This is a genomic window from Streptomyces sp. NPDC043726 (assembly GCF_056436565.1).
The window spans coordinates 448,698-910,070 of record NZ_JBWKCI010000002.1 but is presented as its reverse complement, the minus strand read 5'-3'; the positions used below and the strand labels follow the sequence as shown (position 1 = coordinate 910,070).

The window sequence follows — 461,373 nt, the reverse complement described above, 5'->3', positions numbered from 1 at the left end:
CCGCGCAGGAGCAGACGCATCTTCAAGTGCAGGAATATGTCGCCGAGTTGCAGCGGCTGACCCAGGAGACCCTGCCGCGGGCGGTGAAGGCTCTTCAGGAAGGCAGTACGGCCGAGACGGTGCTCGCGGAACTGGAGCTGCCGCGGCTTCCGCTGCTCAGGGAGCCCGCGGAAGGGTTCGTGCGGGAGATCGCGCGCAGCGAGCGACGGGCGGCGGCGGCACAGGCCGCCTCGGCGAAGGCCCTCAGCCGGGTGCAGGCCAAGGCAGTCGGCATGCTCGCCGATCTCCGTGACATGCAGGATCGCCATGGCGAGGAAGTCCTCGGGGACCTGCTGCGCCTGGACCACGCCACCTCCCAGCTCGGCCTGCTGACCGACCGGCTCGCCCTGCTCATGGGAGGCCGCTCCAGCCGGGCATGGAACAAGCCCATCGTGATGGAGAGCATCCTGCGCGGCGCCGTCGGCCGGATCGCGGCCTACCAGCGCGTCCGCATGCACTGCTCCACGCGCGTCGCGGTGTCCGGCTACGCGGCGGAGGGCGTCATGCACCTGCTCGCCGAACTGATGGACAACGCGGCCAACTTCTCGCCGCCCATCGACGAAGTCCACGTGTACGTGGAGGAACGCACCGCGGGCATCGTCGTCACGATCGAGGACAGCGGACTCAAGATGGCCGACGCGGCCATGCGCCGCGCCGAGCAGGCTGTGTCCGGTCAGACGACCGACCTGGCATCCCTGCAGGGAACGCGGCTGGGACTGGCCGTCGTCGGGCGGATCGCCGCAAAGTACCAGATCTCCGTCAGCTTCCGTCCGTCATCGCGCGGGGGCACCGGCGCCGTCGTACTGCTGCCGCCGCAACTGCTCGCACAGCAGCGCGAGCCGGTTCCGCAGCCGGTCACCACGCAGACACGAGACCTGACACCGGTGCCCGCTGCCGCGCCGCGCGACAGCGCGCAGGCCGCGACTCCCGCGACGCCGCCCGCCTCCACGCCTGCCCCTGGTACGCACGCCCTCCACGGCACCGAGCAGCAGGCGAGGCCCAGCACGGCCACGACCCTCAACGGGCTGCCCGTCCGAGCCCCCGGACACACCATGGCCGCGGCCGAACACGACCGCGAGCGACGCAGGACGTCCAGCGGGGCCGCCCAGCAGGACGACGACGCTACCCCCGCACCGGACCGGGCGCCCCGCCGGGACGCGGGACAGCGCTTCGGCGCCTTCCATCGCGGACGGCAGTCCGCCGCGAACGACGCGACGGCCGATCCCGCGTCCGCCGATCAGCCGCCCGCGTAACGGCCCCTGGAGCCACGGCCTCTTTCTCTCAGACAAGCGATAGGAGGAACGGCCGGCGCGCGCTGTTCGGCCGCCGGCCATCACTCGCCATGAACACCACCACCGACAACAGCCTGACCTGGCTCTTGCAGAAGCTCCTGGCCGACACCCCCGGTACCCGGCATGCGCTTGTCCTGTCCCGGGACGGCCTGAAGCTGTGCTGGACCAGCAATCTGACGCTCGACCAAGCGGATCAGCTCGCGGCCATCTGCTCCGGTATACAGGCCCTCGCCCAGGGCACCTCCGTGGAGTTCGGTGACGGCTCGGGCGGCGTCCGGCATTCGATGACGGAGTTCCACGGGGGTCTTCTGTGCATCGTGGAAGCCGGTGACGGCGCGCATCTGGCAGTCGTGGCCCAGGAGGACGCCGACCCGGGCGTAGTGGGCCATCGGATGACGGAGCTCGTCGAACAGCTCAGTGAGCATCTGCGCGCCGAGCCCCGCGGCGGAGCGGCGGGGAGTATGCCGTCGTGACGCGCAAGCCCGTGGACACCGGCGACCCCGACCGGCTCTACACGGTCACGGGCGGACGCAGCCGCGCGGACGACACGTTCGACATCGTCACGCTCGTGGTCAGCGAGAGCGAACCCACGGCGGGGATGCAGTCGGAACACAGGACCATCCTCGAGCTGTGCCGACTGCCCACCGCTGTCGTCGAGATCGCCGCGGAAATCAGCATGCCGATCACCGTCGTACGCATCCTTCTCAGCGACCTCCTGGCCATGGGCAAGATCACCCTGCGTAGCCCCGGCGCGGGACGGCGCACGGCTTCACTCCCCGACACCGCGCTCCTCAAGGAGGTGCTGCATGGGCTCCGCAGTCTCTGAACTCACGTCCCACCGCGTGCCGTTGACCGCCGCCGCCGAGACCGGTCTCAAGATCGTCGTGGTGGGCGGATTCGGCGTGGGCAAGACGACCCTCGTGCGCTCGGTCAGCGAGATCCGACCGCTCAACACCGAGGAGGTGATGACCCAGGCCGGAGCCGAGGTCGACGTCACCACAGGAGTGTCGGGCAAGAACACCACCACGGTGGCCTTCGACTTCGGGCGTATCAGTCTGAGCGAACGCACGGTGCTCTACCTGTTCGGCGCTCCGGGCCAGGAGCGCTTCTGGTTCCTGTGGGACCGGCTGTTCTCCGGAACGCTGGGAGCGGTGGTGCTGGTGGACACGCGCCGGATGAACGACTCCTGGTACGCCATCGACCGGCTCGAGCACCACAACACGCCGTTCGTCGTGGCCGTGAATCGCTTCGACGACGACCCCCTGCGCCACTCCCTGGTCGAGATCCGCCAGGCGCTGGCGTTGCCCGACCACATTCCCCTCATCGACTGCGACGCCCGGGTCAGGTCCTCTGCCAGGGACGTTCTGGTCACCCTCGTCGACCACATCTACACCATGGCCCTGGCCCAGGAGGCGACGTCGTGAACGAGTCCGCAGTGACCGCCGCGGGCTGCCCCGCCCACGCGAGCGCGGTGCGGCTGTCCGGCCTGGAGTATCAGCAGGCTCCCGCTGACCTGTACCGCCAAGTGCGCCGTGAGCACGGGTCGGTGGCGCCCGTACTGCTCGACGGGGACGTGCCCGCCTGGCTGGTGGTCGGCTACGCCGAAGTCTGTTACGTCACCGCGAACGACGGGCTGTTCGCCCGCGACTCGCGCCGGTGGAACCAGTGGGAGGCCATACCCGCGGACTGGCCGCTGCTTCCGTTCGTCGGCTACCAGCCGTCCGTGCTCTTCACCGAGGGAGAAGAGCATCGCCGTCGGGCGGGAGTGATCACGGAGGCGCTGGAAGGCGTCGACCAGTTCGAGCTCGGCCGCGAATGCCAGCAGCTCGCGGATCGACTGATCGATACGTTCGCCGGCAGCGGCCAGGCCGAGCTGATGAGCGCGTACGCGCACGCACTGCCCATGCGAGCCGCGGTCGGCATGTGCGGTATGCCGGCCGAGAGCGCGGACACCGAACACCTCGTCGAGGACCTGCGGATCTCGCTCGACGCCGCCGAAGGAGAAGACCCGGTCGCGGCCTACGGCCGGGTGGCCGGGCGCATTCAGCAGCTGGTGAAGGAGAAGCGGGAGCGTCCCGGCGCCGACGTCACCTCACGCATGCTGACGCATCCCGCCGGCCTGTCCGACGAGGAGGTGGTGCAGGACCTGATCTCCATCATCGCCGCCGCGCAGCAGCCGACGGCCAACTGGATCGGCAACACGCTCAGGCTGCTCCTGGCCGACGAGCGCTTCGCTCTCAACGTCTCCGGTGGCCGGGTGAGCGTGGGGGACGCGCTCAACGAGGTCCTCTGGCTCGACACTCCCACCCAGAACTTCATCGGCCGATGGGCAACTCGCGACACACAGCTCGGCGGACGCCACATCCGCGCCGGTGACTGCCTGGTGCTCGGTCTGGCGGCGGCCAACACCGATCCGCAGATCTGGCCGGATCAGCATGTGGGAGCGGAGAACGCATCGCACCTGTCGTTCAGCAACGGCGAACACCGCTGCCCCTACCCGGCACCGCTGCTCGCCGACGTCATCGCGCGCACGGCGGTGGAGACGCTGCTGGAGCGGCTGCCCGACCTTGTCCTGACGGTGGAACCGAACGAGCTGACCTGGCGGCCGTCGATCTGGATGCGGGGACTGACCAGTCTTCCCGTCCAGTTCACCCCTGCCCTGGTGTAGCAGGTCGAAAGAGCTTCAACCGAGGAGCTTACGGGAGCGGCCGCGGCCGGAGATGTCTCCGGCCGCGGCCGTCGGCCGTTCACACGGGGAGGTCAGGCCGCTACGGGCGTGAAACGCACCGGCACCGACTGCGGCCCTCGGGTGAACACACCGCTCTCCACGGGCTCGAATCCCTCGGCCAGCCGCAGGTCGGGCATGGCGTCGAGCAACTGGTTGACGCCGATCTCCACTTCCGCCTTGGCCAGCAGGGCCCCGACGCAGAAGTGCCGGCCGAGCGCGAAGGCCAGGTGGTCGGCCGCGGCGGAGAAGGCGTTCGTGGAGTTCAGGTCGTCGCGGAAGATGTCGAAGCGGTCCGGGTCACGGTAGCGGCTCTCGTCACGGTTCGCGGAACCGATGAGGCAGGTGACCGTCGCGCCGGGCGGGACGGAACCACCGCTCAGCTCGACCTCGGAGGCCGACTGCCGCATGATCATGTGTACCGGTGGCGTGTACCGCAGGGTCTCCGCGAAGGCGGCCGCGATCAGCGAGCGATCCTCCCGTACGGCCTGAAGCTGCTCGGGATGCGTCAACAGGTTGGCGAAGATGCCCGCTATCGCCTTGTCGGTGGTCTCGCCGCCGGCCGCGAGCAGCAGGCTGCAGAAGGCCTTGATGTCCTCGTCACTCATCCGCACACCGTCCACCTCGGCCGCGCACAGCAGGGACAGCAGGTCGTCACCCGGTTCCTCCCGGCGCGCCTTGATGATCGGGAACATGTACTCGGCGAACTCGGCACGCGTACGCTCGCCCGCGGCCGCGATCTCCGGGTCACCGGCGAGGTTGCCGAGGAACGCGATGACCGACGTGTACCAGCCGTGGAAGCGCGCGTGGTCGGCCTTGTCCAGACCGAGCATGTCCGCGATCACGTTGACGGGGAAACGAGTGGCGTAGTCGGTGACGAGGTCGGCCGTCCCCGTGTGCCGGAAGGCGTCGATGAGCTCCCGGGAGTTGCGCTCGATGACCGGCACGAACTTGTCCCGCAGGTCACTCCCCCGGAACGCCGGCGCTACCAGCGCCCGCCGCACCGCGTGTTCACGGCCGCTGAGCTGGAGGATCGTCCGGCCGTGCACCGGCTCGAGCTGCCAGTTGTAGTTGTCGGTGGTGAACTCGCCTTCCTTGTCCTTGAAGACGCGCTCCACATCCTCGTACCGCGAGACGATGTAACTCTGCATGGCCTCGTGCCAGACGAGCGGAGCGCTCTCGCGCATCGCGCGGTAGGCGGCGTAGGGGTCCGCTGCGAACTCGGGCGAGAGGATGTCAGGGACCTGCTGCGCGGGCATGGCGCTCCCAAGTGATCAGTGGTGTGGAGTGGATCTTTCCGCCAAGGCTACGTAAGTAGCCTCTTCAACAACAAGGGCTTCCTGAGCCCCAGTTGGCCGACGCGGACACACATTTCTCGGTCCGGCTGTAACGTCTGCTGCCCGGGCCCCTATCTGATGTCAGCAACAGCCGGAGTGAACGGAGGTGCGAGCCCGAGCTGCTTGAAACTGACCGGTCACGTCTTCGGCCTGGCCGACGCCCGCGACGGCCTACGTCATCGCCGTCCAGGCGAGGGTGCGCCGCGACCTGCGGCGTCACATCCCGGCGACTAAGCCGCCATCGAGCTGAAGCTGCCTCGCAGTGGAACCAAGTGTCATCCTCGGCTTGGTTGCTGCGCGACCAGCGCGTCATCTCTCCTTGCGGCCGCAGCCTCTCGTCGAGCCATACGAGTGCAGGTGCGGTGGCACGGGCGCCGAAGGGGATCCCTTCGGCGAATGCTATGAGCTGCCCCAGTACAAGGTTCGGATCGATGCCCTTGGCGTCGAACCAATCGACGCCGTGATCGTCGAGATCGGTCCCGGAGTGCTGATCCTCGTCACGGTCGGGGCCCACAGACCAGTCGATCGCGGCAGAAGTATTCGGTGCCCGGAAGTAGTCGTGCAGGATGCCCATGGCCTGAACAGGCCGAACATGTCCGGCAGGCGTCGTGTGAGCCCTTGGCCCACCGACTGCTCAGCCGGGCCCGGCCAGAACCGCCGTCCCACCCGCCAACTGGCGCCGGCTGCCCTCCACACGTGGCTGGGGCCTGCGGCCGTCATGCCGCGGGATCGACGTTCCACTCCGCGGGCAGATCGCTGCCGCAGAAGACGCAGACGAAGTCGCCCTCGCGCACGATGTTGTGCTCCTGGCAGAGGGGGCACCGCCGGAACACAACCTCGTGGGTGAAGCCGTCGGGCCGCCGGAGTCCTGCCGCGTCCAGAGCGCGGGCGACTTCAACCCAGGAGCTGACGTCCGGGCAGTACCCGGTGGACTGGTTGCTGACCTCACTCACGATCCACCCTTCTGCCGCACGCCTGAAGCCGATCTCGCCGGCACCCAGAACGACATCGCCGCCGGCACACGCCACGTGCTCACTCCGTCGCGGCGCCAACCGCAGCACACCGTCCGTACCGACCGTATAGGTGAACGGTTCCGCCAGATCCGCCGCCGACTGCTCCACGATCCAGCGATCGAAGTCACCGGCCGAGCCGATTCTCCGCCCGCCGTCAGCCGGCCCGAGGGCAGCCTTCAGCCCGGCCGGCCCGACGTACCGGTACCTCCGCCCCTGCACAACCACACCAACCCCTCCCCCACGCCCCAGCATGATGTGCCGTAACGGCGCGGGCGCGCGCACGCCATTGCCCCTCGCGGCCGGACCACAGTCTTCTACGCGGGGCCGTAGTCCAGCGTGTAGAGGGCACCGTCCAGGTTGAAGGTCAGGGTTCCCCTGTCGCCTTCGACCGTGTCGCTGCCGAGGTGATCGTCCCCGTCCGGCCAGTCGTTGTCGTACAGGGCGATCGTGTCGCTGGTCTGGGTCAGCCGGTTGACCGGCCGAGTCGTCGGGGCGTTGTGATCACAGTCGAGGGTGTCGGCTGAGCTCCAGACGGTCTGGCCGTTGATCTGGAGGTAGACCTCGTCTCCGCCGTCCTGGTCTTCGGTTTCGTAGCAGGTGAGCGTGTGCATGTTCACGGTCGCGAGCGTGGCGCCGGGGCCTGCTGCGGCGGTTGCGGAGCCGGTGAGCGTGGCGATGAGCGCGATGGCGCCGCCCAGAGCCCAGGCGGTCCTGCCGATGGAATGCATCTTGTTCATGATCGTGTAACGACCTGCCCAGACATTGGTGACTGGACGCGGAGCACTGGTCACTCTTCGACGGCGAGATCAAGGCCGAGATCCGGTGGGCAGCCCGCTGGGTCACCGCACCTCGCGCACGCCGAGGACCCGATGCCCCACTCCGGACAATTCCAACAGCTGGGCGCGGCAGGCGCGGTGAGAAGTCGGGTGGGTTCGGTCGCCTCCGCCGAAGTCACCGCTGTCCGGGCTGCCGTCATAGGTGTCCGGGTCGGCCGCGTCGTCGAGGTCGTTCCGGGGTGCCGTCCGGCCGCTGCGGCTGGGGCTGCGCGCTGGGCGTGAGTTTGTTGTCCTGAGCGGTGTGCGCCGGTCGGGTGGGGTGGACGAGTTGATCACTGACGGACGGTGGCGGTACTGGCTGTCCTCGTCGGCCAGGGCCCGGGGGACGGCGGCGCGGCAGTGACGGGTGAAGGCGGGCCAGGGTCGGGACGTTCTGACGGGCCAGATCGTCGCGAGGGCGGCCCGCACGGCCCACAGCGGTATCCAGGCGGTCATCCACATGCCTGGACTCTTGGAGGGCAGTCCCGGCACCGGTCACCGCGCGATCATCGCGTGGAGAGACCGGCCGTACGCCGTGACGAGGGCGGCCGTCAGCGAGGGGACCTTCTGCGTACCGCGGCGCCCGCGCGGCACGTGATCCGGCCCGCCTCGTCGACCTCGGCGTCGCCGGCCGCGATCAGCAGGCTGACGGCCACCTCCGCGGCGGGGCCCTGCTGTTGTGGCGACGCGTCGTCCCACAGGGCGCCGAGCTACAGCGCCGCGTTGACTCCTGCGAACGCGAGCAGCCACCCGGTGGCGATCCATGCCATGCCGCCGCTCATGACAGGGAACCCGCTGCTCCGCTCGATGGGCATGACACCGGACGTCACCCCCCGATGGCTGCCCTCTCCCCCGCTCAGCCGCCAACGGCCTGCTGCTGCAGCCTACTTGGCGAAGTTGGCCACTACGAGGGCCGCGGCGGGACCTGTTTGGAGGTATGCCTTCCTGAGCGGGAAAGCCTCGCCGTCGTGAACAAGCGGCAAGCGGACCCCAGTTGGTTTTCCGAACTGCACTGAGGTCCCGCCTTCGTCACTTACGCCGCTGGGTCTTCCAGAAGCCCGAGAACGTGATCCGATCCTTCGGCATACCCGCGCGGTGGAGGTGGCGGCGGCCCTCGGTCGCTAGCCTCTGTTCGCCGACCACGAAGGCGTAGCCGCCGGCGTCGACGGCGTCGTACGCGCGGAGTGCGGCCAGCGCGGACGTGCCGGGGATCTCGTGCGGGTCGGTGCGGGGTATCCAGTCGATGCGCGTACCGGCAGGGCTGGCAAGGTCGCGGACGTCGGCCTCGGCCGGCACCTCCTGGATGACGCGGACGACCGTGTCGGCCGGCAGCGAGCGCAGGATGCTCGCGACGGCCGGCAACCCGCTCTCATCGGCGACGAGCAGCACGCTGGACGCGTCGGCCGGGGCGTCGTACAAGAGGCCCTGGTCGAGGAGGGCCATCTGTTCGCCGGGCTGGACGGCGCAGGCCCAGATGGCGACGCTGCCCTCGGTCTCGCCGTCGGGGGCGCGGTGTACGACGATGTCGATGTCGAGTTCGCCGGTGTCGGCGCGGAAGTCGGCGACGGTGTAGTTGGCGCAGTAGGGCCGTACTTCGTCGGGCATGGCGAGGTACGGCTTCCACCAGGTGTCGGCGGCGATGGCGGGCTCGCGGAAGCGGTCCTGGTGGGGGTGGCGGAAGAAGAGCCGGAACCAGTGGTCGTAGCCACGCCACGGGAACGCGCGAAGTTCCTCGCCGCGTACGGTCACCCGCTGCATGTTCGGCGTGAGGCGGCTGCTCGACACGACCGTTGCTCGGAAGAGTCGCTGGTCGAGCGGGCTGGGATGCGTACTGCTGGGCATGAGGTCAGTCAGCCTCTCGTGCAATGGTCACGGCGCCGCGGAAGCCGTCCGGCGCGTGGGTGGACATCGTGTCGAGCGCGCTGTCCGGGACGGGCAGCAGGTGGGCGTCGAGCCAGGTGTCCCCCGTCGCCGTGTCGGCCCACGGATCGTCGATCACGAGGGCGCCCGGCACGGCGCCGTGGCAGAGCACCCAGTGCGGTACGTCGAACCCCAGCATCGCGTCGAGCGAGATGAGGAGCAGTACGTGTTCCCGGCGTTCGACCGCGGCGCGGATCGCGGTCATGGGGAGGTGGTCCGGGTCGACCGGGACGCCGGTCCGTTCCGCCTCCGTCCGCGAGGTGTGCTGGAGGATCGCGCGCCACTCCTGTTCGTGTTCCGGCAAGTGGCCGAGGAGGACGGGCCGGTCGGTGTCGAGGTGGACCGTGACGGGGGACGACGGCCAGGCCCGGCGTACGGCGACGCCCAGTCCGACGGGTTCGCAGGCGGGGAAGTTGGTCGCGTCGCGCCAGAGCGACAGTTCCGCGCGGCGGTCGAGTGCCTCCCGGGACACCTTGCCCGCATGGGCCTGGGCGACGAGGGCGGTGACAGCCCCGCAGGTGAAGTGGGTGCTCTGGCCGTAGTACGGGGGCGGGGCAGGTGTCCCGTCGCGCAGCCAGCGCACGTACCCGGTGGCGGGCCCTGCCCCCTCCTCCCCCTGCGCGAGCCCCTGGCCGAGCGGGGGGCGCAGTGCGGTGAAGCCCGCTGCGGCGGCGTCCTCCGGACTCGCCGTCCAGCCTTCCCACTTGACCTGCGCCAGGCCCTGGCGGCGGGCACGGTCGACGACCGCGGCGACGACCGCCCGTACGTCACCGACGGCATCGACGATCTTGAGGTACGCCGTCTGGGGACGCGCCGTCACCAGCGCCGCGGCGGTCCACTCCCCACCGTCGTCCTCCACGACGGCAACGATGTGCGGGTGGTGCGCCGAGCGGTCGACCGTGTGCCAGCGCTCCGGCACCTCGTGCCGGCCAACCCTCATACCGGCCTCGAACGGTACGACGACGCTCGTGACCGGCGTCTCCTGCTGGGTCGGCATCCGCAACTCCTGGGGGGTGAGGGAAGGGTGAATGGGTGTCAGGCGCGGGACTGCCGGAGCACCCAAACGAAGTACGGCGCGCCGACCAGCGCGATCATCAGCCCCGCCGGTATCTGGGAGGGTGCGACGACCGTACGGCCGAGGGCGTCGGCCACACAGACCAGTACGCCGCCGAGCAGCATCGCGACCGGGATCGAGCGGCCGTGCCGGGCTCCCACGAGCGACCGGGCGAGGTGCGGGGCGACGAGGCCCACGAAGCCGACGACGCCGACGGCGACCACGCTGAGCGCCGCGAGTACGGCCGCGATCGCCAGCGCGAGAAAGCGCGTGCGCTCCACGTTGATGCCGACGATGCGCGGGGTGTCCTCGTCGACCGCGAGCAGGTCGAGGCGGCTGCGCATGGCGAGCAGTACGGGCAGCGCGAGCGCCAGGGCGACCGCGACCGGAAGCACGTCGGGAAACGTACGGCCGTACGTGGTGCCCGAGAGCCAGGTGAAGATGCGGGGCGTGTTGTACGGGTCGGCGCGCAGGAGGAGGAAAGTGGTGACGGAGCTGAGTCCGTAGCCGCAGCCGATCCCGATCAGGACGAACCGGTCGGGCAGGAAGCCGCCGCGCCAGGACAGCAGGGCGATCACCCCGAACGTGGCGAGACCGGCCGCGACCGCCACCACGATGAGGACCGTCCTTCCGCCGGGCAGACCCGACGTGACGACGCTCGCCGCTCCCAGTCCGGCGCCGGCGGTGATGCCGAGGATGCTGGGCTCGGCAAGGGGGTTGCGTACCGCGCCCTGCAGCACACAGCCGGCCAGTCCGAGTGCCGCGCCGGCGAGGACGGCGGCGGTCACGCGCGGCACCCGGTCGTCGAGCGCCATGGCGACGAGGTCCGGTGCGGACCCCTGCAGCCACAGCACGACGTCCCCCGTACGCAGCCACAGACTCCCCGCCAGCATCCCTACGACGGCCGCTGCCGCCAGGAGGACCACCGCACCGAGCATGACGAGGAGGTATGCGCGGCGTGACCGGGCGACGACCCGCGCGTGCGCCGCGCGCGCGACCTGGCCAGTGTCCCGCAGGCGCAGCGCGAGGACGACGATGACGATCGAGCCGAGCAGCGCGGTCGGCACGCCGGTCGGGATGGAGGCGGCGCCGTCCGCGCCCTGCACGGCGCGCAGGGCGGCGTCGGCGAGGAGGATGAGCAACGCGCCGACCAGTCCGGCCGCCGGGACCGCGTACAGGTGCCGGCGCAGTGCACGGACCCGGTTCGCGATCAGGCGGACCAGGACGGGGGCGCCGAGGCCGACGAAGGAGATGGGGCCCGCGAGGGTCACCGCCGTGCTGGTGAGCAGGACCGCGCAGAGGACGGCGGTGACGCGCGTGGTGCGGATCGGCACACCGAGAGTGGACGCGGTGTCGTCACCGAGGTTCATCACGTCCAGCCGCCGGGACAGGGCCAGGGCGAGACACAGCACTGCGGCCACCAGCGGCCACGCACGTACCGACGCGTCGATGTTCAGCTGGGCGAGCGAACCGCTGCCCCAGGCGAAGAGGCCGGTCGTGTTCTGGTCGAACAGGATGAGGAGCGCACCCGTCGCCGCGTCCAGCGCCATCGCCATCGCCGATCCGGCGAGGATCAGCCGGGTGCCGGCGGTGCCCGCGGCGCGGCCCGCGAGGAGCAGGACCAGCGCGGCCGCGAGCAGACCGCCGGCGAAGGCGACGGCGCCCGACGCCCACAACGGGACGGTCAGGCCGAAGGCCGCGACGAGGGTGAGGGTGAAGTAGGCGCCCGCCGTGACCGCGAGGGTGTCGGGTGAGGCGAGGGCGTTGTGCGTGACGGACTGGAGCAGTGTTCCGGCGGTGCCGAGGGCGAAGCCGACCGCCACGCCCGCGAGGAGCCGCGGCAGACGCGAGCCGGTGATGATCTCACCGACCGGCGCGCCGTCGGCGCCGTCCCGGTCCCCGAGGAGATACCGCACCAGGTCGCCGACACCGACACTCGACGTCCCCTGCGTGACGTGCCACATGCCCACCAGGACGGTCACGGCGGCGAGCGCCACGAGGACCGCGACCCCGGTGGGACCGCCACCGCGCCGACTGCGCGGCAGCGGTTCCCCGCCGGATGCCGGAACCCCGGACGCGTTCACTTCTCGCGGCGCGCCGGCTTCTCGCGGTGCTTCCGCTTCACTTGGTGCGCTCACTTCTCGCGGTGTCACTTACTTCTTGTCGAGGACGTCGACGTAGGCGTCGATGGCCTGCTCGCAGGAGCGCGGGCCGCCGGCGCCCCACACCCGCGCCGGGAAGGAGTGAGCGCGGCCTTGCTTGACGGCCGGGAGGGTCTTCCAGATCGGGTTCTTCTGCAGCGCCTCGACGTAACCGCCGGCACCCTCGTCGTTGGCGTAGAAGAGGTTGGCGTCGCCGACCGCGGTGAGACCCTCGACGTCGGTCTGGGCGAGACCGTAGGACGGGTCGACACCACCGTCACCGTGGTCCTTGTTGACCGCGTCGGTCCACGCGGGTGTCATACCCAGTTCCTTGCCGATCTCCGTGAACAAGGCGCCGTCGCTGTAGGGACGGACGGTGAGGTTTCCGCCCTGGAGCCAGCCGTCGAAGAACACGAAGTCCTTCGTCGGCAGGTCGGCGTCGGTGACTTGCTGCTTCGCCGTGGCGAGGTGTTCGTCGAACTCCTCGAGCACCTGGTCGGCCCGCTCGGTGCGGCCCGTCGCCTCGCCGATCATGCTGAACACGTTCCGCATGTTGCCGATCGGGTCCTTCGGGTCGGCGCCCTTGGTGACCATGACCGGGACGTTCCGCTTCTCCAGCTTCTTGACCATCTCGTCGTCGGCGTCGAACGCCTCCACGACGATCAGGTCGGGCTTGGCCGCGTAGAGGGTGTCGAGGTCGGGCTCCTCACGGGTGCCGATGTCCGTCACCCCGCTGGGCAGCTTCTCCGCGCTGACCCAGGTGCTGTACCCCTTCGCGTCGGAGACCGCGGTGGGGGTGACGCACAGGGTCAGCGCGTCCTCCACCTGCTGCCACTCCAGGACCGCGATGCGCTCGGCGGGCTTGTCGAGCTTCACGGTCCGGCCCAGGCCGTCCTTGAAGGAGACCGGGCCCGTCGAGGTGGTCGTCGTGTCGTCGGCGCAGTCCTTCGAGGCGGGCGAGGCGCTGGCGCTGCCGGCGGAAGCGGCCTTGTCGTCGACGTCGGTCGTGCCGCAGGCGGTCGCGGCGAGGAGCACGAGCCCCGTGGAGGCTGCCGCCGCCAGGTGACGGGCACGGTTCATGGAGGGTTCCTCTTTTTCTTGCGATGCGTGATGAGTGAGCGGACGTTCGGCGTCAGGCGGGTTTTGCGGCCTGGCGGCGTGCCGTCCGATGGGGTCGATACGGAAGTCAGGGCGGGTTTTCCGGCCTGACGGCGTGCCGTCGATGGGGGCGATACGGAAGTCAGGCGGGATTTCTGGTCAGGCGGCGTGCCGTCCGATGGGGTCGATGCGGAGGCGGCCCGTGCGGGGGTCGACAGCGACCTCGACCTCGATGTCGTAGACCTCGCCGATGTTCTCGGCGGTGAGGACGTCGACAGGGGCGCCCGCCGCGTGGACGCGGCCCGAGCGCATGAGGACCAGCGTGTCCGCGACGCGGGACGCCTGGTCGAGGTCGTGCAGCACGATGCCGACCGCGATGCCGTGGTCCTGGACGAGGTCGCGCACCATGTCGAGCGTCTCGATCTGATAGCGCAGGTCCAGGTGGTTGGTGGGTTCGTCGAGCAGGACGACGCCGGTGTCCTGGGCCAGGCAGGCGGCGAGCCAGACGCGCTGCATCTCACCGCCGGAGAGTTCGCCCACCGGCCGTCCGGACATGTCCCCTACGCCCGTGACACCCATCGCCCGGTCGACGGCCGCCCGGTCCTCGGCGGTCAGTCCCGCGAAGCCGCGCCGGTAGGGGTGGCGTCCGAACGCCACGACCTCCGCGACCGTCAGCCCCTGCGGCGCCGGCCTCGACTGAGAGAAGAGCGTGACCTCGCGGGCGAACTGACGGGCGCTCAGCAGCGCCGCGTCCCGTTCGGGCTCGCCCTCGGGTGCCCCGAGCGTCACCCTGCCGCCGTCCAACCGGTGCAGCCGGGAGAGCGCCCGCAGCAGCGTGGACTTCCCGCTGCCGTTCGGCCCCACCAGGGCGGTTGCCCGGCCCGGCTCCAGGCCGATGGAGACGCCGTGGACGACTGGCTTGCCGCCGTAGCGCAGCTCCAGTTGGTGCCCGTTGAGGGCGGCCACCGGCGCGGCGGGGTCGGCAGCCGGGCGGCCGGTGTGCCGGGAAAGGCGTGTGAACATCGATGAGTCCGAGTGGTCGCAGGGGCGAGGTGTGCGGCACCCTCCGTCCGGCCGTCACCGGCCGGGCCGCGCACTCTCCCGCGAACTCTTCTGCGTACGGGCAGCGCTGTTCACGTCGAGCAACAACTAAGGGTTACCTAACTGCGAGAAGGCTATATTCCGCTCGCCAGGTCGACAATCAGGTGTTAAGGACAGGCGATACGGGTTTCCGGACATTGCCGGGGGTGGTGCCCATGACCCGCCGGAACGCGGCGATGAAGGAGCTGGGCTGCGCGTAGCCGAGCGCCTCGGAGACCGTCATCACGTCGAAGCCCTGGGAGAGGAGCCCCAGCGCGCGGTGGACTCGCAGCAGTTGCCGCCACTGTGCGAAGGAGAGGCCGGTCGTCTGCCGGAACGCGCGGGTGATCGTGCGGTCGCTGATGCCCAGCTCCCGTGCCCACTCCTCCAGTGAGCGCTGGTCGGCCGGGTCCGCCAGCAGGGCCTCGGTGATGGCGTCGATCCGGCCGTCGCTGGGCGGCAGCGGCAGCGTGAACTGCTGTTCCGCCGGCTGGAGCACGTCGAAGACGACCGCCTCCGCCCGCGTCCTGGCCGCGTCGTCGAGATCCGTACGGGCGAGATGGGTCAGCAATGACTCCAGGAGCGGCGTCATCGTGATCGTCCTGGGCTCCCCGAAGGCGAACGGCGTACGGTCGGGGGCGAAGAAGGCGTCGTGGAATGTCGCGCCCGCCGTGGTCCGCCCTCCGTGCACCACTCCGGCGGGCATCCACAGCCCGTACCCCTCGGACACGGTGAAGACACGGTCCTGCACGCGGGAGGTGACCGTGCCCCCGCGGACCCAGACGAGTTCGTGGGAGGGATGGGAGTGAGGCGTCCACTCGGTGGGCACGCGCGGTGTGTGGGACCCGGCCGTTATGGCGCCGCTCACCGACGGCCGCTCCGGAAGGGCGAGAGCACGCCGTACGACGGTACCGGCCTCGCGCCGCCACATTCCGGGATTTCCCTCGGCAACGGCGTGGGACCTTCGGACCATACGGGCGAGTCTATCTGGGGAGGTGAGGGACGCTCCGGGGCCCCTATTCGCCGTCGGCGGCATCACCGAGGGGCGCTGGCGAGGTTGAGTCGGCGGCACGTTGACCACCCGGTGCGGCGACGAGCACCCCAGCCAACGGCCAGCAGCCAGTTGACCAGCACGGCTGACAGCGCGAGGGCGAGCGCCGCGGCAATGGCGTTTGCCGACGCATCACCGGTCACCGGCGAAGCGAACCCCCGCGGATCGGGTGAGACACCGCGGGCTGCGGCTTGCACCGCACAGAGGTCGAGCGCACGAACCGACCGGGTAGCCAGCAGTCACCGTCGAGCGCAAGAACCCAACCGGGTAGCCAGCACTCACCCCTGCCCGAGGACCCGCCTCGCCATTTACGCCCGAAGAAGCCGCGCCGCCTGAATGCGCGGCTCCAGCCGGACAGAGCAGGTCCCCATCGCTGAGCCCTCGCCGGTGTGCGGGCTCGGCGCGCGCCCGGCACACGGACGCGGCGGTGCCTATTCCTTCCCGGCAGGCGCAGGTTCGGGGAGGTCTCGCAGCCGCGCCTCGAGGGAGCGGCAGACGCGCTCGATCTCCAGGTCGCGAGCGACTGCATTACTCCAGCGGTCAATGGCTCGGCGCGGTTGCGCGAGCGCCATCTGGATCCGCGGCAGGGCAGGGCGTGCGGCCTGGCCCATCCGGTTGAGGCAGACGAGGACATCGGACGCGGTGGCGTCGTTGTCCTTCCATGCGTTCAGCAGCGCCGACACAACCGTGTCGGCTTCGCTGTCTCCGGCTATGTCCCACAGGGCTGATGCGGTGTGGACGAGGGTCCACGCGTTCCCCATGTTCAGTACGGCGGCATCTTCTTGCTCGTTCCGTGCGTTCGTCTGTGTCTGCTCGTTCAGTATCTGCCGCAGGCGCGGCAGGACAGGAGCGGCGGGAGGTCCGATCCGGCCGGCGAGGCCGATGGCGGCGAAGTTCCGCTGGTGGTCGAGGAGGCTTCCCAGCAGCGGCACGACACTTTCGGGACGGTGCTCGATGTCCCAGACGGCGGCCGCCGCGGCCGTACGGACACCCGCGTTGTCCGCCTCGGTGAGGGGCCGGACGGTGTCCAGGACGGAGGCGGCGCGGGTGCCGAACGCGGCTAGTGCCTTCAGGACGGGCTCGACGGTGCGCCACTGCTTGTGCCGGACGGCGGCCTGGAGGGTGTCGGTGAGGGCAGGCACGGCCGCCGGATCCCCCAGTTCGGCGAGGGCGGAGGCGAGGACCGAGGGGCTGACATCGGGCCACTCCCGTGAGTGATCGACAGAGACGAGAAGGCGAACGAGCCGGGGCGTGAGTTCGGCGGCGGCTTGGGGCAGATGTCCTGCCGCATTCACGGCGCGCCAGGCATCAACGCCGGTGTCCAGCGCGGTCAGCAGCCCGGGCACGGCCCGCTCGTCGCCGAGCTGGGCCAGCGCCAGAACAGCCTGCTGATGGGCTCGGCGCAGCTCGGGGTGCGGGCTCGCCCATGCGTCGGGCCGGTGTGTGGTGCGGTGGGTGATGACGTAGGCGGCGAGGGCCTCCCGGGCAGGCTCGGCCAGCCGGCCCAGGGACCCGAGGGCCTCGGCCGCTGCCGCCGACGTGTAGGAGTCGCGCGGCAGCAGGCACCCGGCGAGGAGCCGCACCAGGTGCGTGTGTTCTCCCCGCCAGGAGGCGATCAGACCGCGGGCCATGTTGATCGCGTCGTAGCGGGTCGCCGCATCGGGGCTGCGCAACTGCTCGCGGAGCAGCGCGGTCCGGTCCTCGACTCGCGAGTCGAGGACCTCGTGGAAGGTCACCAGCAGGGAGGTCGTCGGTGCGTGGACGCGGCCGTGGCGTTCGAGGTCGGCGAAGGCGGCGGCAACGTGCCCGGGAACACCAGGGTCGGAGTCGGCCTCCACAGGACAGGTGCACGGTCCCGACGGGCCCCGGCTCTCGTCCTGTGTCTCGCTCTCCTCGGGCCGGGGTGTCGGCGCGATCCGGCGAAGAAGTCCGATCGCGGTGGGCACGGTCGTATCGTCGATGGACTCGGGAACGCACCGGGCCCGCTGGACGAGCGCCGCGAGACGGACATCGGCATCCACCGTCACGCCGTCGGCGAGGATGTCGAACCATTTGCACGCCCCCGCCCGCGCCGCCTGGAGCCGAAGCGCCAGGTCGCCCATCGTCCGGACCACCAGCAGCCGCTCCGAGATGCCGTCCTCGGCGGCGAGCCGGTCCCGAAGGGCCGCTACCGCCCGCTCGGCGTCATCCAGGAACAGTCCCAAGCCCGCGATGGCGGCCCGACGCACCTGGGTGTCGGCATCACGTGCGTATGCGGCGAAAGCCTCGCCGCGCCGGCGCATGAACGCTGCGGCGTCCTGGTAGGCCGTGGACTCCTCACCGTCGGGAGCAATCCATAGGGAACCGGGTACGTCCCGATCGACGGCTTCACGGCCGATGTTCACGATCAGTGCGACCACCGACGCCCGATCCGGCGTGGAGGGGGCGTCAGCCATGGCGAACAGGAACGGCAGACTGGCCACCGTGCAGGGATACACGTCCCCTTGGTGGTGGGCTGCGCTGTAGAAGCTGCTGAAGGCCTGCTTGCGGACCTCGGCGTCGGGCGAGGCCATGTCGCGGAGCCATTGCGGAACATCACTGGCAGGTCCGTAGGCGTGCCCCATGGACGCCCAGTCGATGCTCTCCAAGTTGTTGATCATTCCTGGCACTATGCCGGACAGCACTGACATCTCCGCGCTCGAGCAATACCGCTCATCTCGAATGACGCTTGCGGCCCTGTTTCAAGGATCGACAGGTTGCCCGCGACAGGGCAGCTGCTTCAGGCCGTGCGCAGCATCGACAAGGTCGCGGTGCCTGTGTCCCTCTCAGACCTGCACCGGAGCAGCGGCAACCTCGGCGTTTTGGCCACCACGGTTCAGAGCGTGCTTCTTTGTGCCGCACGGGTCGGTGCATCGCACACCCTCCGCCGGGCGCTCTGTCGCACGGTTCGAAGTCCGTCCGAAACACAGGTGTTCGAAATTCCGGCGCAGTCGTTGAGCCCCATGTCCCAGCCGCGACGAAGGGGGAGCCACGTTGACCACGTCCGATACTCACGAGCAGCAGGACACCGCGCCGCCGTTTCCACCACCGGCGGAGATCACCTACAGCGGGCAGTACTCGGTCAATCCGCTCGCCGAAGTGTCCTTCCGGCGGATGTGTGCGCAGATCCCCAGGGTGCTGCGCAGGATCGCCCGGCTGTCGTGGAGGACCGACCGGCGCGCGGTGCAGCTCCTGCTCGGCTGCCAGGTGATCACTGGTGTCTCGGCCGCCGCTCTGCTGACCGCGACCGCCGAGGCCATGCAACCGATCCTCTCCGATGGCGCCGTCGCCGACCGGCTGCACGGTGCCCTGCCCGCCCTGCTGGCGGTGGCGACGGCCGCCGCGCTCGGCCGTGTCGCAGGCTCGGTGGTCACGTATGCCGAACGGCGGATCACTCCCCGGCTCACCACCGAGACGGACACCGCGCTGGTCGAGGCGGTGTGCCGGGTCGAGGCCGCCGCGTACGCCGTGGACGGTTTCTCGGACCGTCAGGAGGCCGCCGAGATGGGGGTGATCCGCACCCACGTCATGGTCACCGACGCCCAGCGATTCATGTCCGCACTGATCCGCATGGTCACCGCCGGGGGTGTCCTGTCCGTGCTGAACGTGCTGATGCTGCCGCTGCTCCTGCTCGCCGTGCTCCCGGCCGGCGTCGGCGCCGTCCTGACCGCCCGCGTGGACTACGAGACCCACTACGCCAACGTGGCCGACCGCAACGTACGCGGCATGATGCGCTGGTGGGCCACCACCTCGAAGTACGGCGACGAAGTCCGCGCCAACTCGATGACCGAGTACCTGACCTACTGGTACCGGGCCCTGTCCGACCGCTGCGACCGCCGCACGCTCGCCGCCGCGCCGCGGACCTTGAGGATCTCCTTGCTGTCCTCGCTGGCCGGCGGCTTCTTCCTGGTCGCCACCTGGGGAGTCCTGGCCTGGCTCGCCGTCAGCGGACGCATCGACCTCGCGGTCGCCGCCACCGCCGTCGTCGCCGTGCAGACGACGCTGGCCGCCCTGTCTCAAGTCGTCGTCAACGGCGCCGCGGTCTTCCACACCAGTCTCTACCTCGGCGACATGCAGTCCTTCCTCGACGACGCCGCGGAACGCGCACCCCGGCGCGGCCCTCGCTCCGTGGCCGCCCCCATCGAGGAGATCAAGGTCGAACAAGCCGTCTACCAATACCCGGGCAAGGACAAGCCCGCGGTGCACGGGGTGTCCCTCACCCTGCGTCGCGGCGAGATCCTCGCGATCGTCGGAGCGAACGGCTCCGGCAAGTCCACCCTCACCCGGCTGCTCACCGGGATCTACTTGCCGGACAAAGGCAAGATCTCCTGGAACGGCACGGACCTCGCCGAGGTCGACCCCGCCTCGGTGTGGGCGAACACCGGTCTGGTGCCTCAGATCTTCGCCCAGTGGCCCCTGCGTGTCCGCGAGAACATCACCCTGGGGCAGCCCCGTACCCACGACGACACGGCCGTGTGGGAGGCCGTCGACGCGGTCGGCCTACGGGAGACCGTCGATGACCTGCCGGCCGGCCTCAACACGCTCCTCGCCCGTGACATCTTCGGCGGGTCGGAACTCTCCGGCGGCCAATGGCAACGCGTCGCCTGTTCCCGGGCGCTGTACCGCAGGCCTGGTCTGTTGATCCTCGACGAGCCCACCTCTCAGATGGATCCCCGAGGTGAGCACGCCATCTTCGAAGAGATCAAGGCCATCGCCGCCGACCGCATCACCATCGTGGTCACCCACCGCCTTGAGAACACCAAGATCGCGGATCACATCGTCGTGATGGAACAAGGCCGGATCACCGAACAGGGCGGATACGACGATCTCGTCCACGGCGGCGGCACCTTCGCCGAGCTGCTGGAACTGTCCCAGGACCGCTGACCCGCCCACACAGCTGCTCAGGCCGCACTCGCACCTTCCTCACCGGGAGAAGACGTGTACCCGCCCAGCAGTTACTGCGCGGCTGTTACCGCCGGCCGCCAAACACGCCAACAGCGCCAGGCCGGCGCACCCACCAAGGAGTGAGGCCGAGTGACAACCACCAGGCGCGGCTCGAGCAGGACCGCGTGGGCCAGCAGGCCCTTCCGGTACTTGCTGAGCAGCGAGGCCGCGAGCCTGTCCGGATCAGCCGTGAGCACCATCGCCATCCCCGCGTTGGCCGTCCTGGAGCTGCGCGCGTCCACCACCGAGGTCGCCGTGCTCGCCTTCCTCGGTCAGCTTCCCAACGCGGTCGCGCTCTGGGCCGGCGCCATGTCGGACCGGCACGCCAAGCGCCCCCAGCTGATCGCATCAGACCTGGCCGCGGCAGCAGCCTTGGTGACCATCCCGGCCGCAGCGCTCGCCGATGCACTCACCGTCGGGCAGCTGTACGCGGTCGCGATCGTGCTCGGAGCGGCCAAGGTGGTGCACGACGCTGGGGCGATCAGCCTGCTGCCGGCGCTCGTCGAGCCGCACCAGGTGCAGAGTGCCAACTCCCGGCTCGGTGCAGCGTCCGCGCTGGCCGACAGTGCCGGCAGCAACGCCGGGGCTGCCCTGGTCGGCGCCGTCGGAGCTGCGCGCTCGGTCCTGGTCGACGCTCTGTCCTTCGTCGTCTCCGCTCTGCTCGTGTGGCGCATCCGCGTTCCCCAGACGTCCGCCCCGCCACGAGCGGGCCGCAGGAGCCTCGCGCGGGACATCGCCGACGGCGTGCGGTACGTCGTCGGGCAGCCCACGATCCGCACGGTGATCGCGGCCCTGTCAGCCCTCTCGTTCGGCCTGGCGATCATGAACACCTTCTGGGCGTACTACTTGCTGAGGGAACTGGCCGTCTCCGCAACCGCGTTCGGCGTGATCATGGGAGTCGGTGGGGCCGGGAGCCTGGCCGGCGCGCTGCTCGCCCCGAGGATAGCTGCCTGCGTCGGCATCGGACCGACGATCATCGTGGGGTTCGCGGTCAGCCCCCTCGCCCAGGTGCCCCTGCTGCTCGCCGGGCCCGGACGAGAGTGGCAGATCATCCTCGCCACGTCGCTCACCGTGCAACTGTTCTGGGCCACGGCGTCCGGCACGAGCCAGCGGTCCCTGCGCCAAGTCCTGTGTGAACCGCGCTTCCAGGGGCGGATGCAGGCCGCCAGCACTACGGTGACGGCCGGTGCCCGCCCGCTCGCGGCAGCCATAGCCGGCGTCCTGGTACTCCTCCTCGATGTACGGGCCACCCTCGCCGTCGGCGCCCTACTCCAAGTCGTGCCCGTCGTCCTCCTGCTGGCCTCGCCCGTCCGGGCCCTGCGCGCGATGCCCACCCCTCCCACCACGGCTGCCGTGCCGCCAGCGCGTCAGGGAGCGCCATGAACGCGTAAAGGAGCCCATGAAGTCGACGCCCTTGAACTGGGCCATGCACAGGACGCAGCCCGTACCACTGCCGCAGCCAGACGAACGGCTGTGCGAAGATCCCCGTCCGGGACATCGAGAACCCAACCTGACCTGCTCAGAGGTCGGCGGTGGGCCCCATCGAGAGAAGAACACATGCGTAGTACCAGGATCGCCAGAGCCCGACGGCTCGCGACCGCCGTCGTCAGCGCGGTCCTCGTCACCGGCTGCGGCAGCGGAGAGACCTCCACGCAAGCGGAGGCATCCTCATCCCCGGCGTCCGCGACACCCTTTGGCCAGCAGCGTGTGCGGGCGGACTTGGAGGCGGCCGCCGCGGCCGCCGGGCTTCCCGAAGGACTGACGGAGATCGGAGCCAGTGCATCACCCAGCTCAGGATCAACGCAGAAGGCACGAAAACGAGCTGCCCTCATCGCACGCCTGTCGCCCTGCACGGTCCACTGGTCACACAACCCTGCGGACACCTCCCCCCGAGAGTCCGACCCAGCGCAGATGCGACAGCACCTGGACCTGGTACTCGCGAACCTGGCGGCAACCGGCTGGGAGAAGAGCGACACCGACGACGAGGTACGACTCAGGGCAGGCGGCACAACCTTCATGACCACCTACAAGAAGCGAGGCTGGACCCTCCATGCCCGGCACTACGCCTTCCCGGCCTGGAGTCATTCCACCGCAACAGCCACCGAGGACGCCTGCTTCGCCCAGGTTACAGACGAGGAAGCAGCCCTCCTCGACGACCAGTAGGGCTCGGTCATCTTCAACGAACACCCGAGGGTAGGGCCGGGTCCGGGGAGCTTCGATCGTTCGTTGCGCCGTCGTTCGGCCGTGCTGTCGTTCGGCCGTGCTCTCGTTCGGCCGCGCCGCTGGAGAACACCGCTGAGTCGGCGCCAGAATCGGCGCGAGCTTGTCCTTCAATCGGAGCGCAGTCGGGCCCGCAGGACTGCCACGCCGTCCCCCTCAAGATCCTCGCAGGCCGCTGCACGGCCTGCCATCCCCATCACGAGCGAGAGGGTCGGCCCCCTGAGCAGATCCCCCGAGCCGGTGGTGAACGGTCCGTCTGTGGCCTCGATCCGCAAGCCCGTAATTGCCGTATTGCTCGCGACGGTGAAATCGCGGCTGGCGAAGAACCGGGCCACGGCGGTCGTCGTGGCCACCGGGGGTGTCCGCACAAGACCCAACGGCCGGCGGATGTCCTCGCTGTGGACGACAATTTCACCAAGCCAGGCAGCGGTATGCCTTGTCGGCCCGGCGGGCCCGGCAACAACCTCGCGAAATCGCCGCAAGGTCTCTTCGGGCGTAGCACCACGGTGTTGTGCGAGTCGTCGGTCGTTGTGCAGATCGGGGTCGAACCGTGCGGCCAGCATGCTCAGCAGCCAGCGCCACATCCCCGTGCTGGCACCTGCCGTCAGATGGGCTACGACTTCCTCCACGGTCCAGCGTTCGCACAGTGATGCTTTCGCCCACTGGGCCTCGCTGAGCTCGGCGAGATCCTCGGCGAGCGCCGACCGCTCGACGTGGATCGCCCTTTCCAGAGCTCTCCGAGTTTCCAGAACGTGCGGTTCAGCCATCGGGCAGCCTCCAGAGATCGGGTGTCCTCCATCAGACTCCTGGCGCCGTCCAAACTCATCGGCCGCACCGCGTAGGGGCCCCATGCGACCTTAATTTTCACTGCCGCAACGGCCACGTTGCCGTCCTGGCCGAAGCCCTCCAGCCCGGATCAGAAGCCAGCAACCCGCCCAGCAATCCGCTTCGTCCGCAAAGCCGCACGGCATCGCCGAACCCGCCACCTACGCACCTGGCCGGGCCCGGCGGACCCGAGCCCGTCCGCGGCCCGGCGAAGCCCGGCCACGGCAGCCGGCGAACCTGCAACCAGGGTGTGACGGGAGCCTGTGTCGGGCAGATCTCCCCTTGCGCAGCACACTTTGGGGGCCGATGTTGCTGTTCAACCTTCTCACTCTGACCGTCGCCCTGGTTGCCGTCGTGATCGCCGCGGCCTCGGCCCTGCGGCAGGCATCCGACACACGGCGCACGAACCTGCTGCTGTACATCCTGGAACTGGGATCCCGCGCCCGTGCGCCCGAATTCAAGGAAGCCACCGACTTCGTCATGACAGCCTTGGACGGACGCGACCCCGCCATGGGCATCTCGGGCCTTCCGCCGCCCGAACGGGAGAAAGTGCTGCTCGTCGGAGGCTTCTACCAGGACCTGGGAGTGCTCGTCGTCACCAGAACCCTGGAAGAAGACATCGCCGTCGCCATCCACTACACCGGCATCAAATCGGTTTGGCAGGCACTGGAACCGTTCATCCAGGGAGAACGCCAACTCCTCGACGGGCGCGAGGCAGGCGGCCTATGGGGATCCTTTGAACACCTGGCAGTGCTCGTGCAGACCACGCCTTACGACGCCATCCGCTCCAGGAACGACAAACGATTCCGCCGACGCCGCTTCCCCACCCCACTGCACTGAACGGCGCCCCCGGCGCAAGCCGAACTTCTGAACACGTTGCACACGCCGAGTCCAGGCGGGGAGCCGTCGCGGGTTGGGGGCCCCCGTCTCCGCGGTCCCCATGACGACGCAAGCCGTATGTGCCGACCACTCAGACGTGAGGTGACCCGTCAGGTCCCGGCCGGCCTCCATTCGCTCAGCGTGATCTTCACTTGACGGTTGTCCTCCCAAAACCAGCGAACCTCACCCCTGACCCGGGCACCCATCGGCGGCAGTTCACCATCGGGGGTCGCCGAGACCCCGGCCAGGCCGAGCGCGTCCGGAACACCCTCGATTCGGAGGAAAACACCAAAGGGCTGTCGACCGATGACTTCGCCGGTCACCTGCGTACCCACAGGAAGCGCCTCGCACGTCGCTGACCAGGCGGTCTGGGCTTTCCTCTCGATCTCGACACCGTCGTTCCAGGACAATTCACGCATTCCCGTGATCTTGCTTTCAGCGCCTCAGGGGCGTCAACTGCTGAGCCTCGATCATTCGTGACGGTCCGTCGGTTCCTTCGAGGGGCCGTTTCGGCTGTTCTGGCCGGTCGGGGTAATGCTGCTCGCAGGGACGGGAACGTGCTGCTCAGCCGGGGTTCGGGAGAGTTTCGAGCCGTGCCGGGGCGTCGGTGATCACGCCGGCCCAGGACCAGTGGCGAGCGAACCGCACAGAGCGGCGGCGGGCGGTCGTGACGATCTGGGCGGCGGCGGAGAGAAGGCGCAACCGGAGGCGGCGGGGCTCCCACCTGCGGATTTCGCCGGTCAGAACGAGCATCGGCATCCAGGCCAGCGGGTCCAGGGCGAGCTGGACGATCTCCAGCCCGATCCGGTTCTGCCCGGTGTCGTGCAGGGGCAGGTTGCGCAGGCCGGCGGTTCGCCCGGTCCGGATGCGGTTCCTCGGCCGCGCCCGTTGGCGGTGTCCTAGGTCCGGTGCCGCGGTCGGCTAACGGGGATGTTGGTGGCGAAGCAGGTCAGCCACGGTCCATCGGCGTCGGCGATCCGCAACTGGACACCGGGGTGGGGCCGTTCCTAGCAGACGATCAGCCGCATTCCCTTCGGTCAGGGGCGCCGGCTACCAGACAGGGGCCGCCTCTCTCGCCTCTGACTGCACATCGCACCCCGTCGGCCTCAGCGGCACCAGCGGCATCAGGCCAAGGGAGGAAGACAGTTTGTCTTCGGGTTCGCCGTCTCAGTCGACGGCCGGGAACAGGGGTGACGTGGGCAGCCCCTCCAGCGTGTGTCACGATCTCCCCGAACCTGTGGGGGGTGTTGCTGAATGGCGCAGGACATTGCGCTGCGGCCGGTGGTGGATCCGGCCCTCGAGGACGCGGAGCGCGCGCTGCTGGAGAAGTCCGCCGACGGACTCTTCCCAGCCACGCTGCCGCTGCCCGAGGAGCCGGGGCTGGGCGGCCGTACCAAGGCGGACATCTGGACCGCCCTGGCGGTCTCCGCGGTGTGCGCGCTCTTGCCGGTGGCGATCCTGTGGGCGCTGATCGGCGTGTTGCCCGGCCTGGCCGTCGGGCTCGCGGCGCAGGCGGGGCTGATCTGGGTCGGCGTCCAGTTCGGGTTCGAGGCGTTCATCCTGACCGTCGTGGGCGTGCACCTGATGGCCTGGCTGCTGATCGTCGTCCTCGGCTGCGGAACCGACGAGCGGCAGCGGGTGGCCCGGCTTCGCCACGGCCGCTACTACCTGGCCGAGGACTTCGGCGACGACTCCCTGCGCGAGCTGCTGGGCCACTCGCCGCTGCGCCGGATGGAGCGCGCCCAGGCCGCCGTGACGGCCGTACTCCAGTCGCAGGTCGACCGGGAGGGGCTGCTGGACGACATCGCCAACGACGTGACGCTGCCGGCCCAGCAGTACGAGATCGCCCAGCGCCTGGCCGAGCTGACCCGGCTGGCGCGGAAGGTGCGCACCGCTGCCGGGGACGCCTCCGGTGCACGGGTGGAGGAGGTGCTGCGGACGCAGCGGCAGGCGCTGCGGCTGTCGTCGAGCGCGCTGGAGGAACGGGTGGAGGCGCTGGAGCGGTACGCCGAGAACACCCGCGTGGCGGACGCGGCGTACCGCGAGTGGGAGGCCGTACGCGAGCTGGAGCAACTCGGCGAGGACATGCACGAGCTGGTGGTGAACACGGTGCGGGACGAGCTGGCCGTCGCCGAGATCGAAGGGCTCGTCGACCGGTCCCGGCTCCAGGACCTGCACCGGATGCTCAACGAGGCGCGGGAGGCGGGGCTGCTGGCCACGCGGTTCGCCAACGAGCCGGCCGACCGCCGGTCCGGCGACAGCGGCCGGGCGTGAGGGGGAGGACGACATGACGCAGACACCCCAGCCGAGACGCGAGTTCCACTCCGGCCGCGGCAAGAAGACCTTCGACCGGATCCCGGGCGGGTTCTACCTGGTCGGTATCCTGGTGATCCTCTTCGAGGTGGTCACGCTCGGCGCGGTCGGGCTGGCCACGGCCGTCGGCGACCCGAGCGACGACGGGGCGTCCCCGGACAAGGAATCCCGGCGGGTCGAGGTCACCTACATCGCGACGGGCGACCACCCCTCGGTGGACCTCACCGTCGCGGAGGCGGACAGCCACGTACCCTACGGGGTCACCATCCTGCCGTACCGCAAGACCGTCACGCTGGCGGCGGGCGCCGACTTCTATCTGGACGTCAGAAGCCGCGAGGGCCAGGAAGGGGGCACAGTCACGTGCACCGTGCTGGTCGACGGCAAGGTGGTCCAGCAGGTGCACAGCACACCGGACTCCTCGTCCGCCCTCTGCGCGGGCAGCACCGCGGACGCCCCGCAGCGGGGCATCCCCGTGCCCACTCTCACCCCCGGCGCCTCCCCGCTGCCCGAGGAGCGGCGGCTCACCGGGACCGTCAAGGTGCCGGACTACCCGGGCGAGGGCTCGCCGGTCATCGGCACCGTCACGGACTCCTCCCTGGAGTACGCGGAGCTGGGCGGCACGTGGGACCGGAGCAAGACGCTGGATCCGGTCTTCGACGGCTTCACCCGCAAGCAGGAGGGGCGCCAGCGCGCACTCGTGAAGTCCACGCAGGTCGACGAGGACATCATGGCCGCGGCCGGCGGCACCGGGGAGCTGCGGGGCGTGGCGGGCGCGGTGATGGACGAGCGGCGGCGCTACGAGTACCCCCGCGACCAGGCGATCCTGGTCGACGTCGCCTCGCAGCCGCTGAAGGTCGACGGACATGACGCCTGGCTGCTGGTCAGCGAGATCCACTTCCACAAACGCGGGGTGCCGTCCACGATGGACCTGAACGCGGTCCTCGTGGTCGACACCGGGCGGGTCCGCCCCTCGGTGCTGTGGGTCGTACTGCCGGAGACGAACAAGAAGCTCTGGCCGGACCTGAACACACTGGTCGCATCCGTCCAGGTCCGCTGACCTGCACCGATACGAGACGGGCCCGGGCGCGCGACGCGGGCTGGGCCCGGCCGGCAGAGCGCGACGCGGGCCGGGCACGGCATCGGGTCGACGGCGACCGTGTCGACGAGCGTGCCCGGCGCACGGGTGCGGTGCGCGACGATCGTGCAGTAGCGCGAGCGGAGCCACTGCTCCACGTCCGCCTACGTGGTGGCGGTGGCTGGCCATCCGCGGGGCAGTCCCCGCCCAATGCGACCACCAGGGCTACGTCCAACAGGATGTTGCCCGGATTCGTGCACCGCCCGAGCCTTCCGCCACGGCGTGAGCGCTGCTGATATCGCGGTGTCCAGGCCGACCTTGCGAACGGTCTCGACCAGCAGCACGTCCCCGGCCAACGAGACCACCGCCCGGGCCGCCGCCCTCGATGCGGACACGCGGGTACGACCCAAGCCCCGGACACCCCACCTCGTGAAAGCGCGAGGTTAGGCTGCGGGGATTCGCAGTACGAAGAGGCTGACGCCACCTCGTGACGACAAGCCCCTCGTGACAATGACGCCCTCGTGACAATGACGCGCTTGCCGCAACCCCGATCGCACACCCACACAGGCCTGGACGATCACTGGGGTGTTGTCAGTGGTGCGAGGGATGATCCGGGAGTGACTTCACTGCTGCAGGACGTGCGCACCAGTGCGCACTGGATGGCCTCCGCTCTCAACAGCTCGGGCTACCAGGCCGATTTCTCCCCCGCCAGCCTGCGGGACGTCGAGCGGTTCATGACGGAGCACAGCAGCGCAGGCATGGCCCGGGACACCGGCCTGTTGGCCACTGCTCTGGGAACCCGTCTGTTCGGCCTGGGCTGCTACGTCGGCGAGACCATCCGCCTCAGCCTCGGCGGCGTCTGGGATACGGACGACACAGACCCGGCCGGTGAGATCAATGTCAGCGTCCGGCTGAACAGTGGACCTGTCACCTGGCCAGTCCAACGCGTTCTCAAGCGGTTCCGGAACGGTCCCGGAGACAGCCTCGTCGTGTACGCACTATCCCTCGGCCTGGACCTGCCACCGCACACCCAGCCGCCGGCACGCGCGAGGCGCCGCAAGAGCCTGTTCCGTCGTCGCGGAGAGTAGGCCAGGCGACCCTCGCGCAGGGTCCATCGGTGGGAGTCGGCCGAACCATCTAGCACTCCACCGTTCGGGCACGTTGGCAACCCAGGCCGGTGCCTGGAAAACCGGGGTGCCTCGAGGGGTATCAGGGGTATACCGTGCGGCCCATGTCGAGTCCTGAGTCAGACGAGGTGGGGGCTTTCGGTCACGCCGTCAGCCCCCTGCACCACTGAGCTCGTAGCCCTGTCCTCGCGCCGCCTTCCGCGGCCGGGCAAGCGTGCCTTGGGGGCCGGCCGCGGTGACGAGATGACCTTTCTCGTGCTTCTCCTCACCTCGGAGCCACTCGATGCCCCTCCCTCTGTATCTGCTGGCCACGGCGGTCTTCGCCATGAGCACCTCGGAGTTCATGCTCGCCGGCCTCCTGCCTGACATTGCCTCAGGTCTCGACGTCACAGTCGGGACTGCAAGCACGCTCACCTCCGCCTTCGCGGTCGGCATGGTTGTCGGTGCTCCCCTGGTGGCCGCGCTTGCCCGCAACTGGCCCAGGCGCTTGGGCCTTCTCGGCTTCGTCGTCGCGTTCGCGGCAGCTCACGTCGTGGGCGCCATCACCACCAGTTTTCCGGTCCTGTTCGCCACCCGGGCCGTCGCCGCCCTCGCGAACGCAGGATTCCTCGCCGTCGCTCTGACGGCTGCCACCACGCTGGTCTCACCTGACAACAGGGGACGTGCACTTGCCGTGCTCGTGTCCGGCACAACGGTGGCTACGATCGCCGGTGTCCCTGGCGGGTCGGTACTTGGCACGGTGCTCGGCTGGCGGGCCACCTTCTGGGCCGTCGCCGCTCTCTGCCTGCCCGCCGCCGTCGGCATCATGAAGGCAATCCCAGCGGGACGTGTGAAGCAACAGGCGCCTGCCGGACTGGCCTTGCACGCGGAGCTCACCCAACTCACAAAACCGCCATTGCTCCTGGCGATGCTGCTCGGCGCGCTGGTCAACGCAGCCACGTTCGGCAGTTTCACCTTCCTCGCCCCCATCGTGACCGAGACCGCCGGCCTGAGCGAACTGTGGATCTCTGTCGTCCTGGTCCTTTTCGGCGCCGGTTCCTTCGTTGGGGTCACCGTCGCCGGCCGACTCTCCGACCGTCGTCCCGACCTGGTCATCTCAGTCAGCGGCCCACTGCTCCTCATCGGCTGGCTGGCCCTGGCGGTGCTGGCCAACCAGCCGCTCGCCCTGCTCGCCCTCGTGTTCGTGCAGGGCGCCCTGTCGTTCGCGATGGGCAGCACCCTGATCACACGGGTCCTCTATGAGGCCGAAGGCGCCCCCACCATGGCCGGGTCGTATGCGACAGCGGCCCTCAACGTCGGCGCCGCCACCGGTCCTCTCATCGCCGCGACCACACTCGCTACCGCGGCCGGGAACCTCGGGCCGCTGTGGGTCAGCGGACTCCTGGTTGCGATCGCACTGCTCCTCGCGTTTGTCTTCCGCACCCTGGTCGCGGCCGGCCGTCACGCCGAGGTGCCCCAGGGATGCAAACGCCCCTGAATCTCGAAGGACGCCGAAGCCTCACCGAGCATTGCCGCGACCGTCCGAACGCCCCGTAGCCGCCAAGGCCGGCGTCAGCGGCGCATGCCTGCCCACGTGAGCATGCAGGTGGGTCGGGCCCGTGGACCGGGGCAGGCCCAGCGCGGATCGCGTCGGCAGTGCCGGTGGGGCGCGTGGGGAGCAGGGCGACGTCCCTGATGCCTGCGCCGAGTTCGGTCATCTCGCGGCAGGCGGCGGGGAGCTTGGCGAGAACCTCGAAGCGCACGGCCTTGAGGTTGTCGGGCGTGGTCAGCAACATCCGGGCGAGGCCGGTGCGGGGAAATGGCGAGCGGCCCCGCCACCGATGCCGCCAAGCACGGCGGCAACCATCTGCGCCACGGCCCCGACACCGGCCACATGCCCGAGGCGATCAGATCATCATGGGCCGGTGCGCACGCCAGGCCGGCAATGTCCGTCCGGCGACCTGCCGGACGGGCGGCCGGCCCGGACGAAGTCGCGGTACTCGTCTTGTACGACACCCTCATTGACCCATCGCCCGCGCACAGCGCCCGTGCACTCCTCGGCAAGAACCAGCGCGGCCAGCGGGTCCTCAGCCTTTCCCAGGAGCCGGCCGCAGTCCTCTTCCTCGGTGTCCTGATCGAAGGGCGGGAACACGCCCAGGTCCAGGAAGTTCTCGTGTCCGACGTCTTCGACGGCATGGATATAGACGTCGTACGACGTTCCCGTCGGCCGGACCTCGGCATACCTCACCCCGGGTCGTTCAGGCGAGCCGACCGGCCCGAGAAACTGCTCAACCGGACGACCCCGCCTCAGCGCCCCCATGACAAAGGGCTCCACCAGATAACGCACCCTTGGCACCATACGACCCAGCTACGACAGCCGATCAGCTCGACGACCTACACGAGCTTCCTTGGGCCCTGCATGTGGCATGCGGACAGGGATGCGCAGCGCCCTCTGAGCGCTCGAGACGGCAGGAGCCGAAGGGCGGGGCCGAGCAGGCGGCCACCGCATCGCAGCAGAGCTTTCGTTTCGGCATCGCAGTGCGAACGGCGGTTGCGCCGGCGCGTAGGTCCGCAGAGGAGGGGTGGCTCACGATGAGAGGGCCAGGGCGTACATGTACGCGGCAGCCCAGACCACATGCCGGAAGCCGTATCGCTCGACCCGACACACCGCCCCGACCAGCGCGGTGTCCCTCCCCGTCGCCCACCTGTTCATGTGAGCGGTTGCCGGTCAGCGGGCGGCTTTAGCCGTACAGCCAACTGTCGTACGGTGCAGCGTCCACCAGGTGATACAGCCCGAACGCGGCAGCCCCGAGGACCAGCAGGAACAGCCCGGACCGAACAAACGCCGGGCCCACGAGGCTCACGGAGGCGGCCTGTCCCGTGATGGTGCGCCAGTCTCGCAAGCGCCGGATGTCCCCCGCACTGGCCCACCAGAAGCCAGCTCCGATGACCAGCAGGCCCACGCCGAACAAGCCGACAAGCCCGCTGACAACAGCGAGGAACTCTTGTCGGTCGCTGTGTCCGGCAATGCTCAAAGCGGCCACCACCAGCGGCACTACGCCCGCCAGACCATAGACCACGCCTCGCCGCGCGACCTCCCCCGGCCGCAGCCGCGGCAGCATCACACCGTCCCGGTCCAAAACCATGACCATCACCCTAGCCAGGCAGCATCCGAGCGGCCGCAACACCCCTACCCACGACCATCACGCCGACCGCCGCCAGACAGGGCAGCCCGACCAGAATCCGCGCAGGTACGCACCGCCCGGAGTGGCACGAGGCTGCGCATCAGTGCAGATGACGCCTCCCCGGCGCGGGCACGGCGGTCTCAGTGCCCAGAGCCCGCAGATTGCCGGTCGGCGGGCCAACCGGACCGTTCGGCGGAGCAGGCCACTGGTCCGGAGCGGTGCTCTGCGTCAGTGGCACGCCATGCCTCTTCGAGGAGACTGCCAGTCAAAGAATGTCGCCAGCCGTCACGAAGCAGCTGCGTGTGACGCAGTCGTCCCTCATACGTCATGCCGAGCCTGCCCAGCACCCGAGCAGAGCCCAGATTCCGCGGGTCACAGGGCCCTGGCTGCGGTGAGGCCCCAACTCGTCAAAGCCACAGGCAAGAAGCTGCGGCCCGACGCTGGATGACACTACGAACACGCCGTCCCCCATGCCCACCCCATCCCGCCCGAGACGGGCCACATACGAAAACCGGCGGTGCGGGCTGTCCGACCAGGCTTCGACCGCGCCTTCCAAGGAGTCCCGCGTCTCGTCCTGTGTGTTCGGCCCCCACGTCCGATAGCGACGAACCTCCGCCAGACACGCCCACAAGGACGACGGCCTTCGTGCGGCGGTTGACGCGGCGGGCGTCGTCTGGGAGGAACAGTCGCGGTCCATCGCGCTCAACGCTACCGACGATCCGGCCCTTCGCGCGGGCCGCAGCGGCGCAGCCGAGCGCGGACTGCTGATCCAGTCGCCTGCGTACAGTGCCGCACGAGGAGACGACCAACAGGGAATGCGCCAGCTCACAGACGAAGCCGATGCCATCGCCTCACGGACTCGGCGGCACGACCGTGCTTCGTGATCACGGCGGCGGGTTCAGCCCGGCCCCAGCTCCACCGAGTTGTCCACCGGAGACCCCCGCGCGGCCCTGGCCCGACGCGCATGCCGGGACGCATGCATCCGCTCGCTTCTTGCAGCGAGGACCAAGCACCCGGGGAACCACACTCGGCCCAGCAGTGAGGTCGCTCATCTTCGGCCTGCCGCCGTCCGCCCACATCACACCCGAACTTCGCGTACGAGTGTGCCGGCGGTGCCCGGCTTCGTGGGACTCTCCCCTCCGGCCAGGACTTCGTCGTATCACAGGACGGCCACAGCACCCCCCAACAGCCCCACCCGTCACGCATGATGCTCCTCAGCACCAATACGCACGGGGAGAACATGAAGACCAGCACAGTGCTCTGTGCAGCCCTGCTCCTGGCGGCCACCGCCACCGCATGCAGTGGCCGCGAGAGCGCCGGCAGTGAGCCGGCCAAGGCCACAACCAAGGCCGGCAGCAAGCCTGCATCATCCGCCTCAGCCAAGGCCGAACCCGGCGGCAGGCTCGCACTGGGGACAGGGCACCACTGGTCCGACACCGACCTCGACGGCAGCCATATCAGCGGTACCACCACCGCACTGAGCTACGCCCAGCCTGCCAAGGTCGACTTGCCCGACACGGCCGCCGACTTCCCCGACGGCGAGTGGGGCATCCTCGAGATCAAGCTGTGTGCCGACGACACCAGTACCAACGTCCAGACCGCACAGGGCCCGTGGAGCCTCGGCTTCCCCGACGACACGCGTCTGAATGCGCCCGGCCTCAGCGGGAACAACGTCCCCAAGCCCGAGTATCCCGTCCACGGCGTCCTCCTCACGCCGGGTGAATGCCTGCGTGGGAAGATCACGTTCAGCGTGGAGAAGGGCACGCGCCCCGACCGCATCATCTACGCCGTCGACGGCCGTGACCCCGTCAGCTGGACCGTGCCCACGACGTAAGGAACGTGACGACCTCGGCTGGCAACCCCATTGCCGGGTGACCGCGCTGAACGGGCTGAACGGGCTGTGTCACGGCCTGCATCGAGGGCGTCGTGGTCAAGGACAAACCCGCTGGGACCCGCGGCGGATCCTGCTCAGCCTCGGCCGCCGCGGTCAAGGTTCTCGATGGATGTGGAAGGCGCTGGCCACACACCGCTGGGCCGGCCGAGCGGGACCGACGACCAGACGAAACGCCGTCCGGCCAGAGCTGGGAGCACTGCCTCGGAACGAACGAGCCTGGCCGGCCCTCTGCCGGGTCACCCGTTACTGCCGCAAGACCGCAGGTGGTCGGCGACGTCGTAGACGGTCAGCCGCAGGGAGCGGATAACAACAATCCGGTCCCGTCACGGTTCACAGGGTCGTTGATCTTCTCTCCAGAGGCTCGGATGTATGCCCCGGCCACGCCATAGGCGACATAGGCGTTGCGGGCCGCCAGCGGGCGCAGCACAACCTGCTGCCAGGAGGGCGGCGGCCCGCCGGTGGGTGCCGGGTTCGCCGATCTCCAGCTGCGGTGTGTTCACCCGGTGCCGGGCCACGGCGGCCACCAGGCCTGAGTAGTCCCGAACCGCGGGTTCCTGGCCGAGCAGTTCTTCCTGCCGGTGGAGAAGCCACCGGACGTCAATGGGCAGTTACAAGGGTCAGTCCGCCCGGCCGTGGTCGTTGGCCGGGTTGAGGCGTCGTCAGGAAAGCACTGTCGAACGATTCGGCAATGCCGGGTCGGGCGATGATCTCGTGGAACACGGCCGGCCGGATTCCCTCCGTAGGCAGGCACCGCACGCTGCAGTCCCCGTCCGTGGCCGTCAGAAGGAGACCGGCAAACGCTCGGTGCCGCCAACTGGCCTACCGCAGTCGCTGCACCAGCCAGGGCGCGCGGAGTCGGCCAAGGCGCACGGCGGCACCGCACCCTGGCGGTCTGTGCCTGGCGGCTGATCAGCACACGCCGTCGCCAGCCTCGTCCCCGACCGCGTCGTCGGCCAGTACGACGGTTGCCGTGATGCGCTTGCCCACTGGCTCTCGGTGCATCTCGAAGCTACGGCAGACCGCCACGACGATCTCCAGCCCATGCTGGCCCACCCGGCCCGGGTCAGCCGCCTGGGCAACGGGCAGACAGGGCTCGCTGTCCCACACCGTCACCTCCACCGCCCCCTCACGGACCTCCAGGGTCAGCAGGCAGGGGCCCGGCGCGTACTTCCGGGCGTTGGTCACCAGCTCGCTCACCACCAACTGAGCCATGCCCTGCGCACGGTCGGAGACTGTCAGCCCATGCACGGCCTGGAGATCTGCCAGGAACGACCGGGTCAGGTCTCGAGCCTCGGCGATGTCCTCGCTGCCCTCGAACGCGGCGGAAATTGAGATCGGACGGTCTACGAAGGGCTGGGAGGTCTCATTCTGCTCAGGAATGTCCATACGTTCGCCTCACGTCCGAAGCGCCGATCTCGCGGAGCGCGCCTACCCCCCAATCCACTCCTCAGTCCTGGATGAGAGCGAGCTGGCAGCTAGCGGGCCTGAAGCCCGCCCGGTCCACGACCAGAAGGGCTCAAGCCCGCCGAACGTAAATGACAAGCAGCCCGGCGCATCGTGCTGTCACGATGCACCCCATGGGTCTTGATAACGCCGACAGCCTGGTGATACGCCGCGCGGATGCCTCGGACTGGCCCGCGCTGGCCGAGGTCGATGCCATCGCAGCATCGGGCGACGATGTGCGGCGTGCGAATATCCAGCGCTGGTGCGAACAGGACTCGGCCCTCCTGGCCGAAGACTCATCCGGCCCCGTGGGCTACGGCGTGCTGGAGTACACCTTCTTCGAGCAGGGCTTCGTCACCATGTTGATGGTCGCTCCCACCGCTCGCCGACAGGGAGTGGGCGCACGTCTTCTCAAGGCCGCTGAGGCCGCGTGCACCAGCCCGAAGCTGTTCACCTCGACCAACGTCTCCAACCACCCCATGCAACTCCTCCTGCAGCGCGTCGGCTGGAGCGCGGTCGGTCTGCTCCACGGCCTGGACGAAGGCGATCCCGAACTCTTCTACCTCTGCCCGAGCCATCTGCCCGAGCCCCCTGCCACGCGGCTATCCGCGGCTATCCGCGGCTGACGATAAGGCGCCAAGCTTGGACCTCCTCACTGAATGATCTTCGAGATGACTGGGTCGGGTCACTCCAGGTTTGCTGATCTGTGGGTGCGGGTGTCTCGGCCGAAACCGTGGGGAGTCCGACGACGAGCTGCGGGCAGTGGTCGTGTCGCCGGTGCCGAAGGTCGAGCGCCGGATCTGCCATCTCTGTCGCGTCTTCCGAGTTCGAGACCTGCCACCAGGCCCAGGGCGACGTGCGTGACGGTTGCGTGACGGCGGAGGCGCAGCACGCCCATGCCGCTGCGCGTCCGCGCCGTAGACCCCGCCGCCCGCCCCCACCTCACTCGCGCCCTGCGACCGGCACGAGGGTGGCGGCCAGGGCCAGAACCGGCCGTAAGTTCCCGGCGATTCGTACGCCGTGCCCTGCTGCGGGGCGAATGTGTCCGAACGAATGCGGTGGGTGACTCCTGTTGGCCATCCTGGTCTCCTGCTGCAGCGGGTGGGCGCAGATCCCGGAGCGGACGGCGGGGCGGTGTGCCCGCGCTCCGTCGGGGCCGAAGAAGTCTCGCTGCAGGGAAGGAACGTGCAGTTCAGGGGGAAGTGGAGCCCTGGACGGGGGTCGGGGGGAAAGAACTTGGCGAGGCAGAACAGCAGCGGCCAGCCAGAACGAGGGCAGCCTCAGGGACGCCCGCGAAATGCGCTTCCAGAGGGGGCGAAACCGCCGGAGCGGGAGGACTTCGTCAACCTGCTGCAGGCGGTCTTCTTCGATCGGATGAGACATCAGGGCCTCACCGATGACCAGATGGTGCGGGAGCTGGGATACAGCGAAACGCAATTCGGCAGGATTGCCAACGGCCACAAGCTCCCCGACTACGCGGAGCTGTTCGCGCTGCTGGACTTGGTCGAAGCGAGCCTCGGGCAGCCGCTGACCGACACCGTCCGCGAACACCTGTGGGAGCGCTACCTGCGGGCCGTTGAAGTCACCCGGCCTGAACTCGCTGCCCTCTACCGGATGAGGAAGGAGGCGGAGGACATCCGGCGCCGCCAGCGTTCCATGGCGGCCGAACAGGCATCCCGGCCGACCGAGTCTGCGGTTGACGACGACCTCGACCGGGAGCATCCCGCTGTCCAGCTCCGCGACGAAGCCGCCCGACTGCACCGGCAGGTCGCGAGCTCTGGAGTCCCGCTGCCTCCGCAGCCCATCGTCACGCCGCCGCCCGGTGCTCAGCGCCCGCCGGCTGTCGACGCCATGCTGGACAACACCGCTTGGCTGCTGGACCAGGTGGATCAGGCGCTGATCCGCCACATGGAGAGCGCCGAGCCCGTCGACGACGCTCCGGATGAGGAAACATCATTCGCCGCCCCATCCCGGACCACACCTCCTCCCCCCGCGCCTCGGTCCGCGGATCTTTGGCCCACCACCGCGTTACCGTCAGCGGACACCGTCAGGCGCGTCGGCCATGCAGCCGCCTACGCCCTTTCCATCGCCGTACTGGTGGTGTGCACCGTCCTGGTGGCCGCATTCGTTCGTGACCACCTGCCCGATGACAAGTCGGCCGCACCCTCGCAAGGCGCCGACCAGAGCGGCGGTAGCAGCGCCAACCCCGACGGCGGCTCGTCCCGCATCCCCGGCGGCGCGGGAGGGACCGGCGGTGCGGGAGGGACCGGTGACACCGAAGGCGACGCCACCAAAGGCGCCACGGGCGAGAGCGAATCCGCGAGCCGCGGCGGGGGCGAGAGCAGCACGTCGTCCACGCTGCCCGCCCCTACGCTCCTGCAGCCGGCGGACGGAGCGGTATTCACTCACTCGCCGCGGACCACGACCGTCGAATGGGCCGGTGTGAAAGGCGCATCCGACTACCGTGTCGAGGTCGAGTGCCAGCACTGCGTGACCGTTGGAGCCTGGTCCCCACAGGCCAACACCACAACGAGCGACACCAGCCACAACTTCGCCTGGCCCGGCGACAACGAAGGCCGGTGGCGAGTCACCGCCATCACGGCGGACGGCGCCAGCGGAAGCACTAGCCCTTGGCGATACTTCCGCTACGACACCAGCATGCAGGCCCCCGTGCAGGTCAGCCCCGCCGACGGCACGGTGTTCGACACCTTCCCACGGACCACCACGCTGACCTGGGAGTCCCTCAGCGGGGCGAGCCGGTACACCGTCGAGGTCGAGTTCTACGACACCGAGTGGCGTCCTTGGATCCGCGACGAGACAGCAAGTACCAACTACCAGTTCGACTTCATGGGCGCCCAAGCGGGCCGCTGGCGGGTAACCGGCATCGCCGAGGACGGAAGCTCAGGCCCCAGCAGCGGTTGGTGGCAATTCACCTACACCGTCTGAGCCATGAGGAATGTGCCCGCCCAGCGGCCGGACCACACGGAGCCTGCGGCCGCCCAGCCTCGGCCCTCATGGGTATGGGTAGTTCCCCGTAGGCCTTCATGGTCTGCAGGTCTGTGTCCTCCCAGACGACCGCGGCTGACGCCGGTGGCTGCCGGGGACTTCGCCGACTCCCGGGCCCGACTGCTGTGCGGGGCTCGTTGCTACGGTGTACGCGTCACGGTCAGCGGCATGCCCTTGCGGGGAAGGGCCCGGCTGGCTAGGCGGCCTGGGTGAGTTCGGCGCGGCCGAACAGCAGGGCGTGGCCGGAGGGGAGCTGGTGCAGGATGCGGGTGAGGAGATCGGTGCCGGCCAGGGCGGCGACGGCGCTCAGGACGGATCCGGTGTCCCAGCGGGTGGTGGCCGGGGTGGCTCCGCTGCGGGTGGCCAGGTCCTTGACGAAGGCCCATCCGGTCAGCGGCTGGGTGGCGGGGATCTGTGCGGTGAGGATTGTTGCGGCTTCGACGGGGAGGCGGGCGGCGAGTTCGACGCGTTCGTCGCCGGTCAGCTGGCGTCCGAGTCCTGCGAGGACGAGGCGGACGGCTTCCTCGGCTCTCTCCCGAGTGGGGTAGGCGCCTTCGTATCGCACCTTCTCCAGCAGCTGCTCGTACGTCATGACGGGCGTGTGCTGCCGAGGTGGACGCCGGTCGGACATCACTGCGGTGTGTGCCTTTCTGTCATTCGTTGCCGTGCCGGTGTGCGGGCAGGGGCTGTGCGGTTGGTCAGGTGGGCTGGGGGCGGCCGAAGAGGAGGTCGTAGCCCGCGGGGAGCTGGAGCAGGATCTGTCCCAGCAGGTCGTCGTCGGCGGCGTCGGCAGTGTCGGCGACGGTGCTGAGGACGGCGCTGACGTCCCAGGCCGCGGTCTGCTCGGTGGCTCCCTCGATCCAGGCTGCCGTCGCCCGCACGAACCGCTCCGGAGAAAGTGGCTCTTTGCTTTGCAGCGGGTTGAGGAGGATCAGGGCGAAGGCTTCCGGCAGGCGCGCCGCCAGCTGGGCACGTACCTCGCCGACCAGGTGTGCGCCGAGCAGGGCAAGCACCACGCGGGCCGCGCGTTCCGCTTCTTGCAGGCTGTCGTACTGACCGCGTTCCTTGACCTGATCGAGGAACGCTTCCCATCTCACGGTCACGTCGGCCGCCACCCTTCGTCGGTCCACGGAGCGCGCGGAGGACGGGTTGAGGGGGAGATCGGTCACCCGTCCTCCGCCGCGGTTCGGACGTGGTTCAGCCGGAGATCTCCTTGTGGCCGGATCCGACGCCGATGGAGATCTTGCGGGGCTTGGCGCGCTCGGCGATCGGGATCCGCAGGGTGAGCACACCGGCGTCGTAGTCGGCCTTGATGCGCTCGGTGTCGAGCGTGTCGGCGAGCACGATCTGGCGGGAGAAGACACCCAGGGGCCGCTCGGACAGTTCCATCTGCACGTCATCGGCCTTCGCCACGGGGCGGCGCTCGGCCTTGACGGTCAGCATGTTCCGTTCGACGTCGATGTCGATCGCCTCCGCGGTCACGCCGGGGAGGTCGAATGCCACCACGTACTCGTCGCCTTCACGGTAGGCGTCCATCGCCATCGTGGACGGCCGCGACCAGGTACCCGGGCCCACCAGCTGCTGCGCCAGCCGGTCGAGCTCACGGAAGGGGTCGGTGCGCATCAACATCGTGAAAACACCTCCAGCAGTCTTGGGCAGTTGCTGCCAATGCGCTTCGCTGAAACCGTTGTAACATGTCATCCAATGGATGACAAGCACGGTGTCGTCGACAGGATGACGGCCCGAGGGAGGTGCCCGTGACAGCAGCTGACCAGCCGGTCTCTTCCAGTTCCGACGCCCGCAGCCCGGCTTCGTTCCTCGCCGCGGCGGCGGCCCTTCAGGCGATAGATGACGCACTGCGGGTCGCCCAGCGTCAAGATCCCGCCGCCCCCGAGGCACTCGAGCCCGGTCCCGAGCAGGCCCTGGCCTCACTTCTGCTGCTGCGGCAGGTCCGCGAGCAGCTCGCCGGGTGGGAGAACGGCCTGATCGAAACCGCCCGGGACGCGGGAGCCAGCTGGGCCGACCTCGCCGCCCCTCTCGGCGTCGCCAGCCGGCAGGCCGCCGAACGCCGCTACCTGCGCGGCCGCCCCGGCCCCGCGGGAACCACCGGCGAACAGCGCGTCCAGGCCGTCCGCGAACGCCGCGCCGCCGACCGCAACGCCGCCGCCTTCGCCCGCCGCAACGCCGCCGACCTGCGCCGTCTCGCCGGCCAGATCAGCGCCCTCACCGACCTGCCCGCCGCCGCCCGCAGGCCGCTCAGCCAGCTCAACGCGGCCCTCGCCCACGACGACCCGGCCGCCCTCCTCCGCCCCCTGCACGCCACCCACCCCCACCTGGCAGCCGCCCACCCCGGCCTCGCCGCCCAAGTCGAAGCACTGACGAACTCGGCCACCGACACAGACACTGCCCCCGACTGACCGGCCCGCAGCTCCGTGTGCGGGCAGCGTCGGCACGACTCTCGACGACCCGACGCGGTCGCTACGGCGGGCTGTGCCGGCGGCGGCGAATCGCCCCCTCCCCGGATCCACCGTCCGCTCCATGGCCGTTCACTACTGCCCTCACCCCACGCAGAGGCCCCGCCAGGTCATACCTGACGGGGCCTCGCAATTACGCGAGCGCTGTGCTTCCCATGGCTCGGCACCTGGGCTGGAATGCAGGATCCTGGAACTGGACGAAGGGTCTATGGCTCTTCGGGAGGTAAGCGGACCTGACAACGACAACGCCGGGTACACCCGATGCTCCGGAAAATCGAGCGCATCGCAATCCGGCTCAGGAACCAGCAGAGAACTGCGTTGCAGGCAAAGAACTCACCGCCTCCCACAGAACAACGTAGCGAGCCCTTCCAACCTCGCACTGCAGATGCGAGGTGGAGAGTCCGGATGAAAACCCCTTGCGGCCACGGGTGGGGCGCGCCCTACGGTTGCTCCGCGTGACCATCGAAATGCCCTACCAGCCGCTTCCGATCGACCAGGCCGACGTGCGCTACATCCACGGACCTGATTCCGCTCTACAGCCGGGCGTGCTCGCTGGCGAGACGATCGAGCTCGAGTGGAGCGACAGCAAGGTCTACCCGGGAACCATCCGGAAGTTCTGGGTCCACGTGCCCGCGCAGTACGACCCGGCGCAACCGGCGTCCCTGATGGTGTTCCAGGACGGATGGTGGTACCTGGACCCTGCAGGGGAGGTACGCGGCGCGATCGTCCTGGACAACCTCATTCACCGCGGCGACATCCCCGTCACCATCGGCGTGTTCGTCGATCCTGGCGTCTTCCCCTATGCGGAGAACCCGAAGAACCGCAACAACGAGTACGACGCTTTCGACGACCAGTACGTGACCTTCCTCCTCACCGAGATCATCCCGCAGGTTGAGGAGCGATACAGCATCGCCCAGTCGCCCGGAAGGTGGGGCATCTGCGGCGGGAGCAGCGGCGGCAATTGCGCCTTTACCGCCGCGTGGCTGCGTCCGGACAAGTTCCGCCGCGTCATCGGATACCTGTCCAGCTTCGCGCAGATGCCGGACGGCAACCCTTACCCAGGCCTCATCTCTCGCGTCCCTCGCAAGCCGCTGCGCATCTTCATGCAAGGCGGCCACCGCGACCTGCGCTGGAATGAACCAAGGGGGAACTGGCTCGCCGAAAACCTTCGCGTGGCAGCCGCTCTCGCTGAAGCGGGCTACGACTTCCGCCTCGTCCTGGGAGACGGCGGGCACAGCCCCAACCACGGCGGCGTCCTGCTGCCGGACGCTCTCCGCTGGCTGTGGCGGCCCAACGAGGATTGATCGATACACGCACGGCCCAACCTGGCGACGGGCCGCTATGAGGCGGGCTGCGCCTGGTCACGCGAAGTCGTGAATCTCCTGGTAGACGAGTTCCCAAGCGAGATCACTCGCTAGACCGGGAGCGTCGTCGTGCTTGCCTACCCGTCCGCGATCGACCTGTCCAGCTCGCACTTGCGCTTCCTGATCAGGTGGATCAGCGAAGTCCGGCGAACAGATCGTTCTCGGGCACGGCCGCGCCGGTGGTGTCCTGGACACGTACGAAGGTCTCCATGCCCATCAACTCACTGAACCTCTCCTTGCCCATCTTGAGGAAGAAGATGTTCTCGCCCTGGCTGGCGTGCGCGGCCAGCGAATCGAACTTCTGGCCGCTGAACGCGGTGGTGTCCACCCACGTGGTGATCTCATCGTCGGGGAGGCCGATCTCGGCCAGCGCGGCGGCCTCGGCAGGATCCGGCTCCGGCATGTCCTCGCCGAACTCGCGCATGATCTCCCCGAACCGCTGCATCGCCGAACGGGGCATCGTGGTCCAGTACACCTTCGGTGTCAGCTCGGTCATCTCCAGCGCCGCCATCGTGATGCGGTGGGCCTGGATGTGATCGGGGTGGCCATAGAAGCCGTTCTCGTCGTAGGTGACGACCACGTCAGGCCGGTAGTGCCGCATGAGTTCCGCAAGTCGGGCAGCGCCTTCCGCCACGGGGGTCTGCCAGAAGGACCCGGGGGCGTCGTTGCTCGGCCAGCCCATCATCCCGGAGTCGGCATAGTCCAGCATCTCCAGATCGCTGATCTTCAGGACGTCCCGGCTCGCCTCGAGTTCTTGACGGCGCATCAGGGCGACCGCCGCCGGATCGTGCCCGGGATCGCCCGGCTTGACACCACCCGGTCCGTCACCGCAACGGCCGTCGGTACATGTCACGAGAACCGTGCGGATACCTTCCGCCGCGTACCGCGCGAGGACCCCTCCGGTTCCGGTGGCCTCGTCGTCTGGGTGGGCGTGTACTGCCATAAGCGTCAAGGGCCGGTCAGTCATGAAACAGTCCTCCTGCAAAAAATTAGCTATTGGTCCGCCTGCGTGACGGGCATACCGCTTTGGGGCCCGGAGCCTGGTGGGGCGAACGACCATCTGGTCTCCATGATCCCCGCCCATTCGGCGCCGTTCCCTCGGTCGATGCAACCGGCTGGCCTGCCCGGCTGTTCCCAACGCGCCGGCTTGGCCCGCCAGGCTGATGGGCCGGCGACTTCGGCTAAGGCTGGCTGCACGTCGTCACCGAGATCAAAAACCACCGCATCAACGACTTCCTCATGCTGAGCTGCGACGGGATGAAGTTGTGTACGGATCGTGCCGTTCTGAGGACGGGCAGGTCACGTGTTGCGGTGGGCAATTCCTTGACCGAGCCAGGGGGGTGGAGACCCTCCCGCCGGGACCATGCTTCCCCTACAGGGACGGGCGCCCCTTCAAGCAGGGGCAGCCAGCGAGCTGACTCACTGGAGGCGGATGGTGTTGCCACAGCGGCCGTGAATCTGGCCGGAGACGGCGGCTCCCCCGGAGGGGCTGGCCCGGTCGTACGGGCGTGTCGCCTCGCCCTGCCTGATGGGCTGGTCACAGGCCACACACATGCGCACGCCGGTCAGCGTCTCGAAGTGGTCGCACAATGCCACCAGGGACCGGCCGAGTCTGCGCACGTGCGCGATGGCGTCATACGGCGTCAGCCCGGGACGGGCAACCAATTTGCCGCGAGCCTCACGGACACAGGCAAGAGCAACATACCGAGGCACGTCATCATGGGGCAGCCCGGCGGCGGCCAGCTGGACCTCCGGAATGAGAAGCTCCATGTGCCCGCGCAGCATCCCGGTCAGCGTCTCCAGCACCTGCCGGTCGCCGGAGGTCACATCAGGCGGCAGAACCAGGGCGACGCTCGCCCGCATCGTGGCGACGCCAGCCGGCAACTCGCCCGTACACCACTGAGTCCCGATGCCGGTCATGAGGGGGCCTCGCAGTCCTCGTCGAGAACCCCGCCCACCATGACCAGGGTCAGCACGTCCGACACGCGACAGAGCTTGCCCGGCCGACTCATCGGCACAGCCCAGTACGAGCAGAGCGTGCGCTGATCCAGCGCCGTCAGGTCAGGGCGGGGCACACCGAGATAGGTTCCCTCCCCCAGGCACTGGGCTGCAGGCGCCCGCCAGTTCTCCGCAGTGCCCGGCGGGACCAGGGCGTAGTAGCGGCGGCCCCTGGGGTCGTGGATGACAGGCCCGCCCTGCAGGTGTTCAGCAAGCCGATCGGCCACGACACACCAATTGCCGCTGAAGAATGCCAGCTGGGCCACGGCTGCTGGAATGCGAACCGCCTCGAAGAATGATCCGAGAGGCAGCAGCGCCACACCGTGCTGCTGCCACTCCATGCGGATCCGGTCATGGCTCGACGCTGAGGACATGGCCGACAGCCAGCGGGCGGCATCCGGCATCTCGATGCTCACAGGCATACGGGCATCCACGGCAGCACCTTCCCTATACGCTCAGTTGTGAAGCGACTACCAGGACAGTAGAAAGAGGCAACTGCCTCCTGAAGTGACTGGCAGTACAGGTAGCGCGGCGCTGCGCGGGAATGGGTGGTTAGGATGCCGTCGAGTTCGGCAGGATCCCTGACTGAGGGTCGGGGTTCGCCGTCACGGCCTCGCATCGGGGTTGTGTCCGGCTACGTGTTCCGGGTCATTCGTGAGCAACTCGGCCACACGCAGGAGTCCATCGCCGAGGTGCTCAAGGTCTCTTCAGACACCATCGCGGGATGGGAGTCGGGGCGGCGGCCGATGACGGCTGTCCCCGTCGGCCAAATGCTCGTGCACCGTCATCGGCTGATGCAACTCGGCACGGCCCCCGCGCTGTTGCAGGCGCTGGAGCGGGCCATGCAGGCAGACGTTCTTCTGGCCAGCGCCTTGGACAAGGAGGCGCCGACGCAGGACAGTCCGCTGGGGGCCTGGGTCATGCAGCGTGACCTGGTGGAGGTCCTGACCTGGCCCCTCAACAGCGTGCCGCCCCAGCCCGTTCGCGACCTGCCGGCCATCCCGCGGCCGCGGCGCGGCCCCGTCCCATCGGCTCCCGAGCTGCGCACTGATGACAGGCGCCGCTTCTTCCAGCAAATGCGGAACACCGCCGAACGGGCCCGCGGCGAGAAGCAGTTCCTGTTACGCCGGCAGGCGCTGTACCTCTCAGGCTACGACGACCAGCAGGACACGGCCCAGTGGCTGGCTCACCAGCAGGCCACCGAGCGGCCCAGCAGCTGGCTGATCGACTGGCTCAACGCACGCTCCGTGGCAGCTGTCGCCGCACGCCAGGGCGACCGCGACCGGATGAGCCACTTCATCGACACTGCCCTGGTTGACGACGACGCGGGCGAGGCCGCCAATCTGAACTACTGGGCGTACTGGGTCGGCGAGCACCCTCACCTCGAACTCTCAGACGACTTCATCGCCTCCCACACCCCCAGGCCATGGCCGGGAGACAAGCTGCTCTCCCATTTAGCCCAGGGTCTCGCACCCCAGCACGGCTACGTGGACCTCAACATCCACTCCCTCTGGTCCCTGCTCGCCATCCGCCCCAACCTGCTCCACTCCGGCGCAGCGCACCGCGCCCTGCACGACCGGCTGCCGGTGATGTTGGATAGCCACGAGCTGTCCGCTCGCGCCCTCCGTGAGCTGGACGGCATCAGGTACGCGATCCGCCTTGCCCAGGCGTGAGAGGAGACCGACCGTGGCCGATGAACTGGCCCAGGTGGCACGGTTCTTGTACGAAGTGGGAACGCTCAAGCAGTCCAAGCGCACCGGATGGTGGATGGCTGGCGTGCGCGATCCCGAGAGCGTGGCCGAGCACTCCTGGCGAACCTCGCTCATCGCCTCGGTCATCGCCAAGCTCGAGGGCGCCGACCCCGCACGCGCCGCGTTCCTCGCCGTCTGGCACGACTCGCAGGAAACACGCACCGGCGACCTCAACCACCTCGCGAAGAAGTACGCCAGCGAACCCGACCCTCAGGCCGTCACCGCCGACCAGACGGCCGGCATGCCGGACCTCCTCGCCTCAACCATCCGCGACCTGGTCTCGGAATACGAGGCCCGGGAAACCGCCGAGGCCATCTGCGCACGCGACGCGGACAAACTGGAATGCATGCTCCAAGGCATCGAATACCGCGCCCAGGGATACGAATTGGCGCAACGGTGGATCGACAACAGCCGCAGCCGACTCACCACAAAAACAGCCAACGAACTCGCCGACCAACTGCTGGCGACGGATCCCCTCGACTGGCTGCGCAACACCCTCGGCGAGATCCATTGACCTCGGGCCCAACAACGCCCCCTGCACGGCCGGCGCACGCGATGCGGGGGGCATGGTCATGCAGGTCTTCACGAGGTCCGTGCGCGTGTGGACCGTCAACGCAATCGACTGCGTCTCAAAGGCGCCTGGCTGGAGATGGGCCGTAGTAGTGGTGCCTCGGCAGCTGGCGGTCTGGGTGAACGTTCCAGACTGCGGGTACGCGAGATTCATCAGGGCATTCGCTTCGATCGGGTCGAGTTCTGGGCGGAGGCGTCTGCGGCACCCGGCTGTCCTGGCCCCGCTGCAGGCCTTCGGCTCTCCCGACCAGTTGGCCCAGGACGGCATCGAGCACACCGGGCAGGACATGCTGCAGGCAGCACCGCGGATGCGCGGTGGCCGCATCCTGGCCGATCAGATCACCACCGCTCGCGAAGGTCGCTATGCCCTGAGTCGCGATCAGGACCGGGCCCCATCCTGGCCGGGTCGGCGATGCCACACTGGGCACCGCGTCCGGTTCGCCAGGCGGTGTCAGGAGCTCCAGGGGCGGTCGCTCTCGTGCTGGCGGCTCCTCCTCGGTCTGTGCGAGCGCCTGATGGCGCTCCCGGTGTCGTCGGGGCTTCATGGCCACGATCTCGACGCTGGTGGCGCGAACCTCCCCCAGCTCGGTGGTCTGCACTTCGACAGTGGAGTCGTCGTAGGCGACGGCGGCGACCCGCGGCGTGCCGTGCTGTGGAGGCGTCCCCGGTGCTGGCGCGCGGCCCTGAAACAGCACCCTGGCGAACATCACCGCAGGGCACCCCGTCGGAGCAACTGCGCACGATGGGGGCATGGTGCTGCCCGGCCGCCCGAACCCTGCGGAGCAGAGTGTGTTCTCGCCACGGAGTCGCTACCGGTTTGAGCGCCTGCCAGGCTGACCGGATCTTGCTCAGCCTGCGTAAGGTCCCCGCACCAGGCTGTCGCCCGAGTGGTCGGGTTTGCCGTTGTAGGGCTGGAGGGAGACGTCGACCTCGGAGTATTCGGTCAGGTCGACGTTGTCGGGTACGGGCAGTGTCGCGTGGCCGTCGGGGCCGAGGACGCCCATGGAGATGAGCTTGGTGTGGGTGCTGTCCATCAGCCAGACCTCGAAGTAGCCGGCCGTCTGGGGCAGTCCTTTCACCGTGATCTCCAGTTGGCGGTGTCCGTCGCTGTCGCTGAGGCTGGCGTAGCCGGCCGAGTTGGCCTGAAGCGACGTAAGTCGGTTGCCGTCCTCGGCGGACGGGGCGGTGCTCGTGCTGTTGTGCGTGATCCACCAGGTGATGCCGGAGCCGGCCGCAGCGCCGAGCAGGGCGGTGCACGCGGCGAGGCCCACGGTGAAGCGTGCGAGCCGGCGCCGCTTGCCCAGCGGGCTTCCACCTGTCGGCGGCCTGGCGTCGCCGCCGGGCGCAGGGGCTTCCGCACCGACGTCCCGCGAGCGCCGATCGGACGCTGCCGCATCCGCCGCGTCGGTCGCCTCACGATCCGTCACGGACAGGTGCAGTTCATCCGCGACAGCGTCCCACACCTCGGGGGGCGCTGGGAGCAGGTCGCTGTCCGTGGGTGAGGGAGCCGTCATGGCAGCGGCTACGCGGCGCAGTGTCTGCAGTTCCTGACGGCACCGGCTGCAGGTGAGCAGGTGGTCGGAGACCGAGGGGGACGGTTCCTCTCCCAGCGCGACCAGCGTGAGCGTCGCGTCATCCGTGTGTTCCACCGTCCACCTCCAACCGGTTCTTCATGCGCATCAGTCCGCGCCGTGTGTGGCTCTTGACCGTGCCCAGCGGCAGCCCGGTGCGTTCGGCGATCTGGGCCTGCGTGAGGTCCTCGTAGAACGCCATTTTCAGCACGGTCTGCTGCTGTTCGGGCAGCCTGTCCAGCTCGTCCGTGAGCAGTACGAAGTCCAGCACTCCGTCTGAGGGTGCCGACTGATGTTGTGCCTGCCCCGCCGTCGAGGCGGCGCTGACCGCATCGACGTCCCGAAGGTGCCGTGAACGCCGGGTGAGGGCGTCGGCGACCTTCTTGTACGCAATGCCCATGATCCACGTCTTGAGAGAGCCGCGCTGTGCGTCGTATCCCGTGCGTCCGCGCCAGGCGCCGACGAACACCTGTTGCGTGACGTCCTTGGCCTCCTCAGCATCTCCCAGTTTCCTTGCCGCCAGGGTGAAGACCAAGGCGCCCCATCGCCGGTACGCCTCGGTCAGGCATGACTCGTCGCCTGTGAGGAAGCCATGCCCCAGTTGCTCGTCGGAGGCGGAGGCCACGGTCGCCACACTAGCCGCCAGGACCTCGGATCCGCCCCAGGTGGATGTCACCGCGGCCTCGCAACCGCTGTGACGACAAGGTTGTTCTGATATCCGCCCTGGTCGGACACGTACGGTCCGGCGCAAGTGATGAGTGTCAGGACCGCGGGGCCGTCGCGGCGGAAGGCACCGGAGGACTGCAGGGCGTCCTTGGCGACCGTCCGGCGGGCGGTGATCTGGTACGTCATGCGTGCGCCGTCCGCTCGCCGCACGAGAACCTGGTCTCCGCGGCGCACCTCGTTCAGCGCGACCAGGACGCCCAGGCCCTGGCCGTCGGAGTCCACATGCCCCACCACGACCGTCGACCCCTGCGGTGCCCCCGGCGCGGGAGAGAACCGGTACCAGCCGACCCGCTGGGGATCCTCGGGGATCTCGACCTGTCCGTCGGAGGCGACCCCGACGGGATCGACCGGCGCACTGATGCCCAGCCTGGGCAGGGACAGCCGGGACGGCCGGGTGGCAGCGGCATCGCTGCCTGACGTGGCGCTGCCCGACGTATCACTGTCTGATGCGTCCCTGCCTGTTCCGCCCGTGGCCGTCCGCTCGGTCGGTGGGGCCTCGGTCCGCGCCGGCGTCGTAGCAGCCGCGGCGGGCACACGGCCGAAGTCGCTGCCGGCCGCATCGCTGTCCGGCCAGGAAGCCACGGCGAGCCCGGCCGCGACAGCACACCCGATCAGCGCCAGACACAGTCCGACGACCAAGCCGCGCCGCGACAGCGGTCTACCCATTCCAAACCCCTCACCGGTTCTCGGCAGCCCGGGTGCCGCATCCGACGGCACCCGGACTCTTGCGTCGTCGCGTCAGCGCGCGGAGGACCGCAACTTGAGCAGAAGCCCGCCCGCCATGAGTGCGCAGAAGGCGCCCAGTGAGAGCGCGCCCAGCGGCACGCTGCCGTTGTGGGCGGCTGCCTGCCCGCTCTCACCAGCGGGAACACCGCCCGGTGCGGAGTGCAGATCGGTCAGCGTCTGCGTCGCCAGCGCCAGGTTCTTGTCCTCGGCGCTGCCCCACGCGTAGACGATGGTGTTCGTGCCCTCGGCCAGGTTCAGATCGGCCGGGCCGATCGCGACGGTGTCGGTTCCGGCCAGGACCACGTCGGCGGAGACCGTGCCGGCCGCCACCTCACCCTTGGCTTCCTTGGGGTTCTCCAGATCCTTGAAGACGGGAGTCTTGTCGGCGCGCACGTCGACCGCGGGAGCGGCGGCCACGTGGCGCACGGTGAGACGGGCCTTGCCCGCAGGCACCTGGGACGTGTCATTGACGAAGGCGTCCAGGGCGGGATCGCCCTCGGCCGTCAGGTGAGCGACCAGGGTGGCGTTGGCGCCGGCGGGCACGTCCACGGTCTTCTCGATGGCGGGCGTTCCGTCCGGGCCCTCACCGTCCTTGAAGATCTTGATGTCGTAGGAGCCGGCGTCGAGCTTCATCGGGTCGGTCAGGGTGCCGGGCTTGAAGTCGGCGATGAGTTCGTCGCTTCCCGCGTAGACGTCGACCGTCAGGCCCGGCACCGCATGCAGCACCGACACGGTGGCCTGATCATCTTCCGCGGCCTGCGGCTGCGCGAGAGCCGGAGCGCCGGCGGTGACAGACAGGACAACAGCGACTGCGGCGGTCACAGCCGCACCCGCGACACGAGTGGTCATGGCGGATACCCCTTCCGTTGTTCGAGCGCATCTCGAACCTCGTGGAAAGGCATTCCGTCGGCGACGCGAGGGCGGTTTCAGAAACGGCCGACAATTTTTGATCGGCCTGTGCGGCCAAGGACAGCGGCGTCACCGGCGCCACCTGCGTCACCGGCCCGCGGCACCTGACCCCGGCGGGGTCGGCTGGATGCTCAGGCCACGGACACGGCACCACCGTTGCCCCGTAGGCAGCTCGCGCATCCAGGGATCGAGGTGGTCGCGTTGCCGGGCCTCGGGGCCGGTGCAGCCGCAGCCGGCCGGGCAGTGAGTGTTGCCGTATGAACCACAGCCCGTGCGGCGAGCGACGGCAGCGCGCTCGCCCCACAGGTGGCACCAGCGGGCCGCAGCGCGAGGCAGCCGGTCCCTGCGGCAGCGCGGCCAGGGGAAAATGAAGCGCCGAGCATCAGGCCCGGTCTGTGCCTTCCTTCCGGACCCGCTCGGCGACATCGCGCAGCTTGATGTTGTGGTGCTGGGAGATGCGGCGCAGCACGTTGAAGGCGTCTTCTTCGCTCAGCTGGTGTCGTTCCCTGAGGATGCCCATGGCCTCGCCGATGGCGTGCCGGGTCTCCATGCCGTGCTCGAGCTGGTCGATGGTGCGGGCGCTGGACAAGGCGACGGCAGCGTGCGAGGCCAGCAGCCAGCCCGCTGTTTCGATGTCCTTGCTGAAGGCTCCGGGCTGGTCGGCGTACAGGTTGAGGGCTCCGAAGTCCTCGTCGTCGGTGTACAGCAGTACGCCGGTCATGCTGCCAATGCCCAGCTTGCGGGCCTCGGCCGCGAAATGCTCCCACGTGGGCTGGGGCTGGCGAAGGTCCGCGATCCGGTACACGCGCTCGCCGTCCTTGCGGCTGGCCAGGTCGAAGCAGGGGCCCTCGCCCAGCTCGCCCTGCAGACGGTCGGACTCCCGGACCATGTCCCCGCAGGCGGCCAGGGTCACGGCCCGGCCCTTGCGGACCGAGAGAATCCCGGCGGCAGTGCAGCCGTCGACCAGCGTCACCGCTGACGTCACGATCTGGTCCAGCGTTGCCTGTACCGAGTCCTGGGCCAGCAGATCCCGTGCGAGCAGAGCCATCTGCTCGGCGAAGTTCCGCCACTCCACCGCCACCACCACCTTGATCGCCGGTGCGGACACACTACGTCAGCCTCTCCGCTTCGCGGCGAGGCACTGTACCGAAGAGCACCGAGAAGAGCAGAACCGAGACTTTCGTGCCCGGGCCGTCCGCTCCGACCGTCCGCCGACAGCCGGTCACACCAGCCCGATACGGCGGGCCACGTCCTCGGTGTGCTGCATGTGCTGGTGTGCCTCGTCGCCGAGGGAGGTGATGAGACCGGCGACGACGGTCTCGATGACCGCGACCGTCGGCACCAGGCTGTCGTAGGGAGATGGGGTGGTGACCTGGCTGGGCAGGACGACCTCGGCGTGCCCACTGGTGGGTGACAGCCAGGTGTCGGTGAAGACGACGACCTTGCCGCCGCGTTCCTGGACGAGCTGGGCGAGGGCCATCTTGTCGCTCTCGTAGCGGCGGTAGTCGAAGACGACGAGCACGTCTTTGCGCCCGAGGCGGGCGAGGGCCGCGGCGCGTTCCACGTCGCGTTCGGACAGGACGTGGACGTCTTCGCGCAGCTGCATCAGGTGCAGGCCGAGGTACTGCGCGAGCAGGTGGGTGAACCGGCCTCCGACCAGGGTGATCCGGCGTTTTCGGTCGGAGAGCAGGGCCACGGCCCGCTCCAGGTCGTGCGGCGGGGTCTCGGCCAGGGTCTGGGCGACGGCGGTGCTGAACAGCTTGGCGCTGCGGGCCATGAGGCCCGCGGCGGAGTCGTCGCCCGAGGTGTCCTCGGTTCCCTCGTACAGGGTCAGGGGCGAGGCGTTGCGCTGGTCGAGCTCGGCGCGCAACGCGGCCTGGAACTCGGGGAATCCGCTGAAGCCGAGGCGGGCGACGAAGCGCAGCACGGTCGGGGCGCTGACAGCGGCTCGTTCGGCGATGGTGGCGACGGTCTCGAAACCCGCGGCGGGGTAGGCGGCCAGCAGCACCCTCGCGACCTTCCGCTCGGCGGGGCTGAGGGTACCCAGCTTGAGACGGATGTCGTCGGCGAGTGTGCCGGTGGCCATGAGCGGTCCTTTCGGATCTTGCGGTGCGCCGGTGCCGAGCCTAACGCCCGTGCGGGCGGGCGGACCGGTCAGCGCGGTGCGATGTCGATGCGCATGCCGATGAGGGTCCGCGCCGTGGTGCCGTCGCTGGTCCAGGCCGTGAGGCCGGGCCGCTTGGCGAAGGTGACGGTGAACTGGGGCGCGCTCTCGTAGGTGGTGGCTGTGGCGGTGTGCTGGTTCCTGGTCGCCGCGAGTGCCCGGGCCGTGCTCAGGAAGGAGTACGGGACACCCGTGGGGTTGTCGACCGAGTAGAAGACGTCGTCGTTGGCGGGCACGGGGGACGTCGTACGGGGGATCAGCGGGCGCTTGTCCGGGGCCGGGCGTACGGCCCAGCGGCGGGCGTCGTAGCGGTCGCCGTCGGTGAGGTGGGTGTAGCGGGCGCGGGTGAGGCTCCAGCCGTCCCGTGCGGTGCGGGTGCGGGCGTTTCGCAGGTCGAGGATGCCCACGCCGTTGTCGCCGAGGACGGTCATGGTCTCGTCGCGCGTCCCGGCGTGGTCGACGACCAGGGCGCTGTTCTCCTGCAGGGCGTAGACGCGGTCGTGTCCGGTGTCGGCGGCCAGGCGCAGTGCGCGGCCCTCCCGCCCGTAGGCGCCGGTGTGGGTGTCGACGAGTCCGGAGCGCAGGAAGCCGAAGCCGCCGTCGGGGAGGTAGCCGAGGCGGGTGGCGTCGTCGAAGTAGCCGGGGGCGCTGCCGTCTCGCAGTCCCTGGTAGGACTCGCCGCCGGTGACCATGTCGGGGCCGGCGGCGATCTGCGCGCCCGCGGAGGTACCGGCGACGACCGCGCCGCCGGCGAGCTTGGCGCGGATGGCTGCGAGCACCTTGGAGTCGGTGTGCCGGTCGCCGTTGAGGAGGGTGGTGACGTAGCGGTACTGGTCGCCGCCGCCGAAGAAGAACCCGGTCATGGAGTTGATCTGGTCGACGACGGCGTCGGAGTCGGCGTTGGCGATGTGGTCCAGGTCGACGGGGATCCACTGTGCGTCGGCCGCGCCGTGCTTCTCGAACAGGCCGGCGTAATAGGCGCCGTTGCAGGCCGAGTTGCTGCACCGCTGTGGGTCGTCGGCGTTCGGGTCCTGGCTTTCGGGGACCGAGGCGGCGGTGAGGACGCCGATGCGGGCGCTGCTTCCTCCGGCGCGCTCGATGATCTCCCCGTACACCGTGGTGTTGTCGGCCGCGAGGGCGCCGCCGATCAGGACGAGGGAGCCTGCTTCGGGGGCCCTGTCGGCGCCGGCGGTCGCCTGGGCCGCGGGCGCGGCGGTGAGGGTGAGCACGAGGGCGGTGGCCCCGGCGAGGATGTGGCGTCGGCCGGGCAGGGAACGGTGGCGCATGAGTGCCTCCTTGTACGGTGATCAAAAGGTCGGTGGAGAACCGGGACCCCGGCCGGGTCGCCGCGCGGCCGGGGTCCCGGCGGTCAGGCGTCCCTGTCGCGGCTGCCGCCACTGTCGCTGTCGGCGCCGCGGTCGCCGAGCGACACGATCAGCGCGGCCAGCAGGGCGATGCGCTCGGGAACGCTGGCGGTGTCCAGCCACTCCTGCGGGCTGTGGTCGGCGCCGCCGACCGGGCCGAGGCCGTCCAGGACGGGCACGCCCGCGCCGGCGATCAGGTTGGCGTCGCCGACGCCTCCGGTGGCCGTGGCGCCGAGGGGAAAGCCGAGGGCGGCCGCCGCCTCCCGCGCGGCGGCGAGCATGCGGTGCGAGGCCGCGGTCGCCTCCATCGGAGGGCAGTCGTCGAGTTGTTCGACGGTGACGGTGGTGCCGGGGACGGCCGGGCATGCGGCGGCATCGTCGATCGCCTGCCGGACCCTGCTCAGGCCCGCGGCGCTCACCGCGCGTACCTCCAGGCGGAGTTCCGCCTCGGGGCAGACGATGTTGGGGCGGTGGCCCGCCCTGACGACACCGACGTTGACGGTGACGTCGTCCCAGCGCCCGTTGAGAGCCTGCAGCGCGACGACGAGGTGTGCCGCAGCAAGTGCCGCGTTGGCGCCCCGTTCGGGCTCGATGCCGGCGTGGGCGGCGCGGCCGGTGACGGTGAGCCGGAAGTCGGCGACGCCCTTGCGGGCGAGCACCAGGTCTCCGTTCTCCCGCGCGCACTCCAGGCCGAGGGCGTAGTGCATGCCGCGGGCGACGTCCTCGGTGATCCGCCGGCTGGCCGGAGCGCCGATCTCCTCGTCGGGGGTGGCGAGGAACACCAACTCCGCGTACTCCGCCACGCCTTGATCCTGGAGGAGTTCCAACGCGGTCAGACCGGCGAGCAGGCCGCCCTTGTCATCGCTGACGCCGGGCCCGTGTGCGTGGGTGCCGTCGAGGGTGAAGGGCCGCTCGGCGGCGGTGCCGTCCTCGAACACGGTGTCCATGTGGGCGGCCAGCAGGATCCTGCGCCCGCCGTCGGCCTCGGTGAGACGGCCCGCCTTGCGCGCGACCAGTACGTCGCCCGTGCGGAGGGTGTCGGCGCCGGGGCCGTCGGCCGCGGACGGCCTGATCCGCTCGACGGCGAACCCCAGCGTCACCAGGCGCGTCCGCACCCAGTCGGCGACGGCGTTGACACCGTCGGCGCTGTAGGACCCGGAGTCGATGGCCACGAGTTCGGCGAGGTCGTGCAGGTAACGCGGGAGACGACCGCGGGCCGGACCGAGCAGGTCGGCGGGGTGGGGCCGCTGCCGCGAGGGGGCGCTCACAGCACCTTCGACAGGAAGGCGCGGGTGCGCTCCTGCTCCGGGTCGACGAGGACCCGGCGCGGGTCGCCGGCTTCCACGATCACGCCTTCGTCCATGAAGACGGCCGTGTCACCGACCTCACGGGCGAAGCCGATCTCGTGGGTGACGACGACCATCGTCATCCCTTCGTCGGCCAGTTGCCGCATCACGTCCAGGACGTCGCCGACGAGTTCCGGGTCGAGGGCCGAGGTCGGCTCGTCGAACAGCATCAGCTTGGGCTTCATGGCGAGGGCCCGGGCGATGGCGACGCGCTGCTGCTGCCCGCCGGAGAGCTGCGCGGGGTAGTGTCCGGCACGGTCGGCGAGACCGACGCGCTCCAGCAGGTGGCCCGCTTCCTCGCGGGCCTGCGCCCGCGGCACCCCGGCGACCCGCACGGGGGCCTCGATGACGTTCTCCACGGCGGTCATGTGCGGGAAGAGGTTGAAGCGCTGGAACACCATGCCGATGTCCCGGCGGCGCTCGGCGACCTCGCGCTCCCTCAGTTCGTGCAGCCTGCCGCCGTGCTGGCGGTAGCCGACGAGTTCGCCGTCCACGGTGAGCCGGCCGCCGTCGACCTTCTCGAGGTGGTTGATGCAGCGCAGGAAGGTGGACTTGCCCGAGCCGGACGGCCCCAGGAGGCAGCACACGCTGCCGCGCCGCACGGTGAGGTCGATCCCCTGGAGGACCTCCAGCTTGCCGTAGTGCTTGCGCACGCCTTCCGCGTGCACCATCGGCACGCTCTCGTCGTACGCGGTCGGCACGCTCTCGTCGTGCACGATCGGGGCGCTCACCGGCCCGCCTCCTTGTTCTTCATACGGGTGGGCCGGGCGGCCGTGCCGAGCAGACGCCGCAGGGGCGACACGTGCTGGGCGCGGGCGGTGCCGCGGCCGTAGCGTCGCTCCAGCCAGGACTGCGGGATGCCGAGCAGGGTGACCAGGGCGAGGTACCACAGGCTCGCCACCACCAGCATGGGGATGACCTGGTAGTTCTGGGCGTACACGTCCTGGATGTTGGACATCAGGTCGTGCGCGGAGATGACCGAGACCAGGGCGGTCATCTTCAGCATGTTGATGGTCTCGTTGCCCATCGGGGGGATGATGACGCGCATCGCCTGGGGCAGCACGACGCGGCGCATGGTCAGGGCCGGTCGCATGCCGAGCGAGTGCGCGGCCTCGGTCTGTCCGGGGTCGACGGACTGGATGCCCGCGCGCACGATCTCGGAGGCGTACGCGGCCTCGTTGAGCCCGAGGGCGAGCAGGGCCGCGACGGCCGGGGTGAGCAGCGAGTTGGTCTCGGCCTGGAAGAAGGTGATGTCGGTGAACGGGACGCCGATCTTGACGTACTTGTACAGGGCGGCCGCGTAGCCCCAGAAGATGATCTGCACGAGCAGCGGGGTGCCGCGGAAGATCCACACGAAGAACGTGGCGAGGCCGTACAGGACGGGGCTCGGGGACAGCCGCATCACCGCGATCAGCGTGCCCAGGGCGAGTCCCAGGACCATGGCGGCGGCGGTCAGCCACAGGGTGGTGAACAGACCGTCGAAGATCAGGTCGGCGAAGAGGTAGTCGCCGACGATGTCCCAGCGCAGGTTCTTGTTCTTGGCCAGTGAGCCGACGAGGCCGATGAGTGCGGCCACGGCGGCGACCGCGGCCACCCAGCGGCCGTAGTTGCGCACCGGTACGACGACGAGGGTCTCCGCCGCCCGCCCGGGGGCGGGGGCGGCGGTGTCCCGGGATGTCTTCAGCTCGACCATGTTCAGTCGACCGCCGCGTTCTTGGTGGCTTCCTGCACCGCGATGGAGGCGACGCCGTACTTCTCGAAGATCTTGGTCACGGTGCCGTCGTCGATCAGGGCCTGCAGAGCCTGCTGGATCGCGTCGGTCAGCTCGGGCAGCTTCTTGGTGACGGCGATGCCGTTGGGCGAAGCTTTGTAGCCGCCCGGTGCGGCCGGGTCCTCGACGAGGTCGAACGTCTTGCCGTCGTCGGCCGTCTTGGCGGTCCAGCCGGCGGCCGGCTTGGTCAGCAGCTGGGCGACGACCTTGCCGGAGCGCAGGGCGAGCTGGGCGTCGGAGTCCTTGGGGAAGGTCTGGATGTCGATCTGGCCGCCGCCGGCCTTCTTGCACTGCGCCTGGTGCTCCTTGAGCAGGTCGAGCTGGTTGGTGGCGGCCTGCACGGCGACCTTCTTGCCGCACAGGTCGTCGAGGGTGGCGATCTTCTCGGGGTTGCCCTCGGCGACGAGGATGCCCGAGCCGGACTGCGAGTAGTCGACGAAGTCGACGACCTGCTGCCGCTCCTTGTTGTCGGTGATGGCCGACATCGCCGCGTGGAACTTGCCGGCCTGGATGGCCGGGACGATCCCGTCGAACTTCTGCGGGGTGAAGGCGAACTGCACGCCGAGTTTGGCGCCCAGGGCCTGGCCGAGGTCGTAGTCGAGGCCGGTCAGCTCGCTCTCGCCCTCCTTGACGTACATCTCGAAGGGCGGGTACGGAACGTCCGTGGCGACCTTCACGGTGCCCGCGTCCTTGATCTCCGCGGGCAGCGCGTCGTGCAGCGCGGAGTCCTTCTCGACCTTCACGCCGGCGACGGTGACGCTGCCGCTCGCGGCCGGTGCGGTGTCGTCGTCGCCGGAGCAGGCGGTGAGCGCGGTCAGGGCGGTGGTCACGGCGATGGCGGCCGCCAGGCGGCGGACCGTGCGAGCGTTCATGGCGGATCGGGCCTCTCGGAATCCTTCGTCGGCGGAGGTGCCGTCGACTGCACTGCGGAAGTTACAGAATGCTTCAATCGTTGGCTAGATGTATCGCGTATTACGTTGCCGTAACGCGCCGTGCGCACACCCCGTCTCCCGCGCATGTCATGCCTTTACCTGCATCTTCGTCGGATCTTCCGTCGCCCGCCCAGGAAGTCGGGCGGTACATCTTCCCCTCGATGCAGCCGAGTTGTACCGTCCGCTAGCACATTGCTCCCCTCTCATCTCCCCCGCCTGGAGGACCCATGCCCGCACGCCCGCCACGCCGCTCGGCCACCGCCGCCGCCGTCGCGCTCCTCTGCCTCGCCGGCACGCTCGCCTCCGCCGCCCCGGCCCAGGCGGCGGCCGACCGGATCCGGCTCGGCAGCGCGTCCGACGTCCACCGCGCCGGCTGGAACGGCCCGGCGTTCACCATGAACGGCGACGGCTCGGTCGTCGCCGCCTCCATGACCCGCGCCATCGACACGATCCGCGGCGGCACCGGCTCCCTCGACGTCGTCGTCCTCGCCGGATCCGCACCGTCCTCGGGCAGCAGGACACCGGAGTGCGACGACGTCATGAAGCTCGCAGGGGTCAACTCCTGTACCACCTGGACGCTCACCCGCGCCGCCGACGGCAACAACACCCGCGCCAACACCGACATCCGCAACGCCGAGTTCGTGTACTTCGCGGGCGGCGACCAGTGCCGGTACGCGCGCTGGAAGGGCACCGCACTGGAGGGCTCGGTGGAGTCCGTGGTGGCCAAGGGCGGCGGGGCGGGCGGCGGCAGCGCGGGCCACCACGTCAGCAGCCCCGTCGTGTACGACGCCTGCGGCGGCAGCGCCACCAGCGCCGACGCCCTTACGGACCCGTACGACCGCACTCTCACCTTCACCACCGGCATGTTCGAGTGGCCGCACTACGCGGGCGTCGTCAACGACTCCCACTTCCGCGAACGCGACCGCATGGGCCGCACCATGGCGTTCGTGGCCCGTGCCATCAAGGACGGCCTCGCTCCGGGCGGCCGGGCCTGGGGAGTCGGCGTCGACGAAGGAGGCTCGCTCTTCCTCGACAAGAACGGCCTCGCCACCCAGTACGGGACGAACGCCTATGTCGTCCACGGTGACCACCAGCCCGAGCGGGCCGTCGCCGGACGGCCGCTGACCTACACCGACTACAAGATCTGGCGACTGTCCCCCGGGGCGACCTTCGACTTCGCCGACCGTCCCGTGTGCGGCTACTACCGCCGCAGCGTCAGCGACGGAGTCGCCGACGCCGACCTGTACAACGGCACACCGGAGAGCTGCACGACGGGTGGTTCCTGACGGTGGCGACCCGTACCGCCGCCGGCAGGGCGGCGAACGGCGGTACGGGTCGCGTCACCAGCACGGCGGGACACGGGGGAGGCCCGCCGGCGGCCAGCGTGGCACGCCCTCCGGACGGCGCCCAGAGCGACTCGGTGTCAATGTTCTGACGTTTCGTCAGAGACAACACCACACCGCATCATCGGCATCCTGCCCACGCGACCGACGCGAGGAGACACACGGTGGAAGACAGACCCTTCGCCACAGCCGCGGACCGCGGCGCCGTACTGCCGCCCCGGGAGGCGTGGCGACGGCAGATGCGGGACGACGTACTGGACGCGGCGCGCGCGATGGCGGCGGAGAAGGGCTGGGACGCCGTCAGCCTGTCCCAGGTGGCGGCCCGCGCCGAGGTGTCACGGCCCAGCGTCTACAAGGAGTTCGGAAGCCGCGGCGGCCTGAGCCAGGCGCTGGCGCACCGGGAGGCCGAGCGCTTCCTCGCCGGCGTGGACGACGCGCTCGGACAGCCCGCACCGACCGCTGCGGACGCACTCGCCGCCGCGATCCTGTACGCGCTGCGGGAGGCCCGGGAGAACGTACTCGTCGCCTCGGTGATCAAGGCGGCCCGCCACGGCACGGACTCCCTGCTGCCCTACCTGACCGCCCGCTCTGAACCGGTGGTCACCCAAGCACGCCTCCTGGTCCGCTCGTGGTGCCAGACGCACTACCCTCAGTTCGACTCTGTTCGGACGGATCAGGCCGCCGACGTCATCGTGCGCCTCACGCTGTCGCACATCGTGCTGCCGCCGTCCGACCAGTCGCTGCCCGAGGCGGCCGAGCTCATCACCGCGGCGGCCACGGGTGTCCTGACGCGGCCGACACGGCCTGATGGTCCGTCAGAACATTGACAAGACGTCCCCGATTGTCAGCGTCCGGGGCCGGTGTCACGCTCTGCCGGGTCACAGCCGAACGGCCGCAAGGAGCGCAGCCCGATGACAGCACCCTCGACGACGCCCCCCGCCTCCCCCGCCGGCACACCCTGGCGTGACCGCAAGCGCTACGCGTGGCTGCTCGGTCTGGCGGTGCCCACCCTGCCGTTCCAGGCGGCGATGCTGGTCGCGGCCAGTGGCTGGCAGGTGCTGTGGTGGTGGGGGCCGTTCTTCGCCTTCGTCATCGTGCCGCTGCTCGACCTGCTGATCGGGCCGGACCAGGACAACCCACCGGACGAGGCGATCGTGATGCTGGAGGAGGACCGGTACTACCGCTGGTGCACCTACCTCTACCTGCCGCTGCAGTACGCCGGTCTGCTCTACGCATGCCTGCTGTGGTCGGGCGGCATGCGCGTGCCCGACGCGCTGGGCCTGGCCGCCACGGTGGGCGTCGTCGCCGGTGTCGCCATCAACACCGCCCACGAACTCGGGCACAAGCGGGAGACGGTGGAACGCCGGCTCGCCCGCCTCGCGCTCGCTCAGTCCGGCTACGGCCACTTCTACGTGGAGCACAATCACGGCCACCACATCCGTGTCGCGACACCCGAGGACCCGGCAAGCTCGCGGCTCGGTGAGAGCCTGTGGGCGTTCCTGCCCCGCACCGTCGCGGGCAGCGTACGGTCGGCCTGGCGCCTGGAGACCCGCCGTCTGAGCCGCCGCGGGCACCGCACCTGGTCACACCGCAACGACGTACTGACCGCGTGGGGACTGACCGTGCTGCTGTTCGCGACCCTCGCCGCCGTGTTCGGTCCCATCGTCCTGCCCTACCTGCTCGTCCAGGCGGCGGGCGGCGTCCTGCTGCTGGAGACGGTCAACTACCTCGAACACTACGGCCTGCTGCGCGAGCGGCGCCCGGACGGCCGCTACGAGCGGGTGGCACCCCGCCACAGCTGGAACAGCAACAACACCACCAGCAACCTCTTCCTGTACCAGCTCCAGCGCCACTCCGACCACCACGCCAATCCGCTGCGCCGCTACCAGACGCTGCGCCACTTCGACGAAGCACCCCAACTCCCCTCCGGCTACGCCTCCATGATCGTCCTGGCCTGGGCGGCCCCGTTGTGGCGCCGGGTGATGGACCCCAAGGTGCTGGCGCACTACGACGGCGACGCGCGGCGCGCGAATGTGCACCGCCGCCGGGCGAGCGCGGGAATCCGGCGGAACGGGCTGCCTGGGTGACCCATCGTGGCGGCGGGGCCCGGTAGGGCGGTTATGACGTCCGGTTCAGCTCCGGCCGCGCATCGGCATCAGACGGAGGCGCGGGCGACGAACTCCGCCGTGACGCGCACCGTCTTGTGGTCCGTACGGCCGTTGAGGCGCTCGGTGAGGAGTCGGGCGGCCGCCCGGCCGACGTCAGTGGCGGGGTAGCGGATCGTGGTCAGCTGAGGGCGCACCAGGGAGGCGAAGGAGGCGTCGTCGTGGCCGATCAGGGCCACATCGCCCGGGATGCTGATGCCCAGTTCGTGCGCCTTGTCCATCGCGCCGACGGCGATGACGTCGTTGCCGCAGAAGACCGCGTCGGGCCGGTACTGGCGGTTCATCAGTTCGCCGAACCCCGCCGCCCCGGCCTCGCGGGTGTGCTCACCGCGCACCACCAGTCCGTGCGGAAGGGACATGCCGAACTGCAGGGCCAGGGACCGGAGGTGCTCCAGGCGGGGGTCACCGCCGGTGGCGTCGCGCGGGCCGGCGATCATGGCGATGCGGCGCCGTTGGGCCGAGGCGACCTGTTCCAGTGCGCGACGGGTGGCCGCCCGCGCATCGGGCGTCACCAGGTCGATCGGGCCGAAGGAGACGTCGGCGCTGACGACGACGGGGATACCGGCGTCGGCGAGGGGCTGGAAGTCCTTCGGTTTGAGGCGGAAGGGGGTGATGATGACCCCGGCGAACCGCTGCTGCACGGCCTCCGCCAGGAGGGCTTGCTCCTCGTCCCGGCGCGCGCGGGTGTTGCAGACCACGACGTGCAGCCCCAGTCCGCGCAGTTCCTCTTGGAGCGTGGCGGCGAGTTGCGCGAAGAAGGGGTTGGCGATGTCGGGCACGATCAGTGCCACGAGGCTGGACCGGCCGGTGCGCAGGCTGCGGGCCGTGGCGTTGACGGTGAAGTCCAGTTCGGCAATGGCCGCTTCCACCGCGGCCCGGGTCTCGGGGGCCACCGGTCGCTTGCCGGAGAGCACATAGGAGACAGTGGCGGACGACACCCCGGCCGCACGCGCGACATCGGCCATGGTGACCCGCTCTCGCACAGCTCACACTCCCTTCTGCGGATCACCCTACTTCACCTCCCACCGCGCGAAGAGAGCGCTCTCTGCGGCGGAGCGGTGGCCTGCCGCCGGTGGACCGACCTCCTCAGCTCCCGTGGGGGCCTTTCACGCGGCGCAGGCGGACCAGCGCGCTCGCGCAGTCGCCCGGCGGCAGTTCGGGCAGAGGCAGGCCGTGGCTCATCAGTGTGGCCCCCGACCATTCGTCTCCGGTGTCCTCGTCGCGGTACCGGGCTCCTTGGTCCAGTCCGCGCAGCCGCAACGGTGGCTGCGGCGATCCGAAGGAGGTACTGGGCCGCCAGATCAGCACGACGACGCGGTGGCCGTCTTCGCCGAGGTGCTGCACGGCCGTCAGCGGTCCCTGTCCGGGGGCCAGGAGGCGGAACTGCTCGCCGTGCTGAACGACGGGCCGGATGTCCTTGTAGATCCGGATCAGGTGCCTGGCTTCGGTCAGTTCGGCGTCGCTCCAGCGCGTCAGGTCCCCTCCGATACCGAGGACGCCTGCCATGGCGCTGTGGAAGCGGAACCGCAACGGGACCACTCGGCCGGTGAGCGGGTTGGGGCTGTCGGTCACCCAGGCGGACATGACACCGGCAGGGTAGAGCTGGTTGAAGCCGTGCTGGATGGTCAGGCGGTCCACCGCGTCCGTGTTGTCGGAGGTCCACACCTGGTCCGTGTGGGCGAGGATGCCCGGGTCGACCCGGCCGCCGCCGCCCGCACAGGCCTCGATCCGCAGGCGCGGGAACCGCGCCCGCAGCCGGTCCAGCACCCAGTACAGGCCCCGGGCATGCCGCACGTGGACACGCCGGGCGTCCGGCCCGGCGCCGGGCGTACCCGCTTCGGTGAAGGACCTGTTGAAATCCCACTTCAGGAAGTCGACGGCGTTCTCGGCCACGACCTTTCCCAGCCATGCCAGGGCCCACTCGGTCACTTCCGGGCGGGAAAAGTCCAGGACGAGCTGGTTGCGCAGCTCGGTGGCGGCGCGGTCGGGCTGGTGAAGGACCCAGTCGGGGTGCCGGCGGTACAGGTCGCTGTCGGCGTTGACCATCTCGGGCTCCACCCACAGGCCGAAGGCCATGCCGAGACGGTGTACTTCGTCGGCGAGCGGCCGCAGGCCGCGCGGGAAGCGCCCGGGGTGCGGCGTCCAGTCCCCCAGGCCGGCGGTGTCGTCGTCGCGGCCGCGGAACCAGCCGTCGTCGAGCACGAACAGTTCGGCGCCCAGGTCGGCGGCACGGCGGGCGAGAGCGATCTGGTTGTCCTCGCTGACCTCGAACGAGGTGGCCTCCCAGGAGTTGTAGAGCACCGGTCGAAGCTGCTCGGGGTGGGGCAGGACATGGGAGCGCAGGTGGCGGTGGAAGGACCTGCTGGCCGCACCGAAGCCGTGCGCGGTGTACAGCGCGAGGCTGGGCGCTGTGCGGTGGCTGCCGCCCGGCGCGAGACGCAGTTCGATGCCCTCGTGGCCCTCCCCCGCCATCACGCCCGTCCGGCCGGCAGCGGTGCGCTGGGCGGTGATGCGCCAGCTGCCGCTGGCGGCGAGTGCGACGACCCAGGCCTCCCCGTGCTCTTCACCCGCCTCCCCCGCGTCCAGCGCCACCCACGGGCTGGCGTGGTGGCCGGTGTGGCCGCGCCGGCTGCCCAGCACCGTCTCGCCGACCGGCAGCCGTGAGCGTTGCAGGTGCCCTTCCGCGGCCCAGCCACCGTGCACGGAACCGGCGCGCCAGTCCGTCCGCTGCGGCAGCGGCCAGTGGGCGGAGGAATACCGCAGCAGCAGGATGTCTTCCCCGTCGTCGCCGCCCGTGTGCTGGAACTCCGTCCAGCGCTGCACGACGTCGCCGCCCGCGGGCACCCGGTAGTGCAGGTGCCAGGCAAGGGGCCGGGTCCGGTCCCGCAGGTGAATGACCACATGGTCGGCCGACGGTACGACCACGTCCTCCACCACCGCCTCGAGGGAGCTGGAGCCGTCGGCGAAGCGGACCTCCAGCGCGGGCACGCCGAAGCGGGCACCGCCCTCGACCGGGTACTCCTCGGCTCCGTCCCAGCGTCCGGCGAAGCTGTTGTCGTGCTCTGACCAGGTGGGCAGCGCAACAGCGTCGGCGAGGGGCAGCGGAGCGCCCCAGTGGACGTTGTGCACCGTGCCCGCGTCACGGTCTACCTTCAGGACGTAGGCGCTGGCTACGGTGCGCAGCAGGACGGTGCCGGACGCCTCGTCGATCTGCACCGTGGGGTGCGCGGTGGCCTGCTCGGTCGTCACGGGGTGCTCCTTGCGGGTGTTGTCTTGGGTGTGGCGGCAGGTCAGGCAGTAGGCAGCGCAAGGTTCTCGCGGACCACCACCACTCCCCCGGGCGGCACCACCGCTTGGCCGTCCGCGATCTCGGCGCCGGCGAGACCCGTGCCGGTGACGGGGACATGGGCCGTCTGCTGGGTGTGGTTGATCAGGAAGAGGTACGCGTGGTCCGCTCCGGTCCGGCGTACGGCCTCCACTCCGGCCGGGGCAGTCGCGGTGGGGACCGCGCCGGCTTCGGCGCACAGCGCCCGCAGTAGCTCGCGCAGGGCCGGCACGGGCAGACGGGCGGCCGTGTACCAGGCCGTGCCGCTGCCGATCGCGTGGCGGGTGACGGCTGGGCCGCCGCGCGCCGGGCCGCCCTCGGCGGTGTCCGCGAAGCTCAGCACCGTGGCGCAGCCGCGGGGTTCGACCCGCTCGGCCCACTCCCGGACCTCGGTGGCGTCCTCCAGCAAGGCCACGTCGTTCGGGCGCAGCGGCAGGTACTCGTCCACAACGAGGCCGAGCACCTCGCGCAGCGCGCCGGGGTGACCGCCCAGGCGCACCCGGTCGTACTCGTCCACGACACCGCTGAAGCAGCCGACGGCCAGGTGGCCGCCCTGGTGCACGTACCAGGTGAGGTTGTCGGCATCGTTGTCGGTCAGCAGGTAGAGGCTGGGTGCGAGGACCGCACGGTAGCCGCTGAGATCGGCGCCGGGCGGAAGGAAATCGCAGGTGATGTTCAGCGTCCACAGGGCCTCGTACCAGTCGCGCACCGCGTCCAGGTAGCGCATCCGGTCCGACGGGCGGGCCTGCAGTTCCAGAGCCCACCAGGAGTGCCAGTCGAACACCATGGCCACCTCCCCACGCACGCGGCTGCCGGTCACTTCCGCCAGTGCTCCGAGTTCGGCTCCCAGTGCTGTGACCTCCCTCCATACCCGGCCCTCGGTGCCGGCGTGCGGGAGCATCGCGGAGTGCCACTTCTCGGCGCCTGCGCGGGACTGCCGCCACTGGAAGAACATCAGTCCCTCAGCGCCCCGCGCGAGGTGGGCCAGGCTGTTGCGGCGCATCTCGCCGGGCTGCTTGGCCACGTTGACGCCCTGCCAGTTGACGGCGGAGGTCGAGTGTTCCATCAGCAGCCAGGGACGGCCCCCGGCCATGCCGCGCGCGAGGTCGGCGTTGAGCGCCAGATCGACATGGGCGTCGGGGTCGGCCGCGGGAAGGTAGTGGTCGACCGAGACCAGGTCGCACGCGGCGGCGAAGGCGTATCCGTCGACCTTCTTCTCCAGCGTGCCCATCACGTTGGTGGTGACCGGCACATGCGGGGCGATCCGGCGCAGGATGGCCGACTCGGCGATGTGCCGGGTCAGCAGCGCGTCCGAGGAGAAGCGGCGGTAGTCGAGTTCCTGCCCCGGGTTACGGAAGGCGGTGGTGTCCCGGGGCGGGTCGATCTCGCTCCAGTCACCGTAGCGCTGGCTCCAGAAGTCGGTGCCCCAGGCGTCGTTGAGCGCGTCGAGGGTCTTGTAGCGCTCCTGCAGCCAGCCGCGGAAGGCGTCGGCGCTGGTGTCGCAGTAGCACAGGGCGTTGTGGTTGCCCCACTCATTGTGAACATGCCACAGGCGGAGGGCGGGGTGGTCGCCGTAGCGGGCGGCGAGCTCCGTGACCAGGGCGTCCGCCGCCTGCGCGTAGGCGGGACTGCTGGGGCAGAAGACTTGTCTGCTGCCGTGGGCCAGCGGGGTACCGGAGACGGTGACCGGCCGCGCTTCGGGGTGTCGGCGGGTGAACCACGGTGGTGGTGCGGCCGTGGGCGTGGCGAGGTCGACGGCGATGCCGCCGGCGTGCAGGAGGTCGAGCACCTCGTCGTGCAGGCTCCAGTCGTAGGTGTCGGGCCGCGGCTGGATCCGGGACCAGGAGAAGACGCCGACGGTGACGAGGTTGACGCCCGCTTCGCGCATCAGGCGGACGTCCTCGCGCCAGACCTCGCGCGGCCACTGCTCGGGGTTGTAGTCGCCGCCGTAGGCAATTCCTCCCAGGGCGCGGGTCACGTCGGAGAGGGGGTGGTTCACGATTTCACGGCTCCAGCGGCAAGTCCGGCGCGCCAGTAGCGCTGTAGGAGGAGGAACGTCAGGACGATGGGCACGACCGAGATCAGGGCGCCGATGATGGTGAGGGTCTGCAGTTCGGGCAGGCGGCTGGTCTGCGACTGCCAGGTGAACAGGCCGAGGGTGACGGGGTAGAGACGCTCGTCCTGCAGCATGATCAGAGGCAGCAGGAAGTTGTTCCAGATGACGACGAACTGGAACAGGAAGATGGTCACCAGGGCGGGTGCCATCAGCCGCACCGCGATGGTGCGGAAGATGCGGAACTCGCTCGCGCCGTCCATGCGCGCGGCTTCCATGACCTCGTCGGGTACGGAGGCGGCGGCGAAGATGCGGGAGAGGTAGACGCCGAACGGGCTGACGATGCTGGGCAGGAAGACGGACCAGAAGGTGTTGGTGGCGTCGAGTTCGGCGAACATCAAAAACAGCGGCAGGGCGAGTGCGGTGGCCGGGACGAGGACGCCGCCGAGGACGACGGAGAAGACCGCCTCGCGTCCGCGGAAGGTGTACTTGGCGAGGGCGTATCCAGCTGCCGCGGCCAGCAGGGTGGCCACCGCTGCTCCGGCTCCCGCGTAGAGCAGGCTGTTGAACAGCCAGCGGGCGTAGACGCCGTCCTGCTGGGCGAAGAGCGCGCTGAGGTTGTCGCCGAAGTGCCACTCGGCGGGCAGGAAGCCGGGGGTGGTGACGAGGTCGCCCTGGCTCTTGGTCGACGACACCAGCAGCCAGTAGACGGGCAGCAGCATGTAGCAGGCGACGCCGGCCATGAAGGTCACGGCGACGGCGGTGGACACACCGGTGCGCTGCCGCCGGCGGGCGGGGGCGGGGGTGGGGGTGGGGTGGGCCCCTTCGGTACGGGTGAGCAGGCTCATCCCTGCCTCCTGGAGGTGAAGCGCAGGAACGCGAACGACAGGACGAACGTGACGAGCGCGAGGACGACCGACAGGGCCGCGGCCTCGCTGTAGCTGTCGCCGGAGGCGAGCGAGTACGCGGCGATGTTCGGGGTGTACGTGCTCGTGACGCTGGTGGATATGCCCCGGAAGACCTGCGGCTCGGTGAAGAGCTGGAAGGTTCCGATGATGGAGAAGACACCGGTGAGGATCAGAGCCGGGCGGATGATCGGAATCTTGATGCGCAGGGCGATGGTCCAGCCGCTCGCCCCGTCCACCCGGGCCGCCTCACCGATGTCCGCGGGCACGGCCTGCAGGGCGGCGTAGATGATGAGCATGTTGTAGCCGGTGTACGTCCAGGTGACGACGTTGGCGATGGACCACAGGATCGCGTCCGGGCCGAGCAGGTCGACCTGCATGCCGGCCGGCTCCAGCAGGTCCACCACCGGCGACAGACGCGGGTCGTACAGGAACGCCCACATCAGTGCGGCCACGACGCCGGGGATGCCGTACGGCACGAAATAGACGAGCCGGAAGAACTTCTTGGCGCGTGCGACCGCGGAGTCGAGCAGCAGCGCGAGGACCAGGGACAGCAGCAGCATCACGGGGATCTGCACGAGGGCGAAGCCGAGGACGCGCAGCAGGCTCTCGGTGAAGTAGTCCTCCTCAAGGACCCGGCCGTACTGCTCGAATCCGCCGAAGACGGTCTGCGTCCTGCCGAACGTGCCCCCCGTGCGTTCGGTCTTGTGCAGGCTCTGCCAGAAGGCGTAGCCGACCGGGACGAGGGTGAACAGCACGAACGGGATGAGGAAGGGGGCGAGGAAGGCGTAGGGCGCGAGGGTCCGGCGCGCTCGCCGACGGGCCGGTGCGGGTGCGGTGGTGGTTGTCACGGGCAGCCTTAGGAGGTGCTGTCCCCGCCGTCCGCGGACGGCGGGGAGGGCAGGAAGGGACCGACTACTCAGCCACGTCGAGCGACTGCTTGCGCAGCGACTCGACGCTCTGGGCTCCCGTGTCCTGGAGCACGTCACCGAGGGTCGTCTTGCCGGCGACGGTGTTCGCCGTCCCGTCGCTGAGGAAGCGGTAGGTGTCCGTCATCGTGGGCCCCCAGGTGAAATCGGTGTCCACCTGGGCGGAGGCCTCGGCGAAGACGTCGAAGATCTGCTGCTTGCCGTAGAAGTCGACCGGCTGCTGCAGCGCGGGCAGTTCCAGACCCGCCTTGGCCGCCGGGTAGAGGCCGCCCTCACGGTTGAGGATCTCGAGCGCCTCAGGGTCGGTGTTCAGCCACAGGGCGAACTTGGCGGCCTCGGCCGGGTACTTGGTGCCCGCCATCACCGTGGTGGTGGAACCGCCCCAGTTGCCCGCTTGCCCGTCGCCTTCCTCCCACTGGGGCATCGGTGCCACGGCCCACTTGCCGTCGGTGGACTTGGCGTTGTCGCGGATGGTGCTGTAGCCCCAGGCGGCGCTGACCCAGGTGACCACCTCGCCGGTGTTCCAGGCCTTGTACAGCGCCGGTGAGAAGCCCTGAAGATCCGTGGCGACCAGCTTGTCGTCGATCAGCTTCTGCCAGTAGTCGGCGACCTGACGGCTCTCGGGCCGGTCGACGGTGACCTTCCAGGTGTCCCCGTCCCGCTCGAACATGGTGGCCTGGTTCTGCCACAGCAGACCGGTGAACCAGTTCGGGTCCGTCTGGGAGAAGTGGGTGATGAACTTGCCCTCCTGCTTCAGCTTGCGGGCCTGCTCCGCGTACTCGTCCCAGGTGGTGGGGGCCTTCATGCCCAGCTTGTCGTAGATGTCCTTGCGGTAGAACAGGGCCATCGGGCCCGTGTCCTGGGGCACCGCCCACACGCCGTCCTTGCCGTCGGCGCCGAACTCCACCTGCGACCAGGTCCAGTCGACGAACTTCTCCCCCGCTTCCTCGACGCCGGGGCAGGAGGAGATGTCGGTGAGGCCTTCCTTGAGGCGGAAACTCGCCAGGGAGTCGTACTCGACCTGGCCGAGGTCGGGGGCCTTTCCGGCCTTGAGGGCGTTGGACATGTTCTGGTACGTACCGGCGTTGCCCGAGGGCGTCGTCTTCAGCTTGACCTGGACGTCGGGGTTTTCCTTGTTCCAGACGTCGACGGCCTCCTGCATGCCCGGGACCCAGGACCAGTAGTCCAACGTGACCTTGCCCGACGCGGCCTCGCACGAGGTGCCGTCCGCGCCGCCCGCCTCGTCGCCACCGCCCGAGCCGCAGGCGGTCACCGCGGTGAGGGCCAGGACCATTCCGCCCAGCACGCAGCGTCTGGCCAGTGAAACGCGATCACGTATCGCCATGGGTAGCTCCTTGTCCCGAGTGCGCTCCGTCCGCTCCGACGAAGCGGTGGGCAAACGAGATAACAAGAGTCCACAAAAGTCAACAGCGCAAGGAACATTCGTCGCACTCAACATGCCTTCGTGATCGCTTCGAAACCTTACGTATCGTAGCCATCCCCGCATTGACCTGCTGTTTTACGGATCACAGTGACCGGAGTCCCCAAACTCCTCGTCACGCGGAATCGATTACGCTACGGTGGGCGAGCGCGCCGGGCGAAAGCGTCGGCGCCGATCCGAGGGCGCAACTCCCCCAACAGGGCAGGGCTTTCAGCACGGCAACGCCCTCGCGGGGCTGCGCGCCAATCCCCCCTCGGACACGTCCTTCGCCTCCGCCTGGACCTACTTGGCGGAGGCGAAGGATCAGGCGCGGCATCCCGTGGCTGGGTCCATCCCTACGAGGGAACCGGACGCACCCCTCCCACCGTCGTTCAGGCCCGGGTGTAGCCGCCGTCGGCGAAGAGTTCGGCGCCGGTGACGAACGAGGAGGCGTCCGAAGCCAGGAAGAGGGCGGCCTCCGCGATTTCCTCGGCGTCGGCCAGCCGCCCCAGCGGCACGACGGCCTCGGCGAACTGGTCGACGTCCGGCCCGGCGGCGCCCAGCAGGCCGGGAGTCCGGGTGGGTCCCGGGCTGAGCACGTTGACCCGGAACCGGCGCTCCCGCGACTGCCGGGCCCAGTTGTGCACCAGGTTGCTCACCGCTGCCTTCGAGGCGCTGTAGACCTCCAGGTGCTCATTGGGCCGCACGCTGTTGCTCGAGCCGACGACCAGGACGGAGGCGTTCTCCGCCAGCAGCGGAAGCGCCTTCTGAACGGTGAACAGGGGGCCTTTCACGTTGACGGCGAGCGTCAGGTCCCGTTCGCCTCGGTGTGAGCGCCGAGCGCGGCGTCCGCGACGATGCCGGCGTTGGCCACCAGTACATCGATGCGTCCGGCCTCCTCGCGCACTCGTGCGTAGAGCGTGTCCAGGTCGGCCAGGACCGAGACATCGGAACGTACGCCGGTGACCGCAGGGCCCAGCTCCTTGACCGCCGCTTCAAGACGGTCGATGTCCCGGCCGGTCACGAAGACCCGTGCGCCTTCCCTCACGAAGCGGTGGGCGATGGCCAGCCCGATCCCGCTGGTCCCTCCGGTGATCACGGCCACCTTCTCCTGCAACACGCCTGGCATGGTGAACCCTCTCAGTTCTGGAATGAATCGTCCACAACGTAGGCAGTAATGGACGATCGAGTCAAGAATGGTTAGGCTGACACCATGCCGAGACCACGTGCCTTCAACGAACACCAAGTCCTGGAGCGGGCCCGGGAACAGTTCTGGGCGGCCGGCTACTCGGGGACGCGGATGGACGACATCGCTCGGGTGACCGGCTTGGGCAAGGGCAGCCTGTACGGCGCATTCGGCGACAAGGGCAAGCTGTTCCACCGCGTGTTCGGCGACTGGTGCACCGCAGTCGTCGAGGTGGCCGAAGAGCAGCTGGCAGGCGGCCCGGACGCAGAGGCCCTGGACCGGTTGTCGCGGTACGTGCACCTGATGGCGGAGAACACCGCCTCCGACACCGAGCGGCGCGGGTGCCTGCTGGCCAAGGGCGCGGCGGAACTGGCCCAGCACGATCCCGCGGTCGCCGAACGGTCCGCCGAGACCATGAAGGCACTGCTGACCCTGCTGCGCACGGAGATCAGCGCCGCCCAGCGCCACGGCGACATCGACAGCGCCGCGGATCCGGAGCGGCTGGCGGCGCTGCTGCTGACGGTGGTCCGCGGTATCGAGGCGGTGGGCAAGGCCGGTCTGGCCCCGGAGACAGTGCGGAATGTCGCGGACACCGCGATGGCGATGCTCCCCGTACCCGAAGGGCACAGGCGTCCTGCAACCGGGCGCAGACCGGCCGGCGAGAGATAACATCCGCCAGTCGTCCCGTGCCAGGGTGGTCACGGGTGATCAGTTACCCGGCGGCCGGGGTGACCGGCGTGCCGCGCCGGCCCGCGTTCTGACGATCGGGACGTGCTGTGCCACAGAGATGTCAGCCCGCGCCCGCTGCAGGGGCGAAGGGGCCGTCCAGGGCAGCCCATTGCAGGAGCAGGATGGTCTTGCCGTCGGTGATGCGTCCGTCGCGGACCATGGCGAGGGCGTCGGCGAAGGCCAGTTCGAGGACTTCGATGTCCTCGCCGTCCTCCTCCAGCCCGCCACCGTTTCCGGTGCGGTCGGCCGGAGTGTAGGGGGCGGCGTAGAAGTGCAGGCGCTCGGTGACTGAGCCGGGGCTCATGTACGCGTCGAGGACGTGGGTGAGCGGGCCGAGGGTGACACCGAGTTCCTCGGCGCTCTCACGCCGGACGGCGGCGAGCGGGTCGTCGCCGTCGAGCAGCCCGGCTGCGGCCTCGACGAGCATGCCGTCCGGATGGTCGTTCACATAGGCCGGGTAGCGGAACTGACGGGTGAGCAGCACACGTCCGCGCTCGGCATCGAAGGGCAGGACGACCGCGCCGTTGCCGCGGTCGTAGGTCTCGCGCTGCTGGGTGACCCAGCGCCCGTCGCTGCGTCGGTAGTCGAAGGTGGTGCGGCGCAGGACATGCCAGCCCTGAGAGGTGAGCTCCACGTCGCGGACGACGACGTCGGGATTGCGGTCCAGGTCGCGTCCGGCGTGGTCGAGGCCGGTGCGGCCGCGGTGGTCGGGGGTGTCGATGCCGGGGCGGGCGTTCACGCGGTCTCCTGCGGGACGCGGCGCGGGATCTCGTCCACGGAGTAGTAGACGGGCAGGCCGCGGCGGCGAGCGGTGGCGACGTCCTGATCGGCTCCGGCGGATTCGCCGGGGAGCCGGAGTACCGCGTCGCAGTGGGCGAGCAGGCGCTCAGCGGTCGGGTAGAGGACCTGGTCGGCGAGCGGATCGGTGGGGCCCGCGCCGGCCGAGCGCAGCACCGGCAGTGCGACCCACTCCCCGATCACTGGGAGGTGACCGGTGGCAAAGACCGGCCACGCTGCCGATTCGAGGCGGGCGAGGTTGGCGGCCATGGCCTGCGGGTCGCCGTCGGTGCCGGAGCGGTAGGGCCCGGCGATGAGGATGAGCATCGGCTTGTCGGTCATGGCACGCTACGATACATGCAGAAACGTGCAAGAACGGGAGAGAACACGGATGCTGGCTGCCGAACGGCGCGACCACCTGCTGGGCCTGCTGACTCGCGAGGGCAAGATCGTCGCCAAGGACGTCGCCGCCGAACTGGGCATCTCCGAGGACAGCGTGCGCCGCGACCTGCGCGACCTCGCTGCCGAGGGACTGTGCCAACGGGTCTACGGCGGCGCGCTGCCGGTGTCGCCGGCCGTCGCGGACTACACCGCCCGCCAGGCCGTCACCCCCGACGGCAAGCGGAAGGTCGCCCAAGCGGCCGCCGCGTTGGTACGGCCCGACAGCGCCCTCATCCTGGACGGCGGCACCACGGCCCTCGCCGTCGCGCACGCGCTCCCCACGGACCTGGCCTGCACCGTGATCACCCACAGTCCGACGGTCGCGGTCGCACTGCTGGACCGGCCGCACATCGAGGTCTTCCTGCTCGGCGGCCGCATCTTCAAGCACTCGGCGGTCGCCTGCGGCGCGGCCGCGGTCGAGGCGGCGCAGAACATCTCCGCCGACCTGTGCCTGCTCGGCGTCACCGGCGTTCACCCGGAAGCGGGGCTGACCACCGGCGACGCCGAGGAGGCCGCGATGAAGCGCGCTCTGGCGGCTCGGGCGGCGGAGACCTACATCCTCGCCTCGTCCGAGAAGATCGGCACCGCCTCACGGTTCCGCGTCCTGCCCTGGGAGGACATCAGCGGACTGATCACCGACGCCGAACCCCGCCACGCAGTCCTCGAGCAGCTCACGGCGGGCGGCGTGGAGGTTCTGACCGCAGGCTGAACAGGCAATCGCCAGAAGCATCAAGGCGCCGGCCCACCACCGCGGTTCAGACATCCTCCTGGACGGTCCCCGGCGCTGTGGGACGCAGGATCGTGCGGGCCCGAGCGGTCCGGCGGTAGTACACATGCCGTCCGACACGCGTGCGTTGGACCAGGTCGGCGGCCAGCAGACGGGAAAGGTGGAAGGAAACCGTCGCCGGTGCGAGGTGGTGCAGCGTTGCCAGCGTCGTGGTGGTGCGCGGCTCGTTCAGGCTGTTCAGGATCGCCAGGCGAGTTGCACCGAGGACCGGGGCGATACGGGGGTTCGTGTGAGCTGAGGCGCCGATGGGGATGGCGAGTTGGGCTTGGTCCGGGCGAAGAGGTGCGTGCATGCCGACGCGGTCCAAGAGGAGGCTGGGGATCAGCGTGACGGCGTACTCCCCGCCTATCTCCCCGTCGTAGTCCGAAGCAACCTTCAACGCGCCGTCCTGCCAGACCATGGAGGAGTGCAAGGCTGCGAGGGCGCTGCCGAGCCCTTCACGAGACGCGACCGCGCCGTGGCGTTCGACGAATCCCTCGAAGCCCGCGGTGATCTGGGGCCAGTGCGGTGCCATGGCCTTCGACCACAGCCAGTGCAGCTCGCACGCGAGTCGTTCCCGCAGCTCGCTCTCGCCGACCTCGATGCGGCTCTTCACCCGTCCGTCTGCGCGGGCAAGCTGCTCACCCCTGAGCCATGGGCAGTGGCTGCGGCGTGCCTGTCCTCCGGAGAGGAAGGCGGTGAACTGGGTTCCCACAGACTCCGTCGGCGTCGTGGCGACCGCGTGCAACTGCTCCTCGACCGTGGCCAGGAAGGTACGGGGTACCGGAGTGAGGAATTCCGGCAAGTAGGTGGTGTATCCGCGCGCGACGGCCGCGAGGGTCGGCAGGCGCCCCGAGGACAGCAAGGCTCGGATGTGACGGTGCCTGCGAGATGCCTTCGGCGCCTCGGAGACGGCGACCAGGGCCGCAGCCAGTTCCCCCACGGGCGAGACGGCCCAGCGCAGGCCGGCCAACCGCGGGGCGGGCATGCGCACGTCGATCACCGATGCGTCCTCCTTCTCAGCGCTGCTTGCGCAGCTGCGTCGCAGGTCAGTATTCGAACCTGATCGAATCAACGCCCGAGCCGGCGCATCCGTTCCTAGGCTCCAAGGGCCGTAGGCAGTAGGGGTGCTGAATAACTGTCAGCTGCGATCGGGACTTTGCCCGCGCTTCAGTCCGCACCCAGTTCACCTCATAGAGAAAGGCACACCTTCGTGCACCAGCGCATGATCTTCGTGAATCTCGCCACCCAAGACCTTGCCGCGTCGAAGAAGTTCTTCACCGCGCTGGGGTTCTCCCCCGACGACCAGTTCAGTGATGACACGACAGCCGCGATTCCGCTCAGCGAGACCATCAACGTCATGCTGCACACCCACCAGAAGTACGCCCAGTTCACACAGAAGCAGATCGTCGAATCGAGGACGTCGAGCGAGGTGCTCCTCGCTCTGAGTGCCCCCAGCCGCGAGGCGGTCGACGAACTGGTCGACAAGGCGACTGCCGCAGGCGGCTCTCCCACCGGTGAGCCGCAGGACCACGGCTTCATGTACGGCCGCGCCTTCGACGACCTCGACGGCCACACGTGGGAGGTGATGTGGATGGACCCAACGGCCGCTCAGGGATGAACAGCGCCTCTCGGTGACGGCGGGGCAGACTCATGCCGGGGTATCGGCCGGCGGCTGCCCCTGCCCGACATCGGGCTGCCGGTGGCCTGCGTGGAGCGAGTCAGCCAGGCTCGTCGCGGCCGGAATCCGACGGGGGCTATTGGCGCTCCTGCACGCGTTGTCGGTACGCCCACAATGCCACGCCTACGGCCAGGACCAGGAAGGCGACGGCCAGTTCGGTGAATCCGCCGTAGCCGCTCACCGAGAAGCCGGTCGCGCCGACGATCAGGATGACGCTCAGCAGCGCGGCCAGCGTCCAGGCCACAGGGACGAAGAAGGACGGCAGTCTGATCGGACGCGGCGCGTCGGGGCGGTCGCGGCGCAGCAGCGCGAAGGCCGACAGGGCGAGGACGTGGGTGAGGATGTATCCGAGGTTTCCTGCCACGATGATCGCCAGCGGGGTCTTGAGCAGTGTCAGAGTGAGGATGTTGAGGACCAGGGCGACGACGAGAGCCCGGGCCGGCACGCCTCGTATGTTCAGTACGCCGAACTGGCGGATCGTCGTTCCCTCGAGCGTCCTGAAGATCACCGCCTTCGCGGACCCCGGCCGGTTCAAGGAGGTCAGCCACGTCTCCACGACCCTCGGCAAGGCCGACGTGTTCGCCCAGGTCCTGACCGCCGACGACACCGAACTCTGGACCTTCCTCCAGGAACGCGTCCGCCCGCTGCAGGGGGTCCTCGAGACGGAGTGCACGCTCGAGATCGCCGTGCACAAGCTGTGGTTCGACAGGAACGGGAACGGCGGGCACCTCGCCGCTCAGGCGTGATTGCGTGAGCTCAGCACCCACGCACCAACGAGTTGCATGTTCACTGCGAAGTTCATCGTCGCACCGAGAACAACACGGTGGGCCAAGGCGCCGTAACGGAAGCCCAGATACTCAGCACGCCGCCACCAGCCGGACTCGGTTCCCCAGCGGCAGCGGCCAGGAGGCCCGCGGAGGCCGACCCTGCATTCGGGGTCAACGCTGCGCTCGTACCCCCGGCTCGTCGGCCACGTGAAGGAGACGATTGACTACCTCACCAACGGTGAAGTCCCATCCCGTGAGGCGCTGTCCGCTCCAGTTGATCCCTACGCGGAAGTCGTCGACGACCAATAAGGGAATGCCGGTCGCCCAGAGCTTGAGACCGGGACAGGGCTGCCCCTGTCGTCCCGGACCCACCACACCGTCTGAGTCCGTACAACCTCCCGAAAGAAGGCCGCTGCCTGGGCCCCGCTCGTACTCATCCCCACCCCCAGAAGGTCCTGGTTTTCCCACCACATCCGAGCACAGCATCAAGCCCCGGGCGCCGCATTCCGTTGACCGCTAAGCAACTAGCGGGAGCCGACTGGCTCAGGTGGTAGTGGGCCACGTCCGCAGCAAGGCAGCGATCTTCCCGGCGGTGCAGGCGGGGTCGAGGAGCAGGTCCTTGAGGGCGATGGCGTGTTCGCGGGTGGGTTTGACGGGGATGCCGGCGGCTTCCAGGTACATGACGCCGGATGCGGCGGCCACGGCCATGTTGGACCGCTCCAGCCAGCGGCACCGGCCCAGCGTGTGCACGAGGGCGGCGGCCTTGGCGTAGGGGCCGTCATAGACGGACTGCTCGAACAGTTCGGCCCGGTGCCGGGCGACCGCCGAGAGGGGAACTCCGTAGTCCTCGGGGGCCGGATCGTTCGCTCCGGCGGCCTCGGCGACCTGCAGGATCCAGGGAACGTCGATGTTCAGGTCCATCAAGCCGCGCGCACTCCCGTATCCGTCTGCTGGGCGTCCTCGGCTTCGTCGAAGATCGCCTGGTGCTCGGCCAGGAAACGGGCGGCCGCGTCCACCGCTCGGGCGCGCAGGCCGCTGGCATCGTCCTGCACCAGCCTTGCGAGGTAGTCGCCGATGCTCAGTCCCAGGTCGGCGGCGCGCTGCCTGGCGAGTTCCGCCACGTCCTCATCCACACGCGCGCCCAGCTGTGTCTTCGCCATACCAGCATGGTAACAGCTGTTACCACACGATGAGTGCCGACTGCAGAAGCAGCACCGATCGTCTTGAGCATGCCCCCGATACCGATGGCGACAGCACTCAGCGCCGGGCGCACCGCCGACCCGCCCGCCTCCCCCGGTTCTCCGCGCGGCTCTCGGGCGTCGCCACTGCCTTCCAGCGCCGAAACCGCCACGCCACCCCGCCGAGATACGACGTCGCGAACACCGCAGACTGGGGCACGGCCGGGCCCGTCGGGCCAATCAGTGTCGCCGATGGGCTGAACCACGGAACCGGGTGGTAATGAGTGGAGGAGTCGTTGGAGATGTGGATGCTCATCGGTGACCTGGCGCGCGCGAGGACCCGCGAGTACGTCTCCTCGTCGCCCTTGAACCCGGACGAAATGCCCGGGGTCAGACCCCCGGCAACTCCCGGGCGAATCAGGGAACTGGAAGCTCTGGCCGGTCAGCCGCTGGATCGGGAGTACCGGCACTTTCTGTCCCTGACGGACGGGCTGGACGGATTCCAGTACGCGATCCGGGCTCATCCAGCGATCCGCTTCCCAGACAGCCCAGCTGGCCGGCTTCTCTCCTACGGGCAGCAGACCGCCTTCGTCCGGCGGGCCGTCGTCGGTGCCGTAAAGGGCGCCCGGCCGGCTCGCGTCGGTCGGACGCCCTCGTGGGGCTCGGGGCCGGTCGGGTCAGCGCGCCGCTGGTGCCCCGAAGCGGCTCGCCCAGTATGCGGTTCGGTCCAGGTACGCCGTCTCCGCCGCCTGGCCCGTCCGGCCGTAGGCCCCGCCGTATGTGCGGTAGCCGTGGCCGCCGGGCGGGGTCGCGTCGGCGGGTTCTATGGAGCTGCCCTCGTGCCATTCGTTGAAGGAGGTCACCGACACCCACGTCGGTGAGCCGCCGATCGCCGGGTCCAGGGCGTTGGTCCACTGCCGGTCGTAGGCCGCGCCGTTGGCCCGCTCCACGGTGGGCGTGGAGTTGCCCGGCACCGCCCGGTCGTCGAGGTAGCCCGGCGCGACGGACGGGGCCCAGATCAGGCCGTTGGCGCGGGCGTAGTCGCCGGCCTGCTTCCAGCCGGGGGCGGTCGCGCCGGCGATGCCGTCGTAGGTGTACATGCCGGAGAAGTGCGCGATCTTGGTGGTGTCGGTGGTCTGGGCGAGGACGATACTGGTGTCGGTGACCTGGTCCAGCGCCGTCCAGTCGGTGATGTCCAGGCTCTGGAACACGTAGAACGCGCTCTTTCCGCCGTGGTCCGATGAGCGGTGGAAGGCCGGGTGGCTGCCGTAGGTGCTGTTGATGTACTCGACGTCGGCGACCGTCGAGGCCGCGGTGCGGCCCGCGTACGGCTCCAGGTGCCAGGCCACTTGGATGCCCTGGTCGTGCGCCGCGTCGAGGACGCTCCGCACGAGCCGGTCTTCGTAGCTGTTGCGGCCCCACCAGCTGTAGACGATCACGCCGGCGCCCGAGCGGGCGACCCACTCCATGTGCTGGGCGACGGTGCGCGCGAAGTCGCCCGAGTCGTACGGGCCGAGCGCCGGGTAGAAGTCGGCGCCGACGTCGTCGGGCGGGGTGTGGCCGCCCTGCGGCCAGTGCCGCCAGGCGCCGTTGACCGCCGGGCTGCCGTACCAGGGGTAGTAGAAGAGGTGGACGTCGTCGTTCAGGGTGCCGGTGACGGGCTCGGCGCCGAGGCTGAAGGTGTCGATGTCGAAGAGGGCGCCGCTGCCGCCGGTGAATCTCAGGAAGAGGGGGCCGGAGGCGGATGCCGTCAGGGTCGTCGTGACGGTGGTGAAGGTCTCCCAGCCGCCGGTCACCGGCACGGCCACTGAGCCGAGGAGGGTGCCGGTGGCCGAGCCGGAGCGGATTTCGATGGTGCCGCCCGCGCCTGCGGACGAGACCTTCGCCGTGAAGGTCTTCGCGCCGGCGGTGGGAACGGAGGATTGACATCCTCCCTGGCCTAAAGGCCGGGGATTCCCGCCTGCTCCCACCGGATGGGTGAGGGCTTCGGGTGGGTTCCTGCTTCGCTGCGCGGTGCCGGAACACGTTCCGGTCTTACCTGCGCTCCACAGGCTGTCACCGCCAGTCCGGCGGCCTTGGCGACGTTGACCGCCGCGTTGATGTCCCTGTCCAGGACCGCCCCGCACGCCTCGCAGGTCCACACACGGACGCTGAGGGGCTTGGGGCCGTCCTTGACGCCGCACTGCGAGCACACCTGACTGGTGGGTTCGAAGCGGCCGATGCGGACGAAGGTGCGCCCGTACCGGGCGGCCTTGTACTCCAGCATGGTCACGAACGCCGACCATCCGGCGTCGTGGATGGACTTGGCCAGGCGCGTACGCGCGAGTCCCTTCACCGCCAGGTCCTCCACGGCGACCGCTTGGTTCTCGCCGATCAGCTGTGTGGAGAGCTGGTGGTGGAACTCGCGGCGTGCGTCGGCCACTCGCGCATGAGCGCGGGCGACCTTCAGCCGGGCCTTGTTCCGGTTGCTGGAACCCTTCTCCGTGCGGGACAGGTCCCGCTGTGCTTTCTTGAGGCGCTTCTCGGCGCGGCGCAGGAAGCGCGGGCTGTCGATCTTCGTGCCGTCGGAGAGGACGGCGAAGTGCCCGAGTCCGAGGTCGATGCCCAGCTCGGGCACGGCCTCGGGCAGGACTTCCTCCGGGCCGGTCTCGACGACGAAGCTCGCGAAGTACCGGCTAGCGCTGTCCTTGACCACCGTCACCGTGGGCGGCGTCGACGGCAGCATGCGGGACCACTTCACCGTGACGTCGCCGATCTTCGGCAGGCGCAGCTTCCGGCCGGTCGTGATGGACCAGCGGGCGTTCGCGGTGAACCGGACGGACTGCCGGGTGTCCTTGCGGGACTTGTACCGGGGTGCGCCCATGCGAGGGCGCCTGCCCTTCAGCCCGTCGAAGAAGTTCCGGTACGCGGTGTCCAGGTCCCGCAGGGACTGCTGAAGGACGACCGCCGACACCTCGCCGAGCCAGGCGCGCTCCGGGGTGTTCTTTGCCTCGGTGATCAGCGCCTTCGACAGGTCGCCGGTCTTCGGGAACGGCAGGCCCTCGCCGCGGGCGGTCTCCCGCGCCCTGAGGGCGTCGTTGTAGACCACCCGCGCGCACCCGAACGCCCTGTCCAACGCCAGGCGCTGACCGGCGCTCGGGTACAGGCGGAAGCTGTACCGAAGCCGCATGCGGATCACGATACACAGTTGGTTTATGGGTACCGATGAGAACGTTCGTACAGGTCGTCACTGCGTCTTCCACATGCATGTCCACTTGGTTTTCGTGACGAAGTACCGGCACTCCGTCTTCGCCGGCCGGCACCTGACGCGGTGCGAGGAGATCATGCGGGCCGTGTGCGAGGACTTCGAGGCCGAGCTGGTCGAGTTCAACGGCGAGGCCAGCCACGTGCATCTGCTGGTGAACTTCCCGCCGAAGGTCGCCGTGTCCAGGCTGGTGAACTCCCTCAAGGGCGTGTCCTCGCGCAGGCTCCGCCAGGAGTTCCCCGACCTCGTGCGCCACTACTGGCGGGCACAGCGCCTGTGGTCCGGCTCGTACTTCGCCGGGTCGGTCGGCGGTGCGCCGCTCAGCATCGTGAAGCAGTACATCGAGCAGCAGAACCGGCCGCTCTGACCCGGGCTGAGGTGAACAGTGCGAATCCGTGCCCACGGCTGAGGTCAGAGCACTTCTCAGATTCGCTTCACCACCGGGCTCAAGCCCGGTGCACTGCGAATAGGCCCGGTAGCACGGGACACGTTCCAACGGAACCACTCAGGAACCCCCAAAGACCGCACAGTACCGCTCACTTGTCTCGATTGGGTCTAGCGCTGACGGCTGATCAGCCGAGCGATGCACGGGGGCTGGACAGTCGTCGAGCGGCGTGCTGTCATTCCGCTGCCACTTGATTTACATCGTTGCAAGGCTGTTGACCGCCAGCACACCCGAACGCCACGGACGCGACAGACGCCTCGGACGCGACAGACCTCGGACGCCACGGACGCCTCGGACGCCACCGGCGCTGTCACCCGCCTCCGTCTGTCGGCAGGTCCGGGCCCAGCCCTTCGCATGAGGAAGGTTCGATGACGAGACGACGCACCCGCCTACGAGCCAGAGTCTGGGCGCTGCTCACCGCGGCGATCCTGACGTTACCCACGACCGGCTTCACATCCACCGCGTCCGCCGCCGAGACGGCCGCCGGCACGTCCAGGCTCTCGGCCCTCCGGGACGCCGTGGAGGTGCACGGCCTGAAGGGCGAGTACTTCAGCATGTCGGCACCCGGCGCGCGGGACTTCGCGACGCTCGGTGGCACCCTGCTCGATCCGCAGATCGACTTCTCCGGCCTGACCGGCACGTTCCAGGAGCTGACCGGCCGCTCGGAGCACACCACCGCCCGCTGGACCGGCCGGATCGAGGCGCCGGCCACCGGGGACTACACCTTCCACGCCATCGGCGACAACGGCTTCCGGCTCTTCATCGACGGCGAGCCCGTCATCGACCACTGGGTGCCGGACTGGGACAACGAACAGCAAAGCGAGCCGATCAGGCTCACCGCCGGTGAGAAGCACGACTTCCGCCTGGAGATGTTCCAGGACACCGGCGGGGCCAATATGAAGCTGCGCTGGTCGACCGCCACAACACCCAAGCAGCCGGTGCCCATGTCCGCGTTCACGCCGCCGGACGGCTTCGAGGTCTACCCGGTGGAACTGTCCGTCGCCGAGGACGGCCGGCGGCTGCGGGCCCGGTTCGAGGAAGAGGTCGGCGGCGTCGAGGCGGTCAAGGACCACCTGAAGATCGAAGCCGACTCGGTGACCATGCCGGTCACATCGGTCACGGCCGCTGCCGACGACCCCGCGTCCCTGCTCATCACGCTCCCGGAGCACATCCAGAAGAACCAGCAGGTCCGTATCACGTACGACGGTGAGGGCGGCCTGACGGCCGGCGGCGAGAGCGTGCCGAAGATCATCCGCTACGCGCAGAACGCCTCCACCCACCGGCTCACCACTCCCTGGGGCGACAAGCTCGACGAGAAGAACCCCCTGCCGGAATACCCGCGGCCGCAGCAGGTGCGCTCCCGGTGGAAGAACCTCAACGGCCCCTGGCAGTTCAGCGCCGCCGAGGCGGGCGAGCAGCCGGTCTTCGGCAAGGTTCTCGACGAGAAGATCATCGTGCCGTTCCCGGTCGAGTCGCAGCTGTCCGGGCTGGAGCGGCACGAGGACCACATGATCTACCGCAGGCTCGTCGACGTGCCGAAGAACTGGAGGATCGGCAAGGGCGAGGAGGGCAACCGCCTCAAGCTCAATTTCGGCGCCGTCGACTACCAGGCCCGTGTCTGGGTCAACGGCGAGAAGGTCGCCGAGCACACCGGCGGGTACGACGCCTTCAGCGCCGACATCACCGACGCGCTGAAGGGCACCGGACCGCAGGAGCTGGTGGTCGCCGTCACCGACACCGGCGGCGCCGACCAGCCGAAGGGCAAGCAGTCCACCAACCCGAGCGGCATCTTCTACACCCAGTCCTCGGGCATCTGGCAGACGGTCTGGATGGAACCCGTCGCCGACACGTCGGTTGACAACGTAGTCACCACGCCCGACATCGACACGAGCAGCCTGGCGGTGACCGTCGAGTCCGGCGGCGCCTCCCCGACGGCACGGGTGGAGGCCGTCGCCCGTGACCGGCGCGGCAAGGTCGTCGGCAGGGTCAGCGGACCGGCCAACGAGCAACTGCGCCTGCCCGTGGCGAAGCAGCACCTGTGGAGCCCGGACGACCCCTACCTCTACGACCTCGACGTCAAGCTGACCGACGGCAGGTCGACCGACAGGGTCGGCAGCTACTTCGGCATGCGGAAGATCGGGATCGAGAACGTCGGCGGCTACCGGAAGTTGATGCTCAACGGCAAGCCGGTCTTCTCGCTCGCCACGCTCGACCAGGGCTTCTGGCCCGATGGCCTCTACACGGCGCCCAGCGATGAAGCTCTCGCCTTCGACCTGAAGGCGCACAAGGAACTCGGGTTCAACGCCGTCCGCAAGCACATCAAGGTGGAGTCGCCACGCTGGTTCTACCACGCGGACCGGCTCGGCCTGCTGGTCTGGCAGGACTTCGTGTCCGGTGACCTGCCCACCGAGAAGGGCCGCACGGCCTTCGTCGAGCAGGGCATGGAGATGATGCGGCAGCATCACAACTCGCCGTCCGTGATCGGCTGGATCGTCTTCAACGAGGGCTGGGGCGAGTGGGACCGCGAGGAGAGCGGCCGTATCGCCGAGGCCGTCAAGGCCGCCGATCCGTCCCGCGTCGTCAACGCCCACAGCGGTGTCAACTGCTGCAACTCCAAGGGTGACTCGGGCAAGGGCGACATCATCGACCACCACGACTACAACAACACCGACCCGCCGTTCCCGGACCACCGGGCCGCCATGGACGGCGAGCACGGCGGCTTCACCCTGCCCACCCCGGGGCACGTGTGGCCGGGCGCCCCGACGGTGATCTACAGCGGGGTCGCCGACAAGGACGCGCTGACCCGCAAGTACGTGGAGAACACCGAGAAGTACTACCTCGACCAGGCCGCCCACGAGCTGTCCGGCTCGGTCTACACCCAGATCACGGACCTGGAGAACGAACTCAACGGCCTTTACACCTACGACCGTCGGGAGATCAAGGTCGACCCGGTCCGGGTCCGTGACATCAACCGGGCGGTCATCGCGGCCGGTGCCTCGGCGGGCGAGCGGGAGGAACTGAAGGGCGGCGGGCGCTGGGCCCTCGACGAGGGCACCGGCACGACCGCGCGGGACGACGGGCCCAACGACAGGCCCCTGAAGCTCTCCGAGGGCACCACCTGGACGCCCGGGGTCAGCGGCAGCGCGCTGAAGTTCGACGGGCAGGGCCAGCATGCCGAGACCGACGGCCCCGTCCTCGACACCACCGGCAGCTACTCCGTCTCCGCCTGGGTGCGGCTCGACGAACTCCCCGGCAACTACGCCACCGCCGTCAGCCAGGACGGCAGACGTCAGGCGAGCCCCTTCTACCTTCAGTACGGCCAGGGCGCCTTCGCCTTCAGCACGCCCGGGGGGCACCGCGCCCGGCTGGTGACCATCCCCGAGAAGGGCCGCTGGTACCACCTCGTCGGCGTCCGCGACGGCTCGACCGGCGAGATCACGTTGTACGTCGACGGCAGGCGGGCGGCGACCGAAACCGCCGGCCCGAACTACGTCAGCACCGGCCCGCTGGCGGTCGGCCGCGCCCAGTGGGACGGCGCGGACGCGGACTTCTGGAACGGCGCCGTCGACGAGGTCCACGCATACGACAGGGCGCTCAGCGCCGAGGAGGTGAGCGCCCTCCACACGCGGCAGGAGCCGTAGCTCGCGGCGGCGTCGCACGTCGGTCCCGGCGGTGTGCCTCGGCACCCCGCCGGGACCTTTCCGCGGCCGGGCGGACCATGGGACACCGCCCGTCAGGAAGGACGTACGCAACTACGGCGTCACAGCCCCGGAGATCACCGGCCCCTGCCCGCGCACGGCGGCCGGCTCAGCCGTGTGTGCCCTCGTTGGCCGCGCGGCCGAGCGTGCTCTCCCGTTGGACCAGCCGGTAGTCGGCCCACACCCGCCGCGGCTCGGGAGCCGTGCCGCTGAGCCGGGCGAGTACGGACTGCACCGCCAGACGGCCGATGGCACTCTTGTCCGGCGAGACCGAGGTGAGGGTCACGGTGCCGAAGCGTCCCTCGACCACATCGTCGAAGCCGACGACGGCGACGTCCTCGGGCACCCGCAGGCCCCACTGGTGCAACACGCGCATGGCCCCGATGGCCACGAGGTCGTTGTAGGCGAACACGGCGTCGGGGCGCCGTCCGGTCTCCAGGATGCGGGTCATGGCCACCGCGCCGTCCGCGTGCCCCCACCCGTCGGTGGCGGCGACGAGCCCGTCGTCGGCGGACAGACCGGCCGCGGTCAGTTCCTCGCGCCAGCCCAGCACGCGCAGCTGTGCCGGCTCGCTTCGACCGCGCCGGGCGCCGATGAACGCCACCTCACGACGCCCGAGGCCGATCAGGTGCCGCACTGCGGCGCGGGCGGCGGCGACGTTGTCGATGGCGATGTGGTCGTACGGCAGGTCGTACTCCCGTTCGCCGAGCAGGACCAGCGGCACGTTCTCGGTGCGGTCGTGCAGGTCGTCGGTCTCCAGCTCGATGGGGCTGAGGATGAGCCCGTCGATGACGCGGGCCCGGAAGCCCTGGCTGACCAGGACTTCCTGTTCACGGCGTCCGCCGGTGTGGTCCAGCAGCACGATGTAGTCGTGCTCGGCGGCCGCGTCGATGACGGTGGCGGCGAGTTCGGCGAAGTACGGGTTGCCGAGTTCGGGCAGGGCGAGAGCGATGATGCCGGTGCGCCCTTTGCGCAGATGCCGGGCGGCCAGGTTGGGCCGGTAGCCGAGCGCGTCGATGGACAGCTGGACCCGCTCACGCATGGCAGGGGTGACGTGCTGGTAGTTGTTCACCACATTGGAGACCGTCTTGATCGAGACCCCCGCGTGCTCCGCGACGTCCTTGAGGCTGACCCGCACGTCCGTCCTTCCTGAGTGACCCGACTCAGGTGGTCGGTGCGGGTCCGGTCTCGTCACCGTGAGCCGTTCGCCGAGCCCCTGCGCACTGGATTTCCCACGTTATATATCTGCTTTCGTCATGCCGACAAGGCGGTGAGATCTCGAACGAGATCCCCGACGGCAGGCAGGAGTTGCTCCGAGGCGACGGGACTACTCGAAGAACTTCAGGCTCCAGCCGGTGTTCGTGTTCGCGCCGGGGACGTTGGCGCGGCTGTAGGTGACGTTGCCCCACCAGGTGAACGTGCCGGTGTACCAGTACCGGTTCTCCCACGCGTACGGAGTCCCCCTGGGGACCGCGTGGAACATGAGGGGGAACCTCGGACCGGCGGGCGGGCTCGTGTTGATGTCGCCGTCGAGGAGCACGAAGCTGTGGTGCCCGGGCCCGTCGACGTACAGGGTGGGGTCCCAGCCGGCCATCATCGTGGCGCGATGCGAACCGAAGAGGCAGCCGTTGGACTTGTACCAGTCCCATACGTACGTCGGATCCCCACCGGCCCGCAGCCGCAGGTCTGCCAGGCAGTACTGGTCGCTCCAGCTGCCGTTGGCCGAGTAGGCGATGTGCAGTTGGCCGTTCGGGTCTTTGATGGGTTCGGGGCCTTCGTTGATGAACGGGTTGCCGACCACCCGTTCCCAGGGCTCGCGTGGCTGCGAGATGACGTACCGTGCGCCGGTGGGCGTCGTGGGGCTGCTCATCCGGGCGATGTAGAGGTTCTGCTCGACGTTGGTGTCACCGGCCCAGCCGGACCAGACGAACCAGCGCTGGCCGTTGAAGGTGAACAGAGTGCCGTCGATGGCCCACTTGTCGTCCGGCAGAGCGAGTTTCGTCGCGCCGGTGTATCCGCTGTCCGGGCTGGCGGAGCTGATGACGTACATCCGGTGGGCCGCTCCGCGACCCGCCGTGAAGTAGATGTAATAGCGGCCGCCGTCGCGCACGATCTCCGGGGCCCAGACCTCCCCGAGGCTGTTCGTGTCCGTCCACACCCGGCGGGCGGGGGCCGAGGCGAGCGCGTCCGTGGAGGGGGCCTGCCGCACGGCGATGCCGTCACCGACGGACTGCACCGAGACGTAGGTTCCGCCGACCCGCAGCACGCTCGGGTCGGCGGCTCGCAGGCCCGTCTGACCGGCCCCGGCTGGTTCGGCGGCCGTCAGGGACAATGCGGCGGTGAGCATGCCGGTCAGCAGGAGAGCAGCAGCGCTCCGCAGAGTGCGAGTTGGGTTCATGGCCCCGTTCCATGGTCGGTCTCCGCTTCGACGCCGCGCCGCCGCGAGGCAGCGGCGTGGGGACTGCGTCCGGTCAGGACCGCGTCGGAGGGGGTGGGGGGCGGTCCTGGCCGTCGGAACTCGGCGTCCACATCGATTGATTTACATCGATGCAAATCTGTACCCGGCAGCATCTCGACGAGGAATGAACCTGTCAACATCTCGCGCAGGCTGCGTCATTGCACTGAAAGAGAGCACCGGCTGAACCGCCCCCGCACGGCCGGGCCCGGCCCGCTTCACAAGACGATGTGCGCCCATTCGCCTGCCTCACCCCCGATTGGGAGCGCTCTCACGATTTCGTAGGCTGCCGATATCCTGACCGGAACCGCATCACCGCCGGTTTTTGAACGTGCCCAGACGAGGGAGAGCCCGCCTTGCCCGAGCCGATCACGGGGTCCCGCCCCACTCTGGAAGCCGTCGCGGCGCGCGCCGGTGTCTCCCGGGCTACAGCGTCGCGGGTGGTCAACGGGGGTGCGGGCGTGCGTGCTCCGCTGGTCGACAAGGTGCGCCAGGCGGTCGAGGAGCTGGGATACGTGCCCAACCACGCGGCCCGAACCCTCGTCACCCGGCGCAACGGCGCGGTCGCCGTGATCATTGCCGAGCCGGAGATCCGGATCTTCTCCGACCCGTTCTTCGAGCAGCAGGTGCGCGGCATCAGCCGCGAGCTGACGGCGCACGACTCCCAGCTCGTGCTGCTGTGGGTCGAGGGCCGTGGTGATCATGACCGGATCGCCCGCTACCTCGGCGGCGGCCATGTCGACGGGGCGCTCGCCTTCTCCGTGCACAACGACGACGAGTTGCCGGCGCTGATCGAGAAGTCCCGCATTCCCACCGTGTTCGGCGGACGGTCGCTCGTGGACCGCAGCCTGGTGTCGCCGTACGTCGACTGCGACAACCGCGGCGGAGCCCGTCAGGCGGTCCAGCACCTCGTCTCGCTGGGGCGGCGCAAGATCGCGCACATCGCGGGTCCGCTCGACCTGACGGCGGCCCTGGACCGGGTCGACGGCTACCGCGACGTCCTCATCGACGCGGACCCCACACTGGTGTGCCAGGGCGACTTCACCGCGAAGGGCGGCGCTCGCGCGATGGCCGAGCTGCTTCGGCGGCACCCGGATCTCGACGGGGTGTTCGCCGCCAACGACCTGACAGCGCTGGGAGCGCTGCGCACGCTGCGGGAGCGGGGGGTGAGCGTCCCTGAGGACGTGGCTGTGGTGGGGTTCGACGACATGGCCTCGGTGGTGGAGCTGACCGAGCCGGCGCTCACCACCGTCCATCAGGACATCGAGGGCATGGGCCGGCTGATGGTGAAGCTGTTGATGCGGCTGCTCGACGAGGCCGGGGGCCCTGCGCCTGCCTCCGTCATCACGCCGACGTCGCTGGTACGGCGCGCGTCCGCCTGACCCACGCACGCGGGGCCACGCGTACGAGCGCGGCGGGCGCCGGTTCGATCGCCGGTACCCGCCGCGCTCCCCCGGTGAAGAACCTCCCGCTCAGCTGAAGGGGATCACCAGCACGGAGTTCTCCGTGCCTGTCTGGATCTTGGACGTGCCGTTGCCGATCGCGCTCCACACCTCCAGCCGGACCGTGCCGCCTGCCAGGTTGCCGAGGCTTCCGGTCGATGACTTCAGGCCGCGAGTCTGGGCGTACTGCTCCCATCCGGCGACGGGGTCGGTGGCGAAGTAGTTATACGTCTCGGTGCGGTCGAAGGTGCCATTGCCGGTGAGGTCGTAGCTGACCCTCACCTGCTGGCCCAGACCGACCGTGGTGCCGGCGTCGACCTGGAACCGGAATGCGGTGGCCGCGCCCGCGGTGAGGGTGCCGTTGACGCCGCGGGCCTCGTAGACGAGCGGCTGGTACGGGGTGCCGTCGTGGTTGGTGCCGCCGGCGGAGGCGATGGTGTCGGTGCCTGCCGTGCCGCTGGTGGACGTGGTGAGCGTGCCGCCGGAGCGCAGCTGGAAGGTGTTGCCGGTCGGCGGATCCGGATCCGGGTCGGGGTCGCCGCCGGTTCCAGTGCCGGTCGCGGTCGAACGGGCGGGCACGGACAGGGTCTTGCCGTCCGAGAACGTCACCGTGCGCGCGCTGGAGCCGTAGTTGTGGGCGGCGTAGGTGCGGGTCGTGCCCTTGGTGAAGACGGCGGCGGAGGGGATGTCGCCGGTCACGGTGGGGTCGGGTGCGCCGAGGGCGGCGAGGGTTTCGATCCAGTGGTAGGTGTGCGCCTTGGATTCGCCCTCCTCCGGCGTGTAGGAGGCGTTGCCCGCGTCCCACTTGGACTTCGCCGCCGCCGGGTCCGCGAGTGACTGGAACTCCCAGAGGATGTCGCGCCATTCGGCGGCGGGGCCGCCGTTCTCGCGTTCCATCTCCGCCAGGTTCCGCCGGATGGCGGCCTTCTCTCCGCCGAGGTGCAGGGAACCGCCCGTCACCGGGAGCACGTTGATGCCGTGGATCTCCTCGGGGTTGGCCGTCCACCAGGTGGCGTAGGCGGCGCCGCTGCCCCAGACCATGCCGGCGGTGTCGTGGCCGAAGGAGGAGGGGAAGACCTGCTCGTCGGCGTCGAACCAGTACTGGGCGATGGCCTCGGCCTCGGTGGTGAGGAGGTAGCTGCCGAGGTCGCGCAGTGCCGGGTCACCGGTGGCGGAGCCCCACAGCACGAGGGCCGCGCTGAGGTTGATCGACTCGGACGAGGACTCCTGGTTGTTGCCGGCGGCGAAGCCCTGGTGGCCCGAGGCCCAGCTGTGGCCGGCGTACACGTCGAAGCCGCGCAGGAAGGGGAAGGCGCTGTCGGTGCGGCTGGGGTTGGCCGTGTCGCGGATAAGGATCTTCACCATGCCGCCCCAGGCGGAGTCGGCGGCCCAGGACGGCTCGTACTGGGCGACGATCGCGGCGGCGTAGACGTAGTAGCTGTAGTGGAAGTGGTGGTCGTTGAGCTCGCTGTCGCTGCCGTAGGAGGCGGGGTAGCCGGTGAGCGTCTTCCACGCCTGGTCGTAGGAGAACTCGTTGGAGCCGCCGGCGGTGAACCACTGCTGGAGGCGGCCCTTGATGAGCCCGAGGAGCTTGTCGCGGATCGCGGTCTCGCCGATCTGGTCGGCCAGCGGCACCAGTTGGGCGAGTTTGCCGAGGGCCTTGCCGGTCCAGTAGGTGTCGGTGGCACCGGAGAAGGGGTCCGCGGAGTTCGCGACGTCGTTGAGGTAGTTGCGCAGCCGGGTGGCGTCGACGCCGTTCGTCCTGGGCAGGCCGGGCAGTACCGGGGAGGCCTTCTGTGTGGTGGTGAACGAGGCGGACTCGCGCACCTTCATGGTGCCGCGCGGGGAGACGTAGGTGTACGGGGTGAGCGCGTCCGTGGTGTTGAGCCACTGGTGGCGGTAGAGGGCCTGGAGCGTGCCGCGTTCCGTGCCCTCCTGCGCCTCAGTGGTCAGGGTGTAGGTGGCGCGCACGGTCCCGCCGCTGTAGTTCCAGTCGACCTTGGAGCCGGTGACGAAGCTGAAGGCGTACTTGCGGAAGGTGGCGAGCGCGTCGGTGGAGGGCAGGACGGCGACCGAGAAGTAGTCCTTGCCGCCCAGCCCCGCGGTGACGGTGGAGCCGGAGACGTTCCAGTCGCTGCCGGTGGGCGCGAACAGGGCGTAGTGGTGTCCGGCGACCGTGATGCCGAGGACGTTGCCCTGGTCGGCGAAGACGGCGGGCGCCGAGGCCGTGGTGATCTGGGCGTTGCCGCCGGAGCCCTTGGCGTAGACGAAGGGCATGCCGTGGCCGATGGTGGTGCGCAGGGTGCGGGTGCCGTCGGACCAGTAGGGGGTGACGGTCCAGTCGGACCAGCTGTCGGCCTTGGTGTCGGGCGAGTTGAGGCCGGTGAGGCCAAGGGTGAGGTCGGCTTTGTGGGCGAACTCGTACTGGCGGCCCTCGCCGACGATCGTGGGAGAGGTCGGGTAGCCGACCTGCAGGCCGCCGGAGACGGCCTGGTAGGTGAGGGGGTGGCCGTACATCGGGGTCGAGTAGGGGTTGTCGCCGTAGCGCTGGAAGGCCAGTGAGGACCACCAGTCGTTGGTCGGCACGGGCTTGCCCTGGGCGGCGGAGGTCACCTTGGGAGTGACGGGGGTGCCGGTGTTGGTGGTCGGGCCGGTCGTTCCGGCGGGGCGGGTGTCGGAGTAGCTGCCGGCGCCGACGGGGATCGTGGCGGCGGCGGCCGGGGTCGCGGCCGGGACGATTCCGGCGGCGGCCAGGGCTCCGGCCAGAACCAGCACGGCGGCCGGTCTGCTGCGGGTGAGTGGCATGAAGGGGTACCTCGTGTCATCACGACGGATAGTGGGGTCTCACCGTGTGCTCCGGAACGCTTCGAGAGCGCTCTCAGATGGCCGGAAACGTAAAGTCCCGGCAACGCCGACGTCAATAGATTTGACACAGTGGGCAGTTGGGCTCCACGTTGCGCCCGTTATGCCTTCGAGTCTTGACTGATCACCCAAAGGAAGGGCGCGCTCCTGGCAGACCGTGAGAGCGCTCTCAGAAGTTGCCGCTCCGCCTCGAGGAAGGTTCTCCCGCACGGCGCCGTGGCCCTGGTCCGCTAGAGCTCAGTGAGCCTATGCGGTCACAGCACTTGGCAGGCGCGGTTGCCCTACCGTCGTAGCCCTGAAGGACACGTCGGGGGGGACCATGACGTACAAGATGACCGACGACTACGCATCCACGATGGTGACCGTCATCCCGGTCATCCTGGTCGTGGCCACTGTCGAGTTCCAAGCACTCGTGAAGCGCGCAGCGAGACCGTCACCACGAGAGGGCCTTACGGCCGCGCTGGCGTGGGAGACAGCTCTCCTGGTGATGTGGAACGGCCTCATCGTCAGCCACGCGGCTGTCGAGGTTAAGCTGATCATGTGGCTGGCCACCACCGAGCGGCCCGCGTCACCGGAACTCGCCTGGGCAGCCGCGTTCATCGCCTGGCTGGGTCTCATCTGCGTGGCCATCCTGACTTTCCTGCTCACGCTCGGCGGCATCATCCGCGTTCATGTCGCCTTGTTCATGGAGGCCGTACGGGACACGAGGCGGCAGCCCAAGGCAGGCGGCCGGTCGATCCCACGTCGGCCGCGGCTGCGCATACGGCCGGGCAACGCTGCTCACCGGTCGGTTCGAGGCCCGCGTCGTGCGCCGCGCACCGGCAGGAACTGATGCTGGGAGAGGGGCATGCTCGGTCGGCCTGCGGACCTGGACGTCGACGCACTGCCGTTTCCACGAAGAGGGCGGGTGTTGCTGCGTCCCGCGCGCCGGAGGCGGAGTCGGGCCCTTCGGCGTGGTTCAGGCGGTGGCGGCCGGTCCGGTCGGATGGCCCGCGTATCCCTGCGCCGTCACGTGGCGGGTTGTGCCGTGCTCTGGTGCGAGGTGGAGGCACCGGTGGGGTTCGTGGCCGTGAAGTAGTCCAGCGTCCCGGTGATGTTGAGGAGCCGGGTCAGTTTCTCAGGCCGGTCGTCCAGGTGCAGACGCGCACCGGCCGCTGCCGCGCGGCGGCCGATCATCAGGAGGGCTGACAGTCCCATGGAGTCGACGACGCCGACCTCCGCGCAGTGCAGGTGCAGGTCGTTCAGGCCCGGCCGGTCCGAGAGCTGGGCGGTGACCTCTTCCAGGAGAAGGTCGGCGGTGTCGTAGTCGAGATCGCCGGTGATCTCTATGCGGACCGTGTCCTGGGTGTCGATCGTGGTGAGCTGGAGTGCGGGGGGCAGGGTGGTCATGCGGGTGATCCAGTGGTGGGTTGGTCAGTGGTGAGGGCTTCGACTCCACGCTGAAGCGTGCGGACCGCCCGGGGGAAGTCCTGGAGTTCGCGGGCGAAGAGGTCGAGAGCAGGCGGCAGGGACAGTACGGGCACCCCGCGTGCTTGAAGGATCTGGGCGGTCCAGGCGATGAACCAGGTGAAGAGGTCTTCGTCGCCGAGGTAGAGGCTGGTGAGGAGGAAGTCCACGATGTGCGCGAGGTCTTCCGCCGTGCGATCGCGCTGCATCTCGTCGTAGGCGCGCATGGCGGGGAACGCGTCCTGCAGGCCGAGGAAGACCGTCCGCACCAGGGAGCCGCTGCTGCGGGCGACCATCGTGTATTCCTGGTCGGCCAGGTGGGGCAGGTCATCGATCTGCTGGTGATCGGCCTGCGGTTGCGGCAGCGGCCCCTCGGCGAGCCGGTCGGCCGCGCTACGGGCGTCCGGCGCCCACGCCTGGGCACCGAGCAGCTTCGCGTAGCGGCCGTCGGGTCCGAACGCCGCTCCGCCGACCAGGACCGGGACGCCGATGGCCTGGCACGCGGTGATCGCCGCGTGCGCGGTGGGCAGCCTGGTGGCGATCGAGCTGGACAGGGCGACCGCGTCGGCCTTGGTGATGTGCAGGTGGGAAATGAGATGCGGTGAGGGGACCTGCGCGCCGAGGTAGTCCACCTGCCAGCCGCGCAGTTTCAGGACCTCGGCCACCAGCCGGGCGGGCAGCGCATGCCATTCACCGTCCACGCACGCCACTGTGATCCGGCCCCGGTGGGGGGTGGTGCGGGAGGCGGGGTGCTGGGCGAGCGCGGCGACGGCGCGTTCGTTGATGGCCGTCGCGGTGTGCTCCTGCGCGACGCTGATCCTGTTCGCGGCCCACTCCTCACCGACCCTGCCCTGGACCGCCGCGATCACGTCCAGGAGGACGGACTCCGGGTCGGCGCCCTGGTCCAGGGCGCGCAGGACGACATCGGTGGCGGCGGGCTCGTCTCCGGCGGCCACGGCCGTCCAGAGCTGCTCGGACAGCTCGGGAAGGCGGATGTGACCGGGGAGGCGGGGCGGGCTGCTGGTGCTCATGCGGTGCGTCTACCCCGGGAAGCGTCATTCACCGCGCTCAGGTGGCGGGTGCGGGGTGCGGAGATGGCGACGACAGCCATGTCGTCGTGCCGACGGTCACCGAGCCACTGGGAGGCGAGCATCTGGACGTGCTCCACGATGCCCTCGGCGGGCATGCCGGCGCATCCTGCGAGAGCGCTCTGGAGACGTTTCTCACCGAAGTAGGTGTCGCCCATCGGGCCGCCTTTGGCCTCGGTGATGCCGTCCGTGTACAGGATGCAGGACTCCCCCGGGGCAAGCGTGACGCTGGTGCTGTGGGCGCGGACCTCCGGCAGGGCTCCGACCAGGGTGCCGCTGGTGTCGGCTTCCTCGACGGTGCCGTTCGCCCGGACGATCAGCGGGATCGGGTGACCGGCGCTGGTCAGCCGTACGTGGACCTCGTCGCCCCGGCGGGCGGCGGAGGCCAGGACCAGCGTCGCGAAGCGGGTGTGGTGGGAGGTGAGCAGGGCGGTGTTGAGCAGCGTGAGCATGCGGTGGTGGTCGTCGGCCAGGGGCAGCAGGGCGTGCAGGGTGTTGCGGATCTTGCCCGTGAGGACTGCGGCCTCCAGGCCCTTGCCGCACACATCGCCGAGGGTCACCAGTGAGGGCTCGCCCTCCACGGTGGCGGGGTGCACGTCGTAGAAGTCCCCACCGACGCGCTCGTGGTCGGCCGAGGGGCGGTAGCTGCCGGCGAAGTCCACTCCGGAGATCCGGTGCAGGGTCGGGGGCAGCAGCTCCCGCATGAGCACCTCGGTGATGGCTGTCTGCTCCGCGTACAGGCGGGCCGCCGACATCGCCGCTCCCGAGCGCGCGGCGAACAGGCGGGCGAAGACTTCTTCCTCTTCGGTGAAGGCGGCGCTGCCCTCCCTGCGCAGCAGGACCAGTGCACCCGCCGAGACGCCGTGCCCGGGCAGCGGCGTGATCACCATCGCTCCGACGGGACCGAAGCCTTCGGGGATCATCCAGTCCGGAGCGGCGGCAGGATCGATCCACCTGGAGGGCACCGGCGGAAACCCGCGCAGGGCTTCGGCCAAGCCGGGAACGGCGTCCGGGTCCACCGCTTGCTGCGAGGAGCTGGGGGTACCGCCGCGCAGGCAGGTCACCACGGGCAGCCGGTGGCCGCGGGCCGGGGCGATGGCCAGCGCCGCATCGGCGAGGTTCTCGGCGGCCAGCTGCGCGGTCACGTCCATGCAGCGCCCCAGGTTGAGGGAGGAGAGCAGGGTGCTGGACGCCTTCGCGAGGAACGCGGTCCGCTCCCGCTCCACGTGCAGGGCCTCACGGGCCAGCTGGTGATCGGTGTCGTCGACCAGCCACCACGCCACCGTGCCGTCGTCTCGCACGCTGGGGTGCGCCTCGTAACGGCGTCCCTCGATCACACCGGACAACGGCGCGTTCGGCTCCTGCCCGGACCGCGGCCTGGGCAAGCGCATCGCCTGGTGGGCCGCGGTCAGCCAGGCCGGCACCACCCCCGCCAGCGGTATCCCGGGACGGGCTGCGGGGAGAAGCACCCGTGCCGCGTCGTTGCGCTGCACGAGAAGGCCCGCCGCGTCAGTGACCAGGACCGGGTACGGGGCGCGGCCCCATGGGAAGTCCGGCTCCGTGTCTGCGGCGCTCTGCGCTCGGGTGAAAACCAAGTATCGAGGACCCGCTGGGCGAATCCCTCACCTCACCACTTCAAAAGAGATCATTGCCTTCAGGCAACGATCGCGCACACGGTCTCCTCTACGCAACCCCGCCCTACCTCAAGCCTGCCATCTGCACACACGTGAAGACGATGTGTGCACCAGTGGCAAGTTCGCCGGATATATACATAGACGCACCACCTGCGAGGCGGGCCCGCAGCCAGCGAGGCTCTAGCCGACAGTCCGGGTCCGGCAAGCTCGGCACAGCTTCACAAGGCCGATTCGCCCGCCCGGCTGCTCGGCCTGCCGGGCGGGCCTGGCCCGGCTCGGGGGATCACCGTCAGTGCCAACTGGCCTGCGAGAGGCAGTCGAGGTCCTCACAGGGCGATGGCCTCCAGGCCACGATCCGTACGCCGCTGCACGTGCTCATCACGGCGCCCGCACCCGCTCCTACCGGCTGGAGAACCACAGGCCCTGCGGATCATCAACGCAGCCAGGACCCGCGGACGCAGGACCGTGTGCCTGCAGGCGGCAGCAACGCATCATCCCGAGGCGCGAAGCGAAGACGCGCCGCTGGTGGCGCCGCCTTCGACCCGGCCCTGAAGCGCCGCGCGCATGGTGTGCAGTCGGCGGTTCTGGAGGTTGCCGTAGTAGGTCATCCACGCGATGAACGTCACACTGATCACGGTCAGGCCGATGGTCTGTCGCAGCCCCTGGGTGAGGGCGGTCAGCACGGTGACCGTCGTGAAGAGCGCGGCGAGGAAGACCAGCGCGGCCACGCGGTGCCGGGTGCGGTGCAACCGCTGTGCGACCAGATCGCGCATCGCACGCTGCTCCTGCGGGTCCTCCGGTACGTCACCCTTGCGCAGCTTCCGGTCCAACGACACGAGGTCGTTCGTCCGCCCGCCCGCGGCTCGCTTCTCCTTGCGGCGCGCGATCACGATGACGCAGACCCCGCCGATCGACATGACCGCCGTACGCAACACCACGGTCCCGAACGAGCGCCCCGGAAAGAGCAGCGCGACCAGCACGCTGGCGGCCAGGATGGACAGGGCGATCTGCGCCCACAGGTGCCGCGCCAGGAAATCCTGGATCCGTTTCATGCTCCGCCTCCTCCAGCTGTCAGAGCCGCTTCCTGCGCCGGTGGCCGGCGAGCACCATGGAGCACGCGAAGGCCAGAAGGATCCAGGCCACCGCACAGTAAGCCCAGGCCGTCGTCCCGCGTGCCGCTCCGAGCGAGCTCACGGCCGCCCACAGGGCGAGCACGGCACACAGACAGGTCCACGCGATGTCGGCGAGCCGGACACGTAACTGGGCGCGTTGACGGGTTCCTCGCCGCAAGGTGTCGAGCCTGGGTTTCGCGGTACTCTCCCGCGGTTCCACGAGACGTCACTCCTCTCGTTCGCACGTGAACTCCCGACTACCCGGGCTCTACGGCCACACGCACACAAGTGCCCGCCCATATACGGAAGTTCACCGTCCAGTTGACGGCACCCGGCATGCCGGGCGGCACAGCCGCGGACGGCCCCGCCACTTCGACTTCGATGCGGACATCTCTTGCTTCGTGGGGTGGATCGCTGCTTCGTGGGGGGGCGTCCTCCAGACCGCCACCTCATGCCCGGACACCTCCGCCACCGCCCCGGACCTCAGCGAGAACCACCGCATGAGCGCACCCAGCCCTCCCCACCACGGCGCCTTGAGCGCGCCGGCTCGTACGCGAACCCCCTACGACATCGCCGATCCATCCCCCGGCCACCTCGCCGACGTCCCCGACAAGCCCCAGAAACCAGCCCTACGCCGACCAAGTGGCCGGGAGGCCCCGCACCTCGGCAAAGTCGTCTCGGCCCCCGGGTCGACAGAATCCGCGCGGAACAGCGACAGGCCGTGCGCCCCACCAGCCCTTGCCCAGCCGCCGCACCCTGTCGACCTTCAGGCCTTACGTCCGGGCCACGAAGACGCCGGCCATGACCAGCGAGGCGAGCATGATGAGCGTCAGCCAGAAGTCCGGATGCCGCCATACGCCGTCGTCCGCGCGCTCGGAATGGGCCTCGGCGATCGGTCCCTCTACTGGCGGGGGCTCTTCGGGTGAGACGATTGGACGCTTCATGGTTTCGCCCTTCGCAGGAATCCGCCGATTACGAAATCCGTCTGAATCCGGATAATCAGCACTTCGCCGTATACGCCCAGATCGGATGCGAGTCCTGACCGGGCGATCACGCGGTCAGCCCGCTCACCTTCGTGGCCGATCACTGCGTCGACCTGCCCCACTCCTGCCGCCAGGCCGGCCGACGATGGCACGGGCGAGGCCCGCACGGCAGCGAGTACGGCCCGAACGGACCGGTTCAAGGCCCTCGACCACACCATGCACCTGTTCTACGACCACTTCGGCGGGAGTCGTGCCGGCTTTGGCCACCGCTGGCGTGCCTGCCGACGCAGCCGGTCCAGAATGCTGTCGTGTCCGAAGACGAACAGAGCCGCATAGAACCGCGTTCATTTCTCATGTGTGTGACGGAGGTGGCTCGGCTGCTGGACGTCGAAGACGTCAACGTGGAGCCGAAGGGCCGACGTGCACGCCACCTCGCTCACGCTGTGCGTAAGCCGCTGCTCGAACGTGCGCGTCTGCCCGAGGAGTTGTTCACGCCGTTGATGGCGGCAGCCGTGTACGACCCGGATCCCAGCTTCTGCCGCTGGTTCGTCGAGCCGGCGGTCTACGCATTCGGGCGCCGCCGTGTGATGGCAGCTTTGGTCGCCTATCTACGGACTGGCACTGATGCCGAGCGAGCGGGTGCCGTGCGGGCCTGGTACTGCGCCTACGTGCCTCTGCGCGCGGATCGGTCCCCAGCGTACGGACCCGATGGGGTACGTGATCCCGCCCTGGACGAGTCGCGAGACATCCAGGACGCATGGCTGGAGGCCTCCATGCAGGTGTTCGCCGAGGCGACTGATCCGGGGATACGCAAACGTGTCCTGCTGAGCCTGCCTACCTCCCACGCGGCATACCCGCCGCACCTGCACACACTTCTCGACAACACCCTCGCATCCGCCCAAGCCCATCCCGACCAGCACATCCGTCGCTGGGCCGCAGCAGACCACGACGCGGTCTGACTCAGGCTCGAGTTGCCCCCTCACGCTTTCGGCGACAACAAGGCCAAGGCCCACTACCCGGACAGGACCCTCGCACGAGGTGGCCACCCGCCACGAGTCGCAGTCCCGAGGCGCCGACAAGGAGATGGACCTCAAAAACAACAAGAAGGGGCGCGCGATCGGCCGGTACTACAAGGACAAGCACGACCGGAAGTACGAGGCGTTGAAGTCGTCCAAGAGCTCCTGCCGGAAGCATGTGTCCGACGGCCAGCTGTGGATCATCAAGAGTGGCCGTCTCGTGAGGAGCAACGCCTGATGGGTTTCGTGCGCCGTAAGGTCGCTCCGGTCCTGCTGCTGGCCCAGCTCGCCTACGTCACACTGCTGGAGTTCGGACAACTCCTGTACCGGGCACTGCTCATCGCAGCCGTGCTGGGCATGGTGGGCGGGGTGGTGCTGCTGGGCTCCGCCCGGGCGAGGGACATCACGCCTCGGGCGGTGCGCGTGGTGTGGCTGGCGCTGCTCGCGCTCGGCGAGGGGGCCATCGCCGCGTTCGCCGGATCAGCTGCCTCTGCTCCCGGCCCTGACACGGTGATCGGCGTTCTGGGCCTTCTGGTGAGCGGATGCATCGCCTACGCGTGCTTCATCGACGCCGGGTCCGCGATGCGGAGAGCGACGCCGGAAACGGCGGCCTGACGGACGGAGGCCAGGAGCAAGTCGGCTCCTGGCCTCCGTACTTCGTGGTGCGCGAGACAGGCACACCCCAGGGGTGGCTCGACTGGACCGTCGGCGCACCCACGCAACATGTGCCCCGCCAGGCCTCATCCGCACGGTGGTCCATGTGCGTCGGCGTCAGCCTCCGCTGCTCTCCCGGACGACGATCCGATGGCCGACGACCTCGTCGCGGTACGGGGCGGATGAGTCCGGGACGTCGACGCGGTCCAGGAGCAGGCTGACCGCCAGGCGGGCGATCTCCTGTTTGTCGGGGGCGACGGTGCTCAGGCTGGGCACGCTGAACCGGGAGGCCTCGATGTCGTCGAAGCCGATGACATCGAGGTCTTCGGGCACGCGCACGCCGGCCTCGTGCAGGGCGCGCAGGGCGCCGAGCGCCAGGTTGTCGTTCAGGCACAGCAGCGCGTCCGGTGGGGATGTGTCCCGGGCCAGGCGGGCGGCCGCTTCGGCGCCGTCCCGCCAGTGGTAGGCCTCCACCGGTACCACCAGGTCGGCTTCGAGAGGCAGGCCCGCCGCGGCCAGGGCCTCGCGGTAGCCGTCGGTGCGCAGTCGGTCGGTGCCCTGTCTGCCGCGCAGGGTGCCGCCGATGACCGCGATGCGGCGTCGGCCCCGGGCCAGCAGGTGTTCGGTGGCTTCGCGTGCGGCGCGCACGTTGTCGATGCCGACGTGGTCGGTGTGTCCTTCGGCGGGGTGCTCGCCGAGCAGGACGAGGGGCAGTCGGCGGTCCCGGGTGGCGAGGTCGCGGGGCAGCAGGGACAGGGGGCTGAGGATCACTCCGTCGCAGAACTGGGTGTCGAATCCATGCAGTGCTGCCAGTTCGCGCTCGCGCTCTCCGCCGGTGTGGTCGATTAGGACGGTGCAGCCGTGGCGTCCGGCGACCTCCATGACGTGGCGGGCCAGTTCGGAGAAGTAGGCGACGTCAAGTTCGGGCACGGCGAGGGTGATCATGCCGGTGCGGCCCTGACGGAGCTGGCGGCCGGCGATGTTCACGCGGTAGCCCAGGGCGTCGATGGCCTCCTGGACGGCGGTGCGGGTCCGTTCCGAGACGTGTTCGTAGTTGTTGATCACGTTGGAGACGGTTTTGGGTGAGACGCCGGCGTACTGCGCCACGTCTTTGATCCTCGGTCTGGCCGCCACGCTGCCCTTCCTTCCGAACTCCGGCGATCATACCGATCGCGAAAAGCGCTTTCCGGCCAGCGGATCCCGCAGAATCTGCGCCCGAGCTATTTACATCGATGTAATCGGCATGGTGCCATGTGGCCGCACGATCCGCACACTGCACCGACCTGCACTCTCGCTACGAGGAGCACCATGCCCGACTCGTACCTCCCGGACGAGCCACCCCGCCCCGAGTACCCCAGGCCCCAGTTCACCCGGGACGCCTGGCTGAATCTCAACGGCGAATGGCAGTTCGAGATCGACCGGTCCGACTCCGGTCTGGAACGCGGCCTGACCGACCGCGAGCTGGCCGACCGCATCCTCGTCCCGTTCTGCCCGGAGTCGGAGCTGTCCGGCATCGGCGAGACGGACTTCCTGGAGGCGGTCTGGTACCGGCGCACCGTGACCGTGCCCGCCGAGTGGAACGACGCCCGCGTCCTGCTGCACTTCGGGGCCGTCGACCACGACACCACGGTGTGGGCCAACGGCCAGGAAGTCGCCCGCCACCGCGGGGGCTTCACCCCCTTCACCGCCGACCTCGGCGACGTGGTCACCGCCGGCGAGGAACTCACCGTCGTCGTGCGCGCCCGGGACAGCCGCCACACCGTGCAGGCCCGCGGCAAGCAGGCCACCTGGTACGCCAACTCCCACTGCCACTACACCCGGACCACCGGTATCTGGCAGACCGTGTGGCTCGAGCCCGTCCCCCGCACGGTCGCCCTGCGCCGCCCCCGCATCACCCCCGAGCTGGCCACGGGCTCCTTCCTGGTCGAGCTGCCGCTGTCCGCGAACGTCGCCGGACACCGGGTGCGCGCCACGCTCAGCGACGCCGACGGAGCCGTCGTCACCGCCGAGGGCCGTGCCGACCTCGACCTGAGCCCGCGGCTGACGCTCACCGTCCCCGAGGAGCGGCGACGCACCTGGTCACCGGACGACCCCCACCTGTACGACCTCACCCTGGAAGTCCTCGGCCCGGACGGAGCGGTCGTCGACACCGTCCGTTCCTACGCCGGTCTGCGCTCGGTGTCCGTGCGCGGCAAGGAGCTGCTCCTCAACGGCGAGCGAGTCTTCCAGCGCCTGGTCCTGGACCAGGGCTACTACCCCGACGGCCTGATGACCGCCCCCAGCGACGCCGCCCTGGTGCGGGACATCGAGCTGGGCATCGCGGCCGGGTTCAACGGAGCCCGGCTGCACCAGAAGGTCTTCGAGGAGCGCTTCCTCTACCACGCCGACCGGCTCGGCTACCTGGTGTGGGGCGAGTTCGGCGACTGGGGCTGCGAGACCGGCGTCCGCGACGACAACCAGCGGCCGGACGCCTCGTACGTCACCCAGTGGCTGGAGACGCTGGAGCGCGACCACTCCCACCCCTCGATCGTCGGCTGGTGCCCGCTGAACGAGACGTACCAGAACCTGCACGACCGCATCACCGTGCTGGACGACGTCACCCGCGGCATGTTCCTGGCCACCAAGCAGGCCGACCCGACCCGTCCGGTCATCGACGCCTCCGGCTACGCGCACCGCGTGCCGGAGACGGACGTGTACGACTCGCACTGCTACGAGCAGGACCCCGCGGCGTTCGCCAAGATCATGGACGGGCTCGCGGAGGACCGGCCGTTCGTCAACACCGGACCCGAGGGGCGTACCTGGTCCGTTCCCTATCGTGGCCAGCCCTACTTCTGCAGTGAGTTCGGCGGGATCTGGTGGGACCCGGAGGCCGCCGCCGCGGCCGGTGACGACGCGGCGAATTCCTGGGGGTACGGCGAACGGCCGCGCACCGAGGAGGAGTTCGTGGAGCGCTTCCGCGGTCTGACCGGCGTACTGCTCGACGACCCCGGCATGTTCGGCTACTGCTACACCCAGCTCACCGACGTCTTCCAGGAGCGCAACGGCGTCTACCGCTTCGACCGCTCCGAGAAGGCCGACACGGCGGCTCTGCGCGAGGCCCAAGTACGCAGGGCCGCGTACGAGGCCACGCAGTAACCCCCGGATCACCGCTCCGTGTGAGCGGTCACACCTTCCTCTGCCCAAGATTTACATCGATGTAAGTCAGTAAGTGTGGTGGGTGGCGGCGCGCGGACTCCCCTCCCGCACCGCCACCCACCGGAAAGGACCCCCATTGACCGGCACACCCGCCCAGGTCGGTCGCCATGGACCGACCAGACGCCGCGTCCTGACGACAGCACTCGCCGCCGGCGCGGCCGCCCTAGGCGCCGGCGCGCTCACCGGCTGCGGCTCGGCCCTCGCGTCCGACGACGGATCCACCGTCCGGCTGTGGGACCTGTTCAGCGGTGCCGACGGCGGCCTGCTCAACGACATGGTGGCCAAGGCCCAGCCCGACATGCCCGGCACCCACGTCGAGCGCACCGTCCTGGAGTGGGGCACCCCCTACTACACCAAGCTCGCCATGGCCTCCGCCGGCGGCCGCGGACCCGACGTCGCCGTCTCGCACATGTCCCGTCTCGCCGGATACGCGCCCACCGGGCTGCTCGACCCCTGGGACCTCAGCGTCCTGGCGGAATACGGCGTCGCCCCGGACGCCTTCGCCGACGCCGTGTGGTCCCGCACCCAGTTCGACGGCAAGACCTACGCCATCCCCCTGGACACCCACCCCTTCATCGTCTTCTTCCACCCCGGACCGGCGAAGAAGGCCGGCCTGCTCAACCCCGACGGCACCCTCGACACCGACGCCTTCTCCTCCCCCGACCGCTTCCTGGCCGCCGGCAAGGAACTCGCCAAGGCCTCCGGCAAGCAAGGCATCGCGTTCGGCTACGTCACCGACACCGCCCAGTGCTGGCGGCTGTTCTACGGCCTGTACCACCAGACCGGCGGACGCTTCGAACTGCCCGAGGGCGGCCCGGCCGAGGTCGACGCCGACCGGATGGCCGAGGTCATCGCCTTCATGGCGAAGATCGTCGACGGCACCGTCAACCCCCGCAGCCTCGACTACGCCTCCGCCATCGCCTCCTTCGTCAACAACCAGACGGCGATGATCCTCTCCGGCGAGTGGGAACTGGGCACCTTCCGCACCACCGACGAGAACGTCGGCGCGGCCCCCTTCCCTACCGTCTTCGGCACCCCGGCCGTCTACGCCGACTCGCACGCCTTCGTCCTGCCCCGCCGCGACCACCCGGACGAGGACCACCGGCACCGCACCCACCGCGCGGTGGCCGCGCTGCTCAAAGCCGGACAGATCTGGGCCACCGCCGGCCACATCCCCGCCTACACCCCGGTCACCGAGACCGGCGAGTACGCCGCGCTCACCCCGCAGTCCCACTACGCGGAGGCCGCCGACCACGTCGTCCTCGACCCGGCGGCCTGGTTCGCCGGAGCGGGCTCGGACTTCCAGAACGCCATGTCCCAGGTCCTCCAGCAGGCCCTCCTGGGCGACATGAGCCCGGACCACGCGGCCCGCGCGATGGTACGGCGCCTCAACACCTTCCTCTCCAAGCCCAGCCCGGCCTGATCCGGCCCCGAACCATCCGCGCAGGAGGCACAACGATGTCCTCTCCCCTCGCCCCGTCCCGCAGCGGGACGCTCCCGGCGCGCCGGATCCTCTCCCCCGGCCTGCTCTTCGCGCTGCCCTTCCTCGTGCTCTTCGCCCTCTTCATGCTCTGGCCCCTGGTCCAGGGCCTGTGGATGAGCTTCACCGACACCTCGCTGTCGGCCCACGCACCGAGCTTCATCGGCCTCGACAACTTCTCCGAGGCCCTCCAGGACGCCGAGATGTGGCGGGCGCTCGGCCACACCGTGTGGTTCACCGTTCTGTCGACCGTCCCGCTCGTCGTCGTCGCCCTCGGCATGGCGCTGCTGGTCCACACCGGACTGCCCGGCCAGTGGGTGTGGCGGCTGGCGTTCTTCGCGCCCTACCTGCTGCCCGTCGGCGTGGTCACGCTGGTGTGGGCCTGGCTCTTCCAGGGCGACCTCGGCCTGTACAACCAGCTCCTCAACGCGGTCGGCCTCGACTCGGTGGCCTGGCTCAGCGACAAGTCGGTCGCCATGTGGGCCATCGTGCTCACCACCCTGTGGTGGACCGTCGGCTTCAACTTCCTTCTCTACCTCGCGGCCCTGCAGTCCGTGCCCGACCACCTCTACGAGGCCGCGGCACTCGACGGGGCGGGCGCCTGGCGACGCCTGTTCTCCATCACGCTGCCCCAGCTGAGCCGGATCACCGTCGTCGTCACCGTGCTGCAGGTCCTCGCCTCGCTGAAGGTCTTCGACCAGATCTACCTGCTCACGAAGGGCGGCCCCGACAACTCGACCCGCCCGGTCATCGAGTACATGTACGACGTCGGCTTCACCGGCTACCGGCTCGGCTACGCCTCGGCGATCAGCTACGTCTTCTTCGCCCTCGTCATCCTCGCCTCCGCGGCCCAGTACGCCGCCCTCCGCCGCCGGGAGAAGTGACCATGTCCTCCACCACCGAGCTGCCCGTCCGCGGCCCCAAGACCACCCCCCGCTCACCGGTCATCCGGGAGGTGGCGGCCCGCAGACACCGCGCCGAGGCCCGCCGCACCCACCTCTCCCTCGGCGACAGCCGCACCGCACGCACCCTCACCTTCGCGGCGCTTACCCTGCTGGCCCTGCTCTGGCTGCTGCCGGCCGGCTGGGGACTGCTGACCGCGTTCAAGTCCGAGCAGGACGCCAGCGATCCCGTCCACTGGCTGTGGCCCGAGCACGGCTTCACCCTCGACGGATTCCGCAGTGTGTGGGAGCGCGGCGACCTGCCGCTGTGGATGTTCAACAGCTTCCTCATCGCGGCCGTCGTCACCGTCATCACGGTGGCCGTGTCCGCGATGGCCGGCTACGCCTTCTCCCGCACCCGCTTCGCCGGCCGCAAGGCACTGTTCACCCTCACCGTGGCGGCCGTCCTGGTGCCGCCGCAGATGCTGATCGTGCCGTGGTTCCAGCAGATGCTCACCCTGAACCTCGTCGACACCTACGCGGCCGTCATCCTGCCGCAGACCGTGGCACCGGTGATGGTGTTCATCCTGAAGAAGCACTTCGACTCCCTGCCCAGGGAGCTGGAAGAGGCCGCCCGCATCGACGGCGCCGGACACATCCGCATCTTCTGGTCCGTGCTCCTGCCGCTGTCCCGCCCCATGCTGTCGGCCGTAGCGATCTTCGTGTTCATCGGGGCCTGGAACAACTTCCTGTGGCCCTTCGTCTCCACCTCCGACCCCGACCTGATGACCCTCCCCGTCGGCATCACGTCGGTCAAGGACGCCTACGGCGTCCAGTACGCACAGTCGATGGCCTCGGCCGTCCTGGCGGCACTGCCCCTGGTCGTCGTCTTCCTCTTCTTCCAGCGGCACATCGTCAAGTCCGTCGCCACCACAGGACTCGGCGGCCAGTGACACCACCCACCGACTGAAAGGCAGCACCCACTCAGGCACCACCCCACCCCACGGAGTCGCCCATGAGTACATCGCCCCGCACGGCCCGCACCGCAGCCCTGCTCGCGCTGCTGCCGGCCGTGATGTTCTCCCTCGTCTCCACGCCCCCGTCGACCGCGGCGCCCCAGGCCGCGGCCGCCACCAGCACCACCTTCCGCAACCCACTCAACACCGGGCCCGACCCGTACCTGACGTACTTCAACGGCTCGTACTACATGACCACTACCCAGGGCGGCAGCATCCGCATGTGGCGCTCGCCGTCCCTGGCCACCCTCCTCGCATCCGACCCGGTCACCGTCTGGACCGACACCGACAACTCCCGCAACAAGAACATCTGGGCCGCGGAGTTCTACCGCTTCAACAACCGCTGGTACCTCTACTACACGGCCGACGACGGCGTGGACGACCACCACCGCATCTACGTCCTGGAGTCCGACACCGACTCCCCCACCGGCCCCTACCACTTCAAGTCCGCACTCATCCCGCCCAACCACACCGACGACTTCGCCATCGACCCCAGCGTCTTCACCCACAACGGCAAGCTGTACCTCGCCTACAGCGGCATCAACGCCTACCAGCACAACGGGCTCAACATCGCGCCCATGTCCAACCCCTACACCGTCTCCGGCAACGCGGTCGCGATCGACGCGGCCGGCGGCTGCCCGGAGGTACGCGACGGGCCGGAATTCCTCAACCGCAACGGCCGTACCTGGATGACCTATTCGGCGTGCGACACCGGCAAGCCCGACTACCAGCTGTGGATGCTGTCCCTGGCCGACGGCGCCGACCCGCTGGTGGCCGCCAACTGGCAGCAGCACAACGGCCCGGTCTTCTCCCGCGACGACGCGGTCGGCGTCTACGGCCCCGGCCACCACGCCTTCTTCAAGTCCCCCGACGGCACCCAGGACTGGATGGTCCACCACGCCAAGACAACCTCCCAGTACACCTACACCGACCGCACCAGCCGCGCCCAGAAGATCAGTTGGAACGCCGACGGCAGCCCCAACCTAGGGACCCCGCTCGCCCTGGGCGCCACCCAGAACCTGCCCTCCGGCGACCCCGGCTCCGGCAACCACTGGATCAACGACGACGGACGCTCCAGCGGCGACGGCACACTCACCTACAGCGGCGCCTGGAACTCCGGCAGCGGATGCGGCACGCAGTGCTTCTGGGGCGACGATCACTGGAGCGACCGGGCCGACAACACTGCGACCTTCACCTTCACCGGCACCCGGATCGCGCTGCTGTCCGTCCGCGACACCGGCAACGGCATCGCCGCCCTCAGCATCGACGGCGGGCCGGAGACACGTGTTGACTTCTACGGCGCCATCCGCGCAGGTGAGACCGTGCAGTACCTCAGTCCCAAGCTGCCCCCCGGCCGGCACACGTTGCGCATCAGGGTGACCGGCGAGCACAACACCCAGTCCACGGCCTCCTTCGTGAGCGTGGACCGGGCCGAGGTGTACAGCGACTGACACGAGCGGGAAGCGGCGGCCGCCCTCCAGGAACTGGACCGGCCGCCGCGCCGTCGACAGGGGCGCGCTGCGGTCACGCGCTGTCCTGGCGTCGCCTGATCTGCGCGAGGATCCCTCGAGCTTCGTCGCGGACACCGCGGTCGACGTCCCCTGCCAGCTCCATCAACTGAGAGATCAAGCGGTCCGTGCCGCCGTCCGTCATCCAGCCGGGATCTCCGTCGAGGGCAGCACTGAGCTCATCCGCCGTCCAGGTCTCGGTGACCGGGTGACACCCCGCCGGACAGCACGATCGAGCGGCAGCATCCCGCCTCACGAGCCGCTGCGCCCCCGGTACTGACTGGGGACGCGGACCGTACGTTCACGGATTCCGTATCCTTGCGGCATGCGCACGCGCCCCACCCTGAGCTGGGCTCCTGCCGAGGACCTGCCGCCCGGCACCACCGATCTGGCACCGGTCGTCGATGCCCTGAGCGCCGGCGGTGTGCTGGTGCTGAGCGGAGCGGGCCTGTCCACGGAGTCCGGCATCCCCGACTACCGGGGTGAGGGCGGAAGCCTGGGCCGGCATACGCCGATGACGTACCAGGAATTCACCGCCAGTGCCCAGGCCCGCCGCCGGTACTGGGCGCGCAGCCATCTCGGCTGGCGCACCTTCGGTCGCGCCCGCCCCAACGCGGGCCACCGGGCCGTAGCCGCGTTCGAGCGGCACGGACTGCTGTCGGGTGTGATCACTCAGAACGTCGACGGGCTGCACCAGGCCGCCGACAGCAAGGACGTCGTCGAGCTGCACGGCAGCCTGGAACGGATCGTCTGCCTGTCCTGCGGTGCCGTCAGCTCGCGCCGTGAACTCGCCCTGCGTCTGGAAGAGGCCAACGCGGGCTTCGAACCGGTGGCGGCCGGCATCAACCCTGACGGCGATGCCGACCTCACCGACGCACAGGTCGGCGACTTCCGCGTGATGCCCTGCGTGAGCTGCGGCGGCATCCTCAAACCGGACGTCGTCTTCTTCGGTGAATCCGTCCCGCCGCCGCGCGTCGAGCAGTGCCGTCAGCTGGTCCGGGAAGCGACGTCGCTACTGGTCCTGGGATCATCACTCACCGTGATGTCCGGCCTGCGCTTCGTCCGCCAGGCCTCCCAGGCCTCCACGCCGGTTCTCATCATCAACCGGGACGCCACCCGGGGCGACCGGCACGCCCTCACCCGCGTCGAGCTCCCCCTGGGAGCAGCGCTGACCAGCGTGGTCGGCCACCTGAACCTCCCCGTCGACGACCCCCGCTGACCTCCGGACACGCCCATCCGCCGTGCGACCGAGCCCATGCCGGCACTCCCCACACGCAGCAGGGCAGGGTGCGGCGTGACCGCCCGTTCAGTCGTGGAGCGCGGCGGAAGGTGTGTCGCCGTTCTGGACCTGTTGGGCCCGTTCGGCGAGTACCGTGGCCAGCTCGCGGACTCCGTCCTCGTCAATCCCGGCCTTCTTCATGGAAGACGTCTCGGTCCACAGCAGCGTTGTGCCGACTCGCGTCTGGGTCACTGCTCCGGGCTCGCCGTTGAAGCCGGAGGTACCGAATCGGGCGTCGCGCTCGTCACCGAGCGGGCCGATGTCGAACGCCTTCGCGTTCTGTCCCGCCCTCTTGCCGTAATAGCCGTCCCAGAGCACGTCGTACGCCTTCGTCGCGGCCTGTTCGCTGTCGTACGCGACGACCTGAAACGAGACGAGAGCGGCGTCGTCGGTGTGACGGAAGGTCGAGACCGCGTAGAAGCGGGAGTTCTCGCAGCCCGCGTTGTCCTTGATCGGACAGGCCTGCGAGCGGTAGAGCTCGTCCATCTCCACGGCCGTGGGCCGAGCGGACTCCTTCCAACCCGGCATGGCCTCGCCATCCGGCAGCGCCTGCCGTACCTGCTCCTTGGTGAGCGCCACCGCTGTGTCGTCCCCGCTGTCGCTGTCCGAGCCGCCGCCACAGCCGGACAGCAGCAGCGCCGCCGCAATCGCCACACACCCGCGGAGATCCCTCATGACCATGCCACCACCCCTCGAAAAGTGATCTTACGCAGGCCGTCCCCGCGCAGCGGACACCGACCGAGGCAGCAGACCGGACACAGGCGTTTGACCAAAGCCCCGCGCGGCCCGCCGTGTTGTGCTTCGTGCGGCGGGCCGGAGCCGGTCTTCACGCCGTTCGCCCGTTCCGCTCAGGGGGCGGGTTGACGGCCGCGATGGTCAATTCGCCTCAGCCGTCGGCTACGTGAGGTGGTCGGCGATCAGGGCTGCGAATTCGTCCGGCGTGGCCAGGCGGATGCCGAGCTCCTCGGCCTTGGCTCGCTTGGAACCCGCGCCCTCTCCGGCGACGACGAGGGTGGTCTTCTTGGAGACGCTGGAGGAGGACCGGCCGCCGGCCTGTTCGATGAGCTCGTTCATCTGGTTGCGGCTGAGCTTTTCCAGGGGGCCGGTCATCGCGCCGGTGACGACCACGGTCATCCCGGTCAGCGCTCCGCCCGCAGGCGGCGTCTTCTCGTCGGGATCGTCTGCGCCGCCGTCGGCCGGAGTGGGCGGAGTGGCGCCGGGTTCGGTCATGTTCACTCCGGCGGCGGCGAGTTTGTCGATGAGCGGGCCGAGTTCGGCGAGTTCGGCGACGATTGAGGGCGCCTTCTCGGTGCCGATGCCCTCGACCTGCTGCATCGCTTCGGCGTCCGCGGCGCGGAGGTGGTCCATGGTGGCGAAGTGCCGGGCGATACGACGGGACATGGAGCGACCGGTGCCCCGGACTCCGAGCGCGCACAGTACGCGTGACAGCGGTTGGTCCTTGGCGGCGGCGAGGGCGGCGAGGAGATTGTCGGTACTGGTGGCGCCCATCCGCTCCAGGCCGAGGAGCTGCTCGCGGGTGAGGGTGAACAAGTCGGCCAGATCGGCGACGAGGCCAGCGTCGACGAGCTGGACGACGCGGGTGTGGCCGAGGCCTTCGATGTCGAGCTGGTCGCGACCGGCCGCGTAGGACAGGGCCGCCACCTGGTGGCAGTTGCGGCCGTTCTCGCAGCGCCAGCGCTGCTCGCTGGTGTCGATGCCGGCCCCGCAGCGCGGGCACGTCTCGGGGAAGGCGATGGGCTGTTCGTCGCCGGTGCGCAGGTGGGCGACCGGGGCTTCGATACGGGGGATGACGTCGCCGGCCCGGTGGACCATGACGTGGTCGCCCAGGCGCAGGTCGCGGCGGGTGATGTCGGACGGGTTGTGCAGGGTGGCGTAGGTGATGGTGGCGCCGTCGATCTCGACCGGTTCAAGGACGGCGCGCGGGGCGATGATGCCGGTACGGCCGACGTTCCACTCCACCTCCAGCAGCCGGGTGATCTTCTCGACGGCGGGCAGCTTGTAGGCGATCGCCCAGCGCGGAGCCCGCGACCCCGATCCTGCGCTGTGCTGGTCGGCGGCCAGGTCGGCCTTGATGACGATCCCGTCGATCCCGAACGGCAACTCGGCCCGCACGGCGGCGATCTCCTGCACCCGGGCCAGCACCTGCTCGACGGTGTCGGCGGTCGTGCCGGGCACCGCGGTGGTGGCGGTGGTGTTGATGCCGAGGACGGCGGCCTGCGTCATCAGCTCGCTGTGGGCGAGTTCGCCCAGCCGCGCGGCGAGCGCCGTCTCGGTGCCGGCCAGGGGCAGCAGGCCGTAGCCGAAGAACGTCATCGGCACGGTGTAGGCACGCTCCCTGGCGCGCAGGGTGCCAGCCGACGCGCCGCGCGGGTTCGCGAACGGCTGCCCGCCGTGCGCGGTGCGCACCTCATTGGCGTGCTCGAACTGAGCGGTCGTCATCAGGACTTCGCCCCGGACTTCCACGGTGACCGGCTCGGCGAGATCCTCCGGCAGGCCCTCGATGGTGCCTATCGCGTGGGAGACGTCCTCCCCGGCCGTCCCGTCCCCCCGGGTGATCAGCTGTCTCAGTCGGCCGCCCGTGTAGCGGGCGGCGACGGCGAGCCCGTCCAGCTTCGGCTCGACGCTGAACCGCTCGACGTCGTGGCCGATGCGTCGGGCCAGGGAAGCGGTCCAGGCGGTGAACTCCTGCGGCGAGAACACGTTGTCCAGACTCAGCATCGCCACCGTGTGCGGGACATCGCCTTCCAAGGCGCCGCCGGCGACCTTCCCCGTGGGCGAGTCGGGCAGCACCTGCTCAGGATGTTCCGCCTCCCATGCGGCGATGCCTCGCGTCAGCCGGTCGTAGGCGTCATCGTCCAGTGCCGACGTCCCGCCCCCGTAGTAGGCAGCCGACGCCTTCAGCGCGGCCTCGACCGCCTGCGCGTAGGAAGCGGCATCCGTGATCACAGCTCCAGGTGTTGTCATACCTGTCATCTTGCCTGCCACCACTGACATCGCCTGGTGGGCCGTGAGCGCTGTTCCACGTACGCGGTGTCGAAAGCCGACGACGGTGTCAGAGGCAGGAGTTACGGTACGCGCTGTGGACGCTGCTGATCTTGACCATCGAGCCCGGACGCGGTCTGGCTGCATACCCCCGCACCTGGTCTCCCGGCTCCTCGACCTCGGCCATGCCGAGACGGTGGAGTACTGGGCCGGCCAAGGGGAGTGGTTCTGCGCACGGGAGTGGGCGCGGCTACTCGGTGAACAGAGCCGACTGGCTGAGGCGTTGGAAATACTCGCCCCGTATCTCGCTACAGGCTCGTGGACAGCCACCAGGGACACGGCGGAACTGTTGGAGAGCTGGGGGCGCACCGACGAGGCGATCGTGCTGACCCGGGCTCGTATGGAGGTCGGGCATCCGTTGGCACTGGAGTTCTATGCGCGACTGCTGGCCAGGCACGGCGGCAGCGACGAGGCGTTCACCCTGCTGCAGCCGCACATCGACGACTGGCTCCTGGCTGCGGCCCTGGTGGAGGTCGCGGACGGCGCCGGTCGGGACGAGGAGGCCGCGGCACTGCTGGCCGCCCGGATCCCGGCCGAGCACCGTTGCGACACCCCGTGGTGTTGCCGCGGCCTCGACCCTGACACGGCGATCGGACTGCTTGCCACGATCCGCGAACGCCAGGGCCGCATCGATGAAGCCATCGCCCTGCTTCACACCCGGAACGTCAACGCGGTCAGCAACCGGGATCAGCTGGCCGACCTGCTCGCCCGGCACGACAGAACCGGGGAACTGCGCGCCTACGCGGCAACCGAGGAGCTTGGGTACGCCGCGCGATGCCTCGCGGAACTGCTGGAGGAACGTGGTGACGTGGAGGGCGCGATCGCCGTGTACCAACAGGCCGCTAAGTCGTCCGTTCGCGAGGGCATGACGGTGGACCTCGCGCACCTCCTGGCGCGCCACGGTCGCGGGGACGAGGCGATCGAGGTGATGCGGGCTGTGGCCGACCGTCCCGGCGGGGCCGAGGACTGGATCCTCCACGTGTTCTGCACTCTCTGCGCCGACCAGGGCCGTCCCGAGGAGGGCCTGGCCTACCTCGACGCCCTCAAGGAACGCCGCGGAGAGGAGGAGTGGGAGCTGTTCTGGATACGGCTTCCGTTGATGGCAGCCTGCGATCTGGTTGATGAGGGCCTTGAAGCGGCTCACGCCCATCCCGAGGGCCACACGTCGTACGCGGCGGCCCATATCGCCAAGCTGCTGGCTGACGCCGGTCGCACCGAGGAGGCCGTCGCGGTCCTACGACCCCACGCCCCCGCAAACAGCCACGACCTGGCCGGGTACCTCATCGACCTCGGCCGCATCGACGATGCCGTGGCCGTCCTGCACCAAGGCAAGACCCGTCCGCCGGAGTGCTCGACCACCGCCTGGAGCGCGGAGCCCCCGTTCTGACAAGCGGAACCGTCAGCCCTGCGGGTTGACCGGCGGGAGAGCCGGTCAGCCCGCAGGGTCCCGGCGGCTTCAGGCCGCGATCGATTCCTCGGCGAGGAACTTTTCCACGAATTCCAGGGTCCGCCGGTCGAAGTCGGCGTACTGGTCTTCCCGAGCAGCGCCGACGGCCGCGTCGCCGACGTGCAGATTGCCCTGGGCGTCGACGCGCTGCGGTCGCTCCTCCGCGTCGAGGAGCAGGCCCACGGTGGAGTGCGAGAAGCCGCAGTAACTGGCGATGCCCTCGCTGAGGTTGGCCTCAAGGACCGACTGCATGCCCTGTGCGACGGGATCGTCGGCGGTGGCGCCGGCCAGGCCGAGCCACAGCATCCGCTTGCCGGCCAGGCGCGGCTTGCTGCGGCCGTAAGCGAAGCCGTAGTTCCACACGCGGTCGATCCATCCCTTGAGGACGGCGGGCACGCTCTGCCAGTACACGGGGAAGACGGCGACCACGACGTCCGCGTCGAGGATGCGCCGCATATGGGCGTGCACCTCGTCGGAGTACGTCTTCTCCCGGTTGCCCCAGTCCGGCTGGTCCTCCACGTTCATCCGGGGGTCGAACCCCTCGGCGTGCAGGTCGAGCAGGTCGATGCGGTATCCGGCCGCCTGGAGCCGGGCGGCCGCTCGGCGGGCGGTGTGTGCGGTGAGGGAATCGCTCCGGTGGTGCGCGACGACCACGAGGGCTGTTCCGGTGCTGTGCTGAGGCACGGTGTCTCCCGACAGGGCTGAAGGTCTTCGTCTTTCGGTGACTCCAGTACAGCGGCGGCCGCGTAGATGATCCATGGGAGAAAGTCTCCAAACCATAGGAGATCGTCTACGATTCCCTTATGGATCCCTTGAGTTCGCTGCTGAGCGGCATCCGTGCCGAGGGCTCGGTCGTCAGCCATGCCGTCCTCAGCGCGCCCTGGACCATCCGGTTCACCGACGACGCACCCCTCACCATGGTCACCGTGCTGCGCGGGGGAGGCACCCTGCTGTTGCCCGACGGCACCGAGCGGGCGATCACCGCGGGTGACACGGCCATCGTCCGCGGCCCCGCACCATTCCACCTCGTGGACCAACCCACCACGGTCCAACTCCCCCACGCCGAGTACGAGATCAACTGCTTCACCGAAACGGCCTCGTGCTCGGCCCAGGAACTCGCCGGTATCCAGTGGGGCACCGACCCGGGCGGAGCGACGGCACTCATCGTGGGCGCCTACCGCGCAACCGGGCATCGCCACGAACGGCTCCTGCGCGCACTGCCACCTGTCCTGGTCGTCACCGAGGACGCCGAAGTCTGTGCCTGGCTGGAGAACTCCGCCGCCGACGCCGCCCGGCTCTCCTCCGGTTCGCAGGCCATGATGGACCGGCTCCTGGACTGGGCACTGGTGTGCACGCTGCGCACCTGGTTCGAGCGGGCGGGCGCCGATGCTCCGAGCTGGTACCGCGGTCTCGCCGACCCGGTCCTCGCGCCCGCCCTGCGCGCCTTCCACGGCCGGCCCGCCGACACCTGGACGGTCGCGTCCCTGGCTGCCCAAGCAGGCGTCTCCCGGGCGCTGTTCGCAAAACGCTTCACCCAATTGATGGGCCGCCCGCCGCTCGCCTATCTCACCGAATGCCGCATGGACGACGCCGAGGCGCTCCTGGCCGACACCGATCTGAGCATCGCCCAGATCGCGAAGACGGTCGGTTACGCCGACGCCTTCGGCTTCAGCGCCGCCTTCAAACGCTACAAGGGCCAGAGTCCCAGCCAGTTCCGAACCGCGGCGGCATGACCTACGGCGCGGGTGACCGAGTGATCAGCCTCGGTCCACAGGGCTACTGCGACTCTGGGCGGGCGCTCGCGCCCGACGCCCCCCGGGCCGCCCGCAGCGACCGCACCACCAGCGGGACCTGCAACGGCACCCGCGCCCAGGCGGCGGCGCGCAGCGCCGGTGAGCGGCGCTGCCAGTCCACCGCCATTTGCACGTTGGCGGGGAGCACCGCGAGGAACAGCCCCGCCGCCAGCCAGCCGCCCGCGCGACGGGTGCGCGGCACCGCGAGCGCCGCCGCGACCGCGAGTTCCGCCGCGCCGCTCAGCTGGGTCCAGGTCCGCGGGCGGCCGGGCAGCGCGCGCGGCACGATCGCGTCGAAGGGCTTCGGCACGGCGAAGTGCGCGGCCCCTGCCACAGCCAGCAGCCCGGCGAGCTGGAGTGCGGACCGGTCGGCGGCGCGGTCGGGCGTACGGGAGGCGGTGGAGTCCACGAGTACCTCGCAGCGTCGGTTCGGAGGCTGACGGACAGTCTTCTTACTGGCCGGTAGGGAGCGTAGCGGACACCCGACATCCCGAGCGGGCCACCCCCATCCGCTGCGGGTGCCACCAGTCGCACACCGCGGTGAGCGACTCTGGGGCCCACCCGCAGGCGGCAGGGCCGGACAGGCACCGCCGACCACTACGGCCGCTCAATTGCCCGTCCAGAGTTCAAGGACGGACGCGCCGGATACAGGTGGCCCTCCCGTATCCGGCGCCGCAGGCTGACGTCACGCGGTCTTCGCCCCGTCCGGGAACTGCCGGAGCCGTTGAGCAAGATCAGCGAGGCGAGAGAAGGCAGAACTCGTTGCCCTCGGGGTCGGCCAGAACCGTCCACGAGATCGCTGACTGGTCGAAATCAGGGTCGGTGGCGCCCAGCGCGCGCAGCCGGGCTGCCTCTGCGGCCGGGTCGTCATCGGGGTAGGGGCAGACGTCGAGGTGGACGCGGTTCCACACACTCTTAGTGTCGGGGTTGCGGACAAACTCGAGGTAGGGGCCCACGCCTTGGGCGGAACGCATCGTTGCGTGGTCGTCGGCGACCTCGTGAAGGGTCCAGTCCATCGCCTCGCCCCAGAACCGGGCCATCTCCCGCGGGTCGGTGCAGTCGACCACAACCGTGGCGATCGGCCCGGTGTCCCGGTAGAGGGGGCGGGGTTCCAAGACGCAGAACTCATTGCCTTCCGGGTCGGCCATGACCACCCAGGGGACATCGCCCTGACCAATATCGGCCGGCGTGGCACCGAGATCCTGCAGACGTGCAACCAACTCCGCCTGATGGGCGGTTGAGGTCGTAGCCAGATCAAGATGCACCCGGTTCTTGACTGTCTTGGGTTCCGGGCGGGCGACGATGTCGATGCACACGGCCACAGGGTCGGGGTAGGCGAAGCCGACGGGTTCGAGGTTGGTCACCCCGGGCCCCTCGCTGTCCACGCCCCAACCGAGCGCCTCCGCCCAGAACTGGCCGAGCTTGGAGTCGTCATGGGCCTTCATGTTGATCTGCACAAGTCGTGTTGGCATGCGCAGATCCTAGAGGCCTGATTGTTCGACCAGCACTGCCGCCAGATCCCCTGAGGGAAGGCGGTGAAGGCCGGCAGATCCCGATGGCCGTATCGAAGTGGACCGCTGCCTCGGGGGCCGCCCCTTGTAGCATCGTTCCAGTTCACAGGGGCTGGGGGGCTCATGTCGTTGGGGAAGCGGCTACGGGAGCTGCGGCGTTCTGCCGGAATGACCTTGGAGGGGCTGGCCGAGGCGTCCGGGGTCAGTGCGCGGGCCATCAGTGACATGGAGCGGGGGCACAGCAGGGCACCGCAACCGCGGACGCTCGCCGCGCTCGCCGCCGCGCTGAGGGTGAGCGGGGAGGAAGGCCGGCGGCTGGAGGAGGACGCGCGTGCGCTGCGCCGGGATGCGGCTGCCGCCCGCCCCGGTCCGTGCGAACCTCCGCGTGCGGTGAGCGACTTCACCGGCCGGGCGCGTGAGTTGGAGGCGCTCCGCCGTGCCGCGAGTGACGGCGCCCGCGGCAGTCTCGCGCCGGTCGTCCTGGTGCACGGGCAGGCTGGGGTCGGCAAGACCAGCGTCGTGCTGCGGACGGCCGAGGAACTGCGCGGCGGCTATCCCGGTGGCTGCCTCTACGTCGACCTGCGCGGGGTCGACCCTGTCCCGCCCGCCGCGGGCGACGTCGCCGCGCGACTGCTGCGGGCGCTGGAGATCCCGTCCCGCGCCGTCGCTGCCTCGGACGAGGAGCGCTGCGCCCAGCTGCGGGCGATGCTGCGTGAGCGGCGCTGTCTGCTGGTACTGGACAACGCCGCCGACGAAGCGCAGGTGCGGCCGTTGCTGCCGGGTGAGGGAACCGGGCTGGTCCTGGTGACCTGTCGGCGTGTACTCAGCGGGCTGGAGGGAGTCCGGCGGCTGGCTCTGGCCCCCTTCACACCGCAGGAGTCGGCGGCGCTGTTGCGTGCCGTCGCCGACCAGGCGGCGGTGCCCTCGTCCGCGGATGACGTTGAGGAGGTGGCCCGGCTGTGCGGCCATCTGCCGCTGGCGCTGCGGATCGCCGGCACCCGCCTGTCCACCCGGTCCGGCTGGTCGGTGCGCCACCTGGTCGACCGGCTCGCGGGAGAGGACCGGCGGCTGGCCTCCCTGCGCAGCGGCGACGTCAGCGTGGTGGCCGCCTTCACGCTCTCCCACGCCCAGCTTTCCATCGAGGCACGGCGAGTTTTCCGGCGGCTGGCTCACCTGCCGGGCCCGGACTTCTCGGCCCCGCTCGTCGTCCTGGTGACCGACGACCCCCTGACCGACACCGTGGATGTGCTCGACGAACTGGTGGAGCTCGGACTGCTCCAGCCACGGGGCGTCGACCGCTACCAACTTCACGATCTGCTGCGGCTTTTCGCCGGCGAGCGGCTGCGGGGTGAGGAGCCGGAGGGGGAACGGGCCGCCGTACGGCTGGGAATGGCGCGGCGGCTGTTGGAGATCACCGTCACCGCCGGCCGCTGGTTCGAGCCCGGGCACGGTGCGCCGCCCGAGGACTGGAACGGGCCGGTCCCCCTCAATACGGCGGACGAGGCGACGTACTGGCTCCGCGCGGAGGCGGAGAACTGGCTGGGGGCACTGCGGATCGCCGCCGAGGCAGGGGAACACCGCCGGGTGGTGGAGACCGCCGAGGCGCTGCACTGGTACTCCGACACCAGCATCGCCTGGCGCGGATGGTACGAGGTCTACGGGCTCTCCCGAGCGGCCGCTGCGCAACTGGGCGACCGGCGCCTGGAGACCGTACACCTCAACTACCTCTCGTGGGCGTCCTCGAACTGTGCCCAGCGCTGGGAGGAGGGACTGCGCGCAGCATTGGCGGCGCGTGACATGGCGGCCGCCGAGGGTGATCTCAAGGAGGAGGCGTGGGCGTTGCAGTACGCGGCGGACGCGCTGGGCCGCGGCGGGCGACATGCCGAGGCGCTGCAGATGCTGCGTGCGGCGCTGCGTCCGGCCGACCTCGCCGGTGACCACGACGGGTACGTCCAGCTGTTCTCGCGCATGGGGTGGATGCAGACCATGGTCGGCTCCTACGAGGAGGCTCTCGCCACCTACCAGGAGGGATTGCGCGAGGTCGCGGCCCGCCCGGTGGCGGCGCGGCCCGAACTCAGCCTGCGGGCCGGTGCCGCGGTATCGACGGCCCACCTGCTGGCCCTTCTCGGGCGGTGGACGGAGGCGCTCGACGAGGCCGGGCGGGCCGAACCGCTGGCCACCGTGTACGGCGTGCCCGCGCTGACCTGCCGCCTCCACCTCGCCAAGGGGCTCGCGCTGGTTGGTCTGGGCGAACGCGACCGCGGCCGCGCCGAGTTGCTCCTGGCACAAGAACTGGTCCAGGACCAGCCATGGCATTACGCGGCCGACAAAGCGCGGGAGGCGCTGACGAAGCTGGACGAACAGTCCGGCTGAGGCGCGCTGAAGGCGACTTCGAGAGCCTGCGACCCGGCGTTCTGCGTGCAGTTCTGCATGTTCCGGACGGACTGGTGCTGCTTTCCTCGAGGCACGGCCGCTCTGGCCGACCTGCCGACACAGCCGAGCATCCTGCGAAAGGGGCGCCTTCCTCATGCCTCCCCCCATCTCCCGTAGAACCATCCTGGCCGGGGCCGCGGCGGGCGCCGTCGCCGTGACCGCCGCTGGTGGCGGCCCGGCGGCGGCCAACGACCGCTCTCCGGGGCCCAAGCCGACGATCGTGCTGGTGCACGGCGCCTTCGCCGACGCCGGCGGCTGGTCCCGGGTGATCACTCACCTGGCCCGCGACGGGCACTCCGTCATCGCCCCACCCAACCCGCTGCGCGGCGTGCACGCCGACTCCGCCTACCTCGCCTCCTTCCTCGACACCCTGCCCGGTCCACTCGTCCTCGTCGGACACTCCTACGGCGGCATGCTGATCACCAACGCCGCCCACGGCAACGAACGGGTGCGGGCGCTGGTCTACGTCGCTGCCTTCGCCCCCGACGCGGGTGAGACCGTACCCGACCTCCAGACGAAGTTCCCCGGCACCCAACTCACCGAGGCCGCACTGGACTTCCGCCTCCACCCGCAGGGCGTCGACGGCTATGTGAAGCGTTCCGCTTTCCGCGAGGTGTTCGCCGGTGACCTGTCCCGGGCGGAGGCCGACGTGCTGTGGGCGACCCAACGGCCCGGAGACACCGCGACGCTCTCCGAGAAGTCCGGCCCGCCCGCCTGGGCGACAGTGCCGTCGTACTACCTGGTCGCCCGTGACGACCACCTCATCCCGGCCGCCGCACAGCGCTTCATGGCCGAACGGGCCGGCGCGCACACCGTGGAGGTCAGGGCCTCACACGTCGCGATGATTTCCCAGCCGCGGGCCACCGCCGCTCTCATCGGAAAGGCAGCACGATGACACACGTCACCACCGCCGACGGCACCCGGATCTTCTACAAGGACTGGGGCACCGGCCGCCCCGTCGTGCTCAGTCACGGCTGGCCGCTGAACTCCGACAGCTGGGAGGCGCAGCAGCTCTTCCTCGCCGAGCACGGCTACCGCGCCATCGCCCACGACCGCCGCGGCCACGGCCGGTCCACGCAAACCTGGCACGGCAACGACATGGACACCTACGCCGACGACCTCGCCGCTCTCCTGGAGCACCTGGACCTCCAGGAGGTGACCCTGGTCGGCTTCTCCACCGGTGGCGGGGAAATCACCCGGTACATCGGCCGACACGGCACCGCCCGCGTCGCCCAGGCCGTACTGGTGGCCGCGGTGCCGCCCCTGATGGTGCGCCGGGACGACAACCCGGGCGGAGTGCCGGTGGAGGTCTTCGACGGCCTGCGTTCCGGCTCCCTCGCCGACCGCTCCCAGCTCTACCAGGACCTCGCCGACGGCCCGTTCTTCAACCACCCCACCATGCCCGTCTCCCAGGGCGTCCGCGACGCCTTCTGGCTCCAGTCGATGGCCGCCGGCCACCGCAACGCCTACGAGTCCATCGCCGCCTTCTCCGCCACCGACTTCCGCGCCGACCTGGCCCGCTTCGACGTGCCCACCCTGGTGATCCACGGCGACGCCGACCAGGTCGTACCGTTCCAGGTCGGCGGCGAGGCGTCGGCGGCACTGGTGAAGGACGCCGAACTGCTCGTCTACCCGGACGCGCCCCACGGCCTTACCGACACGCACAAGCAGACGCTCGCCGAAGACCTGCTCGCCTTCCTGGAGAGGCACGGCAAATGAGCACGATCGTTCTGATCCACGGTCTGTGGGTCACGCCGCGCAGCTGGGAGCACTGGATCCCGTACTACGAGGCACAAGGGCACACGGTGATCGCACCGGCTTACCCCGGCTTCGAAGTCGAGGTGGAGGCGCTGCGCGCCGACCCCTCCCCCATCGCGTCACTGACCGTGCCCGAGACCGTCGCCCACCTGGAGAAGGTGATCACCGAGCTGCCGGAGAAGCCGATCCTCATCGGCCACTCCTTCGGCGGGGTCCTCACCCAGCTCCTGCTCGACCGGGGCCACGGCGCAGCGGGAGTGGTGATCGACTCCGCGCCCCCACAGGGCATCCGGGTCAACCCACCCTCCCAACTCCGCTCCCTCTTCCCCATCTTCAACAACCCGGCCAAGCGGCACCGAGCAGCGGGCTTCACCCCCGAGCAGTTCCACTACGCCTTCACCAACACCCTGCCCGAGGCCGAAGCACGAGCGGCCTACGACCGGTACGCCATCGCGGCACCGGGCAGCTGGGTGTGGACGTACGGGCTGATCGCCAACCTCACCCCCGGCAGAAGGGAGACCTGGGTCGACTTCCACAACCCCGACCGAGCCCCGCTGCTCTTCATCGCCGGCGGCCGGGACCACATCATGCCGCCCGCGGTGAACAAGTCCAACCACCGCCACTACAAGGCCCCAGGGACCGTCACCGACTACCACGAGTTCCCCGACCGCTCCCACTGGACATGCGCCGAGCCGGGCTGGGAAGAAGTCGCCGACCACGCCCTCGACTGGGCCCTGCGACACGCGACGGTCTGAACGAGACCGCCCACTGCGTCAGACGGGCCCCAGACCGGAACGTACGACGGCGGAGCAGTCGGCCATTGCGGGACCGACACTGACATGCCTCGCCGGCCGCCACGCTACTGACGGTGCCGAGCGTCAAGGGCGGACGCCACGGGTGTAGGCCCGGGCGGCGGCTGCCCTTCCGGACAGCCGCCGCCCGGCTGGATCACCCCGCGTCGGCGGGATGATCCAGCCCGCGCCCGTTCGCTGTTCGAGTTAACGGAACCTGCCGGCACCCCCCAGGCGCACAGCGGCTGCCCTGCGGAGGAGAATCCGTCGCTGTTGCCGGCGGGGTTGCACCACTCGTGCGCCAGGCACTCATGAGGGGCGTGCGCCGAGATGCGTTGTGTCGTTCAGGGCAGTCAGCAGCCATCGCTCGTTGCCGTAGCGGTCGCGGCGGTGCTCGAATCGGGTGAGGCCTGTGGTTCGTGGCGAAGCCGATGGCTGGGCTTGCCTCGGCGGGGGATCCGAAGGAGCACGTGGCAGGCTGCGTGGATGGTTCGCCGTGCGCCGCCAGCAGGAGGTTTTGCAGCGTGGGTCATGGCGGCTGCTCAGTCGTCTTCGAAGACGAGGTCCCAAGGGTTGCGGGTCATCTTCACGGTGGTGCCGGTGACCTCGACGACCTCGTCGAGACCGGTGGTGAACTGACCGGTGGGCAGGATCAGGAACCGGTCCGCTTCCCGGTCCAGGTAGGCCGGGAAGCCCGAGAGGTCAGGAGCACCGCCGAGGTTGAAGTAGTCCGCGAGGCGGCGGAAGAGTTTGGGGAGGATGACCTCTTCGGTGGTGATCGAGCTCATGCCTGTCACCGTCGCGCCGTTCAGGGTCGCGTCCTTGCCCCACACGCCCTTGGGTGGAGTGGCGGTCCGCGCCTTCTCGACCGTGGCGGTGATCGCGTTGCGCAGGTCGAAGAAGAGGCTGCGGTAGTAGAGCGGATAGACGAGCCCTTCGGCGATCAGGTGGTGATTGAGGGTGGTCTCCAGCAGGTCCGTGTCCATGAACACCTGCGTGCCACTGGCAGCCGGGGGCTCGCCTCGTCCCGCGAAGGCGATGGCGCGACGGCTGATGTCCACGCCACGCGTCAGGATGAAGCCGGGCACGCTCACCGGGGTCGAGGCCGTCACCTTTTCCACCGCAACCGGGTCGCGCGTGACGCTGGTGAAGCCAACCCACTTGAGCACCTCGTCGCGGGCGGCGTGGCCGAGGGCGAGGGGCTGGCTGACGGTGGGGCCCGTCCTGGAGTAGTGGGTCTCCAGGGCGTCGATGGCCTCAAGGCGCAGCTTGCCTCGGCCAGCGGCGTTGCGCCTGACCTTGCGGGGTCCCCCGATGAGGTCCCACTCGTCAGGGTCATCGGGCCGGAAGTGGATGTTGTCCCCGTCCGGCTCAGTCTCCAGAATCTCGTACGACCCCTTGATCAGCAGCATGGGCACGACTGCACAGCTCCTCCCGCACTACGGCGCATTCACGAAGGGCCAGTTACTCAACGTCACCATAGGCGATGATTAGTTGCTCTGTGTGACGAGAATGCGTGGCGGCGGTGCGGTGACGGGACCGAACGGTGGATCGGCACCAGCGGTGGTCCGGCTGCACAACGATGGCTAGCGGCGATTCCCATAGCTCGATTCGGTGAAAGTGCAACACCCGTCGTGCCCGCTCGCGTCACCCGCACCGGCGCTGAACGGCCCGAGGGCATCGTCCTTCGCCTCATGCCACACCGACACCCCAGAGAACCCGCTGCGCCAGTGGAACGTCCCCCGTCATGAGCAAGGAAGCCCCAGCCGTGCCCACACCAGTACCCGTGGCTAGCACCATGGCGACCACGACGAGCAGCGGCACCGCCTGGAAGGGAGTGCCGGGTCCCCGCGGGAGGCGTTGGACGAGCACTCATCAACTGATCAATTCGGTCCCTCAGTTAAAGCCGTACCCATCCTTGTGCGGCTGTGCTGGTGGGTGGCGGGCAGCAAATCACCCGGTGGGGAGTCATGAGCCACCCGGTGCGATCATGGGCGGATGCGAGCGCTCGATGAACTGGTCAACGTGGATGAGCCGGCATGGCCGATACTGCAGGAGGCGTTCACCAGCGCTGCGGTGGAACTGGAGATGCTGCCGGGCATCGAGGGGGGTGACGGGGCATCCATCCTTCAGCTGCAGGTGAGTGCCGGGTCGGCGCTCGGCGCGATGGTCCTGCACTGTGGTGGCCTGGCCGTGGATGGAGGCTGGCTGCGGATCTTCGGGGGTAGGTCGCCGGGTCGGCCGACCAACGTGCCGAGTCTTGCCGCGGTGAACCGTTTTCCCGTCGCTGTTGACCTGACATGGCGCCCGACGGATGGCCTCGTGGTCGCCCAGGACGTGCTCGGAGGCGTCTTCGCACTCAACGGCCACGATCCGGCCACCGCCGGGCGGCCGGGGGTGCCCGGGCAGATGACGTACTTTGCTCCGGATTCCCTGGAGTGGGAAGCCATGGACATGGGATACGGCACCTGGTTGACCTGGGCTCTGTCCGACCGTCTGGCCCAGTTCTATGAAGGGCTGCGATGGCCCGGCTGGCAGGAGGAGACCGTCGGCCTCACGGCTGCTCAGGGAATCACGGTCTATCCATTCCTCTGGTCACAACAGGCGCAAGAGGATCTGGCAGCGACCACCCGAGCACCGGCTCCGATGGCTGAGCTCCTCACGATGAGCCGGGACTTCTGCCAGCAGATGGGACTGCCAACGCCTGGATTTCTGGGGGCGGTCTGACGAACGCGCGAACCGCAACGCACTGCCGCCCAAGCTCTCTCCTGCGATGAACCGGGCGAATCCGGTCTGCCGCGCTCGGAAGCGTGTCAGCTGCGTCGGTTGCCCAGCTGATGTCGACGTCGATGCCCGCCGTGTCGTACAGCGGCTGTCGGGAAGCCGCGATGCCCACGGCGACGATGAGTCAGGGAATCCGGCCGCGACCCTGGACCTGATCCACCCACAGCCCGCCTGTGGGTGGAGACCGAACTGCGCGCCACCCTCACCTCAGCCGAGGCCCGTCAGCGAAGTCGGCGCGCGCGCAGCACCACGTCGTCCGTGTGGTGCGCGCCAGCCCCGCCCTCGGGTGCCACGCGCGGCCGCTGCTCATTCACCTCTGTCACCCAGTCGTCGTCGAGCAACTCGGCAACCATCGAGGGCCAGACGTAGTCCGCCGGATCGAAGCCGCTGTCGTGCGCCTGCTGCGTGTCCATCCCCGCGTGATGCACCAGCAGCAGGACGCCGCCCGGCGCGACGGCGGCGAGCAGCGCCCGCTCGGCCGCGGCGTCGGGGGTTCGCAGCAGGGCCGGGTACTGCGCGGAGACAAGGTCGAAGGAAGCCGGCGGGAGCGCGGCTTCGGTGAGCGTGGCATGGACCCACCGAATGGCGACACCAGCGTCCCGCGCGTGCCCGGCCGCCCGCTCCAGCGCCACGCCGGAGACCTCCAGCGCGGTCACGTCCCAGCCGCCCCGCGCGAGCCAGACCGCGTCCGCGCCCTCACCGCAGCCGACGTCGAGGACCCGCCCAGGCGTGAGGCCGGCGACCTCGGCGACGAGTGCGCCGTTGGGCCGGCCGCTCCACAGCTGTTGGCGCTCTGTGTACCGGCTGTCCCATTCCGCGCGCACCAAAGGATCGCCGACGTATCCGTCGGCAGGCAAAGGGGTGTCTGACACAGGCGTTGCCGTTTCAAGGTTCTCGGTCACGGACCCACCGTCGCCGACCGGGGCTCCGCTCTGCCAATGATGTTGCCGATCCGGCAAACAGCTGCCGGGTTTCACGGTGCCACCGGCACCGCTGCAGCTCCAGGCCCAGCGGGGGCTGTTCTGGTGGGGAGTCGTATCCGCTCGAAACCAAGTGTGCCTCATCTGGCGTCTGAGTGAGGCAGGACCTTCTCGGCACAGGCCATCGGCAAGGCAGGCGGCCTTCGGCAGCGTGCTCCATCTCGGGGGGATCATGATCAGCGAGGGAGGCGACGAGCGCGGCAAGCCTGGGCGGAATCGCGCCGAATGGCTCTGGCGCGTCGGCGCGGTGATCTTCCTGGCCGCCGTCCTCGTCTTCCTCGTCTCCCTCGACGATGACGAGGGGCCGGTGTGCGGTACAGGCCAGGACCAGGGAATCTGCTAGATCACTGTACGGGAGCGTGTCTCAAGGGCCTCGGGAGGAGTGGGCCGCGTGCGGAACGGCGGGGGACCATGGCCGCGGCTCCCAAAGTTTCGGGTCTTGACCGAACAGCACTCAGGGCGGGGGCTCTTGGGCGTCAGCAGCCCGGCGAGCCGGAGCACGGACCGGTCGGCGGCAAGATCGGCACGGTCGGCGGCGTGGTCGGGCGTACGGGAGTCGGTGGAGCCCACGAGTACCTCACAGCGCCGGTCGGAAGCTGACGGACGGTCTCCTTGCCGACCGGTGCGGGTGCGGCCGAACCTGCACCCCACCGAGCGAACCCCGGGACCCCGCGCCAGAAGACCCCGCCGCGTTCGCCGCACGGTTCCGGCCATTCACGCGCCGGCGTCTTGCGACCCACTCAGAATGCAGGCGACAGAGTGAATTTCAGCCGGGGCGACTCCCATGGATGCAGGCCTACAAAAAACCCTCAACGGACACTTTCATGTCCTCCTTGAGCGAATACGCCCGGACGCACTGCCGCAGCGCAGGCGACTCACCCGGGTCGACGCGCACGACCCACGCAACACGTCAGCAGAAGATCGGCTCCGACGCGAAACCCTGATCGCGACACTGCCAAATTTCGCCACATAAATGAGAGACGCTCAAGGCCGCCTGGAGAACTGGGGACAATTCGGCATCACACCAGCCCCCCGGTAGCGGTCCCGCCGGTAGCCGTCACTGGGCGCCCAAGGGAGCCAACGAGACCTCCACCAGGGATTCCTCTCACCCCTCGTCCACCGCCGCGGCAGCGAATAGACACTCAAACGGGCATATCGAACAAAACCGGCATTCACGAAATCCGTAGCCATCCGCCACGCACGCCCGCCCCTTGCAAACAGATGGGCGTCGACGTGGCCGCATCTCGCCACTAAAGTATGAGTCAGCAATTGACGTGAAGTCTCCGGTCGGGGTCGGCGCAATCCCGCGGCGGAGCAATCCCCTTTACGCACGCCTTCAAGTGCTCACCGTCGCGAATAATCGGCAATCCTCCCGCAGTATTTACACCCCTTCTCTCTCCGGGCCAGGACGTCAGCTCGATCAGCCATCGCCCGCGGACCGGGAGTTCACACAACGGAGCGATAAGTAAGATGCGGTTCCTATTATTAGGACTGCTCAGCATCAGCGATGGCGACGAGGCCGTCGTGCTACAGCCGTCCAAACCGACAAGTCTGCTCGCAGCCCTGCTCATCCACTCGAGCTCGGTCGTCTCTACCGACTACCTGCTGCGCGCGGTCTGGGACACGGAGCCGCCCGCGACAGCCCGCGCGGCCCTGCAGAGCTGCGTACTTCGTCTCCGCAGGATCTTCGCGAAATACGGCATCGCCAACGACACGATCGAGGCCGTACCCGGCGGCTATCGCATGCGGATGGACCGCGAAACCCTGGACCTCCTCCGCTTCCGCGACCTGGTCGCCTCCGCCGGCGCCGCTCGGGACACGGACACGGAGCGCCGCATCCTCCAGGAAGCGCTCGCCCTGTGGCACGGGCCCGTGCTGGCGAACGTCTCCTCGCACCTGCTCCATCGCGACGAGGCGCCCCGGCTCACCGAAGAGCGGCTGAGCGTGCTCGAGCGCCTGTGCGACCTGGAGCTGGCCCGGGGACGATGCCGTGAGGTCCTGGCCGAGGTGCGGGACGCGGCCCGGCGCCACCCTGAACGCGAACGCTTCTCCGAGCAACTCGTCGAGGCCCTCTACCGAACGGGCCGCCAAACCGAGGCACTCGCGGAGATCAGGGCCGTCAAGGAACGCCTCAAGGAAGAGTTCGGGATCGACCCGGGCGCACCGCTCCAGCGACTGGAACTGTCCATCTTGCGCGGCGAGGACCTCGGCGCTTCACCGGACCGGCGTCCGCGGCCCGCTCTCACCGGACGGGCTCCGTCGACCGGGCCGTCAGCGGAGCCCGGAGCACTCGCACGGACCGTCCTCCCGGCACTCCCCCGCGCTGCTCTCCCGTCCACCGCGCCCGCGGCGCCCGAACCGTCGGCCCTCCAGGCGCCCGAACCGGCCCACGAAGCGTCGGCCCTCTCGGCACCCGATCCAGCGCCCCAACCGTCCGCCCTCCCGGCGCCCACACTGGCGCCCCTCGCCTCCACGGAGACCGGCAGCCCACCGCTCCCGGAACTCGCCACGGCCCCGTCCGCGCCGCCGCCGACGATCCCGCCGGTCCCCTGCTTCACCGGTCGCGCCAGGCAACTCGCCGCCCTACACCGCGCGTTGACCTCCAAGGGCCCGGAACCGGGCCCGGTGGTGATCTCCGGGGCCCCGGGCATCGGCAAGACCGCCCTCGCCATGCAAGCGGCTCATCTCGCCCAGGACGCCTTCCCCGGCGGCTGCTTCACCCTCGCCTTGACAGCCTCGGACGGCGAGCCCGTCAGCGCCGACGAGGCCCGCGACCAACTGCCGCCCTCCGGCCCGGCCGGACGCCGACTCCTCATCCTCGACGACGCGGCCGACGCGGAGCAGGTCCGGGCCCTGCTCCCCTCCGCCGCCGAAGGAGTCGTCGTGATCACCAGCAGACGGCGCCTGGCCAGTCTGATCGCCACGCACGGCGGTCTCGTCCTGCGCCTGGACACGTTCGACGACGAGGAGGCCTACCACCTGCTCGTCGCCACCCTCGGCACGGACCGGGTCGCCGCCGAACCCGGCGCGGCACGCCAACTGGCCGACGTGTGCGGGCACTTCCCGCTCGGTCTGCGGATCGCCGCCGCACGGCTGCTGACCCGGCCCAAACTCGGCATCGGTGACTGCGTGGAGTGGTTGGCCGCCGATCCGCCGGCGCGTCTCTCACTGGCCGACGCACCGCTCATGTCCGTGGGCCGGGTCTTCGACGGCGCCCTGCGGCGGCTGAGCCCGGAGCTGAGCGAGGCGTTCCTGCTCCTGGCCAGCGAGCAGCAACGCGGCACGGTCAGCGCCGGCCCACGCCGCTTTCCGGAGGAGTTACTGGAACAACTGGCGGACGCCGGGCTGCTCGAAGAGGGCCCGCCCAAGCCGTACCGCATCCACGCCCTGCTCAGCGTCTACGCGCGCCGGCGGGTCGCCGCCCGGTCTCGGCAGGTCACCGCCCTGCCGAGACCGGGCGTGCGCCCCGCGTCGTCGGCCGGCTGACCGCGGCCGCCCCGCGGCCCCCACCCCCACAGTCCCCATCGTCTCCCCGGAACCCCTCCCCCACAGCCCCCATCGTCTCCCCGGAAGGTGTCCCGCATGCAGTCCGCACGGTACGAGGCCGTCGCGGCGTCGCGCCCGCGCATCCGGCGCGACGTCCTGTTCACCGAGACTCCCGACGGGGTCCTCTTCCACAACGCCGACGGCGGCTTCCGGCTGACGGCCCGATCGGCGTATCGCTTCGCCACCCTGCTCGTCCCGCACCTCAACGGCGAGCACACGGTCGCCGAGATCTGCGAGGGCTTCGGTGAACGGCAGCGCGCCATGGTCGGCGAACTCGTCGGCACGCTCTACGAGCGGGGGTTCGCCCGTGACGTACCCTCGCGGCCCGCGGACGATGTCGCCGAGGCGCCGGAACCCTCGGCCGCCGCGGCCCGCCGCTATGCGCCCCAGATCGCCTACGCCGACCACTACGCCGACGACGCCGCACGGCGCTTCCAGCGGTTCCGTGACACCCACGTGGCCGTGATCGGCACCGATCTCGTGGCGCGCTGGTGCGCGTTGAGCCTGATCCGCAACGGCGGCGGCGCCCTCGGCGTCCTGCCCGGACTCGACCGCGTGGAGATCGACGAGGAGGCGGCGGCCGCCGCTGCCGACGGCTGTCCTGTCGACATCGGCGAATTGGCTGAGGACGCACCGCTGACCTGGGCCGCGCTCGACGGATACGACGTCGTCGTGGTCACCGGCGCCTCTGGAGGCTCGCGCGTGGTGCTCGACCTGCTGCGTTCCGGGGTGCCGACGGGCCGCACGCTCCTGCCGGCCTGGTCGTTCGGACGGCTCGCGGTCGTCGGCCCGTCGGTGTCCGCGCAGACGGCCGGATGCTGGGCGTGCGCGGTGCTGCGGCTGGGCGCGAACGACGGGTCCGCTGCCGCCGCCGATCTGTGGAGTTCCCTCGTCGTGCCGGGCTGCTCCGCGCCGCCGCCCGGCGAGCGGCCGGGGCGTCCGCAGTCGGCGATGCTCGGCAATCTGCTCGGCTACGAGGTGTTCCGGATGGCGACCGGAGCGCTGCCCGCCGAGACGGCCGGGCAGGTGATCATCCAGGACACGGAGTCACTGGACGTGGTCGCCGAACCGCTGCTGCCCCACCCGCGCTGCCCATGGTGCGCCGAGAGCACCACGGCGGAACCACCCGAGGTGGACCTCGCCACCGCGGACACCGCCTTGGAACTGCCCACCGTCGACACGGCCCGTGCCGCGGACGCCCTCGTCGAGGAGCTCAACCGCCGCTCGCTCCTGCTGCGCCCGCACAGTGGCGTGTTCACGCGCTTCGACGACGAGGACATCACCCAGACGCCCCTGAAGCTCAGCGTCGTCGAACTCGGGCTCGGTCATGGACGGCCGCGCCGCATCGCCGCCGCCGATGTCCACCACGTGGCCGGGGCCCGGCTGCGCGCGCTTCACCGGGCCGCCGAGTGCTATGCGGAACATGTCGTGCCCACCAGGCCTGCCGTCGCGCCGGAGCGGGGTGTCCGCCTGGCACCGGCCGACCTCGCCGTCTTCACCGGTACCGGTGGTGAGAGCACGGCCGGCGGCTGGGTCGCCGCGACGTCCCTGCTCACCAAGGAACGCTTCCTGGTGCCGACGGCAGCGGTGCGGCCCTTCGGCACCGACAACCACGCGCGGCTGTTCGAGGCGACGAGCGCCGGCCTGCGGGCGGGGGCGAGCGTGGCCGACGCCGCCGCCGACGGCACGCTGTCCGCCCTCGCCCTCGACGCGCTGCCACGGACGGTCCGCGGTGCCACGGCGCGCGGCGTCGACGTACCCGACGACGTCGATCCCGAACTCACCTTCCTGCTGCGCTCCGCCTCCACCCTCGGTGTCGACGTGGAACTCCTCGACCTCGGTGAGCGGGAGTACTCCGGGGTGGCCGTGGCGCTGGCCCGGTCCGGTCCCCGCTGGGCGCTGGGGGCCGACCTGGCCTTCACGGCCGCGCTCTCCCACGCCCTGCGCGACCTTCTCGCGCAAGTCCAGTCGGAGCAGCAGTCCCTGGACGAGGACACCGCCTTCGCCAGTCCCCTGCTCAGTGACCTCGATCCCCGGTCCCTGCCGGTGAACGGCACCGTGACGGCCGGGCGGACGCCCCCGGCGCAGTGGGCGGACGTACTGCTCCGGCTCGGCGAGCAGGGCCGTGACGCCCTGCTCGTCCCCGCGGGTTCGGCGGACCTGGAACGCGCGGGCATCCACGTGGTGCGCGTCCTGCTCACCGCGGAGGCCGGGCATGCCGCCTAGCCTCACCACCGGCACACCCGCGGCACAGGCGGCAACCGGGTCGGCGGACACCGCCGACCCGAGCGCGGTCCGCCTCATGGCGGGACTGCTCCGCGCGGCTCTGGACCGGCAGGGACACACCGGCATCCAGGCGCCGGTGCGCGGCCTGGGCTTCGCCGACGCCTTTACCGACACTTTCGCCGACGCTCCTTCCGACGCCCCCACCAGTGCAGCGCGCCCAGTACCGGTGCACCTGTACGCCGGGCAGGCGATCGTCGGTCCGGTCACCCATGACACCTCGCCCTGCCCGCACTGTCTGGCCAGGCGCTGGCAGGCGGTGCGCTCCGTGGCCCTGCGGGACGCACTCGAACTGGGCGGCTCGACGCTGGAGGCCGGACCATGGCCGTACGCCGTCGCGTTCGCCGCGGACGCCCTGGCCGCCTTGGTCGTACGGGTGGCCGCGCACCGCGTGCGGGAGCCGTTCCCGGACGTCGCCGTGCTGGATCTGCGGTCCCTGACGGTGCGTCACTACCCGTTGGTTCCCGACCCGCAGTGCCCGGTGTGTGCCTCGCCGGTGCCCGACTCGGCCACGGGTGCCGCCCTCACGCTGGCCTCGGCACCGAAGCACGAACCGGGCTCCTTCCGGGTGCGGGGCATCGACGCGTACGACATCGACGTCGCCGCCTTCGCGAACCCGGTGTGCGGAGCGCTCGGTCCCTCGGTCGTCCTCGACGTGTCGTCCACGTCGACGTCGGCGGCGATCGGCTGCTTCTCCATGCGGTCCGGTGACTACCTGCGGGAGACGTTCTGGGGCGGGCACGCGGCCTCGTTCGGCACCAGCGCCCGCATCGGCGTGCTGGAGGGCCTGGAGCGGTACGCGGGCATGCGCTCCCGCGCGAAGCTCACGACGGTGTACGGCACGCTGGAGGAGTTCGGGGCGGACGCCGTCGACCCGCGGCACGTCGGGCTCTACTCTCCCGCCTTCCATGAGGCCAACCCCCGTGTCGTGCCGTTCGCACCGGACCGGGTGATCCCCTGGGTGTGGGGCCACTCCCTGCGGGACGGCACGCCGAAGCTGGTACCCGAGATCCTCACCTACTACCACGCCCCCGGTCTGGAGAACCGGTTCGTGCAGGAGAGCTCCAACGGCTGCGCCTCGGGCGGCTGCGCCGAGGAGGCCGTCTACTTCGGCCTGATGGAAGTCGTCGAGCGGGACGCCTTCCTCCTCACCTGGTACGGACGGCAGTCCCTGCCGGAGATCGACCCGGCGACCAGTGCCCGCCCCGCCACCCGCCACATGGTCGACCGGCTGGCGATGTACGGCTACCGGGCACGGTTCTTCGACACCCGCATCACGTTTCCGATCCCCGTCGTCACCGCGGTCGCCGAGCGGCTCGACGGCGGGACGGGCCGGATGTGCTTCGGCGCGGGCGCCGGACTCGACCCCGAGTCCGCCCTGGACGCGGCGCTCTGCGAGATCGCCACCGACGCCGTCAACCTCGCGGGCAGGACCGAACGCGACGAAGCCCGACTACGGGCCATGGCGGCGGACTTCTCCAAGGTCACGGCCCTGCACGACCACCCGCTGATGTACGGAGTCCCGGAGATGGGCGTCCACGCCGACTTCCTGCTGCGCGCGTCGCCCGCGGCCCCGCCGCTCGCCGTGGCGGACCTGGCGTGGCCCGACGCCTCCGGCGACCCCGTCTCCGGCGACCTGCGCGAGGACCTGGAGCGCTGCGTCGAGGCCGTGACCGCCTCCGGCTTCGACGTGGTGGTCGTCGACCAGACCCTGCCCGAACAGAGACGCCTGGGACTGCACACCTTCAGCGTGCTGGTGCCCGGACTGCTGCCGATCGACTTCGGCTGGTCGCGTCAGCGTGCCCTGGGCATGCCCCGGCTGCGGACGGCGCTGCGCGAGGCGGGCCTGCGGGAGGGGGATCTGACGGCGGCCGACCTCAACGCGGCCCCGCATCCCTTCCCCTGACCGCCCCCACCCCATCGCACCCCATGCCACAGCAGAGGAGGTCCCGTGGCCTACGCCCATGAGTACGCGACGGCCATCATGCACCGCGGCCGCATCCCGATGGAGCCGGCCGACTTCGTGCCCGACTGGGCGGACCGGCCGCGCAAGACCAAGCACTACCCGGGTGCCGAGACCTTCCCGCTGCCCGACGCGCCCTACCCGGCCGATGCCACGCTCGCGGCCGGTTGCCTGGACAAGGTCGAACCGGCCGAGGACCAGCGGTTCTCGCTGGCCCTGCTGTCCGGGATGCTGCTGGACTCCTACGGGCTGACCGGCCGCCGGCTCGGCGTGCAGGCCAACACCGACCTCGCGGCTCTCCCCCACTACACCCACGCCAACTGGTCCCGGGGCACCGCCTCCGGCGGGGGCCTGTACCCGGTGAGCGTGTACTGGATCGCCGGGCCGTCCGCACCGCTCACCCCCGGCGTCCACCACTACTCCCCGCCCCATCACGCGATGCGCCGGCTCCTGGCCGGCGACATCAGCGGGGAGGTGAGCGCGGCCCTGGGGCGTCACGGCGAGACGACCGACCAGTACCTGGTGCTGGGTGTCAAGTACTGGCAGAACGCGTTCAAGTACAACAGCTTCTCCTTCCACGCCGTGACCATGGACGTCGGGGCGCTGCTGCAGACCTGGCGCATGTGGGCGCGGGCCCGCGGCCTGTCACTGGCGCCCGCTTTCTGGTTCGACGAGGCGCGCCTTGGCCGCCTGCTGGGTGTCGGGGAGGAGGAAGGGCTCTTCGCCGTCGTCCCCCTGCGCTGGGCGGCACCGCCGAGCGGCAATCGCCGTACCACCGACACTCCGTGCGGTGCGGCCGTGGTCCGCAAGGACTCCGAACGGTCGCGCAGGGTGCTGGAGTTCGACACGCTGCGGCGCATCCACCGGGCGACGGCCGAGCACGCCGCCGACCGGCCCGCTCCGGGCGCGCTCGACGCCTGCGCGCCCGGCGCGCCCGCCAGTACCGGGGACCCGCTCGCCCTGCCTCCCGCGGCGTTCCCGGCTGTGAGTGTGCGGGCCGCGCTGCGCGCGCGCCGCAGCAGCTTCGGCCGGTTCGACGCGAGCGTGCCGACGGCCGCCGAGGACCTCGCCACCACGCTCGCGGCCTGCGCGGCGACCCGCCTCGGCAGCGACGCGGAACCCGCGGACGGCCCGCGGCTGAGCCGGTTGTACGCCTTCGTCAACCACGTCGAGGGCATCGAGCCGGGCGCCTACGCCTACGAGCCCGAGAGCCACGCCCTGCATCCGGTGGTGCCCGGCCCGCGCGGCACCTTCCTCCAGGACAACTACTTCCTGTCCAACTACAACCTCGAACAGGCCGGGGCCGTCCTGGTGCCGACCCTGCGCACCACCGCGGTCCTGGACGCCGTCGGCGACCGGGGCTACCGGCTCGTCAACGCCACCGTCGGGGCCATCGCCCAGACCTTCTACACCGCCGCGTCCGCCCTGGGACTCGGCGCCGGTGTCGCCCTCGGCTTCGACAACATCTCCTACATCGAGGAGCTGGGCCTGGACGGCACCGGTGAGGCACCCCTGCTGATCATGCTGCTCGGCCACGAGCGCCCGCAGCCCGCCGACTTCCGCTCCGAGCTCGTCTGACCGGGGGAATCCGCCGTGACACCCACCACCAGCTGGCAGCCCGGCCGCCGATTCCTCCTGCGGGTGGCCGGCCTGCCCGTCGAAGCCGTACGCGACCTGCGCTGCCCGGCCTCCGCCCGCTGGGCCGACCAAGTCCTCGCCGCCGAGCGGGACCTGACCGACCGGGGCAGCGAACTCAGCGACCTGCTGCACGCGTTGCTGCCCGCGGTCGACCGGGCCCACCCCGCGGGCGGAGCCGCGCGCCGCCTGCTGCTCACCCTGCGCCGCGACGTGTTCAACAACCGGCTCCCCACCCGCCCCTCCCCCGCCCTCGATCTGCTGACCGAACTGGACCCGGCCGTGGCCCGGCGCACCACGCGGTGGCTGGAGGACCGCCGCGCGCTGACCGGCCTGCTCGACGCCGGCACCGACCTGCTCAGCGACGAACTGGCCCGCACCCGCACGGCGTTGCGCGCCCTGTTGGTGGAGGACCGGCTGCGGCACGGGCTGCTGCTCGCCACGCCGACCCTCGAAGCGCGGCTCGGCCCCTATCTGCGCCTCGGCCCCAAGGACCGGCCCGACAAACGCCAGCGCAAAGTGGAACGCTCCGTGCTGTCCTACGTCTACCGCACGGCGTGCAAGACCAGCCCTTTCAGCACGTTCACCGGTGTCGCGCTCGGCGAGTTCGGCGACGGCGCCGACCCGCGACTGCGCCTGGACACACCATGGCGGGGCCGGGTACGGCTGAACGTGGTCGCGCTGGCCCGGCTGGCCGAACTGATCCTCGCCTCCCCCTCCTTGCGCGCCGACCTCCCGGTGCGACTGGCGTCCGGGTGGGTCGGCGACGACCGCCGCGTGCGCTACGTGCGCCGCTGGGTGACCGCGGGCGACGACGACGCGGCCGTCACCTTCGACGCGGTCAAGGACCGCCTGTTCTACCTGCGGCGCAGCGGCACCCTGGACCGGCTCATCGCCCTGCTGGGCGAACGGGACCTGCGCTACCGGGAGGTGGTCGACTGGCTGTGCGCCGAGCACGGGGCGGACGCCGACCTGTGCGAAACGTACGTCGCCGCGCTCCTGCAACTCGGCATGCTGCGGGTGCCCTGCCTGGACACCGACGTGCACACCTCCGACCCGCTGGCCGCCTTCCGGGACAGCCTCAGCACACTGGACCGGCCCTGGGCACACGCGCTGAACGGCGAACTCGGCAACGCCGCGGCGCTTTTGGAGTCCTACCCCGACGCGGACACGCCCGGACGCACCATGCTGCTCAGCGGAGTGCGCGCCTGCCTGGAGCAGGCACAGCGGCTGCTGGGCGCCGACGAGGTGTCCCTGCCGCAGACGCTGGCGTACGAGGACGTGGACGCCGGCGCCGGCGTCTCGGTCGGCCTGGGCACCTGGACCGGCACGGACGGCGGCGCGCTGCGCTCGGTGGAGCGGATCCTGCCCGCGTTCGACCTGACCCTCGCGCAGCGCGTGACGTTCAAGGGCTTCTTCCTCGCCCGCTACGGCCGCGGCGGCCGGTGCGAGGATCTGCTGGGCCTGGTGCACGACTTCCACGAGGACTTCTTCGACCAGTACCTGTCCTTCACCGCCAAGCGCGTCCCCTTCGACGCACGCGGCGAGTACGTACCGGAGGAGAACTGGCTGGGGCTGGCGGAACTCAGGACCCTGGACCGGGGACGGCGGGCGTTCATCGACCGCATGCGCGCCCTGTGGGCGGCGCACTCCGGCCCCGGCGACCTGGAACTGCCGCACGAGCACATCGACGAGGTGGCAGCCGAACTGGACGGCCTCGCAGCCCCGTTCACCCCGCACAGCCACCATCTGCAACTGACCGAGGAAGCCGGCGAGCCGCTGATCGTGCTCAACCGCTCCTACGGTGGTGTGTCGTTCCCCTTCAGCCGCTTCACCCACGTCTGGGATCACCCGCACGGGCCCGGCCTGTCCGGTCCGCTGCGTGAGCAGACCCGAGAACTCACCCCGCCCGGAGCGGTTCTCGCCGAGGTCACCGGCGGTCCCGTCACCAGCAACCTCAACCTGCACGGACGGCTGACCGACTACCAGATCGTGTGCCCCGGGGAGGCGAGTTCCGTCCCCGAGGACCAGCGCATCCCCCTCGCCGACCTGCGCCTGGAGCACGACACGGGCACGGACCGGCTGGTGCTGCGCTCGGAACGCCTGGACCGCGAGGTCATCCCCGTGTACCTGGGTTACCTGGTACCGCTCGCCCTGCCCGAGACGGCACGCACCCTGCTGCTGATGTCACCCACCTCACTGGCGCCGCTGGATGTGTGGGCCGGAGTCCCGCACGGCCCAGCCCACCAGGGCGTGACCCGCCGCCCTCGGGTGCGCCACCGCAACCTGGTCCTCGCCCGCCGCTCGTGGTCCACCACCGCGGCCTCGCTGCCCGCGCTGCCCGCCGGCTCCCCGGAGGTCGACGTGTTCCTGGCCTGGCGCCGCTGGCGCCGTGAGCACGATCTGCCGGCGCGGGTCTTCGCCACCGTCTCCACCGGCCCGCACGGCGGCGCGGGCGCCAAACCGCAGTACGTCGACTTCGACAGCCCGCTGTCCCTGGCCGCGTTCGAGTCGCTGGTCAAGTCCCCCGACGACCGGGTGGAACTGCGCGAGATGCTCCCGGCCGAGGACGGCCTGCACGTCGTCTCCGAGCGGGGCAGCCATGTGGCGGAGCTGTCCGTGGAGACCTTCACCCACATCCCTCGCACCCAGGAGGCCGCCCCATGTCCGAGCTGACCCCCTCCCCCGGCGCGTGGCAGGCCATCCACATCTTCTACGCCGCCAACCCCCAGCCCCTGCTGGTGAACTGTGTCGGCCCGCTGATCGCGGAGCTGACCGACGACGGTCTGCTCGCCGGGCACTTCTTCATCAACTACTGGCTGGAAGGCCCCCACGTCAGGCTGCGTCTGCGGCCCGCGTCCGAGGAGGCCACGGCCGAGGTGCGCCACCGGGCCGAAACGGCCATCGCAGCCTTCCTGCGCTCCAGGCCCGCGCTGTACGAGGTGGACTCCGGGTTCCTCAACGAGTTCTACAACGCCCTCTTCGAGATCGAGTTCCCCGAGGGCGAACGCGGGGACTTCATGGGCGAGGACGGCCGGATGCGACTGCGGCCCAACAACTCCCAGTCCTACGAGCCTTACGAGCCCGAGTACGGCAAGTACGGCGGGCCCGCGGGCGTCGCCCTGGCGGAGTGGCACTTCGCGCACTCCAGCGACCTCGTCATCGAGGCGCTCGGCACGATGAACCTGCACCTGCGGACCGTACTGCTGGGCACCTCCGCCCAGTTGATGATGGTCATGGCGGGCTGCTTCCTGCCCGACGACGGTGAACTCGCCGACTATCTGGACCGTTACTACGCGTTCTGGCACAAGGCGTTCCCGGACACCGGGTTCATCGGCTCCACCGAGTACGACCGCAGTTACGCCGAACTCGCCCCGCGGCTGGGCCGCCGCTTCGCCGAGATCCGCCGGGCCGTCGCCACCAAACGGCTCGACCGGCTGCCCGCCTTCCTGCGCGGCTGGGCGGCGCACTGCCTCGAACTGCGCGGGCGGGCGGTGGCGCTGGCCGAGGCGGGGGAGCTGGTGTTCCGCTCCTGGGACGGGACCCGTGACGAACGGGTCACCGACCCCGCCGTCGCCCTGCCCCTGCTGCTCTCCCCGTACATGCACATGACCAACAACCGGCTGCATGTGACCATCCGCGACGAGGCCTACCTCTCGCACATCCTGGGCCGGGTCCTGCGCCCCGGCACCGACACGAACGCCGAGGCCGCCTCATGACGCCCGACACGGCCGAGATCGGCTCGTACCGGCCCAGGCTGCGGCCGGAGATCCTGCTCAGCCCACCGCTGCTGCGCGGCCCCGCCACCGTCCACCTCATCAAGGACCCGCTGGACGGCGCCTCCTTCGAGGTGGGCCCGAAGGAGTACTTCCTCATCTCCCGGCTGGACGGGGCGCGCGACCTGGAGGAGATCGGAGCCGACTACGCGGTCGCCTTCGGACGGCGGCTGGGCGAGGCCAACTGGCGCCAGTTGCTGGGCCTGCTGGGCGCCAAGCGGCTGCTGGCCGGCGCACCGGCCCGCGAAGCGCCGTCCGCTCCCCCCGGACCACCCTTCACCGGCACCCTCCTGCGCGGCAGTCTGCGCCTGGTCGCCGACGCCCAGGCCACCACCACGCGCCTGCACGGCATGCTGCGCCCACTGCTGCGCCCAGGCGTGCTGCTGCCGCTGCTGGCGCTCTGTCTGACCATGGAGGCCGTACTGGCCGCCTCGGCCGGCACGCTGCTGAGCGACACCGGGTGGCTCTTCGGCCAACCGGTCGCGCTGCTCGCCGTGTTCACCCTGCTGTGGCTGAGCACCGCCAGCCATGAACTCGCGCACGGCATCGCGGCCCGCCACCACGGCGGCACCGTCAGCGAGATCGGCCTGCGCTGGCGACTGCCCGTGGCGATCATGTACTGCCGGGTGGAGAACTACCGCTTCCTCGCCCGCCGACGCCACCAGCTCACCATCGGCGCCGCCGGCGCCTTCGCCAACCTGCTGTTCCTGCTGCCCTTCGCCCTGTGGTGGGCGGCGCTGGAACCGGACGATCCCACCCGCCGGGTACTGTCCGCCCTGCTCCTGCTGGGCAGCGCGCAGGCGCTGGTCAACCTGTTGCCCCTGCCGCCGCTCGACGGCTACACGATGCTCGCCCACACGCTGGGTGTGTCCGGCTACGCGCCCGAGAGCGCCCGCTACCTGAGACTGCGGCTGCGCGACCGGCAGGCCGCGGCCGCCTACCCGCGCCGCGCGCGAAGGCTCTACCTGGCATACGGGATCGGCTCGGCCGTTCTGGTCGGTCTGCTCGTGGCCGGTGCCGTCACCACCGCGATCGCTCTGCTGATCCCCTGACCTGCCTGCCCCGAGGAGCTGTTGATGACGGAGACGGAAACCGTGCCGGCGGACTCCGGCACCCCTTTCGCGGGCACGGCCATCACCGTCGAGGGGGTGAACAAGCGCTACGGCACGCGACAGGCGCTGGACGGGGTGTCCCTGCGGATCGGCCGAGGCGAGTTCTTCGGCCTGCTCGGGCCCAACGGGGCGGGCAAGACCACCCTGTTGGAGATCATGGAAGGCCTGCGCCGCGCCGACTCCGGGGGCGTCCAGGTCCTCGGCGGCGCACCCTGGCCGCGCAACGTCGCGCTGCTGCCGCGCATGGGCGTCCAGACCCAGTCCTCGGCGTTCTTCGTACGGCAGAAGGCCCATGAGCACCTGGCGACGGTGGCCGCCCTCTACCGGGCGGACCGGGCGGCGGTGGACCGAACACTTCAGACGGTCGGGCTGACGGATCAGCGGGACACCCGGGTGGAGCACCTCTCCGGCGGCCAGCGTCAGCGGCTGGCCATCGCCTCCGCCCTGGTCCACGATCCCGAACTGCTCTTCCTTGACGAGCCGACGGCCGCGCTGGACCCGCAGGCGCGCCGGGATCTGTGGGGCGTACTGCGCGGCCTCAAGGCCGCGGGCCGCACGATCGTCTACACCACCCATCACCTGGACGAGGCGGAAGCCCTGTGCGACCGCGTGGCGATTATGGTCGCGGGCCGGGTCGCCGCCCTGGACACACCGCGCGGGCTGGTCGCCGCCGCCGACGCGCCCACCTCCGTGCTCCTGCCGCCGGACCGCATGACGCTCGCCGAGGCGACAGCGCTGCCCGCCGTCGACCACGCCGAAGTGCGGGGCGGCAGCCTCGTGTTGGAGACACGGCGCTCCGGTCAGGTCCTGTCCGCACTCGACGCGGGGGCGGGCCTGGACGGCGTACAGACCCGCACGGCCTCCCTGGAGGACGTCTACCTCCAGCTCACCTCGCCGACCCGATCCGCCGAAGAAGCCCATCCGCACGCCCAGCCCGCCAAGAACACGGAGCACCGGCCATGAGCGCCTACGCGGCACTGACCTCCGCCGGCTACCGGGCCCAGGTCCGGGACGCCTCCACCCTCTTCTTCACCTTCGCCTTCCCGCTGGTCTTCCTGGTCGTCTTCGGGCTGATCTTCAGCGGCCAGGACCTGGAGGAGACGGGCCGCCCCTACATCTCCTACATCGCGCCCGGAGTGATGTCCTGGGGTGTGGGCAACGCGGCCGTGTTCGGGATCGCGTTCACGCTGATGCAGTGGCGCCGCGACGATCTGCTGCGTCTGATCCGCCTGACGCCGACGAGCCTGCCCACGGTCCTCGCCTCACGCTACGTCCTGGCGCTCGCCGTCGGAGTCGTCCAGGCGGTGGTCTTCGTCTCCGTGGCACTGCTGCCACCGTTCGGCCTGGAACCGGACGCCCGTTGGCCCCTGGCGCTGCCCGTCCTGCTGCTCGGCATCACCGCGTTCCTGACGATGGGGGTGATCATCGGCTCGTACGCCGACACCCCGGAGTCGGTCGCCGCCATCGCGAACTTCCTGATGGTGCCCATGGCGTTCCTGTCCGGCTCGTTCCTGCCACTGGACATGATGCCGTCGTGGCTCCAGACGCTCTCCCTGGCGCTGCCGCTGCGCTACTTCAACGACGCCGTCACCAACTCCCTGTCGGGCAGCGGGAGTCTCGCGGACATCGCGGCGGACTGCGGCGCGCTGGCCGTATTCACCTTGGTGTGCGCCGCCATCGCCCTGAGGACCTTCCGCTGGAGCAGCCGCCCATGACACCGACGACCGACGGGCTGCCGCTGGAGCAGGCGCGGCAGCACCTGCGCCGGGAACTGGCCAGGAGACGCCCGCCCGGCAAGGCGCCCGAAGTGGTGCCGCTCGGGGCACGCGACGTACTGGGCGGGCCGAGCGGCGACCCGTGGGCGTCCGAACGACCGGCCGCAACCGTGCACCTGAGCGCACGTCAGGTCCTGGTGGGTCCCTGGGGCGGCGCCCCGGACCGCCAAGCCTGCGGCACCTGCCTGGCGATGCGCTGGCAACGACTGCGCTCACGCACCGAGCGCGACGCCCTGGAGACCGGCCACCCCCGCACCCTCGCCCTGCCCTGGCCCGCCCAACCCACATTCCTCACCGACGCCGTACACCTGCTGCACCAGGCCGTCCTCGACTCCGGCGACGCCGTGCCGCCCGGTGCGACACCCGCCGACCGGTCGCTGCCGCAGGTGTCCTGCCTGGACGTGGCGACTTTGACCACCAAGACCTTCCCGCTGTACGCAGACCCGCTGTGCCCGCACTGCGCCACCCGCGGAACGGACACCCCGGAAGCGGCCCGACTCCGGCTCACCCCGCGCCCGAAACCCTCCCCCGGCTCCTATCGGCTCCGCCCGGCGTCGTCCTACCCCCTCGCGCCGGCCGCCCTGGCAAACCCCGTCACGGGCCTGCTCGGCAGTGGCACCTGGCTCAACGTGACCTCTCCCACCACGGCCCCGGTCGCGGGCAGCGTGTTCATGCGCGGCTACGCCGGTCTGACCGACGTCACGTGGAGCGGGCAGGCCAACGGTTTCTCCGCCAGCCGCGACCTGGCCTTCCTCGAAGGGCTCGAGCGGTACGCCGGAACGCACCGGCGACGCGCCACCGAGCTGTTGACGGCGTCGTACAACAGCCTCGGCCAGGGCGCGCTCGACCCCGCCGACTGCGGCTTCTACGCCCCGGAGACCTATCGCGACGACCCGCTCGTCGATCCCTTCGACCCCGACCGCCCGATCCCCTGGGTGTGGGGCTACTCCCTGCGCGACGAGCGACCGGTACTGGTTCCCGCCCGGCTGGTCCACTACAGCGCGGGACTCGCCGCGGACAACTTCGTCTTCGAGTGCTCCAACGGCTGCGCCATCGGCAGCTGCCTGGAGGAGGCGGTCCTCGGCGGCCTCCTCGAACTGATCGAGCGGGACGCCTTCCTGCTCGCCTGGTACGGCGGAACTCCCCTGACGGAGATCGACCTCGCGGCGGTCGGCGATCCCACGGTCCGCGCCATGATCGACCGGGCCGGACTCCAGGGCTACGACGTGCACGCCTTCGACAATCGCATCGACCTCGCGGTGCCCGTGGTCACCGCCCTGGCCGTGCGCCGCGACGGCGGGCCGGGGCTGCACTCCTTCGGCGCCGGTGCCTCGCTCGACCCGACCGCCGCGCTGGAAGGAGCACTGTCGGAGGTGCTGACGTACATTCCGCACCTTCCCGGCCAGGTGGCGGAGCGGCGCGGTGAACTGGAGGCGATGGCGGCCGACTTCACCAAGGTGCTGCATCTGAAGGACCACGCACAGCTGTACGGCCTGCCCGAGACGGCCGTGCACGTCAAGCCGTACCACGAGCCGCGGGCGGTGCTGCCGCCGGAGCGGATCTACGCGTCGTGGGAATCCTCCCGCCGCCCGCGCACCGGAAACCTGATGGACGACGTGGCTTTGTGCCGCGACGAGTTGACCGGCGCCGGCCTGGACGTGATCGTCGTGGACCAGACCACGCCGGAGCAGGAGCGCATGGAGCTGCGGACGGTCTGTGTGCTGGCGCCGGGGCTGCTGCCGATCGACTTCGGCTGGACGCGTCAACGCGCGCTGCTCATGCCCCGGCTGCGCACCGCGGCCCACCGAGGCGGGCTGCGCGCCAAGGATCTGGCCGAGCACGAGATCCGGCGGATCCCGCATCCGTTCCCGTGACGGGCACGCCCCGGCATCCGGTCAGGACGGACGCCGGGGCGTGCGGGCCCGGGATCAGGCGCTGCAGGAGGTGGTGCTGGTGGTGGAGGAGCAGGTCGAGGTGGAGGAGCAGCTCGTGGAACCGGCGAGCACGACTTCGCTGGCGTCCGAGTAGTCCGAGATCTCGAAGGTCTCCGACTCCAGCTCCAGGATCTCGTCGGCGAGGGCGGCGAGGGTCGACTTGTCTGCCATGGTCACTCCCGTTGAACGCATCCCCCCGGGCCGTTCCCGGGGTGGTTGACAACTTCATTGGACCGGGCGCCACTGACGGATCCACGTGCGGTGCGCTGACAAAGCACTGCCGCCGCAACACCCGAACACCGGCGCTACGACCCCCTGCGGGCCGTCCGACAGCACTCCGCCACCGGCATGCGATCGATGTGCCAGGGATGTGCCAGCGATGTGCCAGCGAGCTGACGGCCGGCCACGGCCCTCCCACCGCACCATGGCGGCATGACCTCCGCGGCGACCCTCCCTTCCGGCAGCCACACCCCCTTGCTGCGGCAGTTGGACGCACTGCTGCGTCCCCTGACCGTCTTCGCGATGGACCTGCACCAACACCCCGAGCCGTCCGGCGAGGAAGCGCGAACCGCGGCACGACTCGCCGACGCGCTGACGGCGGCGGGCTACTCGACCACCCGCGGCGTAGGAGGACACGGCGTGGTCGGCGTCCTGGTCAACGGCCCCGGACCACGCGTCTACCTGCGGACCGAACTGGACGCCCTGCCCCTGCGCGAGCGCACCGGCCTGCCCTACGCCGCGCAGGGGCCCCACATGCACGCGTGCGGCCATGACCTGCACACGGCCGCGCTCCTCGGGGCCGCCACGCTGCTCGCGCGCTCCCCGCGGGACTGGCGCGGCACCGTGGTCGTCGTCGGCCAGCCCGCCGAGGAAACCCTGACCGGTGCGCGCGCCATGCTCGCCGACGGCCTGTACTCCCGGTTCGGTCGCCCCGACACGGTCCTCGCACAGCACACGGCACCTTTGCTCGGCGGGATGGTGGCGCACGGCTACGGCCAGCCGGTCCTCGCGGGCAGCGCGAGCCTGGACGTCACGCTGCACGGCAGGGGCGGGCATGCCGGTGCGCCGCACCTGAGCGTGGATCCCGTGGTGGCGGCCGCCGCGGTCGTCCTGCGGCTGCAGCAGATCGTGTCCCGGGAGTGCGCTCCCGCGGAACAGGCCACCGTCACGGTGGGCTCGCTCCGCGCGGGCACGCACAGCAACGTCGTGCCCGAGAGCGCGTCACTCGGCATCACCGTGCGCGCGCTGACCTCCGCGGGGCTGGACCGTCTCGTGGCCGCCGTGGAACGGATCGTGCGGGCCGAGTCGGCCGCCTCCGGCTGCCCGACCGATCCCGACATCACGGTGGTCTCACGCTCGCCGGTCACCCTGCCGGACCCCGATCTGACCGGGGCGGTACGCGAGGCGCACCGGGACGCACTGGGCACCGAGCGGCTCATGCCGTGGGCGCCGTCGATGGCCACCGAGGACTTCGCCCTCTACGGGGACGCGGGGCGGGACGTCCACGGCTGCGCGGGGATCGCGCTCGGCTACTGGATGGTCGGGGTCGTCGGCCCCCGCCAATGGGCGGCCACCAGCGGCGAGACCGTCCCGGAACGCCTGGCGGCGCTACCCCCCAACCACTCCCCGGAATTCGCCCCGCACCTCCCCCTCGCCCTGCCCACGGCAACCACCGCGATGACGACAGCCGCGCTGACGGCACTGTCCCGACAGGGCACGCCCACACAACACGACCTGCGAGCACCCAGATCCTCACCCGGCCAATGACACTTCCCCGGCACCGGCCCGCCACCGCGCGGCCCAAGCGCCGGCTGACGAGGTCGACGAAGACCGGCAGCCGTACGGCGCTCCGCCGAGGATGCCCGCGATGCGGGGCCGTACGTCCACTGGCGCTGGGGCAGGCCCGTGCTGGGGACTTGCCTGCGGCGTCGATCGTCACACCATCAGTGGGAGAGGATGACCGACCACCTCGACGCCGACGCCGTCGTCCCCGCCGACGGCCCCCTGCTCACCCCGCTCGACCGCGCCCACACCGCCGGGCGCGCCTGGATCGCGGAGCACCGTCCCGGCGGATGAGGCTGCCGGTCGCGGTGCCGAGCGGGGCATCCTCTGCGGCACGACGCCCTGTGGCGAACACCCTCTCAGCCTCGCCGCCTTCGACCGGTCCATCGCCGACGCCCTGCCGAAGCATGCCGAGCCCTCAAGTCGCGCGTCGAACGCCGCGAGGGTCCGCCCCGCCCCTGACCGCCCCAGCCACCGCTCAGCGGGTCCGGCCGCAACCACCGCGCAGCAGGTCCGGCCGAGCGGCGGTGGGTGTGGCCGGCGCGGATCGCGCCAGGAGACGCCGTCCTGCCCCGCTCCTCACCCCGGCGCCGACCACATGCCGTCGACCTGGGAAGAAGGCCCTTCCTCCACGCCAGGTGCCGCGGCGCGCGCACCTTCCCCTCCGGCCGACGTGCGTCGCGAGATCATCCGGGGTCAGATGGGAGGTATCGGGTCCGGCGGACGCTGACGCTCGAGGCCTGACGAGGAGGCGCCTGACATGACATCCCACACGCAAGCCGCGGGTCGGCAAGGGCATGCACACGGCAGCGGCCTGCTGGTGTTCGCCGCCGTCGTCATGATCTTCAGCGGCATCATGACGCTGCTCGGAGGCATCGCGGCCATCGCCGAGGACGACGTGTTCCTGGCGACGCGCAACTACGTCTTCGAGTTCAGCCTGACCGGCTGGGGCTGGGTCCATCTCATCCTCGGCATCGTCATCATGCTCGCCGGGTTCGCCCTGTTCAAAGGCGCCGTGTGGGCCAGGATCGTCGGCGTGCTGCTGGCCGGACTCAGCATGATCGCCAACTTCATGTGGCTTCCCCACCAGCCGTGGTGGGCGCTGGTGTTCATCGCCCTGGACGCACTCGTCATCTGGGCGCTGTGCGTGGCTCCCGGACCGATGCGGGACTGAGGCTCGGGACGGCCTCGCGTGGCAGCCGACACTGCGACCCGGGCGCTGCCGCGGCTGGTGCTCGTCATCGGCGTGGCAGGAGTGGGGAAGTCGACGGTGGGGCGTCTTCTCGCTCGACGCCTGGGCTGGGCGTACCGGGACGCGGACGAGTTCCACTCCGCGGCCAACCGCACCAAGATGGCTGCCGGTCATGCGGCCCGCACGGCGTCGACGTCTGGCTCGGTGAGGGCACCCGGTGGGTGCAGGTGTACACCGGCGACACCCTGGCCGAACCCGAGCGGCGGCGCCGAGGGATCGCCGTGGAGGCGATGCCCTGCCCGCCGGACGCCTTCCGCAGCGGCACGGACCTCACCGTGCTGAAGCCGGGCGCGACCCACGTGCTGCGGTGGGGACTGAGCCCCTGGGGGGATACGTGACACCGTCCGTGGAGCCGACAGCGAGCGAGATGAGTGCGACCGATTTCCGGGCGCTCTACGAGCGGCTACGGGGCCGGGCAGCGCCGGGGACGGCGGGCGGCCGGTGTGGCACGCTGCGTCACCTGACTCCCGAGCGGGTGGCGGCGGCCGCCGCGGAAGTGCGCTTCGGGCGTACGGTGTCGCTGGCGGCGGCGATCGAAACCGAGCGCGGCCCCGATGCACCCGAACCGGCGGTGCATCGGATGACCGGACCGAGCCCGGACGATCTCGGCTCGGATGACCTGCACTTCGCCACGGACCGCTTCGCCATGAACGTGCACGGCGACACGGACAGCCACCTCGATGCCCTGTGTCACGTGCTGTTCGACGGAGAGCTCTACGGCGGGCTGCCCGCGACCTCCGTGACGGCTGACGGCGCCGGGCAGCTCTCCCTCGACCTGGTCGAGAACGGCATCGCCGGCCGGGGCGTGCTGCTGGACATCCCCCGGCTGCGCGGCGTGCCGTGGCTCGAACCGGGCGACCAGGTGATCGCGGACGATCTGAGGGCTGCCGAGGCCGCCCAGGGAGTCCGCGTCGGGCCGGGAGACGTGCTCTGCGTCAGGGTGGGACATCGTCTGCGGCGCACGGAACTCGGGCCTTGGCACAGCGCCGAGGCGCGGGCGGGTCTGCATCCCATGGCCGTGGAGTTCCTGGCCGAGCGTGAGGTCGCGGTCCTGGGCGGCGACGGCAACAATGACACCGCGCCCAGCGCGGTGCCGGACGTCGCCTTCCCCGTCCACGTCCTGGCCATCCATGCCTTGGGCATCCACCTCATGGACTATCTGCAGTTCGAGGATCTGCTCCCCCACTGTGTGCAGGCCGGCCGCTGGAGCTTTCTGTGTGTGGTCGCTCCGCTGCGGCTGGCCGGAGCCACCGGGTCGCCCGTGAACCCCATCGCAATCCTGTGATGGACGGTGCGCGCCCCGGGCGGGCCGCTCCGGTCGCCGCCCGCACAGAAGGCGGTTAGCTTCGGGAGGGTGGGCTGCTGAGCCGCGCGCCCAGGGGGTGTGCAGGTGCCTGACACCAGGTCGGGGCCATGATCCAGGAACGGTGGTCGCCGTGGGTGACGCCCCGCACTACGACGTCGTCATCATCGGCACCGGAGCCGGCGGCGGCACGCTCGCCCATCGCCTCGCCCCGTCGGGCAAACGCGTCCTTCTGGTCGAGCGCGGCGGCTATCTGCCGCGCGAGCGCGACAACTGGGACTCCACGGCCGTGTTCGTCAAAGGCAAGTACCGGGCACCGGAGTTCTGGCTCGACAAGAGCGGCACCGAGTTCCCGCCCGAGGTCAACTACTACGTCGGCGGAAACACCAAGTTCTTCGGCGCGGCCCTGTTCCGGCTGCGCCCCGAGGACTTCGGCGAGCTGCGGCATCACGGCGGTGTCTCTCCCGCCTGGCCGATCCGCTACGAGGATCTGGAGCCCTACTACACGCAGGCCGAGCATCTCTACCGCGTCCACGGCCGGCACGGTGAGGATCCCTGCGAGGGCCCGGTGAGTGCGCAGTACGCCCATCCGCCCGTGGAACACGAGCCGCGGATTCAGCAGTTGAGCGACGATCTGGAAAAGCGTGGCCTGCACCCCTTCCACCTGCCGATCGGCGTCAACCTGAGCCAGGAGAACGGGGGGCGCCCCGCCCGCTCCAGCGTCTGCATCCGCTGCAACCGGGTCGACGGCTTTCCGTGTCTGGTGCGCGGCAAGTCCGACGCGGAGGTGATCTGTGTCGAGCCCGCTCTGGAGCACCCCAATGTCGAGCTGGTCACGCACACCCAGGTAGTGCGGCTGGAGACCGATGAGGGTGGGCGCAGGGTCAGCGCGGTGGTGGGCCGGCTGCCCGACGGCTCGGAAGTCCGGTTCACCGCGGATGTGGTGGTCGTCTCCTGCGGGGCGGTCAACTCCGCGGCGCTGTTGCTGGCCTCGGCGAACGAGCACCACCCCCGTGGCCTTGCCAACAGGTCCGATGTGGTGGGCCGGTTCTACATGCGGCACAACAACCTGGCCCTGATGGCCGTGTCGAAGGAGCCCAACGACGCCCAGTTCCAGAAGACCCTGGCCCTGCACGACTGGTATCTCGGCGCGGACGACTGGGACTTCCCGCTGGGCGGCATCCAGATGCTGGGCAAGTCGGACGCCGAGCAGATCCACGCCGAGGCTCCCCGGTGGGCCGGTGCGGTGGCACCCGACATGCCGTTCGAGGTACTGGCCCATCACGCCGTCGACTTCTGGCTGTGCGGTGAGGACCTGCCGCTGGCGGACAACCGGGTCACCCTCGACGGTGACGGTCGTATCCGGCTCACGCTCGATGAGAAGAACAACATCGAGGGCCTGAAGCGGCTGAGGCACAAACTCCAGGGCATGCTGGGCCACTTGGGCATGCACGAGCACCATCTGCTGTCCCACAGCATCTATCTGCACAAGGGCATGCCCATCGGGGCGACGGCGCACCAGGCGGGCACCGTACGCTTCGGCACCGACCCAGCCGACTCGGCGCTGGATGTGAACTGCAAGGCACATGACCTGGACAACCTGTACGTCGTCGACACGAGCTTCTTCCCGAGCATCGGCGCGGTCAACCCGTCCTTGACGGCCATCGCCAACGCGCTGCGCGTGGGGGACCACCTCGTGAACCGGCTCGGTTGACGGCGACAGAGGGACGTTGGTCTGTCCGGACGAAAGTTGTCGGCGCAACGGCCCAAAGCGATTTCGGAAGGGATGCCGGCCGCCCCATCGGGTGATTGCGTGACCCTGCCCGGCCGAGCCGGCCCAGGGCACCGCCGCAGCAAGGAGGCAGTACCGCATGGATTCCACTGTGGGCGCGCCGCAGGGCGTGATCCCGGCGCGTTTGCTGCACGGCCAGAAGGCGCTGGTCACCGGCGCCAACTCGGGCATCGGCAAAGCCACGGCGATCGCTCTGGGCCGGGCCGGGGCCGACGTGGTCGTCAACTACGTGGCGGGGCGAGAGGCCGCTGAGGAGGTGGCCGGGGAGATCGCCTCGTTCGGAGTGCGCTCGGCGGCGTACGAGGCCGATGTGTCCCAGGAGGACCAGGTCATCGCCATGATGGACCGGATGGTCGAGGAGTTCGGCACGATCGACGTGCTCGTGGCCAACGCCGGCCTGCAGCGCGACTCCCCGGTCACCGAGATGACGCTCGCGCAGTGGCAGAAGGTCCTGGACGTCAATCTCACCGGTCAGTTCCTGTGCGCCCGCGAGGCGACCAAGGAGTTCCGGCGCCGGGGCGTGGTGCCCGAGGTGTCCTGTTCCGCCGGGAAGATCATCTGCATGAGTTCGGTGCACCAGCTCATCCCCTGGGCGGGTCACGTCAACTACGCGTCCTCCAAGGGCGGCGTGCACATGATGATGCAAACCCTGGCCCAGGAGCTCGCGCCGGAGAGGATCCGCGTGAACGCGGTCGCCCCGGGCGCCATCAAGACGCCGATCAACCGGACGGCCTGGGAGACCCCCGAGGCGCGGAAGGACCTGCTCAGGCTCATCCCCTACGACCGGATCGGCGACCCCGAGGACATCGCCCACGCCGTCGTGGCCCTCGCCTCCGACCTCATGGACTACGTGGTGGGAACCACCCTGTACGTCGACGGCGGCATGACCCTGTTCCCCGGCTTCGCCACCGGCGGATGACGCTCTCTCACCCCTTGACGCTCCTGTCGGCCGGGGAAATCATGGCCGCCACGCTGGCTTCCACCATCTCCTGGTCCCCCTCGGCGTGGCCTTCGCGAGGCAGCCGTCGTGGTCCCGCCGCCCCAGAATTTCCGACAGCCGCAATGTCTCTCCCCTCTTCGTGCATGCGGAATTGGCGCCCCTTGCGTGGCCCATAAGTCGACTTACGGAATAGATTGGTCGTGATTCGGCCTTCAACTATTCGACTGGTTGACGGGTTCAACTTTCCGTACGGCCATTACCCCTTGACTCGGCGAGGCTGTAAGGGGAAGCGTGGGATATGAGGTGCAATTCGATTCAAGTCAGGTGATGCACCATGGAAGCCGCCATTCGCAAGCGCACCGCCGTAGCCGTGTGCGGTTTCGCGCTCTGCGGCGCGCTTGCCGCACCCGCAGTCATCGAAGCGGCCTCGGTCGTGGCCGAGAGCGGACAGTCCCAGGTCGACGCGGAGAAGAAAGTGAAGCCGCCGAAGAAGCCGAAGAAGGTGCACTAATCCAGCCCCGGTGCCGCTCGTCGAGACCGAACCAACGGTCGCAGTCGACGTCCTGCTGGATTCGCCGATGCCCTCAAACCCTCTTGACCGCTCTACCTCTCCCCCGCCCGGCGACCCCCTGCCGCCGGGCATATGAAACCGGCGCCTCAACTCGCTTGCTTTCACTGGTGATTGCGATTAGAGCGCTTGGGGGCCTCGCCTCGTTTCACCATGCGTGATGGGCGCTTGGGCCGGTTGTTCACGACGTACCCTCGGTGTGAGGGGGGTGCCGCAGCCTGCGCGGACGCTGCGCTTTCCGGCCTGACATCATCAGGGCCCTTGCGGACCTGATGGCGTTTTGGAGGAAGCGGTAGCGCCTACTACCCACGCACAGAGGAAGACGAGGGAGGCCAGGGCGACGACGGCCGACGCGAGTTCGATCCCGTCACCGAGACGCGCCGGAGCACCCCCCAGGAACGGGACACGGTCGTGCTCCTCGGACCCGCACCCGCCTCTCCCCCGCCGTGACGGACGCTGCGCTCGCTGCGGCTCGCCCCGCGTCAGGCGTGGGTCCGCCGGTCCTCGCGGAGCATCGCGTCCAGGGTGATCGCCGCATCGATCAGCGCCAGATGGGTGAAGGCCTGCGGGAAGTTGCCCAACTGCCGTCCCGTCAGGTCGATCTCCTCGGAGTACAGCCCCAGGTGGTTGGCGTAGGTGAGCATCTTCTCCAGGACCAGCCGGGCCATGTCGAGGCGTCCGGCCCGGGCCAAGGCGTCGACGTACATGAACGTGCACAGGGAGAAGGTGCCCTCGGAGCCGCGCAGCCCGTCGGGGGACGCCTCCGGGTTGTAGCGGTAGACCAGGCTGTCGCTGACCAGCTCGCTCTCCATCGCGTTCAGGGTGGTCTTCCACATCGGGTCGTCCGGCATGATGAAGCCCACCGTCGGCATGCGCAACAGCGCGGAGTCGAGCACGTCGTCGCCGTAGTGCTGCACGAAGGCCTGCTTGGTGGGGTCCCAGCCCCGGTCGAGCACCTGCTCGTAGATCGCGTCCCGCGCCTCGACCCAGCGCCCGCCGGCCGCGGGACGGCCGTCGTCCTGAGCCATCCGCAGAGCGCGATCGAAGGCCACCCAGGACATCACGCGCCCGTAGGTGAAGTCCTTGCGGCCGCCGCGGGTCTCCCAGAGCCCTTCGCCGGGCTGATCCCAGTGGTCGACCAGCCAGCCGAGCAGGGTGTGCAGGGCCTTCCAGCCGCCGTGGTCGAGGTGCATGCCGTGCTCGTGCGCGAAGTAGATGCTGTCCAGCGCCTCGCCGTAGATGTCCAACTGGAGCTGGTTGGCCGCCCCGTTGCCGATCCGGACCGGGGCGGAGCCGCGATAGCCCTCCCAGTGATCCAGGGTCTCCTCGACCAGGTCGGCGGAACCGTCGACCCGGTACATGATGTTCAGCGGCCCGGACCCGTTGTCCTGACCCACCTTCTCCTTGACCCGTTCGTGCAGCCAGTTGATGAACGCGGAAGCCTCTTCCCGGAACCCCAGGCCGAGCAGGGCGTACACCGAGAACGACGCGTCGCGGATCCAGGTGAAGCGGTAGTCCCAGTTGCGCTCTCCGCCCAGCTGCTCGGGAAGTCCCGTCGTGGGGGCGGCGACCAGGGCGCCGGTCGGCGCGTACGTCATGAGCTTCAGCGCGATGGCCGAGCGCTCCACCGCCTCCCGCCAGCGGCCGGTGTAGGTGGACTGGCCCAGCCAGGAGCGCCAGTAACGGACCGTCTGGTGGAAGAGACGGTCGAACTCCTCCACGCGGATCTCCTGCGGGGGACCGTCCGGAGCGGATTCCATGATCAGACCGCGCTGCTGTCCCGCCTGCAGGGTCAAGGAGAAGCGCACATCGGTGTCGTCGGCCGAGAGGATGTTCAGCAACCGCTGGTCCTGCGGCTCCCGGACGGCGTGGACTGCCAGGCTCAGGTCCTCGGACGTGAACACGGCCCCGTGCTCGGTCAGGTGCAGCTCGTGCGGCTTACGGCCGTAGTCGAAGCGCGGGGCGATCTCTCCTTGGAACGTCATGCTGCCGCGTACGCAGCGCAGCATGCGCACCAGACGGTGCCGGTCGGTCGCGGTCGTGCCGGTCACCGGCATGAAGTCGACGACCTCCCCCGCCCCGGCCTCGGTCATGAAGCGGGTCACCAGGACGGCGGTGTCGGGGTGGTAGAGCTGTTTGGTGGTGTACGTGTCCGCCGCCGGCCGTACCGTGAAGTGGCCGCCCTTGGTCCGGTCGAGGAGAGCGCCGAAGACGCTGGGCGAGTCGAAGCGCGGACAGCAGAACCAGTCGATCGTCGCGTCGATCGTCACCAGGGCCGCTGTCTGCAGATCACCGATCAGGCCGTGGTCCTCGATCTGGGGGTAGTCGTCCATCGCGGACCCCTTTCAGCCCTGGTCGGCCGCAGGCAGGGCTGACGCACGCGGCCGATCACACGAACGGGGCGACACCCGATCAGCTTAGGCCGCCGGTGCCGGTCCGTCCTGGCAAGGCCATCGCACGAGGTGACAGCGGTGCCTGCCGCTGCGCCGGTGCGGAAATCGGCCTAGCGTGAGGTGATGATCGTCCCGATGGCGAAGCCGGCTCCCTGGCGTGGCTCGAGCACCTGGCTTTTCGGTGAAGGGGCGTGACGTGGGTGTCATGACGTCCTGGGCTGCCAGATTCCGGCTGCGGCAGTACATCAAGGCCAGCCTGTGGATCCTGCCGCTGCTCGGCCTTGTCCTGGGCGTCCTGCTCGCCGAGCTCGCCCTTGCCGCCGACAACGCGGAGTGGATGCCGGGTGGCTGGCACTATTCCGCCACGACCGCGACCGGGGTGCTCACCGCCATCGTGGGCGCGATGGTGGCATTGCTCGGTTTCGTCGTCACCATCGGCGTGCTGGTCGTGCAGCAGGCCACGGGCACACTCTCGCCCCGCTACATGCGGCTGTGGTACCGCGACCGGCTGCAGAAGGCCGTGCTGGCCACCTTCACGGGGACCTTCGCGTTCGCCTTCTCCCTGCTGCGCAGCGTCGAATCCGACTCGGTCCCCGACCTCGGGGTCACCCTGGCGGGCGCGGCGGTGGCCGTGAGCCTCGTGCTCCTGCTCGTCTACCTCAACCGGTTCACCCACAGTCTGCGGCCCGTGGCCATCGCCGAGCTCGTCGCGGGCATGGGAGAGTCCGTCTTCACGAGCGACGCGGCCGCCATCCGGGGCGCGGCTCCCCGTGAAGCCCAGTCCCTGACCCTGCCGCCCGAAGGGGTACGGATGCGTATCCGTACCGAGCGGGGAGGCGCCGTCCAGGCCTTCAATGTGCCCGGCCTGATCGCGGAGGCGGCGCGACACGACTGTGTCTTCGTCGTCACCCGGCTGGTGGGGGACTTCGTTCCGCCCGGCACCGTCATGGTGGAGGTGCACGGGGGCACCTCCGAACCGGACCCGGTGCAGGTGACCGGTCTCATCGCCCTTGGGGCCGAACGCACCATCGAACAAGACCCAGCTTTCGCCATGCGGGTCCTCGTCGACATCGCCATCCGGGCGCTGTCCCCGGCCGTGAACGACCCCACCACGGCCGTCCAGGTGACCAACTACATCGAGAGGCTCCTGCACACGGTGGGCAGGACACCCCTGCCCGGCCGTTACGTGCTGGCCGACGGCCAGGGCACGGCTCGGCTCGTGCTGCCGGGCCGCAACTGGGACAACTACCTTCAGCTGGCCCTCTGCGAGATCCTCGACTACGGACGCGCGTCCGTCCAGGTCTGCCGCAGGCTCCGCGCCATGCTCGACGGACTGCTCCAGGCCTTGCCGCCAGAGCAACAACCCTCCGTACGCGGACAGTTGTCCCTCCTGCAGGACTCGGTCGAACGGAACTTCACCGATCCGGCCCGCCGGGCCGTCGCGCAACAGGCCGACTCCCAGGGCATCGGCGGGCAGTCCTGCCCCTGACGGACCGGCCGTTTGGCATCGCCACACCCTGACGAGCGCGTCGACGGCGGGGCGCCTACGGGATGCCGTGGCCCAGCCAATCAGGGCCATGACATCCCGCATGACGCCGCAGCCAGGGTGCCACTATCAGCAGTAGAGGTTGCCGCCAGGCGACGTGCCGAGGATCTGCGTGAACCGCTGATAGTTGTTCACGCGGCTCTGGACCTGCGCCGGATTCTTGCCGTCGCATTCCAGGGAGCCGTTGATGCTGCGGATCGTCTGGCCGAAACCGGCCTGGTTGACCATCGCGTTGTGCGGGGTCATGGTGCCGGGGCCGGTCTGGGTGTTCCAGTACCACAGGGCGGTCTTCCAGGCGACGGCCGAGTCGTTCTGCACCAGCCACGGGTTGCCCAGCAGATCGATGCCGAGCGCGTCGCCCGCGGCCTTGTAGTTGAAGTTCCAGCTCAGCTGGATCGGGCCGCGTCCGTAGTAGGCGGCCTGTCCGGCCGGGCAGCCGTACGGGCGACTCCAGTCGCAGTAGTGCGGGTAGTTGGCGGTGTTCTGCTCCACCACGTGCACCAGACCGCCGGTCTCGTGACTGACGTTGGCGAGGAAGGCCGCGGCCTCCTGCTTCTTCACGGTGTCGCTGCCGGTGTTCGCGAACCCGGGGTAGGCGCTGAGGGCGGCGGTGAGCCCGCTGTAGCTGTAGAAGGAATTCCGGTTGGGGAACATCTGGTTGAACTGCGCCTCCGTCACGACGAAGCGCGCGTTGGGCGTACCCGGCCCGCTGTCACAGGCGTACGGCTCCCAGTACCAGGTGCTGATGATGGGGTCGTAACCCGGGTTGGCGTGCTCGGCGATGTATGCCTTGCCGTCGGTGTAGCGGACGATGTCACCGGCGTTGTACGACCGTCCGGCCACCCAACTGGGGTAGCTGGAGCAGGCCGCGGCGGCGGCGTTAGTGGCGGGGAGAAGCACCGGGGCGGTGCCGGCGAGGGCGAGGGTGGCCAGGACTGCGGCGACACGGCGTCTCGACACGTTGTCAACTCCTTTGCAGGGCACGGCCGTACGCCGGAGCAGGACGCAGCGGAGCCCGCTCCGCACGCACCGGTGGACCGGACATGGCGTGGGGCGGCCGTGGTGGGGGGCTGTCTGCGGAACACTCAACCGCGTTGGTCTGTACCAGTCAAGGGTGTAGACCAGTTCAGGCCTAGACCAATCAGGGAGTTGACGTTGGAGCGGCGCCGCTCCGCACGCTGCACCGAGCGCTCAACTCCAGCTCATGCCGGCTGACCTCCGTCGCGCCGGCCCGCATGCCGCCGCGCTGATCATCCCCGTTCGCCAACTCACGTGTAGCGGCTCCAGAACAGGGCCCACTATTGGCTCTCTTCCTGCTCCGGGCACCACCGTCTCCACGGGGGCCCGCACCCGCTGGCCCGGGCTGATCTCCGGCAGGTCCCTCGCCCTCGACGCCGCCTGTCCCTGCTGTTGGTCCACTTCCAGGCCGCACGGCAGGCCGAGGTCATCGCCCCTCCGCCGCGACAGGGACGGGACCTGGTGCACCGCCGAACCGCCGGCCGGCAACGGCCCTGAGGGCAGGCCGGAACAGTCATTCGTAACAAAATGCGCATACCGCCATCCGGTGCTGAGATGGAGCCGACCGCACCGCCGTAGAACGGAGCAGCAGATGAGCGCCCTCCCCTTCGAGGACACCACCGACTTCGACAACGCAGACCGCGGTTTCATCGGCGCGCTGATCCCCGGTGTGGTCCAGGCGGCGGACGGTCGCGTCGTGTGGGACAACGACGCCTACGGCTTCCTCAAGGACGAGTGCCCCGACACGGCGAACCCCAGCCTGTGGCGCCAGGCCCAACTCGCCTCGAAGCAGGGACTTTACGAGGTCACCGAGGGGATCTACCAGGTCCGCGGCTTCGACCTCTCCAACATGACGCTCGTCGAGAGCGATCGCGGCGTGATCGTCATCGACCCGCTCATCTCCGCCGAGACCGCCGCCGCCGCACTCGCCCTCTACCGCGAGCACCGCGGCGACCGCCCCGTCACCGGCCTGATCTACACCCACTCGCACGGCGACCACTTCGGCGGCGCCCGCGGCGTACTGCCGCACGGCACCGAGGAGGGTGTGCCGGTCCTCGCTCCCGCCGGGTTCCTGGAGCACGCGGTCAGCGAGAACGTCTACGCCGGCAACGCCATGACCCGCCGCGCCGTCTTCATGTACGGCGACCGGCTGCCCAAGGCCCCCGACGGCCAGATCGGCGCAGGCCTCGGCATGACCACGTCCACCGGCACCATCACGCTCATCCCGCCCACCGTGGACATCACCGCGACCGGGCAGGAGGAGACGGTTGACGGGGTACGGATCGTCTTCCAGCTCACCCCCGGCACCGAGGCCCCGTCCGAGATGAACTTCCTCTTCCCGGACCGGCGGGCGCTGTGCCTGGCGGAGAACGCCACGCACAACATGCACAACATCCTGACCCTGCGCGGCGCCGTCGTCCGCGACTCACGTATCTGGTCCCGCTACCTCGACGAGGCGATCGAACTCTTCGACGGGCGCTACGACGTCGCCTTCGCCTCCCACCACTGGCCCACCTGGGGCCACGACAACGTCGTGCGCTTCCTCTCCGAGCAGCGCGACCTCTACGCGTACATGCACGACCAGACCCTGCGCCTGCTCAACAGCGGCCTGACCGGCCCGGAGATCGCCGAGGAGCTGCGGCTCCCGCCCGCCCTGGAGAATTCCTGGCACGCACGCGGCTACTACGGCTCCCTGAACCACAACGTGAAGGCGATCTACCAGCGCTACCTCGGCTGGTTCAACGGCAACGCCGCCACCCTCTGGGAGCACCCGCCCGTCGAACTCGCCAAGCGCTACGTCGACCTCGCCGGCGGCCCCCGCGAGGCGCTCACCAAGGCCCGCGCCTACATCGAGCAAGGTGACCTCCGCTTCGCCGCCACCCTCCTCAACCATCTCGTCTTCGCCGACCCCGGCGACACCGAGGCCAAGGAGACCCTGGCGGGGGTCTACGACCGGCTCGGCCACGGCGCGGAGAACGGACCCTGGCGCAACTTCTACCTCACCTCCGCCATGGAACTGCGCCACGGAGAGAACCCCGCCCTCCTCGACGCCGCCAACCCCGAGATGGTGGTGGCGCTGACCACCGGCATGCTTCTCGACTCCCTCGCCGTCCGAATCGACGGCCCGCGCGCCTGGCACGAGGACCTCACCGTCGACCTCGTCCTCACCGACGAGGACACCCGCCTCCGCCTCACCCTCCACAACGGCGCCCTGACCCACCGCCCCCTCAGCGGCGCGCCCCGCACCCCCGCCGGGCTCACCCTCACCCTGACCCGGCCGCAACTGCTGGGCATCCTCGCGGGCAAGGGCCTCGACGGCATCACCACCGACGGCGACCCCGCCCTCCTGACCCGCCTCCTCTCCTACGTCACCCAGCCCGACCCGGGCTTCCCGATCGTCACCCCCTGAACACCGGCCCCCGCGAAGGGCTCCACCATGGCCCACTCACCGCCTGAAGGTTTCCCACCCCGACGGCGCCGGACTTCAAGGGCTCAAGTACCGGGTGATTCGTCAGCGCAGGGCGACGGTCGGCGGAATAACCGCTGGTCACAGAACCCGTCGTTCCGTACCTTGACCTCATGACCGACAACCGAAGGGGCCATGCCGCGTAGGCGCCCCTCATCCCTGCGGGGTGACATTCCTGCTCGCCGGCCGAGGCCGCGACGGTACCCGTTCATTGACCGCCTCTCAGGATCCTGCACAGCTGACCTGCGTCGGCTTGAGCGAACCCGCTTCTGGCCCGAAGCCACGGAGGAAGCGTTCTGGCACTGGACGGCCCTGGCCCACGGCCCTCTCAGACAACTCACGGACCCCTTTGTGGGTCCTGACTGCGGCATCCTGGAATGCGGCTGCTACGGCGACGACTTTCGCGGCCACCTCGAAGCCGTGCTTCACGCCCTGCCGAGGAAGAGCGCGCGCGAGCTACGGGCCCTCGTCTGGGCCCTCGACCGGAAGATCCTGGCCAGAGCCGAGGTGATCCCGGCTGACAGCCAGGACGTGCATTGGTGGCGAGGCCAGATTTAGGGCGGGCGGTGGGCGGCCGCCGGCACGAGTTGTACGCGTTGCAAGCGTGCATCTGCCACCAGCGGGGAGAAGGGGCCGTGCGCGGTCGGCTCTGGCAGGTCATCCGCTGGCCATCGACGAAGCCCGACCGTCGGTTAGGTCCCGGACGATTCTCCGGGCCGCCCCCAGACAGGCCGGGGATGCAACCATTCCCTACAGAGCTGGAACCCCCGGAAGCCGACCGCGCGCTTGAGACCCTAAAGGTCGGCACTGACAACGCCCTTGTACAGGACTGACCTCTGAGCGGCGAGTGTCCCACTGCGTGACCACGCCGCCGAACAACGGCGGACCGGCGAAGCGGTCGGGTCGCTAAGGTGCGTTTGCCGCAGCTGTTCCGCTGAGATCAACGACCACGATCCGCAGCGTCGTCATCTCTGGTCGCGGAGCGGGCCGCACGGCGGCGGGAACACGACCTGGTACCGCACATGAGCGACCGGGTCAGCGAGGGCCGAGGGCGGCGAGGGTGACTGGTGGTCGCCTCCAGTACCCTCGACGCCGACCCTGACCGGTACAGGATGCGGTTCTGCTGTCCACCTGCCTGCCTTCCACCGGGCCCGGTGGAAGCGCCGGCGACACGCGTAATACCCTCTATGTAATGCGACGCATTACACCCGGGAGCGGGCCCGTCACGATCCGGCGTGCTGTCACCCGGGACGCCAAGGCGCTCACCCGTCTCGTGCGAGGCTCGCGCGCGTACGAAGGGCAGTACGCGGCGATGGTCGCGGGGTACCGGGTGGGTCCCGACTACCTCGCCGCCCACCCCGTCTTCGTGGCCGTCGATTCCGGCGACGAGCAGGGCGGCGTCCTCGGCTTCTACTCCCTGCTCCTCGCCCCCGCCGAACTCGACCTGCTGTTCGTCGCCGACCGTGCGCAAGGACGGGGCATCGGCCGACTGCTCGTCGCGCACATGCTGGCCGAGGCGCGCACCGCGGGCCTGACCCACGTCCGGGTGGTCTCGCACCCTCCGGCCGAGGGCTTCTACCGCAGCGTCGGGGCGGTGCCGAGCGGCACTGCACCGGCACAGCCGCCGGCCGTGCCATGGGACCGTCCGGAACTGACGTTCTTCCTCACCATGGACACGGAAGTCCAACAGCCCGTCCCCTGACCGGCGTGCGCCTCGTGCCGCGTCAAAGTGGCCCGAGCGGGTTCGTTGTCTCAGTCCGCCGCCCCGTGTGTCGGCGGCGACGACCTGGTGTTCTTCGAGCTGCGACACCGCCTGGTCAGGGTTCTTTTCCTGGTTCAAGGGCACTCGGCCAGTGAGCGCGGAGGCACTGAGATGAGTACCGGAGAGAAAGTCAAAGCGAAGGCCGAACAGGTTGCAGGAAAGACCGTGCGAAAGGTGGCCCACGCCCTGCACAAGGACACCCTCGCGGCAAAGGGTGCCGCCCTCGAAGCCCGAGGCAAGATGCGGGGCACGAAAGAGAGGGCCAAGGACTCCTTCAAGCGCTGACACTGCTATGACATGGAGTCTCCGTGATCACATGGGCATGAAACCCATGGGTAGGCCAGCAGCCATCCTGCCAGGGAGCGCTGCAAGGGACAGATCGCGTCCTCGTGCGGTAGTCGCTCGACACATCTCCGACACACGGGCACCCTCGTACCTGCCTGGAGCGGAGTGCTGTGCGGGCCGAGCCAGATCTCCTTCGCACTGCCGCGCGGTAGGCAATCCCCAACGAGCCCCGTACCGCTCCTGGCCGACCAGGTCATCGTCTCCGGCCGTTCGGGGGACATGCGGGCCCTCTCCGACACGTGCCCGCCCCCAATGGGGCATCCCTGGACGGATTGGAAGGGAGACATGGTGCCGCTCTATCTATCGAGGTTCAGCTACACACCAGAGACCTGGGCGAGGCTGATCGGCCACCCCGAAGACCGCGCGAAGGCCGCTCAGTCGTACATCGAGTCCGTCGGCGGGAAGCTCCACGGCTTCTGGTATGCCTTCGGCACCCACGACGGCTACAACCTGTGGGAAGCCCCGGACAACGTGTCCATGGCCTCAGTCGCCCTGGCGATCAGCGGAGGCGGCGCACTCAGCTCCTTCGAGACGACTGTTCTCCTGACCGTCGATGAAACGATCGCCGCTCTACGTCAAGCCGAGCAAGTCCGGTACCGGGCTCCTGGCACGTAGCCGTTCGCAAAGGGACGGGAGGACCAGGCCGCTGCCCCGCTCACTTCGCAGGAGCCCTCCACGACCAGGAACGCTCATCAGCCGGGCCCGCGCCCGACGGTTCCCTGCCCCGGACCGTTCGCGCAGAGCGGGTGCGGTCTCTGCCGATGAGGCCGAGCAGGAACCCGACGGGGATGGTGAGCAAACCCGGGGTCTGCAAGGGGAACAGATGGAAATCGCGGTCCGGGAACAGCGCGGTGGGCGCGCCGGACACCGCGGGCGAGAACGCCATGAGCGCCACGATCAATAACAGGGTTCCGAACACGGTCCACCGAACTCCGGTGGCCGTGTACCCGGGCAGGAACAGCGCGTACAACATGATCGGTGCGAGCACCGATGCGCTGGCGGCCAGGGACAGCGAGATCAGCGTGAGGGTGCCGCGGTCGCGGAGCAGGACGGCCAGGACGACGGCGGCGGCTCCGAACAGCACGACGTAGATTCTGGCCCTGCGGACTTCGGCGCCGGCCGGCCGGTTCGCGTCCCCGCTGCCGGGCCGGGTGCTGAAGTCCCTCACCAGGCCGGCCGCTGCCGCAAGCGTGATGCCCGCGACAGCCGCGAGCGTGGTGGCGAAGACCGCGCAGGCAACGACCGCGAACAGCATGCTGTGCCGGGTGCCGCCCACCGTCGGATCCAGAGCGCCCGTCACCATCAGCAATGCGGTCGCGCCCCCGGGATCGGCGGCGCGCACCGTCTCCCGGCCGAGCAGGGCACAGGCACCGAGCCCGGCCACCACAACTCCCAGGCACACCAGCGCGACCGGGCCCACGGCCCATCCGATGGCCCGGCGGGCCGTACGGGCGTCGCGCAGCGGGTGCAGCCGCATGGTGAGATGCGGCAGGCACGCGGCGCCGAGCAGCAGCGTCGCGGCGAAGCCGATCAGGTCGAGTCGGCCTACGAGAGAGTCCCCGAAGTGCTGTCCGGGGACGAAGAAGGCTCCTCCGGCTCCCGATTCGTCTCCCGCCGCCTCGAGGAGAGCCGACGGCGACCAGCCGTGGCGTGCGAGGACGAGTCCGGCGAGCAGCAGGGTGGCGACCAGGACCACACCGACCTTGAGGATCTGTATGTAGCCGGTCCCGCGCATCCCGCCGAACGCCGCGTAGCTGATCATCAGCGCGCCGCTGCCGATGGTGCACCCGGTGAGCGCACCGTCGGGCAGGCCGAACATGGCCGCCATGATGTGTCCCGCGGTCGACAACTGCACCAGGAGCAGCGGGGCGAGCACCACGAGGGCGGCGACGCCGAGGGCACGGCCCGCCGAGCGGTGACCGAGCCGGTCCGCGACGAAGTCCCCGAGAGTGAACACGCCCCGGCGGCGCAGGCGTTCGCCCATGACGCGCATGACGAGCCACAGGGAGGCCACCGTCGCGACGGCGAACAGAATGCCGTCGGCACCGTCGAGCGCGACCGCGCCGGTGGTGCTGAGCAGGGTCGCGGCCGAGACATAGTCACCCGCGACAGCGAGTCCGCTGCCGACCGGGCCGAATGCGGCGCCGCCGCCCGCGTAGAAGTGCTCGGGTTCGTCCAAGTCCGCCGCGGCCAGCCCGCACAGCAACAAGGACACCGCGACGAAGACGAGGAAAACCATCGCAGCGAGGGACTGACCGTCCGTGGCGCTCACGAAAGACGCCTCCCTGGTGAGGAGAAGGCAGGAGGTTTCGTGCGGGCACGAGTGCGTGGTGCGACGGGAGGTGCAGCAGGAGATGCAGCAGACATGGCGGTCATGGCACCAGCCCTCCGATGCACCGTCCAGCAGAGCGTGCCGTCAGGAGGCCGGTGCACAACCGGACGAGCGGTACATGTGCGCGGGCACAGGCTGCACGACAACAAGGTCGTTGTCAGGCTTACAAGCTGACGGTCCATCACTTCCGGGGAGAGTCGTCCCCACCCCGGCACTTCGTCCCGTCAGACCCACTCTTTGTACTGCATGTGTACAAAGATATGGACGCCGCGGAAGAAGTCTCCTAACGTGTCCCGCGCGCCACGGCATTCGCTCCACCCCCGCTGCACCCGACACCCGCAGCTCGGCTCCGTACGCGGTACGAGCCGTGAGGAGAACGCATGAGCACTCGGCCCCGGCGAAGACGCGGTCTGCGCCGTACCCTGACAGCCACCCTGGTCTGCTGCACCGCAGCCTTGAGCCTGACCACCGGCCCGGCGAGCGCGAATCCGCGGCAGGCCGCCGCCGAACTCCCCCCGCAGGAACCCGGGGTCACGCTGCGCGTCTTCGACGTGCAGGTCCCGCTCGACGAGCTCTGCACGCTCAAGCCTGGCCAGACCCCCAACGTCGACAAGCTGAAGCCGACCATCGACTTCTCCACCGCCGAGGACTTCGGCTTCGAGTCCAACTTCGTCAGCCAGGTCACCGCCAACATCAACGTGCCGCAGGACGGCACGTACACGTTCCGGCTCACCAGTGACGACGGCTCACAACTGCTGATCGACGACCGGCTCGTCATCGATCACGACGGGCTGCACGGCGCGGAGCCCAAGGACGGGACGGTCGAACTGACCGCCGGCTACCACTCGCTGCGCATCGACCACTTCGAGCGCGGCGGCGGGCAGCAGGTCACCCTGGCCTGGCAGCCGCCCGGGGCCCCCGACTTCGCGCTGGTGCCCAACTCGGTGCTCAGCACGGAGGCGGACGTGGTCCGCGTGACGGCGCCCGGACGCAAGGAGTGCGAGGGCGCCTTCGACACCCCGGGCGACGGTCTGCCGCTGACCGAGGTCCACCCCGACTACGACCTGACGAATCTGCGTCCCGATGGCTTCGAGCCGCAGGTCACCGCGATGGACTGGCTGCCCGACAACCGCTTGGCGGTGACCACTTGGGGCGGCTCGCAGACCACGGCGGGCGAGGTGTACCTGCTGGACAACGTCACCGGCGCCACCGGCCCCGACAAGGTGACCGCGAAGAAGATCGCGTCCGGGCTGAAGGAGCCCATGGGCATCAAGTACGTCGGCGGAAAGCTCTACGTCTCGCAGAAGCACGAGCTCACCGAGCTGACGGACACCGACGGCGACGACGTCATCGACGACACGCGCACCGTGGCCACCTGGCCGTACGGCGGCAACTTCCACGAGTTCGCGTTCGGACTGCTCTACCGGGACGGCTTCTTCTACCTCAACCTCTCCGTGGCCATCAACTACGGCGGCGCCACCACCGATCCGCAGCCCGCGGCCAACCGGGGCACCACCATCAAGGTCAACCGCAAGACCGGCAAGGTCTCCTACGTCGCGGGCGGTCTGCGCACCCCCAACGGCATCGGCTTCGGCCCCGGAGGCGACCTCTTCGTCACCGACAACCAGGGCGGCTGGCTGCCGGCCTCCAAGCTGGTGCACGTCAAGCAGGACCGCTTCTTCAACCACTACACCAACCCTGACGGCCCGTTCGACGCGAACCCCGTCACCCAGCCCGTCCTGTGGCTCCCGCAGAACGAGATCGCCAACTCCCCCAGCACCCCGATCTACGTCACCAAGGGCCGCTACGCCGGCCAGATGCTGTTCGGTGACGTCACCTACGGCGGACTGCAGCGGGCGTATCTGGAGAAGGTCAAGGGCCAGTATCAGGGCGCCGTCTTCCGCCACACGCAGGGCCTGGAGGCCGGCGTCACCCGTATCAGCCGCGGACCGGACGGCGCCATCTACGCCGGTGGACTCGGCGCGGGCGGCAACTGGGGGCAGGAGGGCAAGCTGACGTACGGCCTGCAAAAGCTCACGCCCAACGACGGGAACGCGTTCGACATCCTGTCCATGCGGGCCGTCGACGGCGGATTCGAGCTGGAGTACACGCAGCCGCTGTCCCAGGAGACCGCCGCCGAACTGGCGGAACGCTACCGGGTAAAGCAGTGGCGCTACGTCCCCACCCCGGCCTACGGCGGCCCCAAGGTGGACGAGGAGCCCCTCACGGTCCGCTCCGCGTCGCTGTCCCGCAACGGCAAGAAGGTGCGGCTCGCCATCGCGGGCCTCAAGCCCGGACACGTCGTCCATGTCCGCTCGCCACGCCCCTTCAGCTCTGCCGCGGGCGAGTCGCTGTGGAGCACCGAGGCCTGGTACACGCTGAACAACCTCACCAGCGCCCAACCACCGAAGACGCTGTACGAGGCGGAGGAGGCCGCGCTCGGCGGCGGGGCCGGTACCAACACCGACCACGGCGGCTTCTCGGGCGCGTCGTTCGTCGACGGCTACGGCACGCAAGGCGCGACGACGACGTTCAGCGTCAAGGTCCCCAAAAGCGGCTCGTACGACGTGGGGCTGCGCTACTCCAACGGCCCCAACCCGTTCGCCGGGACCAAGGCGATCAGCGTGGCGGTCAACGGCGAGAAGGTGAAACAGGCCCGGCTGCTCAGCACCGGCGACTGGGAGACCTGGTCCACCCAGACGGAGAGGCTCACCCTGCGAGCCGGGACCAACACCATCGCCTACCGCCACGACGCCGGCGACGACGGGCACGTCAACCTGGACCTCATCACGGTCCACAAGTCCGGTGAGCGCGTCACCCTGTTCGACGGCGAGGACCGCTCGCTGTGGCAGCACACCTCGGGCCGGGCGGCCCAGTGGCCGCTGCTGGCGGACGGCGGCATGGAGGTCTGCTGCGGCGATCTGCGCACCAAGACCGCCTATCGCGACTTCCGGCTGCACGTGGAGTTCCGGCTGCCGAACCTGCCGCCGGACGTGACGGGCCAGGACCGCGCCAACAGTGGCGTCTACCTCCAGGACCGCTATGAGATCCAGATCCTGGACTCGTACGGCGTCACCAACCTGGCGAACAACGAGGCCGCGTCGATCTACAGCCGCAAGGCGGCGGACGTCAACGCGGCGCTGCCACCGGAGCGCTGGCAGTCGTACGACATCGTCTTCCGCGCGGCCCGTTACGACGAAGCGGGCAACAAGACCGCCGACGCACGGGTGAGCTTGGTGTGGAACGGCAAGACCGTGCACGACGATGTCGCCATCGCCTCCCCCACCGGCGGCGGTGCGCCGGAGACGGCGACGGCGGGCGCCATCCGCCTCCAGGACCACGGCAGCAAGGTCCGCTACCGCAACATCTGGATCGAACCGCTGGACTGACCGGACCCGGACGGACCCGCTGCCCCCGCGGTGTGCACCGCGGGGGCAGCTTCTTGTCGGTCAGACCGGTTGCGGTTCTGCGGGCCGGGTGTCCTCGTGCTCCGGGTCGCGCAGGGGCGGGATGAACAGGGACAGCAGCAGGGCCACTACGGTGACCAGGGACCCGAGCCAGAAGATCCAGGTGTAGCCGGTGTCCAGGTAGAAGGCGGTGCCGTCGACGACCGTGCTGTCCGCGGCGAGGATGGCGTAGGCGCCGGCGGTGACGAGGGCTCCGAACAGGCTGATGAGCATGTTGAGCATGCCGCTGCCCAGGCCCTGCTCGTCGCGGGAGACCACGCCGACCACGAGGGCGGGGGCTCCGGCGACGACGATGCCCGCGCCGACGTTGGCGATGCACGAGGTGACCATGAGCTGGAGTTCATTGCCGTGGAAGGCGCCGACAACGCCGTAGCCGATGGCCATCACCACCAGGCCGACGCACCAGATTCTGCGCACGTCGAACTGGCGCAGGAAGCGGCTGATGAGCAGGCCGGTGCCGAACATCACGAGGTTCCAGCTGACGCTGACGACGGCGTTGTGGTGTGCCGTCCAGCCCAGGCCGGCCGAGACGCCGGGGATGTGGGGATAGAGGGCGAGCAGGATGGCCAGGCCGGGCATCGTGAAGGCGACGGTCTGGGCGAGGCCGCCCGCGGTGAGGGCGAGGGCGACCGGGCGGCGGCGCAGCACGCCGAGGTCGAGGATGGGGTGGTCGCTGGCGCGCTCCACGAAGAAGAACGCGGTCAGGGCGATGGCGCCGGCCAGGAGCCAGCCGAGCGTCCGCAGGTCCGTCCAGCCCCAGCTCTGCGCCTGGCCGACGGCGTAGACCACGGAGGTCAGGCCGCCGCCGAGGACGAGGCCGCCCAGCCAGTCGAAGCCGGACTCGGAGGCGTGCCGCGGTGTCTCCGGGACCAGGAACGCGATGAGGGCGAAGGCGAGAGCGGTGGCGGCGGCGAGGAACCACAGCACACCGCGGTAGCCCCAGTGGTCGACGAGCCAGCCGGCGAGGAAGGGTGAGAAGAGGGCGACCAGGCCGACGCTGCTGCCCATGATGCCGCTGGCGGGCTTGACCAGCCGGGGCGGGAAGACGTCGCGTATCGCTGCGAACGACAGGGCGCCGAACGGCCCGTAGCACCCGGCCACGGCCCGGCCCGCGAGCACGAGCCAGAAGCTGCCGGCGAGGGCGGCGAGGGCTTCGCCGAGTGCGCCCAGGGCGGTCATGGCCAGCATGACGCGCTTCTTGCCGTAGAGGTCTCCCAGCTTGATCACAAAGGGGGTGAGCAGGGTGGACACCAGCGTGAGGGTCAGTCCGAACCAGACCACCTGGGTGGTGTGGAAGGCCTGTGCGACGCCGGCGGTGGCGTTGGCGCCGAGGATGCCGCCGGCTGCCAGCAGCTGGGTCGGCCAGGCGAGTGCGATCAGCAGCAGCACGAGGCGGGGAGTCCACCGCCCGTCCACGGGGGCCTTGGCTGTGCGGTCGACTGAGGGGCTTGATGACAGCGGCGTCATGCCAGCCCTCCTTTCACGGAGGTGCCGAGGGAGGGGAGAGAAGCGCGGGGGGTGTACGCAGGAGGGAGGGTCTTTCGTAACGCGCATCTCACGTGGAGGTGACTACGCGGCAACCCGTCATCGCGTGACGTCGATGATGACCCGAACACCTAGTGCTCGCTAGGTGTCTGAGATATGACCCACGTCACACAGTGCACTCACAGGCGGTCGGTGGCCGATCACCGCCCCGCGCGCCACCGGTACTGTTCTGGCATGGCGACACCCAGGGGGCCGCGCGGCCACTACACGGCGGGCCGGGCACGGCGGACGCAGATCCTGGAGGCGGCCCTGCTCCGCTTCGGCCAGGACGGCTACCGGAAGACCTCGCTGGCCCGCATCGCGCGCGACGCCGGGGTCACCGACGCCGGACTCCTGCACTACTTCCGCGACAAGCAGCAGCTGCTGCTCGCGGTGGTCGAGTTCTGGCACGAGCGCATGGACATCCGGTGGGAGCGCGTCTCGGACTCGGTGCGGGACGCCTTCCGCTGCCACCTGGAGGACACCACCGAGACACTGACCATGCCCGGCATGGTCGAACTCGCCGTCGTCCTCACCGCCGAGGCCACCGCGCCCGACCATCCGGCCCACACACACTTCACCACCTGGCAGGAGAAGGGCGTGGCGGAGCTCGCCGACCGGCTGCGGACCGGCAGCCGCAACGGCGAGCTGCTGCCCGAACTGGACCACGAGAGCATCGCCCGGGAATGCGCCGCCCTGGACGCCGGACTGATGCAGCAGTGGCTGGCCGGAGGGCGCTCCTTCGACCTCGTCGCCGTCATGCGCGCCCACCTCGACCGCCTCCTGAGGGCCATTTCCACGGACGGGCAGGGGCTGTAGCCCACCCCTCCACCGGCGCCTTCGGCGCACGGGCGTGGCTTTTTGTCATGCTCTTGACATACCCTCACGACCGTGACACAGGTCACACAGCTGAACACCTAGTAATCACTAAGTATTCGCCGCATGATCGTGCCTGCTCACCTCCGGCGCTGAGAAAGGCCGCCATGCACCACCACTGGACCGCACACGTCGTCAGCCCCCGCCTCGACGCCCCCGCCGAAGGACCCCGCCCGGCCGCGCTGCTGCGCGCGGAGTTCACGGCGCGGGCGCCCGTGCGGTCGGCCCGGCTCCTGGTCACCGCGCTCGGCGTCTACGAACTGGAGCTCAACGGCACCCCCGTCGGCGACCACGTCCTGGCACCCGGCTGGACGAGTTACCGCCATCGCCACCGCTACCAGTCCTTCGACGTCACCCCCCTGCTCCGCGAGGGCGCCAACGCCTGGGGCGCCCACCTGGCCGACGGCTGGTACCGGGGGCTGCTCGGATTCAACGGCGGCACTAGGGACATCTACGGCGAACGCACCGGACTGCTCGCCGAACTGCGCATCGAGTACGCCGACGGCACCGCCGACACCGTGACCACCGGGGACGACTGGCGCTGGAGCCCGGGCCCGATCCTCGCCGCCGGCCTGTACGAGGGCGAGGAGTACGACGCCCGCCGCGAACAGCAAGGCTTCAGCGAGGCCGGCTTCGACGACTCGGCCTGGCAGCCGGTCGACGTCCTCGACTTCGACACCGCCGCACTCTTCTCGGCGGACAGCCCGCCGGTGCGCCGCACCGAGAGCGTCGCCCCCGTCACCGTGACCACGTCCCCCACCGGCCGTACGGTCCTCGACTTCGGCCAGAACCTCGTCGGACGGCTGCGCATCCGCGTCCGCGGCGCGGCCGGCCGTACCGTCACCCTCCGCCACGCCGAAGTCCTCCAGGACGGCGACCTCTGCACCCGTCCCCTGCGGCACGCCACCGCCACCGACCGCTACGTCCTGCGCGGCGACCCGGCGGGCGAACAGTGGGAGCCCCGCTTCACCTTCCACGGCTTTCGCTACGCCGACATCGAGGGCTGGCCCGGCGTCCTCGATCCCGCCGACGTCACCGCCGAGGTCCTCCACAGCGACCTGCGGCGCACCGGCTGGTTCTCCTGCTCCGACGCCTCCCTGAACCGCCTGCACGAGAACGTGGTGTGGGGCATGCGCGGCAACTTCCTCGACGTGCCCACCGACTGCCCGCAGCGCGACGAAAGGCTCGGCTGGACCGGCGACGTCCAGGTCTTCGCCCCCACCGCCGCCTTCCTCTACGACGTCCGCGACTTCCTGCGCTCCTGGCTGCGCGACCTCGCCGCCGACCAGCAGGCGGACGAACGCGGAATACCGCCGGTGTTCAGCCCCGACATCCCCGTCATCACCCCGGTGCCCCTGCCGCCCGGCAACCCGCCGATGGCCGGCTGGTGCGACGCGGCCGTCATCGTCCCGTGGGTGCTGTACGAGCGCTACGGCGACACCGACGTGCTGCGTGCCCAGTACCCGTCCATGCGGGCCTGGGTCGACGCCGTCGAGCGCCTCGCCGGACCGGAGCGGATCTGGGGCGAGGGCTTCCAGTTCGGCGACTGGCTGGACCCGACCGCCCCGGCGGACGACCCCGGACGCGTGATGACCTCGTCCGCCCTGGTCGCCACCGCGTACTTCGCGCACGTCGCCCGGCTGCTGGCCCGCACCGCCGAGGTCCTGGACGACAAGAGCGAGGCCGTGCGCCGCCACGCCCTGGCCGACGCCGTCCGCGACGCCTTCCGCGCCCGTTTCCACACCGGCGGCGGGCGCCTGACGGAGGAGACACAGACCGCCTACGCCCTGGCCCTGTGCTTCCGGCTCCTCGATGACGACGCCGAACGCGCGGCGGCCGGACGCCGGCTGGCGGACCTGGTGGCCGAGGGCGGGCACCGCATCGGCACAGGTTTCCTCGGCACTCCCCTGGTGTGCGACGCGCTGACCCGGACCGGACATGTGGACACCGCCTACCGCCTGCTCACCCAGCGGTCCTGCCCGTCATGGCTCTACCAGGTCGACATGGGTGCCACCACCGTGTGGGAACGCTGGGACAGCATGCTGGCCGACGGCAGCGTCAACCCCGGCGAGATGACCTCCTTCAACCACTACGCCCTCGGCGCGGTGGCCGACTGGATCCACCGAACCGTCGCCGGCCTGGCACCCGCCGAGCCCGGCTACCGCCGCCTCCTCGTCCGCCCCCGCCCGGGCGGCGGCATCACCTGGGCCGAGGCACAGCACGACACCCCCTACGGCCGGGCCGAGACGGCCTGGCGCATCGTCGGGAACACGCTCCACGTCGACCTCCTCGTGCCGCCCCACGTCACCGCCCTGGTCGACCTGCCGGGTGCGGAGCACAGGGAAGTCGGCCCCGGCCGTCACGCCTTCTACACCCCGCTGCCCGCAGCCACGGAGTAACACCCGCCCGGCTCGGCAGCACACCCCCTGCACCGCACACCTTTCAGCACCTGTTCAGCGCAAGGAACCCCTATGACACACATCAGCCTGCCCGACACCTTCCTGTGGGGCGTCGCCACCGCGGGACACCAGAACGAGGGCGACAACCGCGCCAGCGACACCTGGTTCCTGGAGCACACCACCCCCTCCCTGTTCCGAGAGCCGAGCGGAGTGGCCTGCCGCGGCTACGAGCACTGGGCGAGCGACCTCGACCTGGCCGCCGGGCTCGGTCTCAACGCCTTCCGGTTCTCCGTCGAATGGGCCCGCATCGAACCCGAGCACGGCGTCGTCGACCAGGAGGCCCTCGACCACTACGAACGCCGGGTCGACGGCTGCCTCGAGCGCGGTCTCGCGCCCATCGTGACGTTCAACCACTTCACCGCGCCGCACTGGTTCGCCGCCGACGGCTCCTGGACCGCGGCCGACGCCCCGGCCCGCTTCGCCGAGCAGTGCGACCGCGTCATGGCGCGCTTCGGCGACCGCATCGCGTACGCCGTCACCCTCAACGAACCCAACCTCGAGCAACTGCTCCAGGCCGGTGCGAAACTTCCGCCCGAGGCCGAGGCGCTCAAGAACGAGATGCTGGCCGCCGCCGCACGCGCCGCCGGCAGTGACACCTACGCCAGTGCGAACGTCATCCCGGCCCACCTCCAGGACGACTTCCAGGCGGCGTTCACCCGCGCCCACCGCGCGGCCCGTGAGGCGGTCAAGGCCCGCCGCGCCGACCTCCCCGTCGGCGTCTCGATCGCCATCGCCGACGAAGTGGCCCACCCCGGCGGCGAGGAGCACCGGGACGCCAAGCGCGCCGCGGTGTACGACCACTGGCTGCGCGAGGCACGCCAGGACGACTTCATCGGCGTGCAGAACTACGAGCGGATCGTCCACGGTCCCGACGGCGAAGTGGCCGTCGACGGACCGCGCAACGGCATGGGCACCGTCATCGCGCCCGGCTCGCTCGCCGGTGCGGTGCGCTACGCCCACGAGGTCTCCCAGGTGCCGGTCCTCGTCACCGAGCACGGCATCCAGACGCCGGACGACACCCAGCGGGCCGACTTCATCCCCGCCGCCGTCCAGGAACTCGCGGCCGAGGTGAGCGCGGGCACGCCCGTCCTGGGCTACTGCCACTGGACGCTCATGGACAACTTCGAGTGGATCTTCGGATACGGCGCCCAGCTCGGCCTGCACACGGTCGACCGCGAGACCTTCCAGCGCCACCCGAAGCCGAGCGCGAAGGCGTACGCGGCCCTGGTGCGAAGCCACCGGGAGGCGATGGCCGGGCACGGTAGCTGAGTCGCGCCGACAAGAGGGCCGCCTTGCGCCTCGGTGGCGGATGCATCGGAGCTGGGCCGGCGCCGCCCAGGAGAAGCCGAAGTGCTCGCCACCGAGGTGTGGAGTCGGCCGTGCGGTTGCGACGGGGTGTCAGGCAGGAGGCATTGCCGTGGTCTCTGCGACGAGGAGTGCGACGTCGTCGTGGTCGTCCGGATGCCGCAGGGCGCGCAGCAGCCACTGACAGGTGGTCTCCAAGGGGCGGCGCTGTTGGCCGAGGGTGCGCAGCAGGGTGTCCAGGCGCTCGTCGATGGGGTGATGGCGGGTTTCGACGAGACCGTCGGTGTAGAGGAGGAGCCGGTCCCCCGGGTGAAGGGTGAAGGAGGTGGTGCGGAAGGCGATGCCGCCGACGCCGAGGGGGGCGCCCGTGGGCAGGTCGAGCAGTTCGGGGGGCCGTCCGGTGGGGTCGAGGACGGGCGGGAGATGTCCGGCGTTGGCTATGTGGCACTGGCGCCGGTGGGGGTCGTAGACCGCGTAGAGGCAGGTGGCGATGTAGTGCTCGAGCCCTTGTGTGATCTTGTCGAGGTGGAGGAGGACCTCATCCGGGGGAAGGTTGAGGTCGGCGTAGGCGCAGGTGGCGGTGCGCAGGCGCCCCATGGTGGCGGCGGCGTCGATGCCGTTGCCCATCACGTCACCGACGACGAGGGCGGTCTTGTCGTCCCCGAGAGGGATGACGTCGTACCAGTCGCCGCCGATCTCCTGCGAGGCCTGGGCGGGCTGGTAGTACGACGCGACCTCCAGCCCGACGAGGCTGGGCGGCCGGCCCGGCAGGAGACTGCGTTGCAGGGTCTCGGCGGTGTTGCGCACGCTCTGGTGCCAGCGGGCGTTGTCGATGGCCACGGCAGCGCGGGCGGCCAGTTCGACGGCGAGGACGACGTCGTTGTCGTCGAACGGAAGCGGGTTGCCTGTGCGTATCAGGTCGAATGCGCCGAGAACCTCGTTGCGGGCGATCAACGGCACCGCGAGATAGGAGTGAACGCCGGCCCGGGCGAAGGCCGCCGCGGACTCGGGGTTGCCGGCGACGCGCTGCAGATCGTCCGGTCCGGTGTGGGCCACGACGACGGGCCGCCCCGTGTGGACGCACTGGGTGATCAGCCGGTCCCCCGCATACATGGTGAGATCGCCGACCTTGTCGGCGGCGGCGAGGACCTCCTCCCTGGGGTCGGCGGAGGCGACGGCCAGCGCACGGAAGAGTTCGGGGCCCTCATGGGAGTCCCCGGCGCGGCGGAAGGCGAGCACAGCGTCGAGGACGTCCACGGCGGCCATGTCCGCCAGGACCGGCACGCTCACCTCCACCAGTTCCTTGGCCGTCTTCTCCACCTCCAGGGTGGTGCCGATCCGGGCGGACGCGTCCGCTATCAAGGCGACGCGGCGCCGGGCACGATCGGCTTCGAGCGCCGCCTCGTGGCGCTCGGTGACATCGATGACGGTGATCGCCGCGCCGATCACCCGTCCGCTGGGGCTTTCGAGCCGGTAGCACGACACCGACCAGGCGTGGTCGTGGTCCGGGTCGGCCGGGGTGCGGCCGACGGTGTACTGGTCGATGAGCGGGGTGCCGGTGAGGAGCACCTGCCGAAGAGCGGACTCGATGGTGTCCATGTCAATGTGCGGCAGGATGTCGCGGGGGTGGCGGCCGAGGTGGTCGGCGGCGGGTATGCCGTTGATGTGCTCCAGGGCGGCGTTGATCAGGAGGTAGCGCAGGCTGGTGTCCAGCAGAGCGATACCGATGGGCGCCTGGGAAACCAGTCGCTCGGACAGGGCAACATCGGTCTCGACCCGCTGCAGCCTGGACTGATCGGCGGCGATGCCCAGGGCGTAGACGTCGCCGAGGTCGTCCAGGAGCCGCATGTTGCGGAACTCCACCAGGCGCGTGCTGCCGTCCTTGTGCCGGATCGGGAAGGCCCCGGCCCAGCTTGCCCCGCTTCCCATCACCTCGGCGAACAGCCTGATCACCAGATCGCGGTGCTCCTCGTGCACCATCAGCCGCCCCGCGTACTGGCCCAGAGCCTCCTGCGCGCTGTAGCCGAACACCTCGTCGGCCTGCGGGCTCCAGAAGACGATCCGGCCGCTGGTGTCCACCACCACCGCGGCCACTCCGAGCAGGTCAAGCAGCCCGCCCGGCGGCAGCACCCCTGCCCGGCGATCCGCGTCCGGGATCGGCTCGTCCGCACCCATGCCGAAGATCCCTTCCCAGCACGCCCTCGGGACGCCTGTCGGGAGCCGTGTCTTCCATGCTGCGCGCAAACCGACCACGGCACGAATTCCGGAGCCCGGCCCCGGCCGGGCCCTCCGCACTCAGCCCGGTGGCGGCTCCGTCCGCCGAAGTGGTCCGGCCCTCATGACCTGGCCGAACATGACCCGGTACATCGCCGGAATGTGGCGCATACGCGGCGACGGCTTCTCATTGACCGTCGAGACACCACCGGGCACCGAGGCCGACATCCACCTGCCCGGAGCCGGCTCCACATGTGCGGCTGCGGGACTCACACCTTCAGCGTTCCCTGGCCGGCGCAGAATCGGTGAGCGTGTCGCTCAGGGAGCCTCCACCAAGGGGGGCTCCCCCCACGGCTCGGTCAGGGCCTCACGCAGCGCTGCGACGGCGGCCGTACCGATGCGGTCGGCGAGGACCTGCTCGATCACGGCGAGCGCCGCCTGGGCGCGTCGGTGGACGCGTGCGCCTTCGGCGGTGGGGCGGATCAGGCGGCTGCGGGCGGACGCCGGGTCGGGGACCTGCTCCAGCAGTCCCATGCCGATGAGGCCGTGGACGGCTTGGTGGACGGTCTGCCGGGTGACGCCGATCCGCCGGGCGAGTTCGGAGATCGTGGTGCCCTGCTCGTCCAGGGTGGCGAAGACGGCTGCCTGGGCGACCGTCACCGGCTGCTCGCCCGCGGCCTCCATGCTGGCCAGCAACGCGTCGTCGAACCACCGCTTGGCCTCGGTGAGCAGCTGGGGCAGGTTCGGCGCGGGCGTGGTCATGGCTCCTCGGTGGGACGGGATGCCCGAGCATAGCGACAGCCCGCCCGCGACCCCGATCCGGCGGCGCGGATTCACCGCGGAGAGCCCCACAAACCCTAAACGTCAGGTAGCCTGACATTCCCGTTTCCCGTTGTGCCGGAGGTTTCCCATGACCATGGAGTTCGCCACCCGCTACCGGTCCCGCTCGCACATCCCCGCCGAGCCGGGCAAGCCGTACTTCATCGAGAAGGGCATGGGCGACCGCGCCCACCTGTTCACCGACCTGGTCACCGTCTACGCCGGCGGCGAGCAGACCGAGAACGCCTTCAACTTCTTCACCGTCGAAGGCCCCAAGGGCGACCTCATCCCCGCCCACTCCCACGCCGACACCCACGAGGTCTTCTACGTCACCGACGGCGCGGTCCGCCTCTTCGTCGAGGACCTCCAGGGCGAGCAGTACGAAAAGCTGCTCACCGCGGGCGACTTCGGGTTCGTCCCCAAGAACTGCCCGCACGCCTACCGCATCGAGCGCCACCACAGCCGGATCGTCGGTGTCGCCGCGGGCCCGGGCGGGACCTTCGAGCGGTTCTTCGAGAACCTCGGCACACCCACCGAGGAACTCGGGCTGCCGGCAAAGCCGTACGTGCCCGAGCCGCAGAAGTTCGGCACCGTCCCGCAGGAGTACGACGTACGCTTCCTGCCCGACCACAAGTGGCGCACCGAAGGCTGACCACGTGGCATACGTACAAGCGCTGCTGGCCGGAACCCTGGTCGGCGTCCTGTACGCGGCACTGCGCGTCAAAGCCCCCGCTCCCCCACCCGTCGCACTGGCCGGCCTGCTCGGCATACTGCTCGGGCAGAGCCTCCTGGAGAAGCTGTGACGGCCGCACACCGGACCCGGGCTACCTCGTACGGCCGCCGCCTCGTGATCTCCCTCGCCGCTGGGCTGGTGATGGGCACCCTCTACGGGGTCGTCGGCATCCACGCCCCCGCGCCGGCCCTGCTCGGGCTGACCGGCCTGCTGGGCATCGGCCTCGGAGAGAGCGCGGCCACCGCACTCGGCGAACGGATGGCCAGCCGCCGCGCCAAGCCGACGCCTCCTCAACCCCCGCACCCGGCCGACCCGGAGCAGACCCCCCGCTGCACCTGCCTGCCGTCCGCACCGCATTGACCTGCGCCCCGCCACCGACCGCACCTCGCCCGGCGGTGTCCCCTGTCTTCAGCCCGTCTCGTTCGGAAAGAGCCCCCATGCCCCTGCCGCCCGAACTCGCCGCCCTGCTCGCCTCACCCGCGCCCGCCGAACTGCCGCTCCCGTCCGCCGCGCACCCCGCCCCGGGGGTACGCCTGCTGCGCGGCGCCGTCTACTCGGCTCCCGTCGGCGGTTTCCGCCCTCTGGAACTCGACCTGTGGCTGCCCGAGGAGCCGCAAGGCCCCCTGCCGGTCATCGTCTACATCCATGGCGGCGGCTGGCGCACCGGCACCCGCACGGAGATGGGTCCGCGCTTCAGGCACTGGAGTCCCAGCCCCTTCGCCTGCCTCGCCCGGACCGGGTTCGCCGTCGCCAGCCTCGACTATCGCCTCACCGGCGAAGCCATCTACCCCGCGCAGCTGGAGGACGTCACGGCCGCCATGGCCTGGCTCAACGCCCGCGCCGACGAACTCGGCCTGGACACCGCCAGGACCGTGACCTGGGGCGAATCCGCCGGGGCCCACCTGGCCGCCCTGCTGGCCCTGACCACGCCGGTGAGCGGCTGCGTCGCCTGGTACGGGCCCACCGACCTGACCACACTGCCCGCCCAGTCCCGCCCCGGCGCCTACGACCCCGCCGACCCCACCACCCGCGAGGCCCTGCTGATCGGCGCGGCCGTCACAGCAGCCCCCGACCGAGCCCGCGCCGCCAGCCCGGTCACCCATGTCACCACCGGCGCGCCGCCGTTCCTCATCCTCCACGGCACCGACGACACCCTCATCCCCCTGGCCCAGGGCGAACAGCTCGCCGCGGCCCTGCGCGAGGCAGGCGCGCACGTCGACTTCCGTCCCGTGCCCGGCGCCGACCACGCCTGGGCGGGCCTGCCGGACGAAGACGTCGAGCAGTGCTTCACCGCCTCCGCGGACTTCGCCCGCGCCTGCGTGGGCTGATCGCCTCTCCGGCGGGCGCGGACACGCGAGGGACCAGCGTCTGCCTCGGTGGCAGGCGCTGGTCCCGGTCGCGGTGTGGGTGTCAGCAGGGGTTGATGTTCAGTTTGAACGTGGTGGTGGTGTTGCGGATGTTCTCGTCGTTGTCGCTCATCCGCAGGCAGTTGATGGTCGCCTCACCGACCGCCGGGCCCTGACCGGGTTCGGGCATCTCGTTGGCCCAGATGCCGATGCCGGACTTGGCGTCCCAGGCGTCACCGCTGCGCTTGGCACCGGTGATGGAGATGTCGGAGAGGATCGTGTCCTTGACGGGGTTCTCCGGCTGGCTGCCGTTGTACTTCGTCTGGAACATGATGCCGCTGTACGTGGGCGAGACGATGTCCACGTTGTTGATGCGGATGCCCTGGAACACCTTCGAGGCCGAGAACAGCCAGATTCCGGGGAAGGTCTGGTTGCCCCAGAAGTGGCCGCCCGCCCGGACGATCGAGATGTTCTCGAAGGTCGTGGGGTCGGTGCCGAAGCCGTTCATCGGGTAGCCGAAGTCCAGCGACGAGATGGTGATGCCGGAGTACACGAGCGTGTCGGCGATGTGGATGTTGCGGAAGGTGTTGTGGTAGCCGCCGTACACGGCGATGCCCGCGGCCCGCCAGGTCAGCGTGGTGGTGAGGTTCTCGTAGACGTTGTTCTTCATGTCCGCGCCGCCCGCGTCGATCGCCGAGAACAGCGCGAAGCTGTCGTCGCCGGTGGCCCGGGCGTCGTTGTTGGAGACGAGGTTGTCCGTGGAGCCGTTGGTCATGTTGACGCCGTCGGCGAACATGTTCCGGATCCGGGAGTTGCGGATCGTCATCCGGTCGGTGTTGGCGCCCCAGTACAGGCACACCATGTGCTCGTTCCAGATGTCGTCGATGACGATGTCCGACACGTTGGCGAAGTCGAACACCTTGCCCGGTCCGTCGATGCGCGAGGTGTAGTTGCCGAAGTAGGCGAAACCCTTGAACAGGGAGCCCTTCGCGGCCGCCTCGGCGCGGAAGCCGACGTCGGTGTTGTCCTGCGTGGAGGGGGCGTGGAACTTGGTGTACCAGGGTCCGGCGCCGACGACCTTGACGGCCTTGCCGTACACCTGGAACTTGCTCGACGTCTGGTAGTCGCCGGGCGGCAGGTAGACGCCGACGAGGTGGCCGGTGGTGTCCATGCGGACCCGGTCGAGCGCGTTCTGCACGTCCTGGTGGGTGAAGCCGGCCGGGACCGCGTAAGCCGCCGGGTCCGGGTTGGCGACCGGGGCGACCTTCTCCAGGTCGATGAAGTCGAAGGCGTAGTGGGCGGCGCCGTTGGCGGCGTCCTTCTGCAGGCGGATCTTGCTGCCGGCCGGGACGGTTTCGCCCAGCATGAGGTGCGCCTCGTCGTAGATGTGCCGGGGCGCGCCCGAGCCCGGGTCGTTGCCGGGCGAGGCCTCCGCCCCGTACAGCCAGGCGTACTTCGACGTCAGCGGGAGGGCCTTCTTGAAGACGCCGTCGACGTAGACGTTGATGGTGGAGTTGATGCCTCCGCCGCCCGCTGCGTCGGGGATGGAGAAACGGGTGACGAGGGTGTTCGTCTCGGCGCGGGTGGTGAACTCGACGTACTCTCCGGTCGCGTCGAGGGTCACGGCCTTGCGGCCGGAGGCCTCACCGGCGATGTCGCCGATGGTCCGGTTGGGGCCGACCACCTTCGCGCCGCCGCCGACGGTGGCGTCCTCCGCCTCGTAGGTGGTGTACGGCATGTTGGCGCCGCGGCCGACGAACAGCGGCTGGGTGGAGGTGTTGTTCTCCCGCTTGACCGGCACTTCGTTGGCGTCGGCGGCGATGACGGTCTTCACCGTGTAGGAGCCGTTGGCCGCGGTCCAGGAGCCGAGGCTCACCTCAGCGGTGGCACCGGCGGCGATGACACCGGTGTGGGCGCCCGTCAGGGTCTTGATCGTGGCCCCGCTGTCGTCGGTCAGCGTGAGGGTGACCGCGTGGCTGCCCGAGGCGCTGGCCTCGGTCCCCTGGTTCTTCACCGGCACCTTGAAGGTGACGGTGTCGCCCGCGCTGGGGCTGGAGGGGCTGGTGGTCACGGTTCCGGCGACCAGGTCGGAGCTGGCGACCGGCTTGACCACCAGGGCGGTGGGCCTGGTGTAGGTGTTGTTGGTCTCGTTCTGCTCGACGACGTCGTTCGGCTCGTCCGCGACCGCGCTGAGCTCGTAGGAGCCCGCGTCGCGGGCCCCGATGGAGGCCTGGACCGTGCTCTGGGCGCCGGATGCGAGGGCGCCGACGTCGGCGGTGGCGACCTTGGTGCCGCCCAGGCGCACCGCGACCTTGCTCGCCGGTGCGGTCGCCGGGCCGTCGTTGCGGACGGTGGCGCCAACCGTGATGGCGTCCGACTCCACCGGTGCGGCCGGTGACGTGGTCAGACCCGTGACGACGAGGTCCGGGTTGGGCGCGGGCACGCCGACGACCTGGAACTCGGCGAGCTGGCCCGCCGGGGCGCCGGTGTTGGCGGTGAACCTCAGCCGTACGTCGGCCACCCGGTCCGTGACCGGGATGGTGACGGTGTTGGCGCTGCCGGGGCTGAAGTCGTAGCTCTTCGCGGCCACGAGGGTGGTGAAGGCGGTGGCCTTCTGTTCCCGGCCGAGGACCTCGATCGTCTGGGAGCGGGCGGACCAGGCCGCGTCCGGGTTCAGCTTGAGCACGAGCCGTTCCAGGTCGGCGTTGGCGCCCAGCTTGACGGTGAGGGTCTGGGGGTAGCTGCCGCCGGCGCCCTCCCAGTAGGTGGAGGTGCTGTTGTCGTTGGCGTTGGCGGCGACGAAGGTGTGCACCGTGGAGGACGCCTCGATCGGCTTGCCCACGGCGAGGTTGGAGCCGGTGCCGCCGCTGCCGTTGCGGGTGACGCTGTTGCTGTCGCCCGACTTGTTGCCGGCCGCGTCCTTGGCCCGTACGACGTAGGTGACGGTGCTGGTCGTCGGCTGGGTGTCGGTGTAGGTGGTGACGTTGCCGGCGACGCTCTCGCGCAGGACGTTGTTGGCGTAGATGTCGTAGCCGCTCACGCCGACGTTGTCACTCGAGGCGGTCCAGGTGAGCTTGACCTTGCCCGGCTCGGCCTCGGTGAACGCGAGGTTCGACGGGGCGGTCGGGGCCTGGGTGTCACCGGCGTCGCCTACCCGGGTGACGGTGTTGGAGTCGCCGGACTGGTTGCCGGCCGCGTCCCTGGCTCGTACGCGGTAGGACACGGTCTGGTTGGCCGGGCGGTTGTCGGTGAAGACGGTGACGTTTCCGGCGACGCTGGTCAGCAGGTCGCCGTTGGCGTAGATGTCGTACGCGGTGACGCCCGTGTTGTCGCTCGCGGCCTTCCAGGTCAGGCGGATCTGGCCGGCGGCGGGCTGGGTGTAGGCCAGCTCCGAGGGCGCGGTGGGGGCCTCGGTGTCGCCGGTCGCCGGGCCGTAGATCTCCAGCTCGGATATCTGGGCGGCGGGCTGGACGGTGTTGGCGGTGACCAGGACGCGGACGTAGCGGGTCGTGGCCGCGTCCAGGGTGATGGTCGCGGTGTTGTCGTTGGCGGCGTTGAAGGCGTGGGCCTGCGAGGACGTCAGGTCGGTGAAGCTGGTGCCGTTGGTGCTGCCCTGGATCTTCAGGGTCTGGCTGCGGCTCCCCCAGCCGGCCGGGATCTTCAGCACGACCCGGTTGACGGCCCGGGAGCTGCCGAGGTCGGCCTGGAGCCACTGCGGGAACGCGTTGTTGGAGCTCTCCCAGTAGCTGGCCCGGTTGCCGTCGTTGGCGTTGCCCGCCGCGTACACCTCGGTGTGGCTACTGGCGGTCAGGGTGCGCCCGGCGGCGAGGTTGGCGGAGCCGCCGTCGGCCGCGTGCACCTCGAGCTCGGAGAGCTGGGCCGCCTGCCAGCCGGTGTTGGCGGTGATGTCGACGCGGACGAACCGTGTCTGGGTGGCCGGGAACGACACCGTGACGGTGTTGGCCGCACCCGGGGTGAAGGTGTAGGTGGCGGAGCTCTTGAGGGTGCTGAAGCTGGTGCCGTCGGCACTGCCCTGGACGGAGAGGGTCTGGTTGCGGCTCTCCCAGCCCGCGGGCAGCTTGAGGACGACCTCGTCCACGCGGGTGGCGGTACCGAGGTCGGCCTGCACCCACTGGGGCAGGTTCGATCCGGAACTCTGCCAGTACGTCCCCTGGTTGCCGTCGGTGATGTTTCCGGCGCCGTACTCGGCGTGGGAGCTGCTCGCCGACGCGGTGTCGCCGAGCGCGATGTTCGGTCCGCCGGCGGCCTGGGCGGACATCACGGGTCCGCCCAGCGCCAGCAGGCTGATCGCGATCACGGCGCTCAGGCACCGGGATCTTCTCGTGGGGGTTCTCATCTGTCCTCGCTCTTCGGATCGTTCCGCGCAAGCGGTGGATGTCAGGTGCGGTTGATGACGAACTGCGAACCGGGCTCGACGCAGACGTCTTCCTCGGCCGAGTTGGTGATGGTGACGTCGGTGAGGGTGGCGCTGCCGCGGGCGCCGCTCATGGCGAGGACGCCGCAGCCGTTGACCGACTTGTCGATGCGGACGTTGCTGACCTTCACGTCCGGCATCGCGCCGCCACCCGTCTTGAACTGGATGCCGTCATAGGTCGAGTCGTGGATGTCGGTGTCGCGGATGGTGACCCCGGGGATGTTGGGTCCTTGCGCGAAGAGCGTGATCGCGCCGAACTCCTGGTCCTCGTTCCAGAACGCCCCGCCCGTGCGGTAGAGGCCGTTGTTGGCGATGAGGGTCTGTCCGGAGAAGGGCAGCGGGTCGTGGTCGGTGGCGAGCATGATCCCCGGGTAGTTCATGGTGTCGGAGACCAGGTTGTTCTCGATGGTGTTGCCGTAACCGCCGTACACGGCGATGCCGTTGGCGCGCCAGGGCAGCTGGATGGTGTTGTTGCGGAAGTGGTTGTCGTGGCCGATGTCGACCGAGGTGTCCTTGACGTACTTGCTGGCCCATACGGCCAGGGCGTCGTCGCCGGTGTTGCGGAACGAGGAGTTGTAGACGGTGGAGTTGCGGGTGCCGTTGGCGAAGTTGACGCCGTCGGCGTAGGTGTTGCGGATGCGGACGCCGCTGAACTCGACCCGGTCGCCGGGCCCCCACAGCTCGGGGATGTTGGAGTAGTCGCGGCCGACCCAGGCACCGACGTTGGCGTGCTCGATCCACACGTTGGTGATCTTGGTGTCCTTGCCGAAGCGGCCGTTGAGGGCGACGCCGCCCTCCGCTCCCCCGTCGCCGCCGCGGATGGTGCCGGAGCCGAAGATGGCGATGTCGGAGATCTTGGTGTTGTCGTCGATGTCGAAGCCGAAGTTGCCCTCGTGCGGGTGGTTGATGCCGCCGGCCTGGTGCGGCGGGGTCAGCGAGTACAGCTGCGAGTGCCACATGCCGGCGCCGCGGACGGTGACGTCCCGGATGCCGACCTGGTTGTACTGGCCCCGGTTCTGCGGGTCGTCGGTCAGGATCTTCTTCTCCTGCCGCCACTGGCCGGCCGGGATCCAGACGCAGTCGATCTCGCCCTTCTGGTCGGCGGTGACGGCGCGCTGGATGGCGTCGGCGTCATCAATGCCGTCGTTGGGCACGGCCCCGTACTCGGTGATGGAGGCGCAGGTGGCAGGCTTGGCGGCCGGGGCCGCGACCTGCTCCAGGTCGACCAGATCGACGATGTAGAAGGCGGCGGAGTCGCCCGCGTCCCGCTGCAGACGGAACTTCGTGCCCGCCGGGTAGGTCTCGGTCAGCAGCGCGTGGGACTCGTCGAAGAGCCGTCGGGCGTCACCGCCCGGGTTGTTGGTCAGGCCCTCGGGATCGTCGGTGCTGCCGTACAGCCAGCTGTGCTTGGACGAGAGCGTCAGCTTGCGGACGAACCGGCCGTCGGCGTACAGGCTGAGCGTGGCCTCGCGTCCGCCGCCGCCGGCCGCGTCCGGGATGGAGTTGCGCACCACGATGGAGTTGGCGGCGCTGGTGGAGGTGAACTCCACGTGGTCGCCGGTGGCGTCGAGCCGTACCGACTTGCGGCCGGAGGACTCGGTGGCGAAGTTGGTGTGCCCGAAGGTGCGCTGCTTGTCGGCGGTCAGGAGGGTTCCGTCGTAGGTGCCGTCCTCGGCCTCGTACTCGGTGTAGGGGACGGCGGCGCCGCGTCCTACGACGATGGAGCGGGCGAAGACGTTGTTGTTCTCGTCGGTCTCGGTGACCGTCTGGGTGGCGTCGGCCGTGGCGGTCAGGGTGGCGCCGCCGCTGGTGGCCTTCCAGGTGCCGTCGATGGTGACGGTGGCCGTGTCGCCGGCGGCGATGGTGCCGGCCGTGCCCTGGAGGGTGGTGTCGCCGACGGTGAGGCGGGTGACGGTGCCGGTGGGGACGGCCGTGGTGCCGCGGTTGTTGACGGCCACGGTGAAGGAGACGTTCGAACCGACCGCGGGCGAGGCGGGGTTGCTGGTGATGCCGGTGACCCTCAGGTCCGGGCCCGGTGCCTGGGAGACGGTCAGCTTCCTGTCGGCCGTCCGGCTGTTGTTGGTGTTGTCCAGCTCGGCGACGGTGTCGGTCGGGTCGACGGCGGCGGAGACGGTGTAGGAGCCGGTGGGGCGCTTGCCGACGGGGACGGAGACGGTGGCGGACGATCCGGCAGGGAGGGCGGCAACCGGAGCGGAGCCCGCGACGGCGCCCTCGACGCTGACGTTCACCGTCGTCGCGGGGGCGTTCGCGGTCCCTGCGTTACGGACGGTGGCGTCCACCGTCACCTCGTCCTTCTCGGACGGGGAAGCCGGGGACCAGGTCAGGTCGGTGACGACGAAGTCGGGGTGCGGGGCGGACGTGCCGATCACCTGGAACTCGGCGACCTGCGCGCCAGGGGCGCCGGTGTTGGAGTGGAAAGCCAGTCGCACGTCCGCGACACGGCCAGTCACCGGGATCACGACGGAGTTCTGGCCCGTTGACGGGCTGAAGGAGTACTCAGCGCGGGCTTTGAGTGTGGTGAAGGCGGAGGCGCCCTGTGCGCGTCCCAGGACCTCCAGGGACTGCTTGCGTGCCGCCCAGATCTGATCCGGGTTCAGCTTGACGGCCACGGCCTCGATGTCCGCGTCGGCGCCGAGCTTCACGGTCAGGTTCGAGGGGAAGCCCGCCGACTCCCAGTAGGTGGTGAGGCTGTCGTCGTTGGCGTTGGTCGCCACGTAGTTCTGCGTCGAGGAGGTCGCCTCGATCGGCTTGTTCCGCGCCAGGTTGGTGCCCTGCGGGGGCGGGTCGACGGCGCCTCCTTCGCCGTAGATCTCCAGCTCGGACAACTGAGCCGCGTTCCAGCCCGAGTTGGAGGCCACCTGCACCCGGACGTAGCGGGCGGTGGCGGAGGGCAGGTCGATGGTGACGGTGTTCGCCTGGGACGGGGCGAACGTGCGGGCCTGGGCTGCGGCGAGCGTGGTGAAGGAGTCGCCGTTGGCGCTGCCGAGGACGGACAGGGACTGGGAGCGCTGCTCCCAGCCGGTGGGAAGTTTCAGTGCGACGCGGTCCAGGCCCACCTGGGAGCCCAGGTCCACCTGCACCCACTGGGGGAAGGAGCCCGCCGGGCCCTCCCAGTACGACTGCTGGCTGCCGTCGGTGACGTTCGTGGCCGGGTAGCCGCCGTGCGCTCCGCCGGCCGTCGCCGCTCTGCCGAGCGCGAGGTTGGGATCGTCGTCCGCCGCGTGTGCGGGGACGGGCAGCAGCCCGACGGCGAGCAGGCCCGCTGCCAGCAGACCGACCCCCCATCGCCTGCCCGTGCGTGTGCCTCTCATGGTGGCCCTTCCGCGATGTGGGCGCGGCACGTCCCCGGCTCCGCCTGCCGGGCCGCCTGGACATGGACATCCGTGCAGGGCCCGGTGAGCGAGCTGACAAGGTCATGCGCCGGGAGCCCAACATGACTCCGACAAGGAACTGCGACGCAAAGCCAAATTCTTGAGCAACTTTGTGACTTGTTTGCATCGCTGGAGTGAGAGGTTTCTACTGTGTGACGAGTTTGTCAACGGTTCCGTCCGGGTCATGACAGTCAGCAGGCCCGGAAATGCCAACGGCGCCGGTAGCAAAGCCGTGTTGAGCGGCTTTGCTACCGGCGCCGAGGACTAGAAGCGGGGGGCCGGTCAGGCGGGCACGGTCAGCGCGCCGGGGGCGGCGCGGTCGACCCGCGGACGACGAGCTCGGGCTCGAACAGGAGCTCGCCGGGGTGGGAGTGGGAGCCCTGGATCTGGGCGCACAGCAGGTCCACCGCCGCGCGGCCCATCGCCTCGATGGGCTGGCGCACGGTCGACAGCGGCGGCTCGGTGCACGTCATGAACGCCGAGTCGTCGAAGCCCACGACCGACACGTCCGCGGGGACGGCGAGCCCGCGCCGGCGGGCGGCCCTGATGGCACCGAGCGCGAGCGGGTCGCTGCCGCAGACGATGCCGGTGACGCCCTGCTCCAGCAGCCGCGCCGTCGCGGCCTGTCCGCCCTCCAGCGAGAAGATGGACCGCTGCACGAACTCCTCGGGCAGCGCCATCCCCATGGCCTTCGCGGCCACCCGGGCGGCGTCCAGCTTGCGGCGCGAGGGCACATGGTCGGCGGGGCCGACGACCAGCCCGATCCGTTCGTGGCCGAGCGAGGCCAGGTGGCGCCAGGCCTGCTCGACGGCGACCGCGTCGTCGCAGGCGACGCACGGGAAGTCCAGGCCCTCGATCGACGCGTTGACCAGGACGACCGGCACCTTCCGCTCCGCCAGCAGGTGGTAGTGCTCGTGCGGCGCGTCGGCCTGCGCGAACAGACCGCCGGCGAAGACCACGCCGGAGACCTGCTGCTGGAGCAGCAGGTCGACGTAGTCGGCCTCGGCCACCCCGCCCTTGGTCTGTGTGCAGAGCACCGGGGTGAGCCCCTGCTGCGCCAGCGCACCGCCGATGATCTCCGCGAAGGCGGGGAAAATCGGGTTCTGCAGTTCGGGCAGCACCAGGCCGACCAGCCGGGCGCGCTCACCGCGCAGCTGCGTCGGGCGCTCGTATCCGAGCACGTCCAGCGCCGTGAGCACGGACTGCCGTGTCGCCTCGGAGACACCGGGCTTGCCATTGAGGACACGGCTGACCGTGGCCTCGCTGACCCCCACCTTCTTCGCCACCTGGGCCAGTCGTCGCGTCATGTATGCAAGCGTAACGCAAAACCCGCAAGTTGTTGCGGCCGTCTCACTTCCTTTCTCGCCGCCCGGCGAACCTCACCTGCCCCCAGCACGCCGTTCATGGTTGTCCGCCCCGCGTAAACGAGCGCAAGCCCGTACGCGGGGCGAGGACCCTGCAGGGTCCCTGTCACCAGGGGGACGGGGCCGGCGGCGGCACCACCGGGGGCCGGTCGTCGCAGGTGATGGTGTTGGGCAGCAGCCGGTCGGTGAGCCAGCCGCCGTCGTTGCCGCCGCGGTCGGTGAGGGAGAACTCCGACCCGGTCGGCGGGAAGTTGAACGAGCCGCAGTTGTTCACCCCGACGGCACCGACGTTGCGGGCGTCCACGTTCTCGAAGGTCGCGGACCCCTTCACCCGGGCACTGACCACCGACGTGCCGGTGCCGTCGACCCGGATGTCCTTGAAGTGGACCGCCGGGATGCCGTACTGGTCCTTCACCCCGTACTCGCTGACCAGCATGATCGCGTTGTAGGTGGAGTCGAGGTAGTGGTCGCCGGTGACCTGTACGTCGGCGTCGATGCTCTTGTCCAGGGCATACAGCCACAGTGCGCCGAGGCCGATCTTCCAGTTCAGCTCGAAGGTGCCGGCCCGCACGGTGGTGTTGTCGGTGAAGCGGAGCGTGCCGGTGAACGGCTCGGCGCCGAAGCGGGCGCCCGCGTGCAGGGCGCTGCCCTCGCGGACGGGGTCGGCCACGAGGTTGCCGCTGACGGTGTTGTCCCGGCCGCCGTAGACGGCGATGCCGTTGGCGAGGGTCGGGGACTGGACGGTGTTGCGGGAGATGACGTTGTCCGCGTCGGCGGTGGTCTGCGACCACATGGCCAGAGCGTCGTCGCCGGTGTTGCGGACGAAGTTGTTGTGGACGAGTGAACCGGTCACGCCGGTGTGGAAGTTCAGCCCGTCGGCGATCTGGTCGGTGATGACATTGTCGGTGACCTCGACGTTCGACATGGGGCCGTCGAACCACAGCCCCACCTTGGTGCGGTGCAGGTACAGACCGCGAACGGTGGAGTCGCTCATCGCGCCGCCGATGGCGTTGACCTGGTCGTCGTCGATCCGCTCGCGGACGTCGCCCTCGATGGCGAAGCCGGACAGGTGCACATTGCGGCTGCCGCCGCTCGCCGCGCTCTTGCCGTACAGGCCGACTCCGGTGTGGCGTGAGCCGTCGGGCGCGGGCTGCTCCAGGGCGACCTGGCGGCCCTTGAGGATCGTGTGCCAGCTTCCGGCCCCGGTGATCGTCACGTCGTCGACGACGATGTGCCGGTTGACCTGATACGTGCCGGGCGCCAGGTAGACGGGCCGGTCGGTGCGGCGGGCGACGGTGATGGCGCGCTCGATGGCGGGCGCGGCATCGCGCCGGCCGGTGGGGTCGGCCCCGAAGGCGCGGATGTCGACGCCGCCGCGGACGGCACGCGGTGGCGCGACCAGTTCGGAGTCGAGCAGATCGATCACGGTCCAGGCCGCCCGGCTGCCCGCCGGCACCGTCAGCCGTACGCGCTCGCCCGCGCCGTAGGTACGGCCGAGGAGCAGGCGCTGCTCGTCGTAGAAGTGGGTCGGGCGGAAGGGCTTGGTGATCTGCGGTGCCGGTGTGGTGTCGGCCGGGACGCAGGCGCACTCGGTGATCCACCAGTCGGGGTGCAGGAGGTCGGCCTGCGGATCGTTGGTGAACGGGTACTGGTTGTACAGCCAGGAGTACTGCGACGTGAGCGTCATCGTCTTGCGGTGCCGGCCGTCGACGCTGACGTCGAGGGGCGCCGTGATGCCGCCGCCCTGGGGGGCGTCGGGGATGCTGTAGCGCACGGTGAGGGCGTTCGCGGCGCGGGGCAGGACGAACTCGACGTGCTGGCCGGGCATGAGCTGCACCGCCGTGCGCCCCGATGCCTCGGAGGCGAGGGTGTAGGCGGTGCGGTCCGGGCCGATGATCCGGCCGTTCGTCGTGGCGTTCTCCGCTTCCTGTTCGTCGAAGGGCACTGCGGCGCCGCGTCCGGCGACGAGCCCGGGATCGAGGGCAGCGCGCGTGACCACGGGCTGGGTCCGCGCGGCGGGCGGCTCGGCGGAGGCGGCCGTGGCGTCGAACGCGGTACCCAGGAGGAGAAGGGCGCCGGCGAGGGCGCCGGTTCTTGCGGTGGTGCGGGCGCGACGTGGGGACATCGGGGCTCGCTTCTGTCGGGGAGGGAAGGAGGACGTGGCGCAGGGAGGGCAGGCGGTGCCGGGTGCGGTGCCCTGCCCGCGTGGTGCGGACAGGGCGGTCGGAGGGTGGGGCGCGCAGCCACACGACGGCGCGGGTCAGGCGCGCGGCCACACAGCGGCGCGGGTCAGGCGCGCAGCCACACGGCGGTGTCCTTCGGCAGCGTGTGGTCGGCGTGCAGCGGGCCGCTGGCGAGGAGGAGGCGCTCGTACGGCGGGAGGGCGGCGGGTGAGTCGGAGAGGTTGACGACGCAGACCAGGCCGTCCGTTCGGCTGAAGGCGAGGACATCGTCGGGGGCGCTCAGCCAGGTCATCGGGCCGTCGCCGAAGCCGGACCCGGTGCGGCGCAGGTGCAGGGCCTGACGGTAGAGGGTGAGCATCGAGTCCGGGTCGTCGCTCTGCCGGTCGACCGCGTAGCGCGCCCAGTCGGCGGGCTGCGGCAGCCAGGGCTCGGCGGCCTGGGCCCCGAAACCGAAGGACGGTGCCTCGGCCTGCCAGGGCAAGGGCACACGGCAGCCGTCGCGGCCGGGATCCGTGCCGCCGGAGCGGAAGTGCATCGGATCCTCGATGCGGTCCAGCGGGATGTCCGCCTCGGGCAGGCCCAGTTCCTCGCCCTGGTAGAGGTAGACGGAGCCGGGCAAAGCGAGGGTGAGCAGGGCGGCCGCGCGGGCGCGGCGGGTGCCGAGGTCCAGGTCGGTGGGGGTGCCGAAGCGCTTGTCGGCGAAGTCGAAGGCGGTGTCCGCGCGGCCGTAGCGGGTCACCGTGCGGGTCACGTCGTGGTTGCACAGCACCCAGGTGGCCGGGGCTCCGACGGGGGCGTGCTCGGCGAGGGTGTCGTCGATGGAGCGGCGCAGCCGCCGCGCGTCCCAGGGGCAGGCCAGGAAGTTGAAGTTGAACGCCGTGTGCAGCTCGTCGGGGCGCAGGTAGCGGGCGAAGCGTTCGGCGTCGGGCAGCCACACCTCGCCGACGAAGATGCCGCCGTACTCGTCGGCGACGGCCCGCCAGGAGCGGTAGATGTCGTGGATGTCGTCCTGGTCGATGAACGGGGACGGGTCGACGCCCTCCACGTAGTCGGGCAGGGCGGGGTCCTTGGTGAGCAGGGCGGCGGAGTCGATGCGTACGCCGGCCACTCCGCGTTCGAACCAGAAGCGCAGGACGTCCTCGTGCTCCTGGCGGACGGCCGGGTGGGCCCAGTTGAGGTCGGGCTGCTCGGGGGTGAACAGGTGCAGGTACCACTCGCCGTCGGCAACGCGGGTCCAGGTGGAACCGGCGAACTGCGACGGCCAGTCGTTGGGCGGCAGTTCACCGTTGGTCCCGCGTCCCGGCCGGAAGTGGAACAGTTCCCGTTCCGGACTGCCGGGGCCGGCGGCGAGTGCGGCCCGGAACCAGGGGTGCTGGTCGGAGACGTGGTTGGGGACGATGTCGACGATGGTCCGGATGCCGAGTTCGCGGGCCTCGGAGATCAGCTTCTCGGCCTCCGCCAGGGTGCCGAAGGCGGGGTCGATGGTGCGGTAGTCGGCCACGTCGTAGCCGCCGTCGACCAGCGGCGAGAGGTACCAGGGGGTGAACCAGACGGCGTCGACGCCGAGTTGTGCGAGGTAGGGCAGACGGGCGCGCACGCCCGCGAGATCCCCGGTGCCGTCGCCGTCTCCGTCGGCGAAACTGCGCGGGTACACCTGGTAGATGACGGCGTCGCGCCACCAGTCGTCGGTGCGGTGCGGGGTGGGGGCTGCCACGGGGCGGTCCTTTCGGGCAGGGTGGATCTTCGCCGCCGGCCCGGATGGCGGGGCGTCGGACGGGCCGGCGGCGAAGGCTTCGTGGGTGTGGGACGGGGCGGGGGCGGTCAGCCCTTCAGGCCGCCCGCGGTGAGGCCGCTCATGATGTTCCGCTGGAAGAGCAGGAAGATCAGCAGGGTGGGCAGGGAGGCGATCGTCAGCGCGGCGATCAGCACGTTCACCGGTACGCCGTTGGACAGGGAGTAGATCCCGACGTTCAGGGTCTGCTTGGCCGGGTCGGGCAGGGTGAGCATGGGCCACAGGAAGTCTTTCCAGACCCCGACCACCGCGAAGATCGACACCACGCCGAGGATGGGCCGGGAGATGGGCAGCACGATCGACCACAGGGTGCGCATCGGGCTGGCTCCGTCCATCGAGGCGGCGTCCAGGAGTTCCTTGGGGATCGAGTCGAAGAACCGCTTCAGCAGGAAGATGTTGAAGGCGTTCGTCACCGAGGGCAGCCAGATCGCCCACGGGGTGTTCAGCAGGTTCCGCTCGAAAATCGGCACGTCCAGGACCGTCAGGTACTGCGGTACGACGAGCACCGTCGCGGGGATCATCAGCGTCGCCAGCATCATGCCCAGGATCGCCTTGCCGAAGATCGGGCGGAGCTTGGACAGCGAGTAGGCGGCCGCCACGTCCAGGACGAGTTGGAAGGCGAGTGCGCCGAACGCGTAGTAGAGGGTGTTGCCCAGCAGTCCGGCGAGGTCCATGACGTCCCAGGCCTGCTGGTAGTTGTCGGGCTCGAAGGTCTCGGGCACCAGCGTCGGCGGGGTCTGGATCACTTCCTGCGCGTCCTTGAAGCCGCTGGAGATCAGCCAGTACAGCGGTCCGAGGAAGACCAGCGTGAAGCCGCCGACGACCACGGTGAAAACGGTCCAGTACACGGCTTTGCCGCGGGGCCGGGCGAGTTGGGCCGGCGAGATGAGCGTACGCGTGGACATGTCTCTCTCCTGGCCTACTCGTTCTCGGCGCGGCTGAGCTTGACGTACGCCGCCGAGAATCCGGCGAGGAGTACGAGCAGGAGCAGGCCGAGGGCCGCCGCGGCACCGTAGTTGTTGAAGTTGAAGGCGTACTGGTAGATCAGGTAGACGACCGTCGTGGTGGAGCCCTCCGGTCCGGCACCGCCGGTCAGCAGGAAGGGTTCGACGAAGACCTGCATCGTCGCGATGATCTGCATGAGCAGCATCAGCGACAGGATCAGCCGGGTCTGCGGGATGGTGACGTACCAGATCTTGCGGAACAGGCCGGCCCCGTCGAGTTCGGCCGCCTCGTACAGCTCGCCGGGGATGCCCTGGAGCGCGGCGAGGTAGATGAGCGCGGCGCCGCCCATGTTCATCCAGGTGGAGGCGATGACGACGGAGAGCATCGACAGGTCCGAGTCCTGCAGCCACTGCTGTTCCGGCAGGCCGAAGAAGCCGAGCATCTCGTTGAGGAGCCCGTAGCCGGGGTCGTAGAGGTACTTGAAGAGCAGCACGGAGGCGACCGGCGGCAGCATCACCGGCAGGTAGACCAGCAGCCGCAGGTAGCCCTTGCCGTGGTGGAACTCGTTGATGACGATCGCGACGACGAACGGCACCGCGAACCCGAGGACGAGTGCCAGGACGGTGAACAGCAGCGTGTTGCGCCATGCCTGCCAGAAGGCGGGGTCGTTGAAGACCGTCTCCAGGTTGTCCAGGCCGACCCATGTGACCTCGCCGCCCTCCGTCTTCTGGAAGGCCAGGAGGAACTCCCTGACCATGGGATACCAGGAGAAGAAGGCGAAGCAGAGGACCGCGCCGATGAGGAAGCCGTGAGCCGTCAGGTTCCGCCGCAGGTGCTTGGCGAAGGATCCGCCGGAGGTCGCGCGGGAGGTCTCGCGCGGCTGGGTGGGGCGGGGAGGTCCCGCCGTGCTCTGGGTCAGGCTGGGGGCCGACATCGATGCTCCTCGGTACTGATGTGCCGTGTCTGTTGCGGGGGCCGGGCCGCGGGGCGGGGCGGCTCCTCACGCCGCCCCGCCCGTCCGGTCACTGGTTGGCCAGGATCTGGTTGACCTGCGACTCCGCGGTGCTGAGGAGCTTGTCGATGTCGGCGTCCTCGTTGGTGAGGATGCCGGACATGACGTTGTCGAGGACCTTGTAGATCTCCTGCGCCTTGGGCGGCTCGGCCTTGCCCGCGACGGGGTTGTCCATGAACGTCTTGAAGTTCTCCACCGGCATCGTGGCGTGCTCGGCACGGGCCGCGTCGTCCTGCGCCTTGGACTCGTTCAGCCAGAAGTTGGGCTGCGGAACACCGACCGGCAGCCCGTCCGCCTTGGTGCGCGCCCAGTCGAACTGGCCCTTGCCCACAGTGAGGTTCTTGAAGTTCAGCCAGGCGATCGCGGCCTTGACCTTGTCGGACGAGATGCCCTTCTTGATCATGTAGCTGTTGCCGCCGGCCAGCGTGGCCTTCTCGCCGGGTATCGGCCCCATGCCGAAGTTCTCGTACTTCGCGCCCAGTTGCTGGGCCATGTAGGCGATGTCGTCGGGCGCGGCAAGGAACATGCCGAGCTTGTCGGTGGCGATCTGCTTCTGCAGGTCGCCCCACTTCAGCAGCTGGGTCTTGCCCATGCTGTCGTCCTGCCAGCGCATGGCGTGCAGGTTCTCGGCGACCTGCTTGCCCAGCTCGTCGTTGAACGCGGCCTTCTTGCCGCTCGCGTCCACGATCTCGCCGCCGATGCTGTACATCTGCGCGGTGAAGTGCCAGCCGCCGGTGTTGCCCGCGCTGTACTCGCCGAATCCGGCGATGCCGTCGCCCAGGTCGGCGATCTTCTTCGCCGCGGTGCGGACCTCCGCCCAGGTGCGCGGCGGGGCGTCGGGGTCGAGGCCGGCGTCCTTGAAGAGCTTGCGGTTGACCAGCAGGCCCATCGTGTAGTTGCTGGTGGGCAGGCCGTAGAGCTTGCCGTCCTGCTTGAGCGTGCCGAGCACGTTCGGGTCGATGTCCTTCAGCGCCGGGACGGTCTTGTCGTTGACGTACGCGGTGATGTCCTCTGCGCCGTCGTGGTCGAGAACCTGGGGCAGGTCGGTGAAGTACGTGTAGAAGACGTCCGGCTGGGACTTGGCCTTCAGCATCGCGGTGAAGCGCGGCGGCTCCAGGCACTGGCCCGGGGTGGAGCGGCCCTCGATGGTGACGTTCGGGTAGGTCTTGTTGAACTCCTTGACGTCCTCCTTCCACTCCTTGAGCTCGGCCGCCTTCGCCGTCGGCGGCATGCAGTCGATGGTGATCGTCACCTTCGTCTTCGGATCCAGCGGGGCGGACGGATCCGACGAGCCGCCTCCCTCGGAAGCACCACCGTCGTTGTCGCTGCTGCTCGTGCCGCAGGCGGCGAGCGCGGTCAGCGTGAGCGCGGAGACGAGGGCGACCGCGCTGGCGCGGCGAGTACGGCGGAACCTGGCACTTCTCATGGGTGGTCCCCTTCGGGCATGAACGTGGAAGGTCACCCCACCACCGGACGGCGGATGCGTTGTGGGGTGCGGCACACTCAACCACCCACCTCAAGTGAACGCAAGATCTCGCGTCGATTTCGTAAATCTCTAACAAGAGGAGGTCAGTTTGCTGTCGATCACTCGTGAGAACGGAGCCGAACTGCACACGAGGTCCGCTGCGATCGTCTCGTTCGCAGGGCTGAGCTGGCCATACGGGCTACGGACGGCGACGCCGAGACGGGCGGGACCCGTGGACCGACGTACGTCAGGAACTCAGAGGCGAGCGGAACCACTTGCGTAGCCGCCGTAGGCGCGGATCCAGGGCCATGCTTCGCCCTCACGGACTGCCGCTGTTCTTGCCGCTGACTGCTCTGCTCTTCCAGGTGCCGCGGAACCGGCGGTTGGTCAGCAGTCGCGAAGGTCAGCTCTCGTCAGGCGCCCTGGGACACGTACATGGAACCCGGCGAGAAGCGCGGCTGCCCGTCTGCTTCATTCATCTCGTTCGAAGTCGGCCTCATTCCGTTCTTCGTCGAGGTCTGCCTGGGCGTGGGTGTAGAGATCGTGCACGAACGTGCGGGCGGCCTCCGGCGAGATGCCGTCGCCCAGCAGGAGCAGACGAGAGGTCCACGAGTCGAGCGGATCGTTCGCTTCAGCCATGAGATATCCCAAAGTTCACGGGCACGTGGTGAGCGACGGGGGCTTACGGGCCCGCCTGCGGCGCTGCCACTGCTTCTCCGTACCATCGTCTCCCCCTGCGCAGCGGTTGCAACCCGGCGCTTGCGTGACCTCTGCCCGTTGGTCACGGCCCTGCATCCCGGGACCTCATTGCGCTCGCGCTCGCGTGGGCCCCGCACCCCTGGGAGTGCGGGGCCCACTCAACGACGGGCTACCGTGCCGTCACCTCCGCCGTCAGGCCCTGCGGAACCTCCGCGTAGCCAGCCGGACGGGTGCTGAACGTGCCCCGGCCCTGGGTGCGTCCGCGCAGGCGGGAGGCGTAGCCGAACAGTTCGGCCAGCGGCACCGTGGCGGTCACGACCGCCGTACCGCCGCGCGTCGTCGACGCCGACACCCGTCCGCGACGCGCCGCCAGGTCGCCCAGAACCGCCCCCACGGAGTCGTCCGGCACGGTCACCGTCACCTCCGCGACCGGCTCCAGCAGCCGCACCACGCAGGCCCGCAGGGCTTGACGCAGACCGAGCCGGCCGGCGGCGCGGAACGCGAGCTCCGAGGAGTCCTTGGTGTGCGTGGCGCCGTCGACGAGGGTGACCTTCACGCCGGTCACCGGATGACCGCCCAGCGGACCCTCCGTCAGCGCGTCCCGGCAGCCGGCCTCGACCGCGCGGACGAACTCCCGCGGCACCCGGCCGCCGACCACCGTCGAAGCGAACGCGAAGCCCTCCGCGGCGTCCGACGGCTCGACGTCCAGCACCACATGGGCGAACTGCCCGGCTCCGCCGTCCTGCTTGACGTGCCGGTACACCAGCCCCGTCGCCCCGCGGACCACGGTCTCCCGGTACGACACCTGCGGGCGGCCCACCGAGACCTCCAGGCCCCGGTTGCGGCGCAGCTTCTCCACCGCCACCTCCAGGTGCAGCTCGCCCAGGCCCGACAGCAGGGTCTGGCCGGTCTCCGGATCGGTCCGCACCACCAGCGACGGATCCTCCTCCGCCAGCCGGGCCAGCGCCGAGGCCAGCCGGTCGGTGTCCTGGCCGAGGCGGGCCTCGACGGCCACCGACACCACCGGGTCGGCGGTGCCGGGCGGTTCCAGCACGAGCGGTGCCAAGGGGGTGCACAGAGTCGTACCGGCACGCGCGGACTTCGGACCGATCACGGCGACGATGTCCCCGGCCATGGCGACGCTCGTCTCGGTGTGCCGGTCGGCCTGCACCCGCAGGATCCGGGCGACCCGTTCGGTGCGCCGCACGCCCATGTCCAGCACGGTGTCCCCCTTTCGCAGTACACCCGAATAGATCCGCAGGTACGTCATCCGGCCGGTGGGCGCCGCCTGCACCTTGAAGGCCAGCGCGGCCAGGGGCGCGGCGGGATCGGCGGCCCGTTCCTGCTCGGTTCCGTCGATCGTGCCGCGCACGGCGGGCACGTCCGCGGGCGAGGGCAGGTAGGCCACCACGGCCTCCAGCAGCGGCTCGATGCCGCGGTTGCGGTACGCCGAACCACAGAGCACCACCACGGCCTCACCCGTGCGGGTCAGATCGCGCAGCGCCGAGCGCAGTGTCGTCTCCGAGACCGCGCCGTCGGCGCAGTACTCCTCCAGCGCCCGCGGGTGCAGTTCGGCGACGGCCTCGTCCAGCGCCCGCCGGCGCCGCAGCGCCTCGGCGCGCAGGTCCTCGGGCACCCGGCGTTCCTCCAACACGCCGGTGTTGCCGGGCCACACCACAGCCCGCATCCGGACCAGGTCGACGATGCCCTCGAACCCCTCCTCGCGGCCGATGGGCACCTGCACCACCAAGGGCGTGACGCCGAGCCGTTCCCGGATCGACGCGACCGCCGTGTCCAGGTCGGCGCCCGCGCGGTCCATCTTGTTCACGAACGCCAAGCGCGGAACCCCGTGCCGGTCGGCCTCCCGCCACACCGCCTCGCTCTGCGGTTCGACGCCGGCGACGGCGTCGAACACCGCCACCGCGCCGTCGAGGACACGCAGCGAGCGCGTCACCTCGTCGGCGAAGTCCACGTGGCCGGGGGTGTCGATGAGGTTGATCCGGTGTCCGTCCCAGTCGCAGCTGACCGCCGCAGCGAAGATGGTGATGCCCCGGTCGCGTTCCTGGGAGTCGAAGTCGGTGACGGTGGTGCCCTCGTGCACCTCGCCCCGCTTGTGAACGGCGCCGGTCAGGAACAGGATCCGCTCGGTCACGGTGGTCTTGCCGGCGTCCACGTGGGCGAGGATGCCAAGGTTGCGGACGGTGTGAAGCGCGCGGAGTGTGAGGTCGGTACGCACGGCCTTGAGGCCCTTCCATGTGTGTCGTGAGTGGTGAAGAGGCAGCGCGATGGGGCGGACGAAGCCCGAGGAACGCGCCCTGCGGCGGCCCGCGACGGGCCAGGACGGCCGGACGGGGGCGGGGCAGGGCTCAGCGACGGTCTTCGACCGGGATCTCCAGTGCCGGCCGCGCGGCGGGCACCGGGCTCACGAAGACACGAGGATCACGTCGAACCGTGCCCAGGGGGCGACGACAGCGATGGCGGTACGCACTGCCGGTCTCCCCTCGCATTTGAACTCGGAACACGTAGCACGCACCGGCCACTTGGGGCCGGACGTGTATGGGGAGTGTAGGGAGCGGGGCGGAAACGGGCGCGGCATTTTTCCCTCATGATCACAGCGGCCCGTCGTGCCCTGGCCGAGCAGGGCACCAGGACGCCGCTGCCCTCCACCGGCAGGCGGCCGGTTCTGAGCCGCGCCCGTCGGGGCGGTCACTGATACTGAGAAAATGGGCAATGTTGGGCGAAGTGCCCCGGCGAGCCAGCGGGGCGACCGGATGCCGCCGAAGGCGGTGCCGCCGGAATCCGGCACTCAGCGGGCCCGTCACGGTGCGGCCGGCCGAGGTGGGCTGTCGTGGCTGAAGCCGCGCAGCGTCGCCGGTCAGGTCTTCCTGCTGCAGCTGGCGGTCGTACTGCTGCTCATCGCCACGGCCGTGGTGGCGCTGGTGATCCAAGACCGCAACCGCGCGATCCAGGAGGCCGCCGACCGGTCCCTGGTGGCCGCCGAGTCGTTCGCGAACGCGCCGGGCACCGCCGAGGCGATGCAGAGCGATGACCCGACGGCCGCACTGCAGCCACATGCCGAAGCGGTACGCGAGCGGACTGACGTCGACTACGTCGTGGCACTGAGTCCCTTCGGCTTCCGGTGGACGCACCCGGACCCGGACCAGATCGGCAAGCACGTCTCCACCTCCTACGACGAGGCACTCGAAGGCGAGCCGCACCAGACCACGTTCGACAGCAGCCTGGGCAAGGCGGTCGACTCCACGGTGGCCGTCTTCGACGAGAAAGGGACCGCGGTCGGCCTCGTCACCGTGGGGGTCACGGTGGACAAGGTGACCAGTGTGGTGGAGCACCAGCTGCCGGTGATCTTCGCCGCCGGCGGGGTCGCGCTACTGCTGGCCGCGGGCGGTTCGGCCCTGGTCAGCGGGCGCCTGCGACGCCAGACGCGGGGTCTGGGGCCGGAGGAGATGACCCGCATGTACGAGCACCACGACGCGGTGCTGCACGCGGTCCGGGAAGGCGTGATCATCCTGGACGGTGACGGAACGCTGCTGCTGGCCAACGACGAGGCCCGCCGGCTGCTCGCACTGCCGCCCAAGGCCGAGGGCAGGCCGGTCACCGGACTCGGGCTGAGCGAGGACCTGGCCGCACTGCTGAGGTCGGGCCGGGCGGCCACGGACAAGGTCTTCCTCGCCGGGGACATCCTCCTCGCGGTCAACGTGCGGCCGGTAGGTCCCAAGGGCGGCAGCGTGGCCACCCTGCGGGACACCACGGAACTGCGAGCCCTCGCGGGCCGGGCGGACCTGGCCGGCGGGCGCCTGCAACTGCTCTACGAGGCCAGCACCCGGATCGGCACCACCCTCGACATCACACGAACCGCCGAGGAGCTGACCGAAGTGGCGGTCCCGCGCTTCGCCGACTTCGCCACCGTCGAGCTGGTGGAGCCCGTGCTGCTCGGCGACGAACCGACGGGTGTGCGTCTGGACATGCGCCGCATCGCCGCCGCGGGCATCCGGGAGGAGATGCCCTTTCAGCCTGTCGGAACGCCCAGGCACTACGTGCCCGGCAACCCCGTGGCCATCGGCATGACCACCGGCCGGCCGGTCCTGGTGGCGCACCTCGCCACGGCCGACGGCTGGCGGGCCCAGGACCCCGAGCAGTCCCAGAAGATCATCGACTTCGGCGTCCACTCCATGATCTCGGTGCCGCTCAAGGCCCGGGGCCAGTTGCTCGGCGTGGTGCAGTTCTGGCGTCTGGAGCAGGACCCCTTCGAGTCGGACGACCTCTCCCCCGCCGAAGAACTCGCCGCGCGGGCGGCCGTATGCATCGACAACGCGCGCCGCTACACCCGCGAGCACACCACGGCCGTCACGCTCCAGCGCAGCCTGCTGCCCGGCGCGCTGCCCGAGCTGTCCGCCCTGGAGGTCGGTCACCGCTACCTGCCGGCCCAAGCGGGGGTGGGCGGCGACTGGTACGACGTCATCCCGCTGCCGGGTGCCCGGGTGGCCCTGGTGGTCGGTGACGTCGTCGGACACGGTCTGCACGCCGCCGCGACGATGGGTCGCCTGAGGACCGCGGTGCACAACTTCGCCGCCCTGGACATGTCCCCGGACGAGCTTCTCGTACGCCTGGACGACCTGATCAGCCGGATCGACGAGGACTCGGCAGCCCAGGGCAAGACCGATGCCGTCACCGGCGCCACCTGTCTGTACGCGGTCTACGATCCGGTCTCCGGGCAGTGTGTTCTCGCCCGGGCCGGTCATCCCGGTCCGGCACTGGTCTCCCCCGACGGCTCCGTGACCTTCCCCGACATCCCCGTCGCCCCACCCCTGGGCGCGGGAGGAGGCCTGCCGGTCGAGACGGCCGAACTGCAGCTGGCCGCCAACAGCCGCCTCGTCCTCTACACCGACGGCCTGATCGAGGCCCGAGGGCGCGACATCGACACGGGGCTCGGCATGCTGGGGCAGGCGCTCGCCGCCACGGACGGCGCCACCCCCGACGACACCTGCACGGCCGTACTCGACGCGATGCTGCGCACCAGATCGCATGACGATGTCGCCCTGCTCGTGGCACGCACCCGGCTCCTCGACCCGGAACAGGTCGCCGAGTGGGACGTGCCCCACGACCCCGCGGCCGTGCCCCGCATCCGCGCCGAGGCCACCCGCAAACTGCAATCCTGGGGGCTCGTCGGGGCCGACTTCACCACCGAGCTGATCCTCAGCGAACTGGTGACGAACGCCATCCGGTACGGCAAGACCCCCATCAGTCTGCGCCTGCTGCACGACCGGGACAGCCTGATCTGCGAGGTCGCCGACGGCACCAGCACCTCCCCGCACCTGCGCCGCGCGACCCTCACCGACGAGGGGGGCCGAGGTCTGTTCCTGGTCGCGCAGCTGTCCCGCCGCTGGGGCACCCGGTACACCGACCGAGGCAAGATCATCTGGGCTGAGCTGGCACTCGACGCCGAAGCCGCCGGAGATCTCGGCGATCTCCTGATGGCGGACCTGTGAGGCAGGACGGGGACCGGCCTTGAGCTGCGTACGCCCGGAGGGTCAGGAGCTGTCCGGGACCGTGAGGTAGGGGATCTTGGCCGGGTCCTCGCCGAAAGCGGCCCCGAGATAGACGGCCGACAGTTTGGTGAGTGTCCCGTCGTCGATCAGCTGCCTGATGATCCGGTCCAGTTCGCCACGGTTGCGCGACCCCATCGGGTACAGGGCGCCGTAACCCTGGTCAGTGCGGTACTGGCCCACGAGGCGCACCTGGTGCTCCTGCTCCTCGGGGTACGCCAGCAGAATGGTCGTGTCATGGACGACGGCGTCGATCCGGCCCTCCTCCAGCGCCGTGACCATCTCCGGGTCGTTGGCGAAGGCGGTGACGGGCTGGGTCGGCTTGAGACGCTCCTCGACGAACTGATCGCCCGTAGTGCCCTCGGCCACTCCGATACGGACGTCCCGGATGTTGTCTTCATTGATGTTCTCGCCGTCCCTGATCAGCACGCCCAGGGTCGAGGAGAGGTAGGGCGGGGAGAACTCGGCGACCTTGCGCCGCTCCGGGGTGATCGTGATCTGCGCCAGGGCCAGGTCGAAGTCCTTGGTCCGGCCCGACACCACCTCGGGGAAGGGCGCGTTCTCCACCTGAACGCGGTCCAGTCCGGACCGGTAGGCGATGTTGGCGGCCATGCAGTACTCGTAGCCGCTCTTCACGGTCTGCGGTGTGGTGCCGTTCCACCAGCCGGGGGCCGGCAGGGTCGTCTTGACCGTGAGAGCGCCCTCGGTCAGGGGTGACAGCTCGAACTCCCCGTATTCACCCGTGACCGAACAGTCGCCGTAGCGGGGTTTCGACGACTCCGCCCCGCCCTGGTCACAAGCCGCTGTCGCGACGATGAGCGTCACGCTGACAGCCCGGGAGACGATCGCTGCCGCGGCGCGCATCCTTGCACCTCCGGTAGGGGCATACTCCTTGAGTCACCATAAATCACCCAGAACGATACGACTGCCGGAGCCACGTCGGGGACCTCCGTGGCGGGCGGTTCGCGGGCGACCCCGGGCGACCGCCGCGCGGCCACCCGAGTCCGCCCTGACGCCTGCCTGACCGCGTCGAGAGAAGGCCGGCTACGCGCCGGGCGGGCGGAGTGTGACGCCCGCGACGATGAGGTCGACGCCGGCGAGGAACTGCTCGCGGTCGTCGTGCTCGAGCCCCTGGTCCGCGACCGCCCGGGTGAAGGGGTAGTCCTCGGGGCTGAGCTGTTTCCATGCCTGTGCGACGGTGTCGAGGTAAGCGCTGCGGTCGGCCTCCGGGCCGATGCCGCGGGCGCGTTCGAGGTTCGCGGCGTTCTGGCCGGCGGCGCCGAGGATGTAGTGCATGAGTGCGGACGTCGCGGTGAACCAGCGGCTCGCGGGCACGTCCAGCGACGCCACCTGCCGGCCGACGGTCTCGAAGATGCGGGTCGCCACCGGGCCCGAAGGGCTGTGCGAGAGCTGAGCGGTGAGCTGGGGGGCGAGCCACGGATGCCTCTCGATCGCGTCGAAGAGGCCGAGGCTGACGGCGTGCAGCCCGCCCCGCGGCGCGGCGGCCAGCGCGAGGGTGACCGCGCGGTCCGTCGCCTCTGCCAGCAACTCACTCTTGTTGGCCACGTGCCAGTAGATCGCCCCCGGACCGGTGGCCAGGCGTTCACTCAGCGCTCGGAAGGTCAGCCCACTCTCCCCTGCCGCGTCCAGCAGGTCGACAGCCGCCTCGACGATCCGCTCGCGGGTGAGTGCGGTGGTGCGGCGCTCGGGCTTCTTGCGCGTCTGTGGTGTCACGCGTCCAGTTTGACATGACTGGAACGTTGTTCCAATCTGGTTGTGGAACGACGTTCCAGTCCTAGCGAAGCGGCTCGCGCCGAACAGCCCTGACGCGGATGAGAAGGAGCAGACATGGCACTGCAGGACCAGCCCGCGTACATCATCAAGATGCGCGCCAAGCCCGGACTCGGCGACAAGCTGTTCGCCCTGGCCACCGAAGGGATGGAGAAGTCGGGAGCCTCCGACCGCTACATCATCGCGCGCGAGGACGCCGACCCGGACGTGCTGTGGAACATGGAAGTGTTCCGCAGCCCCGAGGCGAAGGACGCCTACGAGAACAGCCCGCTCGCCGATGAGCTGCGGGACGAGATCATCGGCCTCCTCGCCGAGCCGCCCATGCGGATCGACGTCCACCCCTACTCGGCTCTGCCCGCCGACCCGGCCTGAGCTGCCTTGCAGCATTCGTGGGTCAGGGCTTGATCAGGACCTTCAGGCTCTTGCGGTCGGCCATGTCCCGGTAACCGCCCGGGACCCCTTCGAGGTCGGTCGTGGCGTCGAAGACCCGCCCCGGCTCGATGGTGCCGTCGAGGATGTCGGGCATCAGTTCCTCGATGTAGGCGCGGACGGGTGCGGGGCCGCCGGCGAGGCGGATGTTGTGGCGGAACAGGCTGCCGAAGCCGATGGGGGCGTCCTCGTACTGGGGCACGCCGACGCGGCTGATCACGCCGCCGGGGCGGACCACGCCGAGGGCCTGCTCGTAGGCGGGCATGTGGCCGACCGCTTCCAGGACCACGTGCGTGCCGTGCCCGCCGGTCAGCTCACGGACGGCTTCGATGCCTTCCTCTCCACGGGCGGCGACCACATCGGTGGCGCCGAACGCGCGGCCCAGGTCGGTGCGCGCCTCGTGCCGGCCCATGAGGATGATCTGCTGTGCGCCGAGCCGCCTGGCCGAGAGGACCGCCAGCAGTCCTACGGCACCGTCGCCGATCACGGTGACGCGGGTGCGTTCGCTGACGCCGCCCGCGACCGCGGCGTGGTAGCCGGTGCCGAAGACGTCGGAGAGGGTCAGCAGGGACGGGATGAGGGCGGAGTCCGCAGCGGCGGGCAGCTTGACCAGGGTTCCGTCGGCGAGCGGGACACGGATGGCCTCGGCCTGGCCGCCCTCTTCCGCCTCGCCGTCCCAGAAGTTGGCCTGCGGGTGGGCGCAGGAGGTGTGCAGGCCCTCGCGGCAGAACGGGCAGGTGTTGTCGGAGATCGCGAACGGGGCGACGACCAGGTCGCCGCGCCGGAGGGTGGTCACCTCCGAGCCGGTGTCCTCGACGACGCCGATGAACTCGTGCCCCATCCGGGCGGGACCGTCCTCGGTTTTCATCGAGGCGTACGGGTGCAGGTCGCTGCCGCAGACGCAGGAGGCGGTGATCCGGACCAGGGCATCGGTCGGGTGCTTGATGACCGGGTCCGGGACGTTCTCCACGCGGACGTCGCCGGCGCCGTACATGAGGGTTGCGCGCATGAGGTGTTCTCCAGTGCGGGAATCGTGGGGTGCGGGTGGTGCTGGCCAATGGTTCCTGGGCGAGTGCGCGTACTGGCCGGTCTCAAGCTTGATCGGCGCGGTCGAAGGGCGCACTCGGAAGGTCCGCCGAGCCGGGCTCCGCGGTTCGCCGGTGGCGGTCGAGGGCGAGGGCGGTGGTGGGGATCAGGGTCAGTGCGGCGATGGCGGTGCCGACCACGGCGGGGCCGGTGGAGCCCATGCCGGAGTCGAGGGCCTGGCCGGCGAGCGAGGAGCCGAGAGCGGTGCCGAGGTTGAACGCCGAGACGGTCAGGGCGGAGGCCAGCGTGGGTGCCGTACCGGCGTAGCGGACGGCCAGCGCCATCAGGACCGGGTTGGCGCCGAGGCCGAAGAAGCCGAGCAGGGCGACCAGGGCCACCGTGGCCGGGGCGGAGCCGGCCAGCACGACGATCGCGAGCAGCAGGAGGGCCGCGCCTGCGGCGGCGGCGAGAGTCACCGAGTGAGGGCGGCGGTCCCCCAGACGGCCGCCGACGATCGAGCCGACGAGGGCACCGAGGCCGAAGCCGGTGAGGACCAGCGGCACCAGACCGGCGGCCAGTCCGGTGCGGTCGGTCAGCAGCGGCGCGATGTAGGAGTACGCGGCCAGGACGCCTCCCGTGGTGGTGGCGCAGGCGGCCAGCACCAGCCACAGGCGGCCTCGGCGCAGCGCGGTCAGCTCGGAGCGGACGGATCCCGCATACGGGGCTCGGCGGTCGTGCGGGACGGTACGGGCGATCAGCGGTACGGCCGCGGCGGAGAGGGCAGCCAGGGCCCAGAACGGGCCGCGCCAGCCCATGAGTTGGCCGGCGAACGCGCCCAGCGGTACGCCGACGACGTTGGCGAGCATGGCGCCGGCCCCGACGAGACCGAGGGCTCGGGCTCCGGCGGCCGGGCCCGCGGCCCGAGTGGCCGCCACGTTGGCCACCGCCCAGAACGCGCCGGTGGCGATCGCGGTGAGGAAGCGGGCCGCGAGCAGCACGGTGAAGCTGGAGCCGACGGCGACGGCGACGTGACCCGCGGCGAACACGCCCAGGGCGAGCATCAGGGTCAGCCGCGTGAGCAGCCGCAGCGTGAGCATGGCCATCAAGGGCGCGCCGACGATCATCCCGATGGCGAAGACCGTGATCAAAAGCCCGGTCCGGGCGACGCTGACCTGCAAGTCTGCCGCGATCTCGGGCAGCAGGCCGGCCACGACGAACTCGGTGGTGCCCATCAGGAAAGTGCCCAGTGCGAGCACGTACACGACGAGCGGAAGCCGGGCGGGTGCCGTCGGCCGAGACCGCGCGGGCCGTGCTTCGGCGGGGGCGTGGAGGGTTCCTCCTCGCGTACTCAAGGTGCATCTCCGGGGGTCGTGATCGGGGTACGTGTCCCAGGAGACCGGCTTCGGCGCAGGTGGAGAAGGTCGTGTTTATCGGGGGTACAAGCTCGACCTCCCTTGCCGCCCTTCGCTGGCTACCGTGGATGGCATGGACGACCCCAGCGATCACCGTGCCGAGATCCGGGACTTTCTCGCCAGCCGCCGCGCGAAGATCACCCCCGAGCAGGCCGGACTGCCCACCAGCGGGCGACGCCGGGTCCCGGGACTGCGGCGTGAAGAGGTCGCCGTGCTGGCCGGGGTGAGCACCGAGTGGTACACCCGGCTGGAGAAGGGCCACATCAGCGGAGTGTCCGAAGACGTCCTGGCCGCGGTCGCCGGTGCCTTGCAGTTGGACGACGACGAGCGCACCTATCTGTTCGATCTGGCCCGCGCCGCCCGGTCCGCGCGCCGCGCCCCGTCCCGCCGCAAAGACGTCGAAGTCCCGCCCCGCATCCAGTGGCTGCTCGGGTCCATCACGATGTCCGCCGCCTTCGTGCGCAACGGCCGCCTGGACGTCATCGCCCACAATCCGCTCGGCCGGGCCCTGCACGCGCCGATGTTCGACAGCCGCACCGCCGACAGACGCGGCCGGCCCAACTTCGCCCGCTACCACTTCCTCGACCCCGGCTCACACGAGTTCTTCGTCGACTGGGAGGCCGGCGCCGCCGCCACGGTCGCGTTGCTGCGCGCCGAAGCCGGCCGTGAGCCGCAAGACCGGGCGCTTCGCGAGCTGATCGGTGAACTGTCCACGCTCAGCGCCGACTTCCGCACGATGTGGGCCGCGCACGACGTCCGTATCCGCCACGACGGCATCAAGCGGCTGCAGCATCCCGAGGTCGGCCTGCTGGAACTGACGTACCAGTCCGTGGCCTTGCCCGTGTCGGACCGCGCCGTGCACGACCTGAGCCTTTACACCGCTGAACCGGACTCCACCTCCGAAGAGCGCCTGAAGCTCCTCGCCAGCCTGGCAGTCACTCCCGTCCAGGCAACGGAGTCCACCGACCAGCCGAACTGAGCGGCTGATCAGAATCGTCAGCTGAAGCCCACGATCGGGCTTCAGCTGAGGACACGTCAGTCAGCGTGACTGATGTGCCGAGTGCGCCCTCCTATGCAAGATCGTGTCCGGGCGTGAGTAGTTGCAGTCAGTAGGTCGTGCCGCTGGCGCGCTGGCCCAGCGACCGTGGCAGCGTACTGATCGTGTCGTGCTTGACCCAGGCTCCGGACATGGAGCCGTCGGGACTGCGGTTGGCGGACACGCCATCGGTGTTCGACAGGCCCGAGGAGTAGCTCATCGACTGGACTGTCGCACCGGCCGAATTCTGGAGGATCACCTGACCACCGCTGTTGGAGAGGTTGAGGCCGCCGGTGCTCGTCGGCACAGCCGCGATGCCACCGGGGACGGCGGAGGCTCCACCGAACACAGTGATCGCCTTGCCGGGCTGCAATGTCTTCCTCGGCGCGAAGGTGCGGCGCACTGACGTCCCGTCCCGGATGGTCCAGCCCCCGATGTCGATCGCCGGGCCGCCCGTGTTCACGATCTCGACGCCTTCGTCCGCGGTGCTGCTGCCCGGTTCGTTGGCCAGCACATCGTTGATGCTGACATTGGCCGGACCTCCTCCGCCGCCCGCGGTGACGGTGACGTTCTTGGTCGTGGTGTGCGGGGCACCGCCGTTGTCCGTCACGGTCAGGGTCACCGGATAGGTGCCTGCCGACGCGTTGGTGACGCTCGGATTCGTCGCGCTCGAGGTCTGGCCGTTGCCCAGGTCCCAGCTGCGGCTTGCAATCGTGCCGTCAGCATCGCTGCTGGTGTCGGTGAAGGTGCACGCGAGGTTGGTGCAGGAGTGCGTGAAGGACGCGGTGGGCGGCTGGTTGGTCCCGCCTCCACGTACGCCTGGGGCTGGAAGGCGGTCGCCGAGCCCGGGACGTACTTCGCCTGGACCTCGTTGGTGCCCAACTGGTGGTCGATGAAGTCCGGGTAGCCGGCCGTCGACGACACACCAGCCAGATGGGGTGTGGCGAGACCGGGCGAGCATCCCGGGTCGGCCGGCGGGCACACCACCGCGGCAGCCGAAACACCCAGCCACGTTTGGTTGAACAGCCGGCGCCTGCGTACCCGGTGGCGACCGGCCCCGCAGGCCGGGGATGCGGTTCCAAAAGGCTCCCGGTAGAACGCCGTGGAGGCCGGCGATCGAGGTGATCGCGCAGGAGGTTGGCGATCGAGGTGATCGAGCCAGAGCTCACCGGCGGCGGGTCGCGGGCGGGGAGGGTGATCTCCTCGGTGGCGACGCCGGCGACATCCTCGTAGTCCCGTCGCTCGGCCGCTACGGCCGCAGCCTCTTGGAACCCATCAACATGGTTGCCGAACTACGCCGGCGGAGTTCATCGGCGAAACCATGGTCATCGGCGGCCACGAAGGCCTGGGTCGCCGCCCCCGACCGGCGCCCGCGGGTGCCGGACGCCAGCCGGAGGTCCGGCCCATCGGCCGGCAGACTTTTTGCAGATCGCCCTGCTCTCTCGGATGTCTCAGGCTCAGTTCGGCGCGGGGGCTGTACGCGGGCGGCGGGCCAGGGAGATCAGAGGGCCCGCGGCGAGGAGGGCCGCGAGGGCGGCGTAGCCGGTGGTGAGAGTGGCGACAGTGGCAACGCCGGCGACCAGGAGGGGACCTCCGGCGTCGCCGAGTTCGCGGCCGAGTTCCGCTGAGCCCATGGTCTGCCCCATCCGTTCCTCGGGGGTGGATGCGGCCAGGGCGGCGAAACCGAGCGGGGTGATCAGGCCGGTGCCGGCACCGATGAGGGCGGCGGCCAGCAGGATCCCGGCGAGACCCGGCAACATCGCTGCGGCAAGGCCGGCGGCGGTGACGAGGAGGCCGGTGAGCAGGCCGGAGCGGATGGTGAGGCGTCCGGCGTCGAGGGCGCGGCCGGCCTTCGGCTGAACGACGGCGGCGGTGGCGGCGAGGACGGAGACCGCGGCGCCGGTGGCGACGGTGCCGAGCCCGGCCGCCGCCCCCGTAACGGGCAGGAAGCCCACGCCGACGGAGAGCGCGGCGGTGGCGGCGGCGAGGGCCGCGGTCGGAGCGAGGAAGGAGCGGTCGGCCAGGCGGCGGGCGAGGTCGGCGACCGTCTGCCGCTTGCGGGGCAGCGGCGGCACCGCCGGCACGGCTAGCGCGGCCCACAGGGCGACAGCGGCGGCACACAGGGCCATCACGGTGAAGAGGAGGCGCAGACCGCCGGCCCAGACCAGCAACCCACCGAGGAGCGGTCCGAGGGTGTAGCCGATGGACTTGTAGAAGCCGTAACTGCCGAATGCGCGCCCGCGCTTGGCCGAGGGGTTGAGGCGGGCGACCATCGCGGACGCCGAGGGAGAGAAGGCAGAGGCGGCGGCGCCCTGGCCGAGGCGGGCGGCCCACAGCCAGCCGGGGCTGTCGGCGACCGCGTACAGGGCGGACGCGGCGGCAAAGGCGATCAGGCCGCCGAGGAGGACCGGCTTACCGCCGATCCGGTCGGCCAGCGAGCCGAAGACGGGCTTGAGGAGGACCTCTGCGCCGTCGTAGAGGGCGAGCAGTCCGCCCAGGACGAGCAGGGAGGTGACCGCGTCTTCGGTGAATCCGCCGAGGTTGGCGGCGATGCCGTGTGCGCCGAACGCTGTGGTGAACCCAGCCGCGTACAGGGGCCACATCGCCTGCCTCGGAGCCGCCTGGGCTATGGGGTGGGGGGCGGGGCTGGTCATGCAGGGTCCTCGCTGTTGGTGTGGAGGGCAGCGAAGACGCGCTCGGCGTAGTCCTCGCACTCGGTGGTGCACTGCTTCAGCCGCGCTGCCGCCTCGGCGGCCTCGGGAGCGCCGAAGACGTCCCGGGCGGTGAGGTCGCGGTGCCAGCGGCGCAGGCGCTCAAGGCTCTGCTCCTCCTCCTCCAGCTCAGCGAGGGTGAACTTGCCGATCCGGATCTCTTTGGCGATCTCCGCCTCGAACTTCGCGCAGTCGGCGAGGAACTCGGCCCAGTCCGCTGAGCGGGCGGTCGTGAATAGCTCCCGGAAGCGAGCCGCGTCATCGGCGGAGCGGCCCGTGGCCTGGAGCGTGATGCCCTGGCCGCCAGCGCCGTCGGTGAGTTCGAGGGCGCGCCGGACCCCGTCGGCGAAGACCGGCACCTCCGGGACGGCCCATATCCCCTGACCCAGCGAGAGGGCCCCGACCTTGCGCAGCTCCCGCCACACCGCCACCCGGTGCCGGGACGGGTCGGCAGGCAGCTTGATCAACAGGATCAGCCAACGCACAGAGTCCTCCCGCTTCGTCACGGTGATGAATGTAGCAGGCGTTACAATGATTCAGGATTTCCTGAATTCAGGATTCCATGTACTATCGTGGTGTGCTGACTGCTGCCTCCGACATCGAGGTGCTGGCCCGGTTCGGCCGCGCGCTCGCCGACCCGATCCGCTGCCGCATCCTGATCGCCCTGGGCGATGCCCCCGCCTATCCGGCCGACCTCGCCAACGCTCTCGGCATCTCGCGGACCCGGCTGTCGAATCACCTCGCGTGCCTGCGCGACTGCGGCCTGGTCGTGGCCGTCCCCGACGGCCGCCGCACTCGCTACGAACTCGCCGACGACCGCCTCGGCCACGCCTTGGACGACCTGCGCACCGCCGTCGTGGCCGTGGAGACCGACCGCACCTGCCCGGACGCCGAAACAAAGGGCTGCTGCTGACTATGACCGCCGAGATATCCCTCTCCCCCGGACCGTCCCCGGCCCGCCGCGAAGCGCTCGCCCGACGGATACGCCTGCTGGTGGCCGCGACCATCACCTACAACGCCATCGAGGCAGTCGTCGCCCTCACCGCCGGGACGATCGCCTCCTCCACGGCCCTGATCGGCTTCGGCCTGGACTCGGTCATCGAGGTCTCCTCCGCCGCCGCGGTCGCCTGGCAGTTCTCCGCCCGCGATCACGCCGTGCGCGAGGCCCGGGAGAAGACCACCCTGCGGATCATCGCGGTGTCCTTCCTGGCACTCGCCGCGTACGTCACCCTCGACGCCGTCCGCGCGCTGACCGGCTCCGGCGAGGCGGAGCGGTCGGTCCCTGGCATCGTCATCGCCGCGCTGTCGCTGGCGATCATGCCGTTCCTCTCCGCCGCCCAGCGCAAGGCCGGCCGCGAACTCGGCTCCGCTTCCGCCGTAGCCGACTCCAAGCAGACCCTGCTGTGCACCTACCTGTCCGCCGTCCTTCTCGTGGGCCTGGTCCTGAACGCCACACTCGGCTGGTCCTGGGCCGACCCGTTCGCCGCGCTCGTCATCGCGGCCATCGCGGTGAAAGAGGGGCGCGACGCCTGGCAGGGCAAGGGCTGCTGCGCACCGACGGTCGCGGCGTCGTCCGCCGACGCCGAGACGGACACCTGCGGCTGCCGCCCCGGATGCGACTGCTGCGCCTGACCTGTCCCCTGGCCACGAGGGACTCCAGGGCTATCCGGGTTCCCTCACTGCGTCAGCGGGTTCAACGTCGACCAGGCCGTCCCCCGGGCTCACGACCAGTACCCAGGTATGAGTTCACCACCGGATGCATCGGCGTCCTCGGGGACGCGATGACGGGAGTGAGCGCGATGAGTGAACTGGCGTGGGTACCGCAGGCCCCGCACACTGCCCATCGAGGAGCAGCCCCTGCGCTTCGCGGAGTAGGACGCTCAAGCTCCGAGCGCGGGGGCACCTCGGTGAAAGGTCCCGTAGGCCTCGATCTGCGCTCACCAGGCAGCAACTCCACAGGCATGACCGGAGCGTAGACAGCGCTCCCGTGTGCCGTGCCTTCGACGCTGCCACGCCTCACACCGTGCGCGTGGGGGTCGAGCCGGTACCCCCCATAAACCCGACCTGCCACGCCTGGCGCAGAGGCGGTTTTCTGCAATCGCGCCTCGGTCACGACATCACCGGCCGCGGCGCGCCCCTCCCTCCACCGATCAAACATGAGGTGTTCTCCATGGAACGTCGCAAAGCGCTCGGACTGATCGCCGCCACCGGCGCCGCCACCGCCGCCTCCGTCACGGCTCTGCCCTCCTTCGCCGCGGAGAGCGGCCCCGCCTCGGGCGCCACGGGACAGGGCAAGGCGAAGGGCGGCTACACCTTCTCGCTGGACAAGAACGTCAAGCGGACCGCGGTGCGGTTCAAGAACCGCTACGGCATCGAAGTCGCCGCGGACCTCTACGTCCCGAGGAACACCAAGGGCAAGCTGCCCGCGCTCGTGGTCAGCGGACCGTTCGGCGCGGTCAAGGAACAGTCCTCGGGGCTCTACGCCAACGAGTTCGCCCGCCGCGGCTACGTCGCCCTGGCCTTCGACCCTTCCTTCACCGGGGAGAGCGGCGGCTCGGTACGCGACGTGGCCTCGCCCGACATCTACACCGAGGACTACAGCGCCGCCGTCGACTTCCTCGGTCTGCAGAGGTTCGTCGACCGCGAGCGGATCGGCGCGCAGGCCGTCTGCGGCCTGAGCGGCATGGCGCTCACCGCGGCGGCCGCGGACAGCCGTATCAAGGCGGTCGCCACCGCCTCGATGTACGACATGTCGCGCAGCATGTCCCGCGGCCACGAGGACTACTACACGCGTGAGCAGCGCCAGAAGGTCGTGGACCACCTCAGTCGGCAGCGCTGGACCGACGCGGAGAACGGCACCTACGCGCGCCTCTCCCACGAGGTCCCGTTCGACGAGAACGGCAACGTCGCCCCCGCGAACCGCGTCCTGCCCAAGTCCCTCCCGGCGGACGCCGACCCGGTCACGGCGATCTTCTTCGACTACTACCGCACCGAGCGCGGATACCATCCGCGCTCGATCAACTCCACCACCGCGTGGACCGCGACCACGCCGATGTCGTTCTTCGCCTTCCGGCTGATGACGAACATCGACATGCTGGCGCCCCGCAAGGCCCTCCTGGTGGCCGGCGCCGACGCGCACTCCCGCTACTACTCCGAGGACGTTCGGGCGATGGCCCCCGACACCGTCGACCTCGTCATCGTCCCGGGCGCGGACCACGTCGACCTGTACGACCGCAAGGACCTCATCCCCTTCGACAGGCTCGACGAGTTCTTCACGAAGCACCTTGCCTGACCGGCGGTGCCCCTGACAGGCCGGTACCGCCGCCGGCCTGTCGGGAACCCCCACAGCGAAAACAGCGTCGTCCGCTTGAGGCAGCGCGTCTCCGAGCAGGACCGCAGGGCAAACGCTTGTACGGTCAGGCTTTAGCATGTCGCCCGTCGGGTGACGGGCGGTCCTGTTCCGCGTGGTCGTGCCTCAGGTGCTGCGCCGCCGTCCGGCTGTGTCCTGGCAGTTGTGCGTACGGGGGAGAGCTTCGTTGTTCGGAATCATCAGGCCATGCCGTCATCGCCTGGGCGAGGGCATGCGCACCGAGTGGATGGCGCATCTGTGCGGGCTGTGCCTGGCGCTGCGCGGCGAGTACGGGCAGTTCGCGCGGGTGGCCACCAACTACGACGGTCTGATCGTCTCGGTGCTGACCGAGGCGCAGTCGGAGCGCACCGGCGACTGGCGGCGGGGCGCTGGTCCGTGTCCGCTGCGCGGGATGCGGTCGGCGGATGTGGCGCAGGGTGAGGGCGCCCGGCTGGCGGCGACGGTGTCGCTGGTGCTGGCGGCCGCGAAGGTGCGTGACCATGTGGCCGACGGTGATGGTGTGTTGGGCCGCCGTCCGGTGACGTTGGCGGCGCGGCGGATCGCCCGGGGCTGGGACCGTGCGGGTGCCGCGGGTGGTGCACGGCTCGGCTTCGACACCGCCGTCCTGCTCGGCGCGGTCGAACGGCAGTCGGAGATCGAGCGGTTGACCGGTCGCGGCGACTCGCTTCTGACGGTCACGGAACCGACGGAGACGGCGACCGCCGCCGCCTTCGCGCACACTGCCGTGCTCGCCGGCCGCCCTGCGAACGCGGAGCCGCTGGCTGAGGCCGGCCGGCTGTTCGGCAGGCTGGCTCATCTGCTCGACGCGGTGGAGGACTTGGACGCGGACGAGGCGAAGGGCGCGTGGAACCCGATCACCGTGACCGGCGCGGACCCCACCGAGGTGCGCCGGCTGTGCGACGACGCGGTCCATGGGATCCGGCTCGCCCTGTCCGACGCCGAGTTCGTCGACGGGCGGCTCGTACGGGCGCTGCTGGGCGGTGAGCTGGAGCGGGCCGTCGACCGTGCCTTCGACCCCCGCCATCGTCACCACCGGCACCGCCCGCAGGCACGGGCGCCGCGCGTGCTTCCCTGGCTGGGACGCCGTACCGCGACGGAACCTTCCGCGGGGACGGGAACGGCCTGCGGCGTCGGGGCGCTGACGAGCACGGACCCGGAGGGCGCCACCATGGCGTCGGGCCGGCCCTCGGACGGTGAGTGCCGGCGGTGCGGCCAGTGGCGGCAGTTGTGCCGCGACTGCAGGTTGTGCGCCAGTTGCTGCACCTGCGACGAGGGCGAGGGCCCGGACGAGATAGAGCCCCCGCAGTTCGGCGAGGGCAATCGCGGCGGCTCGCGTCAGGACGGTTCCGGCCGGGACGGTGGGGGCGACGGCTGGTTCGGCGGGTCGGGCGGCGGCAACTCGGGCGGTTCGTCCGGTGGTTCGGGCGGGGGCGGCCGGGGGTCCGGTGGTTCCGGTGGCGATTCGGGGGACGGTTGCTGCGGGGGCGGGGGCTGCTGCAATCCGTGCAAGTGCTGCTGCGATTGCTGCGACTGAACGGCGGTTGAGCCGGGAGGCGTTGCGGCTCACACAGGGAATCCCTGCAGCGGCGGCATCTCATCGAGGATGCCGCCGCGGCGCGGGCGCGTGCGGCAGGGCGTAGACCTCTCCAAGTGCCGGCCCTGGCCATCGTCAAGGCTGGTGATCCTGCCGGTGCGCGCCGGTGGTCTGAGGGACACCGTGGCGTGGGACGGCGGGCGCCGCCCGCCGGTGGGAGAACGTGGAGAGGGACAAGCCCTTGAGAGCGTGGCGAACCACCTTGAGACTGGTCGTGGCAACCATGGCCGTCGTCGTCGCGGGCACCGGTGTGTCAGCGGCGGCCCCGTCGCGGGCTCCGCAGGCCGGGGCTGAGACACCGGCTGTGGAAGGGCCGGTGCCCGGGACCGTACCGGGTTACCCGAAAGCACCGGACGCTGGAGACACCTATCCCTGGCTTTCCGCCCCTGGTCTGGCCGAAGCAGGCTATGTCGAGCAGGAATTCCTGCTCTCCGGCCGGGCAGACGCCTACGGTCCGACCGGTGTACGGCTCGCCGAGGACGTGCCGTACACCACCCGGATCGTGGTACGCAGGCCCGCCGACCCGGCGCGGTTCGACGGCACCGTTCTGACCGAGTGGCAGAACGTCACCGCAGGCTACGACCTGGACGCTCTGTGGGCGCCCGACCAGATCACGCGGGCCGGACAGGTCTGGGTCGGGGTGTCCGCGCAGCGCGTCGGCGTGGACCAGCTCAAATCCTGGAGCCCTGCCCGCTACGGCAGCCTCGACGTGACCGGGCGCGGAAGGTTCATGGCCGACGAACTGTCCTATGACGTGTACGCACAGGCAGCCCGGGCCCTGCGCGCGGGCACCGGGAGACTGCTGGGCCCCCTCCGCGCGAAGTCGGTCCTGGGAATCGGCGCCTCGCAGTCGGCGGGCCGGATGTCGGTGTACTACGACCACGTGCTGCCGCAGACAGAGCCGGTGTTCGACGGCTACGGCTTCGTCGTGGGCCCGGCACCCATGCGTGCGGGCGGCGAGCCGGTGTTCCACGTGCTCTCGGAGACCGACGTGCGCACCCCTGTCCGACGGCCCGACAGCGATCACTACCGGCGCTGGGAGGTGGCCGGTGCCGCGCACTCCGGCCGCTTCGGACAGGCCTACCGCGCACCGTTGCTCACCCGCGACCTCGGTGCCGCACCGGAGTTCACCTGCGACCGTCCGCCGTTCAGCGAGGTGCCACTGCACCATGTGATCGCCGCCGCCTACAGCCACCTCGAGCGATGGGTGAAGCGGGGTGTACTACCGCCGTCGGCACCCGCTCTCCGGTTCGCCGCGGACGGCACCAAGGCCCGCGACGCCCATGGAATCGCCCTCGGCGGTGTCCGGTTGTCCCAGGTGGAGGTCCCCAGGGCGCTGAACACCGGGGACAACACGGGAGAGAGCTTCTGCGTGCTGTTCGGAACGCACGTACCGTTCACCACCGCGCAGCTCGACCGTCTGTACCCCACGCACACCGGCTATGTCGCCCGGGTCATCGGCGCCGACACGCGTGCCGTACGGGACGGCCATCTGCTGCCGGCCGACGCACGTGCCAATCTGCGCGACGCGCTGTCCTGGGAGGCGAATCCGGGCTGAGGCCTGTGTCGGGGCGGCGGACGCGGTGCGGACCAGCGCCCCGACACATGTACAGCCCATGCCCACCAACGCCACGCTGGCGGGGTCGAGTTGAAGAGGGTCTATCTTCTCGGGCATGGATCATCAGGGCGAGTTTCGTCGGGCAGCGCTTGAGCTGGGCATCCCGGAGGACGAGATCAACAGGTTCAGGCAGCACCTTCGATTGGCGATCGGTTTGTCCGGGCGTGGCGATGGTTCTCCCGTCGGGCACATCGGTGGGTTGCCCCGGCTGCCGGTGGGCATGAAGTGGCCGGCCGCCGGGGACATTCCGTTGCCGTTGCTTCTCTCCGTCGATTGCGGGGCGCTGCCGAGGGTCGACGGCTTCGACCTGCCGGCGGACGGGACGCTGCTCTTCTTCGTTCACCAAGAGATGGACTTCGGCGCAGCGCGGGCCGATCCGGGACAGTACGCGCGAGTCGTGTATGTACCGGACGGCACCGAAACCGTGGTCGCGGAGCCCCCCGACTCCGCATGTGTCGGCGAGCGGAACGACGTCTGCGCCGAGCTCAGAGCCGATCTGCCCCTCTGGCTCGAGGAGGGCGAGGACGAGGACTGGCACGAGTTCTGGGAGGATCTCGAGTGGGACGACATGTCCGCCTTCCAGCAGCGGCTGGCCCGCTACATGGAGCAGGAACTGCCGCACCTGGGGGAACTTCGGTCTCTGGCCTACGGCCTCTGGTCGTCCGGCGCCTACCTCACCATCGGCGGGTACGCCGATGACGAGGCGACAGTCGGCAATATCACGGCGAAGACCCTCGCTGAGGGAGAATGGTTTTCCTATCTGGACGAGGACGCGTTCCGGCTGGCGAGCGAATGGATGCCACTCGCCGGTCAAGGACGGGTCTACGCGGAGTACTACACGAAATTCATGATCCGCCGCGACGACCTGGCCGCCGCTCGGTGGGACAAGGCGCTGACCGTGACTGTTTTCGATGCCCCGTGACCAAGTTCGACGCCCCGCCACCTCGGCGGCTGACGAAGGCTGGTTTCGCGACCCTTGACGGACGGCCAGGGCGCCGCCCGGTCAGAACCTCGCGGCGCCACAGCGGACGTCAGGACGGGACCGCGGCGCCAGGGAGTGGTTCGTCGCTCCCCGGCTCCGCGGGCGGCTCGCTCAGCTGCTCGCGCACGTAGTTCCAGACCACCGCGATCAGGGCGGTGATCGGGACGGCGAGGAGGCTGCCGACGATGCCCGCCAGGTTTCCGCCCAGGGTCACCGCCAGGAGGATCACCGCCGCGTGCAGGCCGAGCCCGCGGCTCTGGATCATGGGCTGGAACACGTTCCCCTCAAGCTGTTGCACGACCACGATGATGGCCAGCACGATCAGCGCGTCGGACAGGCCGTTGGAGACCAGTGCGATGAGGACCGCCACGAAGCCGGCGAACAGCGCGCCCACGATCGGTACGAACGCGGTGACGAAGGTCAGCACCGCCAGCGGCAGCACCAGCGGCACGTCGAGTATCCAGAGGCCGACCCCGATGCACACGGCGTCGAGGAGACCGACGGCAGCCTGCGACCGGACGAACGAACCCAGGGTGTCCCAGCTGCGCGCGGCGACGGTGGGGACGTCGACGGAGAGCCGGCCGGGCAGCTGGCGGGCGAGCCAGGGCAGGAACCGCGGTCCGTCCTTGAGGAAGAAGAACATCAAGAACAGGGCCAGCACAGCGGTGATCACGCCGTTGACGACACTGCTCACTCCCGTGACCAGGGCACCTACGGCGGTGCCCAGACCGTCCTGGGCCCGCTCGACCGCACTGTCGAAGGCCTTGTCGATCTGAGCGTCCCCGATGTTCAGCGGCGGCCCGGCGGCCCACTCCCGCAGCCTCTGCACACCCTCGACCACACCGTCGGTCAGGTCACCGGACTGGGACGCCACCGGAACCGCGATCAGCGCCACGACACCGGCGGCCACGAGCAGGAACATCAGGGTCACCAGCGACGCGGCCAGGGCCGGACGCCACCCTCGCGAGCGGAGGAAACGTGTCGGAGGCCAGGTCAGCGTGGTGAGGAGCAGAGCCACGATGAGCGGCCAGACCACCGACCACATCCGGTCGAGCAGCCAGAGGGACACCGCGACCATTACAAGAACCAGCAGCATCTCGGCGGAGACACGTGCCGATGTGCTCAGCGCGGCGCGGGATTTGGTGGAACTCATCGTGGCAGGCATGCGGCACACCCTATGGGCAGCCTCAGCAGATCTTGTCATCGCGGTCGGCAGCGGTTGTCCATGCTCAGCAGGCGGATTCCGCGACATGGCTCGCCGTCTGGGGTCGCCGATACGACGGTGCCGTCCACCATCCGCCGCCGCTGGAGGCATGATTCTCGGACAGCACCTCTGGAGGAGAAGCGTGACCGACACCGACAACGCCCGGCCCGTCGAGGGCGAAGCGCGAGCGGCAGGGCAGAGCAGGCTGCACCGATTGATGCGCTTCCTGCCCCTGGTCGCCCCTGTGTTGCTGTGGGCCGTGCCCTGCTGGGTCCTGCTGCACACGGGCCAGCACTGGCCCCTGCCGGTCGTGCTGGCGGGGACCGCCCTGTTCGCCGCCGGCATGATCGGCATGCCGCTCGCCATGGTGCGCGGGCACGGGCGGCGCCAGCAGGACTGGGCGGCCATCACAGGTGACGCCCTGCTGGGCAGCATCTGGGTCCTGTTCACCTGGTCGGTTCTGCTCGGCGTCCTGCTGCGGCTCGCCCTGGCCGTGGCAGGCGTCGGCGACGGCCAGGACCGGGCCCGCATCGTCACCTGGGCCGTCCTCGGCGTAGCCGCGGTGCTGCTCGCCTGGGGATACGCCGAGGCCCGCCGCATACCCCGCGTGCGCCGACTCGACGTACACCTTCCCCGGCTGGGAGCCGGGTTGGACGGCACGCGCGTCGTCCTCATCACCGATACCCATTACGGCCCCCTGGACCGCGCCCGCTGGTCGGCGCGGGTCTGCGAGACCGTGAACACCCTTGAGGCGGATCTGGTCTGCCACACCGGCGACATCGCGGACGGCACGGCCGAACGCCGCCGCGCCCAGGCCGCCCCCCTGGGCACCGTGCAGGCGACCAGCGGCCGTGTCTACGTCACCGGGAACCACGAGTACTACAGCGAGGCCCAGGGCTGGGTCGACCTGATGGACGAGTTGGGCTGGGAGCCCTTGCGCAACCGCCACGTGCTGCTCGAGCGGGGCGGCGACACGCTCGTAGTCGCAGGCGTGGACGACGTCACCGCCGAAGCGTCCGGCCTGGCCGGCCACCGTGCCCACCTCGCCGGTGCTCTGGACGGCGTGGATCCGGACCTCCCCGTCATGCTCCTGGCCCACCAGCCCGCGTTCGTCGGCCGCGCGGCCGCCGCAGGCGTTGACCTCCAGCTGTCCGGCCACACCCACGGCGGCCAGATCTGGCCGTTCCACTACCTGGTCCGCCTGGACCAGCCCGCCGTCGCCGGCCTGAGCCACCACGGCACCCGCACACTCCTCTACACCAGCCGCGGCACCGGCTTCTGGGGCCCGCCGTTCCGTATCTTCGCCCCCAGCGAGATCACCCTGCTCGTGCTCCGCTCCCCGCACCAGCCCACCGCCGATTGACACCGGGCGAGCCCGTCCGCTGCGGCACGCGTTCCTGGCGCTCGTGACGACTCGGACGAGCTCAGCGTGGCTCCTCCTGCTTCGCGGCCGGGACACGGGCCGCCGGCACCCCCGCCCGGTCGAGCAGGGCCCTCATCTCCGCTACGGGCAGCGCGGGGTTGGCGGCTGCCACGACGTCCAGGTCCGGGTCGTCGAGCAGTTCGAGCAGTCTCGGTACGGGAAGTCTGGGATCGTAGGCCGCCGCTTGGCGCACGATCAGGTCTGCGTCCCGGCTGAGCCGCTCGACCAGGGACGCCGAGGCGTCCGGGTCGCGCAGGGCGAGGGCTCGTTCGCGGGGATTCTCCGCGTCGGCGCAGCGGGCGGCGAGCCCGGCCGAGGGGAATTGCGGCCGGGTGACGAGCATGGCGACGGCTCGGTGTGTGCCGTGCAGATACAGGTCGTACAGCAGCTCCGGCGGTGCCTTCGGATGCCACTCGGCGAGCAGCAGTCGTACGGCGAAATCCTCGTCCTCGGCCAGGAGTCGCACGCAGTCCTCGGGCAGGTGCGCGCAGAGCGCGGCGGTGCGCCGCAGCCAGGTGTGGGCCGAGTGCGCGCAGCGGCGCAGCAGTTCCTCGTCCTCGCGTGAGCGCCACACCCACTGCAAGACGTCCAGTCGGTCTTCGGGCGCCACTGTCCAGTCGATAGCGGCACGCTGATCATCCGTCAGTTCAGGTCGTGCGGAGACCGCGAGCCGTACCCGTGGATCCTCGTGGGCTGCCAGCCGGGCCGCGAAGTCCGCGGGGAACGTCGGGTTGAGGGCGAGCCGGGCCAGCTGGTTGCCGTCGGCCATCAGGCGTTCGGCCAACTCCCGGGTGAGCAGACCGGATTCGAGCACATCACCGAGCTGCCACTGGTCCGTGAGCGCCTCGACGAGCCAGGCGGTTCGCTCGGCGTCCTCGTGCATGACGTGCAGCGCTGCGGCCTGGCGGACCCGGCGGTCCGGGTCGTCGAGCAGGCCGGCCCGTACGGCGTCGCCGAGTTCGGCCCACACCCGGCGGCACGCGGCCAGCCGGAACAACGGGTCCTCGTGCGTGGCCAGCGGCACCAGGACGTGCGGGGGGACGTGGGCGGACATGACAGTCTCGTGCCGGACGACGTCCCGCTCGTGGCTCAGCAGCCGCTCGTACGCCTTGTCCGGCAGTGGTTCGACGGTCGCACGGTAGGGGAACGGGCCGCAGGCGACGAGGATGGCGTCCGAGTCCGGGCCGTCCAGGAGCCTGGCCCGCAGTGCGGGGTCGGCGACCCAGCTGTCGGCCAGAGCGGAACGCACCCGGCGGTCGGGGTGGGTGACCAGGGCCTCCCCCACCTCGGCCGGCAGCGACTTGCGCCAGACGAGCCGGGTGACGATGTCCCAGTCGTGCTCGGGCGGCACGATGCGAAGAAGAACGTCGGCGGGTGCGGACGGATTGGCGGCCAGTCCCGGCACCGCGTCGCGTGCGGTCATGGAATCCCCCTTGCCAAGAAGTGGGACGCCCCAGGAAGGGTGCGGCCCGACTTCATGATCGCAGGCGCGCAGTACCGTCAGGTGCGTTCCCGATAGGCGCGGTCCAGCGCCGCCAGTGCCTCATCGATGCTCGTCGTGCCCGCGAAAAGGGCCTTGATCTGGGCGAAGTGGGTCTGCTGCACTTCGGAGTTGGGCCAGCGCTGGTCCATGAATGGGACGGTGGTGCCGGCTTTCTGGCGTTCGGCGACTTCCTCGACGGCGGGGTCGACGGTGAAGGAGGCGTTGGGAATGGCGGGCAGGGTGGCTCCGGAGCGGTTGTACAGGTTCTGGCCTTCTTCCGATCCGAGGAAATCGACGAAGGTGAGCGCGGCCTCTCGGTGCGGGCTGTCGGCGTTGAGCCCGTAGGCGGCTGACACGGCTCCGGGCATCCGGGTTTCCTCGGGGTCGTCGGTGGCCGGTAGCGCGGTCATGCGCAGATCGAGGTCGGGATCGGCGGCCCGGAGCACGGAGAGTGTGCTGGCGACCTGCACCACGCCCACCGCCCGGCCGTCCACGACCTGGTCCAGGGCGTCCTCGTAGGAGGTGTTGAGTGGCTCGGGGCTGAAGCAGCCGTGGTCCTTCATCGTCAGGTACTTCTCCAGCGCGGTCCGCCACCCGGACTCGGCGAAGGTCCGCTTGCGTTCGGCCATCTGCTCGTCGAAGTCCGGCTCTTCCTCATACACGCTGGTCGCGACCAGGGCGTAGGCGATGAGCTGGGTCACCCAGGGGGTGGCGTTGCCCAGGGCGAACAGCGTCTTGCCATGTGCGCGTGCGGTGCCGCACAGGTCGATCAGCTCGCTCCAGGTGGTGGGGACGGAACCGCCGATCTCGTCCAGCGTGCGCTCGGAGTAGATCGCGCCGATCGCGCTGAAGCTCATCGGCACCGCGTAGGTGATGCCCAGCACCTCGGTCACCGGCCTGACGCCTTCCGGCATCGCCCGGTTGAAGGTGCGCAGGCTGACTTCCTCCAGGACGTTGTCGCGTTCGAGTGCCGTGACGGAGGCCGGGTTGCCGCTGCCCGGCCAGACGGTGAAGACATCCGGCCCCTTGCCTTCTCTGAGCCTGGCGGGCAGTTCCCGTTGCAGGGTGTTGGTGTCGGCGAAGGTCACGCTGACCTGAATGTCGGGGTTCTGCCGCTGGAAGGCCGTGACGACGCTGTTGACGGAGGACTTGTCGGTGACGTTGGCCAGGACGGTGATCTCCGTGATCCGCCCCTCGGATGCGTCGAGGAGGGAACAACCGGCCAGCAGCGCGGATGCGCAACTGAGGGCGACTGCTGAGCGGGCATGGCGCGGGGTGACAGGCACGGGCGGGCTCCGGAGGACAAGGTGCGGCTCACCGTCGGGGGCGGGCCGGCGGGTGCAGGGGTGGTGCGCTCACGCCCCGGCTGTGGGGGGCGTGAGCGGAGGGGCTGAAGCGGGGTCAGCTGATGGTCAGGGCCCGCTGCGTGGTCAGACTGCGGGATGAGCGTGCGGTCGCGATGGTGTAGCGGCCGGGCACGAGCGTCCAGGTGCCCGACTGCCAGACGGTGAGGTCCTGCGCGGGGATGGTGAGGGTGAGCCGCTTGGAACCCGATGCGGGGAGGGTGACCTTCTGGAAGGCGACGAGGCGACGCGGTTCGGCCTGCGCCGCTGCCGGAAGGGTGGCGTACACCTGGACGACGTCGGTGCCCTGGCGTCGGCCGGTGTTGGTGACCGTGACGCTGAGCGTGATGCGCTGGGCCGCCGGGTCGTAGGCGGCTTCGACGGAGCCGTGGGCGAAGGTGGTGTAGGACTGCCCGTGGCCGAAGGGGAAGCGGGGTTGCTGGCCCTTGGCGTCGTAGTAGCGGTATCCGACGGCGATGCCCTCGTCGTAGGAGACGGTCCCGTTCGTGCCGGGGTAGGTGGCCGTCGTGGTGCCCGGTCCCTGTCCGGCGTCGGCGGGGAAGGTGACGGGCAGGCGGCCGCCGGGATCGGCGTCGCCGAAGAGGACGGCGGCGAGGGCGGTGCCCATGCCGCGGCCTCCGTACCAGGCCTGGATCACGGCTTCCACGTCGTCGAGCCAGGGGGTGGCGACGGGGCCGTCGGTGTTCAGGACGACGATCGTACGGGGGTTGGCGGCGGCCACGGCGGAGATGAGCCGGTTCTGGTCGCCGGGAAGGTCGAGGCGCTCGTGGTCCATCGCTTCACCGGCGACCCGGTTGACGACGACGACCGCGGCGTCGGCCGCGCGGGCTGAGGCCACCGCGGCGGGGATGAGTGAGTCGGGCTGCCAGCCGAGGGTGAGGCCGCAGGTGCCGGATTCCGCGGTGGCGTTGGTGTAGGTCAGCTCCACGGTGACGGGCCGGCCGGCGGTCAGTTCCGCGGTGCCCTGGAGGGGATAGTCGTAGGGGCCGAGGAAGAAGCGGCGCATCTGGCGGGTGCCGGAGACGACCGTGCTGCCGTTGATCTTGAGTGTGGTGGTTCCGGCGGGCAGCAGGGAGAAGCGGTGCAGGCCCGTGGTGTTCGGGGTGAGGGTGCCGGTCCACTTCGCGGACCAGACGCCGGGCAGGCCGTCGACGGGGGCGGCCGTGAAGTCGACGGTCGCGTCGGTGCGGGTGGCGAGGGGTGTGCCGGTGGGGTCGGCGCCCGCGTAGTAGGTGCCGGTCAGGCCGGTCGTGCCGGTGCTGGTGCGCAGGACTGCGGCGGGGATGGTGGTGAGGGGGACGTCACCCTTGGTGCCTTGTGCGTGGGTGACCTTGACCGAGGCGCCCGCGCGGGCGCGGATCGCTGCCAGCGGGGTGGTCCAGGTGCCGGGGTCGACGTAGGTGGATCCGGAGACGCCGGGCAGGACGTCGGTGCCGGCGGGGCCGATGACGGCCAGCGACTTCAGCGACGCGGGCAGGGGCAGCGCGGCGGAGCGGTTGTGGAGCAGCACGGTGGAGGCGACGGCGGCTTCGTGGGCGAGGCTTTGGTGGTCATCGGTGCTGACGTCGTCGGCCGGGTGCGGCACGGGGTGGTCGAAGAGACCGGCTGCGAACATCGTGAGGAGGATGCGGCGGGCGGCGTCGTCGAGACGGGTGGCGGGTATCGCGCCGCCGGTGAGGGCGCCCGCGGGGATTTTTACGGCGCCGGGTCCGAGGCCGGCGAGGTCCATGCCTGCGCGGGCGGCGGCGACCTGGTCGGCGCCTGCCCAGAAGTCCGGCACGGTGTAGCCCTCGAGGCCGATCCGGTTCTTCAAGTCGTCGAACAGGGCGGGGTGTTCGGTGGCGAAGGTGCCGTTGATCCTGGGGTAGGCCATCATCACGGAGGTGGCCGGCGCGGCGGCGACGACGCGTCGGAACGGCGCCTGGTAGATCTCGTGCAGGGCACGGTCGGAGACCTTGGTGTCGGTGAAGAAGCGGTTGGTCTCCTGGGTGTAGGCGGCGAAGTGCTTGACGGTTGCCGCCACGTGGTGGCTCTGCATGCCGACGGTGAGGGCAGCGCCGAGGCGGCCGGCCAGCAGCGGGTCCTCCCCCATGGCTTCGGCCTGGCGGCCGAAGTGCCAGGTGCGGGTGAGGTCGACGGTGGGACCGAGGAGGTTGTTGTAGCCCTTGCCGCGGCCTTCGGCGCCGATGGCGCGACCGATGCGAGCTGCCAGGTCCTCGTCGAAGGACGCGGCCTGAGCGACCGGCACGGGGAAGGCGGTGACGCCCTGTTCGCCCCGCAACCCGGCCGAGGCGTCGGCCATGGCGAGCGCAGGAATGCCCAGGTGGGCGACGGCTGCGAAGTCGCAGCGGATCAGGGCCTCCTTCTCGGCGGGCGACATGCGGGCGAGCAGGGCGTCTGCTCGCTGCCGCGGGGTGGTGCCCGAGGCGGCGCTCGCCTCGTCGCGCATCGCCGGGGCCATGCTCATGGCCAGGGCGGTGAAGGTGGCGGCCGAGAGGAAGGTACGTCTGTTCACAGCGGCTCTCCGGACGGACGGGGCGGCAGCCCAAGGGGCAGTCGCGGGGTGGGGAGGGGGGCCGGCCGAGGGGTCAGGTTCACGGCCGGCCCCAGCATGGGGGAATTGCCGCTGCTTTCGAAAACAGCCGCCGCCGCGTCCCACGGCGAGCGAATGCGAGCACGCAATTCAATGTGCAATAAAGCTAGGGTCTGTTTTCAGCCGGGTCAACCCATCAGCAGCATCTTCCTTATCAACCGGCCCTGACCAGCGTCTACTAATCCTGCGACTTTGAAATCGCACACTGAAAATTCAATTGAAAGCCACGGCGAACGGCTCACCATTGAGGCCGTGAATGACTGGCATCCATACGATGGATAAACGAACGCCGACGCATTTCCTCCAGGAGGAAATGCGTCGGGCTTTTCATCTATCTGCAGTCGCGTCTGTCAGGCGGCTCCGGCAGTCGCCTGCGCCGAGTCGAGGACGTGCCTGCCCGCTCCCAGCGAAACCGGCGGGCAGCCGGGCAGCTCGGCCGTCGCCCGGCAGCCGTCGGGGACTTCGATCCGCGCGATCAGTCCCGTTCCGGTGGCCTCCCATGCCAGTGAGGCTGTTCCGTACGGCGTTTCGTGCCGGGTGCGGGCCCAGGTGATGCCTCCGCCCGGTCGTGGCCGGAACACGATCTCGCGGTAGCCGGGAGCCTCGGCGGTGATGCCGCCGACGGTGCGGTGCAGCCAGTCGGCGACCGCGCCGAGGGCGTAGTGGTTGAAGGAGGTCATGCCGCCGGGGTTGAGCGTGCCGTCGGGGCGCATGCTGTCCCAGCGCTCCCAGATGGTCGTGGCGCCCATCGTCACGGGATACAGCCAGGAGGGGCACTCGGTCTGGGTCAACAGACGGTAGGCGACCTCCAGATGGCCGGTGCCGGTCAACGCGTCGCAGATCAGTGGCGTGCCGACGAAGCCGGTGGCGATCCGGGCGTCGTCGGCGAGGACCAGCTGGGCCAGGCGGTCGCCGGCCTGCCGCCGTTGCTGTGGGGTGAGCAGTCCGAAGACCAGGGCGAGTGCGTAGGCGGTGGAACTGTCACTGGTCATCCGGCCGGAGTCGGTGACGTACCGGCGGCGGAAGGCGTCGGCGACCTCGTCGGCCAGCGCCGCGTACCGCTCGGCGTCCCGGCCCTCCCTCAACTCGGCTGCCGCCAGGGCGAGATGGCGGGCCGAGTGGGCGAAGTAGGCGGTGGCGACGAGGTAGCGGTCGGTACGGCCGGCCCCCGGGTCGTCCGGCGGTGCCGCCGGGTCCAGCCAGTCCCCCAGCTGGAAGCCGGTGTCCCACAGCCTGCTGGGACCGGCGAGGCGCTCCACCAGGTCCACCCATGCCGTGGCCATGGGGTAGTGGCGGCGCAGCAGCTCGATGTCGCCGAAGCGCTGGTAGAGCGTCCAGGGGGTGAGGGTGGCCACGTCTCCCCAGGCGGCGCCGGGCTGGATCGGCGTCCACGTCGGTTCTCCCGGGATGACCGGGACGTACCAGGGGATCGTGCCGTCGGGCAGTTGCTCCAGGCCGACGTCGGTGAGCCAGGAGTCCAGCATGCCCGCGCAGTCGTACAGGAAGGCCGCGGTGGGGGCGAAGACCTGGATGTCGCCGGTCCAGCCGAGGCGTTCGTCGCGCTGGGGGCAGTCGGTCGGGATGTCGACGAAGTTGCCGCGCATGCTCCACACGACGTTCTCGTGCAGGCGGTTGATCATCGGGTCGCTGCATTCGAACCACCCGGTGCGGTGCATGTCGGTGTGGTAGACGCGGGCCGTCACATCGTGCGGTGCGAGCCGGCCGGGCCAGCCGGTGATCTCGGCGTAGCGGAAGCCGTGGAGGGTGAAGCGAGGCTCCCAGGTCAGCGGGCCACCTCCGGAGAGGATCACGTGGTCGGTGGCGTGCGCCTCCCGGAGCGGCCTGGTGGCCAGTTCGCCGTTCTGCAGGACTTCGGCGTGCCGGAGCGTGATCCGCGTACCCATGGGGCCGTCGACGGTCAGACGGAGCCGTCCGACCAGGTTCTGCCCGAAGTCCAGCAGGTGGCGGCCGTCGTCGAGCCTGGTGACGGCGACCGGGAGGACTTCCTGGGTGCAGCGCACCGGCGGGCCCGAGGGCGCGACGAGGGTGGCGGGGTCCCGTTCGGTGACGCGTACCGGCCCCCAGTCGCCGGACCCGGCATGGCCCGGAGCGGACCAACCGGGATCGTCGAGCCGTGCGTCGTAGGTCTCCCCCTCATAGAGGCCGCTGGTCAGGATGGGGCTGGGCGCGGCGGTCCAGGTTCCGTCGGTGGCGAGGACCATGGTGGTGCCGTCGTCGTAGGTGATCTCCAGTTGGGCGAGGAGGGACTGGTCGGTGCCGTAGATGTTGCGGGTGCCGCCGTCGAAGCCGTACTTGCCGCGGTACCAGCCGTCCCCGAGCCACGCGCCGATGGTGTTGGCGCCCTCGGTGAGGTGGCCGGTGACGTCGTGGGTGCGGTAGCGCAGGCGGTGCGGGTAGACCGTCCAGCCCGGGGCGAGCGCTTCGTCGCCGACCCGTCGGCCGTTGATCTCCGCCTCGTACAGGCCGTGGGCCGATACGTACAGTCGAGCGCGTGAGACCGGCCGCTCCAGGCGGAAGTCCCTGCGGATGCGGGCGGGTCGGCGGGTGGCGTCGGGGTCTTCGTCCCAGCCCGCCCGGACGGGCACCGCCTGCCAGTCGGCGGGGTCGAGGAGCCCGGCCTCGACGATCGCGGGCTCGCTCCAGGCCGAGGGCTCGGCGTCGCCCGGGGACCAGACGCGGACGCGGACGGCGACCCGTTCACGTGAGGTCAGCGGCTCGACCGGCCAGGCGACGAGTACCTGGTCCGGCCCTGGCACGCGGCCGGTGCGCCGGGTCGTACCGCCGTCGCGGACGAGTTCGAGTTCGTAGGCCTCCTGGATGCCGCAGCCTGGCGGCAGTCGCCACGTCAGGCGGGGTGCGGGGACGCCGATGCCTAGGCCGTCCGGGAGGTGTTCGAAGGACACCGGGGAGGGCTGAGGGAGGTGCAAGTGGAACCTTTCGCTGCGGGCGCGGGAGGGGTCGGCGAGGTGGCGGGCCGGGGTCAGCCCTTGACCGCTCCCGAGGTGAGGCCCTTCATGACCTTCTGGTTGAGGAACAGGTAGATCAGCAGGGTGCCGAAGACGTTGATGCAGATGGTGGCGAACAGCGGGCCGTACTGGGTGGCGCCGAAGTCGCCGGTGAAGTTGAGCAGGCCGACCTGGATGGTGCGCAGGTCCTGGTCGTTGGTGAAGGTCAGCGCGATCAGCAGGTCGTTCCAGATGAAGAAGAACTGCACCAGCCCGACGGTGAGCAGGGCGTTGCGGACGAGGGGGACGCTGATGGTCCAGAAGGCGCGCAGGATGCCGGCGCCGTCGATCGTGGCCGCCTCGAACAGCTCCCGGGGGACGGTGCGGTAGTAGGTGGCCATCATGAAGACGGTCAGGGGCAGGCCGGTGCCGGTGTAGGTGAGGATCAGCGGCCACAGGGTGCCGGACAGACCGGTCTGGAAGTAGACCGTGAACAGCGGCAGCAGGATCATCTGGGGCGGCACCATCATGCCCGCGAGGAAGACCAGCAGGGTGAGGCTGCGGCCCTTCCACACCATGATCTGCAGGGCGAAGCCCGCCGCGGTGCCCAGCAGCAGCATCAAGGCCAGGGCGGGGATCACGGCCAGCAGGCTGTTCTGCACGTACAGGCCGATGTGCCCGGTCGTCCACGCCTCGGTGTAGTTGCCCCATTCCCAGGTGGTGGGCAGGCTCCAGGTGGAGTTGTTGAGGTAGTCGTCGTTGGACTTCAGCGAGGTCAGCAGCATCCAGAGCAGCGGGTAGATCTCGACGACCAGGAGCAGGCCGACGACGGCTTTCACCCACAGCCGGCTGCCCCGGCGCGGTCGCCTGGTACGGCGATCGCGCGCGGCCGGCTTGCGGCCCGGGCGGCTCGCGGAGGTCTTCGCAAGGGTGTTGATGGCCATGGCGGTCAGCCCTCCGTGAGGTCGCGCCGCGACACGCGGTAGACGACCAGGCTCACCAGCAGGCACACCACGGTCAGCAGCAGCGCGATGGTGCTGCCGTAGCCGTAGTCGCTGTAGGTGAACGACGTCTGGAACATGTACAGGGTCAGCGGGGTGGTGCCGTTGCCGGGTCCGCCGTTGGTGAGGGCCACGATCGAGTCGAAGACCTTCAGGGTGCCGTTGATGCTGAAGATCAGCGACGACATGAGCACCGGCAGGGACAGCGGCAGCACGATGTGGCGGATCAGCCTCAGGCCGGTGGCACCGTCCAGCCGGGCGGACTCCAGGACCTCGTCGGGGATGTCGACGAGACCGGCGAAGAGCAGGACGGCGTAGAAGCCCATCGAGCGCCAGATGTCCATCACGATCAGCACCCAGAAGGCGCTGCCGGCGCTGCCGAAGAAGTCGACCGAGTCCAGCCCCACCGCGTTCAGCAGCGAGTTGACCGGTCCGGTCTGCGGGGCGACCTGGAAGAGCTTCTGGAAGAGCAGGCCGACCGCGACGGTGGGCAGGACCACGGGGAAGAACACCAGGGTGCGGATCAGCGCCGAGGCCCGCTTGAGGAAGAACACGTACAGCAGGGCCAGCAGGTAGCCGGCGACGACCTGCCCGGCGGTGACGATCACGGCGTATTTCAGGGTGAACCACAGGGCGTCCCGGACGGCCGGGTCGTCCAGCAGCCGGGAGAAGTTGGCGACGCCGTTGCCGGTGAAGCCGTCGATGGTGTTGCCCTGGGTGAAGGAGTACCCGAGCGACCACACCATCGGGACCAGCATGATCAGTGAGTAGACGAGGAGGGCGGGACCGAGCAGGAGCGCGACGGCCCTGCGGTCACCGAGTACGCGGTGCATGGATGGGGTCCACTTCGTTTGCGTTGAACAGACCTGCCGGGGCAGATGCCTCTGGTGGGCCCTGCCGGGCGGGACCGGGGGCGGCTCACGCGCGGCGCGGGGTGGGCCAGGTGGCCGGTGGCCGCGCCCGGCCGATCACTGCGCGGGCCAGGTGGCCGGTAGCCGCGCCCGGTCCACCACTGCGCGGGCCCGGTGGCCGGTGGCCGCCCCCGGCCGGTCACTGGGCGGCCAGCGCGTCCTGGACCGTCTTCATGAAGTCCTGCGGGCTCATGCTGCCGCCGACGAGGCTCGCGGCGTTGGTCTGGCTGACGGTGGTGGCCTTGGTGCTGAACAGGGCCTCGAACCACAGCACGTTGCGCTCGGAGGCGCTGATGGTGTCGCGGACCTGGGTGGTGACCGCGTTGGCGTCCTTCACCTCGTCGTTGACCTTGAAGCCGGAGATGGAGCCGTGGTCCTTGAGCGCGGTGCTGCCGTAGTTCCGCGCGATGCAGGAGACCCAGTCCCCCGTCTTGGCGTCGAAGGACTTGGCGCCCAGGGTGATGCCGAGTCCGACGTTGGAGGGGTACTGGTCGATCGAGCCCTTGCCGTCGGCGACGGCGGGGAACGGCATGAAGCCGACGGTGTCGGCGCCGATCTTGTTCTGCTGTTCGTCGGAGATGTTCGCCAGCGCCCAGCTGCCCATGTAGAACATGGCGGCCTTGCCGGTCAGGAACTGGTTCATCGCGGTGTCGTAGTCGATGGAGCCGACGCCCTTGCCGAAGTAGCCCTTCGCGCCGAGCTCGGCGACCTCCTCGGCGGCCTTGACGTACTCGGGGTCGGTCAGCTTCGCGGTGCCGTCGGCCACCTTCTCCAGCGCGTCGGGGCCGAGGCTGCGGTAGAGGTAGCCGCTGATCAGGCGGGTTATGGGCCAGCCCTGCTGGCCGGACGCGGAGAACGGCTGGACGCCCTTGGCCTCCAGCTTCGCTGCGGCGGACTGCAGTTCCTGCCAGGTGCCGGGGACCTTCAGGCCGTGCTTTTCGAAGAGCTGCTTGTTGTAGAAGATCCCCTCGATGTTGTACTCGTACGGCAGCACCCGCAGTTCGCCGCCGTACAGCGCCTTGATGGTGGAGACGGCGGCCGGCTCCAGCTGGTCCAGGACGCCCAGGCTCTTCAGCTTGGCCTCCAGGTCGGCGACCTTGCCCGACTTGGCCAGCTGCTGGGTGAGCGCGGGGGCGTTGCCCGCAGCGAACTGCACCGGCAGCGCGTTCTGTCCGGCCAGCAGCTGCAGCTTCTGGTCCAGGCTCGCCTGCGGGACGGTCTCCACCTTCAGCGGCAGGGCGCTGTTCGCCGTCTTGCACGCTCCCTTCGACAGCGTCGTCAGCGCGGTCTTGACGGTGGTGTTCTCGGTGACGCTGAGGTAGCTGAACTCCTCCGGCGCGGCCGAAGCGCCGCCGCCGGTGCCCCCGCACGCGGTGGCCAGGAGGGTGAGGGAGGCGGTGGCGGCGGTGAGCAGGCTCAGTCGCGTACGGCGGGCGGGTGGCATGGGGAAGGACACGGAAGACTCCCAGGGTTCTGGCGGGAAGGCATGCGGCGGGGAAACGGCGCCATGGCGAGCGGCAGGCTCGGCGGCGGAGAGAGAATTTGTAGAACGTTCTCTACGTCGAGTGGGCAACACCCTGCATCCCTCCGGGGTCGCCGTCAAGACACAGCGCTGTAACGGAGCAGTGATGCAGTGGACGACTTGACGACACCCCAGGGTGAGCGTGTAGACCGTTACACCTAGGCCGACAAGAAGCGGAGCGTGGACGATGGAGCGGGCCGAGGAGCCTCGACGCAGCAAACGCCTGACCATCACGGATGTCGCCCGGCACGCCGGTGTGTCCGTCGCCGCCGTCTCCAAGGTGCTGCGCAACGCCTACGGCGTCAGCCCGGCCATGCGGGAGAAGGTCCAGGCGGCGATCGCCGAGTTGGGCTACCGCCCGCACGCCGCGGCACGGGGGATGCGCGGGCGGACGTACACGATCGGTGTGCTGCTGGACAACGTCCGCAACGCGTTCTTCGCGGACATCCTCGACGGCATCCGCGACGAACTCCGCCACAGCGAGTACACCGTGCTCATCGGCGCGGCCGGCTTCGATCCCGACGAACAGGCCAAGACTGTCCGCGCCCTGGTGGACCGTCAGATGGACGGGCTGATCCTCATCGCACCGGGCACCGCACGCGACGAGGTGCTGGCCACGGCGGCCTCGACGCCCACCGTCGTCATCGGCCACCATGACGCCGACGACACCCACGACTCGGTCGTGGACGCCGACGACGTCGGCGCCGGCCTGGTCGTGGACCACCTGGTGGAGCTCGGCCACCGCCACATCGCTCTGGTCTCCGCCCAGGGAACCAAGGCCAACCGCTGGAAACGTCCACCCGAGACCGTGCTGACCGAGGGCTACCTCGCCGCGATGCGGCGCCACGGCCTGGCCGAGTACGCCCGGGTCCACCAGGCCGCCTACTCCGACGAAGGCGGCTTCAAAGCCGGCATGACCCTGCTGACGGCCGAACAGCGGCCGACCGCCGTCATGACCGGCGCCGACGTCGCCGCCCTGGGCATCTACCGTGCCGCCCATGAACTGGGCCTGCGCATCCCGGAGGACCTGTCCCTCGTCGGCTACAACAACACCGCCCTCGCCGCGCTCGCCCCCGTTCAGCTGAGCAGCGTCGACCAGGCCGGGCACACCATGGGCTCCTCCGCCGCCCGGATGCTCATCGAGCGGGTGGAGGGCCGGCGGGACAGAGCCATGCGGACCACGATGACGCCGCGCCTCGTCGTGCGCGCCAGCACCGCCGCGCCGCTGGTCCGTTAGCCCATGGAACGACAGATGCCCGGTGTGTCCGCCGCCCGTCGCACCCGCGTGGGCCTCGCCGCCCCGTCGGGTCCCGACCGCGGCCGGTCCCGGGTCCCCCGCATCGGCATCAAGGACGTGGCGCGCGAGGCCGGGGTGTCTCTCGGCACCGTCTCCAACGTGCTCAACCGCCCGGAGATCGTGGCCGAGACCACCCGGTCGCGGGTGCTCGCGGTGATCGACTCGCTGGGCTATGTCCGCGCCGAGGGCGCCCGCCCCTTGCGCGGCTGGACCTCCCGCGTCCTCGCCGTCCTGGTCCACGACCTCGCCAACCCCTTCTTCGCCGCGCTCGCCTGCGGCGTCGAACAGGCCGCCCAGGAAGCAGACTTGGGCGTCATGGTCTGCACCGGAACCCATGAACCCGCCCAGGCGGCACGGCACCTGTCGCTGATCACCTCGCACCAGGTCCGCGGCGCGGTCCTCACCTCCGCCCAGGGCGCGGGACGCACCGCGGCAGCCTTCCGCCGCAACGCCGTCCCCTACGTCATGGCCGACCAGAACGCCCCACAGCCCGGCACCTGCTCCGTCGGGATCGACGACACTGCGGGAGGCCATGCGGCGGTCCGCCATCTCGTCGAGCGCGGGCACCGCTCCCTCGTCTACGTCAGCGGCCCCGACCGCCTCCAGCAGATCCGGGACCGCCGCGCGGGAGCCCTCGCCGCCCTGGCCGAGGCGGGCGTCGCGGCGACAGCGCTGCGGGAGCTGCCCTCCCCGGCCCTCACCGTCCACGCCGGCCGGGACGCCGGGCACCGCATCCTCGGCCTGCCTGACCGCCCGACGGCCGTGTTCTGCGCCAACGACCTGCTGGCCCTGGGCGTGCTGCAGGCGCTGTACGAGGCCGGCCTGCGGGTGCCGGACGACATCGCGGTCATCGGCTACGACGACATCGACTTCGCCGCGTCCGCCGTGGTGCCGTTGACCTCGGTGCGACGGCCGGCCACCGCGATGGGGCGGCAGGCCGGCCGCCTGCTCATCGAGGACACGGCACCGCACGGCAGCGCCCACGAGCACGTCCACGTCGTTCTCCGGCCCGAACTGGTCGTACGCCGGTCCACCATGGCGGCGGCCACGCCTCGCCCCTGAGGTCCCTGCCGGCGGGACGGACACCGGCAGGGAACCGAGGGGCCGGGCCTTCCGGCTCAGTGGCCCCGTGCGATCCATGCCTGAAGGTGCGGCGCCTCGGCGCCGATGGTGGTGTCCGGGCCGTGCCCGGTGCGGACCACGGTGGCGGGCGGCAGCACCAGCAGGCGGTCGCGGATCGAGCGGATGATGGTGGGGAAGTGCGAGTAGGACCGTCCGGTCGCTCCCGGGCCGCCCGCGAACAGGGTGTCGCCGGTGAAGAGGGTCCCTGAATCGGCGAGGTGGAGGCAGATGGCTCCCGGAGTGTGTCCGGGCGTGTGGAGGACGCGCAGGTGTGTGCCGGCGACGTCGATGCGCTGTTGGTCGGAGAGGTACCCGTCGGGGTCGCGGTCGGGGTGGGTGTGCTTCCACAGCAGCCGGTCGTCCAGGTGGAGCAGGACGGGCGCGCCGGTGGCGGCGGCGAGCGCCGGGGCGGCGTTGACGTGGTCGTTGTGGGCGTGGGTGCACACAATGGCCGTGAGCCTGCGGTCGCCTACAGCCTCGGCGATGGCGTCGGCGTCGTGGGCGGCGTCGATCACCACCACTTCGTGATCGTCACCCACGATCCAGACGTTGTTGTCCACCTCCCAGCGACCGCCGTCCAGCGTGAAGTCGCCCGAGGTGACGAGCCGTTCGATGCGCAGCCCTGCCATCAGAGGATCACCACCGAACGCAGGACGTCGCCCTTGTGCATGCGGGCGAAGGCGTCCTCAACCTCGTCCAGGGCGATTGTCTCGCTCACGAAGGCGTCCAGGTCCAGGCGGCCCTGGAGGTAGAGGTCGATGAGCAGGGGGAAGTCACGGGAGGGCAGGCAGTCGCCGTACCAGGAGGACTTCAGCGCCCCGCCCCGGCCGAAGACGTCCAGCAGCGGCAGCTCCAGTCGCATCTCCGGCGTGGGCACGCCGACCAGGACGACGGTGCCGGCCAGGTCGCGGGCGTAGAACGCCTGCCGGTACGTCTCAGGGCGTCCCACGGCCTCGATCACGACGTCGGCGCCGAACCCTCCGGTGAGGTCACGAACAGCTTCGACCGGATCCGCCGTACGGGAGTTGACCGTGTGCGTCGCGCCCAGGGCCTTGGCGGTGGTCAGCTTGCGATCGTCGATGTCTACGGCGATGACCTTCGCCGCGCCCGCCAGCCGCGCGCCCATCACGGCCGCATCGCCCACCCCACCGCAACCGATGACGGCCACGGTGTCGCCCCTGCCGACTCCTCCGGTGTTGATCGCCGCGCCGATACCCGCCATCACCCCGCAGCCGAGCAGGCCCGCGGCGGCGGGAGAGGCGGCCGGGTCGACCTTGGTGCACTGCCCTGCGGCGACGAGCGTCTTCTCGGCGAAGGCGCCGATGCCCAGGGCCGGTGAGAGCTCGGTGCCGTCGGTGAGGGTCATCCTCTGCCGCGCGTTATGGGTGTCGAAGCAGTACTGCGGGCGCCCGCGGCTGCAGGCGCGACAACGGCCGCACACGGCACGCCAGTTCAGGACGACGAAGTCACCCGGGGCCACATCGGTCACGCCGTCGCCGACCTGCTCGACCACACCCGCCGCCTCGTGGCCGAGGAGGAAGGGGAAGTCGTCGTTGATGCCGCCGTCGCGGTAGTGCAGGTCGGTGTGGCAGACGCCGCACGCCTGCACGGTCACCACCGCCTCACCCGGGCCGGGGTCGGGTACGACGACCGTCTCGACGCGTACCGGTTCGCCCTTGGCGCGGGCGACAACACCGCGTACGTACTGGGGCATGGAGTCAGGTCCTTTCGATGGAGGGAAGGGTGCCGGGGTTCCCGAGGTCAGCTCGCCGTCCGGATGCGCACCGGAAGCGAGGCCCAGGAGCGCAGGGTGTTGTTGAGGTGTCGCCTCGGCTCGCCGACGAGTTCGAGGTGTCCGGCGCGGCGGGCGAGGGCGGTGAGCAGGGCCTCGGCCTCCAGACGCGCCACATGCTGGCCGACGCACTGGTGGATGCCCATGCCGAAACCGACATGTCCCGAGGGGTCACGGGTGAGGTCGAAGCGGTCGGGGTCCGGCCAGCGCTCCGGGTCCCGGTTGGCGGCACCGAGGAACATGAGGATCTTGCCGCCCTCCGGGATGCGGGTCCCGGCGATGTCGACGTCGCTGGTGGCGGTGCGGAAGAACGTCTGCACCGGTGACTGCCAGCGCACCGCCTCGTCGAAGGCCACCCGCGCCAACTCCGGGCGGGCGCGCAGCCGCTGCCACTCCTCAGGGTGGGTGGCGAGGGCGTACAGCGCGGCGGCCAGTCCGTGCACGGTGGTGTCGACGCCGGCGGTGAGCAGCGAGCGGACCACGAGGGGCGCCTGGGCGTGGGTGAGGTCACCGCGGTCGGCGGCGGCCCAGATCCGGGCACCGAAGCCGTCCTCGCTCAGTGCCTCGCGGGCGCACTGGGCGTTCACCCATGCCGACAGCTCCCCTACGCGGTGCGCGTCGGCCTGGACCAGGGCGTTGCGGGGCCCGAAGGCGTTGAAGGCCATGTTGCCGTAGGGCAGCAGGTTCTCCCGTCCGTGCGGGCCGAGACCGACGGCGTGGGGGAAGACCCGCAAGGGGAAGGCTTTCGCCAGGAACTCGAAGGCGTCGAACTCCCTTCCCTGCTCGGCCAGTACCGTCTCGACGAGTTCTTCCGCGGCGCTCTGCCACTGCTCGCGCAGTCGGCGCAGAGCGAGGGGGGCGAGGATCTCGCGCAATACTCGGCGCGGGGCGTCGTGGTGGGGCGGGTCGGCCTCCAGCAGCAGGCTCGGTGGGCGCCACGGCTTGTCGTGGCGGAAGTTGGCCAGACCGACTCCGGCGCCGGACTGGAAGGCCTGCCAGTCGACGAGGGCGGCGTGCACTTCCTGGTAGCGGGGCAGGGCGTACACGTCGTCGTAGCAGGACAGGCGGACGACGGGGCCGGCCTCGCGCAACTGCCGGTGCAGGGGCTCGGGTTGTGCCAGGTGCTCAGTGGCGAAGGGGTCTGCGTCGCTGATCGGTGTCGGCGCGGGTACGGCTGCTTTCTCGGTCATGGCGGCTCCATGAAAGGCGGCTCGGGACAGGGAGACTCAGGGCGTAGGGGCTCAAGGCCCAGGGGCTGACGGCTCAGGGGCTCAGGGCGCGTCAGGCTGAGTCGCCGGGGTTCAGCAGAGGGAAACTTGGACGAGTGAGGACGGGCTGCCGCGGTCTCGGGGCACACGTGTGCCGGTCGCGGATGCTTCAGAGGTCCAGGACCAGGCGGTCGGAGTGGGCGCGGGACACGCAGGGCAGCATGCAGTCGCCTGCCGCGCGTTCGTGGTCGGCCAGCACCGAGTCCCGGTGGTCGGGGGTTCCCTCCAGCACCGGGACGAGACAGGTACCGCAGGTTCCCTGCTCGCAGGAGGACAGCACCTCGGCGCCGGCCCGGCGCACGGCGTGCAGCACGGAGAGGTCCGGGGTGACGGTCACCGTCGTTCCGGTGCGCCGCAGTTCCACCTCGAACGGGGTCCGGCGCACGGGCTCGGACCGGTCGGCGGCGCTGAACCGTTCGGTACGGAGACTGTGGTCGGGCCACGGCGCGCAGGCCTCCTGGACGGCGGCCAGGAGCGGAGCCGGCCCGCAGCAGTACACCTTCATGCCGGGGAACGGCTCGCCGAGCCACGCGGCCAGGTCCGGCAAGCCGTACTCGTCCTGGGGGTGGAGGTGCACACGGTCGCCGTACATGTGCGTGAGGTCCGCGCGGAACGCCATGGAGGCGCGGGTACGGCCTCCGTAGAGCAACTGCCAGTTAGCGCCGACCAGTTCGGCCTGCTGGATCATCGGCAGCAGCGGGGTGATCCCGATGCCGCCCGCGATGAACAGGTAGCGGTCGGCCGGAGCGAGCGGGAAGTGGTTGTGCGTCCCGCCGACACCCACCCGGTCACCGGGCGTCAGCCGGTCGTGCACGTAGGCCGATCCCCCGCGTCCGGCGGGCTCGCGCAGGACGGCGATGCGGTAGGTGTACGGGTCCCACCGGTCGCCGCACAGGGAGTACTGCCGGGTGGTCCCGTTCGGCAGCACGAGATCGAGGTGTGCCCCCGGTGTCCAGTCCGGCAGCCGAGCGCCGTCGGGGTGGTCGAGGGTCAGGGACACGACGCCGTCCGCGACGGCGTCCTTGGCGCGGACCCGCAAGGAGAGGGTGGGGGTGGGCCGGAGAGTCGCGGGCAGCAGGTTGTGTGCGACCACGTTGTCGCCTCCCGTCTGTGGAATGCAGGCAGGATGCGCGTGGCCGCCGCCACGGGGCGACGGGATTCTCACTGAGTGAGAGAGGAACTTCGCGCTGCTGCCACGCCCCGTCACATACCGGTCCCTGCCTGCCCGGTGGGCGCGCCGAGCGCGCGAGACACGCCTCGCGCGGCCGTGCGCACCACGGGAACGACCGCCTGCGCGCCCGCGTCGTTGGGGACGATGACCGACAGTGCCGCCACCACCTGGCCGCCCGCGCCCCGCACTGGAGCGGCCACGCCGAGCGCTTCCTCGTGGACGTAGCCGGGGCAGTAGGCGTACCCCTGCTGCCGGACGTCGGCCAAGCAGGCGCGCAGCCGGGTGGGCGTGGCCGGGGTGGCCGGCGTGAAGGCGGTGAGCGGGCCGGTGAGCAGTCGTTCCTTGAGGTCCGCCGGGGAGTGGGCGAGGAGCACCAGGCCGCTGGAGGAGGCGTACAGGGGCAGCCGCCCGGCGATACGGGTGTAGTTGATCACCGCGTTCGGCGCCGAGAGGCGTTCGAGGAACAGCACCTCGTCGCCGTCGAGGACGCCCAGCTGCACATGGTGGCCCACCACGTCGTGCACGCCCTCCATGAACGGCATCGCCGCGTCGCGCAGGGACAGCGCGGGCGAGGCCCGTACGGCCAGCTCCCACAGCCGGACACCGATGCGCACCCTGCGATCGCCGTCCCGGGCCAGGAAGCCGTGGGCGACCAGCTCGGCCACGAGCCGGGAGGCCGTGGCCACGTGCAGTCCCGTGCGGCGCGCGATCTCGGAGACGGTCAGCGCCGGCTCATCCTGGCTGAACGCCTCGAGAATCCGGGCGGCACGGGAGAGGACCGACTCCTGGTGAGGTGCCTTCATCGGGTCACTCCTCGCCCGCGCGGGGCAGTCGGGCCCCGACCCGCGCCGCCGTCTCGCGCAGCCAGATGTGGGCCGCGTCATGGGTGTGCACCGGGTGCCACCACAGCGCTTCCCGCAGCGGCACCGCCTCGTACGGCGGCTCCAGCACCCGCACCTCGGCGATGGGCGTGAGCATCCGTGCAAGCCGTGCCTGGATGAGGGCGATGCGCCGGGTGCCGGCGATCATCAGGGGCAGGAGCTGGAAGCCGTCGACGGAGACCTCCACGCGCGGTTCGATGCCCAGCATGCCCAGTTGCCGCACAGCGGGGGCGTCGTAGGTGCGCTGGTACGTCACCCATGGCAGCTGGGCCAGGTCGCGCTGGGTGAGCTGGTCCTCGATGCCGGGGTGGTCGCGCGACACGATGAACACCCAGCGGTCGTCGTACAGGTCGGTGGAGGGGAAGTCGCTGATCACGCCGTGCGGCATGAGCAGGCCGTCGGTGGCACTCAGCAGGGTCGCGGTGTCGTCGACGACGGTCGGCGGGGTCTGGGTGAAGCGGAGCCGGATGCCGGGGGCCTCTTCGTGCACCACGCGGGCGAGTTCGGCGCCGAACACGGCGACGGCGTAGTCGGAGGCCACCAGCCGGAACTCGCGGGTCTCCCTGGCCGGGTCGAAGTCGGCCTGGCTGGAGAAGAGGCGTTCCAGGACGTCGTAGGCGGTGGAGGTGCGGTCCAGGAGCACCTGGCCGAGCGCGGTCAGCTCGTAGTGGCCGCCGACGCGGGCGAGCAGGTCGTCGTCGAAGTGGCGGCGCAGCCGGGCCAGGGCCGCGCTCATCGCGGGCTGGCTCAGCCCCACCCGCTGTCCGGCCCGGGTGACGTTCCGCTCCTCCAGCAGGGCGCGCAGGGCGACGACGAGGTTGAGATCGAGGCTGGCCAGGTTCACGGGTCGGTCCCTTGTCGTGAGGGCGGTCATCAACGCGGTGGATGCCGATCATCCACAGAATCGATTTCCCTGATTGCGCGCGGCGGGTCCAGATTAGTCGCACCGCAATCAGGAGGACATGTCCGTGAAACCCGAACCCGCGTCCGCGCTCTTCGCCGGACCGTTCGCCCTCGCCACCCTCTCCGCCCCGGACGGGCCGCGGTTCCCCGCCCTCGTCACCCCGGACGGCCAGGCTCTGGACCTGCGGGACGCCTTCGGCGACGACCGGCTGACCGTGCGGGAACTGCTGGACGACTGGGAGAGCGCCCTGCCTCGGCTGCGCGCCCTGGCCACCGACACCGGCCCGGCCCGCACAGCCGTCGCGGAACTGCGCGTGCACGCGCCGGTGGCACCGCGCCAGGTGTTCCAGTCGGGCGCCAACTACCGCCAGCACGTCATCGACCTGCATGTGGCCCACCGCGCCCCCGACGACGACCGGCCGGAGAGCGAACGGCGCGCGGAGGCCGCCGAGATCATGGACCGGCGCGCCGCCGAGGACCTGCCGTACGTCTTCATCGGCCTGCCCACCGCGATCACCGGCCCATACGACGACGTCGTCCTGCCCTCCTGGGCGCAGCAGCCGGACTGGGAGCTGGAGTTGGCGGTCGTGATCGGCAAGCCGGCCTACCAGGTGCCGGTGCAGGACGCGCCGGGGTACATCGCCGGATACACCATCGCCAACGACCTCACCGACCGGACCACCGTGTTCCGCCGGGACATGCCGCAGATCGGCACCGACTGGCTGCGCAGCAAGAACGCGCCCGGCTTCACCCCGCTCGGCCCGTGGATCGTGCCGGCCGAGTCGATCGCCGACCCGGACGACCTGCGCGTGACGCTGAAGCTCAACGACGAGACCATGCAGGACGAGTCCACCCAGGACATGATCTTCAAGGTCGCGCGCATGGTGTCGTACGCCTCCCAGACCGCGCGCCTGCTCCCCGGTGACCTGGTGCTGACCGGCAGCCCGGCCGGCAACGGCATGCACTGGGGACGGCTGCTGCGGGACGGCGACGTCATGGAGGGCACGGTCACCGGTCTCGGCGTCCAGCGCACCCGTTGTGTCGCGGAGGGCGCCGCGTGAACCGCCAGGACCCCGAGGGCGCGATCGCCGAGGCCGCAGGGGCGTACCGCAACTGGGGACGCTGGGGCGAGGACGACCGGCTCGGCACCCTCAACTTCCTGGACGAGGGCAAGCGCCGTGCGGGCGCGGCCCTGGTGCGACGGGGCGTCAGCTTCTCGCTGTCGCAGGCGTTCGACATGAACGGCCCGCAGAAGGGCTGGCGGCGGCGCACCAACCCGGTGCACACCATGCTGGACACCGGCACCGACGCCGCTCTTGGCATCCAGGGTTTCCCACACGGTATCGGCGGCGCCGACGACGTGATCGCGATGCCGCTGCAGTGCTCCACCCAGTGGGACGGGCTCGGCCACATCTTCGACCACGGCAAGGCGTGGAACGGGCGGGCCGCCGAGAAGGTCGTCACCTCCGACGGCGACGCCGTCACCGGCATCGAGCACATGGCACCCCACGTCGCGGGGCGGGGCGTCCTGCTGGACGTCGGCCGGGTGCTCCGCGCCGACGGGGAGCTGCCGGACGGGTTCGCCATCACGGAGGAGCACCTGACGGCGACGGCCGAGGCGCACGGGGTCGCCGTGGGCCGCGGCGACATCGTGCTGGTCCGCACCGGGCAGCTGGCCCGCGCACGCCGCGAGGGCTGGGGCGACTACGCCGGCGGCCCCGCGCCGGGGCTGTCGTTCACCACGGCCGGCTGGCTGCACTCGACCGAGATCGCCGCGATCGCCACGGACACCTGGGGCTTCGAGGTCCGCCCGAACGAGTTCGACCACGCCTTCCAGCCGCTGCACCAGGTCGCCATCCCCAACATCGGGCTGCTGATCGGCGAGATGTGGGACCTGGAGGCGCTGGCCGAGGACTGCGCGGCGGACCGCGTGTACGAGTTCTGGCTCACCGCCGCGCCCTTGCCCATCACCGGTGCGGTCGGCTCCCCCGTCAATCCGATCGCCGTCAAGTAGCACACAGCGATCGGTTCCCCCGTCATGCGATCGCCGTCAAGTAGCACACGGAACAGGGAGTTCCCTCATGAACACTGCCCGCACGGTCCTGGTGATCGGTGGTGGTGCCGCCGGCAACGCCGCGACGGTGTTTCTGCGCCGCGCCGGCTTCGCGGTGGACCTGATCGAGGCCAAGGACGACTGGAACGCCACCGCCGGCTCCGGTATCACCCTGCAGGGCAACGCGTTGCGCGTCCTGCGTGAACTCGGTGTCTGGGACCAGGTGAAGGCGTCCGGCTTCGGTTTCGGCTCGGTCGGCATCACCGCGCGCGACGGCACGGTCCTGCACGTCGCCCGGGATCTGCGCACGGGCGGCGACGACCTGCCCGCCACCGTCGGCATGCAGCGCCCGCGGCTCCAGCAGATCCTCATCGACGCGGTACGGGCCAGCGGCGCCTCCGTGCGCCTCGGCACCACCGCCGAGGTCGTCGACCAGGACGCGGACGGCGTGTCGATACGGTTCTCCGACGGCGGCGAGGGCCGCTACGACCTGGTCATCGCCGCCGACGGCCTCGGATCCGCCACCCGGGCCGCGATCGGCATCACCGACAAGCCGGAAGCGACGGGCATGGCCATCTGGCGCGTCGCCGCCCCGCGCCCCGCCGGCGTGGTCCGCACCGATCTCGCCTACGGCGGCCCCGCCTACATAGCCGGCTACTGCCCCACCGGCGAGGCCACCCTGTACGCGTACGTCGTCGAGGCCAACCGCGACCGTGCCTCGATCCCGCCCGCCTCCTACGCCGACGAAATGCGCCGCCTGGCCTCCGCCTACGGGGGCTTCTGGCCGGAGATCACCGAGCACATCACCGACCCGGCACAGGTCAACTACACCTGGTTCGACCGCATGCTGGTGGAAGGCTCCTGGCACCGCGGCCGGGTCGTGCTGATCGGCGACGCCGCGCACTGCTGTCCGCCCACGCTCGCCCAGGGCGCGGCACTGTCGCTGGAGGACGCGTGGGTGCTCACCGAGCTGCTCACGTCTGATGCGCCGTGGGACGACGCGCTGTTCCAGGCGTACTACGAGCGGCGCGTGGCCCGCGTCCGCCCGGTCGTGGAGGCGTCCGTGCGGATCGGGCAGTGGCAGCTGGACGGCGTCCGGGACGCGGACGTCCCCGGCCTGATGGGCCGCACGATGACGATGCTGCGGGAGCTGCCGTGAGCGCCTCCCCCACCGTCGACGTCCACGCCCACGTGCTGCTGCCCGAGGTCGACGCCCTGGTCGCCGGCCATGCCAGGCTGGCGCGGGCGAAGGAGCTGGACGCCCGGCGCAACGGTCCCGCGGCCCTCGCCGTGAGCGGGCCCATGGTGCGCGAGCGCATCCCGAAGATGACCGACCCCGCCGTCCGGCTGGCCGCGATGGACGCCCAGGGTGTCGACGTCCAACTGGTCAGCCCCTCTCCGTCGCACTACCACTACTGGGCCGACGAACAGACCGCCGAGAAGCTGTACCGGCTCGCCAACGAGGCCACGGCGGCCCACTGTTCCGCCGCGCCGGACCGGCTGCGCGGGCTCGGCCTGGTACCGCTGCAGCACCCCTGCCAAGCGGTGCGCGCGCTGGAACACGCCCTGGACCAGGGCCTGCTGGGCGTCGAGATCTCCAGCCACGCACCGGGGCGGGAACTGTCCGCACCGGCCTACGAACCTTTCTGGAGCAGGGCCGCGGAAACCGGCGCGATCGTCTTCCTGCACCCCTTCGGCTGCACCCTCGACGAGCGACTGGACCAGTGGTACCTGTCCAACACCGTCGGCCAGCCGGTGGAGAACGCCGTCGCCCTCTCGCACCTGATCTTCTCCGGCGTCCTGGACCGGCATCCGGGCCTGAAGCTGATCGCCGCGCACGGCGGCGGCTATCTGCCCACCCACATCGGCCGCTCCGACCACGCCTGGTCCGCCCGCTCCGACGCCGGAGCGAACTGCGCCCACCTGCCCAGCAGTTACCTCAAACGGATCTACTTCGACTCCCTCGTGCACGACCCGCACGTGCTGCGCGAGCTGATCCGGGTCGCGGGCCCGGACCGGGTGCTGCTCGGCTCCGACTTCCCCTTCGACATGGGCACCGACGACCCCGTCGCCGCCCTGCGCGCGGCCGCCCTGCCCGACTCCGTCCTCCATGCCGTTCGCGGCGGCAACGCCTCCGCCCTCCTCGTCCAGGAGTGATCCCATGCGCCTGCTCACCCACCTGCGGCACGTCGACCTCGCCGTGCCGGACTACGACAAACAGCTCGACTTCTACGCCGGAGTCTGGGGCCTGACCCAGGTCGCCGAGGACTCGGGCATCTCCTTCCTCGCCGCCGAGGGCTCGCCCGAGCAGTACGTCGTACGCCTGCGCAAGGCCGACGAGAAGCGCCTCGACCTCGTCTCCTACGGCGCCGCCAGTGCCGCCGACGTGGACACGCTCGCCGAGCAACTCCTCGCCGAGGGCGTGCAGTTGATCACCCACCCGGGCCGGGTCGACACCCCCGGCGGCGGCTACGGCTTCCGCTTCTTCGACGTCGACGGACGCACCCTCGAGGTCTCCGCCGACGTAGAGGTACGCCGGCACCGCAAGATCGAGGAGAAGGAGTCCATCCCGGTCAAGCTCAGCCACGTGGTCCTCAACTCCCCCGACCTCAACCGCACCCGCGAGTGGTACGAGCGCCACCTCGGCTTCCGCCTCTCCGACACCCTCAGCTCACCGCACATGGGCGAGGTCATGCACTTCATGCGCATCTCCAACCAGCACCACTCCATGGCACTGGCCAAGGGCCCGCACACCTCCCTGCACCACATCTCCTTCGAGCTGCGCGGCATCGACGAGTACATGCGCGGCTCCGGCCGCGTCATCCGCGCCGGGTACCAGAAGATCTGGGGACCGGGCCGGCACATGGCGGGCGACAACACCTTCACGTACTTCCTTGACCCGCACGGCAACACCGTCGAGTACACGACGGAGTTGGAGTGCCTGGACGAGGACACCTGGCACCCGCACGTCTACGACTTCTCCCGGCCCGAGGTCACCGACCAGTGGGGCACCGCCAACCCCATGAACGAACTCGTCGCCAAGGAGTCCTTCAACGACCCCGACCGCGGCGTCTTCATCGCCCCTCCGGTCTGATCTCCCGCCCTCCACTCCCCGGGGGCGCGGCCGGCCCTGTCACCTGCCCTGACTGAATCCCGCCGCGCCCTCGGCCCCACCCTGCCCGGAGCCGCACCATGCGATTCGCCGCCTACGAACACCGCCATCGCCGCCGCGTGGCCGTCGTGGAGGACGACGGCACCCTCCTGCCGCTGCCCGGCGTCACCTCCCTGACGACCCTTCTGACGGAATCCGACGGTCTGCCCGGCCTGCTCGCCGCGGGCGCGGCGGCACTCGACGTACCGCCCGGCCCGCATGTGTCACAGGTCCGGCTGCTGCCACCGCTCCAGCCCACCTCCGTCCGGGACTTCGTCACCTTCGAGGAGCACGTCGAGGGCGTACGACGCTCCGTGGACGGCGCCACCGGCGTGCCCGAGCAGTGGTACGCGGCGCCGACCTTCTACTTCACCAACCCGCACGCCGTGTACGGCCCGCACGACGACATCCCCGTCCCACCGGGCTCCGCGGCCTTGGACTTCGAACTGGAAGTCGGCGCGGTCATCGGCCGGGAGGGACGTGATCTCACTCTCGAGCAGGCCCGGGACCACATCGTCGGCTACACCGTCTTCAACGACTGGTCGGCCAGGGACCTCCAGGCCGCCGAGATGAGAGTCGGCCTCGGCCCGTGCAAGGGCAAGGACACGGCCACCACCCTCGGTCCTTACCTGGTCACCGCCGACGAACTGGAGCCGTACCGGGACGCCGACGGCCTCCTGCGCCTGGCGCTCACCGCGGAGATCAACGGCGACGTCGTCGGCCGGGACCTGCTGTCCAACATGAGCTGGACCTTCGAGGAGATGGTCGCGTACGCCTCGCGCGGCACCCGGGTGGTCGCCGGTGACGTCCTGGGCTCCGGCACCTGCGGCAACGGCGGCTGCCTCGCCGAACTGTGGGGCCTGCGCGGCGAGCGGACTCCGCCGCCGCTGCGGCCCGGCGACACCGTCACCCTCACCGTGGAAGGGATCGGCAGCGTGTCCAACACCGTCGTCCCCGGCGCCGATCCCGTGCCGCTGCCCGCCGGCCGGCGCCGGCCCCGGGAACGGCCGTGAACGACCTGCACCCCAAAAGGCTGCTGGGCAAGGTGGTCGTGATCACCGGCGCGGCTCGTGGCCAGGGCGCCGCCGAGGCGGAAGCCCTGACCCGGGAAGGCGCCCGGGTCATCGCCACCGATGTACAACCCGACGGAAACTGCCGCCGCCTGGACGTGACCAGCGAACACGACTGGGCCGAACTCGCCGCCGAGCTCAAGGAGTCGTACGGACAGGTACACGGCCTGGTCAACAACGCGGGCATCACCTGGCGCGCCCGCCTCGGCGACGTACAGGCGGCGGACTTCGACCGCGTCCACTCGGTCAACGTCACCGGCCCCCTCCTGGGCATCCAGCACCTCACCCCGCTCATGCCGCCCGGCTCCTCGATCGTCAACGTCGGCTCCTCCGCGGCCCTGACCGCCCACTACCCGATGGCCTACACCGCCAGCAAGTGGGGACTGCGCGGACTCTCCCGGACGGCCGCACTCGAACTCGGACCACGCGGCATCCGCGTCAACACGATCCACCCCGGCTACATCGAGACCGAGATGACCGCCTCCGCCACCCCCGCCTTCCGCGAAGCCAACATCCGCGAAACACCCTTGGGGCGCACCGGCACCGTCGCCGAGGTCGCCCCGCTGGTGGTGTTCCTGCTCTCGGACGAGTCGTCGTTCATCACCGGCGCCGACATCCCGGTCGACGGCGGCATGACCGCGCACGGCGGCGTGAAGTCCGTCTCCGACGCGCTGCGCGAGAGAGCCTTGTGAAGCGGCTGGAAGGCAAGATCGCGCTGATCCCCGGCACGGCCCGCGGCCAGGGCCGGGCCGCGGCACTGCGGTTCGCGGCCGAGGGGGCGCTCGTGGTCGGCGGTGACCTGCCGCACGAGGCGGCCGTCGAGGCGCAGCGGCTGATCGCCCGCGAGGGCGGCACGGCGCTCACGCCCGGGCCGCTGGACGTCACTAACGAGGCGTCGGTGCGCTGTTGGGTGACGGAGGCCGTCGACGCCTTCGGCGGCATCGACATCGTCTGCTGGGGAGACATCGACGGGCAGTCGTACGAGGACTCCAGCTCAGCCGTTCCCGACCCACCGGACGCAGTGTGGCTGACTGTCCGGGCGGCCTGGCCGCATCTGGTCGCCAGTCGTGGCTGCTGGCTCACGGTCGGTCGACCGACCGGCCGACTCGCCGCGTACGGAGCCGCCGAGGGCCGGGTGATCGCGCTGACCCGGCAATTGGCGGCCGAGGGCGCGCCGTACGGCGTCCGCGCCAACAGCGTCGCCCCCGCCGGGACATCCGACGGCGTGATGAGCGCGGCCGTCTTCCTCGCCTCCGACGAGGCGTCGTACCTCACCGGCGCCCACCTTGTCGCCGACAGCGGCTGGTCGACGCCACAGCCCCGCCACCCCCACCTGGAAGGACACACCCACACGTGAACAAGGTCCGCAGCAGCGCCGCCGAGGCCGTCGCCGACGTACCCGACGGCGCGTCACTCGCCGTGGGCGGCTTCGGCCTCAGCGGCGTACCGGAAGTCCTCGTCCGTGCCCTGTACGAGCAGGGCGCGCAGGGGCTCGAGGTCGTCTCCAACAACTGCGGCGTGGACGGCCGCGGCCTGGGCGTCCTGCTCGCCGCCGGCCGGATCGCCCGCGTCACCGGCTCCTACGTCGGCGAGAACAAGGAGTTCGCCCGCCAGTACCTGGCCGGGGAACTCGAAGTGGAACTCGTCCCGCAAGGCACCCTCGCCGAACGGCTGCGCGCGGGCGGCGCCGGCATCCCCGGCTTCTACACGCCCGCCGGCGTGGGCACCCAGGTGGCACACGGCGGCCTTCCCTGGCGGTACGCGTCGGACGGCTCGGTCGCACTCGCCTCGCCGCCCAAGGAGACCCGCGAGTTCCACGGCCGCGCCCACGTCCTGGAGCACGGCATCACCACCGACTTCGCCCTCGTACGGGCCTGGCGCGGCGACCGGCACGGCAACCTGTGCTTCCGCAGGGCCGCCGCCAACTTCAACCCCCTGGCCGCCATGGCGGGCAAGGTGACCATCGCCGAGGTCGAGGAACTGGTCGAGCCGGGCGAACTGGCCCCCGACGCCGTGCACCTGCCCGGCATCTACGTCCAGCGGATCGTGGCCCTCAGCCCCGACGAGGCCGCCGACAAGCAGATCGAGAAGAGGACGGTACGTTCCTGATGGCCTGGACACGCGACCAGATGGCCGCCCGCGCCGCCGCCGAACTCACCAGCGGCTCCTACGTCAATCTCGGCATCGGCCTGCCCACCCTCATCCCCGGCCATCTGCCGCCGGGCGTCCAGGTGGTGCTGCATTCCGAGAACGGCATCCTCGGTACGGGCCCCTATCCCACCGAGGACGAGGTCGACCCCGACCTGATCAACGCGGGCAAGGAAACGGTCACCGTCCTGCCCGGGGCCGCCTTCTTCGACTCGGCCCTGTCCTTCGGCATGATCCGCGGCGGGCACATCGACACCGCCGTCCTGGGCGCCATGCAGGTGTCCGAGCAGGGTGACCTGGCGAACTGGATGATCCCCGGGAAGATGGTCAAGGGCATGGGCGGCGCGATGGACCTGGTGCACGGCGCCCGCCGCGTCATCGTCCTCATGGAGCACACCGCCAAGGACGGGTCACCGAAGATCCTCAAGGACTGCACCCTGCCCCTGACCGGCGAGCGTTGCGTGCACCGGATCATCACCGACCTGGGCGTCCTCGACGTCACCGACCACGGTCTCGCCCTGGTGGAGACCGCACCCGGCGTCAGCGTGGAGGACATCACGGCCCACACGGACGCACGGGTGCGCTGAGCTGCACGAGGAGTCGAGAGGGGGCCCGCTGATAAAATGTCGGCACGCTTCGACATCGCCGTTCCGGGGCGCCCGATCAGAAAGGTCCCCCTTGAGCGCGAAGCCGCCTACGTCTCGCCCCGTGTCCCCCGCTCTGCCTCCGGCCGCGTCCTTCGACGCACTCGGCCTGCCGCCGAAGCTGACCGAGGCCATGGCCGGCCTGGGCGTGACGGAGCCCTTCCCGATCCAGGCGGCCACCCTGCCCAACGCGCTGGACGGCCGGGACGTCCTCGGCCGTGCCCGGACTGGCTCCGGCAAGACGCTGGCGTTCGGGTTGGCGCTGCTCGTGCGCACGGCAGGGCTGCGGGCGGACGCGAAGCGGCCGCTCGCCCTGGTCCTGGTGCCGACCCGCGAGCTCGCGCAGCAGGTGAGTGACGCGCTCGAGCCGTACGCGCGGACGCTGAACGTGCGACTGGGCACGGTGGTCGGCGGGCTGTCGATCAACCGGCAGCAGGCGCTGCTGCGGGCCGGTGTCGACGTGCTGATCGCGACGCCGGGTCGGCTGACCGACCTGGTGTCCCGCCGGGACTGCCATCTGGACCAGGTGCGGATCACGGTGCTCGACGAAGCGGACCAGATGTGCGACCTGGGCTTCCTGCCGCAGGTCACGGAGATCCTCGACCAGGTGCGGCCCGACGGGCAGCGGCTGCTGTTCTCCGCCACGCTCGACCGCAACGTGGACCAGCTCGTTCGCGACTACCTCCGCGACCCGGTCCCCGTCTCGGTCGACCCGGCGGCCGGTTCGGTCAGCACGATGGAACACCACGTGCTGAACATCCACGCCGCCGACAAGTACGCGACCGCGACCGAGATCGCCGCCCGCGACGGCCGGGTGCTGATGTTCCTGGACACCAAGGCCGGCGTGGACCAGTTCACCCGCCATCTGCGGGCCAGCGGCGTACGAGCCGGTGCGCTGCACAGCGGGAAGTCACAGCCGCAGCGCACGCACACGCTCGGCCAGTTCAAGGACGGCGAGATCACCGTCCTGGTGGCCACCAATGTCGCCGCACGCGGCATTCACATCGACACGCTCGACCTCGTCGTCAACGTCGACCCGCCCGCCGACGCCAAGGACTACCTGCACCGGGGCGGACGCACGGCACGCGCCGGCGAGTCCGGCACCGTGGTCACCCTGGTCACCCCCAACCAGCGACGCGATGTGAACCGGATGATGTCCGAGGCCGGGATCCGGCCCACGGTCACCCAGGTGCGCTCCGGCGAGGCACAGCTGACCGCCATCACCGGTGCGAAGCGCCCGCCGACCGCGACGAAGAGCACCACCGGCAACATCCCGTTCCGCGGCCTCGGCTCCCGTGCGGGCCGTCCTGCGAAGGAGTCCCGCAAGTCCGCCGAGGCCCGCAAGGTCGCGGAGGCACGCGCGGCGGCCCGGGTGCGCAAGGGCCGCTGATATCGCTGCGGCCGCCGGTGCGTGACCCTTCGGGGTGACGGCGGCCCGCTACGCCGTTCGAGTGGTGCCATCGGGTCCCCGGCCGTAGCGTCGGAGCAGCACATCCGGCGGCGAGCGGCAGCGGGGAACAGGCCATGCACATGCGCGTACTCACCACGACGGTCACATTCTTCGCGCTCGCCGCGCTCGCCACCGCGACAGGCGCACCGTCCGCGGCCCGGTCGGCCCCGGAGCCTGTCGCGCGGGTCGCTCAGCAGCCCGCGGAGGTGCCCGTCCTCGTCGACTGCTTCTGGCACCCCGAGGTGCGCCCGACCGACTTCATGCTCGCCTGCGGTGACGGCAACAGCCGCCTGGCCTCACTGCGCTGGTCCGAGTGGGACGCGGACTCGGCGCAGGCCAAGGGCGTGAACTGGGTCAACGACTGCAAGCCCTACTGCGCGGCGGGCCGCTTCCACGCCTACCCGGTGACCGTACGGCTCGACCGCCCGGAGCCGTGGAAGAAGCGCCCCCACCTCTCCCACTACTCCCGCATCACGCTCGTCTACACCGACAGCCGGCCGGAACAGTTCGCACGGACCGTGTCCTATCCGCTCTGGGACTGAGCGGCGGCGGCGACCTGCTCGGTCTGCGCGCCCGACGATGTGATCACCTCGGAGTGTCGCTCACTGCGGTCCATACGGCCGCCCATGAACGCCAGCCCCAGCCCCGCCACACCGAGAGCCGCGCCGACCAGGACCGGTGAGGCCCAGCCCCAGCCTGCGGAGATGGCCAGGCCGCCGAGCCAGGCGCCACCCGCGTTGGCCAGGTTGAACGCGGAGTGGTTGGAGGCCGCCGCCATGGTCGGGGCGTTCTTCGCCTTGGCCATCAGCAGCATCTGAACGGGGGTCGTGATCAGGGCGCCCATCGCGCCGATGAAGGTGATCGTGATCAGGGCGGGCACGGTGCTGTGCACGGCGAAGTAGAACACCACCAGCGCCGAGGACAGCAGAGCCAGCCCCGCGTACAGCGTCGGGCGCAGGGCGCGGTCCGTGAGCGGACCCGCAGCCAGGGTGCCGAGCGTCATGCCGACGCCGTAGAGCGCGAGGACGAGCGTGGTCGAGGAGTCGGACAGGCCCGTCACGTTGGTCAGCATCGGGACCAGGTAGCTGTAGACGGCGAAGAAGCCGCCGAAGCCCACGACCGCCGTGGCCAGGCCGATGAACACCTGCCGGTTGCCCATGGCGCGCAGTTCGTGCCGGATACCGGACTGCTCCGAGCGGGGCTGGTGGGGGACGAAAGCGGCCAGTGCGGCGAGGGCGACGAGCCCGATGACGGCGACAGCGACGTAGGCGGACCGCCAGCCCAGCTGCTGTCCGAGGGCCGTACCGGCCGGAACGCCGACGATGTTGGCGACGGTCAGCCCGAGGAACATCCTCGACACCGCGCGTGCGGCCCGGTCGGGGGCGACCAGGCGGGAGGCGACGACCGCGCCGACGCCGAAGAGCGCTCCGTGGGGCAGGCCGGCCAGGAAGCGTGCGGCGAAGAGCAGCTCGAAGTTGGGGGCGAGCGCGGACGCGACGTTGCCGATGACGAACAGCCCGGACAGCAGGAGCAGCAGCCGCTTGTGGGGTATGCGCGCGCCGATGCCGGTCAGCACCGGGGCACCGACGACGACACCCAGCGCATAGGCGGAGACGACGTTGCCGGCCTGCGGCACGGACACGCCGATCCCGTCAGCGATCTGGGGCAGCAGTCCCATCGTGGCGAACTCGGTGGTGCCGATGCCGAAAGCGACAGCAGCCAGGGCCAGGAGAGCCAGTGGCATGGCGCAGGAGAACCTTTCAGAGCGGGTGGTGCGGGGAGGGAAGGAGGGAGCGGGGTGGGGCCGCGACGGTGCGGCTGGTCGGGGACGGTCGTGCCGTGCCTCATCGCGCGGCGCTCCCTGGGCATGGAAAGCCCATAACGGGTGCAGCAGCTGAACGGAGTCAGACATTCCAAGATCTCGCCGCGTCCTCCGTGATCCATGTCACATCACTACGGCGGCGAGTTCCCGCCCGATCACCCCGCTGCCCTGCGTGGCCGCCTCGGTCCCTCCGAATATCGGCAAGACTTTCCCTGCTCATGCCCGCTGCTTCACGCAACCGCCGTCCTGGGCAACCTGAGTTGGCACGGTACGGCACCGCACCCATGTGCCGTCGGATCGCTCACGGGTCAGAGGTCAGGAGAGGTATGTCTGTGATTGCCGAGACACCCGCACGTACCGGACACGGTGGACAGCGCAAGGCAGCACGCGCCTTCACGTTGGGAACCGTGCTCGCCCTGATCGCGTTCGCTCCGCCGGCGGCGGCGAGCGAGCGGCACACCGCCCCTGTGAGCGGAGACTCGATCTCGTGGACCACGCAGCACCTGGCTCCCGGAGTCAAGGTCCGCACCGGCGTGCTGAGCGTCCCGGAGGCGGCAGGCTCCTGGACGGTCACGGTCCAGGCTCCCGCGGTCAACCGCCTCACCGGCGCGGCCGCATGGGCCCCGCTCGGTGACCGGTCCTGGGCCGACGCCACCGCCGAGACGTTGCAGGCGGCCGGGTTCGCACCCCGGCTGGAGCGGGTGACCTGGGACTCCTACGCGGACACACCACGCGGCACGATGGGCTGGCAGGTCAGGGTCGGCCAGTACACCACCCAGGCCGAGGCGCGCACGCTCAACTCGTCCATATCGGCTGCGGGCTTCCGTACGTCCGTGGAGTGGACGGGCTACGACGGGCGGCAACGCGCCGACGCGGAGCGCATCCACGTGGCCGTGATCGATCCGAGCCGGCTGCAGGGCACCGTCGAGGCCAGCGACGGCGGCAACACAGCCGACCGGGAGAAGACCTCCGCAGTGGCCACCCGGCTGGAGTCCCTGGTGGGGGTCAACGGCGGATTCTTCATCACCTCCGACGCGGACGGAGTTCAGGGCACGACGGCCGGACTGTCCGTGGTGGACGGCGAGTTGCAGTCCATGGCGGTCGGCTCGCGCGCCGCGCTGATTCTCGAGGACGGCGGACGGCGCGTACGCATCGCGGACCTGTCCAGCCGCGTCACCGTGCGCGCCGGATCCGCCTCGCACGCGGTCGAGGGCATCAACCGCACGCCGGGCAAGGTGCGCAACTGCGGCCGTCCGGGCGCCGTACCCACCGAGCTGCCCCGTCAGGATCTGACCTGCTCCCTCGCGAACGACCTGGTCAAGTTCACCGGCTCGTTCGGGGCCCCGCTGCCGACCGGCGCCGGTATCCAGGTCGTTCTGGACAAGCACGGCGTCGTCGTCTCCCGTGGCGACCGGGGCGGCTCCATGCCGTCCGACGGCAGCGTCCTGCAGGGCACCGGGACGGCAGCCGCCTGGCTCACCGAGCACGCCGGGGTGGGTCGGCGGCTGCAGCTGCGCGAGGTCGTGCGGGACGCCGAGGGGCGGCAGCTCGCACTCGGCCCTCGGGACAGCGTCGTCAGCGCGGCGCCCACCCTGATCGAGAACGGCCGGGTCCACATCGACGCCGCCACCGAGGGCACGCTCGACCCGCTCGACCTCTCCTTCGGGTTCGCGTGGTCCAACGTCCGCCAGCCCCGCACGCTGGCCGGCATCGACCGCAGCGGCAGGCTGCTGCTGGTGACCGTCGACGGTCGGCAGCCCGGCGTCAGCGAGGGCTTCACCCTCGCCGAGGCCGCACAGTTCATGCGATCCCTGGGCGCCGTCCAGGCCCTCAACCTCGACGGCGGCGGCTCCACCGCGATGGCCGTCGACGGGGCCCTGGTCAACGTGCCCTCGGACGCGACCGGCGAGCGGGCCGTCGGCGACACCGTCCAGGTCCTGCCGCACGGGGTGCGCGGCTGATCCGAGCGGTCGTCACGGTGGCTGCCAGCGCTACGCGGAAGTCGCCGAAGGAGGCCGGCCCGCGACACGTCCGTGCGGCGTCGTGCACGCCTGGGTCGCCTGGTTTTCGCGCCGCCCGTTGTCCGGGCCCCGGCAGCGGGCGGGCGGACGCGACGCTGCCGGGCCCCGGGCGGTGCCGGGGCCGACTCAGCGGTCGGCGAGGGCGCGGATTTCTTCGGCGATCAGCTTCGGGTCCTCCTCGGCCATGAAGTGGCCGCAGGAAACGGTGGCGTGGCGCAGATCGCCGCTCCACGCGCTCCACAGGCTCTGGGCGTGGTAGCCGAGGGCGGCGCCCCAGTCCTGCTGCAGGACGGTGACCGGGATGGCCAGCGTGTGGCCGGACGCGCGGTCGGTGGTGTCGTGGTCGATGTCGACTCCGGCCGAGGCGCGGTAGTCGGCGACGATGGAGGGCACGGCGGCCGCGGACGCGGCCAGGTAGTGGGCTCGGACGTCGGCGGGGATGGCGTGCGGGTCCTTGGTCCAGGCGTCGAGGAAGTGGCCGAAGAAGGTGTCGGCGGCCTGCTGGATCATCTCCTCGGGCAGGCCTGGGGCCTGGGCCATCAGGTAGAGGTGAAAGCCGACCGCTCCGTTCACGCCGCGCAGCGCGTCCCACATGTCCAGGGCGGGCAGGACGTCCAGGAACAGGGCCCGGGAGACGGTGTCCGGGTGGTCCATCGCGGCGCGGAAGGCGACCAGGGCGCCTCGGTCGTGCCCGGCCAGGGTGAAGCGGTCATGCCCCAGCTCTGCGGCCAGGCGTACGACGTCGCGGGCCATGGTCCGCTTGGAGTAGGTGTCGGGGCTCGTCTCGGCGGGCTTGTCGCTGTCGCCGTAGCCTCGCAGGTCGGGGCAGATGACGGTGTGGTCGGTGGCAAGGTCCGCTGCGACGTGCCGCCACATCAGATGGGTCTGCGGGAAGCCGTGCAGCAGGACGACCGGCGTGCCGCTGCCGCCGACGGCGGCGTTCAGGGCCACGTCGTCATCGACGCTCACGCGGTGCATGGTGAATCCGGGGATGGTCAAAGCGGTCACAGCTGTTCCTGGGGTTCGTGGCAGGGTGGACGTTCAGAACGCCCTGGCCTGGGCGGTCCGCCCCGTCCGGGACGTCACCCACACTGCGGGCCCCGGATCAGCGATCGATGAGTGAACCCGCGGCACGCCCCGACCGGTGCCGCGTGCGAAAGGACATGTCCGTGGGCGTGACGTTCGGACTGCTGGGACCGGTGACCGCCCACGACGCCGACGGCTCGCCCCTGCGGCTCGGCCCGCCCCGCCACCGGGAGGTCCTGGGACGGCTGCTGATCGCCCGGGGCCGGGTGGTCCCGGTGGGCACGTTGGTGGCCGACCTGTGGGGCGAGGAACCCGCGCCGGGTGCCGTGGGCGCGGTGCGCACCTTCGTCGCCGGGCTGCGCCGCTGCCTGGAACCCGACCGCCCTGCCCGCCAGGCCGCCCAACTGCTGGTCACCGACGGCCCCGGCTACGCCCTGCGCGCCGGCCGTGAAGCGGTGGACGCCTGGCGGTTCGAGGACACCGCCGCGCGCGCCGCCGCGACACCGCCCTCCGCCGCGGCCGTCCTGTGGGACCAGGCCCTGGCCCTGTGGCGCGGGCCGGTGCTCGCCGACTTCCCCGCCGCCAGGTGGGCCGCCGCCGAACAGGCCCGCCTCGAGGCGCTGCGTCTCGACGCCGTCGAACGGCGCGCCGACGCCCTGCTCGCGACCGGCGCCGCCGGCCACGCTGTCGCCGACCTGCGCGCACACGTGACCGCCCACCCCGGCAGACAGGACGGCTGGGTGCTGCTCGCCACCGCACTCGCCCGAACCGGGCAGCGCACGGAAGCGCTGCAGACCCTCAACCACGCCCGTACGGCCCTCGCCGCGCCGCGCGGCACGCAAACCGGCCGCGCCTTGGACCGAGCCGAGACCCGCATCCTCGACACCGCCACTGACTGCGGGACCGAACCGGCCGGGATCACCGACAGCCTCTGGGAGAGGGCCGCGGCCTCCTGGGACCGCTCGGTACCCGCCCGTTCGCAGGCCCGCCTCCACGCCACGGCCGGGCTGCTGCGCGACCTCGCGGTAACCGGCCCCGAGGGCCTCGAACAGGCACACCAGCACCGCCGCGACCTCGTTGCGGCGGCCGAGACGAGCGGCGACACCGAACTGGCCGCCCGCATCATCGGCTCCTACGACGTCCCTGCGGTATGGACCCGCGCTGATCACCCCGACAGTGCCGGTGAACTCTCCCGTGCCGCCGCCCGTGCAGCCGCCCGACTCGGCCCTCAGGGCCCGGCCGCGCTGCGGGCCCGGCTGTTGTCCGTCATGGCGATCGAGTCACGCGGAGACGCCGCCGCCGACACACCCGTCCCTCGCGCCGCCCAGCCGCGCACCACCGAACCCTGGCGCCGCCGCGCCGAACAGGCCGCCGAGGAAGCCGTCCGGCTCGCCCGCGGCCTGGGCGACCCCGCCCTCCTGGCGTTCGCCCTCAACGGGGCCTTCATGCAAGCGTTCTCCCACTGCGGATCGGCCGCCCGCCGCGAAGTCCTCGGCGCCGAACTCACCCGGCTGTCCGCCGAACACCAGATGCCCAGCCACGAAATCCTCGGCCGCATCATCCGTCTCCAGGCGCTGGCCGGTCTCGGCGACCTAACCGAAGCGGACGCAGAAGCCGAACAGATCGACCGGCTCGCCCAACGCAACGAACGACCCCTCGCAGAAGTCTTCACCGCCTGGTACCGGGCCCTGCGCACCTGCGAGACCGACGGCTGGCCTGCTGCCCGCCCTCAGTACGAGCACGTCCTGAAACACACCGCCGGCAGCGGCATGCCCGGCCTCGCTCAAGGCGCAGCCGCCCTCGTCGCCCTCGTCCCGGTCATGCGGGACGACGCTCCCGTGGACACGGCAGAACTCAGCCGCCTCGACGCCGGCCCCTACCAGTCATGGCTCAACCCCCTGCTCCTCGTCGCTCGAGGAGCCACTGAACAGGCACACCAGGCACTGTCCACCGTCCCACGGCCTCCGCACGACCACCTCCAGGAAGCCCTGTGGGGCGTACTCGCCAAAGCCGCCTGTCTGGTGGGACACCTGCCCGTCCTGCGCCGCGCCCGGGAAGAACTCGCCGCCGCCCAGGGCGAACGGGCCGCCGGCAGCGGTCTGGTCTCCTTCGGCCCTGTGCTCCGTCACCTGGAGGCAATCGACGCAGCTCTCGACGCGCACAACCGGTGAACCGCGAAGGGCGCTACACGACGTGACGTCAGCCCAGCAGGTCTCTGATCGCGGTGGGGGCCGCTCCTACGCCCGGCAACGACGAGGCCGACTCGGGGCTCCCTCCGCCGCCCGACGACCGCGCCCCGTCGCCGTCGCCGTCGCCGTCGGCTGACGCGACACGCGGCCGAGTTGATCATTCCTGGCGCCGTGAGCTGCTAGATGAGCGCGGCCCGGTGCCAGAGCATCCCCTGGTCAGCCGTCTCACCATCCTCCAGACTTGTATGTGAGCGAGGGACCCACGGTTCTCGGCGCAGGGAACCCGGGACTGGAAGAGGTACGACGATGGCCCGGTTGCGATTCGTCTGGGTCCTGTCCGGACGTGGTTGGGCCAAATGCGTCGTCAGTGACGACGAGGCTGAAGCCGAAGTCACGGCTTCCTACATCACCGCCGCCCCCGAGGATCTCCTGACGGCCGTATGCAGGCTGATCGTCGGCGAGACCCAGTGCCGAGTGCAGTTCGAGGCCGAGCCCACCGCCTTCCGATGGATCTTCCGGCGGGAAGGCAGCAGCGTGTCGATCCGCCTCCTGGAACTGGCCCACGGCAATCACCACGACAACGCCGGGACTGAGATCTGGTCCACCCGACAGAACATCGACGTCCTTGCCCGAGCCGTGATCCATTGTTTCGACGAGGTCCTGAGGAAGTACGGCGAGAACGCCTACCGCGGCAGGTGGCGCGAGGACTTTCCCCGAGCCGAGCTCGAAGCACTCAGGACCGCGTGGCGAACATACCGAGGCGACCAGGCGGCCTCTTGGACACCACCGCACCCGTGACCCAACAGGACGCGTCCACGGGCACCTGGTGCGGGGCGAACCCGAAGTGGGGATAGCTCCCGCACAGATACGCCCATGAGCCCCATCGCTGCCACTACCGCCCTCCAGCAAGATCGGTGTGCAGAACGAAGTACGGGTGACGGCGGATCGCAGAGGTGGGGGCGGAATGAAGCATGTACGCAAGTTCATCGTTACTGCTGTTACGGCCTTGGGCGTGATGGCGGCCTCGGCCGCCGTCTCGGCGACGCCTCGGGAGACGGATCGCGCCGGGCTGCTGGAGCGGCTGGACGAGGTCGTCGCTGTCGGCGCGGTGGGGGCGCTGATGGAGGTGCGTGACGAGCACGGCGTGTGGCGCGGCACCAGCGGAGTCGCCGAGCTGGGTACGACGAGGTCGGTCCCGGCGTCCGGAACGTTCCGGGCGGGCAGCATCACGAAGACGTTCGTCGCCACCGTCGTTACGACTGCGCGACACCTCACTGCCGGGAACGTCCGCGCGCATCGGCAAGCCGCATCCGTACGGCTATGTGCCGCTCGAACGGGACGGTGAGATCCGCCTCGTCGACTACACCGCGATGAATCCCTCGGTCATGGGTGTGGGCGGCGAGATGATCTCCACGACCAGGGATCTCAATCGGTTCGTCGCCGCACTGCTCGGCGAGCGTCTCGTCCCGGCGCACCTGCTCGACGCGATGAGGACGCCGGCCGTTGAAGGCAGGCGGTACAGGCTAGGGCTGACCTGGAAGGACACCTCGTACGGAATTCGGGTGTACGGCAACGACGGTGATGCCCTGGCGTATCAGGCGTGGTCCTTCGGCACGGAGGACGGACGCCGTCAGGTCACGGTCGCGCTCACGCCGGACTTCCGCGGTGACCCTGACGACGCTGTCGACGCACTCCTGGACAGGGCGTTCTGCCACTGACCGTAAACCTGCCGCCAAGTCTGCAAGCGACCTCGAGGTGGGGGTGTCACCGGCGTCTCGTAGGCTCCACGCCATGAGTGACGGGGAATCCGGCAGACGGGTCATCGACGGGCGCTTCGAGCTTGAGGCGCGGCTCGGTGGCGGCGGTATGGGCATGGTGTGGCGGGCGCGCGATCTGGTCCTGGACCGGGCGGTGGCGCTCAAGGAGGTCCGGCCGTCGGATCCGGGTCTGGCCGAATACGACCCGCCGGCCGCGGCCATGCTCCGGGCCCGGGTGTTGCGTGAGGCAAGGGCGCTCGCCCGTGTCGAGCACCCCAATGTGGTGACCATCCACCACGTCATCGACGGCGTGGACCATGCCTACCCGTGGATCGTCATGGAGTTGGTCACCGGCGGGTCGCTCCAGGACCGACTCGAACAGGGGCCTTTGCCGCCGGTGGCGGCCGCGCGCCTGGGCCGCGAGGTGCTGGCCGCGCTGCGGGCCGCACACGATGCCGGCATCCAGCACCGCGATGTGAAGCCGGCCAACGTCCTGCTGCGACCCGATCAGCGTCCCGTCCTGACGGACTTCGGCATCGCGGCGATCCGGGAGTCGACCGTCCTGACCGCGACCGGTTCCCTCATCGGCACACCGGACTACATGGCGCCCGAACGCATCGCCGGCGGCGAGGGCGGCCCCGGATCGGACCTGTGGTCGCTGGCGATGATGCTGTACGTCGCGGTCGAGGGGCATCATCCCCTGCGCAGGGCAACCACCCTCGCGACGCTGGCGGCGCTCTTGAGTGAGGAACTCCCGCCGCCTCAGCGCTCCGGACCACTGACCGGCTTCCTCAACGCCATGCTCGTCAAGGATCCGGCGCAGCGCCCGGACGCGACGGCAGCCGACCACATGCTCGCGACGGCCGCCGAGGACCGGAACACGGCCGCAAGCCCCTCCCCCGGCCGCCCCAACACAGCGCATCCGACGACGTCATACCCGCTGGCACCCCCAGCCGCAGCATCGTTCGCACCCCCGCCCGCGGCCGGTTTCGGGCCGCCGCCGGCCGGCTTCGCACCACCCGCTCACTTCGGCGCCCCACCCGGTCCGCCGAGCCCGACCCCGGCGAGCCCCACGCGGCCGACGCCGTCCCGGCCCGGCGGCCGTTCGAAACACAGGATCGCCATCGCTTCGTCCGTCGTAGGCACCGTGCTGACGGGAGTGCTGGTGTGGGCCCTGCTGCCGGACGGCGGCGAACAGAATCGTGAACCGTCGGCGGGCTCACCCGGATCCTCCTCGGCCACGACGACGGGCCCGGCGGCGAGCACCCCCACCGCGTCCCACTCGGCTTCGCCGACCGCAGGCGACACGAAGACCGGACTGCTCACCCCGGACGGCATCCGTACGGCGCTCGCGGAGATCGAGGCCACGACCGGAACCAACCGCGCAGCCGACGTCCTCATCTATCCGGAGTACGTGAGCGTGGACGTCATGGTCAAGGGCAGCGAAACGAAGTACGACAGCTACACCTACCGCCCCGGCAGGGGCGTGGAGAAGGGCATCATCAGCAGCACGATAGGCAGCGGCAAACACCCTTTCAGCCTGGACGATTTCGACTGGGACGTCGTTCCCGCTCTGTTGAAGCGTGCCGAGAAGGATCTCAACGTGACGCGCCCCACCGCGCGTTACATCACCGTCAACCCCGCCGACGACACCTTCGACACCCCGCTGGAACTGGCCGTGTACCTCTCCGACGACTACGCGACGGGATATCTCAACGCCGGCCTGAACGGCAAGGTGACCCGCGTCGTAGCCGCCGAGGACTGACGTCGCGCGCGCCAGGCAACCCGCCCTCACAAACAAGCGCGGCCATGGCGTAGAAGGAACGCTCCAGCGCCAGGCTGCCGTCGGGCATGACTTTGCAGACTCCGTAGGAGGCCATGTCCAGGTCGAAGCGAGGATCTTCGTGGTGCGGATAGGTGTAGGCGGCGAAGGTGCACCAAAAGGCGGTGTCCGCGCCTTCCTCGGTGAAGACCTCCAATTGACGACGGAGGTAGCCGGCCTGTTCGTCTTCGTCGCGGATGTATTCGCCGCCGACGCGGGGCGAGTCGACGACGTCCCACCAGCCGAGGCCTCCGCGTGCGGCGGCGCCTCGGTAGGTGCAGCTGTCGAATTCGGTCGCCGCGAGTGGCTTGCCGTGCCGCATGTACTCACGCGGGCCCTGGCGGCAGGCATCGCTGGCATCGCCGTAGGCGTCAGCGCTGACGAGGTCGAAGGGCGCGCAGTCGATCTGTTCCGACGTTCCGGAGGCGTAGGTGATCTTGCCGCTGAACCGGAAGCGGACGTTCGCCGCGATGTCGGACAGTAAGGAGTTCAGCCGGGCCGGAACCTCGGCCAGCGCGGCCACTGTGGTCTCCTCCGGGGCACCGCTTATCAGGGCTTCGATCCTGGCGATGCTGTCGTGGCCGGGGAGGATACCGTCGGCGAACAGGCTCAACTCGCAGCCGGCGACGAAGACGTCCGCTCTCACCTCCTCGGCGCGATCGGCGCACTCGGCGAAGTAGGGCAGCAGTTCCTGGGCGGACAGTTCGCAAGGGAACGGGGGAACCAGACCTCAAGCCCGGCGTCGGCTGCGTGCCGGGCCGCCAGGGCCAGCCGTGCGGGGTCGCCTCCGGTGATACGTACGGCGTCGCAGTGGAGGTCGTCTTCGATGACACGGATCTCGTGTTGTACCACTTCGGGGTCGAACATGGGCCGGGAACTCTTTCCGCCCCGGGTGAAGCCGGTGTCATAGGTGATGCCTCTGGCGCGCATGGAACTCTCCTGGCGCCGCCTGCCGAACGTTGGGGAGGAGCCGAAATCCCAGTCAACGGCGGTCTCCCTGAAACCGTGCTGCTCGGGCTGGTCAGCTATGCACCGGATGCCAGGGCGCAGGCTGACCAGGGCAGACCGCCAGCCGATCGCCGCCGGGCTGGTACAGCACAGGAGTTACGCCGACATCGCCAAGCGCCTTCACCGTCCCACCTCGACGGTGAGCCGTGAGGTCGCGCGCAACGGCGGTCCCGTCCGCTTCCGCGCAGAACTCGCGACCACCCACCGAGCCCGGCGCAGGCCCCAGCCGCCCGCGCCGAAGGGGCAGACCATCAAGGACCCCGGCCCCGACTCCGACGCAACGGCCGCGCTGGTCACCGTCTTGACCACAGCGCTCGCCTAAACCGGCCTCCCGCGCACCGCCGCCCGCGTGATGGCCTGCCTGTTCGCCTCCGAAACCGGCAGTTGCACCGCCCTGGAGATGGCTCAGCAACTGAACGTCAGCGCCGCGACCATCTCTCAGGCAGTCCACCTGCCGGTCGGGCAGGGACTCATCCGGCGCGCCGCGACGAACCCGGCCGCCGCTTCCAGTATCCCCTCGACGAGACCGCGGGCCTGCGGACTGTCGAGGCCATTGTCGCCGCCAATCAGCAACACGCCGTCACCGCGCTGCGCGGCGCCGAAGTCTTCGGAACCCATAGCGCTGCCGGAGCCCGACTTGCCCTCGCAGGCCGCTTCCTCCAACGCCTCGGCGGCGACCTCATCCGCTCCGCCGAGAGGCACTGGCGTGACATGAATGTTCCATCCGCCGCCGCAACGGTTGATATTCTGCAGGAGATGGACACTGCGGTAGGTCGGTCAGAATCTTTGCCAAGAAGATTCCCCGATCCGGCTACGAAAGCTCCGATGTGGTGGTACCAGTTCCGCTCGTCAATCCGCACGAGCCGCCGGAGTCAACGTGTCCACAAACACCCTCAACCAGCAGCAAGAGCAGAACAATCACCGTACTAACGAGGAAAAGCGACGGCGCAAGTTGTTGGGCTTCATCGCGGTACTGATTTCTCTCGTGCTCGGCCTCGCCGCCGGGTGGTTCGCGGACACAGCTGGTGACCAGGCGTTCTACGCTTCTGTGGGAGTCGGCGCCGGCGTAATGATCGTCAGCCTCCCGGTGATTATCGTGGTGATGGTCTTTGTCGAGCCTTCCTGAGTCTGCGCTCACTATTACGTGTACGACCACGCCTTCCACGGGCGGGGCAACGGAGTCCCGGCCGTCAACGGCTGTAACCACCGGACATGCATCTCCGTGACCGGCAGCAGCCTGCGGGTGGAGAAGATCAGCGTCTCGACCAGCTGGAACGGCGACTTCACCGGACACTTCCACGTCTGGGGCGGCGGGATCGACCAGAACAGCGCCACCCAGTTCTGGGGCTACCACCAGCGGTTCACCATTTCGGTCAACCGGGACCTGCCCAACGGGTCCGTGCTCTGCGCCGAGGGAGGGGAACACACCAGCAGCGGCCTGCAGTCGCGCGGCCGGCCGTGCGTCGAGGTGCACTTCTGATCTTCGGGGGCGGGCCCCTGCCCACCGCCCCGCCGGACCTCTTCTTGTCGCGGCACGGCCAGTTGTGACGCAGAGACGGTCTTCTTCGAGCGCCACTCAGTCATCATCCGTCAATCGCGAAGAGCTTCTCCCTGTGCCGTGGCAGCGCGCATACGGTCCGGCCAATCGGCGTGCCGGGTGGTACCGGCGCGTCGCGTCCGACTTCACAAGGGGAGGCTCCGTGGCGAGCGTTGAAGTATCGCTGAAGGAGATGATGGCCGGCATCGAGGGCTCGATGGCGGCCGCGGTGGTCGATTACACCAGCGGAATGGCGCTGGGCACGTTGGGCGGGGGCAAGGATCTGGACGTGACGGTCGCGGCGGCCGGAAACACGGACGTCATCCGCGCCAAGGTCCGCACCATGCAAGAGCTGGGCATCAAGAGCCGTATCGAGGACATCCTGATCACGCTCGAGAGCCAGTACCACCTCATCCGTCTGGTGGCCGGCCGCAACGGCAACGGGCTGTTCCTGTACGTCGTCCTCGACAAGGCCCGCTCGAACCTGGCGATGGCCCGTCATCAACTCAGGCAAGTAGAGGAGCAGTTGGAGGTCTAGATCCCTCTTGCTCCGGGGTGGCGTGCGCCCATGATGTGAAGACTTCTTCAAGTCGCCACATCAACAAGATCCCATTTCATGGTCACACGCCACCCCCGGCTAGAAGGATCGGCATCCACCAGACCGGACCGGTTGCGTCAGCGCCCCTCGTGGGCGCCGCCGGCCAGCGGCCCCTTCCCTCAGACCCATCCGGCAGGGAGCGAGCACCCATGCACGTCCCCCTCTACCAGGCCAAGGCGGACTTCTTCCGCATGCTCGGGCACCCCGTGCGCATCCGCGTGCTGGAACTGCTCCAGCACGGGCCCGTCCCGGTACGGGACCTGCTCGCCGACATCGACATCGAGCCCTCCAGCCTCTCGCAGCAGCTCGCCGTTCTACGGCGCTCCGGCATCGTTGTGTCGATCCGGGAAGGCTCCACGGTCAGCTACGCGCTCGCCGGCGGCGACGTCGCCGAACTCCTGCGCGCCGCCCGCCGCATCCTCACCGAACTCCTCGCCGGGCAGAACCAGCTGCTGACACAGCTGCAGCAGGCCGACACCTCGGCGTCCGGGCAACGCCCGCTGGCGGAAGGCGCGCCGATGCCCCCTGACGTCCTGCCCGCTCCGTGAAAACACCGCTCCGTGAAAACACCGCTCCAGGAAAACACCGCTCCAGGAAAACACCTTGCCCCCGCTGCGCAGCGCCTGCCAAAGTGACCCCAGTCTGTGACCCTGCAGGCACTCTCACGGTGAGGAACGAGAGCCAATGATCTCGGCGTCCCGCAGCGGCCGCCGTGGGCACTGAACGGCCCGCCCCTTAGCGGCGGCGGCCGACAGCCTGCCACGCACGATTTCGTATCGCGGCCCCATGATGCGGTGCCTGACGCACCGCCGCTTCTTCCTGCCCTGAACTCATCGAGTTCGTCGTGGGCTCGTCCTGACTTCGTGAGGTCACCACCACCATGGACATGCAGGTCCAGCGTTTTGCCGTCGCCAACCTCCGCCGCCGACCCGTCGTCGTCGACACCGGCGGTTTCGTCGCGGGCTTCCACCCGGACACCGACAGCCCCTACCTCAACTACGCCACCCCGCTGCCCGGAGCGGATCCGACCGAGCGGGACGTCCGGGCGCTGATCGACGCGTTTTGCGAGCGCGGGCTGCTGCCCCGCCTGGAGTTCGCACCCCAGGCCGCTCCCGCCGTGGAGCCGGCCCTACGCGCCTTGGGATTCCAGACCGAGGCAACGCACGAGTACCTCGTGTGCACCCGCGACCGGCTGACGGTCCCCGAGCCGGGCGACGCCCCCCGAGTGGAGGTCCCGGCCACCGGCGAGGAGTACGCCGCGCTGGACGCCGCACTGGCCGAGGCGTTCGGCGACATCCTCGCCGCCTCCGCCGACGGAGCGGCACGGCTGCGGCGCATCCAGCAGGAGGGCGGAGCGGTGCGCTTCGTCCGCGGACCGCAGGGCGACTGCGCCGGCGGAGCCACCTGCTCACCGCTCGCCGAGGGCACCGCCGAACTGGCCGGCGTCGGCACCAGGCCCGCCCACCGGGGCCAGGGCATCGCCACCGCCGTAACCGCCGCGCTGACCGAGGCGATGTTCGCCCAGGGCGCCGGATCGGTGTGGCTGGAGTGCTCCGGCGACGGCTCGCGCCGCGTGTACCAGCGTGTCGGCTACCGGCCGCAGGGCACTCGCCTGTACCTCTCGCTGCCTCCACGGCCGTAGCATGATGCGGCCGAATGCCCATGCCCATGCCCGGCTGTGCCTGTCGCAAGATGAGGCGGTCGCGATCCCTTACGCACGCCGAAGCAGTGGCAGTTTCAAAATAATCATCATGGTCAATTTGGGTGAATTTGAAGTTCCAGGGCTGAAGGGCCTTCTATTGGGCTCACCACGGCAGCCAGTGACTCAAACCAACAGCTCCTGCTCCACCCATATGGTTTTTCCGCTCGGTCCGTACCTGCTCCCCCACCTGCGGCTGAGCTGAGCCACCAGGAACAGCCCACGGCCGCCCTCGTCGGTGCTGCGCGCACGGCGCATACGCGGCTGGGTGTTGCTCGGGTCGGTGACCTCGCAGAACAGAACGTCGTCGCGGATCAGCCGCAGCCCTACGGGCCCGCCCGCGTACCGGACGGCGTTGGTGACGAGTTCGCTCACCACCAGCTCCGTGACGAAGGAGTTGGCGTCCAGCCCCCAGTCGGCGAGCTTGCTCGTCGCCGCCTCGCGCGCCGAGGCGACCGCCGCGGGCTCCGCGGGAAATTCCCAGGAGGCGACGGCGTCCTCCGCCAGCGCCGAGGGGGACGCGAGCAGGAGGGCCGCGTCGTCCCGGAACGAACGCCCGTCGGAGGCCGTCATGAGGGACTGCGCCAGCGACGGGAGATCGCTCCCGGAGCGGCGGAACTGCCCCAGCCGCTCCGCCAGATCACCGGCGAACCGATCGACGTCCGCCCCGTATCGCTGCAACAGTCCGTCGGTGTACAGGGCGAGGACGCTGCCCGCGGGCATGTCCACCGTGGTCGTCTCGAACGGCAGGCCGCCCACGCCCAGGGGCGGACCGGGCGGCACCGCGACCTGTTCCACACCGCCGTCCTCGACGGCCAGGAGCGGCTGCGGATGGCCGGCCGCGGCCATCGTGCAGCGCGCGGTGACCGGGTCGTGCACCGCCACCAGGCAGGTGGCACCCACCAGGTCCCGCTGCGCCGGATCCGCCTCGTCGGCCAGCCGCGCCACCAGGCCGTCGAGGTGCGTGAGCAGTTCATCCGGCGACAGTTCCAGGTCCGCCAGCGTCTGGACGGCCGTACGCAACCGCCCCATGGTGGCGGCGGCGTGCAGACCGTGTCCGACCACGTCGCCGACCACGAGAGCGGTCCGCAGCGACGGGAGTTCGATGGCGTCGAACCAGTCCCCGCCGATCTCGGCCCCGCCCGCCGCCGGCTCGTACAGCCCCGCGGTCTCCATCACCGGAGTGGACGTCGACGCCTGCGGCAGCAGACGCCGCTGAAGCGCCACCGCGGCCCGGTGCTCGCGGGTGTAGCGGCGGGCGTTGTCCACCCCGAGAGCGGAGTGCGCGGCCACCTGGGCGAGCACCGCCGCGTCCCCCTCGTCGAACGGCTCGGGCTGAGCGGTGCGCCAGACCGCCACCACGCCGAGGAGCAGTCCGCGTGCGAAGAGCGGGGCCACGGCCAGTGAGTGGCCGCCGTCGGGGACAGCCTGATGGATGTGCGGCGAATCGCCCGCGTCCCGCACGAGGGTGTCCCGGTCCACCACGACCGTGCAGCCTTCCTGAAGCGCGCGCACCAACGGCAGATCCGGGAGGGGCGGGATGGCCTCGTCCATCTGGACCAGATTGGGCGGCCAGGGGCCCTGACCACTGCGGAGCGCGGCCCGGCGCAGATGCAGGTCCCCTCCGCCGAACGTCTTCGGCGGTTCGTCACCCCGCAGCACGGCGTCGGCCAAATCGACCCAGGCCAGGTCGGCGAAGTCCGGCACGAGGGCGTCGACGATCTCCTGAGCCGTTTGGCCGATGTCCAGGGTGCCCCCGATGCTCGCGGCCGCCCGATGCCGCAGTTCGCCCCGGCGCCGCGCGTGCCAGTGCTCGGTGGCGTCGGTGAGCAGGACGGCGACACCCGTGGGCCGTCCGTGTGTGTCCTCCGTGCGTACGGCGGACACCGACAACGCCCAGTCCCCGTGCGGCGGTTGGAGCGCTCTGACCCGGTGCTCGTGTGCGGCGAAGGACTCGCCGGTCTTCAGCACGTGGCGCAGGTCGGCCTCCGTGGAAGCGGCGTCGGGCGGGCTCATCACCTCGGAGAGTCTGCTGCCGGCGGGCAGCGGCGGCCCGGGGAAGATCCGGTTCCCGACATTGGTCTGCACCACTTGGAGATCCGTGTCCCGGAAGACGAGCCCGATGTGGTCCTGCGCGAGCAGGGCACGTGTCAGGGCCTCGGCCCGGTCACTCTCCGACGCGCGCTCGGCCGCCAGCGCCAGAACCAGGGTCTTCCCGGTGCCGTCCAAGCGGGCCGCCCGATAGCAGACCGGGACCCTTCGTCCGGATCCGTCGAGCAGATCGACCTGGCCGCCCTCCGGCAACGTGCCGCCGTCGGTGGGAGGGGGATCGGCCATCAGTCGTACTACGGACCGGCCCACCACCTGCGAGGCTCCACGCTCCAGCAGTTCCTCAGCGGCCTGGGACCAGCCGATCACGACGCCCCGGCGGTCGATCAGCGCGGCGGCCGCCTCTGCCAGCGGACCACCGCTGGGCTCAGCGCGTTCGCTCATGGCGCCACACCGCCTCTCACGGGCCGGACGATCCCATCATGTCCCCGCAGGGGATCCCGCGCCCAGCCATGTCCTTTTCGGGTTCCCAGGCAAGGACGGACGCAGCGGACCGCGTCCCACCGAGATCGCGCCGAATGTTCAGGCGACCCAATTCGCTCGGAGCCGGATCACGGAAAGTTCCTGCTACACGCACCGGCACCACCGCAACATCCGGCGCGTCTGGGTCGGTGCCGAATACTGCATCGGCTGACCCGCCGCCCCGATTCACCAGGAGCTTTGCTCCCTGCTGGACGGTCTGGAAACCCTGGAACCTGTTCAGGTGGGTGCCGGTCGGGCCCCGGCTTGACGACGTTGCTGTGCGAGCGCGGGTAGGCCCGCGCGTACTGCGCGGTCAGCATCCGGGAGCAGCGAAACGACAGCGGTTTTTTCGTCCGCTCAACGGAAATTCAGCATGATGATTATTCCGATCTTGCGTTAGCGTGAACTAGTCGGGAATGACCCCGCGCTGATTGAATTTGATGAACATGGTGATTTCGGAGCTGCCGTGACCCCACCCCCCGACCAGCCCGTGCGCGCCAGTGGCGTGGGCGCCGCCACCACGCATGGCTCCGGTTGGCCCAGTCCCCGACCCGCCCGCTCGGCCCGGCCGACGGCGTCGGGCCGCGCCGAGCGGGCGGCGCAGCGCGTCACCGAGCTGGTCGAGAGCGTTCCACCCGGATCCCGGCTGGGCACCAAGGAGAAACTGCGCACCCTGTGCGAAGTGTCCGTGGGCACCTTCAATGAAGCACTGCGCCTGCTCCAGGCCCGCGGCCTGGTCACCGTCAAGCCGGGCCCCGGCGGCGGTCTCTTCAGCGCCGAACAGTCCCCTATGGTCCGACTCGGCAACTCCGTCCTGGCGCTGGACGCCCAGGCGAACGACGTGGCCGACGCCGTCCGCATCCGCGACGCGCTCGATCCCCTGCTGATCGAAGACGCCCTCTGGCACGCCTCACCGGCCGACATCGCCGGGCTGCGTCGCCAACTCACTTCTATGGAAGAGGCCGTGGCGGCGGTCGATCCGGTCGCCTTCATCCACGCCGACTGGCGACTGCACACAGCGATCGCCGCCATCAGTCCGAACCTGCTGCTCAGATCGCTCTACACCAACCTGCTGGACCTGATCGAGTCCCAAACCCTGTCGGTGCTGCCAACCGCCGAGCAGCAGCTGGGCGAGCACATCACCGATCGTCACGAACTCCACCGAGCACTCGTTGACGCCCTCGACCGGCGTGACCGCGAGAGAGCGCTACGGCTGATCCACGAGCACACCGTGACACCCCCAGCCTCGGAGAGGCTGGGCGAACGCCCCTGACCGGCAGGACCCAGCCAGGCCGAAACCCTGGCCTACGCCCCGGTGCGGGCGCCGACCAGGGCGGGCCATCCGAGCCGCCCCCGATCACGGGATGGGGAGGACTTCCTCCGGCCGGTCGAGCGAGGAGCGGGCCGTCGCGGCCGCATAGCGAACGGCGTCGTGTATCGCGCTGTGCGGACACTGCCGATGCAACCGAACACCAGGAGGTTCACGGTCGGCCGGCCGGCCCCGCGTTTCGCGAGCGCCAGGCCGGCAAGCAGCGGAAGCGCCCGGCCGGGCCGGCCACTCGCTCTCGCCGCATGCGGCAGAACATGCGCCGAGAGCAGGAGTGCCGTCGCGGCCGGGTCAGGTGTGATCAGCGCCGTGCGGACTCCTCGCTGTTGGCCCCGGCGGCGGTGTGGCGCAGGATCTCGTCGGCCAGGCGCGCGTCCAATGCGGCGGGCAGGGTGTGGCCCATGCCCTCGGCCATGACCAGTCGGGCGCCGGGCACAGCGACGGCGGTGGCCTCGGCGTGCGCCGGCGGGAACATGGGGTCCTCGGTGCCGTGCAGGACCAGGGTCGGTGCGGTGACGCGGGACAGGTCGGCCGTGGCGCCCGTACCGGCGGCGCCGGCGAGGGTGTGGTTGAGCCCGGCGCCGAGATCACGGGCGCGCTCGTACACCCGCCGCTCCATCGCGCGGTACTCGGCCTCGTCGAACGGCAGTACCGGACCGTGCAGCACCTTCCACAGCGGCAGCCGGGCGGCGAGGTAGCCCTCCACACCCGCCCCCGGCTCGGGGAACGACGAGGCTAGCGCGGCCAGCAATTCCGATGCGGGCGGGGGCAGTTCGCCGGGGATAGCCGTTTCCCCCGCCAGGACGCGTTGCACCGCCGCCGCGGTGTCCGTGCCGAGGGGCTGGGAGGACAGGCTGGTCAGGGTCAACAGCCGGTGCGGGTGGTTGACGGCCAGAAGTTGCGCGATGAGCCCGCCGAGGGAGGCGCCGACCACGTGGGCTTGTGCGACCCCGAACGCGTCGAGTACGGCCAGCGCGTCGTCGGCCATGTCGGCCACGGTGTAGGGGTGGGTGGCGAAGTCGACGGTGGAGGAGCGGCCGACGTCACGGTGGTCGTACCGGATGACCCGACGGCCTCCGTCGACCAGGCGCGTCACGAATCCGTCGTTCCACTGCACGCCCTGCGCCTGCGCGCCCATCACCAGCAGCACCGTCGGGTGGTCCGGGGAGCCGAACTCCTCCGCCCACAGCTCCAGTTCGCCGACGCGGACGGTCCGCTCTCGACCCGCGAGGGTCTGGTGGTTCGTGTGGTCCAGTTCATTTTCCTGCATGGTCGTTCAAGATAATGGTCCGGGGCCGACTCCGCATGCGATTTCCGCGACGTACGCGAGTTGGACGCCGTGCCCCGGTCCCGGGCACCCTGATCTCCATGGCCGGAGTCAAGGGACAGGTGCAGAAGCGGGGCGTCGAGCGCCGTCGCGCGATGGTGGACGCGGCGATCGAACTGTTCGCGCAGCAAGGCGTGCGCGGTACGGGCGTGGCCGCGATCGCCGAGCGTGCGGGCGCCACCCCGTCCGCTCTCATCCACCACTTCGGCAGCAAGGACGGCCTCGTCCGGGCCGTCCTGGAGGAGGCCGACCGGCGCGCCCTGGAACGGCTGTCCGTCCCCCAGGACGCCGAACCCGGCCTCACCGAGGCGTTCGACTGGTTCATCCGGGACGCCGAGCACACCGCCGCCACCGAGCGGGAGTTGGCCGCTCTGCACACCACCCTCACCGCGGAGAACCTCCAGCCCGGTTCCGTGCTCCACACCTGGTTCCGGGACCGTGGCCGGGCGCTGCGGACCCACCTCGTGGCACTGTTCACGCGGGCCGCGGCCGACGGTTCCGCCCGGTCAGATCTCGACCCGCCGCTCCTCGCCGCAGAGGTGGCCGCGTTCCTGGAAGGCGCACATCTGCTCTGGCTGCTCGATCCCGCGCAGGTTGATCTGACGGCGCTGCACCGCAGCTACTTCCAGGGGCTGACCACCCGACTGCGGCCATGAGACGCCACCGAGCCGCTCACGCCGGCACGTCACGCGCGCCTCGCCACCACTGGCCAGCGTCGCCCGTCCGGGTGTGGTGAAGTGGGGATCATGACGACGAGTGACGCGATCGTGGTGCCAGAGCTGTACTCCGGGTATCCCGGGGTTGCCTTCGGCGGCTACATCGCCGGTGTGCTGGCCCAGCGGTCAGGGGCGAAGACGGTACGGGTGAACTTCCGCGGACCGGTGCCCGTCGAGACACCCGTGCGGCTCACCGAAGCGACGGACGGGCGCGTGGAGCTGGGCGACGTCGAGCGGCCCCTCGCCGCGGCGCATCCCGCCGAGTTGCTGCTCGACACCCCGGCCGCACCCTCCTGGGGCGAGGCGACGGCCGCGTCCGAGCAGTTCCGAGCGGCGCCGCCGTCAGGCGTGGTCGACTGCTTCGGCTGCGGCCTGCGCACCGCCGACCGAGGACTGCGGGTGTACTGCGCCCCGGTCCCGGACCGCGACCTGGTGGCCTCCGCCTGGACCCCCTCCCCCGCCTTCGCCGATCCGGACGGCCTGCTCCCGACCCCGCTTGTCTGGGGCGCCCTGGACTGCCCCGGCCACTGGGCGGGCCATTTCCTCGGCACCCAACGCCCGGGCGCCGTCACCGCCGCCCTCACCGGCACGGTGCTGCGCCCCGTCGTCGCGGGTGAGCCGCACATCTCGTACGCCTGGCTGCTGTCGGAGTCCGGCCGCAAGCACATGATGGGCGTGGCGCTGACCACGGCCGATGGTGAACTCTGCGCCGTCTCCGAGTCCTTGTGGATCGACCCCAAGCCTGCTCCCTGACATCGCCGGTGCCTACGTGAGACGACCTGCACTGGGACGCGCTGCTCGGAGACGGTCGGATGCAGCAGGCGCCGCAGATCTGCCCGAAAGGCTCGCGAACGAGGAAGCCGTCGGCGGCGAGCTGCTTGACGCCTGCGTCGTCTCCCAGTGCCGCACGCCCTCGCCCGCGCCGCTACCCAGCGGCAACAACCTGGCCGGCCGTGAGCTGAGGTGGGTTGGGGAGCAGTGACGCGAGGTTGTCCCGTACGAAGGCCGCTGCCTTCTTGCTCGATTCCTCGGCCCCGGCTCGGTCCTCGAAGACGCTGGTAGAGACCATCACTCCATCCCCGGCGTCAACCCAGTAGTAGGCCACGAATCCGGAGACTTGGCGGAGGAGAGGCACGAACCCCTCGTCCACCCGGCGTCCCGCCTCGGCAGGATCAGTCACCCCTTCGTAACGCCGGACTACTGCGTACATAGCTGATCTCCTCACGGTTCCCAAGGCCATCTGGCGCGAAAGGACATACCCCCACCGCGCGTCTCTCGATCGCGGGACGTTCGGAAGGCACTCGGACAGGCGCACTGGTGATCCAACCCGGGAACTGCTGTGGCCAGGGCTGGGGGGAGCGAGTCCGCTACGACGGCGCGGGAATCGGCATGGCCGCCGAAGTACGGCTGCGTGTGGGGGTGTTAACTTTTTTCCCGTGGTGGAACACCAGGACGAGACCAGGGCGGCCTACGACGGGGTCGTCGAGCTGTACGCGTCGATGTTCGCCAATCGACTGGAGAGGCAGCCGTTCGCGCGGAACATGATCGGCACCTTCGCCGAGCTGGTGCGTGAGACGGGGAACCCCAGGGTGGCCGACGTCGGCTGCGGGCCCGGACATCTGACAGCCATGCTGCACGACGAGGGACTGGAAGCCTTCGGGCTCGACCTCTCCCCGGCCATGGTCGACCACGCCCGGCGAGCCCATCCGACGCTGCAGTTCGACGAGGCGCGGATGGAGGCCCTCCCAGTCGAGGACCGGGCGCTCGGCGGAGTGCTCGCCCACTACTCGATGATCCACACCCCTCCTGGGGAGCTACCCGCGCTGCTCGCCGAGCAGGCGCGTGTCCTGGCACCAGGGGGCCTGATCCTGGTCTCGTTCTTCGCGACCGACGCGCCCGACCCGGTCCGCTTCGACCACAAGGTGACGCCCGCCTACAGCTGGCCGGCGGACCGGTTCGCCGAGCTGCTGGCCGGAGCCGGGCTCGTCACCTTCGCCCGGCTGCTCCACGACCCGGCATCCGAGCGGGGCTTCCTCGACGCCCACTTGCTGGCCCGCCTCAGCTAGGGGCTGTCCGATGGGTCATGTGAGCTGTAGAGGGCCGTGGCCCAGTGTTCGCTGAACGAAGGGGGCGCATGTCACTCGATACAGCCGAGGCAGGGGCGGGGATGCGGGGGATCACGTTCCCTGCCTGGCACGGAAAGCACTATGTCACCCTGGCTGAGCTGCTGGTTCGACTCGGCAGCTTCGGACTCGACCTGACGTGGCGAGTCGAATTCGACGAGATCGTCGATCCCCGCTGTGTCGAGATGGAGAGACGCTCCGCCGACGCAGGCATGGACACGTTGACGCTGTTGTCGCTGACGACCCCCTTCCTCCAGTTGATCGACGCCCAAGCCCGCGGGTTCGCGCGGGGCGAGCCGGTGCTCGTCCTGACCGAATTCGACAGCTCCTCATGGGACGTCAGGGCTGTCGACGAGCGCGTTCTCAGCGAACTGCGCCACCACTACCCGGGCGTCAAGGACCTCTGAACGGGGCGCTTCACCTCGGGCTGAGCCACAGACGGATCGCGACCACGGTGACCGTCCCCTGCCTACCGGTTCACGCCATCGCCCGTCCTCGTCCAACCGCCGCGACCACTGGGCGTTCCGCGACCAGTGTCGAGCCGGGTCAGACAAGCCTCCGGAACGACGGAACTTTTTCGGGTCGGGGAGAGGACTTCTGTCGGAAATTCGGTTCTCACGGCCTCTGGCTGGCCCAGGTCTCCGGACGCGCCGCATAGTTCCGGGTCGTTCGACCGATTGCGGCCGGCGTGCGGTCGCGAAGGAGCCTGGGGTGAGTGCGGCAGTGGTGGTTGAGGAGCAGCGCCGGGAGCGGCGCACGGCGACGCTTGTCATGGCCTGTCTGGGGGTGTTCGTCGGCTACTTCCCGGTGACGACGGTCGCGGTGAGCCTGCCGGTGATCCAGCAGGCCCTGGGCGCGTCGACCGCCGATCTGTCGTGGGTCTCCGACGCGTTCGTCCTGCCGGTGGCCGCGCTGATTCTGAGCGCGGGCGTGTTCGGTGAGGTGCACGGACGCAAGAAGGTGTTCCAAGCCGGTCTGGCCTTCTGTGTGCTGGGGGCCGTGGTCGGCCTGTCCGCGCAGTCCGTCGAGATGGTCTGGCTCGGGCAGGCACTCTCGGGCGTGGGTGCCGCCGCACTGCTGCCCATGACCCTGGCGTTGATCAGCCACGCCGTCCCGGACCCGCGGGAGCGCGGCAAGTACATCGGCCTGTGGACGACGTCGATGATGGGCTCGCTGGCCGTGGGCCCGCTCATCGCGGGTGTCATCGTCGACCACGCCGCCTGGCGGTGGATCTACCTGCTGCCCATCCCGCTGTCCCTGATCACCATGGTGGTCGCGGCTTTCGTGCTGGCCGAGTCCCGATCCCCCGTCGAGCGGAAGCTGGACTGGCCGGGTCAGATCACCGCCGCCGTGGCGATCGTCGCTCTGGTCTACGGCGTCATCGAGGGCGGCGCTGCCTCGTTCGCGGAGGCCGACGTGATCGTGGCCCTGGCGGTCGCGGTCTGCTCCGCCGTGGCGTTCGTGCTGGTCGAACGCCGGAGTGCGAGCCCCATGCTGGACCTGTCGCTCTTCCGCAATGCCGCGTTCACCGGCTCCGCACTGGTCGTCATGATCAGCTTCCTGGGGCTGCTCGGCTTCTTCTTCGTCCTCAGCCTCTACCTGGGCATGGTGCAGCAACTGAGCACCCTGGAGGCGGGCCTGCGGCTACTGGTGACAACCGCGTTGCCGATGCTCCTGGGCACCGCGGTGGGCCGACTGATGCGGTACCTGTCGGCTCGTGTGCTGATCACCAGTGGCCTGGTCGTCACAGCCGTGGCGCTGTTCTCCCTGACGACCGTGGGCGCCGACACCTCCTTCGACTCCCTGGCCTGGCGTCTGGCCCTGCTGGGCCTGGGCCTGGGACTCGCCTTCCCGTGCATCACTGCCACCGCCGTCTCCTCGGTGCCGCACCACCAGGCCGGTATGGCGGCGGCCGGCAACAACGCCTTCCGGCAAGTCGGCGGCGCCCTCGGGCCGGCCATCCTGGGGGCGCTGCTGACCGGCGAGGCGGTCGACACCCTGCCGGGTCACCTCGCCGGGGCCGGCCTGACGGAGGCGACGAGCAGCCGCGTAGTGGACGCTGTGGACGCGGACGGCCTGGGCGCCGTCGCCGCTCTGCCGCTGGGCCGTGCCACCGCTCCGGCCCTGCAGGCGCTGTCCCAGTCCTTCCTGGACGGACTCCAACTGTGCCTGCTGTTCTCGGGTGTTGTCATGCTGATCGGCGCCGCACTGGCGGCTTGGCTGCTCAACGCCCCGTCCGGTCGGAGCGGCGCTCCCACCGCTCCGCACGCCGACAGCGGCGGCCGACAGGCTGCGGAACCGAGTCCGCGGACCACTGCCGCGGCTGAAGCACCGTAAGAAGCACACCGAGTTCAGGTGTTACAGGGTCCACAGATGAAGAGCGGACTCGATGGAGGACACGGTGTACCAGGTTCCGTCGCCGAGGGGCCTTGGCAGGCCGGGTACCTCGAAGGGGTAGGTGAGTTGGCCGGTCAGGCGCATTCGGGCGACATCGACGAGCCAGTGTCGGCCCGTGCCGAACTCCTCGTCGCTCTCGACTGTCCCGACGATGGCGGTGTCCTCGTCGAGGAAGCCGCCTTCATAGTCGAAGAACGCCTGTTCCTCGCTGTCCTCGAAGATGTCCGGCTGCTCGGTTTCCAGCTCCGGGTGTCGGGGGACCGCGGCCGCATCCAGCTCGGCTGTGACCGTGCCGTCGGCGACCGGGTGGAGAGCAAGGGTGTCCTGGTCGTGGGTGACGGTGAGCAGGCGTTCTCCGCTGGGACTTGCCGCCAGCAGGACACGGTCTTCGTCGCCGAAGCTGTCGATGGCGACGGTGTGGCCGTCGAAGCGTGCCCAGCGCACCGCGGCGCCGTCCTGCCCTTCCCCGATGGCCAGGCCCATCTGGCCGGGGTCCGGATGCGGAACGTGCACGGAACCCGCGGCTGCCGTATGCGTGGCGGCGCGGGCCAGCACCCTGCCGTCCTCGGAGGCGATGACCAGCCACTCGTCTGCTCCACGGCCTCGGTCGTTGGTCAGGGAGCCGCGGATGTGCGCCCACACCAGCGTCCCGTCGGCGGAGAACGCGGCCGAGCCGCTGCCGACGTACCGGTGGTCACGCCGGTCGGCGTACTCGGTGAAAGCGTCGTGCCCCGCGCAGCCTGCCCAGCAGGAGTGCGGTATTTCCCACCGCACCTTCCCCGCCCGGTCCACGGCCTGCAGCGCGTGGAGCCCGGCGAAGACGGCGAGGTCACCGGCGGGCGACACGGCACAGGAGCCGTACCGGCGCGGCCAGGGGGCGGCGAAGCGGACGGCCTCGGCCGCGGCCGACGGCTCAAGGCTCCGCACGATCAGCTCCGTGTCACCACGCTGCACCAGCAGCCGTGTTCCGGTGCTGCACTGGATGTGCGGGGCCTCGTCGGCTCGGGAGAAAGCCAAAGGAGCGGCGATGGTGGTCACGAGTCGAGCTGGGTGCGGCACGAGAACTCCGGCAAACGGGGGAGAAATTCCTGCCGTGACCCTACGACAAGCCACTGACAAGACCGACAGGACCAAGAGGGCCGACCCGTTGGATGCCCTGCCAGAAGGCCACGCCCCGTCGAGGCGCAGGGCACCGGTGCGTGTCGGCGGCGCCGCGTGCTGCCGCGCTGTGTGAACCTGCACCACGCGGCGGCGCGGCACCGAAGGAGAGACGTCCATGGCCTACCGGCCCGATCCCCTCGACCTGAGCCTGCTGCAGGCCCTGCAACTGGACGGCCGGGCACCTTTCAGCCGTATCGCCGAAGTCCTCGGCGTCTCCGACCAGACGATCGCCCGCCGCTACCGTCGGCTGCGGACCGAGACCCGGCTCAAGGTGCTCGGCCTGGCCGACCACACCCGCCTGGGCCGCACCCACTGGATCGTGCGGCTGCGCTGCACGCCAGACGCGGCGGAGCCACTGGCCGACGCCCTCGCCCGCCGCCCTGACACCTCCTACATCGGGCTGATGTCCGGCGGCACCGAGGTGATGTGCGCGATGAAGCCGCGCAGTCGGGAAGACCGCGACGAGTTGCTGCTGGACCGTATCCCCCGCACCCGCCGCGTCACCTCCGTCGACGCCTACTGCGTCCTGCACCACTTCTACGGCGGCCCGCTCGGCCCGCTCAACGAGATCGGCGCCCTGGACCCCGCTCAGGAAGCCGCCCTGACGCTCCCTCCGCCCCAGGACGTCACCGGAACCGTCACGCTGGACGGCCTCGACGAGAAGCTGCTGGAGCTGCTGCGCCACGACGGGCGGGCGACGATCACCGAACTGAGGGCGGCGACCGGTCAGACGGAGCCCGTCGTCAAGCGGCGCGTGGACCGGCTCCGGGGGACGGGAGTGCTGTATTTCGACGTCGAGTTCGACCACGAGCCGTTCGGGCACGGCACGGAGGCGGTGCTCTGGCTGACGGTGGAGCCGACGCAGTTGCGCACCGTCGGACGGGCCCTTGCCGGGCACCGCGAGGTGCGGTTCGCCGCGGGGGTCAGCGGCCACGCCAACGTCGTCGCGTCCGTGCTGTGCCGATCGGCGGAGGAACTCTTCGCCTACCTGGCCGACCGGGCCGGAGCGATCCCGGGTGTGCGGGCCGTCGAAGTCGTTCCCACCCTCCGGCAGGTGAAGGCCCTTTCCTACGATCCCCGCCGCTGACCCGGGTTTCGGGCGAGCCCGCCGTCCGGTCCCGCGCGTACGCCGGCCGGCGCCAGGAGCAACGCGCCTGGCACGAGAGCGCGGCGCCGCTGAACCTGTCCCGTCACAGGTACGGGACCTGTGAATCAAGGGCCCGAACGCCACTCGCGTCCTGGCCGACCACGGGCCACGTCGGTGTCCCGCTCGAGGACTTGGAGCGGGTCCCGCGGGCCGTGCCGCCGACGCTCGCGCGGCGCCGCATCCGGACCGCGGACCGGACCGGGTGCGGCGGCGCGGATTCAAGGCTCGGCGAACTACCGCTGGAGCACTTCCACAAGACTGGTCAGGCTGTCGCGTTCGCGGCCCGCGGCGACTCCGCGGCGGAACAGGTCAAGGACCGCGCTCGGCACGGACGCGTCGACGCCCGAGTCCTCTGCCGTCTGCAGGACATGCGTCAGGCTGGCCACGGCCATACGCAGATTGTCGGCGTCGCCTTGATGGTTCCCGGCGTCGATGCGCGGAGCGTAGAACTCCACGAAGTACTTGAAGTCCAAGCTCTTCACCGCGTGTTCGCGGAACTCCTCGGCGGAGATGCCGTTGGCCATGGCCACCGCCTGGCCGTGCAGGTAGCCGACGAGCCCGGTCCAGAACATGTCGATGCCGATCTGGTAGTACAGCGCCGCCAGACCGGGGTCCTCGCCCAGGTACTCGATGCCGGTCAGCACCTCAAGCGCTGCCCGGTGCCTCGCGACCGCGTCGGCCGGGCCGCTGTAGTACGTCGCCGCGTCCGCGCTGCCGATTCCCGACGGCGGGCTCTGGACGCCTCCGGTGATCTGCACGGCCCCGAGTCCGGCGAGCCACACAGCGGCCTCCCGCGCCCTGGCCGGGGTGTCCGAGGTGAGGTTGACCAGGGTCCGCCCGGTCAGAGCCTGCGGGGCCTGTTCGAGGATCGCGTACACGGCGTCGTAGTCGGTGAGGCTCAGCACCACCAGTTCGTTGGCGCGCAGGGCCCCTTCGACGTTGCCGGCCAACCGGGCGCCGCGCGCAACCAGCGCGTCCGAACGGGCCTCGGTGCGGTTCCACACGGTCACCTCGTACCCGCGGTCGAGATAGGCGGCGGCCATCGCCCGGCCCATGGGGCCCAGGCCGATGACGGTGACGGCATTCTCAGGCATGACGACTCCCCGTTACTGACATGATGACTCCCCGCTACTAAAATGAACGTTCTACTCAGACTACGGCGACCGTAGCAGACGACTAGAGCGAACGCTCTATCCAGTACGCTGGGACGCATGCGCGCCAAGCACGAGGTCGGCACACGGGACCGCATCGTCCGCGCCACGTCGCGGCTGATGCAGCGGCAGGGCTATGAGGGGACAGGCCTCAAGGACATCTCGCGGGAGGCCGAGGCCACGCTGGGCTCGGTGTACCACTTCTTCCCGGGCGGCAAGGTCGAGCTGGCCGTCGAGGCGATCGGCCACGGCGACCGCGAGTTCGCGGACCTGCTGCGCACCGCCATGGGACGCGAGGACGACCCGGCGGACGCGATGATCGTCTGCGCCCGCGAACTGGCCACCGGCCTGCGCGACTCCGAGTGGCTGGACGGTTGCCCCGTCACCACCACGGCACTGGAAAGCTCGCGCCGCCTTCCGCAGGTCCGCGACGCCGCTGAACGCGCCTTCGCCAACTGGCACGGCATCGTCCGCGACAAACTCACGGCCGCCGGATTCGACGACACCACCGCGAGCGACCTCGCCCACACCGTCGTCAGTACCTTCGAAGGTGCCGAGATGACCGCCCAGATCACCCGCACCACGACCCCGCTGGACCTCGCCGGCACACACCTGGCCCGCCTGATCCGCTCCTACAGCCAGTAGCCGCGGCCTCCCACACGCCCCGTGAATCACCGTGCCGGCCGCGGTCCATGCCTTCTTCGATCGCCGATGGCTGCTCGGCAGAGTTCAGCGATCACAGGCACGCGTGGCTTCAGGCCTGCATTCGCTTCTTTGCTCCCCATCCGTACACAGGCCCGCTGGAAATAGGGCGCTTTCACACGGTACTTCGCGTTCCTGCTCCCCCAGGGCTATCTGCATTGCCATCGGAAGGCGAGAACCGGCCGGACGGGGGTACACGGCAGCCTATGCGGGGCGCACGGGTACGGACCACGGTGGCATTGTCGCTGTGTATCTCTCCGGACGCGGGTTCCCAGTCGAGTGACGGATGTTCCGCACGGTGCGGGGCGTCGACGCCGAGACCTGACCGAAGCACCGTACCCGGCCGGAGGGGCCCATGAGCGGCAAGCAGTTCGAATCAAGCGAGAAGTACCCGGCGACCCGCGGGCTGAATCCGTTGACGGTGAACGTGTATCGGCTGATGGGAAAGTCCAAGACCCCGCTGCGGGCCGACATCTCGTACGACCCCACCGATCCCCTGTTTGTGACCGTCGCCTTCCGGCCTCGGGGAGACACGGCCGTGCAGTGGCAGATCAGCCGTGACCTGCTGCGCGATGGACTGCTGCAACCCAGCGGCACGGGAGATGTCCGGATCTGGCCGACGCTGGACAGAGGTTGTGCCGTCGTTCGGATGCGCCTGCGGGGGCGCGGCTCGTCCGCCCTCTTCCAACTCGGCCTGCCCGAGCTCCAGGACTGGCTGATGCGGACCTTCGAGTTGGTGAGGCCGGGTACTGAACTCGGCGATGCCGACTGGGACGCCGCCTTCCGTACCCTGCTCAACGGCAAGTGACGAGCAGGTGCGCGCGGCACCTGTTCACAAGGGCGGATCCGTTGCCGTCCGCACGCCGGCCACGCGGGGCGAGGGCCGTATCACAGGCGGATGACGACAAGAGCGGTGTCATCGGTGTTGCCACCGACGGGCAGCAGATCGGCCAAGAGCGCGTCGGCCAAAGCCTCGGGGTCGGCATGCCGGTGGCGGGTGAGGGAGTCGGCCAGGCGGGCCAAGCCTACGTCGATGTCCTCGCCGCGGCGTTCGATCAGGCCGTCGGTGTAGAGGACCAGCGAAGCGCCCTGGACGAACGGCATCGTGGCCTGAGGACGGAGGGCGTGTTCGACACGGGCGCCAAGGGGCGGGTCGGTGGCCCCGTCGAGGAAACCCACGGCGCCGTCCGGGTGCAGAAGAGCGGGCGGTGGGTGGCCGGCGCTGCTGTAGGTGATGGTGCGGTCGTCCCAGTCGACGAAGGCCGTCGCGACCGTGGTCGTCTCGGCGCCGTCGACAAAGCGGGCATACAGACCGAGGGCTTCCAGGGCCTGAGCCGGGCCGTCGGCGACCCGGGTGGCGGCGCTCAGCGCGCTGCGCAGCTGCCCCATGACGCATGCGGCCGCCAGGCCGTGGCCGACCACGTCGCCGACCGCTACCGCGAGGCAGTCGTCAGGCAGGTCGACCAGGTCGTACCAGTCACCGCACACGTTCAGGGCACCGACAGCGGGCCGGTAGCGCACGGCCGCCTGATGATGCCCCAGCGGTCTGGGGGCGGGAAGCAGCGCCTCCTGAAGGGCCAGGGCGACCTCGCGCTCGCGCGCATGCGCGTTGCGCAGCCGTTCGTTGACCTCCTGGAGTTCCCGGGCGCGGGTGTACAGCTCGGCCTCCAGCACGCGTGACCGGCTGTCGCCACCCGGCCCGCCCCGCGCCCGAAGGAGTTCGGTCACCTCCTCCACTCGGTGCACGAGCAGCACGACCTGTCCGTCGGGGCCGACGACGGGCGCGTTGACCGGACTCCAGAAGTGCTCGTGCCAGTGGCCCGGCCGCTGAGGATCCTCGATGTCGTAGCGGAGCACCGCCATGGTGTCGCGCTCGCCGGTGGCCACCGCACGCAGCATGGATTCCCGTGTCTCCCGCATGCCGGCCGCGGCCGGATCATTGGGGTTCTCGGGGAAGACGTCGAAGATGTAGCGGCCCATCAGCTGCTCGCGGGTGCGACCGGCGAGTCGTTCGAAGTCCTCGTTGACGTCGACGTACACCAGCTCGGGCGTCAGGAGCGCCACCATGCCGGGCAGGGCCCGGAAGACAGCCGCGTAGTCGATCTGCGGTTCGCTCATGTACAGCCTGCCTCGGCATGGGACGTCATGACGTGATTTTCTACGGCAAGTAGAAACACGCCATGCTACTGGTCCCGCCGACCGTGGGACGCCGACGACCGCCGATCTCGGTCAGGCGTCGGCGTGCCGCCGAGCCGCACTGAGGGCCGGCGGCACGCGTGAGGCGTCTCAGAAGTCCGCGGCACTGCCCCGGACGACGCAGGAGGCGCTGTTCTCCCAGCCCCAGCCGTCACCGTCGGGGTCCGAGGAACTGCCGTTGACGCAGTACGGGTAGCCGTTCGGCGCGGTGCCGTCGTCCCCGGTGCCGCCGCCGTAGATCGTGGCGGTGTCCGAAGTGGCGGCGATGCCGTTCGCGCCGTTGATCAGGCGCTGCCCCCAGGTGGTCAGGGAGCCGGCGTTGAAGTCGTTGACCAGGTCCAGGTACTCGACGCCACTGCCGTTGCCGCTCCATGACCAGCCGATGTAGCCCACGCCGAGCGATTCCGCGGTGGACATGATCGCGTCCTCGTTGGGGTCGCCGTCACTGTGCGCGTTGCCGAACTCCCCCACCACGATGGGAAGTCCGTTGTTGACGAAGGTGTTGAGGTAGCTCTGGACCTCCGAGGCGGTGTCGTACACGCCGTACATGTGGATCGAGAAGATGGTGTTGCGGTCCGGGTCCGAGGCGAAGACGGACGCGGCGTTGTCCCGCATGGTGTTCGACCAGTCCTGGCCCCAGTTGGGGGCGTCCACCATCAGGGCGTTGTTGATACCGGCGTTGCGCAGCTTGACGATCGCGCTCTTGGTGGCGTCGGTCCAGGCGGTGTAGTTGGTGTTGCCGTAGGGCTCGTTGCCGATGTTGACGACGACGTAGTCCTCCTGGCCCGCCAGCGCGCTCTTCACGCCGATCCAGTAGTTCGCCGCGTTGTCCATGGACGTCGCGGCGGAGTCCTCGCCGTAACCCGTGGTGTCGTGCACCTCCAGAACGCAGATGAGCTGGTTCGCCTTGCACTGGGAGATCAGGGACGAAACCTCGGAAGTGGTCGTCTTCGTCCACCGGTCGCCGCTGCCCAGGACGATCCGTATGGTGTTGGCGCCCGTGTCCGCGATGTCGGCGATCGAGCCGGTCTCGCCCGGATACCAGACGTGAGCGTGGTTGATGCCGCGCATCACGAACTGGTTGCCGTTGGCCTCGTACAGGCGGCCGTTGGTGACCCGCAGGCCCGTGACCGCGGCCTCCGCCCTGTCGGCCGGGCTGCCGATCACTGCCAGCAGCAGGCCCAGTGCGGCGGCCACCGCCGCGGCGAGCGCGCTGCACACCTTGCTTCTCCGTGGATCTGCCATGTCTCTCCCCGGGGGATCTCGAACGGATGTGTAACAACGTCGTCCAGCTGCCAGGCGAGGTGGAGGTGTGCCTGCAGCTGGTGAGGATCGGGCCGAGGCCGACACCCGGCCGCCGCACCCCAATGAGAGCACTTGATGTTTCGACCATGTCAATAGACGCGTCCATCGAGTTTCATTTCTACGCGCGATGCACAGCATCCGGAAAGCTAAAATTTACTAAACCGGTTGTGTTCACGTTAGAGCTATTGCCCGCCGCCCTCACTTCCCCTACGTTGCCCTACCATGGCAGGCGATACGGGTGAGGATCCGATGAAAGAACTGAGCAAATCGATCCGCACAGACTCTTCGCTGCTATACCGGTTTAATAACAGAAGCACGACCGTTGCGGTGAAGCGTCCACCCGCAGCTAACGTAACCGCGTGGATCTACTGCAACCGATCATCAAGCCCTACGCCTGGGGCTCCCACGACGCCCTGGCTCGACTTCAGGGCCGCGTTACCCCCTCTCCAGGGCCCGAGGCGGAGTTGTGGATGGGCGCACACCCGGCCGGGCCCGCGGGTATCACACGTGACGGCGAGGCACGCACACTCGATGACGTGGTGGCCGAAGACCCGGAGCGGGAGCTCGGCGCGGAGTGCCTCGCCCGGTTCGGCCCCCGGCTTCCCTTCCTGCTCAAGGTGCTCGCGGCCGAGCAGCCGCTGTCCATCCAGGTGCACCCCGACCGGGCCCGGGCCGCCGCGGCGTTCGCCGCGCAGACAGCCGGAGGCGGGAAGGGCACGTATGCCGACGACTGGCCGAAGCCGGAATTGCTCTACGCACTCGGCGACTTCGAGGTCCTCGCCGGACTCCGCACGCGCGAGGAGGCCGCCGCCGCCCTCGACGGGCTAGGCATCGACAGGCTGGCTGCCGTGTCGAAGCTCCTTCGCGGCGAAGACACCCAGGACGACGAGGCCCTGACTGCGGCGCTGGGCGCCCTGCTCGAATGGCCGGACGGGGACCGTGAAGCGCTCGTCGCCGACGTGGTGCGATCGTGTGCCGTGCGAGCGGGAGAGTCCGGTCCCTATGTGGCGGCCTACGAAGCCGTGGTGGGCATGGCCGAGCACCATCCGGGAGATGTCGGCCTGGTGGCGTCGCTCTTGATGCACCATCAGGTCATTGCGGCTGGGGGCGCGTTGTTCATGCCGGCGGGCGGACTCCACGCCTACGTGCGGGGATTGGGCGTGGAGCTCATGGCCGCTTCCGACAACGTGCTACGGGCGGGGCTGACCACGAAGGAGGTGAATGTTCCCGAGGTGCTGCGGGTCACCGCCCCCGCGGTCCAGGTCCCCGTCGTAGATGCCAGGGCCGTTGTCGGCCCGGGCCGGACCGAGGTGTTCGACTGCCCGGTGGAGGAGTTCGCGCTCTACCGGACGCGGCTCGGCGGCGAGGCCCTCCCCCTCGTACCGGCCGCCGGACCGCGTCTCGCGCTGTGCGTTGCGGGATCGGCCGTGCTGCGTGGGCCGGGCGGGGAGGCGCTTTCCCTGCGCCCTGGGTCCTCTTGTTTCGTTCCCGACTCGGACCGTGAAGTCACCGCGGAGGGGTCCGGAACCCTTTTCGTGGCGGGCACCGGACTACCCGCCCACCGCCCGTGACATCGTTCGACTCCAACTGATGACAACGTTGTCTCCCATACGTGTTCGCGCGGGCCGGATCCACGGGCCGGCGACACCCAGACGTAAACCAGAGAAGAGAGCACACACGTGTACGCAGCACTCGACATCGGCGGCACGAAGATCGCGGGGGCGCTGATCGATGACGCGGGCGTCATCCTGGAGCGGGCCGAACTGCCCACTCCCGCCCGGGAGTCGACCTCACGCCTGGCCGGCACCGTCGACGCCGTGCTCGATGCGCTCGCGGTTCACCCCGCCTGGGGCACCGTCCGGGGCATGGGCATAGCAAGCGCCGGTCCCGTGGATACGGCGAACGGCACGGTCAGTCCCGTCAACATTCCGGCCTGGCGCGCTTTCCCGCTGGTGGAATGTGTACGGGCGCACCCGATGATGTTCGCCGGAGTGGAGCCGGTCCTGCTGGGCGATGCCGTGGCGATGGCCGCCGCGGAGCACTGGCAGGGGGCGGCTGCGGGAGTCGCGAACGCCCTGTGCATGGTGGTCTCGACCGGCGTCGGGGGCGGCTTCATCCTGGACGGCAAGCTGCATCCGGGCCCCTCCGGCAACGCCGGTCACATCGGGCACATCTCGGTCGACGTGGCGGGTCCGCCGTGCGCGTGCGGCGCCCGTGGCTGCGTCGAGGGGTACGCCAGCGGTACCGCCATCGCCCGGTACGCGGCGCGGCTGGGCTGGACGCCGCCCAACGGTCAGGACGCGACGGCGGCTGCCGTGGCCGTCTCGGCGCGCGCCGGCGACGAACTCGCGCTCGCCGCGTTCGACCGGTCCGCCCGCGCCCTTGCCGCCGCGATCGCAGGCAGCGCTACGCTGCTGGAGATCGAGGTGGCGGTGATCGGCGGAGGTGTCGCGCAGGCCGGGGACGTCCTGTTCACGCCGCTCCGGCGTCATCTGCGCAGTTTCGCGGTGCTGGACTTCGCCCGGAAGTTGGCGGTGCGGCCGGCCGCGCTGGCGCGGGACGCCGGTCTCGTCGGAGCGGCGGCCGCCGCCCGCCGGCATGTGCTGGAGCAGAGCGCCGGAGCCACCGCAGAGTGAGAAGCGTTTCGGTCCGCCGGGTGTTCCAGCCGTACGCCGTGCCTCCCCGCTGACCCCGTGATGCAAGGGGCAGCGCGAGAGGGCCGCGGCAGGAACGCCTCGGCCCTCTCGTCGTCCTTGACGTGCCCCTAAGAGCTCCTAACGGAATGAGGTTCGCCCGTGTCCTCCAGCCGAGTGGTTCGGTTATCTGCGTGTGAGGAAGCGCGATCCCCAACCGTGGCTGGTTGACGATGACTTGTGGGTGAGGATCGAGCCTTTGCTGCCGGTTCGACACCGCCGGCATCGGCATCCGGGGCGGAAGGCGCTGGATGACCGCAAGGTGCTGTGCGGGATCCTGTTCGTGCTCTACACCGGCATCCGGTGGGAGTGGTTGCCCGCTGAGCTGGGCTTCGGCTCAGGCATGACCTGCTGGCGACGCTTGCGGGACTGGAACAACGCTGGGGTGTGGCAGCGGCTGCACGAGGTGCTGCTGGCCGAGCTTCGGGCCGCAGACCGCCTGGACATGTCACGGGCGGTGATCGACAGCTCCCACATCCGGGCGCTCAAGGGCGGCCCAAAACCGGCCGGAGCCCGGTCGACCGAGGCCGAGCGGGCTCCAAACACCACGTGATCTGCGACGCGAGCGGCATCCCGCTGGCCGTGACGCTCACCGGCGGCAACCGCAACGACATCACCCAACTCATACCACTGCTGGCAGCCATCCCACCGATCCGAGGCAAACGCGGCCGTCCCCGGCAGCGACCGAGGGAGGTCTATGCCGACCGCGGCTACGACCACGACTGCTACCGCCGCCAAGTCTGGGCGAAGGGCATCAAGCCCGTCATCGCACGCCGCGGCACCGAGCATGGTTCCGGCCTGGGGACCAAGCGGTGGGTGGTCGAGCAGACCATCGCCCTGCTGCACTGGTTCGGCCGCCTGCGCATCCGCTGGGAGATCCGCGACGACATCCACGAAGCGTTCCTCAAGCTGGCCTGCTCACTCATCTGCTGGCGACGCCTCCGCACCGCATTGAGTTAGGAGCTCTAAGAGCGAGGCGGTGCGGTCGACCCGCGTGGCATCAGTTGTGGCGTCGCCACGGGCTGGGACACGATCTCTTTTCCGGCGATGACGTCGAACAGCACCCGGGCGACCTGGGCGCCGAAGGCGTGGACGTCGTGGCTCATCGCCGACAGCGTCGGGTGGGTCAGCCGGCACAGCTGGGAGTCGTCCCAGGCCAGCAGCGACAGTTCGTCAGGTACGGAGAGCCCCATCTCCGTGGCAACGCCGAGCCCCGCGACAGCCATGATGTCGTTGTCGTAGACGATGGCGGTGGGGCGGGGGGAAGAAAGCAGGAGCGAGCGTGTCGCCCGCGCGCCTTCCTCGCCCGAGAAGCCGGTCTCGATGTGCAGACCCCGGTCCAGGCCGAGTTCCGCCACCACCCTGTCGAACGCTTCCGTCCGGATGCCGCTGTGCCCGAGTCCGGACGGACCGCCCACGCGGGCGATGCGCCGGTGCCCCAGAGCCGCCAGATAGCGGACCGCCTCGTCGACCGCGGTGGCGTCGTCGGTCCACACCGAGGGGAAGCCACCCGTCAGGCTCGGATGGCCGACGGCCACCGCGGGCAGCCCCAGCCGCTTGAGCGGGTCAAGACGCGGATCGTCCTGCCGGAGGTCGACCAGGACCGAGCCTCCTATCTGGCGCTCCCTCCACCAACGCTCCTGAAGCTGGATCTCCTCCTCCAGAGAGCCGACCAGACGCAGGAGCAGCGAGCAGTCACGTTCGGCCAGCACGCTCTCGATGCCGGAGATGAACTCCATGTAGAAGGGCTCGAGTCCCAGCAGCCGGGCGGGCCGGCAGATGGCCAGTCCGATGGTGTCCACCGCCTGCCGGGACAGGCTGCGCGCGGATGAGTTCGGCGCCCAGCCCAGGTCCCGGGCAGCGGCGAAGATCCGTGCCCGAGTGGCCTCGGAAACGCCCGGCTTGTTGTTGAAGGCCAGCGACACGGCGCCCTTGGAGACGCCGGCCGCCGCGGCGACATCCTTGATGGTGACGCGTTCGGCGGGAGCGCTCACACCGGTTCCACGCAGAAGAGGGCCGCGCGTACGGCGTTGGCGCCCGATTCGGCAGCACCCCGGACCTTCAGGTTGAGCCGCTCTCCGGGCAACAACGTCCGCAGCCCGGTGTCGCAGACGGCGTCCGGACCGAGTCGGTCGGGCTGGAGGTAGAGGTCGCGTACGAGTGTTTGTGCTGTCACCACGATGTCGAGACTACCGTCGCCGACACCTGTCGGAGTGGCCACGGTCACGTCGTACTCGGGTGCGGACCAGGCGAAGTCCTTGTCGGGCACCGGGAAGTGCAGGGCGCGCAGCTCCCCCTCGTCCGCGACCAGGAACTCCTTCGCGGACGCCGCGTCGGGGACCAGCTCCTGCGGCACGTTCTGCCGGTGGACCGCCGAGACTCCGACGTGCACGTCGATCACCCCTTCGGCCAGCACGGTGCCGTCCGCCTGGAGGCGGCGCAGGGTCACCGAGGCCTGCCAGGGTTCGGTGGCCTGGTTGATCACGGCGAGGGTCGGTCCGCCGAGGCCCGGCTGCAGGGTTAGCAGGCGGTCGGCATAGACCCGGCGCAGTTCGTGGTGGAGGGGCTTGAGGCGGCCGTCGCCGTCGATCGCGGCCCAGGAGTTCACCGGCCAGCAGTCATTGAGCTGCCACACCACCGTCCCCGCGCAGACCGGCCAGTGCGAGCGCCAGTGTTCGATGCCGGCGGCGACAGCTCGGGCCTGGACGAGCTGGGTGAGGTAGTGCCAGCGGTCGAAGTCGTCCTCGGGCAGCGCGAAGTGGCGGGCGACGCCCCGGTTCAGCTTGCCGTTGCCGTCCTCCGCCTTCTGGTGGTGCAGCATGCCGGGCGAGTCGGGGGCGAGTCGCTCCCCGGGGAGCGCCCGCCGCAGGGTGGCCAGGGCGGGCGGCGCCTGCCAGCCGAACTCGGCGACGAAGCGGGGCACACTCGCCCGGTATTCAGCGTAGTCCTGACGGTTCCACACCTCCCAGGAGTGGTGCGTGCCGTGGGCGGTGTCGTTGGGATGGTGGTCCCAGGAGCCGGACCAGGGGCTGCCCGCGGTGTAGGGCCGGGTCGGGTCGAGTTCGGCCACGATGCGGGGCAGTACGCCGAGGTAGTAGCCCTCCCCCCAGGAGTCGCCGTTCAGCTGCGGTTCCCACTCCCAGTCGCGGAAGCCCCAGAGGTTCTCGTTGTTGCCGTTCCACAGGACCAGCGAGGGGTGGGGCATGAGCCGGACAACGTTGTCGCGGGCCTCCGCCTCCACCTCACCGCGCAGGGGCTGCTCCTCGGGGTAGGCGGCGCAGGCGAACAGGAAGTCCTGCCAGACCATCAGGCCGAGCTCGTCGCAGGTGCTGTAGAACGCCTCGTCCTCGTAGATGCCGCCACCCCACACTCGGACCAGGTCGACATTGGCGTCCACGGCCTGACCGAGCCGGGTGCGGTAGCGGTCGGGGGTGACACGGGAGGGGAAGACGTCGTCGGGGATCCAGTTCACGCCGCGCGTGAAGAGGCGGACGCCGTTGACGACGAGGGTGAAGCCCGTACCCAGTTCGTCGGCGGAGCGGTCGATCTCGACGGTGCGGAAACCCACCCGGCGCTGCCAGGAGTCCAGCGGCCCGCCGTCCACCGCGTCGGACAGGGTCACCTTGAGGTCGTACAGGGTCTGTGCGCCGTAGCCGCGCGGCCACCACAGGTCGGGCTCGGGGACGTCGAGTGTCAGGACGGCGTGATCGCCGTCCACCACGCCATGAGCGCACACCCCGCCGATCGCGCCTTCGACCTCCAGCCGGCGCCCCGCGCCCCGCTCCGTGCGCTCGATGTCGATGCGTACCTCGACGCGCCCCGTTCCGTCGACGACGGTGACCAGCGGGCGCACCTGCGCCAGTCGGGCGGTGGACCAGCGCTCCAGCCGGACCGGACGCCAGATGCCGGCCGTCACCAGGGTGGGGCCCCAGTCCCAACCGAAGCTGCTGGCCATCTTGCGGATGTACTGGAAGGGTTCCGGATAGACGTTGGGCCGCTCGCCGATCATTCTGCGGACGCTCTCGGCCTCGTCGTAGGCGGAGGTGAACTCGACGTGCAGGCCGCCGTGGCGGCCGGTCACGTCGAAGCGGTGACTGCGGTGCATGTTGCGGGTGCGGCCGAGCTCCCGCCCGCCCAGGGTGATGACCGCGGCGGTGTCGAGTCCGTCGAAGACCAGATCCGTGCGCTCATGCCGGTCCGCGGAGGTGTCCTCGGCGTCGAGGTGGCGCTGATAGGTCCACGCGCGGCGGCCGACCCAGGCGACCTCGCGCTCGTTCTGGCCGAGGAAGGGGTCGTCGATCACTCCGGCGGCGAGCAGATCGGTGTGGACACAGCCGGGCACCCGGGCCGGCAGGGCGCTGCCGTCGTATCCCAGGGTCCAACTCTCCGTGAGCTGGGCGACTTCCTTCATGTACGGCTCCTCTTGGCAAGGCGGCTCAGACGTCGTGGGTGGTACGTCACCCCTCAACCTAACGCCACGGAGATGAACCGGTCTAGTCCCCTCATTGTCAACAACACCCAAAGTAAACGCACAGCTCAGAGCGCGGTCCATCTTCGTTCGCCAGCGCAACAGGTAACGATTAAGTATCGCGGACATTCATGAAGCTTTACCGGTTCACATCGCGGCTGACATAGTGCCGGACATCTACCGGAGCCCGAGCCGTAATCCAATGGAGGAGTGGGGCACATGGGGAAGAGATCTCTGAGCGTGGCGCTGCTGGTCACCACGGCGCTGACGGTCGCGGGATGCAGTGGCGGGGGGACGCCCGACGCGGACGAGAGCGCAGTGGCGCCGCTGAACCCGAAGAGCGCCGACGGCAGCATCACCGTGCTGACCAACCGTACCGACCTCGTGCAGGACGGCACGATGAAGAAGTACGCGGCGGAGTTCAACAAGACCTACCCCAACGTGAAGGTGAAGTTCGAGGCCATCACCGACTACGAGGGTGAGGTCAAGATCCGGATGAACACCGAGAACTACGGTGACGTCCTGCTGATCCCCGCCGCGGTCGCCAAGGGGGACTATCCCAGCTTCTTCGCGCCGCTCGGCGAGTCGGCGGCGATGAAGTCGAAGTACCTGTTCACGGACAAGACCGACGTGGACGGCAAGGTGTACGGCATCGGCACGTTCGGCACCGCCAACGGCTTCGTCTACAACAAGGCCCTGTGGAAGGAGGCCGGGATCACGGACTGGCCGACGACCACCCAGCAGTTCCTGGACGACCTGAAGACGGTCAAGGACAAGACCGGCACCACGCCGTACTACACCAACTTCAAGGACGGCTGGCCGCTCAGCAGCCCGTGGACCAACAGCGTCGGGTCGGTCAGTTGCAACAGTGCCGCGTCGGACGCGCTGGCCGAGATGGACAAGCCGTGGGCCAAGGGCAGCGATCTGAACACCCTGGACAGCCTGCTCTACGAGATCGTCAACCAGAAGCTGTCCGAGAAGGACCCGAGCACCACCAACTGGGAGAGCTCCAAGACGCTCCTGGCCAAGGGCGAGATCGGCAGCATGATGCTCGGCTCATGGGCGATCAACCAGATGCGGGCGGCGGCCGAGGACGCCGGAGAGAACCCCGACGACATCGGCTTCATGCCGGTTCCGGCCCAGGCCGGCGGAAAGTTCTGCGCCACCCTGGTCTCCGACTATCAGCAGGCCGTCAACATCCACTCCGACAACAAGGAGGCCGCTCGGGCCTGGATCGACTGGTTCACCGAGGAGTCGGGCTACTCCGAGAAGGAGGGCGCTGTCTCCGTCCTGAGGTCGGCAGCACTGCCGTCAACGCTGGAAGAGTACGTTGACAACGATGTCAAGATGGTGGAGCGCTCGGAGGAGAAGACGGCCGAGGTCAACGCGATCGACGAGGCCTCGGAGATCGGTCTCAACAAGCAGGACTACCGCCAGAAGCTCATCGACATCGCTCGCGGCGCCCAGGACGGGTCGCTGGAGGACTACTTCGATGAACTGAACCAGCGCTGGTCCGAGGCCAGGCAGAACGCAGGCTCCTGATCCTTTCCGCGCTCGGGTCCCCCGACCGCCCCGCCCCCGCGGCGGGGACCCGGCGCCGCAGCGCTCAGCGGATGACGAAAGGCCCTGGCCCTCACATGCCCCGAACCGTTTCCACCCCATCCCCGCCCGCACGGACCTCACCGGAGGACCGGCCTGCGAAGCATCGCGCCCAGCGCGGAGCGCCGGGCGGTCGATCCTGGCGCCACCAGCCATTGCGCCGTCTCACCCCGTGGCTGTTCCTCATCGCCCCGCTCGCACTGCTGGTGACGTTCACCTACGTGCCCGTGGGCAACATGATCTATTACAGCTTCACCGACTGGGACGGTGTCAGCCCCGACCGCAACTTCGTCGGTGCCGAGAACTACACCGACGTGTTCACCCGGCCGGAGATGTTCCGGATCTTCGCGGTGAGCCTGTACTACCTGGCGGCATCCGTCGTACAGATCGTGATCGCCCTGTACTTCGCCACGATCCTCAGCTTCGACCTGCGCTTCAGGAACCTCTTCAAGGGCATCCTCTTCTTCCCTTACCTGGTCAACGGCGTCGCCATCGGATTCGTCTTCCTGTACTTCTTCCAGGACGGCGGGACCCTCGACTCGGTCCTGTCGTGGTTCGGCGCCGACCCCGACCACGCGTGGCTCGGCGACCCGGAGTCCGCCAACACCTCGCTCGCGGGCGTGTCCGTATGGCGGTTCACCGGACTGAACTTCGTGCTCTTCCTGGGCGCGATCCAGTCCATCCCCGGTGAGCTCTACGAGGCCGCCCAGCTCGACGGGGCGAGCCGCTGGCAACAGTTCCGGCACATCATCGCCCCGAGCATCCGGCCGGTGCTCAGCCTGAGCGTCATCCTGGCGATCTCAGGCTCGCTCTCGGTCTTCGAGATCCCGTACATCATGACCGGCGGGGCGACCGGCACCTCGACCTTCGTGATCCAGACCGTGAAGCTGGCCTTCCAGTTCAACAAGACCGGTCTGGCCTCCGCCTGCGCCGTGGTGCTGCTGGCGATCATCCTGCTGATCACCTGGATTCAGCGCCGCCTCGTGCCCGACGAGAGGGTCGACATCGTATGAGCACCACCGCCTCCAGCACCCGCGCGCCCCGTCGCCGTCTCGGCCTCGCCACCCCGTTGACCTATCTGATCCTGATCGCGGCATCCCTCGTGGTCCTCATCCCGCTCACCGTGGTGTTCCTGACCTCGCTGAAGTCGGCGGAGGAGGTCGCGGACGGCAAGGGTGCGCTGGCCCTGCCGGACGACTGGCTGAACTTCGACAACTACGCGACCGCCTTCTCCGACGGCGAGATGCTCACCGCCTTCGGGAACACGGCGTTCATCCTGCTGTTCTCGATCACCGGCACGGTGATCATCGGCTCGATGACGGCGTACGCGATCGACCGGTTCGACTTCCGGTTCAAGAAGCTGATCATGGCCCTGTTCCTGATCGCCACCCTGGTGCCGGGTGTGACCACCCAGGTCGCCACCTTCCAAGTGGTCAACAGCTTCGGGCTGTTCGACACCCGCTGGGCGCCGATCCTGCTCTACATGGGCACCGACATCGTGTCGATCTACATCTTCCTCCAGTTCATCCGCGGTATTCCGATCTCGGTGGACGAGGCCGCCCGGCTCGACGGCGCCAACGCCTTCACCATCTACCGCAAGATCATCTTCCCGATGCTGAAGCCGGCGATCGCGACCGTGGTCATCATCAAGGGCATCACGACGTACAACGACTTCTACATCCCCTTCCTGTACATGCCCTCGGAAGACCTCGGCACGATGTCCACGGCGCTGTTCCGGTTCAAGGGCCCGTTCGGCGCCCACTGGGAGACCATCTCGGCCGGCGCGATCCTCGTCATCCTTCCCACCCTGTTGGTGTTCCTCTTTCTCCAGCGCTACATCTACAACGGCTTCGCTCAAGGAGCGAGCAAGTAGCACCGGCAGCCACCCTGCCCCGGTGAGGGCCTGGCCTGGTCCGGCCCTCACCGGCGTGCCGGTGGTATCCCGACCCGGGCGACCGATGTCCCGTTGAGCACCGCGCACCGTCGGCACCACAGCACCGCCCAAGGCCCAGGTTCGGGCATGCCCACCGGCACGGCCTTGTGGTGAAGACCTCTCATGGTGAAACCCGCCCCGTCCAAGGAGACAGCCATGCACAAGCCTGCCGTGAACCGCCGTTCGTTCGTCCTGCTCGGCGCCACAGCCGCCGTGGCGGGCGCGGGGATACCGATGGCCTCGGCAGCAACTCCCGCCGCGGCTCCGGCCGGTGCGCCGATACCCGTGCGGATCGTCGACGACAAGGCGACGAGCGCCACGCGCGCGCTGTTCGCCTACCTGATGCGCCAGCAGGGCAACGGCATCCTCTTCGGCCACCAGCACGCCCTGTCCTACGGCTTCACCTTCACCACGCAGGACGGCAAGTCGTCCGACACGCAGGCGGCGGTGGGCGACCAGCCCGCGCTGTTCGGCTGGGACACCCTCATCCTCGACGGGGACGAACGCCCCGGCAGGAAGGACGCGACCGAGGCGGAGAACATCGCCGCGCTCAGCCGGTGCATCCGGCAGGCGGACGCGCTCGGCGGGATCAACACCCTCAGCGCCCACATGCCGAACTTCGTCACCGGAAACAACTTCTACGACACGTCCGGCCGTGTCGTCAGCCAGATCCTCCCCGGAGGAACGAAGCACACGCAGTACAACGCCTTTCTCGACCGCATAGCCCGGGCCGTCAAGGGCGCACGGCGATCGGACGGCACCTTGATCCCCGTGATCTTCCGCCCCTTCCACGAGAACAACGGCGGCTGGTTCTGGTGGGGCGCCGGCCACACCACCTCGGCGGAGTACATCGAGATCTTCCGCTACACGGTCGAGTACCTGCGCGACACCAAGGGCGTCCGCAACCTGCTCTACTCGTACTCGCCCAACTCCAGCTTCGGCGGCGACTCCGCGGGCTACCTCAAGACCTACCCGGGCGACGGCTACGTCGACGTCCTCGGATACGACGCCTACGACAACTCCGCCGGCTCGGACGCCTGGTTGCAGAGCCTGGTGAAGGACCTGGCGATGGTGGTCCGCCTGGCCGAGCAGAAGGGCAAGGTCCCGGCCTACACCGAGTTCGGCGAGAGCGGGGAGGAGGGCCGCAATCCGCAGTGGTTCACCGAACTGCTGGGCGCCATCAAAGCCGACCCGCTGGCCCGCCGAGTGACATACATGCAGACCTGGGCCAACTTCGGGGGCGACACCCGGCAGTACGTACCGGTCCCGGGCCATGCCCTGCACGCGGACTTCGCCCAGTACGCCAAGGACTCCTACACGGTCTTCGCCGGTGACCTGCGAGGTGTGTACGCCGCGCGCACCAGTGCCGTGCGGAACGCCCCGTTCCTACACCTCGTGACCCCCACGGACCGGCAGCGTCTGACGACCGCCCGGAGTACGGTCCGGGTGCGAGTCACACAGGCGCCGGCGAGCAGGGTCACCTACTCGGTGAACGGCGGTCGCGACCAGCGGCTCCGCCTGGACGCGGACGGCTTCTACTCCGGTGACTGGTCGATCGACCCGGCCTGGCTCGACAACCGGTCGGTGACCCTCTCGGTGGACGCCCGGGTGGGCGGCAGGACCCTCACGGACAAGGCGCTGGTCCTGCTCGGCGAGGTCACTCCCCTGCCCGCCGGATGGATCGACGACTTCGAGGGCTACGCCGGGGACGACGCCACCCTCAGCGAGGCCTACAGCCACATCAACGCCAACAGCACAACCCTGTCGGCCGACCACAAGGCCTCGGGCGCGTACGGGCTGGCTTACGCATACGACTTCAGCAGCTCCGGCTACACCGGCATCGGCAAGTCGGTCGACGCGGACTGGACCGCCTTCTCCTCGCTCGTGCTGTGGCTGCAGGGGGACGGCTCGGCGAACGGGGCGACACTCCAACTCGTCTCCAAAGGAGCCTACTTCGAGTACAACATCTCCCTGTCCGACGCGACCGCCCGCGAAATCCGGGCCCCGTTCAGCGCGTTCAAGCCCGCTCCCTGGGACACCGCACACGCCGGTGAAGTGCTGGACGCTGCGCACCTCGCCGAGGTGACGACGTTCAACCTGTACCTCGGCCACGGCAGTGGCGCCCCCGTCACGGGTGTCGTGTACGTGGACAACATCAGGGCCGAATGACCGCTCCGCCCAGTGTGGGTTGCCACGGGCGCGGTAATCGGCGCCCACTCCCCCACACCCAGCCGCACGCTCGTCGTACATGACAGCACGTCACTGTGCCGTCGTACGAAGGGAGTGCCATGTCGTCCATTCAGGCTCTGTCCGCCGAACTCGCCGTACTGCGGCCCCGGATGGAGGCCGTCAGCCTGGCCATCCACGCGCGCCCCGAGCTGAAGTTCGCCGAGTTCCACGCCCAGCAGGTGCTGACGCGGTGGCTCGCCGAGGCGGGTTTCACGGTGACCGCACCCGCGGGCGGTCTGGACACCGCCTTCGTGGCCGTGCACGAGGGCGGGCGCCCGGGGCCGTACGTCGCCGTGCTCGCGGAGTACGACGCGCTGCCCGGCATCGGGCACGGCTGCGGCCACAACCTGATCGCGGCAGGCGGGGTGGCGGCGGCCGTCGCCGTCGTGCGGGCACTCCCCGCGCACCCCGGCACGGTCGCCGTGATCGGCACCCCCGGTGAGGAGATGGGCGGCGCGGGCAAGGTGCGGCTGGCCGAGGCGGGCGTCTTCGACGGAGTGGACGCGGCGGTGATGTTCCACCCCGGTGACCGTTGGCTGACCGCCCGACCGGGGCTCGCGGCGGCACATCTGCGCGTGGTGTTCACCGGGGTCGCCGCGCACGCCTCGGTCTCGCCCTGGCAGGGGCGCAGCGCGCTGGCCGCAGCCCAGTTGTTCCTCAACGCCCTGGATTCGCTACGGCAGTTCGTGCCGCCCAGCGCCCGGCTGCACGGCATCGTCGTCGACGGCGGACAGGCGCCCAACGTGGTCCCCGCGCGGACCGCGGTCGACCTGTACGTCCGCGACCGTACGGCCGTATCCGCCGAGGCTCTGGTGGAGCGGGTGCGAGCCGCGGCGGCGGGGGCCGCGCTCGCCACACAGACGCAGGCGGAGGTCCGCGAGACCGGCCCGCTGTACGCGGAGCGGCGCAACAACACCGCTCTCGGAGAACGGTTCGCCCACGCGGTGCGCGAACTCGGCGCGGACATCGCACCGTACGACCCCGACAGCCCCGCCGGATCCTCCGACATCGGCAACATCTCGCACCTGATGCCGGTCATCCACCCGTACGTCCAGATCGCCGACGCCGGAACGCCCGCCCACTCCGAGGCCATGCGGGACGCCGCGGCGACGCCCCTCGCCCACGACCGCACCCAGATCGCGGCGACCGGACTCGCCGACGTGGTCACCGCGCTGCTCACCGAGCCGGAGTTGCTGACAGCCGCGCGGTCCGAGTTCGAGGGCGTGGGGGTGTGAGAGCGCCGTACACTCCCGCTCATGTCGGTCGTGTTCGTCCTGGAAGGCGCCGTCGCCGACCGGTTCACGGTGACCGTGTCCCCCCTCGCGGAACTGGCCGCGAGCCTGCACGTGCTGACCGGACACGACCACCACACCGCACACGCCGCCTGGGCCGAGCAGACGACCGCTGCCGCGCCGGCCGCCTTCCGGGCCGGACTGCGGCGGTTCGCCCCGCTGTGGACGCCACTGCGCTGGCGGGGCTTCTACCCCGGGCTGGAGGCTCCGCCGAGCCAGCTGTCGGTGGACCGGTTCGCCGAACTCACCGCGTACACCTGCGCCAGCGGCTACCGCGCCTTCCACTTCGACCGGGTGCTGCACGACGGGGAACAGGCACGTGTGCTGCGCCAGGCCGCGTCCGGGCTGCCGGACGGCCACTTGGCCCTCGCCGACGACCTGCTCCACGACCCGGAAGCCCTGCGCGCCGAACTTGTCGCCTTCCTCGACCTGTGCCGCCGGGTCTACTTCGACGAACTGTGGGCGCGGACCGAGCCCACCCTGTCCCGGGCCGCGCACCGGATGCGCCGCCGGCTCGTGGACGAAGGGCCCACCGGCGCCCTGCTCTCGCTCAGCCCGTCCAGCGTCCGCTTGGACAGCCCCGCCCGGGTCGTTCTCGACAAGGTGCACCACGCGGTGATCAGCCCCGCCCGTACACCTCTGCTCCTGATCCCCACCTTGTACGGCGCTCCGCACCTGCTGGTGAAGGACGAGCCGGGGCTGCCGCCCGTCGTCCACTTCCCCGTCGACGCCCCGGACGTCGGCGTCACCCTGGCCCGCAGCCGGATGCTGGCGCTCACCGACCCACGCCGGGTACGCCTGTGCCGTCTCATCGCGCGCCAGGCGATGACCACCGCCGACCTGGCGGACCGGCTGTCGATGACCCGGCCGCAGGTTTCGCGGCATCTGCGTGCCCTGCGCGACCTGGGCCTGGTGCGGGTCGAACGCCACGGCCGCTATGTGCACTACGGACTCGACCTCACTGCCGTAGAGCGCATCGGACGGGATGTGGCGGTGGCGCTGCAGTACTGAACGCCCGCTTGAGGACGACCGCATGACATCCCGTTACCCGATCGTGGAGTACCGGCGGCTGCGCCCCTGGCGGCCCTGGGGCGTCTGGCGCGCGCGGCGCCGTCCGCTGGTGGCAGGACGGCATCAAGTGCTCGTGCACACCATCGAGGGAAGGTACGGGACCGGACCGGCCGACCCCGCCCGGTGCGCCGCCATGACCTTGGTCGATGTCCGCCCCGAGAGGCCCATCTCCGTCCGCTGGAACCTGCTGGCGCGCGGCAGCGAGCTGGACTTCCCCGTCACGGTGACGTTCTTCTGCTCGGTGGAGGGTCCCATAGCGGTCGCATACAGCCGGCACACGGGCGCCCACTGGGACGTGGGGTACGTCCTGTCCCAGGACCCCAGACCCTCGCAGCTGAACCGGAAGTACCCCGAGGAAGACGGGGGCGGGCTGTGACGGGATCTGATCGACCTGCTCGAATCACGACCGGCCCACCAGGAGATCGCCGGGGTGCAGGTGGAGCTGGGAGGTGTGAGCGTGGGGCGGCCCCGGTACGTGTGCGGCGACGAGGCATGAAGCACCAGCGGGCGCTGCCTGAGGTGCCGTAGGACTGCGACGCCGACGTACACCGGGCCGAGTTGCCAGAACATGCGTGCGGGCGACGTGGCGACACGCGGCGCGCACCGCCCGCATGGCCGTACCCGCCGGAATGCGGAGGCTCCGCTACCGGCCGACTGAGTGACCGGGGACCTCGCCGGCCCGAGGTGTGCTGCTCCAAGTGGAGGCCACGAGTGGTGGAGGCCCTGGCCCGAACGCAGGCTGGCGTACGCGCCCTGCCTGGCCATTCGGCGGGGCGCAGCCATGCCAACCGTCCCCCGACCGCAGCGGCCAGGGATGTCACAGAGACGAGATCACATGGCGGAACAGGACATCGGTCCCGGGCCCCTGCCCTCCTTCTCCAGGACCGAGAAGCCCGTACGAAGCCGGGCTCCACACATCTCTCCACGACGCGGCCGGCGGGCGCGTACGAAGGCGGCCTTGCTCGCGGCGTGCCTGGGAGTCCTCGGGGCGATCGGAACCGCGCCGAGCAGCGCCCAGTCGCCGCCTGCCGACGGGCCGCCGCCGGGGCATCCGGCGCGGTTCGTGCCGGGCCCGTGCCCACAGACTCCCGAGCCGGTTCCCGGACAGTGCGGCTTCCTGGAGGTCCCTGAGAACCGGGAGCACCGCGAGCACCGCACCGGACGGACCATCCGGCTGGCCGTCGCCGTCATCCCGGCCGCGTCCAAGAGGCCGGCCGGGGACCCCGTGGTGTTCATGGAAGGGGGTCCCGGCGGAGACGCCTTCGGAGCCATCCCCTTCCTGATCGACGCCCAGGTGAACCGGGACCGGGACCTGATCGTCATGGCCCAGCGCGGCACCCTGCACTCACAGCCGAGCCTCGCCTGCCCGGAGATCGACCGGTTCAACGCCACCGCCGTCGGACTGCCCTACGACGCACCCTCCACCGGACGCCTCCTGGTGCGCGCGGCGAAGCAGTGCCGAGACCGCCTGACATCCGAGGGCACCGACCTCTCGGCCTACAACACCACCGAGAACGCGGCGGACTTCGCCGCCCTCCGCAAGGCGCTGGGCATCAAGAAGTGGAACGTCTACGGCTACTCCTACGGCACCGAGCTGGGCCTGGCCTACCTGCGCCAACACCCCCGGGGCATCCGCTCGCTGGCGATCGACTCGGTCGTACCGCCGCAGATCGTGAGCCTGCCGTGGGCCTGGGACAGCGCCCAGGAGGGGATCAACGCGATCTTCGCGGCGTGTGAGGCACAGCCCGCCTGCGAGTCCCGTTACCCCGACCTCTCCCGCACGCTCACGGAGCAGGTCCGCCGGCTGGAGGCCAACCCCCTGCGGCTGACCGTGCCGCCGCCCGGTGGCGGAACCCCGGTGAGGGTCGTCCTCGACGGGGGCACGCTGGTGAACCTGCTCGTCACCAACGGCCGACTGGTGCCGTCCGTCGACGTCCCGGCTGCGCTCTACGAACTCGCCAACGGCAATCCGGAGCGCCTCGCGCGGGCCCAGGCGGCCGGCGCGACGCCCGCCATCGGCGAGTTCGCCCACGGGCTGACGCACTCGGTGGCCTGCGCCGAGTGGGCGCCGGGCTTCTCGAAGCGCGACGTGCTGGAGGCAGGGCGCCGGGCCTTCCCCGGCTGGCCGGACTCGGTGCTGGCGCACGCACCCCAGCTGCCCTTCGAGCACGACCTGTGCCGCGTCTGGAACGTCCCGGACCGCACGGCGGTCCAGCGGGTGGCCACCCACAGCGACAAGCCCGTGCTCATCATCACCGGAACCTTCGACGCGAAGACCGGGGCGAGCTGGGGGCCCTTCACCGGGCGCACGCTGCCCCGCTCGACCGCCGTGGTGATTCCCGGGATCACTCACTGGGTGGTGCCCCAGGAGCCCTGCGCCGCGTCAGTCCTGCGGTCCTTCCTGGCGCGGCCGACCGCGCCCGACACCGGCTGCGTGCCCAGTGTCGAACCCAAGCCGTTCACCATCATCCCCTGACCGGAGTACGCCCCATGCCCCCCACAACACCCCCCAGCCGGCGGCCCGCGAGACGGGTGCCCACCACGCTGGCCGCAGCCACCGCCGGCGCCCTCGTCGCGGGGCTCGCCGCGATGCCCGCCCACGCCGAACCCCGCACCGACGGCCCGATCGGCACGGTCGCCCGTACCGTGCACGGCGCCCACTTCGAACCGGGCCCCTGCCCCCGGACGGCGGACCCGATCCCCGATCTCGCGCGCGCCCGCTGCGGCACCCTCACCGTGCCGGAGAACCGTTCCAAGGGCCACGGTCAGGGTCATGGCCAAGGCCAAGGCCACGGCGAAGGCGAAGGCCAAAGCCACGGCGAAGGCGAAGGGCCCCAGAAGGCCAGGGCCCACGAGGGACGTACGATCACCCTCGCCGTCGCGATCATGCCCGCCAAGAGCAGCCGCCCCGCGCCCGACCCGATCGTGTGGTTCGCCGGCGGCCCCGGCGACGACGCGGTCTCCGAGATCCCGATGGCGCTCGCCGGTGACCTCAACCGCGACCGCGACGTCATCTTCATGTCCCAGCGCGGCACCTACTCCGCCGACCCCGAACTCACCTGCCCCAACATCGACGAGTTCAACGCCCACGCCCTGGGCCTCGTCTCCAACGCGCCGTCCACCGGGCGCCTGCACGTCCGGGCGACCCGGGCCTGCCGCGACCGCGTGGACGCCCAGGGCGCCGACCGCAGCACGTACAACGACATCGAGAGCTCAGCCGACTACGACGCCCTGCGCAGGGCGCTGGGTGTCCGGAAGTGGAACGTCTTCGGGATCTCCTACGGCACCCACCTGGCGCTCAACTACATGCGCCTGCACCCCAAGGGCGTCCGCTCGGTCGGCATCGACGGCGTCCTGCCGCCGTCCCTCGCCGGCGGGGCCGTGACCTGGAAGGCCGCACGAGAGGGATTCGACGGCCTGTTCAAGGCCTGCGAGGAGCAGCCCTCCTGCAACTCCCGCTACCCGAACCTGAAGGCCACCTTCCTGCGTCTCGTCAGTGAGCTGGAGGCCAACCCGATCACCACCACCGTCACGGTCCCGGTCCACCCGAAGCCGGTGAAGGTCGTGCTGGACGGGGGCAACCTGGTCACCTGGCTGACCTCGGCCACCCACGTGGCCGAAGGGGTGCCGCGCTCCATCGACGAACTGGCCCACGGCAACCCGCAGCGGATCGCCGAGCAGCTCGCGGGCGGCAAGTACAGCCCGCAGGCGATCGGCAGGGTCGCCCACGGGCTGGTCTACGGCATCTTCTGCAGCCAGTGGACCCCCTACGAGAGCAGGGCCGACATCATCGAGGGCGGCCGTCGCGCGTTCCCATCGTTCCCCCGGTCGATGCTCGCCAACGCCCCGCAACTCGCCTGGCTGCATGACGACTGCCGCGCCTGGGACGTCCCCCCGGCACCCGAGTGGATCCGGGACGTGACCCGCAGCGACATCCCGACCCTCGCCCTGTCCGGCGGGTTCGACGCCCAGACGGCACCCAGCAACGGAGCGTACGTCGCCCGCACGCTGAGCCGTTCCACCGCCGTCACGATCCCCTACGTCGCCCACGTGGTCTTCGCCGACTCACAGTGCGCCCAGACGATCACCACGTCGTTCTTCTCCCGCCCGAACGCACCGGACACCAGGTGCGTGGCGGGACTCCAGCCACCGCAGTTCGAGATCGCACCGTAAGGCACCGGCCGGCGGCCCCCGGCGCGGGTGCCGCAACCACTGGGGCCTGCATCCACCATCGCGGTGGATGCAGGCCCCAACGGCGTGAAAACGGGGTCGGCCGCTTGCCGTCTCAGCCATGGCCGCAGCCCCTGGGCCCGCCAAGGGACTCAGTGCCAAAGCGTCGTATCACACGGGGCCCAGAGGAGGCTGCCTGCCATCGGGCGCCCGCCTCATGGGTGTGCTGATGGTGGGAACCCGAAGTGGTGTTCTGTTCTGCTTTGACGGAGGCGGTGGTCATGACCGTTCAGCATCCTGCCGCGCGATCGGGCGGGCGATTCAAGCGTCTGTCCCAAGCGGCGGCGCACTTCACCAGCTCCCCGCCCTTCTATGTCATCTGCCTGATGCTGGTGGCCTTCTTCATAGCCGCCCATGTGGCTCATCTGGGGGAGACATGGCTGATCTTGGCCGGGGACCTGATGACCGCGGTGACCCTGCTGCTCTTGGCCCTCCTGAAGAACTCCGAGCAGAGAGCCGAGCTAGCGATCCAACGGAAGCTGGACGCCATCGCCGCCGCGCTCCTGGAGCAGCGGGAAGGCAAGACGGGCGAGGCCACCGAGGACCTGCGCCGGGCCATCAGGATGGACGAGGACGTCTGAGCACCCGTGTCCTGCCACGAGTCGCGCACTCTTTCCAGCCAGACCGGGCGTAGGGCGCCTGACCATCACCCGGCCTGGCGCAATGTGCGTGGGTAAGGAGTACGACCGTAAGGAGTCAGCATCACCTCACCACTTCGGTTCTCCCTGAGCACGCAGCCCAGGGGCCGGTATTTCACCTGGGGATTTGAATGGGCAAGCGTGCCGCCGTAACTGTCGTTGTCTCGCCCACGGTCCTGTCCCTGAGCACATCGGCGGCGTCCGCCGAGTCCCAGCTGGGAGACACGCAGATCCTCCCTGCATCCGTCAACGACGGCAAAGGCCTGGTTGTTGGAATTGCCGCACAGGCATCAATCTCAGCGACGGTCACGGTCAGCGACCCCGAAGGGTTCGATTACATCGATGCCTGGCTGTACCGAGGCCCTTCCTCCGCACCCACTGGCGGTCTCGCCGCACCCGACGAGCCGGTATGCATCGAAATCAGCGATAGCACAACACGATGCGACCTCTCCTTCGTGATGGGCGAGGGATGGTTGCAGAACGCTGACGCCGGCGCCTGGCACCTCTACGTCAATGCACTTGCGCTCGATGGCGATTACCACCACAGGACGGCAGCTTCCCTCAGCCTTCGACGCGCTTCGAAGCTGACGGCCAACGGGGCACCCGAACCCGTGACGGCTACTGGCGCTATAGCTACGGCGGCAACACCACCACTGCGGTCGCCAACGCACCCGGTGACTACATCAACCTGCGGTGATCCGGCACCCGACCAACCACAACGCACTGGCTGCCGTGCCGCAAGCCGATCAGGTGCGGCTGGCCCCCTTCACATGGCGCCGTCACCGCAACGGCATTACCGCCTGGCCGACTTGATCGTGTGGCTCCAAGCTCCTGGGCTCGGCCCTCGATGCCAACCGCGCCGGGCGCCCATACGGGAGCACCTTTTCAGGGCTCCACGGCGTCTCGAGCCGCGTCGAGGAGGAGGTGCCAGGGATACTCCTTCGGCTTGCCCTGGCCAGGCTGATTCGGCACGAAGCCGTGATCACCGTAGAGCACGCGCACGCCCATAGCGCGCAGTTCGTCGACACTTCGCTCGAATTGACGGTGCTGGACGTAGGCCGCGTTCACGCACGGCATGGTCACGATCGGGATGCCCTTGCCAATGGCCTCCGCGACAACGCCCACCACGAAATCGTGAGTCAGGCCCAGCGCCCACGAGTTGACCGTATTGAAGGTCGCCGGCGCCAATGCGATAACGTCCGCCTTGGGCCAGACGTCCGGCTGACCGGGCATTTTGTACTCACTGCGCACTGGGTAGCCCGTGAGCTGCTCCAACTGGTCCAGTTGAGGCTCAAGCCAGCGCGCGGCCGTCGGGGTGAAGCCTAGACACACGTTCCAGCCGCGGGCCTGCGCATCCCGGACTACCGAGGCGACATCGAAGACGGGCGGGGCCGCTGAGCCGAAAAGGTAAAGGACACGGTCGGTTGTCGTCATACGCATATCCGACCACAGCAACCGACCCCGCTCGCAGAGGAGTCGGAGGCGGGTACTGTTCCAAATGGGTGCTCAGAACGGAGAACCAGGATGCCCAGGCTGGACGACGACAACCACACGGGCGCGCGGATCAAGGAACAGCGCACACTGGCCAGACTCACACAACGTCAGATGGCTGACCGGCTGCCCTACTCGTACAGCTACCTCACTCAGGTGGAATGTGGTGCCCGCCCCGCAACAGTCGACTTCGTCGCCGCCTGCGCAAGGGTTCTCAACATCGACGTGACCGTGCTGACCGGCCAGCCGTACGTCACCGAACTGCAGCGTGACCGGCTTGCCGAGCTCGTCCGACCGATCCGTGAAGCTCTGGACCTGTACGACCTTGGCCCCGATCCGCATATGGCCGCGCGGCCGGCCGACATCCTCATCGAGGGCGCGGATCAGCTGTGTGAAGCCGTGCGTGCAACCCATCTGCGGGATGCCGCCCGCAAGCTGCCGAGCCTCATCGCCGAACTGACGCACACCGCGTGGTCCACTCCTTCGACCAAGCTGTGGCAGGCGCTCGCGTCCGCCTACCGCACCGCCCATGACATCAGCGTGAAGCTCGGTTACTACGATCTGTCAGCCGTGGCCCTGGACCGGATGGACTGGGCGGCTCAGCGCGCCTCAGACCCCTGCGTTGCCGCCGTACGTCAGTACATGCGAGCCCTGGTGTATTTCCGCGAAGGCGAGTACCAGATCGGGCAACGACTGATCGCGTCCGGACACAGCATCGTCAGGCAAGCCGACGACAGTCGGGAGACCCTGGCCGTTGCAGGACAACTACACCTCGGCGCCTCGGTCATTTCCGCTCGGGCCGACGATGAGACTGCCGTACAGGCTCACATCGAGGAGGCCCGGCAAATCGCGCAGCGGATCGGTGACGCGCCGGAGATCCACTGGCTGAGCTTCGGACCGACCAACGTCGACTTGCATGAGATGTCCGCCGCGGTGGAGATGCGCCGATACGACGACGCGCTGACGAAGTCCCGCAAGATCACCAAGAAGCTGCCGACCGGACTGGCTACATCGCGGCGGGCCCACTTCCTGATCGACCAGGCGCGCACGGAAATGGAGACCGGTCACCCCGATGCGGCGCTGAAGTCACTGCTCGAAGCGCGGCGCGTCGCCCCTGAGCAGACCCGATATCACCCGGCTGCCCGGGAGACGATCACCGGTCTGGTCCATCTCTCACGGCGCACCCCAGACACTCTCAACCACATGGCCAGTTGGGTCGGCTTGTAGGAGCGCTCACAGCTCTCACAAAAATGTGAGAGTTACGCCGCCCCCTCAGCGCCACGCTGTTCCCACGCCTAGTCAACGATGACGCGGGAGCAGCTCTCATGGCACGCGATCGGATCGCTCAATGCAACACGTCCGACGCCACCTCGCAGCTCCGCGGCAGTCCTCGGACGGCGTGCCCCGGCAGCCGCGCGAACGGCCCCGGGGCCGGCCAACGCTTCAAAGGAGCGTCGACATGACGAACAGTACGGCCCCGAACGGGAGTTTCCCAGCAGCAAGTTCGCCGCCTAGCGCGAGGGTTCAGGACTGGCTGGCCTCCGCACATCCATCCCCCAGCACCGTGCACGGTGAGTGGAGCGGAGCAGCCGGTCTCGCCCTGATCCCGTTAGGGCGGCTCTTCGACGCGGTCCGCCTCTCAGAGGACCTCGTCCGCAGTGTGGCCGGGATCAGTGACCCGCCCACCGTGAACCAATGGCTCGGCTGGTCCTTCAACAGCCGTCCGGTCATCCATGACCCCAGCGGCAGCCGCTATTACGCCCTCGTGCCGCCCGGCACCGCCGAGAACTGGCTGGCACCAGCCGCCGCGTGCCTCAGCGAAGGCACCTACTTGGGAGTGCCGCGCGCCGATATCACCAGGCTCAAGGAGCCCGCCCCGGCTTCGTACTGGGCCGTGCCCATGGCCCGCCCCGGCCGACTGTGCAGGGCAAGCGACGTCCTGACGCTCGTCATGGCTGGCCGCGACCCAGTCGACGGTGACGGGGAACTGTCGTGAAGCAGGCCAATCGCCCCGCCACGACCGCAGCGCCGCCCGTGGACATCGCCACGATGCGAGCGAGCGTCGCCCTGACGCTGCCCCCAGACGTAACCCCCACCGACACCGATTCCTTGGAAACGCTGACCGGGCTGCTGCGCGGACACATGGAACTCGTCATCCCGGAGATCGAACACCTGGCCGCACGCCTACCCAGGGACGACGTGCCTCGCTACTGCGCACTCACCTGCACCGGCGAGGCCCGCAGGAAACTCAGCGCCGTGCGCGGACCGGAGAACTACGACGCCATGGTCTACGCCCGCAAGCTCGCACGGTCGCTACTGGCGCTCTGCGACCACTACGACTCACTCACCGGCCTACGGATGTGCCTGGCCTGCGACCGGCCCATCCAAGACGGAGAGACCAGCCTGCCGTACGCCGAAGTCAGCCCCTCCGCGGGAGCCGTCGGCTCCGGACAGATCCATGGCCTCTGTGCCAACACGGTCCATCTCCGCTGATGACGCCCTCCCGTCGGGCCAGGCATGCACCCGGCGGGATCGGCCACTCACCCCTTGTGGCTCAGTAGGGAAGACCATCCTCCTCATCTACCGGCGACCCGTGCTGGAGGCATGCGCTGCGAACACCCATGTCATGGGGTTGCAGGAGAGCTGGCGGTGCGTCGCGTTCAGTGGGCGCTGTTGGATCTGGGGTTCGACCTGCCGATGTTCGGTGCCACTCGTTCCAGGAGGCTCGTGGTCTGTCTCAGGACGGCCGAGTCGGCCCGCAGACGGGTCGCGATAGTAGCCGTACAGGTCGACGACCCGTGCTTGGTTGGCGGCCCAACCCGCCTCCGGCAGCCACTCCGCGTGGTCTCCGTGTCGAGGCGGTTCATCTGCACCTCGCCGCTCCGAAGGAACTGCTCTGGGCCGGGCTCGGGCGCATGGCGGGGGTGCGGTCGCCGGCGGCCTCGACAGCGACCCCGGGTTCATCGAGCAATCCCGGACGGGATGTTTCAACGCTGGGACGACATCGGCCTCGACGAGCACATCCGGCTGACCAGCCTGCCCGTGGACGATCTGGTCGCCGGTCGATTCGGTCCTGCCGGTCGGCCCGACCTGCTGCCCCCGGGTGGCCCCTGAGCACCGACTCAAGGTGCGCTTGCTGAGACGGCATGTGGGGACCCTCGTTTCAGGGGATTGTGAACGCCGTACTTCCTTCTGTGTCTGACTGTTGAGAACACACGACGCCTGCACAAGCGGCGTTGACCTGGCTGGTTTTCGCTGCAACGCTCTTGGCTGTGAGCAAGCCCGAGATCCTCGCCGCGCGCCTTCACGTCGATCTGCGACGTCAGGCCAGCGCCATCTGTGCCGCCGGCATCTGTGCCGCCGGTCCGCGCACGCACTGACAGGCGCCGCTCCCCTTCGCTCCATTTCACAGTCGGCTTTTCGCTAAGCCGCTGCCTTCTCTCAGACGTCGGCCTCTGCACAGCCATTTCCGCTGAGGTCTCTTCTCCTCTCCTTCGCCGGTCGACGTCTGCCCTTTCCTTGCCCCGTTTTCCTGAACAGGACCCTTCCATGGCCACGACGGCATCGACCCGACGTCACTTCCTCACCCTGCTCGGTCTTTCGGCGGTGTCGGTGAGCTGCGGCACCGCCGCCTCCGGGACACCGGCCGCCAAGGACCAGACCAAAAAGCTGAGATATCAAGGCTGGGCCGGTCAGGTCACGTTGCCCGAACTGGCCGAGGATCTCGGCTATCTGGAGGACGTGAAGCTGGAGTGGGTCGGCAACACGATCAGCGGACCGCAGGACATCCAGTCCGCGGCCACCGGTCAGGTCGACTTCGGCGGCGCGTTCAACGGCGCGGTCGTCAAGCTGGCCGCCAACAACGCTCCCGTCAAGGCCGTCATCAGTTACTACGGCGCCGACAAGGACGCCTACAACGGGTTCTACGTCCTCAAGGACAGCCCCATCCGCTCGGCCCGGGACCTGACCGGCAAGAAGGTCGGGATGAACACCCTCGGAGCCCACTCCGAGGCCATGCTCGACATCTACCTTCAGCGCGGCGGCCTGTCCCAGGCGGACATAGGCAAGGTCGAGCCGCTCGTGGTGCCTCCGGTCAACACCGAGCAGTCCTTGCGTCAGAAGCAGATCGACGTGGCCGTACTCGGCGGCATCCTGCGCGACAAGGCGCTGGAGACCGGCGGCATCCGACCGCTGTTCACGGACTACCAGCTGCTCGGCGCGTTCAGTGCCGGCACGTACGTGATGACGGACCGCTTCCTGAAGCAGAACCCCGAGACGGCGCGGACCTTCGTCACCGGTGTGGGGCGGGCCATCGAGTGGTCTCGTTCCACTCCGCGCGAGGAGGTCATCGACCGGATGACGGCGATCGTGAAGAAGCGCGGGCGCAACGAGGACGCCGCACCGCTGAAGTTCTGGCGGTCCTACGGCGTCGCGGAGACGGCGGGCCGGATCACCGGCAAGGAGCTCCAGTTGTGGATCGACTGGCTGGCCGAGCGGGGCGACATCAAGAAGGGCCAGGTCACACTGTCCGACCTCTACACCAACGAGTTCAACCAGTACAAGACGCCCTCCTCCGCGGCGACGAGCGGGAGCTGATCCCATGCCGGAATCCACCACCACTCAATCCCCCACACCCAAAATCGTGTTCGAGGACGTACGCAAGGAATTCACCGTCCGCGACCGTAAGGGGGATCGGCAGAGCACCACGTTCACGGCCCTCGACGGCATCGATCTGCAGATAGCGGACGGCGAGTTCGTCGTCCTGGTCGGTCCCAGCGGCTGCGGGAAGTCGACGTTGCTGGATCTGCTCGGCGGCCTCACCTCACCCACCGGCGGACGGATCCTGTTGGACGGCACACCCATCACCGGCCCGGGCCTGGACCGCGGGATCGTCTTCCAGCAGTACGCGCTGCTGCCGTGGCGCACGGCACAGGGCAACGTCGAGTTCAGCCTGGAAGCCACCGGCGTCCCACGGCGGCAACGCTCCGCACGGGCCCGGGAGTTCCTGGACCTGGTCGGCCTGACCGGGTTCGAGGACCGCCACCCGCACGAGCTGTCAGGCGGCATGCGGCAGCGGGTCGCGATCGCCCGCAGCCTTGCCTACGACCCCGATGTCCTGCTGATGGACGAGCCGTTCGCGGCGCTGGACGCCCAGACCCGGGAGTCACTCCAGGACGAACTGCTGCGTATCTGGCAGCGCACCGGCAAGACCGTCGTCTTCATCACCCACGGCATCGACGAGGCCGTCTATCTCGGACAACGCGTCGCCGTGATGACGTCCAGGCCCGGCCGGATCAAACAGATCGTGCCGGTCGCCCTCGGCTCCCGAACGGTGACGGACGACCTCCGCTCCAGTCCCGAGTTCGCCCATCACCGTCACGAGATCTGGTCGCTGCTGCACGACGAGGTGGCCAGGGCCCAGCAGTTGGAGAGGGAGGAGGCCGCCGTATGAGCTCCACGACCGGCAGGACCGCCGAGAAGACCGACCAGACCCACGCGACCCCCACCATCAAGGCGCCCGTCACAGCTGTCGAGGCCCCCTCCCGCACCGCGCCCGCCGAGACCACCGAGCCATCCACTTCCAGGCCCGCCAGCTCGTCACCCCCGGAGGTGCGCCGCTCTCCCTCCCCCACGGCCCTGGTCCGCCGCCGGGCGCTCCGGACGGTCCGCCGGCTGCCGTACCTGCTGCTCAAAGGGGCGACCAAGTCCGTGGCCATCGTGGCGCTGCTCCTGCTGTGGGAGATCGCGCCCCGGGCCGGTCTGGTGGACCGCACCTTCCTGCCGCCGTTCAGCGAGGTCGCCGACGCCTGGTGGGGGCTCGCCGCGGACGGTCAGCTCGCCGACAACGCCCGGGCCAGCCTGACCCGTTCGTTCAGCGGGTTCGGTATCGCCGTAGCGGTCGCCGTACCGCTCGGACTGCTCATCGGCTGGTACAAGCCCGTCGCCGACCTGCTGGGACCGCTGCTGGAGGTGTTCCGCAACACCGCGGCGCTGGCCCTGCTCCCGGTGTTCGTCCTGCTGCTGGGCATCGGCGAGACCTCGAAGATCTCCATCGTGGTGTACGCCTGCACCTGGCCGATCCTGCTCAACACGATCAGCGCGGTCCGCACCGTCGACCCGACCCTGCTGAAGCTGGCGAAGTCGATGGACCTGTCCGCGCCCCGGCTGTTCCAGAAGGTCATACTCCCGGCCTCGGTACCGGTGATGTTCACCGGTATCCGGCTGGCCGGAGCGGTGTCCATCCTGGTGCTGGTCGCCGCCGAGATGATCGGCGCCAAGGCGGGCCTCGGCTATCTGATCAACGCCTCGCAGTACAACTTCGCGATCCCGCAGATGTACGCCGGGATCATCACGATCTCCGCCATCGGCGTGGCCTTCAACCAGCTCCTGGTGGCCGTCGAGCGCCGGCTCAGCTCCTGGCGCGTACCTGCGGGCGGCTGACCCGCGTACGCCCTCGCGCTTCCTTCCGCACTCCCTGGGCCGCCGCCCCCTGATCCGAGGACAACCTGATGACTTCGCCCAGACCCCGTCAACTGCACCTCAACGCATTCCTGATGAACGCCGGCCACCACGACGCCGCCTGGCGCCACCCCCGCACCCAGCCCGAACGCGTCACCGACCTGCGCTACTTCCAGCACCTCGCCCGCACCGCCGAACGCGGCCTGCTCGACTCCGTCTTCCTCGCCGACGGGCTCGCTCTGTGGGGGAAAGTCCGACACAACGCGCTCGGCGGCTTCGAACCGCTGACCTTGCTCTCGGCGCTGGCTGCGGTCACCGAGCACGTGGGTCTGATCGCCACGGTTTCCACCACCTTCAATGAGCCCTTCCACACCGCCCGCAAGTTCGCCTCCCTGGACCACATCAGCGCGGGCCGGGCCGGATGGAACATCGTCACCTCCGGCACCGTCAACGAGGCCCGCAACTTCGGGCAGGACGAACACCTGGAACACCGGCTGCGCTACGAGCGGGCGCGGGAGTTCGTCGAGGTCGCCACCAAACTGTGGGACAGCTGGGAGGACGACGCGATCCTGCTCGACCGTGAGCGCGGCGTCTACGCCGACACCGACAAGGTCCGGGAGATCAACCACCGCGGCGAGCACTTCGGGGTGCAGGGCCCTCTGAACGTCCCGCGCAGCCCGCAGGGATACCCGCTGCTGGTGCAGGCCGGTTCGTCGGAGGACGGCAAGGAGTTCGCCGCCCAGTACGCCGAGGCCGTCTTCACCGCCCAGCAGACCCTCGCCGACGGCCAGTCCTTCTACAAGGACCTCAAGTCCCGGCTCGCCCGCTACGGCCGTAGCTACGACCAACTGCTGGTGCTGCCCGGCATTGCGCCCGTCATCGGCTCCACGGAGGCCGAGGCCCGCGCACTGGAACAGGAACTGACGGATCTTCAGGTGCCGGAGTACGGGCTCGCCCAACTGTCCGGGATGCTCGGCACCGATCTGTCCGGACTGCCGCTGGACGGGCCGCTGCCTGAACTGCCGGAGGAGCGGGACATCAACGGCAACAAGAGCCGCTTCACGCTCGTCGCCGAACTCGCCCGCCGTGACGGCCTCACCCTGCGCGAGCTCATCGCCCGCCTCGGCGCCGGACGCGGCCACCGCGTCTTCGCCGGCACCCCCGAGCAGGTTGCCGACGAGATCGAGGAGTGGTTCACCGAGGGCGCCGCCGACGGCTTCAACATCATGCCGCCCCATCTGCCGGGCGGCCTGGAGGACTTCGTCGACCAAGTCGTACCGATCCTCCAGCGGCGCGGGCTGTTCCGTACCGAGTACACCGGCCGCACCCTGCGCGAGAACTACGGACTGGCCCGCCCCGCCAACCGGCTGACCGCGCCGGCCGCAGGCGAGGACGTGGCCGTATGACCGGCCTTGACCTCACCACGGACGTCCTGGTGATCGGCGGTGGCCCTGCCGCCACCTGGGCCGCGCTCAAGGCGGCACAGGCCGGGGCGGACGTGGTCCTCGCCGACAAGGGCTACTGCGGCACCAGCGGTGCCACCGCCTCCGCCGGCACCGGCGTCTGGTACGTCCCCCCGGAGCCCGCCGCGCGCGAGGCGGCCATGGCGAGCAGGGAAGGGCTCGGCGGATACCTGGCCGACCGGCGCTGGATGGCGCGCGTGCTGGACCAGACGTACGCCGGCATGAACGAACTGGCCGCGGCGGGCCGCTATCCCTTCCCCCGAGCAGCGGACGGACAGCAGCTCAGGAACGGCCTCCAGGGGCCGGAGTACATGCGCAGGATGCGCATCCGCGTGCAGCGGGCCGGAGCGCGCGTCCTGGACCACAGCCCGGTCACGGAACTGCTCACGGATCCCTCCGGGGCGGTCGGCGGCGCCCGCGGATACCGGCGCCAGGCCGGTCAGCCGTACCGGGTGCGGGCCGGCGCGGTGGTGCTGGCCACAGGAGGCTGTGCGTTCCTCAGCGGTGCGCTGGGCTGCAATGTCAACACCGGCGACGGCGCGCTGTTCGCCGCGGAAGTGGGCGCGGAGATGTCGGGGATGGAGTTCTCCAACGCCTACGGCATCGCTCCCGAGGGAACCTCCGTCACCAAGACCGCGTTCTACTCCTTCGCGACCTTCTACCACGAGGACGGCACGGTCCTGGACGGCGCGGCCAGCCAGGGCGGCCGGTCCGTCATCGCGAAGGCCCTGCTCAGCGAGAAGGTGTACTGCCGCCTGGACCGCGCGGACGAGGCGGCCCGCAAGGCCATGCGGCTGGCCCAGCCCAACTTCTTCCTCACCTTCGACCGCCTCGGCATCGACCCTTTCACCCAGCGCTTCGCCATCACACTCCTCGCCGAGGGCACCGTGCGCGGCACCGGTGGCATCCGCATCACCGGCGACGACTGCTCCACCACCGTCCCGGGCCTGTACGCGGCAGGCGACGCGGCAACCCGCGAGCTGATCTGCGGCGGCTTCACCGGCGGCGGCAGCCACAACGCCGCCTGGGCCATCTCCTCCGGCAGCTGGGCCGGCCACGGCGCGGCCCGCCACGCCCGCTCGCTCGGCACCCGCACCGCCACGCGACGCCTGGTCGCCGCGGGCGGGGCCGGGCTCCGGCCCACCGGGACAGCGGGACCGGACGACGCCGCACACGCGGTCGTCACCGCGGTCCAGGCCGAGGTGCTGCCGTACGAGAAGAACTACCTGCGCCACGGGGACCGGCTCACCGCCTCGCTGGAGATCCTCGACAGCGTCTGGGAGCACTCGCGCGCCTCCCTGCACGCCGAGGGCGGGCACGTCGTACGGGCGAGAGAAGCAGCGGCGATGACGGCGCACGCCCGCTGGATGTACGCGGCGGCGCTGGCCCGTACCGAGACCCGGGGCATGGCCAAACGGCTCGACTTCCCCGCACAGGACCCCGCTCAGCACCACCGCATCACGACGGGCGGTCTGGACCGGGTGTGGACCCGCATCGAGCCCCTGACGAACGCGCCGGCCATGCCGGCCGCACCCATGGAGGTGGCTTCGTGATCGAACTGGTCTCGGCGGACCGCTGCATCGCCTGCGACAAGTGCATCAAGGTCTGCCCGACCGATGTCTTCGACCGAGGTGAGCACGGCATCCCCGTCCTCGCCCGCCGCGACGACTGCCAGACCTGCTTCCAGTGCGAGGCGAACTGCCCCGCCGACGCCCTGTTCGTCGCGCCTCAGACCGCTCCCCTGCCCGACGACGACCCCGCCCGGAACGAGGACCACCTCAACCGTTCGGGCCTGCTCGGCAGTTACCGCCGGCACATCGGGTGGGGACGGGGCCGCACGCCCGGCGCGCTGCGGGCCGTAGGTCCTCCGCTCGGGCCGCCGGGGGCCAAGAGCCCCTCCCTGCCCATCACTTCCTGACCATCCACCACCGCTCACCCCACGGAAGGAACCCACCCCATGACCACCAGCACCGGCTTCGACGTCCGGAGGATCGGCGGCCGTATCGGCGCCGAGATAGTCGGCGTCGATCTGTCCACCGACCTCGCCCCGGCCATCGTCACCGAGATCAACTCCGCGCTCCTGGAACACAAGGCGCTCGTCTTCCGGGGCCAGGACCTGGACGACGCGGGCCAGCTCCGCTTCGCCTCCCTCTTCGGTGAACTGACCACCGCGCACCCCACGGTCCCCTCCGTCGACGGCCAGCCCCACATCCTGCCCGTCGACGGCGACGAGGGCATCCGCGCCAACCAGTGGCACACCGACGTCACCTTCGTCCGTACGCCTCCCAAGGCGTCCACGCTGCGCAGCATCGTGGTCCCGCCCTACGGCGGCAACACGCTCATCGCCAACTCGGCCGCCGCCTACCGGGATCTGCCCGAGCCGCTGCGGGAGCTGGCGGACAAGCTGTGGGCGGTCCACACCAACGACTACGACTACGCCGCCCCGAGGACCGAGAAGGCCGCCGAACACCGCAGGCGGTTCGTCTCCCGGAAGTACCGGACCGCCCACCCGGTCGTCCGGGTCCATCCCGAGACCGGGGAACGCGGACTCTTCGTCGGCGGCTTCGCCCAGAGCATCGTGGGCCTCGGCCCGTCCGACTCCCGTGACCTGCTGCGCATCTTCCAGTCGTACGTCACCCGTCCCGAGAACATCGTGCGGGTGGCCTGGACGCCGGGCGACCTCGTCCTGTTCGACAACCGCATCACCCAGCACTACGCCCCCGACGACTACGGCGACCTGCCCCGCCTGCTGCACCGGGTGACCGTCGCTGGAGACGTCCCGGCCGGTGTCGACGGCACCCTGAGCCACGTCATCGAGGGCGACGACGCCGCCCACTACACCCCGAGCGCGGCCTGAGCACCGAACCCGCCAAGCGCGGCCGCCGGGCAGGGGCATCCGCTCCTGCCCGGCGGCCCGCCCGCAGCGGATACCGGCCGGCACATTACACATCGGCCCGGGTAACTCGTACGGCGTAAAGGCCGCATGAGGGTGGAGAGGTATTCCCTTTCCGTGTTTGTCATACGGGCGTGCTCTGCGTGTTTCGTAGCGATGCGGTCAGCGGTACGCGACCATACGGACGCTGACACAGCGCGTTTACCAGCCGCTGGGAACAAAAGCGCGCTGGGCGTGGATCGCGGTGCACACGGAGACAGGAAGAAGGACAGGCATGCCCGGCAGTGAAAGCGAGAACCCGGTAATCCCCTCCCCGAGTCCCACGCCGACCCGGCCCAGGACGAACCGGGACTGGTGGCCGAATCAGCTGGAACTTCAAGTTCTCCACCAGCACTCCTCCCGCTCCAACCCGATGGAGGAGGACTTCGACTACGCGAAGGAGTTCGCGACCCTCGACGTCGACGCACTCAAGCGGGACGTCTTCGAGGTGATGACGACGTCCCAGGACTGGTGGCCCGCCGACTACGGCCACTACGGTCCGCTCTTCATCCGGATGAGCTGGCATGCCGCGGGCACCTATCGCATCGCCGACGGCCGGGGCGGCGGCGGCAGCGGCGCGCAGCGCTTCGCCCCGCTCAACAGCTGGCCGGACAACGCGAGCCTGGACAAAGCACGGCGTCTGCTCTGGCCGGTCAAGCAGAAGTACGGCCGGAAAATCTCGTGGGCCGATCTTCTGGTATTCGCCGGCAACTGCGCCATGGAATCGATGGGGTTCAAGACGTTCGGATTCGCCTTCGGGCGCGAGGACATCTGGGAGCCCGAGGAGATCTTCTGGGGGCCCGAGGACACCTGGCTCGGCGATGAGCGCTACAGCGGCGACCGGGAATTGACGGGTCCTTTCGGTGCCGTGCAGATGGGGCTGATCTACGTCAATCCGGAGGGCCCGAACGGCAACCCGGATCCGCTGGCCGCCGCCCGGGACATTCGCGAGACATTCGGCCGTATGGCGATGAACGACGAGGAGACGGTGGCGCTCATCGTCGGCGGCCACACCTTCGGCAAGTGTCATGGTGCGGTCGACGCCAGCTATATCGGCCCGGAGCCCGAGGGTGCCCCCCTGGAGCAGCAGGGGCTCGGCTGGCGGAACACGCACGGCACCGGCGTCGGCTCCGACGCGCTCACCAGCGGGCTCGAGGGCGCGTGGACCTCCGAGCCGGTCAAGTGGGACAACGGCTACCTGAACAACCTGTTCGGGTACGACTGGGAGCTGACGACGAGCCCCGCCGGCGCCAAGCAGTGGACTCCCACGGATCCCTCGGCCCAGGGCACCGTTCCGGACGCCCATGACCCCGCCAAGCGGCACGCTCCGATGATGCTGACGACGGACCTCGCGCTGAAGCAGGACCCGGTCTACGCGCCGATCGCGAAGAGCTTCCACGAGAACCCCGACAAACTCGCGGACGCGTTCGCCAAGGCCTGGTACAAGCTGCTGCACCGCGACATGGGCCCCGTCTCGCGCTACCTCGGCCCCTGGATCCCCGAGCCGCAGCTGTGGCAGGACCCGGTGCCCGCGGTCGATCACGAGCTGGTCGGAGACGAGGACATCGCCGCCCTCAAAGCCAGGGTCCTCGACGCGGGACTGTCCGTCTCCCAGCTGGCCACCACCGCGTGGGCGGCGGCGGCGAGCTTCCGCGGCACCGACAAGCGCGGCGGGGCGAACGGAGCGCGGATCCGGCTGGCGCCGCAGAAGGACTGGGAGGTCAACGACCTGCCCGAGTTGACCGAGACGGTGCGGACACTGGAGGGCATCCAGCAGGACTTCAACGCCTCGCAGAGCGGCGGCAAGAAGGTCTCGCTCGCCGACCTGATCGTCCTGGGCGGCTGCGCGGCCGTCGAACAGGCCGCGAAGAACGCCGGGCACGCCATCACGGTCCCCTTCGCACCCGGTCGCACGGACGCCTCCCAGGAACAGACCGACGTGCAGTCCTTCGCCGTGCTCGAACCCCGCGCGGACGGGTTCCGCAACTACCTCGGCGCCGGGGAGAAGCTGTCGCCCGAGACCCTCCTGCTCGACCGCGCCAGCCTGCTCACCCTGACCGCACCCGAGATGACGGTCCTGATCGGCGGCATGCGCGCCCTCAACGCCGGCTTCAAGCAGTCCCCGCACGGAGTCCTGACGGACCGGCCGGAGGCACTCACCAACAGCTTCTTCGTCAACCTCCTCGACATGGGCACGGAGTGGAAGGCGTCGGCCACGGAAGAGAACGTCTTCGAGGGCCGGGACCGTACCACCGGCGAGGTCAAGTGGACCGCCACCGCCGTCGACCTCATCTTCGGCGCGCACTCCCAGCTCCGGGCCCTCTCCGAGGTCTACGCCTCAAGCGACGCGGGCGAGAAGTTCGTACGGGACTTCGTGGCGGCCTGGACCAAGGTCATGAACCTTGACAGGTTCGACCTCTCCTGAACCCCCTTCGGCATGAGGGGCCGGCGGCTGCCGCCGGCCCCTTTGCGCCGCGCCCGCCTCAGGTGCGGCGCGTACAGGGCGGGGCGTAGTCGAGGCGGGGGAAGTGGTGTGCCCACTGGTCGCGGCCGATGCTGGTCCGGACGCGGTCGCAGGCGTCGGCGAGCGCATGCTCCAGGTCGGTGTACCAGCTCTGGACGCTGTAGTGGGCCGTCACGGTGACGAAGGTGCCGTTCGCCGCGAGCGGGCGCACCTCCTTCACCGTCCCGCGGGGGTTGGTGAGGTGGGCCTGGTGGGCGGGGTTCTCGCGGTCGGTCACGTCCCAGACGTTCACCGCTCCGTCCACGCCGACGGTGACCGCCGTGCGGCCGTGCGGGGCGAAGGCCACGCCGGTGACGATGTCGGCGTGTCCCGCCAGCTCACCCAGTTCCCGGTGCCGGGGAAGGGCGCTGACGTCCCACAGCTTCGCCGTACGGTCGTCGCTCCCGCTCAGCAGGGTACGGCCGTCCCGGCTGTAGGCGAGGGCGTCCACGAAATGCCGGTGTCCTTCGAGGACGGCGACGAGGCCGGCCCGGTGCGGTTCGCTCACGTCCCAGATGCGGACGTCACGGTCGTCGGAGCCCGAGGCCAGGGTCCTCCCGTCGGGGCTGAAGGCCACGGGTTTGACGTTCCCTTGGTGCCCGGTGAGCGTGGCCAGCTTCCGGGGGCGGGCTGGGTCGCTGATGTCCCACAGGCGGATGGTGTCGTCGTAGCTGCTGGTGGCGGCCATGCGACCGTCGCGGCGCACGGCGATCGAGTAGAGGGGGCCGGAGTGGCCCGTGGGCCGTTTCGCCAGCGGGGCCGGATGGCGCGGGTCGGTCACGTCCCACAGTCGGAGCGCGCCGTCGACGCCCGTCCCGACCAGTGTGTCGCCGTTCCCGGTGAACTCGATCGCGTTGAGGCCGACTCCGTTCGCGTCGAGGTCACCGAGCCGCCGGGGCAATAGCGGCTTGCTCATGTCCCACAGGACGATCCGCGAGCCGTCGGCCATGGCCAGCGTGCGGCCGTCGGCCGTCACGGCCGGTGTGTGCCCGGCCGGGATGTGCTCGGCGGGTGCCTGCCCGGCCGGCCGGGATCCAAGCGTCCTGGAGCCCATCGACGCGACGGACAGGGTGCTGAGCAGGGCGTCCTCGGTGCGCCCTTGCGGGGACTGGCGATAGGCGGCCAGGGCGATCTGCACCGCCAGGGACGGACTGTGCTGGCTGAGCCGCACGGACTCGGCAGCGGCCCGCAGGGCCACCGCCTCGTTGCGCTGCCGTGTGACGGTCTCCTGTGCCCGTACGGCGAAACCGGCGGCGGTCACCGCACCGATCAGCAGGACGACCAGGGCGCCGGCCAGCCTGCGCAGGCGGCGCAGACGGCGGCGGTCCCGCTGCTGCTCCTGCCGTACCGCCGATTCCCCGGCCGCGAGGAAGGCGCGTTCCCGGGCGGTCAGCACCTGCGGCGGGAGTTCCCTCGCGGCGGCGAGGCGCGCCCCGCGGTAGAGGGTGTCCGGGTCGTGGTCCATGGACTCCCAGAGCGTCGTGGCCTCGGTGAGCGCGCGGTGCAGGCGCTCCTGGCCCCGGTCCTCCTCCAGCCAGCCGGCGAGCCGGGGCCAGCACCGGATCAGCGCCTCGTGGGCGATCTCCACGTGGTCGCCGTCGGCGGTCAGCAGCCGTGCCCTGGTCGCTTGTTCGAGGACGAACTCGGTGTCCGGTCCGCCGTCGAGTTCCTGCCGCGGCACCCGGCGTTTGGTGTCCTCGGTCCCCTCACCCAGCGCGACGAGCCGCACGAACAGCCGCCGCGCGGCCTCCTGCCTTCCGGCGTCCAAGGCGCCGTGCAGCTCCTCGGCGGTCTGGGTGAGGGCGCCCTCGAAGCCACCGGCGGCGCGGTATCCGGCCAGCGTGAGCGCGTTGCCCCGCCGCCGCTTCCAGGTCTCCAGCAGAGCGTGCGACAGCAGGGGCAGCGCTCCGGGGCGGCCGTGGACGTCGGCCGTGAGGGCGGCCAGCAGCGCACTCTCGACGGTGAGCCGGCAGCGGGCGGCGGGCTGGACGATCGCGGCCCTCAGCTCCTCGGCGGTCATCGGGCCCACGGAGTGATGGGCATGGGGCAGGGCCTCGGCGAAAGCGGGCAGCCGCGTGCAGTGCGTGTAGAAGTCGGACCGTACGGCGATGGCGACGCGCGTTCGGCTGTCGGGCGTCCGCGCGGCGTGCACGAGCGTCGCGACGAACCGCTCCCGCTCCTGCATGTCGCGGCAGAGGGTGAACACTTCCTCGAACTGGTCGACGACCACGAGTAGTTCCTCGGGTGCGGGGCCCGCGTCCGGCCGCCGGGCGAGGATCTGCCGCACCGTCCGGTGAACGGTGTCGAGTCCGGCGTACACCTCGCCGGGAGCGGTGCCTGCGCGCGCCGCCAGCCGTGAGCCGCATTCCTCCAGCGGGTGGGCGCCGGGCGTGAAAACCACGGCGGAACCAGCGGGAAAAGCGGGGATCACACCGGCGCGCAGTACGGACGACTTACCGGATCCGGACGCCCCGAACAACACGAGAAGCCGTTTTTCCTTCAGATGTTCGACGAGTGCGCAGGTGAGTTTCTCGCGGCCGAAGAAGAATCCGGCATCGGCCTCCCTGAACGCCACCAGGCCGGCATAGGGCGGCTTCGGACCGCCCCCATTCCGGTGCTCCGTGTCGGCACCGTCCGACGCGTCCGCACCGCTGCACGCGTCGGCGGTCCGCTGCCAGATCACCTTCCATTCCCGCTCGTCGCCGCCGGAGGCGCGCACGTAGGCGAGAGTGACGGCCAAGCTGGGAAGTTGACGTCCCGCCGCGGCCGAGGACAGCGTCGCGATCCCGTAGTGCGCCTGCCGTGCGAGGTCCCGGTAGGTAGGACGGCCGGCCTGTTCCCGCAGTTTCCGCAATCGGGCCGCGAATTCGAACAGAGGACCGCCTTCCGGGTCCAGAGGAATCTCTCCCCGTGGCACGCACCGCCCCTTTCCCCACAGCACATCGGATTGTTCGGCATCCGTTTGTTCACCGTCGGCCGGCCGGACCTGAACAACAGATTAGCGGCTACAAACGGTGCATCAGGTCCGGAAATCAGGACCGGACAACGAGCGGAAAGAGGAATCGCATGAAGAAGCGGAAGCGCGCGATCGGGACGATGCTGGCCTCGGTCGCCCTGGCGACCACCGCCCTGGCCACGGCCGGCCCCACGCACGCGGAGTCGTCGTTGGCCCGCTCCCAGGCGGCCAATGCCGCGAGCACCGCGAACGCCGCCGCCGTACCCCACTGCCCCGGCGGCATGATCTGCGTCTGGGCGGAGGCCAACTTCCAGGGCACGCGCTACAACTGGAGCCCCGACCAGGGCAACGTCTTCCTCGGCGACCACGACCTCGCCGACAAGGTCGCTTCGTTCGTCGCCTCGGTCGGTGGCTGCTTCCAGGACTCCCCGCCGCCGGAGCCGGCCACCACGGTTCCGGTCAACGCGGGCGACTTCAGGGCGAACTACGACTTCGGCCGCCGCGTGGACCGGATCAAGCCGGTCTGCTGAGACAGGAGCCCGCACCACACGGGTGCATGGGTCCGTGACCGCGGACCGGACCCATGCACCCGCGTCGGGCCAATCCGGCGCCGCAGGCCCGGCCCGACGCACTCCGGTGCCCGTAGCACTCGTTCCGCCCTCACGAAGCCATAGGGACGGACACCCAACCCTCTCCCCCGCTTCCTTCACCAAGGAGCATCCATGCACGACAACACACCGGATGACACCACACGTCGGCCCCGGGCCCCCATCCGCCCGGTCCACCTCAGCCGGGCGGGCTTCCTCCGAGCGGCCACCGCGGCGGCCCTGGGCAGTCCCCTTCCGCGCACCCCGGCCCACGCGGCGGCGGACACCCTCCGCGTCTCCAAGGTCGCCGACCTCACCGGCCCCCGACTCACCACCCGCTTCCGCATGGAGGCCACCGACCTCGGCGTACCGGCACGGACACCCGACGGCCGGCTCCTGTTCGTCTTCGGCGACACGTTCGAGGAGGCCAGAGTCGGCGGCGGATGGTGGCGCTCGCCCGTGGCGCTCTACGGACGCTTCGACGATCCGGGCCGCCCGGTCGTCTGGACCGGTGCGGTAGGTGGACAGGACGCCCGGCAACTGTGGCCGTACGACCACGACAACCCCGAGTACTCCACCGTGCTGCCGTCCGACGTGATCACCCTCGGCAACACCATGTACCTGCACGCCATGGTGAACAAGGGGCTCGGCAACGTGGTCCGTACCGAGATCTGGCGGTCGGACGACTCGGGCGCGACCTGGGTCCCCACCGGCGCCGTGTTCGCCCCGGACCTCCACGGCGGCATGTTCCAGCTGCTCACCTGGGCCCTCGGCGACGACGGCCACGTCTACGTCCTGTCCACCGGGTTTCAGCGCGACAAGCCGGTCATCCTGCACCGGGTCCGCCCCAACCGGCTGACCGAGCCCGGCGCCTACGAGGCATGGGGACGGGGCCCCGACGGCCGCTGGGCATGGGGCAACCCGCCCTCTCCCGTCCTGGACGGCACCTTCGGTGAACTGTGCCTGCGGCTGCTCGACGGCCGGTGGGTGCTGACCTGGTTCAACCAGGGCGACTACCGCATCGAGGGCCTCGTCGCCGATCACCCCACGGCGGACCTGCGCACCGCCCACCGCCGCACGCTGCTGTGGGGCACGTCCTGGGGCAACGAGGACGACACCCACGTGGCGCAGTTGTACGGCGGCTACGTGATCCCCGGATCGACGCTCGACGACCTGCACCTGTCGGTCAGCCAGTGGAACACCCAGGCGGGATGGCCCTACCGCGTCATGCAGTTCCGCGTCCGCGGACTCACCGCCTGACCTGCCGCCCCGTCAGGAACACTCACCCCCACGGAAGGAAACACCACAACCATGACCATGCCCACCTTCGCCCACCGCGCCTCTCAGCGTTCGGCCACCCTGCGCCGGCTGCTGCCGGTGCTCGCCCTGACCTGCCTCGCCGCGGGCGGTGTCGCGGTCCCCGACCACGCCGCTGCGGCGGCACCGACATACAGCGGCGCCACCGGCGTGCGGGCCGCCGCGTCCTTTCCCACCTGGGGAACACGCTGGGTCGTCCATGCCACTCCCGACATCGACTCGCCCTCCGTGGGCATGATCAACAAGACCGTCGCCGGACAGGACCGGATCACGGCCGACTACCAGGTCGACACCGGCCGCCGGGTCTGCGAGGGCAGTGCCTGCTCCACCTTCATGGCCCACATCACCCAGCCGGTCAACGGCTTCCTCACCGTCGTCGCGGTGGACATCCCCGAGGACCGGCTGCCGGGCGTCCCCGTGCAGGCGGGGCAGCCCGACCCTCAGCCCGGCTCCCGGCAGCGCACCCTGCAGCGCGCCGCGACCTGGCTCACGGCGAACAACGGACGCCCGGTGCCCTACGCCCAGGACAAGTACTGGCGGGACGGCTACCGGCAGGACTGCTCCGGCTACGCCTCCATGGCGCTGGGCCTGCCCGTACCCGGCACCAACACCCAGGGGCTGGCGGACCGCCGGCACACCCGCCCCATCGCCATGAACGAGCTGCAGCCCGGTGACCTCGTCATCGACGCCATCGGCAACAGCAACACCCGGCACGTCGTCATCTTCGAGAAGTGGAACGACGCCGCCCACCGCTCCTACACGGCATACGAACAGCGCAGCGTGCACGGCACCAGCCACCGCACGGTGACGTACGGGCTCGCGGCGGGCAGCGAGTACAAGGCCTACCGCCCGCTGCAGTACGGGAACTGACACCTCTCGGCCTGGAACCGGCATGTGCCCCGCCCCTCCGGCGGGGCACACCTCCACGAGCCGCTGCCGGTCGCGGAGTTGGCCCGGCGGGCTGAGTCCGCCACGAAACCCGCTGGTCCGTCGGCGCCGTCAGGGGAATGGCCTGGATCGTCACTGTCGGAGCCATGGGGCCCACGCGTCGTGAACCATCCCTCGGCCGCATTCCAAGGCCCACTCGTCGGCCCGGTCGTTGCCGGACGGACTGCGCATACAGGTCGCGGCACCCGCGAGAATGGCGCAATGACGCATACGGGCCGATAAACCGCATCCGATCAATTGTCACTGCTTCGAAGTAAGCATCTCGTCTCGCTGGTGGATGCGGCGAGTTCCGTGGATAGCTTCTTGGACGTGGACGGATCTCCTGATCCGTCCCGCTCGTTGCCCACTCCTCCCGTCTCCCGGTCGGCGCACCCGTGTGAGCCGGACGAACCGTCGCGCAAGGAGAAAGCCCCTCCGATGTCTGTCGACAGCATCCCGGAAGCTCAGACCACACCCGACGCGCCACAGCAGGCCCTCAGCACCGCCGCCGCACGCAACCTCGCCACCACCACCAAGTCTGCCCCGCAGATGCAGGAGATCACCTCCCGCTGGCTGCTGCGGATGCTGCCCTGGGTCGAGGCCACGGGCGGCACCTACCGGGTCAACCGCCGACTGCGCCACACCCTCGGCGACGGGCGCATCGAGTTCGTCCAGGAGGGCGCCACGGCCCGGGTGATCCCCCGGGAACTCGGCGAACTGGCCCTTCTGCGCGGATTCGACGACCACGACGTCCTCACCGCCCTGGCCGAGCGCTGCACCCAGCGCGACTTCACGGCGGGCGAAGTCCTCGTCGAGCGCGGCAGCCCCGCCGACCGGGTCTACCTTATCGCCCACGGCCGGGTCAGCCAGACGTCCCAGGGCAAGTACGGCCAAGAGGTCGGCGTCGCGGTGCTCGCCGACGGCGAGCACTTCGGTCAGAACGCGCTGTGGGACGGCGAGACCCGGCACGACAGCACGGTCACCGCCGAGACCTCCGGAATCCTCCTCACCCTCTCTCGCGCGGACTTCGCCGCCGTGCAGGCTTCCGCGCCTCGCCTGCGTGCCCACGTCGACGCGTTCCGGTGCCGGGCGGGACACCGGCAGAACAAACACGGCGAGGCCGAGATCGCCATGTCGGCCGGCCACGTCGGCGAGGCCGACCTGCCCGGCACCTTCGTCGACTACGAGCTGAAGCCCCGCGAGTACGAACTCTCCGTCGCGCAGACCGTTCTGCGCATCCACACCCGCGTCGCCGACCTCTACAACGGCCCGATGAACCAGAGCGAGGAGCAACTGAGGCTCACCGTAGAGGCCCTGCGTGAGCGTCAGGAACACGAGCTGATCAACAACCGCGACTTCGGACTGCTGCACAACGCCGACTTCAAGCAGCGCATCCAGCCCCGCTCCGGCCCGCCGACCCCGGACGACATGGACGACCTGCTCTGCCGCCGGCGCGGCACCAAGATGTTCCTCGCCCACCCCAGGACGATCGCCGCCATCGGTCGGGGCCTCAACGCCTGCGGCCTCTACCCCGACCACGTCGACCTCGGCGGACAGTCCGTGCCCGCCTGGCGCGGGGTCCCCATCCTGCCCTGCAACAAGATCCCGATCAGCAAGCACCAGACCAGCTCCATCATCGCGATGCGCACCGGAGAGAAGAACCAGGGCGTCATCGGCCTGCGGCAGACAGGCCTGCCGAACGAGTACGAAGAAGGGCTCTCCGTACGGTTCATGGGCATCAACGAGCAGGCGATCATCTCCTACCTCGTCAGCACCTACTACTCCGCCGCGGTCCTCCTGCCGGACGCCCTCGGTGTGTTGGAGAACGTGCAGATCGCTCACCGGCCGCGCTGAAGCCCTGATCGGCTAGGCGTCCACGCCTGACACGCCGCACGCACCACGGAGTTCACACCTCACCGCAGCAAGGAGTTGCCGATGCCCGCCTCCGGGCCCCTCGGAACATCTGCCCCTGAGCAGCGGCCGACGCCGCCCACAGCCGTACCGGACGCCCCCGCGCCTGTGGTCCCGGACCTTCCGGCCAGGCCGACCGCCCCTGACTTCCTGGCAGCACTGCATCCGACGGTCACGATCCCCGCCCCGCCACCGACACCGGCGCCCGCCCTTGCCGTACCGGAAACGTCTGTCGCCGTACCGGACGCCCCGTCCTCCGCCCCCGCCTCGGCCCCGGACGAATCCGTCCTGCACAGGCTTCTGAGCGGACCGACCGGAGTGGGCACGGCCTCGCTGTCCTTGACCGAAAGGTACACACCCCCGCTCACGGACCTGGTGGCCCCGGCGCCCGCTCCGTCCGCCGAGGGGCGAGCCGTCCCCGGCCTCTACTACCACCCCGTCCCGGAACCCGACCCCGGGCGCGTCGAGGAGGTGAGCCGACGGATCAAGCTCTGGGCCGAGGACGAGGTCCAGCTCTATCCCGAGGAGTGGGAAGGGCAGTTCGACGGCTTCTCCGTCGGCCGTTACATGGTGGCCTGCCATCCCGACGCCCCGACCGTCGACCACCTGATGCTCGCCACGCGGCTGATGGTCGCGGAGAACGCGGTGGACGACTGCTACTGCGAGGACCACGGCGGCACACCCGTCGGTCTCGGCGGGCGCCTCCTCCTCGCACACACCGCGCTCGACCACTGTCACATCACCGCTGAGTACGCGCCGCAGTGGCAGGCATCGCTCGCCTCGGACGCCCCGCGCCGGGCGTACCGCAGCGCGATGGACTACTTCGTCGGCGCGGCCACACCCTCCCAGGCCGACCGGTACCGGCACGACATGGCCCGGCTGCACCTGGGCTACCTCGCGGAGGCCGCCTGGGCGGAGACCGGGTACATGCCGGAGGTGTGGGAGTACCTGGCGATGCGCCAGTTCAACAACTTCCGCCCCTGTCCCACCATCACCGACACCGTCGGCGGGTATGAGCTGCCCGCGGACCTGCACGCGCGGCCGGACATGCAACGCGTCATCGCCCTCGCCGGCAATGCGACCACCATCGTCAACGACCTCTACTCGTACACCAAGGAACTCGACAGCCCGGGCGTCCACCTGAACCTCCCGGTGGTGATCGCGGAACGCGAGCAGCTATCGGAGCGCGACGCCTATCTCAAGGCCGTCGAGGTCCACAACGAACTCCAGCACGCCTTCGAAACCGCCGCGGCGGACCTCGCGAAGGCCTGCCCGGTGCCCACCGTGCTGCGCTTCCTCAAGGGCGTGGCCGCCTGGGTCGACGGCAACCACGACTGGCACCGCACCAACACCTACCGCTACACCCTGCCCGACTTCTGGTAGTAAGGAACGGAATTTCTGTGACCACTGAAGCCACCTCCACCACCACCGCGAAGATCCCGGCCCCGGCGACGCCCTACCAGGAGGACATCGCCCGCTACTGGAACTCCGAGGCACGGCCGGTCAACCTGCGCCTCGGTGACGTGGACGGGCTCTACCACCACCACTACGGCATCGGCGCCGTGGACCACGCGGCGCTCGGCGACCCGGCCCACAGCGAGTACGAGAAGAAGCTCATCGCCGAGCTGCACCGGCTGGAGTCGGCCCAAGCGGACTTCCTCATGGACCACTTGGGCGACATCGGTCCCGACGACACCCTCGTCGACGCCGGGTGCGGGCGCGGCGGGTCCATGGTCATGGCGCACCGCCGCTTCGGCTGCAAGGTCGAGGGCGTCACCCTGTCCGCCTCCCAGGCCGACTTCGGCAACCGGCGCGCACGCGAGCTGCGCATCGAGGACCACGTCCGCTCCCGCGTGTGCAACATGCTCGACACACCCTTCGACAAGGGCAGCGTCGCGGCCTCCTGGAACAACGAGTCGACCATGTACGTCGACCTGCACGACCTGTTCGCCGAGCACTCCCGCTTCCTGAGGGTGGGGGGCCGCTACGTGACGATCACCGGCTGCTGGAACCCCCGCTACGGCCAGCCGTCGAAGTGGGTCTCGCAGATCAACGCGCACTTCGAGTGCAACATCCACTCCCGCCGCGAGTATCTGCGCGCCATGGCCGACAACCGCCTCGTGCCGCACACCATCGTCGACCTCACCCAGGAGACCCTGCCCTACTGGGAGCTGCGGGCCACGTCCTCGCTGGTCACCGGGATCGAGGAGGCCTTCATCGAGTCCTACCGCGACGGCTCCTTCCAGTACGTCCTGATCGCAGCCGACCGCGTGTGAGGGCCGGTGCCTCGCGGGACTCCGGTCCCGCGAGGCACCGCAGTGCGGTCTCAGCTGCCGGGGACGGTGTCCTGGAACGTCGTGCCCGCGCCGCGGTACGCCGCCACCTTGGCGGCGACCTGGGCCGGCGTGAGGACCTGGTCCTTGACGTGCAGGACGTAGTCGACCTGCTGGTCGTACGCCCGGGGCGTGGTGCTGGTCTGGCCCGCGAGGTCGATCAGCCACTGGTTGAAGTTGATCGACATCGGCCGCTCCGGCAGGTACGCGGCGTCATGGGTGCCGAACAGCTGCCCGTCGACGTAGTACTTGATGCTGCTGTTGTCGATGGTCACCACCAGGTCGTGCCAGCCGGCCCAGCTCTGACGGCTCTCGGTGTGCTGGTTGACCGCCACCCACGGTTCGGCCTGGTAGGTCTCCCAAGAGGTGGTGTAGAGGATGTTCGACGGCTCGCCCCAGCCGCCGTTGGGCAGGTACTCGAAGTCGTACTCGGCGTAGTCGTCGGCCATGGGTGCCGTGAGGTCGTTGATGGTGAAGAACGTCTGGACGAGACGGTCACCGTCCGGGCCGTACTTGGGCGCGTCGCTGAACTTGACCCGGGCCGCGTAGGTGCCGTTCTTGAACTTGCGTGCCTGGGTGAGGACCTCGGTGTGCTCGGTGCTCGACGCGGTGCCGGCCGTCGAGGTCTCCATGTTCATGATCGAGTTGCCGGCCGAGCTGACGAAGGTGACGTTCTCGGGAGCCCAGCCGGCACCGGGAACGCCGGGGCCACCGGAGTTGGACCGGACGCTCCAGCCGTTCGCCGAGATCCTCGGGTCGGTGTGGCTGCTGTAGTTGAAGTCGTCGAACAGCGTGGCACCGTCGCCCGGAGGATCGGTCGGGTCGGTCGGGTCAGTTGGGTCGTTGCCCGCGGGGGCCGTGCCCCACACGACGTTGCCGCCCAGCTGCGCGGTGACCTTGGACCAGTCGCCGTACGACGTCTGGGACGCGCCGAAGGAGTAGTCGTCGCTCTGCTTCAGCGGCGCCCACGTCGACTGGTAGAAGCGCAGCTGCATATCGCCGGTGTCGGCGCCCGGGGCTAGCGAACCGGCGCCGGAGGTGAAGCCGATCTCGAGGTAACGGTCGGCGGTGGCGGTGGGGTTGGCGAGGGTGCCGAAGGTGCCCGTGACGTTGGCGCAGCCCTTGACGGCCCAGGAACAGGCGAAGCGGTACGTCGCGCTCGCCGAGTCGGCCTTGAAGTAGTAGCGGACCTTGACGCCGCTCAACTGCACGCTGCTGCCGCTGGTGTTCTTGACCTTGAGCCAGGGTTCGGCCTGGTCGGCGCTGGCTCCGGTGGCGCTCGTGCGGTACTGGACGCTCAGCTCGCCGGCGGCCGCGTCCGCGGTGGCAGGGAGCGCGGCGGCGCCCAGGGCCACCGCGACGGCGCTGACGGCGGCTGCGCGGAGCCGGTTCTTGGTGATTCTCATCCTTGTTCCTCTCCAGAAGGGTGGGGGCTTCCCGGAACGGGACGGGGAGTGGTGCGCGGTCAGGGGTGGTGGCGGACGCCGAGTGCGTCGAGCCGGACCGTGTGTGCGTCGAGACGGGACCGGAAGTCGGCCCAGTCGGTCGCACCGCCCCAGCCGCGGTCGGCGAGGGCGCACAGTCGTGGGTAGGTGAGGTATTCGATGTGGTCCGGTGTCGACACGAACTCGGTCCACAGTTGGGCTTGTGTGCCGAGCACCCGCCCGGTCACGTCCGCGTCGTGGTCGCCCGGCAGGGGGTCGTGGGCCTGGACGGCACGCAGATCGACGACGGCGCCGGGCTGGGCCGGTGGCTCGTGCGGGCTGTCGGACTGGGCGTAGTCGAGGTAGGTGGCCCGGTGGTAGGCGCTGACGACGGGGTGGCCGCGACGGGCGGCCGTCACGGTGTGGGCCGGGTCGCGCCAGGTCATCACGGTGAAGTCGAGGGGCAGTTCGGCGCCGGTCTCGGCCCAGGCGACCGGGCGGCGGCCGTGTCGTACGAGGAAGTCGCCGATCCGTCCGAGGAACCAGCCGTGCAGCGCCGCGGGGTTCGTCAGGCCCTCCGCCGCCGCTCGTTCGCGTGCGGCGGCACTGTGCGTCCACTCGGCGGTGGGGCACTCCTCGCCGCCGACATGGATGTACGGCGAGGGGAAGACATCCATCACTTCGTCCAGGACCGTGCGGCAGAAGTCGAGGACCTCGTCGTGGACGCCGAGGACGGTGTCGCACACGCCCCAGCGCGTCCAGACGTCGAGGGTGCGCTCGGGGTGGTTGCCCAGGTGGGGGTAGGCGGCGAGGGCGGCCCGTACGTGTCCGGGCATCTCGATCTCCGGCACGACGGTGACGCCGCGGGCGGCGGCGTACCGGACCAGACCGTCGAGTTCGGCCCGCGTGTACGAGCCGCCGTGCGGGACGCCGTCGTACGTGCCGCTGCCTGCCGGGCCGATCTGGGACTCGGCGCGGTGGGCACCGATCTCGGTGAGCTTGGGGTAGGCGGCGATGGGCATGCGCCAGCCCTGGTCGTCGGTGAGATGCAGGTGGAACACGCTGATCTTGTGCAGGGCCAGCAGGTCGACGTACCGGCGCAGGTAGGAGACGGGCTGGAAGTGACGCGCGACGTCGAGCATCGCGCCGCGCCAGGAGTGCCGTGGGACGTCGGTGATGTCGGCGCACGGCAGCTGCCACCGGGCATCGGGCCGCGGGGTCTGCGATAGGGCCTGGGACGGCAGGAGCTGACGGATCGTCTGGATGCCGCGCAACAGGCCGGTGGGTTGCGCGGCGCGCAGCAGTACGGCGTGCTCGTCGATGGTGAGGGTGTAGCCCTCGCCGCCCAGGTCGCCTCGGCCGGGGTCGAGGGTCAGGGTGAACTGGCCGTCAGGGGAAGGGCGTAGCGGCAGTCCGGTGGCGGGGGCGAGCAGGGTGCGCAGCAACTCGGCGGCCGGTTCGGCGCCTTCGCCGGTGTGCAGCGCGGTGTCGACGTTGAGGGTGAAGTGGCCTGGCCGGAACGTCGCCTCGGTAGGGCGCGGCAGGAGTGCGGGCATGGGTCGTCTCCTGAACGGGTGGGGTGTGAGGTGGCGCAGGTACTCGGCCCGACCGTCATCACGAGCACGGACGTACCGTCCAGCAAGGCGGAGCTTCACGGTTCCTGGGAATCACTACCTGACCAGTGAGGTCACTGGTCAGCTCACCTCTTGACGTGGGGATGAAGGTGGCATAGACCAATCGAGTCGTCAACCCCCTGTGCTCCTAGGGGAATTGCCGTGCAGGCCAGTCAGATTCTGGACGATCACCAATCGGCGACGGATACACTCCCCTGACCGGGAGGACAGCCACAGAGGACCAGTGGTCAACTGGTCAGCTGGAGGATCCGTGCACGAGGGGACGCAACGTGAAGGCCGACGAACCAGGTGCGGTGCTCAAGCGGGAGCGAGTGCGCGACTTCATCCTCGGCCTCGTCGAGTCACTCCGCCCGGGAGACGCGATCCCCTCCGAGCGTTCCCTGTGCGCCCGCCTGGACGTCTCCCGCCCGACCCTGCGCGCGGCGGTCGACGAACTCGTCGCCGCAGGACTTCTGGTCCGGGAACACGGCCGCGGCATGTTCGTGGCACCCGAGAAGATCACCCAGGAACTCGTCTCCGGCCAGCAGACCATGACGGTGCCTCAGGCGTCCGGAACCTGGTCGAGCCGCCTGCTGGAGTTCACCACCATCCCGGCAGGCGCCCGCGTGGGCCGCAAGCTGCGCCTGTCCCCCGCCGCCGAGATCGTGTACGTGGCCCGGCTGCGCCTGGTCGACGGCGCACCGATGGCCATCGAGCACCTGCACATCAAGGCCGACCTCGTCCCTGCCCTGTCCGCCCGGGAACTGGAAACCGGCGACCTGTACGAGCACTTGCGCACCCAGCACGGCGTGCACGTCCATGAGGCCGTCCAGGCGATCGAACCGACCGTCGTCACCCGGGCCGAGGCCGAGCTTCTCGACGTGCCCGAGCTGTCCCCGGCGCTGCTCTTCGAGCGGCTTACGTCGGACACCACGGGCCGGCCCGTCGAATACGTCCACTCGATCTACCGCGGCGACCGCTACCGCATCGTCTCCCGGCTCACCCTCGGCCCCCCGGCGACCGTGCCGCAGGCTCAGCTCGGCCACCACCCCGGAATCCCGCCGGGCGATTTCGCCCATCGCGACACCATCGCCTCCTCGACGCGCGGCGACATTCAGTCGGCGCCATAATCCACCACCACCCGGCGACCAGAAATCCCCCGCCGCCCGGCGACCAGAAAAAATAGCCGTTATGTCTGGAATGTGATTATCGAGGGGTTCGGCCGGATACCCGTGCGGCATGGTACGGACTGCGAAACGACACGGACAGCACGGCGGGCACGCTGTGGCCGACCAGGAGGCCAAGGCCCAGGAGACGCGTGCCGGACCGGATGAACAGGTGGAGCAGCGGGCGCCGGACACTCCGACGGATCTGCCCAAGGGCTCCTGGAAGACGGTGCTGAAAGGCACCATGAAAGAGTTCAAGAAGGATGAGCTGACCGACCGGGCCGCCGCTCTGACGTACTACTCGATTCTGGCGCTCTTCCCGGCACTGCTCGCCTTGATCTCGCTGCTCGGGGTCGTTGGGCAGTCAGCGACACAGCAGGTGCTGGACAACATCGAGAAGCTCGCCCCGGGTGCGGCCCAGGACGTCCTACGCAACGCGGTGCAGCAGATGCAGGGCAAGGCCGGGATCGGCTCGGTCATGGCGATCGTCGGCTTCCTCCTGGCGATCTGGGCGGCGTCCGGCTATGTCGCCGCGTTCATCAGAACCGCGAACGCCGTGTACGACGTCCCCGAGGGGCGCCCGGTGTGGAAGGTACTGCCGGTGCGCGTCGGCGTCACTGTGGTGCTGATGGTCCTGGCCGTGATCACCGCCGTGATCGTCGTCTTCACCGGAAGCCTGGCCAAGCAGGCGGGCTCGGCGCTCGGCGTCGGTGACACGGCTCTGACGGTCTGGTCGATCGCGAAGTGGCCGGTGCTTGTCCTCCTGGTCATGGTCATGATCGCGCTCTTGTACTGGGCGACGCCGAACGCGAAGGTCCGGGGCTTCCGCTGGGTCACGCCGGGCAGCTTCCTGGCGCTGGTGGTCTGGCTGATCGCATCGGCCGGGTTCGCGTTCTACGTGGCGAACTTCGGCTCGTACAACAAGACCTACGGCACGTTCGCCGGAGTGATCATTTTCCTGGTCTGGCTGTGGATCACCAATCTGGCGATCCTGCTCGGCTTGGAGTTCGACGCGGAGATGGCACGGCAGCGTTCCGTGGCAGGCGGTCATCCGCCCGACGAGGAGCCCTACGTCGAGCCGCGTGACACACAGAAGTGGGACGAGGAGGATCGGCGCCGTCTAGGGCCTGACGTCTCAAGATCAGAGGAAGCTCCGGCCGGCGGACCTGCTGGTCATGGGGACGACGACGGGTCTGCGCGACGGCAGTGACACCAGGGCCCGGGTCTGACGAGCGGTTACGCCTCGCTACGTGGGTACTCGGGCCCCCGGTCGGCGCGGAAGGGGAATCGCTGCTCGGCCGGAACCCACACGACAATCATTGGCGCACACCAAGAACGCCACCACGCATCCGGCAGCGCCGACGAAGGACAGGTGAGCACCCATGACAGCAGACGGCTCCCCCCGCACCAGCGGCACCGCACAGGAACCGGTGGGCGAACTGGTCCAGCGTGCCTCGCAGCAGCTGTCGCAGCTGGTACGCGACGAGATGCGCCTCGCGCAGGCGGAGATGACCGAGAAGGGCAAGAGGTTCGGCAAGGGCGGTGGCCTGTTCGGTGGCGCCGGCCTGGTGGGTGTCCTCACCCTGCAGGCCCTGGTGGCCACCGTGATCGCCGCACTGTCCCTGGCGATGGACGTGTGGGTGGCGGCACTGATCGTCACCGGAGTCCTGGCCGCCGTCACTGCCCTGATGGCTGCCCTGGGCAAGCAACAGATCGGCAAGGCCACCCCGCCGACGCCGGAGCGGACCATGGACAGCGTCAAGGCCGATGTGGCCGAGATCAAGGAGAAGGCACAGCGATGAGCCAGGACAAGCCGCACACGGGCGATGAGGCAGCACCCACCCCGGAGGACCTGCGCAAGCAGGTGGAGGCGACCCGCGAGGAGCTCGGGGAGACCGTCGAGGCCCTCGCGGCCAAGACCGATGTGAAGACCCGCGCCCGCGAGAAGACGACAACCGCCAAGCACCAGGTCGCCGAGAAGACCACCCAGGTCAGGGCTCAGGTGCGGGACAAGGCGGCGCAGGCCGCCCATCTGGTGCAGGACAAGACTCCGGAACCGGTGCGTGCCAAGGCCGTCGCGGCCACCGGCCAGGTCCACGACAAGGCCGTGCACCTGGGCGAGCTGGCCCGGGAGAAGGCCCCTGAGCCAGTGCGCGAGAAGGCCGACCAGGGCATGCGCATGGCACGGGACAACCGCACACCGCTGCTGGCCGCGGCCGGGGCGCTCGTCGCGCTGCTGTTCATACGGCGTGCCAGGAGGCGGCGATGAAGGGCTCGAAGGTCGTCTACAAGCCGGTCGGTCTGGCTCTGGGAGCCGTCAGCGGTGTGGTGGCCGGCGGGGTGTTCAAGCAGGTCTGGAAGAAGCTCGGTCACGACGAGGACGCCCCCGACGCCACCGACGAGGAGCGCGCCTGGGGCGAGGTCCTGGCGGCAGCCGTCCTTCAGGGCGCGATCTTCGCCGGGGTCAAGGCCGCCGTCGACCGCGGCGGCGCCGCCGCGACCCGCCGCCTGACCGGTACCTGGCCGGGCTGATCCGGGGAGTCCGAGTCGGACGAGCGCCCGGCTCCAAAGACGGCGTCGGCACCACCCGGGGACCCTCCGGGCGGTGCCGGTTCCGTCAAGAACCGTCGCGCGCAGTTCCGTCCGGTGCCGTGACCGTCGTGAACGGCAGCACCAGACGGGACGGGTGGGCGGCGTCGCGGTAGATCTTGTGGGTGACGGGGCGGCCCACGGGCAGGTGGAAGGCGTCCGGCGGCAGCAGCGCGTTGTGCGCGTCGGCCAACGGCTCGTCGTTCGACAGCTCCACCACCAGGCGGTGGCCCTGCCGGAAGGTCGCGGCGAACGGGTACAGCCGCAGCACGTACTCCTCGATCGTCCCGGGCCGCACCGGCACCGCCCGGGTGTGCGGATGGTACGGATCGCCCTCGGTGGTGCGCTCCTCGTCGAGCTCCCGGTGGGACGCCTTGAGGTAGCCGGTGGTGATCAACTGGCGCTTGCCGCCCGGGGCCTCGTCCCACAGACGCAGAATGAAATTGGTGTCGTCCTGGTCGATCTCGGCGAACAGGTGGGCGGCGCCGGTTCCGATCAGTTCGGTGAGCGTCTCGAACGGCTCGGTGCTCCACGTGAGCACCTCGACCTTGTCGGTGACGGTGAGGGGTGCCTGGTAGAAGCCGTCGGGGGCGGCGTGTTCGGTACCCATGCGCTCGGGCTCGAAGGACAGCTTGTGCCGCGGGCGCAGGTAGAGCGGCCGGTGCTCGATCTCCTTCGGCGGCCACTGCGCCGCGGTGACCACCTCTCGCGAGCCCTCCACGAACACGTTCACGGCCGGCTCGTCCATGATCCCGTTGTCGACGCCCTTGAGCCAGTACTCGTACCAGCGGAACATCTTGTCGTGCTCCTCGATCCAGGGGCGCGACTGCATCGGGGGGTAGGAGCCGATGTCGAGCTTCTTGGGCCCCTTGAGGACGTTGAACAGCTCGATGTGACCGTCCACCGTCCAGCCACGTCCCTGGTCGATCTGGAGGTAGACCGGGATGTCGATGTTCCGGGCCAGGTTGACGGGGTTGCGTTCCTCGTACCAGTCGCCGTCGAGCGGGTTCATGACGATGTCGAACCAGAACTCGCGGTTCTTGGGGTACTTGAGCACATGGACGAGGTTCGGCCAGGCCGCCACGTCCGGGTCGTTCAGCCGTTCGTCGACGAGCTTGGCCAGCTCCTCGGGGCTGTGGACGTTCTGCATGCGGGACTTGACGTCGGTGTGCGCGATGCCCGAGTCACCGCCCCGCCCCTCGCGAGCGGCGCGCGGCATGAACCACATGACGCCACCGTGGTACGTCGTCTCGTAGAAGTCGAAGTGGCCGCCGCTGACGAAGATCGCCTTCAGGTGCGGCGGGCGCTCGGCGGCGGCGAGCACCTGCATGGAGCCGAAGTAGGAGATGCCGATCATGCCGACGTTGCCGTCGCACCACGGCTGCGCGGCGACCCACTCGATCAGGTCGTACAGGTCCTGCCCCTGGGGGACCCCGCCGGCGTTGTAGTTGCCGATCATGACCCCGCCGGAGTCTCCGGTGCCGCGCATGTCGCCGATGACGTGGACGTACCCCTCGCGGACGACGCGGGCGATGTCACCGGCCTCGATGCAGCCGTCCCACATCGGGCTGGGCCGGCGCTGCGGCGGCGTGGTCAGGGCGAGGGCCTGCAACTCCTTGCCGTAGGCGCTCATCGCGATCAGGGCCGGGCGGGGGGTGTCCGCGAGGCCGTGGTAGGCGTCCGCGGCGAGTTCGACGCCGTCGCGCATGGGCACCCGCAGGTCTTTGCGGACGGCGATGGCCTGCTCGCCCGCCCGGATGGTGTGTAGGTCGGTCATGGTGTGAAGCTCCTGTACTGCGCGGTCGGGGGGTGCTGCGCGCGGTAACCGTGCAGCGAGGTGAAGAAGGGCGACGGCTCCAGCGTCGGGTCGCCGGTGTAGCCGAGCGCGTCGGCGACCGGGGCGAACGGCGAGTACGGCGAGTCCGTCTCCCGCAGGCCGCTCTCCAGGCAGCCGCAAGCGGCTTCGGCGATCCGGGCCTCGGCGGCGAGGCTCTGGTCGATGGCGTCCCTGGCCTGCGCCTCGTCGAGCTCGACGCCGTACGGGGTGCCGTCGGCGCTCCGGTACGGGTGCCCGAGGTACAGGCGCCGCGGCCGGATCTCGTCCCGCAGGTGTTCCAGGCCGGCGCGGTAGGCGGCCGGGTCCAGGTAGCCGGGGAAGCCGTTGGCGGCGCCGTGGACCTGCACTGCGTCACCGACGAAGACCGCGCGCCGGCCGTCGACGACGTAGGCGACCGAACCGGGCGTGTGTCCGGGGATCGCGTGCACCGAGACGGTGACGTCGCCGCCGAGTGAGAGCCTCTCACCGCCCTTGACGAGCAGGGTGGGTTCCATCTCCCCGGAGATGACGGCGTCGGCCGCCGCCGCCACCTTCGCCGCTCCGTCGGGGTCACGCAGGTAGCGGCCGCGTCCGGCGCGGTACTCCGCCACGTGCGCCTGCCGCGAGCGGAGTAGCGGCGCGTCTGCCTCGTGGATCACCACCTGCGCGCGCCGGCCGGTCAGCTCCCACAGGGCGTGCGCGCCGCCGACGTGGTCGATGTGACCGTGCGTCAGCAGGATCCAGCGCACGTCCTCGATCCGGCGCCCGATCGCCGCCAGCGCCGGAGCCATGCCCTCGGCGGGCGAGGTGGCGATCCCGGTGTCGACGATCGCCGGCTCGGGTGCGTCGATGAAGAAGCTGTACAGACCGAACCGGCCCCAGGGCGAGACCAGGGGGTGGACGGTGACCTCATGTGTCATGGCGCTCTTTCCGAACTCGTGCGCGACCGCGGCCGGTTCAGTGCCGGGCAAGGAAGTCGCGGGTCTCGGCGAAGACCCGGTGGTACTCCGCGATCCAGGAGAAGTGCTGGACGAAGCCGTGACCGGCGCCCGGGTACCGGCTCACCGTCGCCGGCACGCCTGCCTCCGTGAGCCGTCGGCCGTAGAGTTCGCCCTCGTCCCGCAGCGGGTCGAGCTCGGCGGTGACGACCAGGGCCGGCGGCAGTCCGCTCAGGTCCTTCCGCTTGATCGGGGAGACCGACGGGTCGGCCGGGTCGGCGCCGCTGTCGAGGTAGAAGGCGTTGAACGGCTTGAGGGCGGCCGTCTCCAGGCCGTGGCCGACCGCGTTCTCCCGCAGCGAGGCGTACCGGTCCTCGTCGAAGTCCAGGTCCAGCGAGGGGTAGTAGAGGATCTGGTGGGTGATGCGATCGAAGCCGTCGTCGTACGCCCTGGCCGCGACGGCGGCGACGAAGGCACCGCCGGAGCTGTCGCCGGCGAGGGCGAGCGTGCTGCCGTTCCAGCCCAGGTCGTCGCCCTGGTCGGCGGCCCAGCGGGTGACGGCGTAGCAGTCGTCGAGGCCGGCCGGGAAGGCGGCTTCGGGCGCCCGGCGGTAGCCGACGGAGACGACCTTCAGTCCGGTCTCCTTCGCCAGTGAGCGCGCCACGTGGTCGTGGGTCTCCAGGCTGCCGAGGAAGAACGCGCCGCCGTGGAAGTAGAGCAGCAGGCCGTGACTGCCCGCGTCGGTGGGCGTGTAGACGCGCACCGGAACGGCACCGGACGCGGTGTGCGCGGTCAGGTCCTCCACCGCGTGCAGCGGCAGACGGTCCTCGACGGGCGAGACATGCGCCTCCTCCGCGGCGCGCATCGCCACCGGGTCCAGCGGGCCTTCGGGCGGGGGCGGGAGGGTCGCGAGGAAGGCAGCGACCTCAGGGTGCAGCGGCATGTCGTCACTCCTTCGTGGTGGCGGCAGCGGGCTTCTGGCCGGGGAAGACGTCGTTGATCTCGTCCTCGCTCCAGCCCTGGCGGGAGATGGCCTGCAGTCGGTCGGTCACCGGCTTGCGCGTCGCCTGGTACAGGGCGAGGCCCTCCTTCAGGGAGCCCGCCTGGCGCAGGGCGTCGGCGAGCGCGCCGGCGTCCTCGATGGCCGAGTTGGCGCCCTGGCCCTGGTGGTGCAGCATCGAGTGCGCGGCGTCGCCGACGAGGACGACGGAGTCCGAGTGCCAGGTGTCGACCGGGTCGATGTCGTAGACGGCGCGGATGTTGACGGTGTCCATGTCGAGGCCGCGCGTGATGTCCACCAGGCGCTCGTCGAAGCCCTCGACCGTGCGCAGCATGTCCTCCTTGGTGACCTGCGGCGTCCAGGTGCCGTCCGGGCAGAGCGCGGTGATGTCGAAGGACACCTGGCCCCGGTGGCGCAGCGGCAGCAGGTAGACCTTCGTGCCCCGGCCGATGTACATGCGCAGGTTGTCGTCGGTGACCATGCCGTGGGCGTCGTCGACGGAGATGACGGCACGGTAGGCGTGCTCACCGGAGAAGACGGGGCCCTTGTCGCTGAACAGCCGCTCGCGCACGACCGACTTGATGCCGTCGGCGCCGACCACCAGGTCCGCCTCCACAATGGTGCCGTCGGCGAAGGTCAGGGCGGAGCGGTCACCCTTGTCCTCGACGTGCTCGAGCCGGTGGCCGAGGCGCACCATGCCCTCCGGCAGCACGCCGAGCAGGGCCTCGATGAAGTCGCCGCGGTGGATCAGATGGGTGTGGGTCCGGTCGCCCTCGGCCGGCCACGCCTCCTTCATGATCGGGTCACCGGTGGCGGTGAGGATCTCGAAGTACTCGCTGGGCGAGCTGACTTGGGCGAACGCGTCGTGGATCCCCCACTGGCCGAACCGGTTCATGGTGGCGGGGCGCAGGCCGATGCCGGCGCCGACCTCCCGGATGCGGTTCGCCTGCTCGTAGACGGTGACGTCCGCGCCGAGCAGGCTGAGGGCCTTGGCCGCCGCCGCGCCGCCGTATCCCGCTCCGACGATCGCGATCTTCAGGTTTTTCAGATCCGAGGACTGCATGGCGGTTCTCTCTTACTTCTGGATGGTCAGGAAGTCGGCGGGGTTACCGACGAAGATCGTCTGGATGGCGGCCTCGTCGAGGCCGGCGGCACGCAGGTCGGGGACCAGCTCGTCGAACAGGTAGTTGACGGTGTGTCCCTTGACGCCGGGCCAGCCCAGGGGCGAGCAGTTGGCGTCGGCCGAGGCGAGAACCCGCTTGATCCGGCGGCCCTCGTCGATGAACCGCAGGAAGTGGTTCAGACGCTCGGCGCGCGGACGGGCCCAGAACGGCGGGTCGGGCAGCTCGGTCTCGTAGCCGAAGGTGTCGAAGCCGATCCGGCCGCCCTGCTCGGCGATCCACACGTCGCGTGTCTTGTCGGCGTTCACTCCGTCGTCGACGTGCCCGAACAGGACGCGGTCCAGGGGCAGTCCCTCCTCGTCGAAGATCGCGACGGCGTTCTCCGCGTCGATCGCGAGGTGGGTCAGAACGGGTACGCCCGTGGTGAGCGCGGCGCGGGCGGCGGCCCGGTAGATGCGCTTGTCCAAATCGGTCATACGGCCGCCCCGGCTCACCCCGACCTTGATGACGCCGGCGAGGCTGCCGGTGTCGCCGATGCCGACGGTGATCTCGTGGACGAACTGCCGTGCCAGGTAGTCGACATCGGCGCGGGCGAAGTGCGGCAGGGCCGTGTCGCCGCCGACGAAACCGGTGCAGGCGACGATGTGCACTCCGGTCTTCGCCGACAGCGACTTGTAGTAGTCGACGTCGCGGCCGTTGCAGATGCCGGTCGCGTCCACGAAGGTGCCGCCGCCCAACTCGTGGAAGCGGCGCAGCTTCGGAACGGTCTCCTCGTACCGCCGCTCGGGGGTCTTCCACCACTGCGTGTCCAGCTCGGAGCCGGGCATGCCGTAGCCGATGTGCTCGTGGATCGCCACAAAGCCCAGCTCCTCGGCGGGGACCGGCCCCAGGACGGTGTTCACTCGCGACACAACACTCACCTTCAGAAGAGTTCTCGACGGTCGTTCGGGCCGGCGCGGTCAGCGCACCGCGAGCAGGTCGCGTGGGTTGGCCTCGAGGATGCGGCGCACGTCGTCGTCGCCCAAGCCGTGCTCCTTCAGCAGGGGCACGAAGGCGGTCAGGACGTGGCTGTAGGGCAGGTCGTTGGCGGGGTGCCCCTTGGCGACGCCGGTCGCGCCGACGGAGAGCAGGATCCGGTCTCCGTGACCGGCCCGGACGAGATCGGCCACCAGGGCGGCGCGCTCGGCGTCGGCGAGGTGTTCCCCGTCCTCGGTGCCCACGCGGTCGAGCACGACATGGGCGCCCAGGGCGGCGATCTTCTCCGGTGCGCCGGCGGCGACGGCGTTCCCGCGGTCCAGCCCGCCGACGGCGACCCGTTCGGCGGGGAGCCTCTCGTCGAGGACGACCTCGAGTTCCGCCACGGCGTCGGAGCCGTAGCGGAAGGAGAGGGCCGTGCCGGTGGCGAGGGCGGTGCGCGCCGCGCCGCGCAGCAGGCTCTCGTCGGTCGCGGTCATGCCGTCACGGGTCACCGCGGTGGTGACCAGTCCGGCCGGGCCGCGGCGCTCCACCCGCGGGACCACCATGCCCTCGGTGATCTCCTGGGTGAACAGTCCGGCGAACCTCTCGGCCGGCCAGGGGGTCGGCGGGTTGGTCTGCGGGGTGAGGAAGTAGCCGCCGAGCAGTTCCTCGGGTCCCTGCCCGGTCGAGGCGACGATGTGCACGCCGGTCGCGCGGGACAGGGCCTCGTAGAGCCGGATGTCCCGGCCGTGGAACATGCCCGTGCTGTCGACGATCGTGCCGCCGCCGTGGGCCCGGAAGTCACGCAGCTTGCCGGCGAGCGTCTCGAAGATCTCGGCGCGGTCGAGGGTGATGTCGAAGGCGTGCTCCGCGCCCGGGAGCACCGACAGCAGCGCCTCGTGGACCGAGACGACCCCCAGTTCCGCGGCCGGCACCGGGCCCAGGACGGTGTGGACGGTCTTGCTGTTCACGCTCATGGCTGCCTCACGTGTCCGGGGTGGGTGCGACGGCGCACCCTGTGGCTGCCGTCACGTTAGCCATTCGGTTTACATGACGTCAATGAAACGAACACCACGAAAAAACATTACTCGCAGTGTTGCCCGGACGTCGAAGGCCCGCACACCTCGCGCACACATGCACGCCATGCATGTGTCGGCATGTGAATCATTCACTTGATGGATGAGGTGGGCCCGCCTTCACTGAGGACATGAGCAAACCGCCCACCTCACATGTCGATCTCTTCGCCGACGAGGTCGTCCTGGACCCCTGCCCCGTCCATGCGGACCTGCGGGACCTGGGTCCCGTGGTCCATCTGCCGGCGAACGACCTCTACGCGCTGACGCGGTACGAGGTCATCCGCGGCGCGCTCGCGGACTGGGAGTCGTTCTCCTCGACGTCGATCGCCTTCAACCCGGCGGCGAACCAGGCCCTGACCGGCACCTCGCTGGCGTCCGACCCGCCGGAGCACACGCGAATGCGCGCCACCCTCACCGAGAACCTCTCGCCCCGCGCCCTGCGCAGCCTGAAGGGCCGGATCGAGACGAAAGCGGACGCCCTGGTCGCCGAACTGGTGCGGCGGGGCTCCTTCGAGGCCGTCGACGCCCTCGCCCGCGTCCTCCCGCTGGAGGTCGTCGCGGACCTGATCGGGTTCACCGGCCATGTGCGCGACAACATGCTGCGCTGGGGCCAGGCCGCCATGCAGGTCCTCGGCCCCATGAACCAGCGCACCGCCGACAGCTTCCCGATCGCCGGCGAGCTGTACGCCTGGTGCTCCGCGGTCACGGCCGACGACCTGGCCGAGGGCTCCGTCGGCCGCGGCATCTTCGACGCCGAGGCACGCGGCGCCATCCCCGAGGGGACGGCCGGCCACATCATCCACCAGTACCTCGGCGCCGGTGTCGACACCACCGTCGCGGCCATCGGCAACGTGGTCGCGCTCCTCGCCGCGCATCCCGATCAGCTCGACCGGGTGCGCGCCGACCCGTCCCTCGTGCCCGGGGCGTTCAACGAGGTGCTGCGGTACTGGCCTCCGGTCAACGTCTGGGGCCGCGTCACCACCCGCGACGTCGAGATCGAGGGCCACGTCGTCCCGGCGGGCGCCCGGATCGCGGTGCTGCTCGGCGCCGGCAACCGCGACCCGCGGCACTACGAGAACCCGGACGCCTTCCTGGTCGAACGCAACCCGGTCGACCACCTGTCGTTCGGCTACGGCCCACACGGCTGCGCGGGCCAGGGACTCGCCCGCCTGGAGGCCCACGCCGTGATCGCGGCACTGTCCCGGCGCGTGAAGCGCCTCGTCGTCGGGCCCGAGGTACGTGTGCCCGGCAACATCACCCGGAGCATCGAAGAGCTCCCCGTCCTGGAGGTGGTCCCCGTATGAGGATCGTTCTCGACCGCGCCCGCTGCGAGGGCCACGGCCTGTGCGAAGAGGCCGCCCCACAGCTCCTGCACCTCGACGACGACGGCGAGTTGGTGCTCGATCGCGAGGAAATCGACGCATCCGGCGCCGCACTCGCCCACGCCGCCGCCCGGGTGTGCCCGGTCGCCGCGCTGAGGGTCGAATGAGCGCCGCCGCCCTCAGCCGCGTCGTTGTCGTGGGCAACGGCATCGCCGGGCTCACCGCCGCCCACACGCTCCGCGAGTTCGGCTTCGACGGCGAACTGACCGTCGTAGGCGACGAAGTGCATCCCGCGTACAGCCGGCCCGCCCTGTCGAAGGCGCTGCTGCTCGACGCGGACGACCTCTCCTCGCATGCCCTGCCGCCGCCCTCCCACGGGGCGAGGGAGCTGCTCGGCGTCCGGGCCACCGGGCTGGATCCCGACCGGCGGCTCGTCACCCTCGACGACGGCACCGCCCTGCCCTACGACGGTCTCGTCCTCGCCACCGGCTCGCGGGCCCGGCGGCTGTCCGACCTGCCCGACGAGATCACCCTGCGCGGACTCGACGACGCGCTGGCGCTGCGGCGTCGCCTGGCGCACCGCCCCTCCGTCCTCGTCGTCGGCGGCGGGCCGCTCGGCATGGAGATGGCCTCGGGATGTCTGGCCAAGGGCTGCCGGGTCATTCTCGTCTCACAAGGGGAGCCGCTCACCCCCCAGCTCGGCCCCTACCTCGCCGGCCTCCTCACCGCCGCAGCCCGCGAGCGGGGGCTCACCGTCGTCGAAGCCGGTCCGGCACGGATCGAGGGGCGTCCGGGCGATGCCCGGGTCGCACTCGACGACGGCACCGAGTTGCGGGCGGACGTCCTGCTCACCGCCGTCGGTGACGTCCCCAACACCGAATGGCTGGCCGGCACCGGGCTCGTCGTGAACGGCGCCGTCCCGGTCGACGAGCGCGGCCTGGCCCGCCCCGGCATCGCGGCCGTCGGAGACCTCGCGGCCTTCCCCACCCCGCACGGCCCGCGCCGGGTCCCGTTGTGGAGCAGCGCCATCGACCAGGCGAAGGCCGCCGCCCGCGCACTCGTCCACGGCGCGGACGCCCCACCGCTCACGTTCGAGCCGTACTTCTGGACCGAGCAGTTCGGTCGCAGACTCAAGGCGGTCGGATGGCTGCCCGCGGCCGGGGAGCCGGTGTACGCGGACGGCGCACCCGGCGCCGGCCCGGCACTGATGACCTGGCGTCAGCAGGACGGCGGCCACACCGCCGCCGCGTTGGACCACCGCATCCCCGTCCCCCGGCTGCGCCGTATGGCCAGGCCGCCCGCGTAGGGTGTGCGCCATGAGCGGCGAGGGCGGCACCACGGCGTCGGGACCGGACCGGCTGGCCTCGGTCGATCTCAACCTGCTGGTGCCTCTTCTCGCGCTGCTGGAGGAACGGTCGGTGACCAGGGCGGCGGAGCGAGTCGGGCTGTCGCAGCCGGCCATGAGCCACGCCCTGCGGCGGATGCGACGCCTGCTGGGCGACGATCTCGTCGTCCGGCACGGCAGCGGCGTCACCCTCACCCCCCGGGCTTTGGAGCTGATCGCCCCGCTGCGCGGCGCGCTGCAACAGACGGCGCGGATCGTCGACTTCCCCTCCTTCGACCCCACCACGGACGAACGGGTCATCACCGTCGCCATGACGAACAGCACGGCGTTCGTCGTCGGCCCCCGGCTGACCCGGCTCGTCGCCGAGCGCGCCCCGCACGCCACCTTGCGGGTGCGGACGATCACGGTGCCGACCGAGGCCACCTTCACGGAAGGGGGCGTCGACGTCGTGCTGATCTCCGAGGGGCACTTCTCGCCGTATCCGCGCGAGCGGCTCTACGACGACCGCTGTGTGGTGGTGGCCGGTGCGGACACCTCGCCGCAGGCGACCGCGCTCGACTTGCTCACCACCGAACCGCACATCGTCGTCGACACCGACCGGCGGGTCTTCCCCTACTCGGTGCTGGAGGACGAGGGCGTCCCCTACCGCGTCGGACTGTGGATCTCCGACTTCCTGCTGGTGCCGTTCCACGTGGCGCGCGCCGGCGGCGTCGCCCTGCTGCGCTACCGGGTGGCCGCCACCATGCGCACGCTCGCCGACCTGCGGATCGAGGAGTTCCCGTTCCCGCTGCCCGGGCTCGGCATCGACATGGTGTTCAATCCGCGGCTGGCCGACCGCCACTTCCTCGCCTGGCTGCGGGAGCTGCTGCGCGAGGCCGCGACCGAGCGGTGAGAGCGGCCTGCCCGGTCAGGTCAGGTCAGCAGCCGTACCCAGCTCGCGCTCAGCTCGTCGAGCATCTGCTCACGGGTGAGCTTCCACTCGGCATCGCCCCAGTGCTGGGCCACGTAGTCCAGTTCGGCCATCGCCAGGACGCCTCGGAAGTGGCGCTGATGCGGTTCGAAGCGCCCGGCGGCCGTCAGACCGTCCTCGATGTCGCTGATGGCCTCCTCCAGCCATCGCTCCACCAGGTCGCGCAGCTCCGGATCGACCGCGGCCGCGTCCCGGCCCACGCGGATGATCGGCCGGATCTCCGGCCAGCTGTCGGCGGTGCGCCGCAGCCAGCCGCCGATCGCCTCCGGCGTCCCCTCGGTGACGGTGGCGACCAGGTCCTGGGCCGTGGAACCGTGCTCGGGGGAACGGCTGCGCTGCAGCGCCTCGTTGAGCCGCTCGTCGATGAGCGCCTTCATCAGATCGCTGCGGGAGGGAAAGTAGGCGTAGAAGGTCACCCGGGTGGTGCCCGCGGCGGATGCGATGTCGTCGACCTTGGTGGCGGCGTACCCCTTCGTGGTGAACAGCTCGAGTCCCGACTCCAGCAGCAGCCGGCGCGTCATCTGCTTCTGCACCTGTCGAAGGTTCGCCATGCCGAAGATCCTAGCGCCGCCGCTCGCCGAGCGTACGGGCCGGCTCCGCGGCGAACGGCCTGTAAAGCGGCGGCCGGTGTCGCCCGGGTCCTCTCGGCCCCGGCAACACCGACCCGCCGTTCACACCAGCAGATCGACGAAGAGCCGCTCGCGCAGCTCGGCCACCGTGATGCCGTACGTCTCCCGCACGCGCACCCCGTCACGGGCGGGCTCGAAGACGCCGTGGTCGGTGTAGACGAGGCCCACGCAGCCCGCGCCGGTGAGCGGGTACGTGCACGCGGGCACCAGCTTGGGGGCGCCGTCGCGGGTGAACAGCTTCATCATGACCAGCACCCGGCGTGCCCCGACGGCCAGGTCCATCGCGCCGCCCACCGCGGGGATGGCATCGGGCTCGCCGGTGTGCCAGTTGGCCAGGTCCCCGTGGTGGGAGACCTGGAAGGCGCCGAGGACGCACACGTCGAGGTGGCCGCCGCGCATCATGGCGAAGGAGTCGGCGTGGTGGAAGTACGCAGCCCCGGGCAGCTCGGTGACGGGCACCTTCCCGGCGTTGGTGAGGTCGGCGTCGACTTCGTCGCCCACCGCCGCGGGCCCCATGCCGAGCATGCCGTTCTCGGTGTGCAGCACGATTCCCGCGTCGGTGGGGAGGTGTTCGGCGACCCGGGTCGGCTGACCGATGCCGAGGTTGACGTAGGAACCGGCGGGGATGTCGCGGGCGATGCGGGCCGCGAGTTCGTCCGTGCCGAGCGGACCCCGGTCGGCGTGTTCCACCGGGCCCGGTGCGGGTGGCGTGGTCACGGTGGTCATCAGCGAGCTCCTTGCACGGTGAGTCGGCGGGCCTCGGCGCGAACCAGGCGGTCGACGTAGATGCCGGGGGTGACCACGGCCTCCGGGTCGATCTCACCGGCGGGCACGATGTCGGTGACCTGGGCGACGACGGTGGTGGCGGCGGTGGCCATGACAGGGCCGAAGTTCCGGGCGGTCCTGCGGAAGACGAGGTTGCCCATCGTGTCCGCGCGGTGCGCCGAGATCAGGGCCACGTCCCCCTTGATCGGGTGCTCCAGGACGAAGGCGCGCCCGCCGATCTCCCGGGTCTCCTTGCCCTCCGCCAGCACGGTGCCGACGCCGACGGGACTGTAGAAGGCCCCGATGCCCGCCCCGGCGGCCCGCATCCGCTCGGCGAGGGTGCCCTGCGGCACCACCTCCAGCTCCACCCGGCCGGACCGGTACAGCTCATCGAAGACGTAGGAGTCGCTCTGCCGGGGAAAGGAGCAGATCACCTTGCGCACCCGGCCGGCCTTGAGCAGCGCGGCCAGGCCCACCTCACCGTTTCCTGCGTTGTTGGAGACCACGGTCAGATTCCCGGCGCCCTGTCGGATGAGGGCGTCGATGAGGTCGAACGGCATGCCTGCCAGTCCGAAGCCGCCCACCAGAACCGTCGAGCCGTCCTCGATCCCCGCCACGGCCTCGTCGGTCGTGGCGGCCACGGTCGTCGCGGTCATCGGCTGCTCACCCCGTCGGTGACGTTCTCCAGGACCACGGCGAGGGCCTGGCCCACGCCGATGCAGAGGGCCGCGACGCCCCAGCGTTCGCGCCGCTCGCGCAGCACCTTCGCCAGCGTGCCGAGCAGCCGGCCGCCGGAGGCGCCCAGCGGGTGCCCGAGCGCGATGGCACCGCCCCGGGTGTTGACGATCTCCGGGTCGACGCCCCAGGCGTCCACGCAGGCGAGCGCCTGCACCGCGAACGCCTCGTTCAGCTCGACCGCGCCGATGTCGCCCCAACCGATACCGGCCCGGCGCAGCGCCTGTTCGGCGGCCCCCACCGGGGCGTAGCCGAACAGGTGCGGCTCGACGGCGTGCGCCCCGCGCCCGGCGATCCGGGCGAGCGGCTCCAGGCCGATCCGGTCGGCGGCAGCCCCGGTGCCCAGCAACAGGGCCGACGCGCCGTCGCTCAGTGGAGAGGCGTTGCCCGCGGTGATCGTGCCGTCCGGGCGGAACGAGGGCTTCAGGCCCGCCAGCTTCTCGGGTGTGGTGTCGGGGCGGATGCCCTCGTCGCGGGTGAGCCCGTCCGTGGGCAGGACGAGGTCGTCGTAGAAGCCCTCGTCCCAGGCGGCTGCGGCGAGCCGGTGGGAGCGCGCCGCGAAGGTGTCCTGCCGCTCCCGGGAGATCGAGAACTTCTCCTGGAGCAGTTCGTTGCCCTCCCCCAGTGAGACCGTCCACTGCTTCGGCATCGCGGGGTTGACCAGTCGCCAGCCGAGGGTGGTGGAGACAGCGGTGACGTCGCGGGCGGGGAAGGCCCGGTCCGGCTTGGGCAGCACCCACGGCGCCCGGGTCATGGACTCGACGCCGCCGGCGACCACGACGTCCGCGTCGCCGGACTCCAGGGTGCGCGAGGCGATGATCGCCGCGTCCAGACCGGAGCCGCACAGCCGGTTCACCGTCGTGGCGGGCACGTGCACCGGCAGTCCGGCCAGCAGCACCGCCATCCGCCCGACGTTGCGGTTGTCCTCGCCCGCGCCGTTGGCGTTGCCCCACACCACCTCGCCGATCGCGGCGCGGTCCAGCTCCGGGGCCTTGTCCAGCAGACCGCTCAGCGCGTGAGCGGCGAGGTCGTCGGGGCGCACCTTGGCGAGCGCCCCGTCGAACCGGCCGAACGGGGTGCGGAGCGCCGCGTACAGATAGGCGTCACTCACGGGTACCGCCCACCCCTGTCAGCGGTGCACCGGCGGCGGCGTCGTCCTCTGCGGCGGCCGAGGACAGCGGGATCGGCGCGAACATGGGGGGCTCCTGCTCCGGCAGCAGCGCGGTCGGGCCGTACAGCCAGTCCGTGAACGCGTAGTCGTGGGTGGCGCGGGCACGCAGCAGGACATTGCGCTGCTCACGTGCCTCGCCGTCGAGGTGCCACAGCTCGCCCCACGCGCGGGAGGTGGTCAGCACGCGGCGGCAGTGCTCAGGACGTACGGCCTCGTACGCGGCGAGCGCGGCGTCCCAGTCGACCGTGCCGTCCTCGGCTCGGTTGCGGGCGACGTGCTCGCCCAGCACCCAGCCGTCCTCGATGGCCATGATCGCGCCCTGCGCGATGTACTGCAGCGGCGGGTGCGCGGAATCGCCGAGCAGCGCGATCCGGCCGTGCACCCAGTTCATGATCGGGTCGCGGTCGAACATGCGCCACCACTTGTCCCGCCACATGAACGCCAGACCGTCCCGGACGAAGGAGCAGGTCCCGGCGAACGCGGCGTCGAGTTCGTCGGGCGTGCCCCAGTCCTCCTGGCCGGCCAGCGCCTTGGGCGACTCGAAGACCGCGACCTGGTTGAGCAACTCCCCGCCGCGCAGGCCGTAGTGGACGAAGTGACAGCCCGGTCCGACGTACACCACGACCTCGCCGAGGTCGACGGAGCGCACCCGCGGCTGCTCGGCCGGCACGGTGCCGCGGTAGGCGACGTACGCCGACGAGACGGGCTCGTCGTCGACCAGCAGTTCACGGGCCACGGAGTGCAGCCCGTCGGCCGCGATCACCACACCGGCCTCGTGGGTGTCGCCGGTGGCGAGGGTGACGCGGGCGCCGCCTTCGGTGTTCTCGTACGAGGTCACCTGCGCGTCGGTGATCAGCTCGACGCCGGCGCGGCGGCAGGCGCGCAGCAACAGGCCGTGCAGGTCGCTGCGGTGGATGACCAGGTAGGGGTAGCCGTAGCGCTTCTCCAGGTCCCGCAGGTCCAGCCGGGTCAGTTCGGTGCCGTCGACGGCGTCGCGCATGATCATCGCGTCCGGGACGACGCCGAGGCTCTTGGCCTCCTCGAGGAGCCCGTAGTCGTCGAGGATGCGGGTGCAGTTGGGGGCGAGCTGGATGCCGGCGCCGACCTCCCCGAAGGCGGGGGCGCGCTCCAGCAGGCGCACACGCAGGCCCTTGCGGGTGAGCGAGAACGCGGCGCCGAGGCCGCCGATGCCGCCGCCGACGACGATCACATCAGGTTGGGACATGCTGCACTCCTCAGAGCCAGGGGCCGAGCTCGGGAGCGTCGGCGAGCGAGTGGGGGCGGCCGGCCAGCCAGGCGGCGACCTCCGGCAGGGGGCCGTCGGGGAGCTCGGTCAGCCCGCGCTTGGCGCGGATCTCGGCGACCAGGGCGGTCAGGAATCCCATCGGCAGGTCGGCGAAGGTGACGCTGCCGGTGCCGAGGTCGACGGCGTGGACGCACACCTCGCGGGCCCGCATCCACGGCAGTTCGGTGGCGGCGACGGTACGGCCCTGGGCGGTGACGACCTCGTGGTGCCACTGCTCGTCGGTGAGCCGGTCGAGCCCCGATGCGAGTTCCCCGGCGGACGCGGTCAGCCAGGAGCGGAGCGCCTGGTCCGGCAGGGCCGCGCCCTTGGCGATACCGGCGGCGCGTTCCTCGGCGGAGGCGTACATGGGCGTCTTCTCGCCGGTGGCCGCCCAGTGCACCAGGTTGCCCAGGGCGTCGGCGTTGGCGGCCACATGCGCCACAAGGTGCCTCCGGGTCCACTCCGGCAACACGCTGGGTGCGGCAAGCCCCGTCTCGTCCAGGCCCGCTACGGCGTCGAGCATCAGCTCGGTTCCGGTGCGGGCCCACGCGCGCGCGTCGGCGACGGCGCGGACGGTGTCCGTCATGCCGCGACCACCGTGTTGGTGCAGGCGCCCAGGCCGGAGATCTCGGTGACGACGCTCTGGCCGGGGAGGAGGAAGACCTTGGGGTCGCGGGCGTTGCCGACGCCGGCCGGGGTGCCGGTCGCGATGATGTCGCCGGGGTTGAGGGTGATGACGGTCGAGATGTAGCGGACCAGGAAGACCGGGTCGAACAGCAGCGTGCCGGTGTCGTCCTGCTGCATGACCTGGCCGTCGACGGTGGTGGTCACCTGGAGCGCGGGACGGACGCCACCGACCTCGTCGGGGGTGACGACGTACGGGCCGACCGGGGTCGTGGCTTCCCAGATCTTGCCCTGGGTCCACTCGATGGTGCGGAACTGCCAGTCGCGCACCGAGATGTCGTTCATGACGGTGAAGCCTGCGATGGCGTCGGCGGCCTGCTGCTCGTCGGCGCGGCGGACCTGCTTGCCGATCACTACGGCCAGTTCGACCTCCCAGTCGAACGCCTCGGTCTCGGCGGGCCTGACGATGTCGTCGTGGGCGCCGATCAGCGTCTCGGCGAACTTCGGGAACAGAGTCGGGTAGGCGGGCAGGTCCCGGCCCATCTCCTTGATGTGGTTGGTGTAGTTGTGGCCGACGCAGACGACCTTGGAGGGCCTGGGCACGACCGGCGCGAAGTCCGCGCCCTCGACCGGGTAGGTGGTACCGGCGGCGTTGGCCGCCGTGTCCTGCCAGCCGTCCTCGGCGAACAGCGCGCCCAGGTCGGCGTACCCGAGATCGACGAGGACGTCGCCGTCGAGGCGGACCGCCCGGGTCCCGGCGGCGGTGCGGATGGTGGCGAGCTTCATGATCAGGCGTCCTTCTGGGTGCGGTCGAGCTTGAGCGCCTCGAAGACGGGCGCGTCGGAGAAACGGAAGAGGTCCAGGCCGCCCGAGTCGGAGTCGGTCGCACCGGCCTCGGACCTGGCGGAGAACGGCTCCCAGGACGGGACGACGAACAGATCACCGCGGGTCACCGCCCACGAGGTGCCGCCGACGGTCACCGTGCCGGAGCCGTCGAAGACCTGGTAGACCGAGGAGCCGGTCTCGCGCACCGGGGCCGTCTCGGTGCCCCGGGTGATCCGGTGGAACTCGGCGCGGATCGTGGGCAGGACGTCGGAGCCGTCGTGCGGGTTGCTGTAGCGCACGGCGGCGTGGCCGGGCTCGACGGTGCCGCCGAAGCCCCCCTTCTCCAGCAGGAGTTGGTCGCGCAGGGCGGCGTCGGTGTGTTCCCACTTGTACGACAGCAGCGGACTGCCCGGGGCGGTCGGCGCGGCCGACAGGGGACGCAGGCCGGGGTGGGCCCACAGCCGCTCCGAGCGCGAGCGCTCGGGGGTGGTCCGCTCGGCGTCGCTGATCTCGTCCCGGCCGAACTCGAAGAACTGCGCCTCGGTGACGTACTGGAAGGGGATGTCCAGGCCGTCGATCCAGGCCATGGGTTCGCTGGTGGCGTTGTGGTGGGCGTGCCAGTTCCAGCCGGCCTGCGGCAGGAAGTCGCCGCGCTTCATCGGCACCGGGTCGCCGCCGACGACCGTCCACACACCCTCGCCCTCGACGACGAAGCGGAAGGCGTGCTGGGTGTGCCGGTGCTCGGGGGCGTCCTCGCCGGGCATCAGGTACTGGATCGCCGCCCACAGCGTCGGCGTGGCGAAGGGCCGTCCGCCGAGCGAGGGGTTGGCCAGCGCGATGGCCCGGCGCTCACCCCCGCGACCGACAGGGACCAGGCCGCCGGCCCGGCCGGCCAGCTCCCGCAGCCGCTCCCAGCGCCACAGATGCGGCACGGCCCGCGAGCGCGGGTGGGCGGGCATCAGGTCGCCGATCTCGGTCCACAGCGGGACCAGGAGTTCCCGCTCGAAGCCCCGGTACAGCTCCTCGAGCGCCGGGGTGACCTCGGGCTGCCCCTCCGCGGCGAGGGCCTGCAGCCGGACGGGGGAACCCGCGGCGATGTCTTGGGTGATGGAGGACTCAGTCACGGGTTCAGCGTGCCGCGTGTCTACTGAAGGAACATGCAGATTCTGCACAGCAGAATCAAAGAGCAGTGCCCCGCCGGGCGGCCCGGCGGGGCATTCGGCTGCCGCAGGATCCATTCTCTTGTTACTGCGTTCACATCATTGACGCGACGTAAAGCGAGTGTCATTCTCCACGGCATCGCGCCGACTCGCGCCGTGCTCTCTCCCCCCACCGCGCCGCAGAGCCGAGCCCTTCCACGTTCTTTGGGTCGCCCGGTCACGGGACGCCCCCCTTTCCCCAGCCAGGGAGAACAGCAATGACGCTCAACAACGGGACGACCGTGTCCCAGGGCCCAACCGCGGGGGCCGCCCGGACGCCGGGCTACGCGGGAACACTGGCTGCCGCCTGCGGTGCGGTCTTCGTGGCCCAGGTCGCGAACGCGCTGCCGGCCTCGCTGAACGGGCTGTTCCAGCAGGACCTGAACACCCACGGCTCGCAACTCACCTGGATCACGGCCGCGTTCATGGTCGCGGTGGTGTGCTTCGAGTTCACCTTCGGCGTCCTCGGCGACCTCTTCGGACGCCGCAGGCTCATCGTGGCGGGCACCACCCTGGTCGCCGCGGGCAGCACCGTCGCCGCCCTCGCCCCGACCGTCCAGGTCCTGTGGCTCGGCGCCGCCCTGAACGGCCTGGGCGCCGGTGCCATGTTCCCCGGCTCGCTCACCGCGCTGACCGCCGTCACCCGCGGCATGCGCCAGCGGGCGCACGCCGTCGCGGTATGGAGCGGGTTCCTGTCCGCCGGAGCCGCCCTGTCCCCGTTGCTCGGCGGGGTGTTCGCCAAGGTCGGGTCGTGGCGCGGCTCCTTCTGGGTCCTCGTCGCGCTCGCCCTGGTCAGCATGGTGCTCACCCTGGCGCTGGCCACGGAGTCCAAGGCGCCCGAGGGCCGCAGGCTCGACGTGGCCGGTCAGATCACCTTCGCCCTCGGGCTCATCCTGGTGCTGTACGGCGCCGTCGAGGGACCCGAGTCGGGCTGGACCACCCTCCCCGTCATGCTCTCCCTCATTCTCGGCGCGGCGTTCCTCGCGGGCTTCGTCGTGGTGGAGTTGGGGGCCGAGTCCCCGATCTTCGACCTACGGCTTTTCCGCAACCGCGCCTTCAGCGTGTCGTCGGCGGCCGCGGTCATCGGGATGCTCGCCTTCCTCGGCGCCTGCTTCGCGACGAGCATGTGGCTGGGCCCGGTACAGCACCAGGACCCCCTCCGCGTGGCGATCCCCTTCCTGCTCCTGCAGGGACCCGCCTTCCTCCTCATCCCGGTCGTCTCACGGCTGCTGCACCGCGTCGCGCCCTCCTGGCTGCTGACGTCAGGGTTCGTGATGATGGCGGTCGGCTGCCTGCTCTGTGCCCGCCTGGACGTGACCGACCCGCGGCTCGGCGCGTTCGTGGCGCCCGCCCTGCTGATCGGCATCGGATTCGCCCTGACCGTCAGCTCCGTGACGGCCGTGGCGCTGAACAGCGTCCCCCCGCGCCTGGCCGGGATGGCCAGCGCCACCACCAACATGCTGCGCGACCTCGGCTTCGCCCTCGGCCCGGTCGTCGTCGGCGCGGTGGCCCTCAGCAACGCGGGATCGGCGTTCGCGACGAACCTCTCCGGCGCCGGACTCCCGGCCGCTCAGACGGCAGCGGCACAGGAGATCGCGAAGGCCGGCGGACCTCTCGCCGTGAACAGCCTGCCCCCGGGCACCCCGGGCTCCGCCGCCCACGACCTGGCGCTCGACGCCCTGGGCAGCGGCTTCGGCACCGCCTTCCTGGTCTGCGCCGCGGCGGCCGCCGTCGCCGCGGCCCTCACCGCCTTCGGCATGATCGGCCTCCACGCCCGCGGCACCGCCGCCCATGAAGTGACCACGCCCGCGCTGCCCGGCCAGGACGGCAGGCCGGAACTGGCCGCCGACACCGTGCATCCCTGATTCCGTCCTGCCGAGGTCAACGGGACGACCGGCGCGCATGGCCCGTCCGCTGACCACTGAGCTGCGGACGAGCCATGCCACCGTGTCAGGGCAACGCCAACCGTGAGTGCCCCTCTCAGCGGCCCCGCGGAAATCCGTCTCTTTACGCACCGGCAAGATCAACGTCAAAGTAGAGGCTCCGTAACAGCAGGAACCGCGCCCGGCAGAAAGCAGACGACATGGCCATCGACCTCAGCGCACTGCGGGCCCACTTCCCCTCCCTCGCCACCGGGCTCGCCTTCTTCGACGGGCCGGGCGGAACGCAGACGCCGCGCCCCGTCGCCGACGCCATCGTCGCGACCATGACCGGCCCCCTGTCCAACCGGGGAAACGTCAGCCGGTCGGAGCTCAACGCCGAGCACGCCGTCACGGAGTTCCGCGCCGCCTACGCCGACCTGCTGAACGTGCCGGCGAACGGCATCGTCCACGGCCGCAGCGCCACGCAACTGACGTACGACTTCTCCCGCCACCTCGCCAAGGACTGGCGCGCCGGTGACGAGATCGTCCTCAGCCGTCTCGATCACGACTCCAATGTCCGCCCCTGGATCCAGGCGGCCGACCGCATCGGAATGACCATCCGCTGGATCGAGATCGACCCGGAGACCACGGACCTCGACCTCGACTCCTACGAGCGCGCCCTGACACCCCGAACCCGGCTGGTCGCGGTCACGGCGGCCTCCAACGTCCTGGGCACCAAGCCGGACGTGCGCCGGATCGCCGACCGCGCCCATGAGGTCGGCGCCCTGGTGTACGTGGACGGAGTCCACTACGCCGCGCACCACCTGGTGGACGTACCCGCCCTCGGAGCGGACCTGTTCGTCTGCTCGCCGTACAAGTTCCTCGGACCGCACTGCGGGGTTCTCGCGGCGGCGCCCGGGTTCCTCGAGACCGTGCGTCCGGACAAGCTGCTGCCCTCCCCCGACAGCGTGCCCGAGCGTTTCGAGTTCGGGACCCTGCCCTACGAGATCCTCGCGGGCGCCACCGCCGCCGTCGACTTCCTCGCCGCACTGGACCCGGCCGCGGGCACCACCCGCAGGGAGCGCCTGACCTCCTCCCTGGCCTCCGTGCACGCACACGAGCAGGCGCAGCGCGCGCGACTGCAGGACGGGCTGCGATCGCTTGGCGACGCCGTCACCGTGCACTCCAAGGCCACCGACCGCACACCCACTGTCCTGATCACCCTCGAAGGCCGCGACGCCCGCGAGGCCCAGGAGCACTTGGCCGCGCGGGACGTGGTGGCACCGGCGGGGTCGTTCTACGCCTACGAAACCTTCACCGCGCTCAAGCTCGACGCCCCTGCTCTCCGGGCGGGCCTGGCCCCCTACACCAGCGCCGAAGACGTGGACCGATTCCTCGACGGGCTCACCACGTTTCTCTGATCTCCCCGGCGCGAGCGGCCGGCACAGCGCGTGCCCTATTCCGACTGTTCGTCCGCGCCGGTCTCCGGTACCACTGCCCGCTGCCCGGATGCCGGCGATCGCCGCGCATCCGCCCGTGTCCGGTCAGCTTGGCTGCCACACCGGCGAAGGTGCCTTCGATCGTGAGTACGCGGCCCAGTCGACGATCCGTACCGCCGCGCCGGCGGCCTCCTGGCCCCGGCAGTGGGCGTGGTGTCTGCGTGCCATGCCGTCCAGGTCCAGGTGGGAGCCGAATGCGGGGTGCGCCGCCAGCCGTCGTGCGTACGCCCACACACGGGGATGGGCGGTGATCCGGTCGACCGCGGCGGCGTCGAGGTGATGGCGGTGCACGGTGTCCAGTTGGACCAGCGTCACCCACAACTGCACATCTGCGAGCGACAGTTGTTCGCCCAGCACGTACGTCTGGAAGGTGAGCCGCCGCTCCAGCACCGCCAGCGTGCGCAGCAGGGTGGCCAGCGCGGTGTCGCGCGCCGACGGTTCGCCGCCGGACTGCCCGGCACGCTGGGCTGTCGCGGTGATGCCCTGCTCGCAGAGTCGGCCCGCGGCCTCGATCGCCTCCTCTGCGCCGCGTGGGTGGAGATCGGGGCCATGACCGCCGAACCGCCGGGCCATGTCCCGCAGGATGTCGGGAGTGTGGGTGCTGACGATGCGCCCGGTCCAGTTGTCACTGAGGACCGGTGCGACGGCCGGACCGGGGTGCTGGTGCGAACTGGCCTGATACAGCGGGTACAAGGCCCGGTGGCCACCTCCGGTCGCGTCGGGTACGGCGGGCAGCAGCGTCACCGGGAGGGTGTCGTCGACGCCGAGCAGGCTGTGGGTGACGGCGATCTGCAGACAGTGCGGACAGGACAGCGACAGATGGAGCCGATAGCGGTGCGGCGCCGCGTAGTAGCCGCTGCGCGCGTCACAGCCGATCCTGCTCCGGAACGACGGCACGGCTGTCGGAGATGTGGCGGACATGCGTCTCCTTGGGGTGCTCGGTCACAGGCATACGGGCATACGGAGGCGCCGGCACGCGGCGGCTTCGGCACGGGCCGGGAAGTGGCTCGGTGGGCGGGAAGATCAGGCGGGACGGTGGGCGGGGCCGCCTTCGCTCGGTGAACTCGCCGCGCTGCACACACGCGCGAGATCGATGTGGCGGCGGGACGTCAACAGGGGCAGCGGCCGGACGGCGACCCGAACGGCGTCACCACCGAGGTCCAGCACAGCACGGCCCATAATTCCCTACCAGTTCACTAGGGTTCCCGTAGTGGAGTCTCAGGCCCCGGCCGTGCCGCGTCAAGAGGGCCGGTCGCCCGGGATCAGGACGTCTCACCACGTGAGAGGCCCTCGGCCCACCGGGCGGTCAGCCGAAGCGGCCGGCCTCGCCGGCGGCGAGCAGCGCCCGGACCGCCTCGACGGCGGCGCCGGCCGTCAAAGGGTCCGCTCCACGCCGGGAGCGGGCGCTGAGCCGTACCGGAGAAACCTCGGGCAGGCCCTTGAGCGGGAGCAGTCCGTCGGGATGCCGGCCGCTGGGCACGGCGAGCAGCGAGGCACCCAGTCCGGCGCGGGTCGCGTCCAGGACACCGGCCTGATATCCGGCCTCGGCGACGACGGTGGCCGGGGTGCGGTCGGCGGCCAGCGCGGTGAGGGCTCGGCGGCGGATGACGCACGGTTCGCTGATCGCGACCAGCGGCAGCGGGGCAGGGGCCGCGGGCGGCTTCCAGCCGGGGGCGGCATACCAGCGCAGCGGCAGCCCGCCAACGGGCCGGCCCGCCGCGCCGGTCGCCTCGGTGACGTAGACGGCCAGGTCGAGCTCACCGCGGTCGACCGCGTCCGTCAGCCGCGCCGAGCGGTCGATCCGCACCCGCACCTCGACGCCCGGACGCACCTCCCGTACCGCCTCGGTGAGCACAGGCAGGATCTGGTCGGCGCCGTGCTCGGTGGCGCCGACGACGACGGCCCGCGGCTCCTCGTCACTCAGGAGCCTGCTCACGGCCGCGTCGTGTGCCGCGACGATCAGCCGTGCCTCCTCCAGCAGTTGGGCGCCAGGGGCTGTGAACCGGGTCTTGCGGCCGTCGCGTTCCACGACGGGGCGCCCCAGGGTCTTCTCCAGCCGTCGCACGTGCTGACTGACCGCGGACTGGCTGAGCGCGAGCGCGCCGGCGGCACGGTGGAAGCCGCCGTAGTCGGCGACGGCGATCAGGCTGCGCAACGCCACGATGTTCAGGACCGGTCGCATACGCGCAAGCTAGCACCGATTGATTAAGGATCCTGATCGGTTTTGATGGCGAATCGTCATTGGACGTACGTATTGCGCCTCCCCCATGCTGAGCGCATGCCGCGTACAGCTGACGCGTCGGCCCGACGGCCGCGTCGCCACAGCACCGGACCCCGGCCGTCGGCCGTCGGGTCGGCGGTGTTCTGCGCCGGCACCCCGCTGACGCGACGCCGGGTGGTCGACTTCGGACGCGCCGGCACGACACGCTGTCGCTGATCCGCGCACGCGCCGGGCTCCGTTGAGCCCTGATCCCTCCCGTGGGTTCCGGTCCGCCCGGCCGCGCGCGTCCTGGGCGGGTCCGGTCCTTGCCACCACCGCACGGCTGTCGCCCCGTTCACTTCCCCTGAGCCCTCCGATGAATCGAGTCACCATGAGCTCCCCTCAGCGTGTTCACGCCTGGGACGAACCCGAGGGGATCGCTTCCCGCGGCACCCTCGTCGTCCTTCCCGGCCGCGGCGAACACGGCGGCGTGTACGAACGGCTGGGCCGCCGCATCGCCGCCGACGGCTACCGCGTGCGAGCCCTGGCAGATCCCTCCCACGAGCCCGCAGCCGTCACCGGCGAGGCGGCCAAGCTGCTGCGCGACGAAACGCTGCCGGGCCCCCGAGTGCTGTTGGGGTCCGACACCGGCGCCCTGTACGCGGCCCGGCTCGCCGCGCGTGGCACCCCCGGCTTGGACGCGTTGATCCTCGCGGGCCTGCCCACCGCACCGCACGCACCGGGGACGACGCCCGACTGGGAGGCCGAACTCGACCAGCGCACCGCATGCCCCACGCACCGGGGCAGGCTCACCTCCGACGTCTCCTTCCGGCGCGGCGCACTCACGGACCCGGCCCCTGCCGACCTGCCCGCCCTCGACGGCATCTCCGTGCCCGTCCTCGCGCTGCACGGCGCCGACGACAGCGTCAGCCCGCTTCCCGAGGCCCGCCGCACCTACCGCGCCCTGTCAAGCGCGGCGCTGGTGAGCCTGGCCGGAACCCGGCACGACGCCCTCAACGACCTCACCCACCGCACGGCCGCCGCCACGATCGTGCTGTTCCTGGAGCGGCTGCGGCTCTCCCCGGACCTCACGCCCATCGCCGTACAGGAGGACCTCGCATGACCGCCCCGGTGCTCACCGACGTGCCCGAGCTGCACTCCCTGCTGCGCGACGGTGACCCGGAGCCCGTCGTCCTCGACGTGCGGTGGCGGCTCGGCGACCCGCACGGTCACGAGCAGTACCTGAAGGAGCGCATCCCCGGCGCTGTCCACGTCGACCTGGAGACCGAACTCGCCGGGCCGCCCACCCCCGAGGGCGGTCGCCATCCCCTCCCCGACCCCGTCGAGCTGCAGTCGGCCGCGCGCCGCTGGGGCCTGACCGCAGGCCGCCCGGTGGTCGTGTACGACGACAACGGCAACACCGCCGCCGCCCGCGCCTGGTGGCTGCTGCGCTGGGCCGGCGTCGATCACGTCACCCTGCTCGACGGAGCGCTGGGCGCCTGGCGCGCCGCCGGACTGCCGACAGTGTCCGGAGAGCCCGAGCCCTCGGCGCCGGGCGACATCGTGCTCACCCCTGGACGGCTGCCGGTACTGGACACCGACGCGGCAGCCGAAGTCGCCCGGGACGGCGTGCTGTTGGACGCCCGAGCCGCCGAGCGGTACCGGGGCGAGAGCGAACCGGTCGACCCGCGCGCCGGGCACATCCCCGGCGCGCTGTCGGCCCCGACCGTCGGCAACCTCAACCCCGACGGGACCTTCCGCGACGCGGAGGAACTCGCCGTGCGGTTCACGGCGCTCGGTGCCGATGACGCCATCGAAGTCGGGGTCTACTGCGGGTCCGGCATCACGGCCGCCCACCAGATCGCAGCGCTCGCCCACGCCGGCATCCCGGCCGCGCTGTACCCCGGCTCCTGGTCGGCCTGGTCCCCCGACCCCGACCGCGCAGCCGTGCTGGGCGAATGGCCGTACTGACCCGTGGGGCTTGAAGTCCTCGCGTCGGAAAGGGGGCTGCGGGGCAGGATGCGGTCACTGGCACTGGCCGCGGCCGAGTCGGCCGCGCTTCCCAGCCGAGCGCCCCGCCTACCACGCGCGGCGCAGCGTGGTTCCTGGCGAGCCGTTCGCGGTCGGTACCCCCGTCCAAGGCCCCCCTGCTCCGGCCTGCTGAAGTCGCTGCTCGACCTGTTCGAGGTACGGCTGGACCGCGGCATCATTGCGGAACCGGGCATGCGGAAGGCCCTGGACCAGGTCACCGGTTTTCCGCCGCCCTCCTCGAGCGTCGGTCGCTCTGGGCGGCGGCGTGAGCGACGCTCGTGCGGGCCCACGGCTCCATCTCCCCGCGCACGGACCGGTGAGCGGCAGCAGCCTTGCCTTTGACGCGCACGTCAGGGGTTAGCGTCCGTGAGCCGATCACGGCAGGTCGTCGCCCGTCGCGGCCCCGCTTCCCGATCAGGAGTCCCCGTATGGCTGCTGCGCTTCCCTCCACCACCCGTGAGATCCGGCTCACCACCACCCCGAAAGGGCTGCCCGGGCCGGAGCACTTCGCCGTCGTCGCACAGCCGCTCCCCGCTCCCGGCCCCGGACAGGTCGTCGTGCGCAACCACTTCTTCCTTGTCTTCCCAGGGCTGCGGACCCTCATCGGCGGCGAGGTCGAGGGCGTGCCCCTGCCGCCGATCCACGCCGGTGACGTCCTGTTCGGTCCCGCCGTCGGCGAGGTTGTCGCAGCGGGCCCTGGAAGCCCCCTCCAGCCGGGGGACGGCGTCACGCATCTGCTCGGCTGGCGCGAGCACGCGCTGCTCGCGTCGGACCAGGGCACTCCGATCGGTGATGTGCTGCCTTCCCCGGTGACCCACCTGTCCTCGGGTGCGGCCGCCTACGGCGCGCTCACCCGGCTGGTCGAACTCCGCCCCGGCGACACGGTCTTCGTCACCGGGGCGGCCGGCGCGGTGGGTACCCTCGCGGGTCCGGTCGCCCGGCTGCTGGGCGCAGGGCGGGTGATCGGAAGCACGCGTTCCCCGGACAAGGCCGACCGACTGCTCACCGAACTGGGCTACGACGCGGTGGTGGTGCCCGGATCCCCGTCCGGCACTCTCACCGAGCAACTGGGCCGAGCGGCCCCTCAGGGTATCGACGTCCTCGTGGACACCGTGGGCGGGGCTCACCTGCGCGCTGCCCTCACGGCCGCACGCCGCGGTGCCCGCTTCGCCCTGGTCGGCGCACTGTCCGGCCAGCTGTCCCCCACCAGGGGCGGAGGCAGCGCGCCGGCCGACATCGACACGTACCGCGTCATCACGCAGGGGATCACGCTGCGCGGCTACAGCGGCACCGACCATCCCGAGGTGCCGGACGAGTGGACCACACGGTTCGGCGACTGGCTGCGCTACGGTGAGATCTCCTTTCCCCATGTGCGGATCCCAGGCATCGAACGGGCCCCTCAGGCGTTGCGGGAACTGTTCGAGGGACGGCACTTCGGCACCGTCGTCGTGGAGCTGCCGGGCGATTGACAGGTCGCCGCCGCGCCGCGCGCGCCGGCGCGCGACACCGGACGAGGCGGAGGTGTGCATGCGGATCGGAGACGCCGCGGCGGCAGCGGGAACGACCCCACGGGCGCTGCGGTTCTATGAGGAACGCGGTCTGCTGCCTCCGCCGCCGCGCACGGGCACCGGCCAACGCCGGTACGGACCGGACGAGGTGGACCGGGTCCGGGTCATCCGTGAACTGCTGGCCCTCGGCCTCACGGTCGAGGACCTGCGCCGCATCGCCGACCGGATCCATCTCCTCGTCGACGATCCGCAACGGCGCTGCAGCCGCGCCGACGCGCCCTCCCCGGCCTCCGGCGTGGTGGCACGCCGACTGGCGGCGATCGACACCGAAATCGATCGCCTGAGCCGGCTGCGCGAGCGCCTGGCGCAGCGGACAGGACAGGTGTAGGCCGCTGCCCGGTATCCCGCCGCCCTGTCGGCGGGCCCTGGCAGATCTTCCCTCCCAGCCCGCCAAAAACCCAGGTCAGCGACGCATCTGGTGCCCTGTCAGGTGGCGCAACACTTCCGCAACACCACCATCCCTACCGGATGGGTATGGTTCCGGCCATGCCGCCCACCGACCGCATCAGAGACCACGCCGGCCAGGGCGCGCCCACCGTCGCCGCCCAGCGCACGCGGCGTCGGCTGCGCGCGGACCGGGCACGCCAGCTCGCCGACCTCGTGCGCCACCAGATCCTCACCGGGGGCTTCCCGGCCGGCAGCCTCCCCCACGAGTCGAACCTCGCCAGCGACTACCGGGCCTCCCGCAACACCGTCCGGCAGGCCCTCGAACTCCTCCGCGCCGAGGGCCTCGTGGAACGCCTCCCCGGCGTCGGCACGGTCGTCGTAGCCCAGAAGTACCCCCACGGGCTCGACCGTCTGATGGGCCTCGCGGAGACCCTGCGCGAACACGGCCATGTCACCAACGAGGTCCGCACCATGGGTCCCGCGCCCGCTCCCACCCCCGTCGCCGAACGCCTGAACGTCCCACCCGGCGCCGACGTCCTCTACATCGAGCGCCTGCGGCGCCTGAACGGCCTCCCGCTCTCCCTCGACCTCACCTACATCCCCCTCGACATCGGCACCGACCTGCTCGGCGCCGACCTGGAGAACACCGACGTCTTCCGCCTTCTGGAAGCCATCACCGGCCAGCGGCTCGGCCGCGCCGAGATCACCCTGGAGGCGGTGAACGCGGACGCCCACTCCGCCACCGTCCTCGAAGCCCCCCGCGGCGCGGCCGTCCTGATGCTGGAACGCCTCACGCACCTCGCGGACGGCCGCCCGGTCGACCTGGAGTTCATCCGGTTCCGCGGCGACCGCATCACCATGAGCGGCCTCCTGCACCGCTCCCTGTAAACACCGTCCGCTCCCCGCAGCACGACCTTCCCGGAGACAGCCATGCCCTTGGCGCCCCAGCGGGCCGACGTGCCCGTGACCATCGACGAGTCCAAGTGCATCGACGGGTGCACGCTCTGCGTGGACATGTGCCCGCTGGACTCCCTCGCCATCGACGACAGCAGCGGCAAGGCGTACATGCACGTCGACGAGTGCTGGTACTGCGGCCCGTGCGCGGCCCGCTGTCCCACCGGAGCCGTCACGGTCAACATGCCCTATCTGCTCCGCTGAGAGGCCCCGACTCCCATGAAACGCACGACAGTCGCGATCGCCGCATCCGCTCTCCTGTTCCCTCTGTCCGCCTGTGGCGGCAGCGCCGAGGCGGGCAGCGGCTCCACGGTCACCGTCACCGTCGGATACCAGTCCAAGACCATCAACACGGTCACGGCCGGCACCCTGCTGCGCTCCCTCGGCTACTTCGAGAAACAGCTCAACGCCCTCCGGGACGGAAGGACGTACAAAGTCGACTGGCAGGACTACGCCACCGGCGCCCCCATCACCGCGCAGATGACCGCCGGGAAGATCGACATCGGTTCGATGGGTGATTTCCCGCTGCTCATCAACGCCGCCCGCGGCCAGCAGCTGGGCAAGCCAACTCACCTGGTCTCGGTCACCGGCTACAACCTCAAGGGCGGCCTGAACACGGTGGTCGTCCCACCGCGGTCCGAGCTCACCTCCCTGAAGGACCTGAAGGGCAAGAAGGTCTCCACGAGCGTCGGCTCGGCCGCCGACGGAACCCTCGTACGGGCCCTGCAGCGGGCCGGTATCGATCCGAACCAGGGCATCGAGAAGCTGAACCAGCAGCCCGCGGTAGGCGCCTCCGCCCTGACGGCGGGCAGCGCGGACGCGCTCTCGCAGTTCGTCGCCTGGCCCGGCCTGCTCGCCTACCAAGGCAAGGCGAAGGCGCTGTACGACGGGGCCCAGCTGAATCTGCCCACCTTCCACGGCGTCACCGCCCGCGAGGACTTCGCCAAGGAGCGCCCGGCCGTGCTGGAGGCGTTCTTGAAGGCCCAGGCGGAGGCGACCGACTATCTCAACGCCCATCCGGTGCAGGCCGCCGAAAAGGTCGCGAAGGCCACCGGCCTCCCGGCCGAGGTCGTCTACCTCTACAACGGCGCCCATGGCATCTCCACCTTCGACCCGTCCGTCAAGCCGCAGCTCGTCTCCGCGCTCAAGCAGGACGTGGCGGTCCTCAAGGCGGCCGAGCTGACCGGCGACGTCGACGTGGACTCCTTCGTGGACGACAGCCACGTCAAGAAGGCCCTGGGCGCCGGATACGCCAAGCGGCTCGCGGCCACGGCGCCGGCCGCCGCGAGCGAGGTATGGCCCAAGGGCTCCGCCAAGACCCGAGGCTTCGCCTCCCCTGCCGAGCTCCTGTCCCATGTCGCCGAGCACAAGGACGGCATCCGCGCGGCCTACGTCCCCGACGCCACCACAGGCACCCTCTGGTTCGCCGACAAGGCCGTCTGGGTGGCGGACGGCAAGCAACTGCTGCCCTTCGTCGCCCCGGACACCGCGCGGGCCTACGTGGCCGGTCACAGCGGCGCCCAGGTGATCACGTACGCGGACGCCCTGGGACGGGCCTCGTGATCCGGTACCCCCGGCGGGCGGGCCGACTCGCACTGCGGGCCGGCTCGCTGGCCGCCGCCCTTGGCCTGTGGCAGCTGTTGACCGGCTTCGACGTGGACCTGTGGGTGCGCTTCTCGCAGTTCCCGACCGTGACCGACGTGGCCCGGGCCTTCACCGACCGGCTCTCCGGCCCCGACTACTGGACCGACCTCACCGACAGCCTCACCCGGATCGTGACCGGCTTCCTGCTCGCCGCGGTCCTGGGCGTGGCCACCGGCGTGCTCGTGGCACGCTCACGGCTCGCCGAGGACCTGCTCGGCCCGGTTCTCGAAGTGGTGCGGCCCATCCCGGCCATCGCCATGGTCCCCGTCGCGATCCTCCTGTTCCCCTCCAACGAACAGGGCATCGTCTTCATCACCTTCACCGCCGCGTTCTTCCCGGTACTGGTCTCCACCCGGCACGCCGTCCGCGCCCTCGCTCCCGTGTGGGAGGAGGCGGTCCTCACCATGGGCGGCGGTCGATGGCGGATCCTCGGCGCGGTCGTCCTGCCGGGTGCCCTGCCCGGCATCTTCGGCGGCCTGTCCGTCGGCATCGGCGTGTCCTGGATCTGTGTGATCTCCGCCGAGATGATCTCCGGCCAGTACGGCGTCGGCTACCGCACCTGGCAGGACTACACGATCGTCAACTACCCGGGCGTCTTCGTCGGCATGGTCACGATCGGCCTGCTCGGCTGGCTGACCTCCACCGCCGTCGAGCTGGTCGGCCGGCGCATGACCCACTGGCTGCCGCGCACGTCGTACGTCCCAGGCGCCCGGCCCCGCCCCGCACATGTCCCGGCGTCCACCGGCACCACACCCAAGGCCGAGGAGGCACGCGATGAGCACCTCGTCTGAGACCAGGCCGGCGGAGGCGGGAACCGCCTCGGCAGCCCGCCGCGGCGCCCGCCTCACCCTGCACGGCGCCACGCTGGGCCGCCCGGGCACGTCAGCCGTCGCCGACGTCGACCTCGACGTCCGCCACGGCGAGATCCTCACCGTCGTCGGCCCCTCCGGCTGCGGCAAGTCCACCCTGCTGCGCACCTTCGCCGGACTGCTGCCACCGCTGGACGGAACGGTCGAACAGGACGGCCGGCCGGTGACCGGTCCGGGCGCGGATCGGGCGCTGGTCTTCCAGGACGACGCCCTGCTGCCCTGGCGCACCTTGCGCGCCAACGTGGAACTGCCCCTCGCCATCCAGGGCGTGCCGCGCACCCGGCGCAGGGAACAGGCCGAGGCCTGGCTGGAGCGGGTCGGACTCACGGACCAGGCACGGCAGTTGCCGCACCGCGTCTCGGGCGGGCAGCGCCAGCGCGCCCAGCTGGCGCGAGCCCTGGCCGGACGCCCACGGGCCGTCCTCATGGACGAACCGTTCGGCGCACTCGACGCGCAGACCCGCGCCGGCATGCAGGACCTGCTGGTGGAGGTGCTGCACGGCACCGGCGCGACCGTCGTATTCGTCACCCACGACGTCGACGAGGCCCTCTTCCTCGGCGACCGCGTCGCCCTCCTCGGCTCCGGGCGGCTCACCGCCCTGCGCGACGTGCCGCGTCCACGCGAGCGCTCGGCCCACGACGATCCGGCCCGTGTGGCACTGCGTCGCTCCATCCTCACCTCGCTCGGTACCTGAAAGGCCCCCCGGTGACCACCCCCGTGCACACCCCCGCGGAACCCCTCCGCATCCCCGCCCTCGCCGACGCCGAAGAACTGACCTGCGACGTACTCGTCATCGGCGGCGGCACCGCCGGCACCATGGCCGCCCTGACCGCCGCCGAACACGGCGCGAACGTCCTGCTGCTGGAGAAGGCGCACGTCCGCCACTCCGGAGCACTCGCCATGGGCATGGACGGCGTCAACAACGCGGTCATCCCGGGCCGCGCCGAACCCGACGACTACGTCGCCGAGATCACCCGCGCCAACGACGGCATCGTCGACCAGTCCACCGTCCGCCAGACCGCCACTCGCGGGTTCTCCATGGTGCGGCGACTGGAGGCGTACGGCGTCAAGTTCGAGAAGGACGAGCACGGCGAGTACGCGGTCCGTCAGGTCCACCGCTCAGGCTCGTACGTGCTGCCGATGCCGGAGGGCAAGGACGTCAAAAAGGTCCTGTACCGACAGCTGCGGCGCCGCGAAATGCGGGAGCGGATCCGGATCGAGAACCGGGTGATGCCGGTGCGGGTGCTCACCGCGGACGGGCAGGCCGTGGGGGCGGCCGGCTTCAACACGCGCACGGGCGCGTTCGTCACGGTCCGCGCGGGCGCGGTGATCCTCGCCACCGGCGCCTGCGGCCGGCTGGGCCTGCCCGCCTCCGGCTATCTCTACGGCACGTACGAGAACCCGACCAACGCGGGCGACGGCTACGCGATGGCGTACCACGCGGGCGCCGAGCTCACCGGCATCGAGTGCTTCCAGATCAACCCGCTGATCAAGGACTACAACGGCCCCGCCTGCGCCTACGTCGCCAACCCCTTCGGCGGCTACCAGGTCAACCGGCACGGCGAACGCTTCGTCGACTCCGACTACTGGTCGGGACAGATGATGGCCGAGTTCGCGGCGGAGGTGGCGAGCGACCGGGGGCCGGTGTACCTCAAGCTGAGTCATCTCCCGGAGGAGTCGATCTCGGCCCTTGAGTCGATCCTGCACTCGACGGAGCGCCCGACGCGCGGCACCTTCCACGCGGGCCGCGGCCACGACTACCGCACCCACGACGTGGAGATGCACATCTCGGAGATCGGGCTGTGCGGCGGCCACTCCGCCTCAGGTGTACGGGTCGACGACCACGCTCGTACGACGGTTCCCCGGCTGTACGCCGCCGGGGACCTCGCCTGCGTGCCGCACAACTACATGATCGGCGCGTTCGTCTTCGGGGACCTCGCGGGCGCGGACGCGGCACAGTACACGCGATACGAAGGTGAGTTGCCCCCGGACCAGCTGCGCGAGGCGCACGAGCTGATCTACCGCCCGCTGCGCAACCCCGACGGCCCGCCTCAGACCCAGGTCGAGTACAAGCTGCGGCGCTTCGTGAACGACTACGTGGCCCCGCCCAAGTCCGGCGCCCGGCTCTCGCTGGCCTTGGAGGCGTTCGAGCGGATGCACGCCGACATCGCCGCGATGGGCGCTCGCACCCCGCACGAGCTGATGCGCTGCTCCGAGGTCACGTTCATCCGCGACTGTGCGGAGATGGCCGCCCGGGCGTCCCTCGCCCGCACGGAATCCCGCTGGGGCCTCTATCACGACCGCATCGACCACCCGCAGCGCGATGACGCGTCCTGGTTCCACCACCTCGATCTGCGCAAGTCCCCTGTCGGAACCATGGAGTTCACAGCCCGACCCGTGGCTCCCTACCTTGTTCCGGTGGACGGCTTCGACCCGGTAGGGGGCGCCTCCCGTCTTCTCGGCGAGGTCGCCCCGGAACAGGTGGCGACGGCCGGGGCCCGGGAGGCGGCGCCGGTGGCCACGCACCAGGAACCCACGGCGGCGACCGGCACCATCACCCACGAGGGCACCGAAGCGGATCCTCGCCTGCTCGGCCTGCTTGCCCTTGCGGAGGACGATCCCGAACTCGGCTCCCTCATCCCCTACTTGACCGACCCCGACCCCACCGTGCGCCGTACGGCCGTCACGGTCCTGACGGAGACCGTGCCGCCGGGCACCGGACCGGCGCTGGCCGCCGCGCTGACGGACACCGACGACGACGTCCGCGCCGCCGCTGCCGCCTCACTGCGGGAACTCGTCGAGACTCTGCCTGCCGAACCGGCCCTGCGCGACGGCCTCGCCGCCGCCCTGTCCCAGACCGACCCCGTCGTCCGTGCCGCCGCACTGGATGTCCTGCGCGCCCTGCGCCTTGGCGAGGTGGAGTTGTTCGCGCAGTCGCTGGCGGACTCCGACATCGCCGTCCGCGTGGCAGCCGTGCGAGCACTCGTGTCGGTCGACGCCGCCGCGGAACTGGCCCGCGCGGCGGCCGTCGATCCTTCCCGCGAGGTCCGCGTCACCATCGCCAAGGCACTGGCCGCCGCGGCGCCGGAGTCGGCCGTGGCCCACTCGGCCCTCGCGGGGCTCGTGGACGATCCCGACGCCCTGGTCCGCGGGGCCGCCTACGAGGCGCTGGGCACGGCGGGCTGCCCACCGGCCCTGGCCGCCCGCGCCGAGGCGGCTCTGGCCGACCCGGCCTGGCAGGTGCGGGCCGGCGCCGCCACCGCGTTGTCCGCCACGGATCCCGACCTCGCCGTCCCCGCACTCGCCAAGGCCGCCGCCGACCCCAACGCCGACGTCCGCAAGGCCGCCGTACTGGCCCTGACCCGCCACCGTGCCGCAGCGGACGCCCGAGCGGCCCTGGCCGCGGCGACGAGCGACTCGGACGCGGACGTCAGGGCCTATGCGGCGCGGGCGCTCTGACCCGCGTCCCCGTGCCGCCGGTCCTTCACCGTGCGGCCAGGAGAGGCCCCGCGTTCCGCAGGACGTATCGGGCGACGTTCTTGCCGAGCGTGATCCCCGCCTCGTCCGCCGACCGGGTGTGGATACCGGAGAACACCCGGGCGTCCACGTTCTCGGCCGACAGCTGCTTCCAGGTCGTGTAGGTCCTGGTCACCCCGGGCGCGGAGGGGCTGGCCAGCTCGAACGGGGCGGTCCGCGGACCCACGAGCGCCGACAGCACGGCCTCCGCGGCACCCGAATAGGTGTTGTGGCCGCTCGGGTAGTCCGGATGAGCGGGTGTGTCGTGCAACGGCGTCCAGTCCGCATCGGGATCGATGACGCCGGTGCGGATGGCCGTGACGGGACGCCACCGCTCGTAGGCGTACTTGCTGTCGGACGTCGCGATCTGCGTGTCCACCAACGCCACGTGGAAGAGCGCGACCAGCCGCGCCTGCCCGGCGACGCCCTGGTCCGAGCGGGACAGCGCCACACGCAGCGGCTCGGTGTAGAGGGTGAGGGAGGAGCCGAGCCAGAAGGTGGCCGTCTCGGTCTGGTGCGCGCTGCGTGCCCGGCTGTCGGCGGCGCCGTACGCCCGTACCTCCGCGAGGTCGGCGGCGTAGCGGGTGGAGTCCAGTGCGGGGGGCGGGCCGAGCCGGAACTGGCTCTGCGTCGCGAGCACGAACGGCTCCGCAAGGCGGTTGCCGTACTGCGCGGCGGGGGCGTGGGCGGGCGGCGTCGGCTGCCACACGCCGGGGGCGGCCGGTCGTACGGGATACGGCGCGTTGACGGAGGCGGGATCCAGCCCGTCACCCCGCCTCGACGCGAGGACGAGGTCAGCCTGCCGCTCCCCCGCCGCGACACCGCGCTCCTCCGCCGGGCCGTCGGGGATCGCGTCCAGGGTCTGCTTGTACGTCGCGTCGAGTTGCCCGGTACGGCTCGGCACGAGCGTCACCAGCGCCCGGTGTACGGCCGCGGCGAGCGCCGCCGACCGGTACGGGCCGCGCTCCACGCCCGCCGGAACGCTTCGGGTGGCCCGGGCTGCCGCGAGCCAACTGATGGCCCAGGTACGGCTGTTGGTGACCTGGGTCGGCGCGCCGGCCGCCGCGATGGTCTGGGCGGTGGCGTCGTACCAGGTGAGCGCGGTGGAGGGAGGGTCGGCCGCGGCGGCCTGGGGCACCGCGGCGGACGTGGTCAGCAGAGCCGTCGCGCCCAGGGCGACGAGGGCGGGGCGGGTTCTGAACGGACTCACACGTACTCCTTCGGTTCGATGAGGGCGGTGGGATGACGTGATCGGAGCAGGTCGCGCGCATGCGGGATCGGCACCGGCCGGCGCGGGGTCACAGACACATGGGGAGGCGCGGTGGAACTCGGCTGCACACCGCGGTGGCGACGCGCATCAGGGCAGGGGCCGCCCGGAAGGTCACCCCCGGCGGCGCCATTCCTCCGCGAGCAGTGCGTACGAACGAACCCGGTCGGCATGGTCGTGAGTGATCGTCGTGATGAGCAACTCGTCCGCTCCCGTGGCCTCCTGGAGCTGTTCCAGCTGGTCGGCCACCCGTTCCGGTGAACCGACGAACTGGGTGTCGACGCGGTCCTGTACCAGGGCTCGCTCCGCGTCGCTCCAGACGTGAGCGCGCGCCTGCTCGGGTGTGGGGAACTCGACTGCGCCTTCGGCGGTGCGGATGCTGCGCACCCACAGGCCATAGCCGGTGGCGAGTTCGCGGGCGGTCGCGTCGTCCTCGGCGACCACGACGTCGGCGGAGACACTGACGTACGGCTTGTCCAGGAACTCGGAGGGCTGGAAGAAGGACCGGTAGCCGTCCACGGCCTCCAGGACGGTGGCGGGGCTGACGTGGTAGTTCGCCGCGAACCGCAGCCCCCGGGCGCCCGCGACCTCGGCGCTCTGGCCCCCGCTGCTGCCCAGGATCCACACCTCCACATCGGCGCCCTCGCCCGGCACGGCGTGCGCCTCGATGCCCTCCGGGGAGCGGTAGGTGCCGGCCAGCAGGGCGAGGATGTCGTCGATCTGCTCGGCGTAGTCCTGCGACTCGGCCCCTGGGAGCAGGAGCAGCTTGCGCTGCAGTGCCACGCGAGGTGAGCCGAGCAGGTGCTCGAACGAGAAGGGGGGCGGGATGAGCAGGCCGTTCGGGGCCCGGCCGTCGACCACCGGAGTGGCTGTCGGCACGGTCGTCCTCTCCCCCGGCGGGCGGCCGCCCGAGCGGCCCAGGCCCAGGTCGAGGCGGCCGGGATGGAGGGCGTCGACCAGGCCGAACTCCTCGACGGTGGACAGCGCGGTGCGATGCCCGAGCTGTACCGCGCCCGAGCCGAGCCGGATCGTGGAGGTCGCGGCGGCGGTCAGGGCGAGGACGACCGCCGGGGACGTACCCGCCACGCCCGGGTTGAGGTGGTGCTCGGCGAACCAGTAGCGGGCGTAGCCGAGCCGCTCGGCCTGCTGGGCGAGGTCGATCGAGTTGCGCAGCGCGTCCGCGGCCGTCGATCCGGACGGGATCGGGACGAGGTCGAGGATGCCGAGGGGGACGTCAGACACGGGTGGACTCCTGGGTGAGCGGGGGCGCCGGAAGCACGGGTCCCCATGCGAACGGCGGGTCCGGAATCCCGCGGCGCAGCGCGGGAGCGACCTGGGACTGGAACAGCTCGAGCGAGGCGCGGTGCCGGGCATCCGTCAGTCCGCCTGCGTCGGCGTGCAGATGCAGCACGGTGTGGCCGAACTCCTCGTGATATCGGTGGACCTTGTCGATGACCTGCTGGGGGCTGCCGACGAGCGCGGAGCTGCGCTCGACGAAATCCTCCAGATCCGCGAAGACGACGGGCAGTCCCGCCTGCCGGGAGAAGGCCAGATTGGCCTCGAAGACCGGCCGGTAGGCGGCCAGCGCCTCCTGGGAGGTCGGCGCTACGTGAATGCCCGCCGTGCCGGCTCCGATCGCGATGTCGGCCGGGTCGTGGCCGTAGTGTTCCCAGCGTTCGCGGTAGTGGCGGATCAACTCGGCGTAGGGCTCCATGGGGTGGGTGACGTTCGCGGAGAACAGCGGGTCGCCGTAGCGGGCGGCCAGGTCGACCGACTCCTTGCTGGTCGCGCTGCCGTGCCAGACCCGGACGGGCTGCTGGAAGGGCCGGGGCCATACCTCGGCGTCCGTCAGTGACGGGCGGAAGCGGGTCTGCGCGGTGACCTTGTCCTGGCGCCAGATCTGCCGGAACACCTCGTAGCTCTCGGCGTTGCGGTCCCACTGGTCCTCGGGCGTGACGTGGAACAGCTCGCGCTGGGCGGCGCCATTGCCCTTGCCGATGATCAGGTCCAGTCGGCCCTCGGAGAGGTGGTCGAGGGTGGCGTAGTCCTCGTAGGCACGCACCGGGTCGAGCAGGCTCAGGGTGGTCACCGCGGTGAAGAGACGGATGCGTCGCGTCAGCGCTGCCACATGGCTCAGCACCACGGTGGGTGAGGAGGAGATGAAGGGCCGCTCGTGCCGCTCGCCCACCCCGAAGCCGTCGAAGCCCAGTTCCTCGGCCAGCACGGCGTTGTCGAGGACTTCGCGGAACCGCTCATGGGTGGGCTTCTGTACGCCGCTGACGGGGTCCGGGCGATGCACGATCAGGGTGATGGCGATGAACTTCACGACGCGACCCGCTCGCCGCGGATGTCGTCCGGATGCGCCAGGCCCAGGTGGTCGCGCAGGGTCGTGCCCTCGTACTCCGTGCGGAACACGCCCTGTTCCTGGAGCAGCGGGACCACCTTGTCGGCGAACTCGTCCAGGCCGCTCGGAGTGATGTGCGGGACGAGGATGAAGCCGTCACTCGCGTCGGCCTGGACGAAGTCGTTGATGGTCTTCGCGATGGTGGCCGGGGAGCCGACGAAGTTCTGCCGGTTGCCGGTGTGGATGACCAGGTCGCGGATGGACCAGTGGTTGGCGGCGGCGAGTTCGCGCCACTCGCGGGCAATGGCCAGCGGGTCCCGGTACATACGGACCTGCGCACGCCCCTTGGAGATGTGGTCGTCGCTGACGTCCGGCTCGATGTCGGGAAGGGGCCCTTCCGGGTCGTACGCCGACAGGTCCCGGTTCCAGACGAACTCCAGGTGCTTGATGGCGGTGGCACCGCTGACCTGCTGTCGGCGCACCTCTCGGGCCAGTTCCTCGGCGTCCGCGTCGGTGTCGGCGAGGGCGAAGGTAGCGGCGGGCAGGATGAGCAACTGGTCGAAGCGGCGACCGTACTTCGCCAGGCGGGACTTCACGTCCGTGTAGAAGGCCTGGCCCGCCTCGAGTGTGCCGTACCTGCTGAAGATGGCGTCCGCCTCCGCGGCCGCGAACTCGCGCCCCTCGTCGGAGTCGCCGGCCTGGAAGATCACCGGCCGGCCCTGCGGGGAGCGCGGGACGTTGAACTGTCCGTGGATGTCGAAGTGCTGTCCGGTGTGGACGAAGGCGCCGGCCTTGGCGTCCCGCAGGAACGTGCCGGTGGCCTGGTCGGCGAGGATCTCGTCGCCGGCCCAGGAGTCGAAGAGCACGTTCGCCGTGGCGAGGAACTCCTTGGCGCGGGAGTAGCGCTCCTCCTGCGGCAGGAAGCCGCCCCGGCGGAAGTTCTCGCCGGTGAAGGCGTCCCAGGAGGTCACGACGTTCCAGGCGGAGCGGCCCCCGGAGAGGTGGTCGAGGCTGGCGAACTGCCGGGCCACCTCGTAGGGCTCGTTGAAGGTGGAGTTGATGGTGCCGGTCAGGCCGAGGTGCTCGGTGACGGCGGCGAGCGCGGCCAGCACGGTGAAGGTGTCGGGGCGGCCGACGACGTCCAGGTCATAGATGTGGCCGCCCTGTTCGCGCAGTCGGAGGCCCTCGGCGAGGAAGAGGAAGTCGAACTTGGCACGTTCGGCGGTCCGCGCGAAGTGGGCGAAGGAGCTGAACTCGATGTGGCTTCCGGCAGCGCGGTCGCTCCAGACAGTGGTGTTGTTGACGCCGGGGAAGTGGGCGGCCAGGTGGATCTGCTTCAGCGGCTTGCTCATGGTGTGATGTCCCTCGGCTCAGGCGGTGACAGCGGCTGCGTAGCGATTGGCGGGGCGGGTCAGGCCCAGCAGCCCGCGCAGGGTCCCGGCCTCGTAGGCGCGGCGGAAGACGCCGCGCCGCTGGAGTTCGGGGACCAGCCCCCGCGTGATCGCCGGGAGGTCATGTCCGGCGACGGCGGGACGCAGCCGGAAGCCGGACAGGCCAGCACCGTGCAACTCCAGTAGCAGATCCGCCAGTTGGGTCGGCGAACCGGTGAAGATCAGGGCGTCGCTCGGGTACGGCTGTCCCGCGAGCGCGTCGATCCGTTCCCGGCGCGCCCTGGCGGCGGCCGGGTCGTCGTCGAGGAAGACCACCAGGTCACCGAAGACGTGCAGGTGTTCGGCCGCCCGCCCGGCGGCGTTCTGCTCGGCACGGATCTGCGCGATGATCGCCCGGGCTTCGTCCGCGTCGTGCGGCGTGATGTAGCCGATGTCGGCGGCGCGCGCCACGAGCCGGTACGGGACGGTGTCGTGGGCGAGCGCGCTGACGATCGGCTGGCCCTGTGGCGGGCGGGGTGTGATGGAGGGGCCCTTGATGCTGAAGTGCCCGCCCTCGAAGTCGATGTAGTGCAGTTTGTCCCGGTCGATGAAGCGGCCGGTGGCCGCGTCCCGGATCTCGGCGTCGTCCTCCCAGCTGTCCCAGAGCCGACGCACCACCTCAACGTATTCGGCGGCCTCGTCGAAGAGGTCGGCGACCGACTCCGTCGCGGCCGGGTGGTCGTAGGCCTTGATACGCGGGAGCGTACGGCGGCCGAAGTGCGCGGCTTCGTTCGGACGGGCGGTGATCTGTACGCGCAGGCCGGCGCGGCCGGCGCTGACGTAGTCAAGTGTGGCGATCGCCTTGGAGATGTGGAACGGCTCCGTGTGGGTGGCGACCACCGTCGGCACCAGGCCTATGTGCCGGGTCAGCGGTGCCACGCGGGAGGCGATGAGGACGGCGTCCAGGCGGCCGCGCACCTGGTCCGTTCGCTCGTCCGGGTCCAGGAAATGGGACGACTGCGGGCCGAGGCCGTCCTCGATGGTCACGAAGTCGAGCAGCCCGCGCTCAGCCTCCTTGATCAGGTCGGCCCAGTACGCGGCGGTGAACAGGTCCCGGGGCCGTGCCACCGGCTCACGCCAGGAGGCGGGATGCCAGCCGGTGCCGTCGAGAGCGACGGCGAGATGCAGGGGAGAAGACGATGCTGGGGCCACGAGTGGAGTGCCTTCCAAGGGGTGTGTGACGAGAACGCCGGCCCTCCCACGGAGCTGGGCGGGCAGTACCGGAAAGGGGTCAGGAGCAACAGAGCGCACCGGCCACGCGCCGGGGGGCGGTGTCACGTGGCCCTCCTGCTCAACTCCGCATTTCTCAAAGGGGACTTAGGAGTGCTCGGGCGGGTTGATCCGCGACGCCTCGATCGCGGACGCGCTGGTACCCCACTTCTTCAGGATCCGGTCGTAGGTGCCGTCCTTGATCAGCTCGTTGACGGCCGCCTGGAAGGCCTTGGTGAGCGGGGAGCCCTTCTTGAAGGCGAAGCCGACGTCGAGGCGGTGGAACTCCCCGAGGAAGGTGGTCCGTGAGGCCGACTGGGACGCCTGATAGCGCAGGCCGTTGATCGTCGACATGATCACGTCGATCCGGCCCTGCTGCAGCGCCGTGAGCGTCGCCGCGTTCTCCGAGTAGACCTTCACGTCGTACGGCTTCTTTCCCGCCTTCGCGCAAACCCCCTTCTGCGCCGTGAGCGTCGCCTCGAAGGTGGTGCCGGCACCGGTGCCGATGGTCAGCCCGCACAGCTGGGTCAGGTCGGTGACCTTCTTGAGCTCGCTATTGCCCTTCCGCACCGCGAAGCCCTGGCCGTCGTTGATGTACGTGACGAAGTCGATGGTTTTCAAGCGCTCCGTGGTGACGCCGAAGTTGCCGGTGCCGAAGTCGTACTTGCCGCTGCCGAGGGCCGGCAGGATCGTCTCGAAGGAGGCGTCCTGGCGCTCCAGTCCGACGCCGAGGACCTTGGCCACCGCGTCGGCGAGGTCGATGTCCTGGCCTGCGGGCGCCTTGTCCGTACCGTTCGGGTAATAGGCGCCCGGCGGGAATCCGACCGAGCTTCCCACGCGCAGCGTGCCCGCCTCGCGAACTGCGGCGGGCAACAGGGCGGCGACGGCGTCCACCTTGCGTACGGTGGCTACCGGATCGTCGGTCGGCGCGGGAGATGCCTGAGCGCCGACCGCCGCCGCGGCGTCGGTGTCACCGGAGCCGCAGGCGGTCAGTGCGAGCAGTGGCAGCAGCGCGAGGACGGCGGCACTGCGCAGACTGATGCCAAGGGTGCGGATGTTCACTGGTCAGGTGCCTTTCCTGTGCGTTCCCGGACGGCGAGGTGCCGCTCCAGGGCAGCCGCCCGATGGATTCCGGGTCCTGGGCGGTCCGGAGTGGCGGCCAGGACGGAACTGCCGTGCGCTGAAATTGGGATGATGGATCGTCAGAAACAGCGAGTAGGTACGCGTGTGTGACGACGCCGGGCGTCGAGGAAGGTGGTGCTTCGGCAGCGTGCGCGAAGTCAGAGCTCGGCCCACGACGGGGTCACCGAGGGAGGGAAAGGCCGATCAGGCGGCCCGCTGCCGAGTCAGACGCAACACGCCGCGGACCACACGCGACCGAAGTCGATGTGGTGGCGCGAAACCAAACGCTGCTGGGCAGTCATGGGGCCAATTGAGCAGGACATTCTCTTGTTCGTCAAGCAGGGCCCGGATACCGGACATCGCCTGGCCCGCGCCTGGCACACCCTGTTGACACATCTCCGCGATGGACACATACGATCGATGACGGTCGGCTCCGCCCTGCGCGGCAGCCGCTCCGGCCGCGTTGAGGGACGCGGCGAATGTGACGACGCCAAGCCCCGGCCGCACCGTACCCGCGTAGCGCCTGTGCCGCTGCGCCCCCCTACGAGTGCCACCGGGTGGTCACCTACGCCTGCTTTTCCCTCCCCTTGGAGAGCCTGACCATGGTCACGCCGTCCGACATCACACCCACCCTTGCCGCGAAGCCCCGACAGCAGGGGGGCACCCCCGGCCCCGACCTGCCGCGGATCGTGCCACGCCGGCACGTCGGCCGCTGGGCGACCGCTGCCGCCGCACTGCTCGTCTTCGCGATGGTGCTCAATTCCGTCGTCCGCAACGACGCCTTCCAATGGAACGTGGTGGGCCGTTACTTCACCACCGCCGCCGTGCTCGACGGGCTGCTGCTGACGCTGTGGCTCACCGCTGCGGTGATGGTGCTCGGCTTCCTGCTCGGCACCGTGCTGGCGGTGATGCGACTGTCCGCCAACCCGGTACTGCGCAGCCTGAGTTGGGGCTACGTGTGGATCTTCCGCTCCACGCCGCTCCTGGTGCAGCTGCTGTTCTGGTTCAACATCGGCGCCCTTTACCCGACGGTCGGCTTCGGCATACCGTTCGGCCCGGAGTTCGTCACCGTCGAAACGGTCAACCTGCTCGGCCCGACCCTCACCGCGGTCATCGGCCTGACTCTGCACGAGACCGCCTATGCCGCCGAAGTGGTGCGCGGCGGCATACTCTCCGTCGACTCCGGCCAGAACGAGGCCGCCCAGGCGCTCGGTCTGAGCAGGCGCCGCACCCTGCGCCGGATCGTCATCCCGCAGGCGATGCGCTCCATCGTGCCGACCGCCGGGAACATGCTGATCGGCACACTCAAGGGCACCAGCATCGTCAGCGTGCTGGCCGTGCACGACCTGCTGTACTCGGTGCAGTTGGTCTACAACCAGACCTACCAGGTCATCCCCTTGCTCATGGTCGCCACGCTCTGGTACATCGCGGTCACCAGCGTGCTCAGCGCGGGTCAGTACTACGTCGAGCGGTACTACGCGCGCGGCGACTCGCATACGCTCCCGCCGACTCCGCTGCAGCGGCTGCGCGTTCGGCTCTCCGCCGTACGCACCCGGCTGAGCGCGGCGACAGCCGCCGATGCCCGACCCGCGATCGGCGGCGACCGCTGAGCCGCACCGTCAACGGCCCCCTCGTCGGCTCGGATTGAACAGCCGAACAGGCGGTGAGACCTTCCCCACTTTCCCTATCGAATTACTAGGGAAAGGTTGACCGCAGCCCGAGAGGACGCGCAGCATGCCCCCATCACGTCCCTGCACGCGAGACTGGGCGCGGCCCACCGCCGCGACCGACCTTGAGGAGACCGCTTCCATGGGCCTTGCCTCCGCCCCGCCCTCCCCCACCTCGCCGCCCGACCTGACCGGGTCCGTCCATGCGCACTGGTTGCGCGTAGCCCGCGAGGTGGCGGAGGACCTGGCCACGGACGCGGTGGCCAGGGAGCAGGCGGGCAAGGCCCCCTTCGACGAGGTGTCCCGGCTGCGCGAGGCGGGACTGCTGACGCTTCTGGCGCCGGCCGGGGCCGCGGGAGGCGGCGCGGACTGGCCCACGGCCTACGCGGTCGTCCGCGAGATCGCCGCCTCCGACGGCGCGATCGGGCAACTGCTCGGCTGCCACTACTTCCTGTCGTGGAGCGCCCGGTTCTTCACCGAGCCCGCCACGGCGGCGCGGACGGAGGAGCGGTCCGCGGCTGAAGGGTGGTGCTGGGGCGGCGGGTTCGCCCGTCAGGAGCCACCCCTGATATTGGCCAGGACCTCCCAAGGACTGGTGCTGGACGGTCGGCAGAGCTATCCCGCCGGGGTCCTGGTCGCCGACCGCCTCGCCGTGCGCGCCATGCGGGAGGACACCGGTGAACCTCTCGCCGTCGTGGTGGACCCCACCCGTCGCGGCGTTCGGATCGACGGTGACGTCGGCGGCTTCGGCCAACGGCTCGTGGCCGGCGGCAGTGTGGAGTTCGACGACGCATCGGTCGCCGCCGACGACGTACTCGGCTCTCTGTCCGCGGACGAGGATTTCCTGTCGCCCCGGGCCGCCCTGGCATCGCCGGTCGGGCAACTCGTCTCTGTCCAGCTTCTGCTGGGCATGGCCGAGGGAGTGCTCGCCGAAGCCCGTGAGTACGGCAGGACAGGCCACCCGCCCTGGCACCCCGCCTGGCCGGCGGGCACCCCACACGACCCACAGGTGCTGACCGCCTTCGGAGAACTCACCGTCCTCGCTCGTGCCGCGTCCGCACTGACCCATCAGGCGGTGGAGGCCGTACAGGACGGGCTGGCGCTCGGTGAGGACCTCACCTACGACGAGTACGCGGACCTCTCCGCCCTCGTGGCGATGGCCGAGATCGCCGCCTCCAGGGCCGCGCGAGAGTGCGCCGACCGTGCCCTCGACATCATCGGCCCCCGCGCCACTTCGGCGCGGCTGGGCCTGGACCGCTTCTGGCGAAATGCCCGCACCCACACCCTGTACGAGCCCGTCACCCACCGGCTCCGCGATGTCGGGGACTACTTCCTCAACGGCGCCCGCCCTCCGTTCGTACTGCCCGCCTGAGCCGGCCGATCAGTAGTACTGCACCAGGCAGAACTCATGCTCTTCGGGGTCGGCCATCACCACGACGACTCCTTCGTCGTAGTCGTGCCGCTCGCCCGTGAACCGACCCCCCAGGGCGATGACCTCAGCGATGCCGCGGTCGATGTCGTCGACCATGACGTCGAGGTGCAGGCGCGCCTTGCCGTGCTTCGGTGCGGTCACGGGCTGAAAGTTGAGGCGGGGCAGCGCGTCGCCGGGATCGTCGAGGTAGACCCAACCGGGCCGTGACGGCACGCGCGGGCGATCCAGCAGTGCGCTCCAGAAGCTCGCGACCCGCTCCACCTCGAGGCAGTCGATCGTCACTCCGGCCCAGCGGTTCGCCATGGTCAGCTCTCCTGAGTCGTCGCGTGGTGAGCCGCCAGGCGCACCCGCTCCGTGGCGAGTTCCGCGGCGGCCTCCGCCGGTGTGATGTGCCGGGCGCGGGCGGTGCGGAAGACCCGCCGCAGTGTGGCGGCGATGCCGTGCAGCCGCTCGGTCAGCTGTTCCTCGGACTCCCGCCGCAGTTCGGCACCGGTGGCGTGGATGACTCCGCCCGCGCTCACGATCACGTCCGGCGCCCAGAGGATGCCGCGTGCGGCAAGGAGGCCGGCCGTGGCCGGTTCGTCGAGTTGGTTGTTGGCCGGGCCCGCGACGGCGGCGCACCGCAGCAGCGGCACCGTGCGGGCGGTCAGCAGGCCACCGAGCGCGGCAGGAACGAGGATGTCGACCTGCGTCGTGAGGATGCTGTCCGGCTCGGTCCAGGTCGCGCCCACCTCCTCGGCCAGGCCGCGGGCGGCGGGGTCGATGTCGGTCACGACGAGCCGTGCGCCGGCCCGGTGAAGGAGCCGGGCCACGTGGCCGCCGACCGCTCCGAGGCCGATGACCCCGACGGTCCGGCCGGAGAGTCCGGGTGAGCCGAAGGCCTCCTCGGCCACCGCGCCCAGGGCCGCCAGGGTGCCGTACGCGGTGTGCAGGGAGGAGTCGCCGCTGCCGCCGTCCTCGACCGGCCGACAGCACACATGCGCGGTGCGTTCGCCGATCACTGACATGTCGGCCGGGCTGCTTCCCACGTCGGGGCCCGCGATGTATCGGCCGCCGAGCGCCTCGATCGCGTCGCCGAGGTCGTGCAGCAATGCCGTACGCTCCGCGCCGGTCGGCCGCGCCGCGGTGGGCAGGGCGACGACTGTCTTCCCGCCACCGTGGTCCAGGCCGGCCAGCGCGTTCTTCTGGGTCATCGCCGCCGACAGCCGCAGCGCGTCCGTGATCGCGGCGGCGGGGTCGGGGTAGTGGGCGATCCGGCATCCGCCGGCGGCCGGGCCGAGAGCGGTCGAGTGGATCGCGATGGTGATGGCGAGGCCGCTGCGGCGGCCGCGTACGACCTGAACCAACTCGTGCGAGGGACGCGGGACGTCGAAGGTGAGGGCTTCCTGAAGTACGGCTGTCATGCCGTGAAGCTAGCCGTTTCGACGAAGCCTGGAGCCATCCGCCGAATGGAATTCGGCACGCGGGCCATAATCGCGTCATGGACGAACTTGATTCGGCGATCATCCAGCATCTGCAGCGTGATGCGCGGCAGACCAACCGCGACCTCGCCCGCACCCTGGGCATCGCACCGTCGACCTGTCTGGAACGCATCCGCGCACTGCGCGCCCGAGGGGTCATCACCGGCTATCACGCCGCGGTCGACCCAGCCGCCCTCAACCGCCACGTCCAGGCACTGATCCACTTCCAGATCCGCCCTCTCAGCCGGGCGGTGATCGAGGCGTTCAAGACCTACGCCGCCGACCTGCCCGAAGTCAGCACGGTCTACGTCGTCACCGGCGGCGACGACATGATCGTGCACGTCTCCGCGCCGAGCGTGGACTACCTGCACGGCTTCCTCATGGACAAGTTCACCGCGCGCCGGGAAGTCGTCGGCTTCCGGACGTCCGTGATCTACCAGCACACCCACAACCAGGTGCTCGCGCCCCTCACGCCAGGAAGTGCTGGGTAATCGCTACTCGACCTCGCGCCTGAAGCTTGAGCGGGACGCCGACCCAGTGCTCTCGTGACCGCATGGTTTCCACTGACCGCTTCATCGCCTTCACGGCCATGTCCTTTCTGCTGATCGTGATTCCCGGGCCCAGCGTGCTGTTCGTCATCGGACGTGCGCTGGCACAGGGCCGCCGTGCCGCGCTGACCACCGTCGCGGGTAACACCCTTGGCGCGTACGTACTGGTGGTGGCGGTTGCGTGCGGGATCGGTTCGATCGTGGAGCGTTCGGCGGTGGTCTTCACGGCACTGAAGCTGGCCGGGGCCGCCTATCTGGTGTACCTGGGAGTCAAGGCTTTGCGCGCGCGGCGCGGTCCACATCCCGCCTTCAGGGAACACAACGGCGAGAGCGGCGGGCTGCGCACGCTCTGGGAAGGATTCGTCGTCGGGGTGTCCAACCCCAAGACCATTGTCTTCTTCGCCGCCGTCCTCCCACAGTTCGTCGACCGGGACGGCGGGAGCGTCATGGCGCAAATGCTGCTGCTCGGCCTGGTCTTCAACCTCATGGCGGTGGTGTTCGACAGCCTGTGGGGGCTCGCCGCGGCGACAGCCAGGGACTGGTTCGCCCGCTCGCCTCGTCGGCTCGCGGCCATCGGGGGCGTCGGGGGCTGCACGATGATCGGCCTCGGTATCGCCGTTGCCGCGACGGGCCACACGGAGTGATCTGCGGAAGCAACCCGCCCCGGTGTGCCTGTCATCCACGACTCGTGCTGCGGAAGTCGATGGCCTGGAAGGCACCGTCCAGGTGAACATCCCGCACGGCCTGTCCATCGCTCGGCAATTCTTCGCGGAGATCCGTGCCCGCCGCGTAGAGAACCGAGATCAGCCGTGGCGGCACCGGCGCAGTAGACTCCGCCCTCCTGGTTCAGCATGCTTGGGGGGCGGCGAAGTGGCAGATGTCAGCACCAGTTCTCGCAGAGTGCGGCGTGTCGACTTCAGCGTCACCATGCTGTTCGGCGCGGTGTATGCCAGCGCCCTGTTCCTCATCGTGACGGGCTTCGCCGCGGAGCCGGGTGGGTGCGGCGGTCGCTTTCAGGCCGCGTGCTCGGGTGGGACGTACTGGCGTCTTGGCTTCGGTCTTGGTCTCGTCGCGGTGGTGGCGCCGGTGCTGCACAAGGTGGTCCCGAGCGTCCCGTTCGAACAGGGTGTCGGGCGAACCACGGCTGTCACCGCTCTGCTGTTGGGTGCGACGGCCGGTATCGCCCTGACCCTGGCATTGGCTCAAGCGGCGGCCTGAGGTGTCGAATCACCCCGTCGAGGTGAGGGTCCAGCGCTTGCGAGTACCCCGGCCCGCGGGGCGTCCCTGGTAGGCCGCGAGTCTGCGCTCACCCACAGAGCCGGGCTGTGGTCGCCAGGCCGCACGGGCCCTCTGCTCGGCGGCTTCCGGCACGATGCTCGAGGGGAGGGCCTTCGAGCATCGTGCCGGGCTTTGACCGGCTAGGCCTTGCCGGTGAGTTCGGCGATGGCGTCGGAGACCTGGGTCCACACTTCCCGGCTCGGGGCGAGGTGGCCGTAACCCTTCAGAATGAGCAGGTCGGCGCCCGGGATGGTCTCGGCGAGACGGCGGCCGTGCTCCACGGGCACGAGAGGGTCCTCACTGCCGTGGACCACCAGAACCGGCAGGTCGAGTTCCCTGAGGCGGGGTGCCAGGTCGTCACCCGAGGCACCGACCGCCAGGGGGTGGTGGTCGGGACGGCCGGGCACGACCGCCCGGTCGTGCCCTTCGACGGTCAGTTCGCGCAGGCGCGCCTCGTCGCGGACGGATCCGGCACACAGCAGGAAGGACCTGTACTGAGCGTCGATGACTTCTTCCCGTGTGGTCGGGGGGTTGGCCGCCAGGTCCTCGCCCAGAGCCCGGAGCCCGTCGAGGAAGGAGGGGAAGGGGGGCGGGTCGAACCGCGAAGGCTCACCGGCCAGCGCCGGCAGGACCAAGGGGAGGGCGGATGACGTCGACATCAGCGTGGCGGATCGCACCCGGTCCCGGTGGTCCAGAGCGAGGAACTGGCCGATCAGACCGCCCATCGATGCGCCCATGACGTGCGCGGAGTCGATGCCGTAGGCGTCAAGGACGGCCACGGCATCCCGGGCCAGGTCCCGGCAGTCGTAGGGGTGTGATTCCCAGTCGATGGGGGTGGACTTGCCTATGTCCCGCTGGTCGAAGCGGATCACGTAGTGACCGCGGGACGCCAGGTCCCGGCAGAAGTGCTCCTCGTAGTGGATCACCGGGGCGGACGCACCCATGATCATGAGGAGCGCGGGATCTGCCGGCTCTCCGAAAGCTTCCGTCCACAGCCGCACCTCACCGACGTCAACCATTTTCTCGGTCATGCGTGATCGTCCTCCGGAGCTGTTCTTCCTCCGCGACGCCTGGTCAGTCACCTGGGCGGCGCTCGATTCCATGCCATCCAACGCGGCGCCGGGCTCTCGCCGAATCCGTGAAATCACCGGTGACGCGCTCCCAGGAGCCTTCCAAGGCCGACTGGCATGAGCTACAAGGAAGCCGGCGGGCTCTGGAGTAGTCATTACCCTTCTCAGAGCGCGCGGCTGAGTGTCCAATGCGGCAGACACGTCCACCGGACGTGGTCATGCGAAGCACTTGGGAGTGATCTTGAAGCAGTTGAGACGGGTGGCCGCCATCGCGGGATGTGCGGCGCTCAGCGCGGGGTTTTCGGTCCTGCCGGCCCAGGCGGCCGAAGGCTCCGGCGCGGTGAACACGGTGCAGAGGGGCCACGTCCTGGCTTGCCACGGGCAGGCCGGGGAGCGGTCCGTGGCCGTGGAGCTCTACGGCAACTCCCATTACGGGAACTTCGTTGCCGTGTCCGTCGAGGGACCGGATGGGAACTACGGAGGCGGCAGCAACCCGGCAGTGCTGTTCGAGAACGGCACGGTCGCCGCCGAGGTGCCGATCGAGCGACTCGGCGAAGAGGGTAGCGTCATGGGGACCGCTTCGATCACCGGCGACTACCACCTCGTGGGCGAGCCGACCCGCGTTCACGACGTCTACCGGGAGCCGGGCTGGAACGTCGTGTCCAGGGGAACGAACCAGCGGCTCGAAGCGACCGTCACGGTTGAACTACTCGGCGAGACAGTGCCGTTGACGTGCGGCGACGCGTTCGCATTCGACCTGAGGGTGACCTCGACCCCGGCCTGATCGCAGCCGTGGGGGCCCCACGGCGGGCCCCCACACGCTTCTCACGCGCAGCCTCAGCGCCCGGGGAGCCGGTGGTAGCGGAAGCGGAGTTCGAAGGTGCCTTCGAGCGAACCGGTCACCGGGTCGAAGCGCCGCAGCTCGGCGATCTCGATGCCGGTGCCGCGCGCTCCCTCGAACTCCCCTGTACCGCCGAGGATGACGCCCCTGCCGTCCTTGCGCGGTCCCGCCGTGGTCACGGCACGCAGGGTGCCGGTCCACGGTCGGCCGCTGTCGAAGGCGGGCCCGAACACCTTCGTGGCCACTTCGGAGGAGTCCTCGATCTGGTCGAGCACCAGTGTGCCTCTGCCGGGGAAGAACAGCGTCCAGACGGTGTGCGTGAGCAGCTTCCCCGACTCGAAGTCGGTCTCCGGGAGGACTTCCTCGATCTCGGTGGAGAAGCCGACCACTTCTCCGTTCTTGTCCCGGAGTTTCCCGCCCAGGGCGAAGGCGTTGTGCAGGCGCGGCTCGGTGAACTTGGCGATCCCCTGCGGGAAGAGTGCCAGCGGCAGGTCGCCTCGGTGGGTCTCGAACACACCGTCCTGGGGTACTTCGGCGAAGAACGACTCCTCTGCCCAGCCCTGCGCGTCCCCGGTGTTGGCGCGGCTCGGGTCGTGCGGTCCGGGCGTCCCGGTCGCACAGGTCAGTGCGGATACCGTCATCATCAGCGCGGCACTCGCCACGCCGACGATCACACGGTGTCCGCGCCAGCGGTGTCGGCCTCGCAGCGCAGTCATGAACACGCCCTTCCACGAATCGCTCTTTCGGTGCGATTCGAGTGTTCTTGACACTGTGTCAGGCATCGAGAGTGATCCGTACTCCTCTGTGCGGGAGCGGGCCCGTCACAGCGCCGTGATGCCTGCGGTGGTGAGCTGACTTCGGTGGTTGATGCCCAACTTGCGGTAGACGGCGGACAGATGCACCTCCACCGTCTTCGCCGTGACGAACAACTGCTGGGCGATCTGCCGGTTGGTCAGGCCCGTGGCCGCCAGCTGCGCAACCCGCATCTCGCTCGGGGTCAAGGCTTCGGGGCCGCTCTGCCGGGGCGTACGGGGGCGGGCGCCGGCGGCGCGCAGTTCGGTGCGGGCGTGTTCGACCAGGAGCGGGGCACCGCAGCGGTGGGCCAGTTCCATCGCTTCGCCGAGCAGGGTGCGGGCTTCCGCTCGCTGGTTGGAGCGGCGGACGGCCGCCCCGAGCGCCGCCAGCGTCTTGGCGTGTTCGAGCCGTGCCGAGGACGGGCGCAGCAACTGCTCGGCATCCCTGAGCAGCTCGATCCCCTGATGGCCGGGGGTGAGCACGCCGACGGTCCGCAGGGCTCTGCCCTCGGCGCCGGGCGAGGCCCATCCGCGTGCCAGTTCGAGTTCGTGCCGCGCGAGGGCCAGTCCTTCGTCGGTACGGCCCAGTGCGTGCAGGCACGAAGCGGCGAGCGAGCGCCACGGGAGGACGGCCGGGTTCCGGCCCCCGCTGCCGGTGAAGTCCGCGCCGGCGTCGAGGACCGCCTTGAGGGCCGCCTCGTCGTTGCCCTTCGCGTGCAGGACCGCGGCATGGGCGTACAGCAGGAAGCCGTACGCCTTGTGCTCGCTGTCCTGGGCGGGGTGCAGTGCCTGCTCGACGACGGCCTCGGCCCGCGCGGCCAGCCCCTGTTCGAGCAGGGTCTCGGCGAGCCACGCGGTGACCGCGTACTGCTGGACGGGAGTGTGAGCCGTCACCGCCAGACTGAGCGCCTCCTTGAGGTCGTCGGAGGCCTCCGCAAGGTCCCCGCGCTGGAGCCAGGCGTGGCCTCTGAACCCCTGTAGGGCGGACAGGGACAGCAGGGAACCCGTGGCGCGGGCGTCCGCGACGAGCGCCTCGCACGCTGCCATGCCTTCGTCGGGATCGTGCACCACCAGTGGGAAGGCCGCGTTCATGAAGAGGAACGCCCCACCCGCGGCCGCCTGACGCACCCGAGGATCGGCCACGACCCGGCGGGAGATCGCCAGGCAGCGGGGGTCGCCGGCGTAGGCGTCACAGATGGCGATCATGGAGTCGAGGGCGAGAGAGCCCATGCTCTCGCCCGGGGGCAGTGCCCTCAGCCGGGGCAGCCCTTCGAGCAGGTCTGTCCAGCCGGGGGTGACCAAGGGCACGGCCAGCAGGATGGCCTCCAGAGTCCTGCGCAGGTCGTCGTCCTCGGCGGGCAGGCCTGCCAGGGCCTCGCGTACGCCCGCGACCGCGTGGGCGGGATCCTGCATCCCCAACAGGTGGACGAGTTCGCGGATGGTGGCCAACTGCCCCCGCGCACGGGGACCTTCGGCGAGTTCCGCGGCCTCGTCCAGGTAGCGCTTCGCGGTGGGCAGGTCGGTGAGGAAGGCGGCCGTGCCGGCCTCGGTGAGCACAGTGATGCGTTCCTGCCGGGGCGGCGGCTCGTCCAGGGCGCGGCGCAGGTAGGTGAGTGCGGCCTCGGCCGCCCCGGTGGCGAGGGCCTGCCGGGCGGCGTCACGTAGCGCGGTGACGGTCTGTGGGTCGTGGGCGGGAGGCACGTACAGCAGATGCTCGGCGGCCTGTTCGGGCCGCCCTCCGGCCGCGGTCAGCAAAGCCGCCGCCCGCGCGTGGAATTCGGCGCGCCGGGCGAGAGGCGTGGTGCGGTAGACGGTGGCGCGGACGAGGGGGTGGACGAAGTCGAGGTGCTCGGTGGGGCCGGCGTGCTGGGGCGGTGCCAGCAGGTGGGCGGTGTGCAGGTCGGCCAGATGGTGGCCCAGGTGCTGCGGGTCGAGTCCCGCGAGCCGCGCCGCGTGGGCCGAATGTGCCCGGCGGCCGAGTACGGCCACCGCCTGGGCCAGGCGCACCGCCTCCGGGTTCAGGCGCCCGAGTTCGCGTGCCACGCGGCGCTGCAGGGCGCGGGAGCCGAGATCCTCGACCTGGGGCACGGTGTCCGCGGTGGGCGGCAGCCCCTCGGCGACCAGGGCGCGGGACAGTTCGGCGAGGAGCAGAGGGTTACCGCCGGTGGCTTCGTGGCACGCGGCGGCGAAGGCCGGTTCGGGTTCCTGGCCGAACCAGGCCGCCAGGGCGCGGCCTGCCGCGGGCTCGCTCAGGGGAACGGGGTGCAGGTGCGTGCACTCCTGGTCGGACAGCAGCAGGTCGATCAGATGCTGGGCGGCGCCTGGCTCGTCCGGGCGCAGCGCCGTGACCAGTAGGAGTCTCAGGTCGGACAGGCGCGGCAGCAGGTAGGCGAGGAAGCGGAGTGACGTCTCGTCGGCCCAGTGCAGGTCGTCGACGACCAGGGCGACCGGAGCGTCCTGGCTGAGGTTGGAAGTGAGCCAGAACAGCCCGTGCAGGACGGCGAATTCACCCAGCTGTGCGCTGTCGTCGGCCTGAGCCGCGGACCCGGCCAGGAGCGCCCCGGCCGGCTGTGCCGCGTCCGCGAGCCAACGCTCCCGGTCACCTGGTGCGGCGGAGTGCAGCAGCGGTTCGTAGAGCTGGCGTACGAGTCCCAGTGAGTACTCGCGTTCCAGTTCCGATCCTCTGGCCGAGAGCACTCTCAGTCCCGCCTCGCGGGCCAGCGTCTCGGCTTCCTTCAGCAGGCGTGTCTTGCCCATACCGGCCGGAGCGGAGATCGCGAGGAAGCCGTGTGCGCCCGCCAGGGCGTCGCGAACGCCCTGCCGCAGCAGCGCCAGGTCCTCGTCCCGGTCCAGCAGGACACCAGCCATGCGCTCATTATGGTCGGGGTCCACGGGTGTCCTCACACCGTGGTGTCCAGCACGATGCCCCGGGCCGCGAAGGAGCCGCTCAGGCCGTCGGTCAGGAAGCGTCTGGCGTCGCCATCGCCCTTGAGGTGTGTGTCCATGTGGCCGGTGCACAGGGCACGCAGTGTGTCGCCGCCGTGTGCGGCGGGGCAGAGCTCCGCGAAGGGCCGCGACGCTTCGGCGAGGGCGACCAGGTCCATGCCGGCGATCCGCATCTGGCCGCTGAGCCACAGCTCGCGGGCTGATTCGTGCATCTCCTCGGCGTCGTCGTTGAAGTGCACATGGCCCGCCCCTGCCAGTACGGCGAACTGTTTGGGCGCGGCCAGTTCCCGGTGCAGGTCACGCAGGTCCTCCACCGCGATGACGGCATCCTGCCCGCCGGCCAGGACGAAGGCGGGCACCTGCCGCTGCCAGGCCTTCGGCTCCAGCAGCGATCCCAGCAGCGGGGACTGCGGGAGCCTGCCGCGGCTGCCGGTGGGGACGGCCACGGCGAGTACGGCGCCGATCCGGTCGTCCTTCTCGATGACCTTCAGCGCGGTCCAGCCTCCCAGCGAGATGCCGCAGGTGCCGACACGGTCCGGGTCGATCAGGACGGCGGGCGCACCCGGCTCCTTCATGGTCAGCAGACTGTCCACGACGAAGCGCACGTCGTCGGGCCGGTCACGGATGGTCTGCGGCAGCCGCGCATCGAGGTCGAGAGCTCCGCCACCGGCGTCCGCGATGGCCGCTTGGAGGTCCTCGGCCGTGTCGCCGGCGAAGTCGGGCGCGGCCACCACATACCCATGACCCGCCAGATGGGTGCACAGATGCGAGGCGTTACGGCGATGCCCCCAGGCTCCGTGGCAGTACACCACCAGGGGGAAGCGGCCGGACGCCGCGGCAGCGCCGCGCACGGCGTACTGTACGGCCGGAGGCAGACCCGGGACGGCCACGTACCGGTCCGCTGTCCCCTCCGCGAGGTCCTTGCCCCGATACCTCGATCCGGCGGGATACCAGACCTCCACCCGCAGCCGGCGCCGCCCGCGGGAGTCGTCGACGAGGTCGATGGTGGTCACACCCACGGGCGCCGGGCCGCGGACGAAGGGGTCGTACACCATGTCTCTCCTGGATGTCTGGGGCGACGGCCGGCCCGTCAGCCGACCTGTTGGTGGGCCGCGGCCAGCTGGCTGCGACGGCTGATGCCGAGCTTGCGATACACCGCGGACAGATGGACCTCGACGGTCTTGGGCGTCACGAACAGCTCCTGCGCGATCTGGCGGTTGGTCAGACCGCGGGTCGCGAGATCCGCCACCCGCGCCTCGCTCGGTGTGAGGGACTCCGGCCCGCTCACCGCCGACGTGCGCGGGCGCGCGCCCGCGGCCCGCAGCTCGTGCCGGGCCCGCTCCACCAGCGGGGCGGCCGCGCACCGTTGGGCGAGGTCCAGTCCCCGCGTGAGGTACTCGCGTGCCTCGGCACGGGAGTTGCCGCGGCGCGCCTCGGCGCCGAGGTCGACCAGCGCCTTGGCGTACTCCAGTCGCGCCGGGGTGGTGCCCAGCACGTCGACGGCCTCGCGCAGCAGCGCGGCACTCTCCGCCCGAGGCGCGACCAGGCCGGTCACGCGCAGGGCCCGGCCCAGAGCGTGCCGGGCGCCCCAGTCACGGGCCAGTCGCAACTCCTCCGCCGCGTGATCGCGGGCTTCTTGCTCGCGGCCCAGCGCGCGCAGCGCCACCGCCGCGAGCGAACGCCAGGGCAGGACCGCCGGGTTGCACCGCCCGTAGAGCCCGTAGCGGTGGCCCGCGTCCACTGCGGCTGCCAGCGCGTCCTCGTATCGGCCCTGCTGCATCAGGACAGTTCCCTGCGCGTACCGCGAGTAGTAGAAGGGGCCCACGTCCTTGAGCGGCTCGCCCCGGGGCAGCTGCCGCAGGACCTGTTCGGCCTCGTCCACGCGTCCCTGCTCGGCGAGAGCCTCGGCCAGCCAGGCCAGCGTGGTGGGCCGGGTCATGGACACGTTGACGGCCACCGCGGTCTTCAGCGCGTCCCGCAGATCCGTCACGGCCTCCTGCAGGTCACCCCGCAGCAGCCAGCCCCAGCCGCGGTAGGTCTGGGCCGCGCTGATCGTCAGCAGGGATCCCGTCGCCCGGGCCTGCGCCAGCAGCGCGTCACAGGCACCCAGGCCCTCGTCCAGGTCGGCGGCGAGCAGGCACATGGACGTCGCCACCTGGATGAAGGCGGAGTCGGTGCCGGGGGCCCGGGCCGAGGTACGGGCCGCCACCCGGCGTGCGCGGTCGCCGGCCGCCGGGTCGCAGCGGTGCATGTCGTAGGCGGCGATCATCGTGTCGAGCGCGCGGGCCCCCGGTGAGTCGGCCACGGGCAGCAGCCGCAGCCGGGGCACCCGCTCGAGAACACCGTCCCATCCCGTGGCGAACAGGGCGACGACCATCATCGTGGCCTCCAGGCCGCGCCGGAGGTCGTCCTCCTCCGCGGGCAGCGCCTCGATGGCCTGCGTCAGGCGGGCCACCGCCTGGTCGGCGTCCTGGAAGGCGAGCAGGCGCGCCATCTCGCGCATACCGGCGTGCCGTCCGGCGACCACCGGGTCACCGGAAAGGGCGGCGGCCGTGTCCAGGTACTCCACGGCGGAGCGCACATCGGCCAGGAAGCCTGCCTCGCCCGCCTCGGTGAGAACGGTGACACGCTGCTGCACGGTGTCGACCGGCTCGGCCAGGGCTCGGCGCAGATAGGCCAGCGCCGCCTCCGGAGCGCTGGTCCGTACGGCGTCGGCGGCGGCCCTGCGCAGTGCGGTGACGACGCCGGGGTCACCGGCGGGGGGCACCTGGAGCAGGTGGGCCGCGATCTGCTCCGGCCGCGCTCCCGCTTCGGCCAGCCGCGACGCGGCCCGGCGATGCAGCCGGGACCGGTCGACCGCGGACGTCGACTCGTACACAGCGGCCCGCACCAGGGGGTGGACGAACTCCATTCGTGCCCCGCGGGCGAATGCCGCATCGTCCCCGCCCGCTTCGGAGGACTGCAGAAGGTGCGATGCCTGGAGCTGGGCCAGGCACCCGAAGACCTCGCTCATCGGCACGTCGGCCACGGCTCCGGCCAGCTCCGCCGTCGCCCCTGGGCCGAGCGCGGCCACGGCCCTGGCCAGGGCGGCGGCCTGCGAGGACAACCGGCCCAGTTCCACCCCGACCCGTCGTGACACCGCGCGTGAGCCGATCAGCTCCACCCGGCGCGCGGTCGCCGCGTCGGGGTCGAATCCTTCACCGCGCACGGCTCGGGCAACCTCGGCCAGCAGCAGCGGATTGCCCCCGGTCGCGGCATGGCAGGCGGCGGTGAACTCGACGGCGGGCGGACGCCCGAAGTGCGCGGCGAGCGCCTCGGCCACCGCCGCGGTCCCCAGCGGCGACGGCCGTAGCTCCTCCCACTGCTGGTCGGCGAGGAGCACGTCCAGCAGATGTGCGGGCCCGCCGGGCTCGTCCGGGCGCAGCGCCGCCACGGCCAGGAGAGGTAGGTCCGTCAGGCGTGGCATCAGGTACAGCAGAAAGCGCAGCGACGATTCGTCCGCCCAGTGCAGATCGTCCACGAGCAGGGCCAGCGGCCGGTCCTGGGCGATGTTCGACACCAGCCAGAACAGCGAGTTCAGCAGGGCGAACTCGCCCGGCGGGGACGCGACGGTCCCTCGGTAACCCAGAGCGGCTCCCGCCGTCGCCGCGGGGCCTGAGAGCCACCTCTCGCGGTCGTCGTCCTCGGCCGTCAGCAGCAGCCGGTCGAAGAGCTGGCGGACGAGTCCGAAGGCGTACTCGCGCTCCAGTTCCGAGCCGCGCGCGGACAGCACCCGCAGGCCGGCGTCCTGGGCCAGCTCGCCCGCCGCCGTGAGCAGCCTCGTCTTGCCCAGCCCGGCGGGACCCACCACCTCGACCAGCCGGCTGTCGCCGGAGGCCACCCCTGCCACGGCGGCCCGCAGCCGCTCCAGCTCCGCGTCACGCTCCAGGAGAACACCCGGCATGCACTCATTCTGCGCCTGATCCGAGCGGGGCGGCCCGGGAACGGCATCGCCGCGTCCCCGGGCGGTGCGCGGTGCCTGCCACGCGGGGGACGGGGTACGAAGCGGACCCCGCGAGCAGCGGTCGATGCCAGGCCGGCCGCCAGGCATCGCGCCTTCCGGGTCCTCATCCCAAGCGCCGCAGCGCGGGCCGCGGGCAAGACCCCCGCCCGGACACGGCGACCGGAGAGTCACCAGGTTGAGTAACAGTTGCTGATTCGGCCCCACTCCCCCGCCCCTACGTTGGAATCCACGGACGGCAGCCGCCCGGGGCGGGAAGAACCCATGCCCCACCTGGCCACGGCCGTCAGCACATCCGCGGTCCCACAGGAGCAAACCGATGGCCACACATCCCTCGGCATGGCAAAGCGTCCCCCTGCCCCAACGGCACGCGTGGAGCCGTCGGCAGATGTGGCTCACCGCCGCCACCGCCGCGCAGCTGCCCGATCTGGACGGCATGCGGCTCGCCGCGTCCGTGCACCTCGACATCAAGGCCGCCGTGTTCCTGGAGGCTTTCGCCTCGGCCGGGGCGCAGGTCGCCGTCGTCCCCGTGAACGCGGCCACGACCAGGGCCGACGTCGCCGCACTCCTGGCCCGCGGGATGCGAGTCTTCGACACCGCGGACACCGCCACCGGGGCGGCGGCCGAGGCATGCCTCGAGTGGGGCCCCACACACACCCTCGAAATGGGCGCCGACCTCAGTGCGACAGTCACGGCACGCGGATACGACGGCCTTCGCGCGGCCATCGAGGTCACCCGAACCGGCATCACGCGCCTTCGCGGCCTGGAGCTGCGGCATCCCGTCTTCGACCTGGACCGCGTCCCACTGAAGAACAACGTCCACAACCGGTACGCCGTCGGGATCAGTACCTGGCAGGCGTTCATGAGCCGCACCAACCTCACCCTGCACGGCAGCGTGGTGGTGATCGTCGGCTACGGCGAGGTCGGATCCGGCCTCGCGCGCGCCGCCACCTCCCTGGGCGCCCGCGTGCTCGTCGCGGAGGAATCCGCCGACCGGCGCCTGATCGCCGAGTACGAGGGCTATGAGACCGGCACCGTGGAGGCCCTGGCGGCACGCGCGGACATCCTGGTCACCGCGACCGGCCGGGACCGGGTCGTGTCGGAGAGCGTCCTTCCCCTGCTGACGGGCGGCTGCTTCCTGCTCAACGCGGGCCACTCCCCGACCGAGATCGCGCTCGACGCGCTCGGTCCCGGGACCGAGCTCCTGCCCCACATCACCAGCCACCGCCCCTTCGGCGGCGAGATCCTGCTCGTCTCCGGCGGCCACCTCGTCAACCTCGCCGCCGGTGACGGCGACAGTCTCAACTCCTTCGACCTGACGGCCGCGCTGATGGTCTCGGCCGTCGGCTGGACGCACACCGAGGGCGCCGCCCATCCGCCCGGCGTGCACGCCCTGCCGCGCGCCGCCTGGGCGCCCTCGATCGCGAACTACTGACCTCGGCGAGCGCCACGCCGGACGTCCCTTCCGCACCGACTCCGCCCGCGCTCTCCACCGAACGGAGCACTTGACAGTGGCGCCGCTGCTCGGCCTGCCTCTCTTACTCCGTGCGGCCTGAGTGCTCCGGCACATCCCGCGCACCGGGTTGGCGCGATGCGCTCGGCCCCGAGCCCTAAGGGCCCCACCCCAAAGCTTGGGGTTCGGCCCCGACGCCGAGCGCCTGCCCTTCCGGGTGTGCTGGACCAAGCGAGTGCCGCGGGGGTGGGAGCGGCGTCTCGCGGCACCCGCCCCCCTCGCCTCGCCCCTTCCCCACCCTCCGCACCACGGAGAATTCCCGATTCCATGGAGGAAACCATGGCCCCCTACGTACCTCTCTCGACCGGCGACAGCGCCTCGGGGCCCGCGCCCGGCGCTCGCCCCGAGAACGGGGACGACGGCACGGGCGCGCGGCACGGGCACGGCCCGTCCGGTCTCAAACTCGCCGTCGTCATCGCCTGCGCGCTCGCCGTCGTCCAACTGATCGTCGTCATCGCCTTCGCATGGCCCAACGCGAGGTCGGCGCCCCATGACGTCCCGGTGGTACTCGCCGGGCAGGGCCAGGCCGTCGCAGCCGTCGAGGACCATATGGAGATGGCCAGGCCCGGCGCGTTCGACACGACCGTCCTCGCGGACGAGGAGGCCGCCCGGAACGCCATCCTCGACCGCGACGCGTACGCGGCGATCGTCGCCGACCCCTCCGGACCCAAGGTCCTGGTCTCCTCGGCGGCGAGCGCCGCGGTCACCGCCGCCTTCACGCAGATCGCCGGGGAGATCGAGGAGCAGAGCGGCAAGCCGGTCGCCGTCGACGACGTCCGGGCCGCACCGGAGAAGGACCCGCGGGGCGCTGCCTTCGCCTCCTCGCTGCTGCCCCTGGTCCTCACCGGCATGATCGGCGGCATCCTGATCGCTCTGAAGGTCACCGGCCTGCGCAACCGCCTGGTGGCGGCCGCGACCTTCGCGATTGCCGCGGGGCTGTGCACCACGGGCGTCGTGCACGGCTGGATCGGCGCCTTCGACGGCGGCTACCTGGCCGAGGCGTCGGCAGTGGGCCTGATCGTGTTCGCCATCGCCGTGACCATGGCCGGCCTGGGCACGGCACTCGGCCACCGGGGCATCGGACTCGGCGTCATCACCATTCTGCTGCTGGGCAACCCCTTGTCCGGCGTGTCGACCGCGCCGGAGATGCTGCCCGAACCCTGGGGCGCGTTGGGCCAGTTGCTGCCTCCGGGCTCCGGTGCCTCGCTGCTGCGGTCGACGAGCTTCTTCGACGGCGCCGGCACGGCCGGCCCCCTGACCGTGCTGCTGATCTGGGCCGCTCTCGGGCTCACGCTGCTCACCGTGGCCAACGCCCGGGCGGGGAAGGCCAAGCGGCTCACCGCCGTGGCCTGACCGTCCGCGAAGCCCTCATCGCCTTATTCCGACCGTCCGCGAATCCCCTGCCGTGTGCCCGTGTCCGAACCGGACGCGGGCACACGCGCTGTCCCGATGCCCTGGGCCAGGGGCCAGGGGCCCCGACCTCGCGTCGCAGCCCGCCCCACCCAAACGTTGGGGTGCTCCTAGGGGCTTTCCCCTCATGCTGAGACCCCCAGGGGTGGCGTTCGCTGGACGGGTCAGTTGCTCCCAACTCCCGAGGTCAAGACCATGTCATCGCTGCTCCATCGACTCGGACGCTCCAGCGCGCGCCACCCATGGCGCGTCCTGACGGGCTGGCTGCTGGTCATCTGCGCGGTCTTCGGAATCGTCAGCGCGAGCGGAGGGTCGGACTACATCGACCAGTTCAAGGTTCCCGGCAGCGACTCCACTCGCGCCCAGGAAGTCCTGGAGAAGGAGTTCCCCGAGGCGTCCGGTACGTCGGTGATCGTGGTCTACCACACGGACGAGGGCCGTCTCGACGCGCCCGAGCGCCGTACGGCCGTGGCCGAGGCCAGCCGGACCATCCAGACCCTGGACCACGTCGTCGCCGCCCCCGACCCGCTGCTTCCCCAGGCCAAGGCCCTGTCCGGAGACGGCCGGACCGCCCACACGACGGTCACGTACGGCGCTCCCATCGACGAACTCGACGAGAAGGACTTCGAGGCGCTGGAGGAGGCCAACGCCTCCGTCGAGCAGGCGGGCGTGGAACTCTCCTACGAGGGCGCCCTGGTGGACAACTCCACCGAGGAAGAATCGATGTCCGAACTGATCGGCCTGATCGCCGCCATGGTGATCCTGCTGGTCTCCTTCGGCACCTTCGTCGCCATGGGACTGCCCATCCTCACCGCCCTGCTGGGCCTGGCCCTGGGCACCGGCGGCAACATCCTGCTCTCGCAGGTGACGACCATCGGCTCCGCCGCCCCCACCGTCGCCACCATGATCGGCCTGGGTGTCGGTATCGACTACGCCCTGTTCCTCGTCACCCGGCACCGCACCAACCTCGACAACGGCATGGACCCCGAGGAATCCGCGGGACACTCCCTGGCAACCGCCGGGCAGGCGCTGATCTTCGCCGGATTCACCGTGGTCATCGCGCTGATGGGCCTGCAACTCGTCGGCATCCCCTACGTGGGGTCCTTCGGCTACACCTCGGCGATCGTGGTGTCCGTGATGGTGCTCGCCGCCATCACGCTGCTGCCCGCGCTGCTGGGCCTGGTCGGTCACCGCATCAACAGTCTGCGGCTGCTCAGGGTCCGTCCGGCGCCCAACGGCAGCGCCTTCTGGCGACGCTGGGCGACCATGATCACCCGCCGCCCGAAGACGGCGGTGGCGGCCTCACTGGTGCTGATGGGCCTGCTGGCCGTTCCGGCGCTCGACATGCGCCTGGGCCAGCCCGACAACGGCACCAAGAACGAGCACACCACACAGCGCGTCGCCTACGACCATCTCGCCGAGGCCTTCGGACCCGGCTTCAACGGCCCGCTGACCATCTCGCTGAGCGCCCCCGACCCCGCCGGCCTGCAGAGCACCGGTGCGGAGGTCGTGGAAGCGATCAAGCGGGACCCGGGCATCGCCACGGTCGGCACGCCTGTACCCAACGAGAAGGGCACCACCGCGATCCTCACCGCGGTGCCGGAGACCTCACCGCAGGACGAGGCCACCTCCGAACTGGTCGACCGCATACGCGCGGACGTCCTGCCCGGCGCCCTGGCGGACAGTGACGCGGAAGCCCATGTCACCGGCCCGACCGCGGCCAACATCGACATGGCGGACCGGATCAGCGAACGCCTGGTGCTGTTCATCGGCGCCGTCGTGGGCATCTCGCTGCTGCTGCTCGTCTTCGCCTTCCGCTCGGTCTGGGTGCCCGTGAAGGCGGCCGCCCTGAACGTGCTGTCGGTGTTCGCGTCCTACGGGGCGGTGGTGACCGTGTTCCAGAACGGGCACGGCAGCAAGCTCATCGGACTGGACGGCACCGTGCCGATCATCAGCTTCGTGCCGATGATGCTCTTCGCCATCCTGTTCGGCCTGTCGATGGATTACGAGGTCTTCGTCGTCAGCCGGATCCGCGAGGAGTACGCCCGGACGAAGAACGCCGCGGCGTCCGTCGTCGAGGGCGTCGCACACACCGGGCGGGTGGTCAGCGCGGCGGCGATCATCATGGTCACCGTCTTCGGCTGCTTCGTCATCGGCGACGACCCGATCATCAAGATGTTCGGTCTGGGGCTGTCCCTGGCCGTGGCCCTCGACGCCTTCGTCGTCCGGCTGGTCCTCGTGCCCGCGCTGATGAAGCTGATGGGCGACTCCTCCTGGAAGCTGCCCCGCTGGCTCGACCGCGTCCTGCCGCACATCGACCTGGAGGGCGGAGGCCATGCCCCGCAGGCCGAGCCGCGCCAGGTTCCGCGCCCCGTCGACCCCGGCCGGGCGGACGAACCCGCCGACGAGGACTTCGCACCCGTCGGGTGACACCTCCTCGGCGTCCGCCGGTGGCCCGGTCCCCACAGGTGACCGGGCCACCGGCGGGGCCCTCACCCCGTTCATCAGCATTCAGCACCGAGCACAGGAGCAGACCATGACCGAACGCAAGGCAATCGTCGTCGGCGGAGGCATCGGCGGACTTGCCACCGCCCTCGCCCTGCTGGACCGGGGCTGGCACGTGGAGGTACTGGAGCGCGCTCCGGTCCTCGCCGAGGTGGGCGCCGGGCTGTCCCTCTGGCCCAACGCGCTGCGCGCCCTGGCCGCACTCGGCCTGGACGACCGGATCAGGGCCCGGGCGCTGAGCGAGTCCCGGACCGGCATACGCACCAGCGGCGGACAGTGGCTGTCCCGGATGGACGCCACCGCCCGCGGGAACAAGCACGGTCCAGCCGTGATGATCCACCGGGCGTCACTGCTCTCCGCGCTCGCCGACGCGCTTCCGGCCGGGGTCCTCCGTACGGGTGTGGAGGTCAGCCACGTCGCTCCGGACGGCCGGGTCGCCCACTCCGAGGGCTCGTCCACCGCCGACCTGATCGTCGGCGCGGACGGCATCCGCAGTGCCGTACGCAGTGCTCTGTGGCCCGACGCGCCGCGCCCGCGCTATGCCGGCTACTCGACCTGCCGCATGGTCACGCGCCCCGTCGATGTCGACGACAGCGGCGAGTCCTGGGGCCACGGCGAGCGCTTCGGCTACGCGCCCCTACCCGACGGGCGGGTCTACTGCTTCGCCACGCTGACCTCCCCGGAGAACGGACCCCGCATCGGCCTGGACGAACTACGCCGGCGCTTCGGGCACTGGCACGACCCGATCCCGGCACTGCTGGACGCCACCGACGAGCACGCCGTACTCCACCACGACATCCACGAACTGCCACCGCTGCGCTCGTACGTCACCGGCCGCGTCGCACTCGTCGGAGACGCCGCCCATGCCATGACCCCCAACCTCGGGCAGGGGGCGTGCCAGGCCCTGGAGGACGCCGTGGTCCTCGCCGACTGCGCCACCGCGCGCGACGGGCTGCTCGTCTACGACATGCAGCGCCGCCCCCGTGCGCAGCGCGTCGCACGGCGCTCCCGTCAGATCGGCCGGATGGCCCAGAGGTCCTCCCGCGGCGCTGTGGCTCTGCGCGACGGGCTCCTGCGGGCGACACCGGCCGGGGCTTTCCAGAAGTCCCTGGAGCCCGTCCTCGCGTGGTATCCGCCGCCGCGCGGGCACCACCCGTCGCGGTAGCGCGCCACACGCAAGTGTCCCGGAGTCCGTTCTAGGGCTCCGGGACACTTGCTGTGCCAGGCGGGCGGACCGCCCGCGTGCTGTCAGACGCCGACCTCAACCTCAACGGCAGCGACCCGGGCGGTGGACAACGCGGCAGGGGCTTCGGCGAGCGTCGCCTCGATCGAGGCCTCCGCCTTCGGCGCCGTGCCGGCTTCCTCGGACGGCTGTCCAACACGGGAGGTCTCCGTCGGCGGCCGCGCGGGCAGGTCTCGCACATGGGCGACCACGGCCATCCCGTCCTCACCCGGGACCGGGGCGAGGAACAGGTCCTCGACCAGGGCGTCCGCGAAGGTCAGGCCGTGCTGCTCCACGTAATCGGCCCATTCCAGCGGCTCCCCGGCAGGAGAGGCGCAGCGCACGGCCAGGGCGATGACGCCCGGGCCACGGGCGAGCTCCAGCATCAGCGGGGGCGCGCTGTGCCGCACGGCGCTGCAGACCAGTTCCTCGGCCGCCACGGCCGCAACAGCGGCGACGGTGTCCTCGACCTGCCACAGGCCGAGCAGGCGCTCCACGAACCGCGCGGCGGCCGCGGCCGAGCGCAGGTCCGGCCGCACGTACCAGGTGTACGCGGCACCGAGGACACCACACATGGGGGGCAGGGCCCAGACCAGATCCTCGTCCTTGACGGTGTGCTGGCTGGTGGACTGGGTGGTGGACTGGGTGGTGGTCATTTCCCACACCCCCTGGCTCGGGGACCGAATATTGCGTCTCCCACTCCACCGTTCGGCCGTCCCCCGGACATCGAGGAAACCCCCAAGCCCACCCCCCATAGTTCTGACCCCCACCCCCATGCCCCGGGCGTTCGCGGGAGGAGGTCCTACGACGGCCTCGCCGCCTGAAGATCACGCCGGGCCGCTTCAGGGTGTACCGCGGACCTGACGCGCGGGCAGGCACCGTTCCTCGACGGACCCGGTCGGAGGCCGCACGAAGGTCGAGCAGGTCGTGGATCCAGCAGGTCGCCCTCGCCCGCGCGTCGACGCGACCACGGCCCTGCGCGCGAGTTCCGACACCACCAGCAGCGCCGCGGCCACGGACTTCGACACCACCACCGCGAGCCAGAGGCGGTCACTGAACACCTGGCCTCCCACGTAGCCGAGAGTGGCGGCCAGGGTCGCCCACAAGAGGGAGGCGAGCAGCGTGAGCCGCAGGAACCGGCCCATGGGGATCCGCATGGCGCCGGCGGCGAAGCTGACGGCGGTCCGCCCTCCGGGGACGAACCGCGCGATGACGAAGACACGTCCCTGCCGGACGGTCAAGGCGTGCCGCAGGCGGCGCAGCGCGGCAGACTCGCGGCGGGTCACCCGGTGGCGGCCACGGCGCCGTCCCACGGCCCGTCCGGCACAGTAGGCCAAAGCGTCGCCCGTCCAGGCCCCGGCGAGGGCGACCGCCACGACCAGAGCGACATGGACGTGGCCCGCCGATGCGAGCACGCCGCCGGTGATGACGGACGTCTCGGCGGGCAGGACGGGCACGAACACGTCCAGCAGGGTCACCACAGCGAGACCGGCATATGCCCACGACGCGGCGGCGGTCATCTCCTCGGGGCCGAACACGGGCAGTTCTCCTCCCAGCGGGTGCGGGCACACCGTCCGCGTCTGCGACGCGCCGGATCAGGCGGCCGACTCGGTCGCCGACCGCCACGCTCAGCAGACCGTCTGCACCCACCGCCCGGCGTCGGGGAGGACCCCCCTAGATTTCCGGGCCGTTGCGCCGTGCCCGCACGTCCCGTCGCGGGAGCACCAGGCTTCCGGCAGTCGCGGCACGACCGCCACCCCGCTCGAGGGCAGCCCTCCGGCGGGGTGGCGGCGTGCGACCGGCCCGGCACCCGTCCGACATCAGGCCTCAGCCAGGGCCGGCTCCTCTTTGGGCTCCGTGACCGGCACCCGCCCGGGACGACGACGGCCCGCCATGCGGCAACCGAGACAGCTGTGGTGCCCGGCCATCGAGTCCCTGACCCGCCAGTCCCACTCGGCCCGGGGGCGCGGCCCGCTGGGCTTGCCCCATCCCGTGAGATGCAGGATCCAGGTGACGAGTACGGCGAGTACGACGACTCCCACCCCGCCTGTCAGGACAGCCGCCGAGTCCAGGCACATACCTGCGCCCGCGACGGCGCTTCCCAGGATCGCCACGCCCGTGCCGGTCCATCCCGCGACCGTGTGCCCCATGTCGACGTCGCCGTGCGCGCTCATGTTCTCCAGCTCTCCGCTCGATTCCCGTTCTGCTGCACGACGGTTCCACCGATGCGCGGGCGGCACCTGAGTAATGCATGCTCTTCTGTCCGCGGCCCTGAGGGGGTGCCGGGAGCACACACTCGGGGGAACGGCGCGCTGCCGCGTAGCCGACGGCCGGGTCCTGGACCTCGGCGCCGTCCGGCCCGGTCTTGCCCGGCCCTTATGAGGTCCAGACCCCGATCCGGCTAAGTTCGGGGTGGGAGGTCAGGGGAATCACCGAGGCATCACTGGACGCTTGCTTCTACAACGGTGGTGAGAGAAAGGGATGTCCCGATGAACCACCAGAAGGTGCGCGACCTGATGAGCGACGCGGTCGTCCGGGTCCAGGGCGGTACGCCGTTCAAGGAGATCGCCCATCTGTTGCAGGAGTACGACATCACGGCGGTTCCCGTGGTGGACGGCCAGGACCGCCCGGTGGGTGTGGTGTCCGAGGCCGACCTCCTGCACAAGATGCGCAGCGGGCAGGACGACTCCACCGACGAGGCCATGGACCTCGCCGGGCCGGTCAAGGCCCGGGCCACCGACGCCGCTGGACTGATGACGTCGCCACCGTTGTGCGCCCAGGAGGACTGGAGCGTGGTCGACGCGGCCCGGATGATGGCATCGCACGGGGTCAAACGGCTCCTCGTCGTCGACGACGACGGCCGCCTCATCGGCGTGGTGAGCAGGAGCGACCTGCTGCGGGTGTTTCTGCGGACGGATCAGGCGATCCGCAGCGAGATCGTGGAGGAGGTCCTGGTCAAGGAGCTGGGCGAAGCTCCCTCGGCCGTGCAGGTGGACGTGACGCACGGCCACGTGGTGCTCAGCGGCCGCCTCTCCTCCCGGGCCACGGTCCCCGTTCTGGAGGAGCTGTGCCGCGCCGTCGACGGGGTCGTGGCGGTGGAGTTCCGGCCCGTGCGCGCGCCTGGCCTGGACGAACCCCTGGAACAGCCGACGCGCTCCGCCTGAGCGCCTGAGGCCCAGCAAGCGGCTGAGACCGTCAGCAGCGACGTCCGCCCGGCTCGACACGGCGTCTCCGGGGCGCACCGGCGCGTGGAAGCGCGGCTCGTGCAGGCCCGGCGAGCCCGTGCTCGTCGAGCCGTTCCGCACCCGCACGACGGGTGCAGTACGCCTCCCCAGCTCGGCGACCGACCGGAGGCGTGCGGACGTCGTGAGGCAGGGTGTGAGCGCGAGCCAGACCGCCGGGGCAAGGCGCGCGGCCGTCGTGGGCACCAGGTGCCGGCTCGCCGCCCCGCGCGAGTCTCGTGCGCCACCGCGACTCGGACCTGAGTGATCAGTAATCGCGCACGCCCATCTCCATCGCACCCGTGCACCCGTGCACCCGTGCGACGTCCCGGCTGTCGGCCGCGCCCGTTTCATTGCGAGGGATAACCCGCCTATGACCCGGCGCCGCCATCCCGCACGCTGTCGAAACCGGAGCGGCACCGGCCCGGAAACGGCGGCAGCCGTACGCGCCGACCGCATGGACCGCGCGCAGCACGCCTCACCGGCTTCCGCTCCCCGACCCGGACACCACCGTCCGCGGACCGGCTGCCCCGAGGGCGCCGGCAGTGCCCGACTCGGATCGACGACGATCCCCCGCCCAGGAGGTCGACCTTGCGCAGGTCCCTGATTTGCACCACCGCCGTGGCCACCTTTGCCCTGACGATGACGGCCTGCGCCGACGCCGGAGGCGACACGAGCGTCGGGAAGGGCGCGACGTCCGGCCCCGACGGCAAGCCGCTGAGAATCGGATGGGTCAACCTCGAGGGCGGCACCCTGTCTCTGCCCGAGGCCCGCATCGGCGCCGAAGCCGGCGTCGCGTATGTCAACGGCCATCTCGACGGAGTCGGCGGCAGGCCGGTGGAACTCGTGCGCTGCGACGTGGACGGATCCCCCGAGAAGTCGGTGGACTGCGCCAACAGGATGGCCGAGGAGAAGGTCGCCTTCGTGCTCAGCGGCATCGATCCGAGCGGCGACGCGATGCTCCCGGTCCTGAGGTCCGCCGGAATCCCGATCGTGGGGCACGGCGCGGACGGTCCGGCGCAGCAGACGGAGAAGAACGCCATGTTCTTCGGCGCCGCCGCTCCCGCCGGACTCGCCGCCCCCCTCACCTTCTTCGCGAGCCAGGACATCGAGTCCTTCACCTATCTCATGCCCGACGTGAAGTGGAGCAAGACGATCACCGGCCAGGTGCTCGAGCCCACCGCACAGGGTTTGGGCATGCGGCAGAAGACCCTCGACTACGACATCGCCAATCCTGACTGGAGCTCTCTGGCCGCCTCGGCCGCGGCCGGCAAGCCCGACCTGGTGGGCGGTCCGATCTTCACCGACGACCAATGCGTGGCCCTGCTCGGCGCGCTGCGCGCCGGCGGCTATACGGGCAAGGTCTTCGGCGGCGCGTGCTCCGGAGCCGTCGCCAAGGCCCTCGGCAACGAGAACGCCGCCGGTCTCATGACGTACACCGACATGTGGCGCGTGGACGCCAGGGACGACGCGCCGCCCGCCAAGCAGAAGGAGATCGACACCTATGTCTCCGCGATGAAGGAGGCGGGGCAGGAGACCAAGGCCGAGAATGTCATCGCCCAGGCCGGCTTCGCCGACGTCGTCAACCTCGCTCGCATCCTCGGCAAGGACCCCGCGGGTGCGGAGGGCAAGGACGCCTTGGCGGCCATCAAGAGGACCGTCCGTTTCGACTCGTTCATGGGGCCGACCATCGACTGCGACGGCAGCGCCTGGCCCGGCCAGAGCAGCTGCGGCAACTCCGTCCTGCTGTACGAGAACCAGCCCGACGGCAGCGTGAAGCTCGTCTCCGACGGATTCGTGGGCGTGGACGCGAGCGCCGCCGGCTCCGCCCGCTGAGCGGGCCGGCTCAGGGACCTCACCCATGAACGCCTACCTCAGCATGCTGGTCGTCGGGCTCGGCGTGGGCACGGCCTACGCCGCCCTGGCGACAGGGCTGGTCGCCGTCCACAAGGGCACCGGCATCCTCAACTTCGCGCAGGGCGCCATGGCGATGTGGGGCGTGTACGTCTACGACGAGATCCGCAAGACGGGACGCCTTGTGCTGCCGGTCGGGTCGGTGCCCGTCGACGACGGGCTCGCCGCCGCGGTCACCGTCAGTCTGCTCACCTCGACGGCTCTCGGTGTGAGCGCCCACTTCCTGGTCTTCAGGCCGCTGCGTGCCGCGCCTCAACTGGCCAAGGTGGTCGCCACCATCGGCATCATGCTGGCCACGCAGGCCCTCGTGGTGCTCAGGTTCACCTCCCAGCCCAGGACCGTGGCCCCCATCCTGCCCAACGCGGCGGTGACGTGGGGGGACGTCACCTTCTCCCGTGACCGGCTGTACCTCGCGGCCGTCGCCGCGCTTGCGGCAGCGGTGCTGTGGGCGTACTTCCGTTTCACCCGCACCGGGCTGGCGACGCGCGCCGCGTCGGAGAACGAGACCGCGGCATCGCTGTTCGGCTACTCGCCCGACTTGCTGGCAGCGGTGACCTGGGGCCTGGTCGGCGCGGTGACGGGGACCGTGACCATCCTCGCCGCCCCGGTCACGGGCCTGAACCCGGTCAACTACACCCTCTACGTCGTCCCCGCCCTGGCCGTCGCGCTCATCGCCCGGCTGCGCTCCCTCGGCACGGCCTGTACGGCGGGTCTCGTGCTCGGTGCGTTCCAGTCCGGCGTCACCTACTTGGGCACGAAGGAGTGGTGGCCGTCCTGGGCGGGCACGGGAGCGGCCGACGCGCTGCCGTTCGTGGTCATCGTGATGTGCCTGTTCCTGCTGGGACGCCGCCTGCCCGGCCGGGGCGGCGTCGAGACAGCCGCCCTGCCACCGGTCCGCGTGCCTCGGATGCGGGCCGGAACGATCCTCGCGTGGACGGTGCTGGGCCTGGTCCTGCTGACGCTCACCGGAGGGAGTTACCGGTTCGGGGTCGTCAGCTCCATGATCATGGCGGTGGTCGCGCTGTCCTTGGTGGTGCTCACCGGACTGATCGGTCAGATCTCCCTGGCGCAGGCCGCGTTCGCCGGAGCCGCGGGCTTCGCCCTGTCCAAGTTCTCCACCGACGCGGGTCTGCCCTTCCCCCTGTCCCTACTGGCCGCCGGAGCCGTGGCCTCGCTCCTGGGCGTACTGGTGGGGCTCCCGGCCCTGCGCATCCGCGGCGCGCAACTGGCTCTGGTCACGCTGGCGGGTGCGGTCACCATCGAGCGCCTGGTCTTCCGCAACCCGCATCTGTCCGCTCCAGGCGGCGAACTCATACAGGACGCCTCGCTGTTCGGCCTCGACCTCGGCGTCCGCGAAGGCAGCGAACTCATCCGCCTGCCCTTCGCCGTGATGGTGCTCACCGTGCTGGTGCTCGCCGCCGTCGCGGTCGGCAACCTGGCTCGCAGCGCCACCGGCCGCGCCTTCCTCGCCGTACGCTCCAACGAGCGGGCCGCCGCCGCGGCCGGCATCGACGTGGCGGCCACCAAACTCCTGGCCTTCGCCCTGGCGTCGTTCCTCGCGGGCGTGGGCGGCTGCCTGATCGGCTACAGCCGGGGGCAGCTGTCGGCCGACTCCTTCAGCGTGCTGGCCGGGCTGTCCTTCCTGGCGTTCGCCTACTTGGGCGGCATCACCAGCATCGCGGGCGCGATGGTGGCCGGTCTGCTGGCCCCGTCAGGCCTCGCGTACGTGTTCTTCGACCGCAGCATCGATCTCGGCGAGTACTACGTGCTCGTGTCCGGCATCGGGCTCGTCCTGACCGCCGTGCTGAACCCCGACGGCATCGCCGCCAAGGCAGGGGCCGACACGGCGGCGGCCATGCGGTGGATCGAGCGCCGCGTGCGGGGCGGACTCAAGGAGTGTCCCGCGCCCGCGCGGGCCGAAACAGCGCCGACCGTCCAGGAGGAAACCCGTGCCCACTGAGGACATCCTGCTCGCCACCGAGAACCTGGCGGTCCACTACGGCGGCGTCCGGGCCGTCAACGACGTCAGCCTGCGGCTCGCCCGCGGGCGCGTCGTGGGTCTCATCGGTCCCAATGGAGCCGGAAAAACCAGCTTCGTCGACGCTGTCACGGGATTCACCCCCAGCAGCGGCCGACTGTACCTCGACGGCGACCGCGCCGACCGCTGGCCCGCACACCGTCGGGCCCGCGCCGGACTGGCGCGCACCTGGCAGTCTCTGGAGCTGTTCGCCGACCTGACGGCCCGTGAGAACGTGCAGGTGGCGGCCGGGCGGCTGACCCCGGCCTCGGTCCTGCTCGACCTCGTGCGCCCCAAGCGCGCTTCCCTGGACGGCAAGGTGGAGGCAGCCCTGGAGCGCGCCGGGATCCCGGACGCCGCCGATGCCCATCCCCACGAACTGTCCCTCGGACGACGCAAGTTGCTCGGCGTGGCCCGCGCCCTCGCCCCTGAACCGATGGTTCTGCTCATGGACGAACCGGCCGCCGGGCTCGACACCGACGAGAGCAGGGCGCTCGGACTCCGCATCCGCGACCTCGCCGCCGACGGCATGGGCGTCCTTCTGATCGACCACGACATGGGGTTGGTCCTGGACGTGTGCGACGAGATCTACGTTCTGGACTTCGGGACCGTGATCGCCCACGGCACACCGGAGAGCATCCGCGGGGACGACAGGGTGGTGGCCGCCTATCTGGGGGCGGGCACCGGGACGGAGCAGCCGGCATGACCGAACTGAACTCCTCCACCCGGGTGTTCCCGGACACCGGCACGAGCGTCGTCCGAACCTCAGCGCTGGCCGCGGGGCACGGCGGACTGGCCGTGGTGCGCGACCTGGATCTGCGGGTGGACCGCGGGGAGATCGTCGCGCTGCTCGGACCGAACGGGGCGGGCAAGACCACCACGCTCATGACCCTCGCCGGTCTCCTCCCGCCTCTCCGGGGCGACGTGCGGGTGATGGACACCCTGCCGGGACGGGCCCCGCACCGGCTGGCACGACAGGGGGTGGCATACGTTCCGGAGGACCGTGGCCTCTTTCCCGGTCTGACGGTGGCCGAGCACCTCCGGCTCACCCGGGGCCGGGCCCCGGTCGACGGGGCCGCCGTGCGACGGCGTACGACGGCGTTGGTCGACGAACACTTCCCCGAACTCGGGCGGCTGATGAACCGTCCGTGCGGACTGCTGTCCGGGGGCGAGCAGCAGATGCTCGCGGTGTGTCGCGCCCTGGTCGCGGACCCCGTCCTGCTGATGGTGGACGAGATGAGTCTGGGGCTGGCCCCGAAGATCGCCCAACGGCTGCTGTCCGTACTGCAGCAGATGTGCTTGCGGCGGAACATGGCGGTGCTCCTCGTGGAACAGCATGTGCACATGGCGCTGGACGTGGCCGACCGCGGATACGTCCTCAGCCACGGAGACATGGTGATGGAGGGCGGAGCACGCTATCTCAGAGACAATCGGGCCCTCTTGGCGAGCGCGTACCTGGGAGACACCGCGCTCAACTGACCGAGGGGAAAGGGGCGTACAGGGTCCTTCGTTCGCATCGGACGGGCGTGATCGAAACGAAGGGCCCTGACTCAATGCCCTCGCGCGTCCGTCTCGATGACCCAACTGCCTCGCGCCTGTACCTGGTAGACGCCGTGACCCGGCAGCCGAAGCGACAGGTCCTCGTCGCCCTTGCCGCGGACCACCTCGACCCACTCGGCGAGGTCGTCGTCCAAGGCCAGCAGCCTTACCTCGCCGCGCCCGCGATGCCGCAGCACCGCCGGTCCACCGGGACCCGCGTACCGTACGAGATCGCCGCCGCATCCCTGGATCCGCTCGGTGAACTCCGGTACGGCTTCGACGGGTTCGGCCCACGCCTCCCAGTCGGTACTGGCCCCGTCACGAAAGTCCAACCGGAAACGGGCCAGGTCACGACTGCCCGAGCGCCGCAGCGGCACCCGCGCGTACACCGGCTCGAAACCGTCGCCCAGGCTGTAGCCCTTGCGCTGATCGCCGTTCAGCAGGACGAGGGTGACTTGCTCGGCGCCGTCGGTGCGAACCACCAGCACTGCGGGCCGCCCTGCCACCGGGAGCCGCACCCGCCCGTCGCCGGGACCCGTCCCGTGCGTCCGCTCACCCACCCGGGACGAGGCTGTGACCGGAACGGTCCCCGGCCGCGTCACGGCCCCGGACCTCGCCCGCCGGGCAGCGGGCAGCGCTCCCGGTGAGCCGTTGTGCCGTGCGCCGCACGCGGTGCACACCGCGACGTTGCGATAGGCGCCGTTCGCCGGCGCCCAGGGCACCTCGCGCACGGCTCGCCCGTGCCGGGCGTCGAAGAAGCACAGCGGAAGGCGCGAGGGCAGCGGGAGCCCCGCCCGCCGGGCGTCGAGACAGGCCAGCGCATGCCACCCGTCGTCCAGAGCCCGCAGCACGTCGAGGGCGTCCTCCAGGTCCCGGTCCCCGAGGAATGCCCGCTTCGCCTCCTCGTACGCGTCCAGGGCACGCTCCAGGTCGGCGCGCATCGCGTCGGTGGCCCCCGGCTCTCCGGGCGAGAACTCGTGCTCGTCAAGCGCGACCCCGAACGCGGTGATACGCGTCTCCACCTCGGCGAGTTCCCCCGCGCGCCGCCGTGCGGCGTGTCCGAACCACTCACCGAGCCGCACCCAGGACCGCCGAGCACCGGCCATGCGATCACCCCCTTCCAGGGGATCGTATGCCTGGGCAATTCCTCCGCCCGAACCCAGCAGGCAATGCCTGCCGAGCATGAGACCCACACCCTATGTGGCTCGGCCGAGACCACGGAAAGCCGACGACGATCCGCGGCACGGGGCGAAAGTCGTCGAGGGTGACCCTGGTGAAGGCGTCCGTCCGACGTGCCGCGGCCCGCGCAGGATCAGTGGAGCTTGGTGGGGTCGACGATCTGGTCGGGCGGCGGTGGGGTGGTGTCGACGGGCTTGTGGTGGTCGCTGAAGGTGAGGTCCATAGGCTCGTTGCCGCCTGCGACCGTGCACCTCAGGAGGTACGGCTTGCCTTCCTTGGCGATGTAGACGGTCGTGGTCTCGGTCGTGGTCCTTTCGGTGAGCACGGCGACCGGCCGGCCGCCCACGGTGGCATCGGCCTCGCGGGTGGAGTTTCCGTCGGATACCGGGCTCAGTGCCTCGAGCAGGACGTTGATGCCCTCGCATATGCGCCCAAGAGTCTCCGACATCATGGTGGGGGGCTTGATCCAGCGGCCCTTGAAGAGGGTGACCATCTCCTCGGCCTGCTCGGCTGTCATCCCGCGGCTGAAGGTGGCCCGCCAGAAGTCCTCCTCGGCCTTGACGTGGACGAGGGAGCCCTTCTTGATGATCTGCATGGGGCCCAGGGAGTTGCCTACCGTGCCGTTGCAGGAGCCGTGGACGTCCATGGCCAGGTCGACCTCTACTTGGCGGCCGTCGCTGTTGAGCTTGCCGGTGAGGCGCATGCTCGTAGTGTTCCTGGTGACTTCCCGGGCCTGATTGTCGATCTCCTCGGGCGTCATGGCGTCGAAGGGGTGTTTCGTACTGTCGGGGCTGCAGCCGGTGATGATCACGGTGGTGGCGGCGCACAGCAACGCGGTGGCGGCGCGGTTGGCGATGTGGTGCTTCACGTGCGGGTTTCCCTCCCCTGTTGAACCTCGCTGACTGTATGCGGTCAAGGCACGGCACGTGCAGGGGGATTCGATGGCCCAAGAGCTCCTGCCGATAACCAGCGTCGGACTTACAGGCCGGGACCATGCTCGGTGCCGCGGCTGGCGGTCTACGGCTTCGCACCGAGGTCCCGGACCCGGCGGCGGCACGGCCTGGAGCAGGGGGATCAGCTTGGTGACGTCGTTGCGGTCGCCGCCGGTGAGCGGCAGGTGTTCCACGACGATCCCGGCGTGCAGCACGAACCGGATGCCCTGGAACACCGGACTTGGACAACATCCCACGGCTTCGGACGCGCCACCTCGCACCCCCGGATCATCGGTTCCGGAGTGATCCCACCACCTCGAAGATCATTTCGTGAGGAGTTCTCATGCGGTCAGAGCGCTAGAGGCCCAGTGACTTGGACACGATCATCTTCATCACCTCGCTGGTGCCGCCGTAGATGCGGGACACCCGGATGTCGGTGTAGTAGCTGGAGATCGGATACTCCGTCATGAAGCCATAACCCCCGTGCAGCTGGAGGCACTTGTCGATCACCCTGCTCGCGGTCTCGGTGCAGAACAGCTTCACCTTCGCGGCGTCGGCGACGCTGAGATCCCGTTCGTCGTGCAGATGCACCGCGCGGTCCACCATGGCCTGCATGGCCTCCAAGTCCGCGGCGCATTCGGCGAGGACGAACTTGGTGTTCTGGAAGGACGCGACGGGCCGGCCGAAGACCGTCCGGTTCCGTACGTAGTCAACGGCCTGGCGCAGGGCGCCTGTGGCCATGGCGCACGAGTCGATGGCGATGGTCAGCCGCTCCTGCGGCAGGTTGTGCGTCAGGTATGCGAAGGCCTTGCCCTCCTCGCCGAGCCGGTCCTCGACCGGCACCAGAACGTCGGTGAACGACAGTTCCGCGGTGTCGGAGGTCTTCAGTCCCATCTTCTCCAGCTCACGTCCTACGGCGTAGCCCTCGCTGCGCGCGTCGACGCACAGGATGGTCAAGCCGCCGCGCCGGTCCGCGTCCACGGGGGCGGAGGTGCGGCACACCACCAGAACCCGGTCGGCCAGGACTCCGCCCGTGATGAAGGTCTTGGTGCCGTTGAGGATGTAATGGGTGCCGTCCTCCGACAGCCGTGCCGTGGTCCTGATGCCCGCCAGATCCGAGCCCGTTCCCGGCTCGGTCATGGCGATGGCCGTCATCATGTCGCCGCCGGCGAACGCGGGCAGCCAGCGCTTCTTCTGCTCCTCGGAGCAGTACGCCAGCAGATACGGCAGGATGAGGTTGGTGTGCAGGGGCGCGTTGCCGAAGCTGACGGCCGCCCTGGTCAGTTCCTCGCTGACGACCATCGAGTACTTCAGGCTCGTCTCACCGGCTCCGCCGTACTCCTGTGGTACCTGGATGCCGAGCACGCCGAGGTCGCCGAGTCGGCGGTAGAAGTCCCGGGGCGGGTGCCCCTGCTTCATCCACTCCGGGAACACCGGCGACACCTCCCGCGCGATGAAGTCACGCAGAACGGACCGGAACGCCTCGTGGTCGTCGGTGAACACCGTACGGCGCATGGGATCTCCTTGTTTCACTGGTGTGTTCTTGGCCGCGGTAGGGAAAATCAGCGCTCACGGGAGCCCTCGTACATCGCATCGATGACGTCGGCGAAGGACGCCTCGACCTCCTTGCGCCGCACCTTCAGGCTGGGGGTGACCTCGCCGCGCTCCAGCGAGAGATCGCGGGGCAGCACGGCGAACTTCTTGATGGTCTGCCAGCGTTGGAGCCTGGCGTTGACCTGGTCCACGTAGCCGCCGACGAGCCGGTCGACTGCGGCGGAGGTGCACACCTCCGCGTACGACAGACCGGCCAGGCCGTTGGTCCGAGCCCATCCCATGATCGCCTGCTGGTCGAGGGTGATCAGGGCGGAGCAGAAGTTGCGGTTGTCGCCGACCACCACGATGTTGCTGACATAGGGGCAGACGCCCTTGAAACGGCTCTCGATCTCGACGGGGGCCACGTACTTGCCGCCCGATGTCTTGATCAGTTCCTTGATGCGGCCGGTGATACGCAGGTAGCCGTCGTGGGTCAGCTCGCCGAGATCGCCGGTGTGGAACCAGCCGTCCGGCTGGAGGACTTCGGCGGTCCGTTCGGGCAGGTTGTGGTAACCGCGCATGATGTGCGGGCCCCTCAGCAGCACCTCGCCGTTGTCGGCGATGCGGATCTCGGTGCCCGGGTGCGATACGCCCACGGTGCCGATGCGGTACTCCAACACGGCGAACGACGTTCCCGCCGCGCTCTCGGTGAGGCCGTAGCCTTCGAGGATCGGCACGCCCGCGCCGCTGAAGAAGCGGCTGATGTCGCGTGCGAGCGGGGCGCCTCCGGACGTGCAGGCACGCAGACGGCCGCCGAAGACCTCCCGCACCCGGCGCAACACCAGGCGGTCGGCGAGCGCGTGCCGGGCACGCAGCCCCCACGGCACGAGCGCCCGCCCGGTCTCCATGCCGGCCCCGCGGGCCACGCCCAGCGCCTGCGCCGTCGCCGCGTACTCACGGGCGACCGCAGCCGCCCAGCGGAAGGTCCGTTCGGCGAGCCGGCCCCGGGAACGGGCGTCGGCCACCAATCCGTTGTAGATCTTCTCGAAGACTCTCGGTACCGATGACATCACCGTCGGCCGCAGGATTCTGAGGTTCTCGCCGATGCGGTCGAGCCGGCCGTCCACGGCCAGCGGATGCCCCGCCGCGACCTGGGCGCACAGCAGGCTCTTGCCGAAGGCGTGCGCCAGCGGCAGCCACACGTAGTCGAGATCGTCCGTCGTCAGCAGTGCCGCGTCGGCGGTCAGCCCGGCCTGGAAGACCCAGCAGTCGTGGACGAGCCGTACGCCCTTGGGACGGCCTGTAGTGCCTGAGGTGTAGATCAGCGTGGCCAGGTGCTCGCGATCGATGGCCGCGACCGCGCGCTCCACGCAACTCGGGTCGGCGACGAGGTGCCTCTGCCCGCGCTCCTCCAGCTGGGCCAGCGACAGCACTTCGCACCCGGCGGCATCAACGCCGTAACCCTGCTGGGGCAGTTCGTCCAGGACGACGACGGCGATGACATCCTTCAACCGGTCGCGCTGGTCGGTCAGCTTGGCGAGCTGCCCGGCGTCCTCGGCGAAGACGACCCGGCTGCCGGAGTCGGCGAGGATGTAGGCCATCTCGTCCGCGTCCGTCGTGGGATACACGGTGGTGGTCGCCGCGCCGGCGCACATGATGCCGAGGTCGATCAGGAACCATTCCACCCGGGTGCCCGAGGCGATCGCGACGCGGTCCTCCGCTCGCACGCCCAGTGACATCAGGCCGGCGGAGATCCGCCTGGTGCGGCTACCGGCCTGCCCCCAGGTCAGCGAGGACCAGCCGGCGGGATCGGCGTGCGGCGCGGGAAACCGGTACGCCTCGTTGTCGGGATGCTCCCCCACCCTGGACAAAAAGAGGTGCGCGATGGACGGGGGGCGGCTGTCTGGGGTGTGCTTCTCGGTCACGGGCACCTCCGGTCGGTCGGAAAGGGCGAGGAGCGCCGCTCGGGCGGCTTCGGAACCTGCGCCCGTACCGCGGCGGGTGCGCCGCGGTACGGGTGCCGGCTCGCTGGGGAGGGTGATGGGCGCATCTCCCCCTTGAGAGGGGACCCAAGCGAATGCCCGGGTTGCCGCGCTCATGCCTGGGGGCCGCCCGACACATAGACGACCTGGCCCGACACATAGCCGGCCTGCTCGCTCGCGAGAAACGACACCACGTGGGCGATGTCCTCGGGGACGCCCACGCGGCGCACCGGGATCTCCTCGGCCATGCGCTGCTTCAGGGTCTCGAAGGGCACGCCCATCCGCTGTGCCGTCGCGCGAGTCATCTCGGTGACGACGAAACCCGGTCCGACGGCGTTGGCCGTGATCCCGAACTTGCCGAGCTCGACAGCCAGGGTCTTGGTGAAACCCTGCAGACCGGCTTTGGCGGCCGAGTAGTTGACCTGGCCACGGTTGCCGAGTGCGGAGATCGAGGACAGGTTGACGATCCGTCCCCAGTTTTCCCGCGTCATGTGGGCCTGGACCGCCCGGGTCATCAGGAAGGCACCGCGCAGGTGCACGTCCATCACGGTGTCCCAGTCCTCGTCGGTCATCTTGAACAGCAGGTTGTCGCGGAGCACTCCGGCGTTGTTGACCAGCACGGTGGGCGGGCCGAGTTCCTCGGCGACCCGGGCGACGGCGGCCGCGACCCGGTCGCCGTCGCGGACGTCGCAGGCCACAGGCAGCGCCTTGCCGCCCGCCGCCTCGATGGCGTCGACGACCGGCGAACAGGCCTGGTCGTCGAGGTCCAGGACGGCCACGGCCATGCCGTCGGCCGCCAGACGGGCGGCGGTCGCCGCGCCGATTCCACGGGCGGCGCCCGTCACCACGGCGACGCGACCAGCGGATGAGGACATGGGAACCTCCTGGGGCAGTGGCCGGACAGAACCGCGGGCGTCGCCGCGCATGCCGACCGGCTTGCGGGAAAGGTGAGCCAACATTCACGTCTGCGCCGGTGGAACCGCCGTCACCCGGGCGGTGCCGCCGACGTTCGGGCCATCCAACGGCGCGGTCCTCGCCGCCCGCATCCGTAGGAGTACTGGTCCGTCGCTCACGGGGGTAGGCGGCGGACCGTCGTACGGCACGGCGAACACACCGCCGGGCGCCAGTGGCCTCGGTCATGGGGAGAGCGCGGGCGACGCTCCAGGCGCCCGGTGCCGCCTCCTGACGTATGCGTGTGACCGTGAACACGTAGCACCCGCGCTGGACACAAACGCCGGTCGCGGCTAACACTTTGGGCAGCGGCGCCCATGACCGGGCGGTCACCCACCGCGAGTTCCACACCGTCGTCGCCTTCGCGCGTCGGCCGTGCCGAGGACTCCAGGTCGCGACGAGGTCGCAGGTGGGTCAGAGCCCCCGCGTTCCTCCTACGCCATTTCTCAACGCAACCCCCACGCCTCCGGCCCCCTCGTGCCCGCGCATCGAGGGCGGGCACCGGCCGCGCCGTGTTCCGCACGGCCGACCGCCCGGCACGGCGGCGTGCGGACAAGGAGGCGAACAAGCATGGGCCCGTTGTCAGGTCTGAAGGTGGTCGAGATCGGCGCGCAGGGGCCAGGACCGTTCTGTGCGACGGTCCTGGCCGATCTGGGCGCTTCGGTCGTCCGCGTCGACCGGCCCTCGGAGGTGGGGCGGTCCTTTCACGACGTCACCCTGCGGCGCAGCCGCCGTTCCGTGGCCGTCGACCTGAAGTCACCCCAGGGCGCGTCCGTGGTCCTGCGCCTCGTCGAGGACGCGGATGTGCTGATCGAGGGATTCCGCCCCGGCGTCATGGAACGCCTCGGGCTGGGGCCCGAGGAGTGCCATGCCCGCAACCCCCGGCTGGTGTACGGCCGTATGACCGGCTGGGGCCAGGACGGCCCGTGGGCACAGGTCGCCGGACATGACATCAACTACACCGCGCTGTCAGGGGCATTGGCCGCGATCGGTCGCCCCGGTGGCAGCCCGGTCGTACCGCTCAACATCGTCGCGGACTTCGGCGGCGGCGGGATGCTGCTGGCCGTGGGCGTCCTGGCGGGACTCCTCGCCCGTGGTACCACCCGGCGTGGCCAGGTGGTGGATGCCGCCATGATCGACGGCGCCGCCCAGCTCCTGAGCATCTTCTACAGCATGCGGCAGCAGGGTCTGTGGTCGGCGGAGCCGGGGACCAACTGGCTCGACGGCGGCGCGGACTTCTACGACACCTACGAGACGGCGGACGGGCGCTACGTCGCGCTGGGAGCCATCGAGCACCAGTTCCGCCACGCCCTGTACGCCACGCTCGGCCTCGACGCCGACGCCCTGATGGAGGACGTCGGTACGGATACCTGGCCGGAGCGCAAGAAGCTCGTCGCCGAGGCGGTCCGCCGGCGCACGCGCGACGAGTGGTGCGAGGCCTTCGAAGGCGTGGACGCCTGCTTCGCTCCGGTGCTCACCCTCGACGAGGCACCGCATCACCCGCAGTACGCGCGACGTGGCAGCTTCGTGGAATCCGACGGCGTTCTCCAGCCCGCGCCCGCACCCCGTTTCCAGGACACCCCCTGCTCCCCGCCGACGCGCGCCGCCCGCCCCGGCGAGGGCACCTGGGCCGTGCTCACGGAAGCCGGCTACTCCGTCGACGACGTCGAAGAACTCCTGGCGGCCGGAGTCGTGGCCGCCGCCGGGCCGGCTCAGGCCGACGAGAGCTGACGCGCGGCCGAGCAGACCCGACCGTTCCACCTCGCGCAGGGACCCGAGTACGGAAATCCGCGCCCCGGCTCCGACTCGTCCCGCTCACCACCACTCGACCGAAGGACTCACCGTGACCACTGAGGCATTCATCTACGACGCGATCCGCACGCCCCGCGGACGCGGCAAGCACACCGGCGCTCTGCACGGCACCAAGCCGATCACCCTGCTCACCGGGCTCATCGACGAACTGCGCCGCCGCCATCCCGACCTCGACCCCGCCGCCATCGACGACATCGTCCTCGGCTCGGTCATGCCGCTGGGCGACCAGGGCGGCAACCTCGGCAAGACGGCGGCGCTCGCCGCCGGGCTGCCCGACACGGTCTGCGGCATGCAGCTCAACCGTTACTGCTCCTCGGGGCTGGAGGCCGTCAACACCGCCGCCGCGCGGCTGCGTTCGGGCTGGGACCACCTGATCATCGCCGGCGGCGTGGAGTCCATGTCCCGCGTCCCCATGGGCTCCGACGGCGGCCCCGTCGCCTTCGACCCCGACACCACCACCGCGGCGCAGATGGTGCCGCAGGGCATCGGCGCCGACCTCATCGCCACCGTCGAAGGCTTCACCCGAGACGACGTGGACGCCTACGCGCACATGTCCCAGCAGCGCGCTGCCGCGGCCTGGGAAGGCGGCTGTTTCGCCAAGTCCGTCGTCCCCGTCGTCGACCGCGGTGTGCCGATGCTCGACCACGACGAACTCGTCCGCCCCACAACCCTGGAGGGGCTCGCCGCGCTCCCGCCGTCGTTCGCCGCCATGGGCCGGCTCTTCGACGGCATCGCCCTGCAGAAGTACCACTGGCTGGAGCGCGTCGACCATGTCCACACCGCCGGCAACTCCTCCGGCATCGTCGACGGCGCGGCCCTCGTGCTGCTCGGCAGCGAGGAGATCGGTGCCCGCTACGGCCTTACCCCGCGGGCACGGGTGGTCGCCGCGGCGCTGACCGGCGCCGATCCGGTGATCATGCTCACCGGGCCTGCGCCGGCCGCCCGCAAGGTGCTGGACATGGCCGGGCTGACCACCGACGACATCGACCTCTTCGAACTCAACGAGGCTTTCGCCTCCGTGGTGCTGAAGTTCGTCAAGGAACTCGACCTGCCCATGGACAAGGTCAACGTCAACGGCGGGGCGATCGCCATGGGCCACCCGATGGGTGCCACCGGCGCCATGCTCGTCGGCACCGTCCTGGACGAACTCGAGCGCCGTCAGGCCCGGCGCGCCCTGGTCACGCTCTGCATCGGCGGCGGCATGGGCATCGCCACCGTCATCGAGCGGCTGTGACCGGCCCACCGCCCGCCTCGCCCCTCACCCGTGCCCCACAAGCGAACAGGACCCCTCGCATGACTGACAACATGATCCACTGGGAGCAGGACGAGGACCGCGTCGTCGTTCTGACCATGGACGATCCCGCCGGATCCGCGAACATCATGAACGACACGTTCCGCGACTCCCTGACCGCGACCGTCGACCGGCTGGAAGCCGAACGCGAGAGCATCGCGGGCGTCGTCCTCACCTCCGCCAAGCGCAGCTTCTTCGCGGGGGGCGACCTGACCCAGCTGCGCCGGACAGCACCTGAGCGAGCCGCGGAGATGGCCGCGGCCACCGACCGGCTCAAGGGCCTGCTGCGCAGGCTGGAACGCCTCGGCCGGCCCGTCGTCGCAGCGATCAACGGCTCCGCGCTGGGCGGCGGCTACGAGATCGCTCTGGCGTGTCACCACCGGGTCGCCCTGGACACGCCCGGCACGCGCATCGGGCTACCCGAGGTGACCCTGGGCCTCCTGCCCGGAGCCGGCGGAGTCACCAGGACCGTCCGCATGATGGGCCTGCGCAACGCCCTGTCAGAAGTCCTGCTGACCGGACGGCAGTTCACACCCGGCGACGCGCTGACGCACGGACTGGTCGACGAACTGGCCGACTCGCCTCAGGCCCTCGTGCAGCGGGCCAGGGCGTACATCGCCGAGCATCCCGTCGCGGTGCAGCCGTGGGACACCGAGGGGTACCGCATTCCCGGCGGTACCGCGAAGTCCCACACCTTCAACTCCACCGTCGTCGCACCACTCACGGCGACGGTACGCACCAAGGGCCGCGGCACGCCGATGATCGCCCCGCACCGCATCGTGGCAGCCGCCACGGAGGGCACTCAGGTCGACATCGACACGGCGTTCCGGATCGAGAGCCGGTACTTCGCCGAGGTGGCCTGCGGCCAGGTCTCGTCGAACATGATCAAGGTGTTCCACTTCGACGCCCAGCAGATCGCCCGGGGCGGCAGCCGCCCCGCCGGCCATCCGCAGCACACCGTGCGCAGGGCCGTCGTCCTGGGCGCCGGGATGATGGGCGCCGGCATCGCCTACGTGTGCGCCAAGGCGGGCATCGACGTCGTCCTCAGAGACGTGAGCACGCAAGCCGCCGAGCGCGGCAAGGACTACTCGCGCAAGCTCCTCGAAGCGGCCGTCTCCCGCGGCAGACTCACGCCCGCGGAGCGCGACGAGGTGCTCTCCCGCATCACCGCCACCGACAGCGTCGAGGACGCCGCGGGCGCGGACCTCGTCATCGAGGCCGTGTTCGAGAACACGGAGCTGAAGAAGAAGGTGTTCGCCGAGATCGAGCCGGTCGTCGCGCCCGACGCCGTACTGGGCTCGAACACCTCCACCCTGCCCATCACCGGCCTCGCCGACAGCGTCGAACGCCCCGAGGACTTCATCGGGCTGCACTTCTTCTCACCCGTCGACAAGATGGCCCTGCTGGAGATCATCGTCGGCGAGAAGACCAGCGACGAGACCCTGGCCAAGGCGTTCGACCTCGCCCAGCAGATCGGCAAGACGCCCATCGTCGTCGGAGACGCCCGCGGCTTCTTCACCAGCCGGGTCATCGGCACCTTCCTCAACGAGGCCGTCAACATGGTCGCCGAAGGGGTGGCCCCGGCCTCCGTCGAGCAGGCCGGCCTTCAGGCGGGCTACCCCACCGCGCCGCTCGCGCTGACCGACGAGCTGAACATGAAGCTGGCCCAGAAGGCTCGCGCGGAGACCCGGGCCGCCTTCGAGGCCGAGGGCCGTCCCTGGGTGCACTACCCGGCCTTCGAGGTCGTGGACCGCCTGGTGGACGAGTTCGGCCGGCCGGGCCGCCTGGCGGGAGCCGGCTTCTACGACTACGTCGACGGCCGGCGCGAACGCCTGTGGCCGGGCCTCACCGAGGCGTTCGGTTCGGCATCCGTCGACGTGCCCTTCACCGACCTGGTCGAGCGGATGCTGTTCGTGGAAGCCCTGGAGTCGGTGCGCTGCCTCGACGAGGGCGTGCTGCGGTCCGTGCCGGACGCCAACGTGGGCTCCGTCATCGGCATCGGCTTCCCCGCCTGGACCGGCGGCGTCCTGCAGTACATCAACCAGTACGCGGGCGGGCCGAGCGGCTTCGTGGCCCGAGCACGCGAACTCGCCGCCCGCTACGGCGAGCGGTTCGAACCGCCCGCCTCGCTCGTGGCGATGGCAGAGCGCGGGGACACCTACGAGTGACCCGTCAGGGCGCCCCGGCGGTGAGCACGGAAACCGCCCGGGGCGCCCCCACGCCCGGCAGGGACCCGTTTGTCCCGCCACGCATGCCCGCCCACGCCGTCCGGGCTCGTGGGCGGGTCACGCACCATCTGCCCAGCGGACCGCAGGTGAGTGATTCCTACTCAATCGCGCCCGGTCAGAGGCCTTGCCAAGCCACCGGAGGCCTGGCTCAGGCCGGTCCGGCCTAGGCTGCCTGCACCGCCGCCGGTCACCGAAGCGGGCCCGAACTGCCCGCCCCCTCGCACCGGTGGCCGTCGACGGAGGCGAGCACCATCCACGCACCACCCCCACCACACGGCCGCGTCGCTGAGCTGGCAGCAATCGACCGCATGCTGACGCGGGCCACCGCCGCGCGCAGTGACCGGCTGCTGCTGCACGGCGAGCCGGGCGCGGGCCGCAGTGTGCTGCTGGCCCATGCCCGGCACCGGGCCACAGCCCTGGGGTTGACGGTGCTCCAAGGGCGCGGCGCGCCCTCGGAGTCCGCCTATCCCTTCGCGGGCCTGCACCAACTGCTGTATCCGCTGCACGACCGGCCGGCGGCGCTTCCCGACGCCCAGGCAGCAGCACTCGACGAGGTGCTGCATCCGGGGCCGGGGCGCCGCAGCGAGGCCTACCTCGTGTCCATGGCCACGCTGTCGCTGTTGACGCAGGCCGCCGCCGGCAACGGGCTGCTGTGTGCCGTCGACGACGCCCATTGGATGGACCGCTCCACGCTGGACGTCCTGCTCTTCGTGGCCCGTCGGCTCCACGGGCAGGGCATCGTCCTGCTGATGGCACAGAGAGATACGGCTCCGGACCCGCTGGCCGACCCCGCCCTCCCCCGCCTCCGGCTGCCGGGACTCGACCGGACCGCCGCCCGCGCCCTCCTCACCGACCACGCGGGCACGCCCGTCGATCCGGCCGTGGCGGCGGAACTGGTACGCCGTACGGCCGGGAATCCGCTGGCCCTGACCGACCTGGGGACCGCGCTGGCCCCGGAGCACTTGCGGGGGCGCGAACCCCTCCCCGTTCCCCTACCGCTGGGTGAGGTGGTGGAACGCGCCTTCCTGGACCGCGTGCGCACCCTGCCGGCCGCGACCCGGCTCGGCCTTCTGGTGGCCGCAGCGGAGGAACACGGGGACCTGCCGGCCGTCATCGCGGCGACGACCCGGCTGGGCCTTGCCCCGGACTGTCTCGACGCGGCCGAGGAGGCCGGGATCATCGACATGGACGCCCGGCACATCACCTTCCGCCACCGCGTGGTGCAGGCCGCCGTGCACAGCCGCTCCCCCGCGGCCGAACGCCGCCGCGCGCACACGGCACTCGCCGAGGTCCTCGTGCCCCAGGCCCGCGACGGCCGACGGGCCCGGCACCTCGCGGCGGCCGCCGTCGGGCCCGACGAGAAGGTGGCCGCCGAACTCGCGGACGCCGCACAGCACGCCCGCACCCGCGGCCACCACACCGCGGCCGGCGCCCTGCTGGACCGCGCGGCCCGGCTCACCCCGGACGCCGACGTACGAGCCCGCCGGTTGTACGAGACGGCGCGTTCGGCCTGGGAGGCCGGCCTGACCCGTCAGACCCGGGATCTGATCTCCGAAGCGGAACTCCTCGTGCGCGAGCCCGACGTGCTGGGTCGCCTGCTCCAGCTGCGCGGGACGCTGCACCTGCGCGGTGGGGTGATCACGGACGCGTTCAGCGTGCTGTCGAGAGCGGCGGACTGCCTGGCGGCCTCGGATGCGGAGGCCGCCGCGCGCTGTCTGTTGCAGGCAGCGGAGGCGGCCTCGCACGCGGGCGATCTGGACCGGTTTCACGAGTTGGGCGCCGCAGCGGGCCGCCTGTCCTCCCGTCTCCCAGCCGTTCACTGCACCCACCTGCTGCTCACCGGCATGGGAGCAGCGGTCAAGGGGGACATCTCGGACGCCCGCGCTCTGCTCGGCCAGGGCATACGTGAGGCGCTGGTCCTGGACGACCCGGTGCTGGTGGCCTGGGCGGGAACCGGCGCTCTCTACCTCGGTGAGTTCCCGCAGGCACTGGCGCTGTACGCAAAGGTCAGCGACCGGGCCAGGGCGTCGGAACACGTGGGGGCGCAGCCCGGACACCTGGACCTCGTCGTCGTGCTGGAGATGATCGCGGGCCGGACGGCTCAGGCCGCCGAACTGGCCGAGCGGGGACTGCGCCTGGCCCGGGAATCGGGTCAGGAGAACCTGGCGGCCGTGCACCGAGCGCGTCTGGCCCTGCTGCACGCCCTGCGCGGCGATGAGACCGCGTGCCGGGAGGCTGCCGAAGCAGCGCTGAGTACCGCCCTCGGCCGCCGGATCGGCCTGGCGGTGGCCACGGCGCGTCACGCCCTCGCCGTACTCGCCCTGACCCGCGGCGAGTACGACGAGGCGCTGGGCCTGCTGAACCTGCTCGCCGCTCCGCAGGCGGGCACCGGTCACCCCATGGTGACCATGCAGTCGTTGCCCGACCGCATCGAGGCCGCCGTACGCGCGGGAGACGTCGACTCCGCGCGGGACGCGATGCGTTCTCTGGAGTTCTGGCAGGACGGCTCCGCGACCGGAGAGGTGCCCGCTCTGCTGGCCCGTTCGCGGGCACTGCTCGCCGAGGACGACGACGAGGCGATCGCCCGGTACGAAGAGGCGCTGGCTCTCCACAGCGGCCGAGTGCCGCTGGAGAAGGCGAGAACGGAGCTCTACTTCGGCGAACGGCTGCGCAGGGCCCGCAAAAGGGTGCACGCACGGCGCCGGCTGCGCAGCGCGGCCGACTCGCTGGAACGCCTGCAGATGACGCCGTGGGCTGAGCGGGCGCGGCGGGAACTGCGGGCCACCGGCGAGACGACCCGGCGGCAAGGCACGTCCGCCGTGCTGACCCCGCAGGAGCTGCGCATCGCCCGACTGGCCGCCCAAGGGCACCCGAACAAGGAGATCGCCGATCAGCTGTTCCTGAGCCGGCGCACCGTCGAATACCACCTCTACAAGGTCTTCCCGAAGCTCGGGATCGCCTCGCGCGCCGATCTCACCCAGCTGTACTACGCCGACCCTTCCCTCTTCGAGTGACCTCATCGCGGCACGCGCCCCGACCTCCCGGACCGCCAGTACCCGGACCCGACGCGGCCCGGCCACGCCACCACCGGCAAAGGAGACGCCACGATGACGAGCCGTGTGTCACACCCTCAACTGCGCGGACGCGAACCGGAGACCCGCGTCCTCGCGGACGCGCTGTCCGGGGCCGTGTCCGGTTGCGGCGGAGCGGTCCTGCTCCGCGGCCCCGCCGGCATCGGCAAGTCACGCCTTGCGCGGCATGTGCTGGACACCGTCGCCTCCCCCTGGCACGTCGTTCGGCTCTCCGCCACACCGCTGGACAGCCACTGCCCGACGGCCTACGGGACACTGGCCACGGTCCGCGTCACCGGCCCCGCCGCGGTGCGGACCCCCACGGCCGAGCTGGTCGCCTGTCTGGCGGCCGCGGCGGAGGTGAGCGATCACCGTGGCGTCACGGTCACCTCGGCGCGGCTGCTGCGCCACCTGCGCGACGGGGCGCCGACGGTGCTCACCGTGGACGATCTCGCGCACGCCGACCCCCACACCCTGACGCTCCTCGCCCGGCTCGCCCGGGCCCCGGCACGGCATGCCCTCGTCGTCGTGGCGACGCAGCGCGGTCCCCGCACCTCCGGCAGCCCGCTCTCCGCCTTCCTCGACACGTTCGAGTCTCCTGCGACGCTGCAGGTCATCGATCTGACGCCGCTGGATGTCGAGGCGGTCGCGGACCTGGCGACCGACGTGCTGCGGGCGCCGCCGTCCCCGGCACTGGCCGCCCACCTGCACGGGAGGACCGGCGGCAACCCGTTCCTCGTCGTGGAGTTGGCCAGTCGGATCGCGGAGAGCGGGGGCCTGCGGCAGGCGCACGAGCTCCTGTCGCCGGCCGGCGGCAAGCCCGCCCTGGGCGAGGAAGGCTGCGAGCGGGTGGTCCGTCGCATGGTGGGCACAGACGCAGTCACCCTGCGGGTGGCCCAGGCGGCCGCCGTGCTGCGAACCGTGCCGACGGACGGGACGGACCTGTTGGCCCGTATCGCCGAAATGCCCCGCACAGGGGCGGAAGCGGGCTTCGACGCCCTGGTCATCGGCGGGGTGTTGCACACCGGCGTCCCGGGCGAGCACACCTTCGCCCACCCGCTCGTGCGCGACGCCCTGTACGGGCAGCTGGGTCCCGCGGCGCGGCGCCGGGCGCATGCCCTCGCCGCCGACTGGATGCGGGACCACCCGCACGCGCAGGCGGACCTCCCGGTGCACGTGGCCGCGTCGGCGGACCACGGCGACACGCGTGCCGTCGCGATCCTGGCCGCAGCGGCCAGACGGGCGTTTCCGCACGCTCCCGCCGACGCCGCCGCCTGGTATCACAAGGCTCTGCGCCTCGCCCCTTCCGACCATCCGCTGCGCGCCGACCTCGTCACCCGACTGACGCTCGCCCAGCTCGTCGACGGCCGGGTCATTGAGGCGGTGCGCACGGGCAGTTCGGCCGCCGGAGTGGCGGGCGGGGGCGCCCAGCGCGGTGCCCGGCTCAACGCTGTCGTCGCCGGGGCACTCATCGAGCACGCCGCGACGGAGGAGGCGGCAGCGTTCGTGGATGCGGCGCGAACAGCCGACGACAGTGTCGTCCTCACCGCGCAGGCGGCCCACCTCCAGATGATGACCGGGAAGGTGCGGCAGGCGGTGAGCACGGCGGACGCGGCGGAGGCGCGGCTGGACTCGGCGACCGTGACCGACCGCATAGCCGCGCTGGGGTTCCTGGCACCGGTGCGCTACCTGTCCTCGCCCCGCCCCGTCCTCGCCCCCCTCGTCCGCCGACTGCGCGACGCCGCGTCACAAGCCCCACCGGCCGCCCGCCTTGATGCCCTGAGCAGTCTTGGCCTCTTGCTGTCCCTCCAGGGCGACACGGACGCCTGTGCGGAAGCGCTGTCCGAGGCCGACCCCTTGCTGGCGGCGTGCGGCTGGAACATCTTCCGGGGCAGACTCGCCGCCGCCCGGGTGCACCATTCCGCGCTCACCGGCGCCTGGGACGAGGCGCTCGCCGACATCGCCACGGTGACCCGGTCCATGGAACACTCCGGCTCACAGGTACACCTGGGTCTGCTGCGGATGATCGAGGCGACGCTCCACGCCCACCGGGGCAACTGGGACGCCGCACGCAGGGCGGCGGACGCCATCGACCGCACCCACCCACCACTGGGCAGCGCCGCGATCGGAGCCCACGCCGAGATCGACCTGGTACAGGGCGACCTGGCCAGCGGGCGCCGCCGCCTGGCCCGTTGGCTCACCCAAGCCACGCTGCCGGCTCGTCTGCGGGGCCGGCTGCTGGTGCAGCTGGCCTCGTTGGAAGCCGAGACCGCCTCCCCCACCGCCGTGGCGGCCCTCCTGGCCGAGGCCCGCGAGAACGGCGTCGACGATCACGACCACCTGGGCTTCGTCGAGGCACGTCTCGCGCAGGGCCGTGCCGCGGGGGACCCTGGCGCCCTGCGCGAAGCGCTCGCGGTCGCCGATCGCCACCACCTGACGCTGCTGCGCGGAAGGATCCACCTTGCCCTCGGCGCGGCGGGGGCGGACGCCGAAGGGCATCTGCGCACAGCGCTCGCCATGTTCCACGAGCTCGGCGCGCTGCCCTGGTGCCGACGGGCCGGAGCGGAGCTGCGCCGCCGGAACCTCAAGGTGCCCCGTCACCGGGCCTCCCCCTCCGCCCCGCTGACCGCGACGGAGATCCAGGTCGTCCGGTACGTGCAACTCGGCCGGTCCAACCGGGAGATCGCCCAGTCCCTGTCGCTGAGCGTCAAGACCGTAGAACGTCATCTGAGCCGGGTGTACGCCAAGACAGGATGCGCCGGCCGGGTCCACCTCGTCCGCGCCCTGGACCGCGGGCTGCTCGGGGAGACCGGCACCGAGCTTGCTTGATCCCGCCGGCGTGGGTGGCGGGGCGGTGCCGCTCCGCACGCCCGAGCGGCGGCGGTCGAGCGCGGCCCCGGCCGGGGAGGCCGGGGCCGCGCTCGGGTCCGCCACCGCAACCGCTCAGACCGGGGACACGCCCAAGGCCGGCGGCAGATCGACAAGGCCCGACAGGACGGCCCGATGCCGGTCGGCCGTGCCGAACGCGAGCGAGCTGCTCTTGGCGCGCTTGAGGTACAGATGGATCGGGTGCTCCCAGGTGAACCCGATTCCGCCGTGCAGTTGGAGTGCTTCCTCGGCTACCTTCACCACCGCCTCGGACACGAACGCCTGAGCCAGCGCCGCCTCGGTCGGCGCATCGGCCGAGCCGGCGGACAGGGCGACAGCGGCGTTGCGGGCCACCGCGCGCGCCTGCGTCACCAGGATCCACAGGTCGGCCAGGCGGTGCTTCACGGCCTGGAAGGAGCCGATGGGCCGGGCGAACTGGTGCCGTTGCTTCGCATAGGTCACGGTCGTCGCCAAGCACCACTCGGCCACACCGAGTTGCTCGGAGGCCAGCAGCGCCGCCCCGGCGACGAGGGCTTGGCGCACCGCCTGCTGCGCCGCCGTTCCGGTGGCGATGACGGCACAGGGCGCGTCGCGCAGTTCGATGTCGGTCAGCGGGCGAGTGAGGTCCAGGGAGACAACGGGCGTGCGGCGCACCGACCGTCCGGCCGCCGCCAGGTCCACGGCCAGCAGCAGAGCACCGTCCGGCCCGGCGGCGGGGACGAGCAGCAGGTCGGCCGCCGCCGCGTCGGCGACGCCCGTGACGGTGCCGCGCGCGGTGCCGTCAGCGGCCGTGACGGAGCAGGGTGGTTCGCCGTCCGGCAGGGTCGTGAACGGGACGGCGAGGGCGGCGATGCGCTGTCCGGCGGCGACGTCGGGCAGGAGGGCGACGTCGCCCGCCGCGAGGAGCGCGGCCGTGGCCACGACGCTGTGGCCGAGATAGGGCACGGGCGCGACGGCCGCGCCCAGCTCCTCCAGGACCAGCGCGGTCTCACACCAGGTGGCGCCCGCACCGCCCAGCTCCTCGGGCACGGCCAGTCCCACGACGCCGAGTTCACCGGCCAGTGCCCGCCACAGCCCGCTGTCGTGCGCCTCTTCGGTCTCCACTCGGGCGACGAGTCCGTCACCGGCGTACCGGTGCCGCAGCAACTTCCTCACCTGCGAACGCAGTTCCTCCTCGACTTCGCTGTAGAGGAGGTCTGTCATGGCGCCGGCCGCGCGGTCGGCGCTCACCTGGGAAGGTCCTTCCACGGCATGTCCTTGTCCGTTCTGATGTCCTGCGGGAGACCGAGAACGCGCTCGGCGATGATGTTGCGCAGCACCTCCGTGGTGCCGCCCTCGATGGAGTTGCCCTTGCAGCGCAGGTAGAGGTAGCCGAAACAGCGCTCCAGTGGATCCTGGTCGGGGTCCAGCCTGCGGAAGGACCAGTCGTCGTAGCGGAGCCCTTCCGCACCGAGCAGTTCCAGGGCGAGCCCGGACATCTCCTGGTTCAGGCGGGCGAAGGTGATCTTGGCGGCGGACCCTTCCGGCCCGGGCCGTCCGGCGGCGAGCTGCCGGCGCAGCCGCTCCGCGGTCAGCCGAAGTGCCTCCGCGTCCACCCAGTGCCGCAGCAAAACCTGGTGCAGCCCGGGGGTGCGCAGCTCGGGCCGTTGGCGCCAGACCTCCGCCACGGCTCCGATCATGCCGCCCTCGCGTGGCAGGACGTCGGCGCCGATGGCGACCCGTTCGTTCATGAGCGTGGCGTTGGCGACCTTCCAACCGTCGCCGACGCCCCCGATGCGCTGGGTGTCGGGGATCCGCACCCCCGTCAGGAAGACCTCGTTGAACTCGGCCTCGCCGGTGGCCTGCCGCAGCGGACGCACCTCGACCCCGGCCGCCGTCATGTCGACCACGAAGTAGGTAAGTCCCTGGTGCTTGGGCAGCGCGGGATCGGTGCGGGCCACCAGGAGGCCCCACCGCGCCTCGTGGGCGTGGGAGGTCCACACCTTCTGCCCGTCGACGATCCAGCCACCGGTGTCGGGGTCGTGCACGGCCCGGGTGGCCAGGGCGGCCAGGTCGGAACCGGCACCCGGTTCGCTGAACAGCTGGCACCACAGTTCCTGGCGGGCGAACAGGGGGCGCAGAAACCGCTGTTTCTGCTCGGTGCTGCCCCAGGCAAGCAGCACAGGTGCTGCCATGCCGTGGCCGATGACGGCATGTCCGGGTGTGCCGGTGACAGCGCCGGCGGACTCCAACTCGGCGTCCACGACGGCCTGCATGGCCCGGGGCGCACCCAGTCCGCCCCAGCCGGGCGGGAAGTGCACCCAGGCCAGCCCGGCGTCGTATCTGGCGAGGAGGAATTCGGTGGCGGAGGTGGTCGCCGGGTCGTGCCCGGCCAGGAAGTCCTGGGCGACCTGCCTGACGAGGTCGGGTGTCCAGGACGGCACGACATCCGGGTCGTGCGGAGCGGTCTTCGGTGCCATGCAGGTGCCTCTCGTGCGGAATTGGTGCGGACGCGGCGCGGGCCTGGACGTCAAGTGCCGCGCGCCGCGGGCGGAAAGGGGTGCCGGTGGCGGCCTGGATCCGGTGCGGGGCATGCCGGAATCGGGCGATCCCACTCGGCGCGGTGTGTGCTTTTTGCCTACGGCGTCACAGGCCCGGATCGAAGTCGGTGATCCGCTCGCGGGCGGCCGCCACGTGCTCCACGGCCAGCGGCACCGCCTGCCGGGCCAGCGTGTCGAAGTGCACGCCGGTCACTGCCGTGACCGCGCAGACCTCGCCGCTGACGGCGTCCTCCATCACGTGGCAGAACCGCAAGGACGAGGTGCCGGTGGACAGCACGCCGGAGCGGACCACGACCACCTCGCCCGCCCGCACCTCGCGCCGGTAGGAGATCCGCTGATCCACGGCGACCATCCCCCGCTGCCGCTCGCGCAGGTGGGCCGGGGTCAGGCCGATGCCGGCGAACAGCTGCCAGGTGGCCTCGTCGAACTTCCCGACGTACCACATGACGTTCATGTGCCCCATGTGGTCGCAGTGCCATGGGTAGACGGTTCCCCGGTAGGTGATCTCCAGGTCGGACACGGTGTCGGACTCCTTGGTCTGGTTCACAGCGACAGCAGCCGGCGCAGGTGCCTGCGGTCCGAGGCGCCGACCTTCTGGTAGACGCGGTACAGGGTGTTGCTGACGGTGCGCGGCGAGACCACCAGCAGGTGGGCGATCTCCTTGTCGGTGTGCCCTTGCGCCGCCAGCCGCGCCACCGTCCGCTCCCGCTCCGACAACCCCGCCGGGTCGCCGAGGAAGTGCAGCGCCGGCGTGCTCACCTCGCCGCACTGCCGCCGCAGCGAGCGAGCCTGAACCGTGGAGGCGGTGGCCGCGCGGTTCTTCCCGGCCCGCCGCTGCAGCCGGGCGAGTTCGGCGTACCCCTCCGCCGCGTACAGGTCCGCCCCCGCGTCCGTCAGGGCTCGGCAGACCTGGCCGAGCAGCCTGGCGTCGCCGGAGTGGACCGCCCGCGCGTAGTGCAGTCGGCTTTTCAGGTACGTCCCCTGCACGGGCAGTTCCTCTCCGACGGCAGGATGCGCCGGCAGTCCGAGCCGTGCCATCTCGTGCAGGACGATGACGGCGTCGCCGTGACTGCCCGCCTCCAGCGCCGCGTCCGCGGCCGTGTGCAGCAGGATCCTGGCCTGCTCCTGCTCGCCGCGCTGGTGAGCCTGCCAGGCACGGGCGACGGCCAGTTCGGCGGCATACGGCCCGTGCCCGGCGTCGTCCGGCAGGGCGGGCAGGCCGTCCCGCCGGACCGCCGGCAGGCAGTGCGCCGCGATCGTGGAGTGGATGGCGGCCCTGACGTGCCACGGCCGCCACGCCACTTGGTAGGCAGGGGTGAAGGAGAAGTAGTCCAGCGCCTCGCGGATACGACCGCGTTCGAGGAGGACCACGCCGAGGGTGAGGCCCCGCCGGGCGTCGACGCCGACGCGGTTGCACCGGACGGCGGTACGGTATTCGCGCCGCAGGATGCCCTCGGCCTCGTCCAGGCGCCCTGCGTACAGCTGGGCGAGTGCGTGTGCCTCTTCCATGGCGTCCGCTTCGAAGAAGCAGCAGGCGTCGGCGTCGGGTGCGCGCCCGCGGAGTTCCTCGTAGAGCTCCAGTGCGTCGTGCGGGCGGCCCATCCTTCCCAGGGAGCCGATCGCCAGCAGGGCTGACTCGGCGCGGCAGGGCGAAGCGGGGGTGCTCAGTACCTCGCGGGCATGGCCCAGCGCTTCGGCGAAGCGTCCCCGGAAGGCCGCGGACAAGGCGGCGAAAGCCGAGCGCTGCGTGCCCGTCAGCTGGGAGGCGACGGTGTCCGCGTGGTCCTGCCTGCCCTCGAAGAGCAGGGTACGGGCCTGGATCGGCACGATGAGGCGGAGGTGGTCGGGGTGCTCGACCGACACCTTCTCGACGAACGCGTGCAGATCCTCGAAGGCACCGGCGGCGAACAGGGCACGCGCGTGCAGTTCGGCGGCCCGGGCGGTGGGGTGGCCGTCCCACGCGGCCGCGGACAGCCGTATCGCCGCCACGGCGTCATGGTCGTGCAGGGCGCACCGCACCCCGTCCCACAGCAGGTCGTGCTCCGGGAGGTCGCCCGCGTCCAGGTGCCACTGGGCGAGGCGGACGCGCTCGGCGCGCGTCAGGTCTTCTCTCGGAACTTCGCGCGTCCAACGCCGCAGGTAGTGCCTGCGCCGCAACGGGCCGAGGTCCTGGCGCAGCACGTGACCGACATAGGGGTGGGCGACGGCCACCGAACGGGCCGAGCCCGAAACCGGTTCGGTCCGGGGGTCGGAGACGCGGACCACTCGGGCGTCCTCCAGGTCCAGGAGTGTGTCCGCGGACACGATCCCTTCCAGTACGTCGAGACGGGCCGGCTCGGCTAGCGCGATGAGCTCCACTGCCCGGCGGGCGTCCTCGGAGAGTCCGCCGAGCTGCCGGGCGACCAGTTCCCGCAACGCGTTCGAGACCGGCAGGCCGGCGCCGAGCCGCCACAGCGGGCCCTCGGAAACGATCAGGTGCTGCTCGACCGCGGCCCGGGTGAGTTCCCGCAGCAGCAGCGGATTGCCGTCCGCCATGGCGGCCAGCCGCACGACACCCGGCTGTGCGAGCCGGTCACCGAACAGCGCGCTCGTCAGGCGTCGCGTGGACAGCACGTCCAGCGGACCGAGTTCGATGCGCGTGAGCCTCTGGTCCTTCCACAGCGATTGCAGCCGCCAAGGCCCCTGGTCGCTGGTCATCGCGAGGAGGATCTTGTGCTCACGCCGGTGGGTCAGCTCGCTCAGGCACTCGGCGGCCTGCTCGGACAGCAGATGAGCGTCGTCGATCCACAGCGTGCGGGGGCGGACCGAGCCCGGCCGCAGCAGGCGCTGCACACTCCTGGTCACCGCCGCCGGGGCCAGCCTCTGGACGGGCCGCACCGTGCCGCCGGGGCCGGACCGACCGGGCGGGCCGCCCTCCTCCTCCGCTTCGGCGCGGGCGGACAATGCGGCCACGATCTCCTCCCCGAGACGGGTCTTGCCGACGCCGGGCGCGCCGACGATCAGGGCTCCGGCGGGCCCTCCGGCGGACCGCAGTACGTGGAGTGCGGTACGCAGCTCACGGTCGCGGCCCACCAGGGCGGCCGGGCCGAGCTCTGCGGGACCCGCGGGGTCGTCGTACGCGACGTGAAGGGTGGGATACGTGGGCGAGGCCATGGTGATTCCCCAAGCATCGGAGGGTGCGGAGCATGTTCTGGAGTGAGTCGGGCACCTGTCATCGATGCTCGGGCTCCGGCCATGTCCTTCGCGTTGGGGAGGCACCCCAAGGTTTGCGCGGCCGCAGGTGCCACGGCCCCCCTCCGCGTCCGGCACGCGCGGGGCCGGCCACACGCCGTGGAGGGCGCGGTCGGGGCGGTTCCATGAGGTCTCCTGGCCGTTGCTGGTGACAACGAGCCACTCTGCGAGATCGGGCGAGGCGTGCGCATCCGTGATCTCACTGGGTTGCGGCCCCACGGTCGGGCTCTCGCCTCGCGGCCGGCGCAGGAGTCAGGGGGCCTCGCTGTTCGATGGGGGGCGCTGCACTCCATCCCCCGGCCTCCGAGGTCTCCGCTCTGGACGTCGGGGCCGGGGGGATGGACATCGCCGCGGCGGCTGTCCCCTCGCGCCGCGGCCGGGCTGAGTCGTCCCCACGTCTCAGCTACGACCAGTCAACCGCGACCAGGTCCGACGGTCATGAGTGATATGTACTCTTATCGCCCTCCAGGCCCGGCCGACCCGTCCATGCCCCCACCGCCCGCCGCGCGTACGACGACCCATGGGGCCGGACCCAGGCGGCCGCACCACGCAGAACGCGCCGGCCAGCAGCAGGCACGCCGCCACGCCGTCCAGCCAGTAGTGGTTGGCGGTGGCCACGACCACCAGCACGGTGACGACCGGATGCGCCAGCCAGAGCCACCTCCACCGGCCGCGCGCGACCACGATCAGGGCCACAGCGAGCACCACCGCCCATCCGACGTGGAGAGAGGGCATGGCCGCGTACTGGTTGGCCGTCGCGTCGGCTTGCGGGTCCCCGTAGACGGCTGGGCCCCACACCTGTCCGGTGTCGACCATCGCGGCCCGCGCCAGCATCCGCGGCGGCGCCAGCGGGGCCACGAGGTGCAGCAGCAGGGCGGAGCCGGTCAGCAGCACCAGGACGTTGCGGATCCACCGGTAGTGCGCGGGTCTGCTCAGGTACAGCCACAGAAGGAACAGGCCGGTCGCGGGAAAGTGGACCCAGGCGTAGTAACCGTTCGCCGCGCGGATCACCGCCTCGCTGCCCAGCATCAGCTCCTGTACGGAGTTCTCGGACGGCAGGCGGAGCACGCGCTCCCAGTGCCAGACGGTCTCCGCGTTCTCAAATGCCACACCGACGTGCCCGTCCGCCGCCAGTCGGCCGAACTTGTACGCCAGGAACAGCACCGCGACCAGAGCCAGCTCCAGCAGCGCGCGCGTCGCGGCGGAACCGCGCCTGGCGGGCTCGGAAGCGGAAGAGCTGTCCGATTCCGGTGATCGCCGGGCCGGAGCATCCCTCACCGTCAGGTCGCGCTGCCGGGCTCCGCCGTCCGATGGGTTTGTCGTAGGCCGCATGAGGATCCTCGGGGGTGGTCGGGTATTCCCGGCCGCGGCACTCTCCCCGCGCGGCCGTTCCTCCCGGTCTACGGCCGAGCCCGAAGCCTCGGCGTCGGGGCGGCACCCCAAGGTTTCCTCCGGCCCCCACTGCTGACCGGCATCCGATCTGCTGAGATCTCGATGACGTCGAGGCGAGTGGGGTACTCGGGGCGCGGTCGGCGGTCGGGTCGGCCGTGGCACGTGGGAGGCTTCGTGGCCGTTCGCCATCGTCTGATTCGCGTCAGTCCCGCCGCTGTGTGGGCTGTGCTCGCCGACGGCTACCGGTATGGGGAGTGGGTGGTGGGGACCTCCCGGTCCTGGCCCGCCCGGGGGCAGTGGCCGCAGACGGGCGCGGTGATCCGCTACGAGATCCGGCTCGGGCCGCGCAAGCTCGTCAACGAGACGGTGGTGCGCCACTGCGAGGAAGGCGTCCGTCTGGAGCTGGAGGCGCACGCGGGATTCCTGGGCACGGCGCGGATCGCGGTCGAGCTGCGGCCGTGGGGCGAGCACTGCCTGGTCGTGCTGGACGAGCATCCCCTGCGAGGCGCGGGGGGCAAGGTGCACAACGCGGGCCTTGACGCACTGGTCCAGCTGCGCCACCGCGCGATGCTCGCCCGACTCGCCCGGCTGTGCGAGAACACCTCCCCCGACGCTCCCCAACCCACGCCAAGGCGGCACAAAGCACCCGCCCGGCCACCGGAAAGCGGACCTGAGGCGCCGGACGCCGTCGTGATCGGCGCCGGCCCCAACGGACTGGTGGCCGCAAACCTGCTCGCGAACGCCGGGTGGAGCGTGGAGGTGCTGGAGGAGCAGCCAGAGCCGGGCGGGGCGGTGCGGCACGACCGAGGAGTCGACCCCGAGTTCGTCAACGATCTGTGCAGCTCGTTCTATCCCCTGGCCGCCGCCTCCCCCGTACTGGCAGGGCTGCGCCTGGAGGACCACGGCCTGCGGTGGAGTCACGCGCCCGCCGTGCTGGCGCATCCCCTCACCGACGGCAGCTGCGCGGTCCTGGGCACGGACGTCGAGGTCACGGCCCAGTCCCTAGACACCTTCGCGGCCGGCGACGGGGATGCCTGGCGGCGCCTGCACGACGTATGGCAGGGCCTGTACCCGGACCTCCTCGACGCCCTGTTCACGCCCTTCCCTCCGGTGCGCGCCACGGCGCGGCTGGCAGCGCGGCTGCGTGCCGCGGGCGGACTGCGGATGGCCCGCTCCCTGGTCCTGCCGGTCCGCCGGATGGGCGAGGAGGAGTTCAGCGGTGAGGGCGGCCGGCTACTGCTGGCCGGCAACGCCCTGCACGCCGACCTCGCCCCTGAATCAGCGGGCAGCGGCGGCTTCGGCTGGCTGATGGCGATGCTGGGACAGACGTACGGCTTTCCCGTCCCCGTCGGCGGAGCGGGCGCGCTGACCCAGGCTCTGACGCGCCGCCTGGAGGCTAATGGCGGGCGGGTGCGCTGCGGGCAGCGCGTCGAGGAGATCGTCGTCGAGGGCGGCCGGGCCGTCGGCGTACGAACGGCGTCCGGCGAGGTGGTGTCGGCGCGCCGGGCGGTCCTCGCGGACGTGTCGGTTCCGGCGTTGTACGGCGAGCTCGTCGCCCCCGAGCATGTGCCCGACCAGCTCCGGGACGACCTGCACCGGTTCCAGTGGGACTTCGCCACCTTCAAGGTCGACTGGGCGCTGGACGGGCAGGTGCCCTGGCAGGCGCGGCAGGCGGCCACGGCCGGCACCGTGCACCTGGCCGACGGCTTGGACGAGCTGACCCGTTTCGCGGCGCAGATCGCCATGCGGCAGCTCCCCGACCGCCCCTTCCTGCTGTTCGGCCAGATGACCACCGCCGATCCCTCCCGCTCGCCCCAGGGGACCGAATCGGCCTGGGCCTACACCCATGTCCCCCATGAGATCCGCTCCGACGCGGGCGGGGAGGGCATCGGCGGCCGCTGGGACGAGTCGGACCAGGAACGCATGGCCGACCGGGTCGAGCAGCAGGTCGAGCGGTTCGCGCCCGGCTTCCGCTCCCTGATCCGCGCCCGCCGCGTCCTCGCGCCGCCGGCCCTGGAGGCCCTCGACGCCAACCTCCGCGCCGGCGCCATCAACGGCGGCACCTCCGCACTGCACCAGCAGCTCGTCTTCCGCCCCCTGCCCGGCACCGGGCGCCCGGAGACACCGGTGCCCGGCCTCTTCCTCGCCTCCGCCGGGGCCCACCCCGGCGGCGGGGTGCACGGTGCTCCGGGAGCCAACGCCGCTCGCGCCGCACTGCACGGCCACCCCACCGGCCTGTCCCGCGCCCAAAGGCTGCTGACCCGCCGAGACCGCACCGGAAGCAAGGCGTGAAGTGACCGCACCAGACGCAAAGCGTGGAGCGACCGCACCGGAAGCAAGCCGCGAAGCGACCGCACCGGCACAGCTGTCGCACCCGCCAGGAAGGAAACCGATGAGCGACCCCACCGACACCCGCACCTCCCCCGCCCCCGGACACCAGCGCCCCGCCGACGTCGACGACCGGACCGTCGCAGCGCTCGGCGCGCTCTCCAAGGCGTGGGAGACCACCGAACGGGCCAGAGGCCGTCTGTACGACTTCCACCAGCTGACCGGAACGGCCGACCTGCAACTGGACGAGGCCGTCCGGCTGCTGCGGGAGGCCGGCCATCACGAGTGGGCCGAGCGGGTCCGCTCCGAGATCCTGGGACGCAACGTCATCCCGGGGCACTGGACGTTCCAGATCGTCGAGGCCTACAACGCCACTTACTACCGGCCCTTCCAGCAGCTGGAAACGAGCGCAGTGCAAGAACTCGCCCACGGCCGGGACCACCTCTACGAGGCACAGATGAAAGAGGACCGCCGCACGCCCGGCCACCCTGACCACACGGCCCGGCCGCCTGAACCACAGCCTTGAGCCGCCCGGAAGGAAGCCCTGTGCGCAGCAGTCCGCTGACCGGCCGCACGGTCGCCGTCACCGGCGCCGCCCGCGGGATCGGCGCGGCACTGGCTCGCGAGATCGCCGGACGCGGCGCCCGGGTGGCCCTCCTGGGCCACGAACCGGAGGCGCTCGACGCGTTGGCCGCGTCCCTGCCGGGCCCGGCGCTGGCCGTGGCGGCCGACGTCACCGACCTCGCCGCGCTCACGGCCGCCGCCGGCACGGTACGGGCCCGCTTCGGGCCGCCCTCCGTGGTGGTGGCGAACGCGGGCATCTCCGAGGGCGGCCCCTTCCTCGCCTCGGACCCGGCGGGCTGGCACCGCGTCATCGACGTCAACCTCGGCGGCAGCGCCAACACCGCTCGCGCGTTCCTGCCGGACCTGTTCGCAACGGCCGGCTACTTCCTCCAGGTCGCCTCCCTGGCGTCCCTCGGCGCGGTCCCCCTGATGAGCGCCTACTGCGCCTCCAAAGCGGGAGCCGAGGCCTTCGCGCACGCCCTGCGAGCGGAGGTCGCCCACCGGGGCGTGGCCGTGGGCATCGCCTACCTGAGCTGGACGGACACCGACATGATCCGCGACGCCGACCGCTACCCGGTCATGCGCGCACTCCGCACCCACTTGCCCCCGCCGGCCCGCCGGACCCACCCCGTGCAGACCGTCGCCGCCCGCCTGGTGACGGGCATCGAAGGTCGCCGTACGGCCGTGTACGCCCCCGCCTGGCTCCGGCTCGTCCAGCCCCTGCGGCCGATCCTGCCACCCGTCGTCCTGCGGATGTCCCGCCACGGGCTGTCCCATACCGAGGGCTACGAGTCCTTCGCCCACACCGGCCCGCTCGGGGCAGGTGGACTCGCCGACCGCGCCGTCGCCCGCGAGACCAGGGCCGGCCAACGGGACGACGACCCCACCGGGCCCCACGGGACGTGAATCGAGCACCCATGCAGACCTTCCTGCCCCACCCCGACTTCCGGCGGAGCGCCCAGCTGCTGGACCGTCGGCGCCTGGGCAAGCAACGCGTCGAAGCGCTCCAGGTGCTGCGCGGCCTGACGGTCCCCGGTTACGGCTGGCGCCGGCACCCGGCCGTACGCATGTGGACCGGGTACGAAGAAGCACTCGTGCGCTACGGCCTGGAGGTCTGCCGGGTCTGGCGCGAACAGGGCCACCAGGACAGCTGCGCGGCCTCCCTCGTCTCGCAGCTGGCCACCCACCGCCCCGGCACCACGGTGCGCGACCAAGCCGGACTGGCGGCCGCCGACGAGCTGCCACCGTGGCTCGGCGACGAGGCCTTCCACCAGAGCCACCGCTCGGCCCTGGTCCGCAAGGACCCGGCCTTCTACGCCGCGCACTTCCCCGCCGACCCCGACGATCTGCCCTACGTCTGGCCGACCTCGGACCGCGAACCACAGGGCGTCCACCCCGACGCCTGACCGCCCTCGGTGGCGGCGCGTCAGGACTGCTTCGAAAGGCGTGGGCGAGGGGGTGTTTGCGCGCAGGACCCAGGGGCATCCGGAATCCTGTGCTTCGGACAGGAGGCGCGCCCAGCGGGGACGAGTATGTCCGCTCGGGTCCGCCTTTGGCGAGCCCTGGACACGTTCCCCGCGGCTGACCTGGCATCCCCCGTGCAGGTCACGACCCGGGACCTCGCGGATCGTGGCTTGCGACCACGTTCAGGAGCTCTTCCGCATGCTTACCGATATCTCGACGGCTTCCCCGCAGACAGCCCGGAGGCCGACCGCCGCCCCCTCCCGGCGCAGTCATGACGACGCCCCGGACACCGCTGAGCGCTTCGCCCGGCTGGCGGAACTGGAGGACGGTCCCGAGCGGTCCGCTCTGCGCGACGAACTCGTCGCCGTCTGGCTGCCCATGGCCCACCGCATCGCGTCCCGTTTCCGCGACCGCGGCGAGTCCATCGAGGACCTGCGCCAGGTGGCCGCGCTCGGGCTGGTCAAGGCCGTCGACCGGTACGAGCCCTCACGCGGGGCCTTCGAGAGTTACGCCGTCCCGACCGTGACCGGCGAGATCAAGCGGCATTTCCGCGACCGGATGTGGGCTCTGCGCGTCCCGCGCCGCGTACAGGAACTGCGCAACCGGGTCCGGGTGGCCCGCAGGGAGCTGACCCAGAACCCCGGCAGCGGTGAGCCGAGCGTCGAGGACATCGCCGAGCACACCGGCCTCACCGAGGACGAGGTACGCACGGGCATGGAGGCGCTGGAGAGCTTCAGCACCCTGTCGCTGGACGTCGCGCTCTCCGAGAGCGACGACGGCTACAGCCTCGCCGACACCCTGGGCACGCCGGACGCGTCGTACGACGTCATCGTGGACCGCGAGGCCGCCAAGCAGGGACTCAGCAGGCTGTCCGAGCGTGACCGGGCCATCCTGTACATGCGCTTCTTCGAGGACATGACGCAAGGCCGCATCGCGGATCGCCTCGGCATTTCCCAGATGCACGTCTCCCGGCTCATCAGCCGCAGCTGTGCGCGTATCCGCGACGAGGCCCTTGCACAGCGTTCCAGCAACCGCTCCGCGTCGTGAGCCCGATTCCACGCCTCTGAGGAGTCCGACCGATGTTGATGCCCCTTCCCGCCCACCTGCGTGCTCTCGTCAGCGCCTACGAGGCCCTACGCGCCCAGGAGCTCCGCAACGGAACCGACACCCCCAGTCCGCGCCTGCGGGACCTCGCCTACACCCTGTGCGTGTCCACCGGAACCCGCGACATCGCCCACGCGCTCGAGGCCGCTCACGCATACCTCGCCACGGCCGCCTCTCGCCCTGAGCCCGCCCCGGTGCCCGACGGTGCACGCCCGGCGACCCGGGTCCCCGTCGAGGAGGCTTGCGCCGGTCCTGCGAGCAGTTGACGGGCGTGCGGGGGTGCGGCCGTCGTCGTGAAGGCAGCCCGAGCGCGGCCTGATCCGAAGTCCAGCGCACCCCCGCCCGCAGCCTGGCTCAGGTGGGCAGGTCGTGGTCGAGGATCGAGTGGCGGCAGCTGCCTCTCTTGCACTTTCCCTGAGGGCCTCCGTCCTGGAAGTCCGGACAGGGGCAGGAGAGGCAGGGGATGCCGTCGTCGGAGTCGGGCTCCCATCCGTTGTTTGTCAGCCGCGCTCGGGCGCCTTCCCGGATGCCTCGCATCTGGTCGTCCAGCTTGCGGAATTGGGACTCGTTCTCCTCGAAGGCCTTCCTCTGGGCGTCGGTCACGTCGTACTGATCCATGTGGCTCTCCCCAGGTGGAGTTGGCGGCGAGGGCTGTCCTCGCTCATACGCCCCACGATGGCCCGGCGGGCGCCTGCCCGCATGGCGAGCCCAGCAGGAGGGCAGGCAGCCATGCGAAGGGGGACCCACCTGCTGCGCGATGCCGACGCCGAAGAACACCGCGTCGCCCTCCAGCGCACACGCCCACCCGGTCGCCGACCCTGCCGGGACGATGGCGGCACGCGGGGTGGGCAGAATCCCCCGCCCGTCAGCCGGCCGGCCGCGGTTTCGTCCTCCCGGTCCGGGAAGCCGGGGTTCCAGCTGCCCTACGCCGACTCACCTCGCGGCGCTGTCCGAGCGCGGGCAGGCGATTCTGCGTCCGTCCCAACGCCACAGGCTTCAGCCGCGTCGACCACCCGTTTCTTGAGGACGGCGTCGGCCCTCATCTGTCCTGGGCGGCAACGGAGGCGGAGCTGCCCGCAGCTGCTTTCGCTTGACAGCGCCGTCCGCATCAGTCGGCGCCTCGTGCCGGCGGGCCGGTGTGTCGAGGTGAGGTGGTGGTGTGGATCAGGTGGTCGACGACGTCGGCAAGGCCGGCGGGGCGGTGAGAGGCGGCGCGCTGAGCCTCGGCGCGGCTGCCTTGGGTCCGTAGCCGCGCCCAGAGGGTGTGTACGAGTTGCGTGTCGCCGTGCCGATCGAGGGCGGGTCGTAGCAGGGACAGGAGCTGCTCGATCTGGGTGGCGGCCGGGGTGAGGTGGCCGGTGGCCGTGTCGATGCCGTTGCCGTCGATGCCGTCGCGTGCGGCATGCCAGCAGGCCGCCCGCAAGAGTTCGGGAGAGCAGCGCGGGGCGGGTTCTCCGGCCTCGATGGCGATGAGGGCGGTGGCGGTCATGGCTTTGACGATCCCGGCCAGCAGGACGGTGTCGTCGGCCGTGGCGGTCGCGTCTGCGGCGCGGAACTCCAGGGTCGGCAGGTGGTGGGAGGGCCTGATGTCCCAGTACAGACCGGCTCGGTCCGTAAGGGTGCCCGTGGCGAGGAAGCCGCCGACGAGGTCCTCGAAGTGGGAGGGGGACTCGAAGTACGGCGGCGGTCCGGCGACCGGCCAGCGGCCCCACGTGGTCGTGCGCCAGCTGGCGTAGCCGGTGTCCCGGCCTTCCCAGTACGGCGAGTTGGCCGACAGCGCGATCAGCAGCGGGATCCACGGCCGCAGGTGGTTGCTGATCCGCAGGGCGGTCGCCAGGTCGGGTACGCCCACGTGGATGTGGCAGGCGCAGGCGATCTGTTCGTCGTCCAGGGCGCGGAACATCGCGGCGCTGCGGGCGTAGCGGGGTCCGTCTGTCAGCGGCGGGGGACCGTTCGGCGCGAGGACGGGCGTTCCGGTGGAGACGATGCGCAGCCCCTGGCGTGCGGCGGCCTGGGCGAGGGACCGGCGGGTGGCGTGGATCTGGTCGGCGAGGCCGTTCAGGTCGGTGTGCGGGTCGGTGCGGGTCTCGACCTGGTAGCGGGTGATCTCGGGGCCGACCCGGTCGCCGAGTTCGCCGGTCGCCTCGGTCACCACTTTCTCGGCGTCGGCGCGCAGTTCGCGGGAGACGGGGTCGACGAGCAGGAACTCTTCTTCTGCTCCGATGGTGAGCGGAGTGGCTCTGTGCTCCAGGGGCGTCGTTCGGCCACGGCTCGGGGCGGGTGGTTGTGTGACGGCCGGCGTGTGCCCTGTACTCGTCATGGCGGTCATGCTGACACGTGCGACGGCCGACGGGCAGAACGCAAAGCCGTCATTGCCTCAACCGGACGGGGGTGGGTCGTGCGGGAGCGGACTCAAGTGCTGGTCGTCGGGGGCGGCCCGGCGGGGGCCACCGCCGCGGGGCTGCTGGCGCGGCAGGGCTTCGACGTAGTGGTCTTGGAGCGCGAGCGCTTCCCTCGCTATCACATCGGAGAGTCGCTGCTGCCCTCACTGTTGCCCGTCCTGGACGTGCTGGGCGCACGGGAGGCCGTCGAGCAGCATGGTTTCGTACGCAAGGCAGGGGCCTTCTACGGGTGGGGCGGCCAGGAGTGGGCCCTGCGCTTCGACGAGCCCGGCCGCGAGGCGTCGCACAGTTTCCAGGTCGTCCGATCCGAGTTCGACCAGCTGCTGCTGGAGCACGCCCGCCGTCAGGGCGCGGACGTCCGGGAGGGCACCCGCGCGCGCCGGGTCGCCCTGCGCGAGGGCGGCGCGGTGTCGGCTTCGTGGGTGGCCGAGGACGGTCGTAGCACTGGGAACGGGGAGGGCCGTAGAAGTGAGGACGGGTCCGGTCGTAGCGGTGAGATCGACTTCGCGTGCATGGTCGATGCCTCCGGCCGGGCTGGGGTGTTGGGCGCCCGGCAGCTCGGTGCGCGGAAGGTGCACGACGTGTTCCGCAACGTCGCCGTGTGGGGCTACTGGAGTGGTGCCGCGTTGCTCCCGGCGGCTCCCGAAGGAGCCATCGGAGTGTTCTCGCTCCCCGACCATGGCTGGTTCTGGGCCATTCCGCTGCATGATGGCACCCTCAGCGTCGGCCTCGTCACGGACAAACGGTCCTTCAACCAGGCCCGGGGCAGGCTCGGCTCGATCGACGCCGTCTACCGCGAGGCACTCGGGCAGTGCCCGATGCTGGAACGGATGCTCGACGGTGCGCGGCCGGTCGCCGCGCTGAAGACCGAGACCGACTACTCCTACACCGCCGACGCGTTCTGCGGCCCCGGCTACTACCTCGCCGGCGACGCCGCCTGCTTCCTCGACCCACTGCTGTCCACCGGCGTACACCTGGCCATGTACAGCGGCCTGCTCAGCGCCGCCGCCATCACCGCCGTCCTGAACGGCGAAGTCGACGAAACCGCCGCCCGCGCCTTCTACCAGGCCGCCTACCGCAACGCCTACGAACGCCTGCTGATCCTCGTAGGCGCCTTCTACCGCATCCACGACGGCCGCGACGCCTACTTCCGGCAGGCCCAGACACTCAGCCACCGCGACCGGCACGGCCTGCGCCTGCACGAGTCCTTCCTCAACATCATCACCGGCGCCGAGGACCTCCACGACGCCCAGGCGGAATCCATCGACTTGCTCCACACACAACTGCGCAGCCCGCTGGACGGCCGACCCGCCCAGGGACTCGGCGGTCACGCGACCAGCCACATGCTGCCCCTGCCCACCACCCCCGAGCACGCCGCCGCAGGCCTCTACCTCACCCTGAGCCCGTACCCGACGTTGCGTCCTGTGCCCTGACGGACTGCCACGGCACACCACTTACCGGTGCGGTGTCACTCGTAGAGCTCGGCGGCGGACGGGGTCGGGCGTGGCAGGGCTGTCGGGGTCGTGTAGGCGAAGTTCAGCACGGTACGACGCAGCCCCGACCGGACGAGGGGAGTAACACGATGCGCGGTGGTGTCGCTGCGCAGCAGGTACGCGTCTCCGGGTCGGTGGTGAGCGGTACGGGCCCGCGCGGTGTCCAGTTCCCGCAGGGATGCGGCTCGGGGCAGGAAGTGGACCAGTCCGCCTTCGGCGGGCTCGGCGGGCGCTTCGAGGAACAAGACGAGGGCGTAAGGGTAATCATCGGTGTGCGCGCCATGCGTATCGCCGGCCCGGTGCAGGATGTTCAGCACGTGCCGCTCGACGGGATCGGCGACCTCGGTGACCGGCTCGCCGACCAGCCGGCCCACCAGGTCGATGAGGCTGCGGTCCCGGTACAAGGCGGGGATCAACTCGGACGCCTCACCGATGACATGGCCGCCGAGGGTCCGCATGTGCCGGGGCGATTCGTCCATGCACGCCATCGTGAAGTCACGGCGCCGTGCCAGAGCCTCCAGCCTGTCCGCTTCCCTTCTCAGCCTGGCGAGCCCTTCGACGGTCAGGAGGCCGGGGAGGGCCAAGTAGCCGTCCGCCGCGAACCGGTGTCCGGCGTCGGGCGCGAGGCGCGAGAGTGCGTCGGTGTCGAGGAGTTGGGGCACTGGCGAACTCCCTGTCGCTCGTCGGCAGGTCCCGGTCTGCCTCCCCGCCCCGACCCACTCCCACGCCCCAGCGCGGTCGAACGACCGAATGTCGGCGTCGGTCCGAGGCGAACTGTGCCCCACGGCCGGGGCACGGACGCACGTTGGGGCGCGAGGACAGCCAACTCCGTTGATGCTGCTGGTCCCCGTGGCCCCCTGGCATCCTCTCCGGGCCCGTGAACCGCACGAAGCCCCCGGGAATGCACTCGCACAGCGCATACCCGTCCCCGTACGGTCTGGGCATGACGAAGACCACGCCACCAAGGCCCGTGGCCGTGGAGGCCGTGTTCCCCGAACTGGCCGCCCATCGTGGCCGGACAACCCGGCTGCACCCCAGGCCGGGGCGGCCAGGTATGCACGAGAGCCACGTCGGCGGGCCGATGCTGTGGCCGGAGGACGACCCGTGGCCGGTCTGCCACGAACCGCACCAGCCCGAGAGCGAGGGGTACGCGCCGGAGGAGATCCGCAGCGCCCGGGCCGAGGGCGTACGGCCGCGGCGCCGACCGTGGCCCACAGACGGGACGGCGCGGGGAGACGAGCCGGTGCCGTTCCTGGGGCTCGCTCAGCTCTTCCGCCGGGACATCCCCGGTCTGGCGGCCGGGCCCGACGATGCGGACCTGGTGCAGCTCTTCCGCTGCCCGCTCACCCACGGTCCGCACCTGGAACGCCGATACCACCTGCGGTGGCGGCGGGCCGCGGAGACCGAGCGCGCGGAGTGCCTTCTCACCACCCCGCCCGAAGTGCCCATGCTGCGCTGGGAGCACGAACTCCCCGAGCCGTGTGTACTGCATCCCGAAGAAGTGGACACCTACCCCTGGGCGGAGGACGACACGCTGCCCGCCTCCCTGATCGCGCTCATCGACGAGTGGGACGACGCTCAGGCGGCGGAGCACGGCCCTGACGCTCCGAGTTATCAGGGCGACCTCTCGATCCCGCCCGGCTGGCGGGTCGACGGCTTCCCGAGCTGGGCGTCGACCGGCCCCATGACCATCGACTGCGCGTCCTGCGCCGCCCCGATGCGACTGCTGCTGACCGCTGACGGCTACGAGGCGGACGCCGGCTCGCACAGCTGGGTACCGCTGGAGGACCGCGACCCGCGACTGCGGGGCAGGGACTCGATCCAGGGCGGCTCTTCTGTCGCCCAGCCGACCCGACTCCGCTTCGGCCGGGACCGTGACTTGCACGTCTTCACCTGCCCGGCCGACCCCGGCCATCCGCCCCGCTGGGTTCTCTCCTAGGTCGCCCCCGAACACCGCGCCGGGCGACTCCGTCGCGGCGGCTGCTCCTCACCCAAGCCTCGCGGGCCCGTCGTTCGCCCGGCCACGGGCAGCCCGACCTGAACCCGCCCCCGCAGTCGGTCACCGCCCCTACACTCCTGGTCATGACGGGGGTCGAGACGGCAAACCTGGTGATCGGGATCGCGGGGGTTCTCGCCGCGGCGGCGGGTGTGTGGTTCGCGTATCGCGAGTACCGCGGGCGGCGATCCGGTGCGGGGCGCACACCGGAGCCGCCGCAACCGCCCCAGCCGCAGGGGCCGTACGACGCCCTCGTGGCGCACGCCGCGGGCGACGCCGATGCCGCGGAATGTCTCGCCCGCCGACTGCGCGAGGCGGACCTCAATGTGTTTCTGGTGCGCTGGGTCGAACCCGGCTTGGTCCCGCTGCTGAAGACCGAACGCGCGCTGGCCGAGTCCGGTTGGGGGGTACTGGTGTTCGGCTCGGGCACGATGGTCGACCTGCGCGCCCGTGACGAGTACGCGGCGCTGTTGCAGCGTACGTACGAGGGCGGCCTGCGGTTCGTTCCCGCACGCACCACCCAGGACCCGCTGCCCCCGCTCGCCGCCATCCACCAGCCGCTCGACCTCACCGGGCCGGGCACCGACCACTACGACCGGGAGGTCACGCGGCTGGTACGGCTCATTCGCGCGCCCCGGCGTGCCGCGGGGGCCTGACATGGGGGTCACCCGGCCGTGGCGACTGCGTTGTTCAGCCGTCCTGGAGGTCTACGCCACCGACGGCTTCACGCTCTGGCCTGTCGCCGAGTCCGCGCCGTCCGGTTTCCTTCCGCTCAGCGGCGGGCTCAGTCCGCTCGAGGTCGGTACCGCGGTGATGCGCATCGCCGCCTGCAACGACATCGATCCCGGGGACGACGGTCGCCCACCGCGGCCCGCCGACCCGATCGGGGCGTTCCTGCACGGACTGCTCACCATGGACGACCTCTTCGCCTCCGGCGGTCTGCAGATCACCGACACGGCGACCGGCACGACGCTCCTGCCGGGCTGCTGCAACGGACTGGACGAGAGACGCGACTGGCTGGAGGTCGTCGACGGCGAGGGCTGGGCGTCCTTCGGCCACGATCCCTCGCCCCTCGCCGAACGCCACGGCGACGTCGTCCGATTGACCGTCGACACCGAGCAGGACAGCAGCCCGGTGATCGAGGTGTCCGCCAGCGACCTGCGTCGCCTGCTGGACGGCGCGGAGCGCGACCTGATCGACTTCCTCCGGCTGGCCGCCACCTGGACCTCCCAGCAGCTGCCGCACTACGCAGCCCCCGTCACGTCCGCCCTTGGCCGCGCTCTGGACCTGCCCGGCTTGGTGCCCGTTCGTCACATCCCCACGTCCCACAGGACGTGATCTCCTAGCCGAGCGGCGGACTCAGGAACCTTGCCGGAGCCAGCTCAAGGAACTTCGACATCGCGGTGGCGAGCCGCGCCGCCTCGGACCCACCGGGCTCGCCTGCCAAGCTACGGAACGTCAGTTCCAGAGCCCGGTCACCGTCGCGCACCAGAAGGGTGGTGATCTGGGCCTGCTGCCCCGCCGGACCGGCGAGCATCGTACGCATCAAGGCCTCGTCACCGAACCTCTGCTCCACCTGGAGCGGGTTGCTCGGATCATCGGCCGGGTCCACCACCTGCACGGTGATCTCCTGATCGCCGATGTTCATCGTCCAGTCAGTGCACTGGGCGTACACCTGCCGCATGTCGGCCATCCAGGCCTCGGCAGCCCCTGGTGCCCGCTCCGAGACTCCCTCGTCGACGACTATCGAGGAGTCGGCGTTCATGAACGAGGTTCTGACCTCTCTCGCGGCCTTGTCGCTGAACGCCCTGTTCAGCAGGGCCGTGAGTGCCGGGGTCGGACCGGTCATCGGCGGCGGGTCCTCGTCGGACGAGGGCGACGCCAGCTCAGTGAAGTCGTCGAGGCTCGCGCTCGCCAGATCCGCTGCCGTGACCAGAAGCCGCTCAAGGTCCCCAGGCCGCACGGTCGGCGCCGACTGCGAACCGTCAAATGTGCTCACGAAGTTGCCTTTCATCAAGCGGTGGATGCCAAGTGGCAGGCGCCACCGTAACCCGCTACGGCACCAAGATGATCAAGGATTTAGCGCACTGCTGCTGTCCGCCACCCACTGGTGCGGGAACGCGATGAGCGGGTTGACGAGCGTCATGCCGATGAGCGCCACCGTCTCAGGCGGTGAAGCGCTTCTGGATGTCCGGGCGCTCGGCGAGATGCCGGGGATAGCCGGGGCCGAGGCGGGGGTGGGTGTCGTCGGCTGTCATCGGTTCCTTGCACGACGCGCATACGACCTCGGCGTCGCCCTCGTGGCCGCAGCGGTCATGGTGGAAGACCACCGGCGGTCCCTGCTCACCGCTCAGCCAGCGGTTGCCCCAGGCGTTCATGGCCGCCAGCACACCGAAGAAGTCGCGCCCCTTCTCCGTGAGCACGTAGTCGTAGCGCACCGGCTCCTGCTGGTAGGGCTTCTTCTCCAGGAGCCCCTCGTCGACCAGTCTGCGCAGACGGTCGGTCAGGGTGTTGCGAGCGATGCCGAGCTCCTGCTGGAAGGCGTCGAACCGCTTGATGCCGTAGAAGGCCTCCCTCAGGACCAGCGGCGTCCACCAGTCCCCGAGCATGTCCATGGTGCGGGCGACAGAGCACGGCCAGTTCGCGAAAGAGGTGCGCCTCATGGCCTGAGCATATAGGTCTCACCATAGGACCCAGCAGCCTCGGCACCGGCCACCCGTCCGACCGACGGGTGGCGTCCGCGAGCGTCCGGGTCAGCTGACCGGCTCGCGCTCGATGTCGCGGACCAGGTCCAGGGCGCGGCCCAGGGTGGTGAGCCGGGCGTCCAGCGTCTCGCCGGCAGGGTAGAAGCGGACGGTGTCCACGCCGGCGTCCCGCCACACCCGCAGCCGGTCCCGCACCATGTCCTCGGTACCGATGAGCGTGGTGCCGAGCACCATCCCGTCGGTGATCAAAGCTGCCGCGCCGTCCCGGTCGCCGGCCTGCCAGCGCTCGCGTACTTCGGCGGCCACGTCGGCCCAGCCCTGGCGGCTGTAGGCGTTGTTGTAGAAGTTGGTGCTCGCGGAGCCCATGCCGCCCAGGCTGAAGGCCAGTTCCTTCTTCCGGCCGGCCACCATCGCCCGCAGCGCGTCCTCGTCGTCGGCGAAGGACACCTCGGCGCCCTGGCAGATGTCGAGGTCCGCGCGTGAGCGGCCGGAAGCGGCGAGGCCCGCGTCCAGGTGGTCGAAGTACGCCTCCTTGGCGCCCTCGGGCACGAAGCTGGTGCCGAGCCAGCCGTCGGCCACTTCGCCGGTGAGATGCAGCATCTTGGGCGAGAGGGTCGCCAGGTAGATCGGGATGTCGTGCTCGGCGCGCATCGACAGGCGCATGGGCTTGGCGTCCCCGCCGGGCAGCGGGATGTGGAACTCCCTCCCGGCGTAGGAGACTTTCTCACCGGCGACGGCCTGCCGCACGATCTCGACGGTCTCCCGCATCCGTGACAACGGCCGGGCGAAGGAGACCCCGTGCAGTCCTTCGATCACCTGCGGTCCGGACGGTCCCAGTCCCAGCAGGAAGCGACCCTGGGAGATCTGCGACAGGGTGATCGCCGCCCGGGCGATGGCCATCGGTGTGCGGGTGGCGAGCTGGATGATCCCGGACCCGAGCAGTATCCGCTCCGTCCTCGCGGCGAGATATCCGAGTGGCGCCGGCGCCTCGGAACCCCACGCCTCCGCCACCCAGCAGATGTCCAGGCCCAGCTTCTCCGCCTCGGTGACGAAGTCCACCGTCTCCGGCCAACTGCCCCAGGACGCCTCGACCGTGGTGGACGTACGCATCACTCACTCACCTTCCCGGACGCTTCCGCGAGCTGCTTGATGGCGGCGAGCGTGACGCCGATGTTGGTCTCGAACTCCCTCATCCGCACGAAGACGATCTTCTGCTCCTTATCGGGCATGCGGTCGATGGCGAAGGAGAGACCGGAGCGGCCCGGCCCGAGCTGCATCCACTGCCGCAGCAGCGTCCCGCCGTCCTCGGGTTCGAGGGTGAACCGCCAGATCGCAGAGGGCCGTTCCGGATCCTCCACCGCCCAGGCGAACACCCTGGGCGGCTCGTACTCCGTGACATGGCTCGTCGTGGACCACTCACCCAGCGCCTCGTGCCTGCTGCGGCCCACGAACCGGGCTCCCCGCGCGGGTCCTGTCCTCCCGTCCAGCCACTCCACGGACTGCAACTCCGCGCTCATCCGCGGCATCAGCTCGATGTCGGACACCAGCCCCCACACCCGTTCCGGTGGTGCGGCGATCCAGATCGGCACCTCGACCGTCGGCTTGTCCGCGTAGCGCGCGCCGGTCCACTCCATGGCCTGCGGCCTCCTCAGCGAGTCGATGAGCAGTACAGTTGCGTAGATAGACTCACTAGTCAATGCCAAGCGCAGTGAGCGGTTCCCCTGGAGGAGTTGACCGTCACTCGGCGGGTTCAGCGCCACGCTCCCGACCGTCGTCGGCCGACCACGGCACTCAGCGTGCGTACGCCCCGAGTGGAGCCGGGGTCGATTCCCGTGAGCTCTCGGACCCGGCGCAGGCGGTAGTCCAGGGTGCGGGTGTGGACGTTGAGTGCGGTGGCCGTGGCACCGCGGTGCATGTCGTGGTGGTAGTACGCGTCCAGCGTGGCGAGGAGGTCGGGGGCGGCCTCCAGGCGGCGGACCACCGCGCGGAGCCAGTCGTCGACGAACGGCAGTTCTGCGACGGCGAGTTCGACGAACACATCGGCCAGCGTGCACGGCCGCAGCCGAGCGGATACCCGCCGCAGCGGAGCTGCCCGGCTGACGCGCCGAGCACGCTCCAGAGCGCCGGCCAGCCCGGACAGCGGTGCGGCGGCCGTGCCGACGGCGCAGGGACGGCCGAGGGCGTAGGCGAAGTCCCCTACGAGAGCAGACAGGTGGCCGGTGTCGAGGTCGGACAAGAGGTCGGCAGCATCGCGCCCCGCCGCCTCGTCCGCTGCTGTGCCGCCGGACGGCAGGGGAATCAGCGCGATCAACTCACCGCCCGTGTCGCCGCATTCCGGTCCCCACATGACCGGCGCCCGATGGCTCTTCGCCAGCGACCCGATCTCATTCTCCAGGAAGCGGCTGCCGGTGGGCGGGCAGGGAAGCCAGAACACCGTCACCGCGCAATGATCCGGCAGTTCCATGTCGATAGCCTCGGCGAGTTCTGAAGAAATCGGATCTCGGTCCAGCAATGACCGGGCCAGCAGGGCGACCTGCTGGGCATACGGAATTCGGCGACGCAGTGCGCGAACGAATCCCTGGCGGTAAGCGCCGATGCCGCGTTCGCCCTGGGGCGCGAACCAGGCCATCATGCGCATGAGTTCGTCGACGTCTCCGCCGCGCTGGGCCTCGGTCGCCTCGTTGATCTCCCGCAGCATGAGCGCGGTGTGCACGCGCAGGACCCGCTGCCGCGCGTCGAGGGACATCCCGGCAGCCGCCCGCCGCTCCCCCATCGACGTGATGCAACCCAGATCGTCCGCGCTCAACTCGCTGTTGTCAGGTGACAGTTCGACGGTACGGCGCCGGAACCACATCGAGTATTCCAGCGTCTCGGCCCGCGCCCGGGGGTCCTTGTCCAGGAACCCGAACTCCGGATCTCCGATGCGTACGTCTCGACCTCACGGCGGGCGTTGGTCGACGCCTGCCGGGCCAGTTCGGCGAAGAGGCTCCCCATGAACGCGAGCATGCCAGTGGGGAAGACCGCCCGACAGAGGAGATCCGGACGGTGTTCATCACTCCGCGCAAAACAGCGGCAAGCAGGCCGACAGGGCTTTTGTCACAGTGCGCAAAATTCCCGGATCCTGGCGTTCAAGTCACCTCTCCTCCTTGTGGAGGAAGTGTGAAGTGGCCTTAATGGGAACCGCTCTCACGCCCGTCCGGTAATCAACGACGCGGGCTGGAGGGAATTATCGGCCAAGTGCCTCGATCGGCACGTGCCCAAACGGGAGGGAAACGCAGATGAATGCAAGTGCGAGAAAAAGAATCATGGCGGCAGCCGCGGTCACGGTCACATCGACGGCGCTGATGCTCGGCACACCGGGCAGCGGCTCGGCCGCCCCCGCCGCCACGCCCAGCCTCCGCGCCTTCGGGATCAGCGGCGACGGCACCCTGATGGCCACCTTCACGACCGACCGGCCGCAGATCCTGGACTGGGTCAGGGCCGTCACCGGCCTCACCGGCGACACGGGCCTGGTCGGCATCGACATCCGACCGCAGGACGGCCTGATGTACGGCGTCGGCAACAGGGGCGGCATCTACACGATCAAGACCCCGCCCGCCACCGTGGACGCCGTGGTGACCAAGGTGTCGCAACTCCAGTACGCGCTGAACGGCACGAACTTCGGCGTCGACTTCAACCCCGCGGCCGACCGCCTCCGCGTCATCGGTGACAACGGCCAGAACCTGCGGCACAACCTGAACGACCACAGCACCATCCAGGACCTGAACCTCACCACCCCGCCGACCGAGGGCACGACCAAGGGTGTCTCGGCCGCCGCCTACACCAACAACGACCTCAACGCGGCAACCGGGACCACCCTGGTCGACATCAACACGACCAGCGACCAGGTCGTCCTGCAGTCCCCGGCCAACAACGGCACGCTCGCCCCCACCGGCAGCCTCGGCATCGACGCCGGAATCAACGCCGGCATGGACATCTTCAGCACCCAGTCCGGCGGGAAGACGGTGGCCAACGCCGCCTTCGCCTCCCTCACCCCGTACGGCGCGTCCACCCCCTCGCTGTACAGCATCGACATCCTCACCGGCCAGGCCACCGTCATCAACCAGTTCCCGCTGAACATCACGGACCTGGCCATCACCCTCACCGGAACCTGACCCCCGGCCGTCGCCCCGCCCTCGCCGCGGCCGCCACCTCCGGACCGCGGCGAACCGGCCACACCACTCGTGCGTAATCGGGCCCGGGGCTTTGACTTCGAAGAGGGCGATCGTGAGATCGACGGCCTGCCCGTGCACAGCGGCTACGGCGCCCCGGGCAGGACCGTGTGTGCTTGCACATGAAGATCGCGCCCCGCGTGAGGACACGCACCTGAGAGCGCCACCGCTGCGCGGGAAGCCGGTGTGCGGTCGGCGAGTTGGGGGCACCGCTCAGACTCGCGGGCACCCCACACGCTCCAACGCCTTACGGGCGGCGAGGTAGCCCGCGATTTTGAACGCCGTTTCGTGCGAGCCGAACGTGTCGGCGCGGGCGCGTCGCAGCACCACCCGTGTGGCGATCAGGACTGCGTACTCGGGCAGGCGCAGTTGCTCCTCGATGCCCGTGGCGGCGGCCGCGAAGAAGCGGGGCAGGTGGTCGGCGGGTTCGTAGTCCACCGTCAGCTCCGGGGCCACCTCGAAGACGAAGCCCTCGGCCGCCGGCTCGAAGTCCACCTCGATCTCGGCGAAATGCGGCGCGCAGTTCTGCTTCTGATGCAGCACGCGCAGGCCACGGATCGGGTACGGCGGAAAACGGCGCGGCGCTGACGTCATGCCGGCACGCTACCGCCCTGAGGGGTGGTAAGGGGGTGGCGTCTGTGCCTTCTTGCGCGGCTGCGGCCCCCTGCCAGGGGCCGCAGCGCGTTCGTCCGTGGGTCGTCTACTCGGTCACGTGCTCGTGGCCGTCGTGCAGCCCGCCGCCGCTGCCCGCGTCCCCGTCCGTCGGGGTGGAGACCACAGGCTTGGTGAGGGGTTCGAGGTCGTAGGCGTAGTGGCCGACGGCATCGGCGATGACGTCGATGTTGATGTCGAACGCCCGCATGTTGATGTTGTCGATGTCGTCACCGGCGGCGTGGTAGTTCACGTCGTACGCCACACCCGCCTGGCCGCCGAACTTCGCTGCCTGGGCCTCGGTCTTGATGCCCTCCGCACCGGTGAAGGTGCCCCCCGAGGGGATGCCGACCTCGATGAACGGACCGTAGTCCGAGCGGCCGGTGAAGTCGGTGCCCTCGTGCGGGATGCCCTTGGAGTCGAGGAAGTCGTTGATGCCCTTCTCCAGCTGGGCCGAGCCCTCGGGGCCGGGGCCCGCGCCGACGCCGTCGGAGTCGTCACCGTCGTAGACGAAGTAGGCGGCGTTCGGCGAGGCGATCATGTCGAAGTTCAGATAGAGCTTGATCTGCTTCTTCTGCTCTTCGGTCAGGGAGGCGACGTACGCCTCCGAGCCCACCAGTCCGAACTCCTCGGCCGACCACCAGGCGAACTTCACCTTGTTCTTGACCTTGCCCTGGGCCTTGGCCAGCTTCTGCGCGACCTGGAGGATGCCTGCCGAGCCGGATCCGTTGTCGTTGATGCCCGGGCCGTCGGTGACCGAGTCCAGGTGCGCGCCGAGGAAGACGGTGTTGGCCGCGTCGCCGCCGCGGGTCTCCGCGACGACATTGAAGGTCTTGCGGTTCTCCCGCAGTTCGCGGACGTCGAGGGTGACCTTCACCGGGCCCTTGGCCGCCTCGGCTGCCAGCGCCTCGCCGTCCGCCTGCGTGATACCGCCGGTGGGGATCTTGCCGGAGGTCGCGTCGCCCATGGTGCCGTTGAGCGGGCCCGCGGTGTTGTTGTAGATCACGGCGCCGACCGCGCCCGCCGCGTGGGCGTTGGCCTGCTTGACGGCGAAGGTGCAGCCGCCGCGCTTGATCAGGGCGATCTTGCCGGTGAAGGCGCCGGCGGCGAAGTCGGTGGGCTCGCAGCCGTTGGTGTTGTCGGCGTCGACGGGGGCGACGGCCACGTCCGCGGTCACGCCGCCCTCGGGGCTGCTGACGGTGTACGTCATCAGCTGGACGGGGATGTCGCGCGGGGTGGGCGAGACCACGGTGAGGGACTCGGCGATCTCGTCGGTGTAGACGAAGTCGAACTCGTGACGGGTGACTTTGTAGCCCGCGGCCTTGAGCACCGCCTCCACGTAGACGGCCGACAGTTCGTGGCCCCTCGAGCCGGCCACCCGGGTGTCGCCGTTGTGGTCGGCTATCGCCTGGAAGACCCTCAGGTGGCGAAAGGCACTGCTGGCGGTGGACTCCTGGACGAGTTTCCTCGCCAGTGCGTCGCCCCGGTGGGCCCAGCTCGGGCTGTCGGTGCCCGCGGTGGCGGGTCCGGCGACGATGAGGGGCGAGACGAGCGCGGCGGCGGCCAGGGTGGCGGTCACCGCCGCTCTGTGACGTGCGGACATAGTGGTCCTCTCACGGCAGGTCAACAGACAGATCGACAGTTCGGGAGAACGCGATCGAGGCACGTTAACCCTGTGACTGCTCACTGCCAAGACGAAGTTCAACTTCGGCGTCCGCACGGAGCATGCGCGATCCCTGGAGTGGCAGGGACTACTCGTACCGATACTTCAGCGAGTCCGCCTCCGCCTGTTCGATGTCCGCGATCGTCAGCTCCGGCATCCGCAGTTGGGCGAGCGTCACCTCGGCCGATGTCGGCTGGGCGTCCGCCGGCAGCCACTCCTCCGGCTTCCAGGCCGCGCTGCGCAGGAGAGACTTGGGGCAGTGCGGGTAGACCTCCTCGATCCCCACGACCAGTGCGCTGGCCGGCGGCTTGCCCACGGCGGTCAGCTGCGACAGCAACTCCGGGCGAGTGGAGACACAGGCCCGGCCGTTCACCCTGAGCGTCGTGGTGCGCCCCGGGATGACGAACAGCAGCCCGGCCCGTCCGGTGGCGACGACGTTCTGCAAAGAGTCCAGCCGCTTGTTGCCGGTCGCATCCGGTATCGCCACCGTCCGCGCGTCCAGAACGGCGACGAATCCGGCGGGGCCGCCGCGCGGAGAGACGTCACAGTTGCCCTCGGCGTCCACGCTGGCGACGAAGACCAGCGAGGAACAGCCGATCAACCGCCGGGTCTGCTCGGTGAGTTCGCTCATCTGCTTGCGTATGCCCGCGTCGCTGGGGGCCTCGTAGACCCGGCGCAGCGCTTCCTGATCGGGCACGGCATCGGCGCGGAGCGACTCGAAGGCACTGCCGGTGAGGGGTGTTGTCATGGCCCCGACCCTAGTGGGCCGACCCGCTATTGATCATGGCCGGGGCGGGCGGGGACGTGCCGACGACTACACGGGTGGCTGAGTATCGATCAGGCCGGCTCGTGCAGATCCGGCGGGCACACGTAGGCCGTCCCGGAAGGCGGGCCTTCGCATCGGCTCGCTTCAGCCCAACAACCGCGCCCGGACCGCCGCGAGGACTTCCGCACGACTGCGCGGGCCGTTGTCGGCCGCGATGAGGTGGTCGCCGATGCGCAGGGAGAACGTGATCAGGCAGCGGGCCTCGACGTCGCCCTCGTCGGGGCAGAAGGCGGCGTAGAGCCGGCGCAGATAGTCCATGCGCCGGTTGTCGGCCCGGCGCAGGCACTGCGCGACGGTGTCGTCGCGCCGGGCCCAGTCGCGGATGGCGAGTTCGACCCCGGCGTTGGTCACGGGGGTGTCGCCGGACCCGACGTAGTCGAAGAGGCGCCCGAGGCGCTCGCGGGCGTCGCCGCCGTCGCGTTCGATGCGGGCGATGACGTCTTCGGTGACTCCGCGCTCCCAGGTGTCGAGCATCTCCTCCAGCAGGGCGGCGCGGTTGCGGAAGTAGCCGTAGAAGCCGCCCTTGCTGACGCCGAGCGACTGGGCGAGGACCTCGACCCGGACGGCGTCGGGTCCGCCGGCGGCCAGCGCCCGCAAGCCCTCCTCGATCCACTTGTCCCGTGGCGTGCGGATCGCGCCCATGGTGTGTCTCCTCTCACTCGCCCCAGTGAGTATACGGAGCCGTATAGATGGGTCTATGCTCGATCTATACGGCACCGTATAGACAGGGGGTCTGTGATGAGTGACCAGCGCCTTCCCGCAACCGACCACACGTCCCGCCCATGGCGGATTCACGAGGTCGCCGGCGACTTCGGGCTCGAGGACCTGTGGCTGCTGCCGACGCCCGGCGGCCCGGACGACCTGCATCACCTGGTCGCGCAGATGGCGAACGGCAAGGACGGTCCGGACGGCGGCAACCCCGTGGGCCGCTTCCTGTTCGCGGTGCGCTGGAAGCTCGGCGCGCTGCTCGGCTGGGACAAGCCGGACTCGGGCGTCGGCGGCCGGGTGGCATCGCTGCGCGACCGGCTGCCCGACGACCTGCGTACGGGACCGCGCGGGCCCGACCTGCGCTCCGCGCCCTTCACCTCCGTCTTCCTCACCCACGACGAGTGGGCCGCCGAGTACGCCAACGGGACCATGCACGGCGTGATGCACATCGGCTGGGTTCCCGACGGCGACGGCGGCTACCGCGGCCAGATGGCCGTCCTGGTCAAGCCCAACGGCCGCCTCGGATCCCTGTACATGCTGGCCATCAAGCCCTTCCGGTACCTGGGGGTCTACCCGGCGCTGATGCGCTCGATCGGCCGGGAGTGGCGAGAGAACACAGCGCGTCGAACGGCACACTGACCCGCGTCGCCGCACCACCGGCCCTCCACGTCCCGGCCATCGCGGGCGCCGGAGCGCGTTGAGGTGTATCCAGAAGACATGGTTCCGAGACACCGCAAAACGCTGCAGCTGTCGCAGGAGCCACGTCGCGCGCTGCTGGCGATTCCGGTCGCCCTGATCCTGCTCGTCACGGTGATCGACATCCTGGCCCCGCCCAGCGTCCACCTCGGACCGTTCCTGGTCGCGGCGCCGGCGGTCACCGCCTCGTTCGCCGGGCCCTGGGCCACCGCGGCCATCGGCGCCCTCGCCGTTACGGCCCAGGCCGTCGTGGCGGTCGTACGCACCAGCCTCACCGACCTCAACCACAGCTTCCAGATCATCACGCTGATCCTGATGTCCGTGCTGGTGACCTCGCTCGCCGCCCGGCGCGAGCGCCACGAGAAGGAGCTGACCCAACTGCGGTCCGTGGCGACCGCGGCGCAAGAGGTCGTGCTCAAACCCCTCCCCCACCGGGTGGGCCCGCTGCGTATCGCCTCGCTCTACCTGGCCGCCGACTCCGAGGCTCAGATCGGCGGCGACCTGTACGCCGCCGCCCGCACGGAACGGGGAACCCGCTTCGTCATCGGTGACGTCCGGGGCAAGGGCCTCGAGGCGGTCGGGGACGCCGCGCTCCTGCTCGGCGCGTTCCGGGGCGCGGCCCACCGGCGGGCCGACCTGTCCTCACTAGTCACCTTCCTGGAGGGCACCGTCTCCTCGGACCTGGACGATCCCGCGGCACTGGAATCCGCGGCCGAGGACCGCGGCGAGGCCTTCATCACCGCCGCCATGCTGGACATCCCCGACGACGAACCACTCCTCCACCTGATCAGCTGCGGCCACCCCCCTCCCCTGCTGCTGCGCGGCGGCCGGATCAGCCTCCTCACGACCCGCCGGCCCGCCCCGCCGCTGGGGCTGACCGAATTCGCGAACGCCGACCTGACCACGCAGGCGTTCTCGTTCGAGCTGGGTGACATCGTGCTGCTGTACACCGACGGTGTCATCGAGGCCCGCGACGGAAACGGCACGTTCTACCCGCTCGCGGAACGGCTCGCCGCCAGGCCGGTGCAGGACGACCCCGACGCGCTGCTTCAGCGGCTGAGCAGGGACCTGCTGCACCATGTCGGCGGCCGTCTCGGCGATGACGCCGCCATGGTGGCCATCGAACGGATATCACTGCCGCCCTGATACGGCGGCCTCCCCCTGCCTCTTGCGCACCTCTTGGTATCGCCCGAGGAAGCCGAAGGCGCCGTCGCGGACCTCGTAGAGGAAGCTCGTGTTCTCCGTGTCCAAGAGACGGGTCCTCGGATCGAAGCTGATCGTTTTCGCGATGCCCTCGTAGCGCTGGCGGAACAGCGCCGCGGCGAGGGCGCCCCGCCCCACCGTGCCCTGCCCGACCAGCCCGCCGAGGGTCTGGGCGATCAGGCCCACGGCGTCGTACGCCTCCGCCGCCCAGGGGGCCGGCTGGGCGCCCCAGCGCTCGCGGTGGGCGGCGGCGAAGCGGGCCGCGGGTCCGGAGGCCGCCGCGGTGGTGGCCGTACGGGCGGAACCGAAGACCCAGCCCTCGGCGGCCTGTTTCGCCTCGCGCAGGAACTCCGGGTCCATCACCTGTTCGACCGTGGCCCTCGCTCCTTCGAAGCCGGCCTCGGCCAGCTGCCGGGCCACCTTGGCAGCGCGCACGGGCGAGGTTCCGGCATAGACCACCGCGCCGGGCCGCGTGGCCAGGGCCGCGGTGACCGCGGCCGTGACGTCGTCCTCGTCGGCGTCAAGGGAGTGCACCGTGGTCGTCCCCTCGGAGGGCGGCGCCTCCGTCAGGTCTCTGGCCAGGCCCTCGGCGATCTCACCGCCCGCGAGGTCGCGCACCACGGCGAGGCGGCTCACCGAGCGCACGCTGGTCAGGTAGTGCAGCACCGGCAGCGTCTGCATCGCCCGGGTCGCCCGGGTCACGCACAGGGTGGGCTTCACCAGCGGTGACAGCGCGCCGCCGTCGCAGGACACCAGCACCATCGCCGTCCCGGCCGCCGTGTAGAGCGGCTCGGCGGTGGTCACCGTCGCCTCGGACATGGGGCCGATCACCGCGGCGACCGCCGACGAGCCGGACAGCAGCCCTCGGGCGGCGGTGCTCGCCCGGCTTGCCCGGCCGCGGTCGTCGGCGGTGCGCAGGGCGAGCCTGAACGGGGCGTCGGATCGGGCGTTGTGTGCCTCTACGGCCAGCAGGGCACCGCGCCGGGTCGCTTCCCCGGTCGCCTTGCCGGGGCCCGTCAGGTCGGCGTGCAGCCCCAACGTGTACAGGGGGCGGGTGTCCGGCTCCGCCGGCGAACGGCGGTTGAGGTACATCGCGGCGGCCGTGCCGGACACCGCGACCAGCGCACCCGCGCCGCCGGCCAGCAGGAACCGACGGCGTGAGGTGGTGGGGCGGTCGCCGGGCTCGGCCGGCCGGGTGACCGGAAGGTCCGGGTCCGTCGGCGCCGCCTGTGCGGTGCGCGGGGGCGGGTCGAGGGCGCGTGCGGAACGGTCCGCGATCAGCCGTAGCACTCCCGGCGGGAGCCAGTCGGAGGGCCCCGTCCCGCTGCCCGTGCCCGGCTCCGTCGAGTCCGCGGGCATCCCCCAGGCTCGCAGTCGGCGCGGGTCGGGAGTGTCCCGCGCCGCCGACAGGGCCGCCGCGACCTCGCCCGCCGTGGGGCGGACGGTGGCGTCGCGCGACAGGCAGCGGACGATCATGTCTCGTGCGGGCTGCGGCAGTTGGCGCAGCCCGTCGAGGTCGGGTTCCTCGTGCACCGTGCGGTACAGGACGGCGAGCGCGTCGCCCCCGCCGAAGGGCGGGCGGCCGGAGGTGGCGTAGGCCAGCACGCAGCCGAGGGAGAACACGTCGCTCGGCGGCCCCACCTCGTCGCCGTACTGGCGGGTCTGTTCCGGCGAGAGGTAGCCGGGCGTGCCGACGATGGTGTCCGCCGAGGTGAGCGCGGTCGCTCCGGCGCCCCGCGCGATGCCGAAGTCGATCAGGCGGGGGCCGTCACGCGTCAGCAGCAGGTTGCCGGGTTTGACGTCCCGGTGCACCAAGCCCGTCGCGTGCACCTCGGCGAGGGCCTCGGCCAGCCGCGCGCCGAGCGTGAGGACCGACGCCGGGGGCAGCGGCCCGCACACGGTCACCGCCTCCGCGAGCGCCGGGCCCGCCACGAAGTCCGTGGTCAGCCAGGGTTCCCTGGCCTCGGCGTCGGCCGCCCGCACGGGCACCGTCCAGTGACCGGTGAGCTGTCCGGCGAGGGCGGCCTCGCGGCGGAAGCGGGCCCGGAAGGCCGGGTCGGCTGCGTGTTCCGCGCGAATGACCTTCAGGGCCACCAGTTCGCCGGTACCGGTGCGGGCCAGGTACACGACCCCCATGCCGCCCGCGCCGAGGCGGGCCAACAGCGTGTGCCCGCCGATCTCGAAGGGGTCGTCCGCTCGTAGCGCCTGCATGCCGGGGCCTCAGACTCCCTCGACCGTGAGCGACTTCGCATACCGGAAGCGGCCGTCGCGCACGCGGTACAGGTACACGTTCTCGGCGTTCAGCCAGCCGCGCTCGTTGAAGGAGTACGTCCCGGCGATGCCCTGGTACGTCGCCTTGCCCAGGGCGTCGGTGAGGGCGTCCCGTGACGGACGCCGGGCGCCGGACCCGGCGAGCGCGGTGAGCCGGTCGATGACGAGCCGGACCGCGTCGTACGTCTCCACCGCCCAGGGACCGGGCCGGGTCTGGTGGCGTCGCTCGTAGGCGGCGGCGAAGGTACGGCCGGCTGAGGCCGCCGGATCGGAGCAGGACAGCACGGCCTGCCAGCCCTCCGCCGCCTTGCCGGCCGCCGCGAGGAACGCCTCGCCCGCCGAACAGGGGTCGAGGAAGCGCGGTCCGGTGAACCGCCGGGCGCGCAGGAACCTGGCGACCTCGGCGGCGCGTTCCGGGGTTCCCGAGTAGTAGACGCTGTCGGCGCCGCGGGCCAGCAGGTTCCGGACGACGGGTGTGCCGTCGGCGATGGAGGCGGGGACCACCCTGTGAGTGACGGGCAGTTCGGCGATGCCCGCGGGCCCGTGCATCATCTGGGCCGGTTCCCAGCCGCTGATCCTGCCCGCCCGGTCGATGACCATGCCCAGGTGTCCCGCCCGCTGTTGCACCAGGGCCAGCACCACACCGAACGCGGTGTAGCTGTTCAGGGGCGCGGCCCGGAAGTAGTGCTGGGGACTGCGTGCAAGCGCCGTCGACATGGCGCCGATGGACAGCTCGGACACGGCCAGCAACGGCAGCCCGGCGTTCTCGTAGAGGTCCACCACCGGTGCCGTGGGCGCGCCGGTCGGGCCGAACACGGCGAACACGTCCCGGTTCTCGCACAGCCGTCGCGCCGCCGCCCGGGCCCGCTTCAGGTCACCGCCGTCGTCCTCGACCCGCAGGACCAGTTCGAAGGGCCTGTCCTTACGGGCGTTGTGCTCGGCCACCGCCAGCCGGGCCGCCCGTTCCTGCTCGCGTCCCGCCGTCTTCGCCGGGCCCGACAGATCGGCCTGAACGCCTAGCACCCACTGCCGTCTCGCCCTCACCCGTCCGCCGGCCGACGCGTCGTCGCGCAGAAGCGCCCACGCGCCCGCGCCGGCGCCCGCCGCGAGCAGCGCGCCGCCGGCCGCCAGCGACAGCACCCGCCGACGGCCGGGTTCCGACGGCCCGGCGGCCCCGGCCGTGGGAGCCGCGTGGGGCGCGTCGGCCATCGTGGCCTGCACTCCCGGCAGCGACAGCAGTCCGGCCGCGCGGTCGGCGATCATCCGGACCACGGCGTCCGGGAGCCAGTG

383 protein-coding genes and 7 pseudogenes (2 of these 390 running past the window's edge) are annotated in these 461,373 nt (G+C 70.4%); 211 read left to right on the top strand and 179 right to left on the bottom strand.

The window, feature by feature from the left end; all coding sequences use genetic code 11:
- From AC068Z_RS08750 to AC068Z_RS08730, 5 genes are all read left to right on the top strand, one after another.
- A protein-coding gene (locus AC068Z_RS08750) for a sensor histidine kinase (RefSeq protein WP_478553659.1) crosses the window boundary here: on the top strand, positions 1-1,292 show its 3' portion. 469 nt of this gene lie to the left of the window's left edge; the window shows 1,292 of its 1,761 coding nt (coding positions 470-1,761); its start codon lies off the left edge, out of view; it ends in the stop codon at positions 1,290-1,292.
- Between the two features lie 89 nt (positions 1,293-1,381).
- Complete coding sequence (locus AC068Z_RS08745) at positions 1,382-1,804, top strand: roadblock/LC7 domain-containing protein (RefSeq protein ID WP_478553657.1); 423 nt, start codon at positions 1,382-1,384, stop codon at positions 1,802-1,804.
- On the top strand, positions 1,801-2,157 hold the full coding sequence (locus AC068Z_RS08740; protein ID WP_478553655.1) for a DUF742 domain-containing protein: 357 nt from the start codon (positions 1,801-1,803) through the stop codon (positions 2,155-2,157). The genes AC068Z_RS08745 and AC068Z_RS08740 overlap by 4 nt, the downstream gene beginning before the upstream one ends.
- On the top strand, positions 2,138-2,755 hold the full coding sequence (locus tag AC068Z_RS08735; RefSeq protein ID WP_478553653.1) for a GTP-binding protein: 618 nt from the start codon (positions 2,138-2,140) through the stop codon (positions 2,753-2,755). Before AC068Z_RS08740 ends, AC068Z_RS08735 begins: the two co-directional genes overlap by 20 nt.
- Positions 2,752-3,999 (top strand): cytochrome P450, encoded by a 1,248-nt coding sequence (locus tag AC068Z_RS08730; protein ID WP_478553651.1) that lies wholly within the window; start codon positions 2,752-2,754, stop codon positions 3,997-3,999. Before AC068Z_RS08735 ends, AC068Z_RS08730 begins: the two co-directional genes overlap by 4 nt.
- Before the next feature lie 92 nt (positions 4,000-4,091).
- Here the strand turns inward: AC068Z_RS08730 and AC068Z_RS08725 are convergent, their stop codons facing one another.
- The 11 genes from AC068Z_RS08725 to AC068Z_RS08675 all read right to left on the bottom strand — a co-directional run bounded on the left by AC068Z_RS08725 (position 4,092) and on the right by AC068Z_RS08675 (position 18,204).
- Positions 4,092-5,315 carry a cytochrome P450 gene (locus AC068Z_RS08725; protein ID WP_478553649.1) on the bottom strand — a complete coding sequence of 408 codons (1,224 nt, stop codon included), beginning with the start codon at positions 5,313-5,315 and terminating at the stop codon, positions 4,092-4,094.
- A 794-nt stretch (positions 5,316-6,109) separates the two neighbouring features.
- Positions 6,110-6,658, bottom strand: coding sequence for a hypothetical protein (locus AC068Z_RS08720; protein WP_478553782.1), 549 nt, complete (start codon positions 6,656-6,658; stop codon positions 6,110-6,112).
- Positions 6,659-6,720: 62 nt separating this feature from the next.
- Positions 6,721-7,143, bottom strand: a complete 423-nt coding sequence (locus AC068Z_RS08715; RefSeq protein ID WP_478553647.1) for a hypothetical protein — start codon at positions 7,141-7,143, stop codon at positions 6,721-6,723.
- A 102-nt stretch (positions 7,144-7,245) separates the two neighbouring features.
- On the bottom strand, positions 7,246-7,683 hold the full coding sequence (locus AC068Z_RS08710) for a hypothetical protein (RefSeq protein WP_478553645.1): 438 nt from the start codon (positions 7,681-7,683) through the stop codon (positions 7,246-7,248).
- A gap of 567 nt (positions 7,684-8,250) precedes the next feature.
- Positions 8,251-9,063, bottom strand: coding sequence for a siderophore-interacting protein (locus AC068Z_RS08705; protein ID WP_478553644.1), 813 nt, complete (start codon positions 9,061-9,063; stop codon positions 8,251-8,253).
- Positions 9,064-9,067: 4 nt separating this feature from the next.
- Positions 9,068-10,138: a peptidase C39 family protein gene (locus AC068Z_RS08700; protein WP_478553642.1), complete on the bottom strand. Its 1,071-nt coding sequence runs from the start codon at positions 10,136-10,138 to the stop codon at positions 9,068-9,070.
- Positions 10,139-10,176: 38 nt separating this feature from the next.
- Positions 10,177-12,279, bottom strand: coding sequence for an iron ABC transporter permease (locus AC068Z_RS08695; protein WP_478553640.1), 2,103 nt, complete (start codon positions 12,277-12,279; stop codon positions 10,177-10,179).
- Between the two features lie 69 nt (positions 12,280-12,348).
- Complete coding sequence (locus tag AC068Z_RS08690; RefSeq protein WP_478553638.1) at positions 12,349-13,416, bottom strand: ABC transporter substrate-binding protein; 1,068 nt, start codon at positions 13,414-13,416, stop codon at positions 12,349-12,351.
- A gap of 177 nt (positions 13,417-13,593) precedes the next feature.
- A complete protein-coding gene (locus tag AC068Z_RS08685; protein WP_478553636.1) occupies positions 13,594-14,457 on the bottom strand; it encodes an ABC transporter ATP-binding protein in 864 nt (287 codons plus the stop codon).
- 178 nt (positions 14,458-14,635) lie between these two features.
- Positions 14,636-15,487 carry a helix-turn-helix domain-containing protein gene (locus AC068Z_RS08680; RefSeq protein WP_478553634.1) on the bottom strand — a complete coding sequence of 284 codons (852 nt, stop codon included), beginning with the start codon at positions 15,485-15,487 and terminating at the stop codon, positions 14,636-14,638.
- A gap of 509 nt (positions 15,488-15,996) precedes the next feature.
- Positions 15,997-18,204 carry a HEAT repeat domain-containing protein gene (locus AC068Z_RS08675; RefSeq protein WP_478553632.1) on the bottom strand — a complete coding sequence of 736 codons (2,208 nt, stop codon included), beginning with the start codon at positions 18,202-18,204 and terminating at the stop codon, positions 15,997-15,999.
- 373 nt (positions 18,205-18,577) lie between these two features.
- On the opposite strand from AC068Z_RS08675, the gene AC068Z_RS08670 reads away from it, so the two are divergent.
- The 3 genes from AC068Z_RS08670 to AC068Z_RS08660 all read left to right on the top strand — a co-directional run bounded on the left by AC068Z_RS08670 (position 18,578) and on the right by AC068Z_RS08660 (position 22,690).
- On the top strand, positions 18,578-20,467 hold the full coding sequence (locus AC068Z_RS08670; RefSeq protein ID WP_478553630.1) for an ABC transporter ATP-binding protein: 1,890 nt from the start codon (positions 18,578-18,580) through the stop codon (positions 20,465-20,467).
- Positions 20,468-20,617: 150 nt separating this feature from the next.
- The gene (locus AC068Z_RS08665) at positions 20,618-21,910 is read left to right on the top strand and encodes an MFS transporter (protein WP_478553629.1); all 1,293 of its coding nucleotides are present in this window, start codon (positions 20,618-20,620) and stop codon (positions 21,908-21,910) included.
- Positions 21,911-22,438: 528 nt separating this feature from the next.
- Positions 22,439-22,690, top strand: coding sequence for a hypothetical protein (locus tag AC068Z_RS08660; RefSeq protein ID WP_478553627.1), 252 nt, complete (start codon positions 22,439-22,441; stop codon positions 22,688-22,690).
- A 167-nt stretch (positions 22,691-22,857) separates the two neighbouring features.
- Here the strand turns inward: AC068Z_RS08660 and AC068Z_RS08655 are convergent, their stop codons facing one another.
- Positions 22,858-23,514: a maleylpyruvate isomerase family mycothiol-dependent enzyme gene (locus tag AC068Z_RS08655; protein ID WP_478553625.1), complete on the bottom strand. Its 657-nt coding sequence runs from the start codon at positions 23,512-23,514 to the stop codon at positions 22,858-22,860.
- A gap of 364 nt (positions 23,515-23,878) precedes the next feature.
- On the opposite strand from AC068Z_RS08655, the gene AC068Z_RS08650 reads away from it, so the two are divergent.
- Positions 23,879-24,412, top strand: coding sequence for a DUF4760 domain-containing protein (locus tag AC068Z_RS08650; protein ID WP_478553624.1), 534 nt, complete (start codon positions 23,879-23,881; stop codon positions 24,410-24,412).
- Between the two features lie 149 nt (positions 24,413-24,561).
- On the opposite strand, the gene AC068Z_RS08645 is transcribed toward AC068Z_RS08650, so the two are convergent.
- Both AC068Z_RS08645 and AC068Z_RS08640 read right to left on the bottom strand, forming a co-directional pair.
- Positions 24,562-24,870, bottom strand: coding sequence for a hypothetical protein (locus AC068Z_RS08645; protein WP_478553622.1), 309 nt, complete (start codon positions 24,868-24,870; stop codon positions 24,562-24,564).
- A gap of 145 nt (positions 24,871-25,015) precedes the next feature.
- Positions 25,016-25,488 (bottom strand): annotated as a pseudogene (locus AC068Z_RS08640) (transposase); the annotation flags it as partial.
- A 217-nt stretch (positions 25,489-25,705) separates the two neighbouring features.
- Between AC068Z_RS08640 and AC068Z_RS08635 the strand changes: the two are divergent.
- Both AC068Z_RS08635 and AC068Z_RS08630 read left to right on the top strand, forming a co-directional pair.
- Positions 25,706-26,725 (top strand): hypothetical protein, encoded by a 1,020-nt coding sequence (locus AC068Z_RS08635; protein ID WP_478553621.1) that lies wholly within the window; start codon positions 25,706-25,708, stop codon positions 26,723-26,725.
- A 13-nt stretch (positions 26,726-26,738) separates the two neighbouring features.
- Positions 26,739-27,821, top strand: a complete 1,083-nt coding sequence (locus tag AC068Z_RS08630; RefSeq protein ID WP_478553620.1) for a hypothetical protein — start codon at positions 26,739-26,741, stop codon at positions 27,819-27,821.
- Positions 27,822-28,026: 205 nt separating this feature from the next.
- On the opposite strand, the pseudogene AC068Z_RS08625 reads toward AC068Z_RS08630, so the two are convergent.
- Positions 28,027-28,265, bottom strand: a pseudogene (locus tag AC068Z_RS08625) (transposase); the annotation flags it as partial.
- A 191-nt stretch (positions 28,266-28,456) separates the two neighbouring features.
- Between AC068Z_RS08625 and AC068Z_RS08620 the strand changes: the two are divergent.
- On the top strand, positions 28,457-28,927 hold the full coding sequence (locus tag AC068Z_RS08620; RefSeq protein ID WP_478553618.1) for a hypothetical protein: 471 nt from the start codon (positions 28,457-28,459) through the stop codon (positions 28,925-28,927).
- Positions 28,928-29,249: 322 nt separating this feature from the next.
- Positions 29,250-30,443, top strand: coding sequence for a Cmx/CmrA family chloramphenicol efflux MFS transporter (locus tag AC068Z_RS08615; protein ID WP_478553616.1), 1,194 nt, complete (start codon positions 29,250-29,252; stop codon positions 30,441-30,443).
- 417 nt (positions 30,444-30,860) lie between these two features.
- On the opposite strand, the gene AC068Z_RS08610 is transcribed toward AC068Z_RS08615, so the two are convergent.
- The gene (locus AC068Z_RS08610; protein WP_478553614.1) at positions 30,861-31,292 is read right to left on the bottom strand and encodes a hypothetical protein; all 432 of its coding nucleotides are present in this window, start codon (positions 31,290-31,292) and stop codon (positions 30,861-30,863) included.
- A 394-nt stretch (positions 31,293-31,686) separates the two neighbouring features.
- A complete protein-coding gene (locus AC068Z_RS08605) occupies positions 31,687-32,091 on the bottom strand; it encodes a DUF6336 family protein (protein ID WP_478553612.1) in 405 nt (134 codons plus the stop codon).
- A 1,243-nt stretch (positions 32,092-33,334) separates the two neighbouring features.
- On the opposite strand from AC068Z_RS08605, the gene AC068Z_RS08600 reads away from it, so the two are divergent.
- Positions 33,335-33,964 carry a hypothetical protein gene (locus tag AC068Z_RS08600; protein ID WP_478553610.1) on the top strand — a complete coding sequence of 210 codons (630 nt, stop codon included), beginning with the start codon at positions 33,335-33,337 and terminating at the stop codon, positions 33,962-33,964.
- 969 nt (positions 33,965-34,933) lie between these two features.
- Here the strand turns inward: AC068Z_RS08600 and AC068Z_RS08595 are convergent.
- Complete coding sequence (locus AC068Z_RS08595; protein WP_478553608.1) at positions 34,934-35,410, bottom strand: ATP-binding protein; 477 nt, start codon at positions 35,408-35,410, stop codon at positions 34,934-34,936.
- Between the two features lie 191 nt (positions 35,411-35,601).
- Between AC068Z_RS08595 and AC068Z_RS08590 the strand changes: the two genes are divergently transcribed.
- The gene (locus tag AC068Z_RS08590) at positions 35,602-36,093 is read left to right on the top strand and encodes an N-acetyltransferase family protein (protein ID WP_478553607.1); all 492 of its coding nucleotides are present in this window, start codon (positions 35,602-35,604) and stop codon (positions 36,091-36,093) included.
- A 610-nt stretch (positions 36,094-36,703) separates the two neighbouring features.
- Complete coding sequence (locus AC068Z_RS08585) at positions 36,704-38,413, top strand: hypothetical protein (protein ID WP_478553606.1); 1,710 nt, start codon at positions 36,704-36,706, stop codon at positions 38,411-38,413.
- A 256-nt stretch (positions 38,414-38,669) separates the two neighbouring features.
- Here AC068Z_RS08585 and AC068Z_RS08580 read toward each other — a convergent pair whose 3' ends face one another.
- From AC068Z_RS08580 to AC068Z_RS08570, 3 genes are all read right to left on the bottom strand, one after another.
- Positions 38,670-39,065: a DUF2267 domain-containing protein gene (locus tag AC068Z_RS08580; RefSeq protein ID WP_478553605.1), complete on the bottom strand. Its 396-nt coding sequence runs from the start codon at positions 39,063-39,065 to the stop codon at positions 38,670-38,672.
- A gap of 106 nt (positions 39,066-39,171) precedes the next feature.
- Positions 39,172-39,576 carry a DUF2267 domain-containing protein gene (locus AC068Z_RS08575; protein ID WP_478553780.1) on the bottom strand — a complete coding sequence of 135 codons (405 nt, stop codon included), beginning with the start codon at positions 39,574-39,576 and terminating at the stop codon, positions 39,172-39,174.
- Between the two features lie 94 nt (positions 39,577-39,670).
- A complete protein-coding gene (locus tag AC068Z_RS08570; RefSeq protein ID WP_478553603.1) occupies positions 39,671-40,102 on the bottom strand; it encodes an Hsp20/alpha crystallin family protein in 432 nt (143 codons plus the stop codon).
- A 128-nt stretch (positions 40,103-40,230) separates the two neighbouring features.
- Here AC068Z_RS08570 and AC068Z_RS08565 point away from each other — a divergent pair, with 128 nt between their 5' ends.
- Both AC068Z_RS08565 and AC068Z_RS08560 read left to right on the top strand, forming a co-directional pair.
- Complete coding sequence (locus tag AC068Z_RS08565; protein WP_478553601.1) at positions 40,231-40,890, top strand: type III effector protein; 660 nt, start codon at positions 40,231-40,233, stop codon at positions 40,888-40,890.
- A 512-nt stretch (positions 40,891-41,402) separates the two neighbouring features.
- A complete protein-coding gene (locus AC068Z_RS08560) occupies positions 41,403-42,251 on the top strand; it encodes an alpha/beta hydrolase (protein WP_478553600.1) in 849 nt (282 codons plus the stop codon).
- 193 nt (positions 42,252-42,444) lie between these two features.
- Here the strand turns inward: AC068Z_RS08560 and AC068Z_RS08555 are convergent, their stop codons facing one another.
- The 3 genes from AC068Z_RS08555 to AC068Z_RS08545 form a co-directional block, all read right to left on the bottom strand.
- The gene (locus AC068Z_RS08555; RefSeq protein ID WP_478553598.1) at positions 42,445-43,278 is read right to left on the bottom strand and encodes a PIG-L family deacetylase; all 834 of its coding nucleotides are present in this window, start codon (positions 43,276-43,278) and stop codon (positions 42,445-42,447) included.
- Between the two features lie 452 nt (positions 43,279-43,730).
- Positions 43,731-44,231 carry a DUF6415 family natural product biosynthesis protein gene (locus AC068Z_RS08550; RefSeq protein ID WP_478553596.1) on the bottom strand — a complete coding sequence of 167 codons (501 nt, stop codon included), beginning with the start codon at positions 44,229-44,231 and terminating at the stop codon, positions 43,731-43,733.
- A complete protein-coding gene (locus AC068Z_RS08545) occupies positions 44,228-44,725 on the bottom strand; it encodes a hypothetical protein (protein WP_478553594.1) in 498 nt (165 codons plus the stop codon). Before AC068Z_RS08545 ends, AC068Z_RS08550 begins: the two co-directional genes overlap by 4 nt.
- 141 nt (positions 44,726-44,866) lie before the next feature.
- On the opposite strand from AC068Z_RS08545, the gene AC068Z_RS08540 reads away from it, so the two are divergent.
- A complete protein-coding gene (locus tag AC068Z_RS08540) occupies positions 44,867-45,982 on the top strand; it encodes a helix-turn-helix domain-containing protein (protein WP_478553592.1) in 1,116 nt (371 codons plus the stop codon).
- A 13-nt stretch (positions 45,983-45,995) separates the two neighbouring features.
- Positions 45,996-46,574 (top strand): HD domain-containing protein, encoded by a 579-nt coding sequence (locus AC068Z_RS08535; RefSeq protein ID WP_478553591.1) that lies wholly within the window; start codon positions 45,996-45,998, stop codon positions 46,572-46,574.
- Positions 46,575-46,689: 115 nt separating this feature from the next.
- Here AC068Z_RS08535 and AC068Z_RS08530 read toward each other — a convergent pair whose 3' ends face one another.
- From AC068Z_RS08530 to AC068Z_RS08475, 12 genes are all read right to left on the bottom strand, one after another.
- Positions 46,690-47,337 (bottom strand): hypothetical protein, encoded by a 648-nt coding sequence (locus AC068Z_RS08530; RefSeq protein WP_478553589.1) that lies wholly within the window; start codon positions 47,335-47,337, stop codon positions 46,690-46,692.
- Between the two features lie 141 nt (positions 47,338-47,478).
- A complete protein-coding gene (locus AC068Z_RS08525; protein WP_478553588.1) occupies positions 47,479-48,279 on the bottom strand; it encodes an anti-sigma factor in 801 nt (266 codons plus the stop codon).
- Positions 48,263-48,826 (bottom strand): sigma-70 family RNA polymerase sigma factor, encoded by a 564-nt coding sequence (locus tag AC068Z_RS08520; protein ID WP_478553586.1) that lies wholly within the window; start codon positions 48,824-48,826, stop codon positions 48,263-48,265. The genes AC068Z_RS08525 and AC068Z_RS08520 overlap by 17 nt, the downstream gene beginning before the upstream one ends.
- A gap of 47 nt (positions 48,827-48,873) precedes the next feature.
- A complete protein-coding gene (locus tag AC068Z_RS08515) occupies positions 48,874-49,593 on the bottom strand; it encodes a class F sortase (protein ID WP_478553584.1) in 720 nt (239 codons plus the stop codon).
- Between the two features lie 72 nt (positions 49,594-49,665).
- Positions 49,666-50,502, bottom strand: coding sequence for a DUF4397 domain-containing protein (locus AC068Z_RS08510; RefSeq protein ID WP_478553582.1), 837 nt, complete (start codon positions 50,500-50,502; stop codon positions 49,666-49,668).
- 442 nt (positions 50,503-50,944) lie between these two features.
- On the bottom strand, positions 50,945-51,637 hold the full coding sequence (locus AC068Z_RS08505) for a GAF and ANTAR domain-containing protein (RefSeq protein WP_478553778.1): 693 nt from the start codon (positions 51,635-51,637) through the stop codon (positions 50,945-50,947).
- A gap of 147 nt (positions 51,638-51,784) precedes the next feature.
- Complete coding sequence (locus AC068Z_RS08500) at positions 51,785-52,648, bottom strand: MurR/RpiR family transcriptional regulator (RefSeq protein WP_478553581.1); 864 nt, start codon at positions 52,646-52,648, stop codon at positions 51,785-51,787.
- Positions 52,649-52,716: 68 nt separating this feature from the next.
- Positions 52,717-54,012 carry a cyanophycinase gene (locus AC068Z_RS08495; protein WP_478553579.1) on the bottom strand — a complete coding sequence of 432 codons (1,296 nt, stop codon included), beginning with the start codon at positions 54,010-54,012 and terminating at the stop codon, positions 52,717-52,719.
- A gap of 83 nt (positions 54,013-54,095) precedes the next feature.
- A complete protein-coding gene (locus AC068Z_RS08490) occupies positions 54,096-55,358 on the bottom strand; it encodes a M20 family metallopeptidase (RefSeq protein WP_478553577.1) in 1,263 nt (420 codons plus the stop codon).
- Entirely contained in the window at positions 55,355-56,107 is a 753-nt protein-coding gene (locus AC068Z_RS08485; RefSeq protein WP_478553777.1) for an amino acid ABC transporter ATP-binding protein, read from the bottom strand. Before AC068Z_RS08485 ends, AC068Z_RS08490 begins: the two co-directional genes overlap by 4 nt.
- A 56-nt stretch (positions 56,108-56,163) precedes the next feature.
- Positions 56,164-57,129: an amino acid ABC transporter permease gene (locus AC068Z_RS08480; RefSeq protein WP_478553576.1), complete on the bottom strand. Its 966-nt coding sequence runs from the start codon at positions 57,127-57,129 to the stop codon at positions 56,164-56,166.
- Between the two features lie 2 nt (positions 57,130-57,131).
- The gene (locus tag AC068Z_RS08475) at positions 57,132-58,079 is read right to left on the bottom strand and encodes an ABC transporter substrate-binding protein (RefSeq protein WP_478553574.1); all 948 of its coding nucleotides are present in this window, start codon (positions 58,077-58,079) and stop codon (positions 57,132-57,134) included.
- A gap of 287 nt (positions 58,080-58,366) precedes the next feature.
- On the opposite strand from AC068Z_RS08475, the gene AC068Z_RS08470 reads away from it, so the two are divergent.
- From AC068Z_RS08470 to AC068Z_RS08460, 3 genes are all read left to right on the top strand, one after another.
- A complete protein-coding gene (locus AC068Z_RS08470) occupies positions 58,367-59,425 on the top strand; it encodes a hypothetical protein (protein ID WP_478553572.1) in 1,059 nt (352 codons plus the stop codon).
- Between the two features lie 221 nt (positions 59,426-59,646).
- Positions 59,647-60,309 (top strand): TetR/AcrR family transcriptional regulator, encoded by a 663-nt coding sequence (locus tag AC068Z_RS08465; protein ID WP_478553570.1) that lies wholly within the window; start codon positions 59,647-59,649, stop codon positions 60,307-60,309.
- Between the two features lie 84 nt (positions 60,310-60,393).
- Positions 60,394-61,569, top strand: a complete 1,176-nt coding sequence (locus tag AC068Z_RS08460) for an alkane 1-monooxygenase (RefSeq protein WP_478553568.1) — start codon at positions 60,394-60,396, stop codon at positions 61,567-61,569.
- A gap of 68 nt (positions 61,570-61,637) precedes the next feature.
- On the opposite strand, the gene AC068Z_RS08455 is transcribed toward AC068Z_RS08460, so the two are convergent.
- The 7 genes and pseudogenes from AC068Z_RS08455 to AC068Z_RS08425 all read right to left on the bottom strand — a co-directional run bounded on the left by AC068Z_RS08455 (position 61,638) and on the right by AC068Z_RS08425 (position 71,408).
- A complete protein-coding gene (locus tag AC068Z_RS08455; RefSeq protein WP_478553566.1) occupies positions 61,638-62,630 on the bottom strand; it encodes a LacI family DNA-binding transcriptional regulator in 993 nt (330 codons plus the stop codon).
- Between the two features lie 103 nt (positions 62,631-62,733).
- A complete protein-coding gene (locus tag AC068Z_RS08450) occupies positions 62,734-64,896 on the bottom strand; it encodes an alpha-galactosidase (RefSeq protein WP_478553565.1) in 2,163 nt (720 codons plus the stop codon).
- Between the two features lie 41 nt (positions 64,897-64,937).
- Positions 64,938-66,971, bottom strand: a complete 2,034-nt coding sequence (locus AC068Z_RS08445; protein WP_478553563.1) for a beta-galactosidase — start codon at positions 66,969-66,971, stop codon at positions 64,938-64,940.
- The gene (locus AC068Z_RS08440) at positions 66,968-67,873 is read right to left on the bottom strand and encodes a carbohydrate ABC transporter permease (RefSeq protein WP_478553561.1); all 906 of its coding nucleotides are present in this window, start codon (positions 67,871-67,873) and stop codon (positions 66,968-66,970) included. Before AC068Z_RS08440 ends, AC068Z_RS08445 begins: the two co-directional genes overlap by 4 nt.
- Complete coding sequence (locus tag AC068Z_RS08435) at positions 67,870-68,781, bottom strand: carbohydrate ABC transporter permease (RefSeq protein WP_478553559.1); 912 nt, start codon at positions 68,779-68,781, stop codon at positions 67,870-67,872. Before AC068Z_RS08435 ends, AC068Z_RS08440 begins: the two co-directional genes overlap by 4 nt.
- 64 nt (positions 68,782-68,845) lie before the next feature.
- Positions 68,846-70,204 carry an ABC transporter substrate-binding protein gene (locus tag AC068Z_RS08430; protein ID WP_478553557.1) on the bottom strand — a complete coding sequence of 453 codons (1,359 nt, stop codon included), beginning with the start codon at positions 70,202-70,204 and terminating at the stop codon, positions 68,846-68,848.
- A 467-nt stretch (positions 70,205-70,671) separates the two neighbouring features.
- Positions 70,672-71,408 (bottom strand): annotated as a pseudogene (locus AC068Z_RS08425) (SDR family NAD(P)-dependent oxidoreductase).
- Positions 71,409-71,492: 84 nt separating this feature from the next.
- Here AC068Z_RS08425 and AC068Z_RS08420 point away from each other — a divergent pair.
- Positions 71,493-72,134 (top strand): TetR/AcrR family transcriptional regulator, encoded by a 642-nt coding sequence (locus AC068Z_RS08420; RefSeq protein ID WP_478553555.1) that lies wholly within the window; start codon positions 71,493-71,495, stop codon positions 72,132-72,134.
- 121 nt (positions 72,135-72,255) lie between these two features.
- On the opposite strand, the gene AC068Z_RS08415 is transcribed toward AC068Z_RS08420, so the two are convergent.
- Both AC068Z_RS08415 and AC068Z_RS08410 read right to left on the bottom strand, forming a co-directional pair.
- Complete coding sequence (locus AC068Z_RS08415; RefSeq protein WP_478553553.1) at positions 72,256-72,933, bottom strand: NUDIX domain-containing protein; 678 nt, start codon at positions 72,931-72,933, stop codon at positions 72,256-72,258.
- Positions 72,930-73,313 (bottom strand): DUF4406 domain-containing protein, encoded by a 384-nt coding sequence (locus tag AC068Z_RS08410; protein WP_478553551.1) that lies wholly within the window; start codon positions 73,311-73,313, stop codon positions 72,930-72,932. Before AC068Z_RS08410 ends, AC068Z_RS08415 begins: the two co-directional genes overlap by 4 nt.
- Positions 73,314-73,362: 49 nt before the next feature.
- On the opposite strand from AC068Z_RS08410, the gene AC068Z_RS08405 reads away from it, so the two are divergent.
- On the top strand, positions 73,363-74,121 hold the full coding sequence (locus AC068Z_RS08405) for a DeoR/GlpR family DNA-binding transcription regulator (protein WP_478553549.1): 759 nt from the start codon (positions 73,363-73,365) through the stop codon (positions 74,119-74,121).
- Positions 74,122-74,167: 46 nt separating this feature from the next.
- Here the strand turns inward: AC068Z_RS08405 and AC068Z_RS08400 are convergent, their stop codons facing one another.
- Positions 74,168-75,181 (bottom strand): ArsR/SmtB family transcription factor, encoded by a 1,014-nt coding sequence (locus AC068Z_RS08400; RefSeq protein ID WP_478553547.1) that lies wholly within the window; start codon positions 75,179-75,181, stop codon positions 74,168-74,170.
- 210 nt (positions 75,182-75,391) lie between these two features.
- Between AC068Z_RS08400 and AC068Z_RS08395 the strand changes: the two genes are divergently transcribed.
- Positions 75,392-75,799: a VOC family protein gene (locus tag AC068Z_RS08395; RefSeq protein ID WP_478553545.1), complete on the top strand. Its 408-nt coding sequence runs from the start codon at positions 75,392-75,394 to the stop codon at positions 75,797-75,799.
- Positions 75,800-75,935: 136 nt separating this feature from the next.
- Here the strand turns inward: AC068Z_RS08395 and AC068Z_RS08390 are convergent, their stop codons facing one another.
- Complete coding sequence (locus AC068Z_RS08390) at positions 75,936-76,304, bottom strand: hypothetical protein (protein WP_478553543.1); 369 nt, start codon at positions 76,302-76,304, stop codon at positions 75,936-75,938.
- Positions 76,305-76,311: 7 nt separating this feature from the next.
- On the opposite strand from AC068Z_RS08390, the gene AC068Z_RS08385 reads away from it, so the two are divergent.
- The gene (locus AC068Z_RS08385) at positions 76,312-76,605 is read left to right on the top strand and encodes an Lrp/AsnC ligand binding domain-containing protein (RefSeq protein WP_478553541.1); all 294 of its coding nucleotides are present in this window, start codon (positions 76,312-76,314) and stop codon (positions 76,603-76,605) included.
- A gap of 564 nt (positions 76,606-77,169) precedes the next feature.
- On the opposite strand, the gene AC068Z_RS08380 is transcribed toward AC068Z_RS08385, so the two are convergent.
- The 4 genes and pseudogenes from AC068Z_RS08380 to AC068Z_RS08365 all read right to left on the bottom strand — a co-directional run bounded on the left by AC068Z_RS08380 (position 77,170) and on the right by AC068Z_RS08365 (position 80,973).
- Positions 77,170-77,547 (bottom strand): fic family toxin-antitoxin system, toxin component, encoded by a 378-nt coding sequence (locus AC068Z_RS08380; protein ID WP_478553540.1) that lies wholly within the window; start codon positions 77,545-77,547, stop codon positions 77,170-77,172.
- Complete coding sequence (locus tag AC068Z_RS08375; RefSeq protein ID WP_478553539.1) at positions 77,547-77,786, bottom strand: hypothetical protein; 240 nt, start codon at positions 77,784-77,786, stop codon at positions 77,547-77,549. The genes AC068Z_RS08380 and AC068Z_RS08375 overlap by 1 nt, the downstream gene beginning before the upstream one ends.
- Positions 77,787-78,481: 695 nt before the next feature.
- Positions 78,482-79,726, bottom strand: a pseudogene (locus tag AC068Z_RS08370) (carbohydrate-binding protein); the annotation flags it as partial.
- Between the two features lie 17 nt (positions 79,727-79,743).
- Positions 79,744-80,973 carry an RNA-guided endonuclease InsQ/TnpB family protein gene (locus AC068Z_RS08365; RefSeq protein WP_478553537.1) on the bottom strand — a complete coding sequence of 410 codons (1,230 nt, stop codon included), beginning with the start codon at positions 80,971-80,973 and terminating at the stop codon, positions 79,744-79,746.
- A gap of 25 nt (positions 80,974-80,998) precedes the next feature.
- Between AC068Z_RS08365 and tnpA the strand changes: the two genes are divergently transcribed.
- Positions 80,999-81,415 (top strand): IS200/IS605 family transposase, encoded by a 417-nt coding sequence (gene tnpA / locus AC068Z_RS08360; RefSeq protein WP_478553536.1) that lies wholly within the window; start codon positions 80,999-81,001, stop codon positions 81,413-81,415.
- 446 nt (positions 81,416-81,861) lie between these two features.
- Entirely contained in the window at positions 81,862-85,134 is a 3,273-nt protein-coding gene (locus AC068Z_RS08355) for a LamG-like jellyroll fold domain-containing protein (protein WP_478553534.1), read from the top strand.
- 166 nt (positions 85,135-85,300) lie between these two features.
- Here the strand turns inward: AC068Z_RS08355 and AC068Z_RS08350 are convergent, their stop codons facing one another.
- Both AC068Z_RS08350 and AC068Z_RS08345 read right to left on the bottom strand, forming a co-directional pair.
- Entirely contained in the window at positions 85,301-86,329 is a 1,029-nt protein-coding gene (locus AC068Z_RS08350; protein WP_478553532.1) for a LacI family DNA-binding transcriptional regulator, read from the bottom strand.
- A 189-nt stretch (positions 86,330-86,518) separates the two neighbouring features.
- Positions 86,519-87,589 carry a glycoside hydrolase family 43 protein gene (locus tag AC068Z_RS08345; RefSeq protein ID WP_478553530.1) on the bottom strand — a complete coding sequence of 357 codons (1,071 nt, stop codon included), beginning with the start codon at positions 87,587-87,589 and terminating at the stop codon, positions 86,519-86,521.
- A gap of 413 nt (positions 87,590-88,002) precedes the next feature.
- Here AC068Z_RS08345 and AC068Z_RS08340 point away from each other — a divergent pair, with 413 nt between their 5' ends.
- Positions 88,003-89,028, top strand: coding sequence for a LacI family DNA-binding transcriptional regulator (locus tag AC068Z_RS08340; RefSeq protein ID WP_478553528.1), 1,026 nt, complete (start codon positions 88,003-88,005; stop codon positions 89,026-89,028).
- Between the two features lie 90 nt (positions 89,029-89,118).
- Here AC068Z_RS08340 and AC068Z_RS08335 read toward each other — a convergent pair whose 3' ends face one another.
- Entirely contained in the window at positions 89,119-91,893 is a 2,775-nt protein-coding gene (locus AC068Z_RS08335) for a glycosyl hydrolase (RefSeq protein WP_478553526.1), read from the bottom strand.
- A 376-nt stretch (positions 91,894-92,269) separates the two neighbouring features.
- Here AC068Z_RS08335 and AC068Z_RS08330 point away from each other — a divergent pair, with 376 nt between their 5' ends.
- On the top strand, positions 92,270-92,782 hold the full coding sequence (locus AC068Z_RS08330) for a hypothetical protein (protein WP_478553524.1): 513 nt from the start codon (positions 92,270-92,272) through the stop codon (positions 92,780-92,782).
- 176 nt (positions 92,783-92,958) lie between these two features.
- On the opposite strand, the gene AC068Z_RS08325 is transcribed toward AC068Z_RS08330, so the two are convergent.
- The 5 genes from AC068Z_RS08325 to AC068Z_RS08305 all read right to left on the bottom strand — a co-directional run bounded on the left by AC068Z_RS08325 (position 92,959) and on the right by AC068Z_RS08305 (position 98,174).
- Positions 92,959-93,339 carry an STAS domain-containing protein gene (locus tag AC068Z_RS08325; RefSeq protein ID WP_478553523.1) on the bottom strand — a complete coding sequence of 127 codons (381 nt, stop codon included), beginning with the start codon at positions 93,337-93,339 and terminating at the stop codon, positions 92,959-92,961.
- Positions 93,336-94,427 carry a cobalamin B12-binding domain-containing protein gene (locus AC068Z_RS08320; protein WP_478553521.1) on the bottom strand — a complete coding sequence of 364 codons (1,092 nt, stop codon included), beginning with the start codon at positions 94,425-94,427 and terminating at the stop codon, positions 93,336-93,338. The genes AC068Z_RS08325 and AC068Z_RS08320 overlap by 4 nt, the downstream gene beginning before the upstream one ends.
- Positions 94,424-96,079 (bottom strand): PP2C family protein-serine/threonine phosphatase, encoded by a 1,656-nt coding sequence (locus AC068Z_RS08315; RefSeq protein ID WP_478553519.1) that lies wholly within the window; start codon positions 96,077-96,079, stop codon positions 94,424-94,426. Before AC068Z_RS08315 ends, AC068Z_RS08320 begins: the two co-directional genes overlap by 4 nt.
- Before the next feature lie 530 nt (positions 96,080-96,609).
- On the bottom strand, positions 96,610-97,170 hold the full coding sequence (locus tag AC068Z_RS08310) for a hypothetical protein (RefSeq protein WP_478553517.1): 561 nt from the start codon (positions 97,168-97,170) through the stop codon (positions 96,610-96,612).
- 833 nt (positions 97,171-98,003) lie between these two features.
- Positions 98,004-98,174, bottom strand: coding sequence for a DUF6480 family protein (locus tag AC068Z_RS08305; protein WP_478553516.1), 171 nt, complete (start codon positions 98,172-98,174; stop codon positions 98,004-98,006).
- 347 nt (positions 98,175-98,521) lie between these two features.
- On the opposite strand from AC068Z_RS08305, the gene AC068Z_RS08300 reads away from it, so the two are divergent.
- The 3 genes from AC068Z_RS08300 to AC068Z_RS08290 all read left to right on the top strand — a co-directional run bounded on the left by AC068Z_RS08300 (position 98,522) and on the right by AC068Z_RS08290 (position 99,844).
- On the top strand, positions 98,522-99,172 hold the full coding sequence (locus AC068Z_RS08300; protein WP_478553514.1) for a hypothetical protein: 651 nt from the start codon (positions 98,522-98,524) through the stop codon (positions 99,170-99,172).
- 79 nt (positions 99,173-99,251) lie between these two features.
- Positions 99,252-99,467, top strand: a complete 216-nt coding sequence (locus AC068Z_RS08295) for a DUF6973 domain-containing protein (protein WP_478553513.1) — start codon at positions 99,252-99,254, stop codon at positions 99,465-99,467.
- On the top strand, positions 99,467-99,844 hold the full coding sequence (locus AC068Z_RS08290) for a hypothetical protein (RefSeq protein ID WP_478553511.1): 378 nt from the start codon (positions 99,467-99,469) through the stop codon (positions 99,842-99,844). Before AC068Z_RS08295 ends, AC068Z_RS08290 begins: the two co-directional genes overlap by 1 nt.
- A gap of 156 nt (positions 99,845-100,000) precedes the next feature.
- On the opposite strand, the gene AC068Z_RS08285 is transcribed toward AC068Z_RS08290, so the two are convergent.
- Positions 100,001-100,990 (bottom strand): LacI family DNA-binding transcriptional regulator, encoded by a 990-nt coding sequence (locus AC068Z_RS08285; protein ID WP_478553509.1) that lies wholly within the window; start codon positions 100,988-100,990, stop codon positions 100,001-100,003.
- A gap of 201 nt (positions 100,991-101,191) precedes the next feature.
- On the opposite strand from AC068Z_RS08285, the gene AC068Z_RS08280 reads away from it, so the two are divergent.
- From AC068Z_RS08280 to AC068Z_RS08255, 6 genes are all read left to right on the top strand, one after another.
- Positions 101,192-103,018, top strand: coding sequence for a glycoside hydrolase family 2 protein (locus AC068Z_RS08280; protein ID WP_478553507.1), 1,827 nt, complete (start codon positions 101,192-101,194; stop codon positions 103,016-103,018).
- Between the two features lie 136 nt (positions 103,019-103,154).
- Entirely contained in the window at positions 103,155-104,501 is a 1,347-nt protein-coding gene (locus AC068Z_RS08275; protein WP_478553505.1) for an extracellular solute-binding protein, read from the top strand.
- A 35-nt stretch (positions 104,502-104,536) separates the two neighbouring features.
- Positions 104,537-105,442, top strand: a complete 906-nt coding sequence (locus AC068Z_RS08270) for a carbohydrate ABC transporter permease (protein ID WP_478553503.1) — start codon at positions 104,537-104,539, stop codon at positions 105,440-105,442.
- Between the two features lie 2 nt (positions 105,443-105,444).
- Entirely contained in the window at positions 105,445-106,392 is a 948-nt protein-coding gene (locus AC068Z_RS08265; RefSeq protein ID WP_478553501.1) for a carbohydrate ABC transporter permease, read from the top strand.
- Between the two features lie 62 nt (positions 106,393-106,454).
- A complete protein-coding gene (locus AC068Z_RS08260; protein WP_478553499.1) occupies positions 106,455-107,906 on the top strand; it encodes a family 43 glycosylhydrolase in 1,452 nt (483 codons plus the stop codon).
- A 382-nt stretch (positions 107,907-108,288) separates the two neighbouring features.
- Entirely contained in the window at positions 108,289-109,182 is an 894-nt protein-coding gene (locus AC068Z_RS08255) for an NAD-dependent protein deacetylase (RefSeq protein ID WP_478553498.1), read from the top strand.
- Between the two features lie 87 nt (positions 109,183-109,269).
- Here the strand turns inward: AC068Z_RS08255 and AC068Z_RS08250 are convergent, their stop codons facing one another.
- Positions 109,270-109,917, bottom strand: coding sequence for a hypothetical protein (locus tag AC068Z_RS08250; RefSeq protein WP_478553496.1), 648 nt, complete (start codon positions 109,915-109,917; stop codon positions 109,270-109,272).
- Between the two features lie 222 nt (positions 109,918-110,139).
- Positions 110,140-112,227 carry an NAD-dependent DNA ligase LigA gene (gene ligA / locus AC068Z_RS08245; RefSeq protein ID WP_478553494.1) on the bottom strand — a complete coding sequence of 696 codons (2,088 nt, stop codon included), beginning with the start codon at positions 112,225-112,227 and terminating at the stop codon, positions 110,140-110,142.
- Positions 112,228-112,342: 115 nt separating this feature from the next.
- On the opposite strand from ligA, the gene AC068Z_RS08240 reads away from it, so the two are divergent.
- Complete coding sequence (locus tag AC068Z_RS08240) at positions 112,343-113,692, top strand: tetratricopeptide repeat protein (RefSeq protein ID WP_478553492.1); 1,350 nt, start codon at positions 112,343-112,345, stop codon at positions 113,690-113,692.
- Between the two features lie 69 nt (positions 113,693-113,761).
- Here the strand turns inward: AC068Z_RS08240 and AC068Z_RS08235 are convergent, their stop codons facing one another.
- Positions 113,762-114,436, bottom strand: a complete 675-nt coding sequence (locus tag AC068Z_RS08235) for an NAD(P)H oxidoreductase (RefSeq protein ID WP_478553490.1) — start codon at positions 114,434-114,436, stop codon at positions 113,762-113,764.
- 119 nt (positions 114,437-114,555) lie between these two features.
- Here AC068Z_RS08235 and AC068Z_RS08230 point away from each other — a divergent pair, with 119 nt between their 5' ends.
- The gene (locus AC068Z_RS08230) at positions 114,556-115,485 is read left to right on the top strand and encodes an AraC family transcriptional regulator (protein ID WP_478553488.1); all 930 of its coding nucleotides are present in this window, start codon (positions 114,556-114,558) and stop codon (positions 115,483-115,485) included.
- A gap of 43 nt (positions 115,486-115,528) precedes the next feature.
- On the opposite strand, the gene AC068Z_RS08225 is transcribed toward AC068Z_RS08230, so the two are convergent.
- Both AC068Z_RS08225 and AC068Z_RS08220 read right to left on the bottom strand, forming a co-directional pair.
- Positions 115,529-115,954, bottom strand: coding sequence for a DoxX family protein (locus AC068Z_RS08225; protein ID WP_478553486.1), 426 nt, complete (start codon positions 115,952-115,954; stop codon positions 115,529-115,531).
- A gap of 325 nt (positions 115,955-116,279) precedes the next feature.
- Complete coding sequence (locus AC068Z_RS08220; RefSeq protein ID WP_478553484.1) at positions 116,280-117,017, bottom strand: VOC family protein; 738 nt, start codon at positions 117,015-117,017, stop codon at positions 116,280-116,282.
- 162 nt (positions 117,018-117,179) lie between these two features.
- Between AC068Z_RS08220 and AC068Z_RS08215 the strand changes: the two genes are divergently transcribed.
- The 4 genes from AC068Z_RS08215 to AC068Z_RS08200 all read left to right on the top strand — a co-directional run bounded on the left by AC068Z_RS08215 (position 117,180) and on the right by AC068Z_RS08200 (position 122,002).
- Entirely contained in the window at positions 117,180-119,429 is a 2,250-nt protein-coding gene (locus AC068Z_RS08215; protein WP_478553482.1) for an ATP-binding protein, read from the top strand.
- 154 nt (positions 119,430-119,583) lie between these two features.
- A complete protein-coding gene (locus AC068Z_RS08210; protein WP_478553480.1) occupies positions 119,584-120,384 on the top strand; it encodes an alpha/beta fold hydrolase in 801 nt (266 codons plus the stop codon).
- A complete protein-coding gene (locus AC068Z_RS08205) occupies positions 120,381-121,208 on the top strand; it encodes an alpha/beta fold hydrolase (protein ID WP_478553479.1) in 828 nt (275 codons plus the stop codon). Before AC068Z_RS08210 ends, AC068Z_RS08205 begins: the two co-directional genes overlap by 4 nt.
- Entirely contained in the window at positions 121,205-122,002 is a 798-nt protein-coding gene (locus AC068Z_RS08200) for an alpha/beta hydrolase (protein ID WP_478553477.1), read from the top strand. Before AC068Z_RS08205 ends, AC068Z_RS08200 begins: the two co-directional genes overlap by 4 nt.
- A gap of 578 nt (positions 122,003-122,580) precedes the next feature.
- On the opposite strand, the gene AC068Z_RS08195 is transcribed toward AC068Z_RS08200, so the two are convergent.
- Positions 122,581-123,450, bottom strand: a complete 870-nt coding sequence (locus AC068Z_RS08195; protein WP_478553775.1) for a nuclease — start codon at positions 123,448-123,450, stop codon at positions 122,581-122,583.
- Positions 123,451-124,036: 586 nt separating this feature from the next.
- Here AC068Z_RS08195 and AC068Z_RS08190 point away from each other — a divergent pair.
- Complete coding sequence (locus tag AC068Z_RS08190; protein WP_478553475.1) at positions 124,037-124,765, top strand: DUF2625 family protein; 729 nt, start codon at positions 124,037-124,039, stop codon at positions 124,763-124,765.
- A 278-nt stretch (positions 124,766-125,043) separates the two neighbouring features.
- On the opposite strand, the gene AC068Z_RS08185 is transcribed toward AC068Z_RS08190, so the two are convergent.
- On the bottom strand, positions 125,044-125,724 hold the full coding sequence (locus AC068Z_RS08185; protein WP_478553473.1) for a class I SAM-dependent methyltransferase: 681 nt from the start codon (positions 125,722-125,724) through the stop codon (positions 125,044-125,046).
- Between the two features lie 250 nt (positions 125,725-125,974).
- Between AC068Z_RS08185 and AC068Z_RS08180 the strand changes: the two genes are divergently transcribed.
- The 11 genes from AC068Z_RS08180 (at position 125,975) to AC068Z_RS08130 (ending at position 143,766) form a co-directional block, all read left to right on the top strand.
- A complete protein-coding gene (locus AC068Z_RS08180; RefSeq protein ID WP_478553471.1) occupies positions 125,975-126,145 on the top strand; it encodes a hypothetical protein in 171 nt (56 codons plus the stop codon).
- Positions 126,146-127,272: 1,127 nt separating this feature from the next.
- The gene (locus AC068Z_RS08175) at positions 127,273-129,288 is read left to right on the top strand and encodes an AfsR/SARP family transcriptional regulator (protein ID WP_478553469.1); all 2,016 of its coding nucleotides are present in this window, start codon (positions 127,273-127,275) and stop codon (positions 129,286-129,288) included.
- 96 nt (positions 129,289-129,384) lie between these two features.
- The gene (locus AC068Z_RS08170; RefSeq protein ID WP_478553468.1) at positions 129,385-131,574 is read left to right on the top strand and encodes a TOMM precursor leader peptide-binding protein; all 2,190 of its coding nucleotides are present in this window, start codon (positions 129,385-129,387) and stop codon (positions 131,572-131,574) included.
- Positions 131,564-133,537 carry a TOMM precursor leader peptide-binding protein gene (locus AC068Z_RS08165; RefSeq protein ID WP_478553466.1) on the top strand — a complete coding sequence of 658 codons (1,974 nt, stop codon included), beginning with the start codon at positions 131,564-131,566 and terminating at the stop codon, positions 133,535-133,537. The genes AC068Z_RS08170 and AC068Z_RS08165 overlap by 11 nt, the downstream gene beginning before the upstream one ends.
- Positions 133,538-133,582: 45 nt before the next feature.
- Positions 133,583-135,172: a nitroreductase family protein gene (locus AC068Z_RS08160; RefSeq protein ID WP_478553464.1), complete on the top strand. Its 1,590-nt coding sequence runs from the start codon at positions 133,583-133,585 to the stop codon at positions 135,170-135,172.
- Positions 135,173-135,187: 15 nt separating this feature from the next.
- Entirely contained in the window at positions 135,188-137,905 is a 2,718-nt protein-coding gene (locus AC068Z_RS08155; RefSeq protein ID WP_478553462.1) for a lantibiotic dehydratase, read from the top strand.
- Entirely contained in the window at positions 137,893-138,948 is a 1,056-nt protein-coding gene (locus AC068Z_RS08150; RefSeq protein ID WP_478553460.1) for a lantibiotic dehydratase C-terminal domain-containing protein, read from the top strand. The genes AC068Z_RS08155 and AC068Z_RS08150 overlap by 13 nt, the downstream gene beginning before the upstream one ends.
- Positions 138,945-140,057 (top strand): peptidase M50, encoded by a 1,113-nt coding sequence (locus AC068Z_RS08145; RefSeq protein WP_478553458.1) that lies wholly within the window; start codon positions 138,945-138,947, stop codon positions 140,055-140,057. Before AC068Z_RS08150 ends, AC068Z_RS08145 begins: the two co-directional genes overlap by 4 nt.
- Positions 140,058-140,081: 24 nt before the next feature.
- On the top strand, positions 140,082-141,080 hold the full coding sequence (locus AC068Z_RS08140) for an ABC transporter ATP-binding protein (RefSeq protein WP_478553456.1): 999 nt from the start codon (positions 140,082-140,084) through the stop codon (positions 141,078-141,080).
- Positions 141,077-141,832: an ABC transporter permease gene (locus tag AC068Z_RS08135; RefSeq protein WP_478553454.1), complete on the top strand. Its 756-nt coding sequence runs from the start codon at positions 141,077-141,079 to the stop codon at positions 141,830-141,832. The genes AC068Z_RS08140 and AC068Z_RS08135 overlap by 4 nt, the downstream gene beginning before the upstream one ends.
- The gene (locus AC068Z_RS08130) at positions 141,829-143,766 is read left to right on the top strand and encodes a TOMM precursor leader peptide-binding protein (protein WP_478553452.1); all 1,938 of its coding nucleotides are present in this window, start codon (positions 141,829-141,831) and stop codon (positions 143,764-143,766) included. Before AC068Z_RS08135 ends, AC068Z_RS08130 begins: the two co-directional genes overlap by 4 nt.
- A gap of 54 nt (positions 143,767-143,820) precedes the next feature.
- On the opposite strand, the gene AC068Z_RS08125 is transcribed toward AC068Z_RS08130, so the two are convergent.
- On the bottom strand, positions 143,821-143,997 hold the full coding sequence (locus AC068Z_RS08125) for a thiazolylpeptide-type bacteriocin (RefSeq protein WP_053760578.1): 177 nt from the start codon (positions 143,995-143,997) through the stop codon (positions 143,821-143,823).
- A gap of 261 nt (positions 143,998-144,258) precedes the next feature.
- Between AC068Z_RS08125 and AC068Z_RS08120 the strand changes: the two genes are divergently transcribed.
- From AC068Z_RS08120 to AC068Z_RS08085, 8 genes and pseudogenes are all read left to right on the top strand, one after another.
- Positions 144,259-145,593, top strand: a complete 1,335-nt coding sequence (locus tag AC068Z_RS08120) for an amidohydrolase (protein WP_478553450.1) — start codon at positions 144,259-144,261, stop codon at positions 145,591-145,593.
- Between the two features lie 775 nt (positions 145,594-146,368).
- Positions 146,369-146,782 carry a DUF7144 family membrane protein gene (locus tag AC068Z_RS08115; RefSeq protein ID WP_478553448.1) on the top strand — a complete coding sequence of 138 codons (414 nt, stop codon included), beginning with the start codon at positions 146,369-146,371 and terminating at the stop codon, positions 146,780-146,782.
- 18 nt (positions 146,783-146,800) lie between these two features.
- A pseudogene (locus AC068Z_RS08110) lies at positions 146,801-146,947 on the top strand (shikimate kinase); the annotation flags it as partial.
- Between the two features lie 74 nt (positions 146,948-147,021).
- Positions 147,022-147,198 (top strand): hypothetical protein, encoded by a 177-nt coding sequence (locus AC068Z_RS08105; protein ID WP_478553789.1) that lies wholly within the window; start codon positions 147,022-147,024, stop codon positions 147,196-147,198.
- A gap of 29 nt (positions 147,199-147,227) precedes the next feature.
- Complete coding sequence (locus AC068Z_RS08100) at positions 147,228-148,145, top strand: cyclase family protein (protein ID WP_478553446.1); 918 nt, start codon at positions 147,228-147,230, stop codon at positions 148,143-148,145.
- 151 nt (positions 148,146-148,296) lie between these two features.
- Complete coding sequence (locus AC068Z_RS08095; protein ID WP_478553444.1) at positions 148,297-149,877, top strand: GMC oxidoreductase; 1,581 nt, start codon at positions 148,297-148,299, stop codon at positions 149,875-149,877.
- Between the two features lie 157 nt (positions 149,878-150,034).
- Complete coding sequence (locus AC068Z_RS08090; protein ID WP_478553442.1) at positions 150,035-150,874, top strand: SDR family oxidoreductase; 840 nt, start codon at positions 150,035-150,037, stop codon at positions 150,872-150,874.
- A gap of 355 nt (positions 150,875-151,229) precedes the next feature.
- Positions 151,230-151,406: a hypothetical protein gene (locus tag AC068Z_RS08085; RefSeq protein WP_478553440.1), complete on the top strand. Its 177-nt coding sequence runs from the start codon at positions 151,230-151,232 to the stop codon at positions 151,404-151,406.
- A 539-nt stretch (positions 151,407-151,945) separates the two neighbouring features.
- On the opposite strand, the gene AC068Z_RS08080 is transcribed toward AC068Z_RS08085, so the two are convergent.
- Entirely contained in the window at positions 151,946-153,796 is a 1,851-nt protein-coding gene (locus AC068Z_RS08080; protein ID WP_478553438.1) for a glycoside hydrolase family 15 protein, read from the bottom strand.
- A gap of 265 nt (positions 153,797-154,061) precedes the next feature.
- Between AC068Z_RS08080 and AC068Z_RS08075 the strand changes: the two genes are divergently transcribed.
- Positions 154,062-155,345, top strand: coding sequence for a DUF2254 domain-containing protein (locus AC068Z_RS08075; protein WP_478553437.1), 1,284 nt, complete (start codon positions 154,062-154,064; stop codon positions 155,343-155,345).
- A gap of 126 nt (positions 155,346-155,471) precedes the next feature.
- Here the strand turns inward: AC068Z_RS08075 and AC068Z_RS08070 are convergent, their stop codons facing one another.
- The gene (locus AC068Z_RS08070) at positions 155,472-156,362 is read right to left on the bottom strand and encodes a glycoside hydrolase family 19 protein (RefSeq protein ID WP_478553435.1); all 891 of its coding nucleotides are present in this window, start codon (positions 156,360-156,362) and stop codon (positions 155,472-155,474) included.
- 649 nt (positions 156,363-157,011) lie between these two features.
- Here AC068Z_RS08070 and AC068Z_RS08065 point away from each other — a divergent pair.
- From AC068Z_RS08065 to AC068Z_RS08055, 3 genes are all read left to right on the top strand, one after another.
- Entirely contained in the window at positions 157,012-158,829 is a 1,818-nt protein-coding gene (locus AC068Z_RS08065; RefSeq protein WP_478553433.1) for an alkyl/aryl-sulfatase, read from the top strand.
- Between the two features lie 1,249 nt (positions 158,830-160,078).
- Positions 160,079-160,588, top strand: a complete 510-nt coding sequence (locus AC068Z_RS08060) for a GNAT family N-acetyltransferase (RefSeq protein WP_478553431.1) — start codon at positions 160,079-160,081, stop codon at positions 160,586-160,588.
- A gap of 693 nt (positions 160,589-161,281) precedes the next feature.
- Positions 161,282-161,608, top strand: a complete 327-nt coding sequence (locus AC068Z_RS08055) for a GYD domain-containing protein (RefSeq protein ID WP_478553773.1) — start codon at positions 161,282-161,284, stop codon at positions 161,606-161,608.
- Positions 161,609-161,648: 40 nt separating this feature from the next.
- On the opposite strand, the gene AC068Z_RS08050 is transcribed toward AC068Z_RS08055, so the two are convergent.
- On the bottom strand, positions 161,649-163,232 hold the full coding sequence (locus AC068Z_RS08050) for a sodium/solute symporter (protein ID WP_478553771.1): 1,584 nt from the start codon (positions 163,230-163,232) through the stop codon (positions 161,649-161,651).
- Positions 163,233-163,705: 473 nt separating this feature from the next.
- On the opposite strand from AC068Z_RS08050, the gene AC068Z_RS08045 reads away from it, so the two are divergent.
- Positions 163,706-166,714, top strand: a complete 3,009-nt coding sequence (locus tag AC068Z_RS08045) for a 3-keto-alpha-glucoside-1,2-lyase-like domain-containing protein (protein WP_478553429.1) — start codon at positions 163,706-163,708, stop codon at positions 166,712-166,714.
- 60 nt (positions 166,715-166,774) lie between these two features.
- Here AC068Z_RS08045 and AC068Z_RS08040 read toward each other — a convergent pair whose 3' ends face one another.
- Positions 166,775-168,259, bottom strand: coding sequence for an MFS transporter (locus AC068Z_RS08040; RefSeq protein ID WP_478553428.1), 1,485 nt, complete (start codon positions 168,257-168,259; stop codon positions 166,775-166,777).
- Between the two features lie 252 nt (positions 168,260-168,511).
- On the opposite strand from AC068Z_RS08040, the gene AC068Z_RS08035 reads away from it, so the two are divergent.
- The 3 genes from AC068Z_RS08035 to AC068Z_RS08025 all read left to right on the top strand — a co-directional run bounded on the left by AC068Z_RS08035 (position 168,512) and on the right by AC068Z_RS08025 (position 172,920).
- The gene (locus tag AC068Z_RS08035) at positions 168,512-169,135 is read left to right on the top strand and encodes a TetR/AcrR family transcriptional regulator (RefSeq protein WP_478553426.1); all 624 of its coding nucleotides are present in this window, start codon (positions 168,512-168,514) and stop codon (positions 169,133-169,135) included.
- Between the two features lie 164 nt (positions 169,136-169,299).
- A complete protein-coding gene (locus AC068Z_RS08030; protein WP_478553424.1) occupies positions 169,300-171,591 on the top strand; it encodes a family 78 glycoside hydrolase catalytic domain in 2,292 nt (763 codons plus the stop codon).
- A 72-nt stretch (positions 171,592-171,663) separates the two neighbouring features.
- Positions 171,664-172,920, top strand: coding sequence for a family 1 glycosylhydrolase (locus AC068Z_RS08025; RefSeq protein WP_478553422.1), 1,257 nt, complete (start codon positions 171,664-171,666; stop codon positions 172,918-172,920).
- 129 nt (positions 172,921-173,049) lie between these two features.
- Here the strand turns inward: AC068Z_RS08025 and AC068Z_RS08020 are convergent, their stop codons facing one another.
- On the bottom strand, positions 173,050-175,131 hold the full coding sequence (locus tag AC068Z_RS08020) for a SpoIIE family protein phosphatase (RefSeq protein ID WP_478553420.1): 2,082 nt from the start codon (positions 175,129-175,131) through the stop codon (positions 173,050-173,052).
- A gap of 357 nt (positions 175,132-175,488) precedes the next feature.
- Complete coding sequence (locus AC068Z_RS08015; RefSeq protein ID WP_478553418.1) at positions 175,489-175,932, bottom strand: MarR family winged helix-turn-helix transcriptional regulator; 444 nt, start codon at positions 175,930-175,932, stop codon at positions 175,489-175,491.
- Positions 175,933-176,080: 148 nt separating this feature from the next.
- Between AC068Z_RS08015 and AC068Z_RS08010 the strand changes: the two genes are divergently transcribed.
- From AC068Z_RS08010 to AC068Z_RS07995, 4 genes are all read left to right on the top strand, one after another.
- Positions 176,081-176,641 carry a quercetin 2,3-dioxygenase gene (locus AC068Z_RS08010; protein WP_478553416.1) on the top strand — a complete coding sequence of 187 codons (561 nt, stop codon included), beginning with the start codon at positions 176,081-176,083 and terminating at the stop codon, positions 176,639-176,641.
- 4 nt (positions 176,642-176,645) lie between these two features.
- Positions 176,646-176,792 carry a DUF1427 family protein gene (locus AC068Z_RS08005; RefSeq protein ID WP_478553414.1) on the top strand — a complete coding sequence of 49 codons (147 nt, stop codon included), beginning with the start codon at positions 176,646-176,648 and terminating at the stop codon, positions 176,790-176,792.
- A complete protein-coding gene (locus tag AC068Z_RS08000) occupies positions 176,789-177,082 on the top strand; it encodes a DUF1427 family protein (protein WP_478553412.1) in 294 nt (97 codons plus the stop codon). Before AC068Z_RS08005 ends, AC068Z_RS08000 begins: the two co-directional genes overlap by 4 nt.
- A 77-nt stretch (positions 177,083-177,159) precedes the next feature.
- Entirely contained in the window at positions 177,160-178,050 is an 891-nt protein-coding gene (locus AC068Z_RS07995) for an alpha/beta hydrolase fold domain-containing protein (protein WP_478553410.1), read from the top strand.
- Between the two features lie 82 nt (positions 178,051-178,132).
- Here the strand turns inward: AC068Z_RS07995 and AC068Z_RS07990 are convergent, their stop codons facing one another.
- From AC068Z_RS07990 to fusA, 10 genes are all read right to left on the bottom strand, one after another.
- Entirely contained in the window at positions 178,133-182,425 is a 4,293-nt protein-coding gene (locus AC068Z_RS07990; RefSeq protein ID WP_478553408.1) for a discoidin domain-containing protein, read from the bottom strand.
- A gap of 41 nt (positions 182,426-182,466) precedes the next feature.
- Entirely contained in the window at positions 182,467-185,835 is a 3,369-nt protein-coding gene (locus AC068Z_RS07985; protein WP_478553406.1) for a CARDB domain-containing protein, read from the bottom strand.
- Between the two features lie 356 nt (positions 185,836-186,191).
- Positions 186,192-187,202: a LacI family DNA-binding transcriptional regulator gene (locus tag AC068Z_RS07980; protein ID WP_451726430.1), complete on the bottom strand. Its 1,011-nt coding sequence runs from the start codon at positions 187,200-187,202 to the stop codon at positions 186,192-186,194.
- Positions 187,203-187,365: 163 nt separating this feature from the next.
- Positions 187,366-189,384, bottom strand: coding sequence for a glycosyl hydrolase family 28-related protein (locus AC068Z_RS07975; RefSeq protein ID WP_478553404.1), 2,019 nt, complete (start codon positions 189,382-189,384; stop codon positions 187,366-187,368).
- Positions 189,385-189,548: 164 nt separating this feature from the next.
- On the bottom strand, positions 189,549-191,156 hold the full coding sequence (locus AC068Z_RS07970; protein WP_478553403.1) for a glycoside hydrolase family 13 protein: 1,608 nt from the start codon (positions 191,154-191,156) through the stop codon (positions 189,549-189,551).
- Between the two features lie 107 nt (positions 191,157-191,263).
- Positions 191,264-192,139 carry a carbohydrate ABC transporter permease gene (locus AC068Z_RS07965; protein WP_478553401.1) on the bottom strand — a complete coding sequence of 292 codons (876 nt, stop codon included), beginning with the start codon at positions 192,137-192,139 and terminating at the stop codon, positions 191,264-191,266.
- Between the two features lie 14 nt (positions 192,140-192,153).
- Entirely contained in the window at positions 192,154-193,113 is a 960-nt protein-coding gene (locus AC068Z_RS07960) for a carbohydrate ABC transporter permease (protein ID WP_478553399.1), read from the bottom strand.
- A gap of 88 nt (positions 193,114-193,201) precedes the next feature.
- Positions 193,202-194,617 carry an extracellular solute-binding protein gene (locus AC068Z_RS07955; protein WP_478553397.1) on the bottom strand — a complete coding sequence of 472 codons (1,416 nt, stop codon included), beginning with the start codon at positions 194,615-194,617 and terminating at the stop codon, positions 193,202-193,204.
- A 510-nt stretch (positions 194,618-195,127) separates the two neighbouring features.
- Positions 195,128-195,295, bottom strand: a complete 168-nt coding sequence (locus AC068Z_RS07950; RefSeq protein WP_478553396.1) for a hypothetical protein — start codon at positions 195,293-195,295, stop codon at positions 195,128-195,130.
- 229 nt (positions 195,296-195,524) lie between these two features.
- The gene (gene fusA / locus AC068Z_RS07945) at positions 195,525-197,591 is read right to left on the bottom strand and encodes an elongation factor G (protein WP_478553394.1); all 2,067 of its coding nucleotides are present in this window, start codon (positions 197,589-197,591) and stop codon (positions 195,525-195,527) included.
- A 535-nt stretch (positions 197,592-198,126) separates the two neighbouring features.
- Here fusA and AC068Z_RS07940 point away from each other — a divergent pair.
- Complete coding sequence (locus tag AC068Z_RS07940) at positions 198,127-200,862, top strand: SpoIIE family protein phosphatase (protein ID WP_478553769.1); 2,736 nt, start codon at positions 198,127-198,129, stop codon at positions 200,860-200,862.
- A 42-nt stretch (positions 200,863-200,904) separates the two neighbouring features.
- Here AC068Z_RS07940 and AC068Z_RS07935 read toward each other — a convergent pair whose 3' ends face one another.
- A complete protein-coding gene (locus AC068Z_RS07935) occupies positions 200,905-201,783 on the bottom strand; it encodes an ABC transporter substrate-binding protein (protein ID WP_478553393.1) in 879 nt (292 codons plus the stop codon).
- 180 nt (positions 201,784-201,963) lie between these two features.
- Positions 201,964-202,653 (bottom strand): TetR/AcrR family transcriptional regulator, encoded by a 690-nt coding sequence (locus AC068Z_RS07930; protein WP_478553391.1) that lies wholly within the window; start codon positions 202,651-202,653, stop codon positions 201,964-201,966.
- Between the two features lie 114 nt (positions 202,654-202,767).
- On the opposite strand from AC068Z_RS07930, the gene AC068Z_RS07925 reads away from it, so the two are divergent.
- The gene (locus AC068Z_RS07925; protein ID WP_478553389.1) at positions 202,768-203,082 is read left to right on the top strand and encodes a putative quinol monooxygenase; all 315 of its coding nucleotides are present in this window, start codon (positions 202,768-202,770) and stop codon (positions 203,080-203,082) included.
- Positions 203,083-203,104: 22 nt separating this feature from the next.
- Here the strand turns inward: AC068Z_RS07925 and AC068Z_RS07920 are convergent, their stop codons facing one another.
- Positions 203,105-204,148, bottom strand: coding sequence for a zinc-binding dehydrogenase (locus AC068Z_RS07920; protein WP_478553387.1), 1,044 nt, complete (start codon positions 204,146-204,148; stop codon positions 203,105-203,107).
- 82 nt (positions 204,149-204,230) lie between these two features.
- Positions 204,231-205,397 (bottom strand): MFS transporter, encoded by a 1,167-nt coding sequence (locus tag AC068Z_RS07915; protein WP_478553386.1) that lies wholly within the window; start codon positions 205,395-205,397, stop codon positions 204,231-204,233.
- Between the two features lie 253 nt (positions 205,398-205,650).
- Here AC068Z_RS07915 and AC068Z_RS07910 point away from each other — a divergent pair, with 253 nt between their 5' ends.
- Positions 205,651-206,556: a helix-turn-helix transcriptional regulator gene (locus AC068Z_RS07910; protein ID WP_478553384.1), complete on the top strand. Its 906-nt coding sequence runs from the start codon at positions 205,651-205,653 to the stop codon at positions 206,554-206,556.
- A 127-nt stretch (positions 206,557-206,683) separates the two neighbouring features.
- On the opposite strand, the gene AC068Z_RS07905 is transcribed toward AC068Z_RS07910, so the two are convergent.
- Both AC068Z_RS07905 and AC068Z_RS07900 read right to left on the bottom strand, forming a co-directional pair.
- Positions 206,684-207,223 carry a lamin tail domain-containing protein gene (locus tag AC068Z_RS07905; protein WP_478553768.1) on the bottom strand — a complete coding sequence of 180 codons (540 nt, stop codon included), beginning with the start codon at positions 207,221-207,223 and terminating at the stop codon, positions 206,684-206,686.
- A gap of 9 nt (positions 207,224-207,232) precedes the next feature.
- A pseudogene (locus AC068Z_RS07900) lies at positions 207,233-207,352 on the bottom strand (PKD domain-containing protein); the annotation flags it as partial.
- Positions 207,353-207,382: 30 nt separating this feature from the next.
- Here AC068Z_RS07900 and AC068Z_RS07895 point away from each other — a divergent pair.
- Positions 207,383-207,520: a hypothetical protein gene (locus tag AC068Z_RS07895; protein ID WP_478553788.1), complete on the top strand. Its 138-nt coding sequence runs from the start codon at positions 207,383-207,385 to the stop codon at positions 207,518-207,520.
- Between the two features lie 550 nt (positions 207,521-208,070).
- On the opposite strand, the gene AC068Z_RS07890 is transcribed toward AC068Z_RS07895, so the two are convergent.
- Complete coding sequence (locus AC068Z_RS07890) at positions 208,071-209,267, bottom strand: MFS transporter (RefSeq protein ID WP_478553382.1); 1,197 nt, start codon at positions 209,265-209,267, stop codon at positions 208,071-208,073.
- Entirely contained in the window at positions 209,264-209,830 is a 567-nt protein-coding gene (locus AC068Z_RS07885; RefSeq protein ID WP_478553380.1) for a Chromate resistance protein ChrB, read from the bottom strand. Before AC068Z_RS07885 ends, AC068Z_RS07890 begins: the two co-directional genes overlap by 4 nt.
- A 71-nt stretch (positions 209,831-209,901) precedes the next feature.
- Here AC068Z_RS07885 and AC068Z_RS07880 point away from each other — a divergent pair, with 71 nt between their 5' ends.
- From AC068Z_RS07880 to AC068Z_RS07855, 6 genes are all read left to right on the top strand, one after another.
- Positions 209,902-210,237 (top strand): ArsR/SmtB family transcription factor, encoded by a 336-nt coding sequence (locus AC068Z_RS07880; protein WP_478553378.1) that lies wholly within the window; start codon positions 209,902-209,904, stop codon positions 210,235-210,237.
- A 2-nt stretch (positions 210,238-210,239) separates the two neighbouring features.
- Entirely contained in the window at positions 210,240-210,956 is a 717-nt protein-coding gene (locus tag AC068Z_RS07875) for a cation efflux transmembrane domain-containing protein (RefSeq protein ID WP_478553376.1), read from the top strand.
- A gap of 538 nt (positions 210,957-211,494) precedes the next feature.
- Complete coding sequence (locus AC068Z_RS07870; RefSeq protein ID WP_478553375.1) at positions 211,495-212,616, top strand: alpha/beta hydrolase; 1,122 nt, start codon at positions 211,495-211,497, stop codon at positions 212,614-212,616.
- 244 nt (positions 212,617-212,860) lie between these two features.
- Positions 212,861-214,228 carry a DUF5685 family protein gene (locus AC068Z_RS07865; protein WP_478553374.1) on the top strand — a complete coding sequence of 456 codons (1,368 nt, stop codon included), beginning with the start codon at positions 212,861-212,863 and terminating at the stop codon, positions 214,226-214,228.
- A 376-nt stretch (positions 214,229-214,604) separates the two neighbouring features.
- Entirely contained in the window at positions 214,605-215,846 is a 1,242-nt protein-coding gene (locus AC068Z_RS07860; protein ID WP_478553372.1) for an alpha/beta hydrolase domain-containing protein, read from the top strand.
- Between the two features lie 115 nt (positions 215,847-215,961).
- Positions 215,962-216,828: a DUF1963 domain-containing protein gene (locus tag AC068Z_RS07855; protein WP_478553370.1), complete on the top strand. Its 867-nt coding sequence runs from the start codon at positions 215,962-215,964 to the stop codon at positions 216,826-216,828.
- A 109-nt stretch (positions 216,829-216,937) separates the two neighbouring features.
- Here AC068Z_RS07855 and AC068Z_RS07850 read toward each other — a convergent pair whose 3' ends face one another.
- The gene (locus AC068Z_RS07850) at positions 216,938-218,041 is read right to left on the bottom strand and encodes an AI-2E family transporter (RefSeq protein WP_478553766.1); all 1,104 of its coding nucleotides are present in this window, start codon (positions 218,039-218,041) and stop codon (positions 216,938-216,940) included.
- A gap of 193 nt (positions 218,042-218,234) precedes the next feature.
- Here AC068Z_RS07850 and AC068Z_RS07845 point away from each other — a divergent pair, with 193 nt between their 5' ends.
- Positions 218,235-219,455 (top strand): metallophosphoesterase, encoded by a 1,221-nt coding sequence (locus AC068Z_RS07845; RefSeq protein ID WP_478553368.1) that lies wholly within the window; start codon positions 218,235-218,237, stop codon positions 219,453-219,455.
- Between the two features lie 61 nt (positions 219,456-219,516).
- Here AC068Z_RS07845 and AC068Z_RS07840 read toward each other — a convergent pair whose 3' ends face one another.
- The 7 genes from AC068Z_RS07840 to AC068Z_RS07810 all read right to left on the bottom strand — a co-directional run bounded on the left by AC068Z_RS07840 (position 219,517) and on the right by AC068Z_RS07810 (position 231,289).
- The gene (locus tag AC068Z_RS07840) at positions 219,517-220,938 is read right to left on the bottom strand and encodes a hypothetical protein (protein WP_478553367.1); all 1,422 of its coding nucleotides are present in this window, start codon (positions 220,936-220,938) and stop codon (positions 219,517-219,519) included.
- 77 nt (positions 220,939-221,015) lie between these two features.
- Entirely contained in the window at positions 221,016-222,284 is a 1,269-nt protein-coding gene (locus AC068Z_RS07835) for an ABC transporter substrate-binding protein (RefSeq protein WP_478553365.1), read from the bottom strand.
- Between the two features lie 115 nt (positions 222,285-222,399).
- Positions 222,400-224,877, bottom strand: a complete 2,478-nt coding sequence (locus AC068Z_RS07830; RefSeq protein WP_478553363.1) for a glycoside hydrolase family 3 protein — start codon at positions 224,875-224,877, stop codon at positions 222,400-222,402.
- A 428-nt stretch (positions 224,878-225,305) separates the two neighbouring features.
- A complete protein-coding gene (locus AC068Z_RS07825; RefSeq protein ID WP_478553361.1) occupies positions 225,306-227,879 on the bottom strand; it encodes a family 78 glycoside hydrolase catalytic domain in 2,574 nt (857 codons plus the stop codon).
- A gap of 77 nt (positions 227,880-227,956) precedes the next feature.
- Positions 227,957-228,865 carry a carbohydrate ABC transporter permease gene (locus AC068Z_RS07820; protein WP_478553359.1) on the bottom strand — a complete coding sequence of 303 codons (909 nt, stop codon included), beginning with the start codon at positions 228,863-228,865 and terminating at the stop codon, positions 227,957-227,959.
- Between the two features lie 5 nt (positions 228,866-228,870).
- Positions 228,871-229,755, bottom strand: coding sequence for a carbohydrate ABC transporter permease (locus AC068Z_RS07815; RefSeq protein WP_478553357.1), 885 nt, complete (start codon positions 229,753-229,755; stop codon positions 228,871-228,873).
- A gap of 217 nt (positions 229,756-229,972) precedes the next feature.
- The gene (locus AC068Z_RS07810) at positions 229,973-231,289 is read right to left on the bottom strand and encodes an ABC transporter substrate-binding protein (protein ID WP_478553355.1); all 1,317 of its coding nucleotides are present in this window, start codon (positions 231,287-231,289) and stop codon (positions 229,973-229,975) included.
- Between the two features lie 253 nt (positions 231,290-231,542).
- On the opposite strand from AC068Z_RS07810, the gene AC068Z_RS07805 reads away from it, so the two are divergent.
- Both AC068Z_RS07805 and AC068Z_RS07800 read left to right on the top strand, forming a co-directional pair.
- Entirely contained in the window at positions 231,543-232,592 is a 1,050-nt protein-coding gene (locus AC068Z_RS07805; protein WP_478553354.1) for a LacI family DNA-binding transcriptional regulator, read from the top strand.
- 15 nt (positions 232,593-232,607) lie between these two features.
- Positions 232,608-233,714: a LacI family DNA-binding transcriptional regulator gene (locus AC068Z_RS07800; RefSeq protein ID WP_478553352.1), complete on the top strand. Its 1,107-nt coding sequence runs from the start codon at positions 232,608-232,610 to the stop codon at positions 233,712-233,714.
- Between the two features lie 56 nt (positions 233,715-233,770).
- Here the strand turns inward: AC068Z_RS07800 and AC068Z_RS07795 are convergent, their stop codons facing one another.
- The 6 genes from AC068Z_RS07795 to AC068Z_RS07770 all read right to left on the bottom strand — a co-directional run bounded on the left by AC068Z_RS07795 (position 233,771) and on the right by AC068Z_RS07770 (position 239,730).
- Complete coding sequence (locus tag AC068Z_RS07795) at positions 233,771-234,403, bottom strand: MBL fold metallo-hydrolase (protein ID WP_478553351.1); 633 nt, start codon at positions 234,401-234,403, stop codon at positions 233,771-233,773.
- On the bottom strand, positions 234,403-235,488 hold the full coding sequence (locus AC068Z_RS07790) for an S-(hydroxymethyl)mycothiol dehydrogenase (protein WP_478553349.1): 1,086 nt from the start codon (positions 235,486-235,488) through the stop codon (positions 234,403-234,405). The genes AC068Z_RS07795 and AC068Z_RS07790 overlap by 1 nt, the downstream gene beginning before the upstream one ends.
- Before the next feature lie 47 nt (positions 235,489-235,535).
- Positions 235,536-236,756: a cytochrome P450 gene (locus AC068Z_RS07785; RefSeq protein WP_478553348.1), complete on the bottom strand. Its 1,221-nt coding sequence runs from the start codon at positions 236,754-236,756 to the stop codon at positions 235,536-235,538.
- A 187-nt stretch (positions 236,757-236,943) separates the two neighbouring features.
- Positions 236,944-237,927 (bottom strand): PDR/VanB family oxidoreductase, encoded by a 984-nt coding sequence (locus AC068Z_RS07780; RefSeq protein ID WP_478553346.1) that lies wholly within the window; start codon positions 237,925-237,927, stop codon positions 236,944-236,946.
- A 110-nt stretch (positions 237,928-238,037) separates the two neighbouring features.
- Positions 238,038-238,808: an IclR family transcriptional regulator gene (locus tag AC068Z_RS07775; protein ID WP_478553344.1), complete on the bottom strand. Its 771-nt coding sequence runs from the start codon at positions 238,806-238,808 to the stop codon at positions 238,038-238,040.
- A gap of 4 nt (positions 238,809-238,812) precedes the next feature.
- Positions 238,813-239,730 (bottom strand): LysR family transcriptional regulator, encoded by a 918-nt coding sequence (locus tag AC068Z_RS07770; protein WP_478553342.1) that lies wholly within the window; start codon positions 239,728-239,730, stop codon positions 238,813-238,815.
- Positions 239,731-239,848: 118 nt separating this feature from the next.
- Here AC068Z_RS07770 and AC068Z_RS07765 point away from each other — a divergent pair, with 118 nt between their 5' ends.
- From AC068Z_RS07765 to AC068Z_RS07710, 12 genes are all read left to right on the top strand, one after another.
- A complete protein-coding gene (locus tag AC068Z_RS07765) occupies positions 239,849-240,850 on the top strand; it encodes a fumarylacetoacetate hydrolase family protein (RefSeq protein WP_478553340.1) in 1,002 nt (333 codons plus the stop codon).
- Complete coding sequence (locus AC068Z_RS07760; RefSeq protein ID WP_478553338.1) at positions 240,847-241,803, top strand: cyclase family protein; 957 nt, start codon at positions 240,847-240,849, stop codon at positions 241,801-241,803. The genes AC068Z_RS07765 and AC068Z_RS07760 overlap by 4 nt, the downstream gene beginning before the upstream one ends.
- 67 nt (positions 241,804-241,870) lie before the next feature.
- Positions 241,871-243,001, top strand: a complete 1,131-nt coding sequence (locus AC068Z_RS07755; RefSeq protein ID WP_478553336.1) for an FAD-dependent oxidoreductase — start codon at positions 241,871-241,873, stop codon at positions 242,999-243,001.
- Positions 242,998-243,999 carry an amidohydrolase family protein gene (locus AC068Z_RS07750; protein ID WP_478553334.1) on the top strand — a complete coding sequence of 334 codons (1,002 nt, stop codon included), beginning with the start codon at positions 242,998-243,000 and terminating at the stop codon, positions 243,997-243,999. The genes AC068Z_RS07755 and AC068Z_RS07750 overlap by 4 nt, the downstream gene beginning before the upstream one ends.
- Positions 244,000-244,003: 4 nt before the next feature.
- Positions 244,004-244,936 carry a VOC family protein gene (locus AC068Z_RS07745; RefSeq protein WP_478553332.1) on the top strand — a complete coding sequence of 311 codons (933 nt, stop codon included), beginning with the start codon at positions 244,004-244,006 and terminating at the stop codon, positions 244,934-244,936.
- Between the two features lie 98 nt (positions 244,937-245,034).
- Positions 245,035-246,006 (top strand): fumarylacetoacetate hydrolase family protein, encoded by a 972-nt coding sequence (locus AC068Z_RS07740; protein ID WP_478553331.1) that lies wholly within the window; start codon positions 245,035-245,037, stop codon positions 246,004-246,006.
- Positions 246,003-246,755: an SDR family NAD(P)-dependent oxidoreductase gene (locus AC068Z_RS07735; protein ID WP_478553329.1), complete on the top strand. Its 753-nt coding sequence runs from the start codon at positions 246,003-246,005 to the stop codon at positions 246,753-246,755. The genes AC068Z_RS07740 and AC068Z_RS07735 overlap by 4 nt, the downstream gene beginning before the upstream one ends.
- Positions 246,752-247,420, top strand: a complete 669-nt coding sequence (locus AC068Z_RS07730) for an SDR family NAD(P)-dependent oxidoreductase (RefSeq protein ID WP_478553327.1) — start codon at positions 246,752-246,754, stop codon at positions 247,418-247,420. Before AC068Z_RS07735 ends, AC068Z_RS07730 begins: the two co-directional genes overlap by 4 nt.
- Complete coding sequence (locus AC068Z_RS07725) at positions 247,417-248,172, top strand: CoA transferase subunit A (RefSeq protein WP_478553325.1); 756 nt, start codon at positions 247,417-247,419, stop codon at positions 248,170-248,172. Before AC068Z_RS07730 ends, AC068Z_RS07725 begins: the two co-directional genes overlap by 4 nt.
- On the top strand, positions 248,172-248,798 hold the full coding sequence (locus AC068Z_RS07720; protein WP_478553323.1) for a CoA transferase subunit B: 627 nt from the start codon (positions 248,172-248,174) through the stop codon (positions 248,796-248,798). Before AC068Z_RS07725 ends, AC068Z_RS07720 begins: the two co-directional genes overlap by 1 nt.
- Before the next feature lie 121 nt (positions 248,799-248,919).
- Positions 248,920-250,245 carry a DEAD/DEAH box helicase gene (locus tag AC068Z_RS07715; RefSeq protein ID WP_478553321.1) on the top strand — a complete coding sequence of 442 codons (1,326 nt, stop codon included), beginning with the start codon at positions 248,920-248,922 and terminating at the stop codon, positions 250,243-250,245.
- 134 nt (positions 250,246-250,379) lie between these two features.
- Entirely contained in the window at positions 250,380-250,847 is a 468-nt protein-coding gene (locus AC068Z_RS07710; RefSeq protein ID WP_478553319.1) for a hypothetical protein, read from the top strand.
- On the opposite strand, the gene AC068Z_RS07705 is transcribed toward AC068Z_RS07710, so the two are convergent.
- Positions 250,829-252,049 (bottom strand): MFS transporter, encoded by a 1,221-nt coding sequence (locus tag AC068Z_RS07705; protein WP_478553317.1) that lies wholly within the window; start codon positions 252,047-252,049, stop codon positions 250,829-250,831. The two genes, AC068Z_RS07710 and AC068Z_RS07705, sit on opposite strands and share 19 nt — an antisense overlap.
- A 485-nt stretch (positions 252,050-252,534) precedes the next feature.
- On the opposite strand from AC068Z_RS07705, the gene AC068Z_RS07700 reads away from it, so the two are divergent.
- Positions 252,535-254,088: a phosphodiester glycosidase family protein gene (locus AC068Z_RS07700; RefSeq protein WP_478553315.1), complete on the top strand. Its 1,554-nt coding sequence runs from the start codon at positions 252,535-252,537 to the stop codon at positions 254,086-254,088.
- 186 nt (positions 254,089-254,274) lie between these two features.
- On the opposite strand, the gene AC068Z_RS07695 is transcribed toward AC068Z_RS07700, so the two are convergent.
- Positions 254,275-255,126, bottom strand: coding sequence for an alpha/beta hydrolase (locus AC068Z_RS07695; protein ID WP_478553764.1), 852 nt, complete (start codon positions 255,124-255,126; stop codon positions 254,275-254,277).
- 191 nt (positions 255,127-255,317) lie between these two features.
- Between AC068Z_RS07695 and AC068Z_RS07690 the strand changes: the two genes are divergently transcribed.
- The 5 genes from AC068Z_RS07690 (at position 255,318) to AC068Z_RS07670 (ending at position 260,885) form a co-directional block, all read left to right on the top strand.
- Positions 255,318-257,345, top strand: a complete 2,028-nt coding sequence (locus tag AC068Z_RS07690) for an AfsR/SARP family transcriptional regulator (protein ID WP_478553313.1) — start codon at positions 255,318-255,320, stop codon at positions 257,343-257,345.
- Between the two features lie 324 nt (positions 257,346-257,669).
- On the top strand, positions 257,670-258,161 hold the full coding sequence (locus AC068Z_RS07685; RefSeq protein WP_478553311.1) for a hypothetical protein: 492 nt from the start codon (positions 257,670-257,672) through the stop codon (positions 258,159-258,161).
- A gap of 166 nt (positions 258,162-258,327) precedes the next feature.
- Positions 258,328-258,708: a hypothetical protein gene (locus AC068Z_RS07680; RefSeq protein ID WP_478553787.1), complete on the top strand. Its 381-nt coding sequence runs from the start codon at positions 258,328-258,330 to the stop codon at positions 258,706-258,708.
- On the top strand, positions 258,623-259,081 hold the full coding sequence (locus tag AC068Z_RS07675; protein ID WP_478553762.1) for a serine hydrolase: 459 nt from the start codon (positions 258,623-258,625) through the stop codon (positions 259,079-259,081). The genes AC068Z_RS07680 and AC068Z_RS07675 overlap by 86 nt, the downstream gene beginning before the upstream one ends.
- A gap of 73 nt (positions 259,082-259,154) precedes the next feature.
- Entirely contained in the window at positions 259,155-260,885 is a 1,731-nt protein-coding gene (locus AC068Z_RS07670; RefSeq protein WP_478553309.1) for a serine/threonine-protein kinase, read from the top strand.
- On the opposite strand, the gene AC068Z_RS07665 is transcribed toward AC068Z_RS07670, so the two are convergent.
- The gene (locus AC068Z_RS07665) at positions 260,833-261,588 is read right to left on the bottom strand and encodes a hypothetical protein (protein ID WP_478553307.1); all 756 of its coding nucleotides are present in this window, start codon (positions 261,586-261,588) and stop codon (positions 260,833-260,835) included. The genes AC068Z_RS07670 and AC068Z_RS07665 overlap by 53 nt on opposite strands.
- Positions 261,589-261,978: 390 nt before the next feature.
- Between AC068Z_RS07665 and AC068Z_RS07660 the strand changes: the two genes are divergently transcribed.
- Entirely contained in the window at positions 261,979-262,272 is a 294-nt protein-coding gene (locus AC068Z_RS07660) for a helix-turn-helix domain-containing protein (protein WP_478553305.1), read from the top strand.
- A gap of 116 nt (positions 262,273-262,388) precedes the next feature.
- On the opposite strand, the gene AC068Z_RS07655 is transcribed toward AC068Z_RS07660, so the two are convergent.
- Entirely contained in the window at positions 262,389-262,652 is a 264-nt protein-coding gene (locus AC068Z_RS07655; protein ID WP_478553303.1) for a hypothetical protein, read from the bottom strand.
- Between the two features lie 175 nt (positions 262,653-262,827).
- On the opposite strand from AC068Z_RS07655, the gene AC068Z_RS07650 reads away from it, so the two are divergent.
- The 5 genes from AC068Z_RS07650 (at position 262,828) to AC068Z_RS07630 (ending at position 265,727) form a co-directional block, all read left to right on the top strand.
- Positions 262,828-263,076, top strand: coding sequence for a hypothetical protein (locus tag AC068Z_RS07650; RefSeq protein WP_478553301.1), 249 nt, complete (start codon positions 262,828-262,830; stop codon positions 263,074-263,076).
- Between the two features lie 96 nt (positions 263,077-263,172).
- A complete protein-coding gene (locus tag AC068Z_RS07645; protein ID WP_478553299.1) occupies positions 263,173-263,430 on the top strand; it encodes a hypothetical protein in 258 nt (85 codons plus the stop codon).
- Between the two features lie 220 nt (positions 263,431-263,650).
- The gene (locus AC068Z_RS07640) at positions 263,651-264,025 is read left to right on the top strand and encodes a hypothetical protein (RefSeq protein WP_478553298.1); all 375 of its coding nucleotides are present in this window, start codon (positions 263,651-263,653) and stop codon (positions 264,023-264,025) included.
- 209 nt (positions 264,026-264,234) lie between these two features.
- Positions 264,235-264,633, top strand: coding sequence for an ArsR/SmtB family transcription factor (locus AC068Z_RS07635; RefSeq protein ID WP_478553296.1), 399 nt, complete (start codon positions 264,235-264,237; stop codon positions 264,631-264,633).
- Positions 264,634-264,965: 332 nt separating this feature from the next.
- Positions 264,966-265,727 carry a GNAT family N-acetyltransferase gene (locus AC068Z_RS07630; protein ID WP_478553294.1) on the top strand — a complete coding sequence of 254 codons (762 nt, stop codon included), beginning with the start codon at positions 264,966-264,968 and terminating at the stop codon, positions 265,725-265,727.
- A 183-nt stretch (positions 265,728-265,910) separates the two neighbouring features.
- Here AC068Z_RS07630 and AC068Z_RS07625 read toward each other — a convergent pair whose 3' ends face one another.
- Entirely contained in the window at positions 265,911-268,277 is a 2,367-nt protein-coding gene (locus AC068Z_RS07625; protein ID WP_478553292.1) for a SpoIIE family protein phosphatase, read from the bottom strand.
- Positions 268,278-268,821: 544 nt separating this feature from the next.
- Between AC068Z_RS07625 and AC068Z_RS07620 the strand changes: the two genes are divergently transcribed.
- Complete coding sequence (locus AC068Z_RS07620; RefSeq protein WP_478553290.1) at positions 268,822-269,628, top strand: FadR/GntR family transcriptional regulator; 807 nt, start codon at positions 268,822-268,824, stop codon at positions 269,626-269,628.
- Between the two features lie 355 nt (positions 269,629-269,983).
- Here AC068Z_RS07620 and AC068Z_RS07615 read toward each other — a convergent pair whose 3' ends face one another.
- A complete protein-coding gene (locus AC068Z_RS07615) occupies positions 269,984-270,952 on the bottom strand; it encodes an alpha/beta fold hydrolase (RefSeq protein WP_478553288.1) in 969 nt (322 codons plus the stop codon).
- Between the two features lie 98 nt (positions 270,953-271,050).
- On the opposite strand from AC068Z_RS07615, the gene AC068Z_RS07610 reads away from it, so the two are divergent.
- Positions 271,051-271,665, top strand: a complete 615-nt coding sequence (locus tag AC068Z_RS07610) for a TetR/AcrR family transcriptional regulator (protein WP_478553286.1) — start codon at positions 271,051-271,053, stop codon at positions 271,663-271,665.
- Between the two features lie 90 nt (positions 271,666-271,755).
- Entirely contained in the window at positions 271,756-272,478 is a 723-nt protein-coding gene (locus AC068Z_RS07605) for a hypothetical protein (protein WP_478553284.1), read from the top strand.
- 172 nt (positions 272,479-272,650) lie between these two features.
- On the opposite strand, the gene AC068Z_RS07600 is transcribed toward AC068Z_RS07605, so the two are convergent.
- A complete protein-coding gene (locus tag AC068Z_RS07600) occupies positions 272,651-272,935 on the bottom strand; it encodes a hypothetical protein (protein WP_478553282.1) in 285 nt (94 codons plus the stop codon).
- A gap of 226 nt (positions 272,936-273,161) precedes the next feature.
- On the opposite strand from AC068Z_RS07600, the gene AC068Z_RS07595 reads away from it, so the two are divergent.
- From AC068Z_RS07595 to AC068Z_RS07585, 3 genes are all read left to right on the top strand, one after another.
- The gene (locus AC068Z_RS07595; protein ID WP_478553280.1) at positions 273,162-273,791 is read left to right on the top strand and encodes a class I SAM-dependent methyltransferase; all 630 of its coding nucleotides are present in this window, start codon (positions 273,162-273,164) and stop codon (positions 273,789-273,791) included.
- A gap of 101 nt (positions 273,792-273,892) precedes the next feature.
- Entirely contained in the window at positions 273,893-274,255 is a 363-nt protein-coding gene (locus tag AC068Z_RS07590; protein WP_478553278.1) for a hypothetical protein, read from the top strand.
- A gap of 364 nt (positions 274,256-274,619) precedes the next feature.
- A complete protein-coding gene (locus tag AC068Z_RS07585; protein WP_478553760.1) occupies positions 274,620-276,185 on the top strand; it encodes an MFS transporter in 1,566 nt (521 codons plus the stop codon).
- 21 nt (positions 276,186-276,206) lie between these two features.
- Here the strand turns inward: AC068Z_RS07585 and AC068Z_RS07580 are convergent, their stop codons facing one another.
- Positions 276,207-277,283, bottom strand: a complete 1,077-nt coding sequence (locus tag AC068Z_RS07580; RefSeq protein WP_478553276.1) for a hypothetical protein — start codon at positions 277,281-277,283, stop codon at positions 276,207-276,209.
- A 238-nt stretch (positions 277,284-277,521) separates the two neighbouring features.
- Between AC068Z_RS07580 and AC068Z_RS07575 the strand changes: the two genes are divergently transcribed.
- Positions 277,522-278,493, top strand: a complete 972-nt coding sequence (locus AC068Z_RS07575) for an Lrp/AsnC family transcriptional regulator (RefSeq protein ID WP_478553274.1) — start codon at positions 277,522-277,524, stop codon at positions 278,491-278,493.
- A 293-nt stretch (positions 278,494-278,786) separates the two neighbouring features.
- Here the strand turns inward: AC068Z_RS07575 and AC068Z_RS07570 are convergent, their stop codons facing one another.
- Complete coding sequence (locus AC068Z_RS07570; protein WP_478553272.1) at positions 278,787-279,647, bottom strand: NAD(P)-dependent oxidoreductase; 861 nt, start codon at positions 279,645-279,647, stop codon at positions 278,787-278,789.
- Between the two features lie 117 nt (positions 279,648-279,764).
- Between AC068Z_RS07570 and AC068Z_RS07565 the strand changes: the two genes are divergently transcribed.
- Positions 279,765-280,349 carry a TetR/AcrR family transcriptional regulator gene (locus tag AC068Z_RS07565; protein WP_478553270.1) on the top strand — a complete coding sequence of 195 codons (585 nt, stop codon included), beginning with the start codon at positions 279,765-279,767 and terminating at the stop codon, positions 280,347-280,349.
- A 412-nt stretch (positions 280,350-280,761) separates the two neighbouring features.
- On the top strand, positions 280,762-281,214 hold the full coding sequence (locus tag AC068Z_RS07560) for an SsgA family sporulation/cell division regulator (protein WP_478553268.1): 453 nt from the start codon (positions 280,762-280,764) through the stop codon (positions 281,212-281,214).
- A gap of 80 nt (positions 281,215-281,294) precedes the next feature.
- On the opposite strand, the gene AC068Z_RS07555 is transcribed toward AC068Z_RS07560, so the two are convergent.
- Positions 281,295-282,524, bottom strand: a complete 1,230-nt coding sequence (locus AC068Z_RS07555; RefSeq protein WP_478553266.1) for a PP2C family protein-serine/threonine phosphatase — start codon at positions 282,522-282,524, stop codon at positions 281,295-281,297.
- 168 nt (positions 282,525-282,692) lie between these two features.
- Positions 282,693-283,847 (bottom strand): cellulase family glycosylhydrolase, encoded by a 1,155-nt coding sequence (locus AC068Z_RS07550; protein ID WP_478553264.1) that lies wholly within the window; start codon positions 283,845-283,847, stop codon positions 282,693-282,695.
- Positions 283,848-284,266: 419 nt separating this feature from the next.
- Between AC068Z_RS07550 and manA the strand changes: the two genes are divergently transcribed.
- The 3 genes from manA (at position 284,267) to AC068Z_RS07535 (ending at position 287,560) form a co-directional block, all read left to right on the top strand.
- On the top strand, positions 284,267-285,478 hold the full coding sequence (gene manA / locus AC068Z_RS07545; RefSeq protein WP_478553262.1) for a mannose-6-phosphate isomerase, class I: 1,212 nt from the start codon (positions 284,267-284,269) through the stop codon (positions 285,476-285,478).
- A gap of 108 nt (positions 285,479-285,586) precedes the next feature.
- On the top strand, positions 285,587-286,543 hold the full coding sequence (locus tag AC068Z_RS07540; protein ID WP_478553260.1) for an ROK family protein: 957 nt from the start codon (positions 285,587-285,589) through the stop codon (positions 286,541-286,543).
- Between the two features lie 220 nt (positions 286,544-286,763).
- Positions 286,764-287,560 (top strand): IS5 family transposase gene (locus AC068Z_RS07535; RefSeq protein ID WP_478553758.1). Its coding sequence is split into 2 segments (ribosomal slippage): positions 286,764-287,100 and positions 287,100-287,560, totalling 798 coding nucleotides; the frame shifts between segments, so codons are not numbered across the junction.
- A gap of 5 nt (positions 287,561-287,565) precedes the next feature.
- On the opposite strand, the gene AC068Z_RS07530 is transcribed toward AC068Z_RS07535, so the two are convergent.
- Both AC068Z_RS07530 and AC068Z_RS07525 read right to left on the bottom strand, forming a co-directional pair.
- On the bottom strand, positions 287,566-288,594 hold the full coding sequence (locus AC068Z_RS07530; RefSeq protein WP_478553258.1) for a LacI family DNA-binding transcriptional regulator: 1,029 nt from the start codon (positions 288,592-288,594) through the stop codon (positions 287,566-287,568).
- A complete protein-coding gene (locus tag AC068Z_RS07525) occupies positions 288,591-291,011 on the bottom strand; it encodes a glycoside hydrolase family 2 protein (RefSeq protein WP_478553256.1) in 2,421 nt (806 codons plus the stop codon). Before AC068Z_RS07525 ends, AC068Z_RS07530 begins: the two co-directional genes overlap by 4 nt.
- A 276-nt stretch (positions 291,012-291,287) precedes the next feature.
- On the opposite strand from AC068Z_RS07525, the gene AC068Z_RS07520 reads away from it, so the two are divergent.
- From AC068Z_RS07520 to AC068Z_RS07475, 10 genes are all read left to right on the top strand, one after another.
- Positions 291,288-292,610: an ABC transporter substrate-binding protein gene (locus tag AC068Z_RS07520; protein ID WP_478553254.1), complete on the top strand. Its 1,323-nt coding sequence runs from the start codon at positions 291,288-291,290 to the stop codon at positions 292,608-292,610.
- A 95-nt stretch (positions 292,611-292,705) separates the two neighbouring features.
- Positions 292,706-293,680 (top strand): carbohydrate ABC transporter permease, encoded by a 975-nt coding sequence (locus tag AC068Z_RS07515; RefSeq protein WP_478553252.1) that lies wholly within the window; start codon positions 292,706-292,708, stop codon positions 293,678-293,680.
- Positions 293,677-294,540 carry a carbohydrate ABC transporter permease gene (locus AC068Z_RS07510; protein WP_478553250.1) on the top strand — a complete coding sequence of 288 codons (864 nt, stop codon included), beginning with the start codon at positions 293,677-293,679 and terminating at the stop codon, positions 294,538-294,540. Before AC068Z_RS07515 ends, AC068Z_RS07510 begins: the two co-directional genes overlap by 4 nt.
- A gap of 216 nt (positions 294,541-294,756) precedes the next feature.
- Entirely contained in the window at positions 294,757-296,769 is a 2,013-nt protein-coding gene (locus AC068Z_RS07505) for a glycosyl hydrolase (protein ID WP_478553248.1), read from the top strand.
- A 119-nt stretch (positions 296,770-296,888) separates the two neighbouring features.
- Positions 296,889-298,064: a M20 family metallopeptidase gene (locus AC068Z_RS07500; RefSeq protein ID WP_478553246.1), complete on the top strand. Its 1,176-nt coding sequence runs from the start codon at positions 296,889-296,891 to the stop codon at positions 298,062-298,064.
- 21 nt (positions 298,065-298,085) lie between these two features.
- Positions 298,086-299,132, top strand: coding sequence for an ArsR/SmtB family transcription factor (locus AC068Z_RS07495; protein WP_478553244.1), 1,047 nt, complete (start codon positions 298,086-298,088; stop codon positions 299,130-299,132).
- Between the two features lie 22 nt (positions 299,133-299,154).
- Positions 299,155-299,568: a hypothetical protein gene (locus AC068Z_RS07490; protein WP_478553242.1), complete on the top strand. Its 414-nt coding sequence runs from the start codon at positions 299,155-299,157 to the stop codon at positions 299,566-299,568.
- A gap of 582 nt (positions 299,569-300,150) precedes the next feature.
- Positions 300,151-301,668 carry an alpha/beta fold hydrolase gene (locus AC068Z_RS07485; protein ID WP_478553240.1) on the top strand — a complete coding sequence of 506 codons (1,518 nt, stop codon included), beginning with the start codon at positions 300,151-300,153 and terminating at the stop codon, positions 301,666-301,668.
- A gap of 14 nt (positions 301,669-301,682) precedes the next feature.
- A complete protein-coding gene (locus tag AC068Z_RS07480) occupies positions 301,683-303,365 on the top strand; it encodes an alpha/beta fold hydrolase (RefSeq protein WP_478553238.1) in 1,683 nt (560 codons plus the stop codon).
- Between the two features lie 278 nt (positions 303,366-303,643).
- Entirely contained in the window at positions 303,644-304,003 is a 360-nt protein-coding gene (locus AC068Z_RS07475; protein WP_478553236.1) for a low affinity iron permease family protein, read from the top strand.
- 942 nt (positions 304,004-304,945) lie between these two features.
- On the opposite strand, the gene AC068Z_RS07470 is transcribed toward AC068Z_RS07475, so the two are convergent.
- On the bottom strand, positions 304,946-305,494 hold the full coding sequence (locus AC068Z_RS07470) for a flavoprotein (RefSeq protein ID WP_478553234.1): 549 nt from the start codon (positions 305,492-305,494) through the stop codon (positions 304,946-304,948).
- Positions 305,495-305,584: 90 nt separating this feature from the next.
- Between AC068Z_RS07470 and AC068Z_RS07465 the strand changes: the two genes are divergently transcribed.
- The 13 genes from AC068Z_RS07465 to katG all read left to right on the top strand — a co-directional run bounded on the left by AC068Z_RS07465 (position 305,585) and on the right by katG (position 318,830).
- Entirely contained in the window at positions 305,585-306,778 is a 1,194-nt protein-coding gene (locus tag AC068Z_RS07465; protein WP_478553232.1) for a helix-turn-helix domain-containing protein, read from the top strand.
- Positions 306,779-307,238: 460 nt separating this feature from the next.
- Positions 307,239-307,547, top strand: coding sequence for a hypothetical protein (locus AC068Z_RS07460; RefSeq protein WP_478553230.1), 309 nt, complete (start codon positions 307,239-307,241; stop codon positions 307,545-307,547).
- Positions 307,544-308,044: a DUF6415 family natural product biosynthesis protein gene (locus tag AC068Z_RS07455; protein WP_478553228.1), complete on the top strand. Its 501-nt coding sequence runs from the start codon at positions 307,544-307,546 to the stop codon at positions 308,042-308,044. The genes AC068Z_RS07460 and AC068Z_RS07455 overlap by 4 nt, the downstream gene beginning before the upstream one ends.
- A gap of 489 nt (positions 308,045-308,533) precedes the next feature.
- Positions 308,534-308,665: a hypothetical protein gene (locus AC068Z_RS07450; RefSeq protein WP_478553226.1), complete on the top strand. Its 132-nt coding sequence runs from the start codon at positions 308,534-308,536 to the stop codon at positions 308,663-308,665.
- Positions 308,666-308,823: 158 nt separating this feature from the next.
- Positions 308,824-308,931: a putative leader peptide gene (locus AC068Z_RS07445; protein WP_478553224.1), complete on the top strand. Its 108-nt coding sequence runs from the start codon at positions 308,824-308,826 to the stop codon at positions 308,929-308,931.
- Between the two features lie 169 nt (positions 308,932-309,100).
- Positions 309,101-310,147: an ABC transporter substrate-binding protein gene (locus tag AC068Z_RS07440; RefSeq protein WP_478553222.1), complete on the top strand. Its 1,047-nt coding sequence runs from the start codon at positions 309,101-309,103 to the stop codon at positions 310,145-310,147.
- Positions 310,148-310,151: 4 nt separating this feature from the next.
- A complete protein-coding gene (locus AC068Z_RS07435; RefSeq protein WP_478553220.1) occupies positions 310,152-311,003 on the top strand; it encodes an ABC transporter ATP-binding protein in 852 nt (283 codons plus the stop codon).
- Positions 311,000-311,992 carry an ABC transporter permease gene (locus tag AC068Z_RS07430; RefSeq protein WP_478553218.1) on the top strand — a complete coding sequence of 331 codons (993 nt, stop codon included), beginning with the start codon at positions 311,000-311,002 and terminating at the stop codon, positions 311,990-311,992. Before AC068Z_RS07435 ends, AC068Z_RS07430 begins: the two co-directional genes overlap by 4 nt.
- A gap of 68 nt (positions 311,993-312,060) precedes the next feature.
- Complete coding sequence (locus tag AC068Z_RS07425) at positions 312,061-313,416, top strand: LLM class flavin-dependent oxidoreductase (RefSeq protein ID WP_478553216.1); 1,356 nt, start codon at positions 312,061-312,063, stop codon at positions 313,414-313,416.
- A complete protein-coding gene (locus tag AC068Z_RS07420; protein ID WP_478553214.1) occupies positions 313,413-315,026 on the top strand; it encodes an FAD-dependent oxidoreductase in 1,614 nt (537 codons plus the stop codon). Before AC068Z_RS07425 ends, AC068Z_RS07420 begins: the two co-directional genes overlap by 4 nt.
- Positions 315,023-315,391 (top strand): 4Fe-4S dicluster domain-containing protein, encoded by a 369-nt coding sequence (locus AC068Z_RS07415; protein WP_478553212.1) that lies wholly within the window; start codon positions 315,023-315,025, stop codon positions 315,389-315,391. Before AC068Z_RS07420 ends, AC068Z_RS07415 begins: the two co-directional genes overlap by 4 nt.
- Before the next feature lie 39 nt (positions 315,392-315,430).
- Positions 315,431-316,330: a TauD/TfdA dioxygenase family protein gene (locus AC068Z_RS07410; RefSeq protein WP_478553210.1), complete on the top strand. Its 900-nt coding sequence runs from the start codon at positions 315,431-315,433 to the stop codon at positions 316,328-316,330.
- A gap of 310 nt (positions 316,331-316,640) precedes the next feature.
- On the top strand, positions 316,641-318,830 hold the full coding sequence (gene katG, locus AC068Z_RS07405) for a catalase/peroxidase HPI (RefSeq protein ID WP_478553208.1): 2,190 nt from the start codon (positions 316,641-316,643) through the stop codon (positions 318,828-318,830).
- 58 nt (positions 318,831-318,888) lie between these two features.
- Here katG and AC068Z_RS07400 read toward each other — a convergent pair whose 3' ends face one another.
- A complete protein-coding gene (locus tag AC068Z_RS07400) occupies positions 318,889-321,648 on the bottom strand; it encodes a WD40 repeat domain-containing protein (protein WP_478553206.1) in 2,760 nt (919 codons plus the stop codon).
- Positions 321,649-321,974: 326 nt separating this feature from the next.
- On the opposite strand from AC068Z_RS07400, the gene AC068Z_RS07395 reads away from it, so the two are divergent.
- The 6 genes from AC068Z_RS07395 (at position 321,975) to AC068Z_RS07370 (ending at position 328,882) form a co-directional block, all read left to right on the top strand.
- A complete protein-coding gene (locus AC068Z_RS07395) occupies positions 321,975-322,394 on the top strand; it encodes a peptidase inhibitor family I36 protein (RefSeq protein WP_478553204.1) in 420 nt (139 codons plus the stop codon).
- 192 nt (positions 322,395-322,586) lie between these two features.
- Positions 322,587-323,711: a DUF4185 domain-containing protein gene (locus tag AC068Z_RS07390; RefSeq protein WP_478553202.1), complete on the top strand. Its 1,125-nt coding sequence runs from the start codon at positions 322,587-322,589 to the stop codon at positions 323,709-323,711.
- Between the two features lie 51 nt (positions 323,712-323,762).
- Complete coding sequence (locus AC068Z_RS07385) at positions 323,763-324,638, top strand: NlpC/P60 family protein (protein ID WP_478553200.1); 876 nt, start codon at positions 323,763-323,765, stop codon at positions 324,636-324,638.
- A gap of 495 nt (positions 324,639-325,133) precedes the next feature.
- On the top strand, positions 325,134-326,549 hold the full coding sequence (locus tag AC068Z_RS07380; protein WP_478553198.1) for a family 2B encapsulin nanocompartment shell protein: 1,416 nt from the start codon (positions 325,134-325,136) through the stop codon (positions 326,547-326,549).
- Positions 326,550-326,630: 81 nt separating this feature from the next.
- On the top strand, positions 326,631-327,989 hold the full coding sequence (locus AC068Z_RS07375; RefSeq protein WP_478553196.1) for a family 2 encapsulin nanocompartment cargo protein terpene cyclase: 1,359 nt from the start codon (positions 326,631-326,633) through the stop codon (positions 327,987-327,989).
- Positions 327,990-328,006: 17 nt separating this feature from the next.
- Positions 328,007-328,882, top strand: a complete 876-nt coding sequence (locus tag AC068Z_RS07370; protein ID WP_478553194.1) for a geranyl diphosphate 2-C-methyltransferase — start codon at positions 328,007-328,009, stop codon at positions 328,880-328,882.
- A 50-nt stretch (positions 328,883-328,932) separates the two neighbouring features.
- Here AC068Z_RS07370 and AC068Z_RS07365 read toward each other — a convergent pair whose 3' ends face one another.
- Positions 328,933-330,345, bottom strand: a complete 1,413-nt coding sequence (locus AC068Z_RS07365; protein WP_478553192.1) for a cellulose binding domain-containing protein — start codon at positions 330,343-330,345, stop codon at positions 328,933-328,935.
- A gap of 59 nt (positions 330,346-330,404) precedes the next feature.
- Positions 330,405-331,919, bottom strand: a complete 1,515-nt coding sequence (locus AC068Z_RS07360) for a beta-N-acetylhexosaminidase (RefSeq protein ID WP_478553190.1) — start codon at positions 331,917-331,919, stop codon at positions 330,405-330,407.
- A 347-nt stretch (positions 331,920-332,266) separates the two neighbouring features.
- Between AC068Z_RS07360 and AC068Z_RS07355 the strand changes: the two genes are divergently transcribed.
- From AC068Z_RS07355 to AC068Z_RS07335, 5 genes are all read left to right on the top strand, one after another.
- On the top strand, positions 332,267-333,106 hold the full coding sequence (locus tag AC068Z_RS07355; protein ID WP_478553188.1) for a GntR family transcriptional regulator: 840 nt from the start codon (positions 332,267-332,269) through the stop codon (positions 333,104-333,106).
- Positions 333,107-333,215: 109 nt separating this feature from the next.
- Positions 333,216-334,352, top strand: coding sequence for a YihY/virulence factor BrkB family protein (locus AC068Z_RS07350; protein ID WP_478553186.1), 1,137 nt, complete (start codon positions 333,216-333,218; stop codon positions 334,350-334,352).
- Between the two features lie 172 nt (positions 334,353-334,524).
- Positions 334,525-334,944, top strand: a complete 420-nt coding sequence (locus AC068Z_RS07345; RefSeq protein ID WP_478553184.1) for a phage holin family protein — start codon at positions 334,525-334,527, stop codon at positions 334,942-334,944.
- Positions 334,941-335,411, top strand: a complete 471-nt coding sequence (locus AC068Z_RS07340) for a DUF3618 domain-containing protein (RefSeq protein ID WP_478553182.1) — start codon at positions 334,941-334,943, stop codon at positions 335,409-335,411. Before AC068Z_RS07345 ends, AC068Z_RS07340 begins: the two co-directional genes overlap by 4 nt.
- Positions 335,408-335,674, top strand: a complete 267-nt coding sequence (locus AC068Z_RS07335) for a DUF4235 domain-containing protein (RefSeq protein WP_478553180.1) — start codon at positions 335,408-335,410, stop codon at positions 335,672-335,674. The genes AC068Z_RS07340 and AC068Z_RS07335 overlap by 4 nt, the downstream gene beginning before the upstream one ends.
- Before the next feature lie 85 nt (positions 335,675-335,759).
- Here the strand turns inward: AC068Z_RS07335 and AC068Z_RS07330 are convergent, their stop codons facing one another.
- From AC068Z_RS07330 to AC068Z_RS07305, 6 genes are read right to left on the bottom strand one after another with little or no spacing between them, the layout of a single operon-like run.
- Positions 335,760-337,508, bottom strand: a complete 1,749-nt coding sequence (locus AC068Z_RS07330; RefSeq protein WP_478553178.1) for a CocE/NonD family hydrolase — start codon at positions 337,506-337,508, stop codon at positions 335,760-335,762.
- On the bottom strand, positions 337,505-338,467 hold the full coding sequence (locus AC068Z_RS07325; RefSeq protein WP_478553176.1) for an MBL fold metallo-hydrolase: 963 nt from the start codon (positions 338,465-338,467) through the stop codon (positions 337,505-337,507). Before AC068Z_RS07325 ends, AC068Z_RS07330 begins: the two co-directional genes overlap by 4 nt.
- A 37-nt stretch (positions 338,468-338,504) precedes the next feature.
- The gene (locus AC068Z_RS07320; protein ID WP_478553174.1) at positions 338,505-339,428 is read right to left on the bottom strand and encodes an alpha/beta hydrolase; all 924 of its coding nucleotides are present in this window, start codon (positions 339,426-339,428) and stop codon (positions 338,505-338,507) included.
- Between the two features lie 4 nt (positions 339,429-339,432).
- A complete protein-coding gene (locus AC068Z_RS07315; RefSeq protein WP_478553172.1) occupies positions 339,433-340,548 on the bottom strand; it encodes an FAD-dependent oxidoreductase in 1,116 nt (371 codons plus the stop codon).
- A gap of 12 nt (positions 340,549-340,560) precedes the next feature.
- Entirely contained in the window at positions 340,561-341,517 is a 957-nt protein-coding gene (locus AC068Z_RS07310; protein WP_478553170.1) for a phosphotriesterase family protein, read from the bottom strand.
- Between the two features lie 48 nt (positions 341,518-341,565).
- Complete coding sequence (locus AC068Z_RS07305; RefSeq protein WP_478553168.1) at positions 341,566-342,540, bottom strand: phosphotriesterase family protein; 975 nt, start codon at positions 342,538-342,540, stop codon at positions 341,566-341,568.
- Positions 342,541-342,770: 230 nt separating this feature from the next.
- Here AC068Z_RS07305 and AC068Z_RS07300 point away from each other — a divergent pair, with 230 nt between their 5' ends.
- Genes AC068Z_RS07300 through AC068Z_RS07285 form a run of 4 tightly spaced genes read left to right on the top strand, consistent with a single transcriptional unit; the run spans position 342,771 to position 346,198 of the window.
- Positions 342,771-343,943, top strand: a complete 1,173-nt coding sequence (locus AC068Z_RS07300; RefSeq protein WP_478553166.1) for a cytochrome P450 — start codon at positions 342,771-342,773, stop codon at positions 343,941-343,943.
- Positions 343,940-344,128: a ferredoxin gene (locus AC068Z_RS07295; RefSeq protein WP_478553164.1), complete on the top strand. Its 189-nt coding sequence runs from the start codon at positions 343,940-343,942 to the stop codon at positions 344,126-344,128. Before AC068Z_RS07300 ends, AC068Z_RS07295 begins: the two co-directional genes overlap by 4 nt.
- Positions 344,125-345,267, top strand: a complete 1,143-nt coding sequence (locus AC068Z_RS07290) for an NAD(P)/FAD-dependent oxidoreductase (protein ID WP_478553162.1) — start codon at positions 344,125-344,127, stop codon at positions 345,265-345,267. The genes AC068Z_RS07295 and AC068Z_RS07290 overlap by 4 nt, the downstream gene beginning before the upstream one ends.
- 10 nt (positions 345,268-345,277) lie before the next feature.
- Entirely contained in the window at positions 345,278-346,198 is a 921-nt protein-coding gene (locus tag AC068Z_RS07285) for a LysR family transcriptional regulator (RefSeq protein WP_478553160.1), read from the top strand.
- 20 nt (positions 346,199-346,218) lie between these two features.
- Here the strand turns inward: AC068Z_RS07285 and AC068Z_RS07280 are convergent, their stop codons facing one another.
- The 8 genes from AC068Z_RS07280 to AC068Z_RS07245 all read right to left on the bottom strand — a co-directional run bounded on the left by AC068Z_RS07280 (position 346,219) and on the right by AC068Z_RS07245 (position 353,434).
- Complete coding sequence (locus AC068Z_RS07280) at positions 346,219-346,827, bottom strand: TetR/AcrR family transcriptional regulator (protein ID WP_478553158.1); 609 nt, start codon at positions 346,825-346,827, stop codon at positions 346,219-346,221.
- 120 nt (positions 346,828-346,947) lie between these two features.
- Positions 346,948-347,631 carry a 3-oxoacid CoA-transferase subunit B gene (locus AC068Z_RS07275; protein ID WP_478553156.1) on the bottom strand — a complete coding sequence of 228 codons (684 nt, stop codon included), beginning with the start codon at positions 347,629-347,631 and terminating at the stop codon, positions 346,948-346,950.
- Entirely contained in the window at positions 347,631-348,326 is a 696-nt protein-coding gene (locus tag AC068Z_RS07270; RefSeq protein WP_478553154.1) for a 3-oxoacid CoA-transferase subunit A, read from the bottom strand. The genes AC068Z_RS07275 and AC068Z_RS07270 overlap by 1 nt, the downstream gene beginning before the upstream one ends.
- Positions 348,323-349,516 (bottom strand): thiolase family protein, encoded by a 1,194-nt coding sequence (locus tag AC068Z_RS07265; protein ID WP_478553152.1) that lies wholly within the window; start codon positions 349,514-349,516, stop codon positions 348,323-348,325. Before AC068Z_RS07265 ends, AC068Z_RS07270 begins: the two co-directional genes overlap by 4 nt.
- Positions 349,509-350,786 (bottom strand): FAD-dependent oxidoreductase, encoded by a 1,278-nt coding sequence (locus AC068Z_RS07260; protein ID WP_478553756.1) that lies wholly within the window; start codon positions 350,784-350,786, stop codon positions 349,509-349,511. Before AC068Z_RS07260 ends, AC068Z_RS07265 begins: the two co-directional genes overlap by 8 nt.
- 25 nt (positions 350,787-350,811) lie before the next feature.
- A complete protein-coding gene (locus tag AC068Z_RS07255) occupies positions 350,812-351,447 on the bottom strand; it encodes a maleylpyruvate isomerase N-terminal domain-containing protein (RefSeq protein WP_478553150.1) in 636 nt (211 codons plus the stop codon).
- Positions 351,444-352,271 carry a fumarylacetoacetate hydrolase family protein gene (locus AC068Z_RS07250; RefSeq protein ID WP_478553148.1) on the bottom strand — a complete coding sequence of 276 codons (828 nt, stop codon included), beginning with the start codon at positions 352,269-352,271 and terminating at the stop codon, positions 351,444-351,446. The genes AC068Z_RS07255 and AC068Z_RS07250 overlap by 4 nt, the downstream gene beginning before the upstream one ends.
- A gap of 2 nt (positions 352,272-352,273) precedes the next feature.
- Complete coding sequence (locus AC068Z_RS07245) at positions 352,274-353,434, bottom strand: cupin domain-containing protein (protein ID WP_478553147.1); 1,161 nt, start codon at positions 353,432-353,434, stop codon at positions 352,274-352,276.
- Between the two features lie 293 nt (positions 353,435-353,727).
- Here AC068Z_RS07245 and AC068Z_RS07240 point away from each other — a divergent pair, with 293 nt between their 5' ends.
- Together AC068Z_RS07240 and AC068Z_RS07235 are read left to right on the top strand one after the other, a co-directional pair.
- The gene (locus tag AC068Z_RS07240; RefSeq protein WP_478553145.1) at positions 353,728-355,374 is read left to right on the top strand and encodes an MFS transporter; all 1,647 of its coding nucleotides are present in this window, start codon (positions 353,728-353,730) and stop codon (positions 355,372-355,374) included.
- A 218-nt stretch (positions 355,375-355,592) separates the two neighbouring features.
- Positions 355,593-356,792, top strand: a complete 1,200-nt coding sequence (locus tag AC068Z_RS07235; protein ID WP_478553143.1) for a cysteine desulfurase-like protein — start codon at positions 355,593-355,595, stop codon at positions 356,790-356,792.
- Positions 356,793-356,915: 123 nt separating this feature from the next.
- Here the strand turns inward: AC068Z_RS07235 and AC068Z_RS07230 are convergent, their stop codons facing one another.
- Together AC068Z_RS07230 and AC068Z_RS07225 are read right to left on the bottom strand one after the other, a co-directional pair.
- On the bottom strand, positions 356,916-357,791 hold the full coding sequence (locus AC068Z_RS07230; RefSeq protein WP_478553141.1) for a glutathione S-transferase C-terminal domain-containing protein: 876 nt from the start codon (positions 357,789-357,791) through the stop codon (positions 356,916-356,918).
- A 385-nt stretch (positions 357,792-358,176) separates the two neighbouring features.
- Positions 358,177-359,052, bottom strand: a complete 876-nt coding sequence (locus AC068Z_RS07225) for a LysR family transcriptional regulator (RefSeq protein ID WP_478553140.1) — start codon at positions 359,050-359,052, stop codon at positions 358,177-358,179.
- Between the two features lie 409 nt (positions 359,053-359,461).
- Between AC068Z_RS07225 and AC068Z_RS07220 the strand changes: the two genes are divergently transcribed.
- The 10 genes from AC068Z_RS07220 to AC068Z_RS07175 all read left to right on the top strand — a co-directional run bounded on the left by AC068Z_RS07220 (position 359,462) and on the right by AC068Z_RS07175 (position 369,982).
- Positions 359,462-360,193, top strand: coding sequence for an alpha/beta hydrolase (locus tag AC068Z_RS07220; RefSeq protein ID WP_478553138.1), 732 nt, complete (start codon positions 359,462-359,464; stop codon positions 360,191-360,193).
- Positions 360,190-361,041, top strand: a complete 852-nt coding sequence (locus AC068Z_RS07215) for a sulfurtransferase (RefSeq protein WP_478553136.1) — start codon at positions 360,190-360,192, stop codon at positions 361,039-361,041. The genes AC068Z_RS07220 and AC068Z_RS07215 overlap by 4 nt, the downstream gene beginning before the upstream one ends.
- A 488-nt stretch (positions 361,042-361,529) precedes the next feature.
- Entirely contained in the window at positions 361,530-362,570 is a 1,041-nt protein-coding gene (locus tag AC068Z_RS07210; protein WP_478553135.1) for an MDR family NADP-dependent oxidoreductase, read from the top strand.
- A gap of 58 nt (positions 362,571-362,628) precedes the next feature.
- Entirely contained in the window at positions 362,629-362,997 is a 369-nt protein-coding gene (locus AC068Z_RS07205) for a MerR family transcriptional regulator (RefSeq protein WP_478553133.1), read from the top strand.
- Positions 362,998-363,155: 158 nt separating this feature from the next.
- The gene (locus AC068Z_RS07200) at positions 363,156-363,944 is read left to right on the top strand and encodes a GntR family transcriptional regulator (RefSeq protein WP_478553131.1); all 789 of its coding nucleotides are present in this window, start codon (positions 363,156-363,158) and stop codon (positions 363,942-363,944) included.
- A gap of 42 nt (positions 363,945-363,986) precedes the next feature.
- Positions 363,987-364,214, top strand: a complete 228-nt coding sequence (locus AC068Z_RS07195) for a 4Fe-4S dicluster domain-containing protein (RefSeq protein ID WP_016437651.1) — start codon at positions 363,987-363,989, stop codon at positions 364,212-364,214.
- Positions 364,215-364,229: 15 nt separating this feature from the next.
- The gene (locus tag AC068Z_RS07190) at positions 364,230-365,573 is read left to right on the top strand and encodes an ABC transporter substrate-binding protein (RefSeq protein WP_478553128.1); all 1,344 of its coding nucleotides are present in this window, start codon (positions 364,230-364,232) and stop codon (positions 365,571-365,573) included.
- On the top strand, positions 365,570-366,445 hold the full coding sequence (locus tag AC068Z_RS07185; RefSeq protein WP_478553126.1) for an ABC transporter permease: 876 nt from the start codon (positions 365,570-365,572) through the stop codon (positions 366,443-366,445). Before AC068Z_RS07190 ends, AC068Z_RS07185 begins: the two co-directional genes overlap by 4 nt.
- On the top strand, positions 366,429-367,217 hold the full coding sequence (locus AC068Z_RS07180; RefSeq protein WP_478553125.1) for an ABC transporter ATP-binding protein: 789 nt from the start codon (positions 366,429-366,431) through the stop codon (positions 367,215-367,217). Before AC068Z_RS07185 ends, AC068Z_RS07180 begins: the two co-directional genes overlap by 17 nt.
- Positions 367,218-367,228: 11 nt before the next feature.
- Positions 367,229-369,982, top strand: coding sequence for a fumarate reductase/succinate dehydrogenase flavoprotein subunit (locus tag AC068Z_RS07175; protein ID WP_478553124.1), 2,754 nt, complete (start codon positions 367,229-367,231; stop codon positions 369,980-369,982).
- A 25-nt stretch (positions 369,983-370,007) separates the two neighbouring features.
- Here the strand turns inward: AC068Z_RS07175 and AC068Z_RS07170 are convergent, their stop codons facing one another.
- The 6 genes from AC068Z_RS07170 to AC068Z_RS07145 form a co-directional block, all read right to left on the bottom strand.
- Entirely contained in the window at positions 370,008-371,249 is a 1,242-nt protein-coding gene (locus AC068Z_RS07170) for a vanadium-dependent haloperoxidase (RefSeq protein WP_478553122.1), read from the bottom strand.
- Positions 371,250-371,420: 171 nt separating this feature from the next.
- A complete protein-coding gene (locus AC068Z_RS07165) occupies positions 371,421-372,548 on the bottom strand; it encodes an MsnO8 family LLM class oxidoreductase (protein ID WP_478553120.1) in 1,128 nt (375 codons plus the stop codon).
- Positions 372,541-373,632 carry an LLM class flavin-dependent oxidoreductase gene (locus AC068Z_RS07160; protein WP_478553118.1) on the bottom strand — a complete coding sequence of 364 codons (1,092 nt, stop codon included), beginning with the start codon at positions 373,630-373,632 and terminating at the stop codon, positions 372,541-372,543. The genes AC068Z_RS07165 and AC068Z_RS07160 overlap by 8 nt, the downstream gene beginning before the upstream one ends.
- On the bottom strand, positions 373,629-375,002 hold the full coding sequence (locus AC068Z_RS07155; RefSeq protein ID WP_478553116.1) for an NtaA/DmoA family FMN-dependent monooxygenase: 1,374 nt from the start codon (positions 375,000-375,002) through the stop codon (positions 373,629-373,631). Before AC068Z_RS07155 ends, AC068Z_RS07160 begins: the two co-directional genes overlap by 4 nt.
- An 18-nt stretch (positions 375,003-375,020) precedes the next feature.
- Positions 375,021-376,232, bottom strand: a complete 1,212-nt coding sequence (locus AC068Z_RS07150) for an LLM class flavin-dependent oxidoreductase (protein WP_478553114.1) — start codon at positions 376,230-376,232, stop codon at positions 375,021-375,023.
- Between the two features lie 165 nt (positions 376,233-376,397).
- Positions 376,398-377,351 (bottom strand): ABC transporter substrate-binding protein, encoded by a 954-nt coding sequence (locus AC068Z_RS07145; protein ID WP_478553113.1) that lies wholly within the window; start codon positions 377,349-377,351, stop codon positions 376,398-376,400.
- Positions 377,352-378,013: 662 nt separating this feature from the next.
- On the opposite strand from AC068Z_RS07145, the gene AC068Z_RS07140 reads away from it, so the two are divergent.
- Positions 378,014-379,021, top strand: a complete 1,008-nt coding sequence (locus AC068Z_RS07140) for an amino acid ABC transporter permease (RefSeq protein WP_478553112.1) — start codon at positions 378,014-378,016, stop codon at positions 379,019-379,021.
- 199 nt (positions 379,022-379,220) lie between these two features.
- On the top strand, positions 379,221-380,450 hold the full coding sequence (locus tag AC068Z_RS07135) for an acyl-CoA dehydrogenase family protein (protein ID WP_478553110.1): 1,230 nt from the start codon (positions 379,221-379,223) through the stop codon (positions 380,448-380,450).
- A gap of 9 nt (positions 380,451-380,459) precedes the next feature.
- On the opposite strand, the gene AC068Z_RS07130 is transcribed toward AC068Z_RS07135, so the two are convergent.
- The gene (locus AC068Z_RS07130; protein ID WP_478553108.1) at positions 380,460-380,813 is read right to left on the bottom strand and encodes a VOC family protein; all 354 of its coding nucleotides are present in this window, start codon (positions 380,811-380,813) and stop codon (positions 380,460-380,462) included.
- 2 nt (positions 380,814-380,815) lie between these two features.
- Positions 380,816-381,913 carry a Glu/Leu/Phe/Val dehydrogenase dimerization domain-containing protein gene (locus tag AC068Z_RS07125; RefSeq protein WP_478553107.1) on the bottom strand — a complete coding sequence of 366 codons (1,098 nt, stop codon included), beginning with the start codon at positions 381,911-381,913 and terminating at the stop codon, positions 380,816-380,818.
- A 77-nt stretch (positions 381,914-381,990) separates the two neighbouring features.
- On the opposite strand from AC068Z_RS07125, the gene AC068Z_RS07120 reads away from it, so the two are divergent.
- From AC068Z_RS07120 to AC068Z_RS07110, 3 genes are all read left to right on the top strand, one after another.
- Entirely contained in the window at positions 381,991-382,461 is a 471-nt protein-coding gene (locus AC068Z_RS07120; protein ID WP_478553105.1) for an Lrp/AsnC family transcriptional regulator, read from the top strand.
- A 62-nt stretch (positions 382,462-382,523) separates the two neighbouring features.
- The gene (locus AC068Z_RS07115; RefSeq protein ID WP_478553754.1) at positions 382,524-383,162 is read left to right on the top strand and encodes a LysE family translocator; all 639 of its coding nucleotides are present in this window, start codon (positions 382,524-382,526) and stop codon (positions 383,160-383,162) included.
- A 226-nt stretch (positions 383,163-383,388) separates the two neighbouring features.
- A complete protein-coding gene (locus AC068Z_RS07110; RefSeq protein ID WP_478553104.1) occupies positions 383,389-383,736 on the top strand; it encodes a hypothetical protein in 348 nt (115 codons plus the stop codon).
- A 200-nt stretch (positions 383,737-383,936) separates the two neighbouring features.
- Here AC068Z_RS07110 and AC068Z_RS07105 read toward each other — a convergent pair whose 3' ends face one another.
- The gene (locus AC068Z_RS07105) at positions 383,937-384,827 is read right to left on the bottom strand and encodes an alpha/beta fold hydrolase (protein WP_478553102.1); all 891 of its coding nucleotides are present in this window, start codon (positions 384,825-384,827) and stop codon (positions 383,937-383,939) included.
- A gap of 439 nt (positions 384,828-385,266) precedes the next feature.
- Here AC068Z_RS07105 and AC068Z_RS07100 point away from each other — a divergent pair, with 439 nt between their 5' ends.
- Positions 385,267-385,650, top strand: coding sequence for a hypothetical protein (locus AC068Z_RS07100; protein ID WP_478553100.1), 384 nt, complete (start codon positions 385,267-385,269; stop codon positions 385,648-385,650).
- Between the two features lie 53 nt (positions 385,651-385,703).
- Here AC068Z_RS07100 and AC068Z_RS07095 read toward each other — a convergent pair whose 3' ends face one another.
- From AC068Z_RS07095 to AC068Z_RS07080, 4 genes are all read right to left on the bottom strand, one after another.
- The gene (locus tag AC068Z_RS07095) at positions 385,704-386,423 is read right to left on the bottom strand and encodes a hypothetical protein (RefSeq protein WP_478553098.1); all 720 of its coding nucleotides are present in this window, start codon (positions 386,421-386,423) and stop codon (positions 385,704-385,706) included.
- Positions 386,424-386,528: 105 nt separating this feature from the next.
- Positions 386,529-389,369: a helix-turn-helix transcriptional regulator gene (locus AC068Z_RS07090; protein ID WP_478553096.1), complete on the bottom strand. Its 2,841-nt coding sequence runs from the start codon at positions 389,367-389,369 to the stop codon at positions 386,529-386,531.
- A gap of 32 nt (positions 389,370-389,401) precedes the next feature.
- Entirely contained in the window at positions 389,402-390,502 is a 1,101-nt protein-coding gene (locus AC068Z_RS07085) for an alpha/beta hydrolase family protein (protein WP_478553094.1), read from the bottom strand.
- A gap of 35 nt (positions 390,503-390,537) precedes the next feature.
- Positions 390,538-393,390: a helix-turn-helix transcriptional regulator gene (locus tag AC068Z_RS07080; RefSeq protein ID WP_478553092.1), complete on the bottom strand. Its 2,853-nt coding sequence runs from the start codon at positions 393,388-393,390 to the stop codon at positions 390,538-390,540.
- A 376-nt stretch (positions 393,391-393,766) separates the two neighbouring features.
- On the opposite strand from AC068Z_RS07080, the gene AC068Z_RS07075 reads away from it, so the two are divergent.
- From AC068Z_RS07075 to AC068Z_RS07060, 4 genes are all read left to right on the top strand, one after another.
- Positions 393,767-394,882: an adenosylhomocysteinase gene (locus tag AC068Z_RS07075; protein ID WP_478553091.1), complete on the top strand. Its 1,116-nt coding sequence runs from the start codon at positions 393,767-393,769 to the stop codon at positions 394,880-394,882.
- Positions 394,883-395,239: 357 nt separating this feature from the next.
- Positions 395,240-396,313, top strand: coding sequence for an ABC transporter permease (locus AC068Z_RS07070; protein WP_478553090.1), 1,074 nt, complete (start codon positions 395,240-395,242; stop codon positions 396,311-396,313).
- A 252-nt stretch (positions 396,314-396,565) separates the two neighbouring features.
- Positions 396,566-398,800 carry an MMPL family transporter gene (locus AC068Z_RS07065; RefSeq protein WP_478553088.1) on the top strand — a complete coding sequence of 745 codons (2,235 nt, stop codon included), beginning with the start codon at positions 396,566-396,568 and terminating at the stop codon, positions 398,798-398,800.
- A 106-nt stretch (positions 398,801-398,906) separates the two neighbouring features.
- A complete protein-coding gene (locus AC068Z_RS07060; protein WP_478553086.1) occupies positions 398,907-400,040 on the top strand; it encodes an FAD-dependent monooxygenase in 1,134 nt (377 codons plus the stop codon).
- Positions 400,041-400,123: 83 nt separating this feature from the next.
- Here the strand turns inward: AC068Z_RS07060 and AC068Z_RS07055 are convergent, their stop codons facing one another.
- The 3 genes from AC068Z_RS07055 to AC068Z_RS07045 form a co-directional block, all read right to left on the bottom strand.
- Positions 400,124-400,753 carry a hypothetical protein gene (locus AC068Z_RS07055; protein WP_478553084.1) on the bottom strand — a complete coding sequence of 210 codons (630 nt, stop codon included), beginning with the start codon at positions 400,751-400,753 and terminating at the stop codon, positions 400,124-400,126.
- Between the two features lie 186 nt (positions 400,754-400,939).
- Positions 400,940-401,635: a DedA family protein gene (locus AC068Z_RS07050; protein WP_478553083.1), complete on the bottom strand. Its 696-nt coding sequence runs from the start codon at positions 401,633-401,635 to the stop codon at positions 400,940-400,942.
- A 282-nt stretch (positions 401,636-401,917) separates the two neighbouring features.
- Positions 401,918-402,271 carry an HGxxPAAW family protein gene (locus tag AC068Z_RS07045; RefSeq protein ID WP_478553081.1) on the bottom strand — a complete coding sequence of 118 codons (354 nt, stop codon included), beginning with the start codon at positions 402,269-402,271 and terminating at the stop codon, positions 401,918-401,920.
- A 315-nt stretch (positions 402,272-402,586) separates the two neighbouring features.
- On the opposite strand from AC068Z_RS07045, the gene AC068Z_RS07040 reads away from it, so the two are divergent.
- The 5 genes from AC068Z_RS07040 (at position 402,587) to AC068Z_RS07020 (ending at position 408,728) form a co-directional block, all read left to right on the top strand.
- Complete coding sequence (locus AC068Z_RS07040) at positions 402,587-403,261, top strand: CBS domain-containing protein (RefSeq protein ID WP_478553079.1); 675 nt, start codon at positions 402,587-402,589, stop codon at positions 403,259-403,261.
- Positions 403,262-403,909: 648 nt separating this feature from the next.
- Positions 403,910-405,154, top strand: coding sequence for an ABC transporter substrate-binding protein (locus AC068Z_RS07035; RefSeq protein ID WP_478553077.1), 1,245 nt, complete (start codon positions 403,910-403,912; stop codon positions 405,152-405,154).
- A gap of 25 nt (positions 405,155-405,179) precedes the next feature.
- The gene (locus tag AC068Z_RS07030; protein WP_478553075.1) at positions 405,180-407,192 is read left to right on the top strand and encodes an ABC transporter permease; all 2,013 of its coding nucleotides are present in this window, start codon (positions 405,180-405,182) and stop codon (positions 407,190-407,192) included.
- A complete protein-coding gene (locus tag AC068Z_RS07025; RefSeq protein WP_478553073.1) occupies positions 407,182-407,955 on the top strand; it encodes an ABC transporter ATP-binding protein in 774 nt (257 codons plus the stop codon). The genes AC068Z_RS07030 and AC068Z_RS07025 overlap by 11 nt, the downstream gene beginning before the upstream one ends.
- Positions 407,952-408,728, top strand: a complete 777-nt coding sequence (locus AC068Z_RS07020) for an ABC transporter ATP-binding protein (RefSeq protein WP_478553071.1) — start codon at positions 407,952-407,954, stop codon at positions 408,726-408,728. The genes AC068Z_RS07025 and AC068Z_RS07020 overlap by 4 nt, the downstream gene beginning before the upstream one ends.
- A 71-nt stretch (positions 408,729-408,799) precedes the next feature.
- Here AC068Z_RS07020 and AC068Z_RS07015 read toward each other — a convergent pair whose 3' ends face one another.
- From AC068Z_RS07015 to fabG, 5 genes are all read right to left on the bottom strand, one after another.
- Entirely contained in the window at positions 408,800-409,894 is a 1,095-nt protein-coding gene (locus AC068Z_RS07015; protein ID WP_478553069.1) for a hypothetical protein, read from the bottom strand.
- Positions 409,895-410,100: 206 nt separating this feature from the next.
- Positions 410,101-410,835, bottom strand: coding sequence for a hypothetical protein (locus AC068Z_RS07010; protein ID WP_478553067.1), 735 nt, complete (start codon positions 410,833-410,835; stop codon positions 410,101-410,103).
- A gap of 421 nt (positions 410,836-411,256) precedes the next feature.
- Positions 411,257-412,414 carry an acyl-CoA dehydrogenase family protein gene (locus tag AC068Z_RS07005; RefSeq protein WP_478553065.1) on the bottom strand — a complete coding sequence of 386 codons (1,158 nt, stop codon included), beginning with the start codon at positions 412,412-412,414 and terminating at the stop codon, positions 411,257-411,259.
- A gap of 47 nt (positions 412,415-412,461) precedes the next feature.
- Positions 412,462-414,357 carry an AMP-dependent synthetase/ligase gene (locus tag AC068Z_RS07000; RefSeq protein WP_478553063.1) on the bottom strand — a complete coding sequence of 632 codons (1,896 nt, stop codon included), beginning with the start codon at positions 414,355-414,357 and terminating at the stop codon, positions 412,462-412,464.
- Between the two features lie 170 nt (positions 414,358-414,527).
- The gene (fabG, locus tag AC068Z_RS06995) at positions 414,528-415,289 is read right to left on the bottom strand and encodes a 3-oxoacyl-ACP reductase FabG (protein WP_478553061.1); all 762 of its coding nucleotides are present in this window, start codon (positions 415,287-415,289) and stop codon (positions 414,528-414,530) included.
- A 646-nt stretch (positions 415,290-415,935) separates the two neighbouring features.
- Here fabG and AC068Z_RS06990 point away from each other — a divergent pair.
- The 5 genes from AC068Z_RS06990 to AC068Z_RS06970 all read left to right on the top strand — a co-directional run bounded on the left by AC068Z_RS06990 (position 415,936) and on the right by AC068Z_RS06970 (position 426,596).
- Entirely contained in the window at positions 415,936-417,096 is a 1,161-nt protein-coding gene (locus tag AC068Z_RS06990; RefSeq protein ID WP_478553059.1) for a CaiB/BaiF CoA transferase family protein, read from the top strand.
- Positions 417,097-417,208: 112 nt separating this feature from the next.
- A complete protein-coding gene (locus AC068Z_RS06985) occupies positions 417,209-418,411 on the top strand; it encodes an acetyl-CoA C-acetyltransferase (RefSeq protein ID WP_478553058.1) in 1,203 nt (400 codons plus the stop codon).
- Positions 418,412-418,470: 59 nt separating this feature from the next.
- Positions 418,471-420,636 (top strand): 3-hydroxyacyl-CoA dehydrogenase NAD-binding domain-containing protein, encoded by a 2,166-nt coding sequence (locus AC068Z_RS06980; protein ID WP_478553056.1) that lies wholly within the window; start codon positions 418,471-418,473, stop codon positions 420,634-420,636.
- Positions 420,637-420,902: 266 nt separating this feature from the next.
- The gene (locus AC068Z_RS06975) at positions 420,903-423,710 is read left to right on the top strand and encodes a helix-turn-helix transcriptional regulator (protein WP_478553752.1); all 2,808 of its coding nucleotides are present in this window, start codon (positions 420,903-420,905) and stop codon (positions 423,708-423,710) included.
- 93 nt (positions 423,711-423,803) lie between these two features.
- On the top strand, positions 423,804-426,596 hold the full coding sequence (locus tag AC068Z_RS06970) for an AAA family ATPase (RefSeq protein ID WP_478553054.1): 2,793 nt from the start codon (positions 423,804-423,806) through the stop codon (positions 426,594-426,596).
- A 114-nt stretch (positions 426,597-426,710) separates the two neighbouring features.
- Here the strand turns inward: AC068Z_RS06970 and AC068Z_RS06965 are convergent, their stop codons facing one another.
- The 5 genes from AC068Z_RS06965 to AC068Z_RS06945 all read right to left on the bottom strand — a co-directional run bounded on the left by AC068Z_RS06965 (position 426,711) and on the right by AC068Z_RS06945 (position 433,738).
- Positions 426,711-427,883 (bottom strand): acyl-CoA dehydrogenase family protein, encoded by a 1,173-nt coding sequence (locus tag AC068Z_RS06965; RefSeq protein WP_478553052.1) that lies wholly within the window; start codon positions 427,881-427,883, stop codon positions 426,711-426,713.
- Positions 427,862-429,094 (bottom strand): acyl-CoA dehydrogenase family protein, encoded by a 1,233-nt coding sequence (locus AC068Z_RS06960; protein ID WP_478553050.1) that lies wholly within the window; start codon positions 429,092-429,094, stop codon positions 427,862-427,864. Before AC068Z_RS06960 ends, AC068Z_RS06965 begins: the two co-directional genes overlap by 22 nt.
- Positions 429,095-429,260: 166 nt before the next feature.
- The gene (locus tag AC068Z_RS06955; protein WP_478553048.1) at positions 429,261-429,722 is read right to left on the bottom strand and encodes an acyl-CoA thioesterase; all 462 of its coding nucleotides are present in this window, start codon (positions 429,720-429,722) and stop codon (positions 429,261-429,263) included.
- Positions 429,719-432,328: a helix-turn-helix transcriptional regulator gene (locus AC068Z_RS06950; protein ID WP_478553046.1), complete on the bottom strand. Its 2,610-nt coding sequence runs from the start codon at positions 432,326-432,328 to the stop codon at positions 429,719-429,721. The genes AC068Z_RS06955 and AC068Z_RS06950 overlap by 4 nt, the downstream gene beginning before the upstream one ends.
- 477 nt (positions 432,329-432,805) lie before the next feature.
- Entirely contained in the window at positions 432,806-433,738 is a 933-nt protein-coding gene (locus AC068Z_RS06945; protein WP_478553044.1) for a phosphatase PAP2 family protein, read from the bottom strand.
- Positions 433,739-433,900: 162 nt separating this feature from the next.
- On the opposite strand from AC068Z_RS06945, the pseudogene AC068Z_RS06940 reads away from it, so the two are divergent.
- From AC068Z_RS06940 to AC068Z_RS06910, 7 genes and pseudogenes are all read left to right on the top strand, one after another.
- Positions 433,901-434,383 (top strand): annotated as a pseudogene (locus tag AC068Z_RS06940) (SRPBCC family protein); the annotation flags it as partial.
- Between the two features lie 105 nt (positions 434,384-434,488).
- Positions 434,489-436,090 (top strand): phytoene desaturase family protein, encoded by a 1,602-nt coding sequence (locus AC068Z_RS06935; RefSeq protein WP_478553750.1) that lies wholly within the window; start codon positions 434,489-434,491, stop codon positions 436,088-436,090.
- A gap of 100 nt (positions 436,091-436,190) precedes the next feature.
- Complete coding sequence (locus AC068Z_RS06930; protein WP_478553042.1) at positions 436,191-436,652, top strand: hypothetical protein; 462 nt, start codon at positions 436,191-436,193, stop codon at positions 436,650-436,652.
- A gap of 20 nt (positions 436,653-436,672) precedes the next feature.
- The gene (locus AC068Z_RS06925; protein WP_478553040.1) at positions 436,673-437,596 is read left to right on the top strand and encodes an SDR family oxidoreductase; all 924 of its coding nucleotides are present in this window, start codon (positions 436,673-436,675) and stop codon (positions 437,594-437,596) included.
- Between the two features lie 11 nt (positions 437,597-437,607).
- Positions 437,608-438,096, top strand: coding sequence for an MSMEG_6728 family protein (locus AC068Z_RS06920; RefSeq protein WP_478553038.1), 489 nt, complete (start codon positions 437,608-437,610; stop codon positions 438,094-438,096).
- Positions 438,097-438,352: 256 nt separating this feature from the next.
- On the top strand, positions 438,353-439,201 hold the full coding sequence (locus AC068Z_RS06915) for a SigB/SigF/SigG family RNA polymerase sigma factor (protein WP_478553036.1): 849 nt from the start codon (positions 438,353-438,355) through the stop codon (positions 439,199-439,201).
- 32 nt (positions 439,202-439,233) lie between these two features.
- The gene (locus AC068Z_RS06910) at positions 439,234-439,524 is read left to right on the top strand and encodes a DUF5133 domain-containing protein (RefSeq protein WP_478553034.1); all 291 of its coding nucleotides are present in this window, start codon (positions 439,234-439,236) and stop codon (positions 439,522-439,524) included.
- An 88-nt stretch (positions 439,525-439,612) separates the two neighbouring features.
- Here AC068Z_RS06910 and AC068Z_RS06905 read toward each other — a convergent pair whose 3' ends face one another.
- Both AC068Z_RS06905 and AC068Z_RS06900 read right to left on the bottom strand, forming a co-directional pair.
- The gene (locus AC068Z_RS06905) at positions 439,613-439,876 is read right to left on the bottom strand and encodes a hypothetical protein (RefSeq protein ID WP_478553032.1); all 264 of its coding nucleotides are present in this window, start codon (positions 439,874-439,876) and stop codon (positions 439,613-439,615) included.
- A 490-nt stretch (positions 439,877-440,366) separates the two neighbouring features.
- Positions 440,367-441,578, bottom strand: a complete 1,212-nt coding sequence (locus AC068Z_RS06900) for a carboxylate-amine ligase (RefSeq protein ID WP_478553030.1) — start codon at positions 441,576-441,578, stop codon at positions 440,367-440,369.
- A 78-nt stretch (positions 441,579-441,656) separates the two neighbouring features.
- On the opposite strand from AC068Z_RS06900, the gene AC068Z_RS06895 reads away from it, so the two are divergent.
- Complete coding sequence (locus AC068Z_RS06895; RefSeq protein ID WP_478553028.1) at positions 441,657-443,093, top strand: NAD(P)/FAD-dependent oxidoreductase; 1,437 nt, start codon at positions 441,657-441,659, stop codon at positions 443,091-443,093.
- A 35-nt stretch (positions 443,094-443,128) separates the two neighbouring features.
- Here AC068Z_RS06895 and AC068Z_RS06890 read toward each other — a convergent pair whose 3' ends face one another.
- The gene (locus AC068Z_RS06890) at positions 443,129-443,815 is read right to left on the bottom strand and encodes a HalD/BesD family halogenase (RefSeq protein WP_478553026.1); all 687 of its coding nucleotides are present in this window, start codon (positions 443,813-443,815) and stop codon (positions 443,129-443,131) included.
- A gap of 281 nt (positions 443,816-444,096) precedes the next feature.
- Here AC068Z_RS06890 and AC068Z_RS06885 point away from each other — a divergent pair, with 281 nt between their 5' ends.
- From AC068Z_RS06885 to AC068Z_RS06875, 3 genes are all read left to right on the top strand, one after another.
- Positions 444,097-445,092: a hypothetical protein gene (locus AC068Z_RS06885; protein ID WP_478553024.1), complete on the top strand. Its 996-nt coding sequence runs from the start codon at positions 444,097-444,099 to the stop codon at positions 445,090-445,092.
- Between the two features lie 143 nt (positions 445,093-445,235).
- Positions 445,236-445,805 (top strand): TIR domain-containing protein, encoded by a 570-nt coding sequence (locus tag AC068Z_RS06880; RefSeq protein ID WP_478553022.1) that lies wholly within the window; start codon positions 445,236-445,238, stop codon positions 445,803-445,805.
- 1 nt (position 445,806) lies between these two features.
- Positions 445,807-446,487, top strand: a complete 681-nt coding sequence (locus AC068Z_RS06875) for a hypothetical protein (RefSeq protein ID WP_478553020.1) — start codon at positions 445,807-445,809, stop codon at positions 446,485-446,487.
- Between the two features lie 4 nt (positions 446,488-446,491).
- Here AC068Z_RS06875 and AC068Z_RS06870 read toward each other — a convergent pair whose 3' ends face one another.
- From AC068Z_RS06870 to AC068Z_RS06850, 5 genes are all read right to left on the bottom strand, one after another.
- On the bottom strand, positions 446,492-447,163 hold the full coding sequence (locus tag AC068Z_RS06870; protein ID WP_478553019.1) for a hypothetical protein: 672 nt from the start codon (positions 447,161-447,163) through the stop codon (positions 446,492-446,494).
- Positions 447,164-447,314: 151 nt separating this feature from the next.
- The gene (locus AC068Z_RS06865) at positions 447,315-447,812 is read right to left on the bottom strand and encodes a winged helix-turn-helix transcriptional regulator (RefSeq protein ID WP_478553017.1); all 498 of its coding nucleotides are present in this window, start codon (positions 447,810-447,812) and stop codon (positions 447,315-447,317) included.
- Positions 447,813-447,902: 90 nt separating this feature from the next.
- Positions 447,903-448,964 carry an LLM class flavin-dependent oxidoreductase gene (locus AC068Z_RS06860; RefSeq protein ID WP_478553015.1) on the bottom strand — a complete coding sequence of 354 codons (1,062 nt, stop codon included), beginning with the start codon at positions 448,962-448,964 and terminating at the stop codon, positions 447,903-447,905.
- Complete coding sequence (locus tag AC068Z_RS06855) at positions 448,964-449,488, bottom strand: SRPBCC family protein (RefSeq protein WP_478553013.1); 525 nt, start codon at positions 449,486-449,488, stop codon at positions 448,964-448,966. Before AC068Z_RS06855 ends, AC068Z_RS06860 begins: the two co-directional genes overlap by 1 nt.
- 116 nt (positions 449,489-449,604) lie before the next feature.
- The gene (locus AC068Z_RS06850) at positions 449,605-450,708 is read right to left on the bottom strand and encodes a PucR family transcriptional regulator (RefSeq protein ID WP_478553011.1); all 1,104 of its coding nucleotides are present in this window, start codon (positions 450,706-450,708) and stop codon (positions 449,605-449,607) included.
- A 451-nt stretch (positions 450,709-451,159) separates the two neighbouring features.
- Here AC068Z_RS06850 and AC068Z_RS06845 point away from each other — a divergent pair, with 451 nt between their 5' ends.
- On the top strand, positions 451,160-452,008 hold the full coding sequence (locus tag AC068Z_RS06845) for a DUF4394 domain-containing protein (protein WP_478553009.1): 849 nt from the start codon (positions 451,160-451,162) through the stop codon (positions 452,006-452,008).
- 270 nt (positions 452,009-452,278) lie between these two features.
- Here the strand turns inward: AC068Z_RS06845 and AC068Z_RS06840 are convergent, their stop codons facing one another.
- The 4 genes from AC068Z_RS06840 to AC068Z_RS06825 form a co-directional block, all read right to left on the bottom strand.
- Positions 452,279-452,659, bottom strand: a complete 381-nt coding sequence (locus tag AC068Z_RS06840; RefSeq protein ID WP_478553007.1) for a hypothetical protein — start codon at positions 452,657-452,659, stop codon at positions 452,279-452,281.
- A gap of 106 nt (positions 452,660-452,765) precedes the next feature.
- Complete coding sequence (locus tag AC068Z_RS06835; RefSeq protein ID WP_478553005.1) at positions 452,766-454,319, bottom strand: M28 family metallopeptidase; 1,554 nt, start codon at positions 454,317-454,319, stop codon at positions 452,766-452,768.
- A 148-nt stretch (positions 454,320-454,467) separates the two neighbouring features.
- Positions 454,468-455,127 (bottom strand): MSMEG_1061 family FMN-dependent PPOX-type flavoprotein, encoded by a 660-nt coding sequence (locus tag AC068Z_RS06830; protein WP_478553003.1) that lies wholly within the window; start codon positions 455,125-455,127, stop codon positions 454,468-454,470.
- A gap of 162 nt (positions 455,128-455,289) precedes the next feature.
- Positions 455,290-455,847, bottom strand: coding sequence for a TetR/AcrR family transcriptional regulator (locus AC068Z_RS06825; protein ID WP_478553001.1), 558 nt, complete (start codon positions 455,845-455,847; stop codon positions 455,290-455,292).
- A 96-nt stretch (positions 455,848-455,943) separates the two neighbouring features.
- Between AC068Z_RS06825 and AC068Z_RS06820 the strand changes: the two genes are divergently transcribed.
- Positions 455,944-456,552, top strand: a complete 609-nt coding sequence (locus tag AC068Z_RS06820) for a DUF2867 domain-containing protein (RefSeq protein WP_478552999.1) — start codon at positions 455,944-455,946, stop codon at positions 456,550-456,552.
- A 78-nt stretch (positions 456,553-456,630) separates the two neighbouring features.
- Positions 456,631-457,755, top strand: coding sequence for a PP2C family protein-serine/threonine phosphatase (locus AC068Z_RS06815; protein WP_478552997.1), 1,125 nt, complete (start codon positions 456,631-456,633; stop codon positions 457,753-457,755).
- Here AC068Z_RS06815 and AC068Z_RS06810 read toward each other — a convergent pair.
- Together AC068Z_RS06810 and AC068Z_RS06805 are read right to left on the bottom strand one after the other, a co-directional pair.
- On the bottom strand, positions 457,741-460,023 hold the full coding sequence (locus AC068Z_RS06810; RefSeq protein ID WP_478552995.1) for a bifunctional serine/threonine-protein kinase/ABC transporter substrate-binding protein: 2,283 nt from the start codon (positions 460,021-460,023) through the stop codon (positions 457,741-457,743). The two genes, AC068Z_RS06815 and AC068Z_RS06810, sit on opposite strands and share 15 nt — an antisense overlap.
- Before the next feature lie 9 nt (positions 460,024-460,032).
- On the bottom strand, positions 460,033-461,373 hold the 3' portion of the coding sequence (locus tag AC068Z_RS06805; RefSeq protein WP_478552993.1) for a bifunctional serine/threonine-protein kinase/ABC transporter substrate-binding protein. The gene runs 822 nt beyond the window's last position; only the last 1,341 of its 2,163 coding nucleotides appear in the window; the start codon falls outside the window, past its right edge; the stop codon is at positions 460,033-460,035.

Bases quoted from the DNA above. Each gene is read 5' to 3' on its own strand.
- AC068Z_RS08745 (WP_478553657.1), top strand. From the start codon at position 1,382: ATGAACACCACCACCGACAACAGCCTGACCTGGCTCTTGCAGAAGCTC.
- AC068Z_RS08735 (WP_478553653.1), top strand. From the start codon at position 2,138: ATGGGCTCCGCAGTCTCTGAACTCACGTCCCACCGCGTGCCGTTGACC.
- AC068Z_RS08725 (WP_478553649.1), bottom strand. From the start codon at position 5,315: ATGCCCGCGCAGCAGGTCCCTGACATCCTCTCGCCCGAGTTCGCAGCG.
- AC068Z_RS08720 (WP_478553782.1), bottom strand. From the start codon at position 6,658: ATGCTGGGGCGTGGGGGAGGGGTTGGTGTGGTTGTGCAGGGGCGGAGG.
- AC068Z_RS08715 (WP_478553647.1), bottom strand. From the start codon at position 7,143: ATGAACAAGATGCATTCCATCGGCAGGACCGCCTGGGCTCTGGGCGGC.
- AC068Z_RS08710 (WP_478553645.1), bottom strand. From the start codon at position 7,683: ATGTGGATGACCGCCTGGATACCGCTGTGGGCCGTGCGGGCCGCCCTC.
- AC068Z_RS08705 (WP_478553644.1), bottom strand. From the start codon at position 9,063: ATGCCCAGCAGTACGCATCCCAGCCCGCTCGACCAGCGACTCTTCCGA.
- AC068Z_RS08700 (WP_478553642.1), bottom strand. From the start codon at position 10,138: ATGCCGACCCAGCAGGAGACGCCGGTCACGAGCGTCGTCGTACCGTTC.
- AC068Z_RS08690 (WP_478553638.1), bottom strand. From the start codon at position 13,416: ATGAACCGTGCCCGTCACCTGGCGGCGGCAGCCTCCACGGGGCTCGTG.
- AC068Z_RS08685 (WP_478553636.1), bottom strand. From the start codon at position 14,457: ATGTTCACACGCCTTTCCCGGCACACCGGCCGCCCGGCTGCCGACCCC.
- AC068Z_RS08680 (WP_478553634.1), bottom strand. From the start codon at position 15,487: ATGGTCCGAAGGTCCCACGCCGTTGCCGAGGGAAATCCCGGAATGTGG.
- AC068Z_RS08675 (WP_478553632.1), bottom strand. From the start codon at position 18,204: ATGATCAACAACTTGGAGAGCATCGACTGGGCGTCCATGGGGCACGCC.
- AC068Z_RS08660 (WP_478553627.1), top strand. From the start codon at position 22,439: ATGCGACAGCACCTGGACCTGGTACTCGCGAACCTGGCGGCAACCGGC.
- AC068Z_RS08655 (WP_478553625.1), bottom strand. From the start codon at position 23,514: ATGGCTGAACCGCACGTTCTGGAAACTCGGAGAGCTCTGGAAAGGGCG.
- AC068Z_RS08650 (WP_478553624.1), top strand. From the start codon at position 23,879: ATGTTGCTGTTCAACCTTCTCACTCTGACCGTCGCCCTGGTTGCCGTC.
- AC068Z_RS08645 (WP_478553622.1), bottom strand. From the start codon at position 24,870: ATGCGTGAATTGTCCTGGAACGACGGTGTCGAGATCGAGAGGAAAGCC.
- AC068Z_RS08635 (WP_478553621.1), top strand. From the start codon at position 25,706: ATGGCGCAGGACATTGCGCTGCGGCCGGTGGTGGATCCGGCCCTCGAG.
- AC068Z_RS08630 (WP_478553620.1), top strand. From the start codon at position 26,739: ATGACGCAGACACCCCAGCCGAGACGCGAGTTCCACTCCGGCCGCGGC.
- AC068Z_RS08615 (WP_478553616.1), top strand. From the start codon at position 29,250: ATGCCCCTCCCTCTGTATCTGCTGGCCACGGCGGTCTTCGCCATGAGC.
- AC068Z_RS08605 (WP_478553612.1), bottom strand. From the start codon at position 32,091: ATGGTTTTGGACCGGGACGGTGTGATGCTGCCGCGGCTGCGGCCGGGG.
- AC068Z_RS08600 (WP_478553610.1), top strand. From the start codon at position 33,335: ATGATGCTCCTCAGCACCAATACGCACGGGGAGAACATGAAGACCAGC.
- AC068Z_RS08595 (WP_478553608.1), bottom strand. From the start codon at position 35,410: ATGGACATTCCTGAGCAGAATGAGACCTCCCAGCCCTTCGTAGACCGT.
- AC068Z_RS08590 (WP_478553607.1), top strand. From the start codon at position 35,602: ATGGGTCTTGATAACGCCGACAGCCTGGTGATACGCCGCGCGGATGCC.
- AC068Z_RS08580 (WP_478553605.1), bottom strand. From the start codon at position 39,065: ATGACGTACGAGCAGCTGCTGGAGAAGGTGCGATACGAAGGCGCCTAC.
- AC068Z_RS08570 (WP_478553603.1), bottom strand. From the start codon at position 40,102: ATGTTGATGCGCACCGACCCCTTCCGTGAGCTCGACCGGCTGGCGCAG.
- AC068Z_RS08555 (WP_478553598.1), bottom strand. From the start codon at position 43,278: ATGACTGACCGGCCCTTGACGCTTATGGCAGTACACGCCCACCCAGAC.
- AC068Z_RS08550 (WP_478553596.1), bottom strand. From the start codon at position 44,231: ATGACCGGCATCGGGACTCAGTGGTGTACGGGCGAGTTGCCGGCTGGC.
- AC068Z_RS08540 (WP_478553592.1), top strand. From the start codon at position 44,867: ATGCCGTCGAGTTCGGCAGGATCCCTGACTGAGGGTCGGGGTTCGCCG.
- AC068Z_RS08530 (WP_478553589.1), bottom strand. From the start codon at position 47,337: ATGTTCGCCAGGGTGCTGTTTCAGGGCCGCGCGCCAGCACCGGGGACG.
- AC068Z_RS08515 (WP_478553584.1), bottom strand. From the start codon at position 49,593: ATGGGTAGACCGCTGTCGCGGCGCGGCTTGGTCGTCGGACTGTGTCTG.
- AC068Z_RS08510 (WP_478553582.1), bottom strand. From the start codon at position 50,502: ATGACCACTCGTGTCGCGGGTGCGGCTGTGACCGCCGCAGTCGCTGTT.
- AC068Z_RS08500 (WP_478553581.1), bottom strand. From the start codon at position 52,648: ATGGCCACCGGCACACTCGCCGACGACATCCGTCTCAAGCTGGGTACC.
- AC068Z_RS08495 (WP_478553579.1), bottom strand. From the start codon at position 54,012: ATGCGCCACCGTTCCCTGCCCGGCCGACGCCACATCCTCGCCGGGGCC.
- AC068Z_RS08485 (WP_478553777.1), bottom strand. From the start codon at position 56,107: ATGGTGCACGCGGAAGGCGTGCGCAAGCACTACGGCAAGCTGGAGGTC.
- AC068Z_RS08480 (WP_478553576.1), bottom strand. From the start codon at position 57,129: ATGGTCGAGCTGAAGACATCCCGGGACACCGCCGCCCCCGCCCCCGGG.
- AC068Z_RS08475 (WP_478553574.1), bottom strand. From the start codon at position 58,079: ATGAACGCTCGCACGGTCCGCCGCCTGGCGGCCGCCATCGCCGTGACC.
- AC068Z_RS08470 (WP_478553572.1), top strand. From the start codon at position 58,367: ATGCCCGCACGCCCGCCACGCCGCTCGGCCACCGCCGCCGCCGTCGCG.
- AC068Z_RS08460 (WP_478553568.1), top strand. From the start codon at position 60,394: ATGACAGCACCCTCGACGACGCCCCCCGCCTCCCCCGCCGGCACACCC.
- AC068Z_RS08440 (WP_478553561.1), bottom strand. From the start codon at position 67,873: ATGAGCCTGCTCACCCGTACCGAAGGGGCCCACCCCACCCCCACCCCC.
- AC068Z_RS08430 (WP_478553557.1), bottom strand. From the start codon at position 70,204: ATGGCGATACGTGATCGCGTTTCACTGGCCAGACGCTGCGTGCTGGGC.
- AC068Z_RS08420 (WP_478553555.1), top strand. From the start codon at position 71,493: ATGCCGAGACCACGTGCCTTCAACGAACACCAAGTCCTGGAGCGGGCC.
- AC068Z_RS08410 (WP_478553551.1), bottom strand. From the start codon at position 73,313: ATGACCGACAAGCCGATGCTCATCCTCATCGCCGGGCCCTACCGCTCC.
- AC068Z_RS08405 (WP_478553549.1), top strand. From the start codon at position 73,363: ATGCTGGCTGCCGAACGGCGCGACCACCTGCTGGGCCTGCTGACTCGC.
- AC068Z_RS08385 (WP_478553541.1), top strand. From the start codon at position 76,312: ATGTTCAGTACGCCGAACTGGCGGATCGTCGTTCCCTCGAGCGTCCTG.
- AC068Z_RS08380 (WP_478553540.1), bottom strand. From the start codon at position 77,547: ATGGACCTGAACATCGACGTTCCCTGGATCCTGCAGGTCGCCGAGGCC.
- AC068Z_RS08375 (WP_478553539.1), bottom strand. From the start codon at position 77,786: ATGGCGAAGACACAGCTGGGCGCGCGTGTGGATGAGGACGTGGCGGAA.
- AC068Z_RS08365 (WP_478553537.1), bottom strand. From the start codon at position 80,973: ATGCGGCTTCGGTACAGCTTCCGCCTGTACCCGAGCGCCGGTCAGCGC.
- tnpA (WP_478553536.1), top strand. From the start codon at position 80,999: ATGGGTACCGATGAGAACGTTCGTACAGGTCGTCACTGCGTCTTCCAC.
- AC068Z_RS08355 (WP_478553534.1), top strand. From the start codon at position 81,862: ATGACGAGACGACGCACCCGCCTACGAGCCAGAGTCTGGGCGCTGCTC.
- AC068Z_RS08345 (WP_478553530.1), bottom strand. From the start codon at position 87,589: ATGAACCCAACTCGCACTCTGCGGAGCGCTGCTGCTCTCCTGCTGACC.
- AC068Z_RS08335 (WP_478553526.1), bottom strand. From the start codon at position 91,893: ATGCCACTCACCCGCAGCAGACCGGCCGCCGTGCTGGTTCTGGCCGGA.
- AC068Z_RS08330 (WP_478553524.1), top strand. From the start codon at position 92,270: ATGACGTACAAGATGACCGACGACTACGCATCCACGATGGTGACCGTC.
- AC068Z_RS08325 (WP_478553523.1), bottom strand. From the start codon at position 93,339: ATGACCACCCTGCCCCCCGCACTCCAGCTCACCACGATCGACACCCAG.
- AC068Z_RS08320 (WP_478553521.1), bottom strand. From the start codon at position 94,427: ATGAGCACCAGCAGCCCGCCCCGCCTCCCCGGTCACATCCGCCTTCCC.
- AC068Z_RS08310 (WP_478553517.1), bottom strand. From the start codon at position 97,170: ATGAAACGGATCCAGGATTTCCTGGCGCGGCACCTGTGGGCGCAGATC.
- AC068Z_RS08305 (WP_478553516.1), bottom strand. From the start codon at position 98,174: ATGAAGCGTCCAATCGTCTCACCCGAAGAGCCCCCGCCAGTAGAGGGA.
- AC068Z_RS08290 (WP_478553511.1), top strand. From the start codon at position 99,467: ATGGGTTTCGTGCGCCGTAAGGTCGCTCCGGTCCTGCTGCTGGCCCAG.
- AC068Z_RS08280 (WP_478553507.1), top strand. From the start codon at position 101,192: ATGCCCGACTCGTACCTCCCGGACGAGCCACCCCGCCCCGAGTACCCC.
- AC068Z_RS08270 (WP_478553503.1), top strand. From the start codon at position 104,537: ATGTCCTCTCCCCTCGCCCCGTCCCGCAGCGGGACGCTCCCGGCGCGC.
- AC068Z_RS08265 (WP_478553501.1), top strand. From the start codon at position 105,445: ATGTCCTCCACCACCGAGCTGCCCGTCCGCGGCCCCAAGACCACCCCC.
- AC068Z_RS08260 (WP_478553499.1), top strand. From the start codon at position 106,455: ATGAGTACATCGCCCCGCACGGCCCGCACCGCAGCCCTGCTCGCGCTG.
- AC068Z_RS08255 (WP_478553498.1), top strand. From the start codon at position 108,289: ATGCGCACGCGCCCCACCCTGAGCTGGGCTCCTGCCGAGGACCTGCCG.
- AC068Z_RS08250 (WP_478553496.1), bottom strand. From the start codon at position 109,917: ATGAGGGATCTCCGCGGGTGTGTGGCGATTGCGGCGGCGCTGCTGCTG.
- ligA (WP_478553494.1), bottom strand. From the start codon at position 112,227: ATGACAACACCTGGAGCTGTGATCACGGATGCCGCTTCCTACGCGCAG.
- AC068Z_RS08230 (WP_478553488.1), top strand. From the start codon at position 114,556: ATGGATCCCTTGAGTTCGCTGCTGAGCGGCATCCGTGCCGAGGGCTCG.
- AC068Z_RS08220 (WP_478553484.1), bottom strand. From the start codon at position 117,017: ATGCCAACACGACTTGTGCAGATCAACATGAAGGCCCATGACGACTCC.
- AC068Z_RS08215 (WP_478553482.1), top strand. From the start codon at position 117,180: ATGTCGTTGGGGAAGCGGCTACGGGAGCTGCGGCGTTCTGCCGGAATG.
- AC068Z_RS08210 (WP_478553480.1), top strand. From the start codon at position 119,584: ATGCCTCCCCCCATCTCCCGTAGAACCATCCTGGCCGGGGCCGCGGCG.
- AC068Z_RS08205 (WP_478553479.1), top strand. From the start codon at position 120,381: ATGACACACGTCACCACCGCCGACGGCACCCGGATCTTCTACAAGGAC.
- AC068Z_RS08200 (WP_478553477.1), top strand. From the start codon at position 121,205: ATGAGCACGATCGTTCTGATCCACGGTCTGTGGGTCACGCCGCGCAGC.
- AC068Z_RS08195 (WP_478553775.1), bottom strand. From the start codon at position 123,450: ATGCTGCTGATCAAGGGGTCGTACGAGATTCTGGAGACTGAGCCGGAC.
- AC068Z_RS08190 (WP_478553475.1), top strand. From the start codon at position 124,037: ATGCGAGCGCTCGATGAACTGGTCAACGTGGATGAGCCGGCATGGCCG.
- AC068Z_RS08180 (WP_478553471.1), top strand. From the start codon at position 125,975: ATGATCAGCGAGGGAGGCGACGAGCGCGGCAAGCCTGGGCGGAATCGC.
- AC068Z_RS08175 (WP_478553469.1), top strand. From the start codon at position 127,273: ATGCGGTTCCTATTATTAGGACTGCTCAGCATCAGCGATGGCGACGAG.
- AC068Z_RS08170 (WP_478553468.1), top strand. From the start codon at position 129,385: ATGCAGTCCGCACGGTACGAGGCCGTCGCGGCGTCGCGCCCGCGCATC.
- AC068Z_RS08165 (WP_478553466.1), top strand. From the start codon at position 131,564: ATGCCGCCTAGCCTCACCACCGGCACACCCGCGGCACAGGCGGCAACC.
- AC068Z_RS08150 (WP_478553460.1), top strand. From the start codon at position 137,893: ATGTCCGAGCTGACCCCCTCCCCCGGCGCGTGGCAGGCCATCCACATC.
- AC068Z_RS08145 (WP_478553458.1), top strand. From the start codon at position 138,945: ATGACGCCCGACACGGCCGAGATCGGCTCGTACCGGCCCAGGCTGCGG.
- AC068Z_RS08140 (WP_478553456.1), top strand. From the start codon at position 140,082: ATGACGGAGACGGAAACCGTGCCGGCGGACTCCGGCACCCCTTTCGCG.
- AC068Z_RS08135 (WP_478553454.1), top strand. From the start codon at position 141,077: ATGAGCGCCTACGCGGCACTGACCTCCGCCGGCTACCGGGCCCAGGTC.
- AC068Z_RS08130 (WP_478553452.1), top strand. From the start codon at position 141,829: ATGACACCGACGACCGACGGGCTGCCGCTGGAGCAGGCGCGGCAGCAC.
- AC068Z_RS08125 (WP_053760578.1), bottom strand. From the start codon at position 143,997: ATGGCAGACAAGTCGACCCTCGCCGCCCTCGCCGACGAGATCCTGGAG.
- AC068Z_RS08120 (WP_478553450.1), top strand. From the start codon at position 144,259: ATGACCTCCGCGGCGACCCTCCCTTCCGGCAGCCACACCCCCTTGCTG.
- AC068Z_RS08115 (WP_478553448.1), top strand. From the start codon at position 146,369: ATGACATCCCACACGCAAGCCGCGGGTCGGCAAGGGCATGCACACGGC.
- AC068Z_RS08100 (WP_478553446.1), top strand. From the start codon at position 147,228: ATGAGTGCGACCGATTTCCGGGCGCTCTACGAGCGGCTACGGGGCCGG.
- AC068Z_RS08090 (WP_478553442.1), top strand. From the start codon at position 150,035: ATGGATTCCACTGTGGGCGCGCCGCAGGGCGTGATCCCGGCGCGTTTG.
- AC068Z_RS08085 (WP_478553440.1), top strand. From the start codon at position 151,230: ATGGAAGCCGCCATTCGCAAGCGCACCGCCGTAGCCGTGTGCGGTTTC.
- AC068Z_RS08080 (WP_478553438.1), bottom strand. From the start codon at position 153,796: ATGGACGACTACCCCCAGATCGAGGACCACGGCCTGATCGGTGATCTG.
- AC068Z_RS08075 (WP_478553437.1), top strand. From the start codon at position 154,062: ATGACGTCCTGGGCTGCCAGATTCCGGCTGCGGCAGTACATCAAGGCC.
- AC068Z_RS08065 (WP_478553433.1), top strand. From the start codon at position 157,012: ATGAGCGCCCTCCCCTTCGAGGACACCACCGACTTCGACAACGCAGAC.
- AC068Z_RS08060 (WP_478553431.1), top strand. From the start codon at position 160,079: ATGCGACGCATTACACCCGGGAGCGGGCCCGTCACGATCCGGCGTGCT.
- AC068Z_RS08050 (WP_478553771.1), bottom strand. From the start codon at position 163,232: ATGGTTTTCCTCGTCTTCGTCGCGGTGTCCTTGTTGCTGTGCGGGCTG.
- AC068Z_RS08045 (WP_478553429.1), top strand. From the start codon at position 163,706: ATGAGCACTCGGCCCCGGCGAAGACGCGGTCTGCGCCGTACCCTGACA.
- AC068Z_RS08040 (WP_478553428.1), bottom strand. From the start codon at position 168,259: ATGACGCCGCTGTCATCAAGCCCCTCAGTCGACCGCACAGCCAAGGCC.
- AC068Z_RS08035 (WP_478553426.1), top strand. From the start codon at position 168,512: ATGGCGACACCCAGGGGGCCGCGCGGCCACTACACGGCGGGCCGGGCA.
- AC068Z_RS08030 (WP_478553424.1), top strand. From the start codon at position 169,300: ATGCACCACCACTGGACCGCACACGTCGTCAGCCCCCGCCTCGACGCC.
- AC068Z_RS08025 (WP_478553422.1), top strand. From the start codon at position 171,664: ATGACACACATCAGCCTGCCCGACACCTTCCTGTGGGGCGTCGCCACC.
- AC068Z_RS08020 (WP_478553420.1), bottom strand. From the start codon at position 175,131: ATGGGTGCGGACGAGCCGATCCCGGACGCGGATCGCCGGGCAGGGGTG.
- AC068Z_RS08015 (WP_478553418.1), bottom strand. From the start codon at position 175,932: ATGACCACGCCCGCGCCGAACCTGCCCCAGCTGCTCACCGAGGCCAAG.
- AC068Z_RS08010 (WP_478553416.1), top strand. From the start codon at position 176,081: ATGACCATGGAGTTCGCCACCCGCTACCGGTCCCGCTCGCACATCCCC.
- AC068Z_RS07995 (WP_478553410.1), top strand. From the start codon at position 177,160: ATGCCCCTGCCGCCCGAACTCGCCGCCCTGCTCGCCTCACCCGCGCCC.
- AC068Z_RS07990 (WP_478553408.1), bottom strand. From the start codon at position 182,425: ATGAGAACCCCCACGAGAAGATCCCGGTGCCTGAGCGCCGTGATCGCG.
- AC068Z_RS07985 (WP_478553406.1), bottom strand. From the start codon at position 185,835: ATGAGAGGCACACGCACGGGCAGGCGATGGGGGGTCGGTCTGCTGGCA.
- AC068Z_RS07980 (WP_451726430.1), bottom strand. From the start codon at position 187,202: ATGACGCGACGACTGGCCCAGGTGGCGAAGAAGGTGGGGGTCAGCGAG.
- AC068Z_RS07975 (WP_478553404.1), bottom strand. From the start codon at position 189,384: ATGTCCCCACGTCGCGCCCGCACCACCGCAAGAACCGGCGCCCTCGCC.
- AC068Z_RS07965 (WP_478553401.1), bottom strand. From the start codon at position 192,139: ATGTCCACGCGTACGCTCATCTCGCCGGCCCAACTCGCCCGGCCCCGC.
- AC068Z_RS07960 (WP_478553399.1), bottom strand. From the start codon at position 193,113: ATGTCGGCCCCCAGCCTGACCCAGAGCACGGCGGGACCTCCCCGCCCC.
- AC068Z_RS07955 (WP_478553397.1), bottom strand. From the start codon at position 194,617: ATGAGAAGTGCCAGGTTCCGCCGTACTCGCCGCGCCAGCGCGGTCGCC.
- AC068Z_RS07950 (WP_478553396.1), bottom strand. From the start codon at position 195,295: ATGGCTGAAGCGAACGATCCGCTCGACTCGTGGACCTCTCGTCTGCTC.
- AC068Z_RS07940 (WP_478553769.1), top strand. From the start codon at position 198,127: ATGCCGCCGAAGGCGGTGCCGCCGGAATCCGGCACTCAGCGGGCCCGT.
- AC068Z_RS07935 (WP_478553393.1), bottom strand. From the start codon at position 201,783: ATGCGCGCCGCGGCAGCGATCGTCTCCCGGGCTGTCAGCGTGACGCTC.
- AC068Z_RS07925 (WP_478553389.1), top strand. From the start codon at position 202,768: ATGGCACTGCAGGACCAGCCCGCGTACATCATCAAGATGCGCGCCAAG.
- AC068Z_RS07920 (WP_478553387.1), bottom strand. From the start codon at position 204,148: ATGCGCGCAACCCTCATGTACGGCGCCGGCGACGTCCGCGTGGAGAAC.
- AC068Z_RS07915 (WP_478553386.1), bottom strand. From the start codon at position 205,397: ATGGGCACCACCGAGTTCGTCGTGGCCGGCCTGCTGCCCGAGATCGCG.
- AC068Z_RS07910 (WP_478553384.1), top strand. From the start codon at position 205,651: ATGGACGACCCCAGCGATCACCGTGCCGAGATCCGGGACTTTCTCGCC.
- AC068Z_RS07890 (WP_478553382.1), bottom strand. From the start codon at position 209,267: ATGACCAGCCCCGCCCCCCACCCCATAGCCCAGGCGGCTCCGAGGCAG.
- AC068Z_RS07875 (WP_478553376.1), top strand. From the start codon at position 210,240: ATGACCGCCGAGATATCCCTCTCCCCCGGACCGTCCCCGGCCCGCCGC.
- AC068Z_RS07870 (WP_478553375.1), top strand. From the start codon at position 211,495: ATGGAACGTCGCAAAGCGCTCGGACTGATCGCCGCCACCGGCGCCGCC.
- AC068Z_RS07855 (WP_478553370.1), top strand. From the start codon at position 215,962: ATGGATCATCAGGGCGAGTTTCGTCGGGCAGCGCTTGAGCTGGGCATC.
- AC068Z_RS07850 (WP_478553766.1), bottom strand. From the start codon at position 218,041: ATGAGTTCCACCAAATCCCGCGCCGCGCTGAGCACATCGGCACGTGTC.
- AC068Z_RS07840 (WP_478553367.1), bottom strand. From the start codon at position 220,938: ATGACCGCACGCGACGCGGTGCCGGGACTGGCCGCCAATCCGTCCGCA.
- AC068Z_RS07820 (WP_478553359.1), bottom strand. From the start codon at position 228,865: ATGGCCATCAACACCCTTGCGAAGACCTCCGCGAGCCGCCCGGGCCGC.
- AC068Z_RS07815 (WP_478553357.1), bottom strand. From the start codon at position 229,755: ATGCACCGCGTACTCGGTGACCGCAGGGCCGTCGCGCTCCTGCTCGGT.
- AC068Z_RS07805 (WP_478553354.1), top strand. From the start codon at position 231,543: ATGGAGCGGGCCGAGGAGCCTCGACGCAGCAAACGCCTGACCATCACG.
- AC068Z_RS07800 (WP_478553352.1), top strand. From the start codon at position 232,608: ATGCCCGGTGTGTCCGCCGCCCGTCGCACCCGCGTGGGCCTCGCCGCC.
- AC068Z_RS07795 (WP_478553351.1), bottom strand. From the start codon at position 234,403: ATGGCAGGGCTGCGCATCGAACGGCTCGTCACCTCGGGCGACTTCACG.
- AC068Z_RS07790 (WP_478553349.1), bottom strand. From the start codon at position 235,488: ATGCCCCAGTACGTACGCGGTGTTGTCGCCCGCGCCAAGGGCGAACCG.
- AC068Z_RS07785 (WP_478553348.1), bottom strand. From the start codon at position 236,756: ATGACCGAGAAAGCAGCCGTACCCGCGCCGACACCGATCAGCGACGCA.
- AC068Z_RS07775 (WP_478553344.1), bottom strand. From the start codon at position 238,808: ATGAAGGCACCTCACCAGGAGTCGGTCCTCTCCCGTGCCGCCCGGATT.
- AC068Z_RS07765 (WP_478553340.1), top strand. From the start codon at position 239,849: ATGTCCGTGAAACCCGAACCCGCGTCCGCGCTCTTCGCCGGACCGTTC.
- AC068Z_RS07755 (WP_478553336.1), top strand. From the start codon at position 241,871: ATGAACACTGCCCGCACGGTCCTGGTGATCGGTGGTGGTGCCGCCGGC.
- AC068Z_RS07745 (WP_478553332.1), top strand. From the start codon at position 244,004: ATGCGCCTGCTCACCCACCTGCGGCACGTCGACCTCGCCGTGCCGGAC.
- AC068Z_RS07740 (WP_478553331.1), top strand. From the start codon at position 245,035: ATGCGATTCGCCGCCTACGAACACCGCCATCGCCGCCGCGTGGCCGTC.
- AC068Z_RS07720 (WP_478553323.1), top strand. From the start codon at position 248,172: ATGGCCTGGACACGCGACCAGATGGCCGCCCGCGCCGCCGCCGAACTC.
- AC068Z_RS07710 (WP_478553319.1), top strand. From the start codon at position 250,380: ATGCACATGCGCGTACTCACCACGACGGTCACATTCTTCGCGCTCGCC.
- AC068Z_RS07705 (WP_478553317.1), bottom strand. From the start codon at position 252,049: ATGCCACTGGCTCTCCTGGCCCTGGCTGCTGTCGCTTTCGGCATCGGC.
- AC068Z_RS07695 (WP_478553764.1), bottom strand. From the start codon at position 255,126: ATGCACCGCGTGAGCGTCGATGACGACGTGGCCCTGAACGCCGCCGTC.
- AC068Z_RS07685 (WP_478553311.1), top strand. From the start codon at position 257,670: ATGGCCCGGTTGCGATTCGTCTGGGTCCTGTCCGGACGTGGTTGGGCC.
- AC068Z_RS07680 (WP_478553787.1), top strand. From the start codon at position 258,328: ATGAAGCATGTACGCAAGTTCATCGTTACTGCTGTTACGGCCTTGGGC.
- AC068Z_RS07670 (WP_478553309.1), top strand. From the start codon at position 259,155: ATGAGTGACGGGGAATCCGGCAGACGGGTCATCGACGGGCGCTTCGAG.
- AC068Z_RS07660 (WP_478553305.1), top strand. From the start codon at position 261,979: ATGCCAGGGCGCAGGCTGACCAGGGCAGACCGCCAGCCGATCGCCGCC.
- AC068Z_RS07635 (WP_478553296.1), top strand. From the start codon at position 264,235: ATGCACGTCCCCCTCTACCAGGCCAAGGCGGACTTCTTCCGCATGCTC.
- AC068Z_RS07630 (WP_478553294.1), top strand. From the start codon at position 264,966: ATGGACATGCAGGTCCAGCGTTTTGCCGTCGCCAACCTCCGCCGCCGA.
- AC068Z_RS07625 (WP_478553292.1), bottom strand. From the start codon at position 268,277: ATGAGCGAACGCGCTGAGCCCAGCGGTGGTCCGCTGGCAGAGGCGGCC.
- AC068Z_RS07615 (WP_478553288.1), bottom strand. From the start codon at position 270,952: ATGCAGGAAAATGAACTGGACCACACGAACCACCAGACCCTCGCGGGT.
- AC068Z_RS07610 (WP_478553286.1), top strand. From the start codon at position 271,051: ATGGCCGGAGTCAAGGGACAGGTGCAGAAGCGGGGCGTCGAGCGCCGT.
- AC068Z_RS07605 (WP_478553284.1), top strand. From the start codon at position 271,756: ATGACGACGAGTGACGCGATCGTGGTGCCAGAGCTGTACTCCGGGTAT.
- AC068Z_RS07600 (WP_478553282.1), bottom strand. From the start codon at position 272,935: ATGTACGCAGTAGTCCGGCGTTACGAAGGGGTGACTGATCCTGCCGAG.
- AC068Z_RS07590 (WP_478553278.1), top strand. From the start codon at position 273,893: ATGCGGGGGATCACGTTCCCTGCCTGGCACGGAAAGCACTATGTCACC.
- AC068Z_RS07585 (WP_478553760.1), top strand. From the start codon at position 274,620: ATGGCCTGTCTGGGGGTGTTCGTCGGCTACTTCCCGGTGACGACGGTC.
- AC068Z_RS07575 (WP_478553274.1), top strand. From the start codon at position 277,522: ATGGCCTACCGGCCCGATCCCCTCGACCTGAGCCTGCTGCAGGCCCTG.
- AC068Z_RS07570 (WP_478553272.1), bottom strand. From the start codon at position 279,647: ATGCCTGAGAATGCCGTCACCGTCATCGGCCTGGGCCCCATGGGCCGG.
- AC068Z_RS07565 (WP_478553270.1), top strand. From the start codon at position 279,765: ATGCGCGCCAAGCACGAGGTCGGCACACGGGACCGCATCGTCCGCGCC.
- AC068Z_RS07560 (WP_478553268.1), top strand. From the start codon at position 280,762: ATGAGCGGCAAGCAGTTCGAATCAAGCGAGAAGTACCCGGCGACCCGC.
- AC068Z_RS07555 (WP_478553266.1), bottom strand. From the start codon at position 282,524: ATGAGCGAACCGCAGATCGACTACGCGGCTGTCTTCCGGGCCCTGCCC.
- AC068Z_RS07550 (WP_478553264.1), bottom strand. From the start codon at position 283,847: ATGGCAGATCCACGGAGAAGCAAGGTGTGCAGCGCGCTCGCCGCGGCG.
- AC068Z_RS07525 (WP_478553256.1), bottom strand. From the start codon at position 291,011: ATGAAGGAAGTCGCCCAGCTCACGGAGAGTTGGACCCTGGGATACGAC.
- AC068Z_RS07520 (WP_478553254.1), top strand. From the start codon at position 291,288: ATGGGGAAGAGATCTCTGAGCGTGGCGCTGCTGGTCACCACGGCGCTG.
- AC068Z_RS07515 (WP_478553252.1), top strand. From the start codon at position 292,706: ATGCCCCGAACCGTTTCCACCCCATCCCCGCCCGCACGGACCTCACCG.
- AC068Z_RS07510 (WP_478553250.1), top strand. From the start codon at position 293,677: ATGAGCACCACCGCCTCCAGCACCCGCGCGCCCCGTCGCCGTCTCGGC.
- AC068Z_RS07505 (WP_478553248.1), top strand. From the start codon at position 294,757: ATGCACAAGCCTGCCGTGAACCGCCGTTCGTTCGTCCTGCTCGGCGCC.
- AC068Z_RS07500 (WP_478553246.1), top strand. From the start codon at position 296,889: ATGTCGTCCATTCAGGCTCTGTCCGCCGAACTCGCCGTACTGCGGCCC.
- AC068Z_RS07495 (WP_478553244.1), top strand. From the start codon at position 298,086: ATGTCGGTCGTGTTCGTCCTGGAAGGCGCCGTCGCCGACCGGTTCACG.
- AC068Z_RS07490 (WP_478553242.1), top strand. From the start codon at position 299,155: ATGACATCCCGTTACCCGATCGTGGAGTACCGGCGGCTGCGCCCCTGG.
- AC068Z_RS07480 (WP_478553238.1), top strand. From the start codon at position 301,683: ATGCCCCCCACAACACCCCCCAGCCGGCGGCCCGCGAGACGGGTGCCC.
- AC068Z_RS07475 (WP_478553236.1), top strand. From the start codon at position 303,644: ATGACCGTTCAGCATCCTGCCGCGCGATCGGGCGGGCGATTCAAGCGT.
- AC068Z_RS07470 (WP_478553234.1), bottom strand. From the start codon at position 305,494: ATGACGACAACCGACCGTGTCCTTTACCTTTTCGGCTCAGCGGCCCCG.
- AC068Z_RS07465 (WP_478553232.1), top strand. From the start codon at position 305,585: ATGCCCAGGCTGGACGACGACAACCACACGGGCGCGCGGATCAAGGAA.
- AC068Z_RS07450 (WP_478553226.1), top strand. From the start codon at position 308,534: ATGTTTCAACGCTGGGACGACATCGGCCTCGACGAGCACATCCGGCTG.
- AC068Z_RS07440 (WP_478553222.1), top strand. From the start codon at position 309,101: ATGGCCACGACGGCATCGACCCGACGTCACTTCCTCACCCTGCTCGGT.
- AC068Z_RS07435 (WP_478553220.1), top strand. From the start codon at position 310,152: ATGCCGGAATCCACCACCACTCAATCCCCCACACCCAAAATCGTGTTC.
- AC068Z_RS07430 (WP_478553218.1), top strand. From the start codon at position 311,000: ATGAGCTCCACGACCGGCAGGACCGCCGAGAAGACCGACCAGACCCAC.
- AC068Z_RS07425 (WP_478553216.1), top strand. From the start codon at position 312,061: ATGACTTCGCCCAGACCCCGTCAACTGCACCTCAACGCATTCCTGATG.
- AC068Z_RS07420 (WP_478553214.1), top strand. From the start codon at position 313,413: ATGACCGGCCTTGACCTCACCACGGACGTCCTGGTGATCGGCGGTGGC.
- AC068Z_RS07410 (WP_478553210.1), top strand. From the start codon at position 315,431: ATGACCACCAGCACCGGCTTCGACGTCCGGAGGATCGGCGGCCGTATC.
- katG (WP_478553208.1), top strand. From the start codon at position 316,641: ATGCCCGGCAGTGAAAGCGAGAACCCGGTAATCCCCTCCCCGAGTCCC.
- AC068Z_RS07395 (WP_478553204.1), top strand. From the start codon at position 321,975: ATGAAGAAGCGGAAGCGCGCGATCGGGACGATGCTGGCCTCGGTCGCC.
- AC068Z_RS07390 (WP_478553202.1), top strand. From the start codon at position 322,587: ATGCACGACAACACACCGGATGACACCACACGTCGGCCCCGGGCCCCC.
- AC068Z_RS07385 (WP_478553200.1), top strand. From the start codon at position 323,763: ATGACCATGCCCACCTTCGCCCACCGCGCCTCTCAGCGTTCGGCCACC.
- AC068Z_RS07380 (WP_478553198.1), top strand. From the start codon at position 325,134: ATGTCTGTCGACAGCATCCCGGAAGCTCAGACCACACCCGACGCGCCA.
- AC068Z_RS07375 (WP_478553196.1), top strand. From the start codon at position 326,631: ATGCCCGCCTCCGGGCCCCTCGGAACATCTGCCCCTGAGCAGCGGCCG.
- AC068Z_RS07365 (WP_478553192.1), bottom strand. From the start codon at position 330,345: ATGAGAATCACCAAGAACCGGCTCCGCGCAGCCGCCGTCAGCGCCGTC.
- AC068Z_RS07360 (WP_478553190.1), bottom strand. From the start codon at position 331,919: ATGCCCGCACTCCTGCCGCGCCCTACCGAGGCGACGTTCCGGCCAGGC.
- AC068Z_RS07350 (WP_478553186.1), top strand. From the start codon at position 333,216: ATGGTACGGACTGCGAAACGACACGGACAGCACGGCGGGCACGCTGTG.
- AC068Z_RS07345 (WP_478553184.1), top strand. From the start codon at position 334,525: ATGACAGCAGACGGCTCCCCCCGCACCAGCGGCACCGCACAGGAACCG.
- AC068Z_RS07340 (WP_478553182.1), top strand. From the start codon at position 334,941: ATGAGCCAGGACAAGCCGCACACGGGCGATGAGGCAGCACCCACCCCG.
- AC068Z_RS07335 (WP_478553180.1), top strand. From the start codon at position 335,408: ATGAAGGGCTCGAAGGTCGTCTACAAGCCGGTCGGTCTGGCTCTGGGA.
- AC068Z_RS07330 (WP_478553178.1), bottom strand. From the start codon at position 337,508: ATGACCGACCTACACACCATCCGGGCGGGCGAGCAGGCCATCGCCGTC.
- AC068Z_RS07325 (WP_478553176.1), bottom strand. From the start codon at position 338,467: ATGACACATGAGGTCACCGTCCACCCCCTGGTCTCGCCCTGGGGCCGG.
- AC068Z_RS07320 (WP_478553174.1), bottom strand. From the start codon at position 339,428: ATGCCGCTGCACCCTGAGGTCGCTGCCTTCCTCGCGACCCTCCCGCCC.
- AC068Z_RS07315 (WP_478553172.1), bottom strand. From the start codon at position 340,548: ATGCAGTCCTCGGATCTGAAAAACCTGAAGATCGCGATCGTCGGAGCG.
- AC068Z_RS07305 (WP_478553168.1), bottom strand. From the start codon at position 342,540: ATGAGCGTGAACAGCAAGACCGTCCACACCGTCCTGGGCCCGGTGCCG.
- AC068Z_RS07300 (WP_478553166.1), top strand. From the start codon at position 342,771: ATGAGCAAACCGCCCACCTCACATGTCGATCTCTTCGCCGACGAGGTC.
- AC068Z_RS07295 (WP_478553164.1), top strand. From the start codon at position 343,940: ATGAGGATCGTTCTCGACCGCGCCCGCTGCGAGGGCCACGGCCTGTGC.
- AC068Z_RS07290 (WP_478553162.1), top strand. From the start codon at position 344,125: ATGAGCGCCGCCGCCCTCAGCCGCGTCGTTGTCGTGGGCAACGGCATC.
- AC068Z_RS07285 (WP_478553160.1), top strand. From the start codon at position 345,278: ATGAGCGGCGAGGGCGGCACCACGGCGTCGGGACCGGACCGGCTGGCC.
- AC068Z_RS07280 (WP_478553158.1), bottom strand. From the start codon at position 346,827: ATGGCGAACCTTCGACAGGTGCAGAAGCAGATGACGCGCCGGCTGCTG.
- AC068Z_RS07275 (WP_478553156.1), bottom strand. From the start codon at position 347,631: ATGACCACCGTGACCACGCCACCCGCACCGGGCCCGGTGGAACACGCC.
- AC068Z_RS07270 (WP_478553154.1), bottom strand. From the start codon at position 348,326: ATGACCGCGACGACCGTGGCCGCCACGACCGACGAGGCCGTGGCGGGG.
- AC068Z_RS07255 (WP_478553150.1), bottom strand. From the start codon at position 351,447: ATGACGGACACCGTCCGCGCCGTCGCCGACGCGCGCGCGTGGGCCCGC.
- AC068Z_RS07250 (WP_478553148.1), bottom strand. From the start codon at position 352,271: ATGAAGCTCGCCACCATCCGCACCGCCGCCGGGACCCGGGCGGTCCGC.
- AC068Z_RS07240 (WP_478553145.1), top strand. From the start codon at position 353,728: ATGACGCTCAACAACGGGACGACCGTGTCCCAGGGCCCAACCGCGGGG.
- AC068Z_RS07235 (WP_478553143.1), top strand. From the start codon at position 355,593: ATGGCCATCGACCTCAGCGCACTGCGGGCCCACTTCCCCTCCCTCGCC.
- AC068Z_RS07230 (WP_478553141.1), bottom strand. From the start codon at position 357,791: ATGTCCGCCACATCTCCGACAGCCGTGCCGTCGTTCCGGAGCAGGATC.
- AC068Z_RS07225 (WP_478553140.1), bottom strand. From the start codon at position 359,052: ATGCGACCGGTCCTGAACATCGTGGCGTTGCGCAGCCTGATCGCCGTC.
- AC068Z_RS07220 (WP_478553138.1), top strand. From the start codon at position 359,462: ATGAGCTCCCCTCAGCGTGTTCACGCCTGGGACGAACCCGAGGGGATC.
- AC068Z_RS07215 (WP_478553136.1), top strand. From the start codon at position 360,190: ATGACCGCCCCGGTGCTCACCGACGTGCCCGAGCTGCACTCCCTGCTG.
- AC068Z_RS07210 (WP_478553135.1), top strand. From the start codon at position 361,530: ATGGCTGCTGCGCTTCCCTCCACCACCCGTGAGATCCGGCTCACCACC.
- AC068Z_RS07205 (WP_478553133.1), top strand. From the start codon at position 362,629: ATGCGGATCGGAGACGCCGCGGCGGCAGCGGGAACGACCCCACGGGCG.
- AC068Z_RS07200 (WP_478553131.1), top strand. From the start codon at position 363,156: ATGCCGCCCACCGACCGCATCAGAGACCACGCCGGCCAGGGCGCGCCC.
- AC068Z_RS07195 (WP_016437651.1), top strand. From the start codon at position 363,987: ATGCCCTTGGCGCCCCAGCGGGCCGACGTGCCCGTGACCATCGACGAG.
- AC068Z_RS07190 (WP_478553128.1), top strand. From the start codon at position 364,230: ATGAAACGCACGACAGTCGCGATCGCCGCATCCGCTCTCCTGTTCCCT.
- AC068Z_RS07180 (WP_478553125.1), top strand. From the start codon at position 366,429: ATGAGCACCTCGTCTGAGACCAGGCCGGCGGAGGCGGGAACCGCCTCG.
- AC068Z_RS07155 (WP_478553116.1), bottom strand. From the start codon at position 375,002: ATGAGCAAGCCGCTGAAGCAGATCCACCTGGCCGCCCACTTCCCCGGC.
- AC068Z_RS07140 (WP_478553112.1), top strand. From the start codon at position 378,014: ATGGTCACGCCGTCCGACATCACACCCACCCTTGCCGCGAAGCCCCGA.
- AC068Z_RS07135 (WP_478553110.1), top strand. From the start codon at position 379,221: ATGGGCCTTGCCTCCGCCCCGCCCTCCCCCACCTCGCCGCCCGACCTG.
- AC068Z_RS07130 (WP_478553108.1), bottom strand. From the start codon at position 380,813: ATGGCGAACCGCTGGGCCGGAGTGACGATCGACTGCCTCGAGGTGGAG.
- AC068Z_RS07125 (WP_478553107.1), bottom strand. From the start codon at position 381,913: ATGACAGCCGTACTTCAGGAAGCCCTCACCTTCGACGTCCCGCGTCCC.
- AC068Z_RS07120 (WP_478553105.1), top strand. From the start codon at position 381,991: ATGGACGAACTTGATTCGGCGATCATCCAGCATCTGCAGCGTGATGCG.
- AC068Z_RS07115 (WP_478553754.1), top strand. From the start codon at position 382,524: ATGGTTTCCACTGACCGCTTCATCGCCTTCACGGCCATGTCCTTTCTG.
- AC068Z_RS07105 (WP_478553102.1), bottom strand. From the start codon at position 384,827: ATGACCGAGAAAATGGTTGACGTCGGTGAGGTGCGGCTGTGGACGGAA.
- AC068Z_RS07095 (WP_478553098.1), bottom strand. From the start codon at position 386,423: ATGACTGCGCTGCGAGGCCGACACCGCTGGCGCGGACACCGTGTGATC.
- AC068Z_RS07090 (WP_478553096.1), bottom strand. From the start codon at position 389,369: ATGGCTGGTGTCCTGCTGGACCGGGACGAGGACCTGGCGCTGCTGCGG.
- AC068Z_RS07085 (WP_478553094.1), bottom strand. From the start codon at position 390,502: ATGGTGTACGACCCCTTCGTCCGCGGCCCGGCGCCCGTGGGTGTGACC.
- AC068Z_RS07080 (WP_478553092.1), bottom strand. From the start codon at position 393,390: ATGCCGGGTGTTCTCCTGGAGCGTGACGCGGAGCTGGAGCGGCTGCGG.
- AC068Z_RS07075 (WP_478553091.1), top strand. From the start codon at position 393,767: ATGGCCACACATCCCTCGGCATGGCAAAGCGTCCCCCTGCCCCAACGG.
- AC068Z_RS07070 (WP_478553090.1), top strand. From the start codon at position 395,240: ATGGCCCCCTACGTACCTCTCTCGACCGGCGACAGCGCCTCGGGGCCC.
- AC068Z_RS07065 (WP_478553088.1), top strand. From the start codon at position 396,566: ATGTCATCGCTGCTCCATCGACTCGGACGCTCCAGCGCGCGCCACCCA.
- AC068Z_RS07060 (WP_478553086.1), top strand. From the start codon at position 398,907: ATGACCGAACGCAAGGCAATCGTCGTCGGCGGAGGCATCGGCGGACTT.
- AC068Z_RS07055 (WP_478553084.1), bottom strand. From the start codon at position 400,753: ATGACCACCACCCAGTCCACCACCCAGTCCACCAGCCAGCACACCGTC.
- AC068Z_RS07045 (WP_478553081.1), bottom strand. From the start codon at position 402,271: ATGAGCGCGCACGGCGACGTCGACATGGGGCACACGGTCGCGGGATGG.
- AC068Z_RS07040 (WP_478553079.1), top strand. From the start codon at position 402,587: ATGAACCACCAGAAGGTGCGCGACCTGATGAGCGACGCGGTCGTCCGG.
- AC068Z_RS07030 (WP_478553075.1), top strand. From the start codon at position 405,180: ATGAACGCCTACCTCAGCATGCTGGTCGTCGGGCTCGGCGTGGGCACG.
- AC068Z_RS07020 (WP_478553071.1), top strand. From the start codon at position 407,952: ATGACCGAACTGAACTCCTCCACCCGGGTGTTCCCGGACACCGGCACG.
- AC068Z_RS07015 (WP_478553069.1), bottom strand. From the start codon at position 409,894: ATGGCCGGTGCTCGGCGGTCCTGGGTGCGGCTCGGTGAGTGGTTCGGA.
- AC068Z_RS07005 (WP_478553065.1), bottom strand. From the start codon at position 412,414: ATGCGCCGTACGGTGTTCACCGACGACCACGAGGCGTTCCGGTCCGTT.
- fabG (WP_478553061.1), bottom strand. From the start codon at position 415,289: ATGTCCTCATCCGCTGGTCGCGTCGCCGTGGTGACGGGCGCCGCCCGT.
- AC068Z_RS06990 (WP_478553059.1), top strand. From the start codon at position 415,936: ATGGGCCCGTTGTCAGGTCTGAAGGTGGTCGAGATCGGCGCGCAGGGG.
- AC068Z_RS06980 (WP_478553056.1), top strand. From the start codon at position 418,471: ATGACTGACAACATGATCCACTGGGAGCAGGACGAGGACCGCGTCGTC.
- AC068Z_RS06970 (WP_478553054.1), top strand. From the start codon at position 423,804: ATGACGAGCCGTGTGTCACACCCTCAACTGCGCGGACGCGAACCGGAG.
- AC068Z_RS06960 (WP_478553050.1), bottom strand. From the start codon at position 429,094: ATGGCACCGAAGACCGCTCCGCACGACCCGGATGTCGTGCCGTCCTGG.
- AC068Z_RS06950 (WP_478553046.1), bottom strand. From the start codon at position 432,328: ATGGCCTCGCCCACGTATCCCACCCTTCACGTCGCGTACGACGACCCC.
- AC068Z_RS06945 (WP_478553044.1), bottom strand. From the start codon at position 433,738: ATGCGGCCTACGACAAACCCATCGGACGGCGGAGCCCGGCAGCGCGAC.
- AC068Z_RS06930 (WP_478553042.1), top strand. From the start codon at position 436,191: ATGAGCGACCCCACCGACACCCGCACCTCCCCCGCCCCCGGACACCAG.
- AC068Z_RS06920 (WP_478553038.1), top strand. From the start codon at position 437,608: ATGCAGACCTTCCTGCCCCACCCCGACTTCCGGCGGAGCGCCCAGCTG.
- AC068Z_RS06915 (WP_478553036.1), top strand. From the start codon at position 438,353: ATGCTTACCGATATCTCGACGGCTTCCCCGCAGACAGCCCGGAGGCCG.
- AC068Z_RS06910 (WP_478553034.1), top strand. From the start codon at position 439,234: ATGTTGATGCCCCTTCCCGCCCACCTGCGTGCTCTCGTCAGCGCCTAC.
- AC068Z_RS06905 (WP_478553032.1), bottom strand. From the start codon at position 439,876: ATGGATCAGTACGACGTGACCGACGCCCAGAGGAAGGCCTTCGAGGAG.
- AC068Z_RS06900 (WP_478553030.1), bottom strand. From the start codon at position 441,578: ATGACGAGTACAGGGCACACGCCGGCCGTCACACAACCACCCGCCCCG.
- AC068Z_RS06885 (WP_478553024.1), top strand. From the start codon at position 444,097: ATGACGAAGACCACGCCACCAAGGCCCGTGGCCGTGGAGGCCGTGTTC.
- AC068Z_RS06880 (WP_478553022.1), top strand. From the start codon at position 445,236: ATGACGGGGGTCGAGACGGCAAACCTGGTGATCGGGATCGCGGGGGTT.
- AC068Z_RS06875 (WP_478553020.1), top strand. From the start codon at position 445,807: ATGGGGGTCACCCGGCCGTGGCGACTGCGTTGTTCAGCCGTCCTGGAG.
- AC068Z_RS06870 (WP_478553019.1), bottom strand. From the start codon at position 447,163: ATGAAAGGCAACTTCGTGAGCACATTTGACGGTTCGCAGTCGGCGCCG.
- AC068Z_RS06865 (WP_478553017.1), bottom strand. From the start codon at position 447,812: ATGAGGCGCACCTCTTTCGCGAACTGGCCGTGCTCTGTCGCCCGCACC.
- AC068Z_RS06860 (WP_478553015.1), bottom strand. From the start codon at position 448,964: ATGCGTACGTCCACCACGGTCGAGGCGTCCTGGGGCAGTTGGCCGGAG.
- AC068Z_RS06855 (WP_478553013.1), bottom strand. From the start codon at position 449,488: ATGGAGTGGACCGGCGCGCGCTACGCGGACAAGCCGACGGTCGAGGTG.
- AC068Z_RS06850 (WP_478553011.1), bottom strand. From the start codon at position 450,708: ATGTGGTTCCGGCGCCGTACCGTCGAACTGTCACCTGACAACAGCGAG.
- AC068Z_RS06845 (WP_478553009.1), top strand. From the start codon at position 451,160: ATGGCGGCAGCCGCGGTCACGGTCACATCGACGGCGCTGATGCTCGGC.
- AC068Z_RS06840 (WP_478553007.1), bottom strand. From the start codon at position 452,659: ATGACGTCAGCGCCGCGCCGTTTTCCGCCGTACCCGATCCGTGGCCTG.
- AC068Z_RS06835 (WP_478553005.1), bottom strand. From the start codon at position 454,319: ATGTCCGCACGTCACAGAGCGGCGGTGACCGCCACCCTGGCCGCCGCC.
- AC068Z_RS06830 (WP_478553003.1), bottom strand. From the start codon at position 455,127: ATGACAACACCCCTCACCGGCAGTGCCTTCGAGTCGCTCCGCGCCGAT.
- AC068Z_RS06825 (WP_478553001.1), bottom strand. From the start codon at position 455,847: ATGGGCGCGATCCGCACGCCACGGGACAAGTGGATCGAGGAGGGCTTG.
- AC068Z_RS06820 (WP_478552999.1), top strand. From the start codon at position 455,944: ATGAGTGACCAGCGCCTTCCCGCAACCGACCACACGTCCCGCCCATGG.
- AC068Z_RS06815 (WP_478552997.1), top strand. From the start codon at position 456,631: ATGGTTCCGAGACACCGCAAAACGCTGCAGCTGTCGCAGGAGCCACGT.
- AC068Z_RS06810 (WP_478552995.1), bottom strand. From the start codon at position 460,023: ATGCAGGCGCTACGAGCGGACGACCCCTTCGAGATCGGCGGGCACACG.